The following is a 324,041-nucleotide window of genomic DNA, read 5'->3' on the forward strand; positions in this document are numbered from 1 at the left end:
AATGGGGTGTTTATGGAACAGTTAGATAAGTCGGATTCCTCTACTTTTGGGTGTGTCGGATAATGGGAGGAGGTCATAAAAGATGCACTGGAAGATTTATTAAAAGTTCAAAATTTTAGTCTAAGCAATAACGACAGGATCTCAAATTTTAAAGAAATCATTGGGATAAAAGAATTTTCAAGGCAAGATTATTTAAGAACATTTAAAAATATATCTCAGGCAACTGCAAGTAGAGACTTAAAAACTGCAGTTAACGAAGGGATTATCGAGAAATATGGAGATAAAAGAACAACAAAATATAAATACAAATAAAAAACTAAAGCTAATACCAGTGATAATTTAAGCAGCTATGCCGGTAGCAGGGAGCCATCGATTTCAAACCGGTGGCAGCGAGAGGCGCAAGTGCCTCACCTATTGTACCATCGTAAAAACAGGTTGGGAATAAACATTGGTCGGAATCAATAATTTTCGATTATTTCATTGAATTACAATTTTTATCTTATAGCTTTGGGCAAAGACATCAATTAACTTTTAATAAAAGCTTGTCAATCGGGGTATGAAAGAAGACTTAGAGATTACCAAAGCTTTGATTGATTTATCGACCGACAGCATTTTTGTATTGCAGAATCAGCTTATTAAGTATGCCAATCAGAATTTGCTAAATGTTTCGGGCTATCAATTCGCCGAGCTTATTGGGAAAAAATTTACAGCTTTTGTTAACCCCGCTGTTCTCCACAAGGTTAATGCTACCTACAAGGAATGGGAGGGAGGCAAAAAGCACCCTGAAAAATATGAATCGAGTGTAAAACACAAGAATGGTACTTTTATCGATGTAGAAGTGTCGTTGGCCCATATCCGTTTTGAAGGCCAACCGGCGCTTCGGGTAATTTTGCGCGATATAAGCCGGATAAAAACGGCCGAAAAGAAATACCGGAATATTGTTAATTTTGCCCCTATTGGTTTTTACCAGACCTGCCGCAACGGTATGTTTACCTTGGTAAATAACGAAATGGCAAATATTCTGGGATTCGAAAATACCGATGCCTTAATTGAAAAAAATATTGCCGATTTTTATTATTCGCCGGAAGAAAGAGAAAGACTAATCCGGCAATATGATACCAGTGAACGCTCAGAAGTAAAGAATGTTGAAGTAAAGTTCAGGAAAAAGGACGGTACTGCTATTTGGATTTTAATGACCGCCCGTGCACTAAAAGAAAATGGGAAAACCGTAAATTACGACGGTTTTATTGTGGATATTTCTGACCGCAAAGCAAACGATTTACAGCTCATCAATCGGGTTCGGATGGAAGAATTATTTAATGAAATATCCTACGATTTTGTGCACGGAAGTTACCTGGAAGCCGACCACCTTATTGAAACATCCTTAAAAAAGCTGGGCCAGTTTACCGAAGTTGACCGGGTGTATGTTTTTCAGTTTGAAAATAATGGTAAGCTGATGAGCAATACACACGAATGGTGTAATATCGGAATTGAATCGCAGCGCGAAAACCTCCAGCAAATTCCGGCCGACAGGGTTCCCTGGTGGACGGAAAAAATGAATAAGTTTGAAATAATCAACTACGAAAACATTCGTGATTTTCCCGAAAAAGCTTCTGCTGAGCGACTAATGCTTCAGGAGCAAGGTATTGTTTCAATTCTTGTTTTGCCAATGCTTTCCGAGGGGCAACTTATCGGTTTTGTTGGTTTCGATTCGGTAAACTCGCAGAAAAACTGGATCGATTACGATGTTAAAATGCTGAAGACCATGTCTGATTTGATTTCAGGCGAGATTACACGAACCAAACAGATGCAGGAACTGAAACGTGCAAAGATTGCTGCAGAAGAAGGCGAAAAGCGTTACAAATCCTTATTTTTTGATAATCGTTCGGTAATGCTGCTGATAAACCCGGAAACCGGCAATATTGTTGATGCCAACAGGTCGGCATGCAAGTTTTACGGATACTCGTATCCACAAATAACAGCGCTACATATTTCAGAAATTAATACACTTTCGGCACCGGCAATAAAAGCTGAAATGCTAAAAGCAATCAGCGAAGAACGGCAGCATTTTAATTTTAAACACCGGCTTAGCAATGGCGAGGTACGAGATGTTGAAGTGTACGCCGGAGGAGTAAAAGTATCGGGAAATGAATTGCTTTATACCATTGTACATGATATTACCGAGCGCAAACTGGCAGAAGAGAAAGTGTTGAAGCTAAGTACTTCTGTTGAGCAAAGTCCGCTAAGCATTTTAATTACCAATAACAAGGGGATAATAGAATATGTAAACCCCTATTATTGCAAAATAACCGGTTACCAGGCAAATGAGCTAATAGGAGATAAACCCAATATTGTTAAGTCTGGCGTTCAGAAAAAGAAATTCTACAAAAAGCTGTGGAAAACTATTCTGGCAGGCAAGAAATGGGAAGGCGAAATATGTAATAAAAAGAAAAATGGCGACCTCTACTGGGAACGGGCTGTTATATCTCCTATTCATAACAGCGAAGGAGAAATTACCCATTTTGCAGGCATAAAAGAGGATATTACTGAGAAACGCGAAAACCAGAAAAATCTGAAGTTCCTGGCAAATGCACTTGAACAGGTTGGCGAATGTGTGACCATTACAGATAAGAATGATGTTATTCTGTATGTGAATAAGGCCTTCAGCACTACCTACGGCTATTCAAAGCAAGAGTTATTAGGGCAGCACATCAGCTTTTTACATCCTGAAAATGCTGAGTTGGCGGAATTGGAAAAAACACTTGTACAAACAAAAAAAGGAAATTGGAAAGGCGAACTAATTAATAAGCGCAAAGACAATACCTTGTTCCCGATTTTGCTATCAACCTCGGTAATTGAAGATGATAAAAACAACGAAATAGGTTATATTGGTGTTGTAATTGACATTACAGAGATAAAGAAAAATACCAATGAACTAATTGCGGCCAAAGAAAAAGCCGAAGAAAGCGACCGGTTAAAATCGGCCTTTCTGGCCAATATGAGCCACGAGATCAGAACCCCGATGAACGGTATTCTCGGCTTCACAAATTTGCTGTTAGAGCCCGATTTAAGTGATGAAACAAAGGATCATTATGTTCAGATTATTCATCAAAGTGGCGAGCGTATGTTAAGCACCGTTACCAATATTGTTGAAATATCGAAAATTGAAGCCGGAATTGTTGAAGTTAAAAATTCGGAGCTTAATGTTTATGAAGTAATCCAAAACCTGATTTCTTTCTTTCAGGTACAGGCACAAAAGAAGGGCTTACTGTTAAACTTCGAACAGGAAAACCCGGAGGCTGATTTTAAATTTTTTACCGATAAAAATAAGTTGGAATCGATATTAACCAACCTAATTAAAAATGCCATAAAATTTACCGATAAAGGGGAAATCTCGGTAGGTGTTACTCCTAAAAACAACTTGCTGGAGTTTGTAGTTACAGATTCCGGAATAGGCATACCCAAAACCCGGCAGACAGCCATTTTTAACCGCTTCGAACAGGCCGATATTGAAGATACCAAAGCCTTTGAAGGCTCCGGGCTCGGTTTGTCAATTGCAAAATCGTACGTTGAAATACTGGGGGGTAACATGTGGGTGGAATCCATCGAGGGAGAAGGATCTCAATTCTATTTTACCATCCCTTGGTTGTCGCTTGTAAAAAATGAATCAATTCGTAAAGCCAGTAAAAATATCCGCGAAAATTCGGGGAGTAAATACAATGTTCTTATTGTTGAAGATGATGAAGTCTCCGCCATCTATTTAAAAGAGATTTTAAAAAACAAAGCAGCTAAAATTGTACACGTAAAGTCGGGAGAACTGGCAATTAACGAATGCAGAACTACTGCTTTTGATGTGGTTTTAATGGATGTAAAAATGCCGGGTATCGATGGTTTGGAAACCACAAAAAGAATCAGGGAATTTGATACCGAACTGGTAATTATTGCCCAAACAGCTTATGCAATGCATGGCGACAACGACAAAGCTATTGCATCGGGCTGCAATGATTACCTTTCTAAACCAATCAGGAAAAACGAACTGATACAGCGCATTGAGATGCACCTTAGAAACCGAAGACCGAAAAGTATCCACAAAAAAGATGGGTGAAAAATAATCCGGCCAATATGAAGAAGTTGCGAACTGTTTTACCGGTATATTGTGGTTTTGCTAAAAAATGCCTAAACTTTAATCCCGGCTGCCCCCCATTTGTAATCAACGGTTTTCCCGGCAGCGAAAAAAAATTAGCAGCCAGCTAGCCAACAGCTGATGTTACTGGTATAAAAGCTATTTACCTTGTCATTATAAATTCCATAAACCTGATGGGCCGGGTTTAAAGTAAGCAGCCATACCGGTAGCATGGTACCATCGATTTCAAACCGGTGGCAGCGGTGTTTGCATAAGTCCTTCATTTTTCATAATTTGTATACCTATTAACCAAAAGCATCAAAACAAAACCATTAATTAATTAAAAACCCACTAATTATGGCAACCAAAACACCTTCGGGTATTCCCGAACCTGTAATTACTGAAGCTACAAGTTTAATAAGCAATGCACTCACCGTTTTAAAGCCCTACCTTATTGCCTTAACCCCGCACGAGCGGCAGGTAATAGCTAAAATGGACGACCGAACCTATCCCTTTGTTGAAAAAACATGCGATTACACGCTATCGGCACCGCAGTTTGTACCGCCCTATATGGATGTAGACAAACTAAAAGCCGACCTGGGCATTTACGACCAGCTAACCGAATTGCTGCGTTTAAGCAAACAGCTTACCAATGGCCTCGACGACTCGAAACTAAAAATTGGCGGCGAAGGATTTACCAATGCCCTTAGTTTTTACAACTCGGTTAAGCAGGCAGCCAAAATAAATGTCCCCGGCGCCAAAAGCATTCACGAAGATTTGAAAAAACGTTTTATGCGTAACCGTAGCGAAAAGGGCCAGGACGAGAATAAACCCGATGAAAAAATCGAATAGGTAATTTGTATAACAGGCATTCTTAATTTTTGGGGGACACATTTACTTGTGTTCCCCTTTATTTTTCTTCGCAACCTTAAAAGTGCTGCAAACAGCCCGCGCTTACTTCACCACAACACCCCAATTGAGCTTCCGAAGCTAAACATCCGACTTCGAAACATTAAACAAGGGCTTTTAAATACGAACCGATAGCTTCCGAAGTAAAAACCCGGGCATCAGAAGTACAAAAGCCGGCTTCAGAAGTTAAAACACCAGCTTTAAAAACCGAATGTTATACTTCGGAAGAAGAACAACGGAGTTCCGAAGTACAAGATACACCTTCAGAAGCTTAACGCTTACCTTCGGAAGCTAAACGGCAGGCTTCCGAAGCTCAAACAGGAGCTTCGGAAGTACCCCCTTGTAGTTATGAAGTAGGGGAGAGGTGGAGGTGTAAGTGTCAGTAAATCAGTATTGTGTCGAAGAGCATAAAAACCGGTGGCACATTGGTTTGGAAGAAAGCAGGCAGGTGTTGTAAATTCGGTTTGTTCTTAAATAATTCAATTTTTTAATCAATTAAAACACACTTTTTATGGACAACAAAATTAATTTCACAATTCCCGAAGAGGTAGTAACCCAGGTAAACGAGGCACTAAGTACCATTTTTACGGCTTTACAACCTTACACGCTGTCGTTAAGCCCCGACGAACGCCGCGAACTTCCCAAAATGAGCGACAAAACCCAGCCATTTGTGGAGAAAGCACTCGATTACACCTCGCGTGCGCCACAATTTGCCCCGCCCTATTTAGATGTTGCGGGACTGAACAACGACATGCAGGTACACAATGCACTGATGCCGGTATTGCGCCAGGTACGTATGCTGGCCGATAATCTCGACGATACCACCATGGAAGCCGGTGCCGAAAGTTATGTAAGCGCATTAACCTATTACAACTCGGTAAAAATGGCGGCTAAAATGGATGTGCCCGGGGCAAAATCGATATACGACGACCTGAGCAAACGTTTTGAGCGGAGTAAAGCCGAAAAGGAAGAACAGCAATAATATGCCGCCAGGGGCCGGGCCGGTCGTCTGGTAAGCTGCATAAACGCAGAGGGAGGTAAAGATGCGCCGGAAACGGTGCATCTTTTTTTTGCCCAAAAATGTAATGCAGCTGCTTAAAGCCGGTATTGCCTGGTTTACCCTTGTTGGTGTTAGGGCTTTGAGCGATATAGGGAGTGATTGTCCCAGAATGAGAAGCCCTGGATTTGTGGCATGGCGCTAAGTGCCTGATTGTCTGGTTTGGTTTTTTTTGGCTATATGTTTGTTCTTTCGGCAAGCATTGAAAAAAAATAAAGGGTTAAAAGATAACAGGGTAGAGCGACTTCTATATTTTGATTGGTTTTGTGTTTAGGGGTTTGTAAATTATCAATCATCTTCAAAAAGCGTCCATAGCGTTCTACCCTTTCTTTTTTTTTCTGAAAATCCTTTAAAAACAATGGGAATAGCTGGTTCATAATCTATTGACTCCCCCTGCTTGTGCCTTGTGCATAATCGGCCTTTTTACAGGTAGAGAGGGTATGAGGGAGAGTTAGTTGCATACCGTTTCTCTTTCATTTCCGATGGTGCTTCCCGTGTAGCATAAGTGTTTTGTTCCGTGTAAAAAGAAACGGGAGGCCAATACCTATTAAAAAAAATTGTATATTTATAATCGATATGGGGTTCACCCATATTGTGTGTTTGGGGGTTAACATTAGAAGGGTGGTTGATGAACCACCCTTTTCTTTTTAAACAGGTTCTGTTTTTTTTGCAACTCCTGGGCTATACCGCCCATTTGTAATCGGTGGTTTTTGCATTTTTAATCATAAATTCTGGCAGATGTGCTTTTTTACCGCCCGCCAACTTTTGTTTTATGTAAACAACCTTTTAATGTTCTATCTTTAGAGCAGCAAAAAAGAACATTCGCAAAAAAAAGGAAGTAAGCGAACAAATTAAAACCTCGTTAGGATTAAAGATACACTATAAAAGGATGATAAAACAAATAAAAGAGATTAGCGATATTATCATACAATCGCAGGGCATTGATATTTCAACTTATGAGGATTCATACCTGAAAAAAACACTTCAGAACAGAATAGCAGTAACTAAGTGCGAATCCATTGAGGAGTATTGCACTTTTCTTAAGCAAAATAGCACTGAAGGAAATCTTTTAATCGCTTCGCTTCAAAACAATTATAGCGAGTTTTTTCGTAATGCCCTCTCTTTTGCAGTTTTGGAACGCATAATTCTACCCTACTTAGTGCAAAAAAAGAAAAAGAAAGAAATACGGATATGGTCGGCTGCATGTGCCCAGGGGCAAGAGGTTTATAGTATGGCCATGTTACTGGAAGAGCTTAGGAATGGTGGTAATGAAGAACTCAAATATAGAATTTTTGCAACCGACAAATGCAATGAACAAATTAATAAAGCCGGAATCGGAAAATACCCAGCCTCTGCACTAAATAACATCAATTTTAAACGCGCAGAAAGATGGTTCACCAAACACAATGATGTGTTTACTATTAAACCTGAACTGAAAGCTTATATCGATTTTTCAGTTTTTGATTTACTCGACAAAAATTCCGGCAGTCCTTCAGCAAGTATATTTGGAGATTTCGATATCGTATTCTGTGCCAATCTATTGTTCTATTTTAACCCCAAAAACCAAAAACAGATTGTAAATAAAATCGGTAAATCTATTTCTGGTGGTGGTTATTTGATTACAGGTGAAGCAGAAAGAGAAATTTTATTAAATTTAGATTTCTCTGAAATATTTCCACAGTCGGGGATATTTCAAAAAAAATAGAACACGGAGAGAAATGAAACGCGGATAACGCAGATATTAAAATAACGCAGACGAACACGGATAAAAAATCAGCGATAACCAGCGTTGCTTGCATCCGTTTTATCAGCGTTCAAATACAATGAAACGCGGATAACGCAGATATAAATAACGCAGATGAACACGGAAAAAAAATCAGCGATAACCAGCGCTTGAAAATCCGTTTTATCAGCGTTCAAAAAAAAATATAACATGAAACTCGAAAACCTAAAAATCGGAACTCTCCTTAAAACGGGCTTTACTCTCCTACTTCTGTTTGTGATTGTAATTGGTTTCATCTCCTATCAACAATCCAGTAGGATGCATCAACAAACCGAAGATATGTATAACCATCCGCTACAGGTACGAAGGAGTATTGGAGAATTAACAGCTACTGTTCATGCCATACGTGTAGACATGAAGAATTTGTTTCTGGCCAGCGAAAAAGAGGAGATAGAAGCCGATTTGCATAATCTGGAACTTTTGGATGCCAATGCCTTTAAACAGATTGAAGTTTTTCGGAAACTATACCTCGGACCTGTTAGTGACGTTGATGCATTGGAATACGAATACATTAAATGGAAATCCATTCGAGCAGAAATTATCCGCTTACACCAGTCTGGTGAAATACAAGAGGGTGCCAGCCGTACAAAAAGTTCAGGAATTGGAGGGAAGCAAGCAGAAGTCGTACTAAGGTCATTGGATAAACTCAGCGCTTTTGCCACAGGGAAAGGAGATGAGTTGTATGCCAATTCCATGGAATTAAATAATGCGCTAAACAAACAATTATTATCCCTAATCGGTGTCATTGTATTGATATCACTTTTTGTAAGTTGGTTTTTACTGCGGGCCATGCGCAAACCCATCGACGAGCTTATTGAAGCAACCCAGCGCTTTCATAAAGGCGATTTAATGGCACGAAGTTCCAACACTTCAAATAACGAGCTTGGAGAACTATCCAATTCATTTAATGCCCTGGCCGATGACATTCAGGCGAATTTAAGCTTAAGTGAAAACATCGAAAACATCGCCGGAATAATGCTAAGCGAGGACGATACAAAACTGTTTTTCAAAAAAACACTTCACGCCATTTCCCAACATACCAATTCACAAATTGCTGCGGTGTATTTGCTCAGCGACGACCAAAAAACCTATGAGCATTTCGAATCCATTGGTTTAGATACGAATGCCAGACAATCGTTTACCGCAGAGCATTTCGAAGGTGAATTTGGTGCTGTGCTTTCTTCCCGTAAGGTGCATTATCTTAAAAATATCCCTGAAGATACCCGTTTTGCTTTTCATACCGTGAGTGGAAAATTTATCCCACGCGAAATTTTAACCATCCCTGTTACTACAAATGAAGGGGTAAGTGCTATTATTTCGTTGGCAAGTTTAGGGTTTTACAGCAAACATTCTGTTCAGTTAATTGATAAAATTCTCAACACATTAAGCGCTCGCATTGAAGGATTATTAGCTTTTGGAAAGATTAAACAATTTTCAGCTAAACTGGAAGTTCAAAACACTGAATTGGAAGCATCACAAAGAGAACTCTCTTCCCAGTCGGCAGAACTTATGGAACAGAATACCGAGCTTGAACAGCAAAAGAAACAATTGTCTCAGGCCAGTCAGATGAAAACCGCTTTCTTTTCGAATATGAGCCACGAACTGCGCACACCCCTTAACTCTGTTATTGCTTTATCGGGAGTGCTATACAAACGACTCGCAAACAAAATCCCCGAAGACGAATACAGCTATTTAGAAGTGATTAATCGCAACGGTAAAAACCTGCTTAATCTCATCAACGATGTACTTGATATTGCACGCATAGAAGCCGGCCATGAAGATATTGAGCTTAGTGAATTTAATTGCTCCCAATTAATGGATGAACTCGTAAACTCAATGAGCCTGGAGGCAAATCAGAAAAAAATTAAACTCATTCACACAAAAACTGATGCCACACTTCCTATTACTTCTGATGAAAAAAAATGCCGTCATATTTTGCAGAACCTGATCAGCAATGCTGTAAAATTCACAGAAGAAGGTAAGGTGGAAGTTATTTCAAAACAAATCGATAAAAATATTGTGATTACGGTAACCGATACCGGAATCGGTATTTCCGAAGACCAAATCTCTCATATTTTTGATGAATTTAAACAAGCCGATAGCAGTACCTCAAGAAAATATGGCGGCACCGGTTTGGGGCTTGCCATTGCAAAAAAATATACGCATTTGCTCGGTGGTAATATTTCGGTAAAAAGCGAACCTGGAAAAGGCACTGAATTTACCCTTGTTTTGCCTTTGCAGTATAACCGTGAAAACAGCCAGATTGAAGAAGAAAATTTAGGTTCCTTAACGCACAGCAGACGATTTCAGCTTAGTCGAATACCTGACAACCCCGAAAAATCCATCTTACTGGTGGACGACAACGAATCGGCTCTTGTTCAGGTAAAGGATATTCTTGAGGATAAAGGCTATCATGTGTTGCTGGCCAGTAATGGTAGTGAAGCACTTGCAATTATTGACCATACGATACCGGATGCCATGATACTGGATCTGATGATGCCTGAAATGGATGGATTTCAGGTGTTAAGATCCATTCGGGAGCAAGAACAAACATCACAGCTCCCTGTGTTGATACTTACTGCAAAGCACATTACTAAAGAAGAACTGAAATTTTTAAAACACAATCATGTTCAACAGCTTATTCAGAAAGGCGATGTAAATGCCAATGAAATGCTGGAAGCAGTGGCCAATATGCTATTCGCTGAAATCTTAGAATCGGATGCCCCAAAAGCTGAAACTAAAACGACAAAAGAAAAACCCTTGGTACTTATCGTTGAAGACAATCCCGATAATATGCTCTCAGTTAAAGCCGTTCTTAATGATGCTTTTACCATATTGGAAGCCGTAAACGGCATTGAGGGGGTTGAAAAAGCGAAGAAATTTAAGCCCGATCTCATTCTAATGGATATTGCACTCCCACAAATGGATGGCATCGAAGCCTTTAAAATAATAAGAAATAAGCCTGAATTACAGTATATTAAAGTAATTGCACTTACAGCAAGCGCAATGACCCAGGACAGGGAAGTTTTACTTTCGCACGGTTTTGATGCCTTCATTGCTAAACCCATTGATGAACAACAATTTTTTGACACGATAAATAGCACGCTTTATGGCAAATAACAGCATTACAATTTTGGTTATTGACGACCTTCAGGACAACCTGATTACCTTAAATGCATTAATCAAAGATGCATTCCCTGAAGCAACTGTGTTAAAAGCTCAAAATGGGAAAACAGGATTGGAATTGGCAGCCAAAGAAAATCCTGATGTCATACTGCTGGATATTCTTATGCCCGGTATGGATGGTTATGAGGTTTGCCAAAAACTGAAAGCCGATAAAGAACTATGCGATATCCCGGTTGTTTTTGTAACAGCCATCGAAAACAACAAAGAAGCCCTGGTAAAAGCCTTAGATAGTGGTGGCGAAGCCTTTCTTACCAAACCCATTGACGAGATTGAGCTTACAGCCCAAATAAGAGCCATGCTTAAAATAAGGGAAGCCAACCAAGCGAAGAAAGACGAAAAAGTAAGGCTTGAAAAATTGGTGGAGAAAAGGAGCAAAGAACTTGTTCGGGAACTGGAAGCACATAAAAAAACCCTTCAGGAGTTAAGAATAAAAGAAGCAGAGAAAAGCACCATTCTTCAAACGGCCATAGATGGCTTCTGGATAGTGGATAAACAAGGAAAGTTCATAGATGTAAATGATGCAGCCTGCAAAATGCTTGGTTATTCGAAAGAAGAAATGCTCAAAATGTCGATTCAGGATGTTGAAGCGAAAGAAACTGCAGTCGAAACCGCAAATCGTATCAAAAATATCATAAAGGAGGGATCAGCCAGATTTGAATCAAAACACAAAACTAAAAAAGGCCAAATTATCAATGTTGAAGTCAGCACAACATGGATGAATTCAAAAAGTATCTTTTTTGCGTTTCTGAATGATATTACCGAGCGCAAGCAGACCGAGGAAGAACGTGAGCGAATATTCAACCAATCATTTGATATGATTTGTACGGCAACCATGGATGGCTATTTAAAGGAATTAAATCCAGCTTGGGAAAAAACACTTGGCTGGACTCCTGTTGAACTCAGAAGTAAGCCATTTATAGAATTTATTCACCCCGATGATCAGGCTACAACCATAGAAGCGGCAGGTTCACTGCAAAATGGAATTGCAGCCCTGGATTTTGAAAATCGCTTCCAGGCAAAAGACGGTTCATACAAATGGCTTTCATGGAATACAATTCCTATTCTGGAAAAAAATATGATGTTGGGGTTTGCAAGAGACATCACCGAGAGTAAACAAGCAGAAGAAGAAGTAAGTAAATTAAACGCTTTGTTGAAGCAGACAGGGGAACTGGCAAAAATCGGAGGTTGGGAGCTGGACCTGCAGACCAATCTGTTTTACTTTACCGATGAAATGTACCAAATCTATGAAATTACTCCCGGACGCATTCTTAGTCTTGAGGAGGGCTTAAATTTATATCCACCAGAAACACAGCTCGTTTTTCAAAACGCATTGGCAGATAGCAAAGAGAGAAATGTTCCTTTTACTACAGATGCACTAATAATCACAAAGCAAAACAATAAGAAATGGGTTCGCGCCCATTGGAAGACAAAACAAATAGAGGGGAAAGTTACAAAGCTAATTGGTACTTTACAGGATATCACCGAACGCAAACAGGCAGAAAACGAAATTATTAAAGTTAACAGAAGATTGAAGATTTCTACAGAATCTGCCGGGATAGGAATTTGGGATCTTGATCTGAAGAAAAACGTTCTTACCTGGGACAAAAGAATGTTTGAACTTTACGGTATTGAATCGGAAAGTTTTGAGGGAGCCTATGAAGCCTGGAAAAAGGGAGTTCATCCCAGTGATATAGAAAGGTCAGATAAAGAAGTACAAGCTGCAATTGCCGGAGAAAAAGAATTTCATACGCAGTTTCGGGTTGTTTGGCCAGATGGCCAAATCAGATTCATAGAAGCACATGCAATAGTGAACTATGATCCGGATGGAACCCCAAAAAATATGGTTGGCGTGAATTGGGACATAACCGAGCCCAAGCAGGCAGAAGAAGCTAATAAAGAACTCTTAAATAGATTCGAACTTATAGGCTTGCATTTGCCAGGAGTTATCTACCAATTCAGGCGTCGTAATGATGGCTCTTATCATTTTCCTTATGCAAGTCATGGAATAACAATGATTTATGGTGTAACACCTGAAGAAGTAGAACACGATGCTTCAAAGGCATTTAAGGCAATTCATACTGATGATTTAGAGCGGGTAAGCGCAACAATCAACCATTCAGCCCAAACCCTTAAGCCTTGGCACGACGTGTATCGTGTAAATCAACCTTCGGGTAAAATAATATGGGTAGAAGGAAATTCAACGCCAATAAAACTGGAAGATGGAAGTATAATTTGGCATGGATTTATTCAAGACATCACCAAACGCAAACATATAGAAGAATCTTTATTTGAAAGCGAAGAACGTTTTAAACTTGCTATGAATGCTTCTAATGATGGAATCTTTGACTGGAATCTTCTTACAAATGAAATATATTATTCGCCCGGTTGGAAAAAAATGCTTGGATATGAAGATCATGAACTTCCAAATGATTTCTCGGTGTGGGAAACAACAACAGAACCTGAGGACGTTAAAAAATCATGGGAGCTTCAACAGAAACTTATTTCAAAAAAGGTTGACCGATTTGAAATAGAATTTAAAATGAAGCATAAAGACGGTCATTGGGTTGATATACTCTCAAGGGCTAAAGCAATTTTTAACGATAAAGGAAAAGCCATAAGAATTGTTGGTACGCATACCGATATTACAGAACGTAAACAATTCATAAAAACAATACAGGAACGTAATAAATATATCGAATCCATCATGGAAAATATGCCCATTGGATTTGCATTAAATACAATTAATGATGGCGATGTAAAGTACATGAACCTTCGGTTCGAAGAAATTTATGGATGGTCAAGGAATATTCTTACAAATACAAGCATATTTTTCGAAAAAGTCTTCCCGGAACCTAAATATCGTGAAAAAATGCAGGCACAAATTGTGGCCGATATGCAAAGTGGCGATCCTGAAAGAATGCGATGGAACAATCTGAAGATTGTGACGAGCACGGGAGATGTTAGATATGTTTATGCTTACAATATACCCTTGTCTGATCAAAATTTAATGATCTCAACGGTCCAGGATGTTACAGAGCGCAAGCTGGCTGAAGAAAAAATAAAAGCGGCAAACCGGAAGCTTCAAGCCAATGAAAAAGCATTAAAAGCAAGTGAAGAACGTCTTGACCTGGCTATGATGGTTAAGAATGAGGGAATCTGGGACTGGTATCTGGTAAACAACCGGGTTGACTTTGATCAACGCTATTATGCCATGGCAGGCTATGAACCAGATGATTTTGCCAACAACCTTGAGGAGTTTCAGAAGCGAATTCATCCGGAAGACGTGGATTACGTTATGTCCACTGCTGAGCAATATTTGACGGGGCAGATCGAACAATTTCAGGTTGAGTTCCGCTTTAATCGCAAAGATGGTTCGTGGATGTGGATACAGGGACGCGGCCAAATAGTGGAGCGTGACGAAAAGGGTATTCCAATAAGATTCATTGGCACTCATAGCGATATAACCAAGCGAAAGCAGGCTGAAGCAGAACTGCTAAAACTTTCAACCGCTGTTACTCAAAGTCCTTCCGTTATTGCTATTACTGATACTAAAGGTACGCTGGAGTATGTAAATCCTCAATTTACTGAAAGCACGGGTTACAGTATGGAAGAAGCCATCGGGCAAAATCCCCGTGTATTAAAATCGGGAGAACAATCTGATGAAATGTATAAAGAACTTTGGGGAACCATTTCATCGGGCAAAATCTGGCGTGGTGAATTTCACAATAAAAAGAAAAACGGCGAATTGTTTTGGGAAATTGCATCTGTTTCGCCCATATTTGATGAGCAAGGCAAAATCATTAATTATATTAAAGTAGCTGAAGATATTACCGAGCGCAAACAGGCGGAAGATAACTTCAGACATTCCATAGATGAGTCGCCATTAGGTATTAGAATTGTAAGCCAGGAAGGAAAGACCGTCTATGTAAACAAAGCACTTTTGGATATTTATGAGTTCTCCACTCTCGACGAATTTCTTAACACCAGAGCAATAGAAACGTATACTGAGCAAAGCTATCAGGAACATCTGAAAAGAAAAAAAATCAGACAAAAAGGTGGAGATGCGTACGATTATGAAATCAGCATCAGACGAAAAAAGGGAGAAATCAGGCACATAAAAGTGTGGCGTAAAGAAGTGATATGGAACAGAGAAAAACATTTCCAGGTAATTAACCAGGACATTACCGAACTAAAACGGCTTAACACCGATTTGATTCTGGCTAAAGAAAAGGCAGAGGAAAGCAACCGCTTAAAAACAGCTTTTCTGAATAATATGAGCCACGAAATACGCACTCCACTAAACGGTATAACAGGTTTTATCGGACTACTGCAAGATTCCGATATTGCTGATGAACAGAAACAACATTATTTCGATATTATAAACAAAAGCAGTGATAGACTGATAACCACGGTTACTGACATTATGGATATTTCGAGAATTGAAGCTGGCGAAATAAAAGTTTCGAAAACGGAGGTGTCGGTAAACGAGATTCTTAAAGAACAGTATAACTTTTTCTACCACCAGGCTAAATCAAAAGGGCTTCAGCTGATTTATAAACCAGGCCTTACGGATAGTGAAGCACGCTTTGTTACCGACAAACACAAATTGGAAGGGATTCTGACCAACCTGATTAAAAACGCCATTAAGTTTACCGAGCATGGGGAAATTACTTTTGCCTACTCATTAAAAAAAGAGCAGGATATTGATGTTTTAGAATTTACGGTAAAAGATACTGGAATCGGAATTCCAACAAATAGGATAGATGCTGTTTTTAATCGTTTTGAACAAGCCGATATTGAAGACTCAAAAGTTCATCAAGGCTCGGGTCTGGGGCTTGCCATTGCTAAATCGTATGTTGAAATGTTGGGTGGCGATATTAGTGTAAGTTCTGAAGTAGGTTTGGGTACCACCTTCACTTTTAGCATTCCTTACACAAAACAGTTGGTGAAAGAAAGCGATGCCAAAAAGAACAACAATAAAGAAACGCAGACAGCATTAAGTAATTTATCGGTAATTATTGCCGAGGATGATGAAGCCAGCACAATGTATTTTGAAGCTATCTTTAGAAATGAGTTTGAAAATATTATATATGCAAAAACCGGAAAAGAAACCGTAGATAAATGCCGGGAGAATCCTGACGCAGATCTTATTCTCATGGACATAAAAATGCCCGGCATGAACGGCTATGATGCCACCCGCGAAATTCGAAAATTTAACAAGGATGTAATCATTATTGCTCAAACAGCCTTCGGTTTAACGGGCGACAGGGAAAAAGCAATAGCAGCGGGTTGTAACGATTATATCGCAAAACCGATAAAAAAAGAGGAGCTTGAAATTATAATTAAGAATCACTTCAAAAATTAGAAAAAACTCCGGCCACCGCCGATTTGTAATCAACAGTTTCCTCGTTAAAGGAAAAAATTAGCAGCCAGCTAGCCAACAGCTGATGATATAAGTGTAAATTGATTTACCTTGCCATTATAAATTCTATAAAACTGAAGTGCCTGGTTTAAAGTAAGCAGCCATACCGGTAGCATGGAGCCACCGATTACAAATCGGCGGCAGCCGAGGTGTGTCGAGCAGTAAATATTAGAGTGACATCATATCTTATAAATACAAAGTATTAACTTAAGTATATGCAAGTGAAAAAAATACCAATTCTACTCTTTCTAAGCTATTTTTTTTGTAACTATTTGTTTGGGCAAACTACCGGGCAAGAGGCAGTGCTGTTGAACCCACAACTTGCGGCAATGCTCGATACCATTTACACCGATGACCAGGAAGACAGGCTGCAAATTAATACGATTGGTAAAAAACACGGTTGGGATTCGGAAGCATTAAAAGCGCATTTAAAAAGGATAGAAGTTAAAGATTCGGTTAATAGCATTAAAGTCGAAAAAATACTGGATACCTATGGCTGGCCGGGAGCTGACTGTGTTGGGACAAAAGGAAATACGGCTTTGTTTCTGGTTGTTCAACATGCGAGACTGAACTTGCAGGAAAAGTATCTGCCACTGATGCGCGAAGCGGTTAGTAAAGGCAATGCCCGGGGAAAAGACCTCGCCTTTTTAGAAGACCGGGTGGCACTACGAAAAGGCGAAAAACAAATTTACGGTACCCAGATTGCACCTGACCCGGAAACCGGTAACTACCTTATACTTCCGCTGATTGACCCTGCAAACGTGAATAAAAGACGCGCCGAACTTAAATTGAGTACATTTGAAGACTATATTGCCGACTTTGGATTAACATGGAATGTGGAAGCCTACCAACAACAATTACCAGAATTGGTAAAAAGGCACAGCGCTTACCTGAAAAACAAAGCAAATAAGCAACTAAGAAATGAAAACCAAAAACACCATAAATTTTGATCAGGTTGCCGACATTTACGATAACTATGTAAATGTTGATTTTGACATCCCATTTTTTATAAAAGAGACAGAAAATTATGGAGGAGAAGAGCTATTAGAACTAATGTGCGGAACCGGACGGGTTTCTATTCCGCTATTAACAGCCGGCAGAAAAATGACTTGTGTTGATTATTCAAAAGGAATGCTGCAGTCGTTCGGGAAAAAAATGGCCAACAAAGCTTATTCGGCCACACTGGTGCAAATGGATGTTACAAAACTCCATCTCGATAAAACGTTTGGAATGATTTTGTTGCCCTTCCATTCTTTAAGCGAAATACTTACAACCGAAAAACAACAGGCAGCTTTAACAGGCATCTCCAATCATCTTAAACCCGGAGGTACTTTTATTTTAACCTTGCAAAACCCCGAAACCCGGCTAAAACTGGCCGACGGAAAAATGAGGGTGATTGGCAATTTTCCTGTAGATAAGGACCGAAATATGCTTTTATCATACACCAATCAGTACAATAAAAATGAGGAGCTTGTTTCCGGTTATCAGTTTTATGAAATTTACAATGCCGAAAATACTATGCTGGAGAAGCGAATTCTGGAAATTAATTTTAAACCCGTATCACTTGAAAAGCTAAAATCCATGGTATTGAAAACGGAAATGGAAATTACAGAACTTTATGGCGACTATTCGTACGGCGAATTTGAACCGCAGAAAAGTGAATTTATTATTTGTAAAATGAGAAAAAAATGGCAGTGATTGCCTCAAGTTTGCAATTCCAATAGCCGGAAAGGCAATAATTAAAAACCATAAACAATTAAAAACAAGTAGCACATGGATTACTTAAAACAACAAGACATTATTGATGCGAAAATTTTAAGCGAGCGGAAAATATTTTTGTGGGGGCAGGTTGACGATCATTCTGCCAAACATGTGGTAGAACGTATCCTTTACCTGGAAATGCTCGCGTCTGGCAAAGAAATACAGTTGATAATAAACAGCCCGGGGGGGTATGTTACCGCAGGTTTTGCCATTTACGATACCATGAAAAGTATTTCGAGCCCGGTTTCAACGGTATGTTCGGGTTTGGCTGCCTCAATGGGATCTATACTGCTGTCGGCCGGCGAAAAAGGACGCCGTTTTATTTTGCCCCATGCCCGGGTAATGATTCACCAGCCCAGCGGTGGCGCAGGTGGTACTGCCGCCGATATTGAAATACAAATGGATGAAATTATTAAAACCCGCGATTTGGGCGCTAAAATATTGGCCGAAAACTGCCAGCAACCCATCGATAAAATTATTAAAGATTTTAACCGCGATTACTGGATGTCGTCTGAAGAGTCGTTAAACTACGGTATAGTTGACGGACTGTTGGATTTGCTGGTGTAAAACTACAGAACTGCAGGTGTTGATGGCTTTTGGTTGGCACCTGTATTTTTTTAGAAAAGCAGGTATTTTTGTAGCAGCATCGGTTTAATCAGAAGTAACGGCGTTGTTCACTTCGGGCAAGGGCTTATTTTTTTCTAGTACTATTTTTTCTCCGGTAAGAAAAAGGTAAAAGTACTTCCTTTTCCTGCTGTGCTCTCCACAGCAATTTTGCCTCCGTGTTTTTCAATTAACTCTTTACAAAGCAAAAGACCTAAACCCGAGCCTTTTTCGTTGGCTGTACCTGTTTGGCTGGCTTGCAAAGTTGGGTTAAAAAGTTTTTGCAGGGTTTCGTTGTTAATGCCAATGCCATTGTCGGCAACGCTAATTTCAACACCATCGGCTGTTTTACTGGCAAAAACACGAATTTCTCCACCCCTTTGAGTAAATTTAATTGCATTCGATATCAGGTTGCGTAAAACAATCCTTAACATATTTTCATCGGCAAACACTTCAAGCTCTTCGCTTGCAGAATTGTTGAGTGCAATATTTTTAGCTTTTGCCACCAATTTTTTCTGATTGATTTCGTCGAGTATGTGTGCAGAAAGCCGGGTTGTTCTGGGTCGGATATGTAGCAGACCGGTTTGCGATTTGGCCCAGCTTAGCAGGTTGTCGAGTAAAGTTAAGGTATCGTTTGCAGCGGTGTTAATGTATTTCAGGTATTTTTCCGCTTCGGTAAATGTTGGGTCATTTATTTTGTCGAGCAGTATTTCCGAAAAGCCCATAATGCTGTTAAAGGGGCTTCGTAAATCGTGTGCAATAATCGAAAAAAGTTTGTCTTTGGTCGCATTTAAATCTTTTAAATCCTGTTCGCTTTTGCGTAAGTCCTTTTCCGCTTTAATGCGTTCGCTAATATCGCGGGCTAAACCGCTTGCACCAATAATTTCGCCCTGCTCGTTTATAATCGGATTAAAAAAACTTTCATAGTAGGCCATGTGCTCATCTCCGTATTGCCTGATGTTGGAATGTGTTTCGCCACGCAAAGCCCGGTCGTAATTTTCTTTGGCTGCCACGCGGTCTGCATCGATGGGAATACAATCCAAAATATTCATGCCTGCTTTAATTTCCTTGTCGTAGGCAAATTTCATAACCCTGGCATGGGCCGAATTAAAATACAGGTATTCGTAGTTTTTGTTGATGGAAAACAAAATGGTATCTTTTTGACTTTCGATACTGGCTTTTAACAGTAATTGCGATTCTTTAATACGCTGCTCATCCAGCTTTCGCCGGGTAATGTCTTTCCCAAAAAACAGTGCACCAACAACTTCTCCATTAATCACTATCGGGTTCATAAAAACCTCGATATACAAGGATACGTTTTCGGCAGCAACATGGTCGATAAACGAAAACGATTCATTGTTTAATGCCCTGTCGTACCGGCTTTTCCATACTGCCTGCAAAGGCTGGGGGAGCGAATAAAGCAAGTTGCTGCCTGTTTGAAGTTTACTGCCAAAACTGGCATAAAAGGCTGCGGCAAAAACATGATTTACATAAAGAATTTCGTAGGATGAATTGATCGCCCATACACTGTCGTTGGTATTTTCGAAAATAGCCGACAGGTTTAAATCATTTAATATCTGTAAGTTTTTATGGGTGGTATTCTTATTATTTGTATTCCTATCCAGGTTATTGTTCATGCTTAAAATTTAAGAGTGTTTGTATTTCTGAATTGGCAACTCTTTCTGTGCCTGTTGAACACGAAGCTGTTTGTACAATTTATTTGAACTAATAGGGACATTAGTAATTCTGGTTTTAATGGATTAAATATAGCTGATTTTTTGTTTAATCAAAGCAATTTGTTCATGTATGTTGGCATTTTTTGCTCAGGCTTGTGCTGGTGGAATTACTCGCCTGCCAGTTCACGGCCTTGCGTATAAACCATAAAAATGGTTTAACTTTAATGCGCATTAAACGCTATTTTTTATCTGGAAAATGGCAATAGTTATTGATTAAAGGAATACATAAAAATGAAAAAAGTTTTACTGCTGCTCGCCGAAGGATTTGAAGTTTTTGAAGCCAGTGTTTTTATCGATGTTTTTGGCTGGAACCTGGAAGAAGGCAACCAGTTAACCCGCCTTTACTCCTGTGCGTTGCGTAAAGAAATAAAAAGCTCGTTTAACCAGCGCTTTATTGTCGACTACCTGCCTGACGATATAAACACCGATGATTTTGATGCGCTGGCAATTCCCGGCGGGTTTGAGGTGTACGGCTTTTACAAAGATGCTTATTATAAACGTTTCCTTGAATTGATTCGGCAGTTCCGCGCAGCAAATAAACCCATTGCATCTGTTTGTGTGGGCGCTTTGCCTTTGGGCAAGAGTGGAATATTAAACGGCAAAAAAGCAACCACCTACAATAGTGAAGTACGCAGAGCAGCGTTAAAAAGCTTTGGTGTAGAAGTTGTTCATCAGCCCATCGTTAGCGAAGATAATATCATCACTTCCTGGAATCCTTCAACCGCAATGAATGTGGCCTTCATGCTGCTTGAAAAACTAAGCACAAAAGCCAATGCCGATAAAGTACGCGGATTAATGGGGTTTTAAAAAGTGCTTTGGTTTAGTTGGCATCCATAGCACAGCGGAACCCGGTATTAAAAAGCGACGTTTCGTGCGAGTTGCCCGAGCGGCCACTTACCGAAAAACTGTCTTCGCCATACTGGTCGTAAAAAAACGAACCGCTGCGGATGGTTTTTACATTCTGGTCTTCGCGAATGGGAGCAGCACTTCCCGGGTAGGCTTTATAAGTATCGGCACACCATTGCCAAACATTGCCGCCCATATCTGTAAGTCCGGCTTCATTTTCGCCAAAAACACCAACCGGACTGGTAAACAAATACCCGTCTTTTGTTTCAGGGGCATTCATTTCGCCCTGCCAGGTATTGGCGAAATATTTTCCGTTCACTTCAAGCTCATTTCCCCAGCTAAATTTTTCGCCCGAGTTTTTACCACTTCTGGCGGCATATTCCCATTCCATTTCGGTAGGCAGGCGTTTGCCGGCCCATTTGGCGTAAGCATTGGCATCGTTCCAGCTTACGTGCGTAACCGGATGGTTGGCCACGGCATCTGGGCCATTGGGGCCCATTGGTTTTTTCCAGAAGGCACCTTTTAATAATTCCCAGCCTTGTTTTTCCATGCTAAATACGCCCGAGTCGCCAAAACGTTCGGCCTCGGTAGTATAGCCGGTAGCTTGTATAAAGGCATTAAACTGCGCAACGGTAACCGGCGACTTGTCGATTTTAAATGCTTTTACCACCACTTCGTGTGCCGGACTTTCCTGTGGTAAGCCATTCGCTGAACCCATCAGAAAACGACCTCCTTCAAAAGCAATCATTTCGCTCTCTTCAACAGTAGGGGAAACAGGCTCAGCGCTCTGTTCCTGAATTTTTTCCGGGGCTTGTTTAAGGGTACCCGGTTTTTCGTTTGTTTTATTTCCCGAGCAGGCAGCCAGGGCCACCGCCAGGCTCACAATTATTGTCTTTTTCATTTTTTTGCAGAATAAGTCGCAAAATTGCAATTTTAATTGGGGAATGGAAATTTAAAGAAACAAAATCCGGCTTTTATTGCTGACTTCGGTCATTTGAATTTTCAGCAGCAAACTGTTGATTTATGCGGGTAAATTTGTACCTTTTTACAAAATCACGTTGATATGAAACTTTTACTCGAAAATATAAAAGAACTGGTTCAGGTAGAAGAACATCCGGTGTTGTTTAAGTCCGGAAAAGATATGGCAAAGGTGGATACCATAAAAAATGCTTTTGTAATTATCCGCGATGAACTGATTGAGGATTTTGGCCCGATGGAGCAGTTAAAAGACAAATATTTTGATGATGACTTGTTAATTGAAATCGACTGCTCAAACCGGCTTGTGTACCCCAGTTATTGCGATTCGCATACACACCTGGTTTATCCAGCCCCGCGCGAAAAAGAATTTGTTGACCGGATAAAAGGCCTTTCGTACGAAGAAATTGCCCGCCGTGGAGGCGGTATCCTGAATTCTGCAAAATTACTTCACAATACTTCGGAAGATGCCTTGTACGAAAGTGCCATGGAACGAATTGGCGAAATAGTAAAAATGGGTACCGGGGCGGTTGAAATAAAAAGTGGTTACGGCCTAAATACCAATGATGAACTAAAAATGCTGCGGGTAATTCGCCGCATCAGGCAGTGTGCTCCCATCTGTGTGAAGTCGACCTTTTTAGGTGCGCATGCAATCCCGCTGGAATATAAAAATAAACCATCGGACTATGTAGATATGCTTATCAACGAGATGATTCCGCAAGTGGCAGCCGATGAGCTGGCCGATTATATTGATGTGTTTTGTGATAAGGGCTTTTTCTCGGTAGAAGATACCGAACGTATTCTGATGGCCGGCTTAAAATACGGCCTCCGGCCAAAAATACACGCCAACGAGCTGGGTTTAACCGGTGGTATTCAGGCCGGAGTAAAATACAACGCCCTTTCGGTTGATCATTTGGAATATGTGGGCGAGGAGGAAATTGAAGCACTTAAGAACTCAGAAACAATGCCTACAGTACTGCCTGGTGCTGCTTTCTTTTTAAATATGAAATTGTCGCCAGTGCGCGAAATGATTGAGGCGGGATTGCCGGTGGCACTGGCCTCGGATTTTAACCCCGGCTCGTCGCCAAGCGGAAATATGAGTCTGATTTCGGCAATGGGCTGCATCAACTTTAAAATGTTACCCGAGGAGGTAATTAACGCCACCACAATAAACACAGCCTATGCCATGGGAATTAGCGAAAGCTACGGAAGCATTGCCCGGGGCAAAGTGGCCAACCTTTTTATTACCAGCGAAGTTCCGGGAATTGAATATTTGCCGTATGCCTACGGTTCGAATCTGGTTGAAACGGTAATTATTAATGGCGAGATACAAAGCTTTTAGGTTTCGGCTTCGCACGGTCAGACTGTAATTAATCACTGCAAAAAATCATATGCAAATACCAAACTGATTTATATTTTCGGATTGAAAATTAGATGGATTTAACCACAAAGTTACACCAGGTTAATCACTAAGAAACACAAAGAAATGGAAAGGGAAAAGATATTCAGGAAAGTACTGGATTGTGCCTTTAAAGGGCATACTGAATTAGACCCGGGCTTATTGGAGAGTCCTGTGAACAGTGTTTAAAAGACGAAATTAAGCGTAATTGTATAAACTTCGAGGTACTTTGTGGTAAACGTTGAGAACCTTTGTAGTTAGAAAAACTAAAAACAAATGAAAAAAATAATCGAGTGCGTTCCAAATTTCTCTGAAGGGCGCGATATGGGGATCATAAAAGAAATTACCAATGCCATAGAAAGTGTCGCCGGTATCAGTTTGCTGGATGTTGACCCGGGTAAGGCTACCAACCGCACGGTAGTAACTTTTGTTGGCGCTCCTGATGATGTTGTGGAAGCGGCATTCAGGGGGATTAAGCGTGCTGCCGAGCTCATTGATATGCGTAAACATCACGGCGAGCACCCGCGTTTTGGAGCTACAGATGTTTGCCCGCTGGTGCCGGTGGCCAATGTTAGCATGACGGAAGCCGTTGAATATGCCCGAAAACTCGGGAAACGTGTTGGCGAAGAGCTGGGAATCCCGGTATATAGCTACGAGTTTGCTGCTTTTAGTGAGGAACGCCGCAGCCTGGCCAATTGCCGCTCGGGGGAATACGAAGCTTTAAAAGAGCGCATTGCAGGCAAGCGCTGGAAACCCGATTTTGGACCGGACGAATGGAATGAAAGGGTTGCAGGAAGCGGTGCCACAGCAATTGGGGCACGTAACTTTTTGGTGGCTTACAATATAAATCTTAACACCACATCAACCCGTCGGGCCAATGCCATTGCTTTTGATATTCGCGAGGCAGGGCGGGTAAAACGCGAGGGAGACCCAATTACCGGTAAAATAGTAAACGACGAAAATGGCGAGCCGCTGCGGATACCCGGAAGCCTGAAAAAAACGCGTGCCATTGGGTGGTACATCGAAGAATATGGAGTGGCACAAATCTCCATAAACCTTACGGATATTACTGTTACGCCTGTGCATGTAGCTTTTGATGAAACCTGTAAAAAAGCTACCGAAAGAGGTATTCGGGTTACCGGCTCCGAGCTGGTGGGGTTAATTCCGCTGCAGGCCATGTTGGATGCCGGAAAGTACTTTCTGCGCAAACAGCAACGTTCAACCGGAATTGCTGATGAGGAGATCATAAAAATTGCCATTAAATCGTTGGGACTTGACGAACTGGCGCCTTTCGATCCGAAAAAGAAAATTATTGAATATGTGATTGAAGATAAATCAGCGAAAAAGCTGGTAGATATGACTTTAACGCAATTTAAAGATGAAACAGCTTCAGAATCACCGGCACCGGGTGGAGGTTCTATTTCTGCTTTTGTTGGTGCTTTGGGAGGCGCTTTAGGTGCTATGGTGGCCAATCTTTCGGCACATAAACGTGGCTGGGACGAGCGTTGGGAAGAATTCTCCGACTGGGCTGAGAAGGGAAAATACTACCACACCGCTTTGTTAAACTGTGTGGACGAGGATACTGAGGCTTTCAATAAAATAATGGCCGCATTTGGTTTGCCCAAAGCCAGTGAGCAGGAAAAAACCGAACGTAAACAAGCTATTCAGCTGGCTACTAAAAATGCCATTGAGGTGCCCTTAAAAGTAATGCAGCTGGCGTATGATTCGTTGGAAGTAATGCAAGCCATGGCCGAAGTTGGAAATCCGAATTCTGTTTCTGATGCGGGAGTAGGGGCCTTGTGTGCACGAACAGCTGTTGAAGGTGCCTACCTGAATGTAAAAATTAATGCAAACGGTTTCAACGATGCCGAATTTCTTGAAAAAGCTATGGCAAAAGCAGCGAATCTATTAAAGGCAGCAAAAGAAAAAGAGGTCGCCATTCTGGAGATCGTAAATAGAAAGATTGAAGGCTAATGAATTTTAAGCGCTAAGCGCATACAGAAAAACCAAGGCGATGAATATTAAAACTTTCATCGCCTTAATTTTTGAATTTTATTGGCTACCGTTCCGCGTTCCGTCCAGCGAATAATTTGAACGACAAGGCTAATCATTTTCCCGGGTTGGGTAATAAGTCCTACCTTGTTGGCAACCTTTTTATCTCTCGTTTGTATGGTTTCTGGCCAGACCGGTTTTTTAGTGTCTGCCATATGTTTGGCAAAGTTCCAGGCGCCATTTCGTGCAAGCTTCATACTAAAATCAACAAGTAAATTATCAACCTGTCCGAGCCACAAAAGTACTTTGCGCAAAAAGGGCCAAATGGATGAAAGTCCGCGTTGCACATCATCAACCATTGCTGCCAGAATATTGTTTATACGTTTAAAATCCTCTTCTAAATCATCAATGTTTTTACCGCTTGAAGTTTCGGCTGCGGCAATTCCTAAATCAAGGTTAATGTGTGCATTCATTCCCAAAAGCAAGTGCTGAACCACAAGAAGATTATTGTTGGTTGCCTGGGTAAAAGCGACTTCCCAGCACTGGCTTAGCGGCTTGTTGTTTTTCCATGCAAAATAGGCATCAATGTACCTTCTGGCAAAAACTACATCAAGCTTTTCCATTCGTTGGCCATCCTCAAAATAATTTTGCTCAATTTCTTCTTTTACTTTACGGGTAACTTTTTGGTACAACACTGCAAAATAGCCTAAGGTATCCTGGTTTTTTATTGCTTCTTCAATAATTAAATCAAGCGTTTGGATTACCTCGTCGATGGTATTAATTGGTTTCATTTGTGCTTAATTTGCTTGTATTTTAATTAAGCAACAACAAAACAGGGTAAGTGTTGAAAAAATGCGCAAAGCGGATGGTTCCGCAAGGCGCATAATGTAAGAGTCAATAGTTATGTTTAATTGTTTTCCTGAGGCTGGAAATTCTTTTGCAGACTTACAAGAACAATAATTCCTAAGCGTGTTAACGCAAAAACAAGAATTCCGCACAGAGGAGCAACCAGTGCAATTTTTAGTCCGTCGGCAAAAACACTTGGTGCTACATCGCCCATGGCCTGAACTTTATCGAAGATCATAATTAGTCCGAAAACACGGCCTAAAAATCCCCAGGCAACAGCAAACCAGCTTATTTGCTTCATTAATTCAATCGTTTTGTATTTTTCTCCTTTTATTAAAAGTCCGCGCACAAAGAATCCTATTATTACTAGAAATGATAGTACAATGATGTAGGTAAAAGCAGGTCCGCCATCGTTAAGTTTGCTAATAATTGCATTCATAATTTTAGTTTTTAAATAAATACTAATCAAATGTAAGTCGGAAAATGATTGCATTTATTTTATTGCGACAGATGGAACATTCTGCGCCGGTTTTGTCAAAATTACGCTTATAAACCGAATATGAAATGTTATAAATGCAACAAAAGGAAGAAAACCCGCATTTCGTCGCTAAAAAAATGCAGGTTCACGAAAATTAAGTAGTATTGTATAAATGAACTTTTGGAAAAAAATAAATTTTAAAACGATCCTTTTTCATTCGCTGTTTTGGGTGGCGGTTTGGTTTTTCTTTTTCTATTTTTTTAGTTATAACTCAGACAAAGTAGACTATGCGCTTTGGTTCTCGAGCGGATTATTGCCGCTTACCATTGGCGTAACCTATTTTGTAAATTACCGCCTTATTCCGCGTTATCTGCTGGCTAAACGTTACTGGAAATTTGCCCTTTACAGCTTTTATACCTTCGTTTATATATCTTATATTATTTCGTTGTTGATATACACCTGCCTTATTCTGGTGCTTAAATTTAATTTAAACGAGATGCCCCCCATGAGCAAAAATTTCTTTTTTGTGTTGCTGCTGGTTATTATTGTTGTTGGGGTAATTAGTTTTGTAAGTATTTTAAACCAGAGTTTTAAAACGGCTACGGCAAATAAAGAGCTGCAAAACAAAATTCTGGAAACACAACTTCAGTTAAAAGAGCAGGAATTGCACTACCTGAAACGACAGATTCACCCTCATTTTCTTTTTAATACTTTGAATACGATATATGGCTTTGCGCTGAAACAATCGACACAAACACCCGATATTATCCTAAAACTTTCGAACCTGCTGGATTATATTTTGTACCAGGTTAACAAACCGCTGGTAAGTTTAAAAGAAGAGGTGTTGCATATTCAGGAATACATTGAGCTGGAAAAGGTGCGTTTTCAGGACACCTTGAAGGTAGATTTTAGGTCAACCGAGGTAAAAGAGGAAATTCGCGTGGCGCCAATGTTGTTGATTCCTTTTGTTGAAAATGCCTTTAAACATGGTAATTTAGTAGATGGTTTTTTAAGCATAACAATAGAAGTTAGGGTTGAGAACAATAGCCTTGAGTTTGACATTGAAAATTCGTTTATCGAGGAGGACAACGCGCAGAAAAACGGTGGGCTCGGGCTTTTAAATATCAGAAAACGCTTGGATTTGAATTACCCGAATAATTATGAACTGATGCATGGGATTAAAGAAAACCGGTATAAAGCCAGCTTGGTGATTATCGATTTGACAAAAACAGAAAAAGCTAAGCAAGCCAATGACAACTAAAATACGATGCATTATTGTTGATGACGAGCCCATGGCCCGCGAAATTCTGGAAAACCACCTCCGGAAGATTGAAGCCGTGCAAATTGTGGCTTTGTGTAAAAATGCAGTGGAGGCTTTTAACTGCATCAGTACCGAGCAGGTTGACCTTGTTTTTCTGGATATCAATATGCCCGAGATTTCGGGACTGTCGTTTGCCAAATCAATCAACAATGCGGTAAAAGTTATTTTCACCACAGCATATCGCGAGTATGCCGTTGATGGTTTCGATTTACAGGCGGTTGACTATCTTTTGAAGCCCATCTCGTTTGGGCGTTTACTGCAAAGTATTAATAAATACCTCAACGAAAGTCAGCAGGCTTTGCCCGACGAAATGGCGCCTATCGAGCCGGAAAAAACAGAGTCGGTTTTTGTGCGTGCCGACAGGAAAATGATTAAAATAAATTTTCCCGAAATATTGTATATCGAAAGCCTGGCCGATTACATAAAAATTCACCTGCAGGATAAAACCATTGTAACGCGCGAAACCATTTCGAGCATAGAAGCCAAATTACCCCAAAAAGATTTCCTGCGTGTGCATCGCTCGTTTATTGTGGCTATTAAGGCAATCGATTCGTTTACAAACGAGTTGCTTGAAATAGGTAAAAAACAAATTCCTATCAGCCGAAGCTACAAAGAGCAAGTGTTGAGGCGTTTGCAGTAACTGAAAAAAGTTGCACCCCTTTCAGCTTAACTTAAAGTTTTTACGATAGAGGGCAGGCGAAAGTCCGGTAACCTGTTTAAATATTCGCGAAAAATGATAACGGTCGGCAAAACCGCCGGCCAGCGCAACCTGCTCAATCGATTGTCCGGAGTGATGCAGGAGCACACACGATTTGTCGATACGTTTTTTGCGCACATACTTTTGTGGCGATAAACCTGTTTCCTGTTTAAAAAGCCGGTTAAAAGCATTGGTGGCGAGCTTCACCCGTTCTGCCAGAATTTCGTTGCTTAAGGGCTGCGAAATATTGTTTTCGATAAAGTCAAGCGTGTCTAAAATACGAAGATCAGTACTTACATCGAAGCGGTCTTTTTCCTCAATTTCCGACAACAGGTGCGTAATGAGCGATTGAATATTTAGGGCTACTTTAAAATTAAACTGTGTGCTGTCTTTTCGCAGGTGAGAAGTAATGCTGTCAATCTTTTTTTGAAGTAAACCCGAGATGTTGAATTCAAAAATGCCGGGTTTTACGTTATCGTACAATGTCCCCAGGTTAAAATGAATAAAAAGGTGCAGCAGGTAATTGCCTTCCAGCAATTCTTCAGTAGAAAAGTCCACCTTGTCGCCCCTGATTACATAGCCTGTTTTCGGAATAGGGTTGTTGAAGAGCCTTGTGGAAAAATTGGTATTTGGCGCAATCATTATAATTTTTCCTTCGCGCAGGGGGTAGTCTATACCATTGTGCGTAATTACCGCGCCATCGCGGTTGTTGGTGTAAATGCGCCAATACGGGAAAGAGAGTTCGTTAAATTCCCAGTTTTTTAACCACCAGTACCTGCAGCAAAGCAATTCCGGATTAATGGTTGGAAACACCTGTAAAATATCAGATGGATCACCTTTGTCGGGTATTTTTCTAAGTGGTATCAAAACAATTCAAATTACCAGCTACCGCTTAAGCCTTCTTCCAGTGCCTTTTGGTAGCTTTCAATGTTAAACTCGTATAAAAAAGGAGCTTTGTGAGCCCCGCCCGTTTTTCGTTCGTTCAGTTTATTCAGAATTTTATAGGATAATATTTTTCGTTGAAAATTTCTACGGTCAAGTTTGCGGCCGAGCAGTGTTTCGTAAAGTGTTTGCAGTTGGGGCATGGTAAATTTATGGGGCAGTAGTTTCAGCCCAATTGGCTGCTGGTTAAGCTGAATACGTAGAGTTTGCAGGGCTGTTTCCATAATTTTTTTATGGTCGAAGATGATGTCCAGTTCATCAAAAGGATTCATCCACTCGCAACGCTCTGATAACATATCGGGGCTTGGATTTACCTGCGAGTATTCAACCAGGGCATAAAACCCAACCGAAATAAAACGTTTGTTAAAAAAAGCTATGTTTTCCGCCGGTTCATTTTTGTCGAATACCGGTTTGGTCTGCAACGATTTATTTCGGTCCGGTTCGCTAAAAACCTTAAATTGTTTCAGAAAAATATTGTCGAGTCCGGTTCGCTCCTTCAAGGTTCGGCTGGCCGCTTGCTCCAGCGTTTCTTCGTATCTCACAAAACCGCCGGGTAAGGCATAATCGTTTGTGTTTTTTAAACGAAGCATCAGTACTTTTAACTCGTTGTTGTGAAATCCAAAAATCACACAATCGAGCGAAATATGGTCGAGTAATTCTGTTGCTTTAAATGGAGTAGTAGTTGAAGTCAATGTTTTAAGCTTTATAAAAATACAAATAAACCGAATTTTTTTTGAACCTCCATTTTTTTACGATATCCGAAAAGGAATGAGTAAAACTGGTTAATTTTGCGAATGCCAAATCAGGGCTAAGTACTGCAGCTGCAAGGTTGGTACATAAAAGGGTTGAATATTTGATTAATATGAGTAAAATAGAATTTGAAAAGCAAGAAATATTGTGTGTAGGCGAAGTGCTTTGGGACCGGTTACCAACAGGGGCAAAACCCGGAGGGGCACCAATGAATGTGGCTTTGCATTTAAACGCAATAGGCCAAAAAGTTACCGTAGTCAGCAGTGTTGGGAACGATAAGGCCGGAGATGATTTAAAGCTGTTTTTGGAAAAATCGGGCTTGGAAACCACCTTCATACAAACCGATTCTGAGCTTCCTACCAGCGAAGTACTGGTGCAGCTTGATGCCAACAAAAATGCCACTTACGAAATTTGCGAGCCCGTTGCCTGGGATAATATTCACTTAAGCGAGTCGCTGGCTCAGAAGGCACAGCAATCGGGCCTGTTGGTTTACGGATCATTGGCTTCGCGAAACTCAAAAACACGAAATACTTTGCTGAGTTTATTAAACGGTAACACAATAAACCTTATTGATGTAAATTTTAGAAAACCTTATAACCAACAAACGGTTGTGGAGCAATTAATGCAACAAACACACCTGGCAAAGCTGAACGACGAGGAGTTGTTGACTTTTGCAAGCTGGCATAAGCAGTCTGCAGAAAACGAAAAAGACCTGGTAAAGTGGTTTTCAGAATATTACCAATTACAAATGGTTTGTGTAACAAAAGGCGAAAAGGGGGCGCTCTTGTATGCCGATGGACAGCTTTTCGAACATCCGGGTTTTAAGGTAAAAGCGGTAGATACGGTTGGCGCCGGAGATGCCTTTTTGGCCGGAATGATTGCTGCCCTGTTTGAAGAGAAAAGCTGGGAACAAGCCCTGGCCTTTGCATGTGCCACAGGTGCTTTTGTTGCATCGAAGGCAGGAGCAACACCAAAATATGATAGGCGTGAAATTGAAAATATTCTGAACCAGGGGAATTAAAAAGTGCCGAAAATAGCGTACTTCTCGCTGTTGCAGTACACCTGGCTATAGATAAAAAATCCCTCGCGACTGGTTTCCAGTTTGCGGTTGAGGTGAAGGATGGGGTGCCCCTCTTTAACATTCAGGTACTCCTGAATTTTTTGGTCGGCAAGAATAGCCATCAAACGCTGCTCACCACCGGTAACTTCAATGTCGTACATCGTACGAAGAATATTGAAAAGGGACTTGTTTTCCAGGTTTCGGCTGATAAACCGGCGCAGGTTGATGTTCGGCATCATGGTGATGTCGTAAAAAACCGGCACTTTATTCATTATGCGGAGGCGCTCAAAATAAATACATCCAAACTCTTCCTCGTTGTTTAAAAGCGGAAAAGCAAAATTGGTGGTATCCCACTGCCTTACTTCGGGCTTTACAATAATTTTTGTTACCAGGTTTTCTTGCCCCACCGCACTGGTAGTACCCGAAAGCGACAAAATTCCAACCCCGCGCGGAACCCCCATAACAATGCTGCCCTTGCCCTGCTTTTTTTTAATATAGCCCTCATGCACCAATCGGTCAAGTGCTTTTCTTACAGTGGGTCTGGTGGTCTGATGTACCGCACAAAGTTCATTTTCCGATGGCAGGATATCTCCTTTTTTATATACGCCATCCGAAATGTGTTTTCTGATAATTTCGTAAACAACTTTGTATTGTGGTAAATTTTTGCTCAGACGCATTTTGGTTTTGTTTATTTGCCGGCAAATATAAATGTTTTTCTGTTCAAATGTAAAGACAAAATTAATAAATTGTATTTACAAGTGACTTGTAAATGTATTTAAAAAACTCTATATTAGGGTTTTAAATAAAAAACAAATATTAACTTGTAAATACAAGTTGTGGAAATTAAGTTTGTCGAAAAATTATTCAAATTATGGCTACACCAATAATAATGCCTCGCCAGGGGCAGTCTGTTGAATCCTGCATTTTTACCGAATGGACAAAAGAAGTGGGAGAGGAAGTGAAAAAGGGCGAAGTACTTTTTGCCTACGAAACTGATAAAGCATCGTTTGAGCAGGAAGTCGAAGAAGATGGTGTTTTGTTGGCCGTGTTTTGCGAAGAAGGAGATGAGGTTCCTGTTTTGCAAACCATTGGCGTAATAGGTCAGCAGGGCGAAAATATCGATGAGTTTTCTGCCGGAACTGCACCGGAGGCAGCAGCTGAAATAAAAGAAGAAGTTGAGGAAGCACCTGAAGAAAAAGAAGAAGAAGTTAAGGTTGTGCTGAAAGAAAAACCAGAAGGTGAAAAAGTGAAAATTTCTCCTCGCGCCAAAAATCTGGCCGAAAAAGATGCCGTTCCCTATGAGTCGATTGAAGGATCAGGTCCTGGTGGACGTGTAATCGAACGTGATGTTAAAGCTTTTGAAGCATCGCAGCCGAAACTATCGCCACTGGCTAAAGAAGTTGCCAAAGCTGAAGGTCTTGAGGCGACAGGCGCCGGTAGCGGATTGGCAGGAACAGTAAAAGCTTCTGATTTGGGAACAAATCCGGTTTATGCCGATGATTTCGAGATCAAGAAAATGCCACATATCCGCAAGCTGATTGCCAAAGCAATGCACCAGTCCTTGCAGAATTCTGCACAGCTGACACATCATTTAGGTGCCGATGCAAGAAGATTATTGGCCTTGCGTAAAGAAATTAAAGCCAAAGAAGGTGCACCAAATATTACACTGAACGATATGGTTTGTTTTGCCGTTATCAAAGCGCTGAAACAATTCCCTGATGTAAATGCACATTTCCTTGGTGATAGTGTAAAATACTTCAACAAAGTACATCTTGGTTTAGCTGTTGATACCGACCGTGGTTTGATGGTTCCTGTAATTAAAAATGCAGACGATCTTTCAATTACAGGTTTGTGTAACCAGTTTAAAGAAGTTGCCGATGCTTGCCGTACCGGAAGTATCGATCCGGAATTGCTTTCTTCTGAAGCGGCATCGTTTACGGTTTCAAACCTTGGAAATTACGGTGTTGAAATGTTTACACCGGTTATCAACCTTCCACAGGTAGCTATTCTTGGTGTAAATACTATTGTGCCACGACCAAAAGATATGGGCGACGGAGTTTACGGATTTGTGCCGTACATGGGCTTGAGTTTAACATACGATCACCAGGCTTTGGATGGCGGAATGGCAACACGTTTTGTGAAGCAGGTGGCTATTGAGATTGAAAACTTAACCTTTGACTATTAATACCAAAATGAAGTACGATTTAGCAATAATAGGTGCCGGGCCGGGTGGATATGTTGCCGCTGAAAGAGCCGGAGCAAAGGGACTGAAAGTAGTTCTTTTCGAAAAGAAAGAGCTTGGTGGTGTTTGTTTGAATGAAGGTTGTATTCCAACAAAAACATTGCTTTACGGTGCGAAAATTTACGATAGCGCAAAAAGCGGAAGTAAATACGGTGTTGAAGCAAACGATCTGTCGTTTAGCTTTGATAAGATGATGGCACGTAAGAATAAAGTGGTGAAGAAATTGGTTGGCGGCGTTGGCATGAAAATGAAGCAGTTTAAAGTGGATGTGGTCAACGACGCGGCAATGATAAAAAAGAGAAGTGCTGAAGGTATAGAGATTGAAGCAGGAGGCAAGGTTTATAATGCTGCCAACCTGATGATTAGTACCGGTTCTGAAGCTTTTGTGCCACCAATTCCTGGCGTACAGGACAATGAAAACATTCTTACCAACCGCGAAATTTTGCAGTTGAAAGAGCAGCCAAAATCATTGGTGATTATTGGTGGTGGTGTTATCGGTATGGAGTTCGCCAGCTTTTTTAATAGCCTTGGTACCAAAGTTACCATTGTTGAAATGCTGGATGAGATCCTGACCGGGATGGACAAAGAACAAAGTGCTATGTTGCGTCAGCTATATGCAAAAAAAGGCATCGAATTCAATTTGTCGTCAAAAGTTACCAAAGTTGACGGAACAAAAGTAAGCTTCGAAAAAGATGGTAAAACTACAGAAATCGAAGGCGATAAAATATTAATGAGCGTTGGCCGGAAGCCGGTTACCACGGGTTTTGGTTTGGAAAATCTGGGTGTTGAGTTATTCAAAGGCGGAATTAAGGTCGATGAAAAAATGCGCACCAATATTCCGAACGTTTATGCAGCCGGCGATGTAACTGGTTTTTCATTGTTGGCACACACGGCCAGCCGCGAAGGCGAAGTGGTGGTAAACAACCTTTCAGGTCGCCCGGATAAAATGCGTTACAATGCTATTCCCGGAGTGGTTTATACCAACCCGGAAATTTCGGGTGTTGGATTGACTGAGGAAACTGCAAAGGCAAAAGGAGTAGACTATAAAATTGCTGAACTGCCAATGGCTTATGCCGGACGATTTGTTGCCGAAAACGAAGGTGGCAGCGGATCGTGCAAAGTGCTGGTAGGTGCAAAATATGGCGAGGTGCTGGGTGTTCATATGATTGGAAATCCATCGAGTGAAATGATTTACGGTGCCTGCATGGCCATCGAGGCCGAAATGACACTAAAAGAAATGGAAGAAGTGGTGTTCCCGCACCCAACCGTTTCGGAGATATTTAAAGAAACCGTATTTAGTTTCGGGCATTAAACACCGGAACAACAGAGTAGAAAATCAAGTAAAAATTAATAAAACAAAATAGTATGCCTAAGTCGCAATTTATTGATCCGGTTGAAGTAAGAAAATCGGGTTCAATTCAATTCAAAGAAATTCCTGTAAACCAATACAACAAAAGTATTGAAGAGGAAAAAGCAAATTTCTCGAAAGAAGAATTCGTTGATATCTTCCATGATATGGCCTTGATTCGTGAGTTCGAAACCATGTTGAACCTTATTAAAACAAAGGGTGAGTACGAAGGAATTGAGTACAACCATCCTGGTCCTGCTCACTTGTCTATCGGACAGGAATCGGCAGCCGTTGGTATGGCTTACCATTTGGGTGTTGAGGATTTTATTTTTGGTTCGCACCGTTCTCACGGAGAGATTTTGGCCAAAGGTATGTCGGCCATTCATAAAATGAGTGACGACGAGTTATTGGATGTAATGACTAATTTTTTCGATGGCACAATTCTGAACATTGTAAAAGAAGGTCACGAAGGTGATGTGAAATCATTGGCGCGCCGTTTCCTGATTTACGGAACACTGGCCGAGATTTTTGCCCGCGAAACAGGTTTTAATAAAGGTTTAGGCGGATCGATGCACGCTTTCTTTACGCCGTTTGGTGTATATCCGAACAACGCCATTGTTGGTGGTTCGGGCGATATCGCAGTAGGTGCGGCATTATTCAAAAAAGTAAATAAAAAAGATGGTATTGTAGTGGCCAACATTGGTGATGCTTCAATGGCTTGCGGCCCGGTTTGGGAAGGTCTGGCTTTTGCATCGATGGACCAGTTTGAGCAGCTTTGGGAAGGTGCATATCAAGGTGGTCTGCCAATCATTTTCAATATCATGAATAACCAGTACGGAATGGGTGGACAAACCTGTGGTGAAACCATGGGATACGACATTGCCGCTCGTATTGGTGCCGGTGTAAACCGCGACAGCATGCACGCCGAACGCGTTGACGGTTACAATCCGCTGGCAGTGATTGATGCCTACAAACGCAAAATGGAACTGCTGAAAGACAAAAAAGGTCCGGTTCTGCTCGATGTTTTAACTTACCGTTACAGTGGTCACTCGCCTTCTGATGCTTCATCGTATCGTAGTAAAGAGGAAGTGGAAGCATGGGAAAAGCAGGATTGTATTGCTTCATACGAAAAAGAGCTGGTTGGAGCTGGCGTTGCAAAAGAAGCAGAGCTTGAGGCCATTAAAGCCGACATCGTTGAGTTGATGAAATACGCGATGAAACTGGCTATCGACGAAAAAGTGTCTCCTCACATGGATATGGAGAAATATCCTGAATTGATTGGCGACATGATGTTCTCGAACGAGAGCCTGGATAAAATGGAAGACCGCGAAGTAGAGGTGAATCACCCGATGGAAGAAAACCCACGTGTAAAACAACTCACTAAAAAAGAGCGTTTTGCTTTTGATGCCAACGGAAAACCATTCTCGAAAATTAAACAATACCAGCTACGCGACGGAATTTTCGAAGCCATTGTTGATCGTTTTTATAAAGATCCTACATTGGTTGCTTACGGTGAAGAAAACCGTGACTGGGGTGGTGCTTTTGCCGTTTACCGCGGATTAACAGAAGCTTTACCATATAACCGTTTATTCAACTCGCCAATTTCTGAGGCGTCGATTATTGGTACTGCCATTGGTTATGCCATGTGTGGCGGACGCGTAATTCCTGAAATTATGTATTGCGACTTCCTTGGACGTTGTGGCGACGAGGTGTTCAACCAAATGCCGAAGTGGCAGGCGATGTCGGGTAACGTAATTAAAATGCCGGTGGTGGTTCGCGTTTCTGTTGGATCGAAATACGGTGCACAGCACTCGCAAGACTGGACTTCACTGGTAGCGCATATTCCCGGATTGAAAGTGGTATTCCCCGTAACTCCATACGATGCCAAAGGTTTAATGAATACTGCACTGCAGGGAACTGATCCGGTGATTTTCTTCGAAAGCCAGCGTATTTACGACATTGGCGAGCAATTCCACGAAGGTGGTGTGCCTGAAGAATATTACGAAATTCCATTTGGCGAGCCAGATGTAAAACGCGAAGGAAAAGACATTACCATTCTTACCATTGGTGCAACATTGTACCGCGCACTTGAGGCTGCCGATAAGCTGAAAGAAGAATACGGCATGGAAGCGGAAGTTATCGATGCCCGTTCAATTGTTCCTTTCAACTACGAAAAAGTATTGGAGTCGGTTAAAAAGACTGGTAGAATTATCATTTCGGGCGATGCCAACTCACGCGGTTCGTTCCTGAATGATATGGCAAGAAATATTACAGAATTGGCATTCGACGAGCTGGATGCACCTCCTGTAGTTGTTGGTTCGCGTAACTGGATTACTCCTGCCTACGAGCTGGAAGAGTATTTCTTCCCACAGGTAGACTGGTTCCTGGATGCCATTCACGAAAAAATTGTTCCCTTAAAAGGACATGTTGTGAAGAATAACTTTACCAACGCCGAGCAAATTCGCCGAAATAAGTTGGGAATATAATATTGGTTAGTTGAAAAGCATGGTGTGGATAAGTTATGGTAGGAAAGGATTTTTTATATTCACACCTGCTTTCACAACCAAAATATATTAATTGAAATTATGAATTTTCTAAAAGAATTTCCTGATGTTGAAACGTTGATGCGCATTGGAGGCGACATCGAAATACCAAATGTAAATGGCCACATCCACACGCCATACTCGTTTAGCTCTTTTGATCGGATTTCGCAAATCTTTGATCTGGCAAAAGATGAAGAGGTTGAGGTGTTGGGGATAAACGACTTTTTTGTGTCAGACGGTTTTAACGAGTTTTACAGTTTTGCCGTTAAGAATGGCGTTTTTCCATTGTTCAACGTCGAATTTATCGGCCTTATTCCCGAATTGCAACGTCGCAACGTAACAATAAACGACCCCAGTAATCCGGGGCGCATTTATTTCAGTGGCAAAGGTTTAAATTATCCGTACCGGGTATCGGAAGAAAACAAGCAGTTTTTGGAAGAGCTTATCACCGAAAGTCAGAAGCAGGTAGCAAAAATGATTGAAAAGGTAAATTACTTGCTGCAGGCTATTTATCCGGAGATGAATTTGACCTATGAAGATGTGAAAGAAAAGTACGCCAAAGAGCTGGTGCGCGAACGTCATATTGCCAAAGCTATTCGTATTCTTGTTGATGAGAATTACCCAAAAATGTCGGGTAAGCGAATGTTTTACACCGAGCTTTTTGATATTGAACCCAAGGCAAACCCTGAAGATATTCCGGCCATTGAAAACGAAATCCGGAGCCGATTGCTAAAAGCAGGAGGACTGGCTTTTGTTCCTGAATCGCCGGCATCGTTTCCGGCAGTTGACCGAATAACAGAATACATATTGGATGCAGGGGGGATACCTTGCTACCCGGTATTGCTCGACGATAGAAAAGGAAATCTTATTACAGGATTTGAAAGTGATTGGGAGCAGATGGATGAGCGTTTAAAAACCATGAATGTACACATGCTGGAGCTTATCCCATCAAGAAACTCAGTAGAGAAGCTGCGCGAGTTTGTAAAATTCTTTACACGAAAAGGCTATGTTGTTTCCTTAGGTTCAGAACATAACACACCAGGAATATTCCCGCTGGAGGTAAAAATTGATGGCGAGCACGAATTGCCTGAAGACCTGAAGAAGGTGTCGTACGAGGGGGCTTGTGTAATTGCTGCACACCAGTACCTGAAAACCAACGGTCTGGAAGGTTTTGTTACACCCGATGGAAATCGTACGGGAAAATCCCTCGAGGATTTAAAAGTTTTAGGAAATGCAGTAATAAAAGAACTAATTGCTTAAAGCGGAGTCCACTACTCAAAGGATTTCCGCTTCAGGCAAAAATTAGAATCCACAAAATGGAAGGTTTAAAAAATCTTATAAAAATATCTCAATTTTATGGCAAAAACCCTGAAATGGTGATTGCCGGAGGCGGAAATACCTCATTTAAAAACAACGAAAATATTTGGGTGAAAGCCAGTGGCCATGCCCTTGCAACAATTACCGAAGATGGTTTTGCAAAGCTTGACCGTAAAAAACTGGGTCTTATTGCCGAAAAATCGTATAGTTCTGATCCGTTTGAACGCGAGCGCCAGATAAAAGACGATTTAATGGAGGCCACCATAACCAAAGACCGCCGACCATCGGTTGAAACATCAATGCACGATGTGATCGAATACGCCTATGTGGTGCACCTGCATCCAACAAAAGTAAACGGCCTGATGTGTGGCAACGAGGTGGAAAAATACATCGAAGAATTATTTGGCGACCAGGTGGTTTACATTCCATACATCGATCCGGGTTATGTACTGTTTAAAGAGGTTGAAAAGCAACTGGCGAAATTCAAAGCAGAAAAAGGCAAGGCTGCACAAATCATCTTTTTGCAGAACCACGGAATTTTTGTGGCTGCCAATTCTGTTGACGAAGTTGAAACCATTTACAACGATGTTTTTGCCCAGTTGAACGGTGCATTAAAAGCGGAGTTGTCGGGAGAAGTACTGCCCGTTCGTGATGATGTTGCCGAATTTATCCCGGCCATCAGAATGATGGTTTCTGATGAGGAAATTAAAACACTGAAGCTTCGGAACAATGCAGTAATAGCGCGATTCGCAAAAGACGCAGCGGCCTTTGAAAAAGTGGCCAAACCATTCACGCCTGATCTGATTGTTTATTGCAAATCGAAATACGTATTTATTGAAAATACCGAAACCGTTCAAGACCTGTTGAAAGAGGCCAAAGAAAAGATTGCGGCTTTTATTTCGGCAAACGGATTTGCTCCAAAGGTAATTGTGCTGAAAGCGGTTGGCTTGTTGGCAGTTGGTGATCATGCTGCCCAATGCGATACCATTCTGGATGTGTTTGAAGATGCCATGAAGATTAGTGCTTATTCCGAGTCGTTTGGAGGACAGCATTTTATGACTCCCGAACAGATTGCTTTTATCGATACCTGGGAGGTGGAGAACTACCGCCGAAAAATTGCTGCCGGAACATCAGTGGGCCGGGTGCAGAATAAAACCATTATTGTTACCGGTGCAGCTATGGGGTTTGGCGAAGGAATTGCCCGTTATTTGACAGAAGAAGGCGCCAACATTGTTGTGGCCGATATTAACGAAGAAGTTGGGCAAAAAACAGCTGCTGCACTCGCCGCAATGAAAGGCAACAACAGGGCTATTTTTGTGCAGACCAATGTTGCTGACCTGGATAGCCTTGCCAACTTGATGAAGGTAACGATTGCCACTTTTGGTGGTCTTGATGTGTTTGTAAGCAATGCCGGTGTATTGCGCGCCGGTGGCCTGGATGAAATGACTCCGGAACAATTCGAGTTTGTTACCAAAATAAATTATAACGCTTATTTCTACTGCACAAAAGTAGCCTCAAAAATATTGAAGCTCCAAAATGCATATAAGCCTGATTATTATTCAGATATTATTCAGATTAACTCAAAATCGGGCTTAAAAGGAAGTAAGAAGAATTTTGCCTACGCCGGAGGTAAATTTGGTGGAATTGGATTAACACAGTCGTTTGCACTGGAGCTGGCACCCGATAAAATTAAAGTGAATTCGGTTTGTCCGGGTAACTTTTACGAAGGCCCGTTGTGGAGCGATCCTGAAAACGGTTTGTTTATTCAATACCTGAATGCAGGGAAAGTGCCGGGAGCAAAAACAATTGACGATGTGAAGAAATTTTACCTCGACCAGGTGCCGCTTGGAAAAGGTTGTTCGCCAAAAGATGTGGTGAAAGGAATTTTATACCTCGTTGACCAGGAGAATGAAACCGGACAGGCCCTGCCTATTTCGGGCGGGCAATCAATGCTTCACTAGAATTTCCGGTTTTGATAAATGAATTAAAAGAAGAATTACAATGAAAACAAAAGCAGTTCGATTATACGGTAAAAAAGACCTTCGGGTAGAGGAGTTTGAATTACCAAAAATTAGTGACGATGAAATACTGGCCAAGGTAGTTACCGATAGCCTTTGTATGTCGAGTTATAAAGCGGCCAACCAGGCAAGCGATCACAAGCGTATTCCCAACGATATTGCCGAAAATCCGATTATGATTGGGCATGAATTTGCAGGAGAGATTGTTGAAGTGGGAGCCAACTGGCAGGATAAGTTTGCTGCCGGACAAAAATTTTCCATTCAGCCGGCAATTTATTACGAAGATGGTCCGGTGGGCGTTTTGAGTGCTCCTGGTTATTCGTACAAATACATTGGCGGCGATGCAACTTATGTTATTATCCCAAAGGATGTGCTGGTGCAGGATTGTTTGCTGGCCTACGAAGGACCCGGTTATTATCCGGCGTCGTTGGCCGAGCCGCTAAGCTGTGTAATTGGAGCAATGCATGCCAATTACCACACAAAAGCAGGGAGCTATGTGCACAAAATGGAAATTGTTGAAGGTGGTAAAATGGCCATCCTGGCAGGCGTAGGTCCAATGGGATTGGCAGCAATCAATTACGTGTTGCGCCGCGAAGACCGCAAACCATCGTTGATGGTGGTTACCGATATCGATCAGACAAGATTGGATCGTGCAGCTGAACTGTACACCGTTGAGTTTGCAAAAGAGCGTGGCATTGAGTTGAAATACATCAATACCGCAGAAATGGCTGACCCTGTGGCCGGATTAAAAGAAATAAGCGGTGGCACCGGTTACGATGATGTATTTGTTTTTGCTCCGGTTGCTCCGGTTGTTGAGCAGGGCGATGCAATTCTTGGTTTCGATGGTTGTTTGAACTTTTTTGCTGGCCCATCTAATACTGATTTTTCTGCAAAAATGAATTTCTATAACGTGCATTACGCCTACACGCACATTGTTGGAACCTCGGGTGGCAACACCGACGATATGAAAGAAGCACTGGAAATTATGACTGCAGGTTTAGATCCTGCTGGATTGGTTACTCACATTGGTGGATTAAATGCTGTGCCTGAAGCAACACTCGATCTGCCTAATATTCCTGGCGGTAAAAAGCTGATTTATACCCATTTTGATTTTCCGCTAACGGCAATAGCCGAGTTTGAAGAAAAAGGAAAAGAAAATCCGGTTTATGCCGAATTAGATAAACTTTGTAAAAAATACATGGGTTTATGGAATGTGGAAGCAGAAGCCTATTTGCTTGAAAATGGCGATAAACTATAAGATTTAATACAGGTTTGATGCTTTTGCATCATTCGCAAGCATAAAAATAGACGCAAAAAAGGCTACCTAATCGGTGGCCTTTTTTCGGTTAAAATGCGCATTAAGCGTAACTGCCTTGGTTTAGTCAATGCTTAAAATAAATAAAAATTAGAGCGAGTGTGGCAGTGGGTAAAGGTGTTGTTGTTTTAGTGGGGTTACTGTTTTGTATTTTAGTTGATTATGATTAAATTATTCATCCATATTATCCGTTTATTAATTGGTTTATATCGGGTGATGTTTAATTTAGATACAAAATTGTAGTACGCAGTCATTTCTTTTTTTTGATGGCTTCTTCAATTTTGTAAACTGAAAAATTGAATTCAATACAAATTAAAAAAATCTAAACAATAAGTTATGGCAAACAGGTTAATTGGCGACTTGCCAAAAGTGGGTATCCGACCCGTTATCGATGGAAGAGAGAATGGAGTGCGCGAATCACTTGAGGACCAGGTGATGGATCTGGCTAAAGCAGCAGCAACATTTATCAGCGAAAATTTAAAATTCCCAAGTGGCGAAACCGTAGAGTGTGTTATAGCCGACACTTGTATTGGCGGTGTGGCCGAAGCGGCTATGTGTGCCGAAAAATTCAGAAAAGAAGGAGTGGGAGTATCGCTTACTGTAACGCCTTGCTGGTGTTACGGAACCGAGGTAATGGATACCGACCCCTTAATGCCAAAAGCAGTATGGGGCTTTAACGGAACAGAACGTCCGGGGGCGGTGTACCTGGCCGCTGCATTGGCTGGCTACACACAAAAAGGGCTGCCAACCTTTGGTATTTACGGACGCGATGTACAGGATGCCGGTGATACAACAATTCCTGAAGATGTTCAGGTGAAGATATTACGTTTTGTAAAAGCTGCTTTGGCAGTTGCTCAAATGAAAGGCAAATCCTACCTGTCGATAGGATACAGTTCAATGGGTATTGCCGGATCGATGGTGGATTCATCGTTTTTCCAGAAGTATTTGGGAATACGCACCGAGTTTGTTGAATCGGTTGAAATTTTACGCCGTATAGATGAGGGTATTTACGATGAAGAAGAATACCAGAAGGCAATGGCGTGGACAAAAGAAAATTGTAAAGAAGGAAAAGACCTAAATAAACCGGAAGAGCAGGTTGATGCTGCCCGGAAAGAATTAGAATGGGAAACAGTGGTGAAAATGACCCTGATTTGCCGCGACATGATGATTGGTAACGAAAAAGTAGTTGAAAAAGGTTACCGTGAAGAAGGTTTGGGTAGAAACGCTATTTTAGGAGGTTTTCAGGGGCAACGCCAATGGACCGATTACCGTCCAAATGCCGATTTTACTGAGGCCATCCTGAATTCTTCATTCGATTGGAATGGAATTCGTCAGGCCTTTGTATTTGCCACTGAAAACGATAGCTTAAACGGCGTTTCAATGTTGTTTGGGCACTTGTTGAGTAATACCAGCCAGATTTTTTCTGACGTTCGTACCTACTGGAGCCCCGAAGCTGTAAAACGTGTTTGTGGTAAAGAGCTAACAGGTTTGGCCGAAAATGGAATTATTCACCTCATCAATTCAGGCTCAACAACATTGGATGCTACTGCACAGCAGCGCGATGCAGAAGGAAACCCGGCAATGAAACCCTTCTGGGAAATTTCAGAAGAAGAGGCGCAGAAATGTTTGGATAACACCTGCTGGCCACAGGCCGACAGGGGATATTTCCGTGGTGGCGGGTATTCGTCGTTGTTTAAAACGGCCGGTCAAATGCCGGTAACCATGAGCCGCGTAAACCTGGTAGAAGGACTGGGCCCGGTAATGCAAATTGCCGAAGGCTGGACCGTAGAACTGCCGGACGACATTCATAAAGTTCTCGACGAACGCACGAACCCAACCTGGCCAACAACCTGGTTTGTGCCACGAGTTTGTGGCGAAGGTGCTTTTAAAGATGTTTACACCGTTATGGCCAACTGGGGCGCAAACCACGGGGCTATCAGCTATGGCCACATTGGCGCCGACCTGATTACACTGGCGTCGATGTTACGCATACCGGTAAACATGCACAATGTTGATGGCGATGAGGTATTCAGACCAAGTGCCTGGGCATCGTTTGGAGAAGATAAAGAAGGTTCAGACTTCCGTGCATGCGATACGTACGGACCATTATACGGAAAAAAATAAAAGTATGCCTGAAAAGGATATAGCAATAGTATTCGATTGCGGAGCTACCAACCTTAGGGTTATTGCCATGGATGTGCAGGGCAGTATTGTGGCTTCTCAATCGACTGCTAACAATACCAGTGCCGACCCGGAAACAGCGGGTGGCGTTATTTGGGATGTAGATGCCATGTGGGATAAACTGTGTGCGGCATCAAAAAAAGTTATGGCGGCAATTGATGCCACCCGGATTGCAGGTGTTACCGTAACCACCTTTGGTGTTGATGGTGCTTTTGTAGATGAAAAAGGTGAGATGCTTTATCCGGTAATCTCGTGGCAATGCCAACGCACTGTGCCAATAATGAAAAATATTGACAAGTACATGGCCCTGGAGGAACTTTATGCCGAGGCGGGTACTTTCCCCTATGCATTTAATACCATTAATAAGTTTATTTGGATGAAAGAAAACCGGCCTGAAGTGCTGGAGAAAGCGCATCGCTTTTTGTTTATTACAAGCTTGTTTATCCATAAACTGACGGGGACAATGCGTAACGATTCAACCATGGCCGGAACATCCATGATGATGAATATGGAAAGCCAAAAACCATCAGCGAAAATTGCCGGAGCATTGGGAATTAAAACTTCCATTTTTGGCGATTTGGCCGAGAGTGGCGAGCAGGCCGGTGAGGTACACGAGCAAGCTGAAAAAGAAACTGCAATTCCGGTGGGAGTACCCGTGTTTTTTGCCGGACACGATACTCAGTTTGCCATTTTCGGCTCAGGAGCCAACGAGAATGAATTGGTGTTGAGTAGTGGTACCTGGGAAATTATTATGGCGCGTAGTTCGGGATTTAAAGCTTCAGCAACAGAGTTGCAGGCCCAGCTAACCACCGAAGTTGATGCCGAGAAAGGATTATTTACCATTGGGCAAAACTTTCTGGCATCAGGTATTCTGGAGTGGTTTTCGCGAAATTTTTATGCCGAACTGAAAGGTGATGAATTGTACAGCACCATGATTGCTGACGCTGAAAAAGTGCAGCCCGGAAGCTCGTCGATAACCGTAAATCCTTCTTTTTATGCCGATTCTGAGAAAAAGGAAGGAGCCATAAATGGACTTACCATTCATACCAAAAGGGGCGAAATTTATCGTGCATTTCTTGAAAGTCTCGCATTCCGACTTCGACAAGGAATTGAAGCACTGGAAAAAGCCGGAGGGTTTAAAGCCGAAAAAATTATTTGTGTTGGCGGTGGATCAAAAAATATGTTGTGGAATCAATTACGCGCTGATGTGTGCAATTTGCCGGTTCATCTTATTGATCAGAAAGAAACTACTGTTTTAGGTGCTGCTTTATTTGTTTTTGCTGGAAGTGGCATTGCTGCATCACCTGCAGCAGCCCGGGCACAGATTCAATATAAACAAGAGATCGTAAGACCATCGAAAAACCAGTTGGTTTACACACAGTTGTACGAAAATTTTAAAACAGAAACAGCAGGCCGATAAACTTTGAGGTTTTATGCAATAGTTGTATTTTAACCCAGGTTTTTGAATAATGAATTGTGGTTAAAACAACAGAACTACCGGAATCGGTACAAGCAGAAATAATTAAAATTAAAGAAATTGCCGCTTACCTGTGGGAGCGGGGATGGGCAGAACGAAATGCGGGAAATATATCGGTAAACCTTACGGAATACTGTGTTCCTGCTGATTTCGTTTACTCGGCAGATGAAGTGCCATTCTTTTGCCCACCCGAAATGGCAGACTCGGTTTTATTTATTACCGGTTCGGGGTGCCGGTTGCGCCGGCTTATTACTAAGCCAGAGGAGGCGGCAGCCATTGTGCATATCAATAAAAAAGCAAATGCTTACCGGCTGATTTGGGGTGGGGAAAAACAAAATTTTGCGCCAAGCTCCGAGTTTATTTCGCATTTGCAGTTGCATGCTTTTAATTGCTCACACCGGCCTTTGCAAAAAACAATCATTCATACCCATCCATCAGAATTAATTGTGTTAAGCCATCACCCGCTTTTTGGCAAGGAGGAACAGTTTAACTATTCCTTATGGAAAATGTGCCCTGAAATCAGGCTTTATGTCCCGAATGGTGTGAGCTGTGCGCCCTACGCGCGATACGGTACAGAAGAGCTTGCCCGACTTACCATCCAGGGTTTTCAGACACGGGATATTGTTTTATGGGAAAAACACGGGGCAGTGGCTACCGGTACAGATGCAGAGGAAGCCTTTGATTTTTTAGATGTAGCCAACAAGGCAGCCAAAATGTTGCTGATGGCCTGGTCGGCCGGGTTTGAGCCAGCCGGATTAAGCGCCAACCAACTCGATGAATTAGGCCGAACTTTATAATACCTGCTTGTGTTAAATTCTTTAGTGTGTTTTCGACACATTGGATTTGCTTTGTGCAAAAATCCTACCTTTGGCGCTTCAATAAGAAATAATCGGGTATGTTGATAGATCATTCGCGCAAGATTTTTGTTCCTGTTTTAACATTGGTAATGGCTGCTTTGGTTGCCATGTCGCCATTTGCCATTGATACTTATATTGCGGCCTTACCTGATATTGCCCGTTTTTTTGGAGTTGAACTTAACGTGGCCGAGCTAACCATTACCCTATATTTTCTGGGGTTTGCTTTAGGAAATTTTATCGGAGGCCCCTTGTCGGATTCTTTTGGCCGAAAAACAGTGGCTTTATCTGGAATTGCTCTTTATGGTTTTTCTGCATTATTGATTACGCGTTGTACACAAATTGAATACATGCTCGCACTTCGCGTTTTACAAGCCTTTGGTGGCGGATTTGCTACCGTTACCGCAAATGTATTTGTGCGCGACTGGTATGGCGGAAAGCAAATTGCGCGTATTGTTACCATAATTAGCATGATTATTATGCTGGCACCGCTATTCGCCCCAATTATTGGTGCGGGTTTAATTCATTGGTTGGGTTGGAAAAGTATTTTCCTTTTTTTGTTTGCATTTGCCGTGTTTTTGTTTTTGGCTCTGGGCTTACTCATCCCCGAATCAAGAAGTCCGGAGTTAATTACGAGAAGAATTACGGCCAAACAGTTTTTACAGAAATATCGTTTGTTCTTTTCCAGTAAAAGAAGCACTGTTCTGCTTGTAGCCATAAGTTTGCCTATGTCGGGAATGTACATTTTTATTACCGCTGCATCGTTTATTTATATTGAATATTTTGGAATCAGTCAGATGCAATTTCCCTTGTTTTTTGGCGCCAATGTGGTATTAAATATTTTGCTTTCGTTTATTAATACATTGCTTTTAAAGAAATACGAGCCCGGGAAAATACTTCGCTTTGGTCTTCTGCTACAACTTTTTTCAGGCTTATGGCTACTAATTTCTGTTGCTGTGCCCCAGCCGCAGTTATGGTCGGTTTTTTCGTCAATTGTTTTGTTTATTGGTAGTTTGGGCTTGGTATTTGGCAATGGTACAGCCACCATTTTAAATCATAATCCGGAGCTGGCCGGATCGGCCAATGCAACAATTGGCATTGCTCGTTTTGCATTTAGTGCATTTATTGGCAGTATGCTGGCCTTGTTTCATACCGGCAATTTAATTCCATTTGGCCTGGTGCTTTTTCTTTGCTCCTTGTCGGGGAATTTTCTATATGCCTGGGCTGTAAAAATCGATAATTAGTTGATTTCAATTGGTTTTTGTCAATGTCGGCCTCTCTGCCAGTTTTTCTTTCTATGCCTATTTCATATTTGTTTAAGTAGGCCTTTAAATAGCCTCAAAACATTTTAAAATAAATTAATGTGTCAATGCGACACTAACCAAATTTATTTATATATTGCCAATAATTAGCGGATGGAATTTCGGACAAAATAGAATTCTGATTTGGCGTAGATACTCTATCGTGTAAACCAAGTCTTTTAAGATTTAAATATTACGCCACAGAAATACCGGAGTGCTGATAATCGAAGAGAATTACAAATATTACATAGGCAGTGGATTTTGGTTTATGCTTCCTCCCTGAAAGGGTTCAGGGGGGGAGCTCCACTCATTTTAGCCTGCATCCGCCAGGAGCAGGTTTTTTATTTGTTTTTTTGATTGGCAAACAACTTTTGCACCAAAAATCCCACAAGAAAAATTACCAGGGTCCCCAATACGATGGTTAAGTTGCTGTGTAATGGACTTTTAAATTTTAATAGATTTTCTTCTGTAAAATATAAGGGAGATAAACTCATCCAGCTAATTACAACTACACCCAGAACCACACCGATTGCAGCGTCGATATTTCTGACTTTTTTTGACATAAAAGCCAGTAGAAACAAGCCAAGCATACCTCCGCTAAAAATCGACGCCAACGACCACCAGGCATCCAGAACGCTTTCCACACCAACAAGCGTAAGCGAAATAAGCACTCCAAGAATTCCGAATATTACGGATGCGATGTGTAACACTCTCATGGAAGATTTTTCGGAAGGATTGTGGTTGATATAACGCTTGTAATAATCAGAAAGAAAAATGGTTGCTGTGCTGTTAACGCTGGTCGAAACCGTACTCATTCCAGCTGCAAAAATGGCTGCAATTAACAAACCGGTTATTCCGGTGGGCAGTGCATTTACAATAAAAAACGGAAATATTTTATCGCCTGCCCCGGTAGTAGAGAGTTCCGCTGGCAGCATATGGGGTTGTGCCGAGTAATATGCATAAAGAGCTGTTCCGATGTAAAAGAAAACCAATGAAACCGGCAGGTACAATAAGGACCCAAATAAGGTGGAAAAGCGTGCTTTTTTAGTCGAGCTGGTTGTCATGTAACGCTGTACAAAATTCTGATCGATTCCAAAGTTCTGAAGATTAATAAACAAGCTGTAAATAAGCACCACCCAGAAAGTTGATTCAGAAAGGCTGGCACCAAAACTGCCAAGGCTAAATTTATTGCTCGCGGCAGCTATTTCAAAAACCTGTGTTGGGCCTTCTGGCATCGAGAATGTAAGCAAGCCGGCACATAACAAAGCACCGGCTATAAGTATAATTCCCTGAATGGCATCGGTCCATATAACGGCTTGAATACCTCCAAGCATGGAGTAAAGCGTAACGGCAATACCGGTAACTACGATAATGGTTTTAATGTTCCAGCCAAACATGGCGTTTAGCGGAAGTGCCAGAAGCAGCAAAATAGCACCGGTTCGCATCAGTTGTGTAAGTATGTAGCACAACGAAGCATAGATGCGTGCCCAGGCACCAAACCTGATTTCCAAAAAATTATAGGCCGAAACGCTGTTCATGCTTCGGTAAAGTGGAACAAAAAACTTTACAGCTAAAATCGATGCTATGGGTATGGCAAAGCTAAAAACCAGCGCATTCCAGTTTGATGAATAGGCTTTCCCGGGAAGGGCTAAAAAACTAATGCTGCTAACAAATGTGGCAAAAATTGACATACCCACAACCCAGGCCGGAAGCTTTCCTCCCCCGGTTGTAAATTGTGCGGCCGTTTTGTTTCGGAAGAAAAAACTGGCACCAAAAAGTACGTTGCCTAAAGTTATAAGTAAGAAAACAGCTACATCAAAAACCGGAAGTTGCATAGTGACTATCTTTTTTGTTTTAGCATTATTGTGCAAAGGGAATCCAAACCGACATTTCGCTGGGGCCTCGATTATTCCAGGCGTAATAAGGAATGAGTTTTATTTTTGTTTTTTGAAGCTTTTCCTTTGCTACTGCGCGATAAAGGGTGTTTTCCCATTCGGCTGGCGACGAAGTGATTAACTCTCCTTCCAAAACGATCATGGTGGCATTGGCTATTTTTGTTTCGCGGGTTTCAAATGTAATTTCTGCAGGTATTTTATAATCAAAAATACGTTTGCCATCCTCAATGTCGGGCGATTCAAGGCAATAAACCACCGGGCCACGTTTTACAGCCACCTGGTTACGGGTTTCTTCCACCAGGGGATTGGCTTCAATTAATACAGCTTTCATGGGTAAATCCAATTCAACAACATCGCCTTTTTCCCACTCTTGCGAAATTTCGACATAAGTACCTGGCTGAATTTTTTTGTCAACATCCTGTCCGTTTACTTTAAGCTTAGCCAGGGATGCCCAGCCCGGAATTCGCAGGTGTAAGGCAAAATTTTTAGGAAGCTTATCAATGGTAATTTTAATATTTCCATCCCAGGGAAAATCAGATTCCTGTGTAAGCTGTACCGTGTTGCCCGATTCAAGCTTGTTGGAGCCATAAAAATTTACCCATACTGCATTTTCTCCAAGCGAATAGGCATATTCTTGAATTTGCGCAACGGTTCTGACTGTATTTGGTGGACAGCAGTTGCAATAAGAGATGTATGGCTCGCGGTTTTTCGACCAACGCAAATCGTGGCTAAGCTCATTGGCTACACTTAATGGGTTGGTGTAAAAGTATCCTTTACCATCGAGGCTAACTCCGGCCAGCAAACTGTTATACATTACTGTTTCCATTACATCGGCATAATTTGCATCTCCGGTAACTTGTAGCATACGCCAGTTCCAAAGCAGGTTGCCAATGTTGGCGCACGATTCGTTATGGGCCGAAATATTTGGCAATTCATAGTCGGCGCCATAGGCCTGGTGAACCTGTTGAATGGATGGCTGGTCGTAAGTTGTGCCGTTGGGTGAAACACCATCATAAAGTGCGCCACACGCTCCGGTTATATACATTTTGCGCTCAACTAAATCGTTCCAAATGTATTTTAATGCAATCATTAGCGAATCATCGCCGGTTTCGGCATAAACATCGGCAACGCCTGCATAAAGGTAGTTGGCACGCACGGCATGTCCAATGGCCTTTGTTTGTTGCTTAAACGGAATGCGGTCCTGGTTATGGTCGGTGCCATTTTCAACCAAACTTCTTATTTCTATCAGGCTTTTTGCTAATTCCAGGTATTCGGGTTTTTGGGTGGTGCGGTACATTTCAACTACGCCCATATAATGCGACGGGCAAATGGCATTGCGTGCCAGTTCGGCCGAAGCTCTTTTGTAAAAATTATACAAATAGTCCGTTGCTTTTTGTGCAATGTTTAGCAAGGTAGTTTGGCCGGTAGTACGAAAGTGTATGCAGGCTGCAGTCATTAAATGCCCCATGTTATAGGTTTCAAAATCAAGGCGTTCGTTAAATTCATGCTTTACCTCCGGGTTTTTCATTTCTTTAATCGAAGTTGGGGTATGAATATAGCCGTCTTCTCGCTGGGCTTTACCAATCATGGTAATAATTTCATTTATCTGTTTGCCCAGTTTTTCATCCTTGGTAAGGGCATAAACCATTATTTCAGCTTCCAGAATTTTGTAAAAATCACCATCGTGGAATGGTGGTCCAACATGTGAGCCCGTATCCAATCCGGCTGCAATTTCAAAATTTTTAAAAGCATGGCTAATTTCATCATCTAGGTAACAGCCCATCATGTGTGGTACCATCGAGTTTTTGCAAACTTCAAAGCGTTCGGCCCAAAAGCCATTTGTCCAGTGCACATCGCCAATGTTAGTGCTTTTAAGTTTGGCAAACGAACTGTTGGTGGTATTGGTAAGCGCCTTTTCCTGCGCCCAAAGAGTGGTGCATAGCAACAAAAAAGCAGATAGTGTTATAACTTGTAATTTCATTTTACTCAATTTTAGATTCAAAAACCATTGTGCCAGAGCCCATTTCATGCTCAGAATATGTATTTCCTTTTCCAGGAACAAAAACAGTAGCAGTGGTGTTGGGAGGAAGGGTAACGGTTAATTGCAAATGCCCGTTTTCTAATTTCCATTCTGATTTAATTTGACCGTAGACGGTTTGGAGTGTCGCTTTGGCAAAATCAAGTTTGTCGGTTAATTCTGGTTTGATAATCGTTTTTTTATAGCCCGGAAAATCGGGGTGGCTTTGTATTCCGGCAGCCCTGGTGTACAGCCAGTTGCCAATGGCGCCGTAAGCATAATGGTTAAACGAGTTCATACCTTCGTTTTGGAATGAACCATCGGGTTTTATGCCATCCCAACGCTCCCAAATGGTGGTGGCACCCATGGTTACAGCGTAAAGCCACGACGGGTATTTTTTATTGAACAGCAGTTTGTACGCAAGGTCGGTTCTGCCAATATCCGATAAGGCATCGCAAAGTACCGGGGTTCCTAAAAATCCGGTGGTAAGATGTTGAAAATACTCCACATTTTTAGCCAGTAGTCCGGCCATGGTTTTTCGGTATTCATCTGGAATAACGTTAAAAGTTAGGGCAATGGCATACGCTGCCTGGGTATTGGAAAGAAGTCTTCCGTTGGGCGTTATAAATTCATTTTTAAAAGCCTCTTTTATTTTGGTTAGCAGCGATTTGTATTTGGCAGCATCAGTTTCTTCGCCGGTAATGTCCGCAATTTTTGCCATTAGCGAGGTGGAATAATAGAAATATGCCGTGGCAATCAGGTCTTTTTCGGTGTGAGCGCCTGCAAATCCATAATCGGGGGCATTGTAAATGTAGCTCGAATATTCGGCAAACGATAGCCAGTCGCCAAAATGAAAACCGGTGTTAAACAAAAAGCTGTCTCCGGCTTCGCGAATCATATATTCTTCCCAGGCCTTCATGGAGCTGTACTGGCTTTTTAAAATGGCGGTATCGCCATAGGCCTGGTAAACTACCCATGGAATTATTATGGCGGCATCAGCCCATCCCGTTGCCCCAAAACCATCCGACCAGCCTGTTCCTCCACCATCTTTAACCAGGTTGGGTACTACCCACGGAACGCTGCCATCGGCGCGTTGCTCGGCTTCTAAATCTTTAAGCCACTTGGCAAAAAATGGTGCTGCATTGGTGTTAAAACAAGCCGTTGGTGCAAAAACCTGTGCATCGCCGGTCCAGCCCATGCGCTCGTCGCGCTGTGGACAATCTGTTGGTATATCCAGAAAATTACCGCGTAAGCCCCACTGTATGTTGCTTTGCAGCTGGTTAATTAGTGGGTCGGAGCATTCAAAATTGCCAGTAAATTCCATATCCGAATGAATAACTTCACCGGTAAAATCATTTGGTTTGACATCCCCGGGGTAATCTTCAATTTTTATGTAGCGAAAACCCATAAATGTAAAATGCGGACTATATGTTTCCGTTTCGTTTCCCTTAAAAATATAGGTAATACGTTGTTTGGCCGGGCGCAGGTTTGTGGTATAAAAATTTCCTTCCTTATCGAGTACTTCGGCATGATAAATCGAAATCTTTTCTCCGGCTTTTGCTTTTAATGAGAAACGAATACGGCCTACCATGTTCTGTCCAAAATCCAATACTGTTTCGCCCTTTGGAGTAATTATTTTTTTTACTGCTTCAAGCGTATGAGTAACTTTAACTTTCGAGCCAACGGAGTTGGTTATGCGCTCAAAACCATAGCTTTTCTCTACAACATTTTGCCAATCAGAGTCGTTAAATCCAAGTCTGTCCCAACCCGGTTTTTCCTTACGGGCATCGTAAACTTCGCCGTGGTAAATTTCCGATTCAAGAATAGCACCTGTTGCAGCTTTCCAGCTCTTATCGCTTACTAGTGTTTGTTGAGTGCCATCGGTGAAAGTTAATTGCAATTGAAGCAACAGGGCTGTTTTTTCGCCATAATGGTTTTTCTCTCCCTGCCAGCCAAAATAACCACGATACCAGCCATCTCCAAGGATGGCACCTATGGCATTTTCGCCATTGCAAATCTGTTTTGTTACATCAAAAACCTGGTATTGCAAGCGTTTGTGGTAGGTGGTCCAGCCGGGTGTAAATTCTTCGTCACCCACTTTTTTGCCGTTTAACTGCAGTTGGTATAAACCATGCGCACTCACATAAATTCGAGCCTTTTCTATTTCCTTTTCAAGATGAAAACTTTTACGAAGCAACGGACACGGGTTTGATTTTTTTGTGTCTTCGTTTAAATCAGGTTCAATCCATTTAGCCTGCCAGTCTGACTGGTTTAGCAATCCCATTTCCCAAAAACTGGTTTCGCTCCAGTCTGATTGTTCGTTTTTATTGTTCCATGCCCGTACCTGCCAAAAAATACGTTGACCACTTTTTAAGGCTTCTCCCTGGTATAAAACATGAATAGATTCTTCAGCAACTACTTTTCCTGAATCCCACAGCAAGTCGACTCCGCTGTTCAGATTTTTCTCCGATAGTGCGCATTTTATGTGGTAAGCGGTTTGGATAACATTGTGCTTATCGCTTTTAAGTTTCCAACTCAGACGTGGATTACACGTTTCAATTCCTAAGGGATTTTTATGGTATTCGGTTACTAATTCAGATATTTTAAACACAGCCTGATTTTTTTTGAATGTTTATTCGTCTTCTTCAATTTCATCTAACGATTGGCTTTTCATCCAGAACGGGGCAGTACCAAACCATAGAATCATTCCAATACTCATTAGCCAAAAGTGGTTTTGTAGAGTCACTGTTCCTTTTACAACTAAAATTGATGGTAGTATGGTAAAAGCCAAACCAAGGTACGAGATAATCATTAATATTTTTTTCATGACAAGCCTCCTTTTTGAATAAGTTGAACGTTTGATTTTGTTTTTTGCTGAATGTAGCTAAACAGTAAGTAAAGAACAGCGGCGATAAACCATTCGGGTCCTACCAAAAAGGTGATGTCCATTTTAACATTTTCTAACCAGGTAGGCAATTTCCCTTCGGTTAAACGTTGTAAAAAACCAAAGTTATCTTTTCCATATATAAACATTGAAATTAAAAACGGCACAAACCAGGCTAAAGCCGAGGGCCAGCTGAATGTTTTTCCCGCTTTTTCGGTGAAATCTCTGATTAATCCAATTTTAGGAAATAACCAAACATCCAGAATTATAAAGGCACCGAGTGGAACAAAAAATAATCCGTTGTAGGCTACAATACGGTCGAGGTTGGCATTAATTGCCGGAATACAGGCAGTAATAATCATAAACACCCCGGCAGCAAAAGTTACTTTCCAACGTTTCCAGTTAGGGGTAACCACCTGAATGGCTAATCCTGCGCGGTACAAGGTTGGATTGGCTGTAGTCCAGCCGGCAATAACAACAGCAACGGCACCGGCAAATCCTGCTCCGTACAACGCAATTGTTCCCGGTTGTGGATTTGTAAAACCTTCTGAAAGGTAGGCGGCACACAATATTCCTGATGCAATCCAAGCTCCAAAATGCCCGATGAACATTCCAAATGCAGAAGCAAAACCCTGTGTCCATTTTTTAGCATAACGAAAAATGGTTACATCGGACATGCCCAGATGTTGCGGAGCATTACACAACCAGGCAAAGCCTGCAACGTGCCAAAAAGTATATTTTGAATTGTTACCAATAGGCTCGCCCGTAAAAATTCGGTGCGACATTATTTCCCAAAAACTTTCGTCGGGAGTGGCAGCTTTTAATTTGGCCATAATTGCAATGCCCGAAGCAAAGAAAACAAGTACCATCCACGGAGCGCATATTTTCGAAAACTGGGCAATTTTTTCAAAACCTAAAACGGCCAGTAGCGAAATTACAATTCCAACAACAACAGCAATAGCTATCCACGGAGCGCTTGGAAACAAGTCTCCTGCAAGGTAATCGGGATTAGGAACTCCGAAAGGTATAGAAATAGAGGTGACAGCCACATTTACCATAGCACCGGCCAATAAACAAAGTATAAAAGCATAAAAGGCACTGTAAGCAATGGTTAAGTAAGGGCCAATTATTTTTTTGAGTTGCCAGTAAATGGTAAGGCGTGTTTTAACTGCAACAGGCGAGGTTAGCAAAGCCCAGCTTAAAACAGCAAGCGTATTACCCACAAGCAAACCCCAGATAAAGTCTTTTGCCGATACGCCGTGCATTACCATAAGCGGCCCAAGTACAAACTCGGTACCCGCCACATGTTCACCGGCAAACATGGCTATAAAAGTTTTCCAGCCGTGTAGTTTCTTTTTTGATACCGGCTCGCGGTCGTATTCGTAAAGCGCATCCAGGCGTTCAATTACGCTTGATTTTGAGCTTTGTTCCTGGTTTGAATTCATGTTTTAAATATTGGTAAAAGTTATTTTTCTTTAGTTAATAAGTTTCTCTATTCTACTTCGGACACAAATCTAACGGTTAAAATCGTTAGTTTTCGATAAAACTTTTGATATTTTGCGATATGTTTTGTTTGTTTTCGTATTTCTTGCTTCTGTTACATTAATTGTTGCCCAGAATTATTTTCTGAATATCAATTGTTTGCTGCAAATACATGAAAAAAGTTGGGACAAAACTAAACTTATTAGTTATTGTTTGCAATAAATCGTTTGCATTATTAACGGTAAGGTAATTTCTGAATAAGTTGATATACAAACATTCGTAGAATGTAAACGTTAACATTTATTTATATATTTGGTGCTTCGTTAAATTATTTTGCAGAGCAATACAAGGCAAAACAACGAAAATACGAAACAGGCTGATTGCTTGATTTATGAACGATAAAACGAAACAAACTGAGTGCTGGGCCCCATGTTGGGGAGCCTTCAAAAATGGTGATATGGATGCCTTTCGGCAAATTTATACGGCCTTTTTTGATAAGTTGTATGCCTATGGTTCAAAGTTGACAAATGATGCTACACTCCTGGAGGACAGCATACAGGAACTTTTTCTGGAGCTCTATACAAAACGAAAAAAACTTGCCAGCCCCGAAAACTTAGAATATTATCTTCTGAAATCATTAAAACTTACAATCTATCAGAAACACCGAAAAAACGGACGTTTTGTGGTTTCGGAGCTGGAAGAAGAAACGGTAAGATCGGATGGATTTGTTTTTTCTTATGAACTTTCAACTGGGGAGACAGAAAACGAAACAGAGAAAGATGAACAACTACGCAAACTACTTGATAATCTTGATGCAAGCCAACGAGAATTGTTATATCTTAAATTTTATAAGAGGCTTACATATAAGGAGATAGGTCATTTATTGGGTGTTCAGCCCGATTCTGCCAAAAAGCAGGTTTATCGTATAATTAGTCGATTAAAGCATAAAGTATCCTCAGTGTCGCTGCAATTATTTTACATGTTATACAGCAGATAAAATAGTTCATTTTTGTTGTCCACTTTTTCCATCTCATAGCAACTATTGTAAAATGTCGAAAATGAAATGAAGGGAAACGAAAGATATATTGAGGATGAACGCTTCTTGAAATGGGTATTTCAACCAGATGAAGAATCTGAAGCTTATTATGCTCAATATTTCAAAAAATATCCAAAAGAAAAGGCTGAGATGATCAGGTTAAAAGAGGATTTGAAATTATTGTCTTTTACCGATAAAAGTTACCCCGATACCACGTCAGAAAAAATTTACCGGAAGATTTTAGTTGATATTATAACCCTTGAGAAGCGCGAAAAATGGCGCAACAGGTTTGTGGCAACAGTAAAATATGCGGCTATAGCATTCGTGCTGGTGGCAAGTGGCTTCTTGGTTTATTTGTCAGGTTTCGCCAATAAGGGACATTATAAATTCTCGGAAGAGTTGTTGTTGATTGGAACCATGGTTGAACCCCGGTTGTATTTGGCCGATGGTAGTTCTGTTACACTTAGTGGCCCAGACTATTTTGTTGATTACTCGCTCGAAAATAGACTGGTGATAGGTAAAGATACCATTGCCTGCAACGTTACTGCAAAACGAAAAAATTTACATAACCTGTTGGTGGTTGCCTATGGAAAAAGAGTAAAAGTGCGTTTACCCGATAAAAGTGAAGTATGGGTTAATGCCGGCAGTCGTTTAATTACCCCACAACAATTTTCAGCAAAAAAACGTGAGGTGTTTTTGTTTGGTGAAGGATTTTTTGATGTGGAACACAACGAGGATAAACCGTTTTATGTACAAACAACTGCAATGGCTGTAAAAGTTCTTGGAACGGAGTTTAACGTTTCTGCCTATCCTGAAAATAATACAATTGAAACCGTATTAAAAGAAGGAAGTGTGCAGATTGAAAGCACCGGAAACACGTGGTTTGCTGAAAAAGCTATTATTAAACCCAACCAAAAAGCGACCTTCGAAAAATCGTCGGAATTAATAAAAATAGAACAGGTTGAGCACGAAAATTACACCCGCTGGAAAGAAGGCCTGATAAGCATTGATGACGATAGTTTAAAGGGAGTAATGGCAACGCTTGAACGCTATTTTAATATTGATATTGAAATAGTTGATCCGAAAAATGAAAAGGTACAGATATCGGGGAAACTTGATTTTAGTGCAGGGATGGATCGTGTGTTTAAATATATTGAAAAACTCACCAACGGAAAGTTTGAAGAAAACGGACCCGGTAAATACCGCTTTAAATAAAAGGATGGCGGGATGATGGTGGCTCATCTTCCCGCCAGAGTAAGATAAAATAACCAATAGTAATTTAATTATTTATCAAACATTTCAAATTTATGAAAAATAAACTATTAACCTGCTTTTCCTGTACGGAAAGCGTAAAACAACTTTGGAGAATCATGAAGTTAACAGTATTGGTCTCTCTATTATTTGTGGTATCGGTGGCAGCAAAATCCACCTATTCGCAAGCAACTAAACTGAGCTTAAACTTAAACAATTCAACAGTAAAACAAGTATTCGATCAGGTTGAAGAACAAAGTGAATTTGTTTTTCTCTACAAAACGCAGGAGCTCGATGAAAATCGTTTGGTTTCGGTAAGTGTTGAAAATGCCGTAATTAACGAAATTATGGACGAGGTGCTCGACGGTCAGAATTTAAATTACTTTATTATTGACCGCCAGGTAATTATTCGTGAAAAAATGCCCGAAAAAAGTGTTGCGCCAACAGTTATTCCACAGGGTAAAACAATTTCGGGAACTGTGGTTAACGGACTTGGAGAGCCTTTGCCAGGAGCTACGGTTGTGATTAAAGGAACCCAAAAAGGGGTGCTCACCAATGTAGATGGCGTTTTTACCCTTTCAGCAGTTGAGCCATCAGATGTTCTTCTGGTGTCATTTGTTGGAATGAAATCAGTGGAAATTGAAGTGGGCGATCAATCAACCATTAATCTGCAGCTTTTTGAAGACATTATTGGTCTTGAAGAGGTGGTGGCAATTGGGTATGGTGTATCCAAAAAGAAAGATTTAACAGGTGCTGTTTCTGTTGTAAAAGCAGAAGACATACTTCGGGTGCCTACAACAAATGCTATGGAGGCCATGCAGGGACTGGTTCCCGGTATGACTATTTCGCGTAGCTCTGGTGCAGCAGGTGCTGGAGTGGACATTCTTATTCGTGGAAACCGATCGATAAACGGAAGCAGTGCTCCGCTTTTCATTGTTGATGGTGTGCAGGGCGTAAACTACCAGGATATTAATGCAAATGATATTGAATCGATCAATGTTTTAAAGGATGCTTCTTCAACTGCAATTTATGGGTCGCAAGGTGCAAATGGGGTAGTTATTATTACCACTAAAAAAGGAAAAGCTGGAAAAGCCCGGGTTTCGTATAATGGCTATTTTGGACTAAATGGTTTTACAAAATATCCAGATAGCCGAATGGGCGACGATTACGTGCAGCTAAGACGAGAAGCAAATCGTACGGCAGGTATCTGGTCATCAGTTGCCGACGATTCAAAAATATTTGCTGATTATGAGTTGGACGCCATCCAGAATAACGAGTGGACAAATTGGCGTGACTTAGTGCTTCAAAATGGGATATTACAAAATCATGTTGTTACGGTAACAGGCGGAACGGATAATTTTAAAGCTTTGTTTACGGTGGGCTACATGAATGAAGAAGGGCAATATGTTAACGACGAAATGGATAAATATACTGCACGTTTAAATCTTGATTACGGTTTTGCCGAGTGGGGAAGAATTGGTCTTAATTCGCAGCTTACCTACTACGATATTGATCGCAGAACCGACCCGATTAACTTGTCGTTATACACATCACCTTTTGGAGAACCCTACGATGAGAACGGAAATGTAAATGTTTATCCTATTGAAGGCCGAAGCATTATTAGTCCGTTGGCCGATGAAGCGGCTTCGGTAATTGCAGTGAACAGCCAGCTTCGTACAAACTCAAACATCAGTGGTTTTTTAGAGTTAACGCCGGTAAAGGGGCTAACCTATAAGTCGAGTCTGTCGGTTGCACTGCGTAATAGTCGGAACGGTTCGTTTTTTAGTGAAGAATCAATCGCGAAAATGGGAAGTAGCCGCGAGGCCAAATACAATGCTGCAAACTCAAGGTATGTGAATTTCGACAATATTTTAACCTACGGGCTCGATGCCGGAGAACATTCGTTAAAGCTTACAGGATTGGCAAGTTTTATTAAAAGCAAATACGATTATGTAACCGGCTCAGGCCTTAATCAGCTTATTCCTTCGCAATTGTTTTATTCATTACAAGGATCAGAAGAAGGAACTAAAAAGGTTGAGAGCGGATACACCGAACATTCGAGTATGTCGGTAGCAGGTCGTTTAAACTATGGCTTTAAAGATAAGTACCTGTTAACAGCTACCATGCGTTATGATGGGGCATCGCGTTTGTCGGAAGAAAATCGTTGGGATTATTTCCCTTCGGTAGGAGCTGCATGGCGAATATCTGAAGAAGATTTTATGCAGAATTTCGAGAAAATAAGCAATGTAAAACTTCGTGCCAGTTATGGTATGGCCGGTAATTCCGGAATTAGCCCTTACGGTACACAAACTACAATGAGCTTGAGTACCGGTTTTTCTTTTGGTAATGAAGTGGCTCCGTATTACTCAATTAATACCTACGGTAACCCAAACCTTGGATGGGAAAAATCAAAAACAACCAATATTGGTATTGATTTTGGTATGTTCCAAAATCGGGTAAGTTTAACGGCTGACTACTATTGGACTACTACTTCTGATATTTTGTTGAGCAGAACACTGCCCTGGTCAACCGGAGGGAAAAATAAAAATGTTTACCAAAATATTGGTGAAACAAAAAACAAAGGACTTGAGCTTGCCTTGCAAACAGTAAATTTTGACCAAAAAGATTTTAGGTGGACCAGTTCTTTTACCTTTTCAAAATCTAACGAGCACATTTCAAAATTAATTGATGATGAAAATATCTATTGGATAAACGGAATGCATACCTCGTTAATTATTGGCGAACCAATTTATACTTTCTACAACTACGTTTCAGACGGAATTTGGCAGCTTGGCGAAGAAGCTGAAATGGCTAAGTTTAATGAAAACGGCCATAGTTATGAGCCCGGAGATATTAAAGTTCGCGACCTGAATGGCGACTATATTATCGATGGCGACAACGACAGGGCTCCAATCGGATCTGAGAATCCGGACTGGGAAGGTGGTATGAGTAATACTATTCAGTACAAAAATTTCGATTTTAATGTGTATTTCTACGCTCGTATGGGGCAAGAAATATGGGGCGAAGTTTTGGGCAGATACAATGGAAATGGACTGGAAAATGGTCCGGCACTAATAGATTACTGGACTCCTGAAAACCCAAGTAACGACTACCCGCGACCCGATGCCAATATTAGTAGCCTGTACCAATACCAGCATGCCGATGTATTGCATGTTACAAGTGGCTCATTCATCAAACTAAAAAATATTTCTTTAGGTTATACTTTACCAAACTCGCTTACCAGCAGGGTTTCGCTTGAAAAAGTACGTGTTTATGTTACTGGTAGTAACCTGGCTACATGGGTTAAAGATGATCGCCTGAAGAATTATGACCCTGAAAGAGGTGGATCGGAATCGTCACCTCTGACAAGACAACTGATTTTTGGTGTAAATATTAATTTGTAGTTAACCGAACTTGTGAACGTAAAAAGTAAAAATGATGAATAGAAAAAATATAGTAATCCGATTAATGATGTTGCTTTTTCTGGTAATGAACGCAGTTTCATGCGACATCGATGAGTACAACCCCTCCGGAACAACGGCTGAAAATGTTTGGGCCACCTCCGATGGAATGGAAACGCTTATTGCCTCGGCATACCGCTGGCAACGAAAAGTATTTTATAACACCTACGGTTTTGTTACCATGGAAATGGGTGTTGATATATGGGAGTCGAAATCATGGCGCCAACTTACACAATACGAAGGTTTACAGCCTGATAATGATAGTAGCTGCGGTGCCTTGTGGCAATATTGTTACGAAGGTATAAATATGTGTAACATAGGAATACAATACATTGAAGAAGGTGCAACCGAGTATTTGAGTGAAGAGTTAAAAGAACAGCATTTGTCGGAGTTTAAATTTTTGCGAGGATTTTATTATTGGTTTATTGTAGAAACCTGGGGGCCGGTAATTTTAAAAACAGAACCAACCAACAGTCCAATTTTGGTGGCAGAAAGAAGTCCTGTTAGCGATTTTTACGAATTAATATTAAGCGACCTGCAGTATGCTTCACAACATGCAGCAGATACAGAAGCTCAGCCCGGAAGAGTGACGAAAAAAAGTGCATTGGCAATTTTGTCACGCGCGGCTTTAAGCGGCGCCTGGCAAGTTGATGAAAAGAAAAATGAATACCTATCATTAGCAAAATCGTCGGCCGATGAACTTATAAATAATGCCTCGACCTACGGAGTAGAGCTTTACAGTGATTATGCTGATGTTTGGAATGAGGATAACAATAAAGCTAATAAAGAAGCACTTTACAGGGTAACTTTTAGCACAAACGATTACAGCAACGAAAGTTACGGAAATGAAATCTGGCAACTGTATAAATTTAATTACGTGATTAACGATCAAATTCGGTTGTCGCATGAATATGGTTACCGGGATAAAAACTGGGGAAACCCAAACTTTACCTATCCGTCAAAATATTTATTTGATCTCTACGACTCATCAATCGATAGCAGATTTGAAAAATCGTTCCGTACACTTTGGAAATCAAATATAAATGATGCCATTGATGCTCCGGCTACAGGCGATACCGTGCTTTACGTCACAATTGGAAACGAGCCCGCTCCATCTGACAAGGGGTATGCATATTACAATATCGACTCTATTTATACCGAAGATGGTACCATTCGTTCATACAGTAATCCGTTTCCTGCATTAATGAAATTTGACAGTCCGAAATATAACGGTTATTATAAGAAAACACGATTTGGATTACTTGATAGGTTTGTAATTCGTTTGTCGGAAGTATACCTAAACGCAGCCGAGGCTGAATTGTTGATGGGCAATACGCAGAGTGCTGCCAACTATGTGAATGTGATTCGTACACGTGCGGCAAAAGAAGGCGCAGTTGAGCAAATGAAGGTAAGTGCCTCAGATATTAGTGTTGAGTTTTTGGTGGCAGAACGTGCACGAGAACTATGCGGCGAAGGAATGCGCTGGTTTGATTTAAAGCGAACCGGAATGTTGGTAAACCAGGTTCGGGCATACAACAAGGGGCCTGCAAGTGGATATATTAAAGATTACCATATTAAACGACCAATTCCGAGCGAGGAACTGGATGCTCTGCAAAATCGCGACGAATTTGTACAGGGACTTACAGGGTATAATTATTAATACTGACAAGCAACTTTCATAGTTTAGAAAGGTTAGATTCATAGGTAACAGAGCGAAGGGTAAAACCTTCGCTCTTTTTATATTAATTTTAGCTTGCTGGCAGATTTGTGGAAGTGCCGATAAAAAAACATTGTTCAAACAGAATTAAATATATTTGGCATAACTAAAAAAAATACAATGAAACTAAAACTGTTTTTATTTCTCCTTCTGGCCATTGGTGTTGGCAAGCAGGCGGTAGCCCAATCAACCGAAAAATATCAACCCAACTGGGAATCGCTTTATAAACATCAGTCGGTTCCGGAATGGTTGCGCGATGCAAAATTTGGTATTTACACTCATTGGGGCGTATATTCGGTCCCTGCGTACAACAACGAGCATTATTACCGTACCATGCACCACAACGAGGGGTACAGCAAACATGGTACCTATCAGCGTCATTGTGCGTTATATGGAGATCTTTCCGAGTTCGGGTACCACGACTTTATCCCCCTGTTCAAAGGCGAAAATTTTAATGCAGATGAGTGGGCAGATCTTTACATAAAAAGCGGGGCACGCTTTGCCGGTATTGTTGCCGAGCATCACGATGGTTTTGCCATGTGGGATAGCGAGTTTACTCCTTTTAATGCCAAAAATATGGGGCCTGAAAAAGATGTGGTGGGCTTGCTCGAAAAGGCTATTAAAAAAAGGGGGATGAAATTTTTTGCATCGTTGCACCACTCGTTTAATTACACAGCACTTGAGATAAAAGAAGGCTGGGCCGCCGATAATCCGAAATACGAAAAGCTGTACGGATCGATGATGGAACGCGATGCCTGGCTCGAAATGTGGTTGAACAAATGCAACGAAGTTGCTGATAAATACCATCCTGATATTATGTATTTTGATGCCTGGCTGGATGATATTCCGGAAGCATACATTCAAAAATACCTTGCCCATTATTTTAACGAGGCGGCGGCAAACGGACAGGAAGTTGCCGTAACTTACAAAGGTGAAGATTTGCCACGGGAAGTAGGTATGCTCGACCACGAAAATAAGAATCCCGATGAGTTTGTAATGGAACCCTGGTTATGTGACTATTCCATTGGTACGGGTATTTCGTATGCATGGGGTTATACCGAGGGAATGCAAAACCGAACGCCAAAGCAAATTGTGCAAACCCTGGTTGATGTGGTAAGTAAAAACGGACAAATGCTGCTGAACCTGTCACCAATGGCCGATGGCACTATACCGCAAGACCAGAAAAATGTGGTACACCGGGTTGGCCGTTGGATGTGGTCGCACGGAGAAGCCATTTATGAAACCCGGCCCTTTGCTGTTCCGCACGAAATAAGCAGCGATGGAATTGATGTTTTTTATACAACTAAAGGCAAAAATATTTACGCTATTTTTTACGAGTGGCCTGGACTAAATACACCCATAAAATTAAAAGAAGTATTGCCCGGAAGAATTAATGGTGAGGTAAAAGCCGTTACCTTATTGGGCTTAAAAAAGTTAGACACGTGTACCTTTTCGATGGAAAAAGATGGTCTGGAGTTTTCGATTCCAAATGCACGTATTCCTGATGATTTAGCTATTGTGTTCAGAATTGAGGTAGAATAAACAAATGAATGATGAAACGGATTTCAATCTTCTTATTAACGCTTCTGGTTGCAGTACTAACAGGTATTGGTAACCTTGTGTTAGCACAGGAAAAAAAAATAGACAGCACAAATAACAAGCAACTGGTGCTTGTAGCAGCGCACAAGGGGCCGGTAATAGGGCCAAATCACCCGGATGTGGTAAATACAAAAAATGAATCTGGTTTCGAAACCGGTCAACTCATTAAGTTGGATGGTAAATACCACATGTTTGTAAACGAAATGTTTATTCGCCCGCATCGCGATTTGCGTATTTCATACTGGACCAGTACTGATGCTGAAAACTGGCAGCGACAAACAACCATTTTTGAGAGCATTCCTGGCCGGTCGCCAACAAATCCAAGATCGGAACTGTGGTTAACGGGTGTAGAATTTAATGAAAATGAAAATGCCTGGAACCTGTTTTACGTGGCTTACCGTGGAGGCGACGGGGAAAAAGGCGAAAAGGCTGGATCAGATTACAGTGGACGAATCTGGCGGGCAAAATCAGTAATAGCCGGAAGGCAGGGGATTGCCGGACCATATGCCGATATGGGCATTGTGCTGCAACCCGATGAAAATACACAAGCCTGGGAAGGGCAACAGGCAGTTGCCAGTTTTAATCCCTACCGTGTGGGTAACAAATGGTATGCTTTTTACGATGGACACAACTATATTCCACTTACCGGTTGGCCTACGGGTATGGCAATAGCCGACCAACTGGAGGGACCGTGGCAAAGGTTGACCGAGGAGATAAACCCACTAAAAATTGTCGACCATTTTATGGAAAATGCAATTATCTCGAAGCTAAACGATGGACGATACCTCGCGGTTTTCGATTCGTTTGGCGACCAGGAAATTGGGTATAGCTTGTCGGAAGACGGAATAAACTGGAATAAAGAAATACGTGTAAAAGTGCAGTTTGATGATGATTTGTGGGGGAAGCATGGCGACCACTCTATGCGTACACCGCTTTGTGCTATTGAAGAGGAAGATGGAACATTTACGGTGGTTTACACATCAATGATAAACAGCGATGAAAAAAGATTTTACGCCATAGGTAAATGTACCCTGGCCTGGCAGTAGTAAAATCAATCAGCAAGAATAGTAAACCATTATAATCAACTTTAACTAGTTGTTTGATTATTAGAGGAATGGGTTTTCTTCAGAAAAACAACCTTCTGTTTTAATGTAAAACGTTTGCAAAACGAGTTGTTATTTTTATCTTAAACACATTGGTATTTAAGTATATAAAATAGTGTAAACGTTACCATTTTATTCTATATTTGTAGCACTGCAGAATAAACTGGTGGAATAAAAAATCTAAAAAATGAATAAAAGACTTGTGTTTTTGGTGGTTTACATGTGTTTGTTTTTTATTACAAGCATATCGGTGGGGCAGGCAACGCAAAAAATTTATCTTTCCGGAACAGGAACAGACAATACGGTTGACTGGGAATTTTACTGTACCGAAGGAAGCAATTCCGGAAAATGGACAAGTTTACCCGTGCCATCTAACTGGGAACTGCATGGTTTTGGGAAGTATAATTACGGTCATGCCAAAGATTCGGTAAGAGGAAAGGAGTCCGGATTATATAAATACAGGTTTGAAGCACTGAAACAATGGAAGGGCCAGCAGGTAGAAATTGTATTCGATGGGTCGATGACCGATACGGAAGTTAAAATAAATGGCAGGCTGGCCGGGCCAATTCATCAAGGATCTTTTTATCGTTTTAAATACAATATTTCTTCGTTGCTTGATTACGGAAAAACAAATGTTTTGGAAGTTAAGGTTGACAAACATTCGGCCAACCAATCGGTTAACAAAGCCGAGCGTTATTCCGATTTCTGGATTTTTGGTGGTATTTTTCGTCCGGTTTGGCTGGAAGTAAAACCGGATGAAAATATTGATCGTGTTGCTATTGATGCCAAAGCCGACGGTACTTTTGCATCAAAGGTTTTTCTGAACGAATTAAAATCGGCCGACCAGCTTAAAGCTCAAATATTTTCACTGGATGGAACACCTGTTGGCGAAAGTTTTTCTGTTGATTTGGAAAAAGGGATGCCGGCAGTAGAACTAGTAGCAAAAATTAAGGGGGTAAACCCATGGAATCCTGAATATCCAAATTTGTACAAGGCCTGTTTTTACCTGATGAAAAAAGGAGAACCAGTTCACGAGTACACAGAACGTTTCGGTTTTCGTACCATTGAAGTGCGCAAACGTGACGGCATTTATGTGAACGGTGTAAAAATAAAAATCAAAGGTGTAAATAGGCATACATTCTGGCCAACTACCGGACGAGCTTCAAGTAAAAAGCGCAGTATTGAAGATGTGCAAACAATAAAAAGCATGAATATGAATGGGGTGCGTATGGCGCATTATCCGCCCGATTCGCATTTTTTGGATGTTTGCGATTCGTTAGGGCTTTTTGTGCTTAATGAGCTTACCGGTTGGCACGATGCTTACGACACTGAAGTTGGCTCCATTTTGGTAAAAGAAATGATTGAGCGCGATGTAAATCACCCTTCAATTATACTTTGGGACAATGGGAACGAAGGTGGACACAATTACGAGCTATTGCCCTTGTACAGCAAATACGATATACAGCAACGCACAGTTTTACATCCCTGGCAAACGTTTAATGGTGTTTCAACCGAACATTACAGAGGTTATGATTACGGAATGGGAACTTTTTGGCACGGACGTGAGATTACACTACCAACTGAATTTTTGCACGGAATGCACGATGGAGGGCAGGGGTCGGCACTGTACGATTATTGGGAGCTGATATGGAAAACACCAATAGCAGCTGGAGGTTTTATCTGGGATTTTGCCGACCAGGGAGTATTGCGGGTAGATAAAAACGACGAACTGGATACCTACAACTCAAAAGGAGCTGATGGGATTTTGGGACCTTACCATGAAAAAGAAGGGAGCTATTTTGCCATAAAAGAAATATGGTCGCCCGTGCAACTCGAACCCCGTAATTTAACCGCTGAATTCGATGGAAAACTCTACCTCGAAAACCGATACCTCTACACCAATTTAAACGAATGTAAGTTTACCTGGGAGCTGGTAAAATTGTCCGATCCCTTTTCTTCATCAAAAAAAGAAAGCCTGAATGGAAAATGTGTGGCGCCGGATTTAGCGCCGCGGCAAAAAGGATATATTGAGCTTAAACTACCGCAAAACTGGCAGTTTTTTGATGTGCTTTATGTAACAGTAACCAACCGGTATGGAATGGAGCTATATACCTGGAGTTACCCCATATCCTTGCCAGCTGATGTACTTGCTGGTTTATTAAAAGAGAAAGCAGATACTCCAGCAGTGACCTTTACGGAAAACGATTCGTTGTTTCACGTAAATGCCGGTGGAATTAAGTATATACTGGGTAAAAACGATGGTTTGTTAAAAAAGGTGCAGAACGAAAAAGGCGAAATACCATTTAATAATGGCCCGGTAATTTGCGCGGGTAAAACAGTTTTTCAGGCTTTAAGGTCAGAAATGAAAGAAGACACCCTGTTGGTGACTTGCTCTTATGCTAAAGAGTCGCGAATGAAAGAGCTGGTATGGAAGTTTTATCCCTCAGGTTGGGCCGAACTTGCGATTGCCTATTTGCCTGAAGTGTACGACGTGCCTTTTGATTACATGGGAGTGAATTTTTCGTACCCCGAAAAACTGGTTGAAGGAGTGAAATGGATGGGACATGGCCCTTATCGTGTTTGGAAAAACCGTATGCAAGGGGTGGAGCTGGCGGTACATCAAAAAGATTACAACTCAACAATGACTGGAATTTACCCGGTAGTTTACCCGGAGTTTAAAGGCTATCATTCAAATTTGTATTGGGCTAAAATACAAAGTAAAGAACAGTCGTTTTTACTAGCCACAACTACTGAAGATGTTTTCTTGAGGCTTTTTACACCCGATCAACCTGAAGATTACGACAAGCGATTAGCGCCACCGTTTCCGTCGGGAGATATTTCGTTTATGCAGGGTATTTCGGCCATGGGAAGTAAAACCAACGATTCGTGGAACATGGGACCTTCCGGGCAAAAAAACGTTTTTTTCGATTTTGGTCCTTACGACGATTGGCGTATTCGATGCAAGCGAATGACCTTGTTTTTCAATTTCTCAACAGAGAACTAACTGTTTTACCATTGCTAAAAAAACAGGAATCAGAATGTTTGTTCTGCCGCCTGGTGCTGACAATCTTATAATGAATTAAAAAATACTTTAAATCTGTAATATAAAATCAAAATTTATGAATAGGTCTGTGTTTCTTCATAAACATTTCAAATTATTTCTATTTCTTCTATTAATTGTTTTTGGTTCGTGTGCAAACAGAGAAGTTGTGTTGGTGAGCAAAGACAACTGCCATGTACGTACTTCTTTTGGTAAAACCAAACTGGTGAATGTGCTCGAAGCTGCCGGTTATAAAGTTCTTCTGTCCGATTCGATGTTGCAAAATTCAGAAGTAAGAACCATTATAATTGGCCAAAAGGAAGATGAGTTTTTTAAAACGACAGCTGGAATCGAGGTAAATTTAAAGAGCGAAGGATTTTCAATTCAATCGGAGAATAATACCATAACGGTGTGCGGGGCAGATGCCACGGGAACGCTTTACGCTTGCCAGGAATTGGCTGAAAGAATACAAAAGGAAGGAAAACTTCCGGAGCAGATTTCAATAAACGATCAGCCCGAAATGGTACTTCGAGGTACTTGTATTGGCTTGCAAAAAACTGAATATCTACCTGGGCGCCATGTTTATGAATATCCGTACACCCCTGAGAACTTCCCGTGGTTTTACGACCGTGAACAGTGGATTCAATACCTCGATATGATGGTGGAAAACCGTTATAACTCGCTGTACTTGTGGAACGGGCATCCTTTTGCATCGTTGGTAAAACTCGCTGATTATCCGTATGCCGTTGAAGTGGATGATGAAACCTTTAAACTGAATGAGGAAATGTTTGGTTTTATAACCGAAGAGGCAAATAAGCGCGGTATCTGGGTAATTCAAATGTTTTACAATATCATTGTGTCAAAACCCTTTGCCGAGCACCACGGAATAAAAACACAGGAACGTAGCCGGCCCATAATTCCTTTAATTGCCGATTATACACAGAAATCAGTAGCGGCTTTTATCGAAAAATATCCAAACGTTGGTTTGTTGGTTTGTTTAGGTGAAGCCATGCATACCATTGATGACGATGTGGAGTGGTTTACAAAAACCATAATTCCCGGGGTACAGGACGGATTGGAAAAACTGGGGCGAACCGATGAGCCTCCAATCGTTTTGCGCGGACACGACACCGATGGTGAAAAGGTGATGACAGCTGCTCTACCGATATACAAGAATCTTTACACCATGTCGAAATATAATGGCGAGTCATTAACAACCTACGAACCGCGCGATTCATGGGAATCGATTCCAAGGGCAATGAGCAACCTGGGGTCAATCCATATTTCAAACGTACATATTTTAGCCAACCTCGAGCCTTTCCGTTATGGTTCGCCCGATTTTATTCAGAAAAGTACACAAGCCATGCACGATATACAGGGAGCAAACGGCTTGCACCTGTATCCGCAAACATCATACTGGGATTGGCCGTATACAGCCGATAAAGCCAATCCCAGAATAAATCAGATTGACCGTGACTGGATTTGGTACAAAGCCTGGGGGCGATATGCATGGGATTGCCGTCGCGACAGAAATGAGGAAATTGATTTCTGGTCGGAACAACTGGCCGGATTTTACGGATGTGAAAAAGGTAGCAATGATATTCTGGAAGCTTACGAGCAAACCGGGGAAATTGCTCCAAAACTATTGCGCCGCTTTGGTATTTCGGATGGAAACCGGCAAACACTTTTGTTGGGAATGTTTATGAGCCAGTTGGTAAATCCACACAAATGGCATGTATACAGTAACTTCTATTCATCAAACGGGCCGGAAGGCGAAATTCTGATCGATTATGCCCGCAAAGAATGGAACAACGAAAAACACAGCGGAGAATTACCACCACAAATTATTAAGGAGGCAAAACAACACGGACGCCTTGCTGTTGAGGCAATTGATAGGGCAGCAAAACATGTTACAAACAATGTTGAAGAATTTGAGCGCCTGAAAAACGATGTGTATTGTTACAATGCCTTTGCCAATTTTTTCTACGAAAAAGTAAATGCCGCAATGTGGGTGTTGCGCTACAAATATTCAAACGATGTGACCGACCTGGAAAAAGCGGTTCCCTATCTCGAAAAAAGCCTGGAGTACTGGAAAGAATTGGTAGCATTAACAAACGATACCTATTTGTATGCTAACAGTATGCAAACCCAGCAACGGCGTATACCAATTACCGGCCGCAATGGAACCAATAAAACCTGGACTGAAATGTTGCCACATTACCAAAACGAGCTGGACAATTTTAAACGAAACCTTGAAACCTTAAATTCGGGTGGAGCTGCCGGGGCAGAAATACCGGTGCTTCAACCAGCCAAAGTAAAGGTGTTAAATAAAGGTGTTAAAACATATTCGGTTGTACCGGGACAAAAAGCATACACCGATAACAATGCGGTAATAGAAGAAGCCGCTGAGGAATTAAACTTGCTAAAAGGTGTTCAGTTTAGCGATAAAAAACAACAGGAAGAAGGAACAGTGCTGCAGTTTGAGAACGACAAACCGGTTAAAGTGGTGGTGGGCTATTTTAACACCAACAGTTACACAGCCTTACGTCCGCCAACGCTTGAAACCAATGCTGCCGCTAACAACCGGGGGCAGGCCGACATTAAAATTGCCAATGCTATGCGCTTCAGTGGTTTATACCCGGTAAACATTTATACTTATCATTACGAAGCCGGAAAAAATGAATTAAAACTGGGGAAAGGCCGCGTATTGATTCTTGGTTTTATTGATGGCGAAAACGACATTAAAGTACACGATGCGGGAATCTCTGATAAAAATGATGGAATACCTGTTGACTGGTTATTTTACTAATGAGAAAGAATTTAATCAAACAATATCGGGAAAAAAGCAGGAAGCTGGCCATTTTTTTAGTGGCCGGCTTACTGCTTTTTGGGTGCGAAAAGCAAGATAAAATAAGGCTTGTAAAAAGCCTGAACAGCGACTGGCTTACAGTCGCAAACGATACAAACAAACTGGCTTTTCAGGGCTTTCATGAAAAAGATTTCAATACACAAAACTGGCAGCCAGTAGATGTTCCGCACAACTGGGACGACTATGGTGGCTACCGGCGTTTGCGCCACGGAAACCGCCATGGCTACGCCTGGTATCGCAAAACATTTACAGTTGAAAATGCCAATTCGGCAAAGCGGTATTTTCTGTTTTTCGAAGGAGTGGGCTCGTATGCAACGGTGTGGTTAAATGGCGATTCTATAGGTTACCACGCCGGGGGCAGAACCACTTTTACACTTGATGCAACTCCATACATCAATTTTGAAGGTGAAAATTTATTGGCAGTTCGGGCCGATCATCCTTCTGATATAAGAGATTTACCGTGGGTGTGTGGTGGTTGTAGTCCCGAATGGGGATTTTGCGAAGGCAGCCAGCCCATGGGCATTTTCAGGCCCGTGCATTTAGTGGAAACCGCTCCGGTGCGTGTTCAACCTTTTGGGGTGCACATTTGGAACGACAATACAATTAATACTGCCGAAGCAACCCTAAATCTTACAACTGAACTTAAAAATTATAACAACAACCCGGGAAAAGTAACAGTGAAAAACATACTTCTGGATAAAACTGGTAAAACAATCGCTGTTGCAGAAACGGAAGTTGAACTGGAAGCCGGGCAATCAGATACCATTAAACAGACCTTTGAAAAGATTGAAAATCCACAGCTTTGGTCGCTGGAGGATCCTTACCTATACACCGTTGAATCCTGCATTTTTGCAAATGGGAAATGTGTGGATAAAGTAAGTACGCCCTATGGTATCCGAACGATTAAGTGGGACATTTTTGGTGAAAATCCATCCAACCGGTTTTATTTAAACGATAAGCCTGTTTTTATTAACGGAACTGCCGAGTATGAGCACATGTTTGGACAGGGGCACGCGTTTTTTTACGAACAAATAAAAGCCCGGGTTGAGCAGGTAAAAGCAATGGGCTACAATGCTTTTCGAGATGGGCATCAGCCTCACAACCTGCGCTACCAAAATGCATGGGATAGATCGGGTATACTTTGGTGGCCACAAATGTCGGCGCATATCTGGTTCGATAATCCGGAGTTCAGAAAAAACTTTAAGTCGCTGTTAACCGATTGGGTAAAAGAGCGTCGCAACAGTCCGTCGATAATACTTTGGGGACTTGAAAATGAAAGCACCCTACCTGAAGGTTTTGCAAAAGAGTGTACAGAACTTATTCGTAAGCTCGATCCAACAACATCAACGCAACGCCTGGTAACCACCTGTAACGGTGGCTCCGGTACCGACTGGAATGTGATTCAAAACTGGTCGGGAACTTATGGTGGCGATCCTGAAAATTATGCCAACGAACTTTCGGAGCAATTGTTGAATGGTGAATATGGAGCCTGGAGAAGCATTGATTTGCATACGGAAGGTGAGTTTGATCAGAAAGGGATTTACAGCGAAGATCGTTTTAACTTGCTGATGGAATCAAAAATAAGGCTTGGCGAACAGGCTGCTGATAAAAGTTGCGGACAGTTTCATTGGCTGTTAACTTCGCACGACAATCCCGGGCGTACACAAAGTGGCGAAGGATTGCGCGATATCGACCGCGTGGGACCGGTAAATTACAAAGGCGCGCTAAGCATTTGGGGCGAACCGCTCGATGTGTTTTACCTGTACCGAGCCAATTATGCACCCAAAGAAACCGAACCAATGGTGTACATTGTATCGCATACCTGGCCCGACAGGTGGACAAAGCCCGGAATAAAAAGCGGAATACGACTATTTACGAATTGCGACGAGGTGGAGCTTTTTAATGGCTTAAAAACCAATTCGCTTGGCCGGAAAAAACGAGGACCTGTTGGAACGCATATTGTTTTTAATGAGGTGAACATACAGCAAAATATGCTATACGCCGTTGGCTATGTAAACGGTAAAGAAGTTGCTACCGATGTGGTGCTGGTAAACCATCTGCCTAAGGCCGAAAATATTGAAGACTTGTCAGGAGACATACAGCCCTTAACCAATGATGCGTACAATTACCTTTACCGGGTGAATTGTGGAGGCGGTGATTACACCGATGCCGCGGGAAACGTGTGGATGGCTGACGTTCATCGAACGGATGAAAAATCATGGGGATCAAAATCATGGACGGACGATTATGACGGATTACCCGCATTTTACGGCAGCCAGCGCTCTACCAACGATCCAATTAAAGGAACCAATGAGTGGCCATTGATTCAAACTTTTCGTTATGGCCGCCATAAGCTGAGCTATCATTTTCCTCTGCCGGATGGCAAGTATAAACTCGAGTTGTTTTTTGCCGAACCCTGGTACGGAACGGGAGGTGGAATGAATTGCGACGACTGGCGCGTTTTTGATGTGTCGGTGAATGATCAGGTTGTGATAAATGACCTTGATATTTGGGAAGAAGCCGGACACGATAACTTGTTGAAAAAAACCATTGACGCTGATATAAGCGGAGGAGAACTGAAGATCTCATTCCCGCAGGTAAAAGCCGGGCAGGCTGTAATTTCTGCTATTGCCATTTCTTCTGCCAATCGTGCACTAAAACCGGCTAAAGCTTCCGAACGATTGATTTCCACATTGAATGGCAAGAACGACGAGTGGCAAGCAAAAACGTGGTTAACCACTGGCTGCCGTCAGTTTAATAATAAACAGGCCTGTTTTAGTAGCTTAGCACCCGAGTTGTATGCAACAGAATGGATTCAGGGGCCGGCTGTAATTAAACCATCACAAGCTTTGCCTTCGTTTGTATTATCAGCAAAAGCACAGGTTTTTATTGGCATTGATACATGCATGGCACATCAACCTGGTTGGCTAAAAAACTGGGTGCCGCTGGAAAAATACCTTACCACAACCTTCAACGAATCAAGCACCTATCAGCTCTATAAAAAGCAGTTTGAGAAAGGGGTTGAGGTGCAGCTTGAAAAACTGTCGGAGGCAGAATTTAATATGTATCCTGTTATGGTTGCTCCCGCAACTTTGCTCGACGACCCTATTGATTTGCGTGAAACAACTACCTGGCAGGCCGAAGACGGAAAAGCCCTGGGAGCGGCAAGAATTATCAGCCATCTGGAAAAAGAATGTTTGTACACTCCGGGAAGTAGAGGAACCATGGGGGTGATTTTTCAGGTGGGACTGGCTTCGAAATATGGTTTGCATTTCCGCTACATTAACCTTTCGGGTGATGAATTGAATGCTGATGTGAAAATTATTGCTGCCGATGGGCGTGTGATGTGGGCCGGAGAATGGACTTTCCCAGCAACTCCCGATAAATGGAAAAGCTACCGAACCGATACGCAAACAACGATAAACGCAGGGACGTATACCATTGAGATTACACCAAAAGGCGAAGGCGATTTTTATGTGGATTGGCTAAAAGTACAGTAAGGTAAATTATTGATGACGAATAGAATAGAAAATACAGTTAAGCTACCGGTTGATATTGTTTTGGCACCCGAGTGGTGGTACTATAACGAAAAAATTACCTTCGATGAAGACTTTTTTTACCACCCGCTGCGGAGAGTGGAAGTGGAACAGCAAATGGAAAAAGCGCTTTACGAACGCTGGGGTAAATATGGCCTGGGGGAACACCGAAACGAGCAACGCCCCGAAATTGGAGCAGTGCACCTGGCAGCAGGATTTTTACTGTCGGAAATGCTGGGCTGTCAGGTAAATTACACCGAAGCACATCCGCCACAGGTAGTTGCAGCCAATTGTGCCGACTTAAGCATTGATGGGCAAAAAATATTCTCATCTCCGGCCTTTAAAAAAATGCTTAAACTTTGGGAAGGCCTGAAAAGTAAGCACGGCTACCTGAGTGGCGATATTAACTGGGGAGGTATACTAAATTTAGCAATGGATTTACGTGGCGATTCCATTTTTACAGATATGATGCTGGAGCCCGAAAAAGTAAAAGATTATTTTACACAGATTGCTGCAGTTATTAGCAAGTTTACCGCCTTAATGGAAGAAGAAACCAAAACCACTTCCATATCGGTAAACCGCTTGCTTCGTCAGTTTCAGAAACCGGTATTTTTACATTCAGAGTGCAGTCATACCATGATTTCAGCTGATGATTATGAGTATTTTCTCTTGCCTTTTGATATTGCCTGGAGCAAACAACACCGGCCTTTTGGTATTCATTATTGTGGCCCTGATCCGCATCGAATGGCCGGGCAATTTGCAAAGATTCCTCAGCTCGATTTTCTGGATGTAGGCTGGGGCGGCGATGTGGCCGTTCTCCGGAAATATTTGCCAAATACTTTTCTGAACATCAGGCTTAGCCCTGTGGATATGATTACTCAAAACAACGAAGAAATAAAACGGTCAATTGTTGAACGCGTAAAACAATCAAACAGTAAGACTCTAACCGGAGTCTGTTGCATAAATATTGACGAGAAAATTACAGACGAGAAAATAACTACCCTTTTTGAAACAGTGGAAGAATTGCGAAAAGAAACAGCCTTATGAAAAAATTTAATACAGCATTAGCCGATTCGCAAGCCAGTGCGGTTGTGCCAGTAAAACCTAAAAATTTTGATTTCGACCAGTACGAAAACTATGCCTCTGCTTTAAACCAAAAGTGTGCCGATTTTTGGATGTCTGAAACCGGTGTTTTGGTCTATCGCCGTATGCGTGTGGCCGAATGTTTTTCGTTTGGCTGTCGGAACAAAGAGCTTTCGCTTGAATTGCAGTTGGGGGCGCTGTTACAGAGTATGGAATACAAGGCCGATGTACCTAATTTTTTAGAACCCTGGTATGGTATTGGAACAATTGCGAGTGCTTATGGAAACGAGTATATTTGGAAAGAAGGAAATGCACCTGCCCTTAAAGCACAGTTCAATTCGCTTGATGAAGTGTTGGCATATCAGCCAAAATCGGTAACAAAAACAAGCATTGGCAAACATACCCTCAATATGATTGAGTATTTTATGGACAAAACAAAAGGCCGTCTTCCGGTTTCTTTTACCGATTCACAATCGCCACTGAATATTGTGGCGCACCTGCTTCCGCTCGATCAGTTTTTTATTGAGGTATTGATGAATCCTGAAAAAGTGCAGGAGTTGTTTAATATTCTTGCCGAGCTTTCTGTTGAATTTAATCGAGAGCAGAAAAAATTAATAGGCGATGCACTGGTTTTTCCGGGACATGGTTTTTCATCATCAGTAGCCTGGCAAGGATTGGGACTTAGCGATGACAATGCGATAATGATTGCGCCCGAACAATACACTGAACTGGCTGTACCTTCAGCAAAAAAGATTTGCGATCCATACGGAGGTGTGGTTTTTCATTCGTGTGGCGATTGGTCGAATTGGATTGATGCAGTGCTAAAAATAGACGGATTAAAAATGGCCGATGCAGCTTTTTCGCCTCAAACCGATCCTGGAGCAACTAACAACCTGGAGGCTTTTCATGCTTTTGCAAATACAGGAATTGTGCTAAATGCACGAATCGTTGGAGATTTGGAAACCATTGAAGAACAGGTGAAACGATTGTGGGTGCCCGGTATGAAATTGATAGTTGTTACCTATTGCGAAACGCCCGAAGAGCAGCAAATAGCCTGGCAACGAATAAATGAAATCTGTAGCTAATCAAATAAAAACAAAACCTAAAACGAATGAACAACGCAACAACAAAAATAGGAAATTACCGCTGGCGAATTGTAGTGCTGCTGTTTTTTGCCACTACTATAAATTACATCGACCGCCAGGTGCTCGGTATTCTAGCGCCTGAATTACAGGAGCTTTTTAACTGGTCAGAATCTGATTATGGTTTTATTATTATGGCCTTTCAAATTGCCTACGCCATTGGTTTGCTAACCACCGGCTCCATTCTCGATCGCATTGGAACCAAACGCGGATTTTCAATTGCCATTGTTTTGTGGAGCATTGCAGGAATGGCGCATGCGGCTGCCCGCAGTGTATTTGGTTTTGCCCTATCGCGATTTGCTTTGGGTATTGGCGAATCTGCCAATTTCCCGGCAGCTGTTAAAACGGTAGCCGAATGGTTTCCTAAAAAGGAACGGGCACTGGCTACGGGTATTTTTAACTCGGGGCCAAATGTTGGCGCCATTGTTACCCCCTTGCTAATTCCATTAATTGCGCTGGCATGGGGCTGGCAATGGGCCTTTGTAATTACCGGTGCGCTGGGGTTTGTTTGGCTGCTTTTTTGGATGTATACCTACAAACGCCCTGAAAAAAACGAAAAACTGAGCGATGCTGAACGCGCTTATATTTTGCAGGATGGTGAAGAGCCGGTACAGCAATCTATCCCATGGCGTAAAATAATTGGCCATAAGCAAACGCTGGGTATTTGTTTGGCGCGTTTTGTTACCGACCCAATCTGGTGGTTTTTTCTGTATTGGTTGCCCAAGTTTTTAAACTCGAATTATGGCATCGATCTTACCAATATTGGTTTGCCGCTGGTTACTATTTACGTCATCTCTATCGGTGGATCGATTCTTGGAGGGTGGATTTCTTCGCAACTCATAAACAAAGGAAAGAATCCGGTGGCAGCGCGAAAAGTAACTATTTTGCTAATGGCTGTTTTAGTGGTGCCTATCTACTTTGTTTCAGGTATATCAAACATGTGGCTGGCCGTGCTTTTTATTGCCATGGCTGCTTTTGCACACCAGGGGTATGCCGCCAATATTTTTACCATCGTTTCTGATATTTATCCGAAAAATGCAGTAGGCTCAATGGTTGGATTATCGGGTTTTGCAGGCGCAATTGGCGGAGTGTTGTTTTCGGCAGCAGTAGGGCTGATTCTTGAATTTACAGGCAGTTATCATGTAGTATTCGGAATTGCCAGTTTAGCTTACCTGGTGTGTTGGCTGGTATTGAAACTATTTGTTCCGGATAACCGGGTAATTAGAATTGAACCTTAAAATGAAAAAGATGAAACTACTTTCCGTAATCCTAATATTTGTTGCGGCAGTGTCGTGTACCATCGATAAAAAACTTCCGGAAGTGGTTCCGATCGAAAAAATGCAGGCCATTTACGATGAGGTAAAAACGCCTTATAAATATGGCCTGATTATGGTCCCCGATAGCAATAAGTATAAAATGGATTGCCCTACAATTTTCAGAAAAGACGAAAAATGGGTAATGACATACATTGTTTTCGATGGTAGGGGCTATGAAACCTGGTTGGCGGAAAGTGAAAACCTGTTGAATTGGGAAACGCAGGGAAAAATTATGCAATTTTCCGATACTACCGACTGGGATGCAAATCAAAAAGCAGGCTATCCTTCTTTAATTGATTACAATTGGGGTGAGTCGCCAGTTATCAACCAATTTAACGAAAAATACTGGATGAGTTATTTTGGCGGAAATTCAAGGGGTTACGAAAAAGGTTTGCTGTCGATTAGTATGGCATTTACCAATGAGAACCCTGCCACTATGCATGAATGGCAGCGGGTTGAAAAACCTGTTCTTACATCGAAAGATGCTGATGCCCGCTGGTACGACAACAGCACCATGTACAAAAGTTTTGTAATTGAAGACAAAGAACGTTTAACCGGTCATCAGTTTGTAATGTACTACAATGCACGAGGCGATAGCATTAACCCGGATCGGGGGGCTGAACGGATAAGCATGGCCGTTTCAGACGATATGGTTAACTGGAAACGTTTTGGCAATCAGCCGGTAGTAAATCATCACAAGGGTATTTCAGGCGATGCAGTTATTCAGAAAATTGATGATGTGTATGTGATGTTTTTTTTCAGGGCAAATTGGCCCGATGGTAAAACCGTAGTTTACAATAGTTTTTACGCTTCGTACGATTTGGTGAACTGGACCCAATGGCAGGGGGCGCATTTAATCGAGCCATCGGAACCTTTTGATAATTTATTTGCCCATAAGGCATACGTAATAAAACACGATGGAGTGGTCTATCATTTTTACAATGCCGTTGATAAACTGGGTAACCGTGGAATTGCATTGGCTACCTCAAAAGACCTCGGCAAAAGTACAGTTGAATTTAAATCAAAAAAAGAGTCTGGAATTAAATAGTTGTTAGTCCACTAATTGCACGAAGAAGAACGAAAGTAACTTGAATGAATAAGGAAAACATAAAAAATAATTCTGCTTTGATGCCTCTGAAAAATACCTGTTTTCCCCTAAATTCCTCGAGGTAACAGGTAGGTTTTTCTTTTTGTTCCCTTTTTTTGTGGGGGTAAAAATAAAAAAATAGTATTCCAGTTAATCCGAGTAAAAGTAGAATTAAAAACTAGTGTATTTCGTGAAATTATAGGGAAACAAAAAGTGAAATTCAGATGAAGATGAAAATATATTTAATAGTTGTTTTAAGCCTATTTGTTTTTGCAGCTTGTTCGAAACCCGAAAATGCAAGAGTTACAGCTGATTTTAACGACGGCTGGAAATTTTTGTTAAGTGATGATTCGCTGGCTTTTCAAATGAATTATGATGACTCAGACTGGCGTGAACTTAACCTTCCGCACGACTGGAGCATCGAAGGAGAATTCAGTAACGAGCACCCTGCCGGAAATGCCGGAGGTGCATTACCCGGAGGAATTGGCTGGTACCGCAAATCTTTCAAACTGGAGGACGTAGATAGCGGAAAGCATATTTTCATCGAATTTGATGGCATTTATCAAAACAGCGAAGTTTGGATTAACGGCGAGTTTCTGGGGGAGCGCCCATACGGTTACAGTGCCTTTCAATACGACCTAACTCCATATTTAAAATTTGGTGAAGCCGTCAATGTTATCGCCGTGCGGGTCGATAATTCCTTGCAGCCCAACTCGCGCTGGTACACCGGCTCCGGAATTTATCGCAATGTATGGCTGGTAAAAACCGGGCAAACCCACGTAAAACACTGGGGTACTTTTGTTCAGACCCCTGAGGTTTCGGCAAAAAAAGCTATTGTTGAAATGGAAATTTCGCTTGAAAATGCAAGCGGAGAATTGAGCTCTATTGAAACCATAATTTGCAATAGCCAGGGCGAGGAACTTGCAAAAGCAAAAAATGTTACCGGTGAAAAAATAGTTCAGCGTTTTGAAATTGAAAACCCGGCACTTTGGTCGGTGGAGAAACCCAATATGTACCTGGCCAAAACGGCCGTTTATGTTAAGGGCGAACTTTGCGATAATTACGAAACACCTTTTGGTATAAGACGTTTTTATTTTGATGCAGAAAAAGGTTTTTTCCTGAACGGAGAATCGCTTAAACTGCACGGAGTAAACCACCACCACGATATGGGGGCACTTGGCGCTGCTGTAAATGTTCGTGCCATGGAGCGCCAGCTTGAAATCTATAAAGAAATGGGGGTTAATGCCATTCGGATGGCACATAATCCTCCTGCACGCGAATTGCTTGATTTGTGCGATAAAATGGGTTTCCTGGTGATGGATGAGGCTTTTGACATGTGGGCGAAAAAGAAAAATAAATACGATTACCACCTGCATTGGGACGAATGGCATAAACGCGACCTTGAAGCAATGGTGCTTAGAGATCGTAATCATCCATCGATTTTTGCGTGGTCGGTTGGAAACGAAATTCGCGAACAGTTTGACAGCACCGGAACAGGCATAGCAAAGGAGCTGGTTGCTATTGTAAAATCATTGGACACAACGCGCCCGGTAACCTGCGCCCTCACCGAGCAGGATCCGGCAAAAAACTTTATCTACCAATCAAAAGCACTCGATTTAATCAGTTTTAATTACAAACACAGGGAATACCTTGATTTTCCTAAAAATTATCCGGGCGAAAAAGTGCTGGCCTCCGAAAATATGTCGGCGCTTTCAACCCGCGGACATTACGATATGCCATCAGATGAAGACAGAATCTGGCCTCCGGCATATAATGTTGAATTTGATGGGAATCCTGATTTTACTGTTTCGGCTTATGATCATGTTTACGCCTATTGGGGCTCAACACACGAAGATACCTGGAACGTGATTTCGAATAACGACTTCATTAGTGGCATGTTTATATGGTCGGGTTTCGATTACCTGGGCGAACCGGTACCTTATCCATGGCCGGCGCGCAGTTCGTACTACGGTGTTATCGATTTGGCCGGCTTCCCCAAAGACGCTTATTACCTGTACCAAAGCTTGTGGACCGATGAGCCCATGTTGCATTTGTTTCCGCACTGGAATTGGAATGAAGGACAAGATGTGGATGTTTGGGCGTATTACAACAAGGCTGATGAGGTGGAGCTTTTTGTAAACGGCATCTCGCAGGGAGTTCAGAAAACAACCGAGGGGAAATACCATGCCATGTGGCGGGTAAGTTATAAGCCGGGAAACATTATAGCCGTATCGCGAAAAGAGGGAAAGGTAGTTCTGGAGAAAGAAATAAAGACTGCTGAAAAAGCAGCTAAAATAAAATTGGTGGCTGATAGAAGCATTATAAAAGCCGATGGAAAAGACCTCTCGTTTATAAGCGTAGAGATTACCGATCAAAACGGAATAATGGTTCCGGATGCCAATAATTTGGTAAATTTTGAAGTAAGTGGCGCCGGTTTTATTGCCGGAGTTGACAATGGTTACCAGGCTAGCCACGAAGCTTTTAAAGCCACACACCGAAAAGCTTTTAACGGAAAATGCTTGTTAATTGTGCAGTCAACCCGCCAGAGCGGAACAATTACAATTACGGCAAAATCGGGAGAATTAGAGGAGAAAATACTAACACTTAAAGCCGTTCAATAAGAAGGGCTACAGAAGCTTAAAACCATATGGATAATATTTACGAACAACTAAAAACGCTTGATTTTATTATTGTTGGGGTTTACCTATTGGTGCTGATTGGTATTGGCTACTGGGTAAGTTTTATAAAAGCACGCGATAAAGAAGAAAACCTTTTTTTAGCCGGACACTCTTTAGGATGGAGCAGTATTGGTTTAACCATGTGGGGAACCAATGTTGGCCCGTCGATGCTAATTGCTTCGGCGAGTATTGGCTACACAACCGGAATAGTTGCCGGAAATTTTGGGTGGTATGCATTTGTTTTCATATTTCTGCTTGCAGTTGTTTTTGCCCCGCGATACCTGGGTGCTAATGTACAAACGCTACCTGAGTTTATGGGCAAACGTTTTGGCGATTCAACTCGAACAATTTTAGCATGGTACACGCTGGCTACCATTTTAATATCGTGGCTTGCACTTACGCTCTATGCCGGAGGTATTCTGGTGGGGCAAATTCTAAACCTGCCCTTGTGGAGTTCGGTGTTGATTTTGGTCGTTATTGCCGCATTTTTTACCATTGCCGGTGGTCTTAAAGCCATTGCGTATACCAATGTTTTTCAAATGATTTTGCTGATTGGAGTATCATTAATTTTAACGGTGGTTGGCGTAATAAAGGCCGGTGGACCTTTGGCTATTTACGAGGCTACTCCGGGCGAATACTGGAATTTGTTGTTACCTCGTAATAATGCCAGCTACCCATGGATTGCCATAATTCTTGGTTATCCGGTAATGGGAGTGTGGTTTTGGTGTACCGATCAATCAATGGTTCAATCGGTTTTAGGTGCTAAAAATTTAAAACAAGGTCAGTTGGGGGCAAATTTTACCGGTTGGCTTAAAATCCTCGATGTAGCATTATTTATAATTCCGGGTATTACCTGCTTTGTATTGTTTCCGGGACTTGACAATCCCGATGAAGCCTACATGACTATGGTAACCCGACTTTTGCCTGTAGGTATGGTGGGTATGGTTATGGCCGTGCTTATTGCAGCACTGGTAAGCACCATCGACTCGGCATTAAACTCCTTAAGTACTGTGTTTACCATGGATATTTACATTAAAAAATACAAACCGGAGGCTAGCCAAAAACAAATTGTTGGCATAGGTCGAATGGTAACTTTTTTTGGTGCTGTGGTGGCCATCTTTTTAGCAATTGCTTTTGAGCGTGTAAACAGCTTAAACCTGTTTGATAAGTTTCAGGCAGTTCTTGGGTTTATTGCACCACCTATGTCGGTAGTATTTTTATTTGGTGTTTTATGGAAAAAAACAACTTCAAGGGCCGCAAATTTTACTTTATCTGTAGGAACGATTATTAGTATTGGATTGGGGAGTGCTTATATTTTTGTAAGCCCATCTTTTTTAGAAAGTTTGGAGCCTGATGGTTGGCTAAAAGTCATTCAGCAGTTTATTATTTGGCTTACATCAATTCACTTTTTGTTGCTTTCATTTTACATTTTCGTAATTCTTTCGGTTTGTGCTTTTGCACTGTCATGGTTTGACCCAAAAGCAAACGAACAAAAGCAGGTGGATTATGGCACTTTACCCAAACCGGGTAAAAAAGTATGGCTGCTTTGGGGAGCGCTAATAGTTGTTATGCTTGGTTTGTATATTTTATTTAACGGACATTAATAATCAATCAATAGAACTTAATGCCTGGAAGAATACTACGTGTATTTTTTCAGGCATTTTATTTTACGCGCGGTTTGTTTAAGCCACTCTCGTGCCATTAGTTCGTGCCCAAAAACCGTTGGATGAATGCCATCCCAAATCCAGTAATTTATTGGAGCTGATTGCTGCGCCTTTTCGAATACTTCGTTAAAATCAACCAGAATGGCATTGAACTCTTTTGCCAGCTTTTTTACAATTGTAGCCCGATTCTTTGTCTCTTCATCCCAGAGTTGCCAGTTTTTTTCTCGCGCTCCAACAGGAAAAACAAATGGAATCCCCAATACCAGTACAATGTCAGGGTTGGCGGTTTGTGCGCTGTTCAGCAACTGCCTGTACCCCTTTTCAAATTCGGCAAGGTCGCGGGCTTCCGGGTGCTTATTTATTATGTCGCCCACATCGTTTATTCCAACCAATAAACTAAGTACGTCGGGTTTCAAGTCGATGGTGTCATTTTGCCAGCGTTTTTGTAAATCGGGCACTGTGTTGCCGCTAACTCCCCGGTTGTAAAAAGTAAAACAGGCCTGCGGAAAATCGGCACCAACGCGACTTGCTATCGAAAATGCATAGCCATGTCCCATAATGTGGTTTGGGTCATTGTTTCGTCCACGCTTCCCATCGGTAATCGAGTCTCCCTGAAATAAAAAGCATAAACCTTTCTCTCGTTCACGAGACGTAATTTTATCATTATCGAACACACTGGCAGGAAGCAAAAAAGATGTTGTTCCTGCAATTCCTGTAGTTTTTATAAAGTTCCGTCTTGAAAATAGTTTCATATGTAATTGATTTGAAGAGGATAAAATGTGCATGAAAAAAATTGCACCGATATAAATGATTTAAAAATATGCGAGTTGAATGTGTTGCTCTTATGATTCATTTGAAAATTAAAAATTGTAATTACGTGAAATAAACAAACAAACAGTTTAATAACAAATTTTACCGGTATATTAATTAAAACGTTTACTTATGTTCCTCATTTAATTAACAAGTTAAAGAAATTTCAATCTGCTAAGTTATGTAAATTGTATGATGCACCCTTCTCCTTTTAAATGTATGAATGGCTTATCAGTCAAGGGTGTTGGTGTTGAGTTTGTATGGGTGTTTTATATTGAAACCTTTATTGATGAAAAATTTTTATTTAATAAAAATAATGAAAACGTTTACATTTTTAGTATTTTTACTACGTGTTTTGCTTGGCTTTGTTGTGCTACTATTTGTTCAGCAGGCCTGCAGTAGAATGCAGTTTGTAAAAAGAACCAATGAAACAGTAGTTATATTTTGGCCTCTGGTCTTGTAACTGCTTGTTAAACTTATGAATATGAAGCGATTTGGACAAATTATTAAACTAAAGCCAGAAGGTGTAAACGAATACATTAAGCAGCACAAAAATGTGTGGCCCGCGGTTTTAGCGAAAATCACAGAATGTAAGTTGTCTAACTATTCCATCTTTTTCAGAGATAACCTGTTGTTTGCCTATTTTGAATATACTGGCAATAATTTTGACGCCGATATGAAAAAAATGGCTGCCCACGAAGAAACCCAGCGTTGGTGGGGGGTGGTAAAACCGCTTATGCAACCTGTTGAAACAGCTACTACTGAAGAGTTTTGGGCCAATATGGAAGAAATTTTTCATTTGGATTAAATCAAAATGATGATTAAGCAAACTAAAAATAATCTAATCGGTTTTGGTGTTCCGGAGTGTGGGCGAGGGGTATTGATTATTTTCTTGGCATTCATTTTTGCGCACCAATCCACTGCCCAAACCGTAACGGGAGAACCAGCCGGAATTCCACCACAAGCGCGGATTTACGATACCGAGCCCTGGGAAAATCCATTGATTAATGGAGTGAATCGGCAGCCGGCACGAACAACAGCTTATTCGTACACAACAGTTGCCGATGCTCTGAGTAATGATCGCTCAAAATCGAGATTTCAGTTGTTAAACGGCGAATGGGATTTTTATTTTGCCGCAAAGCCTGAAGAGGCGCCCCGGGAATTTTATAAATCGCGGGTGCAGGGTTGGGACAAAATTGAAGTGCCATCCAATTGGGAAATGAAGGGGTATGATATTCCGATTTATGCCAGTGCTGTTTATCCCTTTCGCCCGGTAAATCCGCCTTGGGTGCCAAAAGATTACAATGCTGTTGGTTCGTATCAGCGCTTATTCACCGTTCCGGAAGAGTGGATCGATCGGACCATAATTTTGCATTTTGGGGGAGTTAGTTCTGCATTTAAAGTATGGTTGAATGGAAAATTTTTGGGTTACTCTGAAGACAGCTGCCTGCCTTCGGAGTTTAACATTACGCCGTATTTGGCCGATGGAGAGAATGTATTGTCGGTTCAGGTTATTCGCTGGAGCGATGGCGCGTATCTTGAAGATCAGGACCACTGGCGAATGAGCGGGATTCATCGCGAAGTGTTTCTGATGGCTGAGCCCAAACTGCGTATTTCCGATTTTTTTGTTCAAACAAAACTCGATAAAGAATATAAGGACGCAGTTTTGAGTATACGTCCACAATTACACAACCTTACCAGCGATACCGCTAAAAACTATGTTTTAAAAGCACAGCTATTCGACGAAAACCAACAAGCTGTTTTTGAAAAATCTTTGGAAATAAACGCCGAAGAGATTATCAACGAAAGTTATCCGCGTTTAGACAATGTAAAATTTGGTTTGCTGGAAACCACAGTAAAAAATCCAAAAAAATGGAGTGCCGAAACACCAACTTTATACACACTTGCGTTGTGGCTTGAAAATGAAAATGGTGCAATTGAAGAGGTGAAGAGTTGTCGCATTGGATTTAGAAGTATTGAATTTTCGGAAAAAGATAGCAAGTTATTGGTTAACGGAAAGCTTACTTATTTGTACGGAGTAAACCGACACGATCATCATCCGGTAAAAGGAAAAGCACTTTCAAGAGAAGATATCGAGGCGGATGTGCGGCAAATCAAACAATATAATTTTAATTGTATTCGAACTGCACACTATCCCAACGATCCGTATTTCTACGATTTATGCGACGAGTACGGGATATATGTAATGGATGAAGCAAACCTGGAAACGCATGGTATTGGCGGAAAACTGAGTAACGATCCGCAATGGACAGCTGCGCACCTGGAGCGCATGACGCGTATGGTTTACCGTGATAAAAACCATCCGTCGGTAATTATCTGGAGTTTGGGAAACGAGGCCGGTAGTGGCCCCAACCATGCGGCAATGGCTGCCTGGACACGCGATTACGATATTACCCGCCCAATTCATTACGAGCCTGCACAGGGAAGTCCCGGTGTTGAGGGCTATAAAGATTTAAGCCATCGGCCCAATACAGGACGCCTGCAAAATCCTGTTGATCAGTATTATGTGGATATGGTTAGCCGCTTTTATCCTTCCATGCAGTTCATTAACGATTTGCATAAACAGACTGGCGTTAACCGTCCGATTATTTTTGTGGAGTATTCACACTCCATGGGTAACTCAACAGGAAATATGAAAGAACTGTGGGATATCTTCCGGTCAAATACACGTTTTATTGGCGGTTGTATTTGGGATTATAAAGACCAGGGTTTGCTAAAAACCGATGAAAAGGGGCAGGAATTTTATGTTTACGGTGGCGATTTTGGCGAAGAAATTCATAACTCCAATTTTTGTATTAACGGAATAGTTGCTTCTGATGGAAGACCAAAAGCTGCCATGTACGAATGTAAACGCGTTTACCAACCCGTTTGGTGCGAATTGCTCAATCAGCATAAAATGAAGATTGAAAACCGCCATTCCGTGCTATCGCTCGATGCCTACGATGTTGTTTTAAAAATCAGAGAAAACGGTTTTGAAATTGCTTCAGAACAAGTATCAGATCTGCAACTCGAAGCCGGAGAAGAAATGATTTTTGACCTCTCCAGCTACTTGCCCAAAATGAAAGCAGGTAACGAATATTTAGCTGATATTCATTTTCTTTTAAAGGAAGAAACGCGCTGGGCTCCCCGGGGCTTCGAGGTGGCGGCCAACCAGTTTCTGCTAACACCGTTAGAAAAAACCGTTCAGAAAAAAACCGGATATCCCGAGCTTAAAACCATCAGTCAGCCAAAAGAAATTATTGTATCAGGTAATAATTTTGAGGTTGCTTTTAGTAAAACAAGCGGAGCCTTAACCTCGTATCGACTTAGCGGCAAGCAGCAAATTTTTAGTCCGTGCTTACCGCATTTTACAAGACCTTTAACCGATAACGACCGACGCGGCTGGAAACCTCAAAAAGTTTTAAAACAGTGGTTTGATGCAGAACCGATGTTGGAAGATATGCAGTTTAGCGAAACTAAAAACGGCGCGGTGCAAATTGTAAGTAAATATGTAGTTGTTAAAGATAGTGCCCAGGTAACAGTTACTTATCAGCTTAATGGCGAGGGGGTTATAAAAGTAAACTACCATTTAAATGCAGATACCGATTTGCCCAATATACCTAAGGTGGGAATGCGTTGCGGAATAAAAGACAATTACCGAAATATTACCTGGTACGGACGAGGTTTGTATGAGAACTATCTCGACAGGCGGTGGGGATTTGACGTGGGTATTTATACGCTGCCCATTCATGAGTTTATGGAGCCCTACGTTATGCCCCAGGAGAACGGCAACCGCACCGATGTTCGCTGGATGTGTTTAACAAACAAAAGTAATGAGGGATTGTTGGTTGTTGCCGACAGTTTGCTGAGTATGAGTGCCTGGCCATACACCGAAGAGCAAATTAACATGGCTAAACATACCAATGAATTGGAAGAGGCGGGCTTTATTACCTTAAATATCGATTTAATTCAAATGGGAATAGGCGGAAACGATTCCTGGTCGCCGGTGGCAGCACCAATCGAGAAATACCAGGTTCCGGCTAAAAACTATTCTTATACATTCTTTCTTCTACCGGGAAAATATGATAGCAGCAGGCTCAAAAAGATTCCGCAATCCATAAAGTTTTAGTGAAATTGTATGTGTAAAATAATTTGGTCATATCTTTTGCTGATTCTCATCCTGTTGTTTACAGGCTGCGAAAATGGAAAAAATAAGGATAAGGCTGACGCTACAATTCAGCATAAAACCAACGATGCCAAACCGTGGGTTTACTGGTTTCTTACCGATGCCAGCATTTCTGAAAAGGGAATAACCCGGGACCTTGAGGCAATGAAGGAGAATGGCATTGGAGGTGCATTTTTATTTACCATAAGGGGAGCCGCAGAACCATCGTTATTTGAGCCGGTTGTTGTGCAGCTTACACCTGCCTGGTGGGATATGATGAAACATGCCGTAAGCGAAGCCAATCGCTTAGGACTAAAATTGGGAATTCATGCCTGTGATGGTTTTACAGCCGCCGGTGGCCCGTGGATTACTCCTGAGCTGTCGATGCAAAAGGTGGTATGGGCTGATACTCTGGTTACCGGAGCACAACATTTTGAGGCTATTTTACCACAACCTGAAATGACTGAAAATTTTTACAATGATATTGCCACTTTTGCTTTTCCCGCCAGGGATGGAGAAGGCTGGTCTTCTTATCAAATAAAATCCAAAGTTACCACCAGTCTTGCCAATAAAAATGCTTCGTTTTTAGCCCAAAAAGGAAACACCGAAATTTTTAGCAGCAGGGAAAAATGCTGGATTCAGTATGAATTTGAACAGCCATTTAATTGTCGCTCGGTAACTTTGCAATCGGGGTGGAATAACTACCAGGCTAATCGTTTAATTCTTCAAACCAGCAACGATGGAAATACCTTTGTTCCAATCGACACCTTGCAGCCATATCGCCACGGTTGGGACGATCGCGATGTGACGTCAACTCACCTGATACGGCCCGTTACGGCAAAATTTTTCCGTTTTGTTTTTAATCCTGAAGGAACCGAGCCTGGCGCTGAAGACCTCGACGATGCAAAATGGAGACCACGTTTAAGGGTGTTGGGAATTGAACTAAGCAGTAGCCCAAAGGTGCATCAGTTTGAAGGGAAAACAGGTGCTGCATGGCGCATTAGTAAGCAATCAAATGAAACATATTTGTCCGAAATGGTCTGTGTTGATACATCACGAATTCAAGACATTAGTGAATTTGTTGATGAAAACGGAAAACTCTCGTGGAAGGTTCCCGAGGGGAAATGGATTATTTTGCGGATGGGGCATACCTCAACCGGAGCTACCAATTACATTGGCGGTGGAGCGGTGGGGCTGGAAGCAGATAAGCTGAATCCGGAAGCTGTGAGGGTGCAATTTGATAATTGGTTTGATACTATTTACAACCACATGGGGCCGGAACTGGCCCTGAATGTAGTTGAAGAATTGTACAACGATAGCTGGGAGTGTGGAAGCCAGAACTGGTCACCCGTATTGCTTGATGAGTTTAAGAAAAGGCGTGGTTACGATTTAAAAAACTACCTTCCGTTAATGGCCGGTGTTCCTCTAAACAATGCACGTTTTTCAGAACAGGTTTTGTATGATATACGAGCAACCATTGCCGAAGCATTGGTAGACAACTACCATGGAACAATGAAGCAACTTGCACAGGCCAAAGGATGCCGATACGGCTCGGAAAGTGTAGCACCGGTTTTTTGTAGCGATGGGATGCTGCACTACAAAAATACTGATGCTCCAACCGGCGAATTTTGGTTTCGTAGTCCGTCGCACGATAAACCCAACGATATTTTAGATGCCATTTCAGGCGCACATATTTACGGCAAAAAACTGGTACGGGCAGAGGCCGGAACTGCCATCCGCCTGGATTGGGATGAGCATCCCGGAATGTTAAAAACATTGTTTGATCGTAATTTTGCACTGGGGATTAATAAAATGATTTTTCATGTATTTACGCACGACCCGTGGACAGACCGGAAACCGGGTAAAACATTGGGCGTGGTTGGCACATTCTTTCAACCCAACCAAACCTGGTGGAAACCCGGTAAGGCTTGGGTGAAGTACATCGAAAATTGTCAGAAGCAACTTCAACAAGGGGTTCCTGTGGTGGATATTGCTGTGTTTACCGGAGAAGAAATACCGCGGCGAGCAATTTTGCCCGATCGCCTTGTGCCGGTTTTACCAGGCATTTTTGGCAAGGAAAAAGTGAATGAGGAAAAGCAACGCTTATTAAACGAAGGTCAGCCCTATCGTCAACAACCCAAGGGGGTAACAACCTTAAAAAATCTGGCCGATCCAATCAACTGGATTGACCCCTTGAAAGGTTATGCTTACGACTCGTTCAACAAAGATGTTTTAATTAACCAGGCAAAGGTTATTAAGGGCCGAATTGAATTACCGGGTGGGGCAAGTTATGGACTGCTGGTTATTCCCGGTAAGCGAAAAATGAATCCGGAAGCAGGAATGAGCATGGAGGTGGCCCAGAAAATTCTTCGCCTGGTAAAAAATGGTGCAACAGTTTATTTTCAGGAAAAACCAACATTTTGTTTGGGCGACGAGAAAAATCGTAAAGATTTTAATGAGCTGATTAACAAGATTTTTGATGAACGAGACTGTACGAAAATTTCTGAAAACCTCATCAGCATAAAACTTGGCAAAGGACAGCTATTAACCGGAAGTTATGACCTGGAGTCATTCAAGCACTTTGGTATTGAAAAGGATTTCTTCGCCCTGAATGAAAGTGGAGAAGTTGCGCAAAAAGTGGCCTGGAATCATCGCGTTACTGCCGATAAGGATATTTATTTTATCTCGAATCAAGAAAATACAAAACGCCTTCTTGAGTTAACATTCAGGGTATCCGGGAAAGAACCGGAGTTCTTTTTTCCACTCACCGGCGAAACAAAAAGCTGCAAACAATGGCACATGGCCAACGGAAAAACCAGGGTGTCTTATGCCTTCGAAGGCAACGAAGCTGTTTTTGTAATTTTTGAAAACAAAACGTCGGTTTCAGCTAAATCCGAACAGGCAAATAATCCTTCTTTTAAAGACCAGTTGGTGTTGGATAAAGATTGGTTGCTGGAGTTTGATTCGGAATTTGGAGGACCGGATACTACCGTTAAATTTGAAGCGCTAACCGATTGGAGTAAAAATAACGACAACAAAATAAAGTTCTATTCAGGAACAGTTGTTTACCACAAACATTTCGATTGGAATGGTGACACCAATAATGTATACCTGCAATTAGGTAAAGTGCACAACATTGCAGAGGTAATTTTAAACAATAAAAACTGTGGTGTTGCCTGGACTGCACCATTCCGTATTAACATTTCAAACGCCTTAAAAGAAGGCCAAAACCAACTTAAAATTAGAGTTACCAATACCTGGGCAAACCGAATAATGGGTGATCATAAATTGCCCAAAACCGAACGAATTACCTGGACCACCTGCGCATACCGCCTGGAAGGAAATGAATTGTTGCCTGCCGGACTAATGGACCCCGTGATTATAATAAAAGAAATAACTGAAAATTGATATGAACAGAAAAATGAAAAAAACACAAGTCCTTATTCTCTTTGTAATCCTGATTTTTGCAGGAATACAGACGAATGCTAAAGTAAAACTTCCGGCACTTTTTGCCGATCATATGATATTGCAACAACAAACCGAAGTTGCAGTATGGGGCTGGAGTGATGCCAAAGCAGATATTGAAGTAACAGGTACGTGGAACAATGAAACCGTTTCGACAAAAGCGGATAAAAACGGACAATGGAAACTAATGCTTAAGACACCTGTTGCGGGTGGCCCGTACGAACTAAAAATTACGGACGGGGAGGTACTCACCATCAAAAACGTAATGATTGGCGAAGTGTGGATTTGTGCCGGGCAATCGAATATGGAAATGCCCATGAAAGGCTTTCGCGGGCAACCGGTTGAAGGATCGAATATGGCCATTCTTAAATCGGAAAATCATCGTATTCGGATGATTACCGTGCCACGTAATTCGCAAACCACGCCGCAAGACAATTTTGATGCACGATGGAAAGAAGCCGATGCGGCAGCCGTGCGAAACTTTAGTGCAACGGGCTATTTCTTTGGAAAACTACTGCACGAAATGTTGGATGTCCCCATTGGTTTAATCGAAGTAAGCTACGGAGGCTCGTGCATTCAAGCATGGATGAGTTCCGAAACTGCTGTTCCGTTTGAAAATACGGAAGTGCCGGCTCCGGGCGATACTATTCCGGTTGCCAACCGCACACCAACCGCACTTTTTAATGGCATGCTTAACCCTGTTATTGGTTATGGTATTAAAGGGGCCATTTGGTACCAGGGCGAAACCAATTACCAGGAACCTGCCCGTTACCTCGAATTATTTCCCACAATGGTTAACGAGTGGCGCAACTTATGGGGTATAGGCGAGTTTCCGTTTTATTATGCACAGATTGCTCCTTTCGATTATGCCGTGTTTAAACCCAATAAACCCAAGGCAAATTCTGCTTTCCTTCGCGAATCGCAATTAAAAGCAATGGATAAAATTCCAAATAGTGGAATGGCCGTGCTAATGGATGTGGGTGAAGAGACCTGTATTCACCCAATGCGAAAAAAAGAAGGTGGCGAGCGACTGGCACTTTGGGCTTTGGCAAAAACATACGGGGTACGCGATTTTAGCTATCGAAGCCCCGAGTTTAATGCCATTGAAATTAAAGAGGGGCAGCTGGTTGTTTCGTTTAACCACGCAGCCAATGGACTTACAACCTTTGGAAAAGAATTAAGCGGTTTTGAAATTGCCGGCCAAAACAAAATCTTTTACCCGGCTAATGCCTACCTGAGAACAAAGTCGGTGGTACTGTCTTCACCACGAGTGGAAAAGCCTGTGGCTGTGCGCTATTGCTTTAAAGATTTTGTGGTAGGAACGCTGTTCGGCACTGATGGTTTGCCGGTTTCTTCATTTCGCTCGGATGATTGGGAATAAGCTCCTGAATTAATAACGAATAGTATAGAAAAGCATTATAATGACTGAAAGAATTGATTATTTAACGGGTGTTGCCACACAGCTTCGGCGCGATGTAGTGAATACCATCTATTATGCCGGCGATGGTCATCCCGGACCGTGTATGTCGATAGCCGATATTCTGGCTGTGCTTTATTTTGATGTGATGCGGCTTAACTCCAAAGATCCAAAATGGGTGGGGCGCGATCGTTTTATTTTGTCAAAAGGGCATGCCTGCCCCGTTTATTATGCAGCACTGGCCCGCAAAGGATACCTTCCCCCGGCTGAATTAAAAACTTTACGTTCGCTAAATTCCCGATTGCAGGGGCATCCGGTACAAAAACTTACCCCCGGTGTTGATGCCACATCGGGGTCGTTGGGCCACGGTTTGCCGCAAGCTTGCGGAATGGCACTGGCAGCACGCCGCAGGGGCGACGATACACTGACTTTTGTAGTAACCGGCGACGGTGAACTAAACGAAGGTCTGGTGTGGGAAGCTGCCATGAATATTGCCAAAAACAAATTGTGTAACCTGATTGCCATTGTTGATTATAACGGAATTCAGAGTGGAGGAACCGTTGAGAAAATTAGTGGACTGGTTAATTTAACTGAAAAATGGAATGCATTTGGCTGGCATGCCATTGATATTGATGGGCACGACATTGCGGCTTTAACAACAGCCTTTGAAAATGCAGCAAAACGTGGCAGGGCGTCGCGCGAAGAGCGAATGGGAATGGAAATCATTCCCGACATGCCGGCACCCGATCCCGATAAACCAATTGTTTTTGTTGCGCATACCCTGAAAGGGAAAGGAGTGCCCTACATGGAAGGAAATAATGCCTGGCATAAACGGGTGCCCAGTGATGAAGAACGTGAAGAAGCAATGAAAATTTTAGGAGGACTTGACCTTGAATAAAATAGAAAGTACACGAATAGGATTTATGCAGGGTTTAGATACGCTTGCTGAAAAAGACGACCGGATAATGTTGGTTTGTGCCGACAGTTTGCTGGCCATGCGCGCAACTGATTTTGTTGCAAAATATCCGGAACAGTATGTTGAAATTGGTATTGCCGAACAAAATGCTGCGGCAACCTCTGCCGGACTGGCCCTTGAAGGCTTAATACCGTTTTTTGCCACTTACGCCGGATTTATAACCATGCGTGCCTGTGAGCAAATCCGCACCTTTATTGCCTATCCTAACCTGAATGTGAAACTGGCTGGTGTAAACGGAGGAATTGCAGGAGGCGAACGTGAAGGAACGACCCATCAGTTTTTCGAAGATATTGGCATCTTACGCACCATTCCGAATATGACAATTATTGTGCCGGCAGATGCCGACCAGGCGCGACAAGCAGCCATTGCAGCTGCCAAAATACCGGGGCCGGTTTACCTGCGCCTTGGAAGTGGTCGCGACCCGGTGGTTTTTGAAAAAAATACACCCTTTGTTCCCGGAAAAATAAATGTGTTGCAAAACAAGGGAAATGATATTGCCTTGTTTGGTAACGGTGTGCTTTTGCCACGGTTAATAGAGGCAGCTCAAATACTTCAGACAAAAGGAATTGGTGTTACACTGGTTGAGGTGCATACCGTAAAACCAATTGATGTAGAGGGGGTTATTGGGGTTCTTAAACAATGTGGAGCCGCACTTACCGCTGAAGATCACAACATAATTGGCGGTTTGGGTAGCGCCATTATGGAAACAGCAGCAGAGCATTGTCCCGTGCCCATAACCCGAATAGGATTACGTGATAAATTTCCGGGCTCGGGTTTGCCGCACGAATTACTTGACTACTACGAAATGGCTGTTAACGACATTGTAAATGCGGCCGAAAATACCGTAAAAAGAAAATAAACAAGCAGCTAAAAAATTGTGTTATGTTGAAACTTGCAGATCAGTTTAAAGATGGAGTAACTTCGTCGCCAATACGAAGAATTATGGAGATGGCAAGCCCTGACAACCTTGTAAAAATGGGGCTCGATCCAAACGATGTTATTTCGTTTGCAGGAGGATGGGTAAATCACGAAGCTCCGGAAGAACTCAGACAGGAATATATTGCGATCGCAAAAGATCGCGATCTTTTTCATAAAACAGGTGCTTACAGCCCTTCAGATGGTAGCCCCGAACTTAAAAAAGCCTTAATCGATTTTAATCAGCAGATTTTTGGAGCAGCGTCAAAAGAAGAAAATATAATCATAGGTGCCAATTCTACCCAACTGGCCTACTCGCTGTTTAAGGTCTTACTCAACCCCGGCGATAAAATTGCGCTGCTCGATCCGGCCTATGCCAATTACCCCGAGCAGATAGAAATGGGAGTGAATTGCCAAATGGTTTGTTTTCCGGTTTTTGACGAAGAAAAATGGGCCTTTGTAAACGACGAACAAAAACTAATTACCGATTTCGAACAATTTATTGAAAAGGAAAAGCCCAAATTACTGCTGTTCTCCAGCCCGGATAATCCAACGGGCACAATGGTTCCCGATTTCTTTGTAAAAAAAGCACTTGAAATTACCCTTAAAAACGATTGTTTTGTGGCTATTGATTTTGCCTACAACACCTTTGTTTACACAACAGATCAGCCGGAGTATTTTACTTACTCGGTTGCCGATTATCCGAACCTTGTTAAATTGTACTCGAACTCGAAATGGTGCCGGGGACTGGGACGAAGGCTCGGTTGGCTCGAAGCTAACGAAAATATTATTCAGGCACTAAAAGTGGTTCAGCAATGTGTGGTGCTTTGCCCCGATACCATTCATCAGTTAACACTTGCCAATTACATTAATAAAGGATTAAAAGACAGGTCGCTTGCCACTTATATCAATAGAATAAATGAGGATTATAAAAGTGCAGCAGCATTTTTGTGTGAGTGTATCAATAAGTACCTGTCGCCAAGGTTTACCCTGCCACAGGGAGGTTTGTATTCTGTAGTTGATGTGGGAATGAACGGCGATGAGTTTGTGGAAAATGTTCTGAAAAAAACCGGAGTAATTTTTGTGCCCGGTGGAGGTTTTGGAGATTCACTAAAGAATGGAATCCGCATTTCGTTTGGCCCCTTGGTTTACGATAAGGCAAAAATTGAAGAAGGCTTTCAGCGGGTGGCAAAGGTAGTGAAGAAACTGAGTATAAATTCAGGTAGTTAAGCCGATTTGCTATAAAACATATAGAAATGAAACAGTTAGTTATTGTATTTTTTGTTTTATGCTCGGGAGTATTGTTTGCTCAATCTCCTGAACTGGAAAACTACAATCTTGTTTGGCATTCGCAAAGCAAAAATTCGTCTGAATCTATGCCTTGTGGTGGTGGTGATATTGGTTTAAACGTGTGGGCCGAAAACAATGAAATTCTATTTTATATAGCCCGCAGCGGAACCTTTAATGAAAATAACGGAATGCCCAAATTGGGCAGAGTGCGCATAAAATTATCGCCAAATCCGTTTGAAAACGGAAGCTTTAAACAAGAGCTTTTGTTACAACAAGGTTGCGTAAAAATTTCAGGGCAAAAAAATGGCGTTTCGGCCGATGTGCTTGTTTGGGTTGATGTTTTTTCTCCGGTAGTGCATGTTGAAATAGAGAGTACGCGCAAAATCCTGGTTGAAGCTACCTACGAGAACTGGCGCTTTAAAGATCGTTTGTTGGAGAAATACGAAAACTTCGGAAATTCGTATAAATGGGTTAATCCTGAGGGGCTGCTTGATAAAAAAGACAGCATTGCTTTTTTCGAAAATGCCGCGCAGTTTGTGCATCAAAACCAGGGAGAAACTGTTTTTGATGTAGCTGTTAAGCAACAAAAACTGGAAGCTGTAAAAAGCCGAATGTTTAATCCGCTTGAAAATTTAACTTTTGGCGGAAAACTGATGGGAGATGGTTTTGTTGCCGCTGGAACCGTTTTAGGAAAATATCAGCAGGCCAATTTTAAGGGCTGGAAATTGTTAAGTAAAAATCCTTCCAAAAAGCAAAGCCTTCAAATTTACCTTCATACCGGGCAATACAAAACGCTGGAAGACTGGAACGCGGGATTGAGCAGGTTGATCGAAACATATTCAAAAAAGCAAAAAACAGCACGACTGAAAACGCAGAACTGGTGGAACAAATATTGGAACAGAAGCTTTGTTTTAATTAATCAGGAGAATGAAAATGAAGAGGACCCGGCCTGGCAAATTGGGCGAAATTACCAGCTTTTTAGATACATGCTGGGCTGCAATGCTTACGGTAGTTACCCCACAAAGTTTAATGGCGGCTTGTTTACCGTTGATCCGGTTTTTACTAACCCCGACCGTGCTTTTTCACCTGATTTCAGAAACTGGGGTGGTGGAACATTTACCGCCCAAAACCAACGTTTGGTGTATTACCCAATGCTTAAATCGGGCGATTTCGATATGTTAAAACCTCAGCTTGATTTTTACCTGCAGATACTGGAAACAGCTGAGCTGCGTAGTGAAGTCTATTGGGGGCATAAAGGTGCGTGTTTTACCGAGCAGATAGAAAATTTTGGATTGCCAAACCCCAGTGAATATAGCTGGAAGCGACCTGAAGGATTTCACCCCGGAATTCAATACAACGCATGGTTGGAATACCAATGGGATACCTCGCTTGAAATTTGTTGGATGGCACTTGAGCTACAAAAATTTACAGGCGCTGATATTTCTGAATATATACCTTTGATTAAAAGTTGTTTAAGATTTTTTGATGAGCACTACCAGTACAGGGCAAAACTTCGTGGAATAAAAGTACTGGATGAAAACGACCAGCTGATATTGTACCCCGGTTCGGCTAACGAAACCTATAAAATGGCCTACAATGCCACTTCAACCATTGCTGCATTAAAAACTGTAACCTTAGGCTTGCTGGCTTTGCCCGAAAAATATATTGATGCCGAAGAAAAAGAAAAGTGGGAGAAATTTTTAAACCGAATACCTCCTCTTAATTTCCGGGAGTTTGACGGCAAAAAGACCATTGCTCCCGCAAAACTGTGGGAAAGGATAAACAACATTGAAGCGCCTCAATTGTACCCTGTTTTTCCGTGGGGAATGTACGGAATTGGCAGGCCTGATTTTGAGGTGGCAAAAAACACTTATTTATATGATAAAGATGTGGTCCGCTTTCAGGACCACCGGAGTTGGAAACAATATGCCATTTTTGCTGCTCGACTGGGAATGACCGATGAGGCAGCTAAATTCTCGATACTAAAACTTCAGGATTCAGAAAGACGTTTTCCGGCCTTTTGGGGACCTGGTTTCGATTGGGTACCTGATCACAACTGGGGAGGCTCAGGGATGATTGGCATACAGGAGATGTTGTTGCAAACAAATGATGATAAAATCTACCTTTTTCCCGCCTGGCCAAAGGATTGGGATGTGCATTTTAAATTACATGCACCGGGAAATACCATTGTTGAAGCTGTGCAAAAAAATGGAAAAGTTGAAATACTCCATGTTTTTCCCGAATCACGAAAAAAGGATATTGAAATTGTATTGAACGAATAAACGCATTGCTAAGCTTGCAAGAATTTTGCTTAAGAAGTGGTTTTACAGAAACCATGTGGTATAAAGAGGATTTGCAAGAAGCATAAAGAAATTTAAATATTATGACTAAAACTTTAGCACTAATTCACACCTCGGCTACTTTGGTGCCTGTATTTCAGGATTTAACAAATAAATATCTGGCCGATAAAAACCTTAAAATTTTTAATATTTCCGATGATAGTCTGATTAAAAATACCATTGAGCGCGGGAAGCTTACTCCCGATACCTCGAAACGAGTGGTTAACCTGATTACCTCGGCAGAAGAAGCCGGTGCCGATTTTATTTTGGTCACCTGTTCGTCAATTGGGGCGGCAGTGGAAACGGCAACAACGCTTGTTGATGTGCCAGTTCTTCGGGTAGATCAGCCCATGGCCGACAAAGCCGTGCAAATGGGAAAAAAAATTGGAGTGGTAGCCACCTTGCCAACAACGCTCGAGCCCACCAGCGATTTAGTGCAACGCCGGGCAATCGTTGCCGGAAAAGAAATTCAATTAACATCAAAATTGTGTGAAGGCGCTTTTGATGCCTTAATGAGCGGAAAACCCGAAGTGCATGACGAAAAAGTAGCTGCAGCCCTAAAGGAGCTGGCGCAACAGGTAGATGTAATTTTGCTGGCACAAGCATCAATGGCTCGTGTGGTTGGGCAGCTTGCCGAAGCGGATAAAAAAGTGCCAATTATTACAAGTCCTGAATTGGCTGTGCAACATTTGGCAACTGTTTTATGATTAAGGACAAAATAAATAGGGTGTCGTTGTGGCTGGGCTTGCTGGCTTGCGTTTTGCTCGTTGTTAGTTTGATTATAGGCATTGGCGATGCACAAAAACCCCTCGGAATAATTGCTGCAGTTTGTATTGCTTTTGGCCTTGGAGCTGTACAATCGCTAAAAAGCTATCGATATACTGCATGGATAATTGTTGCAATTGTTGGTGGAATGCTTTACCCCAATGCATTTCTTGTGTGGGGAAATTTCGATTTGCGTAATAAATGGGTGATTTTGGTGGTAGTGCAACTGGTAATGTTTGGCATGGGCACACAAATGAGTTTCCGCGATTTTTCGCATATTAAAACCATGGGGAAAGGTGTGCTGGTGGGTATTATCTGTCAGTTTTCGATTATGCCGTTGGTGGGATTCTCCTTAACCCGTATTTTTCATTTTGAACCCGAAATAGCAGCTGGAATTATTCTAATTGGTTCGTGTTCAAGTGGCCTGGCATCTAATGTTATGGTGTATCTTGCTCGTGCCAACCTAACTTTGTCGGTAACCTTAACGGCTGTGGCAACGCTTTTGGCGCCAATAATGACACCTTTTTGGATGAAAGTTCTTGCAGGTACATACGTGGAGGTGAATGCCCTGGATATGTGTCTGCAAATCATAAAAATTGTTCTCGTACCCATCGGAGCAGCAATGCTTTCCGATGTTTTTAAACTGGGTTCAAAAAAATGGATGCATTTTGTAAATACACTTTTTGTCGTTTTTGTGTTGTGGTTTTTGCTACTTATAGCCGGTTTCTGGGGGCTTATGGCCAGTCATCTAACAAAAAATATACTCTTACTAATTGAATTGTTTAGCTTTTTGGGAGGAGCAGTGGTGGTAGGCAAACTGTACTACCTGGCTACCAGGTTGTCTGTTGAGGTTAAAAAAATGATGCCAAAAATTTCGATGTTCGGCATTGTTTACTTCACGGTTGTTACAACAGCTGCCAGCCGCGAGAATATTTTAGCTGTTGGACTGATAATGCTGTTGGTTTCGGTATTGCATAACTCGCTGGGTTACACTTTTGGGTATTGGATAAGCCGTGTGCTTGGGATGGATAAAAATTCGTGCAGAACAGTGGCCTTGGAAGTAGGCTTGCAAAACGGCGGCATGGCATCGGGTTTGGCTGGTGTTATGGGAAAACTGGCAACGCTTGGGTTGGCGGCTGCCGTGTTTAGTCCGTGGATGAATATCTCGGGTTCGGTGCTGGGGAATTATTGGCGAAAGAAAAATGAAAGCACTTTTTGAGCGATATAATAAAAGAATCGAGAAGTTGGGCGAAGCAGGCACGCAGATTGAGAATATTGGCACGGCAAAACTTATATAAGTACTTAACTTTGAAGCATTAAATGAAGCGATTATTAATTTTTATAGTACCCTTGGTTTTCATTCAGTTGGCTTTAATTCGCTGTAATCAAAAAACGGCAATTAAAGTAGTTTCTGCATCGGTTGATAACAGGCAGCAGGCTTTAGGGGTTTCTACCAGCGATTTTTTGTTTTCGTGGAAAATCGCTTCTAATGAACAAAATTGTACCCAAATGGCCTATCGTATTTTGCTGTCAGAACAAATCGGTTCTTCAGGAAAAAATGTGGTTTGGGATTCGGGAAAAGTAAAAAGCAGCCAAAGTATTTTGGTTAAATACAGCGGCAAAAAATTGCAGGCCGGCAAAAAATATTTCTGGATGGTTAAGGTTTGGGATTCCAATGGAAAGCATTCGGGGTGGAGCCCCGTAAATAGCTTTGTTACAGGTTTGTTTACCGAAAAAGACTGGGGTGGTGCTCAGTGGATTGCCTACGATAAATTGCCCGAAGAGAAACGCATTGTACCCGGAATACATTTGCCCGGTAAATCGTGGCGTGGCAAAGATCAGGGTTTGCACCAACTGCCGCTATTGCGAAAAGAATTTGAGGTGAAAAATGGACTGAAACAGGCCTTGGTTTTTGTGTCGGGACTGGGGCATTACGAAATGCATTTGAATGGTCAACGCGTTAGCAATAATTTTCTGGCACCCGGATGGACACATTACGATGAAACTGTTTTGTACAATACCTACGATTGTACCGAGCAACTATATCCTGGCAAAAATGCATTGGGAGTAATGCTTGGAAATGGCTTTTTTATTATCCCGAATGAGCGTTACCGAAAAGTAATGACGGCTTACGGAAACCCGATGATGATTTTAAAACTAAAGCTACTGTATGAAGATGGGAGTTCAGAAGAAATTATTTCGGATGCAACATGGAAAACAAAACCGGGCCCAATAACTTTCTCGAGTATTTACGGAGGGGAAAATTACGATGCCCGCCTGGAACAAAATGGTTGGAATAAAATAAATTATAACGACACCAACTGGCAGGATGCCCTGATTGTTGAAGCTCCATGCAAAAAATTGCATCCTGAAAAAGATTATCCGGTAAAAATAATGGACGAAATTGAAGCAAAAACCATCACCCGCATCGAGAGTATGGAAGCTGCTTATTTGTACGATTTTGGCCAAAATGCCTCCGGAATTTTTGAGCTAAGCGTTAGTGGAAATACCGGCGATTCAATTGTGTTGAAACCTGCCGAACTTAAAAACAGGAATAATACAGCCAATCAGCGAGCAACCGGCCGTCCGCATTATTACACCTATGTTTTAAAAGGAAAGGGAGAGGAAATCTGGCGGCCTCAGTTTACCTTTTCAGGCTATCGCTACATTCAGGTTGATGGCGCTATTCCGGCAGGAGAAGACAGTGATTTGAATAAGCCCCGAATTAAAAGTCTTAAAATGCTTCATAACCGGAACTCTTCGCCTGAAGTCGGAAGCTTTCATACCTCTTTTACGCTGTTCAATCGTGTTGATACGCTGATAAAATGGGCCATAAAAAGCAATTTTCAAAGTGTGCTTAGCGATTGTCCGCACCGCGAAAAACTGGGCTGGCTGGAGCAGGCTTATTTAATGGGCGAAGGTGTTCACTTTAATTACGATGTTTATGGTTTGTATAACAAAATTGTTGAGGATATGTTGTCCGCACAAACCCCGGAGGGGCTGGTACCCGACATCGTTCCGGAGTACACTGAATTTTGGCAGGATTTCCGCGATTCGCCCGAATGGGGCAGTGCTGCGGTAATTGTACCCTGGCTGATATACAAATGGTACGGCGATGCAGAACCGTTGAAAAATTCGTGGACCATGATGGAAAAATACGTGAGCTACCTGGAGGGTAAATCCGAAAATCATATCATCGATTACGGTTTGGGAGATTGGTACGACCTGGGGCCCGAACGTCCCGGCTATGCACAATTAACACCCAAAGCTTTAACTGCAACAGCCATTTATTTTTACGATGTAAAATTAATGGCAGAAATTGCGGCCGTAATTGGAAAGAATAAAGCTGTTGAAAAATATAGAAGCTGTGCAGAAGAAATAAAAGCCGCTTTTAACACCCGGTTTTTTAATCAGGAAACCGGCATCTATTCCACCGGAAGCCAAACTGCCATTGCCATGCCATTGGTTGTGGGTTTGGTTAAGGAGGAAAACCATGATGCGGTTGTAAAGACCCTGGTTAATTCCATTCAAAATTCAGGAAATGCATTAACTGCCGGCGATGTTGGTTTTAATTTTTTGGTAAAGGCTTTGCGCGACAATGCTCAAAATGAATTGCTCTTTGCCATGAATGCACGCGACGATGTGCCTGGATACGGTTTTCAGCTAAAAAAGGGGGCAACAGCATTAACCGAATCGTGGCAGGCGCTGGAGGTGGTTTCAAACAATCATCTTATGCTTGGGCACCTGATGGAATGGTTTTACAGCGGGCTCGCAGGCATTGGTCAAACAGAAAACTCAATTGCCTACAAAGAGGTAAAAATTGAGCCCTGTGTTGTTGGTGGAATTACTTCCGCAAAAGCAAGTTACGAATCGCCCTACGGAACAATCAGCAGCAACTGGCATAATACAGACACAGAATTCCGGCTAAAAGTTGAAATTCCGGCTAACAGTGCGGGAGTTGTGGTAATGCCGGTGGGTGATGAAAACACTGTTTTTGAAAGAGAAAAACTGGTTGCTAAAAACTACGAAACTGAAAACTTTAAAGGAAAAATGATGGTAAAAATTGGCTCCGGGAAATATGAATTTGTGGTAAAAAAATAATAGTAGAACTACCCAAAAAACGGACGAAATGAAATCGAACAAAAAACTTAACGGATATAAAATTTTATTGCTAGGCCTTTCCATTCTTTGGGGAATTACAATGGCTCAGGCACAAACAATTGCAGTAGCCGATGGTTATGCAGGTTATAAAGGTACAACAGGCGGCGGCAATGCCACTCCAATTACTGTCTCAACTGCTGCAGAATTTAGAGCGGCAGTTTCGGGTGACTCACCTGCAGTTATAATTGTAAATGGAAGGTTGAATACCGGAACAGTTTCAATCGGTTCAAATAAAACAGTAGTTGGTGTTGACGAAAATGCTGGTTTATATGGTGGTACAATAAAAATTGGAGGTAGCAATTATATAATACAAAACCTCACACTTGGACCTGCCAGCGATGATGTTTTGGAAGTTTCGGGGGCCACAAAGGTATTTATTACCAAATGTACGTTTCACGATAGCTCAGACGAACTCTGTTCCATTGTTCGCCAGGCTGATTATGTTACTGTTTCGTGGAGTAAATTTTATTTTGATAATCCAGACGGGCACTCTTTCGCTCATCTCATAGGAAACAGCGACAGCAGTACTTCTGACAGAGGGAAGTTACACGTAACCCTGCACCATAATTGGTATACTGATGGAGTAAGAGGCCGAATGCCGCGGGTACGCTTTGGGCATGTGCACATTTACAACAATTACTACAATAGCCCCGGAAACGGATATTGTGTGGGGGTTGGAAAAGAATGTAACATACGAATTGAAAATACACATTTTGAAAATATTGAAGATGCATGGGCCGACTATGGTGGAACCGAGGACGGAAAAATTGGTTGGAATAATCTGAAATTTACCGATTGTATTGAACCAACCTTTGTAGCCAATTCTTATCCTGTATTTACAGTGCCTTATCCCTATAGTTTGGATAACGTTGATGCGGTAAAAAACAGGGTAAAAATAGGTGCTGGGAATGTGCAGGGAGGAACAGGAGGTCAGGCAATTAAGGTGTCCATTATTTCTCCAGCCGACAGTAGCCGCTTTCCGGCTGATTCAAGCATAACAATACAGGTTGAGGCAACAGTAGATAGCAGCAAAATTGCAGCTGTACAGTTTTATACCGATACTTTGCTGGCTGTTGACAGTGTTGCCCCATATACTTGTGAATGGAGCGATGTTGAAGCCGGTATTTATCGGGTTTTTGCCATAGCCAGCGATACATCCGGTGCCTCTGCATTATCAGACGTAATAACATTTTCTTTAGGAAACGGAGTAACAATTACCGACCCTGAGGACAGCACAGAAGTTACACTTCCGGCTGATATCTATGTTGCCGCAGAAGCATGGATTTATGAAGGAAGTATTTCAAGGGTGGAATATTTAAACGATACCGTGCTGTTAAATGTACAAACTGCACCCCCTTACGATTTTTTGTGGGAAGATGCGCCTGAAGGGACACAAGCAATTATTGCCAGGGCTTATAATGAGTTTGATAATTTAATCGCTTCAGATACGGTGCGGGTAGTTGTCCCGGTAAAACCACCCGAGCTTTTCGAGTTAAAAGCAATTGCCATAGATGGAGAAGGGGCAAAACTATTTTCAACTTCACCTGAAGGACAACTGATTGATGGGAAACTTATGTTTGCTGAAGAAACAGAGGTGATACTTACGGCCTTTTCGTCTGTGGTTTCAACGTTTGATGAATGGGAAAATGGCTCGAAGGCCGATACCATTTTGGTTTTTATGGATGAGAACAAAGAGGTAAAAGCGTATTATACCACTCTGGATTATATTGTGGCCTGGGATTTTTATGAAGAAGGAAGCCGGGAACGTGCTGCAGATTATTATTCTTCGATAGAAAACCAGGGGGCAAAACTTGAGTTGAAACGGGATGATGGTACCGGCACAACATTTGGCCTTTATTCCGGGACAAATACCTTATTGGGGAAAAATGCGGCAATGATAAGGCGGGGAGCTTCCTCTGCAGGCGATTATTATTTTCAATTTTCGTTTAATGCAAGTGGCTACAAAAATATAAAGGTAAATGCAAATATGCTTGGGTTAAATACATACTACCACATTCAAAATGTGGAGTATTCAACCGATGGGATTAATTTTAAAAAACTTGGCGATTATAATTTTGATCAAGATTCAACCTGGTATTTTGGATCATTTCAATTGCCCGAAGAGACCGATGGAAGCCATGTTTTGTATGTGCGCTTTAAGGCCGATAAAAATTCGGAGCTTGTATCCAATGGTCTCATTGGTACCTCGCTTAGCGAAGTACTTGTATTGGCCGATGAAGAACCAAATGCAGCGCTGTATTTGCCCGAAAAAAACCTTAAAATTGTGGAGAAAATGTACTTTACAATTGATGGGAAACGGCTCAAAAAACCGGTGAAAGGTGTTAATATTGTGGTAGAACGTTATACCGACGGAAGTTTGAAAAGCAAAAAAGTTTTTTATAATAAAGAAATAGGTTGGAACAATTAAAAAACATATTGAGAAAATTTGATCCGGTTTCGCTTGATGAGATCAATGAGGTTAAACTTATGAATCGAATCGACCGAAAATACTGGTTTCACATTGAATTGCTGAAAGAATTGTTGGAAAAAGTTCAGGACTATTACGAGGTACTAGAAATAAACAATGAGCATTTAATGGAGTATCGGTCTTCTTATTTTGATACACCCGACAATGCCATGTATATGCATCATCACAACCGCAAATTAAATCGTTACAAAGTGCGGCAGCGAAAATACCTTGTTTCAGGCCATTCCTTTTTCGAAATTAAATTTAAAACCAATAAAAAAAGAACCATAAAAGAGCGCATTCCTTCCGAAATAAATGGTGCAGAAATTGCCACGTCTGAAAATAATTTTCTGCAAAATAATTCGCCGTACGGAGATACTGAAATGATACCAAGCCTGCAAAACCGTTTTTACCGAATTACCCTAATTCATAAACATCGAAAAGACAGGTGTACCATTGATATTGCCCCCGAATTCTGGAACACTAAGGGAGAAAAAAAATTAGATAACCTTGTAATTTTTGAGTTAAAAAGAGGCAAAAGTCTGAAAGGGTCGCCAATGGTTGGGATTTTACGGCAGCTAAAAATACGTCAACGCGGGCTGTCTAAATATTGCACCGGACGAGCCTTGCTTGATAATACCTTAAAACAAAATGCCTTTAAACCGAGGCTTCGATTTTTAGAAAAAATAAAATAATTTATAATGGATAGTTTTGATATATTAGGAACACAGGATTTTTCAATGGGATTTTTAACATCTCTGGTAATCCGCTTTATTTTTAACCTTGTTGTTACCGCTTTTGTGGTAATGTTGTATGCTCGCATTAGCCGTAAGAAAGAATTCTATTTCAGCTATTTTGCCATAAGCGCAGCGGTATTTTTACTGGTTTATTTACTCGAAAATGTAAAACTCGAACTTGGTTTCGCTCTGGGCTTATTTGCCATATTCGGGATTATCAGGTACCGAACCAATACTATACCACCAAAAGAAATGACTTACCTGTTCGTAATAATTGCCGTATCGGTAATTAATGCTTTATCCAAATCATATTTGGGTTACTTTGAGTTGGGCATGGTTAATGTGCTGCTACTTGCAACTTTATGGATACTTGAAAAAGCTTTGATGCTACGACAGGTTGATTCCTTGTTGGTGGTATACGAGAACATTGAAAATTTGCATCAGGAGAGGGAAGATGAAATGATAAAAGATCTGGAACAACGTACGGGGATAAAAATAAAACGGTACCAGATTGAGAAAGTTGATTTCTTGCGTGATGTGGCTCAGATAACTATCTTTTTCGATGTAAAAGAACAAAACTCTAAACGTGAATTTAAACTATGAAAAAAGTAGTTGTACTATTTTTATTGCTGTGTGTGGCAGGTGTAGCCAGCGCTAAAACCGAGCGCTTTGGTACGTGGATTGAATTTGAGCTCTCAAAAAAACTTTTTAAGACCATTGAATTTAGCATTATTCCGGAAGTGCGTTTGCAGGATGACTGGACAGTTGATGAATATTTAATAGATGGAAAAATTGCATACAGTCCGTTTAAGTTTTTAGAAGTAGCTGCAGCTTACCGGTATAACCTAAATGTAAAAAACAAAGAAAATGAGGAATACAACCGCTTTGTTTTTGATGCGACCGGTAGTTATGATTTTGGTCGATTTGAAAACTCCTTGCGTGCACGATTAACCAATTACTTTAACGAAGATGATGAAAAATCAAATTTTTTCAGAGTGAGGCTAAAATCCGCTTACGATATAAAGGGCAGCAAATTTAAACCGTATACCAGCTACGAGCTGTTCAGAAATATATCAACAGGTGAGTTTAAAGGCGGCCGTTTTGATGCTGGTTTTACCCGTAAGCTGGGTAAATTTCATCGTGTTGGACTTTATTACCGTTTACAAGACTATTATTCCAGCCAGGAATCGATTCATATTTTGGGAATTGATTATCGGTTTAAATTTTAAACAAGGCAGAACAAGCAGCTGGTATTGTTTTTTACAGCTTATTTCGTTTGTTCTCCCTTGGCAATAATCAATTCAATTTCGTGTTCTTCAAAAACTTTACGATTACTGTTTTTTATGCCTTTATCAGTAATAATGTAATCAATTAACGATAAGGCACCAAGGCTGGCCAGTGCACTTTTCCCTATTTTCGAAGAGTCGGCTACCAGGTAGGTTATTTCAGCTGCATCAATCATTGCCTTTTTTACAACAATATCGCTAATGCTTGGGTAAGTAAGCCCTGCTTTTAACGAAATTCCGGCAGTGGCCAAAAATAGTTTCTGAACGTTTAAACCATGAAAGAAATCGGCTGCTTTTTGCCCGGTTAACGATAGTGTTGGCGGTTTAAATTCTCCACCGGTAACAATTACCTCAATACCTGGTTCGGCTCCAAGTATGAGCGCAATGTTTAAAGCATTGGTAATAACGGTAATGTCTTTCATTCCTTTTAAACGCTTGGCAATCTCTGTGGTCGTAGTGCCCGAGTCAAGTATTATCGTGTCTCCGGTTTCAATCAATTCCAGACATCTTTCGGCAATCAGCGCTTTTTTGTCCATATTGTCCTGGTGTACCAAAGAGAAATTTTTTACCTGATCTTCCACATTTTTTAAAAACGCACCACCATATTCCCGCACAATTAAGCCGTCCTTTTCCAGTTTCTCCAGGTCTTGTCGTATGGTTACTTCGGTAACCTTAAATAACTTGGCCAAATTGGCTACTTTCGCCGACCCATCCTCTCTTACCAGGTCCATAATTTTTTCGCGCCGTTGATTGGCCATTAAATTTTCCAGTTTCATCGTGATATGCGTTTTTTGTACTTCTCTTTTTTGTGCGGTTTAAGAACAGATTGAGTTTAAGCCCTTATTACATTTTTTGCAAAATAACTGTTTCGGAATTGTTAGCTGTTCAAACAAATATCAAAATAACGAAAAAAAACGCAAACATGGTAGCGTTGTTATACGCCCGGTACTAAATCCCATTTTCAGTTGTTTTTTTTTAAGCACGAAAAATCGTGTAATGCTGCGTATCTCGGCCTATTTGACTTTTTTATAAAAATAGCTGAAATTCTTTCAGAATGTCTCAATAGAATTTTTCTTTTCTTTTGTTTTGATTTTTAATCTTCTTATATTTGCTTTCGATTGCTTTCATTTGTTGTGGTTTCTAAAATCGGATATTTATTACTAAAAAATGAATAGATTTTGAGTTTGTAGATGAAAGCGGATGGCCAATATTGTAATCAATTACTAGCATGAAATATCGTCTTCTACTTATTTTTCTTTTAATTACAGGAGTCTTAAGCGCTACTAACCAGAAAATTGCACTGTATCGTCTTTTTCAGTTCGAGGTAGAGAATAAAAATGAATATTCCAATAAGTATACCGGTGTAGAGTTAAATGTACAATACCAATCTCCGTCGGGTTTGTGTTATAATTTCCATGGTTTTTATGATGGCGATGGAAAAGGAAATGCCGATGGTACTATTTGGAAGCTGCGATTTATGCCAAATGAAATAGGTGAGTGGACGTTTACCTATTCCTGGAGTGATGGAACACCAGGAGGAACAGACACTTTTGTATGTGTTAACGACGGCGCCGGCAATGGCATGCTTAAGGCCTACGAGAAAAACCCGCATTGGTTTGCCTATAACGGAACAAGACCGGTTTGGCTAAAATCGTATTACGAAACCGGACATGGCTCGCTGGGGCAGGACTTTGAATGGGTAAAGCAAAATGTATATTGGCCACTTATAAACAATGGATACAATCATCTCCAGGTAAACTGGCTGCTTTCGTTGTGCTGTACCGATCAATATTATAAAGATGGTCCGGAGCCCGAAACCCTCGATCTTATTCTTTACGAGGAAGGGAATATTTGGAATTCGATGAATCATGATGTATGGAGGAGAATGGAGCAGCATTTGGGTTGGTTAAACAACAATGATGTGAATGTACATATGTTTTTAGGCGTTGATGGAAGCCAGAACAATGGTCCCGATTGGAGCAAGTTAACAGCAGAAGATAAAGCGCGTTTTGTAAAATATATGATTGCTCGCCTGGCTCCGTTTGCTAATATTGCGGGTTGGAATTTCGTGTGGGAAGTACCCGGAAACCGGGAGGATAAAGAGCTGGGCTTTGCCCGCTTAGTTCAGAAATACGATATTTTTGAGCACCTGCGAACCTATGAAGATGAGTTTCCGCGAGAAAACGAATATGGAAGAAGTGAATACAGCTTTGCGGCAGTTGAAAATCATGAAATTGCCAGTCCTATCCGGGATATGGATCGTAAATACTGGAAAGAACCATGGACACACCATATGGCTTGTTTGCTGGGTTATGCCGGCAAACCTGTTTTTATGAGCGAAGGAAATGCCTTGTGGCGCAGGTTTTGGCAGCAACGAACCAAAGCTTCGCGCAACGAATTACGGCAATCGGCCTGGGCTTGTGCTACAGCTGCAGCATCATTTACATGGTGCGGGCATGCCGGCGAAGAGGCCTTGTTTGCAGCCGGAGCAGAAGGCTTACCTTTTAACGAAGAGAATCCATATACCGAATCAGCGCAGCACATAACCATTCTGGCAGATATTATGCAGCACGATGTTGCATTTTATGAAATGAAACCCACTGATGAATTGCTGTCAGACTGCTCGGTATTACAGGTGTACGCCCTTGCTGAGCCCGGTGAGCAATACCTTGTGTTTGCTACAGCCGGTTCTTCCTTCTCGCTTCAGGTAAAAAAAGGCGATTATAACATCGTTAAATGGATTGATACCAAAAATGGAACAGTTCAACATCAAACCAGGCTCGAAATAAAATCAGAAACAACAACAAAGTTTAATCCGCCAACAAATGATACCGATTGGGTTTTGGTGGTTAAACGGTAAAAGAATAATTGTATGAATAAAATAGTTTTATCATTTATCGGATTGATATTTTGCGGTGTAATTAGTAATGGCTGTTCGCAAACAGTGCCGCCTGTAAAACACCGTATAATTGTATCTACCGATATTGGCGGAACTGATTTTGATGATTATCAATCGATGGCGCATTTGCTTTTATATGCTGATACGCTTGATATTGAAGGAATCATTTCATCACCTTTCGGTAACGGACGGGTTTCGCATATTTTGGAGTGTGTTGATGCTTATGAAAAGGATTATCCCAACCTGAAAGCTGCTTCAAAGGATTATCCTTCGCCAGATGCCATTCGGGCCATTGTAAAACAAGGAGCAACCGAAATAGTAAATACGCGGGGGTACGATAAGCCAACGGAGGGATCGAACTGGATTGTAACATGTGCACGCCGCGAAGACTCCAGGCCCTTAAACGTGCTTATTTGGGGTGGAATAGAAGATCTGGCTCAGGCATTGCACGACGCCCCTGATATTTTGCCGAAACTTCGCGTGCATTTTATTGGTGGGCCAAACAAAAAATGGTCGGTAAATGCCTATCACTACATTGCCTGTAATTTTCCCGAGTTGTGGATTATTGAATCGAATGCCAGCTACCGGGGGTGGTTTGTTGGCGGAAATCAAAGCGGCAACTGGGGAAACGAATCTTTTGTAGAAAAATACATAAAAGATGTTGGTGCATTGGGCAGCTATTTTTATTCAAAAGGAACACACATGAAGATGGGAGATACCCCAACTTTGACCTATTGGTTAAACGGAGATCCGGAAGATCCAACCAGCCCTAGCTGGGGAGGACAGTATGTTAGAGCCTGGGAACGTCAGCATAAAGTTTTTAACCGGCTCACAAGTGTTACCGACAGTATTGAAGAATTTGCAGTATTAGAACTTCTCTTGCCGGCAGAGAATATGCCTGAAAATTCGTTTGCTCTTATGCATATCGAAAACCAATCGATAAAAGCAGAAATAAAGGAAAACCAGGTGCGGTTTTTGTTTTCACCAAAAAGATCGGGTAATTGGACTTATAACCTGGAAAGTAATATTGCCGGTATTAATGGTCTCGAAGGAGAATTGGTGTCGTATCCTACACCAGCCGAAAATGGCAATAAACCTTCAGCAAACTATCCAAACTGGTGGGCCGATAATCCTGCTCCGGAGTACAAAGAACAAGGCCATATTGGCATAAAAACTGTTAACCGCTGGAGAGAAGAATTTCTGGGCGATTTTGCCCGCCGTATGAAACGTTGCGTTCCAAAAAATAAACAGTAATCAATCAGTAGAATATATAATCAAACTAAAACTATGAACACGAGACAAGTTTTTGCAGGAAACTTTTTAAAAATGGTTTATCTAATAATCGGGATAGCAGTTTTTTCCTGGTCATCGGGTAGTGCCCTTGCCAACGAAAAACCCCGTGTTTTTGTATTAACCGACATTGAGAATGAACCCGACGATGCCATGTCGATGGTGCGTTTTTTGGTGTACGCCAACAATTTTGATATTGAAGGATTGGCTGCTACAACATCAGTGCATCAGCAACACGAAGTAGCTACCTGGCGTATTAAAGAAATTGTGGAAGCTTATGCCAAAGTGCGCGATAACCTGGAGAAACATGAGCCCGGTTTTCCCACTGCTGATTATTTGCGTAGTTGCATTACCGAAGGATTGCCGGAATATGGAGTAAAAGCTGTTGGGGAGGGAAAAGACTCGCCGGCTTCAGAAAAATTGATTGAAGCGGTGGATAAAAATGACGCAAGGCCGCTGTGGGTAACCGTTTGGGGTGGCCCAAATGTGTTGGCGCAGGCGCTTTGGAAAGTAAGAGAAACCCGCTCGAAAGATGAACTGGATAAGTTTGTGGCAAAAATTCGTGTGTATACCATCTCCGATCAGGATGATAGTGGGCCATGGCTGCGCAAAGAATTTCCAAACTTATTTTATATCGCAAGTCCGGGGTTCAGTGCCGGTGGTGCTTACCATTATGCTACATGGAGTGGCATAAGTGGCGACTATTTTCATGCGCGTTGCACCGGCCCCGATTTTACCCTGGTTTCTAACGAATGGCTGCACAAAAATATACAAAGCAAAGGGCCGCTTGGGAAAGAGTATCCGCGGTGGGACTATTTAATGGAAGGCGACACCCCCTCGTTTTTAAACCTTATAAATAATGGTTTAAGCGATGATGATCATCCTGAATGGGGGGGCTGGGGAGGCCGTTATGAATTTTATACCCCACGTATGCGCCGGTGGTTTCTTTACCCTGAAACACGACCGTTTTATACCGATGCCGAAGATGAGGTGATGGGAGCTGATGGCCGTTGGTACGAAGGTAACCACGAAACAATTTGGCGTTGGCGCGAAGCTTACCAAAACGATTTTGCGGCCCGAATGGACTGGACGATTAAAGATGTGGATGATGCCAATCATCCTCCAGTTGTAAAAGTTGATCACTCCACACGGTTAACCGCAAAAAAAGGCGATAAAATTGAATTAAGTGCAACAGCCTGTACTGACCCGGATGGCGACGCATTATCTTACGAATGGTTGTTTTACAAAGAGGCCGGAACTTTTCCAGTTTCAAGTGCACGAAGCGGTCAGCCGGTTGCCATTCAGAATTTCGATCAGCAAAAGGCCTGGTTTACTGTGCCATCGCGAAGAGTAATGTCGCCGGGTACCGGTACCATGCACATTATTCTTAAAGTTACCGATCATGGTTCGCCACGGCTAACGCGTTACCAACGAATAATTGTAACGGTTGAAGACTAATAATAAACGATGTATGCAAAAACTAAAAACAAATACAACCTGGTTTTTATTGCTGCTTGTTATTACAGGAAACATTTTTCCGGCTTGCTCCAATAAAAAACAAAACAATTCTGCGCTTACTGAAAAAAAAATAGCGGTAGTTATTTCAACACTTAATAACCCGTGGTTTGTGGTTTTGGGAGAATCAGCAGCCCAAAGGGCACGCGAGTTGGGGTACGAAGCGCAAATTTTCGATTCGCAAAATAATTCGGCCAAAGAAGCAGAGCATTTCGATAATATTATTGCCATGGGCTATCAGGCTATTTTATTTAATCCTACTGATGCCGATGGTTCGGTGCTGAATGTAAAACGGGCAAAAGCCGCAGGTATTCCAACCTTTTGTATGGATCGCGAGATAAACTCGAAAGATGCGGCAGCTTCGCAATTATTGTCGGATAATTTTACCGGTTGCGTAAAATTGGGAGAATACTTTGTAAAAGAAATGAAACAGCAAGGCAACTATGTTGAAATACTTGGTTTGGTGGGCGATAATAATACCTGGAATCGTTCCAGCGGATTTCATAGTGTGGTTGATGAGTTTCCGGGATTAAAAATGGTGGCACAACAAAGTGCCGATTTCGACCGAAACAAGGCGATGGACGTAATGGAAACGATTATGCAGGCACAGCCCGAAATTGATGCTGTTTTTTGTGGAAACGACGCCATGGCTTTAGGCGCTTACCAGGCGGTGTTGGCTGCCGGAAAAGCCGATGAAATAAAAGTATTTGGTTTCGATGGCTCAGACGATGCTATAAATGCCATCGCCGAAGGAAAAATAGCTGCAACTGTAATGCAGTTTCCGGTGCTTATGGCCCGGAAATCAGCAGAATTTGCTGATCAACAGATTCGGGGAGAAGCCAGCTTCGACAGTAAAATGCCTGTAGAAGTACAATTGGTTACCGCAGAAAATGTTTCGAAATATTTGAAATCTAATTAAAATGATAATGAAGAAATTGTTCAAATATATTTTGGGAATAGTACTTGCATTGGTGGTGGTGTATTTGTCTTTTGATATACAAAACCTACAGGAATACCAGGCCGCTAATCTCAAAACCGAATTTAATGCGGCTGATTATGCTTTAAAAGTCTGGACCGAAAAACTTCCTGAAGTCAGTAAAAATACTCCTGAAATAAACAATTTACTGGAGCAGTTAAATGCAGATCCTGAAAAGGCTTTTGCACAATTTGGAAGAAAGCTGGGGATTGCCAAAACACATTATTTTATGCTGCAGGGTACGGGCATTATTGTTGAAATTAGCAACGAATATATTGATGTGGTAACCGGCCTTAACGATACGGTACAGATTGCTACAGCTTTTATTTTTGGAAACGCCGTACGCGATGGCTCGGGGCAGGTTGAGATTAATGATTTTGTAAATATGACGGATTTCAACAATGTGTCTATTGAGCTGAATAAGCTGGTGCGGAGTAAGATAACTTCCCGTTTAACAAAATCTGCAGCTATAGGTAAAAAAATAGAATTTGCTGGTGTAGCAGAATTAAAAATCGACGAAGAAATACCTGCTCAAATAAAGGTAATTCCGATAAAAGCAATCTTATCTGATGGCAGAAGTAGTTAATATCATAAATCCTGTTCTTGAAGTCAGGAAGGTGTCGAAAGACTTTGCAGGGGTGTATGCGCTAAAAGATGTTGATTTGGCAATATATCCTGGCGAAGTAACTGCTATTATTGGTGAAAATGGTGCAGGTAAATCAACTTTGATGAAAGTTATTTCCGGGGTTTATCCCGATTATAGCGGCCATGTGCTGCTTAATGGGGATGGCGTAGCATTTAAAAATCCTAAGGAAGCCGGCGAAAAAGGAGTGGTAATCATTCATCAGGAGTTAAACCTTATTCCACACCTAAGTATTACCGAAAATCTTTTCCTCGGAAATGAAATTACCAATCGTTTAGGTTTGTTGGATTACCCGGCAATGAATAAGCAGGCTAAAAAGCTGCTGCATCGCTTACATCTTGATGTACACCCGTCAACACCGGTTAATCAACTTAGGGTTGGCCAGCAACAGCTTGTTGAAATTGCAAAAGCCTTGTTGCTCGATTCGCAGGTACTAATTATGGATGAGCCAACATCGGCAATTAGCGACCATGAGGTGGAGTTACTTTTTAAAATTATTAACGAGTTAAAAACCAAAGGAGTAGCCATTGTTTATATCTCACATAAGCTAAACGAACTGTTTGAAATTGCCGACCGGTATTCGGTACTCCGTGATGGGAAAAGCATGGGCTCGGGAATGATGAAAGGCACTTCGCACGACCAGCTGATACAATTAATGGTTGGGCGCGATTTAAAAGACAGTTTTTCAAAAGAAGACTCAAGCAGGTCAGAAGAAATCTTAAAGGTTGAAAACCTGAATTTCAGAAACCCCGAGAATAAAAAGGATTTTTTGGTTAGCAATGTAAGTTTTAGCCTGAAAAAAGGTGAAGTATTGGGAATTTGCGGTTTAATGGGCGCCGGAAGAACAGAAGTGCTCGAAGCTGTTTTCGGATTACATCCGAAATATGTTAGCGGAAAAATTATCATTGAAGGGCAAACCAAAAAGATAAAAAGCGTGAACGATGCCATTGCTGCCGGCATTGCTTTAGTACCGGAAGATCGCAAAGTGCAAGGGCTTATTTTAAATATGAATGTGGCCAAAAATACCAGCCTTGCCAGTCTCGGAAATGTGTCGAATTACACTTTTATCAATAAGAAACAAGAAGCAGAATTAAGTGCCCATTTTGTTGAGAAATTAAGAACAAAAGTCTCATCGGGAAAACAAACGGTGGAGCAATTAAGTGGCGGAAACCAGCAGAAAGTGGTAATTGCCAAATGGCTGGCTACAAACCCAAAAATATTATTGCTTGATGAACCCACCCGCGGTATTGATGTAGGGGCTAAAACCGAAATTTACAAGCTTATTTCTGAACTGGCAGCACAGAGTATGGGAATAATCGTTGTTTCATCGGAGTTGCCTGAAATACTTGCCATTGCCGACAATATCCTTGTATTATCAGAATCAAAATTAACAGCAAACCTAAAACGGGCCGAGGCCACTGAGGAGATAATAATGAAAGCGGCTCTTCAGGAAAAAGAATAAAATTATGACAGCAACAAGCTTAAAACATAACCTGGTAAAATTTCAATCCATTATTGCTTTGGTAGTAATGTGTGTAGCATTAAGTTTTTTGTCCGACCGGTTTTTAACTACCGAAAATACCTGGAACGTCATGCGCCAGATATCGGTAAATATGGTAATATCGGTTGGAATGACCTTGGTAATTTTAACCGGGGGAATTGATCTTTCGGTAGGTTCAATATTGGCTTTGGCAGGTGCCGTAACGGCCGGAATGCTAAAATTTGGAGCTGAAATAGAAAGCGTAAATGCCTACATTGGTTTCACCCTGCTTGGTGCACTGGTTGGCGGCACACTGGTAGGAACCTTTCTGGGGTGGTTTAACGGTATCACCATAACCCGTTTTAAAGTACCGCCCTTTGTGGCAACATTAGCCATGCTTACCATTGCCCGGGGATTAACCATGCTATGGACCGGTGGTTTCCCCATTACAGGTTTGGGCGATAATATGGCTTTTATAGGTACGGGGTGGTTTCTCGGAATTCCCATGCCGGTTTGGATTTCGGCAGTGGTGGTTTTGGCAGCCGTGGTGTTAACCAAACGAACTACGCTGGGACGGCATATTTATGCCATTGGCGGTAACGAAACAGCCGCTAAACTATCTGGTTTAAAAATTAACCGAATAAAAGTAATCGTGTATTCCATTGCCGGTGCATTGGCCGGAATTGGTGGTATTTTGGTTACCTCTCGTCTCGATTCGGCCCAACCGAATGCTGGTTTTGGATTCGAATTGGATTCTATTGCAGCCGTAGTTATTGGCGGAACCTCGCTATCAGGCGGCAAAGGAACAATTATGGGAACCGTACAGGGAGCTTTAATTATTGGTGTGCTTAACAATGGCTTGGTGCTTCTCAATGTATCGCCATTTTGGCAACAGGTTATAAAAGGTTTTGTAATTCTGCTTGCAGTAGTTATTGAGAAGATAAATTCAAAAGAAAAGTAGTATAAATGAAAACTCTATTTTATCTGGTTTTAATGCTAATGTTTTTTGGTGAAGTCAAGGCACAGGAAACACAACTGAGCTGGAAAGCGGCACAAAAACAAAAGGGTGAATGGTATAGCAGCCCGGAGGCCAGGCGTATTGCCGACAATCTTCTGGTATATCAGCACAAAACCGGCGGCTGGCCAAAAAATATCGATATGGCTGTAAAGCTCACGTCAAACGATATTGATGAGATTCTTTCTGAAAAACAAAACAGTAAAAAACATCTTGGTCAGCCAACAATGGATAATGGTGCTACGTCCACACAATTGTGGTTTCTGGCAAAAATGTACAAAAGTACAGGCAACGAAAACTACAAAAAAAGTGTTTTAAAGGGTATTGAGTACCTGCTTGATTCGCAATACGAAAGTGGCGGTTGGCCTCAGTTTTATCCCATTCGGAAAGGATACTATCAGCACATTACCTATAACGATAATGCCATGGTTAATACCATGAATTTTTTGAAAGACCTGATGTCGGATTCTAATGAATTTGCAACCCTGGAATTGGGTGCGCCGCTGTTAAAAAGAATTGAAAAGGCTTATGAAAAAGGAATTGACTGCATATTAAAAACGCAGATTATTGTTAACGGAAAACCAACTGTTTGGTGTGCCCAGCACAACAGAAATAACTTTGCTCCTGCCAAAGCCAGAGCATACGAGCTTCCTTCGTACAGCGGAGCCGAGTCGGTTGGAATTGTTTCTTTACTGATGGAGATTCAACATCCTTCACCTGAAATTATTGCGGCTGTTAACGGAGCAATCAGCTGGTTTGAAGAACACAAAATTGAAGGTATAAGGGTGGAACGCTTTCGTAATAATGGTGAAAAAGATAAGCGTGTAATTGCAGATAATGAAGCACCGGCAATTTGGGCCCGCTTCTACGATTTAGATACAGGTGAGCCTTTTTTCTGCGACCGTGATGGAATAAAAAAGAAAACACTGGCAGAAATTGGCATCGAACGCCGTGGTGGTTACAGGTGGTATACCGATAGCCCACAGAAGGTATTAAACAGCTACCCCGGGTGGAAGAAGAAATGGGGAGTGAAATAACTAACATGTAGAAATTAAAATGCTAAAAACCGAAAAAATGAATATAAGATTTTTAATAGTAGTTGTATTTGCCCTTGGACTGGCAGCAATTGCTAATGCCCAAATGCCCGAAAATATCGAACCCTTTAAAACACCATTTGGTGAGTTTAATTTTAAAAAACCGGTTTTCCCTGATGTAACGGTTAATATAAAAGATTATGGTGCTAAAGAAGGGGGCACTATAAAAAATACCGAAGCCATTAATAGAGCCATTACTGAGCTTGCCGCAAAAGGTGGCGGAAAAGTTATCGTTCCGGCCGGAAAATGGCTGACTGGCCCAATTGTGTTGCTTAGCAATATTAACTTGCACCTGCAGGAAGATGCAGAATTGGTTTTTAGTCAGGAGTTTACCGACTACCTGCCGGCAGTACTAACCAATTGGGAAGGCTCTGAGGTGTATTCTTATTCGCCATTTATTTACGCTTTTGAACAGGAAAATATTGCAATTACCGGCAAAGGAGTACTTAACGGGCAAGGCAAACCCTGGTGGGAACAACGCAATACCGAAGGTTTTTGGAAAAGCAATGCCCTGCTAAAAGAAATGAATGAAAACGAAGTGCCTTTAAATGAAAGACGTTTTGGCAGTTTAGAGCGCTTTTTACCTCCTGTTTTTTTTGGCCCTTTATACTGTAAAAATATTTTGCTCGAAGGTGTTACATTCAGGTATGGTGCTTTTTGGACCATTAATCCCAGTTTTTGCGAAAACCTAATGGTTAGAGGCGTTTATGTGTTAACCAATGGCGAGTATGGCGACTGTCCTAATGGCGATGGTATAAATCCAAACTCATGTAAAAATGTTTTGATTGAGTACAATACGCTGGATACCGGTGATGATTGTATAACCATAAAATCAGGAAGAAATAAAGATGGAAGGCGAATTGCAATGCCCTGCAAAAATATTCTGATACGCCATAACAAGGGCCTTCAGGGGCATGGCGGTATTGTTATTGGCAGCGAAATGTCGGGTGGGGTAGAAAATGTGTATGCCCACAACTGCCGCTTTAATGGTACCGACCGCGTTATCCGGATTAAAACAGCGCGTGGAAGAGGCGGTTATGTGCGCAACTGCTGGTTTAAAAACATATCAGCAGATACCATTGAACGCGAAGCCATTCGCATAAACATGATGTACACCGGGGGTGATAGGCTGCCGGCGCAGGAAGTAACAAGCGGAACGCCTGTTATAGAAAATATTCATTACGAAAATGTAAGCTGCGATTTTGCCAAACGTAACGTAGTGCAAATAATTGGTATTCCTGAAATGCCGGTGAAAAACGTTAGTTTAAAAAATATTCGTTTGGGTGGTAACCTGGGCGTTGAGGTAGTAGATGCACAAGATATCTCTTTCGAAAACCTGTCGGTTTCGAACAAAACAGGATCGTTTGCAAAAATTTCATTCAGCAGTAACATCAGCATGGAAAATGTGGAGGTTCTTAAAACAGAGCCGGGGAAAACGCCATTTGTTTTTAATACTGTATCAGGGGCAAACCTAAAGAATGTTAAACATAATCTGAGTAGAGAATTGGTGAAAATCACCGGAGAATCTGAGAATATTAAAATTGATGACAACATCTCGAAAGAACAGATTCGTGAAATAGAATAAAGAAGAATTAAGGAGTGAATACATTAATCAGAGCAATGACATTTATGCAGTAAACTATCATCGTTTGAAAAAAGAAAACTTTACGATAAAGATCGTTTGAAGAAGTTTTTTGGCCGATAAAATGCAATGATTTATTACAAAAAACATAAAAAAGTGATGACGGGAAATGGTTTCAATTCTAATTGGAAGAGAATGCATTTACTTCTATTCTGCATTTTGATGGGCGCTTGTGCTTTTGGTCAAAAAGTGTATAACCCAGAATATGGCAATCCGATGAACGAACCCTGGAGATGGACTCAATATAATCAATTAACAGGTAAAGGAGTTCGCTGTATTTCTGAAGCCACTACAGGAGAAATTGTTTTTGGAGTAGACCGTGGAGTGATTTTTTATGATGGCATTAATTGGGAAGAGCAAAATGGGGAGAATGGATTTACTGACGATGCAGTAACAGACTTGGTTCGTTCTGATGACCACCGGCTCTATGCCGCTACATCTAAAGGCCTTTTTGAATATTATGATAATAATTGGGAAAAGGTGTTTCCGGTTGGAGAATATGAAATAAATGAAGAGATTAAAGAAATTCGTTCTCTTGCAAAAATTAATGGTGGTGGTGTTGTGGCTACCTTACGAAACGACGAATACGGCGCAATACTTTTCTACCAAAATGGAAAACTCGAGATGTTGGCTTCTGCTAAAACCGTGAGTGACCTTGCCGAAATTCAGGAATTAAAGTTTTATATAGCTCCCGCCAATTGGTGTATTGATAGTATGTTTTGTGCCTTAAGTATATTTCATGACTCTCAGCAAAAGTTTTGGGTGTGGGAAAGCACCGACGTTACTGAAGAAGAAGGAAAGGTTTTTTATTTCACAAAGGAAAAAAATACCATAAACTTCTCCCGGATCTTTAATTCTAAAGATGGCCTCGTTGCCGGAAAAAGGACACAGTTTGGAGAGGATGAAGATGGGAATGTTTGGTTAATTAATAGTACCATTCATAAAGGTATATCAATATTTGATGGCCAATCCTGGAAAAATGTTCATTTGCAAGGAGAAAACTCTTTTGTATCCATTAATCGCGTAAATGATGCAATGTATGTCGGTGCTTTTGGAGTACTTTATATTTTTCGGTATGGAAAGTGGGAAATTTACAGAAAGCCTGTAACACCAATTCCAAATTCAAAAATAATTGTTTATAACGATAGCCGGGGATATTTATGGATATTAGGAGTAAAAGGTCAGGTTGCCAGAATAGATAACAGTGGAAGCAGATGGAATTCGATTGCTTCTTTAAATTATCATTGCGAAGATAAAAATGGAAACCAGTGGTTTATTGATGTTGAGGGGAGGGTTGTAGTAAAAAGGGCCGACAAGTGGTACTCGTTTAGCGAAGCAGAAGGTTTACCAGATGCACCTGTAAGAATTATTTGTACAAGAGATGGACTGGTTTGTGCTGCCGGAAGTTATAAGCAGCAGGCATGTATCTCATTTTTCGATGGTTTTGGTTGGGAAAGGCAACTTTTTCCTCAACTTTCGTGGGGTGTTGATTATAGAGCTGTTTTTGAAGATTCGGGAAAGAATCTCTGGATTGGGAGCAGTGTAAATTACAACGATTTCGAAGGCAGTTTGGGAGGTGTTATTAAAATTCAGAATCCGGGAAAAATAAATCAGCAAGTCACACATTATAAGCGACATGGCGGGACAGAAATGGGAGAATGCTATGGATTTGGACAAACTAAAGACGGAAAATTATGGTCATGTGGTTCACGGTTAATATCGTTTGATACTAACAAATGGACTAATTATAATGAGCTGGAGCCGTTAAAACATCATATAAATACAATGGGTACGACCCCTGATGGGACATTGTGGCTGGGGTCGCGAAGGCATGGAGTTTTTCAGCTTAAAAATGATAAATGGTCGGTGTTTGATACGGGTAATGAGTTGATTGATAATAATATAATTAATATTCTGCCAATTTCTAATTACGATGTTTGGATTGCTTCAAACTATGGTTTTAGCAGGTATGATGGATTTTCATGGAGTAATGGTGTTTTTGCCGATGAATTAACCCTTAGTCATGAAGGGGGCGAACTAAAAGCACAGGAAAACGGCACGATTTGGCTTAATCGGTCATCGCGAGCCTGGAAGAGAAGAGCAATTCGTGATAATAATGTGGAAAATGAAGATAAAGATTATTACTCAACTGTATTCTACCATCCAAGCCAACTTGCACCCGAAACAGAAATACTGGTATACTCTGAGGAAGTATCTTCTGATGGAAATACATATATTGAATGGGATGGAGAAGATGCATGGGCTGAGACGCCTTCATCAAAACTGCAATATTCCTATCGGTTAAACAAAGGCGAATGGAGTAAATTCAGCAATAAAAGAAATATAACTCTACTGAATATTAAAAACGGTACTTACTCATTCGAGGTTCGGGCCAGAGATGTTGATTTTAATATCGACCATACTCCGGCTCAGGTTACTTTCGAAGTTTTACCACCAGCCTGGAAACAAGCCTGGTTTATAGCTTTAATTTTTGTTTTTCTGATAGTAATATTTTTATTCCTGTATAATATCATTAGAAATAAGCAGAGGCTCGAAAAGTTAAACCAAAAACTTGTCAGGCATGGTGAAGAAATAGAACATAAAAACACGATTTTACAAGAACAAAAAGAACAAATTCTACAACAAACCATAAACGAAAAAGAAATCAACCAGTCGAAAATCAGGTTTTATACAAATATTTCACATGAGTTCAGAACTCCTTTAACTCTAATAACCGGAATACTGGATGGTTTAACAGGCAATATCTTTAACGAAAATCCAGAATACGGACAGGAACAGCTTGGTGTTGTTAAAAAGAACGCCAACCGCTTATTGCGTTTAATCAATCAGTTAATGGATTTCAGAAAATTGGAAACAAAATCAACCCGACTATCTGTTACTGAAATCGAAGTTGTGCAATATTTGAAAGATATTTGCAACCAGTTCAAAGCTTTTGCCAAAAAATATCATATCGATTTAGAGTGTGAATCATCTTTGGTTAAACTTAATGGCTGGTTAGATGTAGATAAACTAGAGAAAATACTTTACAATCTGATTTCAAATGCCATAAAAAATACTCCGGAAGGGGGAAGAATAAACATAAAAATTGCTAAGAAAGAAATCGGGCAATCTGTTTCCATTGAAGTTGTAGTTGAAGATACCGGTTGTGGTATTCCTTCAGATAAGCTAAATGAAATTTTTGAACCCTTTAACCAGGTTGAACATGCGGAACAAGAAAAGCACGAAGGTACCGGAATTGGTTTGGCGCTTGTAAAAAGTTTTGTAAAACTTCACCGGGGAGAAATAAATGTGATTAGCAGCACGAATAAGAATGTGCAGTCAAAAAACGGTTTTTCAACACAATTTGTATTTCAATTACCAGTTAGCAAATCAACATATAACGAAAATGAAATTAAAAAGTTAAATGGTGAAATACACCCTGTTTCAATACCTGTATATTTCGAAAAAGACTCACAAGAAAAATTGAATACAGATTATCAACATGAACTTCCCTGGAAAAGAACATGTTCGCACGTACTAATTGTAGAAGACAATCCGGAGTTACGTGCGTTTCTGGTAAACACTCTGAAAGAAAAATATAAAGTAGCAGAAGCAAGAAACGGGGCAGAAGGTTTCAAACTGGCAATTTCTGTTTTACCGGATTTGGTACTTAGTGATGTAATGATGCCGGAGATGTCCGGTTCTGAAATGTGTAAGCAAATAAAAGATGATATTCGAACAAGCCATATTCCTGTTGTTTTACTCACTGCACTAACTGCTGATGAAAATAGAATTGATGGTTTCGAAACCGGAGCTGACGCTTATATTACCAAACCTTTTAATCTTGATGTTTTGCTGGCCAGAATTAACAATATTTTAGTTATTCGCGAAAAATTAAAGCAAAAGATTAAACATGAAGATGTTATGCTTCCTGAAGAAGAGGAGGTATCTTCAATGGATAGTGTTTTTCTTGATAAATTAAAATCTATACTCGAAGACAATTACTCTAATCCGGATTTTAAGGTTGATGAGCTAAGCCGGAAAATTGGGCTTAGTAGTCGGCATTTGCTTTATAAAATAAAAAGTCTGTTAGATATTTCTCCGGTTGAATTTATACGCATTTTCAGGTTACAAAAAGCTTCGCAACTGTTGTTGGGGCACAAAGGTTCCATATCGGAGATTGCTTATGAAACAGGCTTCAACGATCCTGGTTACTTTGGTAAATGTTTTTCGAAATATTTTGGAATGCGACCTTCCGAGTATGTTAAAGCTCATGAAACTGAAAATTGTAAAGGAGAAGCCGAAATAAAGGAAGAGCTGAGTTTTATTATAAATGAAACCTGAGTTCCTCCACAATAAGTTTCGAATTTACATCCATGGTGAATTTCGCAACGTCAAAACTATGCTTTCATTTTTTTTATAGTAAAACAGTATTTCGGATTCTGTAAATGATTGATGACAAGGCTGTTGGTTTGTTTATGTTTGGTTTTAAATAGCTATTTTATCCTAGTCCGTCTCCGATATTTACCACACTCTTAACTTCATGCGCTTTAACTTAGCAATAGAAAATCGAATAACTATTCAGGTTTTAACAACATACAGCATAAAAATTAACCTGTAACGAAAAAGGTTAAAACAAACTAAATTAATTTATTAATAACCAAAAGCTTAAACTTTATGAAAAAAGAATCATTATTGGGTACATTCTGTACTTTAATGTTTAAGGACTCATTTATGCAATGTAGTGAGCTCGAAAAACAAGTGCAGAGTGTTCCGAAAAAATGGTGCCGCGCCAGAGATTATGCTGGCCGCGCCAGTCCAACTGCTTAAACTTGTCATAACCATTTTCCGGTTTGGATTTAAAAGTATTAGATCCTGAATTTAGCGGGTATCTAATTTATTCAGATAATTAAATTGTATTCATTAAAAATATTTAAAATGAAAAATAAACTAATAAAGCGATTAAGATTTTTATTCGGCATGATCCTTTGTGGTATTTTTCTTCAGGGTGCATTTTTAAATTATGCTAATGCTTCAACTTCTCATTCAGGAGAAACTGCTGAAAGCAAAAGTGTATTGCCACAAGAAAATACTGTTAAAGGAACAATAAACGATGCTTCAAACTCTCCTCTTCCGGGAGTTACTATTGTTGTAAAAGGCACAACAATCGGAACAGTTTCGGATACAGACGGTAATTATGTACTAACAGGTGTGCCTTCTGATGCCACAATTGTTTTTTCTTTTGTTGGCATGTTATCGCAAGAAATCGTCTACAATGGGCAAGCCTCCATTGATGTAATAATGCAGGTAGATGCAATTGGTATTGAAGAAGTTGTTGCAATTGGTTATGGTACCGTAAAAAGGTCTGATTTAACCGGAGCTGTCGGTTCCGTGTCGTCTGATGAACTTGCAGAAAAAGGTACTGTTTCTGTTCTGGAAGGAATACAGGGTAAAGTAGCTGGTGTCGATATTTCATCAACTTCAATAAAACCCGGTGCTAGTTTTGATATCAAAATCAGGGGGCAAAACTCAATGGAATCAGGTAGCCCGCTTTATGTAGTCGATGGGATTGTAACCGGCGATATCCACTTCCTGAATCCCTCGGATATTAAAAAGATAGACATCTTAAAAGATGCTTCATCAACTGCTATTTATGGGTCGAGAGGTTCAAACGGTGTTGTTATTATTGAAACCAAAAATGCCGAGAATGTTGATGGTAGTGAAATGAGTATTACCTACGATGCATATTATGGTGTTAAACAACTTGCCCGTATTCCCGATTTTATGGATGCCAGGGAATTTGCAGAATACAGGGCCATGTGCTACCGGGGGTTTGACACGAATACCAATACCTGGACTCAAAACTATGATAGTCCGCTTGCAAAAGCATCTCCGGTAATTATCGGTCGCCTTTATAACGAAGACTACACAGATTGGTGGGATTTGGTAACGGAATCCGGTCACCAACAGAATCACTATCTTAATATGTCGGGTACATCTAATAAACTTTCATACAATGTTGGTTTGGGTTATCAAAACGAAAAAGCAAACTTCAAAGGACAGTACATGGATCGTTTTAACATGAAAATAAGTGTTAATCATAAGCCAACGGATTACTTTCAAATGGGAGCTACGGCAAACCTGTCGCAAACCCTTTATGATAATGGTCAAAAAGACGGGTATGAAGAAGTTAACAAGATGGCTCCGTTCTGGAATGCTTTTTGGCCTGATGGAAGTATCATTGTACGCCCGGGAGCTGATCCAGCACTTGATTCACCAAGTGGTATGACTGGTACTAAAAGCCCATTAGCTGAATTAGCAGCTGGAAAAGAAGAAACCCGCAGGCACGATGTCCTGACTTCGGGATTTATGGAATTAGCTCCGGTTGATGGCCTTACAATCCGTTCAACACTTTCAACAAGATTTTACCGAAACAGATATGGGGAATTTCTGGATGAAATGTATGATTCGTGGCTTGATGAAACATATAACGCACGTGAAGCTCGTTCAACCAATACCGAGGTATTTGATTTTACATGGGATAATGTGATTAACTATAAAACCACAATTGCAGACAAGCACAACCTAAGTGCAACCGGAATTTTCAGTACTTATAAAACACGTAGTGAAAGGTTACAGGTTAGGGCTAAGGAAATGCCGTATGCATCTGACTGGTATAACCTGTTTAGCGGAGAATTTGATGCAAGTGGAAGTAGCTCTTCTTATTCAGAGGCATCTCTTGTATCTTACATGGGACGTTTGAATTACGACTACATGGGTAAATATTTGTTAACTGCGTCGCTACGTTACGATGGTAGTTCTAAACTGGCTGATAAGTGGGCTTTATTCCCATCGTTTGCTGCTGCATGGCGTGTATCAGAAGAAGCATTTATGCAGGCCGACTGGCTTTCAAATTTAAAACTACGTTTTAGCTACGGTAATTCAGGAAATAATAACGGAGTAGGACCTTATGCAACCAAGGCAGGCCCAAATGTGGGAAACACAATCCTGTATAATTTTGGAAGTGATGTATGGTCGGGGTTTGGTCCCGGAAGTCCGGTTAACCAGAACCTAACCTGGGAAAAAACCCGTGAACTAAACCTTGCCGTGGATTTTGGCCTGTTTAATAACAGAATTAGTGGTTCTGTCGATGTTTACGATAAACTCTCAGATGGCTTATTGATGAGCAGGCGGCTTGCTGTTGAAAGTGGAGTAGTAAGTATGGACGATAATATTGGCTCGGTAAGCAATAAAGGTATCGAAGTATTGCTTAACACCGTTAATATTCAAAAACGTGATTTTACCTGGTCAACAACTTTTACCTTCGCAACAAATAAAAATGCTATTGAATCGTTATATGGCCGAAAAGAAGATGTAATTGGTGAAAAACGTTTCATTGGCCAACCTATTGATGTTGAATACGATTATAAAATAAACGGTGTTTATACCATGGCTGAATATCTGGCAGGTGAAACAGTATTTGAAAACTATACTTTTAAACCTGGCGAAGCACGAACAGTTGACACCAATGGCGACGGTAAAATAACATCCGACGATAAGGTTATTTTAGGTTCGCCTAATCCTAAATGGATCGGTAGTATCTATTCAAATTTGACTTATAAAAATTGGGATTTGTCTTTCAATATTATTACCAGACAAGGTGTTTTTGCGTACGATGAATTTATGGAAGAATACCTCAATCCCCGTAGCCGTAGTGTTGTGAAAATTACAGGTTACGATTATTACATTCCGGCAAATGCACCGGTAATTGATTGGGATAACTTTGTTTTAGACGCCAGCGGCAATGCGATAGATGTAGGTTGGAAAAACACTACCGAAGAACATGAAGGCAGGTATCCTCTTTATAAAAACAATGGTGGTCAGTTTCAGGGACAAGATCCTCTTTACACAGACCAATCTTTTGTGAAGGTGAAAAACATCGTGTTGGGTTATACCATTAAAAATGGTATCCCGAAAATTGGTGTTGAAAATTTACGTGTTTATGCCAATATACTTAATCCTTTTGTTTTTGCCGATTACGAAGGTTATGATCCTGAATATGCCCGTACGTCAATGAACGATGGTAATGGTCCTGCAGTTGTTACCTGGCAGTTTGGTGTTAATGTTAAATTCTAATTTTAAAATATTAAGAAATGAAAAATTTAAAATATATAATATGCTTTAGCATCCTACTGGTATTTGCCAGTTCATGTTCCGATTTTCTTGTTGAAGACAATAAAGGAGGAATTGATAATGAAACATTTTATGCTACACAAGGTGGATATGAAACCTTATTAACAGCCTCTTATGCAGGCTTGAGAGAAGTCTATGGTGGTTTCAATATTCTTGACTTATATGGAACCGATTTGTATATTGAATCAAAGGAAGGAGATGACAAGGTTGACTGGTATAGATATACAACACTCTATTCTAATAATAGTTTTTTAAATGACTTCTATGAAAATGTATATAATGCAATTCAAACAACTAACGCAGGCATTTTTTATAATGAATTGCCTGAAAAATTAAGTGAGCAGTTAAGGACGCAATATTTAGGCGAGTTGCGCTTCCTAAGAGCTTTTTATCATTTTATCCTGCTTGAACAATTTGGGGGAATTGTAATAAATGATGAATATACTACATCTCCTCGATTGAGTATTCCAAGGTCAACACTTAGTGAAAGCTATGAATTTATTATAAGTGAAATGGAAGCAGCACTGGCTGCAGTACCTGCAAGTTCTGATCCGGGAAGGGTTAATAAAAATGTAGTTAACCATTATTTGGCCAAAGTTTATCTTACAAGGGGGTGGGATCTTAACTCTGAGGCAGATTTTAATAAAGCTAAAAGTTATGCCGACGCAGTTATATCTAATTTAGGTAATATCACAATACCTTATGCCGAGCTTTGGGATGAAGCTGGTGAAAATAATGAAGAATTTATATTCTCGGTTCAATACAGCTTAAACACTATTAAAGATTTAGAAGATGATGGTAACAGGCAATCATCTTTATTTAGTGTGTACGGAGGATCAGCAGGAAACGACCAAAAGCGTAGAAGTAATGACTTAAATCCGGCGCAATATATTCATGCTTCATTTCAACAAAATGATGCACGTTATTATGTTGATTTTATGTTTGTAACTGTACACCCATATTTTACTTATTATAGCGATAATCCAGGAAAAGTAAGGTATTATAATCCAATTATTTGGGATCCAAATAAAACAGAAATTACCAAGGAAGACACTTTGCGTTGGATTGAAGAAGTAGGTGGAATAGATAATGTTGAAGAAACCTGGCAGATTTTTCCTGTTTGGAAATACAACTATGATAAATACAATTATAATGCTTGGTACACTGTAAGTGGCTCTCTTCCAACTTTCAAAAAGTTCGATTGTCCTGAAAACGCATTGAATTGTACACGAAGTTATTCCGCAAGCGTAAGGGATATTGTACTTGCTCGATTGGCAGAAACATACTTTCTTAAAGCTGAGGCTTGTATAGCTCTTGGACAGGTCGCTGACGCAAGAAATTTAGTTCAGACAGTTATTGACCGTCCTGGCAATAAAGTCGATCCAGGTGGAGAAAACTTAACCAACGCTCTAGATGGAGTGAGTGGAAAAACAGAAGCTTTGGAGGCATTATTACTTGAGTCAGGAAAAGAATTACTTGGTGAGTTTAATGGACGTTGGCCTACTTTGCGCAGATGTGACATGTTAAAGTACATGCTTGAAAAGTACAATGCAGATTTTGACAGGCATAATACAACATTCCAGGATAAATGGTGGTATCGTCCAATTCCGGAAGATGCCATTACATTAAATGAAGCACTTACAGATGCCGATCAAAATCCTGGATATTAGTTTTGTTATATAGTCGAAGTTGATATAGTCAACTTATTAGTTTGGTTAGACCTTTTAGAAAAGGAAGGTTCATTTAAGGGAGTCTGGTTCTTCGGAACCAGATTCCTCCCTTAAATAATCCAAATTATAGTTCAGCTCATTTTACATGCGTGGTTGTTGTTCTCGATAGTATTTAACTTCAGTTTTCAATTCACTTATTATGAAAAATTCTCTTTACCTTATCGCCATAATTACTTTCATTTTATCGGCTTGCAGCCAGGTAAATGAACCTCTAAAAGAAAAAATAGAACCTTTTAATACACCTTTTGGTGAATTTAATTTTCAACGCCCGGAATTTCCTAAAAGATCAGTTCTGATTACTGATTTTGGAGCCCAAAGTGGCGGAACTGTTAAAAATACCGAGGCCATTAATAAGGCAATAAACGATCTTTCAGAGAAAGGCGGAGGAAAAGTAATTGTACCTGCCGGGAAATGGCTGACAGGATCGATAACTCTGCTAAGTAATATTAACCTGCACCTTGAGGAAGGGGCAGAATTGCTTTTTAGCCAGGATTTTAACGATTATTTACCAGCGGTGCTTACCAATTGGGAAGGTTCAGAAGTATATTCTTACTCGCCGTTTATTTATGCCTACAAACAGGAAAATATAGCCATTACCGGGAAAGGAGTTTTAAACGGTCAGGGAAAACCGTGGTGGGAACAACGAAGAAAAGGTTCTGCATTTTACGACAGTAACAACCTGTTAAAGGAAATGAACGAAAAACAGGTTCCCTTGGATGAACGCCGCTTTGGAAGTTTAGAGCGTTTTTTACCTCCCGTATTTTTTGGCCCCTTATATTGCAAAAATATTTTACTCGAAGATATTACGTTTAGATACGGTGCTTTTTGGACGGTTAATCCTAGTTTCTGTGAAAATATTATAGTTAAAGGTATCTATATTTTAACCAACGGAGAATACGGTGATACTCCAAATGGCGATGGTATTAATCCAAATTCGTGCAAAAATGTGTTAATTGAATACAATACACTCGATACCGGAGATGACTGTATTACCATAAAGTCGGGGCGAAACAAAGATGGCCGTCGAATTGGCATTCCTTGTAAAAATATCCTGATTCGGCACAACAAAGGGTTGCAAGGCCATGGTGGAATTGTAATCGGCAGCGAAATGTCGGGGGGAGTAGAAAATGTTTATGCACACGACTGCCAGTTTAATGGTACCGATCGCGTAATTAGAATAAAAACAGCCAGGGGCAGGGGAGGATATGTAAAAAACTGTTGGTTTAAAGATATTTCGGCTGATAAAATTGAGCGCGAAGCCATTCGGATAAATATGATGTACACCGGTGGTGAAAGGTTACCGGTCCCGGAAGTTGATGAAGGTACACCGCTAATCGAAAATATTAATTACGAAAATATTTCATGCGACTATTCAAAACGGAATGTTATTCAAATTGTAGGAATACCTGAAATGCCGGTGAAAAATATTTCCTTAAAAAACATTCATCTGAAAGGAAATCTGGGAATTGAAATTAGTGATGCTGTTAATGTAAATATTGATAGTATTGCTATCGCAAACGACAATGGTGCTCTCGCTTCTGTAGCTTTTGCCGACGCCATCAAAATTTCGAATGTTCAAATAATTGATACACCGAAAGATAAGATTCCGTTTGTGTTTCTCGATGTTATCAACTCCAGTGTAAAGGGGGTAGAAACCGGCAAAGAGGGAACACTGGTTAAAATAACCGGAAATTCACACAATATTAATATTGATAAGGCTATTCTGGAAGACAGGATTGAAAAACATTAAGAAGAAGATTTGCTTTCTGATTTAATATGTATATCTCAGCATGAAAGTTTTATTAATTGAGGATGAACCTGAAATAAGCGAATTGATTAGTAATTTTCTAAAGAGCGAAAATTACCTCGTAGAAAAGGCCGTAGATTACAGGAGCGCGCAGGATAAAATTGCGTCCTTCGATTACGACTGTATTTTACTTGATATTATGTTGCCCGACGGAAATGGATTAAGCCTGTTGAAAGAATTGGCCAAAATGGATAAAAGCGATGGAGTGATCATAATTTCAGCAAAAAACTCAATCGATGATAAAGTAAAAGGACTTGAGCTTGGGGCCGACGATTATCTTACCAAACCCTTCCACATGGCCGAGTTAAACGCCCGGATAAAATCGGTGCTTCGCCGAAAAAATGGCGAAAACAGCAGCTTTGTTGAACTAAATAACGTAAAAATTAGTTTCGACGAAAGGCTGGCCAAGGTAGATGAACAGGTTTTAGACCTGAACCGGAAAGAGTTTGATATCCTGGTCTTTCTTGCCACAAATAAAAACAGAATTGTAAGTAAATCGGCCATTGCCGAAAATATCTGGGGAGATTATATCGACCAGGCTGATGATTTTGATTTTATTTATTCGCAGGTGAAAAACCTCAGAAAAAAGTTACGTACTTATCAGGCACAAATTGAAATTGCCACTGTGTATGGAATTGGTTATAAATTAACTACAAAATGAAGCTAATAAACCATACACTGTCCTTTCTTTCAGCAATCTTATTTGTAACCATAAGTTTGTGGTCAGTTCTGTTTTATTCTCAACTACTAAATCATGTAAAAACCTCTGTCGATGAGGGCTTGTCTGATTACAAAATCGTTATAATTGATAACCTGAAAAAGGATACCCTGATAGTTGAAAATCAAGAGTTTGGTAAGAATAAGTACATCGTAAAACAAGTTGAAGAAGACTATGCCCTAAAAGTAATCGACACGTATAAAGATACATTAATTTATTCGCCACTTAAGCAAAACAACTACAAGGCCAGGGTTCTTTCCACAGCCTTTGTTGCAAACAACGGAAAATATTACGAAATGAAAGTTCTTTCACAAGAACTAAACAGGTCGAAATTGATTAAAAAACTTCTTGTTTCGCTTACTTCGATGTTTTTGTTTTTACTGGTAAGTACATACCTGGTTAACACGCTGGCCTTAAATAAAACCTGGAAACCTTTTTATCAGGTTCTTGATTACCTTAACGATTTCAGGTTAGACAAACGATTATCCGATAGAAAAATGGGAGCCACAAAAATTAAAGAATTTGTATTGCTCAATAAATCAGTTAATAACCTGATTGATACAAATATTAAAATTTTTGAAAGCCAAAAACACTTTATCGAGAACGTATCGCACGAAATGCAAACCCCCCTGGCCATTGGCTTAAATAAATTGGAACTATTGGCCGAGAACGAAGGCTTAACAGAAAAGCAGCTAAAAAGCATTGGTGATATAATTGATACTTTTAAACGTCTTTCGGGATTAAACAAATCCTTGTTGCTTCTTTCAAAAATTCAGAACAAACAGTTCCTCTCAAAAGAAAAAATAGATTTCGACAGTGTTTTTACCAGAACCATTGCCAACCTTTCGGAGTTTATCGACTTCTGGGGAATTCAACTGAACTATAACAAAGAGCAAAATTTTGTTTTTGAAATGAATAAGGACATGGCAGATATTCTGGTTTTAAACCTTGTAAAAAATGCCATGATTCATAATAACCCCAACGGAGAGATTAGTATACGTTTAACTTCTTCTGCATTTATTATTGAAAATACGGGAAATGAAGGCGCAATTCCTTCCGACAGGATTTTTCAACGCTTTAATAAAAATGTAAATAATAAAAATTCAACCGGCCTTGGCCTGGCCATAGTTAAAGCAATTACCGATGCTTCTGATTTAAGGGTTAGCTATTCGCATAAATCGCGGCATATTTTTGCAATAGAAAAACCTCATGCATGACGCTTTTTTAATAGATTTTTGGTGTTTTTTTTAAAATTCCAGATTCTTTCCAGAATGTTTCCCAATTGATTCCATATTCGCTGTGTTTCTTTGACATGTAATTTAAAAATTATGAAACGAATTTTTCTCCTATTATTACTTTTCAGTATTACGCTGAGTACGCTTGCTCAGAAAATCGATAACGATAACGTTCCTGCTGTTATATTAAATGCATTTCATTTAAAATTTCCTCATGCTACCGATACTTCCTGGAAAATAGAAAAAGGAAATTACCGGGTAGAGTTTGAAGTAAATAATAAACCCCACGAATTGTTAATGGATCACAAGGGAAGTATGCTTAAACATTCGCAGGATTTGTATTTAAGCGAAATTCCGAAAGCAGTTTTAAAAACCATTGACTCGAAAGCTCCTTACTACGATATTCACGATGCTGACAGAAGCGAACAGGGGAACGAAATTACCTACGAAATTAAATTCGAAAACGAAGGGAACGATAATATATTTTGGATAGATGAAAGAGGCAAGTTGCTGAAATTCAGAAAAGAATTGGATCGTGATGAGGTTCCGTCTGAAATATTAAATGTAATAAGCTCAAGGTATAGCTCATTCGATTACGACAGGGCAAAATACTTAGAAGAGGGTAACTTAAGGTTTTACATTATCAGGGGTGAAATTAATAATTACGATTGTGTATGGACCATCGATACGAAAAAAAATGTACTGAAGTACGAACAGGATTTAAGAAATTCTGAGATTCCTTCTTCTGTTTCAAATGCCCGAAAAATGTTGTATGAGGGCTATGAAATACGTGATGCCGACAGGTTGGAAGAAAACGGGAAAGTCAGCTATGTTCTTCGGCTCAGAAAATCAAGGGAAAATATTTATGTAACGTTTGATTCAGCAGGAAAAGTGCTGGATGTAGACTAAGTGAAAGACCATATATTTATAAAAACTAAACCAATAAAAAGATGAATTTTAGAAAGTTATATTTTTTAGTGGCTCTCGCGATTTTTGCAGTTTGCGCTAACGGAGAAAACTTAAAAGAAGATGCTAAAACTTCATTGAAAAAGGGAGTAAGCTTTTTTTATTCAATCAATAGTCACGGAGGTTATGTATATTATGTAACGCCTGATTTAAAAATTCGCTGGGGCGAAGGGATTAAAGACGAAAATACAATTGAAGTACAACCACCCGGAACTCCTTCTGTTGGTCAGGCATTTTTAAGGGCTTACCAGGTAAGCAAAGACGAAACGGCTCTTAAGGCTGCAAAAGATGCTGCCACTGCCCTTGTACGTGGGCAGAATAAATTTGGAGGTTGGGAACATACCGTAAATTTTAATAAAATAAGCCACGAAAAAGTTAGTTTTGACGATAACCAGTGTCAATCGGCCATTAGTTTTCTTATGGCTTTAGACCAGGAGATTGAAGATGAATCCATATCGGGTGCAACCAAAAAAGCTTTAGATTTGATGCTAACTGCACAATTAGATAATGGAGCCTGGCCGCATATTTATCCCGAACAAGGAAATTATCACGATTATGCGACATACAACGATGGTGGAATAAACGATTGTGTAAGAGTGATGCTGGAGGCTCACAATTATTATGGTAATAGTAAGGAAATTGAAAAGAGCCTGAAAAAAGCAATCCGCTTTATTTACATTTCTCAATTGCCACCGCCACAATCGGGCTGGGCACAGCAGTACAACGAATTTCTTCAACCGGCTTGGGCTCGTACTTTTGAACCTCCTTCGGTTTGCCCTTTGGTTACGGTATTAAACATTAATACCTTAATTGATTTATACCTTGTTTTGGGTGATGATAAATTGTTGGAACCAATTCCCGATGCAATCCGATGGTTAAAAGATATAAAAATGGAAAATGGAAAGTGGGCACGATTTGTAGAATTAGGTACAAATAAAGCACTTTACTACGACAGGCCCAGAATCCGGTGCGAAACACTGGAAGACCTTCATCCTGAGCGTCGCACAGGTTATCGTTACCAAGTGGACATTGCAGATCAATTGCAAGAAAGCGAGCTTCGATATAAAAAGGCTCTGGAACTAGGTCATAAAGGTTTATGGGATGATGAACATTCAGTCCTTAATAAAGAACAAATAATGAAGCGCTTGGAAGTTTTATCAGAACAAGTAATAAAAATTATGGATTCACAAGAGCCTTCAGGCGCATGGATAACCAAAAACGACCGTTTTAAAAAACAAATGCCAAAAGGTATTCGGTGGAATGGTCAATATGAAGTTATGGACCGAATTAGCAGCGAGGTTTTCAATGAAAATGTGGCCATACTCTGCGAATACATTGAATTGAGTAATAGAATTGAAAATAAAAATTAAAAATAATCTCATGAAAAATATTTTAGCAAGCTTAGTGGTAATCCTGTTTTTTTCAATAGGAAATATATCTGCACAACAAATTGCATTTCCAGGTGCAGAGGGATATGGAAAATTTACAAAAGGTGGCCGGGGAGGCACAGTTTACGAAGTAACCAACCTAAACGATAGCGGAGACGGAAGCCTTCGTGCTGCTGTAGAAGCCAAGGGACCACGCACGGTTATATTCCGGGTTTCAGGAAATATTGAGCTTGAAAGCCCTATAAGTATTAAAAATCCTTACATAACAATCGCCGGGCAAACAGCTCCCGGAGATGGAATCTGTTTAAAAAATCACCAATTAAGCATTGATGCAGATCAGGTAATAATCAGGTATATTAAGGTTCGCGTGGGCGATAAGTCTGGTAAAGATTACGATGCAGTTGGTGGAAGATATATTAAGAATGTCATTCTCGATCATATTTCAGCAAGTTGGAGTGTCGATGAATGTATGTCTGTATATCGTTGTGACAGCATTACGGTTCAGTGGTGTTTAATTTCAGAAAGTATGTTTAAATCCAACCATGTGAAAGGATATCATGGATTTGGAGGAATATGGGGTGGCAACTATGCCACTTATCATCACAATCTGCTTGCCCATCATGCAAGCCGTAATCCGCGCTGGGCATCAGGTGTTGGTTTTACCGATTATAGAAACAATGTAATTTATAATTGGGGGTACAACTCCTGCTACGGTGGAGAACGGGTAGAAGACAGTTATCCCGATAAATTAAATTCATTTACCGTTAATATGGTTGCCAACTATTACAAACCAGGTCCGGCTACAGAACCAGGTCCGGTGTCTCATCGTATTGCCCGGCCAGCTTTTAAAAAGGATCAGGACTTCCATGGTATGTGGTACATTGCAGAGAACACAATGGAAGGGAATAAACAGGTTTCATTAAATAATTGGGATGGAGGCGTTCATAAAGAATATGAGGAACAGGATTTAAATATGCTGAAGCTCAATGAACCCTGGCCGGCAATGCCAATTAACCAGCAAACAGCCAAAGAAGCATATGGGTTGGTTGTACAAAACGCCGGAGCTTTTTTGCCCAAAAGAGATGTAATCGACACGAGAGTTTTAAATGAAGTTCGCGAAGGTTTTGCAACTTTTGAAGGTGTTGGATATAAAGAAAATAAGAAAGTTGCCGACCCTTCTGAAACATGCGGGATCATTGATTCTCAAAATGATGTTGGTGGATGGCCAAAGCTAAAATCTTTGCCGGCTCCAAAAGATTCTGATAAAGACGGAATGCCTGATAAGTGGGAAGTAAAAATGAAACTTAATCCGAATGATGCCTCTGATGGTAGTAAAGACCGCGATGGTGACGGATTCACCAACTTGGAAGAGTACCTAAACGCACTTGTTGCAATAGGTACAGTAAAAATAAATGCCCAATCACCGTCAAAGAAAGCAATTGTTTTAGAAGAATTTGTTTTTACCGAACGCCCAACCCGCGATTGCCACGCTTCAACTTTATTGGAGCTCGATAATGGCGACTTGCTATGCGCTTGGTTTGGAGGAACAAGGGAAGGTGACCCTGATGTAAATCTGTGGTTGGCTCGCAAACCCAAAGGCGGCAAGTGGCAGAAACCCAAAAGTATTTCCGACGGAAATGGAAATACCTTATTCAATCCGGTTCTGGTTAAATTAAAAAGCGGCGACATCCAGATTTATTTCTGCAGCCCCGGAATTGATGACGGGCAGGTAATTACATCAAAAGATAATGGAAAAACCTGGAGTAAAATGAAAAAACTTCCAAAAGGATTTGTTGGGCCAATCGTCAACAAACCAATTTATTTGGAAGACGGAACGATCATCGCTGGTGCAAGTTTGCAGGGCGATCCGGGTAAACGAATTCACATTGAACGTAGTACCGATGATGGTAAAACCTGGACAAAAGTCGGTCCAATTAGCGACCCTCAAAATACAAAGTATCAAATTATACAACCTACCATTCTTGTTCATTCGCAAAAGCGTTTGCAAATACTTGCACGTCCAAACCAAAAAGGTGCAGACACAAAGCTTGCACAAAGCTGGTCTGAGGATGGCGGTTTAACCTGGTCGCCGGTTACAGATGCTACTTTGCCAAACAATAATTCAGCAATCGATGCTGTAACTTTAAAAGACGGGCGTCATCTGCTGGTTTACAACCACTCAACCCGCGAAGACCCGATAGGTGGGCGCAAAGGGCGTGGAATACTGACAGTTGCAATATCAGACGATGGAATTAACTGGGAGGCAGCAGCAGTACTTGAATACCGTACCGGATCAGTGCAGTATTCGTACCCGGCTGTAATTCAAACCAAAGATGGAATGGTACATGTGACCTATTCATGGCACAGGAAACAAATTAAACATGTGGTTCTCGATCCAAACAAGTTTGAAACCTATCCGATAGTTGACGGACAATGGCCAAAAGATAAAATGCCCTGGGTAAAAAGTATTGAAAGTGAAGGAGCCGGAGTGAACAGCGAAGTATTAAAATAGGGCATTTAATAATCATTAAAAATAAAACGGATTTATAATGATCGAAGGAATTACAGATTGCACAATCCTGAACAATGGGCTAAAAATGCCATGGTTGGGATTTGGTGTTTTTCAGATAAGCGATGGAAATGAAGTAATAAATTCTGTAAAAGAAGCACTGAAGGTTGGTTACCGTAGTATAGATACCGCTGCTGTTTACGGAAATGAAACAGGCGTTGGAAAAGCCATTAGAGAAAGTGGAATTGCCCGTGAGGATATTTTCCTGACAACTAAGGTTTGGAACTCAGAACAATGCAAAGGTAGGACTCTACAAGCATTTGATGAAAGCCTTGGAAGGTTACAGACCGATTATGTGGACTTATATTTAGTTCATTGGCCTGTTGAAGGTTATTACATGGAAACATGGAAAGCCATGGAAGAGATTTATAAAAGCGGGCGTGCCAAATCAATAGGTGTCAGTAATTTTATGGATTACCATCTCGATGAGCTTTTGCCTAAATGTGAGGTTGTTCCGGCTGTAAATCAGATTGAATATCATCCCTATCTTGTTATGCCAGAGTTATATAACTATTGCAATGAAAGGGATATACGTGTTGAAGCATGGAGCCCTTTGATGCAGGGACATATTATTGATGTGGAACCTATTAGGGAACTGGCAGCTAAATACAAGAAAACTCCAGCTCAAATTACCTTACGTTGGAATATACAAAAAGGAGTAATTACCATTCCAAAATCGGTAAAACCACACCGGATATTAGAGAACTCTCAAATTTATGATTTTGAAATTTCATTGAAAGATATGACCCTTATTGACACTCTTGATAGGGCAAAACGTTTTGGTCCCGATCCCAATAATTTTAATTTTTAAGATTTACGGTATGAGAAAGCTGATATTAATAATTCCACTTTTCCTTTTCGCATTTAGCTTCAACATAACTCGCCCTGTGCATATTTTTATGATTGGTGATTCAACAATGGCCAATAAGCCTGAAAAAAATATCCCTGAGAACGGTTGGGGGCAGGTTTTACACTATTTCTTTAACGATTCGGTTGTAGTCGATAATCATGCCCGAAACGGAAGGAGTTCAAAAAGTTTCATTGACGAGGGGCGATGGGAAACAGTGATTTCGAAGCTTCAAAAAGGTGATTATGTTATTATTCAGTTTGGACATAACGATAGCAAACCTGATGAAGAAAGGCACACCGACGCCTTTAGTTCGTACAAAGAGAACCTGACGAAATATATTGTTGAAACAAAAGAAAAAGGAGGGATTCCAATACTTTGCACATCAATTGTTCGAAGGCATTTTAACGAAGATGGAACCCTAAAAGATACGCATGGAGATTATCTTGTTGCTGCTAGGCAAGTTGCAAAGGAAACAGAAGTGTACTTCATTGATATGGAGGCAAAAACAAAAAGTTTGGTGGAAGAAATGGGGGTTGAAAAATCAAAGCAGTTGTATTTGTATATAAAACAAGATGTTTTTCCTCTCCGACCAAAAGAACTAAAAGATAATACCCATTTATCGCAATTCGGTGCCTTCAGTTTTGCCGGACTCGCAGTAGAAGGCATGAAAGAAAATAACATACCCATTATAAAATATTTAGTGAATTGATAATAACTCATTTACAATGAACGATATGAAAAAGATATATTCAATATTGATAGTACTGTTAACAGTAGGATTTAATTGTTACTCGCAACAACTGGCATTCCCTGGAGCTGAAGGCTTTGGAGCCTATGCAAAAGGTGGAAGAGGCGGAGAAGTCCTGTATGTAACAAACCTGAACGACAGCGGTGAGGGTAGCCTGCGTTGGGCTGTTGAACAGGACGGTCCACGCACTGTTGTATTCGCCGTTTCGGGAAACATCGACCTAAAAGAGAGACTAAATATTGAAAATCCGAACATAACAATTGCCGGACAAACAGCTCCTGGCGATGGAATTTGCATCCGTGGTGAGACGGTGCGTATTGCAGCCAATGATGTCGTAATTCGTTATATCCGAGTAAGACTTGGTGATGGAATGCATGGGCAGGGAAGCCTGCAGGGAAAAGATGCCATCTCAATTAGTGAGGGCGAGAATATTATTGTGGATCATTGTTCGGGAAGCTGGAGCTTGGATGAAATTATATCAGCATCAACAAAACTGCCAACACTTAGAAATGTTACGGTGCAGTGGTGTTTTATTACCGAAGGATTAAATCCCGACAACCATGGATACGGTTCTTTAATAAGAGGTACCGGCGGAGCAAAATACAGTTACATCTACAACCTGTACGCCAACAACCGTGGCCGGAATCCACGCCCTGGAAACTACGATGTAAATCCACACGATAAAGATCCGGAAGGTTTTTTACTCGATTTCAGCAATAATGTAATTTACAATTGGGGAGGTGGAAAAGCCGGTTACAATAACGATAAACGAAGTATTACAAAATTGAATTATGAAAACAATTACCTAATTCCGGGTGAAAACTCAGAAAATAATGGAATTGCATATACAACCGGGTCGCCCTTCAATAAAAGCTATTTTGCCGGGAATTATTACGATGGTGAATGCCCTGCTGACCAATGGAGTTTAGTTGGTTTCAGAGATAGCTGGAGTAAAAAAGAAATTGCAGCCTACAAACAAACAAAACCTTTTGAATGCGGCACAGTTACCAGAATTGATGCACCAGCATCGTTTGAGCAGGTACTTGAAACCGGAGGGGCAACCTTGCCGAAACGCGATGCTGTCGATATTCGAATTGTAAAGGATATAAAAAACCGGACAGGTAAAATTATCAAAAGCCAGGAAGATGTTGGGGGCTGGCCCGAATTAACATCGCTTCCGGCTCCGCTTGATTCCGATAAAGACGGTATGCCTGATGAATGGGAGAAAAAGAATAATTTGAATCCACATGATGCTTCCGATAGGAATAAAACTGCGGAAGATGGTTATACAGTGCTTGAAAATTATTTGAACCAAATTCAATAATAATTTAAACCATTCAATAATGAAAACCAGTAACAAAGAGTTTGTTATATATCTGCTAGTGTTTGTATTACTAAGTTCCTGTTCGGGCATAAAGGATGAATCAGTTCAGAATGAAAAACCACGGGTTATTGTAACCTCTGATGGAGAAATTGACGACGAATGTTCCCTTGTCAGGTTTTTATTGTATGCAAATGAATGGGATGTGGAGGGAATAATTTCATCAAGTTCGCAATACCACTGGAAAGGTCACAGATGGGCTGGCGACGATTGGGCCGAACCCTATCTTGAAGCATACGCGGAAGTATATCCAAATTTAATTTTACACGACAAGGGGTATCCTTCTCCCGAATATCTGAAATCAATAACCTTGATTGGTAATATTGCTGCCGAGGGCGAAATGGATTCCATAACCCCGGGGTCGCAACGTATTGTAGAAGTTTTACTCGACGAATCGGATAATAGGCCGGTGTGGCTTCAGGCATGGGGGGGAACCGGTACGATTGCACGGGCGCTCAAAACTATTGAAGAAGAGCATCCGGATAAAATGGAATATGTGGCTAACAAAGTCCGTTTGTTTTTTATCTGGGAACAAGACAATACCTTTCAAAAATACATTCGCCCGCATTGGAGAAGATACAATATTCAGGCAATAATTTGCGACCAGTTTTGGGCAATTGCATACCAGTGGGATGAAATTATACCCGAGGAAAAAATCGGTTATTTTACAACCGACTGGATGAAATCGAATATTCTGAACGACCATGGTGCGCTTTGTTCATTATATGAAGCATACAAAGGAGGTGACGATAATGAAGGCTGGAGAGCTGGTAGTCCAAAACAAAAAGGCTCGTTCAGATCTGAAGGAGATTCACCAGCTTTTTTACACACTATTCCTACTGGTTTAAGGAATTTGGAATCGCCAAACTTTGGAGGCTGGGGAGGCCGCTATGTGAATGTACGCGAAAACACCTGGCTCGACCCGGTTCCTTTCGAAGGTTATGAGTATCCTGAAGGAAGATGGTACACCCGAAGTGCCTGGGGCCGAATGTACATGCGCGAAACCTACCCTGATAATCAGGACCAAATGAAAGTGTACTTTAAACCTATGACCCGATGGATGGATGCTTTACAAAACGATTTTGCTGCCCGGGCCGACTGGTGTATTAAACCGTATGCAGAAGCGAATCATCAACCTGTTGTTAAATTAGGCCATAAACTTGATTTAACGGCTAAGCCGGGAGCTACTATTCAGCTAAGTGCGAAAGGAACTTCCGATCCCGATGGTGATGATCTTACCTTTAAATGGTGGTTTTACGAAGATGCAAGCGATTATAAGGGAGATGTAAAAATTTCTAATGCCGATCAAATAAACACCACTCTTGTCGTTCCTGAAAATGCAGGCAGCGGTGAATCCATTCATATTATTTGTGAAGTAACAGATTCAGGTACGCCTAAGTTAACACGGTATAAGAGAGTAATAATAACTGTAAATCAATAAAACTATAAATCCTGCTACTGATTGCAGGACAAATTTCTTTTAAAAAATGAATAAAATGAGAAAGGAAATATATCTTCTGGCAATTTTATTTTTTTGCCTTACATTAAGTTCTTACGCACAATACCCAAAAATACCTAAGGATGTTCAAAAAGCATCTGCAGAATTAATGGATGAGTCTGAACGTCTGTCGGATGAAGCATGGGAAAAAGCCCTGGTTGTAATTGAAAAAGAATCGCTTGAAGGAAAACCTTATATACCCTGGGCTTCTCGTCCTCAGGATTTACCGCAAGCTGAAATTCCAGCTTTCCCGGGAGCGGAAGGTGGCGGCATGTACACCTTTGGTGGCCGAGGGGGTAGGGTTATAACCGTAACCAGTTTGGAAGACCGGGGACCAGGTACCTTTCGAGAAGCATGTGAAACAGGAGGGGCGAGAATTATTGTTTTTAATATTGCGGGAATAATCAGGCTTAAAACACCTTTAATTATTCGCGCACCTTATGTTACTATTGCCGGACAAACTGCACCTGGGAATGGTGTTTGCATCGCTGGCGAAACAGTTTGGATAAATACACACGATGTAATTATCAGGCACATGCGTTTCCGTAGAGGTGAAACCTGGGTAGGCCGCCGCGACGATGCAATTGGTGGAAACCCGATTGGAAATATAATGCTTGATCATATCTCCGCAAGCTGGGGGCTCGACGAAAATATGTCTGTTTACCGGCATATGTATCATAAAGATCCCAGGAAAAAGCCTGAAAAGTTTGGCACTGTTAACATTACTATTCAGAATTCAATTTTCTCGGAAGCATTGGATACATGGAACCACGCCTTTGGAAGTACTTTAGGTGGTGAGAACTGTTCTTTCATTCGTAACTTGTGGGCAAATAACGCCGGAAGAAATCCATCAATTGGCTGGAATGGAACCTTCAATTTTGTAAATAATGTGCTATTCAATTGGGTACATCGTACGGTTGATGGAGGTGATCATACTGCACAATATAACCTTATAAATAATTACTTCAAACCAGGTCCGCTAACTCCCCAAAATAAAGCTATTAGTCATCGTCTCCTCAAACCTGAGTCGAGATATACTCAATTCAATAAAAAAGTTTATGGCAAAGTGTATGTCGATGGAAATATTGTAGAAGGCAATAAAAGGGTTAGCAAAGACAATTGGGACGGAGGTGTACAAATTGAAGATATGGAAAATGCCGGTGAGTTTACGAAATTTATTAAAGCCAGTAAGCCTGCTATAATGCCCTATTTAACAATTGTAAGTGCTGAAAAAGCATTCGATTTTGTAGTTGAAAATGCTGGTGCACTTCTACCCGAGAGGGATGAAGTTGACCAACGTATTAGTAGAACCGTAAAAACAGGAATACCTGAATATGCTGAAAATGTCGATAATTCAGATGTTCCAAAATTTGAACACCGTAGATTACCCGAAGATTCGTATAAAAAAGGGATTATTACCGATATCAGGCAAGTTGGCGGCTACCCTGTCTATGAGGGTACGCCATATGTTGATTCAGATAAAGATGGCATGCCCGATGAATGGGAAAATAAATATGCAAAACTCGGACTAGACCCAAACAATCCTAACGATGCCAACCTTGATTGTAATGGGGATGGTTATACCAATATTGAAAAATATATTAATGGCATTGATCCAGGTGAAAAAGTGGATTGGAAAGATCTTAAAAACAACAAGGATACTTTATTGAATTAAGGTTCTTATTCGGGAAAAGGTGAATAATTATAAAAAAACGTGATAAAAATTAGACTGGAAATTCTAAAATAATTTATCCAACAATATCATGCACATAATTGAGAAATCATACAAAATACTAACAGGTCTTATCCTGTCAGTCCTTTTTTTTAGTGCCTGCGGTTCAAAACAAAAAAGTGATACAGCAACAGATACGAATATTCAAAAGCCTTATCGTGTAATTGTTACGTCTGATATTGGAGGAAACGATCCTGACGACTTCCAATCTATGGTACATTTACTTCTTTATGCCGATGTGCTTGATATAGAAGGGATAATAGCATCTCCTAAGGGTGCGGGAAGAGTGGAGAATATTCATGAAGTAATTAATGAATACGAGAAAGATTATCCAAGTCTGGTAAGTTATTCTGAAAAGTATCCAACAGCTGATTCGCTGCGAATAATTACAAAACAGGGAGGGGTGGAAGTTGCCGGTTATAAGGGATATGATGATTCTTCAGATGGTAGTGAATGGATTATTCAGTGTGCCCGACGTGATGATCCCCGTCCACTATATGTGCTTGTTTGGGGAGGACTAGAAGATGTAGCTCAAGCACTTCATGATGCACCTGATATATTACCTAAACTGAGGGTGCATTGGATTGGCGGTCCCAATAAAAAGTGGGGGCCAGATGCCTATCTATACATCGCTGAACATCATCCCAATCTATGGATAATCGAATCAAATGCTACCTACAGAGGATGGTTTACCGGAGGTAATCAATCGGGGGAATGGAGTAATACAGGTTTCACGAAAAAATACATTAAAGATAAAGGAGCACTTGGAACTTTTTTTATGTCTCAATTGGGAGGCAAGTTAAAAATGGGTGATACTCCATCCTTAGCCTGGTTACTTAAAGGAGATCCTGAAAATCCATCAGAACCCGGATGGGGTGGTCAATTTGTTCGTACTTGGGAACGCGCTTATTATCATTTTACACGTATGCCCGATAAAACAGATAGCGTTCAGGAATTTTCAATTCTTGAAATTGTACTTCCAGTGGGTAAAAATTTACCTGAAAATCCGGATGCACTTCTTCAGGTTGAGAATCAATTGTTGAAAGGTCATTTTTTAGAAGATGATTCTGTAAGGTTTCGCTTTTGCCCCAAGAGTGATAAATATTTTAGCTTTAAAATTAGCAGTAATGTTCCTGTGTTAGATGGGGTAACTGGTGGAATTACAGCACTTATAACACCTTCAGGTTTTGCAAAACAACCCTCCGAAAAGTATCCAAACTGGTGGACAGATGATCCTGATCCTGAGTTAGCAGAAGGGAATCGTATTGGTGCGAAAACAGTAAGCAAGTGGAGGGTAGATTTTTTGACTGATTTTGCAAAAAAGATGGAACGCTGTCAAGTTGTTAATAATAAATAGACTCAGCGTTTGTGTTAAGTATTCTTTTGGTAAATAAGATTTAAATAGTTTTTATGAGCAATATTTTTTTCATATTAAAAGGTTTAATTGTTGATGCCACTTTTGCGAAATTACAAAAGTATATTTATAGCATTTTCTGTTTTGGATTTTTGTTTTGTTCTCAGGTTTATTCTCAACAATTGGCTTTCCCTACTGCTGAAGGTTACGGAAAGTTTACCAAAGGCGGCAGAGGCGGCGTTGTATATGAAGTTACAAACCTTAACGACAGTGGAAAAGGAAGCTTGAGAGCTGCCGTTGAGGCTAAAGGACCACGGACTGTTGTCTTCAGGATTTCAGGGACAATTGACCTGAAAAGCAATCTGGAGATTAAAAATCCATACATCACTATTGCCGGTCAAACAGCACCAGGAGATGGTATTACGCTAAAAAGGTATCCACTTAAAATCAGTGCTGATGAGGTTATTATCAGGTATATAAGGGTTCGGCTTGGCGATGAATCTGGAGGTGCGGAAGATGCAATATCGAGCCGTTACACCAATAATATTATTCTCGACCATGTTTCGGCAAGCTGGAGCATCGATGAAACACTTTCGATTTACCACTGCAAAAATGTAACTGTTCAGTGGTGTATGATTACCGAAAGCCTTTTTGAATCAAACCATACCAAAGGCAGTGCCCATGGTTATGGCGGAATTTGGGGCTCAGATTATGGCTCCTACCATCACAACCTGATTGCCCACCATTCGAGCCGTAATCCACGTTTTGCATCGGGATGCGGAAATACCGACTACCGGAATAATGTATTATACAATTGGGGTTACCAGAGTTGTTATGGGGCAGAAACTGTTCAGCTTAACAGCGATAAATTTACTTTCAGTAATATTAATATGGTTGGAAATTACCAGAAAGCCGGACCTGCAACTGTACCGGGAGAAATTGCACATCGTATTGTTTCTCCATCTTCCAGAAATCAGGAAAAGGATTATGGTAAATGGTACATTGCAGAAAATGCAATTGAAGGAAATTCATGGGTGTCGAAGAATAACTGGTTAGGCGGAGTTCAACCCAAAGGAAGCGAGTTTCTTGAAGGTTTTAAGTTGGATGAGCCATGGCCCGCAATGCCAATCAACCAGCAAACACCAGATGATGCTTATGCCTCGGTACTTAAGCATGCAGGTGCAAGCCTCCCCAATCGCGATGCTGTGGATAATCGTATTGTTGATGAAGTTAAAAATGGGTACGCAACATATGAAGGAGCCACTTACGAAACGCATTCAAAAGTTCGAAAAGTAACCGATCCTTTAAAAAAATGTGGAATTATTGACACGCAGGACGACGTAGGCGGATGGCCAGAATTAAAATCGCTTCCGGCGCCTATAGATAGCGACCATGACGGAATGCCCGATAATTGGGAAAAGGAAAATGGGCTTGACCCTGAAAACGCTTCAGATAGAAACATTGTAGCAACAGATGGTTATACCATGCTGGAGAAATACCTGAATAATATCCTATAATCAGAATGATCAGAAAAATAGAAATATTAGTGTTTGCATTATTAATATTGATTAGTTTCAGGGGGCATTGTACGGTGTCTTCAAAACTAAAAGTATTTGTGGAAGGGAATGTTACTGATTTTAACTACATCCGCAATAACATAAGCTTTGTTGATTTTATTAACGATGCTTATTCCAGCGATGTACACGTAATTGTTACCCGGAAAAGCACGGGCAGCGGAGGTAAACATTATTACATTTTATTTAACTCGAATACCATTAATTCAATCGATGAATTTGAGTTGAATTGTATCACAAATTTTCAGGATTCGAGAGATGATATACGATACAAATTAACCGAGTGCCTGAAATCAGGGCTACTTGTGTGTTCCAACGAGAAGCAATTGTTCTACACGGTTAATGTTAATACAAATGGTTATATTGCAGATAGTCAAAATCCGGTTAGTACTGAAAACCATGATTACTGGAATAACTGGGTATTTAATATTGGATTAAATGGAGGTTTTAATGCAGAAGAAAGAAGGAAGAATTATGAATATGAAACCTTTTTTGAAGCCAACCGGATTACCGAAAAGTGGAGAATAAGAAACCAATATACTTTTTCGCGCGAGGAAACGTCTATTGAAAAAAATAAGGATTTGGAAACATACACCATTCATGCCTATAACCAGGAGCATGAAATGGAATCGCGCACAGTCTATAGTTTATCTTCGCATTGGTCGGTGGGCTGTTTTGTTGAGGGGCAGCAGAATACATATCGCAATATTGAATTTAATGCAGCGTTTCAAGCGGCAATTGAATACAATATTTATCCCTGGAAAATGGTAGACAGACATATTTTAACCATCGGCTATTATATTGGCCCTTCTTATTATAACTATTTCGAACCTACAATTTTCGAAAAAACATCGGAAAATCTTTTTTCTCATTCCCTAAAAATTGAGCTTGATAAAGTTGAAAAATGGGGTGAAATTGAAGTCAACCTTGAAGCGGGGCATTATTTGTCTAATCCAAAATACTATGCCTTGGAATCTGGTGTAGAACTGTCGTTCAAAGTGGCAAGGGGACTCTTCTTTGAATTTGGTCTCGAGGCCGAAAAAATAAATAACCAACTCTATTTGCCTGCAAGCGATTTGAGTGATGAGGAGCTATTACTGGATGTAAGAAAATTACCTACTTCCTTTGAATTATCAGGCGATATCGGAATCCGGTATCAGTTTGGTTCCATTTATAATAACGTCGTAAATCAAAGATTATAGAAGTATCAGTCTTAAAAATAAATATGAAAAAGTTAATTGTATTATTTCTACTTGGTAGCGCAGTCTTAACATCGGCATGTAACCACACACAACAACAGAAACCACGCGTTATTGTAATGACCGACGGTGAAGTGGACGACCATAGTTCCATGATACGTTTTTTACTTTATACCTGCGATGTGGAGGTGTGTGCTATTATCGAAACCAATTCGATTTTTCAGCGCCACGGACACAGCAATGAGGATTGGTACGAAAAGCAACTGAATGCCTATGAAAAGGTGTACCTAAATCTGATAAAACACAATCCGGACTACCCAACTGCAGAATACCTGCGAAGTGTTAGTTCGGTTGGCGATGAAGTGTATGAACGGGTAAAAGACCTGCGCGAAAAACGATGGGAATTAATTCCCGGGGGAGATATATTGATGAAACCGGATAATTGGGAAGATACACCGGGCTCCGATAAAATTGTAGAAGTACTGCTGGAAGATAATCCGGCACCAGTTCATATACAGGCCTGGGGCGGAGGAAATACTGCCGCTCGTGCATTTTATAAATTGAAAACTGAATACCCAGATGACTATAAAAGAGCCGTTTCAAAAGTGGTAATGTACAACATTTGGTACCAGGATGGAGCGGGAAATTATATCGAGAATTATCATCCTGATGTAACCATGATTTACTGCGGAAGCTTTGCCGGTACCTGGAACTACCGAAGTCAAAAAAACACCTATGATTTTATCGAAAATAATGTGAAAAACAACCACGGTTCGCTTGGTGCTTTATATCCGCAAGATTATGTGAGCGAAGGTGATAGTCCCGCATTCTTTTACTCGCTTTTTAATGGTCTAAGAAACTACGAAGCCCCGGAGTTTGGTGGCTGGGGTGGTAGATTTGAAAAAACAGATTTGTTTGAAAATGTGTACAAAGATGCAGTAGATGATGGCGATAATAAAAAGTCGTTAAGGATGTGGATTGAACAGGTAAATAATGATTTTGAAGCTCGGATGGACTGGTGCGTAGCTGAAAATTTTGCGGACGCTAACCATAAGCCAACAATCAAAATTAAAGGAGATATAGACCAAACCGTAAATTCGGGAGAGAAAGTAACATTAACTGCCAAAAGCATTACCGATCCTGATGGCGACAAGGTCGATCATAAATGGTGGCAATATGGTCATGCAGGAACTTATGATGGCGAAATTGATTTAAAAGACGCTTCATCAAAAAGTATAAGTTTTATTGCTCCAAAAGTTGAAAAAACCTCAACCATCCATTTTATACTTCAGGTAACCGATAACGGTCAACCTTCATTAAATGCCTACCAACGTTTTGTAATCACTGTAAATCCGTAACTTATGAAAACACTAAAGTTCTTAATTGTTTTTCTTGTATTATTAAGCTTTCAGCTAAAAAGTTCTTTCGCACAGCACAACCCAAAGGATGAATATCAGGGAATAAAAGTTTACAGCGAAAATCCCTGGTATTGGGAATATCACGACAAACCTGTGGTTTTGAAAGGCGGAAGCGATGATGACAACCTTTTTCAATGGACTGGCGAGCAGTTAACAGATCACCTCGATTTATTACAATCGGCAACAGGAAATTACGTTCGTAATTCCATGTCAGACAGAGATGAAGGCAATGTGTATGCATTTAAAAAGATAGGTGATGGTAAGTACGATCTAAACCAATGGAACGATGAATATTGGGACAGGTTAACCTTTTTCCTGGAGGAAACCAGCAAAAGAAACATAATCGTACAGTTAACGCTTTGGGATCATTTTGACATTAGTAGCAGTAGTCGTTGGAAAAGACACCCATGGAATCCAGTCTGTAACGTAAATATGGAATCCGGTAGCTGGAAAGGACGAGAGGATTTTTATTCAACTGTTGACAGAAATGCACAGGATGAAATGACATATCAATTAAAATTTATTGATAAACTGTTATCGATTAGTTTAAAATACGACAATGTACTTTATAATATTAACAATGAAAGCAGCGAAAGCGAAGCATGGGAAAATTTCTGGGCAGCTCATGTTAAAAATGCCGCTAAAAATGCAGGCAAAGAAGTGGCTGTTACCAACATGCAGTTGTCGGCTGTGAATGCAGTCCGCCATGTAATGTCGAAAGGCGATATTTTCGATTTTGTTGATATTTCACAAAACAACCAGGATTCAAAAGGAGCCAGAGGACCGGCACATTGGGATTATCTAATGTTCCTTCGTCAGAAAATTGCATCGTTCGGACCGATACCAATGAACAATGTAAAAATGTATGGAGCATCAGACGGAAGTACAAACTACTCTGCAGGAACGGAAACTGAAGCCATCGACCGATTCTGGCGGAATATTTTTGGCGGTTGTGCATCTGCGCGTTTTCACCGCCCTTCTGTTCCAACAAAATTGTGGGGGTCGGGCGTAAACGAACGTGTTCAAACCAACTTAAAAGCAATGGATATGTTGCTGGAGAAATTGGATATTTTTAATTGTGCACCACACAACGATCTGCTTTCTCCACGTGTTTCTGTCCCATCAATGATGGAGGCATATGCTACCGCAAATATCGGTCATCAGTATGCCATTTACTTTCCACAGGGGCGATACAAAATCGATCTCGATCCGTGGGTTTATGCCGATAAACTAAAACTGCAATGGCTCGACATTAATTCGTTAAAATGGTCGGAACCGGAAACTGTGGAAGTACAATGGGAAGGTGGTAAAAACGACTGGGGCTACCGTGGATTGATCACCTTGGAAACACCATCGAACAGGCAGTGTGTGGCATTTTTAGAAATAGTTGAATAGAAACAAATGTGCGCATGAATAAATCAATCCTAATAAAAACATTCGCAGTTATTCTTGTACTGGTTTGCATAACCAGCCTTTCAAATGGTAAAACCGAAAAAACTGAGCTGGATAAAAGTAATTTACCGCGGCTTCTTATATTGACCGATATCGGTGACGACCCCGACGATGAACAATCCTTAATCCGGCTGTTGGTTTATGCTAATAAATTTCAGATTGAAGGATTCATTACCGAGTTGTGGTGGAAAGATACACACAACGGGCGGCATGGTCAGATGACTGCAGAAAGTCAAATGAAACTTTTGCACCATATACTCGATCGATATGAAAAAGTCCGTTCAAATCTGGAGAAACACGAATTGGGATATCCAACTGCAAAGTCATTGCATGATGTTGTTAAACGAGGGAAAGTAGGGATTCAAATGACCTTAAGTGCTCCAAAAGGAGATCCCATGCAATGGATCGGTTCCGGGCAGGATACGGAAGGTTCTGATTTTATTATTGATATTGTTGATCGCGATGACCCACGTCCGGTAGATATTTGTGTGTGGGGAGGGACTGCCGACCTTGCCCAGGCTCTTTTAAAGGTACGGGAAGAACGAACACCGGCAGAAGTTGAACAATTTATCAGTAAAATTCGTGTTCACGCTATTAGCGACCAGGATGATACCGGACCATGGATAAGGGAAAATTTTCCAAACCTGTTTTTTATCCTCGACCACGACCCGAACGGCGACAAGTGGGAATCATGTTATCGCGGAATGTTTTATGGCGGCGATCAGTCACTTACCACACTCGATTGGATAAACGAAAATATTCGGACAAATCATGGATATCTTGGTGAGTATTATCCACCAAAAACCAATACCAACAAGAATCCTCATGGAGCTTTAAAAGAAGGCGATACACCTTCCTGGTTTTACTTCTATCCCAATGGTTTGAATATTCCTGAACATCCCGGGTTTGGGGGATGGGGAGGGCGTTATGCCTTTAACGGGAAATTCTGGCAGGATGCTGCCGATAAAGTTGGTGATGATAACAATGGACGGGCTTCTGTATATCGCTGGCGTCCGACTTTTCAGAATGATTTTGCAGCCCGAATGGATTGGTGTGTTAAAGATTTTGAAGAAGCAAACCACTCACCTGAAGTAAAAGTAAAAGGCGAAATAATTCAGCATGTTAAACCAGGTGAGAAAATAAAACTTAAAGCAAAGTCATTCGATCCTGATGGAGATAAATTAAGCTACAAATGGTGGAATTATACCGATGCAAGTACCATTGAAAATGAACTAAGAATAACAAATAATGAATCAGCCGACAAAGCTGGTTTTGTAGTCCCAGATGAACCGGGAAAGGTTATCCATATCATTCTTGAAGTTGCAGATAACGGGACTCCGGCATTAACCGCTTACAAACGTTTTGTTTACAAAATCCAATAAATATTTCTACTATGAACTTAAATTTTAAAATCAATTATAAATTCTTTCTACAAAAGGCAGTTGCTTTAATGATTGTTCTGTTTTTTGTTACAGATATTTCCGCAATTCAAACAGGGAAAAAACGTAATTCAGATGGAGATGGAAGTGTGTCCGTTTCAGGTGAACTCAAACAATGGCATAAAGTAACAATCGATCTTTCCGGTCCTTTTGCCAATGAAACCGGTGTTGATCCAAATCCTTTTACTGATTATTGTTTTGAAGTGACGTTCGAACATGAATCCGGTTCACCAAAATATGTGGTTCCCGGTTATTTTGCTGCCGATGGAAATGCAGCCGAATCGGGTGCTGAGTCAGGAAATGTTTGGAGGGCTCATTTATCACCCGACAGAACCGGTACCTGGTCATATTTAATCTCCTTTAAAAAAGGAGCAAGTGTTGCAGTTTCTGATCTGCCCGGTGAAAGCATTGCTCCTTTCGATGGAGTAAAAGGTACTTTTAAAATTGGGCCAACAGATAAATCAGGGCGTGATTTCCGAGGAAAAGGAAGGCTGCAATACGTAGGAAAACATCATCTGCAATTTATTGGAACGGGTGAATATTTTTTGAAAGCAGGGCCTGATTCGCCGGAAACATTTTTAGCTTACGCTGATTTTGACAATACCCATGCTTTGAAAGAGGAAAAATCGCCAATGAAAACCTATGAACCTCATATCAAAGACTGGAATAATGGCGATCCGGTTTGGAAAGAAAATAAGGGCAAAGGAATGATTGGAGCCCTAAACTACCTGGCCGGGAAAGGAATTAATACCATGTCGTTTATGCCGTACAATGCCGGTGGCGATGGCGACAATGTCTGGCCTTTTGTTGAAAGGGATGATAAATTCCATTATGACTGCTCGAAATTAGACCAGTGGGGAATTGTATTTTCCCATGCCCAGAAACAGGGCCTGCACCTGCATTTCAAACTACAGGAAACCGAAATAGACGACAACCGGAAACGCGATGGGCAAATGATCATTGACCGTGATAAACCTGCTGACGGTTCTCCCGCTGTTCCTGAAGCTTTGGATGGCGGTGCCACTGGCCCTGAACGTAAATTGTATTTACGCGAATTAATTGCACGCTATGGCCATAACCTTGCCCTTAACTGGAATTTGGGAGAAGAGAACACCCAAACTTCTGAAGAACAAAGAGCAATGGCAAAGTACATTCATGATACCGATCCGTATAATCATAACATAGTTGCACATTCATATCCAAATATGCAACAGCGGCTTTACGAACCGCTTATCGGAAACGGATCAGAACTAACAGGTGCATCTCTTCAGAATATGTGGAATGTTGCCCATGAACGAACTCTGCATTGGGTAAAAGCTTCAGCGCAATCGGGCAAACCATGGGTTGTTGCCAACGATGAGCAGGGGTCGGCAAGGACAGGTGTGCCACCAGACCCGGGGTATAAAGGTTTCGAAGGAACTACTTTCGAAGAAGGATATGAATCGTACGATTTAAATGGAATCAGAAAATATACGCTATGGGGAAACCTGATGGCTGGAGGTGCAGGCGTTGAGTACTACTTTGGTTATAAGCTTGTTGAAAACGACCTGGTTGCTGAAGATTTTCGCAGCCGTGACCTTACATGGGATTACTGTCGGATTGCTTTGGAATTTTTCAAAAACGAAAAAATTCCTTTTTGGGATATGAAAAATGCCGATGAGTTGGTCGGCAACTATTCACACAACAACGATGTATATTGCCTTGCAAAAACAAGCGAAGTGTATTTGGTTTATTCCCCTGAAGGTGAAAAAGCCATTTTAAATCTTCAAAATGTACCGGGTATGTTTAGTGTTGCCTGGTTTAATCCACGCGAAGGTGGTAAAATAAAAACAGAAAAAACAGTAAGTGGAGGTGGTTTTATTGAATTAATACCTCCTGTGGAAAATGAAGACTGGCTGGCTATTTTTAAGCGTATAAAGTTTTAGCATACAGAAGGTATAGGAAAATTTAATAGAAAAAGTGTTCTTATGAAAGCGTATTATTGGTTGATTACAGGCTTTTTAATATTGTTTGACCTTGCACAAGGACAAATAATTAATCCGAATGAACCGGTTAAATATATTGGTAAAGACCAAATCTCGAACAGTGATTATAAAGAAGGCTATCATGACGGGCAAATGCAGCCTGCTATCGGGGTTCAGAATTACCAGATTTTGCGTGCAAACCGAAGCTATCCTGAAAAATCTGATGGTTTGGGCTGGACGTATAACCATGCACCAAACCTTGCTTATTGGAACAATCAGTTTTACTGCCATTACTTATCCAATCCAACCGGCGAACATATTGCTCCGGGAGCAACATTAATTAGCTCATCAAAAGATGGAATGACCTGGGAAAAACCAAAACTTGCATTCCCAATATATTTTACGGCTAATGATGACGCATCCATAAACTTCTTTTTTATGCACCAGCGTATGGGTTTCTATGTGGCTCCCAACGGACGCTTGTTAACCATGGGGTTTTATGGTAGTCATTCCGGTTATGGAATAGGAAGAGTGGTGCGGGAAATTTATGAGAACAACGAATTTGGACCAATATATTTTATCAGGGTTAACGACAATTGGGAAGGAGAAGTAAAATATCCTATTTATTCTGATTCAAAAGATCAAGGTTTTGTTGCTGCATGCGATGCATTTCTAAACGATAAAGTGAAGCGTATGCAATGGTGGGAAGAACACCGTTTGGCAGAAGATCGTAAGGAGTTCTTCCGCGTTCCTGCCATTGATGGGAAGGATCAGCCGGGTCAGGCTTTTTGTTATTACACCTTACCCGATAAAACTCTGGTTGGATTTTTCAAAGGACGCTGGGTGACCACATCAACCGATAATGGAGATACCTGGACACAACCGGTACAATGCAATTCATTAACATACAAAGGAGCAAAAATTTGGGGGCAAAAACTGGATAACAAACGTTATGCACTGGTTTATAATCCCACAAACAGTATGGCACGTCATCCCCTAAGTATTGCTACCAGCGATAATGGAATTCAGTATGATAACTTGTTAAATGTACATAGCGAGGTGCCTCCAAAACGATTCTGGGGGGCTGAAAAGCGACCCGGGCCTCAATATATAAGAGGTATTATTGAAGGAAATGGTAACCCCCCAGGCGATGATCTATATGTGGTTTATTCGGTAAATAAAGAGGATATTTGGATTTCAAGAGTTCCGGTTCCGGTTAAGGGAGAAGTAAACGGTCCTGTAGTCGACGAATTTGATAAAATGGAAGTGGGAGGATCGGTTACAAATTGGAATATTTATTCACCAAAGTGGTGCCCGGTTGAAATAAGTAAGTCTCCAACAAGTCCCGAAAATGTTTTGATGATCAAAGATTTTGATCCTTACGATTATGCCAAAGCAGTTCGGGTTTTTCAAAAGTCGAATAGATTAAAAATCGAATTTCAGCTGTTTATCGAAGCCAACCCTGAAATGCTTGCTGTAGAAATAGTGTCGGCAAATGGTAACCGCTGTGTGCAAACCAAAATCGATGTAGATGGAATCCTGAAAGCTAAAAATGGAACAAATGGTTTTTCTAATGTTCTTGCTTTGAATTCCGGAAAATGGATATCGTTTGAGTTTGGCATTAACGCCGTGGAAAAGACATTTGACCTTTTCGTGAACGGAGAATTTGTTGCCGGGAAATATGATCTTTCTAACGATGGTATCCCGGAGCGGATAATTTTTCGCACAGGAGAATATCGTCTTACCGATGATGTGCAAAAATGGAAAAGTGGAGATAAATTCATTCCCGGGTGGGATGAGCCCGGTGCCGACGAACAAGCTCAGGAAGCTGTTTTTTATTTACGGGAATTTTCCTCTAAACCCATTGAATAAACTACAAAATGAACTAAAAATATGGATAATAATATTGAAAGAAATAAAATGGTAACAAGGCGAGGATTTGTAAAAACAACAGGAGCAGCAATGGCAGGTTCAGTTATTGTTTCTCCTGCATTTGGCAAGGTATTGTCACAGGCAAGTGGAAAAAAGAAAGTAGCCCTGGTAGGAACCGGGATAAGGGGTATTAGCTTTTGGGGGAAATTCCTGAATGATAATTATTCTGACGTTGTGGAATTTGTAGGTTTATGTGATATCAACCCTGGTAGGCTTAATTACGCCAAGGAATATATTGGTGTTAATTGCCCTGTATTTACAAACTTCGACCAGATGTTTGAAAAGACTGAAATTGACCTGTTGATGGTAACAACGGTTGATTCAACCCACGATGAATTTATTGTAAAAGCACTGGACAAAGGAATTGATGTGGTTACTGAAAAACCTATGACAACCGATGAAAAAAAATGCCAGGGAATAATTGATGCCCAGCGCCGGTCGAAAGGCAAACTTATCAATGCTTTTAACTACAGGTATGGCAAGTTGTTTACCAAACTAAAACAAATGATCCATACAAATGAAATTGGCGACCTTGTTTCCATCGACCTGAATTGGTATCTGAATACCTACCATGGTGCATCGTATTTCCGCCGTTGGCATGGTTTACGTGAAAAGGGAGGTACTTTGTTACTTCATAAATCTGCACACCATTTTGATTTGCTGAACTGGTTTATTGGTTCCGACCCGGTTGAGATACATGCATATGGAGCCCTTGAACGATATGGTGCAAACAATCCGTTCAGAGGCGATAACTGCAGGAATTGCGGGCATAAAGATAAATGCAGGTTTTACTGGGATATTACTACCAACCAAACCTACATGGACCTGTATGTTGCCAATGAAAAGTACGATGGGTATATCCGCGACAATTGTTTGTGGCGTGAAGAAGTCGATATTTTTGATAAGATGGCTGTGCAAATTAAGTATGCCAATAATGTCCAGGTTAGCTATTCGTTAACTACTTACTCTCCATTTGAAGGTTTCCGCTTTGCATTTAACGGAAAGGATGGCCGTATCGAAACAAGCGAGGGCATCCCCTGGCTTGATAACATACAGGAAGATCAGGCAAGTTTACACGAAAAGGAAATGGACCAGTCGTCTCATACCAAGGCCGAGCTAAAGTATCATGAAATAGTATCGCAACGTGTATTTGAAGATTATAAGCGTATTGAATATCCGTATGTGCGGACTGGACATTGGGGAGGCGATAAGCTAATGTTTGATGAAATTTTCAGGGGTGAAGTTATTGACCCTGCCTTGCATCATGCATCCGATATCCGCGATGGCTCAATGGCTGTACTTATTGGAATTGCGGCCCGGCTAAGTATCGACGAACAAAGGCCTGTACAAATTACTGAACTTACTGATTTAATTCCGCAGGTAAATAAATGGAAGAAATCTTAAAACAGCTATTTTTATAATTCGAACTAAAAAACAATTATCTACCTTGATTTCATGCAAGTAAACAGGAGAAAATTTATTAATACAGCTTTAGTTGGAGGAGTAGCGACGGCACTTCCTTTTACTTCATGCAATTCTGATAATTTTGAAGAAATATATAAAAAGCTTGACAATGTAGTTAAGCTTCCGATTCTTAAAACAAAATTGTTCTCTGATGCTGTAATCATCGAATCAATCGATTTACTTGAATATAAAAACAACTTCCTGTGCCGTGTTCGCTCGAAGGATGGAGCCGAAGGTTTTTCATTTGGTAACAGTTCCATGAATGCCTTTTATCCAATATTTACAAAAAGGATAAAACCATATTTTTTGGGTAAGGATGCCCGTAATTTGGAAGCGCTTCTGGATGAAGTTTACGTTTATAAGAGCAATTACAAACTTCAAAGTACCGCGTTATGGGTTCCGGTGGCTACACTTGAATTTGCTATTCTTGACTTGCTGGGTCGCATTGCAGGCAAACCCATGGGAGAGCTTATTGGTGAGATTCATAATCCTGAAATTAAACTTTATCAAGCCAACAGTAAACGTGGTATTTCTGCTGAAGAAACAATGGATCAGTTGTTAAAACAGTTAGATGTATCTAAAGCCGAAGCTGTAAAATTTAAGGTTGGAGGGCGAATGAGTGCTCCTGAATTTCCAAAAGGGCGGTCTGAAAAACTAATTCCTTTGGTTCGAAAAACGTTAGGCGATGATATGGTAATTTCCGCCGACTCGAATGGATCGTATGATGTAAACGAAGCTATTCGAATTGGTAAAATAATGGAAGAACACAATTTCGATTTTTACGAAGAACCTGTGCCCTTCGATTGGTATGAGGAAACAAAACAGGTAGCTGATGCACTAGAAGTACCCATTGCGGGAGGCGAACAGGAAGGCAGCATGCGCAACTTCCGATGGTTGCTGGGAAACGACGCCATTCAGGTTTTACAAGCCGATATGTTCTATTTTGGAGGAATGATACGCTCGATGAAAGTTGCCCGGATGGCAAATGTTTTGGGTAAAGTACATACTCCGCATGTTTCAAATATCGGGTATGTTTACATGTTGCATTTTGTTTCGGCTCTTCCAAATGCAGGGAAATACCACGAGTTTAAATCGCCTTTTAACAAGGATATGTCGTTCGAGTGTAAAACATCGAGTTTGTTACCCGAAAACGGAAAAGTAAAAGTTCCAACCGATCCCGGTTTAGGAATTGATTTTGAACCAGGATTTATTAATAAACACAAAATTGTAGAATGAAGCATTTATTAACCATTATACTGTTATTTATTGTGGCATCGCTTGGTGCCTCAGAGAAAATCCGGTTAATTGTTTTAACCGACATTGGGGGTGATCCCGACGACCAAATGTCGATGGTTCGGCTGATGACCTATGCCAATCATTTCGATATTGAAGGTCTGATTGCAACACCTCATGGGGGTAGAAATGAGGTTGAACCCGAATACATTGAAAAAATAGTCGAGGCTTACGGAAAAGTTCGCGATAACCTGGAATTGCATGAGACCGGTTATCCAGGCGAAGACCAATTAAAAACGGTCATCTCAAAAAGTATTGAACTTGATAATATGGAATCGGTAGGAGAGGGGAATGACTCACCCGGTTCTGAACTGATAATTAAGGCGGTTGACAAAAAGGATGACCGTCCATTGTGGATTAATGTTTGGGGAGGTCCAAGTGTTTTGGCACAGGCTCTTTGGAAAGTCCGTGAAACACGGTCGCCGGATGAACTGGCAAAGTTTGTATCCAAACTTAGGATTTATGCTATTTCCGATCAGGATAACACAGGTCCCTGGATTCGGAAAGAATTTCCTGATTTGTTTTATATCGTTACTCCCGGTGTTAATGCTGGAGGAGGATTCCATCATGCTACCTGGATTGCCATTGGTGGCGATAAATTCCATGGGCGCTTTGGTGGTGCCGATTTTTCGTTGGTAACAAACGAGTGGCTCGACGAGCATGTTAGAAGTAAAGGCCCTTTGGGAGAAAGGTATCCACGTTGGAAATTTATGATGGAAGGAGACACGCCTTCTTTTCTTTATTTAATTAATAATGGCTTAAATAATTCTGAACGACCCGACTGGGGTGGCTGGGGAGGACGCTACGAGCTGTACACTCCCAAAAACGAAAAGTGGTTTTTAGAACCTGAAACCCGTCCGATATGGACCAATGTGCAGGATGAAGTTTTAGGGAACGATGGCGAATGGCACACCACCAATCATGCAACCATCTGGCGCTGGCGTGAAGCTTATCAAAATGATTTTTCAGCACGTATGGATTGGACTATCAAATCGTACAACGAGGCAAACCACCCGCCTGTGGTAAAACTCGATCATCCTGAATACATTATAGCAAAACCTGGAGAGCGTGTCGATTTAAGCGCAACAGCTACAACCGACCCCGATGGAGATGAATTGTCGTTTAAATGGTTTTGTTATGAGGAGCCGGGTACACGCCGCATGTCAAATTCCAAAACCGGAGTGAAACATGAGATTGAAGATAGCGATAAAGCTAAGGCCTGGTTAAAAGTAAAAACAAGCAGGGTAATGGCTCCGGGAACGGGAACCATGCACATTATATTGGCAGTAACTGATAATGGAACTCCCAGCCTTACTCGATATAAGCGGGTTATTATCGATGTAGTTAAATAGATACAATTGAAAATATAAAAATCAAAAATAATTTAAACAATTAGTTATGAGTAAATTTCTGAAAAAACAAACGTTTTTAGTGCTGTTAGCCTTATTGATTGCTTCGTCAATAATGGCACAAGACATTCCGGGGCGAATACCTGTATATGAAGTTCCGTATGAATATCCCGATGTTGAAGGTGTAAAAGAAGTATTAAACCGTGTTCGAGACTACTATGAATCTACTTGTGATTTCAGAATCATAGATGTTGAAACCAATAAGGATATAACTGATTTTTCGAAACCCAATAAAAACGCCTTAATGTCACCCGGGTTTGCAGGTGAGTGGTCGTACACACATGGAGTTGTGCTTTCGGCTTTCGAATATATAGATGACGTAACAGGCGAAGAGGAATTTTTCGCTAACAATACAAAATTTTACGATTGGGTATTAGAATACTTACCTTATTTTAAGGAGCATGCAAAAGTATTTAATAAAGAAAAAGTTGGAAGTTGGAGCAGGCTGGCAAATTTCCATGCCCTGGATGATTGTGGCTCAATTGGTGCGGCAATGATTAAAACTTACCTGAAAGATAAAAATGACGATTATTTACCTCTGATCAATCGGGTAGATGAACATGTTTCAAAAAATCAATTCCGCTTAGACGACGGAACGCTGGCTCGTCACCGCCCACAATATCAATCAATATGGGCTGATGATTTGTACATGAGTGTTCCCTTCCTGGCTAACATGGGCGTTCTTACCGGCGACAATAAGTATTTCGACGATGCAGCAAAGCAAATCCTTCAAATGGCTGAAAGGCTGTATATTCCTGAAAAAGAATTATTCGACCATGGTTGGAGTGTAACATCGGGCGATTACGACCCTCGTTTTTACTGGGGGCGTGCCAATGGCTGGACCTTAATGGCTATGGCTGAATTACTTGAACTGATGCCTGAAAATCATAAAGACCGCGGTGAAATCCTGCACCTGTATCGTTCAATGGTGCGCAGCATTGCAGCCCTTCAGGATGGTTCCGGATTCTGGCATAACATGCTCGATAAAACCAATACTTATACTGAAACTTCATGTACTGCCATGTTTACTTTCGCTGTTGCAAAAGGAATAAACGAAGGGTGGATTAACCATGTTTATGGACCGGTTGCCTTAACCGGGTGGAATGCTATAACTACCCGTGTTTTGGAAAATGGTGCAGTTGATGGTACCTGCGAAGGCACCACTTTTGCCCACGATAATACGTATTATTATCACCGCGGAAAAAGCATTTATGCTACACACGGTTACGGTCCGGTGCTTTATGCCGGTGCAGAAATGCTTCGTTTGTTGCGAAACGAAAAAATTGAGGTGCAGAAGGCCCGTATTAATTCGCGAAATAGTACCTTTCATTATAAGTTAAAAAGCGAGTGGCCGAAAGAATAATAAAATAGAACTATTTCTCTAACCGGAAAAGTTAGTTAAAAATGATAATAAAACTTTCAGTAACTTTATTTGCCCTTGTTATAGTCGTATTTGCAATGGGGCAAGAGATTGATTTAAAAGAACCCGTTAAATATGTGGGAACCGATCATACCTCAAACAGCGATTATATAAATGGCTACCACGATGGGCAAATGCGTCCGGCTGTTGGTGTGCAAAATTACCAGATATTCAGAGCAAACCGAAGCTACCCCGAAAAATCGGATGGCTTGGGATGGACTTACAATCATGCACCCAACCTGGCCTATTGGAACAACCGATTTTATTGCCATTACTTGGCCAATCCAACCGGCGAACACATAGCGCCCGGAGCCACGTTAATAACTTCTTCGGCCGATGGAAAAAACTGGGATAAACCACAGCTGATATTTCCGATATATTATACGGCCGACAGCAATGCTAATATTAATTTTATGTATATGCACCAGCGCATGGGCTTTTATGTAGCACCAAACGGACGCTTGCTTACAATGGGTTTTTACGGAGCACATTATGGTGTTGGCGCAGGTCGTGTGGTACGCGAAATTTATGAAAACGGCGAGTTCGGCCCAATATATTTTATCCGAATTAATGATAATTGGGAGAAGGAGTTAAGGTATCCGTTTTTTACAGAATCAGCTGATAGTGGTTTTGTGGCGGCCTGTAATGCCTTTTTAAACGATAAAGTGAGGCGTATGCAGTGGTGGGAAGAGCATCGGCTGGCTGAGGATCGAAAAGATTTTTTTCGTGTACCGCCAATTGATGGCAAGGAGCGACCGGGGCAGGCCTTTTGCTTTTATACCCTCCCGGATAGTACCATCGTCGGATTTTTTAAAAGTCGTTGGGTAACCACATCAAACGATAATGGAAATACATGGACTGCACCCGTGCAATGCAATACATTAACCTATGGTGGTGCAAAAATCTGGGGCCAGCGTTTAGATAACGGTCAGTATGCCCTGGTTTATAATCCAACAAACAGCATGGCCCGTCATCCTTTAAGTATTGCCACAAGTAACGATGGCTTGCATTTTAATAACCTGCTAAATGTGCATACTGAAGTGCCGGTTAAACGTTTCTGGGGAATGGAAAAGCGGCCCGGGCCACAATACATGCGTGGTATTGTTGAGGGGAATGGTAATCCTCCGGGAGACGATATGTGGGTGGTTTACTCGGTGTCGAAAGAAGACATGTGGATTGCGCGAATTCCGGTACCCGTGCAGGGTGAGGTGACTCAGCCGGTAAACGATAATTTCAATGAAATGATTCCCGGAGGGGTAGTGGCCAATTGGAATATTTACTCGCCACGCTGGTGCCCGGTTGAGGTCAGTAAATCGCCAAGTCATCCTGAAAATGTTCTTTGTTTAAAAGATGCCGACCTATACGACTATGCAAAAGCGGTGCGGGTATTCGCCCGAAAAGCGGAAAATACCATTCACTTTCAACTGTTTACTGAATCGAATCCTGAGCTGCTGGCTATTGAGTTACTAGCAGCCAATGGAGCAAGGTGCATACAATTGCAATTAGACTCCAATGGGCAGTTATTGGCTAAAAATGGCGAGAATAGTTTAACAGAACTTTATGAGTTAAAGGCTGGCCAATGGGTAAGTGTTGATGTGTGGTTTAATGCGGAAAATGAGAAGTACCAGGTGAGTATTAATGGAAAAACGCTCGCTAAAGATTTTCAATTTGCGGCTGAAGGAAGTCCTGAACGCATAGAATTTCGCACCGGAGAATACCGTTTAACAGATGATGTGCAGAAATTTAAAAGTGGCGATAAGTATAAACCGGGCTGGGATGAACCCGGTGCCGACGAAAGAGTTCCGGAAGCTGTTTTTTACCTGAAAGAATTTTATACAGAACGATAGTCCCTGTTTGAAAAGGTTTGCACAGGGTAAAAAAAATACCAAATGTATTTGAGGCACATTTTGCTATAAAAAACTCGCCGGGATAGAAAGAAGTAAACTTACATTTTCTGATCCCGGCGAGCTTTGTTAAAAGTAAAAGTAGCAATGCCTTTTATTTCGCAAGCAATTTTTCAGCAGTTTGGGCAAGGCCTTCGGCATTTATGCCGTAATGATTAAAAATTTCCCCCTGCGATCCGGCAATCGTATCTTCATCGGGTATGCCAACCAATTTAAAAGGTTTGTATATTTTTTCGGAGAACAGTATTGTTGCTACTGCTTCACCCAAGCCTCCGGCAATGCTGTGTTCTTCAACGGTAACTATACATTTGCATTTTTTAGCCGATTTAAGCACTGCAGCTGTATCGAGTGGTTTAACCGTATGCATGCTAATAACTTCGGCACTTATGCCTTTCGAATTCAGCAGTTGGGCCGCTTCGTATGCCGGAAGTACTGTTTCGCCGCAAGCAATAAAGCTTACATCGTTACCCTCGCAAATGGTTGATGCTTTGCCTATTTTAAATTCTTTGTTAATACGAGGAAGGTGGGGCATTGCTTTTTTCCCGAATTTAATATAAACCGGTTTTTTGCTTTCCGCTGCGGCAATTATAGCTTCACGAGCTTCAAAGTTATCGGCAGGTATAACAATGTCTATGTTATTCATCGTTCGTAAAACGGCCACATCGTGCGTTGAGTGGTGTGTTGAGCCCAATGCACCGTAGCTTACCCCGGCGCTAATTCCAACCAATGCAACGGGTTGGTTAGAGTAGGCTACATCATTTTTTACCTGCTCCAAAGATCGTGCGGTTAAAAAGCAAGCCGGCGAAACAGCAAAAACGCTTTTCCCTGTAGAGGCCAGTCCTGCTGAAACTCCAACAAGATTTTGTTCAGCAATACCCACTTCAACTATTTGTTCAGGATGTTTTTCGGCATAGGGTACCAATTTCCCAGACCCTCGCGAGTCGCTGGTAACAGCCAGAATATTTTTATTTTGTACGGCCAGTTCGCTTAAGGTTTCTGAAAATACTTCAAGGTTGGCCTTTCCCATACTTAATTTTTCCATCTTATTTACTTAAACACAGTTAATTGTTCCAATTCAGCTTCTATTTCTTTTACGGCTAAATCGTATTGATTGTCAGAAGGAACACCATGGTGCCATTTCTTTTCGTTTTCCATAAAACTTACTCCCTTGCCTTTTATCGTGTTGGCAATAACAAATGTAGGTTTGCCATTTTTTGCTGGTATTTTTTTTAATGTTTTGCGAAGTTCTGCAATATTGTTACCGTTGGTTTCCACAACTTTCCACCCAAAAGCTTCCCATTTCTCAGCAATAGGATAGGGGCTGCAAACTTCGCGGTTTGGGCCGGTAATTTGTAGCGCATTATGGTCGAGAATGGCTATCAGGTTATCAAGTTTATAGTGGGCTGCCATCATTGCTGCTTCCCAATTCGATCCTTCGGCCAGCTCACCATCGCCCAGGAGCGTAAATACGCGGTATGCGGCTTTGTCTTTTTTTGCAGCTAAAGCAATGCCTGCACTAATTGGTAAACCATGGCCCAACGCCCCGGTATTAAACTCCACGCCGGCAACTTTTCGGGTGGGATGCCCCATATATTTTGATTTGTATTGACAAAGCGTTTCAAGGTCGGTTTCAGGGAAAAAACCTTTGTCAGCCAAAACAACATATAAGGCTTCAACCGAGTGGCCTTTACTTTGTATAAATCGGTCGCGATTGCAATCTGAGAAATTCTCGGAGCCAACATTCATCACATCGTTGTATAAAACGTTTAAAATGTCGGTACACGAGAGGCTGCCTCCTGTATGTCCGGCTTTAGCCAATTTTATATATTTCAGCAGAGCTTTTCGATACTGAGCTGATTTAATTTCAAGTTCTTTATCTGTAAAATGCATCATATTCAATCTTAAACTTTGAACGTTTGTGTTGGCTTACTGATGTTTGTACAATTCCCAACCCAGGTAGTTGCCAATTGCTTCTTCAAGAATGTCGCCTACGTGGCTTCGAACCATTCCTACGTGATGCTCGAAGCCATTTTTACACATGTATTTCATCAGGTTTTGCAGGTTTGGAATTTCGCAAACTGCAATTCCTCCATCCATACCGTAAGGGTCGTCGGTAATTCGTCCTTCTCCCAGGTACGATTTTATAGTTCCATTTGTGTCGTCGGTAGAAATGCGGAAATAAGTCATTTTACCCGGTGCAACTTTGCCTTTAACGGCTCCAAAAGTATCTTCCTGACCCAAAACAGTTCCCAACACATCAAGGCTGCCAATTTCAATTTCATTTTCGAAGAACGACTTTGGATAGTTGCTGCAGTGGGTAAGTACACATTTGTCACGGTCTTCACCGAAGTTATTATTCCAATCGAGCAATGCCGATGGTTTTTGAGCGGCCAATGCCAGTGCATACATGCCAATTGTACCGGCAACGTCAACTTCGCAGGCCGATGGCATAAGTTTTTCGCCCATCATACTCATGGTTACACAGGCTGCACAGCCGTAATTTTTTTCAATCGATTCCCAGCATTGCAGTGCCGAAATGTCGATATCGTTTTCTTCAATCCAGTTTTCAACTGCCAACCCAAAACGCGCTTGCTTAAAAATTTGTTTCTTGTGTAATATGTGGCAGGTTCCGTAATCCTGAATGGCTTGCACTTTTTCAATTACTTCTTTTGCGTTCTCATCGATTTTTTCGGCAGCAGCCAAAATCTCCGACATATCAACAGGTACTACGGTTATGTCGTTTTGCTGAAGTATTTTTTCGCTAAAACGCATGGTTTGGAAACCGATAGGGCGTGTGCCGATAGCACCAACGCGCAAGCCTTTTAATCCTTTTACAACACGGCATACGGCAGCAAATTTGTAAATGTCTTTTGTAAAGGTATCACTGTCGAGGCTATAGGTGTGGTAGGTGGTATCGGTAAATTTAATGCCATACTGGTAGAAATTGTTGCACACCGACAGTTTTCCACAGAACGAATCGCGGCGGCTTTTTACGTCAACTTTGTCGTTGTCGTCGTCGCAGGCCTGAACCAAAACGGGAACATTTAAACCGGCCATTTTTATGGTGTTAACAACACCAAGCTCATCGCCAAAGTTTGGCAAAACAACAATTATCCCATCAATTTTATCGGCATTTTGTTTAAAGTATTTTGCACATTTAATGGCATCTTCGTAGCCCTCAATATTTCCCGTTGGAGTTTGGTCTTCAGGTAAAATTACAGTGCCGAATCCCATTTTAGTTAGCTTCTCTATTACTTTCTTACGCGCATCAACTGCCAGCTGAAAATTAAAAATGTTCCTTGTTGCGATAATTACGCCAAACGATTCTTTATTATTCATTTTATCTTGTTTTAATTATTAGCTCAATTTCTTAGCTCTATAGGCGCGCTCGTTCAACAGCTTTCTTCCAGCCTTTGTAAAGCTTTTCATTTATTGGTTGCTCCATTTTTGAGTAAAATGATTTACCCTCTTTCCTTAAACTTTTTAGCTCATCCAGATCTTTCCAAAAACCAGTTGCCAGTCCGGCCATAAATGCTGAACCCAATGCCGAAATTTCTTCTATTTCGGAAACAGCCACTTTTCTTGAAAGTATATCGGATTGAAATTGCATGAGGAAACTATTTCGGGTTGGTCCACCGTCAACGCGGAGCTCCTTCAATGGAATATTACCCTGTTCTTCCATCAGAGTTACCAAATCTTTTACCTGGTAGGCAATGCTTTCAACAGCTGCCCTCACAATATGCGCTTTGGTTGTATTTCGTGGCATTCCCGAGAGGCAGGCGCGGGCTTCGTTGTCCCAGTACGGTGCTCCAAGCCCAACAAAAGCAGGCACCAGGTATACTCCATTGTTATTGCTAACTGAAGTTGCCAGTGGTTCAATCTCTTCAGATGTATTTATTAACTGTACTTCGTTTTTTAACCAGTTTAAGGTGTCGCCTGTACAATGGATGTTGCCTTCAAAAACATATTTAACACTTTTATTGCAGGCATAACCGATTGAAGTAACCAGCCCTTCTGGTGCATCGTTTGCGGTACTGCCAATATTCATCATCATTGATGATCCTGTTCCGTAGGTAGATTTTGCCATCCCGGGGTCAAAACAACGTTGTCCGAACAGGGCAGCATGCGAATCGCCAAGTAATCCGGCAATGGGAAGCGGCATCTCAGAAACCATTCCGGGGGCTGTGTATCCAAAAATTTCATCACTGAATTTCACCTCAGGGAACATATTTTTATGGAGACCGAAAAGTGTAATAAGTTCATCGTCCCATTGCAATGTTTTTATATTAAAAAGCATGGTACGGCAGGCATTCGAGTAGTCGGTTGCATGCACTTTTCCTCCACTTAATTTATAAAGTAACCAGCTGTCCATGGTGCCGCACATTAACTCCCCTTTTTGCGCTTTATTTTGTAAACTTTCGTTGTTTTTCATTAGCCAACGAAGCTTGCTTGCCGAAAAGTAAGGATCGATTATTAAACCGGTTTTTTTGCGAACGGTTTCTTCGTAGCCTTGCTTGCTAAGTTCTTTACAGAATGGCGCTCCACGCTGGCATTGCCAAACAATAGCATTGTAAACCGGTTTGCCGGTTGTTTTGTCCCATATTAGTGCTGTTTCGCGCTGGTTTGTAATAGCCAATCCTGCTATTTCACTTTCCTTTACCTGTGTTTCAGCCACCAAACGTTCAAGTCCGGTTACTACGTTCGCAAATATTTCTTCAGCATTGTGTTCAACGTAACCGTTTTTAGGGTAAAACTGCTCGTGGGCAATGCTAACCCTGTGAATCAGGTCGGTTTGTTTGTTAAACAGCATTACCTTTGAAGCTGAAGTGCTTTGGTCTATTGCAATTATATATTTTTTTAACTGAGTCATTGTTGCTTTAAAATTGTAGTATACCTTAAAATATAAAGTACATTAACAGGTAGTAAATGAAAATAGTAATGCTTTCGTTCTTTTTCTGTGTCAAAAATAAACGAAAACAAACGAAAATGAAAGAAAATAAATGATTTTGTTTTGTTTACGTGTAATTATTTACTACGAATTAATTTTCCAAGGTAAGTTTCATCATTAAAACGTATTTTGTACATGTAAATTCCGGAGTTAAAAGACGAAGAATTCCATGTTACCTGGTTGAGCCCCTGAAATTGAAAGCCGGAATAAATATGCTCAATAATTCTGCCATCCATTGTAAAAATTTCAACAGATACGTTGCCATCGGCTGGTAAATTATACTCAATGGTTGTTGAGGTTCTGAATGGGTTTGGATAATTTTTGTGCGTAAGCATATTCGTGGCAATTGCTTCAACTGCAGTAAGGCCATCAAAGGTGAAAGTACCTTCTGTTATTGGTGACCATTCGTTACCCGATTTTGCCCTGGCTTTAACCGTAACATCATCGGCTAAATAGATAGCACTGCTAAATATTTGGGCCGAACTTGCAATGTTAGAAGTAATTTGTTCGCGGGGGTCGCTGCCATCGGTTGTGTAATAAATACTGCCGTAATTGGTTGTCATTTCCAGGTTAATCGCACTTGATTTTTCTCCACTTTCTTCGCTAAACAAAGGTGCTTCAATATTGGGGAAAAGGCCAATATTTCGGAATTGCTCCACAACAATGTCGGTACGGAACGGAAAGTAGTTGTTCAGCAGATATTCTTTACGTGGCAACCAATGGTCGTTTCGGGTGTATAATGTCTCGCTTGAATGATCAACATCTCTTCTGTAATCTCCCCACCGGGCCGATTCTGCTATAATTGCTTTATCTATTTCATTTGCAAGTTCAACGTAATTATTGGCAGCTTGCCCGGGTGACAAAGGCCCATCGTTAAATAGATTTTTCTGAACTCTATCAGCAAAAAGTACTTTAAAATCGTTGTTGGCTTTTAGTTTCTGAAGAATCCAGCTTGGGTTGTCGCTGTTGTTTAATTCCGAGTTATCGAAGTTCAAATCTGTCATTGATGTTTCAGCGTCCCATGCAAAAAACCGAAACCCGGCATCGTTTGTAACGCGGTTACGCGCGGCAATCCAATTGTTTTTATCCCAGTCGCCGTTGCCAATATAAATATTGTAAATCATGTAATCAATAAAATTTTCAACATCAAGCAGGTTGTCGTAGCCGGGGTTAATTGTTCCGTCCGGATTTTTTCCCTGCAATTTTTGGTAGTTGCTGTTGTTGGATAATCCTGTTCCTGCCTGGCTCATCATTTTGTTCCACATGGTTCTGTTTCCATCTACTACATCGCCATGGTCTTTTACAACGTCAAAATCGTCTTCTTCGCCATTCAGATACGACTCCATAAAGTCGTTTGTAATCTTTTCGGAAAGATTGTAAACCCCCCAGTATAGTCCGTTAATGTACAGGTGCACAAAACGTTCGTGTGCCGAAGGTTGCCCCATGGCCAATTGCGTTGTTTTGGCAAAGGGGTCTTGCAGGTATTGGGCATCGGTACGTTGGGTTTCGTTGTTTTTTGTCCATGAAAAGTTGTAACCAGCGCGCAGCACCAAGGCATTAAATTCGTTTGTAGCACTTTTTTCATCAAACAGGTTAAAGTTTAATTTAGAAGGGCCGTAAGCCGATTTGAACCGTAGCTGAAAGCCATGTTTAGGGCTGTTGGATGGGTTTCTGCTGTTACCGCCGTGCAGACGTAACTGGCAATTCAGCTGAAACTGATCTTCGGTTTTTGGATCGTAATATTCGGCAGAAGTGGGTCGTACCCAATCTTCTCCGGTAGCACTTGGCTTTCCGGTGTAAATATAAATGCCGCCTTCATTTTCATCTTCTACATCCGAAAACAAATAATGTTTCGACGTAACAATACTTATTGAGGGGATTGAGGTTAAGGCTTCTTCCATTAAATTCTTGTATTCTTCAGCATTGCAAATGTCCTCATCCATTTCATAATCGGCAGGAATGGGGGTAGAGCTGCTTTCTTTCTTCCAGTCAGCAGGATAACCCTCAGGCGTGTTGTCTTGCTCCAGAATATCGCTGATAAACCAATAGGTATTTGTAATTATTTCGCTGCTTTCGTTATCTGTATTAATAGCCACAGCACTTATTGGAGTTGTTTTGGAAATATTTAGTGGCGCAGTATACAGCGTTGCTGTTGATTTATTTGGACGTGTGCCATCGGTGGTGTAATAAATCGAAATATTATCAGGACTCGAAAGTGTAAGTTCGAAAGGTGCGGTATAAAACCCACGTGAAATACTAAATGATGGGGCGAACGGTAGGCTTCCATGTGTGTTTTCGGCTCCCGGCGTTGGTGAATCAAAATAAACATTCTGTCCTTGATAAATACCGTACGATACATCTTTTCTTTGTGCCGGGAATGCAGGATTGTAAGCATGTGATATGCTTGTGCCATCGGCTTCAACAATTGCAAGGTATTCGCCTGATCCTGATAGTTTAAAGTTGGTATGAAGCTCGCCCGAAGGGTCATTTCGTTTCTTTTCTGAAGCAAAAACGATTAGATATCCACCTGCCTGGATGGTAATGTTTGGTATTTCCCATTTGGTCAGATTGTCTGCTTTATCGGTAAGGTACCAGCCATTTATATTTATAGAGGCATCGCCCGGATTATGTAATTCAATCCAGTCGCTGTCGTCACCATCTTCATCGTACAAGGTTTTGTCGTTAATAGCCATAAATTCAGAAATAACGACTTTCTGAGATTGGGCGTTTAACTGGTAGGTAAAAATCATCAATAAGAACAGGTAGATATTTTTTTTCATACTATTAAGATTGTTTGTTTTTAGAGGTATAGTGTGGAACTCGCATTTATTTTGTTAATCCTCCCGGGTGTAATATTTTACATGCTCGTTTCATTTGGTATGTTTTATCAGATTGATATAAAGTTTATAAGTTTCATTAAGCTTGATGGCTGTTAATACTTGTTATATACCAGTTTCCCAAAATAGGATTGGTTGTTATATTGTAAGCGGTAAATATATATTCCCGACTTACTTCCGGCAGCATTCCACTCAACCCGGTTTTCGCCTTGCCACTGATATCCTGAAAACAGGTTTTCAACAAGCCGGCCATCAATGGTTACAATATCCAATTGTACGTTGCCATCGGCAGGCAGCCTGTACCTGATTGTTGTTGAACGGTTAAACGGATTAGGATAATTGTCGTGGAAAAGATTATTTTGAACAACATCATCAATAGCGGTAACATTGTCGAAGGTGAAAGTACCTTCGGTTAACGGCGACCACTCGTTGCCCGATTTGGCCCGTGCTTTTACCGTAACGTCATCGGCCAAATAGATAGCGCTTCCAAAGAGTTGCGCTGAGGCGGTAATGTTCGATGTAATTTGTTCGCGTGGGTCGCTGCCATCGGTAGTGTAATAAATATCGCCATAGTTGGTTGTCATGCCCAGGTTAATCGCAGTTGTTTTTTCTCCACTTTGCTCGCTAAATAAAGGTGCTTCAATGTTGGGGAAAAGGCCAATATTCCGAAATTGTTCAACCACAATGTCGGTACGGTACGGAAAGTAATTATTAAGCAAATATTCTTTTCGCGGCAGCCAGTGTTCGTTACGGGTATACAAAACCCGGGTGCCGTCCGAGGGATCGGTATCTTTACGGTAGTCTCCCCAGCGGGCCGATTCAGCAATAATGGCCAAATCAATTTCATCTGCCAGTTTGGTGTACCGTTCTATACAGGCTTCTGGTGAGAGTGGCCCACCGTTTAAAAAGTTTTTTTGAATTTGGTCGGCAAAAAGTACCCTGAAATCTTCATTTCCTTGCAGGAGCTGGTAAAACCAACTTGGATTTTCCTCGTTATTTTCGTTAACCATGTTTGCATTTACACTGGTCATCGAGGTTTCGGCATCCCATGCAAAGAAGCGAAATCCGGCGTCGTTGGTAACCCGGTTTCGTGCTGCAATCCAATTGTTGTGGTCCCAGTCTTCGTTACCAATGTACATGTTGTATTGCATATAACCAGCCAGATTTTCAACATCCAAAAGATTTTCAAAAGCAGGATTGATTGTTCCATCAGGGTTTTTGCCCTGAACCTTCTGGTAATTGGTATTGCTTGATAAACCGGCTTTTGCCTGGTTATATAAATGTGTCCAGGATGTCCAGTAGCCGTCAACCTGTCCTCCGTGATCTTTAATTACATCAAAATCGTCTTCCTCTCCGTTTAGGTACGATTCCATAAAATCGTTGGTAAGTTTTTCAGAAACATTGTATAAGCCCCAGTAAAGGCCGTTTAAATAAAGGTGTACAAACTTTTGATGGGCCGATACCTGTCCGAGTGCACGTTGGGCATCTTTTGCAAACGGATCTTGCAGGTATTGGGCGTTTTGACGTTGTTTCGGATCGTTCTTTGTCCAGGAATAGTTGTAGCCTGCGCGCAGTACCAAAGCATTAAATTCGTTTGTGGCTGTGGGGTCATCGAAAAAACGGTACTGTAGTTTTGATGGACCATACATGCTTCTAAACGATAGGCGGAATGAGTGTTTTCCACTGTTGTCGGGCACACGGCTGTTGCCACCGTGCAACCTCAATCCACAATTGAGTTGAAATTGTTTATTGCTTGCCGGATCATAATATTCTACAGATGCGGGTCTTTCCCAATCAGAACCTGCACCTCCTTCTCCCGAGTCTCCGGTAAAAATATATATCCCCCCGGTTTCGCCATCTTTTTCGTGAGAAAACAAGTAGCCAACATTTGTTACAACTGATAAGGTGGGGACCGATAAAAGGGCATCATCCATTAGGTTTTTATAATCGGTATGATTGCAAATTTGCTGGTCCATTTCATAATCGGCCGGAGCATATCCTGATTTGTATTTGAATTTACTCCAGGTGGAAGGATAACCAGCAGGGTTGTTGGGTTGCTGAACTATATCGTTTATAAAGAAATATGTATGCGAGATAATATCGCTTGCCACTCCTGCCTGGTTTATGGCAACAACACTAAGCGGAGTAGTTGTTGAAATTTGAATGGGTGAAGTGTATAAAGTCCCATTTTCGGCATCGGGTCTTGTGCCGTCTGTAGAATAATAGAGTTTTATTCCGCTGCCTATCGTTGATAGTGTTACCTGAAATGGCGAATCATAAAATCCACGGGTTTTACTAAATTGAGGCGGCTGAACAGCTTCGCCCAAAACGTTTGTAAAGCCTGGTGTTGGTTCTGAAAAGAACAGGTATTGGCCCTGGTAAAGGCCGTAAGAAATGTCTTCCCGTTGAGCAGGATAGCTTTCGCCATAGGAATGGGAAATGGTAACTCCATCAGGTTCTACAATTGCTAAAAATTCCCCTGATCCTGAAAGTTTAAAATTGGTATGTAGTTCGCTGGCAGGATTATCGCGTTTTTTTTCTGATGCAAAAATCAGTAAGTATTCACCGGCTTTTAAGTTGATATCGGGTATTTTCCATTTAGTCAGGTTGTCTGCTTTATCGGTTAAATACCAGCCGTTCAGGCTAACAGTGTTGTCTCCGGGGTTAAATAACTCAAGCCAGTCACTATCGTCACCATCTTCATCGCTTATGGTTTTGTCGTTAATAGCCATAAACTCAGTGATTAGTATTTTCTGGCTTTCGGCCACCAGGCGGTTGGCTGTAAAAATAAGCAACAATAGTAGTAGGGTGGTATTTTTTATTTTAAGTAGCATGTAATCAAGTTCTTTTAACGGTTAAGTTCAATTGCTGCCAGAATAAATGGCCCAACACCTTTTGTGTCGTTTTTAACAATTTTCTCATTAATATAATAATCGTAAGAGCCATCTCTGTATGGATTACCACCCAGACCACAGCTTCCACAAATGTTAACCATGCTTATTAATCCATCTTCATCAGTAATAATAAAAGTATCAACCATGTCATTAAAAGCGGCATTTGCAATATCAAGATACGATTTAGCAAGATATCCTTTTTTAGCTCCTTTTGCCATGGCATAAATGTACATTGCCGTACCCGAACCTTCAAGGTAATTGCCTTCCGCTCTGCCCATATCGAGTACCTGGTGCCAAACGCCTTTTTCCGGATCACGTACCTTAAGCAGTGCTTCAAGTGTTTTGTTTAATGTCTCAATAAGAGCAGGTCGGTCCGGGTGGTCTTCAGGGAGAAAATCCAGCACATCAACAATTGCCATAACATACCACCCCATTGCACGGCTCCAGAAGTGAGGAGATTGTCCGGTATTCGGGTTGCTCCAGCGTTGTTCTTTGCTTTCATCCCAGGCGTGGTACAAAAGCCCGGTTTCCGGATCTACAGTTTTTTCGTAAGCCAGCAAAATTTCGTGTGTAACCACACTGTGCCATTGTGGCTGGTTGTTTTCTGTTGCATACTGAGACAAAAAAGGCGCCGCCATATAAACTCCATCGAGCCATATTTGCCACGGATAACGTTTCTTGTGCCAAAATCCCCCGGTTTCTGTTTTTGGGTGTTTTTCCATTTGCTCAATAAACTGTGGAATGGCTTTTTTATATTTTTCTTCTCCGGTATCGTTTGCCAGAATTTGCAGGCAGGTTGCCGGGCGAATCAGGTCGATATTGTATTTTTCCATATCGTAACGTTCAATATTCCCGTTTTTGTCCACCAGCATATCAATAAAAATTTTGAGGTAATCCGAATATTTTTGGTCAACATCTCCTAATTTATAAATTGCTGCACCTAACAAGGAAACATCGTACGACCAACCGGCGCGGGTTCGGCCGTTATAGTAAGCAAGTGTATCATATCGGTGCATCACAGCTTCTGCCATTTTTATGCTCCATTTTTCTGTCGTTTTGTTTTCTTCCTTTTTTACCGGAGCCGAGCATGAGAGAATAAATAGGGTGAGTATTGCAGTTATTGTCATTAAAATTTTTTGCATCATCGTAAATTTATTTTGAAGAAGTTATTTTTACATTTTCAATAAAACCAAAGGGAATATGGTTGTATGTGTCTGTCCATATGGCAGTTTCTATTTCTTTTTTTCTAAGATCGTACCAATCTTTTTCACCCCGGCCATCGGGGAAACCCCCTGATCCGGTAAAGCTTCGCGGTCCAACTTTTATAAGTTCCACGCCCTTGTGATGGTGGGGGCCAAGTAGGTTACGTAACGAATTTATAAGGGTGATGTTAAGCTTGTTTTTACCTTCGTACAGGTAGTTGCTTATTTCTGTTCTGAAGGGTGCCCATACCAGGGTATCGACAACCTGGCCGTTTATTTCAACTACTGCAACAATGGCTTCGCAGTTGGGGAGCTCAAGGTAATACTCGTTTCCGGGAGCAGGCGGGGCCATTTCAAAATCCTGAGACAAGGAGAAACTTCCGGCGTAAAAAGGATAACCTTCGGTTGTTAAATTGCCGCTAAATATGTCTTTTTCAGCCGTAATTGAAAAGGCGGAGAACTGATGTGCCGGTCGTTCCTGAAAGTCGCCCGTGCGATTACGTTGCGTATTATTGGTGGTCAATTCATTTTTTCCCTCCACGGCAAAGTCTCCTGTCAGATAAATACTTTCTATTTCGGTTCCGTAACGTTCAACAGGGTCGGAACTGAGTGGTTGTGGTGCTTTAAAATCAAGTTTCAGCTGAATATTATTGTCACCTGCCGAAATCAGTGCAGAGATATCAGTACTTTTAAATGTTCGATCGATATAGTACTGGTTGGTATTGAAAACTATTTCTGTTCCGTTTATTGAAACTGATGAGTACATGTCAGGTTGTTCTAAAACAAGCTGGCAGGTTTGGGGCAAGGTTTTAACATGCAAAGGGTAGTTTAAAACCAATTGACCAATATAGTTTTGGCTGGCTAAACGGTTAAAAATACCTATGACAGGCTCTGGAGTACTCATTGTTTTGTCCCCGTTGGTGGAGTATTGAGCAAAATCGAGCGTTATGGCATTGGCATGTTTCCTTTCGCCCTGCCATTCGTTTTCAAACACAAAAACATTTTTTCGGAGTTCGGGCAGTTTATAATCGCCGGAAATTGGTATGGTGTTGTTTATTTCTCCGGTTGTTATCCATATGCTCGATGATGGGCTTAGTTCAATTGAATACGATCCATCCTTGTTCTTCTCCAGGGTATAGCACTCTATTTCCGAAGGGTCCCAAAGAAGTGGTACGTTGTTAAAGTCAGCAACCAAATCAAACTGTATACTTTGGGTGCGCGAACTGTTATAGAAATTAATAAGTTGTCCGTTTTGGACTTTACGGGTTTGAGTCCAAATTTTATCCGTGTTTACTCCCTTTAATGTAACATTTGGTTTTATTTTTTCCGGAAGTAGTTTTGGTGCCTCGGCAGCAGAAAGGAATAGGGTTGATTTTTTTAACATTGTCAATCTGTCTTCATCTTTTTTCCCGTCAACGTACACGGGAAAGCGTCCGAAATTAATAACCAGTCCTCCGTTTTTTTGCAGCGTTTCAATCAGTTTTAGTGTTGTTTCGCGTATTGAAATCATGTCGGGTAAAACAATGTGTCCGTACTGCATTGCGCCAATTACCAGCTTATTTGCCTGAACAAAAGCCGTGTCAGCCATTATTTGCTCATCGCCAACATCGTAGTCGTAATGCAAAGCTTGCAGAACATCCAAAGCTTCCAGCATGCCACTTGTAAATTCGCCATCGTTGTTTCCTTTAATATATTCGCTTTCCAGTGGACTAATGACCAAAAGTTGTGGCACGTATTTGCCAATTGATGCAGCATAGGCAATGCGTCCGAGATAATCCTCTATTTTTTTATTGTAGTTCCAGTACGGCTGCTGGTATGAAAAAGTTGGGGGGTAATCGCGTTTGCGATGCCCTTTCATGCTGTACAATGTAAGGTGCGGACAAAAATGATTAACACCCAGAATACTGTGCCAGCCTGCCAACCATTTTCGGTCTTCAAAATTCATATTCTGACCGCTAATTCCAAACAATTCGCTTAAACGTTTTTGTTTTCCGTATTGGTTAGCCACACTACTTAAATTGCGGGCAGTTATAAGTTTGTTGGTAATTGATAAACCCAGCATATCCATACCCGGTTGTTGCATGCTGCGGTAATGAAGCATGGTATTTGCAGCGCGGTCGCGTACTTTGTAAAGTATATCTTCGGCCAGGTAGTGCCCGGTATAATCAAAACCATTTTTGCCACAATAGTCAGCAAGTTGTTTGGTGTAACTTTCTTCAAAAGCCAAAGCCTTTGCCTGATAGTAATGCATGCGAACTTCTCGCCAGTTGTCTTTTTCTTCGTATAGAAGCGGAAGTTTATCACGCAGCTTGTATCCATGCATTTCGCTAAATTTTTTTTCCAGCCAGGGCGAGTAGGAGAGTGTGCCCAGATTTGGAGTGTTCTTGTCGAAATAGCGTGCATGCACATGCGGTTCGTCTGAAAAAATGGCCGGAGTATAAGTTGTAATAGCTGTTTTGTACTTGTCAACATAGGGCCGGTAAGAAACGTCTATAAATGCCTGAACTGCTTCGGGATTAAATAAGTCAACATAACAGGTGCCGTTAAAAATATCGTATCCAAACTGCGAGGTGTATAAAACGTAATTTGTTTTTTCGTCTTCGGCAATAATTTCAGCGCCTTCGGGCAGTGGAGTGTTTTTTTCTAAACGGGCGAGGCATTTCGCCCTAAAATCCTCATCCATTCTCGGAACAATACCTCCTGCAAATCCACTTGGCCATTTGTCTTCATCGTAAAACATACAATTTAATCCTGCCTGGTTGGCTGCTTCAACCGATGCTTTCATAATCTTCCACCAGTCGTCTCCTAAAAATTCGGTGATTAAGCCAGAACGACTGTGAAGGTAAAAACCACCCAGTCCCGCTTGTTTGAAATCAATTATCTGACGTTGGATTTCTTTTTCGGTAAGCGAATCATTAATAGAATAGAAAGTGTGTGTGCGGTAGTCGTTTGGCGGATTAATAAAAAGATTGTAGCAGATATTATCCAGATTTTTCTCTTTTTGAGAATCTGGCCTATTTGTACAACAAATAACCAAAGCCATCAGCAAAATGATGGAAATAAGCTTAAAGTTTGATTGTTTCAGCATGATACTGTATTACTTAAATTGTTTCAAAAATACAAAGTTTTTATTAAATGTAAACGTTAACATCAATATTCTCGCTAAAACCGCAAATCGTGAAAAAGTTAAAAGAGGATTTTTATTCAGGCTATTTTTTTAAAAAAGAGTTATTGCTTGTTGTATGTGGTTGAAAAAGAGCATAAAAAGCTTTGTAGAGAGACTTGATGTTAAGCTTGTATAAAAATAAAAGCAGACGAAAAATTTTTATTTTTACATGAAAACGTTTACATTGCAAAGCGTTTTGTATTATTGCGCAATAAAATAGAATAAAAACTTAACTAAAACTTTGTCGTATGGCCAGTATGGAAGATGTAGCAAAACGAGCCGGGGTGTCTATTGCCACGGTATCTCGTGTGCTCAATAATAATGGCAAAGTAAATGATGCAACCCGGGCACGAATTTTAAAGGCGATTAAAGAACTTAAATATCAGCCCAGCAGGGTGGCCAAGCGTTTACGGTCTAAAAGCGTATCGGGGAATTTAATCGGTGTATTGATTCCCGATATTCAAAACCCTTTTTATGTTGATGTTCTTGAAGGTATTGAAGAGGTGGCATATAATAATAATTATGCACTGATTATGTGTAATTTTAGCCAGGATGAGAAGAAAGAAAAATTATACCTTGAGATATTGCAGTCGGAGGGCATTGATGGAATTATTGCTGCACCGGCCAGCGAAGACGATATTCAATTAAAAAGAATGGTTAAGGACGGCTTGCCTGTAGTATGTGTCGACAGGGGCCTAAGCAATACTGATGTTGACGTAGTGCTGGTAAATAATGAAGATAGTGCCTTTAATGCGGTTGACTTTTTAGCAAAGCAAGGTTACAAACGAATAGCTATCATCTCGGGATTAACCACTATTCCATCAACTACCTATCGTGATAAAGGATATGTAAAGGCATTGGAGCATAATGGCCTTCCGGTTTTGGATGAACTTATTAAACATGGTGACTCTAAATTACCGAGTGGCGTGCAACTGTGTGAGGAGCTATTGAATTTGCCCGAACCTCCCGATGCGATTTTTACCGGTAATAACCTGATAACATTAGGTGCCCTTGAAACCATTCATAAACGCAAACTTACCATTCCTGATGATGTGGCAATTGTAGGTTTTGACGATATGTATTGGGCTAGTAGTCTGAATCCACCACTAACTGCAGTGAGGCAGCCGGCAAGAGAAATTGGGAAAAGAGCAGGAGAGCTTTTAATACAACGGATTAACGAACCAGAGCGCTCAAGTATACAAATGATTTTAAATGCCGAATTAATGAAACGAAGCTCGGCATAATTGCGTAATAATAGCACTTGTTTGTATGTCGATAAATGTAAACGTTACCATTAAGAAGTAATTTAAAGAAATGTAAGACTCAGAAAATAAGATACATGAGAGTGTAAACGATGATATAAAATAGAACTATATTGAATTTGTTGAACTAAAAATTATACCTATGATGAAAAACTACATGAAGTTTTTTTTAGTCGCCTGTTTCTTGTTTGCAGCAGGCGTGTCGAACGCCCAATTTAAATTCGGAGATAAATCGAGTATTGGGCAATCAATAACTGTTGATTCACTGTCAGGAGTTACTACTTTTCTGGTAGATTTTAATACCGATAAAGGTAATAGTACCTGGACTCAGGATTCTACCGGACTCTCAATCAGCTTTAGTAAATGCCAAACGAATAAAGGTATCAAGCAGGAAGTATTTACCGATGCTTCTGCTACGGCTGAAAAAGTTTTTAACGGCGATTTTAAGGTGCGAAACTGGGGGAGCTATGAAAATCCGGTGCGTATGGCCAGCATTGATTCGATGACAGCAATTTTTACTAAATATGGCGAAAAGTATGCTGGCACTGGCGATTCTACAAAGAATGTTATCTGGAAACCATCGGCTTGTTTGTTTGATATAAATGATTCAAACCAGGTTTTTGGAACGCATCCGGGAATGTACAAGCGTGTTGAGTATGGTTTTTATTTTAAGTTCGAATCAACGCTTACTTCCGATATCGAATTTGAAATGGATACTTATGATGAAGGCAATACCAGTCAGACAGCAAGCTACAAGCTGATTGTTGCTGTTGGAAGCGAAGATAACATTGTTGGTGAAGTTGCCGATTTTTATGTTTCAGGATCTGGAAAAAAATCAGTTAAACTAGCTGAAGCTGTTGGTGTTGATTTTGCTACTTTCTCTGGAACTAAAGTTTATTTTTGGCTTAAAACCCTGGGTACTGGTACTGAAATGGCCGAAGATAGTTTTGATCCAACAGTTGTTTTTGACAACTTGACTGTTTCTTACCAGGTTCCTGTATGGATTGCTCCTCCTGCCGGAGCTATTGATGGTACTGTATTGAATAATATGGATGATCCGTTTATCGCTCCTGCTGATGTTGCTTCGATGGATTCATTGTTGATTCAGATAAACAATCGTAGCAGTGCATTGGAAATTGTTGATGATTTGGGAGACCGTAAATTACTAGAGGTACTTAACTTAATGTTCATGGATACCTTGGGGCTGATGGCCAACGATGGTAACGGCAATTACAATGTTGAGGTACCTTATACCTATAATGCCCCGGTTTGGGATGTGAATAAAATGGAATGGTCGAAACAAAAAATTACCGTTGCAGCTCCTGATTCGATGATAAATGATGATATGATGCTGTATTTCCATGCAACTCCAACTTCCGGTAATTTGCATTCTGCACGTTTAGAAATGGATTGTGGCACAAGAATCTGGTATGATTATTACATGAAGGGAACAGCACCTTACCTAGATTCGTTAGGTGTTTCTGCCGGAGAATTGAGTCCTGATTTTGATCCCGAGAAAATGACATATCAGGTGGTAGTGCCAGCCGGAACAGGAACACTTAGCTTCTCTGCAACTGCTGCTGATAGTACTGCCGCAATCGAGTTGCCTGAAGATCTTAGTTTGATGGATGGTGAAGATTATGTTGCAGTGGTTACAACTTCAAGTAAGGATGGTAGTGCAACAAATGAATACACCATAAATGTTCACGTACAATCAGAAAATGAAATTCTTTTTGTTTCAGGAAGTTCGGATGGAGTATATTCTTTGGCACGCCTACAGGACCAGAAGGTATACGATGCGCTTGTTGATGCAGGTTATTCTGTTACGATGGAAGATAAGCTGGCACTAAATGTTGAAGGTTTTGATTATACTCCTTTCAGTGGCCTGGTAATTGGTGCCGGAGTAGGTTCAAGCTGGGTAAACAATTTTGCAAAAGATGGTTATCCTGTGCCTTGTGTTACAATGCAACCTGATGGCCCACGCGCAAATAAGTGGGGCTGGGTAGGAACAGCTAGCAGCGATGGAAGTGAAATGTATGTTACCAAAACTTATGATGAAAATACAGTGCAAATGGTTGTTACGGACACAACCGGACAGTTTATAACAAATCCTTATGATACCGGAGATACAATTGTTTGGACATTAGGAACAAGCACTTCTGAAGATTTTCTGGGTAAAGAGGTAAAATCATATAATCTTTCTGACAGTATTCCGGAAGCGATACCACTGGCAACTATTCCTGCCGATGGCTTTATGCTAACAACACTTTGGGCTGTGCCATCCGGAGCATCAGTACGTTCGTTAACCGCAAATGGTTACGAGCGTGTGGTTCTGGCTAATAATGTTGTTTTCTTTGGATTATTTAACGATGGTCTTGCTTATGCTTCTGACGCATTTAGTTCAACCTTGGTTCGTTCACTTGAGTGGGCAATGGGAACTGATGCCAGTGCAGAATTGGCCGAGTTGGTACCTTCGGTTGGAGAATTAGTACCTGCATTTGATCCTGGAAAAACAGAATATCAATTGAATCTGCCAAAAGGAACCGGTTCTGTTGGATTGACAGCTAAAGCAACTTCTCCAAATGCAACAGTTGATGTTCCTGCTGACTTGGCGTTAAGTGATGGAATGTCTGATGTGATGACAGTTACTGTTACAAGTGCAAATGATTCTGTAACCACCATGTATAATGTGATGGTTCATGTTCAAGCCGATAAAGAAATCCTTTATGTTTCAAATTCAAGTGGTGCATATGGATCTGCAGATTCAGCAGCTATCAATATTTACGATGCATTGGTTGATGGAGGATACTCGGTAACTATGCTTGACAAGTTAGCACTAAATAGCGAAGGATTTGATTACAGCCCTTATTTTGCAGCGGTAATTGGAGCAGGAGTAGGTTCAAGCTGGGTAAATAATTTTGCAAAAGATGGTTATCCTATTCCTTGTGTTACCATGCAGCATGATGGGCCCAGAAAAGGTAAATGGGGTTGGACCGGAACAGATAAAGATGATAATACAGAAATGAATGTGGTAAAAACCGCCGCGGATACTCCTGCTGATTCGGCAAAAATGTCAATTCTTAACACTGATCACTTTATTACTGACATATACGAGGTTGGAGATTTAGTTGAATGGAATAGTGGTGATGGTGCATCAGAAGAATGGGCTGGAAGCGAAGTTAAAAGCTATGGCCTGGCTGATAGTATTCCTGAAGCAATTGCATTGGGAAGAATACCAATTGATGGTTCTGCTCTTACCAGTTGGTGGGCAATTCCTGCTGGTACCTCAGTTCGTTCCTTAACAACTGATGGATATAGCCGTGTTACCTTGGCAAATAATGTAGTTTATTTAGGTGTATTTGCAAATGGCTTGCTTTATGCTACCGAAGGCTTTGATACCATTTTATTAAGATCACTTGCCTGGGCTACAGGAAGTACTTCAGATGCAACGCTTGCATCATTAGTTCCATCGCTTGGCGAACTAGCTCCTTCGTTTGACTCCGGAAAAACAGAATATCAGCTTAATTTGCCGATGGGTACTACTGCTGTAAGTTTAAGTGCTACGGCCACCTCACCTTATGCTAAACTTAATGTGCCGGGAGAACTCGCACTTACGGATGGTACAACAGAAATGATGACCGTAGAGGTTATTAGTGCCGACGATACAGACACTCTGATGTATAATGTAATGGTTCATGTGCAGTCGGACGAAGAGATTGTGTACATATCTGCAAACTCTGATGGAGCATATGGCGGAGCAAAAGCTTTTGATACAAATGTTTACGATGCATTAGTTGCTGATGGTTATTCGGTAACTTTTGAAAAGCGCGGAGCACTGAAAGATCAGACAATTGGCGACAGTATAGTAGAGTTTGATTATACCCCTTATATCGGAATGGTTATTTCGGCAGGAGAAGGTTCTTCAAATGTAAATAACTTTGCAAAACATGGTTATCCAATTCCTTGTGTTACTATGCAGCCTGATGGGCCACGTGTTGATAAATGGGGATGGGTTGGAACAAAAAGTAGCGATGGTGTTCAAATGTATGTTACTAAAACATATACACCTGCCACAGCTCAAATGGTAATAACCAATAACGGACATTACATTACCGAGAATTATGAAATGGACGAAGTAGTTGAATGGACTGCTGGTACAGAAACCTCGGAAGATTTCCTTGGAAAAGAAGTGAAATCATACAACTTAAACGACAGTGTGCCTGAGGCAATTCCGTTGGCTACAATTACAGCTGATGGTAATTCATTAACCACTATGTGGGCTATTCCTGACGGTACCTCTTTGAGAACAAATGGACCAGACGGATCTGCGAGAGTTACTACCGATAACAGAATTGTATTGATGAGTTTATTTAACGATGGCTTGTTGTATGCTACTGCAGGTTTCGATTCTATGCTTGTTCGTTCGCTGGCATGGGTACTGGGAGCAGGCCCTCCAACCAGTGCTGTTGAGCTTGGTTTCGATCGCGAAGTTGTATTGTATCCAAATCCAGCAAAAGATCATGCAACAGTTAGATTTACTCTGGAAGATATGAATGAAGTTAGCTTGTCGTTATACAACATGATGGGCCAGCAAATTGAAATAAGTACGCCACAGGTATTTACCAATGGAACACATGAAATACAAATGCGTACAGATGCCTTAAACGATGGCATGTATATTTATGTACTTCAGGTTGGAACTGACTTACATAAAGGTAAACTGAATATTGTTAAGTAAAACAAGGTTATAGTTGAAAAGAAAAGGTGGGGCATTGTGCTTCACCTTTTTTTTATGGTGGCTGCTATTTTCTTTATAATTTTTTTATGAATTTGATGAAATAGCCTGTGGTAAGGGGGTTTGAATATGATGTGAAAAACGTTTACATTGTTAATAGTATTAAATTTTATAAATACTTCGTATATAGGCTAAATAAATAATGTAAACGATTACATTAAATTGTAATATTTTTCATATTTTTACAATCTTAAAGCTTGTGAACTAATTGCATATTTAAACATGAACTTGAGCTTAAGTATAACATTGCATAATCCTGCTAAACTGGTTTTCGGTTGTGGCTGCTTTCAGTCCTTTGTAAACGACCTGGAAAAAGCCGGATACAAAAATATTTTTATACTCGCCATTCCCGAAATTGAAAATCTTTTGAGTGAGGCAACAGGCATCTTGAAAAAACAGGGTTGCCAGATTGAAGTAAATACAAGTATCCGAAAAGAACCTTCGTTTGAAGATTACCGGGAATTACTGGAGCTTGCCAACCAAATTAATCCCGATTGTATAGTAGGAATTGGAGGAGGAAGTGTTTTGGATACTGCAAAATTATTGGCTGCAACCGTTGGTAGCGACGTTGATGTCAGGAGTTTTTTGGCAGGTGAGAAGAAACTCAGCCGTGTAAAAGCAATGATTTGTCTTCCAACCACATCAGGTACGGGCAGTGAAGTGTCACCAAATGCAATTTTCTTCGATCCGGATACAGGAGGAAAAGTTGGAGTTATTGACCCACATTTGGTGCCAGATGCTACTTATGTTGATCCGGAACTTACCAAAAGTGTACCGCCTTCTGTTACTGCAGCAACCGGGCTTGATGCGCTGACCCACTGCATTGAAGCTTATGTGAATAATTTTTCTAATCCGATAACCGATTTGTTTGCCCTGGAAGGGATAAAGTTAATTGGCCAAAACCTGCTAACTGCTTTTCGGGATGGCGACAATATGGAAGCCCGCGAAAAAGTTGCTTTGGGCAGCATGTATGGCGGAATGTGCTTAGGGCCGGTAAATACCGGAGCTGTGCATGCATTGGCATATCCATTGGGGAGTACTTTTAAAATTCCTCACGGCGTATCAAATGCAATGTTGTTGCCATATGTGTTAGAGTTTAACCTCGATAAAGCGGTTACAAAATATGCCAATGTGGCAAAGGCAATGGGGGTGCAGGCAACAGGAGATGAAAAAGCTGAAGCGAAAACAGGGATTGAGCAAATAAAAGCAATGATTAAGGAATTTAAAATTCCAGGATGTTTGAGCGATTTAAATATTCAGGAGAAAGATATAGAAGAAATGGCAAAGTCAGCATTAAAAATACAGCGCTTACTAAAAAATAATGTGCGCGAAGTATTGTTAAACGATGCCATTGATATTTACAAGAAAGCATATTAAGAATGACTGATTTAAAAAAATTTGGAGGAGTAGTTGTTCCGATGGTAAGTCCTTTTACCAGCGATTATCAGGTTGATGAAGCAGCTGTTAAGAGGATTGTGAATTTGTTTATTGAAAACAAAGTGCAGCCACTGGTTTTAGGAACTACAGGAGAAGTGGCATCAATGTCAGCTGGTCAGAAAAATACCCTATTAAAAACTGCTGTAAGCGAAATAAATGGAAAAGTACCAGTTGTGGCAGGCTTATGTGGTAATGCTTTAGCTACATTAATTGATGAAGGGAAGCGATATGCAGATTTAGGAGTTGATGCATTGGTTGCTTTGTCACCCAATTATTACCCAGCCAACGATAAGCAGGCTTTGAACTGGTTTGCCCAATTGGCTGATAAACTGCCGGTGCCCATGTTTTTATACAATATTCCGGCAACTACACATCATGTAATTTCTCTTGATGTAATAGAGCGGTTGAGCCATCACGATAACATAATCGGTATTAAAGATTCGCAGCCCGATCTGAATAGGATGGAAGAGTCATTGAGGCGATGGGGAAATCGTGAGGATTTTCTTTTTCTTGTTGGTTGTGCGGCAAATTCATGTGCCGGATTAGAAATGGGAGCAGATGGAATTGTGCCTAGTTTAGGTAACCTGTTTCCCGGTTTGTACAAAGCACTTTTTGTTGCAGCCATGCAAGGCGATTTTGAGGAGGCTAAACATTTTCAGAAAATTACAAATGAACTATCGGCTTATAATCAAAAAGGAAGAACGGTAACAGAAGCCATTCCTGCCCTTAAGGCCTTGATGTCGATAAAAGGTCTGTGTGGTTTGGATGTACTTCCTCCAATGATGCGTATGGATGCAAGAGAGGAACAGAGCTACCTGGAAGAGATGAAAGAAAAATTAACAGAGAGGGCTTATTAAGGGTAAATGAAAAAATCAAAACCAATATTAGCCATTACAATGGGCGACCCTGCAGGAATAGGGCCGGAGATAGCAGTTAAAACTTTCGCAAATAAAGAGGTTTACGATTGGTGTTCTCCTGTTTTGGTTGGAAGTGCAGCGGTTATGGATGAGGCAATGAAAATTGCAGGTACGCCATTACTTCTGAATCCGATACAAAAGGTTGAGCAGGCTCGTTTCGAATTTGGGAAAATAGATGTACTGGATATCGGCATGGTAGTAGGAGAGATTAAATATGGAGAAGTATCGGCAGAAGCTGGAAACCTGGCGTTTTATTCAATCGTAAAAGCTATCGAACTGGCAAAAAACGGTGAGGTTGACGGGACAGTTACTAATCCGATAAACAAGAAAGCCATTAACGATGCCGGACATCATTTTTCAGGACATACGGAAATCTACGCTCATTATACCGATACATCAAAATATGCCATGTTACTGGCCGATGAGAAAATAAAAGTCATTCACGTAAGCACTCATGTTTCATTGCGAAAGGCGTGCGATTTGGCTAAAAAGGAACGCATACTTGAGGTTATTGATATCCTGAATAAGGGGTTGAAAAGACTGGGGATTGATAGCCCGCGTATTGGAGTAGCAGGCTTAAACCCACACTCGGGAGACGATGGTTTATTTGGTGATGAAGAAATAAAGGAAATCGGACCTGCCGTGGTTGAAGCTAAGCAAAAAGGACTAGATGTAAGTGGCCCGGTACCACCCGATACCCTGTTTGCTTTGGCAGCAGGTGGAAGGTTTGATGGATGCGTTGCGATGTACCACGACCAGGGACATATCCCGTTTAAGCTGGCAGGCTTTCAGTGGGATGAAGAAACAAAAAAAATGAAAAGTGTAAAAGGTGTCAATATAACATTAGGGTTGCCAATCATTAGAACTTCGGTTGACCATGGAACTGCATTTGAAATAGCAGGACAGGGAATCGCCAGTCCGGATGCACTAATGTACGCAATAAATTACGCCGTAAAACTTGCACAAAACTAAATACTAACAGAACAAAGAATGATTGCAGTTATTGCAGATGACTTTACAGGAGCAGCCGAGATAGGGGGGATTGGATTAAAGTACGGGCTGAAGGTTGTTATTGAAACGCAGGTTAACTGGGTGGAAGGAACTGACTTATTAATTATTGCGGCTGATACACGATCGCTGCCTGAGGAAGCAGCTTTTTTGGAAACCGAAAAAATTACAACCGCTTTGTTAGAACTGAACCCGGAATATATATTTAAAAAACTCGATTCTGTTTTACGCGGAAATATTGCTGCCGAACTTATGGCACAATTAAAAAGCACAGGGAAAAAACGGGCAATTATGGTTGCCGGAAACCCTTCGTTTGGACGATTAATTGTTGACGGGAAATATTCAGTAAACGGTGTGCCTTTAACCGGAACATCATTTGCCGACGATCCTGATTTTCCGGTTAAATCCTCGGATGTAACCCAAATTGTTGAATCGGATATGATTGCTGTTTATTCAGCATCTGTAGATAATAAATTACCCGGTGAAGGAATAATTGTTGGCGATGTAAAAAGTCAGGAAGACATGATTGATTGGGTAGAAAGAATTGATGGAGAGACTGTTGTGGCTGGTGGTGCCGGTTTTTTTGATACAATCTTAATGAAACAGTTTGCTGAAGTAAAAGCCGATTGTAAGGAATGTTTTGAACTTGGCGATGTTTCGTTATTGGTTTTTGGCAGTAAATACCCGAAAGCCGATTCTATGCCAATGGGATTAAGCGGGAAAAATACCGTAAAAATAAATATGCCTGATGCCATATACGAGAATAGTAGTTTTGATGAGGCCGAACTGAAACATTGGGCAGAGAATGTTGTAAACAATTTAAAAAACAAGTTTAATGTAATTGTTTCAGCAGATCAGAACCACAGTAACGAAGCAAATCTATCAGCACGAATTGGACGAAATACCGCAGAGCTGGTAAAAATCGTGGTAGAAAGTATCCCAATAACAGATTTGCTAATTGAAGGCGGAGCAACTACATCAGAAATTCTAAAAGTGATTGGCGTAAATAAATTATTCCCCGGCAAACTGGTGTATCCCGGAATAATTCAAATGAGTACGAAAGAATATCCGAATATGGCCATTACCACCAAGCCTGGTAGTTATCCCTGGCCCGACACCGTGGAATTGACTAAAACTAAAAACAAGATTGTAGATAAAATATAATGCAAAGCAATACCATACATATTATCGACTGGTTAATAATTGTTTCAACATTTGTTGTAACCATTCTGGTAGGTTTGCGTTTCTCAAAACGGCAAAAAGATACCGGTAACTATTTTAAAGCCAGCGGAAAAATTCCATCGTGGGCCATTGGTATGTCAATTTTGGCTACTTTAATTAGCAGTGTAACATTTCTTGCTTACCCCGGCGAAGGCTTTGCAACCAATTGGATAAGGCTGGTGCAGGGACTTATGGTGCCTATTGTACTGGTGTTTATCGTTGGCGTTATTGTTCCCCTGTTTCGTAAAGTAATCCGCTTAAGTGCATACGAATACTTTGAACAGCGCTTTGGTTTCTTGGCAAGGCTTTATGCATCATCGGGGTTTGTTTTAAACCATTTTGCAAAAATGGGTACTGTATTTTACATTATTTCTCTGGCACTTAACGAGATGACTGGTGTTGATACCGTGTATATAATTTTGGTAATTGGGGTAATTGTTGTCGCAATTACAATGATTGGAGGCATTGAAGCAGTTATATGGCTGGATGTTATACAAGGGATTTTATTGATTTTTGGAGGATTAGTTTCCCTGGGTATCCTATTATTCTCTGTTGATGGAGGCGCCCCGGCCCTTTGGAATGCTGCCATGGATAACGGGCGTATAGGTTTTGGTCCTTTCGATCTCGAATTTGTTAACCTTACCTTTTGGGTAATGGCTTTAAATGGAATCTTTTATGCCATTCAGAAATACGGAACCGACCAAACAATTGTACAACGTTATTTAACCGCAAAATCAGATAAAGAAGCCGTAAAAGCATCATTAATTGGCGTTTTGTTAAGTGTGCCGGTTTGGGCTTTATTTATGTTTATTGGTACAGCTTTATTTGGTTATTATCACATAATGGGAGGGCTACCGGCCGATACAATCCCTGATAAAGTTTTCCCATTTTTTATTATGACCAAATTGCCCGTGGGCATCGTCGGGCTTATCCTGTCAGCATTAATTGCTGCAGCTTTTTCAAGCCTCGACTCTGATCTGAACTGTCTTTCGGCCATATGCCTTGAAGATTACTACCTGCGCTGGAAACCCAACACTCCTGAAAGCAAACAAATGGTTTTAAGCCGTTTATTTACCGTGCTGGCAGGTGTAGGAGCCATTGCAGTTGCTCTGTTTTATGTGAAAGCAGGAGGAAAAGGAGTACTCGGAATCATTTTTACACTTTATGCCATCTTCTCAGGAGGTATTGCCGGAATGTTTCTTCTGGGGATTTTTAGTAAAAGAGTAAATAAAAGAGCGATTTATACGGGTATGGCTGCCAGTATTTTATTTACACTTTATGCATTGTTGTCGTCAACGCCAATTGGTGCCGGCGAAAATAAAATACTGTTGCTCGACCTCGGAAAGCTAAACTTTACTCACCATAAATACATGATTGGCGTTTATAGCCACCTGGTATTAATGGTGGTTGGTTTTGTAGCCAGTTTTATGTTTAACGAAAAACCTGTGGATGTGAGCCTTACCTACTACGGTTGGGCAAAACTCAAAAAAAGAAATAGAAAAGTGTGAGATTCTAAATTATTACTAATTAAAAATTTTAAACTATGAAAGAAAAAATCTTTACTTTATTTATTTGCCTTTTAGTAGGCGCAACTTTCACTGCAAATGCGCAGTTGAATATGACTACCGGAGTTTCCTGGGACGAAATTCCACCATCGGAGCCATTGGTGCTTGAAGAAGATTTTACGGGATTTGCTTTTTTTCATTCTGATTCTACTTCAGATATGGGAAATAGTAACAATAGTTACGACCCGAATGATGAAACTATAATTATTTATGGTTACAAAAATGATTCAGTAGAGGTGCCAATTATTGGATCAGAATCAGGAAAAATTACCTATTATTTTGAACAGTGTGCATTTGCCCCGGAATGGATGGCCGCTTATGCCTACAGAGACCAGGGAGGCCAGACTGAGAATGTTAGCAATGGCTTTGTAGAAATTAGTCGCGATTATGGCTCATCTGGAGGTTACGCTCCAACAATTCGTGGCCATTTTACGGTTGATTTAAGAGCCCTGGAGTTTGTGGATATGATTCAATGGACACACTCAAGTACGGGAGGATCTAAACGTGGTGTACAGTGTGAGTATTCGCTTGATGATGGCGTAACCTGGGATACCCTTCGTTACCAGCCAGGTAATACATGGAGCCAGAGTTTTACAAAAGATCCGCTTAGTGGTACTAAAACAGCAAACGGCTACCGTTGCGATCCTTCGGCTTATGGAATGACATGGGCAGATGGTATTTATGCCGATAACGTAATGCTTCGCTTTTTGGAGTGTGGTGGACAAACACCTCGTATTCACGATTTAAAAGTTTATGGTACATATACACCGCCTACTTCGGCTGTTATTATTGACAAAGACGAATTAAAAATATTTGCATCAAATAAAGTAATTCGACTTTCAGAAGAAGCAAAAGTAAATGTTTACACTGTAGCCGGAGCTTTGGTAAAACAGGCAAACCGAGCAAATACAATATCGATGAACGATATGCCAAACGGTATTTATTTGGTAAATGCGATTAGCGGAACTAAAGTAAAAACGGCTAAGGTTTATATTCAGTAAGCATTTTATAGAAGAGGGGTTGAACCAAGCCCGTTAGCCAGATTATTTAACCAATATTAAGATATAAAGGGACATGAGAACTAAAATGAGAACTAAAACCTGGCACAACGTATCAAGAAATTGCATAAAAAAACTTGCAATTGTTTTGCTTGCGTTTATAGTGCATGCTGTAATTACGTTACCGGCAGCAGCACAAAATAAAATTAACGTTACAGGAAAAGTTACCGACAATTCGGGTGAAACCATGATAGGTGTAAACGTTGTGGTGTTAAATACAACCCATGGTACGGTTACAAATATTGATGGAGTTTACAACTTGTCGGTGAACCCAAATGATACCCTTCAGATATCATTTATTGGTTTTGAACCTCTTGTTATACCTGTTAACGGGCGTACAACTATTGATGCGGTTTTAGCTGAAAATGTAACCGACCTCGACGAAGTAGTAGTGGTGGGTTATGGCGAAGTAAAAAGAGCCAATTTATTGGGGTCAATCTCAAGTATTTCTGCCGATGAAATTGTTGATATTCCGGCCGTAAATATGACCAACCTGCTTGAAGGACGTATGGCAGGGGTTTCTGTGGCTCCGGCACAACCTACCGGTAACCCGGGTGCAGCTACCCGTGTGCGTATACGTACCGAAACAACATTCGGAGATACGGGAGAAGGGGCAAAAGACCCTTCTCCCTTATATATTGTTGATGGATTTGAGGTGTCGCAAGAGCAATTCGATATTCTTGATCCATCTGAAATTGAAAGCTATTCAGTGTTAAAAGATGCATCGGCAGCAGTTTACGGAAGTAAAGGAGCTAATGGTGTAATACTGGTAAAAACAAAACGCGGAAAAGAAGGGAAATTGAAAGTGAGTTACTCGGGTAGTGTGGGTATCAGCGATGCAACAACCCAAACCGAAATGTTAAGTGCTTACGATCATGCCCGTGCAATTAATGCGCGTTATGCCGACGATACTGCCTCACTTGTTTCGCCAGCAGAACTGCAGGACATGAAAAACCAGAATTTTAACTGGCTAAACGAAGCCTGGCAAAAATCTATGGTTACTCGTCATTCCATTAACCTGTCGGGCGGAAGTAAAACCGTAAAGTACTTCGCTGGTGGTACCTATGTGCATACCGAAGGTAATTTCCCCGATATGGGCGTTGGTAAATATTCGTACCGGCTGGGGCTTGATGCTAATATTACCGATCAGTTAACAGCATCAGCCACCATCTCAATTGATAACCGCGATTTTAAACGCCCACATATTTCAGGTGTTGGTTCAAACACCATGGAAGACCTGTTTGAAGTTTTACTTCAGGCACCTAAATGGACTCCCGCATATATTGATGGCTACCCTGTTGCCAATAACCTCGATTTTAATCCACTTTATCTTTTTGAAACAAATAGTTATAAAAGAACAGTTGACAAAGGACACACCTTAAACCTTAGACTATCTTACGAATTCGAAAAAATTAAAGGCCTAAGAGCTTCTGCTTCTTATAACCGACGCGAAAGCCAGGGGTATGCAAAAGATTACCTTATTCCTTATACCCTTTATCAGTTTAAACCACAAGGTAACGGGTATAAATATATTCTGGGTAACGAAATTGAAGAGCAGGTTACCATTCAGAATAAGAACCGTATTTCAGAATCATACAGTTTTGGACAAAACTACCAGTTAAACCTTAGTTTAAATTACGCCCGCACATTCGGGAAACATGATGTTGCAGCGTTTGTAACTTACGAGCAGTCGGAAGGTGAAGGTTATGGATTTAGAGCAACCGGAGAAAACATGGAAATTTACGGTTTGGAACTTCAGGATGCATTTCAAACCAAAACAACCGATGGAAATATGCTCGAAAGTGGTGATTTAGGAGCCGTTTTTCGCCTGAATTATTCATATGCCGGAAAATATTTATTTGAATCAGCCACGCGTTACGAAACTACAACACGGTTTGCACCTGGCAGCCGTGAAGGGCTGTTTCCATCCGGATCAGTAGGCTGGGTAATGTCTGAAGAGAACTTTTTAAAAGATAATGTTGAAGTAATCGATTTTCTGAAATTACGATTCTCGATGGGATTAACCGGTTATGCATCAGTAGCTCCTTACGAATACGAATTGCAGTATACCCTGGCCAACAGCGAAGACCGGTATTTATTTGGAAGTGATACACCAGCCGGAGGTATTGATATTGGCGGAAAAACAGACGTTACAAGTACAGGCGTAACATGGGAAAAATCGTTGATGCATAACTTTGGTATCGATATGAAATTATTCGACAGTAAACTGAATATTGCATTTGATGCCTACTACACCTATCAATACGATATTTTGGATAAACGAACTGTTGAATTTCCTGAAACCGGAGGATTGGGTGTAATGCCCGGCGAGAACTTAGGACGCTTGGAAGCCTGGGGCTACGATATGCAAATAGGTTACCGAGGAAGGATTAACGACGATATTTATTACAACATTAGTGGTGTGTTTAATTACGGAACGAACCGAATTATTGAACGCCCAACTCAATACATTCCTGAAGATTTCAGATATCCGATTGGACAGAGTACCACTGCTGCCGGCCGTGAAGAAGGTTTTATTTCACATGGTATTATCAGAACTCAGGAACAGCTTGATGCTCTCAATGCTGAATGGATGGAACTTTGGGGACATGGTTACCTGATTGAAGGTAGACCTGTAAGCTTGGGAGCCATGATTTTTGAAGATATTGGCCGCCCCGGAAACACCGGAGCCGGAGAACCAAGAACAGTGTTTGAACCCGATGGAGTGATTAATGAATACGATAAAAAATATGTGGAACGTGTTGGTGATATCTTTACCTGGAAAAATATGCTGCCATCAAGCGTTAGTATTGGTGGAGGTTGGAAAGACTTAAAAATTAGCACCCTTTGGACCATGGAGTACGGAACACGCAACCAGGCGGTTGACAAGCTCGCACGTGCAGTACCAACAAAAACTGAAAATTCTCCTGCTTTTTGGGCCGATTTCTGGACTCCCGAAACACCCAATGCAGAATATCCCAGCCCGTATTATGCTAGTTCAAACCAGTGGGTATCTACTTTCTGGATGAAAGATATCTATCAGTTGCGCCTCAGAACACTTAACATTTCCTATAGCTTGCCACGAGAATTATCTCAAAAATGGGGCATACCCGATTTAAGGGTATACTTTGTTGGAACTAATCTGTGGTCGCCTATACAAACTTTTGACTACAAGGAAGATGCAATCGCAAGATATAATACCTATCCGCTGTTGCGTACATTTAGTTTCGGATTAAACTTTAAAATATAATCCGGTTAAGGAAAAAGTTAATTAAAATGTAATTGAATAAAAATGAAGATCATGAGACAATATATAAAAATTCTTCCTTTAGCTATAAGTATTGTAGCCTTGTTGTTGGCCACTTCATGTCAGGATGTGCTTGATAAACACGATTTAAATGTATTGAACGACGAAATTTGGGAAGATGAAAGTCAGGCCGTTTTATACATTAATAATTTGTACAAAGAAAATATGCCCGACCAGTATTTTGGTCAGTATAGTCAGTTATGCGATGAAACCTATTCGGCTGATTCTCGATATACCGATTTGCTCTATGGATTTACAACGCCAAGCGATATTGGTGCCGTTACCGTTATGCATAAAGATAAATATGTGCTTATTCGCCGCATTAATATTGCACTTGAACGACTTGAAGAGTCATCAATGAGCGAAGATGTAAAAGCATTATTAAGAGGACAGGCATTATTTTTCAGGGCATGGCGCAACTGGGAAATGGTACAATTGTATGGTGGAATTCCTATTGTAACAACTGTTCAGGATCCGTACAACGAGGATCTGAATGTTCCCAGAAGTAAAACCTCTGAATCTATTAATGCTATTGTTGCCGATTTGGATGAAGCAATTTCCTTGCTTCCATTCAACTGGTCGCTTGATGAAGATAAAGGACGAATCACCAGTGGGGCTGCAGCTGCTTTTAAGGGGCGGGTACTACTTAACTGGGCAAGCCCGATGTTTAATCCAAACAATAATCAAGACAGGTGGCAACGTGCCTACGATGCTAATCAGCAGGCAATCGATCTTTTGGGCCAAATGACGATACCGCGAGGTTTACATCCTGATTTCAGTACATTATTTACTTTTGACGTTGTAAATAATATTGAGGCGGTAATATATAAACGCTTTAGTTTAAATGCCGGAACCATTTATACCCAGGGATGGGAAAACAGCGTTCGTCCACCGTCTGGCGGAGGGAATGGCGGTTATTCGCCAACATGGCAACTTATTTCAGCTTTTCCTATGGCGAATGGGAAGCTAACAAACGAACCCGGTTCGGGCTACGACGAAACCTATTTTTGGCAAAATCGCGACCCTCGTTTATATGCAACAATAGCCTACAACGGATCGCAATGGGAAATGAGTGGAAGAGATCCGGTAAATATTTGGACCTTCAGAAATATTAAAGAGTTAAACCGTGTACCTTCATCGGGGTTTTACAATAAAAAAGCAACCGATGCCGATATTGCACGCGAAAATATTAGCCAAACCAATACGGCCTGGATTGAATTGCGCTATGCCGAGGTTTTACTAAACTTTGCGGAGTGTGCCAACGAAATTGGTGAAAAAGTAACAGCCCTTGAACAGGTTCGTGCCATAAGAGAAAGAGCCGGAATTGAAGCCGGAGACGGAAGTTATGGTGTGGCTGACGGTGTATCGCAGGATGTGCTGCGCCAAATTATAATGGTGGAACGCCAGGTAGAATTTGCATTTGAAAATAAACGCTACTGGGATGTGCGTCGCAGAAAATTGTTCAGGGAAGACTTGGGTGAATACGTAACTAAACTGAACGGAACAGTTCGCACAGGATTTACTTATCGGGCAAAAAGCGGATGGAACGCTGAAATAAAAGACGAAACTTCTCAGTTTTATGGACAAATGCGAATTGATACGGCCTTATATTTCGGTCACCTGGATATAAATGATGTTAACAGTTCATCACAGTATTATTCGCAATCAACCAAAAACCTCGATATCTACCAGGGAGCAGTTACTCAACTTAACTACATCGATTTGTATGATTTCTTTGCTATACCCAGTTCGATGATTGAAAAAAGCCCGGCAGTTGAACAAACTAAAGGCTGGTTAAACGGAACTTTTGATCCGTTGGAAGAATAACAAAAAAACGACAAAAGCCATGAAACTGTTAAGCAAAATACTATTGCCATTATTGCTTGTGCTGGCTGCTGTGTGCGTTAACGGCCAACAGCTTGCATTTCCTGGAGCCGAAGGTTACGGAAAGTATGCCAGCGGTGGTCGGGGTAATGGATCGACCGGAAGAATAGCGATTGTAACCAACCTTGAAGATGATTTGGAGAATCCGCCGGTAGGTAGTTTACGCTGGGCTGTTCGGCAGGGAGTGGAAGAGTTTGTCGACCCAATTATCGGACCATATCTGGTAAAACGCCCATTAACAGTTGTTTTTCGGGTAGGTGGTGTTATTAACTTAAAAGGCGACTTAAGAATTGAACGCAAAAATATAACCATAGCAGGACAAACAGCTCTTGGCGATGGTATTTGTCTGCGCGGAGGAACCGTAAATATGGGAGGCTCAGATAACGTTATTGTCCGGTTCATTCGTTCGAGACCAGGCGATGAGCTGGGACTCGAAACTTCTGCTTTCAGAATAGAAAATGGAAGTAATTTTATTATCGATCATTGCTCGTTTAGCTGGGCTATTGAAGAAACTACGCATTTTTCAAGCAGTCCCAATTTTACGGTGCAGTGGTGTATAATTAGCGAATCCTTTTATCGGTCATTTCATCAGAAAGGTGATAGAGGATATGGTTCGCAACACGGCGGAATGTATGCTTCATACCATCATAACCTGATGGCGCATCATAATTCCCGAACACCACGCTTCAACGGTTCAAACGAAAACGACCTTGAAGCGCTGATTGATTACCGAAACAATGTTAATTATAATTTTGGACGCAGTGGTTCGTGTTATGGTGGCGAATGGATGAAAACTAATGGTTTGGGGTTTGCAGCCACAAACATGGTGAATAATTACTACATACAGGGGCCGGGCAACTACGGAACGCCTTATTTTGTGAGTCCCGGAACAGGTGACAATGGCTATGCCTCGTGGTATATTGATGGCAATGTACTGATTGGAGAAGACGAGAAAACAACCAATAACTGGTTGGGTGTAAATTACAGTGCCAAAGATAGTATTCGGGTTGATAACGTTATTGTAAAATCGGATGGCGGGATTGAGGATTACCAGAGCTATACGGAAAGTGCAGAAGAAGCCTACCTTTCGATTATTGAAAATGTAGGAGCAACCTTTCCAAAACGCGATGCTCATGATACGCGCCTGATAAAGGAAATGACCGGCGAAATTGCTATTATCCGATATGCCTATACCGATACAGCAGGAACAGAATCGCCCGTAAAAGGAGTTGAAACAGGAATTATCGATACGCAACACAATCTGGTGTCGCCCGAAGACCGGGCAAAAGGAGTTACGCCCTGGGATGTTTATCCAACAGTTGATTCGACAAATGCTCCGGTTGATACCGATAACGACGGAATGCCTGATGATTGGGAATTAACCAATGGACTTAATCCAAACGACAGCACTGATTTCCGATTAATAACCGAGAGTGGCTATACCAACCTTGAGGTATATCTGGCCGAATTGGTGGGTGACGAAATTAATACCGCTGTTAAACAAATCGAACAAAAACATTCGGATATTTCTGTGTACCCAAATCCTTTCAGCAATAAATTAACTATAAAATCATCAGGAAATATTACCGTTGAAGTTTATGATTTGTATGGAAGAAAGATTACGGAAAGTAAGAGCTTGGATCCTTTGCACAGTATTAATGTAGACGATTGGGATGCAGGGTTTTATTTGATAAGAACCACTAACGAAAGTGGTGCGGTTAATTGTAAAAAAGTAATAAAGAAATAGGGTGAGAATAAGAGCGATTAAAATAGGATTTCTGGGCATTGTAGTTCTTATTGGATGTAGTTGGCAACCGGCGGCACAACAATTAGCGTTTCCCGGAGCTGAGGGGTATGGAAAGTATGCCAGTGGGGGAAGAGGTAACGGATCAACAGGACGAATAGCCATTGTCACCAACCTCGAAGACGATGTAGAAAATCCACCGGAAGGAAGTTTGCGCTGGGCCTTTCAGCAGGGAACAGAAGTTTTGGTTGATCCGATAATTGGAGAATATACCGTTTATCGTCCCTTAACCATAGTTTTTCGGGTTGGTGGAGTAATCAATCTCGAAGACGATTTGAAAGTGAGCAGAAAGCATATAACCATTGCCGGGCAGACTGCTCCGGGCGATGGAATTTGTATTCGCGGAGCAACAGTAAATCTTGGTGGTTCAACAAACCTGATTGTAAGGTACATCAGGTTTAGGCCGGGAGACGAAAAATCATCTGAAGTTTCAGCTTTACGAATTGAAAATGGAGGTAATTTTATCATCGATCACTGTTCAATGAGTTGGGCAATTGAGGAGACAACACACTTTTCGAGTAGCCCCAATTTTACAGTCCAGTGGTGTATTGTCAGCGAATCCTTATACAGCTCCATTCATAAGAAAGGAAGTCGTGGTTATGCCACCCAATGGGGAGGCGAATATGCCAGTTACCACCATAATCTGTTGGCACATCATAATTCCAGAATGCCGCGTATAAACGGCTCAAACGAAAACGATATTGAAGCACTGGTAGATTACCGGAACAATGTAAATTATAACTGGGGGAGCTCTGGAGCTTTTTATGGTGGCGAATGGGAAAATACCAACGGACAAGGATTTTGTAAAACAAATGTAGTAAACAATTATTTTATCCCGGGTCCAGCAACCAGTTCAAGCGTATATTTTGCCCGTCCATCGCTTGTGCGCGAGGGCAGAACACTTGATGGTTATGCCGATTGGTATTTTGCTGGGAATACCATGTTGGGCCACACTGATTTAACAAATAATAACTGGCTTGGAGTAGACGGGTCAAACGTAGGAGGTATTGAGAATATTCGTTCTGATATTGAAGCCGTGCAAGTTGATGGAGAATTGGAAGATTACGACAACTACACCGAAACTGCAGAAGACGCTTATTTATCGGTACTCGAAAATGCCGGGGCCATATTACCTAAACGCGATGTTATAGACGAAAGGGTGATAAAAGAAGTAAATGGCGATTTGGAAATTGTGCGGTATGCCTATGAAATTGACGGGCAGGTTACACCAATAAAAGGCATAAATTCAGGGCTGATTGATACGCAGAAGAATCTGGTACCAAATGATGCCGCGGAAGGAACAACGGCCTGGGATGTGTATACAACAACACCCGAGTCGGAAGCGCCGGTTGATAACGATAGAGATGGCATGCCTGACGAATGGGAACTTGAAAATGGATTAAACCCAAACGATAGTCTTGATTTCAGATTAATAGCCGCAAACGGTTATAGCAACCTTGAAAATTATTTGAATGAATTAACGGTTGTTGTTTCCGCAAATGAAATAATGTCGGCAAATAAATTCAAGGTTTTTCCAAATCCTGTTACCGATGTCTTTCATATTCAGTCATCAGAAATCATCAAAAAGGTTGATGTTTTTAGTTTGAGTGGAAAGAAAGTGTTTGGTAGAGCCAACAAAAATGGTATACACGAGCTCGGAATTCAAAACCTTCCAACAGGAATTTATATGCTGAAAGCCGTAAGTGAAAAAGAAACTTTTACACAAAAAATAGTGAAGAAATAATTGAGCGTAATGAAGAAATACTTGTTCATAGGGCTAATGTTGTTTGCGTGTTTTACCATCCATGCACAGGTTTTTAATTATGTGGTTGATAAAAACGGTAGTGCCGATTTTACAAGTATTCAGGAAGCAATAAATGCAGTTTCCAGTAACAATAATGAGAGAACACTCATATTTGTAAAAAATGGAACGTATTACGAAAAAGTGCAGGTTTCAACCGATAAAATAAATGTGAGTTTAATTGGGCAGGATGCCGAAAAAGTACGACTTACATACGACGATAATCCTCAAAAAGGAACTTCTCCGGCTGATACTTATACCATGTTGGCTGGTGGTAATGGTTTGTATGTTGAGAATATGACCATTGAAAACTCTTCGGGCGATGTGGGCCAGGCAATTGCCATAAGAACAACCGGAGATACAATGGCATTTAAGAACTGTCATTTCATTGGATTTCAGGATACTTATTATGCCCATAAAAACCGTCAGTATAATTTAAATTGTACTGTTAAAGGTGCAACCGACTTTATTTATGGCGATGCCACTGCAGTTTTTGATAGCTGCACCATAAATTGTGTGAAAGGCGGAAGCTATATTTCGGCCCCGGCTGATACAAAACTTATTAGCTGGATTTACGGAAAAAAGTTTTTGCATGGTTTGCTATTTAGGTATTGTAACGTAACGGCTGATGATGATGTGCCGGTCAGCAGCTACTATCTGGGACGGCCCTGGCAACCCGATGCTTCATCGGTTTATATCAGTTGTGTGTTAGGTCGCCACATAAAAGCCGAAGGCTGGTCAACCTGGAGCGGAGATAACCACTTAAGTGCAGTGTTTGCAGAGTACCAGAATAAAAATGAAGATGGCAGTTTAACAGATATTTCGCAACGAGCGGAATGGAGTTCGCAGTTGGATTCTGCAACTGTAGCTAGCCGTTATAAACTCAGTTATTTTCTTAGAAAAAACGGAAAGACCTGGGATCCGCTTCGCATGACTCTTGAACAGGAATCTCCAAATGGGGTGAGTCTTGGCAATAATACTTTGAGTTGGAATGCAGTAGACAATGCCATAGGTTATGTGGTTTTTAAAAACGATTCAGTACTTGGTTTTACAAGCACAACAATGTTCCAGGCAACAAATCTAACGGGTAACAGCACTGATTATCAAATAAAATCAGTTACAAAGTACGGTGCACTCAGCCTTAGTACCTATTCTATTCCAACAGGTGTTAATGGGCTCCCCAAAAACACAAAACTGATTCAGACCTATAAAAACGGCATTGTTAATTTTAGTCAGGTCGTAAATTATCAGGTTTTTACATTATCCGGGGTGTTAGTTGATTCCGGTAAATCAGACAATGTAAATATCCAGACAGAGCATTCGGGTATGTATATTGTTCAGGTTAAAAATAATAGAGGAGAGACAGCGGCAATAAAAATAATGAATCAGTAATAAGAGAGAGGACTGCTATAAAGGACATTTCCTTTATGTTGTATGGCATGAAAAATAGTGATTGAAGTTTGTCCACTTTTTCATAGTACATGCAAGTATTAATAAAATATTAAATTGAAAATAAGATGAGGATTTTGAAAGTATTTACAGTATTTAGTTTTTTTTGTTTAGTAAGTCAGTTGGCATTTGCCCAATACCCCGACATGGGTGAAGTACAGCCAACAGTTGATTCATTAAACAGGGTTTGGAATAAAATGGATGCCGAGGCCTGGGAGAAGGCGCTGCCGGTAATCTTAAACGATATGCAAAATGATAAACCCTATAACCAGTGGGCGCAAAGAGCCGATGACTTACCTCAAGCTGATATTCCAGCTTTTCCGGGTGCCGAAGGTGGTGGTATGTACACTGTTGGAGGCCGTGGTGGAAAAGTTTTTGTTGTTACAAATTTGGCCGATAGTGGCCCCGGAACACTCCGCGAAGCCTGCGATGCCGGCGGTGCTCGTATTGTTGTTTTTAATGTGGCCGGCATAATTAAATTAGAAAGGCCAATAAACATTAATGCACCTTATATTACCATTGCAGGGCAAACCGCTCCCGGTGATGGTGTATGCATTGCTGGTGAATCATTTTTAATCAATACACACGATGTAATTATCCGCCACATGCGCTTTCGTAGAGGTGATACCTGGGTAGGCCGTCGCGACGATGCCATCGGTGGAAATCCAGTTGGAAATATCATTATCGACCACATTTCCGCATCGTGGGGATTAGATGAAAACATGACTTTGTATCGCCATATGTTTACTGATGCACCAAACAATCCAAAAGCAGGCCGCCACAAATATTCTTTGGTAAATATTACCATTCAAAACTCAATTTTTGCCGAGGGATTAGATACCTATAACCATGCCTTTGGTAGTACCCTGGGCGGACAAAACTGTATGTTTGTTCGTAACGTATGGACCAACAACACCGGTCGTAATCCATCAGTTGGTATGAACGGTACCTTTAACTTTGTAAACAATGTGGTAAACAACTGGTGGCACCGTACCATGGATGGTGGCGATTACAGCACCCGTTACCAGTTAATTAACAACTACTACAAACCTGGACCAATAACACCAAAAGATAAACCTGTTGGTCATCGTTTTGTAAAACCCGAATCGCGCTACGAGCTCGGTGGAGTTAAAATTTACGGAAAAGTATGGGTAGATGGAAATATTATGGAAGGCTATCCTGAAATTACTTCCAACAACTGGAAAGGAATTCAAATTGAAGGCATGGATGGAGCCGGCGAATATTTGCCACAAATAAAATCGGGTAAGCCGTTTAAAATGCCTTATGTAAGCATAATGGAGGCGCAGGAAGCACACGATTTTGTACTTGAAAATGCCGGTGCGAACCTACCTAAAAGAGATGCTGTTGATAAGCGACTGCTAAAACAGGTGAAAACTAATAAAATTAACCTCGACGATTATACCGAAATCGATTCACTGTACCAGTTTAAACACCGAAGATTAGGACCTGATTCGTGGAAAAAAGGAATTATTACAGATATCCGCCAAGTAGGTGGCTACCCTGAGTATAAAGGCCAACCTTATAAAGATTCGGATAAGGATGGTATGCCTGACAAATGGGAAAATAAATACAAAAAGTTAGGACTTGACCCCAATGACCCGACAGATGCTACCGAAGATTGTAATGGTGACGGTTATACTAACATCGAAAAATATATTAACGGTATTGATCCTTCTAAAAAAATAGATTGGACCAATCTCGAAAATAATTACGATACACTTTCTAAAAAGGGAGAATTATAGGCTGAAACAAAAAAGTAACTGGAAAAATCTATACTAATCATTGTGAAAAGTATTCTCATAGTATGTTTATTGCTCGCTAGTCTAACGGTTATCGCGCAAACTTCAACACAAGCTGATAAAATTGTTGTTACGGGTTCTATAACTGATGAGAAAGGCGAAACAATGGTTGGTGTAAACGTGGTGGTTAAAAATACCACCAACGGAACCATTTCAGATGTAAACGGAAAATATTTGCTGTCTGTAAATCCAAATGATACCTTATTTATTTCATTTGTTGGTTACGATACAAAAGATATTCTCGTTAAGGGTAGAACTAAAATAGACATTAAACTGCATGAAAATATTACTGATCTTGATGAAGTTGTAGTAATAGGTTATGGAGAGGTAAAACGTGCAAATTTGCTTGGTTCTGTCGCAAATATTTCTGCTGTTGAATTGGTGGACTACGTAGCCCCATCACTAACACATATGATAGAGGGGAGAATGCCTGGTGTTCACGTAAACCAGAGACAACCCAGCGGAAGTCCGGGAGCAGATACCCAAATTCAAATTCGAACTGAAACTTCATTTGGTTTGTCAGGGGAACTGTTAAAAGATTTTTCACCATTATTTATTGTTGATGGATTTGAGGTTTCTAAAGAGAATTACGATATGCTTGATCCTTCAGAGATTGAAAGTATGTCGGTTTTAAAGGATGCTTCGGCAGCTGTTTATGGAAGCAAAGGTTCAAATGGGGTGATTTTGGTGAAAACAAACCGAGGAAAAGAAGGGAAGTTGAAAGTAAGTTACTCAGGCAGTGTAGGTGTTAGCGATGCTACTACAATGGTTGAAATGATGAGTGCTTATGATCATGCGAGAACCATCAATGCCCGTTATATTGATGAACCGGATAAGCTCATTTCGGCAGAAGAGTTGGAAGCAATGAAAGACCTGGATTACAACTGGGTGGACGATGCCTGGCAAAAATCGATTGTAACAAAACATGCGCTAACATTTTCAGGAGGAACCAGCCGGGTAAAGTATTTTGTAGGAGGTAATTATATGTATACCAATGCCAATTTTCCTGAAATGGGTTATGGTAAATATTCGTTGCGATTAGGTTTAGATGCCGAAATAGCAAAAGGTTTATATGCATCAGCAACCGTTTCTTTTGACGATAAGGACTGGCAACGGCCCGACGGGGCATCATTTGGTTCTTTGCTGAATTCGCCGAAGTGGAAACCGGCCTTTATTGATGGCCTTCCGGTTGGTAATGGAACGAATGCTCCGTTGTATTTATACGAGATAGAAAGTTACAGAAGAGACGTTAATAAAGGGAACACATTAAATCTTAGGTTAACATACGATTTCGAGAAAATAAAAGGACTTCGGGCTTCAGCTTCGTATAGTAGGCGCGAAACACATGGTTACATAAAGAATTACACAATTCCATATACCGTTTATGAATTCGGGCATCCTGAAGATTTTATTTACATATTAAATAATGAAATTATTAGTCCAAAAACAGTAACCAACGACGACCGCATTTTCGAGAGGTATACGCATGGAAGCAGTTATCAGTTAAACCTTAGTTTAAACTATAATAAAACCATAGGACAACATAATTTTGCATCATTCTTTACCTATGAACAATATGAAGGGGAGGGCTTCGATTTTCAGGGAGTATCCGAATTTATTCAGACCTATGGGCTTGAATTGCAGCAAGCATTTCTTACACCCTATACTTCAGGAGGTATGAGTGAAAGTGGTGACCTTGGTGCTGTGTTGCGACTAAATTATGGATTTGCTGATAAATATTTATTGGAATCAACTTTGAGGTTTGAAACCACTACGAAATTTGCGCCTGGTGAACGCGAAGCCTGGTTTCCATCAGTCTCGGTAGGTTGGGTTGCCAGTAAAGAGAGTTTTATACAGGAATATCTGTCATTTATGGATTTTATGAAGATACGGTTTTCAATGGGCTTAACCGGGCTTGCGTCTGTTGCTCCCTATGAATACATGAGGAAATATAGCGTGACTGGTCAAACCTATTTGTTTGGTTCTGATGTTCCGGCTAGTGGACTGGGAGTTGGGGGTAAAACTGATGTGATAAGTACAGGTGTTAGCTGGGAGAAATCTTTGATGCATAACCTTGGATTAGACCTGAAGTTTTTAGATAACAAACTGGACTTTTCAATGGATGCATTTTATACTTATCAATACGATATTTTAGATAAAAGAACCGTCGAGTTTCCTTTAACAGCTGGAATGGGACAAATGCCTGGCGAAAACATTGGCCGTCTTGAAGCCTGGGGCTTCGATGGAAAGATTTCTTACAGAGGAACAATTGGAAGTAATGCATTTTGGAAAATTAGTGGAAATTTTGATTATGCCACAAACCGTATTATTGAAATGCCAACAGAATATCCTGAAAACGATTTTCGCTACCCAATTGGCAGAAGTACCTATGCTATTGACCTTGAGCAAGGTTTCATAAATCATGGAATTATCCGTACACAGGAGCAATTAGATGCCATTAACGCCGAATATATGGAAAAATGGGGACACGGTTATTTAATTGATGGAAGACCTGTTGGACTGGGCGCTTTTCATTATGAAGATATTGGCAGACAGGGAAACACAAGCATAGGTGAGCCCCGCACTGTTTTCGAACCCGATGGCTACATTAACGAGTACGACAAAAAATACCTTGAAAAAATAAACGACGAATTGACGTGGCGGAACCTGTTTCCAACAAACTTATCGATGAGTGGCGGTTGGAAAGATGTTCGTGTAAATATGTTATGGTCGATGGCCTACGGTTTTTACAACAGGGTAGTCGATAAGTCGGCACGTGGAACGGCGACAGAATCGAGTAATGCACCTTCGTTTTGGGCCGATTTCTGGACACTCGAAAATCCTAATGCAAAATATCCGAGTCCCTATTATGCTTCATCTAACCAGTGGGTTTCTACTTTTTGGATGAAAGATATTTATCAATTACGCTTACAAAATCTGAATGTATCTTATGTTTTGCCAAGGGAGATGACAAAAAAATGGGGCGTGGAGCAGTTTCGTATATACTTTTCCGGAACAAACCTATGGACCCCCGTATCAACCTATAAGTACAAAGATGATGCATTAAATGGTTACAGTTCATATCCAATTCAACGAACGTTTAACCTTGGTATTAATGTAAATATTTAATTTGAAAACAGAAACAACTTAAAATGAATAGACTTTTTGCAGTAACTCTTTTATTGTTGCAAGTTTTTATTTCGCTTGCACAGCAAAATGAAGCAGTAGATGAATACACACGCGTAATAACCGGCCGGGCAGACAAAATTGTCAATGCCATGGAATTTTCTTGCGAAACGGTTAAAATACAGGTGCGCGATATCATAGTAGAGCATTACCGTTTTCTGAATGATGCCGAAGAAGCACGAAACGCCGATGTGGCAAAAATTCGTGAAGATTTTGCCGGGAATAAAGAACTGCGCGATGCAAAAATCGACTTGCGTAAAGCTGAGCAGGAATTAAAAACACGCGACCATCATTTTGCTTTTTATGCTCAATTAAAAAATGTAATTTCAGAAGAACAAATCGACCAGGTAAAAGACGGGCTAACCTATGACGTATTAAACGTAACATACAAAGCTACTTGTGATATGATTCCAAGCCTTACCGAAGAAGAAAAGGCACAAATTATGGTTTGGCTGATTGAAGCTCGTGAACACGCCATTGATGGCGGCTCGTCAAAAGAAAAGCACGGCTGGTTTGGAAAATATAAAGGTAGAATTAACAATTACCTCTCCGACAGAGGTTACGACTTGAAAGCCGAACGTAAAGCGTGGGAGCAGCGACTGGAAGAACGGAAAAAATAATATTAATGCAAAACAGAGCTGATAGTAAGAAAAAATTGGGGCAACATAACAGGTTTATGTTGCTTGCTTTTTTATGTTTTTTTACTTTTTTTACAGTAGCCCAAAATTACGAGCTTCCGGCTATTCGTTGGGAAAACCGACAACTGGTATCCACTGCCGACAGTCTTGGGAATATCATTCCCGATTATTCGTTTTGCGGCTACAAAGCCTCAAACGAAAAAATTCCACAAGTTCCGGTAAAAGTGGTGGTTCCCGCACAAAAAGCCGATGCAACAGAAGCCATTCAAAAGGCAATCGATTATATGGCCAGTTTACCAGTTCTTGAAAACGGTTTTCGCGGCACCATTCTATTGCAGGAGGGAGAGTACAATGTTTCCGGTCGTTTTTTAGTGGAAGCTTCGGGCATTGTGTTGCGCGGAAGTGGCAAAAACACTATTCTCAGGGCAACCGGAGTCGACCGCGAAACTCTTATCCGTGTTGCGGGCTCAAATGATTTACAGGTAAGCAATTCAAGGCTTATTACTTCTGAATATGTGCCTGTTGGTTCAAAAACAATTCAGGTTGACGATGTGGCTAATTTTAAGACAGGAATGCAGGTTGTTGTCCATCGTCCATCCACCCAGGAATGGATTGATAAATTGAAAATGAATGAATTTGGTGGCGAAACCTCGTGGTTGGGCTGGAAACCCGGCAGAAGGGATTTAACCTGGGAGCGAACCATCGAAAAAATTGACGGCAATACTTTAGTTTTAAATGCGCCCATAACAACGGCACTGGATAAAAAATATGGAGGTGCAACTGTTAGTACCATGCAATGGCCGGGTAGAATTGAAAATATTGGAATTGAAAATTTAACCCTGGAGTCTGAATTCGATAAAAACAATCTAAAAGATGAAAACCATTGCTGGTTTGCCATCACCATTGAAAGCGCTAAAAACGCCTGGGTAAGGCAGGTAAACTTCCGTTATTTTGCAGGTTCGGCAGTGGCTTTATACGAAACGGCAAGCAAAATAACTGTTGAAGACTGTATTTCCACACATCCGGTTTCAGAAGTTGCCGGGCAAAGGCGGAATACCTTTTTTACCATGGGGCAGCAAACACTTTTTTTACGGTGTTATGCCGAAAACGGGATGCACGATTTTGCCACAGGATTTGCCGCAGCCGGACCAAATGCTTTTGTTCAATGTAAATCAGTTTTACCCAACAGCTTTAGCGGAGCAATCGACAGTTGGGCATCGGGAGTTTTATTCGATATTGTTAAAGTGGATGGTCATGCCCTGAGTTTTAAAAACCGCGGCCAGGACGGGCAGGGAGCTGGATGGACAGCAGCTAGCTCAATGATGTGGCAATGTTCTGCATCAAAAATTGAATGTTTTGCTCCACCAACTGCTCAAAACTGGGCCTACGGCGCCTGGGCGCAATTTGCTGGAAACGGATTGTGGTACGAAGCCAACAGCCACATCAGACCACGTAGTTTGTTTTTTGCACAACTGGCCAAACGTTTAAACAAAGATTTAAAAGATTTTCAAAACGAAATAATCCCTTTCGAAGGCGAGTCTACCTCAAGTCCAACCATTGAACAGGCAGAAGCATTTACAAAAAACGCAGTTAACTCACCCATCCAACTAAAAGATTATATTGAACAGGCCGCGGAAAGAAATCCTATTTCAACGAAAGCTGAAAATTCACTTTTGGTAGCAGAAATTCAATCCGAAAAAGGAGAAGAAGTTCGGGAGAATAAATCGATAGAACTGGTTAACGGTAACCTGATATTTAATGGTGAACACATTGTAGGAAGCCGCTTTTCGGTGCCCTGGTGGCGGGGCGATGCACGACCTTATGCTGCTTTAAAGGCTAGTCCGGCAATAACTCGTTATGTTCCCGGAAGAATAGGTTTAGGTTACACCGACAACCTGCAGGAGGTCGTTGAAGCGATGGAACAGACAGGAACTATTGCCATCGACCATAATTACGGCCTTTGGTACGACCGACGCAGAGATGACCATGAACGAGTGCGACGGTTTAATGCCGAGGTTTGGGCACCATTTTACGAACAACCCTTCTCGCGAAGCGGAGTGGGAGAAGCCTGGGACCGTTTGAGTAAATACGACCTCACAAAACCAAATCCATGGTATTGGAACCGTTTACGTAAGTTTTCTGAATTGGCAGAAGAGAAGGGAAAAATGCTCATTCATCAAAACTATTTTCAGCACAATATTTTAGAGGCTGGGGCGCATTGGGCTGATTCGCCCTGGCGACCTGCAAATAACATTAACAACACAGGTTTTCCTGAACCTGCGCCTTATGCCGGCGATAAACGTATTTACTTAACTGAACAGTTTTACGATATAACCCATCCCATTAGAAAAGAACTACACAGAAATTATATTCGCCAGTGCCTTGAAAATTTTAAAGGACAATCAAACGTAATTCAGTGCATAAGTGCAGAATACACGGGACCGCTGCATTTTGTTGAGTTTTGGTTGGATGTAATTGCTGAATGGGAAAATGAAACAGGCGAAAATGCGCTGGTGGCTTTAAGCACTACAAAAGATGTTCAGGATGCGATTTTGGCCGATAAAAAGCGCTCAAAAATTGTTGATATCATCGATATCCGATATTGGGCATACCGTCCCGATGGCTCGGCGTACGCACCGCCCGGAGGGGCTAACCTGGCACCACGGCAACATGCCCGTAAAGTAAAAACAGGAAAGCGCTCGTTTGAAAGTGTTTATCGTGCCGTTGCTGAGTATCGTACCAAATTCCCAGAAAAAGCAGTTATTTATTCCGAAGGGCATTACACGGGCTATGGTTGGGCCGTTTTTATGGGCGGAGGTTCCTTACCCGTGTTAAGTTCATTGGTGCACGAAGGGTTATTGCAGGCTGCTTCAACCATGTTACCATTTAAAACCGATGAAGAACAAACTTTTGGTCTTAAAGATGACCAAAACGGAATCATAATTTTCAGCAAGAACAAAAAATCGATATCAGCAGATTTGAGTGGTCTGCAAGGAAAATACGAAGTGCTTTTTATCAATCCGTCAAACGGAAAACTGATTGAGAAGGGGCAGAATATTTTGGGAAATCAAATAAATACAATTAGTCTACCTGCACAAGGAGATATTATAACCTGGATTAAAAAGAAATAGAATCATGAGAATTGGAGTCTTATTTTTAGCAATAGTATTACTTTTTGGATGTACGCAATCTCAAAAAAAGGAGGTGAAAGAAGAGACCGGATTACCTCAATTAAAAGTTTCGGAAAACCAACGATACCTGATGGATGAAGATGGAAATCCATTTTTTTGGTTGGGAGATACCGGATGGTTGTTGTTCTCAAAATTAAACCGTGACGAAGCGGAACAGTACCTGGATAACCGCGTGGATAAAGGTTTTAACGTCATTCAGGTAATGGTGGTACATCATTTACAGGTGAGTAATGTTTATGGCGATTCGGCTCTGGTGATGGGCGATGTTTCAAAACCCGCAGTTACCGAAGGAAGTACTTTTGAAGACTCAGCCGCTTATGATTTCTGGGACCACGTAGATTATGTTATTGACATGGCAGAAAAAAAAGGCCTGTATATGGCACTTGTTCCGGTTTGGGGAACAAATGTAAAAGCCGGAGGTGTTAGTCGCCAACAAGCTGATGTTTATTCAAAGTGGTTGGCTGAACGTTATGGACAGAAATCAAATATCATCTGGCTCAATGGTGGAGATACCAAAGGTTCCGATTCTACTGCTACCTGGAATATTATGGGGCAAAATTATCATGAACTGGCTCCCGACCATTTGTGTACTTTTCATCCTTTTGGTCGCATGCAATCATCGCTTTGGTTTCACGATGCCGAATGGCTGGATTTTAATATGTTTCAATCGGGGCACCGACGTTACGACCAGGACGACACCGAAAAAGCTTACGGACAGGATAACTACAAATATGTACGCGATGATTTAGCCATGACACCACTTCGTCCGACGATTGATGGCGAACCATCTTACGAGGGAATTCCGCAAGGTTTGCACGACCCGGCTGAGCCATTCTGGAACGATGCCGATTTGCGCCGTTACGCTTACTGGTCGGTTTTTGCCGGTGGTTTTGGTTTTACTTACGGAAACAGTGCAGTAATGCAAATGCACCGCCCCATTGATGAAACGCCTGCCTACGGAGCACGCGAATACTGGACTGAAGCAATTGATATGCCGGGAGCCGGACAAATGATTCACCTTAAAAACCTGATGCTTACAAAACCTTTTTTTGAACGTTTACCCGACCAATCGCTTATTGCTGCCGGACAAGGCGAAAAATACGACTATCAGGTGGCAACGCGCGGAAATAATTATGCCATGGTTTATACCTACAACGGACGTGAAATGCAGATTGCTATGGGGAAAATTGCCGGCGATAGGGTTACTGCTTCGTGGTTTAATCCACGTAACGGTGAACAAACCGCAATTGGTGAGTTTGAAAACAATGGAACGCAATCGTTCGACCCTCCTGGAGAAGTAGAAGAAGGGAATGATTGGGTTTTGATTTTGGATTCAGTGGAATAGCCTTTCAACAATACTGTCTTTTCGAAGGAGGGACGACTGAGAAATCTTTCATATTGGAACAGATTTCTACTTATTCTTCGCCGAAATGACATTAAAAATGACTAATGAAATTAAAGAAATGACGAAATACATTCTGATACTATTAACAACATTGATTTTCTTTTCTTGCCAAAAGGAGAAAGAGGTTTATATATTCAGCACATTCCGCGAACCGGCCGACAAAGGGCTTTTTCTGGCCTATAGTTATGACGGTTATACCTGGAACGACCTTGGCGGTCCCTGGCTGGCACCCAAGGTAGGTAATCAAAAGGTAATGCGCGACCCTTCGGTGGTTAAAGGCCCCGACGGTACTTTCCACATGGTTTGGACATCATCGTGGCGCGGCGACTTAGGTTTTGGTTATGCCAACTCAAAAGACCTTGTAAACTGGTCGGAACAAGAGTTTATCGAAACAATGGCTTTTGATACATCAACTGTAAATGTCTGGGCCCCCGAGTTGTTTTACGACGATGAAAAAGAGGAATACATCATTATTTGGGCCTCAACAATCCCATATAAATTCGAAAAGGGGATAGAGGAGGAGCGTAACAATCACCGCATGTATTGCACCATCACAAAAGATTTTAAAACTTTTTCTGAAACCAAACTGTTTCTCGACCCCGGGTTTAGCGTAATCGATTGTGTAATTGTAAAACGTGGAAAAGGAGATTATGTGTTGGTATTAAAAGACAATACCCGTCCGGAACGAAATATTAGTGTGGCTTTTGGGAAATCGCCACTGGGGCCATGGGAGAATTATTCGGAACCGTTTACGGCTCAATTTACCGAGGGACCAACAGTACTTAATTTGGGAGAAGATTGGTTAATCTATTACGATTCGTACCGTGAAAAAATTTATTCTACCCAAAAAACAAAAGATTTTAAAACATTTTCAAATATTTCATCAGAAGTTACTTTTCCTGATGGACACAAGCACGGAACCGTTTTTACGGCGTCTGAAAGTATTTTGAATAATTTGATTGAATTGGCAAAACAGAAAAAGCAATAGAGGATGAAGCAAGTGAAGTTGAGTGTGATATTATTTTTTATAAGCCTGTTTGTGGCGATGGCCCAGGATACCGTACATTTTGTAGGGGCTGAAAAGGTCAACATCGATTATCACCACGGACAATTAAGTCCGGTACTGGGAGTGCATAACATACAGGTAATGCGCGCCAACCGGGAGCTGCCCGAAACGGCTGATGGTTTGGGTTGGACCTACAACCATGCAGCCAACCTGGCTTACTGGAATAACAAATTTTATTACCATTACCTGAACGACCCGGTGGGCGAACACATTCCTCCGGGAAGAACCATGTTACTTACCTCAGAAGACGGTTACAACTGGACAAAGCCGATAACGCTATTCCCGGAATACCGCATTCCGAACGGAACAACAAAAGAGGGTGTTGATGGAGTTGCCAAAAAGCTTGATGCGGTTATGCACCAACGAATGGGATTTTATGTGGCAAAAGATGGTCGTTTGTTGACTTTGGCTTATTATGCCATTTGTCTGAATAAAAAAGATAGCCCTAACGACGGGAAAGGAATTGGTCGTGCCGTGCGGGAGATATACAAAGACGGAACTTTTGGTCCCATTTATTTTATTCGCTACAACCACGGTTGGAACGAGGAGAATACCGATTTTCCATTCTACAAATCAAGTAAAGACAAAGGCTTTGTGGCCGCCTGCGATGAGTTGATGGCCAACGCCTTACAAATGCAGCAATGGGTAGAAGAAGCCGACCGCGACGACCCGCTTATTCCCATAAAAAAACAATACAAAGCATTTAGCTACTACCATTTACCCAATGGAAATGTAATGGGTTTGTGGAAACATGCTTTAACCGCCTGCAGCACCGATGAAGGAAAAACCTGGACAGTACCATTGCGCGCACCTGGTTTTGTAAATGCCAATGCAAAAATTTGGGGACAGCGTACCAATGACGGCAAATACGTTACGGTTTATAATCCATCGGAATTTCGCTGGCCACTGGCACTATCAATCAGTAACGATGGTGTGGAATACGATAAACTTTTGCTGGTGAACGGCGAAATTACTACAATGCGTTACGGGGGCAACTATAAATCGTACGGGCCGCAATACGTTCGCGGTATCGTTGAAGGAAACGGTGTTCCTGCAGACAAAAACCTTTGGGTAGCCTACAGCATGAACAAGGAAGACATGTGGATTTCGCGTGTAAAAGTTCCTGTTTTGGATAAAGAAACGGAGCAGGTTGACGAGGTCTTCTCTGAAATGGAAAAAGGAAAAGAACTCGACCGCTGGAATATCTTTAGTCCGGTTTGGGCACCTGTAAAAATTGAAGAACAGGGGGGACAGCGTTGGTTGGCTCTTCGTGATAAAGATGAGTTTGATTATGCTAAAGCAACACGTTTATTTCCATCAACAGATAAACCCAATGTGGAGTTTACCATAAAAACAGGGCAGAACAACACTGGTCTTTTACATGTTGAACTTCAGGATGAAAAAAATACCCCGGCAATCCGTTTAATTTTTGATAAGGATGGCGTAATAAAATACAAATCGGGCTACCGCGTAAACCGAATGCACGAATACGAAGCCGGAAAAGAATATACAATCAGAATTGAAGCTACGGCCACCGACCGTTTTTACAAGGTTTTCTTAAATGGGGAGCAGGTGCTTCGACGTTTGATGTTTGCTCCGGTGAAACAACTGGATAAGATTGTTTTTCGTACGGGAGAAATACGTCGTTTTCCCAATGCCGATACGCCAACCGACCAGGATTTCGACGTAAAACAAAGTGGGAAACCGGTACAAGAAGCAGCGTTTTTTATTAAAAGCCTGAAAACAGAAAAGGCTAATGGGGAAGCAGCAGTTTTAAAAGCTGACGATTTTAAACACTATGTGGATTATTTTAATGGCATGGAGGATGAAAACATCGTTCAGGCCATTCCAAATGCCGAATCGTGGGACTGGATGAAAGCCAATGTTCCCTTGTTTGAATGTCCGCAGCATAACTTCGAGCAAATGTTTTACTATCGCTGGTGGACCTTACGCAAACATATTAAAGAAACGCCGGTTGGATATGCCATGACCGAGTTCCTTGTGGAAAGAAGTTATTCCGATAAATACAACCTAATTGCCTGTGCCATTGGGCATCATACCATGGAATCGCGCTGGTTGCACAATTCAAAATATTTAGACGAATACTTGCATGTTTGGTACCGTGGCAACGAGGGAAAACCAATGGAAAGGTTACGCAAATTTAGCAGTTGGACACCAGCAGCTCTGCTCGAAAAGTACAATGTTGATGGAAACCATAACTATTTGCTCGATTTGTTACCAGACATGGAAGCAAATTATAAACGCTGGGAACAGGAACGTAGATTACCCAATGGACTTTTCTGGCAGGAGGATGTAAAAGACGGAATGGAGGAACAGATTAGTGGTGGCCGACGTGTGAAAAATGCCCGCCCAACCATTAACAGCTACATGCAGGCCAATGCAGTTGCCATTGCAAAAATGGCTGAATTGCAAGGCGACACTGCACTTCAGCAACTTTACCTTGCAAAAGCCGATACTTTGAAAAACTTAATTCAGACAAAGCTCTGGAATCCCGAGATGAATTTTTACGAAACCATTCGTGAAAAAACGCAGGATTACGCCGGAGTAAGGGAAGCCATTGGCTATATCCCGTGGTATTTTAATATTCCCGGAAATGAGCAAACTGTGGCTTGGGAACAAATTACCGATGAAGAAGGTTTTCTTTGCCCTTACGGAATGACCACTGCCGAACGCCGACACCCCGAATTTCGCACGCATGGATGCTGCAAATGCGAGTGGGATGGTGCAATCTGGCCCTTTGCTACTTCGCAAACCTTGGTTGGTTTGGCCAATCTTTTAAACAACTACAATCAGGATTTAATGAACGATTCCATCTATTTCAAACATTTGGAATTGTATGTGGAATCGCAGTACCATCGCGGACGCCCATACATTGGCGAGTACCAGGATGAAGTTACCGGTTACTGGCTTAAAGGCGACCAGGAACGTAGCCGTTACTACAATCATTCAACTTTTAACGATTTAATTATTACCGGATTATGTGGTTTGCGTCCTCGTGGCGATAATAAACTGGAAGTAAATCCACTGATTCCTGAAGATAAATGGGACTGGTTTTGTTTGGATAAAGTAAAGTACCATGGAAAAATGGTATCGATTGTCTGGGACAAAAACGGAGACAAATACCAATTGGGTAAAGGCCTTACCATTTTGGTTGATGGAAAAGTTGTTGGGAATTCTGAGAAATTGGAGAAGATTGTTTGTGAGTTAACGGCAAGCAAGAATGCTCCCGGCAAAACTGATAAAAACTAATAAAACAACTTATATACTTATTAAGAAAATGGATTATGGTTCAAGTTTAAGCTTGACTATTATCCCAAAATTATAACAACAAAACTGTGCTGAATATGGCAATTATCCATCGAATTTTTACACGTGTTTTTATCCTTGTTGCACTATGCTCAAGCTTGGTTGTTAATGCACAGGATGAATCGGTTTCATCCAAACAACCTGAGCGGGGGCAAATTCCCCCACATCCGCCTAGATTGCCGGAGGGTGTTATTCCTGCATTCCCGGGTGCATGGGGTGGAGGTATGTTTACTCAAGGTGGGCGCGGAGGAAAAGTGTTCGCTGTTTCTAATTTAAACGATAGCGGCGAAGGTAGTCTTCGTGCGGCCCTTGAAGCCGAAGGACCACGAATTGTGGTATTTCGTGTAGCAGGAAACATCAAAATAAATGACGATATCAATATCAGTCATCCCTACATTACTATTGCGGGCCAATCGGCACCGGGTGATGGAGTATGCATTATGGGAACAATCAATATCAATACGCACAATGTTGTTATGCGGCATATTCGTGTACGCCGGGGTATTCCTCAGGGCGGCCAAGGCGATGACAACATTGGAGGTAGTAGCCCCGATCATCATATCATCATTGATCATTGTTCGACAAGCTGGGGAATGGACGAAAATATTTCACTTTACCGGCGAATGAGGCCTTCGTTGGACGGAACCAAGAGAATAAAAGATCCGGCCAGAAATATTACTATCCAATGGACTATTTCCAGCGAAGCACTCGATGCACGCGGCCATGCCTTTGGAGGTACATGGGGAGGAAATCCATCGACTTTCCACCACAACCTTTTTGCCTGCAATACGGCGCGTAATCCATCCATTGGAATGTCAGGACCCTTTGATTTCCGTAACAATGTAATTTATAACTGGCGACACCGTACAATGGATGGCGGCGATGAAACGTCTATGATTAACGTCATTAATAATTATTACAAGCCAGGTCCGGCTACCAACGACAATATGCGTGCTGTTTTTGCACGTATCGAAGAGCGATCCATGTATTCACCCGGCAGTGCCTGGGCAGAGGGTGACTGGTATCCAAAAGAAAAAAATCGTCCCGGGAAATGGTACGTGGCAGGCAACATCATGGACGGCAATAAAGAATTAAATAACAACAATTGGGCTGGTATGCGCGGACCTGAGCATCTTGCCCGCGTAAATACTCCATTCGAGGGCTGGCCTGTATCACCGCATGAAACAGCCGAAGATGCTTTTCTATCGGTACTGAAGCACGCAGGTGCCACCCTGCCCAAACGCGATGCCGTAGATAAACGGGTGACTGAAATGGTTTTTAGTGGCAAGCCAATGACGGAGACAGGTATAATTAAAGACATTTCAGAAGTTGGGGGGTATCCGGAGTTGACATACCATCCTGAAAAAGTCGCTGTTGATAGTGATGGAGACGGTATGCCCGATGACTGGGAAAGTAAATACAAGCTTGATCCTGAGAATCCGGCAGATGGTGCCATGGATAGCGATGGTGATATTTATACCAATGTGGAAGAATACCTTAACGGTACCAATCCACAAGAAAAAATCAATTACCGTAACCTCGGCAATAATATCGACCAAATCAGTTTTTCAAAATAAAGAACGTAAACAAAATATGAACAATAAAATAGCCTATATTCTACTAGTATTTACCGCAATATTATTTACCCAATGTTGTCAAAAAAACGATTTCAAAAGTGGAATTATTACCGATGAATTCATTTACGAAGAGGCGCCATATCCGTCATGTCATGCATCAACCATTGCCGAAACTCCCGAGGGGATGGTGGCAGCCTGGTTTGGAGGAACACACGAGCGCCACCCCGATGTAGGCATTTGGGTTAGCCATTTAAAAGATGGGAAATGGACCCCATCGGTAGAAGTGGTTAACGGTGTTGAAAATGACACCTTACGGTACCCAACATGGAACCCGGTTTTGTTTCAGGTGCCAGATGGCGAACTGTTACTTTTTTACAAAGTAGGCCCAAGCCCGTCAACCTGGTGGGGAATGCTAATGCGCTCAAAAGACAATGGCCACACCTGGTCGGAACCGGAAACTTTGCCTGAGGGATTCTTAGGACCCATAAAAAACAAACCTGTTTTGCTGGATGATGGAACATTGATATGTCCCACAAGTGTTGAAGGAGGCCCGGGCTGGCGTGTTTATTTCGAAAGCACAAAAGACTTTGGCAAGACCTGGGAAAAAACAGAGGTGATAAACAATCCGAAAGTTCATCAGATAATTCAACCAAGTATTTTGAAACACAATGACGGACGTTTACAGATTTTATGCCGCAGCCGCAACAGTGTTTTGGTTAGCGCCTGGTCGGATGATAATGGCAAAACATGGGGATTAACGCAACCATCAGGTTTGCCAAACAACAACTCTGGCACCGATGCAGTTACCCTAAAGGACGGCAGACAACTGGTGGTTTATAATCATGTAAAAACACCAATTGGTGCAAGTAAAGGTCATCGTACACCGCTAAATGTTGCTGTTTCGGAAGACGGTAAAAATTGGGAGGCAGCACTTGTCTTGGAAGATTCTGAAATCAGCCAGTATTCATATCCGGCAGTTATTCAATCGTCGGATGGTTTAGTGCATGTGGTTTACACCTGGCGAAGAGAACGCATTAAACACTTGGTTATCGATCCTGCCAAATTAAAAACAACACCAATTGAATTTGAACAATGGCCTGAATTTTAAAATATGCAAGTAAAAAGATTTTTATTCATAATTGGTTTGTGTTTTATCAGTGTTCTGGCAATAGCCCAGAATGCTGATAATAACTACCAGCGCCCTTTATCTGATGTGTTGAAAGATATTGAGCAGCAGTACGATGTTAAATTGCGGATTTCGGGCGACCCAATCGACGGATTGGTATTGGATTATGCTAACTGGCGATTTCGTCCCGATGTAAATGTTACTCTTAAAAATGTTTTGGCACCTTTCGATTTAATTCATATTCCCGATGGTGCTCCCAATAAATTTAAGATTCAGGGCTACCGCTATCACCAACGTTCGGTGGAAGATGCCAAAGCCACACTTGAGTCCATTTCAGAAAAGTATTCAAATAAAACCGAATGGGAAAAACGTCGCAGCGAATTAAAAGCCTGTGTGAAAGAAGCCATTCGTTTAAAAACACTCCCTGCATCGCCCGGTACAAAACCGATTTTAACCGATGTTCGAAAAATGGATGGTTATACTGTTCAGAATATTGGTTTGGAGGTATTGCCCGGATTTTATGTGGCAGGTTCCATTTATCGGCCCACAAAAATTAAAGGGAAAATACCTGTAATTCTGTGCCCCAATGGGCATTTTAACAATGGGCGTTACCACGAACAAATTCAAACCCGGTGTGCTGGGCTTGCCCGCATGGGAGCGCTTGCTGTTAGCTACGATTTATTTGGTTGGGGCGAGTCGGCACTGCAGGTTGGAACGGAAAGTCATCGTACAAGCATGGCCAATACTATGCAGGCCTTAAACAGCATCCGATTGCTCGATTATTTGCTTTCGTTTGATTATGCCGATGAAAGCCGTGTGGGAATTACCGGCGGTTCGGGTGGCGGAAGTCATACCATTTTAATCTCGGCTATTGACGACCGAATTGATGTAAGTGTGCCAACGGTAATGATGTCGGCCATTCATTACGGTGGTTGCCCTTGCGAAAGTGGCAACCCCATTCATTTTTGTGGAGGCGGCACCAACAACGTGGAACTGGGAGGATTGTTTGCCCCCAAACCACAACTGGTAATTTCCGATGGTGGCGATTGGACAGCCAACGTGCCGGAACTTGAATTCCCATTCCTAAAACGAATTTACGATTTTTACGATGGGGCAGTTGTTGAGAACATACATTTTGCCGATGAAGGGCATGATTATGGCCCATCAAAACGAACGGCCATGTATCGTTTTATGGCTAAACATTTGGGGTTGGATGCATCAAAGGTATTCGATAAAAAAGGAAAGCTGGATGAATCATTTGTTGCCATTGAAAGTGAAGAACAATTGAAATCCTTTGGAACTAAAGGCGAAAATCTTCCCGGAAATGCCTTAAAAAGTTTTGATGATTTGGTAAAGGTGTTTAATAAGGAAGTAGGAATAAAAGCAAAATCGGGCGAGTATAAAATTGCCGTTTGCGACTGGATGATTTTAAAGCGCCAAAAACTGGGGGTTTTTGAACGTGCCTATCAAATAGGTGCTGATGGAATTGAACTGGATATGGGAGGTTTGGGAAACCGTCCTACCTGGGACAATAAAATGCTGAACCCCATTGAACGCAAAATATTTCTGGATAAATTGAAAGAATACAAGCTGGAATTCTCATCGGTAGCCATGTCGGGATTTTATGCGCAGCCATTTTATAAACGCGAGGGACTTGAGCGCTTAATAGACGATTGCATAAATACTATGAATCTGATTGGTGTAAAAACGGCCTTTCTGCCATTGGGTGTTGAAGGCGATTTAAACAAATACCCCGAGCGCCGTGAAGCCATTGTGGAGCGTTTGCAAATGGCTGGGAAAAAGGCCGAAGCTGCAGGAGTGGTAATCGGTATTGAAACCTCGCTGGATGCTGCCGGAGAAATTGCTTTGTTGGAAGAAATAGGTTCACCGGCTATTAAAATCTATTACAATTTTCAGAATCCGCTGGAAGCCGGACGAGATTTGCACCAGGAACTGAAATTACTGGGAAAAGACCGTATTTGTCAGATTCATTGTACCGATACCGATGGCGTTTGGTTGGAAAACAACACCCGTCTGGATATGCATAAAGTAAAAGAAACGCTTGACGAAATGGGCTATTCGGGTTGGCTGGTAATTGAGCGTTCGCGCGATGCTACCCGAACAAAGGCATCAGATGTGGTGTGGAACTATGGTGGCAATACAAAATTTTTAAAATCGATTTTTCAGGAATAGCAAGAATGAGTTTACAGCTTCTGTAATTCGTCTTTAGGTCTTTCAACAAAGATAGTTGGGAAAATCATCCCGCATTCTGTTACAAAAAGAACTCGATTGAATAACGATGGAGATTAGTTTTGTATTCAAATTTAATTAACCGATGAGAACAACAATTCTACTCTTATTTGTAGTTGCCCTGATGGGGTGTAACTCAAATCAATCAAAAAACAAAAGTGAACAACCAGAACCGAGCTGGGCGGTAAAATTTGCCGAATCGGTTTTAAACGAGGCGGATAGTTTAATCTATTACCAGCGCGAAAAACCAAAGTACGAATACGATTATGCTTTTTTAGGCGATGCGGTATATCAGTTAAAAGATATTGACGCTAAATATGGCGTTTATTTGAAAGCATATATCGACTATTTTCTGCATGCTGATGGAGAAATTGACGGGCATAAAATGTCGGATTATAATATCGATCGGGTGCGTCCGGGAAACAGCATGATTACACTATATAAAGCAACTGGCGACGAAAAGTACAAACGCGGAATTGAAACGCTGGTAGAACAAATGCAAGGGCAGCCAAGAACCAATGCAGGAGGGTTTTGGCATAAAAAAATATACCCGTACCAAATGTGGTTGGATGGCTTGTATATGGCTTCTCCGTTTTTAACACGCTATGCACTCGAGTTTGATCAGCCACAGTGGTTCGACGAAGTTACTTTTCAGTTGCAGGAAGTGTATAAACAAACACTTGATGAAGCAACGGGGCTGGTATACCACGCCTGGGATGAAAGCCGCGAGCAACGCTGGTGTGTGCCTGAAACGGGCCAATCGAAACACTTTTGGAGCCGTGCAACCGGCTGGTACATGATGGCCCTGGTTGATGTACTGGAGTTTTTACCCGCTAATCATAAAGACAGAGGGGCTATTATTGATATTTTGAATATGTTGAGTGAAGCAATTGTGACCGTACAGGATGCGGAAACAGGACTTTGGTACCAGGTAATGGACAGGGGGGGTGAAGACCGCAATTACCTTGAAGCATCAGGTTCGGCAATGATTATTTATGCCTTTGCGAAAGGAGCAAAAAATGAATGGCTACCTGAAAAATACCTCGAAATTGCTAATCAATCATTTGATTCACTAACCAAAAATCTGGTTGAAACAGATGACGCGGGGTTTGTTGTTTTAAAAAATACCTGTGGGGCTTGTGGCCTGGGGGGGAACCCATATCGCGAAGCCGATTACGATTATTACGTTACCGAGAAAAAAGTAGACAACGACCAAAAGGGTGTTGCACCTGTAATTCTTGCAGCAATTGAATTGAATAAATAAGTAACAAAAAGATGAAAAACTTAAGCTTGATAATTACATTACTGGTTGTAATTGTAACGGCCTGTACCAATCCAAAATCAAAAGAAAAAAATATTGCTTCAGCTCCCCTGGAAGTTAAGAAAACACAAGCCTACATTGGCCTTAAAGAAGGTGGCGAGTGGAAGTGGGTAACCAAAAATAATGGAAACGAACAATATGAATATCAGGGAGGTAGTTTTAAATCGGTTAGCCAATTGAATGTTGACGAAAAACATACCGATCATTCTTTTGATATTCAGTTTGAAGGACCCGGTTGGGAATCGGATAAAATAGCTTACCGTATTTATCTCGATTGGCGTAATGCCATTGATATTTTTGGCAAGAAAACCGATACAACTGTATTGCATTCGGTGGGGCTTGATGGTTTCGATTCATATCATGAAGTAGCCGACTGGGGTGTTGATGTATTAAAAGTTGGATCGTCATTAGGCATGGGATCTATAGCATTCTGGGATGGAGAAAAAGCCATTCGTGTGGAGAAAACGGATAGTTTGTTTGCCAAAGTAAAAAACGACGAAACCAAATCGGAGGTAGCCATTACTTACTATGGCTGGGAAATAAACAATACCAAAACTACTTTACAATCTACCCTTGCTATAGAGGCCGGAAGTTACCTGACACGATACACGCACACGCTTTCTGAGACCTTGCCGAATTTGGCCAGTGGCATTGTAAAACACGACAATACTGAAGTAAAGGTGTTTACTGATATAAAAGAAGGCTGGACCTGTTTGGCAAGCTTTGGTGTACAAACCTTACAAAACGATAAGTTGGGGATGTGCGTGTTTGTTAAAACCGATCAGTTGATTGAGCACACCAGCGATTCATACAGCGAGGTGCTGGTAATGAAACCAGAAAACAAAGAGTTGCGCTATTACTTTGGTGCAGCATGGGAGCAGGATGCATCGGGCGTAAGTTCAATGGATGATTTTAAAGCTTTATTGGTTGAACAGGCAGCTTTTATCCAATAAAATGCGCTTCTTAATATTCATATTGTTGGTTCTGCCGCTAGCAATCTTTGCTCAGCAAACTGATTTCAACTATCCGAAGGATACTTCTTTTGACGTAGAAAGTGCCTTTCGAAAAATTGAGAAGCAGTTTCCCCATGCCAGGGTAGTCAACGAGTTTTCTATTCCTGCCATACAGGAAAAACGAAATGTAGTTTATTATTGGTTGGGCAAACGTGCTTTACATATGGATATCTTTTACCCGAAAGTGGCTAAAATGGAGCCTGTGCCGGGTGTATTGTTGATTCATGGTGGCGGATGGGCTTCAGGAACAAAAGCACACCTGGTGCCAATGGCCCAGAAACTTGCAGAAGCGGGTTTTGTTGCTGCAACTGTTGAATACAGATTATCGCCTGAAGCGCTATACCCCGCAGGTGTGGTCGATTTAAAAACGGCACTCAAGTGGTTAAAGCTTAATGCCGGCGAGTTTGGGCTGGATACCGCAAAAGTGGCCACGCTTGGCACCTCTGCCGGGGCAACCTTGGCATCGTTGCTGGGCACAACTGCCGGAAATACAAATTTTGCAGCACACCCGCTGCAACAAGAGGCCAACGATAAAGTACACGCGGTAATCAATATTGATGGTGTGGTTGATTTTACTGACCCGAATGAAAGTGGGAAAGATGAAAATCCTGAAAAACCTTCAGCCGGAGCCCGGTGGTTTGGCGCTACCTACAAAGAAAATCCCGGGCTATGGATTGAAGCTTCTCCAATAAGCTATGTTGGTAAAAATACGCCTCCCACTATATTTATTAATAGTGCTCTGCCCCGTTTTCATGCAGGGCGCGAATCTTACCTGGCGGAATTAAATAAATTCGAAATTTACAACGAGGTACATACCATCGGGCACACGCCACATCCTTTTTGGTTGTGCCACCCGTGGTTTGATGAGACAGTACCTTATATCGTAACATTTTTACATAAGGTTTTTGATTAGTAGTAGTTATTTGAATTAGTTTTAGATTCGTTAAAAGGCTGTTTACACCAGTAAACAGCCTTTTTTAATATCAAAATATCCAGGTGAAATATTACTGAAGTAAAACTTTATGCTTTAAACGTATATCGGCTGATGAGGCTCCGATATGCAATTCTATTTCGCATAAATCGTCGGCCCAGCTTCGCGTTTCTTCGTTCCAGTACCTTAAGTTTTGAACAGGAATCTGAAGATCGACAGTTTTACTTTCGCCCGAATCAAGTTCTACCCGTGTAAAAGCTTTCAGTTCTTTAAAAGGCCATTCTTTTTCCGGATTTATTCGGTGAACATAAACCTGAACAACTTCTTCAGCAGCAACTGAACCGGTATTGCTAAGCTTGAAACTTAGGGCAATATTTTCGTTGCTATCGTATTTTTCTTTAGTCGTAAAACAATCGGAATAAGCAAAGGAAGTGTAACTTAATCCATGCCCAAATGCATACATTACCGGTTTATTCTTAGTATCGAACCAACGGTAGCCTACCAGTAGTTCTTCCGAGTAGTAGGCGGTGTTCGGATCATTTCCGGCTTCATCAGCATTTGCTGTTGTTTCCGTTTCTTTTTTGTCCACCAGGTCAACAAAAATATCGCTGCTTTTAACTCCCTGCGGGTAGTTGCCCAGGGCATAGGCAGGCGAATCTTCAAGCTTAACAGGTAAGGTAAAGGGTAAACGTCCACTTGGCGAAATGTTGCCAAGCAATATATCGGCCAGCGCATTGCCGCCTTCGGTTCCGTTAAACCACGATTGCAAAAGTGCTTTTGACAAGGGTTGAACCACATTCAGGTCGTTGGGAGCACCACTTACCAAAACCGTTATAATATTTTCATTAACCACGCTTAACTGCTTAATCAGGTCATCTTGTCCTGATGGTAGGAAAATATGTTCACGGTCGTTTGCTTCGGTTTCTACAGCCCGATTGTTCCCCCCAATAAAAAGAACCAAATCGGCTTTTGCTGCCACGTCAATGGCTTCTTTGTTTAGTTTTTTGTTCTGAATGGCTTTAATTTTCTCCTCCCTGTCAATTTCTTCTTGTGGTTTGTTGCCAAAAATGCGGGCATAATCTAACTCAACCGGCACATAGCCCTGCGCGTATATAATTTGTGCGCGTGAGCCAATTCTATTTTTCAGGCCTTCAAGCGGGGTAATTTCGTACAATGTTTTTACGCCGGCACCAATGCCTCCGTTTCCCATTTCGCGAACAGCATTTTCGCCAATAACGGCAATGGTTGGTTTGTTGCTTAAATCAATCGGAAGGATGCCTTCGTTTTTTAACAGAACAATTGATTTGGAAGCAACATCATAAGCAATTTGCTGGCTTTCAGCTTGCGAGGTTATTACCTGGTTGGCTTTTTCGGCAGGAATAGGCTTGATGGCCATACGAACACGCAATATTTCGCGAACGCGCTTATCAATTATTTCTTCGGAAACAGCACCGGCTTTTACTGAATCGAGCAAAGCCGCACCCAAAAATTTGCTGTCGGGCATTTCTACATTCAAGCCATGCTTTACTGATGCAATGGTAGAATGTGTTCCGTTCCAGTCGGAAACCACAAAACCTCCAAAGCCCCATTCATTGCGCAGAATTTGATTTAAAAGCCTATCGTTTTCGGCACACCACCAACCATTTACTTTGTTATAGGCCGACATTACCGAAAAAGCATCAGCCTCTTGCACAGCTGCTTTAAATGGTGGCAGGTATATTTCGCGCATGGCTCGTTCACCAACAATTACGTTTACTGTTCCCCTGTTATTCTCCTGGTTGTTAAGTGCAAAATGCTTTAAACAGGCGGCAGCTCCGTTATCCTGAACACCTTTGGTGTACTCAACGGCCAGCTTTGCGCTCAGGTGCGGATCTTCGCTAAGGTATTCGTAGGTGCGGCCGCCGGTCGGAATACGTTGTATATTTATTGCAGGACCAAGAATTACATCTTTACCACGCAGGCGTGCCTCGCGTGCCATTCCGGTTCCGTAGGCATAAGCCAGTTCCGGACTCCATGTAGCTGCCAGAGCCGAGCCGGTTGGGAAAAATGTGGCTTTATCGTTTTCCCATCCCAGGGGTGACCAGCCATTAGGTTCCAACTCTTCGCGAATGCCAAAAGGTCCATCGGCATAACGCATATCGGCAATACCCAAACGTTCAACTCCGGCTGATACAAACATGTGTTTACCATGCAGCATATTTACCTTTTCTTCCAGTGTCATTTGCGTTAGCAAGCTGTCAATTATTGTGTCATATTGCCATAAGGAAGAAGTAAAAGTGTGCGGGGTGGTTGTTTCTTTGTTGCATGAAAACAATGCAAGGGTAACAAGCAAGGCGATAATAGTTTTGTAGTTCATTCTTCTGATTAATTTATTTAATTATGCGGTGTAAACTTCGTTGTTCTTTATTGAACAATGTAAGTTACTATTATTTCATATTGTAAAAATAACAAAAAGAAAATAAAGCGCGTCAATATCAGATAAAAATGATTAGGTAGGTTGTAAATAAAAAGTTGAAAAAAAGGTATTTATCTGAAAAGAGAGTTGCTTGAGCCTTATGATTTTAGTTGTTTTTCGTACAAGGAAATCCAATCGTTGCAAGTCATTTTGGCAACCAATGCTGCAATAAGTTCATACGGTATATGTTCGATTTTTTTAAAACGGATGCAGCTTTTCCCCATATCGGGTTTTGTAGAGCAATGTTTTGGGTAATCGTTTAAAAACCATTGCATTAGTTCTTTATTGGCATAAATGCCCATATGGTAAAGGGCAACAAAATTTTTCTGCGAGGCAATATTAATAAAGGGAAGGGGTAGTTTCGGATTGCAATGATAACCAGCGGAATAAACAGTATGTGGAACTACATAACCAATCATTCCATAGCTCATGGTTTCTTCAAAACCTGTGGGCAGGTTCTCATTTATCACATTTCGCAGTTTTGAAAATGCACTTTTTCGGGGTTCATTCAATTTGCTTATGTATTCCTCTGGCGAGTTGGCTTCAATTTTCATGTATATGCTTACTTTTTACAACAAACAAAACACCTGCTGATTGGTTTAGCTTGCCGGTTCAAGCTTTCTTACCTCGATAAAAATGCTGATATTTGCAACGCAAAAATTTAAACAAATGACAAAAGATAATTCTCCGGCAGTTTTAGGTTTGGGCAATGCCTTAGTTGATGTAATTTCTGTTTTAGAAAGCGATGCCGTGCTTGAACAATTTGGTTTACCTCGTGGCAGTATGACATTGGTTGATGCGGTAAAATCGAAAGTAATTTATGACGCTACGTTTTCGGACAAGAGTGAACTGGCCACCGGAGGATCTGTTGCCAACTCAATGCGTGCACTTGCTAACCTTGGTGGTAATGCCGGTTACATGGGCAAAATTGGCCGCGATGAGTTGGGTGATTTGTTTCGGAATGATTTTGAAAAGCGTGGCGTAAAAACACATTTGTTCGAGAGTGAAAGTGCTACCGGGAGAGTAATGGGCCTGGTAAGTCCCGATTCGGAACGTACCATGGCAACCTACCTTGGTGCTGCTGCCGAAATGTTGCCCGAAGAGGTAAGCGAAGATTTGTTTCGCGGATATGAATATGTATACATTGAAGGCTACCTGGTTTTTAACCATGCTTTGATTAAGGCTTGTGCGGTGGCCGCCAGCAAAGCAGGTGCTAAAATTGCCATCGATTTATCGAGCTTTAATGTTGTGGAAGCCAATCTTGATTTTCTGAAAACGCTTATTAACGATTATGTTGATATTGTTTTTGCCAATGAAGAAGAGGCCAAATCGTATACGGGACTAGACCCGGAGGCGGCGTTGCACGAAATTGCGAAAGGCAATAAAATTGCTGTTGTAAAAGTGGGAAAAGATGGCTCGATGATAAAACAAGGTAATGCTGTGGCTCGTGTAGGTGTTATTCCTGCAAAGGCATTGGACACAACAGGCGCGGGTGACGCCTACGCGGCAGGTTTTTTTTATGGCCTAACCAAAGGTTACACGCTTGAAGTTTGTGGTAAAATTGCAGCGCTTGTTTCCGGAAAAGTTGTAGAAGTAATGGGGCCAAACCTGGCTGATGAACAATGGCCGGAAGTTAAAGCCGAAATTGAAAAGATTGTAGGCTAATCTATTCATAAAAGAACTGCCATTTCAAATGAAAATTGAAATGGCAGTTCTTTTTATATGCTGTGGTAAAAGCTCTAAAATAAACCGTGAATCTGAGCATCAATTTTATCAATCACATAACTCAGGTCTTCCGGGTTAGCGGTAAAATCAAGATCATCAACATTAATAATCAATAATTTCCCCATTTTGTAGCCGCTAATCCAGTTTTCGTAGCGCTCGTTTAGCTGTTTTAAATAATCCAGGCGGATTGAATTTTCGTACTCGCGGCCACGCTTTTGAATTTGGTTGACCAGGGTAGGAATTGAAGCCCGTAAATAAATCATCAAATCAGGTGGTTGAATAAGGCTTGCCATGAGGTCGAACAACGATTTGTAATTGCCAAAATCGCGGGTGCTCATCAGCCCCATGGCATGTAAGTTTGGTGCAAAAATTTCGGCATCTTCGTAAATGGTGCGGTCTTGAATAATTGTTTTACCCGATTTCCGAATGTCGATTATTTGCTTAAAACGCGAGTTAAGGAAGTAAATTTGCAGGTTAAAAGACCAACGCTGCATATCGTTGTAAAAATCGTTTAGGTATGGATTTTCATCAACGTCCTCGTAATGTGGTGTCCAGTTGTAATGTTTGGCCAGAAGTTCGCTGAGTGTCGTTTTTCCGGCACCTATATTTCCTGCTATTGCAATGTGCATATTCGATGTATTTTTTTGAAATTCTAAAGTATAAAAAATTTATCGGCCAGCCTTCAGAATGTTCATAAGTTCGTCGAGATATTTTCGGTTATTGGCCAGCCTGGGGATTTTATTTTGGCCACCTACTTTCCCGCGTTGTTTCATCCAGTTGTAAAATGTTCCTTTTGGAGCCACGGTTAGGTGCAACATTTCAAGAGTCATATTTTTGTGCCTTTTGGCTTCGTAATCCGAGTTGAGTGTTTTTAAGGAATTATCGAGTATTTGTTTAAAGTGGTCAATATCTTTGGGCGGGGTTTCAAACTCGATTATCCATTGGTGCGCGCCTTTTTGGTTGTCGGCCATAAAAACCGGGCCGGCGGTGTATTCGTTTACAATAGCCCCGGTATGGTGGCAAGCAACTTTCAGTGCTTGTTCCGCATTGTCTATAATCAGCTCTTCGCCAAAAGCATTTATAAAATGTTTGGTACGGCCGGTAACCTTAATTTTAAAGGGGTATTTACACGTAAATTTTATGGTGTCGCCAATAACATAGCGCCATAAGCCGGCATTGGTTGAAATAACCAGCGCATAATTCTCGTTTAATTCTACCTCTTCCAGACTTAGTACGCGCGGATTATCATTTCCAAATTCCGACATGGGGATAAACTCATAGTAAATGCCATAATCAAGCATTAGCAACATGTCATCGCGGTGTTCGTTATCCTGTATGCCAAAAAATCCTTCCGATGCATTATAGGTTTCAAGGTAATGCATTTGTGTTGAAGGAATAAACTTTCGGTATTGCTCGCGGTAAGGATCGAAATTTACACCGCCATGGGCAAACACCTCCAGGTTGGGCCACACTTCAAGTAGGTTGGCTGCGCCTGTTTTTTCCAAAATACGTTTAAAAAGAACGAGGTACCACGATGGAACCCCGGCAAAAGCTGTTACATTTTGGTCGAGAGTAGTCTCAATTATCTTTTCAACTTTTTCTTCAAACTCCTCAATAAGTGCAATTTCTGCAGCAGGCGTTCGAAACAGGTCCGACCAGAATGGCTCATTTTCAATCATTATGGCCGACAAATCGCCATGATATGAATTGTTATTAAAATTATTTACCCGGTGACTGCCGCCAAGGGTTAGTATTTTCCCTTTTAAAACTTTCGACTCGGGATTAGAAGTGATGTATTGTGCAAAAATATCTTTTGGCCCTCTTAAATGGCAATCTTCAAGAGCTTCGCGCGTTACAGGAATAAACTTGCTTTTATCGCTGGTGGTGCCACTCGATTTGGCAAACCATTTTACTTCTCCGGGCCAAAGCAAATCTCTTTCTCCCTGGCGTAAACGCTCAACATAGGGTTTAATATCATTGTAGGTTTGTAAGGGCATTGCTGCCTGAAAAGTCTCATGCGTATTTATATCAGCAAAACGGTGCGCTTTACCCCATTCTGTATTTTTTGCACTTTGTAAAAGACTAAATAAGGTTTCATTCTGTATTTCGTGCGGGTACTCGCGGTAATACTGTATTTGGTAGTTTCGCTTAATATTAACCCACTTTATTACTGAATTTAGTAAAGGCATGTTTTTTACGTTTATTGATACGGATGCCAAATTTATGAATAATTGCTTCAAATATACAAGCCCATCTTTAGGTTTAATAGCCGAATTTTATAAGTATTTCAGAAAATAAATGATAAAACAATACCGTTTAACTTAAAAAAATGATACCTCACCGATTCGCCGGTTTTTATACTGAATGTGTTTTTTTATATTTACCACTGCTTAGTTGAATCAGCTGATTTTTTCGGGGATACCTGACGACTAAATAAATTACATTATGAATTACATCGATATTGTTTTAGGCATAATTTTGTTGCTGGCTGCAATAAATGGTTTCAGAAAAGGACTGATTGCTGAAATTGCATCGTTGGCTGCTCTTATTCTTGGAATTTGGGGAGCCATCAAATTTTCGTACATCACCACCGATTTTCTTATAGAGAATTTTAATATGAAATCGGACCATATGAACATTATTTCTTTTGTAATTACTTTTGTTGTAATTGTTGTTTTGGTGCACATTGTTGGCAATACAGTAAGTAAACTTGCTGAAGCAGTGTTGCTTGGTTTTGTCAACAAACTGGCAGGCCTGGTTTTTGGTATTTTAAAATCAGCCTTAATTCTGAGTATTGTTCTGGTAGTTTTCGATAAAATTGATGAAGACGTACATATTCTTCCTCGCGAGACCAAAGCTAACTCACGCATGTACGAACCTATTCGGTCGTTTGCCCCTTCAATTTTCCCGTTTATTGATGTATGGGAAATTGATATGAAAGATAAGCAGAAGAAAGAACATGTGGTATAAACTCAAACAACGTTTTACGCGAAAAGTCAACGAGGCGGATTACATCAATCTTGAATGTTTAAACTGCGGAACAAATTTCTCGGGACATTACTGTCCGAATTGCGGGCAGGCAGTTAAAGAATATGACCGGCCTTTTGGTTTTATCTTTATTAATTTTTTGGGCGACTTTTTTGCTTTCGATACACGATTTTTTAAAACATTGTTTGCCTTGGTTGCCAGGCCCGGATTTTTAACAAAAGAGTATTTTGCCGGACGACGCATACGTTATACACCTCCTTTTCGAATTTTTGTTTTTGTTAGTTTTGTTCTCTTCTTTTTACTGCAAATTGCTACCAATCGGGGGCTTTCAACTGTTTTAGATTCAGATTTAAAGGATGCAAAAGTTAAAATTGACTCGACTTCTATTGTTGCGGCCGATTCTATAATTAACCAGATAAATGATGAACTTACACCAGAAGAGAAGCAAGCGCTAAACGATGTTTTTGCTGAAAATGATATCAACCTGGATAGTATTAATATTGGAAAAAAGGCAAAGACGATTGATTTTGGAAATTGGGGCGATTCGCGCAATATCAGGCTGGCGCTAAACAAACAGGCCGATAAAATGCAGGAGGAGCTGCAAAGTGAAACCGACCCCGATAAACGAGCAGAACTTCACAAAAACATTCAGTTGCTGCGTTCGCCTGAAGCCACTGTTGCTAAAATATTAAAATACATTTCGTATGCATTTTTTCTACTGTTGCCTTTGTTTGCGCTTATTCTAAAACTGATTTACATTCGCCGGAAACAAAACTATATGCGTCACCTGGTATTTTCCATTCACATTCATGCTTTCATTTTTATGGTATTGTCTTTAGTGATTGGACTGAACCTGCTTTTTGAAGTAAAAACAGGAGCAATTAGTAGTATTCTGGTTTTTTCTGTTCCCGTGTACCTAATAATTGCTGTTAAAAAGTTTTATGGGCAGTCGCTGGTAAAAGTCGTGCTCAAGTTTTTTGCGCTGTCATTTATGTATAACATTGTTTTCGTTACCGTTATTTTACTGGCTTTTTTGGATGCAATTAATCTCCTTTAAAAATTATTCTGAAAAACTTGCAACATTTTATAATCTTCCGCAGTCAAACGGTCAGAAAATAAATTAAAACAAATAATTATGACAGAATTAATTGCCGTTGCAATCGTATTTTTCGGATCGTATCACATTATTCGTTTGTTCTCAACACACCTGTTAAAGCGAAAGCTGATTAAAGCAGAACAATACGACAGGGTTGGAATTTTAGAAGAACCTAAAAGTGAATCGGATGAAGCCAATCGGTATCCTTCGTTAAAGTGGGGGCTGGTTGCCTTAATGACGGGCTTAGGTTTTATTATTATTGAAGTACTGGGCTTGTTTAATCGCGAAATGGTGCGCGGACACCAGGCCGTGTTACCCATCGGTATTCTGATGGTTTGTATTGCGCTCGGTTTCCTGATTTATTTCTTTATCATGAACGGAAAAGCCGTTAAGAAATAGTTGATAGTAGTGATAGTATCATTTCAAGTGATACTATCACTAATTTATTTTTATTGAAAAGTATATTCTTCTATCTGTTGAAACCCCCGAAGAAAATCCTGAACTTTCATTCTTTTCTTTCCGGCGATTTGCAGGTCGGTAATTTGCAGCCAACCATTGGAGCAGGCTACTTTTAAAAAGTTTTTCCCATCGCTTTCCAAGGTTCCTGCAGGCGTGTTTTTATTGTCTTCAACGCGCAGTGCCATAAATATTTTTGTGGCAATTTCTTTGCCCGTTTTCTTGTGTTTCAAAGTGCACCATGCGGCAGGGTAGGGCGAAAGTCCGCGAATAAGGTTGCGTACCATTTCAACATCTGCCAACCAGTTAATTTTACAATCTTCTTTAAAAATTTTTGGTGCATGTTTTATTTCATCACTTTCAGCAACCAGTTCTTCTTGCGGAATAGCCTGGCAATTGCCCGACGCAAGTGCATCAACCGTTTCAATAACCAGATTTGCGCCTATGTTCATTAAGCTGTCGTGAATGGTGCCAACCGTGTCGTTTTCCCAAATATCAATTGATTTACGGAAAAGAATTTTGCCGGTATCAATTTTATGATCGAGTAAAAAAGTGGTAACGCCGGTTTGGTTTTCCCCATTAATAATCGCCCAGTTTAAAGGGGCAGCTCCGCGATATTGCGGCAATAACGAACCATGCAGGTTAAAAGTACCCAGACGGGGCATATCCCAAACAATTTCGGGTAACATTCTAAAAGCAACAACTACTTGCAAATCGGCTTTTAAAGCTTTTAGCTCGTCAATAAACCCAGGGTTTTTGAGTTTTTCGGGTTGAAGTACAGTTAAATTTTGCTCAACGGCATATTGTTTTACTGCCGATTGATGTAATTTCTTTCCTCGTCCGGCAGGCCTGTCGGGAGCAGTAATAACACCAACAACATTATAACCGCCATCAACCAGTGCTTTTAAACTGGCCACCGCAAAATCGGGTGTTCCCATAAAAACTATTCTTAGCTCTTTTCCTTGCATATCTATTTTTTTCTGAGCGTGGTATTTCCTTTTTGAGCCTTTGGCCAGTAAGGGCAGTGGCGGCAACCGTTGGCACAACAATAGCCACGGTTAACCAGGTATGATTCGGTCATTACCCGGTAACCATTTTCCATGTAAAAGTCTTTTCCTTCCTTTAATTCGTCTTCATAGCTGTCCGGAAAAAGGTCGTCGAAATATCCCATGTTCAAATTTTTTCCAAAAGTAGCCAAATTGACTTATCTTTCCGAAAACAGAATTAGAGTTTTTATTATGGGAGTGGAGAAAGATTACCTGATGCGCCAACTAATGCTTTTGTTTGAGGTTATTCAGAAGATTTTGCGTTACCGAAAAAAAGGAGAAGCTGAGCAAGCCGAAGAAGAAATTCAACGTTTTTATTCGTTTCTTAAAATTGATGAGGTTATTGAAAAACTTTCGATTGAAGAGCTGATGGAGCTATTGGAAACTAAAAAAGAACTTGGAAACGAGCAAATAGAGATGGTTGCCTTTGTTTTAAAAGAACAGGGCGAGCTGACGCAGGAAAAGGAGCGCAAAATAAATTTCTTTCGGAAAGCCTATTTTTTACTGTCCAAAGTTGAGCGCGAGAGCACATCGTTTTCAATGGATCGCCAGATGAAACTTTCGGAATTAGCGAGCTATTTAAATTAGATCTTTGGATGTTAAAACCGTGTTACCCGGGCTTGCTGGTTGTTTCTTTTGCTGATTGCCGCGAAATTATATCTATGGCAACAACCATTGCCGTGAACCCCCAAAAAGGCACGGAAATTTTATCGGTATCCAAAAAGTTATTCATTAAACCGTGAATGTAATAGGTAATTAGCCCAATGAGTGCAGCCAAAACAATAGATTTCAACCGGTAATCATTTAGTCGGGTGTAGCTATTAACAGCAGTGTAAATAACCATGGCAATAATGAGCAGGTAAGTTACAATTCCCATTACTCCGGATTCGGCCATGGGCCCAAAATATTCGCTGTGGGCATTACCTCCGTCGGCTGAGTTGGTGCTAATAATTGTTCGGTCTTTACTCAGTTGATACGGTGCATATTTAAACATATAAGTTCCCGGTCCGTAACCAAAAACCGGTTTTTCGGCAAACATGCGCAGGGCGCAACTCCAGCGGTTTATTCGCTCCAGGTTCGAGGCGTCGGAGCTAATGTTTGCCATCGATGAAATGTGGGTCATCATATTTGCTGATGATTCTTCCGAGTTTTGCTCGAGTTTCATGAGTATTTGCGACTGAAACATCACAAATAAACCAATAACCGAAACCATTGTAAAGAATAGTGTTCTGAAACGAATACCTAATTTAATAATGCACCAAACACCAAATGCTAGTGCAATACTTAGCCAGGCTGCCCGGCTGTACGATAAAACAAAGCCCAGAAAAACCACCGCCAGTGCCAGTGCAGCCAAAAATCGCATTTTTTTTGTGAAATAGTTGTTCAGTGTAAACATCACCAAAAAAGGTAAATAAAAAGCGGTGGCCGCTCCGTAGGAAGTATGGTCGCGGTAAAATGGCGACACTACAAAGTGCGCAGCTTGTTTATTCCACAAGCCATAGCCCAGGTGCCGATAGGTAGAATAGGCGATAACCAACATCAGCGGAACAACATAAAGCCATACATATTTTTCCATGTTTTTACCCTTGCTGAATAGTTTCGCCGTTAGCAGGTACAGGCCAACAACAAACCAAATGCGCATTAGTAAAAACTTAAACGAAACAATGGGCATGCTGCTGGTAACACTGGTTATTAAAATCCAAAATAGATTCAAATAAACAGCCAGAGAAATTGGGTGAAAGAGAATTTTTCGATCAAATTCTCGTTGCTGAATAATTTTTAGAACAAAGAGGATGAGCAGGCCAAAGAGTAGGGGCTCGGTTGGAATATACATGTCAAATCCGATACCGGGCAAATACTCGCGAAGTGGAATGGACAAGGGTGCCAGAAAGGCAATCAGGTAAACTACCTTGTCGAACGAATAAACGGCCAGTAAAACAATGGCAAAAACAAGGGGTAAAACATTGGCATAAAGCATATGCTTTTGTACCACAAACCATAGGTTTAATAAAATAAACCCAATTGAGATGAGGTAAAAAAGAGTTGTTCGTATGACGGCCTTTTGCAGCAAATTAGTCGAATTTTCCGTAATCGAGAACCAGGAATACCAACAAGGCAAAAAATACCGCCGACAAGGTAGTAAAGGCTACAATTAGCCAGCGTACGGGATACGCTTTTTTATCAGCCGGAAACGGATATTCCACAACATGGCTGTAGGTAATTTCTTTTTCGTATTCATTCAGGTGGGCATCGTATAATAACTGTAACGAGTCGATGGCCTGAATTGTAGTCCTGAACTTGTTTTCAACAATCAAAGCATTAGAGCCTTCTTTTGACAAATTGTCGTAAATTCTTTCAATTTTTTTTGTGTCGGAAGCTGAACTTCTGCCTGTAGCCAGCGCACTCATATAACCGCGTGTAACCTCAGAAACCTGGCCGTAACTTATTATCCCATATTTCTCGCGTATACTGTCGAGCTGGTGTTGAAATATTTTTAGTTCATCGTTCTTTTTATTGATTTGTTTTTGGGTGAGGTCAACCATTTCTTTGTCTTTGGCTTTATGTATTTCCCGTACTTTTTGATTATAGAAAGTAATTATCGAATCGCACATATCTGAAGCACGTTGCGGATCTTCATCCATAACCTTTATTTCAGCCGTTTCAAATTCAGTTTTACTGGCACTTACATTGGTATTATACTCGGCAAACATGTAGGTATAAAACTGTGGGTCATTTTTATCAATTTTATACACCTCATGCAGGTTAAAAGCATCAAACATTCTAAATTTAATGTCGTTAGAGTTAAGGACCTCCAGCATTTGCTCGGTTTCCGACTCGTCGCTCAGTACCCAGATGTTTGAGGGATAAATACGCGCTGTTGATTTAAACTTTGGCGTGATGAATGCCGGTCCTGAAAAAATAGCTGATAAAACAACGGCAATAAAGCCAACAACTATAAAGTGAAATTTGCGCTTCCAAATCAGGTTCAGAATTCGCCGGTTATCAAAAAAATTATCCATAAGATGTGGTTTCTATTCGATCGTGTAATTTCAACGCTTGCGTGAAGTTTTTAGTATATTATTACCCGATTATTCAGCAATTATCAGGTAATAATTTTTCTTTCCTTTTTGCGCAAGAATGTATTTATTGCCAATCAGGAAATCGTTGTTAACGATTAGGTCAGGATTATTTATTTTTTCTTTGTTAATGCTTAGTCCGTTTCCTTTAATGGTTCGGCGCAATTCTCCTTTTGATGGGAATACTGCTGTTTTTTCAGCCAGTAAATCAATAACGTTGATACCTGCTGCCAGTTCTTCTTTTGCCACATTAAACTGGGGAACGCCTTCAAAAACAGCCAGGAAGGTGCTTTCGTTTAGTTTGCGTAGCTGCTCGGCGGTTCCTTTGCCAAACAGTATTTGCGAAGCTTCAACTGCCATTTCGTATTCTTCGCGCGAGTGTACCATTACAGTAACCTCTTCGGCAAGTTTTTTCTGTAAACTTCTGGCGTGAGGTGCTTCCTGGTGTGCCGCTATCAAAGCATCAATTTCTTCTTTTGGCAGCATGGTAAATATTTTGATGTAACGCTCGGCATCTTCATCTGAAGTGTTTAACCAAAACTGAAAGAAAGCATAAGGCGATGTGCGTTCCGGATCGAGCCAAACGTTGCCCGATTCTGTTTTGCCGAATTTGGTACCATCGGCTTTGGTAATTAGCGGGCAGGTTAATGCAAAAGCTTCTCCTCCGTCCATACGCCGAATTAACTCGGTACCGGTAGTAATATTTCCCCACTGATCGGAGCCACCCATTTGCAGGCGGCAGTTATTGTTTTTAAACAAGTGATAAAAGTCGTAACCCTGAACCAGCTGGTAAGTAAATTCGGTAAACGACATTCCTGATTTCGACTCTTCGCCCAGGCGTTTTTTCACCGAATCTTTCGCCATCATGTAGTTTACGGTAATACGTTTACCCACATCGCGAATAAAATCGAGGAATGAAAACTCTTTCATCCAGTCGTAATTGTTTACCAGTAGCGCCACGTTATCAACATTGCTCTCAAAATCAAGAAATTTGGCCAGCTGAGCTTTTATACATTCCTGGTTATGTCGAAGTGTTGGTTCATCCAAAAGGTTACGCTCCTGCGATTTGCCTGATGGGTCGCCAATCATTCCGGTGGCACCACCAATTAAGGCAATGGGCTGATGCCCTGCTGATTGTAGGTGTTTTAGCATCATTACTCCAACCAGGTGTCCAATGTGCAACGAATCGGCTGTTGGGTCAATGCCAACATAGGCTGCTGTTAATTCTTTTTCAAGTTGTTCTTCAGTTCCCGGCATAATATCGTGCAACATGCCTCTCCATTTCAGCTCTTGTACAAAACTCATCTGTATAAAATTTATTTCTGATCGTGAATGAATCAATCGTTTTTAAAAAATCTGCGCAAATATATAAAATGCTTAGGGTTATCCCTTGGCTTTCTGTTCAAAATGAAAACTTACAAAGTAAATTAACGATTTACCAGGCACCTTTTTCTTTGGGCCATGGTTTCTGGTCTTTAAACTTTTAAAAAATAATTGTAACATTTGCCTACCTTGCCGAGTCAGATGGTTTAATTATGAATGATGCGCAACTGGTTCAGCAGGTTTTAAACGGAAATAGCCATGCATTCAGGTTTTTGGTTTCGAAACACCAACGGCTTGTAATGCACGTAGTTGGACGCGTTATTCAGCAGGAAGATGAGTTGGAAGACATTTGTCAGGAGGTTTTTATTAAGGTATTTAAACAATTAAAACGCTTCAGGGGTGATGCCAAACTGTCGACCTGGATTGCCACTATTGCCTACAATACGGCAATTACGCACTACCGGAGACTAAAACGAAGAGGAGAGTTGTCGTACAGCGAAGAACCCAAGCTTATTCTTTCCGAAAAGGATCCGGGGTTGAACCAGAAACGCATTGAGCAGGAAGAAGCAAAAAAATATCTCTTGCAACTAATTGAGACCTTGCCGGTGAACTACCGAACGGTTATTACCCTGTTTCATCTGGAAGAGTTCTCGTACAAAGAGATTGAAGAAATTACCGGAATGCCCGAAGGTACCATAAAAAGTTACCTGAGTAGGGCGCGTAAATTATTAAAAGGCAAGATTGAAAAAGTTGCCCGTTTGGAACAAACTAATATATTTGTTGACTATGTATAACGACGATCGGAATTTTAATACAGACAAATTATTTAAAGAGGCTGTAACCTTGGAGCCGGAATTCAAACTGTCGGAGAATTTTACCGATGCTCTTGTTAAAAAAGTGGAGCGGCGTTTTGCATGGCAACAATACCTGAAGGAATTTGCTATTTACCTGGCAGTTATACTTGGGATTATGGTTGTTGCTGCGGTTTTGGCCTTTGTTTGGTACGATGTTACGGTATCGGGTTGGTTGACTTTCCTTTCTGCAAATGCGTCGTTGGTGGTGGGTGTAACCCTTTTGGTGGTTTTTGTACTGTTTGCAGACCGTGTACTTTTAAGGTATTTTATGTACAGGGTATCTTCATAACAATACCTTCATTTTAAACAAGAATAGTGCTTCGGAAACGGATTGTTTTTTTCCGCCTTTTTACGAAGAGTTAAACCCATAAATCACCAGGATTCACAAAGTGAGGAGGATGTATTAAAGCATTCAAGCAATGGTCAATTCAGCCTTTATTCTCTCAATTCCTTACTTCTTCTTCCGCAGATAAATTACCTGGCCCGGGCGAGGTTGCTGCCCCTTTTTCAACCCGTTGCGACGATACAGTGGTTTTAACTTTATCCCGTACAATTGCGAGATGTAATGCATGGTTTCGCCTTCCTGCACACGGTGTGTGAGTTTATTCTTTTGGGTTTTATTCTTTTTTGGTTTTATATATACTACTTCATTGGGTACCGGACGATAGCCCGGCCGCTGATCGTTAAATTTATACAACTCCCAATCCTTCAGGCCAAGTTCCTGCGCCAGTATTTCGTAGGTGTCTCCTTTTTGGGCAACTACTGCTTTTACCCGGTTAAATTTGGTCACCTCGTGCGAATTAAACGGAGTAATCGTTAGTTTGCCCGAGGTGTCGGTATCCAGAACATTATGAGCTGTTTGCACTTCAATCTGGTTAAAGGTCATTTTTTTATCGAGGCGGTACAGCTTGTTTTCCTCAATAATCCGAATTAAACGTTTGTCATAATCGTGGGCTGTGGCGTAACCTGCTTTTTTTAAACCTTTTGCCCAGCCTTTGTAGTCGGTGTGTTTTAACTGAAAAAGCGATGCATAGCGTTGGTTTTGCATCAGAAAGTTAGTGTGGTCAATATATGAATCTTCTACCGTTCGGTAGCTTCTGAAACATTCATTTTTCCTATCGTCATCGTAATAAACCTTCTTTCCTTTCCAGCTTTTTTTACACTTAATACCAAAGTGGTTGTTCGATTTTAGCGAGAGTTCACTGTTCCCGTTTCCCGACTCCAGGCAGCCTTGCGCCATGGTTATGCTAGCTGGTATACCGCTGCGGTTCATTTCTTCAATGGCCAACAGTTGCCATTTTCTGATGTATTCTTCGCGTGTAATTCGTTGCGAAAAAACATTAATAACAAGTAGTGTAAGTAGTAGGGTGGAAAATAGGTGTCTCATGTTTCTGTTACAAAGTTTGCTGCTGCCAAAAATAAAATACCCGTTGGTATTTACCCATGAAAAACAGAGCAATTTATAAACAATGAAACGTGAGTAAGCCTGGTTTATTGGATGGAATTTGAAAAGTTTATGGAATTGGTTGGTGAAAACCGGAAACGGTTTAAAAGAAAGAATACTTACCGAAATGAAAATTGAGCTGAAGGATAACCATTTAATATAAAATTGTACATTTGAGAAAAATACCTTTTTATGCGAAGAAAGGAACTGCGAATAATGGTTTGCGAATACGATGCGGTTGTGGAACTGCCCGATGCTGATCAGAAGTTACTGCTGGCAGCCCGCGAGGCTTGCAAAAATGCCTATGCCCCGTATTCAAAATTTCAGGTGGGTGCTGCCCTTTTACTTGAAAATGGTGAAATGATTTTAGGAAGCAACCAGGAAAATGCCGATTTTACCGACGGGCTGTGTGCCGAACGTGTGGCCATGTTTTATGCCAACTCTACTTATCCTGATGTGGCCGTTAAAGCCATTGCCGTAACGGCAAAAAATGCACACGGAATTGTAGAGCACCCGGCGCAACCCTGTGGCTCGTGCAGGCAGGGGTTAGTTGAAACTGAATCGCGGTACAATGCACACATGCGCATAATTCTTGATGGTCGTAAGCGAATCCAGGTTTTTGAAGGCGCCGATAATTTACTGCCATTTGCTTTTAAACCTAAGGATTTGGAATAGAGAGTTTCAAGAAAAAGAAAAAAGGCAAAAGTGTAGAATAACTGTAATTTAGGAGTAATGCGAGTGGGCAGATACAAATTTTTATTTTACCTGAAATAAAGCATTGTAGCATTAAAGCATTAAAATCCCTGAATCATCTCCACAATCACTCATCCCATCAGCCCTCTCAGTTCAAACCTCCACAGGACTAAATTTCCCGGCTTTAAACAGTTTCATAAATTCATCCCAAACCGGGTCTTTTGGAGGATTGGCAACAATGGTTAATGGTGTTTTTCGCACCGGGTGAATCAGCTCAACCTGTCGTGCGTGTAAATGAATCCCTTTGTCTTTATTCGATCGTGGGGCTCCATATTTTAAATCGCCCTTAATGTGCAAATTTAATTGGCGTAGCTGTACCCTGATCTGGTGATGACGGCCGGTATGAATTTCAATTTCCAGAAGGTGATAACGCTCGATACTGGCAACATGGCGGTAGGTAAGGCTGGCAAATTTAGCATCAGAACGAGGCTCGGTGTAGGCATAACTCCGGTTTTTCTCCTGGTCTTTGCGCAGGTAATGCTCCAGCGTGTCGGTGTATTTGGGTGGACGTTTGTCAACCACAGCCCAATACACTTTTCGCATGCCATTTTTGGTTTGAAAAAGCTTATTGAGCCGTGGCAGTACTTTGCTTGTTTTTGCCAGTATCAGAATTCCGCTTGTTGGCCGGTCGAGGCGGTGTGGCAGGCCCAGGTACACGTTTCCCGGTTTGTTGTATTTCACCTTCAGAAACTTTTTTATCTTGTCCATAACCGTTTCGTCGCCGGTTTTATCGCCCTGCACCACATCGCCGCATGCCTTGTTAATTGCAATAATATGGTTGTCTTCGTAAATTACGTCCATTCTCGTTGCTTATTGTCATTTCAATCATCCCGAAACTTCGGGAGAGGAGAAATCTGCTTCTAATTTAAAAATTTAGCTCCGCTGATTTTCAATTCTCCTTTATTCTTCCTTCAAAAAAAATGACAGTAACATAAATCCTAATACTGTTCTTTATCGCTGGGGAAGTCCTGCGATTTCACATCGTTGATATAATTACCAACTGCGCCTTTAATTTCGGCTGCCAGATTATGGTAACGGCGTAAAAAGCGTGGCGAAAATTGTTGTGTAATCCCCAGCATATCATGAATTACCAAAACCTGTCCATCTACACCACCACCGGCACCAATTCCAATTACCGGAATTTTTAGCTCTTGGGCAACACGCTCGCCCAACGAGGCCGGAATTTTCTCCAATACAATGGCGTAACACCCTGCTTCTTCCAGCAATTTGGCATCGTTAATCAGTTTTTCCGCTTCAGCATCCTCTTTGGCACGCACGGTATAGGTTCCGAACTTATGGATGGATTGTGGCATTAGCCCCAGGTGCCCCATAACCGGAATTCCGGCAGATAGAATACGTTTTACCGATTCAATCACTTCCTCGCCCCCCTCCAGTTTTACCGAATCGGCAGCTGTTTCTTTCATAATGCGAATAGCCGAACTCAGGGCTTCGCGCGAGTTACCCTGGTAGGTTCCAAAAGGCAAATCAACAACAACCAGGGCACGGTTTACGGCACGAACCACAGAGGCACCATGGTAAATCATTTCGTTTAAAGTAATGGGCAGCGTGGTTTCATGCCCGGCCATTACGTTCGATGCCGAATCGCCAACCAGAATAACATCAATTCCGGCTTCATCAACCAGTTGGGCCATACTGTAATCGTACGAGGTTAACATCGATATTTTTTCGCCACGCAATTTCATTTCCGATAAACGGTGCGTGGTAACTTTCCGAACTTCGCTATGTACTGACATGTCTGTTATATAATTCTGTTTACACTGCAAAACTAACCAAACCTTTTATTTTGCACAAAAGCAAGCCCTTTTTCGTAACATAGCTTTAGTTGCTTAACTTTTATTAACCGGTTTATGCCCAAAGTTTTCAGTAGGTTTATTTTCTTTGTGGCTAATTTCAACGTCGGAAAATGAGAAAACTAAATAACGTATACCCCGGAATTCTTCTGTTTCTGTTTAGTGTATTGGCTTTTGTTGGGGCCAATGCCCAGGATGATGCCATCAGTAACGAGGTGGTTTCGTTTAAAAAGAGCGAATTAACTACCGGATTTCTATTGGGAATTAGTAAAGAAACCGAAGAATTGTTAAGCGACGAAAGCCGTTTTAACGAAGAACGTACCTTGTTAAATGGAAAGTTTAGGCTGGCAGGTAATTATTGGAACTTGCTGGATTACAAACAAGAACGGTTGAGCGTGAGTTTTGAAACAGGCCCCTTTGGTGGATACGGCGATTGGGTGGACAGTTCGAATGTGGAAAACATTGCTGCCGACCAGGATTTTTACGGACTCCGAACATCCGCCAATATAGATTACCTTTATCGTTACTACTACGATGCAAAAAGTTATACCGTTTTTGATATTAATGCCTGGGGCCGCTACGATGTTTTTAAACAAAACCTCGATGGCTCGAGTACCGAGTTGTTGGGCGTTGTAAGCCCGGTTGATGAAAGTACTACTAAAGATCGTTTCAGGTATGGATTAAGTGCCAAAGCCGGCTGGGGAACCGGGCGTTTAAGTCCAATGAACCACCTGATGACGGCTCATTACCTGCTCGAAAAATATTACCCCGGTCGTTTATTTTCTGATTACGAAATTGCACAATTTGCACAGGTAATAGCCAATATTAAACACCATCGCAATTATAAAGAAGGACATAGTGCTGAAAAGGAAATGGCTGAAGTAGTTGATTTTATTCGAAGCACTTTTGTTCTGGCTTCTCCCGAATCGATGGCAGCCGAATGGCAATACAGCGAGTTTGAGCCGCGGTACCAGGGAAGTCGATTTGAAATTGGGCCACAATTTGAATATTATAACCAGGAACCGGACTTCCTTTACGGAGGGTACATTCAATATGATAATGCCAAATATGTGAATGTAAAATGGAATAGAAATATTTCGGCAGGAATGGTTTACAACCGCTATACAAAAAAGGATATTGAGAATAACGATGGGATATTGAATAATGCCAATGTCAGCCGCGATTGGGCAACAGCCGAAATTAGTTTAGGCTGGAGCTATTATCCTAACCTGCGAACACAATTCGATTTTGGAATGCGATACGTTCCGGGCATTGAGTTGAATAATTTTGATGATGTGGGTAGTCTGAGTCATAACCTTATTCCGTATTTAGGCTATTATTCTCAACTCAGCGAAAAATCGAGAATAAAACTTGATTTTGCATGGCGCATTGCCGATGGTGAGCAGTTTGTGGTGCCGGGACCCGAGTTTTCGCTGTCGATTTACCGCAGTAAGTATTAAGAAAAATAATCTGCCTTACCTTGGCAGTGCCCCTTAACAAGTAAAAGCATTACAACGCTTCTACTAACCAACCCATCTGTTTAATCTAAAATCGGTAGTCTTTATTCAATATTCGTAAATCCACTGTCGTTTTGTCACCACTCCTGACACGATTTTTACCATCATTGAGCAATAGTGTGTCAGATTTTACATTCATACGGCCGATTTTCTCATGGCACAATCATTGATTAATGGCAAGCGTAATTTTTAGAACAATAAAAACTTAAAAAATATAACAATGGGAAAAATTATCGGAATTGACTTAGGAACCACAAACTCTTGTGTTTCTGTAATGGAAGGTAACGAACCTGTAGTTATCCCCAATAGCGAGGGAAAACGTACAACACCTTCAATCGTTGCTTTCGTAGAAAACGGAGAACGAAAAGTTGGCGATCCTGCAAAACGTCAGGCAATCACCAATCCAACAAAAACTATCTTCTCGATTAAACGCTTTATGGGCGAAACTTTTGATCGTGTATCGAAAGAAGTGGCCCGTGTACCATATAAAGTGGTAAAAGGCGACAACAACACACCACGTGTACAAATCGACGACAGAAAATATTCACCTCAGGAAATCTCGGCAATGACACTTCAGAAAATGAAGAAAACAGCTGAAGATTATCTTGGACAAGAAGTGACTGAAGCCGTTATTACAGTTCCTGCCTATTTTAACGATTCGCAGCGTCAGGCAACCAAAGAAGCTGGTGAGATTGCAGGGTTAACTGTTCGTCGTATCATTAACGAACCTACTGCTGCCTCGTTGGCATACGGTTTGGATAAGATGGATCGTGACATGAAAATCGCGGTATTCGACCTTGGTGGTGGTACCTTCGATATTTCTATTTTGGAGCTGGGTGACGGCGTTTTCGAAGTAAAATCTACCGATGGTGATACACACCTTGGTGGTGACGATTTTGACCAGGTAATTATCGACTGGTTGGCCGACGAGTTTAAAAGCGAAGAAGGTATTGACTTGCGCGAAGACCCAATGGCATTGCAACGTTTGAAAGAAGCTGCCGAGAAAGCAAAAATCGAATTGTCGAGCTCGTCGCAAACCGAGATTAACCTGCCTTATATTATGCCGGTTAACGGTATTCCAAAACACCTGGTAAAAACTTTATCGCGTGCGAAATTCGAGCAACTGGCCGATTCGTTAATCAACGCAACTATCGAACCTTGTCGTAAAGCATTACAAAATGCCGGATTATCTGCAAGCGATATTGACGAGGTTATTTTAGTTGGTGGTTCAACTCGTATACCTGCCATCCAGGATAAAGTAAAAGAGTTTTTTGGTAAAGATGCATCAAAAGGAGTAAATCCTGATGAGGTTGTAGCTGTAGGTGCTGCTATTCAGGGTGGTGTTTTAACCGGTGAAGTAAAAGATGTATTGTTACTTGATGTTACACCACTGTCGTTGGGTATTGAAACCATGGGTGGTGTAATGACTAAGTTGATTGAAGCCAATACTACTATTCCTACCAAAAAGTCGGAAACATTTACCACTGCCGCGGATAATCAGCCTTCAGTAGAAATTCATGTTTTGCAGGGTGAGCGTCCAATTGCATCGGGTAACAAAACCATCGGTCGTTTCCACTTAGACGGAATTCCACCATCACCACGTGGTATTCCGCAAATTGAAGTAACTTTCGATATCGATGCCAACGGTATTTTGCATGTTCATGCTAAAGATAAAGCAACAGGTAAATCGCAGTCGATTCGTATCGAAGCTTCTTCTGGACTTTCGGATGAGGAAATTAACCGCATGAAATCGGAAGCTGAAGCAAATGCCGAAGCTGACAAGCAAGCAAAGGAAACTGCTGACAAAATTAACCAGGCTGACAGTTTGATTTTCCAGACCGAGAAGCAACTGAAAGAGTTTGGCGACAAATTGCCGGCAGACAAAAAAGGCCCGATTGAAGATGCATTGAAAAAGCTGAAAGAAGCACACGCTTCAAAAGATTTAGCTGCAATTGATGCAGCGATGAACGAGCTGAACACCGTATTCCAGGCTGCTTCGCAAGAGATGTACAACGCTTCGCAAGCACAAGGTGGCCAGCCAGGTCCTGACGCCGGACAAGCCGGACCTGATGCCGGTGCACAGGGACAGCCAAAAGACGACGGTGAAGTAACCGATGTTGATTTTGAAGAAGTCAAATAGATAGCGATTATTAACAATAATCAATAATTAGTAAAACGCAGTAAGTCTTTGATTTACTGCGTTTTTTATTTGTGAGAAATTATTTTCTAAAATAGTTTCTCATTCTTTTTTGTCATATATTTGTACCATATCTGTGCCGGAACTTAATTGACGGTAAAGTGGAACTTATGAATACTTAAGGTTGTTTGTGGAACTTAAATAGCGTTGAAAATGGTTGTGAATATGATTCAAAAGCAATGCGCGATATGCGAAAAATCGTTTGTGCCTAAGACGGTAAGTTCAATCTATTGTTCTAAAAAGTGTAGTGATACTGCATATCGTGAAAGAAAAAGAGAGCTGAAAAAGGAAGAGCAAAGGAAGGCGATTGCCAGTAGAATACCAGATGACCGTAAATATATTTCTGTTCCAGAAACAGTAATTCTTTTCGGAGTGGCTAAAACTACATTATACAGATATATACGTCAAGGGAGAATCCCCGCAATCAATTTAGGTACTCGACTTTTGAGACTTGACCGTACAGTAATTGAAAAGATGTTTCCGACTCGTGAAGATGTATCTGTAACGAAAGAATTGTCGGAAGTAAAATTATACCGCCTCGAACCTGAAGATTGCTATACAATCGGTGAGATTTCAAAGAAGTTTGGAATATCTGATAGCTCTGTTTATAAGCATATTCGAAAGTTTGCTATTCCAATCAGGCAAATGGGAAAGTATGTATATGCTCCCAAATCAGAAATTGATAATATTTACAGCAGTAACTAATACTAACACCCCATGAAACAATTATCAAAAACTAAAGTAACAGTAAGACTTCGCAAAGCAGATGACCGAAATGAGTGGTACATATACCTGGAGAGTTATCCTGTATTTTTACCGGGTAAAACCAAACCTCAGCGCATTCGTGAGTATTTAAACAGAAGTGTTACCACGGTAACATGGGATAAGAAACGGACTGCCCGAACCAATGCTAGTGGTGGGAAAACATACAAACCAAAACGTGATGATAATGGAGTAATTATATGCAAGAGTGAACTGGATAGAGAAAGCATGTTATATGCCGATGGTGTGCGTAAACTTCGCCAACGTGAATATGACCATGCAGATTTGTATAGTGACACTGAAACTGCCCAGGCTGAACAAAAAGAGCGGTTACAGCATAATTTTGTCGAATATTTTGAAAAGGTAACATTAAACGTCATGGGAATAGTTCCTCGTCCATTATAGTTAATTGGCAGCGCACTAATGAATTGATAAAGCTTTTTGCCGGAGATACCCTTTTATTCTCTCAAATAAATGTTGCATTAGCAGAAAATTTTAGGCTTTACCTTATGTCAGCACCGCAGGGAGGTAATAAAAGTGGAATTATTTCACAAAATACCGCATCAACCTATTTCTCCATTTTGAAAGCAGTACTAAAGCAGGCTTTTATTGATGGCTACTTGCAAAGTGACTTATCTGCCAAGCTTAAGGGGATTCAGGAGAAAGAATCGCGCCGTGAGTATTTGACGGTGGAAGAATTAAATAAACTTGTAGCAACGCCTTGTGAACGTGATGTCCTAAAACGTGCAGCACTTTTTTCTGCGCTTACTGGATTGAGGCATATCGATATTCAAAAGCTAAAATGGAGCGAAATCAGTATTGAGGGCAATCAGGCAAAGCTGCATTTTACCCAGCAAAAAACAAAGGGTGTAGAATATATGCCCATTTCGGAACAAGCTTTGCAGTTATGCGGAGAACCAGGCGGACCAGAACAATTGGTATTCGAAGATTTGCCCAATCCATCATGGATTTCGCGACCGCTAAAACAGTGGATTGAGGCAGCAGGTATTAAAAAGAAAATTACCTTTCATTGCTTTCGTCATACATTTGCTACCTTGCAACTATCAAGCGGTACTGATATTTATACCGTTAGCAAGATGCTTGGGCATACTGATGTGAAAACAACACAGATTTATGCTAAAGTGGTGGACGAAAAGAAAAATAAAGCGGCACAAGCCATAAAAATTGATAAGATACAGAAACCAGATAAAAAGTAGTCAGAACTTGATATTCAATAAAAAATGAACTCCAAATATCTTGAACATATCGTAGTTTATTCAGCTGTTATCGTTGGATGCTTATTGCTGGGCATTCTTGCGAGAATGTTTGTAATCAATATGGGAGCAGATGATTTTACCGCTGGCATAGTATTCTGGATAGTTGTTTTATTGGACATTTTAGTTTATGGTATTCTTGCGCTCTTAATCGATGGTCTCTACTCAGCAACTGTTCGTTGGTTTTTTCCGAAGAAGAAGAGCTTAAAGCAGTCAAATGAGAAATCAGAAAATTCTGAGGAATTTGAAAAGATAAGGACAGAATGGAATCATTTGAAAGATAAAGCGGAGCGGGATAATAAAGATATTGCCGTTAAGTACACACAAGAAGAATTTGCTCCATATTGTTCAAATGAAAGTTTGGATTTACTTTGTCAGTACGTTATTTCTTATTCTGAGAAGAAGCCTTTAAAGAATATAAAACCAATAACGATTAAAGGATTATCGAATCTGGATTTGTATCATTTTGGATGGAATATCTGGAACCATTTCAAAGTAAGTAAACAGATTGAGGTTGCCGCATTTCTTAAAAAGGTATTCCCGGAATTTCTAAATGATGTGGAAACAGAAACCATCAAACGACATCTAAAAGATGATGAGTTGAAGGGTGTTATTAAGATTCGGAAAAACCTTTCGATGTAGCAATAATCATAATTTCACAAAATTCTCTGTGTTTTTAAAGTGTTTTCTCAGTGTTGCAAAAACACGGCTGAAACACCTGTTTTATTTGCATCATAACGATTAAAATCAATAGTTATGAATGTAAATGAAATATCTTTTGAAAACCTGCCAAAAGCAGTTGCCCATTTGGTAAGTGAAGTGGAGGAGTTGAAACTTCTTGTTGAAAAAGGTCAAACACCTGTTCTCCCTCAGAAACGTGTTCCGATTGGTATTGAAGAGGCTTGCCGGATTATTGGAAAAGCCAAACCTACCGTGTATGCACTCGTTCGAAAGCGCATGCTTCCCTGTTATAAAAATGGTAAAAAACTCTACTTTTTTGAAGAAGAATTACTGGAGTGGATTACCAGCGGTAGAAAGAAAACTCTGCAAGAAATTGAAAACGAAGCAATGGCAGAATTCCAAAAACGACCCAAAGGTTATCGAAAATGAACCTGTTTGAATTATTAGCCAATTTTTGGAGAGTGGATGAACAGAAGAACTTTACCGGAAACGAAACTCGATTGTATTTTTTCCTGATTCATTTAGCAAATCGCTCGTTTTGGCCCGACTGGATTGAATTTGCGGACAAAAGAATGGTTGCTAATGCCAATATTTCGCTACAAGTTTTAAAATCTGCCAGGGAAAGATTGAGAGATGCGGAACTGTTAAACTATGTTCCAGGGGGTGGTTATAGGGTTAAAACTAAGTATCAGATTCTGACACCTAAACCCAAACTTAGACTCTCACCTTACAATAATAGTATTAAAGACAAAAACACAAGGATTAATTCCAATGGAAAAAAGAAAGGATTTGTACACACGGGAAGCGATTTTGATTAAATCAGATTTGGTTGAGGCATTGCAAAATGATGCGAATGAAATTGTTGCTATTGAAAAGGGAAAGAATCGGCAACGTCATTTGCTTTTACCATTCTCATATTCTGACTTTAAAAACTTGTTAATCAAATTTGGAACAGCCTGTTTATACAAACGCTGCCAAAACAAGAATTTTGTTATCGATGAAAATAACGAACCAGTTATAAAACAACTTTTTTACTATGTGACCCATAATCCTACTTTTTCAGGCGAATTGAGCAAAGGGATTTTGTTGCAGGGAAAGTATGGGTGTGGAAAAACAATTCTACTTGAAACCTACTCAATGCTTCATAATCACGTTGTGAAAAAATTCTTCTTGAATCATTCTCTGCTATTATTTATCAAATCTGTTGAATTGCAGGAGCAAATTCGAAAACAATCTGTTAAGTACTTTGTAAAACGGCCTATGATTATTGATGAATTTGGACGAGAATCAAAAACGATTCAGGATTACGGAAATGTTATTCGTCCAATATCCGAACTATTGAGTTTAAGAAGTGATGTGGGAACCTTAACTCATGGGACTTCAAATTTTACTTTGAATACACTTTCGAGTGAAGAATTTTATGGAAGAATGATTGGCGACCGTCTGAGAATGATGTTCAACTTCATCACTTTGCCTGGTGAAAGCAGAAGGAACTAGAAGTTATACCATCCCTTGATTTTTTAGGGGAGCAAGTTTGTGTTTTGGTCTGACCAAAACCTTGCTCTGCGAGGCAAAAACATCCCGTTGGTCTCAATAGCTGATAAATGTGAAATACAAATGAAAACGATAAAAAACAGAAATAAGAATGGCCGGCCAGTCAAAGGACTTTCCGAAAAGAAGGCATATAAAGTAACCGTAAAAATGGCAACAGAAGAATTTTATACGCTGAAAGCCAAAGCAAAATTAGCAGGAATTAATCGTTGCGAATTTATACGTCGGTGTATTTCTTCCGGTGTGGTACAGCAACGACTTACACCCGAATTGATGCAGCACATTCGTCAGCTTTGCGGTATGGCAAACAATGTAAATCAGATTGCTCGCACAGCCAATGCAGCCGGTTATTTTGATGTACACCTACGATGCCTTGAAATGAATGAACGCTTGGCTAAGGTGATTAAGCGTATTGAAAATGATTGCTAAAATAGTTCAGGGCGGTGGTTTTGCAGGAGCAGTTGGTTATGTTATGGAAAAAAAGGATGCCCGATTACTTACCGGAGAGGGAGTGATGTTAAATGATAAAGAATCAATCATCAAAAATTTTATTACTCAAAGCAAAATGAAGCCTAATGTTTCGAAGCCGGTGGCGCATATCTCACTTAATTTTTCTGCACAAGACAAAAACTGTTTGACGGATAAGTTCATGGTTGACCTTGCACAAGATTACCTGGGGAAAATGGGTTATGACAATACTCAATATATTGTTGTTCGTCATTTCGATACGAAGCATCCGCATATGCACCTGATAATAAATCGTATTGATAATAACGGAATCCGAATTTCGGATAAAAATGAAAAGTTGCGTAGCACTAAAGTTTGTAAAGAGCTAACGAAAAAATATGGATTGTATCTGGCAAAAGGCAAAGAAAAGGTAAAAGAACATCGATTGCGCGGGCCGGATAAAACAAAATACGAGATATATAGTATTCTTAAAGACACTATTCCTAATTCCAGAAACTGGCGTGAGCTAATCGTACAATTGCATCGACAAGGCGTAAAAGTCGATTTTAAGTATAAAGGAAAAACAAAGGAGATTCAGGGAGTGAAATTTTCTAAAAACAACTTCGTCTTTAACGGTTCGAAGGTGGACAGGCAATTCAGTTTTTCTAAAATTAATTATCAGCTAAAGAATAACAATTACCAATCTATTAGTAAAACAGAACAAGCATTCTGGCAATCAAACGAAACCCAATCGGCACAAAATATTCTTGGTGGTTGGTTGGCTAATACGCACTCTCAATACAATGAAGACTTTAGAGAACAGGAACGAGAGAAATATAGAAGGCGAAAGCGCAAAAAAGGGAAAGGATACAGAATTTAGTTAACCTAAAAAGCAATTTATTATGAGTAACAATTCGATAATCAGTGTGTTGTTTGAGGAGATAAAAAGTAGAATAACCTCAATAGAAAACAAAATTGATAAAATTAGTAATGCCAATAGTGCTGAAAAAACGGAAACAACTTTACCAGAAATAACACGCGAAGTAGATTATTCCCGTATTGAACAAATAATTCAACAAATCACACCGGAAATTGATTCTTCAATAAAAGAGCCAAAGCCACAACGGCATTATCATACCCTGGATTTTAAGTCGACCAAAGTATTTATCATTCTGGTTGTTATGTCGCTGTTGTTAAATGGCTCTTTGTTTTATAATATTCATCAATATCGAGAATATAAACGTCTGAGTGAGAGTGATATTAAATACCGATATATAAAAACCTCAAATGGCACAACCCCGGGAGGAATTTATAAACTTGAAAACCTTTTTCATTACAACCGTGATAAGAAAAAAATCAAAGAAATTCGCCTATATGTAGAGGATTACGAGCGCAAAGTAAAACAACGTGCCGAGGATTTAGAACGTGCCCGATTAAAAGAAGCCCAAGCCGAGAAACTTAGACAAGAGGCAGAGGCATTAAAAGGCAATAAGTAGTGCAATTCCCTAATTTTTCTCAAAAAACATAGTCTTATTGACGAAAGAGTAATAATTACAATGTTTTCGTCATTAATGGGACTGACTAATCCCAAATCATAAACAAAGGTGTTCAATTTAACCCAAACAAGCCTGCGGTTGCAAAAGACTTCGGCATATACGCCGCAAATAAATGAGCAAGAGAGTTTTTGATATAATTATTTCATTTGCATAAATACGCCTTTCTCATTCTTCCAAAGGCAAATTCATTGCAAACCAGCGGTAAAAACACTTGCCCATCAATTTGCCTCCATCGCACAACTTCCATTTATTCCGATTCCTTTTGCAATTTGGATTAAATTGATTTTTGAGTGTTTACGATTTGGGATGAGGGCAGTTGTTGTGCTAAATTGCTGTTTTTGAGTGCGGCAGATTCGCGATATTGAAATTATTGATATCGAAGCAACTTATACTTTGGTAGGAAGTATAAGCTACATTAAAAATGTTTCATTCATTGACATCATAATTCGTATAAATATTCGCTAATTGATTAATGGTACATTCATTGATATTAAAGCAAGAGTTCTTTTTAAGGAAAGGAAATAAACTTTGTATAACACGTGTCGTATTTGCAAAACACATGGTGAAGTACTTTACTCCAGAAGGTATTGTTACTTTTAATAACACTCTAATCTCAGCTGGATTAGTTCCTTGAAGTTCTGCTTTTTTATAAAATTAGTTTTTCCTCTATATGACTTTGTCTTTGTGATTTCACTTTAGTATTATTTCAACCAGCTCTTTATGGTTAAGTTGCGAATTACTGATTTCTGCTGCTAGGTAGTCAAAACTACCGATTTTCTTCACGAAAAATTACTTTAAGGACTTTCCATTAAAGCACTTTTTTTGCTAAGCCGTTTCTGTACTTTTTTATCGTGGCATTTGGCATGTACCAAGTATTCATATATTTTATTTGAGATATATGGATTGTCGTGGTCGAGAAGTTTCGATAACTCCAAGCAAACCTTTGTTGAGCTAACTTCATGTTTTTTAAACATTTCAAGAATAAGTTTAAACAAGGCGCCATTCAAAAATTCAAGATTAGTAGCAAAGAATGTAATTGTTGATTCTGAAAGGCTGGATGAATTAATCAATCGTTGAACTATCATTCTTTGTTTAGCAGAATTGCTTTTTTGAAAAGTATTTAATAAACGATGCTCAGTACTATTTTGTTTTAATGCTTTGTTCGGAATGGATTTCAGTGCTGCATCTACCAAAACAATGTCATCACAGTCTATGATTTTAAAGATTATTTTTAGACTTGACTCATCTATACTCTCAAATAATTGCATCTGTTGCAATGTCCATAGAATATCTTCAGGGACTTCACTTTCAAGCAATGAATTAGCTATTTTCGTATTTAAAAGTTCTTTAGATTTTTCTTCAGCACGCTCTTTTGTGGTTCCATTAGATATATGCCAAAGTGTGAACGTGGTATAAACTGCACCATTTACAATACTCTTAATTATATCTGGATTGGTTGCCTGTGTTACTGCATCAACTTTGTCTTCTAAAGAGTCCTTTTGAGGAATCAGCTTGTCGTAAGTGAGGTTAGCTAATGGTGACCAAGGATCTGATAAAATTTTAAATAACTGAAAATATTCTTCTTCTGTAAACTCTTTGTGTTCTGTTTTGCTGAAAAAATCTCCTTTTTGGAGTTTAAAACCATGAAACCTGCCTGAAAAGTTCCAATACATTGTAGTCCGTATAGGAAGGCATTCCCCTTCAATGCATACTCCGGTAGAAATGTTTCGATGAAAGGATAATGGAAGACCGTCTTTAGAATAATTTACCCAAAGTGTGTCGTCTGGAATTGTATCGTTGAAATCGGTAATAAAGTAACCAATAGAATCAGTTTCGAGATTTATTGATGGAATACCAAACTGAGTTATATCCTTTTCCTCCGTTTTTTCCATAAACTGTGAAAATAAAATAAGTAATATGAAAATATGAAATCCCTTCATTTCTGTGATTGACTATATTAAATTTCGCATTGGTATTTAAATATTACCTTTCATTTATTTCGTTGGTCCATTCTTTATGTATGGAACAGAAGTAAGTCCGCAACGATTAATAATTTCTTTTACTTCTGAAGGTTCATCTCCTCGACTGAATAAAGTTGTCCCTTCAATACTCGAATTCACCCATCCTTCGGATAATTTCGCTAAAGTTGTTGTATAATTATTGGTTGCCTGAATTGGTCCCTTAACTTGTCCTGGAAAGCTTTGAGCAGCAGTCCAAAGGGGAGCGTTATCTATTACGTTATTATTTAATATCCAATTGGAAGAATAACCATCAAAATAGAAAGCACCATAATTTAACCACAAATCTTTAACATAGTTTTCTTCAATTATGTTTATTCCAAAAACCGGGTTAGTGGTATAAATGCCACCAGCATCATATGTAAAAGTAGCAAGCCCCGAAATTTTATTGTTTATTATTGTAAAGTTTCTGTTTTGTTCAGGTACCGGATCAGCTTCACTTGATCCCCATCCCCATCCTAGGCTTATCCCGGTGTAAGGAACATTGTGAATTTCATTGTTTTTTACAATAAGCCCATCAATATAAAAACACAAAATACCAACACCTCCTCGGTAATCTTTTGCAATATTTTCAATGTAGTTATTGTAAACCACAATGTTTTTAGGAATCATTTTATCGTTGTTGGGTTTGTTTGCATCGTTACCAACTTCAATTGCACTACCCGAAATATCTTTAAAGTAATTCGACGATACAAAGATATTTTCACCTCCGTAATTAAATGCGAGACCTGTTCCTCCCAGATTTATGAATTTACAATCTTTCACTACAATGTTATTTCCATTGTGCACTGATAAAGCTGCAGGAATTCTTTCTTTTTGTTGATTGTGTCGGTATTGTGCATCATATACATCAAGATTTGTTTGAGGTATTAAGGTATTAGCCTGAACATCTACAAATCCAAAATCATTTGGTCTTGTATAATTACAATACTTAAAAGTTAATCCCTGAAACTGAAGGTTTGTTATTGGCTTAGAAAAATCGATTCCATCGCCACCATTTAGAAAAAATGCCTTTTCTATGTTAGGGATGATAACTTCTGCTTTTGCCAGGTTTTCATGTGGTAAGGGCCAATAATATAGCCACCCTGATTTATCATTATAGTACCATTCGCCTGCCTTATCTAAAAATTCATAGGCATTTTCAATCCAATACTCTTCTCTTATGTATTTTCGAACACCTTGTGGCCCCTTGGTTAAAGCTTCCCATTCTGTAGCATTGATTACAGCACGTGTATAGGAATCTGTATTATACGTTTTTGAAATTCGAAGTCTTTTATGCATCCACTTACATGAAGCAACAAGTTCTATTTTATCAACCCAATCGGAAAGGTTATCCAGTAAACCTTTCTCTATGTTAAATCCATCGTGTTGAAGCTCAGAATAAAATTTTTTAGTAGACCCTAAATTTGGTGTGCGAGCTCGCGTTTTACATATGTCATTAATGTACAGTTGACGAAAAACCTTTCCTGCTCCAATTTTGATTTTTTTTATGTGCCCGGAATCCTTCTTCCATTTCCCATTTATTATTTCTCCACTGGAAATAATTGGGCTTTCTGACTTGTAATTCTTGTACGTTATTAAGCAATTGTTGGTGCCTGAGTCTGAAGAGGAAAATTCTAACGTTGAGTTAAGAGTATGCACTCCTCCTCGTAAGTAAATAATGATATTACCATTAAGAGTTCCATTGCTTAATATGCCCGCTACTTCTTTCTTTGCTTTATCAATGGTTTTAAATGCTTTTGTAATGCTTGTTCCAGAATTTGAATCTAATCCATTTTCAGGATCAACATAGAACTGAGTCTGCTGTGCATTGACACTGAGGAAAGTAAGCAGGTTTAAAAGAAGAAGATAAAAAAACTTTCGCTTCATCAAATCTAATTATTTAATTATTTGTAATCCTGATCACGGTTAGAAAACTTTCATTTATGTTAACGGTGAATCAAAAAAGCAATTGGAAATACCGGATTGTTGCACAAAGCACAAACTTATTAGTGATTAACAATTACTTTAAAGTATTCTTGATTCTTTTTAGTATCTATTTTGAGAAAATAAATCCCAGTTTTAAATGTCGACACATCTATTTGAATTATTTCATTTTTTCGTGTGGTCCTAATGTCATTATATACAGATACTCCATTTATGTTATACATAATAATTTGTGTTTCATTATTAGAAGGAGAACTAATCTTTAAGATTTCATTAACCGGATTAGGATATACATTAAATAGTTTATTGGTTTCAGAAATTTCCTGAGACTCTCCATCATCCCATTCTTGAATGCTGGTAACTATGCTGCAAGACTCAAACTTGACAGCATCGGCTCGTATTAGTCCATCTGAATTTTTTGTGTTTTTCACAGCACTTCCACAAGGGTAGAAATCATATTCGCCTAGCTCCACCCATCCTGAATCACCTTTGGTAAAATCTAAATATTTTGTTTCAGTTCCGAATCTATGCATAATTTCAATTTTAGCATTAGAATCTCCCGAAGGGTCTACTACTTTATATATATATACTCTATAGCATCCGTTCAAATCACTTGGTGACCAAGTGGCATTTGCACCGTCAGATAAACCATTTCTAGTATCGCTTCCGTCGCTACCGGAAAGCCCGATATCACCATCATGCCAATCTCCTTCTTCCGAATATCCACTATCCTCGTTATTAATAATAATTCCTTCTCCTACAAATTTTACAGCGTCGGCTCTGATTGTTCCATTTGTAGTTCTTGAATTATTTACCGAACCGATTGATTCGGAAAAAGTATATGTCCCTAATTCAACCCATCCTGAACTTCCTTCTGTATAATCAATATAATGAGTATCTGTACCACCCACATGGCTTACTTCAATTTTAGCATTGGAGTCGCTGTTAGCATGAACAACCTTGTAGATATAAACTGTGTATTTACCATTTAAACTGCCAGGGGTCCATGACACTGTCGCATCTGATGAAGTACCGTATCTGGTGCTAGTTCCATTGTTACCCGATAATCCGCTATTTTCCCATGAGCCAGTTTCGGAATAACCAGGATCTCCATTATCTATTATTATTCCGCCTGTTTCAAATTTCACGGCATCTGCTCGAATATAACCGCTTGAATTCCTGATATTCTTCACATAGTTTGGTGAGCCTTCGCCGAATTCATAAGTTCCTAGTTCCTTCCAGCCTGAAGTCCCGGATGTAAAGTCTAAGTATTTTGTAGTTGTTCCATTCTTATGCGCTATTTCAATTAGTGCATTAGAATCACCTGACTCATCTACAAGTTTGTAAATATAAACCGCATAAGAGCCACTTAAGTCACTTGGTGTCCATGTTGCCGATGCTCCCGTTGAAGTTCCATATCTTATGCCACTTCCATCATAGCCTTCCAGCCCATTGCCCCAAGTTCCATTTTCAGAATATCCTGAATCTCCATTGTCAATGATTACAATTTCCTTTATTTCATCTTGCGGAGGCATTTCTCCTGAATAAGGTTCGGTTGTCAAACCTGAATTGTCGATGATAGACTGAGCCTCTGTTGGTTCATTTCCTTTCACATAGATAGTTGTGCCCGAAATGCTTGAGTTTGTCCAATTATCAGCTAGTTTAGCCGAAGTTGTTGTATAATTATCTGTGGCATTTATTGGTCCCTTTTGCGAACCAGAAGCAGCAGTCCAGTATGGAGCATTTTCTGCAACATTTTTATTTAGAGTCCAGTTTGCCGAATGTCCATCAAAATAATATGCACCAAAATTTAACCTCTGATTCTTTACATAATTGTTTTCGATAATGTTAGTACCATTAACCGGATTTGTGGTATAAATACCACCGGCATCGTAGGTATATGTTGCAAGTTCAGAAACTTTATTATAGAGTATCGTATAGTTTCTATTCTGATCGGGAACCGGATCAGCGATATGATCACCCCAACCCCAACCCAGACTTATTCCAGAATAAGGGACATTGAAAATTTCATTGTTTTTTACAATAAGACCATCTATATAAAAGCAAATAATGCCGACACCTCCCCTGTAATCTTTAGCAATATTTTCAATGTAGTTGTTATAAATCACTACACTTTTTGGAATCATTCTATCATCATTAGGTTGATTGGCATCGTTTCCTACCTCAATAGCGTTACCTGAAATATTTACGAATTTATTCGAGTTGATTAAAATATTTTTACCTCCATAATTGAAAGTAAGTCCGTTTCCACCGAGGTTGTAGAAGCTGCAATCCTTAACAGTTATGTTTTTTCCGTTATACACCGACAAAACAGCTGGAATTCTTGCTTTTTGCTGGTTGTGTCTGTATTGAGTATCACAACAATCATCCTGTGATGGTTCAGGAATGATAGTGTTAGCTTGTACATCTACAAAACCAAAATCATTAGGTCTTGTATAGTTGTTATATTTAAAAGTTAATCCTTCAAACATTAAGTTGGAAACTGGGGATTCAAAATCTTCTCCATCGCCTCCATTTACAAAAAAGGCATTCTCCAACTTGGGAATTACCAATTCTGCAGACTCAATATTTTCTCCCGGCAAAGGCCAGTAATAAAGCCAACCTGTTTCTTCATTGTAGTACCATTCGCCAGCCTGATCTAAAAATTCATATGCATTCTCTACCCAATATTCTTCTCCTTCATATTTTCTGACACCCTGTGCCTCATTTAATAAATCGTCCCATTCGATATTATTAATAACAGCTCTTGTATATGATCCTACATTGTACTTGTTTGTGATGCGCAGCCTTTTATGCATCCATTTACATGATGCAACAAGTTCTACTTTATCCTCCCAGTTTGTTAAACCATCTAATAATCCTTTCTCAACATTTAAACCGTCTGATTGCAAAGAGGCTGGGAAATTTTTGACAGAACCAAAATTTGGTGTCCTTGCTCTTATCATGCAGCTATCATTTATATATATTTGTCTAAAAGCTTTCCCGGTTCCTATGTTTATTTTCTTTATACTGCCTATATCAGTTTGCCAGCTTCCTGTTATTTCTTCTCCACAGGAAATTACAGGTATTTCCGAATCGTAGTTTTTATAGATTACAAAATAATCATTTGTTCCTGAATCGGAATTTGTAAAAATTATTGTAGAATCAAGCAGGTGGACACCACCTCTTAAATAAACTATAATGTTACCTTCGAGGCATTCATTATTTATTGATTTTGCGACGGCTTGTTTAGCTTTTTCAATCGTTTTAAAAGCATTTGATACACTTGTGCCTTGATTTGAATCAGATCCATTTAAGGGATCAACATAAAATTCAGCCTGTTGAGACCAAGCGCCTAAAAACATCATTAAATTTAAAACAAAGAGTATAAGATGACGTAGTTTCATTTTGGAAAATTTATATTAACTCATTTATATCAGTTACTTTTATCGCTTGTGAAAAACGACATATTATGCAAGCATAAACACTAGATTACATACTAGAATGAAAGAATTTTAATTGACTGCAAACCTGTGTTTTTTACAATGTATACTATTTATATACGCTTTACGAAGGAGTATTAACTAAATAAACACTAAATAATTTCTTATTCTCGCCTTAAGGGGCAGATAATCAAATATTTCTGTTTCGAGCCGCTGTGTTACACCTGGTTCTGTATCGTTTGAAGGACTTATAAAAGATATAATGATTTTAAAAGATCAGAAGTGGAGCCTTTGTGAATCAGAGAAATTCTACATCCTAAAACATTTAATACATAATAGCGAGAAAATGTTACGAATTTATATATTTGCAAACTAAGTATAATTTATTAATTGAACCTAACTAAGTCAAATATTGAACTTATAAAGCTCCTTAAGAAGGGAAATATGGTAGCTTTTGATGCCATATACAATCAATACTGTCACAAGCTGCATCAATTTGTATTAATGTATTTAAAACAAACCGAGGATGCAGAAGAAATCGTCCAGGAGGTCTTTGTTAAAATATGGGAGTCAAGATTGAGAATTGATGAATATTCTTCTTTCGAATCTTTTTTATTTACTATCGCATACAATTCGACCATGAGTTTATTGCGAAAAAGAGTAAGTGATAGAAAATCGAAAGATTATTTAAAATCCGTGCAGCAATTTGAGACTTCAGATGAGGTGATTGAAGAAATTCAGTATAATGAACTAAATGAAAAAGTTCAATCCTTAATTAATGAATTAACTCCGCGTCAGAAGGAAATCTATCAATTGAGCAGAGAAGAGGGATTAACACATAAAGAGATTGCTCAAAAACTAAAAATATCTGAAAGTACGGTAAATAACCATCTTGGAACAATTCTTAAATTCCTAAAATCGAATATAGAAGGTAGTTTGTCTGTAACTGTTTTATTTCTGATTTTATTTCTTTATTAAAGTTTTACTAATAAATTTCTGTATATAGCAAGTAACTTTGGAATGCTTGGGAGTTCTGAGAGAAAAGTTCTTAATTTAATCATTTCTTCTGTTTTGTAAAGGGTAGACTATTAGGGCTCTATGCTTGCAAGCATCTTTTTTGTAAAAAAACCTGTATTTTTCTTAGTTGTAAATATTAAGTCTTGCGTATTAATATTAGTTTGTGGTTCGAGTAATAGTATTTTTCGCATGGAGGAGCTATTCAAATAAACAAAAATGAATAAAGAATTACTAATAAAATATCTCAATAATCAATGTTCGCCTGAGGAATTTGAATTGGTGACTGCGTGGTTTAAAAACGAAGTTATTAATAAAGAAGGTAAAAAGTGGAGTTTTGAAAACTGGAAAGAATTTAATCCGATCATAGAGAATAAGGATGATGAAAGATATAGTTTTTTACTTGATAAAATACACCATAAAATTAATCTCAACAAAACAGAAAAGAAAGAAGGATTAAGTATACATAAAATTCCTTATTGGTTGACAAGTGTTGCTGCTGTTTTGGTATTTGCTTTATTGTTTGGTAATATTTTCTTTTTTCATAAAGCCAAACAATATGATGTGGCCGAGCAGTTACAAACAATATTAACCCCTCCGGGGGCAAAAACGAACATCACTTTACCCGATGGTTCATTAGTTTGGTTAAATTCTGGGTCTACACTTTCTTATCCTCTAAAGTTTAATAAGGACAGGTCTGTATCATTAATTGGCGAAGCGTATTTTGAGGTAGAAAAAGACGATATGCCTTTTATTGTAAATACGAATTATGGGGATGTGGAAGTAAAGGGAACTTCATTTGATGTAAAAGCTTACATTGACGACGATGCGTTTGAAACTACTTTGGTTGAGGGGATTGTTGTTTTTAAAGAAAATGGTGCGGAAAATGGAGTTACCCTAAAACCCGGTGAACAAATTGCAAAAGATAGTAATGGTTATACCATAAAACAGGTAGAAACAAAATATTTTACTTGCTGGAAAGATGGTAAATTACTTATAAAAAATGAACCTTTCCCTTCTTTCATAAAGAAACTGGAGCGCTGGTATAATATTAAAATTGAATGCTCAGATCCGTGGCTGGAAGAAATGCGATACACCGGAACCATTGAAATGGAAAGTATAAGCGAGGTAATGGAACTAATTACAAAAGCTGCGCCTGTGGTTTATAACTATAACCCCGATACAAGAACTTATACAATAAAAGTAAAAAAATAATAACAAATAAAATGGTAAAACTTATGAATTGATACAAATTATTCTGCCAAGCTGCCAGTTAAAAAAAAGAAGCAAGAACTGCAATTTCTCACTTCTTTGTTGTAGCTAATAAATAATCATTATTACTTATTTTAACCAATACAAAATTATGGAAAAAAAACGAAGTATCCATGGATTAAGTCCGTGTGTGCAAAAAACGCTTAGAATTATGAGGCTAACGGTATTCTTAATGTTGATTTCCTTTTTTGGAGTAATAGCATCAGAAAGTTACTCTCAATCTACGAGATTGTCGTTAAAGGTTGATGGAATCAGCCTTGAGGGATTCCTGTTGAAAATTGAAGAACAAAGTGAATTCCGTTTCTTTTACACTGATAATATTGATGTTGAAAAAAGAGTTTCTGGTGAGTTTAGAAATAAAAAGATCACAGAAATTCTTGACGATATTAAAGAAGAGGCTGATATAAAATATGAAGTTATGGGACGGCATATTATACTTTCTCCAGCCAATACCAATGACCTATTAAAAAGTATTCAGCAAGTTGTTTCCATTTCCGGAACCGTAACCGATGAAAGTGGAGAGCCTTTACCAGGTGTAACAGTGTTGATAAAAGGCACTACTAATGGTGCAATTACCGATATTGATGGTAAGTATAAATTAGCTGATGTACCTGAGAAAAGTATCCTTCAATTTTCATTTATCGGAATGAAAACACAGGAAGTTGAGGTTGGCTCTCAAACTACAATAGATCTTTCAATGATAACAGATGCTGTTGGCATTGAAGAAGTGGTAGCCATTGGCTATGGTACAATGAAAAAAGCAGATCTAACAGGTGCGGTTACTACTGTCTCAGTTAGAGATGTAGAAGGACGTTCATTAACAAATTCGAGCCAAATTCTTCAAGGTAAAGTTGCAGGTGTAAATATCATTCAGAATTCAGGGAAACCTGGAGACGATGCAGCTACAATTCGTATTCGAGGTATCTCTTCAATTGATAATAATAATTCACCATTAGTAGTTATTGATGGAATTATTGGTTCTTTCGAAGATGTGAACCCAAATGACATTGAATCAATGTCTGTTTTAAAAGATGCATCTTCAGCTGCAATTTATGGTTCAAGAGCATCAGCAGGAGTTATAATTATTACAACTAAAACTGCAAAACAAGGGTTGACCATTAAATATAATGGAACTTATTCTTTACAAAATGTAACCAGACTTCCTGAAGTTGCAGATTCTTGGGTTGTTGCTGAGTTAAGAAATGAGGCTCGCGCAGCAATTGGAAATGGAGCAGTTTTTACAGATGAAATTATTGAAAAATATAAATATGGAATAGATCCAAATTATCCTAATACGGATTGGTATGATACTTATTTTGATCCAGCGTTTATGCAGAATCATTATACTACTGTTAGTGCCGTTCATAAAAATTACAATTTTACTAATTCGGTAGGTTATGTTGATCAAAATGGTGTGTTAATGGGAACAGTTAACAAGAAGCTTACATACCGTTCAAAAATTGATGCAAAATTTCTGGATGATAAATTGCGTGTAAACTTAAATGTCTCAGGATATAAAACTGATACAGATGAGTTGGCTTCTTCATCATACTCAGTAATGACGGAAATTACAAGAATGCAGCCAACCAGAATTATTCAAAGTGGAGGACCAGATGGAACCGGTGATGGACTTTATACCAACGACGGAAGATATTTTGCTGTGCAAGATTTAGGTGGCGGTATCAATAAGTTACAAAAATCTATCAATGCTAATGCATCCGCAGAATTTGAGCCGGTTAAAAACTTGAAAGCACGAATGCAATATGGTAGTTCTATTTGGAATCAAGAGCGTGTAACATATTCTCCAGAATACTATGTGACTTATAGCTTCCTTCAAGAGTCTACTACCCTAAAGGAATCAGAATTAATAAAGCAGTGGTATAAAAATCAAAACAACCAATTAACCACTACATTATCCTATAGTTATAATTTAAGCAAACATAATCTGTATGCAATTGCTGGTTATGAGTGGTCGGACTACTCTAGAAATTATGATAGAATTCAGGTGAAACATTTATCTGCGAATTCACCAATATTGGGATTTGGAGATCCTACTTCACATTTTTCTTCTAGTGAGGCAAGCGAAAACTCAGTAATCTCACAATTTGGTAGAATGAGATATTCATACGATAGTAAATACATGTTATTATTTACTATTCGTAGAGATGGTTCCTCTAGATTTGCAGATGGAAACAAATGGGGAGTATTCCCATCCGTATCTGGATATTGGCGTGTTACAAAGGAGAATTTTTTTGAATCAAATAATCTTGATCTAAAATTAAGAGGTTCTTGGGGTAGATTAGGAAACCAAGGAATCGGAACCAATTATGCCGCTTCGGATGTCATGAGTGGAACTGAATATTATTCTCTGGGAGGAACAATTGTGCCTGGTCGCGGAACTAGCGTTCTTGCAAACCCGAACACTACATGGGAAACTACAGAGCAAATTGATATAGGATTCGATGCAGTAATTAAGAATAATGCTAATGTCTCATTTTCTTATTTCCATAAGAACACATATGATATTTTGGCAAGGGTCACTATCCCAACTTCGCTTGGTGTTACAAATTCACCTTATCAGAATATTGGTGATATGGTTAATGAAGGTGTTGAATTAGAAGTTGGATACTTTGGTCAATCTAAGTCAGGTGATTTTAGTTACACAATCAATGGTAACATAAGTTATCTTCGAAACGAAGTTACAAACCTTGGGATACTTGATTTTGTAAGTCATAGTGAAATGATCAGAAGTCAAGTAGGTCACCCTTTTGCTTCTTATTATGGATATAAAACGGATGGAATCTTACAAATTGATGATTTTACATGGCAAGAGGATAGCAATCCAACAATTGCTCATGAGGATCGTATTTATACTTTAAAAGAAGATCGTGCTGATCCATCAGACATTATGTATCAAGCTGAACCTGGAGATTTAAATCTGGTAGATTTAAGCGGTGATGGTAAAATTACTCCTGAAGATAAAACGATTATCGGAGAATCAGTTCCCAAGATATTGTATGGAGCAAGTGTTAACCTGTCGTATAAAAACTTCGGTTTAAATATTATGGGGCAGGGAGTCGCAGGAGTCAAATCTTATATGTTCGGTTCACTTGTAACTCCTTTCTATAATGCAGGAGGTGCTGCGCTAACGAAAACTTCAGTTGAGAATCGTTGGACGTTAGAAAATCAATCAAATAAGTACACAAGACTATATGAAGATAAACAAAGAGATGCAATTCGCTCTGACTATAACTTGTTTAACAGTTCTTATTTCAGGGTGAAAAGTATTGAGTTATCTTATAACGTACCAAAGCATATTATCAATAAGTACGGAATTAAAAACATGAAAGTATTCTGTACAGGTGAAAATCTCTTACTCTTTACGAACTTTCTTGAGGGTTTTGATCCCGAGAGAACTTATACTAGCATTTACCCAAGTTCGCATCCACAAATTGCTACATACAGCTTAGGTATAAATCTAACTTTATAAAAACATATGGAAATGAAATTAAAAAAAATATATATCGTATTAATAATCTTCATGGTTGCTATAAGTTGTAATGAAGATGATTATTTGGATAAAAAACCAATCGATTTTCTATCACCTGATAGTTTCACAAGTGAAAAAGACGTTCGTGAAGCTGTAAATGGAATTTACAAAGCATTTATTTCTGATAAGGAAGAGCCAATAAAAACAGATTTTATTGTTGATAATGGATATTATGTAGGTTACAACGACATGTGGACTCGTACTTACAATAGTGAAAGTCCATTTATTGAGGCAAAGTGGTCACGTAACTATAAAATGATCCTACGAGCTAATACCGTTCTTCATTATATGGACAATGTTGAATTATCTGATGCAATCTACAATCAGCATAAAGGTGAAGCAAAATTTTTAAGAGCTTTAGCATATTTTGATTTATCTGAATTTTACGGAGATGTACCCTTAAGAACAGCTCCTGAAAGTTTGTCAGAAGCAGATAAAGCTGTAACAGCCAAAGGCGATATTGTCAACTTTGTTCTGGATGAATTAGAAGAGGCTGCAGAACTGTTGCCAGTAACATATGCAGTTACAGAAAGAGGAAGAGCTACTAAAGGTGCTGCTTTGGCAATTAAAGCAAGGGTATATTTATATAATGGATTATATGACAAAGCCGTAGAATATTGTCAAAAAGTAAAAGCTTTAGATCAATATTCTTTAATGGATGATTTTTATACCATGTTCCTTCCTGAAACTGAAGGAAGTAACACGGAATCAATTTTTGAGATGCAATTTGAAACTGATGCACGGGCACAGGATTTATCAAATAATTGGTATTCTTATTTTGTACAATGGGGAGGTTTCCAGATTTTAGTAGGGCTTGAACAAGCTTTTTATACTACAAACGGTTTAGCCCTCGACGATCCAAATAATGATATGTATGATACCACTATAAACACTGATATTTTTAATCCTGATTATATCATTGGTGGAGGATACGATAATAGGTTTAGCAATCGTGATCCAAGATTATATGCTACTTTAATGGTACCATATTCAATAAGAGATTATAGAAGCGACGGAGAACCGGTTATTTTATATCCTGATCATATTAAGAATGCAAACTTTACTGGTATCAAAGCAAAAAAATATGCCGATTACTCTGACAATAAAATCACTTTTATTTCAGGTGTAAATCCGGTGATTATTCGCTATGCTGATATCCTATTAATGGAAGCTGAAGCATTAATTGAATTGGGCGGATATGATGAATCATATGTTCGTTCTTTAATTGATGAGGTAAGGCAACGTCCTTCAGTAATGATGCCTAAGGTTGAAGATGCGGAAGGTACAGGTTTATCTCAGGAAGAATTAAGAGACATTGTACGTCATGAAAGACGTGTAGAATTTGCATTAGAAGGACTTAGATATTTTGATGTAAAAAGGTGGGATGTCGGAGCTGAAGTGTTAACTGACGGTTTAGGTTATAGGCCAGATAAACTTAAAAATAACTCTGCGGAATATGAAATTTACGCTTACCAGCCACGTACTTTTGATCCGGTAAAAGGATACCTTTGGCCGATTCCAAAATCGGAAACTGATTCAAACAAATCGATTCCAAGTAATTAATTTGCTTAATTTCTAAAATTATGAAAGTTAAAAACATATTAAAATTTTCACTATTAATGGTTGTTTTTGCATTTTTTGTAGCAATAACCGCATGTGATAAAGAAGATGAAGCTCCTTTAGCTTCAGCAACGTTAACAAGTGAGGTTACAAACATTTTGCAGGGAGATACTGCGGAACTTGTTGTTGATATTACAGGAGGGGTTCCTCCATACGGTTTTAGATATTCTGATGGAGTTGAAAGTTACTATGAATTGGGTATTGAGCAAACACCTCATATAATTAAGGTGACTCCTGATTCAACCAGAACTTATACTGCAGAAGCCGTTGGTACATATTACCGAAATGTTGGAACGGCTTCAGGTTCTGCAACAATTGAAGTAACACCTGTTCAATACGTGTTAGATCAAACTTTCACTGGTGTGAACTCAGGTTTCTTACATGGAACTAATGGATGGCAGGCAAAAAGTGATGAAATACAGATTAAAACTGATGATGGAAGTTGGGACCGTAGGGGATTTTACGAATTTGATGCAAGCCAAATTACAACGGTTGAACAATATAACAAATATACTTTCAGCTTTTGGTTAGTGAAGAGTCACGGTCAAGGTGTTAATGCTGGATTGGGAGCTATGGAAGTAAAAGGTTACGTTGGTGAAATTGATAACTCTTGGACTTGGAACACGCAACCAGGTCTGGATGTCTTGATTGACGGTTATACACAGCAATTTACAGCTGTTTCACAGGATATGCAGATTGAGTTTAAGGGTGATATTACGTCAATCGTACATGCAGCCTTGGCAAGCCCAAGTAAGAAATTTACATTAAGGGTGATAGAAAATGTAAATGGTGAAGGAAATGGAGGTTTCTATTATATTGGAGGAACTTCATGGTGGAAGGCGGAGCAAAGACCAGCAGTTGGAGTTCTGTTGAGAAGACCAATAGACTAAAAATTTGGTAGTTTAGTAAAGTTAGTTTGAATCTCCCTGATAGGTAGTAAAATAATGGATAAGCAGTTCCATTATTCTGAAACTATCAGGGAGATCATTCTTTTATGTTCTAAATTATTTTCTTGATTTCAATACCAAACGTTATAGCTTTTTCGTGACCAACTATGGCAAATAGTTTTTTGAATCATTTTATTTATTGATACTTCAATAACCAAATTACTTCTTTAAGGAAGTTAATTCTGACAATGACGTCTTTCCTCAGGAATTAATAATTATAAGATACCTATCGACCTTAGCTGGATCATCTTATAAGGGATGTATTACACTCTTTTAAGTCGGTTATTTGTGCGTTTATTTTCATTAAATCAATAAAAAACTGTTTTTTTAATTGATGCTTCTCTTGTTTCTATAAAGTTTTATTTATATGTAATCAGAGTGGCTAATATTAAGAAGGTTGGCGTATCCGATTCTTTTCTCAATATTCATTGATATTTTCTCATATCTTCTCTTTTTTGAATTTCATACTCTCTTATTTACCAAGAATTTTCTAGGTATGATGATACTGTTTTAAGAAAAGATTATTGAACTGACTATTACTTGTCGGTAATTGAATATCTTCAGATAGTATCTTTTATGCCTGACAGGTAAGTAGATGAGAGGTTGTTGTTGCGATCTATAGATTTGTTCGAAATTAAAATCTAGCATTAAGATAATCCTGAAAAAATTGTAAAGATGAAGTTTACAAATCGATTAATAGTAGCTCATATTTCAAGTGTAAAAATCCGAAAAAGACTTGTTTTAGCAATTGAGGAATTTAGTTTTTATTGGGATTACTACATTACCATATGTTTCAATTTCCAATACGTGTAATATAGCTTTCAATTGTAGTATTAGTAAAGGTGAGTAACTCGCTTTTGAAATGAGCTTATCGTTGGAATATATCGTAAGAGACTAATCAAAGATTCTATGATTTTCGAAGCGAATGGCAAGTTCCCAATATCGGGATTGAAATCTTAAAGATAATATTCTATCCTTTAAGAAGAAGGGTAAATAGATATGATTAATAGCTGAAATTGTGAAGAAATGAATAAAGCTTTTTTAGTTGTTCTTCAAGGTTATTTCTAATAAATAGAATTTTTAATAGATGTAAAATGGTGATAGATAGATTGATATGGCTTGAAATCTATTGAGTATAAAAAAAATGACTTTTTCTCTTAGTTGTAAATCTCTCCATTTACGTAATAATAATAGATGTTATTGCAGAAGGAAGATTCAAATAGTAGTAGAGTTTAGTTAAGGCAATTTAATTTTTCGTATGATTAAGAAGTTGCTTAAAGGTGTTTTAGCATTGCCAATGCATTGTTCAGTTTTATAAAGGCAAAGAAGAATTAAGAACAGAAAATAATTTTGAGTTTATAAGGATTGTATAAGTTACGGTATTGGCAAATGCTAAAGATCCTAAAAAGGGTTACTCTTAATTAAGAGAAGACCGGGCGAGTTGAGTCATCAAAAACTAAGCTTCTACTTATCTGGTGTCAAAAAGAAATATCAAATTAAAAAGTTTAGAAAAATAAATCAATAAAATCAAGAAACTATGAACAGCTCAAGAAGAGAATTTCTAGGTAAGACGGCATTATTTGCTTCAGGAGCCATTGCTTCATCTGCGTTAGGCATGCCTGTTTCTGCAAAGGGTCGAAATACGTCGGCAAATGAGAAATTAGTAGCAGGAGTAATAGGTTGCAAAGGAATGGGCTTTGCAAATTTAGAATCGTTTTTAAAGCAACCCAATACGGAATGTGGCGCACTGTGTGATGTAGACGAGAATGTTTTAAACGAACGTATTTCGGATGTTGAGAAGATCCAGGGTAAAAAGCCCAAAGGCTTTAAAGACTTCCGTAAGATGCTTGAGTATAAAGGACTAGATGTGATCATTATAGGAACTCCAGACCATTGGCATGCCCTTCAATTTATTTATGCCTCACAACAAGGATATGATATTTACTGTGAGAAGCCATTGGGGAATACGGTTTACGAATGCGATTTAATGGAAAAAGCAGCGAACCGTTATGGAAACGTAGTACAGGTAGGTCAGTGGCACCGAAGCACTAAATCATGGCAAGATGCTGTTAAATATGTTCATTCAGGTAAATTAGGAAACATCAGGGAAGTTCGTTCATGGACTTATTTGAGTTGGCTAAAACCTGCCATAAAGAAAGCCAATTGCGCAGTTCCAAGCGGAGTAGATTATGATATGTGGTTAGGCCCTGCACCGAAAAGGGATTTTAATCCAAACAGGTTTCACTTCAATTTCAGGTGGTACTGGGATTACGCAGGAGGGTTAATGACCGACTGGGGGGTACACATTATTGATTATGCTCTGTACGGAATGCAAAAGTATGCACCTAAATCGGTAATGGCAATTGGGGGCAAGCATGCATACCCCGACAGTGCAGGTGAGACTCCTGATACATTAAAGGTTCTTTACGAATTTGATGATTTTTCATTGTCATGGTCTCATGCAATTGGCATTGACAATGGAGATTATGGGAGACAAAATGGGGTTGGCTTTGTAGGCAATAACGGAACCTTGGTTGTAGGTCGCCGAACAGGCTGGGAAGTTATACCGGAAAAAGATGATAAAGGGAATAACAAAATTGATAGAGAATACCATTTGACCTCTTTTAATTTAGGTTTGGATAACCATGTTTCGAACTTTATAGATTGTGTAAAAACAAGAGAGACACCTAATTGTCCGATCGATGTAGCGGCAGGAGTTGCAAGGCTTAGCCATTTAGGCAATATTGCTTATAGGACAGGTAAACGATTAGACTGGGACACTGAGAACCATGTGTTTGTAAATGATCAGGAAGCAAACGCATTACTTAAACCAACGTATAGGAAGCCCTGGTCCCTCCCTGAAAACCCATAGTGGGTTTTTAGGTGAGGAATTTTTTTATTGACCTAAAACAACATAAAGCTATGGAACGGATATTCTTTATCCTGATATTGGTATTTATCACAATTTATATACCTGCCCAATGTCAAGAGGGAGTAAAGCCTCAAGAAATGACAGAAGAATGGGGGAAGCCTATTCCAGTTGTAAAACCAGGAAAAACTTTAATGAGTGCTCCTTCTGATGCTATTGTTTTATTTGATGGCACAGACCTAAATAAGGAATGGACAGATATGGAAGGGAGTGAGGTGAAATGGATAGCTACCAATGGTACCGTTACCATTCCAAAAGATGGTGGGGACATAAAAACCAAACGAGTTTTTGAAGATTTTCAACTACATGTTGAGTGGAAATCACCAAAAGAAGTGATTGATAGTGGAATGAGAAGGGGAAACAGTGGGATTTTTCTGCAAGGAGTTTATGAGTTACAAATACTCGATAGCTATGATAACCCGACCTATGTAAATGGTCAGGCAGGAAGTATTTATAAACAACACGCACCTCTTGTTAACGTATGCAAAGAGCCTGGGGAGTGGCAGGTTTTCGATATTATTTATACTGCTCCCCGTTTTAAGGGGCGTAATTACTTTACGCCTCCTTATGTGACTGTTTTACAGAATGGTGTTTTAATCCTAAACAATGTAGCCATAAAAGGTCCCACACTTTATATTGGAATTCCAGAATTTAAAGTAGAACCACACGGAGCGGGCCCCATAGTGTTACAAGATCATTGGTTCCCGGTAAGTTTCCGGAATATTTGGATAAGGGAGTTATAATCAGATGATACAAAATATGGGAATTTCAATTGTGAAAAAAATTTTCACCCTCAATTTTATTGCCTTGGGATTATTTGCGAGTGTGGAACATTCGAACGATCCCACAAGGCAAGTGGATGCTACCATTGATTTTACCCAGACCCTCCAGGAATGGGATGGCTTTGGTGTAAACTATGTAGAATTGGCACAATCAACGGATTACGAAAATGATCCTCAAGAGTATGGCGGTTTTAGCCTGTTAAGTGAAGAAGAGAGGGATGAGGTAATTGAGTTGATTTTTGGAGAGGACGGGCTTAAACCTTCAATTGTGAAAATGTTTTACGATCCTTTCCATCAAGAAGTACCTGGGGGGCCATTCGATCACGAAACAACCACACGGTGGATGCGGTATTTTGTGCATAAAGGGATAGCTAAAACCAAAGAAAGAGGTGGAGATGAAATAAGTATTATTTCTACCTTATATGGCCCTCCGGCGTGGGCAACTAAACAGAAAATATTGCGTGGTCGCGACCTAGACCCAGAGCAATTTGAAAACTTGGCAAAATACATGATTGCATGGGGTAAGTTTTTAGTGGAAAAAGAAAAACTGCCTTTGAAATACCTAAGCCTTCATAACGAAGGTGATTGTGTAAACGGTTGGCCGCTTGACGGGAGTCATGGCAGTATTGGGAAAGGCAACCATCATGATTATAATGCTTTCTGGAGACCAACGCAAGTGGCGCACTTCCTTGAATTTATGCCGCCAATGATGAAGGCTGCTGGTCTTGATGTGGGGCTTACACCTGGCGAGTGTGCAACCTGGAATAAATTTGAGAATCATTATTACCATTGGGCTATCCATGATAACGATGCTGCGATGGAAAATATCTCACTGATTACAAGCCACAGCTTCGATTGGCCCAAACCACTTACCACAAAACCAATTGATTTGCTTCGGTTAAAAAGACCCGACCTTCATGCCTGGACTACTTCTATGACCTGGGGAAATATGCATACCCAAAAGAATTACGATTTTGTTTTGCAAATGATTCTGAACATATATGAAGCTAAGGTTAATGCCATCATACCCTGGGCTTGTATTCAAACAGCTACTTGGGAAACAGGAGACCCAAATCCGCACACAGCGTTTTTTGTAAGCGAAAAAGGAGATTATGAGATTAGGCCACAATATTATTTTTATAAGCAACTAACAAGAGCTGGACAGAAAGGCATGAAAGTAGCTAAGGTCAGCTCAAACAATAGCCGGGTTAAATTAGCGGCATTTTCATCTAATAATACAGCACATCCCGATGCTTTCCTTGTAATGAATATGGAATCTGAACCTATCGCCGTGAATTTAAAGATTACAGGAAACGCAAGTTCGTATGAAGCGTTTCGAACTTCACACGATGAGCAATATGCTCCTTTAAGGGTTCAGGAAATACAGGATAATAAACTAAGCTATTCAGCTCCTGCGGGATCGATAACTACCTTTTTTGCCAAAAACAAATAAGAAATATGCGAACATTGATAAAAATACAATATTTCATTATTTCAATTACACTAACATTGCTAGCATCATGTGGCTTAAGTAAACAAGAACATGATGTCGAAATTCATGGAGAACTGAAACAGTGGCATAAGGTTACTTTATTGATTCAAGGACCCGAAACATCGGAATGGGCAGAAAACAACCCTTTTTTAAATTATCGGCTTGATGTAACATTTTCAAAAGGAGATAAAAAATATGTTGCACCTGGCTATTTTGCTGCCGATGGGAATGCTGGAGAAACTTCTGCAAAAAAAGGAAATGTATGGAAAGTACATTTCCGCCCCGATGAACCAGGAATATGGGATTACTCAATTTCCTTTATTTCCGGAGATGAGGTTGCGGTATCGGATAAACCCATAGGAGAACAAACATTAATTTCTAACTTGAAAGGTTCTTTCGAAGTTGATAAAACCAATAAAACTGGTAAAGATTTCAGAGCAAATGGACGTATTGTGTCTAATGGGACGAGATATTTTAAATTTTCGGGGACCAATAAAATATGGATAAAAAATGGTGCCGACAGCCCTGAGAACTTTTTGGCATTTACAGAGTTTGACCAAACCTACAGAAAAGGAGTTAACAAAAGAATCCGAAAGGGCGAAGCAAATCCTAAAGCTCAAATTCATCAATATGAGCCACACTTGGATGATTGGGCAGTAAGTGATCCAACCTGGCAAGAAGAAAAGGGAAAAGGTATTATAGGTGCGATTAATTATCTCGCTTCAGCAGGTGTAAATTCTGTTTATATGCTCACACTGAATATTCAGGGAGATGGTAACGACGTGTGGCCATATTCAGGCTATAACGAGCGTTACCGTTTTGATTGCAGTAAACTGGATCAGTGGGCTATTGTGTTCGACCACATGGAGAGCCTTGGCATAATGAATCATTTTGTGCTTCAGGAAACAGAAAATGAATGTTTGCTTGATGGTGGTTTTACTAATGTTCAACGTAGAGTCTATCTCCGTGAATTAATTGCTCGTTTTGGCCATAATTTAGGCGTAACCTGGAATTTGGGTGAAGAAAATGGTCCTTCAAAAAATTTGCCAATAGGGCAAACTGAACAACAAATAAGAGATATGGCTTCGTATATAAAACGTATCAATCCATATCCCAGTTACATCAGTCTTCATACCCATCACACCAATGCCGGACAGGATAAATTCTTATTGCCTTTGCTTGGATTTCAAGACCTGGATGGTCCATCCTTGCAGGTTCACAAAGCTGTGGACGTTCATGAAAGGGTTAAGAAATGGATTGACGTTTCTAATGTTACCGATAAAAAATGGATGGTTTGTTTAGACGAAATCGGACCTGCTGAAAATGGAGTTATGCCCGATAGTCATGATTTTAATCATGACACAGTGAGACATCATTGTTTGTGGGGAGCATTAATGGCTGGTGCAGCCGGAGCCGAATGGTATTTTGGCTACCGCTATCCGCATAATGATCTGGGGATGGAAGATTTCAGAAGCCGTAAAAATTGGTGGAAACAAACAAAAATTGCTTCCGATTTTTTTGAAACATTACCTGTTCAGGATATGATTAATCGAAATGACCTTGTTCAAAATAAAAGAGCCTATTGCTTTACAAATGAAGGTGATATATATGTGGTGTATTTACCTGTAGGGAATGAATCAAGCAAGATAAAAATAAATTCAAATAAAGAATATTCAATAAAATGGCTCAATCCAAGAGAAGGCGAAGATTTTAATTATGGTACCATAAAAAAAATAAAAGGAAAAGGTTGGGTAAGCATTGGTAAACCAAATTCCGATTTAGAAAGAGATTGGGTTGCCATAATTCAATAAAGATATGATAAAACAAATGAAAGATAGAGATAATATAAATTCTACAAACCCGGCTCATGGTGTAAAATCAAAAGCAGCCGAATATTCAATTCAACTTTTCAAAATGAAAAAACACTTTTTAAAATTAGTGCTGTTGTTAATGGTTTTGAGTGTCATTAGCAATGCTCAACAAGTAGGAAATAAATATGGCACAGTAACCGAAAAAACACCATCAATTCCACAATACTTTTCGTGGTTAAGCCATATGAATGAGGGGATGGAAGAGGCACAGATTATGTCTCAACTCGAATTTTTTAAATGGTTGCACGATGAGTACGGAATGAACCTTGAGATATATGCATTGGATGCCGGAATGATTGATACCTATAAAAAATATGGTACTATGGATTCACCGGAATTCAAAAAGAAATTCCCGAATGGATGGGATGGCTTTGCCGAATTAGCCGACTCTTTCTCTTGTAAGTTAGGTCTTTGGGGAGGACCTGACGGATTCGGAAATACCGAAGAAGAGGAAAATGCGAGGATTGAATTAATGTCAGGACTTTGCCGCGATTATGGCTTGCAGTTATTTAAATTCGATGCTGTTTGCGGACAATTGCGTGACGAAAAACAGGCATCTTTTGCAAAAATGCTAACCGAATGCAGGAAGTATGTCCCGAATTTGATTGCGTTAAACCACCGACTAAACCTGGGGATTGCCAAGCCACATGTAACCACATCGTTGTGGGAACACAAGGAAATGTATGTGGATGTGCAAATCACAAACAATGTGACAGGAACTCACAACCGGGTGGGTGCTTTATCGAGGGGGCTGCCTCCCGGATTAACCCGCTTAATTGAAGACCATGGATGCTGCATTTCTTCGTGTTTGGATTATTGGGAAGATGAATTAATTATCCAGGCATTTAACCGCTCACTTATTTTGGCTCCCGAAATTTATGGAAATCCCTGGTTGCTACGCGATGATGAATATGCAAAATTGGGAAGGATTTATAACCTCCATTACCGTAATCGTGAGATATTGGTAGACGGGATAGTGCTACCATCTGAAAAATATGGAGTTAATGCTGTTTCGAGAGGTGATGGTTCAACCCGGTTTATAACCCTGAGAAACCTTTCGTGGAACCCTGAAACTATTACAGTAGCACTTGATAATGAAATTGGGTTAACCGGGAAGGGTAATATTGAAGTGAGAAGATATCATCCTTCAGAAAAAATTATTGGTGAATTTAAGTATGGAGAGCAATTTAAGGTTGAAGTAGAACCATTTAGGTCTTGTTTATTAATGGTGTCCACAAAACCAAGTAACGAAATAGGTATCAAAGGCTGCAATTATGAAGTTGTAAGGGATACAAAGGATAAACCTGTACTCATAAAGCTTTTAGGAATGCCTGGAAGTAACGCTTCGATATCCCTCGATTCGGGTAACCGCGAATTTTCAAAGGCTTATTTGGATGGAAAAAGTGCAGATAAAATTTTGGATGATAACCTTAAAATATCGTTTTCAGGCAAAGCCTACAAAAATAAATGGCACCGCAAACTTGGAGACCTCGAAGTAATTGATGTGCCCGATGATGCGAAGCAACTATACGAAGCAACATGTTTTACTGCAAGCAATAACATAGTTGAAGCACAATCTTTGAAACGTTCGGGAGAAACCAATATTCCGCAAGTAAAAAAAGCACGGGATACATTTTTCGAAAACGAATATTTTATACGAAGAGGCCTTTGGGATAAATTTATGTTTGATGGTGATTTAAATACCTTCTTTGGTGTTTATCGATATTCCAGCGATCAGGAAAAAGACAAACGTATTGATGGAGGAGCTTTGCGCCTTGACCTGGGTAAGATTGAATCAGTCGATAAAATTGTTATGTCTTCTTTATATCCGGTGGACCGTGAAAATTTGCCACCAGATCATTTAACAGCTGAAGTTTCAACTGATTTAAAATCATGGAAAGAAATCACTTTGAAAAGGGCTGAGAAAAGAGGCAAACAAATAGATGTTTCTTATTTCATGCAAGACGGAAGCTACGAATTATTTGATACTGATGTTTATGATTGGACTTTTGATAGCAAGGAGGAATTAGATATTCGATATATAAAAATCAAAGATGCACCCGACCGTATTGCAGAATTTAAAATACAGGATAATAATCAACAACTAAGTAGTTCAATATGGCAAGCAACACATTTGTTTGCTCCATACGATAGGGTTGTGCCAATAAAGGCGTGGGAAACGAATGTGAAAATTGACAAGGATGCACCTGAAGGTAGTTATTTATGTGTTGCTTTTGAAGGAACGCATGGAGTTAACAAAGCCTTTTCAGCATTGCGAATGGATGGCAAACCTATAGGTTCACCGTTAAGAGCTCCTAGTTTCCCTTTTATTGTGCGAGGAATGGGACCAGAAGAAGTTGATAAAAACAACACCTATTATTTTCCTATAAGCGATGAAATGAAAGGCAAGAAGGTTGACGTGGTTGGTTTACTGCTTAAAGGCGGCGAAACAGATGTGAAACCTCATGTTTGGACCACTTGCTACCCAACGCCTTATGAAATCAGGGAGCTGCGGCTCGAAGAATAAAAGGAGTGAGGGTAATCTATCATATACGAAAATGAATATTACAATTGAATTGTATAAAACAAAATCAAATGAATAAAATAAAAGTTGTATTCCTGTTTTCCTTGACGCTGTTGTTTTTTTCAGCTTGTCACAACAATGGTAAAAATATTGCTGATAAGGATTCAAATAACGGATTTATCTCAAATCCGGTAAAATTGGATCCTCAAGAAGTGGAAATTCTACCTATTGGGTCGGCTGCTCCCGATTTCAATTTGCCAAATTTGAACGGAGAATTTAAGAGTTTAAAGGATTTTAAAAACGCTGAAGTACTTGTGTTGGTGTTTACATGTAATCATTGTCCAACGGCACAGGCTTACGAGGATAGAGTCATACAGTTTACAGATGAATATACAAAAAAGGGTGTTGCAGTGGTTGCTATTAATTCAGCAAGTCCGCTTGGATTAATGTATGGCGAAAGCGCTTATACAGATGTTGATGATTCATACGAGGACATGAAAATAAGGGCAAAGGACAAAGGTTTTAATTTCCCATATCTGTATGATGGGGATTTACAAGAGGCTTCTCTGAAATATGGAGCCATGGCTACCCCTCATATTTTTGTTTTAGACAAAGAAAGGATACTCCGATACCAAGGACGAATTGATGCATATAAAAATCCCGCAGAAGGCAATTGTGAGGATCTGAAACAAGCGGTAGATGAGTTGCTTGCCGGAGAAGAAGTAAGCAATCCTGAGACCAGATTCAATGGGTGCTCTACAAAATGGTCATGGAAAGCAAAACATTCAAAAACACATGCTGAAAAGTGGGCACAACGAGAAGTAATTCTAAATGAGATTGATAACAAGGGAGTTAAAGAGCTATTAGTAAATAATACGGAAAATCTTCAGCTGATAAATATTTGGGCCAGTTGGTGTGGACCTTGCGTTTCAGAATTTCCAGACCTAGTAAAACTACATAAAATTTATGGACGTAGAAATTTTGAATTTATTTCACTTTCTACAGATAAAATCGAGAAAAAGGAAGAGGTTTTAAAGTTTTTAAAAGAAGAACAAGCCGGAGTGAAGAATTATATCTACTCCCAAGAGGATGTATATGAGCTAATTGAGTTGGTTGATGCTGATTGGAATGGTGCACTACCATATACAATTTTAATAGAACCAGGAGGTAACAAAGTTTATAAATATCAAGGGGAAATCGAAATGCTTGAGATAAGGAAAGCAATAGTAGAACATAAATTGCTTGGAAGATATTAATCGAAAAAACATCAGATACAAATGAAATATAAGTTCTTATTTATTATTACTGTTTTTATTTTTGCCCTCAACAGTTGCACAACACATAAGATTACCAGGGAAAAATACGAATGGAGTGATTTCTGGAAAGAAAATGAACCTGACAGGTCAAAACCCAGGGTACTGTTCATAGGAAATTCTATTTTGAAGGGTTATTTCCGTTATACTACGGAAAGGATATCAGATAAAGTTAACTGCGATCGTTTTTCAACTTCAAGAAGTATTGAAGATCCTGTTTTGCTTCAAGAGACAAAACTAGCTATTGGGGATTACCAACACCAAATTATTCATTTTAATAATGGCCTACACGGTTGGCATTTAAGTAAGGAAGAATACCGAAAATGCATGAAACGTTATGTTAAGTTCTTGAAAAGGCATAAATCTAAGGACTGTATCCTTTTATACTCTCTTACAACACCCGTATCATCACCTGAACAAGGTGTAAAACTTGATCCTGTTAGAAACAAAGTAGTGTTGGAAAGGAACGAGGTCGCACTTGAGATCATGGCTGAAAACGGTATTCAGGTAATCGATCTTTACGGCTTGGTTGAGCCAGAACTCGATAAGTATGTCATAAGGAAAGGTGACCTCCATTATAAAAAAGAAGGTTATGATTTGATGGCTGAGAAAATCAGTAAACAGATAATAAGCCTTCTAAAACAATGAATTCAAGAACATTAATTAATTCATCAATTAAATTAAATATGAAAACAAAAATTTTAAATCTGCTCTTTATCATTCTAATCTGTTCAAATTTTGTAAACGCACAGATTAAGAGACCTCCTTATGAATATCCGAAGGATGTAAAGGTTGTACAAACCATTAAAGAGTGGCAAGACTTAAAGTTTGGTCTCTTTATACATTGGGGAACATACAGCCAATGGGGAATAGTAGAATCATGGTCGCTATGTCCAGAAGACCGTCCTAATTTTTCAGTACGACCTGAGGGGATGAGTTATAATGACTATGTAAAAGAATATGAAAAATTAAAAACGACATTTAATCCGGTAAATTTTGATCCTCAAAAATGGGCTGATGCCGCTAAGTACGCTGGGATGAAGTACGTAGTATTTACCACAAAGCACCATGATGGATTTAATATGTACGATACTCAATTTACGGATTATAAAATTACAAGTAAAGAATGTCCGTTTAGCTCAAATCCGAAAGCGAATATTACAAAGGAAATATTTAATACGTTCCAGGACGAAGATTTTGAGACCGGAATTTATTATTCGGTAACCGACTGGAATCATAATGATTTCTGGTGGGATTATTTCCCTCCTGCGAACCGGCAAATAAACTATTCGATAAAGAAGTATCCTGAGAAGTGGAAGAGTTTTAATGATTTTGTTTACAACCAACTTAATGAGCTAACAAACGGGGATTACGGAAAAATTATTGTAACCTGGTTCGACTTGTGTAACTCCATAACCGATGAAGCGAAATTAGATTGGCCACGAATGACCAAGATGCTTCGAGAGAATCAGCCAGGAGTTATTATGGTTGCAAGAGGGGCAAGAGGCCAGAACGAGAACTACCTGACCCCTGAAAAGGAAGTACCGGATAACGTTCTGGATCATCCATGGGAAACGAATATGACAATGGGAGAATCATGGTCGTATGAACCAGGCGAAGAGTATAAATCGGTTTATGAGTTGGTACAAATGCTTGTAAAGATTGTGTCAAGAGGGGGAAACTTTCTTTTGAATATTGGTCCGAGACCTGATGGTGATTTTGACCCAAAAGCATACGATCGTCTTAAAGGTATTGGTGATTGGATGGCGATCAACTCTGAAGCTATATACAAAACAAAACCAGTTGCTCCTTTCTTTGAAACTAAATTGGTTTTCACTAAAAAAGATGATTCCGTTTATGCATTTTACTTGCCCGAGGAAGACGAAAAGAAAATGCCGGCACAAATATCGATTTCAAACATGTTACCAAAGAGCGGAAGTTCGGTTTACCTACTTGGGTATAATAAACCATTAAAATGGTGGAAAAATGGAAAGGGTTTCGTAGTTGAAATACCTAAGAATCTTCAAAATAATCCGGTATGCGATCATGTTTGGACCCTAAAGTTTATTAAACAATAAAAAAACGTATGAAAAAACTAAGCTTAACACTATTCTTATTTATTCTCATAGTTTGTAATTCTTTTGCTCAGGAACATGATTACTGGGGTGGAGTTAATTTTATAGAAACTTCTCTGTACTCCGAAGAAGAAGATTTAGAAATTATAGAAATGTATAAGGAACTCCGCGTGGCTGACGTCGCCGATGGTATGGATATGGTTGGTTTACCTCATACCGGTTTAGTCGACCCGGCAATTCATCCAAACTGGAAAGATCTAGAAGACCTCTCACACATTGTCAGAGGAGTTGCGTTAACAGCAAGGTATGTTCCCACTCAACGCCCCGACCGTCCGCGGGAAGGTCAGGATTTCAAAGAATGGGAATTGGATTTTTATGCCCAATATTCTTCCGAGAAATTTGCGCACATCATCCGAAAAGGATCTGTTGTGGTTATTGATGGAGTTGAAGGAAGAGATATCAGATCGATAGGGTCAAACAATACCTTAATGTGGAAAAGCAGAGGATGTGTTGGTATTGTTACCGATGCCGGTGCAGGAGATACAGATGAATCTGCGATTGAAAAGATCCCTCTTTACTTGCGAAAAAAAGGAAGAGGTATCCGACCTGGACGCAATGAGCTTGAATCGGTAAACCGTCCTGTTGTTATTGGCGGAGTACTGGTTTGTCCGGGAGATATTGTAATTGCTGATGGCGATGGAGTTATTGTAGTTCCTAGAAAGGTAGCTAAGCAAGTAGCAGTTTATGCCCAAGAGATACTTGAAAAAGATAAAATTGGAAGACGGAAATTCTATGATATTCTGGGAATTCCACACGATGATACAGTAAAATAATAGGATAAAATCAAAGCAGAGTAAGTTATTATTTTAAAAGTGAATGAAGGCTGTTTCATTTGCCAGAAATGTTTGAAAGGGAAGAATTAGGAGGATTTATTATGAGAAGTACAGAAGATGAACCCTCTTTGTTAAAAACGCTATCATAAAGATGTCATAAATAAGAATAAAGCTTATGCAAAATTCGATTTCATCAAAAGGAACTACTGGAAAGGTATTTTTCAGCTTAGGATCAATGATCTTCCTGCAATATTTAATGCTTGCAGTATGGTGGGTACCACTTGCTGCATATTTAGCCAATCTTGGATTAAGTGGCTTTCAAAAATCGCTTATTTTGAGTTCAATGGCTATTGGATCCATGACTTCTCCTATTATTGGGATGATAGCAGATCGATATTTTGCCAGTGAAAAAGTACTTATTGTGCTTAATTTTTTTAGTGCGATCTTTTTGGTTGCTGCTGCTAATATCCAGAATCCAAATTTGCTATTTGTAATTCTTATTCTGATTATGTTAGCTTATATGCCTACCTGGAGTTTAACCAGCTCCATTTCAATGGCGCATACTTCAGCAGAGCAGTTCCCAAGAATCAGGGTTTTTGGATCTGTTGGTTGGGTTGCTTCAGGGTTGTTTAGCCTTGTTGCTGTGCAGGTATTTAATGTTGAAATATTTGATGGAAGTAAAGCTCCATTTTATTGCGGTGCAGCCATAAGTATTATCGCAGCTTTACAAAACCTGACATTGCCTTCAACCCCTCCTGTTGCAAAAGGAGAAAAAGCGACTATAATTGACACCCTTGGTTTCAGGGCTTTTTACATGTTGAAAGATCGGAATTTTTGCATATTTATGATTCTATCCTTTCTTTCCATCATCCCATTCTCTTTGTATCATGTTTTTGGTTCCGAATTCCTTCAAAGTCAGAACTTCCAATTCATAACATTTACAATGAATCTGGGACAAGTAGTTGAAATTTTTTTTATGATCGTAGCCACAACAATTATTGTAAAAGCAGGTATAAAATGGGCCTTGATAATCGGACTTTTTGCCCTGGTGTTGCGATATCTATCTTTTTATTTTGGCGGCATTTTAAACGAAAACTTGTTCTACATACTTGGGATTCTGGTACATGGAGTGATATTCGGCTTGTTGTATGTTGGAGGTCAGGTATATACTGATCGAAAAGCGCCTAAGGAGTTGAAGGCTCAGGCGCAAGGATTCCTGGCTTTTATGGTATGGGGGGTTGGTCTTTTTTTAGGCATAATTTTCAACGGATGGTTAATTGGTTACCACAGCAGGAGTGTCGACAACATTACAAAATACAATTGGGATGCAATTTTTGGACTATCTGGCTTGATGTCGGTAATAATACTCTTTCTTTTCATTATGTTTTTTAGAAACGAAAAATAAAGAAAAGCATAGTGTGTTTATTTTTAGTGTACTAAGCAAGTTTGAATGAATAAAAAACCATTAAGTAATAAACTTTAAAATGAAAAAAACGGGTTCGTATATCTTATTAATTATTATAAAGCTCTTGCTAATTCAAACAGTGAATGCTGAAATAAAACTACCTGCTATAGTTTCGTCAAATATGGTTTTGCAGCGGAACACCACTATAAAATTATGGGGATGGGCCGATGCTAATGAGAAAATCTCAATCAAGACTTCGTGGTTAAAAAACAAGATTAAATTACAAACTGATAATGACGGGAACTGGTGTGTTGAGATGAAAACCACTGGAAGCAAAGAACCTCAATCGATTATAATAAAAAGTAATACTTCGGAAATTAGATTAGATAATATATTATTTGGAGAAGTGTGGATTTGTTCAGGACAATCTAATATGGAACAGCCATTAAAAGGTTATGAAAGACAGCCTACTTATGGCTCCAACATGTCTGTAGCAAAATCCTTCAATCCAAATTTACGTCTTTTCACTGTTGAAAGATATGCTTCGAAAAAACTTTTAAAGGAAATAGAAAAGTATCGACCATGGCAAGAAGCCTCGCCTAATAATGTATTGGAATTTAGTGCTGTTGCATATTTTTTTGGGCAACAGTTACAGGAAATATTAGATGTTCCGGTTGGGTTAATACATAATGCCTGGGGAGGTAGTTCGATTCAAGCTTGGATGAGTACTGACGTTTTAAGTGAATATCAACAAGTGGATATTGAAAATCTGGACATTACAAAACAGACAAATAAGATTCCCACAGCATTGTTTAATTCTATGTTAAATCCATTAATTCCGTATACAATTAAAGGTATTCTATGGTATCAGGGCGAATCTAATCGTCTTGAACCAGAAAACTACAAAAAATTATTTCCGGCTATGGTTGGTGATTGGCGAAAACAATGGGGAATTGGCGATTTCCCGTTTTATTATACGCAGATAGCTCCATATATGTATGGTAATAATGAGGTATTTAACGATCCAAATAATTCAGCATTTATTCGCGAATCACAATTAGAATGCTTGGAGTTGATTCCAAACTCAGGAATTGCAATAACAATGGATATTGGTGATGATTATTGCATTCATCCACCAAAAAAGAAGGAAGTAGCCGACAGGTTATTATTTAATGCGCTCAACCAAACTTATGGCTTTAAAACGGTAGACCATGCAGCACCAATTTATGACTCAAAAGAAGTGAAAGATAATGGGATAATACTAAAATTTAAATATGCCGAAACAGGGCTCTTTTCATTTAATGGTTTGCAGGGATTTGAAATTGCAGGTGAAGACAAAGTATTTTATCCCGCGAATGCCAGAATCGTTAAAAATAATCAGGTATTTGTACAAAGTGATAATGTGAGTAACCCAATTGAAGTAAGGTATGCCTGGCGTAACTGGGTAATTGGCACTCTTTACGATGTTAATCTTCTACCTGCGTCATCTTTTAGAACAGACAATTGGGAAAATGCAAGCCGTGCAAAGTAGTTGATTTTATTGCTACTTGTTGAGCTTTAGACATATAAGTTTTAAAAACTATAACAAATAAAATAGTATGAATAGGGTAATAATAGTATTTATTGTGTTTGCTGCCATTTCTTGTAACATTTTGCAAAAGAAGGAATCGAAACAAGAATGGAGAACATTATTTAATGGGGAGAACCTTGATGGTTGGGTCCCTAAAATTCAACACCATGAAACGGGCGATAATTATGCAAATACCTTTCGTGTAGTAGATGGAAAAATTCAGGTAAACTATGATGATTACGGATCATTTGATGATCGTTTTGGACATTTATTTTTTGATGAATGCTTTTCGTCTTATCACCTTAAATTCGAATATCGGTTTACTGCTCAGTGGCAAGAAGATGCTCCCTGGTATACTTTCAGAAATAGTGGAGTAATGATTCATAGCCAGGCACCTGAGACAATTCTTAAAGAACAGAATTGGCCAATTTCAATAGAATACCAAATTCTGGCTGAGGAAGAAGAAGGCACACCAAGACCAACCGCTAACATGTGTTCGCCAGGAACCGAGGTCGACTTTGAAGGAGAAATTGCTCCGCAACACTGCCTTAATTCTTCTGCAAATACATATAAATGGGACGAATGGTGTCAAGGAGAAATAATTGTTTATAGCGACTCTTTAATAATTCATATTGTAAACGCAGATACTGTTTTACAATATTCAAATCCTCGAATTGGTGATAAAGTGAATAGAATTGCCATTGCAGACCCGGCAATTAAAATTGATGGAAAACCTTTGACAGAAGGATACATAGCTTTACAATCTGAAGGTCACGGAATTGAATTCAAAAATATAAAGATTAAAGAACTTTAGTAGTTGGATCCCAAATGGAAAACATTTCGCGAGATGGAACAATCCAGAATTGGATTTTATAACAAAACAGAAAAGGATAATCAATGGTAAGCAGGCGTAAATTTGTTACTGGATCAATTGCGGGAGGAGTGTCGTTATCTTCGATCCCTTGGCTATCTGGTGCTTTAGGTTCATCAACAACCTTAAATGCAGACCTCCATTATAAATATGCTAAACTTGATGCGATTCTTCACCAACCCGTTTTAAAGAAGGAGTTATTTACAACGCCCGTTATTATTGAATCAGTAGAACTTTTGAGGTTTGAAGGAAGTTTCTTATGCCGGGTTCGTTCAACTGACGGAGCGGAGGGTATTTCTGTTGGACATGCCGAATTGCGTACTCTATACCCAATTTTCCTTAACCGGCTTCGCTCATTTTTTATAGGTCAGGATGCCCGCGACCTGGATTTAATTTTAGAAAGGGTTTTTGTTTATCATTTCAATTTCAGGTTTAATGGTATTTCGTTAGGTATCCCTTTGGCAACCATCGAATTTGCTATATTGGATATGCTTGGTAAAATCGCTAATAAGTCTGTAGGGCAATTAATTGGGGAAATACATAACCCTGAAGTTGGGGTTTATATTTCTACAGAGCAACGCCATTTACCACTTGAAGAACATTTTGCACACATAAAAGAAACAGTGGCTGAATACAATGTCAATGCTGTAAAAATAAAGATAGGTTACCAATATGCCGGTACCAAAGACATTCATTATTCTGGACTTCCGGGTAAAAGCGAAAAACTGATTCCGCTGGCACGTGAATATTTTGGCGATAATTTCACGCTTTATGCTGATTCAAACGGTTATTATGATGTAGGAGGAGCAATAGAAATTGGAAAGTTGCTTGAAGAGTACAATTATGGTTTTTTTGAAGAACCTGTAAAGTATTGGCATTTTGAAGATATCAAAAAGGTTGCTGATGCTTTGGAACTACCAATTGCTAATGGTGAACAGGATCAGAGTTATTATAATTTTCGTTGGCTTATAGCTAACGATGGTATCGAGATCGTTCAGCCTGACCAGTTTTATTTTGGTGGTTTTATCCGTTCCATGAAAGTGGCGCTAATGGCAAATGCATTTGGGAAAACATGCGTGCCTCATATGTCACCGGGTGGCTTAGGCTATTTATACGCGATCCATTTTGTTTCTGCTATACCCAACGCTGGTTTGCATATCGAAACACGCGGAGTTGAAACCCATGTGCCCTTTGAATGTGAAACATCGCCTTTGAGTATTGTAAATAGTAAAATTAAAGTGCCAATAGGTCCTGGATTGGGTATTGAGATTGATCCCGATTTTATTAAAAAGCATACTGAAGTAAAAAATTGACAATTGAAAAAAAATAAAGAATTCAATATGAAAATACAAAACTTGATTATAGCACTTGTGTTCATAGGATTATTTAATTCATGTTTAAAAACGAAAACCTATATTCTAGAATCACCAAATGGAGAAATTCAACTTAGCCTAAGCAACATCGATAATTCATGTGGATTGACCCTTAAAAAGAATAAGTATACAATCATTGATAGTTCATACCTTGGACTACAAGTAAACAAGTTAGATTTTTCTAAAAACGTTTCGATTGAAGGCTTTTCAAAAAGTACTGTTGATGAGACCTGGGAAACCGTTAATGGGAAACAACAAACAGTTCGCAATTATTACAATGAATACAAAGTACAAGTAGTCAGCCAGAACATAATCCAAGCTTCATACGAAATAATTTTCAGGCTTTATAACGATGGATTTGCCTACAGGTATAATTTTCCTGAGCACTGCTTTAAGGATAGTATTTTAATCGATAAAGAACTTACGCACTTGAATATCAATGGTGATTTTACGTATTGGGCATACAATCGCGAATACCACAACCTTGGTCCGGCAAACAGGGCAGAAGAGGTAAATGAAGAAGTTCTGATCCCGATGGTTATGAAACTGGGAGACAATGGTTATATGGCTATTCATGAAGCTGAGATTATTGAATTTGGACCATTATCGATTAATGCTGCTGCTGCTGATAATTCGCTGGGTTTCAATATTGATTATTCGGCAAGGGATAAAGGTTTTAAAACATCCTGGCGCACATTTATCCTTGGCGATAAAGTTGGCGATTTGGTGGAATCTAATATGTTAACCAATTTAAATGAACCTTGTAAAATAGAAGATACATCGTGGATTAAACCCGGAAAGTCGTTATGGGACTGGCGAGTGTGGGGATATCAGGCAGAAGATGGATATACCTATAAGCTAGATACAAAAACACATAAAAGATTTATTGATTTTGCTGCCGAGAATAATATTCAATATCTCCTCATAGACGCAGACTGGTATGGTGAAGAGTTCAACGAGAAGTCAGACCCAACAACTGCCAGAAAAGATATAGACATTGAGGAATGCATGCGATATGCATCTAAAAAAGGAGTTGGTGTAATTTTATATTTAAACGATGTAGGAGCAAAGCAATTTGGGCTCGAAAGAGTATTGAGACAATTCTCTGACTGGGGAGCATCAGGAGTTAAATATGGATTTATGACCGGGACACCGGAAGAAAAGGTCTTACATACAAGAAAGGTTGTTGAGCTATGTGCTAAATACAGACTTACTGTTAATTTCCATGATAATCCAATTGCACCTAGTGGTGACCGAAGGATGTACCCAAATTTATTAACGAAAGAATACGGACACGCTCAGGCTGATGCCAAGCGTTCCTATTACCCTGAGACGGCGGTTAACCAACCACTGATTAATATGATTGCCGGGCCACTGGATTTGACCAATTGCTGGTTTGATTTAAACAGTGCACATTCGCGTGTAAAAGTATTTCAGGAAATTCCCGGAACTGTTTCAGCCGAGGTAGCAAAGCTTATAACCATTTATACAGGCATGATGATTTTGCCAGACAGCCCGGAGGAATATCTTAAAAAAGACGATTTATTTGATTGCATCCGAAAAATGCCAGCTCAATTTGACAGTTTCAAGGTGCTTGACGCTGAGCTTGATAAATATGTGAGTATCGCACGTAAAGCGGGTGACGACTGGTTTATTGGCTCACTTACCAACCGCGACCAAAGGAACCTTGAAGTTGATTTAAGTTTCCTTCCCGAGAATCAGAAATTTGAAGCAGTGATTTATTCAGATACAAAAGATACCCATTTTTTGGAGAACAAGGAAGCATATCAAATAGAAACCATGGAAGTAGAAAATGGTACTAAGCTTAACATTTATCTTGCACCTGGAGGAGGGTGCGCAGTATACTTGAAAAAATTATAAAAGAGGTATGAAGCTTTTTTACAGCATCAAATAATCTGGTGCAGGAAAGGTGTAAAGGGAATAATAAACATTGATTAAGAAAATGAAAAAATGATTACTTTTTTAATCTCCATAGTAGCGTTGGTATTGGGATATTTTATTTATGGTTCCTGGGTTGACCGAAAGTTTGGTTCAGATGCAAATCGAAAAACCCCGGCAATTACAGAAAACGATGGGGTGGATTTTATTCCAATGAAAAATGGGAAAATATTCCTTATTCAATTTTTAAATATTGCAGGTTTAGGACCAATTTTTGGGGCAATTGCTGGAGCTTTATGGGGACCTGTAGCCTTTGTTTGGATTGTAGTGGGGGCAATTTTTGCTGGTGGTGTCCATGATTATTTTTCAGGAATGCTCTCCATCCGACATAAAGGTGCAAGTATTCCCGAAATTGTTGGGCAATATCTTGGTTCTGGAATAAAGAATTTCATGCGGTTTTTTGCCGTCATATTACTGATTCTTGTTGGGGTAGTATTTGTGAAAGGACCGGCAAGTATCCTGGCTCCTATATCTGGTATAAAGGTTTCAATATTGGTTATTGCAATCTTTTCGTATTATTTTTTAGCTACGCTTATTCCTGTTGATAAATTGATAGGAAAAATATATCCGGTATTTGGTTTGACATTGCTAATTATGGCAATAGGGATTTTTTTAATGATACTTTTCAATGGATTGCCCGTTCCTGATTTAACCCTGGGTAATTTAAAAAACATGCATAGCAATCCATCAGAGTATCCGGTGTTCCCGCTGCTATTTATTACCATTGCATGTGGGGCTATCTCCGGGTTTCATTCCACCCAATCACCTTTAATGGCGAGATGCTTAAAAAACGAGCAAGATGGTAAAAAAATATTTTTTGGAGCAATGATAGCAGAAGGTATTGTGGCGTTAATATGGGCTGCAGTAGCAATGTCTTTTTTTGGAGGAGTTAAAGAACTTGGCGCTGTGATGGAAGTTGAAGGTCAGAACGCTGCCTGGGTTGTAAACGAGATTTGTAATTCATTGCTTGGCAAGATAGGTGGTTTATTAGCAATTATTGGAGTTGTGGTAGCACCAATTTCTTCGGGAGATACAGCCTTTAGAAGTGCTCGCTTAACAATTTCTGATTCATTTAACCTTAAGCAGGATAAACTTGTTAAGAGGCTGCTAATTACCATTCCACTATTCGCAATCGGAATTGCATTAACAAATATTGATTTTGGGATTGTATGGAGATACTTTGGTTGGGCAAACCAAACCTTGGCAACTATTGTATTGTGGACCGCTACAGTATATATGCTGAAAATGCATAAGAATTTCTTATTCTTATTGATACCTTCTGTTTTTATGAGTTTTATAGTGCTAAGTTATATTCTCATTGCACCTGAAGGCTTTCAATTGGATAAAACAATAGCATATATCCTAAGCATTATAGGAACAATAATATTAACCGCCATCTTCTTTTTCTCATTTTCTTCGCATATAAAAAAACAGCAAAGAGGCGATATAAAAAGCAACATTAACAAAATAAATTCAAAATGATGAAAAGAGTAAATATAATAATATTGCTTGCAGTAATATGTCAGCTTAATATTAAAGCACAATCAGTTTTATTAGAAGCTGAAAGTTTTACCAATCAGGGAGGTTGGGTAGTCGACCAGCAATTTATCCATTCTATGGGGTCGCCCTATTTATTAGCTCACGGATATGGAGAAGCGGTTGAGGATGCTAGCACAAAAGCAGAATTTCCGGGAAAAGGGAAATATCACTTTTGGGTTCGAACAAAGGATTGGGTTCCCGACCATCCTGCAACTCCTGGTATGTTTAAACTGGAAATAAATGGAAAGGAATTAAAACCCATTTTTGGAACAAATTCGTTTGGATGGCAATGGGTTTACGGAGGGGCTGTAAAAATTAAGAATCCTTCTGCCACGATTAAATTGAAGGACTTGACAGGCTTCGAAGGTCGTTGCGATGCAATATACTTTTCTAAAAATAAAAACGACTACCTTCCTGAGACGATAGAAAAAATGGCGGACTGGAGAGAAGATAAGTTAGGTCTGACGGCTCCATCTTTGGCCGGTGATTACGACCTGGTAGTCGTTGGTGGTGGTTTAGCTGGTTGTTGTGCCGCTGTGGCCGCTGCAAGACAAGGATTGCAAGTGGCTTTAATAAACGACCGACCTGTACTAGGAGGGAATGCAAGTAAAGAAGTTCGGGTACATACGGAAGGGTTAGAATACTATACCCTTGTGCAAGAGCTGAATACCTCGTGGTATCCTAATGGAGACAAGGAAGCAATCCCAACCAACGATACAATAATGCAGGTTGTCGAAGATGAAAAAAACATCGATATATTTTTAAATACGTATATAAACAAGGTAAAAAAAGAAGGGGAGCATATTACCGAAGTTCAGGGTTTTAATACAAAAACTGCGAAAAAGGTAAAGTTTAAAGGCAATTATTTTGTTGATGCTACCGGCAATGGCTGGGTTGGCTATTATGCAGGAGCACAGTTTATGATGGGTCGGGAAGCTAAAGATAAGTTTAACGAGTCGATGGCACCAGATAAAGAAGATAAAATGACGATGGGAAACTCTGTGCTTTGGAACTCATTCGATGCAGGTGTACCAAGTAAATTTCCTGAAGTTCCATGGGCAACAGAGGTAGCAAAAGACTACAAAGTTACAGGAGGAGAGTGGTTTTGGGAATATGGAATGCACCTAAATACCATTTACGATGCCGAAGAAATCCGCGATCATCTGTTTCGGGCAATATATGGAACATGGAGCAATGTTAAGGCAGACAAAGAGAACGCCAACCTAAAATTAGAGTGGGTGGCATATATAGCCGGCACGCGTGAATCAAGAAGAATAGTAGGGGAATATATTTTAACCGAAAACGATGTGGTGAATAACCCTGATTTCGAAGATGGTTTTGTTGTTGAACAACGCGATATTGACATTCACTACCCAAAACCCGGGAAATATGATTTTATTTCCTATGCAGATTTTCAACATATAAAACAATATAAAATTCCGTATCGCTGCTTGATTTCTAAGGATATTCCAAATTTATTTTTGGCGGGACGTTGTTTTTCTGCTTCACATGTAGGTTTGGGTAGCCCAAGGGTTATGCATACCACAGCTCAAATGGGGGTTGTAGTTGGTTATGCTGCAACAATATGTAAAGAACAAAAATGTTTACCTATTGATGTTTACAGCAAGCACCTTCCAACTTTACGCGAAAGATTAGACAAAATTAAATCGGGCGCAAAATTTAAACGTTAGCACATTCATTATCATAATAATACAATAAAATAAATACAATGGTTTCAAAAAAAGGAATAAGTATCCTGTCTCTATTATCGATGTTAATTGTTCTCTTTGCTTGCAATAAGCCAAAGGAGGAAGAATGGATTCAGCTATTCAATGGGAAAGATCTTGAAAATTGGCAGATTAAATTTAGATGTCAAGAGCTAGGTGTAAATTATAAAAACACCTTTAGGGTTGAAGATGGCTTGTTAAAAGTGCGTTACGATAACTGGAATACCTATGACAGGGATTATGGGCATATTTTTTACAAAGATGAGTTTTCGCATTATAAACTAAGGGCGGAATATCGATTTGTTGGTGAACAAGTGACCGATGGACCAGGTTGGGCTTTTAAAAATAATGGGCTAATGATTCATGGACAAAAACCGGAGACTATGCAGTTTCAACAGGGATTTCCAGTTTCTTTAGAAGTGCAATTACTTGGTGGAAATGGGAAAAAAGAACGCCCAACTGGAAATCTTTGTACACCAGGTACTAATGTGGTGTATAACGATTCCTTATATACTCCGCATATAATTGAATCTTCATCTGATACTTATCATGACGAACAGTGGGTAACCATTGAGGTTCATGTTCATGGAAGCGACTCTATAAAGCATTTTGTTAATGGTGAATTAGTATTACAGTATGAGCAGCCGCAAATTGATACAACCGATATGTATATCGATTCTTTGATACCTGCGGATGGAAATTTGATTCTATCAAAAGGTACCATCTCCTTGCAAGCTGAAAGTCATCCTATCGATTTCAGAAAGGTTGAATTACTGGTTTTGGAGAAAAATGAAGAATCTATTAAGTAAAAATTTGAATTATAGTTGGTTGCTAAAATGGGAGTACCCGTTCTGGCATTGGTTCCGAAGGTTTGGTTAGTTAGATTGTAAAGGCGAGAGCAGTTCAAAATTGAATTGTTCTTGCCAACACAATCTGAATATGTTTTAATAAATAAATATGAAATTACGATACATTAATTACATTTCAATCCTCGTTATTCTTGCCGTATTAGGAATAACCTCATGTGCATTTTTCAATAAATTTCATAAAGAATCGAGGTGGGAATCACTATTCAACGGAAAAAACCTTGAAGGATGGATTCAAAAGAATGGAACTGCAACTTATCGTGTTGAGGATGGTGCTATAATCGGGAAAACAACAAAGGGAAGTCCTAATTCTTTTCTCTGTACTGAAAATGAATACAGCGATTTTGACCTAACTTTTGAGGTGATACTTTATGATAATGACCTTAATTCAGGGGTACAAGTTCGATCTAAAACCTTTGAGCCAAGAAATGGTCAGGATTTTGGTCAAGTCAGTGGACCACAAGTAGAAATAATGACGAGTATAAATAATGGAGGTTCTTCGGGGTATATCTGGGGTGAAGGAATGAACCGAGGTTGGATTTCACCGGTAAGTAAAAAGAAACGACATAAGGTTTTTAAAGATAATGAATGGAACTCATTTCGAATTTTGGCGGTAGGAGCAAGGATTCAAACTTGGATAAACGGTGAACAGATTGATGATGTTACTGACGAAGAGGCTTTTAAGACAAATCCTAAAGGTTTTATAGGACTTCAGGTTCATGGAATACCATTAGAACGTGATCGTGGACCTCTTCAGGTTGCATGGAGAAATATTCAAATTAAGGCATTAAAATAAGGAGTTAAAAGCACCTGAGTTTATTATTCATCAGGTGAGATAAATGTGAAGAAAGTGAGATGAAGATATTTTTTCAGAAAACAAGCAAAAAGTTAATCCCGATTATACTGCTTCTTATTGCTTTAAAAGCAATAAGTCAGGATGAATCGTATCAATATACCAATTCTAGTTATGACTTAACAAAGTTTATAAAAAAAACACTGGAAGTTCCTGATGAGTTGACAGTTAATAAACAAAATGGAGTACTTTCAGTATCAGGTCTGTTTCCGAAGAAAGGTTACGAAGTAAAATTTTCTAAAGGAATTAAACTTCCCGAATCTAGAGGGCAGGTAGGAGCAGAGTTACTAATTGATTCAGAAGGGCAAAATTTAAATACTACCAGCAATATAAATGTCTTTTTTCTAATACGAGATTCGAATGGAAAAAGATGGACTTTTAATTCAAATTATGATGCTTGGTCATCCAGAAAAGCACCTTTCAACACATGGGTTGTTTTTGAGTCGTTTGCACTGGAAGCTAAAAATAATGATGGGATTCCCAGGGGAATTGCAAGTCCTGCAAATGATGGATTCCCACAGGGGGCATTAACACTTGAAGGTTTCCTCTTTAAACCCCGGAACGAGATTAAATGTACAGTTTTTATAAAAAGCATATTTCAGGAAAATATTGACAGAAACATAGTTAACCTTCACTGGGGACTGGGCAATCGCTTTTTATGTAATGGTTTACCCGAAGCGGAGAAACCATACCTTTGCGTAACAGACCTTGCCAGCTCTCCCGGAAAATATTGTTTTCAATGGGTGGTGAAAAATAGCACAACACGCGAGACCGTTTCCTCAGGAAAAAAGGAGTTTACCATAAAAAAGCAGCGTGTTCCATCCAAAGAAAAACTTCAATTTCCTGCTTTCCCTGAAGGTACATATCGAATGTTTGGAAAGCTATATTTAAAAAACAGGCTTTCTTCCGAAGGTTTCCCTTTAGCAAAGGATGTTAAAGAATACGAAGATTGGTTTTACATAATTAGAAATACGAAACCTACTTCCGGTTTTGTGATAAAACATGCTCCTGTAATTGAGGTTGCACCGGATAGGTATTCGGGAATTTATAGTGAAAATGAAGTGAAAAATGGACTAAAAGTCCCAATTAAAATAAATGCCGAAATAAATAATGGAATTGTACAAACAGATTGGTTAACATACGATGAAAAAACAATTTCCAGTTCGAAACAAACCACTGAATTCTCCGGGAAAAGTGAAAAACTGTTTTATACCGACTTCCCAATTCATGAAGACGAAAGAGCTTTTTTTCTTGTTGTATCATTGTTCGATTCAAAAAACAATCTTATTGAGAAGAAAAAGCATCTGTTGGGAATAAAGGGAGGAGAAGAAGATGGGCCGGATTTTTCAACCTTACCAAGTCTTTCAGATTATGATCCTTGTTTTCATGTTGGTGTAACTGGTATCGGTCCAAAATTCAGAGGTGTTGATCGCTATAAATCGAACCTCGAAGGACTAATTAAAAATGGCGTAAGGGCTATTGAGTTGCACATAGATTGGGCATTTCTTGAACCCTTGCCCGGTGTGTGGACTTTTAGAGAACTGGATAACATTCTTGATATTACATACAAAGCCGGGGTGAAGGTTACCATGCGATTTAGAAATGACTTTACGCATTATACTGTTCCCGACTGGATTCAATCTGATTATTTATGCCAACAAAATGGAATTGTGGATGGATTAATATCCAATGGACCTTCGTATTCTACTTGTAATAAAAGTTGGCACAAGGCTAATCATAACTATCTTTCTACCATTGTTCGTCGTTATTCAAAACACCCTGCGATTACCGGTTTTAAGGTATTGCATAATACTCGTGAGGCCTTCTATGTCGACAGGCCTTTCAAATATCAATTTACCGATTACAGCCATTCCTCTTTATTAGCTTTTCATATTTTCCTGCAAAAGAATTATAAGAATTTGGAGGAGTTAAACGCTGCCTGGAGTACATCTTATTCTGACTGGGAAGAAATAAAACTACCACAACCTTTTTGGGGGGAAGAACAAATGGATACCAGAGTTTGCTGGGGAGATTTTAAAAGTTTTAAAGCGGAGGTTTTTAATAATCATTTAAATAACATAATTGATGCCATTCGTAAATACGAAAACGAAAAGAAACTTTGTATTTATACTTTAAATGCATTAACTGGTCCTGGTTATAAAACCGTTCTGGATAGAATGAAGAACGATAATATTGAGTTCGCAACTGGAGGCGCTATTCCTCACGGCACCATCGAATTCACAAGGTTATTTTCTGCGTTAAACCGTATTCATGTTGAGCCTGAACCTAATAGCTATTCAATGAGAGATGCTGTTATGTTAGACGACCATGCAGGTATGATGTTGGAAGGAGCCGTTGGTAAAAAACCAACTTTCTTTTTCTATTGGACAACTGTAACCCCACCAATGGAGGAAGCTCAAAGAGAATTAAGTGCCCTTAGGAGAGTAAACGATTGGGAATTGGCAATGGATAAAATCGGATCAATTAATCTTCCACCAATGGATCTTGGGATTGCTTTTTCAATGGAAAATCTTGGCTTTGTTAAGAGGAGTTATTACATGAATTCCATTCTTGGAGATATTAAACCATTCTTTAATAAGCTTGGACATCTTGGATTGATGGTACAAGGAATCGATGACATTGCTGAATATTCCGATTATTCAAAACAACCAGTTATCTGGGTGCCTTCCACTGGTGCCGAAGTAATGTCGACCGCTTTACGAAAGAATTTAAAGAACTATGTAGAAAATGGTGGCTATTTGATTGCTTCAGTTCATAGCGGAACAAGATATCCGGTTGTGGAGTGCACCGTTCCAAGAGATGAAACTATTATTCGTAACGAGTCAATATCGTTTACGAAGGAACTCGGTTTCAGTAAAAATGAAATAGAAAATGATTCTGAAAAAGCTGCAACAGCAATTTTAGAAATCGAGGGTGAACCACAAGTTCTTCTTTCACGTCCGGTGGCTTTGGTTAAAAAACCAGGGGATAAAGTGCTTGCCAGATTCAATGATGGTGGAACTGCAATGCTCGAGCGTAAAGTGGGTCAGGGAACTGTATTAATGGTTGGAGGTGTAATTCATTATAAAACAGGAGAATCTTTCGCTGAGTTACTAAAGAAGATATACCTTGAGCGTGGAGGAAGACGATGGATTTATACGGATAATACTTCAGTGTCGGCTGTTGTAACGCCGCATTTTTCAACCGATGGAACTTTTTATGCTTATGTCTTAAATGGTACCGAAAACGATACTGACGTAAAACTCTTGTTTGATGTTTTACCTCCCGGTGTTGAGGCTTCTACCAAATTGAAGATTACCGACTTGGTTAATAACGTTGAGTATACACCAAAAAGTTATTCCGAACTAAGGGAGCAAGGAATGAGTACCATGCTATCTCCCCAAAAGGCTGGTTTTATTCAGTTCACTCCCTTGAAATAAACGCTTGAATTAAATAATGAAAGTTTTAAAAAATATATCAAACTCTCTGATTATTTTGTTTTTGCTCATTTCTGCGTTTAATGTTAATGGACAAAAGGAAACAGAAACAAAACTGTTAATTCAGACTCTTCCAAAGGTTGAGAATTCAATTTATTCTGTTGGTGAAGAATTCTCTTTTCAGATAGAATCTAGTGGATTAACAACTCCGTTAAAATTGGAATATATCCTAATTAGAAATGGAGAGAACGATATCTCAAAAAGCATCAATAATTTTTCTGGAGAAATTAGTATTCCATGTACGCTCAAGAAACCGGGGTTTGCATTGTTGGATGTAAGCTTAACTGATGGTGATGGAAAAGTAACAAAAGCAAGATATGGAGCAGGTGCTAATCCTGAAAAAATTCAATTCCCTGACTCTTGCCCCGATGATTTTGTAAAATTCTGGAAAAAACAAAAGGACGAATGTTGTAATTCTCCTTTTAATGTCAACAAGGTAAGCAATGATTATAATCCGGATACTAGCGTTAATTGTATTGGTTTTGAAATCGATGATTTTGGTGGTGGACCGGTGACTGGTTATGTAGCGGTTCCAAACGGAGCAAAAAAGCAAAGTTTGCCTGCTATCGTATTTTTTCATGGCGCTGGAGTAAGAGATGCTCATCGTAACATGGTAGAGGGCATTGCAAAAGACAATAATGTAATTTGTATGGATGTCGGCGCCCATGGATTACCATTGGCTCAAAGCAAAGATTACTATGATAAATTAAAAAAAACCACATTGAAGAACTATGAACATAAGGGCAAGCGGGGTAGGGAGGAAAGCTATTTCTTTAATATGTTCAGGCGCGACTTACGGGCAATGGGATATCTGATGAGCCTTCCTGAATGGGATGGAAAGAAACTCATAGTTTGCGGTGGAAGTCAAGGAGCCGGGCAGGCATTATTTATCGCTGCAATGTTTCCTGAGGTAACCTTGGTAAATGCAAATGTTCCGGCGTTGTGCGGGCATAACGGGTATTTATCTGATTACCGATGTGGCTGGCCAAAGTGGGTTGATAGCAAAAACTATATATCAGAAACTACTCCGGAAGCAGTTGCAGCTTCTTATTTCGACGTGGTGAATTTTGCACCAATGATAAAAGCGGAGGCTGTTTTTACAGTTGGATTCATCGATCCAATTTGTCCACCAGAGTCGGTATATGCGGCATTCAATAGACTTGGAGGAGAAAAAAAAACGATTTATAACGGACCTCAAACATCGCATGAAACACCCAGTGAAATAATCAAATGTATTTGGGAAAATATAAGAACACACCTTAATAACTCAAAATAGATGGAAACAAAAAAGGAAAAATCAATTAATACGATTTATATATTTCTTTTAGTAATAATGCTTTCTTGTTATGCGAGCGCTCAGAATAAACAGCCTAAGTTTAATGATCCTTTAAACATACTTGTTTTTACCAAAACAAATGGTTGGCGTCATGAATCCATATCGTCGGGAATGAAAATGCTGTACGATAATAGTGCTAGCCAAAACTGGGTTATTACAGCCTCCGAAGATTCATTGATTTTTACCAATAATGTATTGCAAAGAATGGATGTTATAATATTTCTAAATCCATCACAAAATGTTCTCGGGAAAAAAGAACGAAAGGCATTCGAAAAGTTTATGAAAAAAGGTAAAGGATTTATTGGCATTCATGCTGCGGCAGATTGTGGATATGATTGGCCATTTTATGGAAATCTTGTTGGTGGTTATTTCTTAACTCATCCGGCAACACAAGAAGCCACCGTAACTTTTGAACATCATAACCATCCTGCAATGGAACCTTTTGAGGGAATGAAAACTTATACCACGATTGACGAATGGTATACTTTTAAGGAAAATCCAAGAGAAAAAGTAAATGTATTAGCATGTTTAGATGAGAGTACAATTAATGCTAAAGGTGATGAGTGGCGAATGTACGATCATCCAATAATTTGGTGGAAAGAGGAAAACGGTATTCGCTCTTTTTATACTGGTTTTGGCCATACTCATGAAAGCTTTCAGGATCAATTAATAATCGAGCATATAACCAACGCAATTAATTGGGCGGGTAGACGAATTAATTAGACCTTGAAACAAATAATAACATTAATAAGAATAAAAACAAATACAACGAAAGTGATGAAAATGTTTTTAAGTAATGAACGAACAAGGAGGTATATTTTAAGCGCCCTGGTGCTGATAGGAATAAATACAGGCGGCTGCTTGCAAAGCCATTCACAAAATAACTCTTCTAACAACAATGATAAACCTTTGCCCAAAATGGTATTAACCCATGCTATGGGTATGATGCCGGCAGTAGATTGGTATAAAGCCAATGACCTGTTCCCTTTGAATGATTTTGCCTTATCTCGACCACCGCATCAATTTAACAGGGTTTATGGTGGCAAGTTGAGGATGATGCCATTGGGTTTTATGTTTGCATACACCAAAAAGGATGGTACTTACAACTTCAATGAGAATTTTCAATCACCTGGAGGGCGCGAGAGTATGTCAGTCAATCCGGAATACCTTGAATGGGTGTATCAGTGGGATTTAGAATGGGCAGAACGAATGGGTATTGATGGATTCGGTCTCTGCTTGTCTGGTAACGAGGCATCCTATCCGCATGCCTTTAATCAGTTTAAGACATTGGAAAAAATCATTGAAAATAATCCAGATACAAAAATTCGTGTAACTATCATTATTTGTGGCGATGAGTTACCAAATCCTAGCCAGCCTGACAAATATGAATGGTTAAAAAGGTTTTGTAAAGAATTCAAGGATAGTCCGGCTTGGTTACGACATAATGGTCGAATTGTACTGATGGGATATAAAAGTGTAGGTAGTTACGATACTAAACATGGCGTTGATCCTGATTATGTTCGTGGAGCAGTGCAAGCGCACAAAGATTTAATAGCCTCACTCGATATAGGAAATCCAATAATGATTTACGATGGTACCGAATATGTGCCAGGTCAAATTTCTGAATTTCACATCACTCCAGATCCTGAACTTCTAGGTCCTGTTACTAAAGTACCCTGTGAGGAGTTTGAAGGTTTAACCGTATGGGGAGGTGTAATTCCGGATGAAATATATCCGGGGAACTACCGTATAATTTCAGATGAAGTTAATCGACAAGGAAAATGCTGGGGCATGCCCATTTTGAATATTCATAGTGGTACAGGGCAATTCCATATCAGCAAACCAGGGGTTGAACGTTTAATTGACACCTGGAACTTTGCCGATGAAACAGACGCGCAGTTAACACAAATTGTTACCTGGAACGATTCTTATGAAGCTACTTGTTTTGCACCAAGTACATCAATAAATTATGCATTCACATTGCTAAACGAAAAATTTGCTTATAAATTTAAACACGGGGAGTTTCCTAAAGATGAAGAGGATAAAGTTTTTCTGTTTTATCGAAAATATCATCCTACCGCAGATCCTTATTTATATCCTCGTGCAACGGTAGAACGCGACCGCAATCTCTGGGGAGAGAATGACGATATGCTTCATGTTTTAGTTTTTGCGAAAGATGCTGGTACCATTCACGTTAGCGGAACCTCGGAAGGTACTGTTGAGTTGTCACTACAGAAAGGTTACAATGAATTTAAACTAAAAACTGCTATTAATGAGGAAATTGCAGCCCGTATTTATCGAAACAACGGTTTAGAGCATGAGCTTATTTCGCCGGAGCGTGTAACTGATAGGCCATACAGAGAAGATTTGGTGCCATGGGGCTGGAGTAGTGAATGCAGAAAGTATTACGATCAGGAATTTGGTTCCGAATTCCGACCGATTTCATACTATTCACAACGTTATAATGATGGCATTCCAGATTGGTTTCGCTTGCATTATTTCGGAACAACTGAGCTTCCTGCAGGTGGTTTGCCTAATGCAGATCCCGATGGCGACTGTGTTACTAACCTGCAAGAGTATTTATTGGGAGAAGATCCTACACAGCCAAATTCCAGGTATGAGATTGGATTTGTTTGGGACGAACTTCCAAATGCCTTTACAGTAAAAGAAAATCAGCCTTTTACACCACGTGTAAATTTAAATCCTTACCCCGATAAAAAAGGAAAGCTGGTACACGCATTCCTATACACCCAGGATGGTGTGTTGGACGGGTCGTATCCACACATGAATAAGTGGCATAACATTCCAATAAATGGTCATGCTAATGGCTGGTCTCTCCGAAACTGGGAAGATATTTTGTACTATCGCACATCCGATGATGCACTTGGTATGGACCTTCCATCCGGTTATACCGGTATTTATCGGTTTTGGAGTCCAATGTCGGGTCATTTTGATGTTAAATGCCGGTTAAAAGGATTATCAAGTGGGAATGCAACTTTGTATATAATGCTAGGTGACGAGGAACTTGGCTCGGCAAAACTACAGGCTGGACAGGATGCGGAACTTGAATTGACCATTGATCTTGAATCGCGTGACAAGCTTGATTTCATTATAAAACCCGACGGATACCAAGATGTAAAAGTGGTTCTTTATCCTGAAATTAAGTTATTAGCTCGCGGAGGTATACGATAAGGGAAGAACTTGGTTCTTATAAAAAGATAGGATAATTAAATTTATGATTTTAAAAGAAATAATGGACGAGATGAAAAGAATTGTAGAAAAAAAACACATCCCAGGTTTTATATTTGGAATACTGCTAATAGCAGTTTTTCTTGGGGAAGGATGTTCAAATGGAAGATTAAAAGCGGATATTTCCAAAAAGAATATTATCGTTAATGGGAATTTTGAAACTAATAGTATTTCACCTTCATGGAGAAAAGAAGGGGAACTTTGTTTTTTAACTGAAACAGAGCCTCTTTCCGGAAAAATTTCTTTTCAACATTTGGCAAATGGTGGCGCATTGAAGCAAGCCTTCGAGCCTGTAAGTGGAGATGGACTAACAGTTAGTATGCTATTTGCTCAAGAAGCGATTCCTCCAGGAGATCGTGGGTTAAATTTTTTGATTTGGGACAAAGGGGCTCGAAATAGTTCAATTAATCTGCGCGTCGTGAATGGAGGAGATGGTTTTGGAAATATTGAATGTTATAGCAATGCAATTGGTTGGAAAACAGTTCTTGATGGTGCTGTTACCTGGGGTAAAACTCATACATTAACTTTAACATTTAATTCTTTTGGTGATATGAATACTTTCGATTATGATATTGCGGTGGATGATTATAAAGCAACGAATCTAAATTTACATCATGGACTTACTGATACCGATACATCTCCCGGGATGTTTGCGGTTCAAGAATTATATTTTAAAGGAGGTAATAGTAAAGTTGGCAAATATAAGCTTGATAATGTGATTGTGGCACTACCATAATCTTCTTTTGAGTTATTGTTTGTATAAGCTACAGTTCAGTTTTAGTTTTTTTTTATTTCAGAGAAAAAAGAATTAATTCAGAATTTACTAAAAAGCTGAGGAGAATAGAAGTGTTTTCCTGTGTTAAGGCATTGGCTATGAGTGTGTTAATGTGCTGAGATAGAGAAAGGTAATTAATTTGAACTATTTACTATCAAGGGAAGAATAGGTAGTTAAGCTGAATAAATGTCGTAATAATTGAACTGAAAAATGAAAAAGAAATATTCCTATATTTGTTCAATGCAAATCATAAAGGGAATAAAGGAAAGCATTTTAATTGAACGCTTGCAGGCTGGGGATAAAACTGCTTTTGAACTGATTTTTCGTTTTTATTATCCAGGTTTGCTGGTTTTTACTTCCCAAATAATTAAGGATAAAGTTCAAGCCGAAGATATACTACAGGAATTCTTTATTCGAATTTGGGATCGTCGATATTCCTTGAATAAAGCTGATTCGTTAAAGAGTTACTTCTTTACATCTGTTAAGAATAGATCTTTGAATTTTCTAAAAAAACAAAAAACCAACTCTGAAGTTATCTCTAAAATAAAAGAACAAACGGAAAAGTCTATTTTTTATGAACCGGATGTTTTTGTAGTTTCTGAACTTCAGGAAAAGATTAAAGATTCACTAAGTAAATTACCTCCACGATGTAATGAAGTTTTTGTACTTAATCGACTTCAAGGATATACAAACGATGAAATTTCCGTCAAATTAGGAATCTCAAAACGAACAGTTGAAACACAAATCTCCAATGCTTTGAAAATATTGAAAACGGAGCTAAAGGACTATATAGGATTACTGTTCTTACTTGAATTATTAAGTTTGTAAAAACCCGTATTTTTAATACGTGTTTAAAGCGTTTAAATTGTAGTATTAGTAAATGATTAGAAAACTTACTGAAAATACTATTAAAATTGAAACCGTCCAATAGGTCTGAGCAAAACATGACAAGCCCCAAAAGTTTTTTGGAAAAAGAAAGCATTCCCGAACAATTGTTAGAAATAGTAAAGGAAGTTGAAAATGTAAATGTAGATAAAGCTTTTTATAAGGTTGAAAACAGCATTAAGAAGAAAAAACAAATTTTTAATTTATATAGGTCAGTTTCGCGATATGCTGCATTTTTAGCTTTACCATTGGCTATTGCATTGGTGTGGAGCTTAAACATAAATCAATCCACCGATTCATTAAATAATATTACATACAACGAAGTACAATGTCCTATTGGTGTACGATCAAAATTGGTTTTACCTGATGGCTCGAGAGTAGCTTTAAATTCAGGTAGTTCGGTTAAATATCAAATCCCTTTTGAAGAAAAGAATAGAAAAATATTTCTGGAGGGTGAAGCCTTTTTCGATATAAAGAATAACGAAAAATCGAATTTTATAGTTGAAACTCAGAATATCAGAATTGATGTTTTGGGAACCAAGTTCAATGTAAAATCATATCCCGAAGAAGAATCGATAAAAGTTTCGCTTGAAGAAGGAAGTATAAACCTTAGTCGGTTCTCGGAGCAAAATGAATCAGATAAAATGGAACTGAAACCGGGTCAACTATATAAATTCAATAAAAAGACCGGAATGGGAAAAATTGAACTGTCTGTGGTTGAAAACTTGAGTGCCTGGAGAAATAATATTCTTGAATTTGATGAAACTCCAATTGGTGAATTAGCCCAAATACTTGAAAGATGGTACGGAGTGGATATTGAAATAGAAAGTAAGGAAATAGAAAAATACAAATTCACAACAACTTTTGAAGGCCAGTCATTATCTCAAATTCTGGAACTTTTAGAAATGAGTTCCCCGATAAAAGTTGAATATATAACCGGACAAACCTCTTCCGCTAACAACCAATATTTAAAATCGAAAGTAATTATTAGACAGAACTAAAAAAAATGCGAATGAATTAAACACAAACTAGACTAAAAAAGGAAGTGCGCCTACACTCCCTTTTATTGCTTATCCTGAAAATCAGGAAATAAACAAGTTTTAAACTAAAACATTCAAATTTATGAAAAAAAATTATGAACTGCTGCAGCTGTTACTAATTGGCTGCAAGAAAAAAATGATTTTTATGCGCAATACCTTGTTAATACTTCTCCTAAGCGCGTTTCACGTGGTAGCTTCAGTTAGCTACTCGCAATCAACTAAGCTAACCTTAAATCTTGAAAATACCTCCATAAAAGAGGTTATGAATGAGATTGAAAGAATGAGCGAATTTTACTTCTTGTACAACAGCGAACTTATTGATGTTGAAAGGAAGGTAGATGTTAATATTGAAGACGAGAATATAGAAAAAATTATGTCTCTTCTGTTTGAAAACGATGTGGATGTAATGTTTAAAGACCGTCACATTATTATCTCACCAAAATCAGAAGTTCAACAATCGACGGTATCAGGAACCGTTATTGATGACTCGGGAGTTCCACTACCTGGTGTTACAGTTGTTGTGAAAGGAACAACGCAAGGTACAGTTACCGACTCAGATGGTAACTATGCATTACCAAATGTTTCGGGCAATTCAATATTGGTATTTTCTTTTGTTGGAATGGAAACGCAAGAAATTCCCGTAGCAGGAAGCTCTAAAATTAATGTTACCATGTTGGTCGATGCTATCGGAATTGAAGAAGTAGTAGCGGTCGGTTATGGAACCATGAAGAAGGTAAACCTCACTGGTTCAGTAGAGTCTGTTGATGGAACTAAAATAGCCAGACAACCTGTAGCGCAAGCGTCTCAGGCTCTTGTTGGTTTATCTCCTGGATTAACAGCGATTCAGTCAAGTGGTCAGCCGGGTGAAGACAATGCGACACTACGTATTAGAGGCTTAGGATCAATTGGTGCATCAAACGATCCATTAATTCTTATTGATGGTGTTGAAGGAGATTTAAACATGATCGATCCTAACAATATTGAAGATATGTCAGTATTAAAAGATGCTGCTTCGGCAGCAATCTACGGATCAAGAGCATCAAATGGAGTAATATTAATTACAACCAAAAGAGCAAATGCCAACGAAATGTCGGTTTCCTATAAAAACTACGTTGGGTGGCAAAAGGCAACTGAACTTCCTCAATTTGCGGGTGCACTCGATTTTCTAAAATATTCAGGTGAAGATCAAGCCACAATCGATGCATATGCTCAGGGAATGAAATCTGATCCGGATTTATATCCAGACACTGACTGGGTTGACTTGTTATTCTCCGAAAGCGGATTCCAACAATATCATAACCTTACTGTAAACGGAGGTACTGAAAAAGTAAAAGTCCTAGCATCTATTTCTTATACCGATCAAGGTGCCAATATCGTAAACTATGGCTTAACAAGGTATAACGGACGCTTTAATACTGATATGAAATTTTCTGAAAAGTTTGATGTAAATTTCGATCTTAACTTCAGTAAATCGTTAACAAAATCACCTCACGGGACTTTAGAAGCTATTACACATCATGCATTTTCTATGCCGCCAAACTACCCTGCCATCCATTCCGATGGATCATGGGGGTCAGGATTTGGGGGAGGAAACCCGGTAGCTTACGCACATGAAGGAGGTTATCGAAACACCCATTCTAATTATTTCAGAGGAATACTAAAAGCCAATTTGTCTCCAATCGATGGTTTAAAATTTACGGTAATGTATTCACCTGAATATGCAGATACATATAAAAAAGCATTCGAAAAAACATATACCCAGATTTTAGACTGGACTACAAAGTCGGAGAATATAATTAATACTCCAAATAATTTCAAACAGACCAATGGCAGAGCTTTTACTCATAATTTTAATGCCCTGGTATCATATGAGAAAAACTTTAATGATCACAGAATTTCTGCTCTAGCTGGTTATGAAGTTATTCAGGATGAGTATGAAATGTTTGCGGCATCAAGAGATTATTACATCTTACAAAAATATGAGGTACTTGATGCAGGTTCGCAAGAGCACGACAATAATGAAGGTACTGCAACTCATTCGGCACTGGTATCACAGTTTGGACAGGTAAATTATGCATTTAAAGATCGCTATTTATTGGATGCTAAAATACGTAGGGATGCCTCTTCCAGGTTTAATTCAGATAATCGAGTGGGTATTTTCCCATCTTTTTCAGCAGCATGGCGAATATCTGAAGAAGGTTTTCTTAAAGACTCTGAACTAATTTCAAACATGAAAGTACGTGCTTCCTGGGGACAACTAGGTAATCAACAAATTGGGAGCGATTTCCCTTATGTGTCTAGCGTTTCATTAGGAGCATATAACTATTTGCTGGGAGGTAATGTTGTAACGGGTGCATCGCAAACTGTTTTAGCTAACCCTGAAATTAAATGGGAAACCACGGAAACTACGAATATCGGATTGGATTTAGGATTGTATGATCAACGTTTATCTGTGACATTTGATTATTATATTAGAAAGACAAAAGATATTCTGTTGAATATTCCTATTCCTCTTGTTATTGGATTAGAAGCTCCGGTTCAGAATGCAGGTAACGTAGAAAATAAAGGATTTGATTTTTCTTTAGATTGGCAGGATAAAATGGGAGATTTCTCATATGGTGCAAGAGTAATTATTTCCGATGTTAAAAATAAAGTTACAAACCTGGCAAATGTGGGACCAATAATTAGTGGAGATTCATATACCGCCGTAGGTCATCCAATAGGACTAATTTACGGCTACGAAACTGTTGGTATTTTCCAGGATCAAGCCTCCATTGATGCTGCTCCAACTCAATTCGGAACTTTACAGCCAGGAAACTTACAATTCAAAGATCAATTGACCGTTGATACAAACGGAGACGGAGTCCCTGATCAAACCGATGGTGTAATTAATGCTGATGATCGTGTTACCCTTGGAAATCCTTTCCCAAGACTATCATACGGCATCGATTTAAATGCAGAATACAAAGGTTTTGATCTTGCAATTTCAATGCAAGGAGTTGGCAGAAGAGATGCATTTTTAGGTGGAAAGTTAATATGGCCAATGTTTAATGCAGGTAAATTGCAGGAATGGCATATCGAAGAATGTTGGAGCCCTGAAAACAGAGATGCAAAGTATCCAATTCTTGCTCCAACCAGTTTTGGTAGTAATGATATTAGGACTAATAGTACCTGGGTATTTGATGCATCCTATTTCAGGATTAGGAATATTTCTTTAGGTTATACTTTTCCTCAAACAATTTTACATAAGACGTTCATCGATGACTTGAGAATCTATTTCTCAAGTATGAATCCATTTACATTCCATAAACTACCGGAAGGTGTTGATCCATTGGTCCCAAACGGATCACAGGGATCTATATACCCAGTAACGACCAACTATATTTTTGGAATCGATTTAAAATTTTAGTCTAATCAATTTAAGGTATAAACATGAAAAAATATATAACATTAATGAGCTTAATCCTTTTAATTGGATTTTACTCATGTGAAGATAAGTTTCTTGATCTTGAATCGTTGACAGAACCGGTTGATGCAACTTTTTATAGTAGTGAAGCTGAATTGGAACTTGCTCTTACAGGAGCCTACACCGCATTTAGGTATTTGGCATCGTATGGTGTGCCTCAGATAGTAGTTATGGATAATGCTTCCTCTGATATTGGGGTCAGTAGAAACAATGGAGACGGATTTGTTGATCTGGGATCTGGAATTCACAGCTCAACAACTGCAGGTTTTAGAAATACATACACATTCTTTTATAGAGGTATTGCACGAACCAATTTATTACTTCAAAACATGGAGCGTGCAATAGATGTAGTATCTGATGAAAGGTATAATCAGATAGCGGCTGAAGCACTAGTCATTAGAGCATATTGTTATATGATGCTAACCGAATCGTTTGGCGATGTTCCATTCTTGGATGGTGTAATAAGTTCACCTTCGGAAGCACTTCTACCCCGTGAAAATAAATCAACTATCGTTGATAATATTTTGGCTGATCTTCAAACAGCTTCTCAAAAATTACCTGTAACATGGTCAAGTTCAGAAACTGGTCGCATTACCAAAGGTTTTGCATTAGGGTTAAGAGCAAGAATTGCATTATATAATGAAAGATATGACATTGCAGCTTCATCTGCTAAAGCAGTTATTGATAATGAGAGCGCAGCTGGGTATAGTTTACATCCCAATTATTTTGAACTGTTTCAGGGAGTTGCAAATTCTCCTGAAGTAATGCTGTCTCTTCCATATAAATACGGATGGAGTACCTCACAGTTCACACTCGCTCAAGGCTCAAGGAATAGACCAGGGTGTTGGAGCGTAATGTATCCTTCGCAGTCATTGGTAGACTCTTATGAAGCTACCGATGGAAAGCCTATTGATGAATCAACAGTTTACGACCCACGTTATCCGTTCGAAAATCGTGACCCAAGGCTAACATCATCTATTATTACACCGCAAAGTGTTTGGGCGGGGATTATCTATGAATCTCATCCGGATAGTTTGAGTTATAGATTTGCCGATGGAAGTGTAGGTGGATTTAATAAAGATAATAGAGCAAATCATTGGCCTGCCTCATATTGTGGTTACTTGTGGAAAAAATATACGATAGAAGAATCACAAAAAGTAGGACAGACATGGAATGAAGAAGATTTTACTCTGATGCGTTATGCTGAAGTTTTATTGACTTATGTTGAAGCAAAAATCGAATTGGGGCAGGTTGATGTATCTGTATTAAATGCCTTAAATAGAATTCGCGCTCGCGCATATGGAGTGAATGTTGATGATACAGGAAACTATCCTGCTGTTACAACTACTAACGTTTCTGACTTGAGGAAAGTACTTCGTAGGGAACGAAAGGTTGAGCTTGCAAATGAAGGATTCCGGTTATTTGATATCAGAAGGTGGAGAATTGCTGAAAAGGTAATGTCTCCTAAAATTTATGGCCGCATGTTAGATCCTGTAAATTCACCTGCCATTCCTCAAATTGATGATGACTGTTTCGTTTCTTACGCAGGTATAGGTCAACACTATCTCGACCTTCCGGATCCTCGCTTTGTTAATGGAACCAGAATTTTTAATCCAGGTAGAGACTATCTTAGCCCTATTCCTCAACAGGAAATAGACACTTATGTTGGGCTAGGTGGCTCATTAACCCAGAATCCTGGTTATTAATTCGCATAGTTACAAAATTTTAAAAGCGATTTTGAATTTCAACTTTATTTTAAACCACACAGTACAATTAAAGAAACAATCAAGAAATAGACATTCCAGTAAAACACATTTTTGTGTTCCTGGAATGTCTTTAAAAGGACATATTCTTTCAGGTATTTTTTCACTTCCCTCAGTAATGTTCTAAATAACTGAAGATAAAATGATTTGAGCTTTATAAAGACAGATCTTCAGAATTGCGATTGGAAGTAAAGTGAAATTCTAAAGTACACCGTATTGGAGCCGAAATTGAGTCAACCAACCATAGATAGTATCATTAAAAAAACATAAAACTAATTCCTGATGAATTAGTATTGGCAAGAATAGGAAGAAGCACGGGAAAGAGGTTTTTTAAAAATGATTTGTATGACTATACCACATAGATAGTTTAATTCAGCCTTCCTAATAAGGTAAAAAAGAAATATAGGATGAAACGTCGTCAATTTTTAAGAAACACTGTAATTGCTGGTAGCGCAATCGTTGCTGGACAGAAGTTTGCATGGAGTGGAGCGAAACAGCACGCTGGCTTATTGTTAGAAGCGGCTCAATTTCAGAGTCACGGCGGATGGTCGTTAGATTCACAGTTTATGGATCAAATGGGCTCAGGTTTCTTACTGGCTCATGGCATGGGTATCCCGGTTGTAGATGCTACGGCAAAAGTTAAGCTGATTGAAACTGGAACTTACAAGTTGTGGGTGCGAACCAGAGATTGGGTAGCGCCCTGGAAAAAAGACGAAACTCCGGATACACAAAAGGCATATGGAACTCCTGGCATTTTTAAAGTATTGGTGAATGGAGAAGCAGTTAAAACGGTCTTTGGCGATCGGGATGAAGACTGGCATTGGCAAGATGGAGGTCACATTTATTTTTCCTCCGAGGATGTAGAAATAGCACTGCATGATCTTACCGGATTTGATGGACGATGCGCCGGTATTTTTTTAACTAAAGATATTAGTTTGATCCCTCCAAACCATGGTGAGGAATTAGCTCATTTTCGCAGAAAATGGCATGGTCATCAAGAAAAACCTAAAAAAGCAGGACAATTCGATTTCGTTGTAGTTGGAGGAGGTCTTGCAGGAATGTGTGCCTCATTGATTGCAGCAAGGCAAGGATTGAAAGTAGCACTTATACAGGATCGTCCGATTGTTGGAGGGAACAGTAGTTCAGAGATAATGGTGTCAACAGGTGGAATTCCTCGGAGTAAATTTGCGCCAATACTTGGAGACATATTAGCAGAATTTGATTTGTCGGACGAAGAACTTGATAACCTCTATCCAAGAGGGCATAACGATCCTAGAAGATTTTTGGATAGTGAAAAAGATGCCATTGTCCGTTCCGAGAGAAATCTATCATTTTTTCCAATGTACCGAATGAACAAGGTAGAAATGAAGAAAGGTCGGATTGTAGCTGTGGTAGCTGAAAATATAGCAAGTAGTCATCGTTTACAATTCGAAGGTCAGTTTTTTGCCGATTGTACCGGTCACGGGTCAGTTGGCTATCTGGCTGGAGCAGATTTCGAAATGTCTACATACGAACACATGGGACGTTGCAATATGTGGGCGGTAACAGATACGGGTAAACCAACAGATTTTCCAAGTTGTCCCTGGGCTATTGATCTCTCTGATAAGCCGTTTCCCGGAAAACGAGGTTGGGCTTTGAGGGGGAAGACTGAAAAAGACCACAATGTAAAACACTTAGGACGTTGGTTCTGGGAAAGTGGGTTTAATCACGACCCTATTTCAAAAGGAGAATATATAAGAGATTGGAATTTCCGTGCAATGTATGGAGCTTGGGATAGTCTGAAGAATGTTGAACAAACTTTTCCAAACCATAAACTCAAATGGTCATCGTTTATATCCGGCACACGAGAATCGCGTCGTTTACTTGGCGATATAATTCTTAATAAAGAAGATGTACAAAAGCCTGTTTGGTATAATGACGGGATAGTGCCTACCGGATGGAAGATTGACGTTCATTATCCAAACCCCAATTATTTAAAGGGATTTGAAGGTGATGCTTTCATTTCTACAGTGGACTTCGAGGATTGTGTCGTTCCTTATTATATTCCTTATAGATGTTTGTACTCCCGCAATATACCTAATTTGTTTATGGCAGGGAGAGATATTAGTGTAACTCGAGAAGCATTAGGTACGGTTCGTGTTCAAAGAACAACATCGCTTATGGGTGAAGTAATTGGAATGGCTGCATCAATGTGTGTTGTGAGCGAAGTTGACCCGAGAGATATTTATAATAAGCATTTGGGAGAATTGAAGAAAAAGTTTGGGATGGATCCGAATGTAATCGCAAAATCAGAAAAACAATAGGTGCTATTTATTTAGGAAATTAGAATTGTAGAGAATGTAACAAGATGTAGTTGAATTGTTGTTATTACATAAAGATTCTTCTCTCAAAAGAGGTTTTAAAGAATACTGCTAATAAATAAAATTAATAAACTGTCGTTATGAGAAACTTAACTTTACTTATGGTAACCTCAGTTTATGTGTTTCTGCTTTTAGGAAGTTGCTCACAAGATGAGGAAGTAAATATAATCTTTGACGATGAATTACAAACTGTTGCATATGGGGTTAAAAAACTGCAACAACATTTTGAAGATATTCAACTTTTGTCTTACGCTAATGTAGATTCAAGCCCCAACATGACAAAGGTTTCGATCATTTTAAATGATGGTTCTCTTGTTGAAGGAAAGTATCTTAAAAAATGTAATGAAATTACCACAAATGACGGCTACGCAATTTTAAAAGAGGGGAGAAATATTCTTGTGATTGGAAAAACACAGAGAGGATGTTTGTATGGATTAATGGATATTCTTGAGCAGACAAACGATAGAAAAAGTTTAAAAAAAATTATCGAAAAAACAGAGAATTCAACAATATCATTCCGGGCAATAAAATACAATCTTCCCTGGGCACCATATAGAAAAGGTCTACACAGTGATGTTCACCTCGAAACTTGTCGCGATTTAGCCTACTGGGAATCTTTTCTGGACATGATGGTAAAAAATCGTTTCAATGCACTTACTCTTTGGAGTAAGCATATTTTCCCATTCATGATAAAAGCAAAAAATTATCCTTTGGCAACTCCGTATAGTAATGAGGAAATGGCGGAATGGAAATATTTTTGGGCTTCCCTTTTTAAAATGGCAAAGGTGAGAGGTATTGAAACTTATATGCTGAATTGGAATATCATAGTTTCTTCTCAATTTGCTGAAGCTTACGGTGCGAAAGAGTATTCTGATCGCTCTGAATTAGTTGAGAAATACACCAGAGAATCTGTTACACAAATGATTAATGAATATCAGGATTTAACCGGATTTGGTGTAACCTTAGCTGACTGGATGGGGAATTCGGGAAAAGAAAGGATGACTCCTCAGGAAAGAGAAAAGTGGATTGAGAAAACGATTATCCAAGGAATGAAAGATGCAGAGCGGGAGACAAAGTTTATTCACAGGGCGGTCCTTGTGGGCGAACCTGACGAAATGAGGCAAGTTATCGATAAGGCCGGTTTCAATCATAAAACAGTAGTTGAAATAAAATTTAATTGGTCGCATGGACATTCTACTCCTTTAATGGCACTTACTCACGCCAATGACAATGGTCAGATCATGGAAGGACTCTGGAACCCTAAACCTGATAATTTTTTTATAGCATGGACCATTAGGAATGAAGACATTTTTGTGTTGAGGTGGGGTGAACCCGACTTTATCAGAAAACATATCAAGATGAATAATCATGATTATGTTGACGGTTATTTTATTGGTTCAGAAGGATACATTCCAGCCAAAGATTACTCTCATTTTGATAATGAAATTAAGACATGGAAATTCGCTTTTCAAAAACAATGGATGTTCTACCACACCTGGGGAAGATTATTATATAATCCGAATATAACTGATGAAGACCTGGCAAAACAATTGGTAAAAAGGTATACAGAAACAGATGGGATAAGTTTACTCCAAGCCTATTCATTAGCATCAAAAGTGCCACTTTATATAGCTTCATTTTTTAAGGCTACATGGGATCTTACCCTTTATAGCGAAGGGTTTCTTACCCCATATAGTACTACTTATAAGAATAAAAATTCCCCTTTCATTTCTATTGATGAATTGATTCAAAGCGAACCACTGAGTTCCAAAGAATACTTGAGTATTAAAAAATATTGTCAACTGATAAATAGTGCAGCTCAAATTCCGGAAGGGGTAATTACACCGACACAATTGTCCGAAAAAATATTCATGGAGTGTGAAGAGGCATTACAAATTATCGAAAAACTGCGAAAACATAGTGTCAACGAAACTCTAAATTCGGAACTAGATGATTTAGAAACATGGTGTTATTTGGGATTCTATTTTGCTGACAAACTTAACGCCGGAGTTGCCCTTGAAAAGTTTAACCTGAATAAAACGCACCTCCATAAAGAAAATGCTATCAGGTATTTAGGGAAATGTGTTGACTATTGGGCGAAAGTTATTGATTTAACCGTTGACAGATATAAACCCATGCCATATGTAAGCCATGCGCACGATATGACTAAATGGCCTGGTTTTGAGCAATTTCATTGGAGCTTCTTTATGAAAGATGTGGAAAAAGATATTGAATACGCAAAATCATTAAACTAACATGGCAAAAAATCTTATTTATATAATATTAATTGGGTTATTAGCCGCTTGTAATGGACCTCGAATTAATATCTCTGAAATAGATCCGGGGCAATACGACACCACTTGGTGGAATAGAACACCAGTTAGAATATTTCAGCAAAATATGCGCGAGATTGATGCGCAAATGGACATCGACCAATATATTCAATCTCTAAAAGATGTTTCAGCAAATGCAGTCAGACTAAATGTTGGCGGTATTGTTGCATTTTATCCTACGGTTCTGAAGTATCACTGGAAAAATGAATACATGCAAGGTGATTTATTGGGGACATTAATTAAACGGCTCCATGAGGAAAATATTAGAGTCATCGGCAGATTCGATTTTAGTAAGTTGAATGAAAATTATGCATTCCAAAAAACTGAATGGCTGTACAAAAGTACAAGTGGCGAATTTGTAAATTATAACGGTCAGGTTCATACTTGTATTAATGGAGGTTATCAGCAATCTTATGCATTAGAAATACTGGAAGAGGCTATAACTAACTACGATTTAGATGGAGTGTTTTTTAATATGCCCGGCTATACAACTCGTGATTACAGCGGTAACTATCATGGTATTTGCCAATGTGAAGCATGTATTACACGATTTAAAGATTCGACAGATTTAGTCCTTCCAATAAAAGAGGATTGGAATGACCCGGTTTACAGGGAGTATAGAAAGTTTGTTCAAATAACATCGGCTGAACAATTTTTACGTGTGAGAAATTTTGTAAAGGAATTAGATCCCAAATTAGTTATTAATACTTACCTGCCAAATGGTGTGGATATTCTGGCTCGTGAATCTGCTTCAAATACAAGATCTTCAATGGAATGGCATTACTCAGCAAGCGATCATGTAAAAACTGCTCTTGGCACCTATGCTAATAAAACCTCCGGAAACATAGCCATTAGTTTTTTAGATATTGGTTTTAGGCACGTCCCTGCTTCTCCGGATATTACCAGAATTAGGTTGACTGAAAACTTACTAAACGCAGCTCCTCTTGATTTTGCTTGTATGGGGTTAATAACTAATCAGGAAGACAGAGTTGCATTGTATCATGCTAAAGATATTTATGGCTTTAATAAAAACCATGAAGTTTTATTTACAAATGTTGAGTCGAAGGCTGATGTTTGTTTAATTAAGGGGGAATGGAATGATTATAGAGGAATTTTTAGAATCTTATCTGAAAATCACATACCATTCGATGTGATGTTCGCAGAGGGATTACTTTCAGGAAAATCTCCCAAAAGTATAAATGATTACAAGTTGATCATTGTTACTGATCACCCAAACATGAGCGATGAATTAGTGATTAGATTGGACGAATATGTTGAAAACGGAGGAAAAATGATAGTCACCGGCCTGACCTCAACGAATGACGAGAAACGAAGGCCGCTGAATAAAATTCGACTAAAGTCACTGGGAGTCGAATCTGAGTATAACTTAAGAAAGAAAGCAAATTCGAACTATCTAAAAATTGAAGAGCAAGATAAGATACGGCTTGGCAGAGAATCATATAAGGACATGGAGCTGGCTTATATTCATAGCGACTTTCTTGAATGCAAACTAAAAAAAGGAGCTCAGCCATTTCTCAAGTTGATTCCAAATGCTATGTATGGTCCTCCTGAAAAGTGTTACTACACTGAGGTTACAGAGATTCCGGGAATGATTGCATATGATTTTGGTAAAGGAAAGAGTTTATATATCCCTTTTAAAATTGGAGAGATGTATAATTCAAAAGGTCACCATTCTCATTCAAAACTTATCATGTCATCAATATTAAACATTATGGGCTATCAGCCAAACATTGAAACAGATGCACATGAATTGGTTGAAATTACTCATTTGAAGAACAGGAATAATGCCTTTGAATGGGTTGGTCTGATAAATCATACCGGAGTACTTGGGCCATCATTTCATTCACCTTTACCAATCAACAACATAACCCTTAAAATCGATCCTGAGAAAGAGGTGAAAGCAGTTAAGCTTATACGTGCAAATCAATACGTAGACTTTAAGAATGAGGATGGGAAGGTTTGCCTAACACTGCCGGAACTCGTTGATTTTGAAATGGTATTGTTTGTTTATTAGAGTTAATGTCCTTTGGTATCTAAGACTAAATTATCTGGTTTAATTGGATTTTTGACTTAAAAACTCTTATCCCATGATTCGTTTATGAATGTAACACATTATAAATGTCGCCTCTTTTCTTTGAGAGTTAGCTTAATCTGAAATTGGATGAACATTTAAGAAACCTTTTAAATTGATTAAAATGAGAACCTTAATTAGCCTATTTCTGATCATCTTATCTTTTTGTTCATGCACAGTAAAAAACCCTTCACACGATAATAAAACAAAGCCCTTCGCTTCCAATGTTAATGGGGAAATCAGCAGGATATATGAATACAACCATGAATACCACCAATGTTTGGTGTATAAAGTATTAAACGATATTCCGGAAGATGGGGAGAAGCTTGAAATAGATTTTGATGAATCTTTGGAAATGATCCGAACGATTCATGATATTACAGGAGGGATAAAGCAAATCATCTATTTTGTAGGTTGGCAGTTCGATGGTCATGATTCAAAATATCCGGCTTGGTCGGAAGTTAATCACCGGTTGAAGCGGTCTGGCGATACGGATGCCAGAGCAAGTTTTATTAGGCTAGCCGAAGAAGCCAGGCAGTACAATGCTTATGTAAGTATCCATATCAACATGTCGGATGCCTATAAAAACAGTCCTCTGTGGGATATATATCTGAAAAATGATTTAATAGTTCGCAATCCGGATGGGTCGATCAAAGAAGGTATGGTTTGGGGAGGCGAAATAAGCCATTTTGTAGATAAAGTAAAGGAATGGGATAAAGGTTTTGCACAAAAACGTATTGATGGGCTTTTAGAAATATTGCCTTTTATAAAGGAAAACGGGACAGTGCATATTGATGCCTTCGGTTTGGTTCGTGATAATGAAAAGAAGTATAAAACGGTATGCAATATTTTTGATTATTGGAAAAAGAACGGTGTTGATGTAACAACTGAATATGCTGATATGCAATTAATGGGTAGGATTCCAATGGTATGGCACTTAAACCTTGCTGAAGAGAATAGGCTGAAATACCCACCAAGTCTTATTTGTGGTGGCGGTTCGATTGGAAACATGCGTAATCCTGAAGATAGAGTTTATACTCATGCAGGTTGGGCTATGATGCCTGATGCAGGCTGTTTTTACGAAGAAGCCTGGGGGGCATCAATCGATAGCGACTTTACCGAAAGGCAAGGGAAACTCAAAAATATCGTCCATAAATTTTGTACCAAAACATTGGTGTGGTACTTTCTAAATCAATACCGTCCAATTTCGCATTTTCAGGATCTTGAAAACTACACCGTTACGTTCACCGGTGGTGTTGTATCGAATGTAAGAAAGTCAGACCGCCACCTTACCATAAAACAGGCTGAAAGGCTATTTGTCGATGGAGATAATATTTTTATACCCGCACCCTGGACCGATGGTGAATGGTTTGCATACAATAAAGGCGACGAGGCTTATAAATGGGCAATCCCGAAGGAATGGAAAGGTGTAAATGAAGTGAATGCGGTTAGAATTACAGATAGGGGAAGGACAGAATCCACCGTTTTAAATGTGGTTGATGGTGAAATCTTAATTGAACCAACAGATGGCGAAGCATTAGCCATTTCGCAAAAAAGAGAGTAGCCATTGTATATTGGCCTACAAGAGTTAGTATTGAAGTTTACCTAGTAATTATTTTTCCAAGTAAGCAGGTCACCTGCGAGGAGTTTCGGATATGTAAATGTAACTCTGTCTGATTGATTTCTATTTTTCAAATTAAATTATTTTTTCAGTCACATCCAATTCGT

212 protein-coding genes are annotated in these 324,041 nt (G+C 40.1%); 174 read left to right on the forward strand and 38 right to left on the reverse strand.

Annotation, left to right across the window (positions count from 1 at the left end):
- The first annotated feature begins 556 nt into the window (after nt 1-556).
- Nucleotides 557-4,105: a PAS domain S-box protein gene (locus QZ574_RS06270; protein WP_297087928.1), complete on the forward strand. Its 3,549-nt coding sequence runs from the start codon at nt 557-559 to the stop codon at nt 4,103-4,105.
- 134 nt (nt 4,106-4,239) lie between these two features.
- On the opposite strand, the gene QZ574_RS06275 is transcribed toward QZ574_RS06270, so the two are convergent.
- Nucleotides 4,240-4,407: a hypothetical protein gene (locus QZ574_RS06275; RefSeq protein ID WP_297087930.1), complete on the reverse strand. Its 168-nt coding sequence runs from the start codon at nt 4,405-4,407 to the stop codon at nt 4,240-4,242.
- A 73-nt stretch (nt 4,408-4,480) separates the two neighbouring features.
- On the opposite strand from QZ574_RS06275, the gene QZ574_RS06280 reads away from it, so the two are divergent.
- The 8 genes from QZ574_RS06280 (at nt 4,481) to QZ574_RS06315 (ending at nt 18,808) form a co-directional block, all read left to right on the forward strand.
- A complete protein-coding gene (locus QZ574_RS06280) occupies nt 4,481-4,975 on the forward strand; it encodes a hypothetical protein (protein ID WP_297087932.1) in 495 nt (164 codons plus the stop codon).
- 568 nt (nt 4,976-5,543) lie between these two features.
- A complete protein-coding gene (locus tag QZ574_RS06285; RefSeq protein WP_297087935.1) occupies nt 5,544-6,014 on the forward strand; it encodes a hypothetical protein in 471 nt (156 codons plus the stop codon).
- A gap of 964 nt (nt 6,015-6,978) precedes the next feature.
- Nucleotides 6,979-7,794 (forward strand): CheR family methyltransferase, encoded by an 816-nt coding sequence (locus QZ574_RS06290; protein WP_297087936.1) that lies wholly within the window; start codon nt 6,979-6,981, stop codon nt 7,792-7,794.
- Between the two features lie 228 nt (nt 7,795-8,022).
- The gene (locus QZ574_RS06295; protein WP_297087938.1) at nt 8,023-10,992 is read left to right on the forward strand and encodes a response regulator; all 2,970 of its coding nucleotides are present in this window, start codon (nt 8,023-8,025) and stop codon (nt 10,990-10,992) included.
- Nucleotides 10,982-16,423, forward strand: a complete 5,442-nt coding sequence (locus tag QZ574_RS06300; protein WP_297087941.1) for a PAS domain S-box protein — start codon at nt 10,982-10,984, stop codon at nt 16,421-16,423. Before QZ574_RS06295 ends, QZ574_RS06300 begins: the two co-directional genes overlap by 11 nt.
- Nucleotides 16,424-16,701: 278 nt before the next feature.
- Complete coding sequence (locus tag QZ574_RS06305) at nt 16,702-17,430, forward strand: DUF6624 domain-containing protein (protein ID WP_297087943.1); 729 nt, start codon at nt 16,702-16,704, stop codon at nt 17,428-17,430.
- Nucleotides 17,402-18,178, forward strand: a complete 777-nt coding sequence (locus QZ574_RS06310) for a class I SAM-dependent methyltransferase (protein ID WP_297087945.1) — start codon at nt 17,402-17,404, stop codon at nt 18,176-18,178. Before QZ574_RS06305 ends, QZ574_RS06310 begins: the two co-directional genes overlap by 29 nt.
- A 75-nt stretch (nt 18,179-18,253) precedes the next feature.
- Nucleotides 18,254-18,808 carry an ATP-dependent Clp protease proteolytic subunit gene (locus QZ574_RS06315; RefSeq protein ID WP_297087947.1) on the forward strand — a complete coding sequence of 185 codons (555 nt, stop codon included), beginning with the start codon at nt 18,254-18,256 and terminating at the stop codon, nt 18,806-18,808.
- 140 nt (nt 18,809-18,948) lie between these two features.
- On the opposite strand, the gene QZ574_RS06320 is transcribed toward QZ574_RS06315, so the two are convergent.
- On the reverse strand, nt 18,949-20,481 hold the full coding sequence (locus QZ574_RS06320; RefSeq protein ID WP_297087949.1) for a PAS domain-containing sensor histidine kinase: 1,533 nt from the start codon (nt 20,479-20,481) through the stop codon (nt 18,949-18,951).
- A 330-nt stretch (nt 20,482-20,811) separates the two neighbouring features.
- Here QZ574_RS06320 and QZ574_RS06325 point away from each other — a divergent pair, with 330 nt between their 5' ends.
- Nucleotides 20,812-21,387 carry a DJ-1/PfpI family protein gene (locus QZ574_RS06325; RefSeq protein ID WP_297087951.1) on the forward strand — a complete coding sequence of 192 codons (576 nt, stop codon included), beginning with the start codon at nt 20,812-20,814 and terminating at the stop codon, nt 21,385-21,387.
- Nucleotides 21,388-21,400: 13 nt separating this feature from the next.
- On the opposite strand, the gene QZ574_RS06330 is transcribed toward QZ574_RS06325, so the two are convergent.
- Nucleotides 21,401-22,327, reverse strand: coding sequence for a formylglycine-generating enzyme family protein (locus QZ574_RS06330; protein WP_297087953.1), 927 nt, complete (start codon nt 22,325-22,327; stop codon nt 21,401-21,403).
- A 162-nt stretch (nt 22,328-22,489) separates the two neighbouring features.
- Here QZ574_RS06330 and hutI point away from each other — a divergent pair, with 162 nt between their 5' ends.
- Both hutI and ftcD read left to right on the forward strand, forming a co-directional pair.
- Complete coding sequence (gene hutI, locus QZ574_RS06335; RefSeq protein WP_297087955.1) at nt 22,490-23,743, forward strand: imidazolonepropionase; 1,254 nt, start codon at nt 22,490-22,492, stop codon at nt 23,741-23,743.
- A 333-nt stretch (nt 23,744-24,076) separates the two neighbouring features.
- The gene (ftcD, locus tag QZ574_RS06340) at nt 24,077-25,774 is read left to right on the forward strand and encodes a glutamate formimidoyltransferase (protein ID WP_297087956.1); all 1,698 of its coding nucleotides are present in this window, start codon (nt 24,077-24,079) and stop codon (nt 25,772-25,774) included.
- A 56-nt stretch (nt 25,775-25,830) separates the two neighbouring features.
- Here ftcD and QZ574_RS06345 read toward each other — a convergent pair whose 3' ends face one another.
- Both QZ574_RS06345 and QZ574_RS06350 read right to left on the reverse strand, forming a co-directional pair.
- Nucleotides 25,831-26,583 carry a DUF5995 family protein gene (locus QZ574_RS06345; RefSeq protein WP_297087958.1) on the reverse strand — a complete coding sequence of 251 codons (753 nt, stop codon included), beginning with the start codon at nt 26,581-26,583 and terminating at the stop codon, nt 25,831-25,833.
- A 116-nt stretch (nt 26,584-26,699) separates the two neighbouring features.
- The gene (locus tag QZ574_RS06350; protein ID WP_297087960.1) at nt 26,700-27,077 is read right to left on the reverse strand and encodes a MotA/TolQ/ExbB proton channel family protein; all 378 of its coding nucleotides are present in this window, start codon (nt 27,075-27,077) and stop codon (nt 26,700-26,702) included.
- Between the two features lie 211 nt (nt 27,078-27,288).
- Between QZ574_RS06350 and QZ574_RS06355 the strand changes: the two genes are divergently transcribed.
- Together QZ574_RS06355 and QZ574_RS06360 are read left to right on the forward strand one after the other, a co-directional pair.
- Nucleotides 27,289-28,377: a histidine kinase gene (locus QZ574_RS06355; RefSeq protein ID WP_297087962.1), complete on the forward strand. Its 1,089-nt coding sequence runs from the start codon at nt 27,289-27,291 to the stop codon at nt 28,375-28,377.
- Complete coding sequence (locus QZ574_RS06360; protein ID WP_297087964.1) at nt 28,367-29,077, forward strand: LytTR family DNA-binding domain-containing protein; 711 nt, start codon at nt 28,367-28,369, stop codon at nt 29,075-29,077. The genes QZ574_RS06355 and QZ574_RS06360 overlap by 11 nt, the downstream gene beginning before the upstream one ends.
- 21 nt (nt 29,078-29,098) lie before the next feature.
- Here the strand turns inward: QZ574_RS06360 and QZ574_RS06365 are convergent, their stop codons facing one another.
- A complete protein-coding gene (locus QZ574_RS06365) occupies nt 29,099-30,001 on the reverse strand; it encodes an AraC family transcriptional regulator (RefSeq protein ID WP_297087966.1) in 903 nt (300 codons plus the stop codon).
- An 11-nt stretch (nt 30,002-30,012) separates the two neighbouring features.
- On the reverse strand, nt 30,013-30,768 hold the full coding sequence (locus tag QZ574_RS06370; protein ID WP_297087968.1) for an NUDIX domain-containing protein: 756 nt from the start codon (nt 30,766-30,768) through the stop codon (nt 30,013-30,015).
- Nucleotides 30,769-30,938: 170 nt separating this feature from the next.
- Here QZ574_RS06370 and QZ574_RS06375 point away from each other — a divergent pair, with 170 nt between their 5' ends.
- Nucleotides 30,939-31,847 (forward strand): carbohydrate kinase, encoded by a 909-nt coding sequence (locus QZ574_RS06375; protein WP_297087970.1) that lies wholly within the window; start codon nt 30,939-30,941, stop codon nt 31,845-31,847.
- Here QZ574_RS06375 and QZ574_RS06380 read toward each other — a convergent pair.
- The gene (locus QZ574_RS06380) at nt 31,844-32,563 is read right to left on the reverse strand and encodes a GntR family transcriptional regulator (protein WP_297087972.1); all 720 of its coding nucleotides are present in this window, start codon (nt 32,561-32,563) and stop codon (nt 31,844-31,846) included. The genes QZ574_RS06375 and QZ574_RS06380 overlap by 4 nt on opposite strands.
- 194 nt (nt 32,564-32,757) lie before the next feature.
- Between QZ574_RS06380 and QZ574_RS06385 the strand changes: the two genes are divergently transcribed.
- The 10 genes from QZ574_RS06385 to QZ574_RS06430 all read left to right on the forward strand — a co-directional run bounded on the left by QZ574_RS06385 (nt 32,758) and on the right by QZ574_RS06430 (nt 48,425).
- Entirely contained in the window at nt 32,758-34,071 is a 1,314-nt protein-coding gene (locus QZ574_RS06385; protein ID WP_297087974.1) for a dihydrolipoamide acetyltransferase family protein, read from the forward strand.
- 7 nt (nt 34,072-34,078) lie between these two features.
- Nucleotides 34,079-35,440 carry a dihydrolipoyl dehydrogenase gene (gene lpdA, locus QZ574_RS06390; protein WP_297087976.1) on the forward strand — a complete coding sequence of 454 codons (1,362 nt, stop codon included), beginning with the start codon at nt 34,079-34,081 and terminating at the stop codon, nt 35,438-35,440.
- 53 nt (nt 35,441-35,493) lie between these two features.
- Complete coding sequence (locus tag QZ574_RS06395; RefSeq protein WP_297087978.1) at nt 35,494-37,962, forward strand: alpha-ketoacid dehydrogenase subunit alpha/beta; 2,469 nt, start codon at nt 35,494-35,496, stop codon at nt 37,960-37,962.
- Nucleotides 37,963-38,061: 99 nt separating this feature from the next.
- Nucleotides 38,062-39,279, forward strand: coding sequence for a PHP domain-containing protein (locus tag QZ574_RS06400; protein WP_297087981.1), 1,218 nt, complete (start codon nt 38,062-38,064; stop codon nt 39,277-39,279).
- Between the two features lie 56 nt (nt 39,280-39,335).
- Entirely contained in the window at nt 39,336-41,297 is a 1,962-nt protein-coding gene (locus QZ574_RS06405; protein ID WP_297087983.1) for an SDR family NAD(P)-dependent oxidoreductase, read from the forward strand.
- 40 nt (nt 41,298-41,337) lie between these two features.
- Nucleotides 41,338-42,612 carry a zinc-binding dehydrogenase gene (locus QZ574_RS06410; protein ID WP_297087985.1) on the forward strand — a complete coding sequence of 425 codons (1,275 nt, stop codon included), beginning with the start codon at nt 41,338-41,340 and terminating at the stop codon, nt 42,610-42,612.
- Between the two features lie 393 nt (nt 42,613-43,005).
- Entirely contained in the window at nt 43,006-44,793 is a 1,788-nt protein-coding gene (locus tag QZ574_RS06415) for an L-fucose isomerase (protein WP_297087987.1), read from the forward strand.
- Nucleotides 44,794-44,797: 4 nt separating this feature from the next.
- Complete coding sequence (fucK, locus tag QZ574_RS06420; protein ID WP_297087989.1) at nt 44,798-46,270, forward strand: L-fuculokinase; 1,473 nt, start codon at nt 44,798-44,800, stop codon at nt 46,268-46,270.
- A gap of 56 nt (nt 46,271-46,326) precedes the next feature.
- Nucleotides 46,327-47,124 (forward strand): rhamnulose-1-phosphate aldolase, encoded by a 798-nt coding sequence (gene rhaD, locus QZ574_RS06425; RefSeq protein WP_297087991.1) that lies wholly within the window; start codon nt 46,327-46,329, stop codon nt 47,122-47,124.
- A gap of 98 nt (nt 47,125-47,222) precedes the next feature.
- Nucleotides 47,223-48,425 (forward strand): Bcr/CflA family efflux MFS transporter, encoded by a 1,203-nt coding sequence (locus QZ574_RS06430; RefSeq protein WP_297087992.1) that lies wholly within the window; start codon nt 47,223-47,225, stop codon nt 48,423-48,425.
- 398 nt (nt 48,426-48,823) lie between these two features.
- Here QZ574_RS06430 and QZ574_RS06435 read toward each other — a convergent pair whose 3' ends face one another.
- Genes QZ574_RS06435 through QZ574_RS06455 form a run of 5 tightly spaced genes read right to left on the reverse strand, consistent with a single transcriptional unit; the run spans nt 48,824 to nt 56,723 of the window.
- Entirely contained in the window at nt 48,824-50,317 is a 1,494-nt protein-coding gene (locus QZ574_RS06435; protein WP_297087993.1) for a sodium:solute symporter, read from the reverse strand.
- Between the two features lie 25 nt (nt 50,318-50,342).
- Nucleotides 50,343-52,358, reverse strand: a complete 2,016-nt coding sequence (locus QZ574_RS06440) for a glycoside hydrolase family 127 protein (RefSeq protein ID WP_297087995.1) — start codon at nt 52,356-52,358, stop codon at nt 50,343-50,345.
- Nucleotide 52,359: 1 nt separating this feature from the next.
- On the reverse strand, nt 52,360-55,005 hold the full coding sequence (locus tag QZ574_RS06445; RefSeq protein WP_297087996.1) for an alpha-L-rhamnosidase: 2,646 nt from the start codon (nt 55,003-55,005) through the stop codon (nt 52,360-52,362).
- Between the two features lie 21 nt (nt 55,006-55,026).
- Nucleotides 55,027-55,221, reverse strand: a complete 195-nt coding sequence (locus QZ574_RS06450; RefSeq protein ID WP_297087999.1) for a hypothetical protein — start codon at nt 55,219-55,221, stop codon at nt 55,027-55,029.
- Nucleotides 55,218-56,723: a hypothetical protein gene (locus QZ574_RS06455; RefSeq protein WP_297088001.1), complete on the reverse strand. Its 1,506-nt coding sequence runs from the start codon at nt 56,721-56,723 to the stop codon at nt 55,218-55,220. Before QZ574_RS06455 ends, QZ574_RS06450 begins: the two co-directional genes overlap by 4 nt.
- Before the next feature lie 428 nt (nt 56,724-57,151).
- Between QZ574_RS06455 and QZ574_RS06460 the strand changes: the two genes are divergently transcribed.
- From QZ574_RS06460 to QZ574_RS06530, 15 genes are all read left to right on the forward strand, one after another.
- Nucleotides 57,152-57,757, forward strand: coding sequence for a sigma-70 family RNA polymerase sigma factor (locus tag QZ574_RS06460; protein ID WP_297088003.1), 606 nt, complete (start codon nt 57,152-57,154; stop codon nt 57,755-57,757).
- A 66-nt stretch (nt 57,758-57,823) separates the two neighbouring features.
- Complete coding sequence (locus tag QZ574_RS06465; RefSeq protein WP_297088005.1) at nt 57,824-59,011, forward strand: FecR domain-containing protein; 1,188 nt, start codon at nt 57,824-57,826, stop codon at nt 59,009-59,011.
- A 155-nt stretch (nt 59,012-59,166) separates the two neighbouring features.
- The gene (locus tag QZ574_RS06470) at nt 59,167-62,451 is read left to right on the forward strand and encodes a TonB-dependent receptor (RefSeq protein ID WP_297088007.1); all 3,285 of its coding nucleotides are present in this window, start codon (nt 59,167-59,169) and stop codon (nt 62,449-62,451) included.
- Nucleotides 62,452-62,482: 31 nt separating this feature from the next.
- Nucleotides 62,483-64,168 (forward strand): RagB/SusD family nutrient uptake outer membrane protein, encoded by a 1,686-nt coding sequence (locus tag QZ574_RS06475; protein ID WP_297088009.1) that lies wholly within the window; start codon nt 62,483-62,485, stop codon nt 64,166-64,168.
- 177 nt (nt 64,169-64,345) lie between these two features.
- Entirely contained in the window at nt 64,346-65,767 is a 1,422-nt protein-coding gene (locus tag QZ574_RS06480; RefSeq protein ID WP_297088011.1) for an alpha-L-fucosidase, read from the forward strand.
- Nucleotides 65,768-65,775: 8 nt separating this feature from the next.
- Complete coding sequence (locus QZ574_RS06485) at nt 65,776-66,870, forward strand: hypothetical protein (RefSeq protein WP_297088012.1); 1,095 nt, start codon at nt 65,776-65,778, stop codon at nt 66,868-66,870.
- A 244-nt stretch (nt 66,871-67,114) separates the two neighbouring features.
- On the forward strand, nt 67,115-69,931 hold the full coding sequence (locus tag QZ574_RS06490) for a glycoside hydrolase family 2 TIM barrel-domain containing protein (protein ID WP_297088013.1): 2,817 nt from the start codon (nt 67,115-67,117) through the stop codon (nt 69,929-69,931).
- Between the two features lie 115 nt (nt 69,932-70,046).
- Nucleotides 70,047-72,776: a hypothetical protein gene (locus QZ574_RS06495; RefSeq protein ID WP_297088015.1), complete on the forward strand. Its 2,730-nt coding sequence runs from the start codon at nt 70,047-70,049 to the stop codon at nt 72,774-72,776.
- Nucleotides 72,776-76,336, forward strand: coding sequence for a malectin domain-containing carbohydrate-binding protein (locus QZ574_RS06500; protein WP_297088017.1), 3,561 nt, complete (start codon nt 72,776-72,778; stop codon nt 76,334-76,336). The genes QZ574_RS06495 and QZ574_RS06500 overlap by 1 nt, the downstream gene beginning before the upstream one ends.
- Before the next feature lie 12 nt (nt 76,337-76,348).
- The gene (locus QZ574_RS06505; protein ID WP_297088019.1) at nt 76,349-77,419 is read left to right on the forward strand and encodes a hypothetical protein; all 1,071 of its coding nucleotides are present in this window, start codon (nt 76,349-76,351) and stop codon (nt 77,417-77,419) included.
- Nucleotides 77,416-78,540, forward strand: a complete 1,125-nt coding sequence (locus QZ574_RS06510) for a uroporphyrinogen decarboxylase family protein (protein WP_297088021.1) — start codon at nt 77,416-77,418, stop codon at nt 78,538-78,540. The genes QZ574_RS06505 and QZ574_RS06510 overlap by 4 nt, the downstream gene beginning before the upstream one ends.
- 26 nt (nt 78,541-78,566) lie before the next feature.
- Nucleotides 78,567-79,835 carry an MFS transporter gene (locus QZ574_RS06515; protein ID WP_297088023.1) on the forward strand — a complete coding sequence of 423 codons (1,269 nt, stop codon included), beginning with the start codon at nt 78,567-78,569 and terminating at the stop codon, nt 79,833-79,835.
- A gap of 10 nt (nt 79,836-79,845) precedes the next feature.
- Nucleotides 79,846-80,961, forward strand: a complete 1,116-nt coding sequence (locus tag QZ574_RS06520; protein WP_297088025.1) for a hypothetical protein — start codon at nt 79,846-79,848, stop codon at nt 80,959-80,961.
- Nucleotides 80,962-81,224: 263 nt separating this feature from the next.
- Entirely contained in the window at nt 81,225-83,621 is a 2,397-nt protein-coding gene (gene galB / locus QZ574_RS06525; protein ID WP_297088027.1) for a beta-galactosidase GalB, read from the forward strand.
- 26 nt (nt 83,622-83,647) lie between these two features.
- On the forward strand, nt 83,648-85,282 hold the full coding sequence (locus tag QZ574_RS06530; RefSeq protein WP_297088029.1) for a sodium:solute symporter: 1,635 nt from the start codon (nt 83,648-83,650) through the stop codon (nt 85,280-85,282).
- A 35-nt stretch (nt 85,283-85,317) separates the two neighbouring features.
- On the opposite strand, the gene QZ574_RS06535 is transcribed toward QZ574_RS06530, so the two are convergent.
- Nucleotides 85,318-86,094: an SGNH/GDSL hydrolase family protein gene (locus QZ574_RS06535; RefSeq protein WP_297088032.1), complete on the reverse strand. Its 777-nt coding sequence runs from the start codon at nt 86,092-86,094 to the stop codon at nt 85,318-85,320.
- A 542-nt stretch (nt 86,095-86,636) separates the two neighbouring features.
- Between QZ574_RS06535 and QZ574_RS06540 the strand changes: the two genes are divergently transcribed.
- The 15 genes from QZ574_RS06540 (at nt 86,637) to QZ574_RS06610 (ending at nt 110,078) form a co-directional block, all read left to right on the forward strand.
- Nucleotides 86,637-86,960 carry an L-rhamnose mutarotase gene (locus QZ574_RS06540; RefSeq protein WP_297088035.1) on the forward strand — a complete coding sequence of 108 codons (324 nt, stop codon included), beginning with the start codon at nt 86,637-86,639 and terminating at the stop codon, nt 86,958-86,960.
- A 6-nt stretch (nt 86,961-86,966) separates the two neighbouring features.
- The gene (locus QZ574_RS06545) at nt 86,967-90,281 is read left to right on the forward strand and encodes a glycoside hydrolase family 2 TIM barrel-domain containing protein (protein ID WP_297088036.1); all 3,315 of its coding nucleotides are present in this window, start codon (nt 86,967-86,969) and stop codon (nt 90,279-90,281) included.
- 9 nt (nt 90,282-90,290) lie between these two features.
- Nucleotides 90,291-93,725 (forward strand): glycosyl hydrolase, encoded by a 3,435-nt coding sequence (locus tag QZ574_RS06550; RefSeq protein ID WP_297088039.1) that lies wholly within the window; start codon nt 90,291-90,293, stop codon nt 93,723-93,725.
- A gap of 13 nt (nt 93,726-93,738) precedes the next feature.
- Nucleotides 93,739-95,163 carry a sialate O-acetylesterase gene (locus QZ574_RS06555; protein WP_297088041.1) on the forward strand — a complete coding sequence of 475 codons (1,425 nt, stop codon included), beginning with the start codon at nt 93,739-93,741 and terminating at the stop codon, nt 95,161-95,163.
- Between the two features lie 40 nt (nt 95,164-95,203).
- The gene (locus QZ574_RS06560; protein WP_297088044.1) at nt 95,204-96,097 is read left to right on the forward strand and encodes a transketolase; all 894 of its coding nucleotides are present in this window, start codon (nt 95,204-95,206) and stop codon (nt 96,095-96,097) included.
- Nucleotides 96,090-97,034 carry a transketolase C-terminal domain-containing protein gene (locus QZ574_RS06565; protein ID WP_297088046.1) on the forward strand — a complete coding sequence of 315 codons (945 nt, stop codon included), beginning with the start codon at nt 96,090-96,092 and terminating at the stop codon, nt 97,032-97,034. The genes QZ574_RS06560 and QZ574_RS06565 overlap by 8 nt, the downstream gene beginning before the upstream one ends.
- A gap of 23 nt (nt 97,035-97,057) precedes the next feature.
- Nucleotides 97,058-98,320, forward strand: coding sequence for a pyridoxal phosphate-dependent aminotransferase (locus QZ574_RS06570; RefSeq protein WP_297088048.1), 1,263 nt, complete (start codon nt 97,058-97,060; stop codon nt 98,318-98,320).
- 26 nt (nt 98,321-98,346) lie between these two features.
- On the forward strand, nt 98,347-100,662 hold the full coding sequence (locus tag QZ574_RS06575; RefSeq protein ID WP_297088050.1) for a DUF5703 domain-containing protein: 2,316 nt from the start codon (nt 98,347-98,349) through the stop codon (nt 100,660-100,662).
- 101 nt (nt 100,663-100,763) lie between these two features.
- Nucleotides 100,764-101,426, forward strand: a complete 663-nt coding sequence (locus QZ574_RS06580; protein WP_297088052.1) for an aspartate/glutamate racemase family protein — start codon at nt 100,764-100,766, stop codon at nt 101,424-101,426.
- Complete coding sequence (locus QZ574_RS06585; RefSeq protein WP_297088054.1) at nt 101,423-102,703, forward strand: bile acid:sodium symporter family protein; 1,281 nt, start codon at nt 101,423-101,425, stop codon at nt 102,701-102,703. Before QZ574_RS06580 ends, QZ574_RS06585 begins: the two co-directional genes overlap by 4 nt.
- A gap of 101 nt (nt 102,704-102,804) precedes the next feature.
- A complete protein-coding gene (locus QZ574_RS06590; protein ID WP_297088056.1) occupies nt 102,805-105,585 on the forward strand; it encodes a family 78 glycoside hydrolase catalytic domain in 2,781 nt (926 codons plus the stop codon).
- 28 nt (nt 105,586-105,613) lie between these two features.
- Nucleotides 105,614-108,073: an Ig-like domain-containing protein gene (locus QZ574_RS06595; protein ID WP_297088058.1), complete on the forward strand. Its 2,460-nt coding sequence runs from the start codon at nt 105,614-105,616 to the stop codon at nt 108,071-108,073.
- Between the two features lie 8 nt (nt 108,074-108,081).
- Nucleotides 108,082-108,807 (forward strand): polyphosphate polymerase domain-containing protein, encoded by a 726-nt coding sequence (locus QZ574_RS06600; RefSeq protein WP_297088060.1) that lies wholly within the window; start codon nt 108,082-108,084, stop codon nt 108,805-108,807.
- Nucleotides 108,808-108,813: 6 nt separating this feature from the next.
- Nucleotides 108,814-109,452 carry a DUF4956 domain-containing protein gene (locus tag QZ574_RS06605; RefSeq protein ID WP_297088062.1) on the forward strand — a complete coding sequence of 213 codons (639 nt, stop codon included), beginning with the start codon at nt 108,814-108,816 and terminating at the stop codon, nt 109,450-109,452.
- Nucleotides 109,449-110,078: a DUF2490 domain-containing protein gene (locus QZ574_RS06610; RefSeq protein ID WP_297088064.1), complete on the forward strand. Its 630-nt coding sequence runs from the start codon at nt 109,449-109,451 to the stop codon at nt 110,076-110,078. The genes QZ574_RS06605 and QZ574_RS06610 overlap by 4 nt, the downstream gene beginning before the upstream one ends.
- A gap of 38 nt (nt 110,079-110,116) precedes the next feature.
- On the opposite strand, the gene QZ574_RS06615 is transcribed toward QZ574_RS06610, so the two are convergent.
- A complete protein-coding gene (locus QZ574_RS06615; RefSeq protein ID WP_297088066.1) occupies nt 110,117-110,911 on the reverse strand; it encodes a DeoR/GlpR family DNA-binding transcription regulator in 795 nt (264 codons plus the stop codon).
- Between the two features lie 452 nt (nt 110,912-111,363).
- Between QZ574_RS06615 and QZ574_RS06620 the strand changes: the two genes are divergently transcribed.
- The 37 genes from QZ574_RS06620 (at nt 111,364) to QZ574_RS06800 (ending at nt 167,269) form a co-directional block, all read left to right on the forward strand.
- The gene (locus QZ574_RS06620; RefSeq protein ID WP_297088069.1) at nt 111,364-112,995 is read left to right on the forward strand and encodes a DUF5060 domain-containing protein; all 1,632 of its coding nucleotides are present in this window, start codon (nt 111,364-111,366) and stop codon (nt 112,993-112,995) included.
- A gap of 12 nt (nt 112,996-113,007) precedes the next feature.
- Complete coding sequence (locus QZ574_RS06625) at nt 113,008-114,288, forward strand: DUF1593 domain-containing protein (RefSeq protein WP_297088071.1); 1,281 nt, start codon at nt 113,008-113,010, stop codon at nt 114,286-114,288.
- Between the two features lie 33 nt (nt 114,289-114,321).
- Nucleotides 114,322-115,782, forward strand: coding sequence for a nucleoside hydrolase-like domain-containing protein (locus QZ574_RS06630; protein WP_297088073.1), 1,461 nt, complete (start codon nt 114,322-114,324; stop codon nt 115,780-115,782).
- 13 nt (nt 115,783-115,795) lie between these two features.
- Nucleotides 115,796-116,758, forward strand: a complete 963-nt coding sequence (locus tag QZ574_RS06635) for a D-ribose ABC transporter substrate-binding protein (protein WP_297088075.1) — start codon at nt 115,796-115,798, stop codon at nt 116,756-116,758.
- Nucleotides 116,759-116,765: 7 nt separating this feature from the next.
- Nucleotides 116,766-117,401: a DUF2291 family protein gene (locus QZ574_RS06640; protein WP_297088077.1), complete on the forward strand. Its 636-nt coding sequence runs from the start codon at nt 116,766-116,768 to the stop codon at nt 117,399-117,401.
- Nucleotides 117,385-118,920 carry a sugar ABC transporter ATP-binding protein gene (locus tag QZ574_RS06645; RefSeq protein ID WP_297088079.1) on the forward strand — a complete coding sequence of 512 codons (1,536 nt, stop codon included), beginning with the start codon at nt 117,385-117,387 and terminating at the stop codon, nt 118,918-118,920. Before QZ574_RS06640 ends, QZ574_RS06645 begins: the two co-directional genes overlap by 17 nt.
- Nucleotides 118,921-118,924: 4 nt before the next feature.
- On the forward strand, nt 118,925-119,899 hold the full coding sequence (locus tag QZ574_RS06650; protein WP_297088081.1) for a ribose ABC transporter permease: 975 nt from the start codon (nt 118,925-118,927) through the stop codon (nt 119,897-119,899).
- 5 nt (nt 119,900-119,904) lie between these two features.
- A complete protein-coding gene (gene pelA, locus QZ574_RS06655; RefSeq protein WP_297088083.1) occupies nt 119,905-120,990 on the forward strand; it encodes a pectate lyase in 1,086 nt (361 codons plus the stop codon).
- A gap of 37 nt (nt 120,991-121,027) precedes the next feature.
- Nucleotides 121,028-122,632, forward strand: coding sequence for a glycoside hydrolase family 28 protein (locus QZ574_RS06660; protein ID WP_297088085.1), 1,605 nt, complete (start codon nt 121,028-121,030; stop codon nt 122,630-122,632).
- 192 nt (nt 122,633-122,824) lie between these two features.
- A complete protein-coding gene (locus tag QZ574_RS06665; protein WP_297088086.1) occupies nt 122,825-127,033 on the forward strand; it encodes a hybrid sensor histidine kinase/response regulator transcription factor in 4,209 nt (1,402 codons plus the stop codon).
- A 333-nt stretch (nt 127,034-127,366) separates the two neighbouring features.
- Complete coding sequence (locus QZ574_RS06670) at nt 127,367-127,519, forward strand: hypothetical protein (protein WP_297088088.1); 153 nt, start codon at nt 127,367-127,369, stop codon at nt 127,517-127,519.
- Between the two features lie 108 nt (nt 127,520-127,627).
- Nucleotides 127,628-130,825: a TonB-dependent receptor gene (locus QZ574_RS06675; RefSeq protein WP_297088090.1), complete on the forward strand. Its 3,198-nt coding sequence runs from the start codon at nt 127,628-127,630 to the stop codon at nt 130,823-130,825.
- 17 nt (nt 130,826-130,842) lie between these two features.
- Nucleotides 130,843-132,552: a RagB/SusD family nutrient uptake outer membrane protein gene (locus tag QZ574_RS06680; protein ID WP_297088092.1), complete on the forward strand. Its 1,710-nt coding sequence runs from the start codon at nt 130,843-130,845 to the stop codon at nt 132,550-132,552.
- Between the two features lie 199 nt (nt 132,553-132,751).
- Nucleotides 132,752-134,362, forward strand: a complete 1,611-nt coding sequence (locus QZ574_RS06685; RefSeq protein ID WP_297088094.1) for a glycoside hydrolase family 28 protein — start codon at nt 132,752-132,754, stop codon at nt 134,360-134,362.
- A gap of 40 nt (nt 134,363-134,402) precedes the next feature.
- Entirely contained in the window at nt 134,403-135,080 is a 678-nt protein-coding gene (locus QZ574_RS06690; protein ID WP_297088096.1) for a response regulator transcription factor, read from the forward strand.
- Complete coding sequence (locus QZ574_RS06695; RefSeq protein ID WP_297088097.1) at nt 135,077-136,354, forward strand: HAMP domain-containing sensor histidine kinase; 1,278 nt, start codon at nt 135,077-135,079, stop codon at nt 136,352-136,354. Before QZ574_RS06690 ends, QZ574_RS06695 begins: the two co-directional genes overlap by 4 nt.
- A gap of 111 nt (nt 136,355-136,465) precedes the next feature.
- Entirely contained in the window at nt 136,466-137,281 is an 816-nt protein-coding gene (locus QZ574_RS06700; protein ID WP_297088099.1) for a PepSY-like domain-containing protein, read from the forward strand.
- A 41-nt stretch (nt 137,282-137,322) separates the two neighbouring features.
- Complete coding sequence (locus QZ574_RS06705) at nt 137,323-138,708, forward strand: pectate lyase (protein ID WP_297088101.1); 1,386 nt, start codon at nt 137,323-137,325, stop codon at nt 138,706-138,708.
- Nucleotides 138,709-138,718: 10 nt separating this feature from the next.
- Nucleotides 138,719-141,238 carry an exo-alpha-sialidase gene (locus tag QZ574_RS06710; protein ID WP_297088103.1) on the forward strand — a complete coding sequence of 840 codons (2,520 nt, stop codon included), beginning with the start codon at nt 138,719-138,721 and terminating at the stop codon, nt 141,236-141,238.
- 37 nt (nt 141,239-141,275) lie between these two features.
- Complete coding sequence (locus QZ574_RS06715) at nt 141,276-142,106, forward strand: aldo/keto reductase (RefSeq protein ID WP_297088106.1); 831 nt, start codon at nt 141,276-141,278, stop codon at nt 142,104-142,106.
- Nucleotides 142,107-142,116: 10 nt separating this feature from the next.
- The gene (locus tag QZ574_RS06720; RefSeq protein WP_297088108.1) at nt 142,117-142,854 is read left to right on the forward strand and encodes a rhamnogalacturonan acetylesterase; all 738 of its coding nucleotides are present in this window, start codon (nt 142,117-142,119) and stop codon (nt 142,852-142,854) included.
- Nucleotides 142,855-142,879: 25 nt separating this feature from the next.
- Nucleotides 142,880-144,217, forward strand: a complete 1,338-nt coding sequence (locus QZ574_RS06725; RefSeq protein WP_297088110.1) for a pectate lyase — start codon at nt 142,880-142,882, stop codon at nt 144,215-144,217.
- Between the two features lie 19 nt (nt 144,218-144,236).
- On the forward strand, nt 144,237-145,715 hold the full coding sequence (locus QZ574_RS06730) for a nucleoside hydrolase-like domain-containing protein (protein ID WP_297088112.1): 1,479 nt from the start codon (nt 144,237-144,239) through the stop codon (nt 145,713-145,715).
- A 55-nt stretch (nt 145,716-145,770) separates the two neighbouring features.
- The gene (locus QZ574_RS06735; RefSeq protein WP_297088114.1) at nt 145,771-147,447 is read left to right on the forward strand and encodes a pectate lyase; all 1,677 of its coding nucleotides are present in this window, start codon (nt 145,771-145,773) and stop codon (nt 147,445-147,447) included.
- Between the two features lie 88 nt (nt 147,448-147,535).
- Nucleotides 147,536-148,861, forward strand: coding sequence for a DUF1593 domain-containing protein (locus QZ574_RS06740; protein ID WP_297088116.1), 1,326 nt, complete (start codon nt 147,536-147,538; stop codon nt 148,859-148,861).
- 53 nt (nt 148,862-148,914) lie between these two features.
- Nucleotides 148,915-150,375 carry a pectate lyase gene (locus QZ574_RS06745; RefSeq protein WP_297088117.1) on the forward strand — a complete coding sequence of 487 codons (1,461 nt, stop codon included), beginning with the start codon at nt 148,915-148,917 and terminating at the stop codon, nt 150,373-150,375.
- A gap of 29 nt (nt 150,376-150,404) precedes the next feature.
- Nucleotides 150,405-151,634, forward strand: a complete 1,230-nt coding sequence (locus QZ574_RS06750; RefSeq protein WP_297088119.1) for a hypothetical protein — start codon at nt 150,405-150,407, stop codon at nt 151,632-151,634.
- A gap of 23 nt (nt 151,635-151,657) precedes the next feature.
- On the forward strand, nt 151,658-152,989 hold the full coding sequence (locus QZ574_RS06755) for a nucleoside hydrolase-like domain-containing protein (RefSeq protein ID WP_297088121.1): 1,332 nt from the start codon (nt 151,658-151,660) through the stop codon (nt 152,987-152,989).
- Nucleotides 152,990-152,992: 3 nt separating this feature from the next.
- Nucleotides 152,993-154,444, forward strand: coding sequence for a DUF6298 domain-containing protein (locus QZ574_RS06760; RefSeq protein ID WP_297088123.1), 1,452 nt, complete (start codon nt 152,993-152,995; stop codon nt 154,442-154,444).
- Between the two features lie 14 nt (nt 154,445-154,458).
- Nucleotides 154,459-155,883: a DUF1593 domain-containing protein gene (locus QZ574_RS06765; protein WP_297088125.1), complete on the forward strand. Its 1,425-nt coding sequence runs from the start codon at nt 154,459-154,461 to the stop codon at nt 155,881-155,883.
- An 11-nt stretch (nt 155,884-155,894) separates the two neighbouring features.
- Entirely contained in the window at nt 155,895-157,865 is a 1,971-nt protein-coding gene (locus QZ574_RS06770; protein WP_297088127.1) for a DUF5060 domain-containing protein, read from the forward strand.
- Between the two features lie 42 nt (nt 157,866-157,907).
- Nucleotides 157,908-159,776, forward strand: a complete 1,869-nt coding sequence (locus QZ574_RS06775) for a hypothetical protein (protein WP_297088128.1) — start codon at nt 157,908-157,910, stop codon at nt 159,774-159,776.
- Between the two features lie 21 nt (nt 159,777-159,797).
- Nucleotides 159,798-161,240, forward strand: a complete 1,443-nt coding sequence (locus QZ574_RS06780; protein ID WP_297088130.1) for a Gfo/Idh/MocA family oxidoreductase — start codon at nt 159,798-159,800, stop codon at nt 161,238-161,240.
- A 51-nt stretch (nt 161,241-161,291) separates the two neighbouring features.
- Nucleotides 161,292-162,536, forward strand: a complete 1,245-nt coding sequence (locus QZ574_RS06785) for a mandelate racemase/muconate lactonizing enzyme family protein (RefSeq protein WP_297088132.1) — start codon at nt 161,292-161,294, stop codon at nt 162,534-162,536.
- Nucleotides 162,533-163,945 (forward strand): nucleoside hydrolase-like domain-containing protein, encoded by a 1,413-nt coding sequence (locus QZ574_RS06790; RefSeq protein WP_297088134.1) that lies wholly within the window; start codon nt 162,533-162,535, stop codon nt 163,943-163,945. The genes QZ574_RS06785 and QZ574_RS06790 overlap by 4 nt, the downstream gene beginning before the upstream one ends.
- A 46-nt stretch (nt 163,946-163,991) precedes the next feature.
- Nucleotides 163,992-165,365, forward strand: a complete 1,374-nt coding sequence (locus tag QZ574_RS06795; RefSeq protein ID WP_297088136.1) for a glycoside hydrolase family 88 protein — start codon at nt 163,992-163,994, stop codon at nt 165,363-165,365.
- A 41-nt stretch (nt 165,366-165,406) separates the two neighbouring features.
- The gene (locus QZ574_RS06800; RefSeq protein ID WP_297088137.1) at nt 165,407-167,269 is read left to right on the forward strand and encodes an exo-alpha-sialidase; all 1,863 of its coding nucleotides are present in this window, start codon (nt 165,407-165,409) and stop codon (nt 167,267-167,269) included.
- A 151-nt stretch (nt 167,270-167,420) separates the two neighbouring features.
- Here QZ574_RS06800 and QZ574_RS06805 read toward each other — a convergent pair whose 3' ends face one another.
- The 8 genes from QZ574_RS06805 to QZ574_RS06840 all read right to left on the reverse strand — a co-directional run bounded on the left by QZ574_RS06805 (nt 167,421) and on the right by QZ574_RS06840 (nt 182,295).
- Nucleotides 167,421-168,368, reverse strand: a complete 948-nt coding sequence (locus QZ574_RS06805) for a transketolase C-terminal domain-containing protein (protein WP_297088139.1) — start codon at nt 168,366-168,368, stop codon at nt 167,421-167,423.
- A 5-nt stretch (nt 168,369-168,373) separates the two neighbouring features.
- Nucleotides 168,374-169,219 carry a transketolase gene (locus tag QZ574_RS06810; RefSeq protein ID WP_297088141.1) on the reverse strand — a complete coding sequence of 282 codons (846 nt, stop codon included), beginning with the start codon at nt 169,217-169,219 and terminating at the stop codon, nt 168,374-168,376.
- Nucleotides 169,220-169,252: 33 nt separating this feature from the next.
- Nucleotides 169,253-170,665 (reverse strand): hypothetical protein, encoded by a 1,413-nt coding sequence (locus QZ574_RS06815; RefSeq protein ID WP_297088143.1) that lies wholly within the window; start codon nt 170,663-170,665, stop codon nt 169,253-169,255.
- Nucleotides 170,666-170,702: 37 nt separating this feature from the next.
- A complete protein-coding gene (glpK, locus tag QZ574_RS06820; protein ID WP_297088145.1) occupies nt 170,703-172,196 on the reverse strand; it encodes a glycerol kinase GlpK in 1,494 nt (497 codons plus the stop codon).
- 155 nt (nt 172,197-172,351) lie between these two features.
- On the reverse strand, nt 172,352-175,054 hold the full coding sequence (locus tag QZ574_RS06825; RefSeq protein ID WP_297088147.1) for a chitobiase/beta-hexosaminidase C-terminal domain-containing protein: 2,703 nt from the start codon (nt 175,052-175,054) through the stop codon (nt 172,352-172,354).
- A 152-nt stretch (nt 175,055-175,206) separates the two neighbouring features.
- Complete coding sequence (locus QZ574_RS06830) at nt 175,207-177,945, reverse strand: chitobiase/beta-hexosaminidase C-terminal domain-containing protein (protein ID WP_297088149.1); 2,739 nt, start codon at nt 177,943-177,945, stop codon at nt 175,207-175,209.
- Nucleotides 177,946-177,959: 14 nt separating this feature from the next.
- On the reverse strand, nt 177,960-179,150 hold the full coding sequence (locus QZ574_RS06835) for a glycoside hydrolase family 88 protein (protein ID WP_297088151.1): 1,191 nt from the start codon (nt 179,148-179,150) through the stop codon (nt 177,960-177,962).
- A 7-nt stretch (nt 179,151-179,157) separates the two neighbouring features.
- Complete coding sequence (locus QZ574_RS06840; protein ID WP_297088153.1) at nt 179,158-182,295, reverse strand: glycosyl hydrolase; 3,138 nt, start codon at nt 182,293-182,295, stop codon at nt 179,158-179,160.
- A gap of 326 nt (nt 182,296-182,621) precedes the next feature.
- On the opposite strand from QZ574_RS06840, the gene QZ574_RS06845 reads away from it, so the two are divergent.
- The 26 genes from QZ574_RS06845 to QZ574_RS06970 all read left to right on the forward strand — a co-directional run bounded on the left by QZ574_RS06845 (nt 182,622) and on the right by QZ574_RS06970 (nt 228,714).
- Complete coding sequence (locus QZ574_RS06845; protein WP_297088155.1) at nt 182,622-183,617, forward strand: LacI family DNA-binding transcriptional regulator; 996 nt, start codon at nt 182,622-182,624, stop codon at nt 183,615-183,617.
- Between the two features lie 160 nt (nt 183,618-183,777).
- Nucleotides 183,778-188,373, forward strand: a complete 4,596-nt coding sequence (locus QZ574_RS06850) for a cadherin-like beta sandwich domain-containing protein (protein WP_297088157.1) — start codon at nt 183,778-183,780, stop codon at nt 188,371-188,373.
- 279 nt (nt 188,374-188,652) lie between these two features.
- Nucleotides 188,653-189,807, forward strand: coding sequence for an iron-containing alcohol dehydrogenase (locus tag QZ574_RS06855; RefSeq protein WP_297088159.1), 1,155 nt, complete (start codon nt 188,653-188,655; stop codon nt 189,805-189,807).
- Between the two features lie 2 nt (nt 189,808-189,809).
- Entirely contained in the window at nt 189,810-190,724 is a 915-nt protein-coding gene (locus QZ574_RS06860) for a dihydrodipicolinate synthase family protein (protein WP_297088161.1), read from the forward strand.
- A gap of 6 nt (nt 190,725-190,730) precedes the next feature.
- Nucleotides 190,731-191,756 carry a 4-hydroxythreonine-4-phosphate dehydrogenase PdxA gene (gene pdxA / locus QZ574_RS06865; RefSeq protein WP_297088163.1) on the forward strand — a complete coding sequence of 342 codons (1,026 nt, stop codon included), beginning with the start codon at nt 190,731-190,733 and terminating at the stop codon, nt 191,754-191,756.
- Between the two features lie 18 nt (nt 191,757-191,774).
- The gene (locus QZ574_RS06870; protein ID WP_297088167.1) at nt 191,775-192,956 is read left to right on the forward strand and encodes a four-carbon acid sugar kinase family protein; all 1,182 of its coding nucleotides are present in this window, start codon (nt 191,775-191,777) and stop codon (nt 192,954-192,956) included.
- Nucleotides 192,956-194,521 (forward strand): sodium:solute symporter, encoded by a 1,566-nt coding sequence (locus QZ574_RS06875; protein WP_297088169.1) that lies wholly within the window; start codon nt 192,956-192,958, stop codon nt 194,519-194,521. The genes QZ574_RS06870 and QZ574_RS06875 overlap by 1 nt, the downstream gene beginning before the upstream one ends.
- Nucleotides 194,522-194,556: 35 nt before the next feature.
- Nucleotides 194,557-195,579 carry a T9SS type A sorting domain-containing protein gene (locus QZ574_RS06880; RefSeq protein ID WP_297088171.1) on the forward strand — a complete coding sequence of 341 codons (1,023 nt, stop codon included), beginning with the start codon at nt 194,557-194,559 and terminating at the stop codon, nt 195,577-195,579.
- A 73-nt stretch (nt 195,580-195,652) separates the two neighbouring features.
- Nucleotides 195,653-198,886: a SusC/RagA family TonB-linked outer membrane protein gene (locus QZ574_RS06885; protein ID WP_297088173.1), complete on the forward strand. Its 3,234-nt coding sequence runs from the start codon at nt 195,653-195,655 to the stop codon at nt 198,884-198,886.
- 51 nt (nt 198,887-198,937) lie between these two features.
- A complete protein-coding gene (locus QZ574_RS06890; RefSeq protein ID WP_297088174.1) occupies nt 198,938-200,770 on the forward strand; it encodes a RagB/SusD family nutrient uptake outer membrane protein in 1,833 nt (610 codons plus the stop codon).
- A 19-nt stretch (nt 200,771-200,789) separates the two neighbouring features.
- Entirely contained in the window at nt 200,790-202,574 is a 1,785-nt protein-coding gene (locus tag QZ574_RS06895; protein ID WP_297088177.1) for a T9SS type A sorting domain-containing protein, read from the forward strand.
- Nucleotide 202,575: 1 nt separating this feature from the next.
- Entirely contained in the window at nt 202,576-204,375 is a 1,800-nt protein-coding gene (locus QZ574_RS06900; protein ID WP_297088179.1) for a T9SS type A sorting domain-containing protein, read from the forward strand.
- 9 nt (nt 204,376-204,384) lie between these two features.
- A complete protein-coding gene (locus tag QZ574_RS06905) occupies nt 204,385-205,824 on the forward strand; it encodes a pectinesterase family protein (protein ID WP_297088181.1) in 1,440 nt (479 codons plus the stop codon).
- A gap of 125 nt (nt 205,825-205,949) precedes the next feature.
- Nucleotides 205,950-207,644 (forward strand): pectate lyase, encoded by a 1,695-nt coding sequence (locus tag QZ574_RS06910; RefSeq protein WP_297088183.1) that lies wholly within the window; start codon nt 205,950-205,952, stop codon nt 207,642-207,644.
- Nucleotides 207,645-207,713: 69 nt separating this feature from the next.
- Complete coding sequence (locus tag QZ574_RS06915) at nt 207,714-210,830, forward strand: SusC/RagA family TonB-linked outer membrane protein (protein ID WP_297088185.1); 3,117 nt, start codon at nt 207,714-207,716, stop codon at nt 210,828-210,830.
- Nucleotides 210,831-210,853: 23 nt separating this feature from the next.
- The gene (locus QZ574_RS06920) at nt 210,854-211,507 is read left to right on the forward strand and encodes a DUF3826 domain-containing protein (protein WP_297088187.1); all 654 of its coding nucleotides are present in this window, start codon (nt 210,854-210,856) and stop codon (nt 211,505-211,507) included.
- Nucleotides 211,508-211,512: 5 nt separating this feature from the next.
- Nucleotides 211,513-214,656 (forward strand): DUF6298 domain-containing protein, encoded by a 3,144-nt coding sequence (locus QZ574_RS06925; protein WP_297088188.1) that lies wholly within the window; start codon nt 211,513-211,515, stop codon nt 214,654-214,656.
- Between the two features lie 4 nt (nt 214,657-214,660).
- Nucleotides 214,661-216,061: a glycoside hydrolase family 140 protein gene (locus tag QZ574_RS06930; protein ID WP_297088189.1), complete on the forward strand. Its 1,401-nt coding sequence runs from the start codon at nt 214,661-214,663 to the stop codon at nt 216,059-216,061.
- 97 nt (nt 216,062-216,158) lie between these two features.
- Nucleotides 216,159-217,109: a glycoside hydrolase family 43 protein gene (locus QZ574_RS06935; RefSeq protein ID WP_297088191.1), complete on the forward strand. Its 951-nt coding sequence runs from the start codon at nt 216,159-216,161 to the stop codon at nt 217,107-217,109.
- A 3-nt stretch (nt 217,110-217,112) separates the two neighbouring features.
- Complete coding sequence (locus QZ574_RS06940) at nt 217,113-220,457, forward strand: glycosyl hydrolase family 65 protein (RefSeq protein WP_297088193.1); 3,345 nt, start codon at nt 217,113-217,115, stop codon at nt 220,455-220,457.
- Nucleotides 220,458-220,552: 95 nt separating this feature from the next.
- Nucleotides 220,553-222,091 (forward strand): pectate lyase, encoded by a 1,539-nt coding sequence (locus QZ574_RS06945; RefSeq protein WP_297088195.1) that lies wholly within the window; start codon nt 220,553-220,555, stop codon nt 222,089-222,091.
- Between the two features lie 16 nt (nt 222,092-222,107).
- Nucleotides 222,108-223,199, forward strand: coding sequence for a sialidase family protein (locus QZ574_RS06950; RefSeq protein ID WP_297088197.1), 1,092 nt, complete (start codon nt 222,108-222,110; stop codon nt 223,197-223,199).
- Between the two features lie 3 nt (nt 223,200-223,202).
- Nucleotides 223,203-225,410, forward strand: a complete 2,208-nt coding sequence (locus tag QZ574_RS06955; RefSeq protein ID WP_297088198.1) for a sugar phosphate isomerase/epimerase family protein — start codon at nt 223,203-223,205, stop codon at nt 225,408-225,410.
- A 142-nt stretch (nt 225,411-225,552) separates the two neighbouring features.
- Nucleotides 225,553-226,731 (forward strand): glycoside hydrolase family 88 protein, encoded by a 1,179-nt coding sequence (locus QZ574_RS06960; protein WP_297088200.1) that lies wholly within the window; start codon nt 225,553-225,555, stop codon nt 226,729-226,731.
- Nucleotides 226,732-226,742: 11 nt separating this feature from the next.
- Nucleotides 226,743-227,741, forward strand: a complete 999-nt coding sequence (locus tag QZ574_RS06965; protein WP_297088202.1) for a DUF4861 family protein — start codon at nt 226,743-226,745, stop codon at nt 227,739-227,741.
- A 1-nt stretch (nt 227,742) separates the two neighbouring features.
- Entirely contained in the window at nt 227,743-228,714 is a 972-nt protein-coding gene (locus QZ574_RS06970) for an alpha/beta hydrolase (protein ID WP_297088204.1), read from the forward strand.
- Between the two features lie 91 nt (nt 228,715-228,805).
- Here QZ574_RS06970 and QZ574_RS06975 read toward each other — a convergent pair whose 3' ends face one another.
- Together QZ574_RS06975 and QZ574_RS06980 are read right to left on the reverse strand one after the other, a co-directional pair.
- Complete coding sequence (locus tag QZ574_RS06975) at nt 228,806-231,088, reverse strand: glycoside hydrolase family 3 C-terminal domain-containing protein (RefSeq protein WP_297088206.1); 2,283 nt, start codon at nt 231,086-231,088, stop codon at nt 228,806-228,808.
- Between the two features lie 197 nt (nt 231,089-231,285).
- Nucleotides 231,286-231,741 (reverse strand): DUF1801 domain-containing protein, encoded by a 456-nt coding sequence (locus QZ574_RS06980; protein WP_297088208.1) that lies wholly within the window; start codon nt 231,739-231,741, stop codon nt 231,286-231,288.
- A gap of 115 nt (nt 231,742-231,856) precedes the next feature.
- Here QZ574_RS06980 and QZ574_RS06985 point away from each other — a divergent pair, with 115 nt between their 5' ends.
- Complete coding sequence (locus QZ574_RS06985; RefSeq protein ID WP_297088210.1) at nt 231,857-232,852, forward strand: adenosine kinase; 996 nt, start codon at nt 231,857-231,859, stop codon at nt 232,850-232,852.
- Nucleotides 232,853-232,926: 74 nt separating this feature from the next.
- Here the strand turns inward: QZ574_RS06985 and QZ574_RS06990 are convergent, their stop codons facing one another.
- Both QZ574_RS06990 and QZ574_RS06995 read right to left on the reverse strand, forming a co-directional pair.
- Complete coding sequence (locus QZ574_RS06990) at nt 232,927-233,541, reverse strand: deoxynucleoside kinase (protein WP_297088212.1); 615 nt, start codon at nt 233,539-233,541, stop codon at nt 232,927-232,929.
- Nucleotides 233,542-233,580: 39 nt separating this feature from the next.
- The gene (locus QZ574_RS06995) at nt 233,581-235,101 is read right to left on the reverse strand and encodes a GH3 auxin-responsive promoter family protein (protein ID WP_297088214.1); all 1,521 of its coding nucleotides are present in this window, start codon (nt 235,099-235,101) and stop codon (nt 233,581-233,583) included.
- Between the two features lie 256 nt (nt 235,102-235,357).
- On the opposite strand from QZ574_RS06995, the gene QZ574_RS07000 reads away from it, so the two are divergent.
- From QZ574_RS07000 to QZ574_RS07010, 3 genes are all read left to right on the forward strand, one after another.
- The gene (locus QZ574_RS07000) at nt 235,358-235,882 is read left to right on the forward strand and encodes a CvpA family protein (RefSeq protein WP_297088215.1); all 525 of its coding nucleotides are present in this window, start codon (nt 235,358-235,360) and stop codon (nt 235,880-235,882) included.
- A complete protein-coding gene (locus QZ574_RS07005) occupies nt 235,872-236,957 on the forward strand; it encodes a DUF3667 domain-containing protein (RefSeq protein WP_297088217.1) in 1,086 nt (361 codons plus the stop codon). Before QZ574_RS07000 ends, QZ574_RS07005 begins: the two co-directional genes overlap by 11 nt.
- Before the next feature lie 78 nt (nt 236,958-237,035).
- On the forward strand, nt 237,036-237,395 hold the full coding sequence (locus tag QZ574_RS07010) for a DUF6249 domain-containing protein (protein WP_297088219.1): 360 nt from the start codon (nt 237,036-237,038) through the stop codon (nt 237,393-237,395).
- A gap of 50 nt (nt 237,396-237,445) precedes the next feature.
- On the opposite strand, the gene fmt is transcribed toward QZ574_RS07010, so the two are convergent.
- Both fmt and QZ574_RS07020 read right to left on the reverse strand, forming a co-directional pair.
- Nucleotides 237,446-238,420 (reverse strand): methionyl-tRNA formyltransferase, encoded by a 975-nt coding sequence (gene fmt / locus QZ574_RS07015; RefSeq protein ID WP_297088221.1) that lies wholly within the window; start codon nt 238,418-238,420, stop codon nt 237,446-237,448.
- 2 nt (nt 238,421-238,422) lie between these two features.
- Entirely contained in the window at nt 238,423-238,623 is a 201-nt protein-coding gene (locus QZ574_RS07020) for a DUF5522 domain-containing protein (protein WP_297088223.1), read from the reverse strand.
- Nucleotides 238,624-238,651: 28 nt separating this feature from the next.
- Here QZ574_RS07020 and QZ574_RS07025 point away from each other — a divergent pair, with 28 nt between their 5' ends.
- Nucleotides 238,652-239,086 carry a hypothetical protein gene (locus QZ574_RS07025; protein WP_297088225.1) on the forward strand — a complete coding sequence of 145 codons (435 nt, stop codon included), beginning with the start codon at nt 238,652-238,654 and terminating at the stop codon, nt 239,084-239,086.
- Between the two features lie 22 nt (nt 239,087-239,108).
- Here QZ574_RS07025 and QZ574_RS07030 read toward each other — a convergent pair whose 3' ends face one another.
- The 3 genes from QZ574_RS07030 to tyrS form a co-directional block, all read right to left on the reverse strand.
- Entirely contained in the window at nt 239,109-240,491 is a 1,383-nt protein-coding gene (locus QZ574_RS07030; protein ID WP_297088226.1) for an O-antigen ligase family protein, read from the reverse strand.
- 79 nt (nt 240,492-240,570) lie between these two features.
- Entirely contained in the window at nt 240,571-241,518 is a 948-nt protein-coding gene (locus tag QZ574_RS07035) for a Wzz/FepE/Etk N-terminal domain-containing protein (RefSeq protein WP_297088229.1), read from the reverse strand.
- A gap of 69 nt (nt 241,519-241,587) precedes the next feature.
- Complete coding sequence (tyrS, locus tag QZ574_RS07040; protein ID WP_297088231.1) at nt 241,588-242,880, reverse strand: tyrosine--tRNA ligase; 1,293 nt, start codon at nt 242,878-242,880, stop codon at nt 241,588-241,590.
- 230 nt (nt 242,881-243,110) lie between these two features.
- Here tyrS and QZ574_RS07045 point away from each other — a divergent pair, with 230 nt between their 5' ends.
- Both QZ574_RS07045 and QZ574_RS07050 read left to right on the forward strand, forming a co-directional pair.
- Nucleotides 243,111-243,692 (forward strand): RNA polymerase sigma factor, encoded by a 582-nt coding sequence (locus tag QZ574_RS07045; RefSeq protein ID WP_297088233.1) that lies wholly within the window; start codon nt 243,111-243,113, stop codon nt 243,690-243,692.
- Nucleotides 243,685-244,041, forward strand: a complete 357-nt coding sequence (locus tag QZ574_RS07050) for a hypothetical protein (protein ID WP_297088234.1) — start codon at nt 243,685-243,687, stop codon at nt 244,039-244,041. The genes QZ574_RS07045 and QZ574_RS07050 overlap by 8 nt, the downstream gene beginning before the upstream one ends.
- Nucleotides 244,042-244,203: 162 nt before the next feature.
- Here the strand turns inward: QZ574_RS07050 and QZ574_RS07055 are convergent, their stop codons facing one another.
- The gene (locus QZ574_RS07055) at nt 244,204-245,139 is read right to left on the reverse strand and encodes a glucosaminidase domain-containing protein (protein ID WP_297088236.1); all 936 of its coding nucleotides are present in this window, start codon (nt 245,137-245,139) and stop codon (nt 244,204-244,206) included.
- 249 nt (nt 245,140-245,388) lie between these two features.
- On the opposite strand from QZ574_RS07055, the gene QZ574_RS07060 reads away from it, so the two are divergent.
- The gene (locus tag QZ574_RS07060) at nt 245,389-245,871 is read left to right on the forward strand and encodes a cytidine deaminase (protein ID WP_297088238.1); all 483 of its coding nucleotides are present in this window, start codon (nt 245,389-245,391) and stop codon (nt 245,869-245,871) included.
- Nucleotides 245,872-246,042: 171 nt separating this feature from the next.
- Here QZ574_RS07060 and QZ574_RS07065 read toward each other — a convergent pair whose 3' ends face one another.
- Nucleotides 246,043-246,750, reverse strand: coding sequence for an RNA pseudouridine synthase (locus QZ574_RS07065; RefSeq protein ID WP_297088240.1), 708 nt, complete (start codon nt 246,748-246,750; stop codon nt 246,043-246,045).
- A 137-nt stretch (nt 246,751-246,887) separates the two neighbouring features.
- A complete protein-coding gene (gene panB, locus QZ574_RS07070; protein WP_297088242.1) occupies nt 246,888-247,703 on the reverse strand; it encodes a 3-methyl-2-oxobutanoate hydroxymethyltransferase in 816 nt (271 codons plus the stop codon).
- 170 nt (nt 247,704-247,873) lie between these two features.
- Here panB and QZ574_RS07075 point away from each other — a divergent pair, with 170 nt between their 5' ends.
- The 12 genes from QZ574_RS07075 (at nt 247,874) to QZ574_RS07130 (ending at nt 257,685) form a co-directional block, all read left to right on the forward strand.
- Nucleotides 247,874-249,220 carry a hypothetical protein gene (locus QZ574_RS07075; protein WP_297088244.1) on the forward strand — a complete coding sequence of 449 codons (1,347 nt, stop codon included), beginning with the start codon at nt 247,874-247,876 and terminating at the stop codon, nt 249,218-249,220.
- A 277-nt stretch (nt 249,221-249,497) separates the two neighbouring features.
- A complete protein-coding gene (gene dnaK, locus QZ574_RS07080) occupies nt 249,498-251,417 on the forward strand; it encodes a molecular chaperone DnaK (protein WP_297088246.1) in 1,920 nt (639 codons plus the stop codon).
- A gap of 222 nt (nt 251,418-251,639) precedes the next feature.
- Nucleotides 251,640-252,179 carry a helix-turn-helix domain-containing protein gene (locus QZ574_RS07085; RefSeq protein WP_297088248.1) on the forward strand — a complete coding sequence of 180 codons (540 nt, stop codon included), beginning with the start codon at nt 251,640-251,642 and terminating at the stop codon, nt 252,177-252,179.
- Nucleotides 252,180-252,191: 12 nt separating this feature from the next.
- Complete coding sequence (locus QZ574_RS07090; RefSeq protein WP_297088250.1) at nt 252,192-252,641, forward strand: Arm DNA-binding domain-containing protein; 450 nt, start codon at nt 252,192-252,194, stop codon at nt 252,639-252,641.
- 23 nt (nt 252,642-252,664) lie between these two features.
- A complete protein-coding gene (locus QZ574_RS07095) occupies nt 252,665-253,453 on the forward strand; it encodes a site-specific integrase (RefSeq protein WP_297088252.1) in 789 nt (262 codons plus the stop codon).
- A 24-nt stretch (nt 253,454-253,477) separates the two neighbouring features.
- Nucleotides 253,478-254,152: a hypothetical protein gene (locus QZ574_RS07100; RefSeq protein WP_297088254.1), complete on the forward strand. Its 675-nt coding sequence runs from the start codon at nt 253,478-253,480 to the stop codon at nt 254,150-254,152.
- A gap of 114 nt (nt 254,153-254,266) precedes the next feature.
- Nucleotides 254,267-254,620, forward strand: a complete 354-nt coding sequence (locus tag QZ574_RS07105) for a helix-turn-helix domain-containing protein (protein ID WP_297088255.1) — start codon at nt 254,267-254,269, stop codon at nt 254,618-254,620.
- Complete coding sequence (locus QZ574_RS07110; RefSeq protein ID WP_297088257.1) at nt 254,617-255,009, forward strand: hypothetical protein; 393 nt, start codon at nt 254,617-254,619, stop codon at nt 255,007-255,009. The genes QZ574_RS07105 and QZ574_RS07110 overlap by 4 nt, the downstream gene beginning before the upstream one ends.
- The gene (locus tag QZ574_RS07115) at nt 254,963-255,688 is read left to right on the forward strand and encodes a hypothetical protein (protein WP_297088260.1); all 726 of its coding nucleotides are present in this window, start codon (nt 254,963-254,965) and stop codon (nt 255,686-255,688) included. The genes QZ574_RS07110 and QZ574_RS07115 overlap by 47 nt, the downstream gene beginning before the upstream one ends.
- Nucleotides 255,689-255,808: 120 nt before the next feature.
- Complete coding sequence (gene mobC / locus QZ574_RS07120) at nt 255,809-256,171, forward strand: plasmid mobilization relaxosome protein MobC (protein WP_297088262.1); 363 nt, start codon at nt 255,809-255,811, stop codon at nt 256,169-256,171.
- Nucleotides 256,161-257,069, forward strand: coding sequence for a relaxase/mobilization nuclease domain-containing protein (locus QZ574_RS07125; protein WP_297088264.1), 909 nt, complete (start codon nt 256,161-256,163; stop codon nt 257,067-257,069). The genes mobC and QZ574_RS07125 overlap by 11 nt, the downstream gene beginning before the upstream one ends.
- 22 nt (nt 257,070-257,091) lie before the next feature.
- Nucleotides 257,092-257,685 carry a hypothetical protein gene (locus QZ574_RS07130; RefSeq protein WP_297088266.1) on the forward strand — a complete coding sequence of 198 codons (594 nt, stop codon included), beginning with the start codon at nt 257,092-257,094 and terminating at the stop codon, nt 257,683-257,685.
- Between the two features lie 854 nt (nt 257,686-258,539).
- On the opposite strand, the gene QZ574_RS07135 is transcribed toward QZ574_RS07130, so the two are convergent.
- The 3 genes from QZ574_RS07135 to QZ574_RS07145 all read right to left on the reverse strand — a co-directional run bounded on the left by QZ574_RS07135 (nt 258,540) and on the right by QZ574_RS07145 (nt 265,096).
- A complete protein-coding gene (locus QZ574_RS07135; RefSeq protein WP_297088268.1) occupies nt 258,540-259,637 on the reverse strand; it encodes a hypothetical protein in 1,098 nt (365 codons plus the stop codon).
- Between the two features lie 102 nt (nt 259,638-259,739).
- Nucleotides 259,740-261,632 carry a right-handed parallel beta-helix repeat-containing protein gene (locus QZ574_RS07140; RefSeq protein ID WP_297088270.1) on the reverse strand — a complete coding sequence of 631 codons (1,893 nt, stop codon included), beginning with the start codon at nt 261,630-261,632 and terminating at the stop codon, nt 259,740-259,742.
- Between the two features lie 119 nt (nt 261,633-261,751).
- Entirely contained in the window at nt 261,752-265,096 is a 3,345-nt protein-coding gene (locus tag QZ574_RS07145; RefSeq protein WP_297088272.1) for a T9SS type A sorting domain-containing protein, read from the reverse strand.
- 426 nt (nt 265,097-265,522) lie between these two features.
- Between QZ574_RS07145 and QZ574_RS07150 the strand changes: the two genes are divergently transcribed.
- The 36 genes from QZ574_RS07150 (at nt 265,523) to QZ574_RS07325 (ending at nt 323,877) form a co-directional block, all read left to right on the forward strand.
- A complete protein-coding gene (locus tag QZ574_RS07150; protein ID WP_297088274.1) occupies nt 265,523-266,110 on the forward strand; it encodes an RNA polymerase sigma-70 factor in 588 nt (195 codons plus the stop codon).
- A gap of 255 nt (nt 266,111-266,365) precedes the next feature.
- On the forward strand, nt 266,366-267,361 hold the full coding sequence (locus QZ574_RS07155; protein ID WP_297088276.1) for a FecR family protein: 996 nt from the start codon (nt 266,366-266,368) through the stop codon (nt 267,359-267,361).
- A 148-nt stretch (nt 267,362-267,509) separates the two neighbouring features.
- Nucleotides 267,510-270,908, forward strand: a complete 3,399-nt coding sequence (locus QZ574_RS07160; RefSeq protein WP_297088277.1) for a SusC/RagA family TonB-linked outer membrane protein — start codon at nt 267,510-267,512, stop codon at nt 270,906-270,908.
- 12 nt (nt 270,909-270,920) lie between these two features.
- A complete protein-coding gene (locus QZ574_RS07165) occupies nt 270,921-272,531 on the forward strand; it encodes a RagB/SusD family nutrient uptake outer membrane protein (protein ID WP_297088280.1) in 1,611 nt (536 codons plus the stop codon).
- Between the two features lie 20 nt (nt 272,532-272,551).
- A complete protein-coding gene (locus QZ574_RS07170) occupies nt 272,552-273,478 on the forward strand; it encodes a hypothetical protein (RefSeq protein ID WP_297088282.1) in 927 nt (308 codons plus the stop codon).
- Nucleotides 273,479-275,072: 1,594 nt separating this feature from the next.
- Nucleotides 275,073-276,407, forward strand: coding sequence for a Gfo/Idh/MocA family oxidoreductase (locus QZ574_RS07175; RefSeq protein ID WP_297088284.1), 1,335 nt, complete (start codon nt 275,073-275,075; stop codon nt 276,405-276,407).
- A 137-nt stretch (nt 276,408-276,544) separates the two neighbouring features.
- Nucleotides 276,545-277,207 (forward strand): DUF1080 domain-containing protein, encoded by a 663-nt coding sequence (locus QZ574_RS07180; RefSeq protein ID WP_297088286.1) that lies wholly within the window; start codon nt 276,545-276,547, stop codon nt 277,205-277,207.
- Nucleotides 277,208-277,223: 16 nt separating this feature from the next.
- Nucleotides 277,224-278,699, forward strand: coding sequence for a hypothetical protein (locus QZ574_RS07185; protein ID WP_297088288.1), 1,476 nt, complete (start codon nt 277,224-277,226; stop codon nt 278,697-278,699).
- Nucleotides 278,700-278,704: 5 nt separating this feature from the next.
- On the forward strand, nt 278,705-280,549 hold the full coding sequence (locus QZ574_RS07190; RefSeq protein WP_297088290.1) for a DUF5060 domain-containing protein: 1,845 nt from the start codon (nt 278,705-278,707) through the stop codon (nt 280,547-280,549).
- 16 nt (nt 280,550-280,565) lie between these two features.
- The gene (locus QZ574_RS07195; protein WP_297088292.1) at nt 280,566-283,136 is read left to right on the forward strand and encodes a hypothetical protein; all 2,571 of its coding nucleotides are present in this window, start codon (nt 280,566-280,568) and stop codon (nt 283,134-283,136) included.
- Nucleotides 283,137-283,204: 68 nt separating this feature from the next.
- Nucleotides 283,205-284,389, forward strand: coding sequence for a redoxin domain-containing protein (locus QZ574_RS07200; RefSeq protein ID WP_297088295.1), 1,185 nt, complete (start codon nt 283,205-283,207; stop codon nt 284,387-284,389).
- A 21-nt stretch (nt 284,390-284,410) separates the two neighbouring features.
- Nucleotides 284,411-285,094, forward strand: a complete 684-nt coding sequence (locus QZ574_RS07205; RefSeq protein WP_297088297.1) for an SGNH/GDSL hydrolase family protein — start codon at nt 284,411-284,413, stop codon at nt 285,092-285,094.
- 38 nt (nt 285,095-285,132) lie between these two features.
- On the forward strand, nt 285,133-286,524 hold the full coding sequence (locus tag QZ574_RS07210) for an alpha-L-fucosidase (RefSeq protein ID WP_297088299.1): 1,392 nt from the start codon (nt 285,133-285,135) through the stop codon (nt 286,522-286,524).
- Nucleotides 286,525-286,532: 8 nt separating this feature from the next.
- A complete protein-coding gene (locus QZ574_RS07215) occupies nt 286,533-287,354 on the forward strand; it encodes an RraA family protein (protein WP_297088301.1) in 822 nt (273 codons plus the stop codon).
- 175 nt (nt 287,355-287,529) lie between these two features.
- Nucleotides 287,530-288,759 carry an MFS transporter gene (locus QZ574_RS07220; protein WP_297088303.1) on the forward strand — a complete coding sequence of 410 codons (1,230 nt, stop codon included), beginning with the start codon at nt 287,530-287,532 and terminating at the stop codon, nt 288,757-288,759.
- A gap of 79 nt (nt 288,760-288,838) precedes the next feature.
- Complete coding sequence (locus QZ574_RS07225) at nt 288,839-290,290, forward strand: sialate O-acetylesterase (protein ID WP_297088305.1); 1,452 nt, start codon at nt 288,839-288,841, stop codon at nt 290,288-290,290.
- A gap of 67 nt (nt 290,291-290,357) precedes the next feature.
- Nucleotides 290,358-291,143 (forward strand): DUF1080 domain-containing protein, encoded by a 786-nt coding sequence (locus QZ574_RS07230; protein ID WP_297088307.1) that lies wholly within the window; start codon nt 290,358-290,360, stop codon nt 291,141-291,143.
- A gap of 83 nt (nt 291,144-291,226) precedes the next feature.
- The gene (locus QZ574_RS07235; protein ID WP_297088309.1) at nt 291,227-292,513 is read left to right on the forward strand and encodes a mandelate racemase/muconate lactonizing enzyme family protein; all 1,287 of its coding nucleotides are present in this window, start codon (nt 291,227-291,229) and stop codon (nt 292,511-292,513) included.
- 27 nt (nt 292,514-292,540) lie between these two features.
- Nucleotides 292,541-294,454 carry a glycoside hydrolase family 97 protein gene (locus tag QZ574_RS07240; RefSeq protein ID WP_297088311.1) on the forward strand — a complete coding sequence of 638 codons (1,914 nt, stop codon included), beginning with the start codon at nt 292,541-292,543 and terminating at the stop codon, nt 294,452-294,454.
- Between the two features lie 90 nt (nt 294,455-294,544).
- Nucleotides 294,545-296,014 (forward strand): carbon starvation protein A, encoded by a 1,470-nt coding sequence (locus tag QZ574_RS07245; protein WP_297088313.1) that lies wholly within the window; start codon nt 294,545-294,547, stop codon nt 296,012-296,014.
- Nucleotides 296,011-297,762 (forward strand): FAD-dependent oxidoreductase, encoded by a 1,752-nt coding sequence (locus tag QZ574_RS07250; protein WP_297088315.1) that lies wholly within the window; start codon nt 296,011-296,013, stop codon nt 297,760-297,762. The genes QZ574_RS07245 and QZ574_RS07250 overlap by 4 nt, the downstream gene beginning before the upstream one ends.
- Nucleotides 297,763-297,800: 38 nt before the next feature.
- Nucleotides 297,801-298,607 carry a DUF1080 domain-containing protein gene (locus QZ574_RS07255; protein WP_297088317.1) on the forward strand — a complete coding sequence of 269 codons (807 nt, stop codon included), beginning with the start codon at nt 297,801-297,803 and terminating at the stop codon, nt 298,605-298,607.
- A gap of 148 nt (nt 298,608-298,755) precedes the next feature.
- Nucleotides 298,756-299,460 (forward strand): DUF1080 domain-containing protein, encoded by a 705-nt coding sequence (locus QZ574_RS07260; protein WP_297088319.1) that lies wholly within the window; start codon nt 298,756-298,758, stop codon nt 299,458-299,460.
- 59 nt (nt 299,461-299,519) lie between these two features.
- Nucleotides 299,520-302,957, forward strand: a complete 3,438-nt coding sequence (locus QZ574_RS07265) for a beta-galactosidase (RefSeq protein ID WP_297088321.1) — start codon at nt 299,520-299,522, stop codon at nt 302,955-302,957.
- Between the two features lie 16 nt (nt 302,958-302,973).
- Nucleotides 302,974-304,290, forward strand: coding sequence for an acetylxylan esterase (locus tag QZ574_RS07270; RefSeq protein ID WP_297088323.1), 1,317 nt, complete (start codon nt 302,974-302,976; stop codon nt 304,288-304,290).
- The gene (locus tag QZ574_RS07275; RefSeq protein WP_297088325.1) at nt 304,291-305,073 is read left to right on the forward strand and encodes a ThuA domain-containing protein; all 783 of its coding nucleotides are present in this window, start codon (nt 304,291-304,293) and stop codon (nt 305,071-305,073) included. It abuts the gene before it with no gap.
- 195 nt (nt 305,074-305,268) lie between these two features.
- Nucleotides 305,269-307,542, forward strand: a complete 2,274-nt coding sequence (locus QZ574_RS07280; protein WP_297088327.1) for a hypothetical protein — start codon at nt 305,269-305,271, stop codon at nt 307,540-307,542.
- Nucleotides 307,543-307,585: 43 nt separating this feature from the next.
- Entirely contained in the window at nt 307,586-308,335 is a 750-nt protein-coding gene (locus tag QZ574_RS07285; protein ID WP_297088329.1) for a hypothetical protein, read from the forward strand.
- A 249-nt stretch (nt 308,336-308,584) separates the two neighbouring features.
- Complete coding sequence (locus tag QZ574_RS07290; RefSeq protein ID WP_297088331.1) at nt 308,585-309,202, forward strand: RNA polymerase sigma-70 factor; 618 nt, start codon at nt 308,585-308,587, stop codon at nt 309,200-309,202.
- A 116-nt stretch (nt 309,203-309,318) separates the two neighbouring features.
- Nucleotides 309,319-310,260 (forward strand): FecR domain-containing protein, encoded by a 942-nt coding sequence (locus QZ574_RS07295; RefSeq protein ID WP_297088334.1) that lies wholly within the window; start codon nt 309,319-309,321, stop codon nt 310,258-310,260.
- Nucleotides 310,261-310,381: 121 nt separating this feature from the next.
- Nucleotides 310,382-313,708, forward strand: coding sequence for a TonB-dependent receptor (locus tag QZ574_RS07300; protein ID WP_297088336.1), 3,327 nt, complete (start codon nt 310,382-310,384; stop codon nt 313,706-313,708).
- Nucleotides 313,709-313,731: 23 nt separating this feature from the next.
- On the forward strand, nt 313,732-315,471 hold the full coding sequence (locus tag QZ574_RS07305; protein ID WP_297088338.1) for a RagB/SusD family nutrient uptake outer membrane protein: 1,740 nt from the start codon (nt 313,732-313,734) through the stop codon (nt 315,469-315,471).
- Between the two features lie 464 nt (nt 315,472-315,935).
- Nucleotides 315,936-317,831: an FAD-dependent oxidoreductase gene (locus QZ574_RS07310; protein ID WP_297088340.1), complete on the forward strand. Its 1,896-nt coding sequence runs from the start codon at nt 315,936-315,938 to the stop codon at nt 317,829-317,831.
- 137 nt (nt 317,832-317,968) lie between these two features.
- Nucleotides 317,969-320,143 (forward strand): hypothetical protein, encoded by a 2,175-nt coding sequence (locus QZ574_RS07315; protein ID WP_297088343.1) that lies wholly within the window; start codon nt 317,969-317,971, stop codon nt 320,141-320,143.
- A gap of 1 nt (nt 320,144) precedes the next feature.
- Nucleotides 320,145-322,256: a beta-galactosidase trimerization domain-containing protein gene (locus QZ574_RS07320; RefSeq protein ID WP_297088344.1), complete on the forward strand. Its 2,112-nt coding sequence runs from the start codon at nt 320,145-320,147 to the stop codon at nt 322,254-322,256.
- A 181-nt stretch (nt 322,257-322,437) separates the two neighbouring features.
- Nucleotides 322,438-323,877: an endo-alpha-N-acetylgalactosaminidase family protein gene (locus QZ574_RS07325; protein WP_297088346.1), complete on the forward strand. Its 1,440-nt coding sequence runs from the start codon at nt 322,438-322,440 to the stop codon at nt 323,875-323,877.
- The last annotated feature ends 164 nt before the right edge of the window (nt 323,878-324,041 follow it).

Source organism: uncultured Draconibacterium sp. (assembly GCF_913063105.1).
Taxonomy (GTDB): Bacteria; Bacteroidota; Bacteroidia; order Bacteroidales; family Prolixibacteraceae; genus Draconibacterium.

Excerpts from the sequence above, each read along its gene's own strand:
- QZ574_RS07305 (WP_297088338.1), top strand. The coding sequence starts at position 313,732 with ATGAAAAAATATATAACATTAATGAGCTTAATCCTTTTAATTGGATTT.
- QZ574_RS06870 (WP_297088167.1), top strand. The coding sequence starts at position 191,775 with ATGATTGCAGTTATTGCAGATGACTTTACAGGAGCAGCCGAGATAGGG.
- QZ574_RS06720 (WP_297088108.1), top strand. The coding sequence starts at position 142,117 with ATGAGAAAGCTGATATTAATAATTCCACTTTTCCTTTTCGCATTTAGC.
- QZ574_RS06935 (WP_297088191.1), top strand. The coding sequence starts at position 216,159 with ATGACTAATGAAATTAAAGAAATGACGAAATACATTCTGATACTATTA.
- QZ574_RS06745 (WP_297088117.1), top strand. The coding sequence starts at position 148,915 with ATGAGCAATATTTTTTTCATATTAAAAGGTTTAATTGTTGATGCCACT.
- QZ574_RS06440 (WP_297087995.1), bottom strand. The coding sequence starts at position 52,358 with ATGAAATTACAAGTTATAACACTATCTGCTTTTTTGTTGCTATGCACC.
- QZ574_RS06620 (WP_297088069.1), top strand. The coding sequence starts at position 111,364 with ATGAAATATCGTCTTCTACTTATTTTTCTTTTAATTACAGGAGTCTTA.
- QZ574_RS06695 (WP_297088097.1), top strand. The coding sequence starts at position 135,077 with ATGAAGCTAATAAACCATACACTGTCCTTTCTTTCAGCAATCTTATTT.
- QZ574_RS07255 (WP_297088317.1), top strand. The coding sequence starts at position 297,801 with ATGGTTTCAAAAAAAGGAATAAGTATCCTGTCTCTATTATCGATGTTA.
- QZ574_RS07155 (WP_297088276.1), top strand. The coding sequence starts at position 266,366 with ATGAATAAAGAATTACTAATAAAATATCTCAATAATCAATGTTCGCCT.
- QZ574_RS06615 (WP_297088066.1), bottom strand. The coding sequence starts at position 110,911 with ATGAAACTGGAAAATTTAATGGCCAATCAACGGCGCGAAAAAATTATG.
- QZ574_RS06645 (WP_297088079.1), top strand. The coding sequence starts at position 117,385 with ATGGCAGAAGTAGTTAATATCATAAATCCTGTTCTTGAAGTCAGGAAG.
- QZ574_RS06770 (WP_297088127.1), top strand. The coding sequence starts at position 155,895 with ATGAACTTAAATTTTAAAATCAATTATAAATTCTTTCTACAAAAGGCA.
- QZ574_RS06380 (WP_297087972.1), bottom strand. The coding sequence starts at position 32,563 with ATGCGTCTGAGCAAAAATTTACCACAATACAAAGTTGTTTACGAAATT.
- QZ574_RS06990 (WP_297088212.1), bottom strand. The coding sequence starts at position 233,541 with ATGCACATTGCAATAGCAGGAAATATAGGTGCCGGAAAAACGACACTC.
- QZ574_RS06930 (WP_297088189.1), top strand. The coding sequence starts at position 214,661 with ATGAGAATTGGAGTCTTATTTTTAGCAATAGTATTACTTTTTGGATGT.
- QZ574_RS06640 (WP_297088077.1), top strand. The coding sequence starts at position 116,766 with ATGAAGAAATTGTTCAAATATATTTTGGGAATAGTACTTGCATTGGTG.
- QZ574_RS07285 (WP_297088329.1), top strand. The coding sequence starts at position 307,586 with ATGATTTTAAAAGAAATAATGGACGAGATGAAAAGAATTGTAGAAAAA.
- QZ574_RS06455 (WP_297088001.1), bottom strand. The coding sequence starts at position 56,723 with ATGAATTCAAACCAGGAACAAAGCTCAAAATCAAGCGTAATTGAACGC.
- QZ574_RS06595 (WP_297088058.1), top strand. The coding sequence starts at position 105,614 with ATGAAATCGAACAAAAAACTTAACGGATATAAAATTTTATTGCTAGGC.
- QZ574_RS06945 (WP_297088195.1), top strand. The coding sequence starts at position 220,553 with ATGGCAATTATCCATCGAATTTTTACACGTGTTTTTATCCTTGTTGCA.
- QZ574_RS06845 (WP_297088155.1), top strand. The coding sequence starts at position 182,622 with ATGGCCAGTATGGAAGATGTAGCAAAACGAGCCGGGGTGTCTATTGCC.
- QZ574_RS06985 (WP_297088210.1), top strand. The coding sequence starts at position 231,857 with ATGACAAAAGATAATTCTCCGGCAGTTTTAGGTTTGGGCAATGCCTTA.
- QZ574_RS06280 (WP_297087932.1), top strand. The coding sequence starts at position 4,481 with ATGGCAACCAAAACACCTTCGGGTATTCCCGAACCTGTAATTACTGAA.
- QZ574_RS06320 (WP_297087949.1), bottom strand. The coding sequence starts at position 20,481 with ATGAACAATAACCTGGATAGGAATACAAATAATAAGAATACCACCCAT.
- QZ574_RS07050 (WP_297088234.1), top strand. The coding sequence starts at position 243,685 with ATGTATAACGACGATCGGAATTTTAATACAGACAAATTATTTAAAGAG.
- QZ574_RS07235 (WP_297088309.1), top strand. The coding sequence starts at position 291,227 with ATGGTAAGCAGGCGTAAATTTGTTACTGGATCAATTGCGGGAGGAGTG.
- QZ574_RS06585 (WP_297088054.1), top strand. The coding sequence starts at position 101,423 with ATGATTAAGGACAAAATAAATAGGGTGTCGTTGTGGCTGGGCTTGCTG.
- tyrS (WP_297088231.1), bottom strand. The coding sequence starts at position 242,880 with ATGAGTTTTGTACAAGAGCTGAAATGGAGAGGCATGTTGCACGATATT.
- QZ574_RS06415 (WP_297087987.1), top strand. The coding sequence starts at position 43,006 with ATGGCAAACAGGTTAATTGGCGACTTGCCAAAAGTGGGTATCCGACCC.
- QZ574_RS06520 (WP_297088025.1), top strand. The coding sequence starts at position 79,846 with ATGAAACTACTTTCCGTAATCCTAATATTTGTTGCGGCAGTGTCGTGT.
- fmt (WP_297088221.1), bottom strand. The coding sequence starts at position 238,420 with ATGCAAGGAAAAGAGCTAAGAATAGTTTTTATGGGAACACCCGATTTT.
- QZ574_RS06610 (WP_297088064.1), top strand. The coding sequence starts at position 109,449 with ATGAAAAAAGTAGTTGTACTATTTTTATTGCTGTGTGTGGCAGGTGTA.
- QZ574_RS07300 (WP_297088336.1), top strand. The coding sequence starts at position 310,382 with ATGAAAAAAAATTATGAACTGCTGCAGCTGTTACTAATTGGCTGCAAG.
- QZ574_RS06875 (WP_297088169.1), top strand. The coding sequence starts at position 192,956 with ATGCAAAGCAATACCATACATATTATCGACTGGTTAATAATTGTTTCA.
- QZ574_RS07315 (WP_297088343.1), top strand. The coding sequence starts at position 317,969 with ATGAGAAACTTAACTTTACTTATGGTAACCTCAGTTTATGTGTTTCTG.
- QZ574_RS06860 (WP_297088161.1), top strand. The coding sequence starts at position 189,810 with ATGACTGATTTAAAAAAATTTGGAGGAGTAGTTGTTCCGATGGTAAGT.
- QZ574_RS06650 (WP_297088081.1), top strand. The coding sequence starts at position 118,925 with ATGACAGCAACAAGCTTAAAACATAACCTGGTAAAATTTCAATCCATT.
- ftcD (WP_297087956.1), top strand. The coding sequence starts at position 24,077 with ATGAAAAAAATAATCGAGTGCGTTCCAAATTTCTCTGAAGGGCGCGAT.
- QZ574_RS07075 (WP_297088244.1), top strand. The coding sequence starts at position 247,874 with ATGAGAAAACTAAATAACGTATACCCCGGAATTCTTCTGTTTCTGTTT.
- QZ574_RS06755 (WP_297088121.1), top strand. The coding sequence starts at position 151,658 with ATGAAAAAGTTAATTGTATTATTTCTACTTGGTAGCGCAGTCTTAACA.
- QZ574_RS06690 (WP_297088096.1), top strand. The coding sequence starts at position 134,403 with ATGAAAGTTTTATTAATTGAGGATGAACCTGAAATAAGCGAATTGATT.
- QZ574_RS06630 (WP_297088073.1), top strand. The coding sequence starts at position 114,322 with ATGAACACGAGACAAGTTTTTGCAGGAAACTTTTTAAAAATGGTTTAT.
- QZ574_RS06905 (WP_297088181.1), top strand. The coding sequence starts at position 204,385 with ATGAAGAAATACTTGTTCATAGGGCTAATGTTGTTTGCGTGTTTTACC.
- QZ574_RS06725 (WP_297088110.1), top strand. The coding sequence starts at position 142,880 with ATGAAAAAGATATATTCAATATTGATAGTACTGTTAACAGTAGGATTT.
- QZ574_RS06485 (WP_297088012.1), top strand. The coding sequence starts at position 65,776 with ATGATGAAACGGATTTCAATCTTCTTATTAACGCTTCTGGTTGCAGTA.
- QZ574_RS06375 (WP_297087970.1), top strand. The coding sequence starts at position 30,939 with ATGAGTAAAATAGAATTTGAAAAGCAAGAAATATTGTGTGTAGGCGAA.
- hutI (WP_297087955.1), top strand. The coding sequence starts at position 22,490 with ATGAAACTTTTACTCGAAAATATAAAAGAACTGGTTCAGGTAGAAGAA.
- QZ574_RS06920 (WP_297088187.1), top strand. The coding sequence starts at position 210,854 with ATGAATAGACTTTTTGCAGTAACTCTTTTATTGTTGCAAGTTTTTATT.
- QZ574_RS07290 (WP_297088331.1), top strand. The coding sequence starts at position 308,585 with ATGAAAAAGAAATATTCCTATATTTGTTCAATGCAAATCATAAAGGGA.
- QZ574_RS07140 (WP_297088270.1), bottom strand. The coding sequence starts at position 261,632 with ATGAAGCGAAAGTTTTTTTATCTTCTTCTTTTAAACCTGCTTACTTTC.
- QZ574_RS06330 (WP_297087953.1), bottom strand. The coding sequence starts at position 22,327 with ATGAAAAAGACAATAATTGTGAGCCTGGCGGTGGCCCTGGCTGCCTGC.
- QZ574_RS06940 (WP_297088193.1), top strand. The coding sequence starts at position 217,113 with ATGAAGCAAGTGAAGTTGAGTGTGATATTATTTTTTATAAGCCTGTTT.
- QZ574_RS06980 (WP_297088208.1), bottom strand. The coding sequence starts at position 231,741 with ATGAAAATTGAAGCCAACTCGCCAGAGGAATACATAAGCAAATTGAAT.
- QZ574_RS06830 (WP_297088149.1), bottom strand. The coding sequence starts at position 177,945 with ATGCTACTTAAAATAAAAAATACCACCCTACTACTATTGTTGCTTATT.
- QZ574_RS06635 (WP_297088075.1), top strand. The coding sequence starts at position 115,796 with ATGCAAAAACTAAAAACAAATACAACCTGGTTTTTATTGCTGCTTGTT.
- QZ574_RS07225 (WP_297088305.1), top strand. The coding sequence starts at position 288,839 with ATGAAAAAAACGGGTTCGTATATCTTATTAATTATTATAAAGCTCTTG.
- QZ574_RS07280 (WP_297088327.1), top strand. The coding sequence starts at position 305,269 with ATGGTATTAACCCATGCTATGGGTATGATGCCGGCAGTAGATTGGTAT.
- QZ574_RS07000 (WP_297088215.1), top strand. The coding sequence starts at position 235,358 with ATGAATTACATCGATATTGTTTTAGGCATAATTTTGTTGCTGGCTGCA.
- QZ574_RS06715 (WP_297088106.1), top strand. The coding sequence starts at position 141,276 with ATGATCGAAGGAATTACAGATTGCACAATCCTGAACAATGGGCTAAAA.
- fucK (WP_297087989.1), top strand. The coding sequence starts at position 44,798 with ATGCCTGAAAAGGATATAGCAATAGTATTCGATTGCGGAGCTACCAAC.
- QZ574_RS07325 (WP_297088346.1), top strand. The coding sequence starts at position 322,438 with ATGAGAACCTTAATTAGCCTATTTCTGATCATCTTATCTTTTTGTTCA.
- QZ574_RS06765 (WP_297088125.1), top strand. The coding sequence starts at position 154,459 with ATGAATAAATCAATCCTAATAAAAACATTCGCAGTTATTCTTGTACTG.
- QZ574_RS06775 (WP_297088128.1), top strand. The coding sequence starts at position 157,908 with ATGAAAGCGTATTATTGGTTGATTACAGGCTTTTTAATATTGTTTGAC.
- QZ574_RS06350 (WP_297087960.1), bottom strand. The coding sequence starts at position 27,077 with ATGAATGCAATTATTAGCAAACTTAACGATGGCGGACCTGCTTTTACC.
- QZ574_RS07270 (WP_297088323.1), top strand. The coding sequence starts at position 302,974 with ATGAAAGTTTTAAAAAATATATCAAACTCTCTGATTATTTTGTTTTTG.
- QZ574_RS06495 (WP_297088015.1), top strand. The coding sequence starts at position 70,047 with ATGAATAGGTCTGTGTTTCTTCATAAACATTTCAAATTATTTCTATTT.
- QZ574_RS06890 (WP_297088174.1), top strand. The coding sequence starts at position 198,938 with ATGAGACAATATATAAAAATTCTTCCTTTAGCTATAAGTATTGTAGCC.
- QZ574_RS07060 (WP_297088238.1), top strand. The coding sequence starts at position 245,389 with ATGCGAAGAAAGGAACTGCGAATAATGGTTTGCGAATACGATGCGGTT.
- QZ574_RS06385 (WP_297087974.1), top strand. The coding sequence starts at position 32,758 with ATGGCTACACCAATAATAATGCCTCGCCAGGGGCAGTCTGTTGAATCC.
- QZ574_RS07295 (WP_297088334.1), top strand. The coding sequence starts at position 309,319 with ATGACAAGCCCCAAAAGTTTTTTGGAAAAAGAAAGCATTCCCGAACAA.
- QZ574_RS07210 (WP_297088299.1), top strand. The coding sequence starts at position 285,133 with ATGAAAACAAAAATTTTAAATCTGCTCTTTATCATTCTAATCTGTTCA.
- QZ574_RS06480 (WP_297088011.1), top strand. The coding sequence starts at position 64,346 with ATGAAACTAAAACTGTTTTTATTTCTCCTTCTGGCCATTGGTGTTGGC.
- QZ574_RS06840 (WP_297088153.1), bottom strand. The coding sequence starts at position 182,295 with ATGCTGAAACAATCAAACTTTAAGCTTATTTCCATCATTTTGCTGATG.
- QZ574_RS06275 (WP_297087930.1), bottom strand. The coding sequence starts at position 4,407 with ATGAAGGACTTATGCAAACACCGCTGCCACCGGTTTGAAATCGATGGT.
- QZ574_RS06625 (WP_297088071.1), top strand. The coding sequence starts at position 113,008 with ATGAATAAAATAGTTTTATCATTTATCGGATTGATATTTTGCGGTGTA.
- QZ574_RS07045 (WP_297088233.1), top strand. The coding sequence starts at position 243,111 with ATGAATGATGCGCAACTGGTTCAGCAGGTTTTAAACGGAAATAGCCAT.
- QZ574_RS06460 (WP_297088003.1), top strand. The coding sequence starts at position 57,152 with ATGAACGATAAAACGAAACAAACTGAGTGCTGGGCCCCATGTTGGGGA.
- QZ574_RS06910 (WP_297088183.1), top strand. The coding sequence starts at position 205,950 with ATGAGGATTTTGAAAGTATTTACAGTATTTAGTTTTTTTTGTTTAGTA.
- QZ574_RS07220 (WP_297088303.1), top strand. The coding sequence starts at position 287,530 with ATGCAAAATTCGATTTCATCAAAAGGAACTACTGGAAAGGTATTTTTC.
- QZ574_RS06680 (WP_297088092.1), top strand. The coding sequence starts at position 130,843 with ATGAAAAATTTAAAATATATAATATGCTTTAGCATCCTACTGGTATTT.
- QZ574_RS07165 (WP_297088280.1), top strand. The coding sequence starts at position 270,921 with ATGAAATTAAAAAAAATATATATCGTATTAATAATCTTCATGGTTGCT.
- QZ574_RS06315 (WP_297087947.1), top strand. The coding sequence starts at position 18,254 with ATGGATTACTTAAAACAACAAGACATTATTGATGCGAAAATTTTAAGC.
- QZ574_RS06435 (WP_297087993.1), bottom strand. The coding sequence starts at position 50,317 with ATGCAACTTCCGGTTTTTGATGTAGCTGTTTTCTTACTTATAACTTTA.
- QZ574_RS07195 (WP_297088292.1), top strand. The coding sequence starts at position 280,566 with ATGAAAGATAGAGATAATATAAATTCTACAAACCCGGCTCATGGTGTA.
- QZ574_RS06395 (WP_297087978.1), top strand. The coding sequence starts at position 35,494 with ATGCCTAAGTCGCAATTTATTGATCCGGTTGAAGTAAGAAAATCGGGT.
- glpK (WP_297088145.1), bottom strand. The coding sequence starts at position 172,196 with ATGACTCAGTTAAAAAAATATATAATTGCAATAGACCAAAGCACTTCA.
- QZ574_RS07170 (WP_297088282.1), top strand. The coding sequence starts at position 272,552 with ATGAAAGTTAAAAACATATTAAAATTTTCACTATTAATGGTTGTTTTT.
- QZ574_RS06410 (WP_297087985.1), top strand. The coding sequence starts at position 41,338 with ATGAAAACAAAAGCAGTTCGATTATACGGTAAAAAAGACCTTCGGGTA.
- QZ574_RS06950 (WP_297088197.1), top strand. The coding sequence starts at position 222,108 with ATGAACAATAAAATAGCCTATATTCTACTAGTATTTACCGCAATATTA.
- QZ574_RS07275 (WP_297088325.1), top strand. The coding sequence starts at position 304,291 with ATGGAAACAAAAAAGGAAAAATCAATTAATACGATTTATATATTTCTT.
- QZ574_RS06325 (WP_297087951.1), top strand. The coding sequence starts at position 20,812 with ATGAAAAAAGTTTTACTGCTGCTCGCCGAAGGATTTGAAGTTTTTGAA.
- galB (WP_297088027.1), top strand. The coding sequence starts at position 81,225 with ATGAAGATGAAAATATATTTAATAGTTGTTTTAAGCCTATTTGTTTTT.
- QZ574_RS07115 (WP_297088260.1), top strand. The coding sequence starts at position 254,963 with ATGGAAAAAAGAAAGGATTTGTACACACGGGAAGCGATTTTGATTAAA.
- QZ574_RS06400 (WP_297087981.1), top strand. The coding sequence starts at position 38,062 with ATGAATTTTCTAAAAGAATTTCCTGATGTTGAAACGTTGATGCGCATT.
- QZ574_RS06290 (WP_297087936.1), top strand. The coding sequence starts at position 6,979 with ATGATAAAACAAATAAAAGAGATTAGCGATATTATCATACAATCGCAG.
- QZ574_RS07020 (WP_297088223.1), bottom strand. The coding sequence starts at position 238,623 with ATGGGATATTTCGACGACCTTTTTCCGGACAGCTATGAAGACGAATTA.
- QZ574_RS06575 (WP_297088050.1), top strand. The coding sequence starts at position 98,347 with ATGAAACAGTTAGTTATTGTATTTTTTGTTTTATGCTCGGGAGTATTG.
- QZ574_RS07205 (WP_297088297.1), top strand. The coding sequence starts at position 284,411 with ATGAAATATAAGTTCTTATTTATTATTACTGTTTTTATTTTTGCCCTC.
- QZ574_RS06835 (WP_297088151.1), bottom strand. The coding sequence starts at position 179,150 with ATGATGCAAAAAATTTTAATGACAATAACTGCAATACTCACCCTATTT.
- QZ574_RS06540 (WP_297088035.1), top strand. The coding sequence starts at position 86,637 with ATGAAGCGATTTGGACAAATTATTAAACTAAAGCCAGAAGGTGTAAAC.
- QZ574_RS07085 (WP_297088248.1), top strand. The coding sequence starts at position 251,640 with ATGATTCAAAAGCAATGCGCGATATGCGAAAAATCGTTTGTGCCTAAG.
- QZ574_RS07320 (WP_297088344.1), top strand. The coding sequence starts at position 320,145 with ATGGCAAAAAATCTTATTTATATAATATTAATTGGGTTATTAGCCGCT.
- QZ574_RS06685 (WP_297088094.1), top strand. The coding sequence starts at position 132,752 with ATGAAAAATTCTCTTTACCTTATCGCCATAATTACTTTCATTTTATCG.
- QZ574_RS06475 (WP_297088009.1), top strand. The coding sequence starts at position 62,483 with ATGATGAATAGAAAAAATATAGTAATCCGATTAATGATGTTGCTTTTT.
- QZ574_RS06310 (WP_297087945.1), top strand. The coding sequence starts at position 17,402 with ATGAAAACCAAAAACACCATAAATTTTGATCAGGTTGCCGACATTTAC.
- QZ574_RS06515 (WP_297088023.1), top strand. The coding sequence starts at position 78,567 with ATGAACAACGCAACAACAAAAATAGGAAATTACCGCTGGCGAATTGTA.
- QZ574_RS06955 (WP_297088198.1), top strand. The coding sequence starts at position 223,203 with ATGCAAGTAAAAAGATTTTTATTCATAATTGGTTTGTGTTTTATCAGT.
- QZ574_RS06355 (WP_297087962.1), top strand. The coding sequence starts at position 27,289 with ATGAACTTTTGGAAAAAAATAAATTTTAAAACGATCCTTTTTCATTCG.
- QZ574_RS07065 (WP_297088240.1), bottom strand. The coding sequence starts at position 246,750 with ATGGACGTAATTTACGAAGACAACCATATTATTGCAATTAACAAGGCA.
- QZ574_RS07250 (WP_297088315.1), top strand. The coding sequence starts at position 296,011 with ATGATGAAAAGAGTAAATATAATAATATTGCTTGCAGTAATATGTCAG.
- QZ574_RS07130 (WP_297088266.1), top strand. The coding sequence starts at position 257,092 with ATGAGTAACAATTCGATAATCAGTGTGTTGTTTGAGGAGATAAAAAGT.
- QZ574_RS06560 (WP_297088044.1), top strand. The coding sequence starts at position 95,204 with ATGACTGAAAGAATTGATTATTTAACGGGTGTTGCCACACAGCTTCGG.
- QZ574_RS07230 (WP_297088307.1), top strand. The coding sequence starts at position 290,358 with ATGAATAGGGTAATAATAGTATTTATTGTGTTTGCTGCCATTTCTTGT.
- QZ574_RS06885 (WP_297088173.1), top strand. The coding sequence starts at position 195,653 with ATGAGAACTAAAATGAGAACTAAAACCTGGCACAACGTATCAAGAAAT.
- QZ574_RS06505 (WP_297088019.1), top strand. The coding sequence starts at position 76,349 with ATGACGAATAGAATAGAAAATACAGTTAAGCTACCGGTTGATATTGTT.
- QZ574_RS06705 (WP_297088101.1), top strand. The coding sequence starts at position 137,323 with ATGAATTTTAGAAAGTTATATTTTTTAGTGGCTCTCGCGATTTTTGCA.
- QZ574_RS06300 (WP_297087941.1), top strand. The coding sequence starts at position 10,982 with ATGGCAAATAACAGCATTACAATTTTGGTTATTGACGACCTTCAGGAC.
- QZ574_RS06735 (WP_297088114.1), top strand. The coding sequence starts at position 145,771 with ATGAGAAAGGAAATATATCTTCTGGCAATTTTATTTTTTTGCCTTACA.
- QZ574_RS07010 (WP_297088219.1), top strand. The coding sequence starts at position 237,036 with ATGACAGAATTAATTGCCGTTGCAATCGTATTTTTCGGATCGTATCAC.
- QZ574_RS06510 (WP_297088021.1), top strand. The coding sequence starts at position 77,416 with ATGAAAAAATTTAATACAGCATTAGCCGATTCGCAAGCCAGTGCGGTT.
- QZ574_RS06360 (WP_297087964.1), top strand. The coding sequence starts at position 28,367 with ATGACAACTAAAATACGATGCATTATTGTTGATGACGAGCCCATGGCC.
- QZ574_RS06970 (WP_297088204.1), top strand. The coding sequence starts at position 227,743 with ATGCGCTTCTTAATATTCATATTGTTGGTTCTGCCGCTAGCAATCTTT.
- QZ574_RS06795 (WP_297088136.1), top strand. The coding sequence starts at position 163,992 with ATGAGTAAATTTCTGAAAAAACAAACGTTTTTAGTGCTGTTAGCCTTA.
- pdxA (WP_297088163.1), top strand. The coding sequence starts at position 190,731 with ATGAAAAAATCAAAACCAATATTAGCCATTACAATGGGCGACCCTGCA.
- QZ574_RS07005 (WP_297088217.1), top strand. The coding sequence starts at position 235,872 with ATGTGGTATAAACTCAAACAACGTTTTACGCGAAAAGTCAACGAGGCG.
- QZ574_RS06465 (WP_297088005.1), top strand. The coding sequence starts at position 57,824 with ATGAAGGGAAACGAAAGATATATTGAGGATGAACGCTTCTTGAAATGG.
- dnaK (WP_297088246.1), top strand. The coding sequence starts at position 249,498 with ATGGGAAAAATTATCGGAATTGACTTAGGAACCACAAACTCTTGTGTT.
- QZ574_RS07125 (WP_297088264.1), top strand. The coding sequence starts at position 256,161 with ATGATTGCTAAAATAGTTCAGGGCGGTGGTTTTGCAGGAGCAGTTGGT.
- QZ574_RS07160 (WP_297088277.1), top strand. The coding sequence starts at position 267,510 with ATGGAAAAAAAACGAAGTATCCATGGATTAAGTCCGTGTGTGCAAAAA.
- QZ574_RS06270 (WP_297087928.1), top strand. The coding sequence starts at position 557 with ATGAAAGAAGACTTAGAGATTACCAAAGCTTTGATTGATTTATCGACC.
- QZ574_RS07265 (WP_297088321.1), top strand. The coding sequence starts at position 299,520 with ATGAAGATATTTTTTCAGAAAACAAGCAAAAAGTTAATCCCGATTATA.
- QZ574_RS06590 (WP_297088056.1), top strand. The coding sequence starts at position 102,805 with ATGAAGCGATTATTAATTTTTATAGTACCCTTGGTTTTCATTCAGTTG.
- QZ574_RS06785 (WP_297088132.1), top strand. The coding sequence starts at position 161,292 with ATGCAAGTAAACAGGAGAAAATTTATTAATACAGCTTTAGTTGGAGGA.
- QZ574_RS06700 (WP_297088099.1), top strand. The coding sequence starts at position 136,466 with ATGAAACGAATTTTTCTCCTATTATTACTTTTCAGTATTACGCTGAGT.
- QZ574_RS07215 (WP_297088301.1), top strand. The coding sequence starts at position 286,533 with ATGAAAAAACTAAGCTTAACACTATTCTTATTTATTCTCATAGTTTGT.
- QZ574_RS07190 (WP_297088290.1), top strand. The coding sequence starts at position 278,705 with ATGCGAACATTGATAAAAATACAATATTTCATTATTTCAATTACACTA.
- QZ574_RS07240 (WP_297088311.1), top strand. The coding sequence starts at position 292,541 with ATGAAAATACAAAACTTGATTATAGCACTTGTGTTCATAGGATTATTT.
- QZ574_RS06555 (WP_297088041.1), top strand. The coding sequence starts at position 93,739 with ATGAAAAAAACACAAGTCCTTATTCTCTTTGTAATCCTGATTTTTGCA.
- QZ574_RS06740 (WP_297088116.1), top strand. The coding sequence starts at position 147,536 with ATGCACATAATTGAGAAATCATACAAAATACTAACAGGTCTTATCCTG.
- QZ574_RS07135 (WP_297088268.1), bottom strand. The coding sequence starts at position 259,637 with ATGGAAAAAACGGAGGAAAAGGATATAACTCAGTTTGGTATTCCATCA.
- QZ574_RS06545 (WP_297088036.1), top strand. The coding sequence starts at position 86,967 with ATGATGATTAAGCAAACTAAAAATAATCTAATCGGTTTTGGTGTTCCG.
- QZ574_RS06605 (WP_297088062.1), top strand. The coding sequence starts at position 108,814 with ATGGATAGTTTTGATATATTAGGAACACAGGATTTTTCAATGGGATTT.
- QZ574_RS06880 (WP_297088171.1), top strand. The coding sequence starts at position 194,557 with ATGAAAGAAAAAATCTTTACTTTATTTATTTGCCTTTTAGTAGGCGCA.
- QZ574_RS07035 (WP_297088229.1), bottom strand. The coding sequence starts at position 241,518 with ATGGATAATTTTTTTGATAACCGGCGAATTCTGAACCTGATTTGGAAG.
- panB (WP_297088242.1), bottom strand. The coding sequence starts at position 247,703 with ATGTCAGTACATAGCGAAGTTCGGAAAGTTACCACGCACCGTTTATCG.
- QZ574_RS06665 (WP_297088086.1), top strand. The coding sequence starts at position 122,825 with ATGCATTTACTTCTATTCTGCATTTTGATGGGCGCTTGTGCTTTTGGT.
- QZ574_RS06815 (WP_297088143.1), bottom strand. The coding sequence starts at position 170,665 with ATGAATAATAAAGAATCGTTTGGCGTAATTATCGCAACAAGGAACATT.
- QZ574_RS06850 (WP_297088157.1), top strand. The coding sequence starts at position 183,778 with ATGATGAAAAACTACATGAAGTTTTTTTTAGTCGCCTGTTTCTTGTTT.
- QZ574_RS06470 (WP_297088007.1), top strand. The coding sequence starts at position 59,167 with ATGAAGTTAACAGTATTGGTCTCTCTATTATTTGTGGTATCGGTGGCA.
- QZ574_RS06345 (WP_297087958.1), bottom strand. The coding sequence starts at position 26,583 with ATGAAACCAATTAATACCATCGACGAGGTAATCCAAACGCTTGATTTA.
- QZ574_RS06660 (WP_297088085.1), top strand. The coding sequence starts at position 121,028 with ATGAATATAAGATTTTTAATAGTAGTTGTATTTGCCCTTGGACTGGCA.
- QZ574_RS07200 (WP_297088295.1), top strand. The coding sequence starts at position 283,205 with ATGAATAAAATAAAAGTTGTATTCCTGTTTTCCTTGACGCTGTTGTTT.
- QZ574_RS06450 (WP_297087999.1), bottom strand. The coding sequence starts at position 55,221 with ATGAAAAAAATATTAATGATTATCTCGTACCTTGGTTTGGCTTTTACC.
- QZ574_RS06530 (WP_297088029.1), top strand. The coding sequence starts at position 83,648 with ATGGATAATATTTACGAACAACTAAAAACGCTTGATTTTATTATTGTT.
- QZ574_RS07175 (WP_297088284.1), top strand. The coding sequence starts at position 275,073 with ATGAACAGCTCAAGAAGAGAATTTCTAGGTAAGACGGCATTATTTGCT.
- lpdA (WP_297087976.1), top strand. The coding sequence starts at position 34,079 with ATGAAGTACGATTTAGCAATAATAGGTGCCGGGCCGGGTGGATATGTT.
- QZ574_RS06960 (WP_297088200.1), top strand. The coding sequence starts at position 225,553 with ATGAGAACAACAATTCTACTCTTATTTGTAGTTGCCCTGATGGGGTGT.
- QZ574_RS06710 (WP_297088103.1), top strand. The coding sequence starts at position 138,719 with ATGAAAAATATTTTAGCAAGCTTAGTGGTAATCCTGTTTTTTTCAATA.
- QZ574_RS06550 (WP_297088039.1), top strand. The coding sequence starts at position 90,291 with ATGTGTAAAATAATTTGGTCATATCTTTTGCTGATTCTCATCCTGTTG.
- QZ574_RS06430 (WP_297087992.1), top strand. The coding sequence starts at position 47,223 with ATGTTGATAGATCATTCGCGCAAGATTTTTGTTCCTGTTTTAACATTG.
- QZ574_RS06730 (WP_297088112.1), top strand. The coding sequence starts at position 144,237 with ATGAAAACCAGTAACAAAGAGTTTGTTATATATCTGCTAGTGTTTGTA.
- QZ574_RS06995 (WP_297088214.1), bottom strand. The coding sequence starts at position 235,101 with ATGCCTTTACTAAATTCAGTAATAAAGTGGGTTAATATTAAGCGAAAC.
- QZ574_RS06670 (WP_297088088.1), top strand. The coding sequence starts at position 127,367 with ATGAAAAAAGAATCATTATTGGGTACATTCTGTACTTTAATGTTTAAG.
- QZ574_RS06790 (WP_297088134.1), top strand. The coding sequence starts at position 162,533 with ATGAAGCATTTATTAACCATTATACTGTTATTTATTGTGGCATCGCTT.
- QZ574_RS06825 (WP_297088147.1), bottom strand. The coding sequence starts at position 175,054 with ATGAAAAAAAATATCTACCTGTTCTTATTGATGATTTTTACCTACCAG.
- QZ574_RS07180 (WP_297088286.1), top strand. The coding sequence starts at position 276,545 with ATGACAGAAGAATGGGGGAAGCCTATTCCAGTTGTAAAACCAGGAAAA.
- QZ574_RS06965 (WP_297088202.1), top strand. The coding sequence starts at position 226,743 with ATGAAAAACTTAAGCTTGATAATTACATTACTGGTTGTAATTGTAACG.
- QZ574_RS06800 (WP_297088137.1), top strand. The coding sequence starts at position 165,407 with ATGATAATAAAACTTTCAGTAACTTTATTTGCCCTTGTTATAGTCGTA.
- QZ574_RS06925 (WP_297088188.1), top strand. The coding sequence starts at position 211,513 with ATGCAAAACAGAGCTGATAGTAAGAAAAAATTGGGGCAACATAACAGG.
- QZ574_RS06490 (WP_297088013.1), top strand. The coding sequence starts at position 67,115 with ATGAATAAAAGACTTGTGTTTTTGGTGGTTTACATGTGTTTGTTTTTT.
- QZ574_RS06810 (WP_297088141.1), bottom strand. The coding sequence starts at position 169,219 with ATGATGCATTTTACAGATAAAGAACTTGAAATTAAATCAGCTCAGTAT.
- QZ574_RS06405 (WP_297087983.1), top strand. The coding sequence starts at position 39,336 with ATGGAAGGTTTAAAAAATCTTATAAAAATATCTCAATTTTATGGCAAA.
- QZ574_RS06855 (WP_297088159.1), top strand. The coding sequence starts at position 188,653 with ATGAACTTGAGCTTAAGTATAACATTGCATAATCCTGCTAAACTGGTT.
- QZ574_RS06295 (WP_297087938.1), top strand. The coding sequence starts at position 8,023 with ATGAAACTCGAAAACCTAAAAATCGGAACTCTCCTTAAAACGGGCTTT.
- QZ574_RS07055 (WP_297088236.1), bottom strand. The coding sequence starts at position 245,139 with ATGAGACACCTATTTTCCACCCTACTACTTACACTACTTGTTATTAAT.
- QZ574_RS07145 (WP_297088272.1), bottom strand. The coding sequence starts at position 265,096 with ATGAAACTACGTCATCTTATACTCTTTGTTTTAAATTTAATGATGTTT.
- QZ574_RS06780 (WP_297088130.1), top strand. The coding sequence starts at position 159,798 with ATGGATAATAATATTGAAAGAAATAAAATGGTAACAAGGCGAGGATTT.
- QZ574_RS06675 (WP_297088090.1), top strand. The coding sequence starts at position 127,628 with ATGAAAAATAAACTAATAAAGCGATTAAGATTTTTATTCGGCATGATC.
- QZ574_RS06535 (WP_297088032.1), bottom strand. The coding sequence starts at position 86,094 with ATGAAACTATTTTCAAGACGGAACTTTATAAAAACTACAGGAATTGCA.
- mobC (WP_297088262.1), top strand. The coding sequence starts at position 255,809 with ATGAAAACGATAAAAAACAGAAATAAGAATGGCCGGCCAGTCAAAGGA.
- QZ574_RS06285 (WP_297087935.1), top strand. The coding sequence starts at position 5,544 with ATGGACAACAAAATTAATTTCACAATTCCCGAAGAGGTAGTAACCCAG.
- QZ574_RS07260 (WP_297088319.1), top strand. The coding sequence starts at position 298,756 with ATGAAATTACGATACATTAATTACATTTCAATCCTCGTTATTCTTGCC.
- QZ574_RS06760 (WP_297088123.1), top strand. The coding sequence starts at position 152,993 with ATGAAAACACTAAAGTTCTTAATTGTTTTTCTTGTATTATTAAGCTTT.
- QZ574_RS07090 (WP_297088250.1), top strand. The coding sequence starts at position 252,192 with ATGAAACAATTATCAAAAACTAAAGTAACAGTAAGACTTCGCAAAGCA.
- QZ574_RS07185 (WP_297088288.1), top strand. The coding sequence starts at position 277,224 with ATGGGAATTTCAATTGTGAAAAAAATTTTCACCCTCAATTTTATTGCC.
- QZ574_RS06580 (WP_297088052.1), top strand. The coding sequence starts at position 100,764 with ATGACTAAAACTTTAGCACTAATTCACACCTCGGCTACTTTGGTGCCT.
- QZ574_RS07310 (WP_297088340.1), top strand. The coding sequence starts at position 315,936 with ATGAAACGTCGTCAATTTTTAAGAAACACTGTAATTGCTGGTAGCGCA.
- QZ574_RS06805 (WP_297088139.1), bottom strand. The coding sequence starts at position 168,368 with ATGGAAAAATTAAGTATGGGAAAGGCCAACCTTGAAGTATTTTCAGAA.
- pelA (WP_297088083.1), top strand. The coding sequence starts at position 119,905 with ATGAAAACTCTATTTTATCTGGTTTTAATGCTAATGTTTTTTGGTGAA.
- QZ574_RS07110 (WP_297088257.1), top strand. The coding sequence starts at position 254,617 with ATGAACCTGTTTGAATTATTAGCCAATTTTTGGAGAGTGGATGAACAG.
- QZ574_RS06975 (WP_297088206.1), bottom strand. The coding sequence starts at position 231,088 with ATGAACTACAAAACTATTATCGCCTTGCTTGTTACCCTTGCATTGTTT.
- QZ574_RS07100 (WP_297088254.1), top strand. The coding sequence starts at position 253,478 with ATGAACTCCAAATATCTTGAACATATCGTAGTTTATTCAGCTGTTATC.
- QZ574_RS07245 (WP_297088313.1), top strand. The coding sequence starts at position 294,545 with ATGATTACTTTTTTAATCTCCATAGTAGCGTTGGTATTGGGATATTTT.
- QZ574_RS06570 (WP_297088048.1), top strand. The coding sequence starts at position 97,058 with ATGTTGAAACTTGCAGATCAGTTTAAAGATGGAGTAACTTCGTCGCCA.
- QZ574_RS07105 (WP_297088255.1), top strand. The coding sequence starts at position 254,267 with ATGAATGTAAATGAAATATCTTTTGAAAACCTGCCAAAAGCAGTTGCC.
- QZ574_RS06500 (WP_297088017.1), top strand. The coding sequence starts at position 72,776 with ATGAGAAAGAATTTAATCAAACAATATCGGGAAAAAAGCAGGAAGCTG.
- QZ574_RS06895 (WP_297088177.1), top strand. The coding sequence starts at position 200,790 with ATGAAACTGTTAAGCAAAATACTATTGCCATTATTGCTTGTGCTGGCT.